This window comes from Pseudomonas sp. R3-52-08, from assembly GCF_003851745.1.
Taxonomy (GTDB): Bacteria; Pseudomonadota; Gammaproteobacteria; order Pseudomonadales; family Pseudomonadaceae; genus Aquipseudomonas.
In genome coordinates, this window is sequence record NZ_CP027730.1 from 2,214,211 (window position 1) to 2,675,583 (window position 461,373).

The 461,373-nt window shown below is 59.3% G+C and carries 384 protein-coding genes and 16 pseudogenes (2 of these 400 cut by a window edge); 199 read left to right on the forward strand and 201 right to left on the reverse strand.

The window, feature by feature from the left end; all coding sequences use genetic code 11:
* The 14 genes from C4J91_RS10315 to C4J91_RS10380 form a co-directional block, all read right to left on the reverse strand.
* Positions 1-496, reverse strand: the 5' end (the start) of a protein-coding gene (locus C4J91_RS10315; protein WP_124362206.1) for a DNA topoisomerase III. Its footprint begins 1,472 nt before the window's first position; only the first 496 of its 1,968 coding nucleotides appear in the window; its start codon is at positions 494-496; the stop codon falls past the left edge of the window.
* Positions 497-723: 227 nt separating this feature from the next.
* A complete protein-coding gene (locus C4J91_RS10320; RefSeq protein WP_124362207.1) occupies positions 724-1,179 on the reverse strand; it encodes a single-stranded DNA-binding protein in 456 nt (151 codons plus the stop codon).
* Positions 1,176-1,694, reverse strand: coding sequence for a DUF3158 family protein (locus tag C4J91_RS10325; RefSeq protein WP_124362208.1), 519 nt, complete (start codon positions 1,692-1,694; stop codon positions 1,176-1,178). Before C4J91_RS10325 ends, C4J91_RS10320 begins: the two co-directional genes overlap by 4 nt.
* Positions 1,691-2,446 (reverse strand): PFL_4669 family integrating conjugative element protein, encoded by a 756-nt coding sequence (locus tag C4J91_RS10330; RefSeq protein WP_124362209.1) that lies wholly within the window; start codon positions 2,444-2,446, stop codon positions 1,691-1,693. The genes C4J91_RS10325 and C4J91_RS10330 overlap by 4 nt, the downstream gene beginning before the upstream one ends.
* A 221-nt stretch (positions 2,447-2,667) precedes the next feature.
* On the reverse strand, positions 2,668-3,855 hold the full coding sequence (locus C4J91_RS10335) for an STY4528 family pathogenicity island replication protein (protein WP_124362210.1): 1,188 nt from the start codon (positions 3,853-3,855) through the stop codon (positions 2,668-2,670).
* Complete coding sequence (locus C4J91_RS10340) at positions 3,852-4,400, reverse strand: DUF2857 domain-containing protein (protein ID WP_124362211.1); 549 nt, start codon at positions 4,398-4,400, stop codon at positions 3,852-3,854. The genes C4J91_RS10335 and C4J91_RS10340 overlap by 4 nt, the downstream gene beginning before the upstream one ends.
* The gene (locus tag C4J91_RS10345) at positions 4,397-5,983 is read right to left on the reverse strand and encodes a ParB family protein (protein ID WP_124362212.1); all 1,587 of its coding nucleotides are present in this window, start codon (positions 5,981-5,983) and stop codon (positions 4,397-4,399) included. Before C4J91_RS10345 ends, C4J91_RS10340 begins: the two co-directional genes overlap by 4 nt.
* 14 nt (positions 5,984-5,997) lie before the next feature.
* Positions 5,998-6,207 carry a hypothetical protein gene (locus C4J91_RS27975; protein WP_124362213.1) on the reverse strand — a complete coding sequence of 70 codons (210 nt, stop codon included), beginning with the start codon at positions 6,205-6,207 and terminating at the stop codon, positions 5,998-6,000.
* Positions 6,208-6,291: 84 nt separating this feature from the next.
* Entirely contained in the window at positions 6,292-7,137 is an 846-nt protein-coding gene (locus tag C4J91_RS10355) for a ParA family protein (protein WP_124362214.1), read from the reverse strand.
* A gap of 4 nt (positions 7,138-7,141) precedes the next feature.
* Positions 7,142-7,366 (reverse strand): AlpA family transcriptional regulator, encoded by a 225-nt coding sequence (locus C4J91_RS10360; protein ID WP_124362215.1) that lies wholly within the window; start codon positions 7,364-7,366, stop codon positions 7,142-7,144.
* Between the two features lie 115 nt (positions 7,367-7,481).
* Positions 7,482-8,231, reverse strand: coding sequence for a hypothetical protein (locus tag C4J91_RS10365; RefSeq protein ID WP_124362216.1), 750 nt, complete (start codon positions 8,229-8,231; stop codon positions 7,482-7,484).
* 317 nt (positions 8,232-8,548) lie between these two features.
* On the reverse strand, positions 8,549-9,112 hold the full coding sequence (locus C4J91_RS10370; RefSeq protein ID WP_124362217.1) for a cytochrome b: 564 nt from the start codon (positions 9,110-9,112) through the stop codon (positions 8,549-8,551).
* A 98-nt stretch (positions 9,113-9,210) separates the two neighbouring features.
* Positions 9,211-10,665 carry an aldehyde dehydrogenase gene (locus C4J91_RS10375; protein WP_124362218.1) on the reverse strand — a complete coding sequence of 485 codons (1,455 nt, stop codon included), beginning with the start codon at positions 10,663-10,665 and terminating at the stop codon, positions 9,211-9,213.
* A 38-nt stretch (positions 10,666-10,703) separates the two neighbouring features.
* Complete coding sequence (locus C4J91_RS10380; RefSeq protein WP_124362219.1) at positions 10,704-12,080, reverse strand: aspartate aminotransferase family protein; 1,377 nt, start codon at positions 12,078-12,080, stop codon at positions 10,704-10,706.
* A gap of 213 nt (positions 12,081-12,293) precedes the next feature.
* On the opposite strand from C4J91_RS10380, the gene C4J91_RS10385 reads away from it, so the two are divergent.
* A complete protein-coding gene (locus tag C4J91_RS10385; RefSeq protein WP_124362220.1) occupies positions 12,294-13,256 on the forward strand; it encodes a helix-turn-helix domain-containing protein in 963 nt (320 codons plus the stop codon).
* A 66-nt stretch (positions 13,257-13,322) separates the two neighbouring features.
* Here C4J91_RS10385 and C4J91_RS28100 read toward each other — a convergent pair.
* From C4J91_RS28100 to C4J91_RS10395, 3 genes and pseudogenes are all read right to left on the reverse strand, one after another.
* Positions 13,323-13,847: pseudogene (locus C4J91_RS28100) on the reverse strand (methyl-accepting chemotaxis protein); the annotation flags it as partial.
* Positions 13,848-14,228: 381 nt separating this feature from the next.
* Positions 14,229-15,461 (reverse strand): annotated as a pseudogene (locus C4J91_RS28105) (chemotaxis protein); the annotation flags it as partial.
* A 102-nt stretch (positions 15,462-15,563) separates the two neighbouring features.
* Positions 15,564-17,054, reverse strand: a complete 1,491-nt coding sequence (locus C4J91_RS10395) for an MFS transporter (protein WP_124362222.1) — start codon at positions 17,052-17,054, stop codon at positions 15,564-15,566.
* Between the two features lie 263 nt (positions 17,055-17,317).
* On the opposite strand from C4J91_RS10395, the gene C4J91_RS10400 reads away from it, so the two are divergent.
* The 3 genes from C4J91_RS10400 to C4J91_RS10410 all read left to right on the forward strand — a co-directional run bounded on the left by C4J91_RS10400 (position 17,318) and on the right by C4J91_RS10410 (position 21,700).
* Positions 17,318-18,766, forward strand: a complete 1,449-nt coding sequence (locus C4J91_RS10400) for an APC family permease (RefSeq protein ID WP_124362223.1) — start codon at positions 17,318-17,320, stop codon at positions 18,764-18,766.
* Between the two features lie 97 nt (positions 18,767-18,863).
* Positions 18,864-20,285 (forward strand): aldehyde dehydrogenase family protein, encoded by a 1,422-nt coding sequence (locus tag C4J91_RS10405; protein WP_124362224.1) that lies wholly within the window; start codon positions 18,864-18,866, stop codon positions 20,283-20,285.
* A 92-nt stretch (positions 20,286-20,377) separates the two neighbouring features.
* The gene (locus C4J91_RS10410) at positions 20,378-21,700 is read left to right on the forward strand and encodes a hypothetical protein (RefSeq protein WP_177412824.1); all 1,323 of its coding nucleotides are present in this window, start codon (positions 20,378-20,380) and stop codon (positions 21,698-21,700) included.
* A gap of 26 nt (positions 21,701-21,726) precedes the next feature.
* Here C4J91_RS10410 and C4J91_RS10415 read toward each other — a convergent pair whose 3' ends face one another.
* Positions 21,727-22,485 carry an IclR family transcriptional regulator gene (locus C4J91_RS10415; protein ID WP_124362225.1) on the reverse strand — a complete coding sequence of 253 codons (759 nt, stop codon included), beginning with the start codon at positions 22,483-22,485 and terminating at the stop codon, positions 21,727-21,729.
* A 291-nt stretch (positions 22,486-22,776) separates the two neighbouring features.
* On the opposite strand from C4J91_RS10415, the gene C4J91_RS10420 reads away from it, so the two are divergent.
* The 9 genes from C4J91_RS10420 to C4J91_RS10460 all read left to right on the forward strand — a co-directional run bounded on the left by C4J91_RS10420 (position 22,777) and on the right by C4J91_RS10460 (position 32,253).
* The gene (locus tag C4J91_RS10420) at positions 22,777-24,318 is read left to right on the forward strand and encodes an acetolactate synthase large subunit (protein ID WP_124362226.1); all 1,542 of its coding nucleotides are present in this window, start codon (positions 22,777-22,779) and stop codon (positions 24,316-24,318) included.
* An 11-nt stretch (positions 24,319-24,329) separates the two neighbouring features.
* Positions 24,330-25,820: an aldehyde dehydrogenase family protein gene (locus tag C4J91_RS10425; protein ID WP_124362227.1), complete on the forward strand. Its 1,491-nt coding sequence runs from the start codon at positions 24,330-24,332 to the stop codon at positions 25,818-25,820.
* A 27-nt stretch (positions 25,821-25,847) separates the two neighbouring features.
* A complete protein-coding gene (locus C4J91_RS10430; RefSeq protein ID WP_124362228.1) occupies positions 25,848-26,642 on the forward strand; it encodes an SDR family NAD(P)-dependent oxidoreductase in 795 nt (264 codons plus the stop codon).
* Between the two features lie 12 nt (positions 26,643-26,654).
* Positions 26,655-27,695, forward strand: coding sequence for a YCF48-related protein (locus tag C4J91_RS10435; protein WP_124362229.1), 1,041 nt, complete (start codon positions 26,655-26,657; stop codon positions 27,693-27,695).
* Positions 27,696-27,706: 11 nt separating this feature from the next.
* Positions 27,707-28,174 (forward strand): VOC family protein, encoded by a 468-nt coding sequence (locus C4J91_RS10440; protein WP_124362230.1) that lies wholly within the window; start codon positions 27,707-27,709, stop codon positions 28,172-28,174.
* 15 nt (positions 28,175-28,189) lie between these two features.
* A complete protein-coding gene (locus C4J91_RS10445) occupies positions 28,190-28,792 on the forward strand; it encodes an amino acid synthesis family protein (RefSeq protein ID WP_124362231.1) in 603 nt (200 codons plus the stop codon).
* Positions 28,793-28,852: 60 nt separating this feature from the next.
* Positions 28,853-30,460, forward strand: a complete 1,608-nt coding sequence (locus C4J91_RS10450; protein ID WP_124362232.1) for a bifunctional 3-(3-hydroxy-phenyl)propionate/3-hydroxycinnamic acid hydroxylase — start codon at positions 28,853-28,855, stop codon at positions 30,458-30,460.
* Positions 30,457-31,236: a 2-keto-4-pentenoate hydratase gene (locus tag C4J91_RS10455; RefSeq protein ID WP_124362233.1), complete on the forward strand. Its 780-nt coding sequence runs from the start codon at positions 30,457-30,459 to the stop codon at positions 31,234-31,236. Before C4J91_RS10450 ends, C4J91_RS10455 begins: the two co-directional genes overlap by 4 nt.
* Before the next feature lie 75 nt (positions 31,237-31,311).
* A complete protein-coding gene (locus C4J91_RS10460; protein WP_124362234.1) occupies positions 31,312-32,253 on the forward strand; it encodes a helix-turn-helix domain-containing protein in 942 nt (313 codons plus the stop codon).
* On the opposite strand, the gene C4J91_RS10465 is transcribed toward C4J91_RS10460, so the two are convergent.
* From C4J91_RS10465 to C4J91_RS10490, 6 genes are all read right to left on the reverse strand, one after another.
* Complete coding sequence (locus C4J91_RS10465; protein ID WP_124362235.1) at positions 32,242-33,162, reverse strand: ABC transporter six-transmembrane domain-containing protein; 921 nt, start codon at positions 33,160-33,162, stop codon at positions 32,242-32,244. The genes C4J91_RS10460 and C4J91_RS10465 overlap by 12 nt on opposite strands.
* A complete protein-coding gene (locus C4J91_RS10470; RefSeq protein WP_124362236.1) occupies positions 33,150-33,512 on the reverse strand; it encodes a hypothetical protein in 363 nt (120 codons plus the stop codon). The genes C4J91_RS10465 and C4J91_RS10470 overlap by 13 nt, the downstream gene beginning before the upstream one ends.
* Positions 33,513-33,554: 42 nt before the next feature.
* Positions 33,555-33,764 (reverse strand): hypothetical protein, encoded by a 210-nt coding sequence (locus C4J91_RS10475; RefSeq protein WP_124362237.1) that lies wholly within the window; start codon positions 33,762-33,764, stop codon positions 33,555-33,557.
* Between the two features lie 48 nt (positions 33,765-33,812).
* The gene (locus tag C4J91_RS10480; protein ID WP_124362238.1) at positions 33,813-34,904 is read right to left on the reverse strand and encodes an ATP-binding protein; all 1,092 of its coding nucleotides are present in this window, start codon (positions 34,902-34,904) and stop codon (positions 33,813-33,815) included.
* Complete coding sequence (locus C4J91_RS10485; RefSeq protein ID WP_124362239.1) at positions 34,901-35,629, reverse strand: response regulator; 729 nt, start codon at positions 35,627-35,629, stop codon at positions 34,901-34,903. Before C4J91_RS10485 ends, C4J91_RS10480 begins: the two co-directional genes overlap by 4 nt.
* Positions 35,630-35,798: 169 nt before the next feature.
* Entirely contained in the window at positions 35,799-36,626 is an 828-nt protein-coding gene (locus C4J91_RS10490; protein WP_124365135.1) for a helix-turn-helix domain-containing protein, read from the reverse strand.
* Positions 36,627-36,811: 185 nt separating this feature from the next.
* Here C4J91_RS10490 and C4J91_RS10495 point away from each other — a divergent pair, with 185 nt between their 5' ends.
* The 10 genes and pseudogenes from C4J91_RS10495 to C4J91_RS10535 form a co-directional block, all read left to right on the forward strand.
* Positions 36,812-37,951, forward strand: a complete 1,140-nt coding sequence (locus tag C4J91_RS10495; protein ID WP_124362240.1) for a tyramine oxidase subunit B — start codon at positions 36,812-36,814, stop codon at positions 37,949-37,951.
* Between the two features lie 33 nt (positions 37,952-37,984).
* Positions 37,985-38,407, forward strand: a complete 423-nt coding sequence (locus C4J91_RS10500) for a RidA family protein (protein ID WP_124362241.1) — start codon at positions 37,985-37,987, stop codon at positions 38,405-38,407.
* A gap of 58 nt (positions 38,408-38,465) precedes the next feature.
* A complete protein-coding gene (locus C4J91_RS10505; protein ID WP_124362242.1) occupies positions 38,466-39,758 on the forward strand; it encodes an FAD-binding oxidoreductase in 1,293 nt (430 codons plus the stop codon).
* 34 nt (positions 39,759-39,792) lie between these two features.
* Positions 39,793-40,638 carry an alpha/beta fold hydrolase gene (locus C4J91_RS10510; RefSeq protein WP_124362243.1) on the forward strand — a complete coding sequence of 282 codons (846 nt, stop codon included), beginning with the start codon at positions 39,793-39,795 and terminating at the stop codon, positions 40,636-40,638.
* Positions 40,635-41,915, forward strand: a complete 1,281-nt coding sequence (locus C4J91_RS10515; RefSeq protein ID WP_124362244.1) for a multidrug effflux MFS transporter — start codon at positions 40,635-40,637, stop codon at positions 41,913-41,915. Before C4J91_RS10510 ends, C4J91_RS10515 begins: the two co-directional genes overlap by 4 nt.
* A complete protein-coding gene (locus tag C4J91_RS28110) occupies positions 41,854-42,015 on the forward strand; it encodes a hypothetical protein (protein WP_372238309.1) in 162 nt (53 codons plus the stop codon). Before C4J91_RS10515 ends, C4J91_RS28110 begins: the two co-directional genes overlap by 62 nt.
* A gap of 43 nt (positions 42,016-42,058) precedes the next feature.
* On the forward strand, positions 42,059-42,352 hold the full coding sequence (locus C4J91_RS27535; RefSeq protein ID WP_218567797.1) for a hypothetical protein: 294 nt from the start codon (positions 42,059-42,061) through the stop codon (positions 42,350-42,352).
* Between the two features lie 195 nt (positions 42,353-42,547).
* Positions 42,548-43,045, forward strand: a pseudogene (locus C4J91_RS10525) (RraA family protein); the annotation flags it as partial.
* Between the two features lie 59 nt (positions 43,046-43,104).
* Positions 43,105-44,328 carry an MFS transporter gene (locus C4J91_RS10530; protein ID WP_256681673.1) on the forward strand — a complete coding sequence of 408 codons (1,224 nt, stop codon included), beginning with the start codon at positions 43,105-43,107 and terminating at the stop codon, positions 44,326-44,328.
* A 26-nt stretch (positions 44,329-44,354) separates the two neighbouring features.
* A pseudogene (locus C4J91_RS10535) lies at positions 44,355-45,087 on the forward strand (LysR substrate-binding domain-containing protein); the annotation flags it as partial.
* Positions 45,088-45,291: 204 nt separating this feature from the next.
* On the opposite strand, the gene C4J91_RS10540 reads toward C4J91_RS10535, so the two are convergent.
* The 10 genes and pseudogenes from C4J91_RS10540 to C4J91_RS10580 all read right to left on the reverse strand — a co-directional run bounded on the left by C4J91_RS10540 (position 45,292) and on the right by C4J91_RS10580 (position 53,777).
* Positions 45,292-45,471, reverse strand: coding sequence for a hypothetical protein (locus C4J91_RS10540; RefSeq protein ID WP_124362246.1), 180 nt, complete (start codon positions 45,469-45,471; stop codon positions 45,292-45,294).
* A gap of 272 nt (positions 45,472-45,743) precedes the next feature.
* Positions 45,744-47,159 (reverse strand): annotated as a pseudogene (locus C4J91_RS10545) (amino acid permease).
* 147 nt (positions 47,160-47,306) lie between these two features.
* Positions 47,307-47,966, reverse strand: a pseudogene (locus C4J91_RS10550) (ornithine cyclodeaminase); the annotation flags it as partial.
* Positions 47,967-48,090: 124 nt separating this feature from the next.
* Positions 48,091-48,942, reverse strand: coding sequence for a ParA family protein (locus tag C4J91_RS10555; protein WP_124362247.1), 852 nt, complete (start codon positions 48,940-48,942; stop codon positions 48,091-48,093).
* A 12-nt stretch (positions 48,943-48,954) separates the two neighbouring features.
* On the reverse strand, positions 48,955-49,170 hold the full coding sequence (locus tag C4J91_RS10560; protein WP_124362248.1) for an AlpA family transcriptional regulator: 216 nt from the start codon (positions 49,168-49,170) through the stop codon (positions 48,955-48,957).
* A 114-nt stretch (positions 49,171-49,284) separates the two neighbouring features.
* Positions 49,285-50,019, reverse strand: a complete 735-nt coding sequence (locus tag C4J91_RS10565) for a hypothetical protein (RefSeq protein ID WP_124362249.1) — start codon at positions 50,017-50,019, stop codon at positions 49,285-49,287.
* 517 nt (positions 50,020-50,536) lie between these two features.
* Positions 50,537-50,887, reverse strand: coding sequence for a DUF3085 domain-containing protein (locus C4J91_RS10570; protein WP_124362250.1), 351 nt, complete (start codon positions 50,885-50,887; stop codon positions 50,537-50,539).
* A 28-nt stretch (positions 50,888-50,915) separates the two neighbouring features.
* Positions 50,916-51,080: a hypothetical protein gene (locus tag C4J91_RS27540; protein WP_164484525.1), complete on the reverse strand. Its 165-nt coding sequence runs from the start codon at positions 51,078-51,080 to the stop codon at positions 50,916-50,918.
* Between the two features lie 38 nt (positions 51,081-51,118).
* Positions 51,119-51,421 carry a hypothetical protein gene (locus C4J91_RS27545; RefSeq protein ID WP_124403744.1) on the reverse strand — a complete coding sequence of 101 codons (303 nt, stop codon included), beginning with the start codon at positions 51,419-51,421 and terminating at the stop codon, positions 51,119-51,121.
* Positions 51,422-52,637: 1,216 nt separating this feature from the next.
* Positions 52,638-53,777: a hypothetical protein gene (locus C4J91_RS10580; RefSeq protein ID WP_124362252.1), complete on the reverse strand. Its 1,140-nt coding sequence runs from the start codon at positions 53,775-53,777 to the stop codon at positions 52,638-52,640.
* A gap of 1,034 nt (positions 53,778-54,811) precedes the next feature.
* Between C4J91_RS10580 and C4J91_RS10585 the strand changes: the two genes are divergently transcribed.
* The 30 genes from C4J91_RS10585 (at position 54,812) to C4J91_RS10730 (ending at position 82,049) form a co-directional block, all read left to right on the forward strand.
* Complete coding sequence (locus C4J91_RS10585; protein WP_164484526.1) at positions 54,812-55,579, forward strand: helix-turn-helix domain-containing protein; 768 nt, start codon at positions 54,812-54,814, stop codon at positions 55,577-55,579.
* The gene (gene sctC / locus C4J91_RS10590; RefSeq protein WP_218565846.1) at positions 55,576-57,216 is read left to right on the forward strand and encodes a type III secretion system outer membrane ring subunit SctC; all 1,641 of its coding nucleotides are present in this window, start codon (positions 55,576-55,578) and stop codon (positions 57,214-57,216) included. Before C4J91_RS10585 ends, sctC begins: the two co-directional genes overlap by 4 nt.
* Positions 57,216-58,376: a type III secretion system gatekeeper subunit SctW gene (gene sctW, locus C4J91_RS10595; RefSeq protein WP_256660165.1), complete on the forward strand. Its 1,161-nt coding sequence runs from the start codon at positions 57,216-57,218 to the stop codon at positions 58,374-58,376. Before sctC ends, sctW begins: the two co-directional genes overlap by 1 nt.
* Complete coding sequence (locus C4J91_RS10600; protein WP_124362255.1) at positions 58,369-60,423, forward strand: EscV/YscV/HrcV family type III secretion system export apparatus protein; 2,055 nt, start codon at positions 58,369-58,371, stop codon at positions 60,421-60,423. Before sctW ends, C4J91_RS10600 begins: the two co-directional genes overlap by 8 nt.
* A 9-nt stretch (positions 60,424-60,432) precedes the next feature.
* Positions 60,433-60,837: a hypothetical protein gene (locus C4J91_RS10605; protein WP_124362256.1), complete on the forward strand. Its 405-nt coding sequence runs from the start codon at positions 60,433-60,435 to the stop codon at positions 60,835-60,837.
* Positions 60,834-62,126 carry a type III secretion system ATPase SctN gene (gene sctN, locus C4J91_RS10610; protein ID WP_124362257.1) on the forward strand — a complete coding sequence of 431 codons (1,293 nt, stop codon included), beginning with the start codon at positions 60,834-60,836 and terminating at the stop codon, positions 62,124-62,126. The genes C4J91_RS10605 and sctN overlap by 4 nt, the downstream gene beginning before the upstream one ends.
* A gap of 86 nt (positions 62,127-62,212) precedes the next feature.
* The gene (locus C4J91_RS10615) at positions 62,213-62,668 is read left to right on the forward strand and encodes a hypothetical protein (RefSeq protein WP_124362258.1); all 456 of its coding nucleotides are present in this window, start codon (positions 62,213-62,215) and stop codon (positions 62,666-62,668) included.
* Positions 62,656-63,654: a hypothetical protein gene (locus C4J91_RS10620; RefSeq protein WP_124362259.1), complete on the forward strand. Its 999-nt coding sequence runs from the start codon at positions 62,656-62,658 to the stop codon at positions 63,652-63,654. Before C4J91_RS10615 ends, C4J91_RS10620 begins: the two co-directional genes overlap by 13 nt.
* Positions 63,651-64,568 (forward strand): FliM/FliN family flagellar motor switch protein, encoded by a 918-nt coding sequence (locus C4J91_RS10625; RefSeq protein ID WP_124362260.1) that lies wholly within the window; start codon positions 63,651-63,653, stop codon positions 64,566-64,568. The genes C4J91_RS10620 and C4J91_RS10625 overlap by 4 nt, the downstream gene beginning before the upstream one ends.
* Entirely contained in the window at positions 64,558-65,229 is a 672-nt protein-coding gene (locus C4J91_RS10630; protein WP_124362261.1) for an EscR/YscR/HrcR family type III secretion system export apparatus protein, read from the forward strand. The genes C4J91_RS10625 and C4J91_RS10630 overlap by 11 nt, the downstream gene beginning before the upstream one ends.
* Positions 65,230-65,240: 11 nt before the next feature.
* Complete coding sequence (locus C4J91_RS10635; RefSeq protein WP_124362262.1) at positions 65,241-65,504, forward strand: EscS/YscS/HrcS family type III secretion system export apparatus protein; 264 nt, start codon at positions 65,241-65,243, stop codon at positions 65,502-65,504.
* A 3-nt stretch (positions 65,505-65,507) separates the two neighbouring features.
* Entirely contained in the window at positions 65,508-66,284 is a 777-nt protein-coding gene (gene sctT, locus C4J91_RS10640; protein ID WP_124362263.1) for a type III secretion system export apparatus subunit SctT, read from the forward strand.
* Complete coding sequence (locus tag C4J91_RS10645; RefSeq protein ID WP_124362264.1) at positions 66,285-67,316, forward strand: EscU/YscU/HrcU family type III secretion system export apparatus switch protein; 1,032 nt, start codon at positions 66,285-66,287, stop codon at positions 67,314-67,316. It abuts the gene before it with no gap.
* An 89-nt stretch (positions 67,317-67,405) separates the two neighbouring features.
* A complete protein-coding gene (gene sicA / locus C4J91_RS10650; protein WP_124362265.1) occupies positions 67,406-67,897 on the forward strand; it encodes a type III secretion system translocator chaperone SicA in 492 nt (163 codons plus the stop codon).
* Entirely contained in the window at positions 67,890-69,677 is a 1,788-nt protein-coding gene (gene sctE / locus C4J91_RS10655) for a type III secretion system translocon subunit SctE (protein WP_164484527.1), read from the forward strand. The genes sicA and sctE overlap by 8 nt, the downstream gene beginning before the upstream one ends.
* A gap of 12 nt (positions 69,678-69,689) precedes the next feature.
* On the forward strand, positions 69,690-70,901 hold the full coding sequence (locus tag C4J91_RS10660; RefSeq protein WP_124362267.1) for an IpaC/SipC family type III secretion system effector: 1,212 nt from the start codon (positions 69,690-69,692) through the stop codon (positions 70,899-70,901).
* 44 nt (positions 70,902-70,945) lie between these two features.
* Positions 70,946-72,016: an IpaD/SipD/SspD family type III secretion system needle tip protein gene (locus C4J91_RS10665; RefSeq protein WP_124362268.1), complete on the forward strand. Its 1,071-nt coding sequence runs from the start codon at positions 70,946-70,948 to the stop codon at positions 72,014-72,016.
* 8 nt (positions 72,017-72,024) lie between these two features.
* Positions 72,025-73,719: a hypothetical protein gene (locus C4J91_RS10670; protein WP_124362269.1), complete on the forward strand. Its 1,695-nt coding sequence runs from the start codon at positions 72,025-72,027 to the stop codon at positions 73,717-73,719.
* 50 nt (positions 73,720-73,769) lie between these two features.
* Complete coding sequence (locus tag C4J91_RS10675; protein WP_124362270.1) at positions 73,770-74,030, forward strand: phosphopantetheine-binding protein; 261 nt, start codon at positions 73,770-73,772, stop codon at positions 74,028-74,030.
* A 236-nt stretch (positions 74,031-74,266) separates the two neighbouring features.
* Positions 74,267-74,878, forward strand: a complete 612-nt coding sequence (locus C4J91_RS10680) for a winged helix-turn-helix domain-containing protein (protein WP_256660166.1) — start codon at positions 74,267-74,269, stop codon at positions 74,876-74,878.
* A gap of 148 nt (positions 74,879-75,026) precedes the next feature.
* Complete coding sequence (locus C4J91_RS10685) at positions 75,027-75,482, forward strand: transglycosylase SLT domain-containing protein (RefSeq protein ID WP_124362271.1); 456 nt, start codon at positions 75,027-75,029, stop codon at positions 75,480-75,482.
* Between the two features lie 82 nt (positions 75,483-75,564).
* Positions 75,565-76,734: a PrgH/EprH family type III secretion apparatus protein gene (locus C4J91_RS10690; protein WP_164484528.1), complete on the forward strand. Its 1,170-nt coding sequence runs from the start codon at positions 75,565-75,567 to the stop codon at positions 76,732-76,734.
* Positions 76,735-76,754: 20 nt separating this feature from the next.
* Positions 76,755-77,018, forward strand: coding sequence for a type III secretion system needle complex protein (locus C4J91_RS10695; RefSeq protein WP_124362273.1), 264 nt, complete (start codon positions 76,755-76,757; stop codon positions 77,016-77,018).
* 70 nt (positions 77,019-77,088) lie between these two features.
* Positions 77,089-77,391 carry a type III secretion system inner rod subunit SctI gene (sctI, locus tag C4J91_RS10700; RefSeq protein ID WP_124362274.1) on the forward strand — a complete coding sequence of 101 codons (303 nt, stop codon included), beginning with the start codon at positions 77,089-77,091 and terminating at the stop codon, positions 77,389-77,391.
* Positions 77,388-78,113 carry an EscJ/YscJ/HrcJ family type III secretion inner membrane ring protein gene (locus tag C4J91_RS10705; RefSeq protein ID WP_124362275.1) on the forward strand — a complete coding sequence of 242 codons (726 nt, stop codon included), beginning with the start codon at positions 77,388-77,390 and terminating at the stop codon, positions 78,111-78,113. Before sctI ends, C4J91_RS10705 begins: the two co-directional genes overlap by 4 nt.
* A 29-nt stretch (positions 78,114-78,142) precedes the next feature.
* Positions 78,143-78,673 (forward strand): secretion system protein, encoded by a 531-nt coding sequence (locus C4J91_RS10710; protein ID WP_164484529.1) that lies wholly within the window; start codon positions 78,143-78,145, stop codon positions 78,671-78,673.
* Positions 78,645-79,346, forward strand: a complete 702-nt coding sequence (locus C4J91_RS10715; RefSeq protein WP_124362277.1) for a hypothetical protein — start codon at positions 78,645-78,647, stop codon at positions 79,344-79,346. The genes C4J91_RS10710 and C4J91_RS10715 overlap by 29 nt, the downstream gene beginning before the upstream one ends.
* Complete coding sequence (locus C4J91_RS10720) at positions 79,343-79,768, forward strand: hypothetical protein (RefSeq protein WP_124362278.1); 426 nt, start codon at positions 79,343-79,345, stop codon at positions 79,766-79,768. Before C4J91_RS10715 ends, C4J91_RS10720 begins: the two co-directional genes overlap by 4 nt.
* Positions 79,769-79,854: 86 nt before the next feature.
* Positions 79,855-80,481 carry a response regulator transcription factor gene (locus C4J91_RS10725; RefSeq protein ID WP_124362279.1) on the forward strand — a complete coding sequence of 209 codons (627 nt, stop codon included), beginning with the start codon at positions 79,855-79,857 and terminating at the stop codon, positions 80,479-80,481.
* A gap of 110 nt (positions 80,482-80,591) precedes the next feature.
* Positions 80,592-82,049 (forward strand): hypothetical protein, encoded by a 1,458-nt coding sequence (locus C4J91_RS10730; protein ID WP_124362280.1) that lies wholly within the window; start codon positions 80,592-80,594, stop codon positions 82,047-82,049.
* Positions 82,050-82,173: 124 nt separating this feature from the next.
* On the opposite strand, the gene C4J91_RS10735 is transcribed toward C4J91_RS10730, so the two are convergent.
* The gene (locus C4J91_RS10735; protein WP_124362281.1) at positions 82,174-82,602 is read right to left on the reverse strand and encodes a response regulator transcription factor; all 429 of its coding nucleotides are present in this window, start codon (positions 82,600-82,602) and stop codon (positions 82,174-82,176) included.
* A 270-nt stretch (positions 82,603-82,872) separates the two neighbouring features.
* A complete protein-coding gene (locus C4J91_RS10740; RefSeq protein ID WP_124362282.1) occupies positions 82,873-86,547 on the reverse strand; it encodes an ATP-binding protein in 3,675 nt (1,224 codons plus the stop codon).
* A gap of 174 nt (positions 86,548-86,721) precedes the next feature.
* On the opposite strand from C4J91_RS10740, the gene C4J91_RS10745 reads away from it, so the two are divergent.
* The 4 genes from C4J91_RS10745 to C4J91_RS10760 all read left to right on the forward strand — a co-directional run bounded on the left by C4J91_RS10745 (position 86,722) and on the right by C4J91_RS10760 (position 91,330).
* Positions 86,722-87,591, forward strand: a complete 870-nt coding sequence (locus tag C4J91_RS10745; protein WP_124362283.1) for an alpha/beta hydrolase — start codon at positions 86,722-86,724, stop codon at positions 87,589-87,591.
* A gap of 27 nt (positions 87,592-87,618) precedes the next feature.
* Positions 87,619-88,701 carry a hypothetical protein gene (locus C4J91_RS10750; protein WP_124362284.1) on the forward strand — a complete coding sequence of 361 codons (1,083 nt, stop codon included), beginning with the start codon at positions 87,619-87,621 and terminating at the stop codon, positions 88,699-88,701.
* A 771-nt stretch (positions 88,702-89,472) separates the two neighbouring features.
* Positions 89,473-90,342 carry a fimbrial protein gene (locus C4J91_RS10755; RefSeq protein WP_124362285.1) on the forward strand — a complete coding sequence of 290 codons (870 nt, stop codon included), beginning with the start codon at positions 89,473-89,475 and terminating at the stop codon, positions 90,340-90,342.
* Positions 90,343-90,475: 133 nt separating this feature from the next.
* Positions 90,476-91,330, forward strand: a complete 855-nt coding sequence (locus C4J91_RS10760) for a fimbrial protein (RefSeq protein WP_124362286.1) — start codon at positions 90,476-90,478, stop codon at positions 91,328-91,330.
* A gap of 725 nt (positions 91,331-92,055) precedes the next feature.
* Here the strand turns inward: C4J91_RS10760 and C4J91_RS10765 are convergent.
* The gene (locus C4J91_RS10765) at positions 92,056-92,646 is read right to left on the reverse strand and encodes a hypothetical protein (protein WP_124362287.1); all 591 of its coding nucleotides are present in this window, start codon (positions 92,644-92,646) and stop codon (positions 92,056-92,058) included.
* Between the two features lie 488 nt (positions 92,647-93,134).
* On the opposite strand from C4J91_RS10765, the gene C4J91_RS10770 reads away from it, so the two are divergent.
* From C4J91_RS10770 to C4J91_RS10820, 11 genes and pseudogenes are all read left to right on the forward strand, one after another.
* Positions 93,135-93,668 (forward strand): fimbrial protein, encoded by a 534-nt coding sequence (locus C4J91_RS10770; RefSeq protein ID WP_124362288.1) that lies wholly within the window; start codon positions 93,135-93,137, stop codon positions 93,666-93,668.
* A 114-nt stretch (positions 93,669-93,782) separates the two neighbouring features.
* Positions 93,783-94,460: a molecular chaperone gene (locus C4J91_RS10775; RefSeq protein ID WP_256681674.1), complete on the forward strand. Its 678-nt coding sequence runs from the start codon at positions 93,783-93,785 to the stop codon at positions 94,458-94,460.
* Between the two features lie 58 nt (positions 94,461-94,518).
* Positions 94,519-97,116, forward strand: a complete 2,598-nt coding sequence (locus tag C4J91_RS10780; RefSeq protein ID WP_124362289.1) for a fimbria/pilus outer membrane usher protein — start codon at positions 94,519-94,521, stop codon at positions 97,114-97,116.
* Between the two features lie 294 nt (positions 97,117-97,410).
* Positions 97,411-98,361: a fimbrial protein gene (locus tag C4J91_RS10785; protein WP_164484530.1), complete on the forward strand. Its 951-nt coding sequence runs from the start codon at positions 97,411-97,413 to the stop codon at positions 98,359-98,361.
* A 362-nt stretch (positions 98,362-98,723) separates the two neighbouring features.
* Positions 98,724-99,308: a fimbrial protein gene (locus tag C4J91_RS10790; protein WP_124362291.1), complete on the forward strand. Its 585-nt coding sequence runs from the start codon at positions 98,724-98,726 to the stop codon at positions 99,306-99,308.
* A gap of 56 nt (positions 99,309-99,364) precedes the next feature.
* Positions 99,365-100,120, forward strand: a complete 756-nt coding sequence (locus C4J91_RS10795) for a molecular chaperone (RefSeq protein WP_124362292.1) — start codon at positions 99,365-99,367, stop codon at positions 100,118-100,120.
* Between the two features lie 53 nt (positions 100,121-100,173).
* Positions 100,174-102,744 carry a fimbria/pilus outer membrane usher protein gene (locus C4J91_RS10800; protein ID WP_256681675.1) on the forward strand — a complete coding sequence of 857 codons (2,571 nt, stop codon included), beginning with the start codon at positions 100,174-100,176 and terminating at the stop codon, positions 102,742-102,744.
* A 288-nt stretch (positions 102,745-103,032) separates the two neighbouring features.
* Positions 103,033-103,938 (forward strand): cation diffusion facilitator family transporter, encoded by a 906-nt coding sequence (locus C4J91_RS10805; protein ID WP_124362293.1) that lies wholly within the window; start codon positions 103,033-103,035, stop codon positions 103,936-103,938.
* 412 nt (positions 103,939-104,350) lie between these two features.
* Entirely contained in the window at positions 104,351-105,052 is a 702-nt protein-coding gene (locus C4J91_RS10810; protein WP_124362294.1) for a hypothetical protein, read from the forward strand.
* A gap of 137 nt (positions 105,053-105,189) precedes the next feature.
* Positions 105,190-105,723 (forward strand): annotated as a pseudogene (locus C4J91_RS10815) (IS5 family transposase); the annotation flags it as partial.
* A gap of 551 nt (positions 105,724-106,274) precedes the next feature.
* Positions 106,275-106,535 (forward strand): annotated as a pseudogene (locus C4J91_RS10820) (integrase); the annotation flags it as partial.
* 192 nt (positions 106,536-106,727) lie between these two features.
* Here the strand turns inward: C4J91_RS10820 and C4J91_RS10825 are convergent.
* From C4J91_RS10825 to C4J91_RS10875, 11 genes are all read right to left on the reverse strand, one after another.
* Positions 106,728-111,941: a dermonecrotic toxin domain-containing protein gene (locus tag C4J91_RS10825; protein ID WP_124362295.1), complete on the reverse strand. Its 5,214-nt coding sequence runs from the start codon at positions 111,939-111,941 to the stop codon at positions 106,728-106,730.
* 2 nt (positions 111,942-111,943) lie between these two features.
* On the reverse strand, positions 111,944-112,126 hold the full coding sequence (locus C4J91_RS10830; protein WP_124362296.1) for a hypothetical protein: 183 nt from the start codon (positions 112,124-112,126) through the stop codon (positions 111,944-111,946).
* A gap of 178 nt (positions 112,127-112,304) precedes the next feature.
* Positions 112,305-113,387, reverse strand: a complete 1,083-nt coding sequence (locus tag C4J91_RS10835; protein WP_124362297.1) for a chemotaxis response regulator protein-glutamate methylesterase — start codon at positions 113,385-113,387, stop codon at positions 112,305-112,307.
* Entirely contained in the window at positions 113,350-113,883 is a 534-nt protein-coding gene (gene cheD / locus C4J91_RS10840) for a chemoreceptor glutamine deamidase CheD (RefSeq protein ID WP_124362298.1), read from the reverse strand. The genes C4J91_RS10835 and cheD overlap by 38 nt, the downstream gene beginning before the upstream one ends.
* Positions 113,880-114,689 carry a protein-glutamate O-methyltransferase CheR gene (locus tag C4J91_RS10845; RefSeq protein WP_124362299.1) on the reverse strand — a complete coding sequence of 270 codons (810 nt, stop codon included), beginning with the start codon at positions 114,687-114,689 and terminating at the stop codon, positions 113,880-113,882. Before C4J91_RS10845 ends, cheD begins: the two co-directional genes overlap by 4 nt.
* A gap of 9 nt (positions 114,690-114,698) precedes the next feature.
* Positions 114,699-115,238 (reverse strand): chemotaxis protein CheW, encoded by a 540-nt coding sequence (locus C4J91_RS10850; RefSeq protein WP_124362300.1) that lies wholly within the window; start codon positions 115,236-115,238, stop codon positions 114,699-114,701.
* A 36-nt stretch (positions 115,239-115,274) separates the two neighbouring features.
* Positions 115,275-116,930 (reverse strand): methyl-accepting chemotaxis protein, encoded by a 1,656-nt coding sequence (locus tag C4J91_RS10855; RefSeq protein WP_124362301.1) that lies wholly within the window; start codon positions 116,928-116,930, stop codon positions 115,275-115,277.
* A gap of 30 nt (positions 116,931-116,960) precedes the next feature.
* Positions 116,961-118,991, reverse strand: a complete 2,031-nt coding sequence (locus tag C4J91_RS10860; protein ID WP_124362302.1) for a chemotaxis protein CheA — start codon at positions 118,989-118,991, stop codon at positions 116,961-116,963.
* A gap of 41 nt (positions 118,992-119,032) precedes the next feature.
* Positions 119,033-119,320 carry a lipid asymmetry maintenance protein MlaB gene (locus C4J91_RS10865; RefSeq protein ID WP_124362303.1) on the reverse strand — a complete coding sequence of 96 codons (288 nt, stop codon included), beginning with the start codon at positions 119,318-119,320 and terminating at the stop codon, positions 119,033-119,035.
* A gap of 15 nt (positions 119,321-119,335) precedes the next feature.
* Positions 119,336-119,704 carry a response regulator gene (locus tag C4J91_RS10870; RefSeq protein WP_124362304.1) on the reverse strand — a complete coding sequence of 123 codons (369 nt, stop codon included), beginning with the start codon at positions 119,702-119,704 and terminating at the stop codon, positions 119,336-119,338.
* A gap of 10 nt (positions 119,705-119,714) precedes the next feature.
* Positions 119,715-120,929, reverse strand: coding sequence for a methyl-accepting chemotaxis protein (locus C4J91_RS10875; protein ID WP_124362305.1), 1,215 nt, complete (start codon positions 120,927-120,929; stop codon positions 119,715-119,717).
* Between the two features lie 782 nt (positions 120,930-121,711).
* On the opposite strand from C4J91_RS10875, the gene C4J91_RS10880 reads away from it, so the two are divergent.
* The gene (locus tag C4J91_RS10880; RefSeq protein ID WP_124362306.1) at positions 121,712-123,013 is read left to right on the forward strand and encodes an Nramp family divalent metal transporter; all 1,302 of its coding nucleotides are present in this window, start codon (positions 121,712-121,714) and stop codon (positions 123,011-123,013) included.
* A 36-nt stretch (positions 123,014-123,049) separates the two neighbouring features.
* Here the strand turns inward: C4J91_RS10880 and C4J91_RS10885 are convergent, their stop codons facing one another.
* On the reverse strand, positions 123,050-124,537 hold the full coding sequence (locus C4J91_RS10885; protein WP_124362307.1) for an FAD-dependent oxidoreductase: 1,488 nt from the start codon (positions 124,535-124,537) through the stop codon (positions 123,050-123,052).
* Between the two features lie 48 nt (positions 124,538-124,585).
* Between C4J91_RS10885 and C4J91_RS10890 the strand changes: the two genes are divergently transcribed.
* A complete protein-coding gene (locus C4J91_RS10890) occupies positions 124,586-125,071 on the forward strand; it encodes a MarR family winged helix-turn-helix transcriptional regulator (RefSeq protein WP_124362308.1) in 486 nt (161 codons plus the stop codon).
* A 162-nt stretch (positions 125,072-125,233) separates the two neighbouring features.
* On the opposite strand, the gene C4J91_RS10895 is transcribed toward C4J91_RS10890, so the two are convergent.
* The 16 genes from C4J91_RS10895 to C4J91_RS10970 form a co-directional block, all read right to left on the reverse strand.
* Positions 125,234-126,103 (reverse strand): DUF6282 family protein, encoded by an 870-nt coding sequence (locus tag C4J91_RS10895; protein WP_124362309.1) that lies wholly within the window; start codon positions 126,101-126,103, stop codon positions 125,234-125,236.
* Complete coding sequence (locus tag C4J91_RS10900) at positions 126,100-126,876, reverse strand: alpha/beta hydrolase (RefSeq protein ID WP_124362310.1); 777 nt, start codon at positions 126,874-126,876, stop codon at positions 126,100-126,102. The genes C4J91_RS10895 and C4J91_RS10900 overlap by 4 nt, the downstream gene beginning before the upstream one ends.
* A gap of 17 nt (positions 126,877-126,893) precedes the next feature.
* Entirely contained in the window at positions 126,894-127,883 is a 990-nt protein-coding gene (locus tag C4J91_RS10905) for a nitronate monooxygenase family protein (protein ID WP_124362311.1), read from the reverse strand.
* A 62-nt stretch (positions 127,884-127,945) separates the two neighbouring features.
* Positions 127,946-128,314, reverse strand: coding sequence for an antibiotic biosynthesis monooxygenase (locus tag C4J91_RS10910; protein ID WP_124362312.1), 369 nt, complete (start codon positions 128,312-128,314; stop codon positions 127,946-127,948).
* A 25-nt stretch (positions 128,315-128,339) separates the two neighbouring features.
* Positions 128,340-128,900 carry a flavin reductase family protein gene (locus C4J91_RS10915; protein WP_124362313.1) on the reverse strand — a complete coding sequence of 187 codons (561 nt, stop codon included), beginning with the start codon at positions 128,898-128,900 and terminating at the stop codon, positions 128,340-128,342.
* Positions 128,897-130,066: an LLM class flavin-dependent oxidoreductase gene (locus tag C4J91_RS10920; protein WP_124362314.1), complete on the reverse strand. Its 1,170-nt coding sequence runs from the start codon at positions 130,064-130,066 to the stop codon at positions 128,897-128,899. Before C4J91_RS10920 ends, C4J91_RS10915 begins: the two co-directional genes overlap by 4 nt.
* A gap of 40 nt (positions 130,067-130,106) precedes the next feature.
* Positions 130,107-130,814 carry an RraA family protein gene (locus tag C4J91_RS10925; RefSeq protein ID WP_124362315.1) on the reverse strand — a complete coding sequence of 236 codons (708 nt, stop codon included), beginning with the start codon at positions 130,812-130,814 and terminating at the stop codon, positions 130,107-130,109.
* A complete protein-coding gene (locus C4J91_RS10930; protein WP_124362316.1) occupies positions 130,811-132,001 on the reverse strand; it encodes an isocitrate/isopropylmalate dehydrogenase family protein in 1,191 nt (396 codons plus the stop codon). Before C4J91_RS10930 ends, C4J91_RS10925 begins: the two co-directional genes overlap by 4 nt.
* Positions 132,001-133,023, reverse strand: coding sequence for an aldolase catalytic domain-containing protein (locus C4J91_RS10935; protein ID WP_124362317.1), 1,023 nt, complete (start codon positions 133,021-133,023; stop codon positions 132,001-132,003). Before C4J91_RS10935 ends, C4J91_RS10930 begins: the two co-directional genes overlap by 1 nt.
* A 321-nt stretch (positions 133,024-133,344) precedes the next feature.
* Positions 133,345-134,265 (reverse strand): LysR family transcriptional regulator, encoded by a 921-nt coding sequence (locus C4J91_RS10940; protein ID WP_124362318.1) that lies wholly within the window; start codon positions 134,263-134,265, stop codon positions 133,345-133,347.
* 90 nt (positions 134,266-134,355) lie between these two features.
* Positions 134,356-135,546, reverse strand: a complete 1,191-nt coding sequence (locus C4J91_RS10945; RefSeq protein WP_124362319.1) for an MFS transporter — start codon at positions 135,544-135,546, stop codon at positions 134,356-134,358.
* On the reverse strand, positions 135,543-136,544 hold the full coding sequence (locus C4J91_RS10950; RefSeq protein WP_124362320.1) for a zinc-dependent alcohol dehydrogenase family protein: 1,002 nt from the start codon (positions 136,542-136,544) through the stop codon (positions 135,543-135,545). The genes C4J91_RS10945 and C4J91_RS10950 overlap by 4 nt, the downstream gene beginning before the upstream one ends.
* 78 nt (positions 136,545-136,622) lie before the next feature.
* A complete protein-coding gene (locus tag C4J91_RS10955; protein WP_124362321.1) occupies positions 136,623-139,796 on the reverse strand; it encodes an efflux RND transporter permease subunit in 3,174 nt (1,057 codons plus the stop codon).
* Positions 139,796-140,962, reverse strand: a complete 1,167-nt coding sequence (locus tag C4J91_RS10960; RefSeq protein ID WP_124362322.1) for an efflux RND transporter periplasmic adaptor subunit — start codon at positions 140,960-140,962, stop codon at positions 139,796-139,798. The genes C4J91_RS10955 and C4J91_RS10960 overlap by 1 nt, the downstream gene beginning before the upstream one ends.
* Positions 140,963-140,989: 27 nt before the next feature.
* Positions 140,990-142,171 carry an acyltransferase gene (locus C4J91_RS10965; RefSeq protein WP_256658948.1) on the reverse strand — a complete coding sequence of 394 codons (1,182 nt, stop codon included), beginning with the start codon at positions 142,169-142,171 and terminating at the stop codon, positions 140,990-140,992.
* 144 nt (positions 142,172-142,315) lie between these two features.
* Positions 142,316-143,497, reverse strand: a complete 1,182-nt coding sequence (locus tag C4J91_RS10970) for a serine hydrolase (protein ID WP_124362323.1) — start codon at positions 143,495-143,497, stop codon at positions 142,316-142,318.
* A gap of 131 nt (positions 143,498-143,628) precedes the next feature.
* Between C4J91_RS10970 and C4J91_RS10975 the strand changes: the two genes are divergently transcribed.
* Positions 143,629-144,507, forward strand: a complete 879-nt coding sequence (locus C4J91_RS10975) for a LysR family transcriptional regulator (RefSeq protein ID WP_124362324.1) — start codon at positions 143,629-143,631, stop codon at positions 144,505-144,507.
* 152 nt (positions 144,508-144,659) lie between these two features.
* Complete coding sequence (locus C4J91_RS10980) at positions 144,660-146,147, forward strand: serine protease (protein WP_124362325.1); 1,488 nt, start codon at positions 144,660-144,662, stop codon at positions 146,145-146,147.
* Between the two features lie 110 nt (positions 146,148-146,257).
* Here the strand turns inward: C4J91_RS10980 and C4J91_RS10985 are convergent, their stop codons facing one another.
* On the reverse strand, positions 146,258-147,532 hold the full coding sequence (locus tag C4J91_RS10985) for a glycoside hydrolase family 68 protein (protein ID WP_124362326.1): 1,275 nt from the start codon (positions 147,530-147,532) through the stop codon (positions 146,258-146,260).
* 297 nt (positions 147,533-147,829) lie between these two features.
* On the opposite strand from C4J91_RS10985, the gene gcvA reads away from it, so the two are divergent.
* From gcvA to C4J91_RS11000, 3 genes are all read left to right on the forward strand, one after another.
* Positions 147,830-148,723 (forward strand): transcriptional regulator GcvA, encoded by an 894-nt coding sequence (gene gcvA / locus C4J91_RS10990; RefSeq protein ID WP_124362327.1) that lies wholly within the window; start codon positions 147,830-147,832, stop codon positions 148,721-148,723.
* 77 nt (positions 148,724-148,800) lie between these two features.
* Entirely contained in the window at positions 148,801-149,628 is an 828-nt protein-coding gene (locus C4J91_RS10995) for a DMT family transporter (RefSeq protein ID WP_124362328.1), read from the forward strand.
* A gap of 29 nt (positions 149,629-149,657) precedes the next feature.
* Positions 149,658-150,419 (forward strand): SDR family oxidoreductase, encoded by a 762-nt coding sequence (locus C4J91_RS11000; protein ID WP_124362329.1) that lies wholly within the window; start codon positions 149,658-149,660, stop codon positions 150,417-150,419.
* A gap of 231 nt (positions 150,420-150,650) precedes the next feature.
* Here C4J91_RS11000 and C4J91_RS11005 read toward each other — a convergent pair whose 3' ends face one another.
* Positions 150,651-150,833 (reverse strand): general stress protein, encoded by a 183-nt coding sequence (locus tag C4J91_RS11005; protein WP_124362330.1) that lies wholly within the window; start codon positions 150,831-150,833, stop codon positions 150,651-150,653.
* Between the two features lie 299 nt (positions 150,834-151,132).
* On the opposite strand from C4J91_RS11005, the gene C4J91_RS11010 reads away from it, so the two are divergent.
* The 4 genes from C4J91_RS11010 to C4J91_RS11025 all read left to right on the forward strand — a co-directional run bounded on the left by C4J91_RS11010 (position 151,133) and on the right by C4J91_RS11025 (position 154,707).
* Positions 151,133-151,357: a hypothetical protein gene (locus C4J91_RS11010; RefSeq protein WP_124362331.1), complete on the forward strand. Its 225-nt coding sequence runs from the start codon at positions 151,133-151,135 to the stop codon at positions 151,355-151,357.
* 159 nt (positions 151,358-151,516) lie between these two features.
* Positions 151,517-152,401, forward strand: coding sequence for a manganese catalase family protein (locus C4J91_RS11015; RefSeq protein ID WP_124362332.1), 885 nt, complete (start codon positions 151,517-151,519; stop codon positions 152,399-152,401).
* 63 nt (positions 152,402-152,464) lie between these two features.
* On the forward strand, positions 152,465-152,974 hold the full coding sequence (locus C4J91_RS11020; protein ID WP_124362333.1) for a ferritin-like domain-containing protein: 510 nt from the start codon (positions 152,465-152,467) through the stop codon (positions 152,972-152,974).
* Between the two features lie 107 nt (positions 152,975-153,081).
* The gene (locus C4J91_RS11025) at positions 153,082-154,707 is read left to right on the forward strand and encodes a histidine kinase famiy protein (RefSeq protein WP_124362334.1); all 1,626 of its coding nucleotides are present in this window, start codon (positions 153,082-153,084) and stop codon (positions 154,705-154,707) included.
* Here C4J91_RS11025 and cyoE read toward each other — a convergent pair.
* From cyoE to cyoA, 5 genes are read right to left on the reverse strand one after another with little or no spacing between them, the layout of a single operon-like run.
* A complete protein-coding gene (gene cyoE / locus C4J91_RS11030) occupies positions 154,679-155,575 on the reverse strand; it encodes a heme o synthase (RefSeq protein WP_124362335.1) in 897 nt (298 codons plus the stop codon). The genes C4J91_RS11025 and cyoE overlap by 29 nt on opposite strands.
* Positions 155,533-155,871, reverse strand: a complete 339-nt coding sequence (cyoD, locus tag C4J91_RS11035) for a cytochrome o ubiquinol oxidase subunit IV (protein ID WP_124362336.1) — start codon at positions 155,869-155,871, stop codon at positions 155,533-155,535. Before cyoD ends, cyoE begins: the two co-directional genes overlap by 43 nt.
* A 1-nt stretch (position 155,872) precedes the next feature.
* The gene (gene cyoC / locus C4J91_RS11040) at positions 155,873-156,487 is read right to left on the reverse strand and encodes a cytochrome o ubiquinol oxidase subunit III (protein ID WP_124362337.1); all 615 of its coding nucleotides are present in this window, start codon (positions 156,485-156,487) and stop codon (positions 155,873-155,875) included.
* 5 nt (positions 156,488-156,492) lie between these two features.
* Positions 156,493-158,472 (reverse strand): cytochrome o ubiquinol oxidase subunit I, encoded by a 1,980-nt coding sequence (gene cyoB / locus C4J91_RS11045; protein ID WP_124362338.1) that lies wholly within the window; start codon positions 158,470-158,472, stop codon positions 156,493-156,495.
* A 2-nt stretch (positions 158,473-158,474) separates the two neighbouring features.
* Positions 158,475-159,398 (reverse strand): ubiquinol oxidase subunit II, encoded by a 924-nt coding sequence (gene cyoA, locus C4J91_RS11050; protein WP_124362339.1) that lies wholly within the window; start codon positions 159,396-159,398, stop codon positions 158,475-158,477.
* 225 nt (positions 159,399-159,623) lie between these two features.
* Here cyoA and C4J91_RS11055 point away from each other — a divergent pair, with 225 nt between their 5' ends.
* Together C4J91_RS11055 and C4J91_RS11060 are read left to right on the forward strand one after the other, a co-directional pair.
* Positions 159,624-159,938: a hypothetical protein gene (locus C4J91_RS11055; protein ID WP_124362340.1), complete on the forward strand. Its 315-nt coding sequence runs from the start codon at positions 159,624-159,626 to the stop codon at positions 159,936-159,938.
* A 132-nt stretch (positions 159,939-160,070) separates the two neighbouring features.
* The gene (locus C4J91_RS11060; protein ID WP_256681676.1) at positions 160,071-161,411 is read left to right on the forward strand and encodes an APC family permease; all 1,341 of its coding nucleotides are present in this window, start codon (positions 160,071-160,073) and stop codon (positions 161,409-161,411) included.
* A gap of 92 nt (positions 161,412-161,503) precedes the next feature.
* Here C4J91_RS11060 and C4J91_RS11065 read toward each other — a convergent pair whose 3' ends face one another.
* The gene (locus tag C4J91_RS11065) at positions 161,504-162,673 is read right to left on the reverse strand and encodes a zinc-dependent alcohol dehydrogenase (RefSeq protein WP_124362341.1); all 1,170 of its coding nucleotides are present in this window, start codon (positions 162,671-162,673) and stop codon (positions 161,504-161,506) included.
* The gene (locus C4J91_RS11070) at positions 162,673-163,518 is read right to left on the reverse strand and encodes an SRPBCC family protein (RefSeq protein ID WP_124362342.1); all 846 of its coding nucleotides are present in this window, start codon (positions 163,516-163,518) and stop codon (positions 162,673-162,675) included. Before C4J91_RS11070 ends, C4J91_RS11065 begins: the two co-directional genes overlap by 1 nt.
* Positions 163,519-164,062: 544 nt before the next feature.
* Between C4J91_RS11070 and C4J91_RS11075 the strand changes: the two genes are divergently transcribed.
* A complete protein-coding gene (locus tag C4J91_RS11075; RefSeq protein ID WP_124362343.1) occupies positions 164,063-164,332 on the forward strand; it encodes a DUF6555 family protein in 270 nt (89 codons plus the stop codon).
* 397 nt (positions 164,333-164,729) lie between these two features.
* Here C4J91_RS11075 and C4J91_RS11085 read toward each other — a convergent pair whose 3' ends face one another.
* The 3 genes from C4J91_RS11085 to C4J91_RS11095 all read right to left on the reverse strand — a co-directional run bounded on the left by C4J91_RS11085 (position 164,730) and on the right by C4J91_RS11095 (position 166,151).
* Positions 164,730-165,281 carry an ATP-dependent Clp protease proteolytic subunit gene (locus C4J91_RS11085; RefSeq protein ID WP_124362345.1) on the reverse strand — a complete coding sequence of 184 codons (552 nt, stop codon included), beginning with the start codon at positions 165,279-165,281 and terminating at the stop codon, positions 164,730-164,732.
* A 53-nt stretch (positions 165,282-165,334) separates the two neighbouring features.
* Complete coding sequence (locus C4J91_RS11090) at positions 165,335-165,685, reverse strand: general stress protein (protein WP_124362346.1); 351 nt, start codon at positions 165,683-165,685, stop codon at positions 165,335-165,337.
* Positions 165,686-165,974: 289 nt separating this feature from the next.
* Positions 165,975-166,151: a general stress protein gene (locus C4J91_RS11095; protein ID WP_076954923.1), complete on the reverse strand. Its 177-nt coding sequence runs from the start codon at positions 166,149-166,151 to the stop codon at positions 165,975-165,977.
* A gap of 449 nt (positions 166,152-166,600) precedes the next feature.
* On the opposite strand from C4J91_RS11095, the gene C4J91_RS11100 reads away from it, so the two are divergent.
* Positions 166,601-168,100 carry a sensor domain-containing diguanylate cyclase gene (locus C4J91_RS11100; protein ID WP_124362347.1) on the forward strand — a complete coding sequence of 500 codons (1,500 nt, stop codon included), beginning with the start codon at positions 166,601-166,603 and terminating at the stop codon, positions 168,098-168,100.
* A 136-nt stretch (positions 168,101-168,236) separates the two neighbouring features.
* Here the strand turns inward: C4J91_RS11100 and C4J91_RS11105 are convergent, their stop codons facing one another.
* Positions 168,237-168,455 carry a hypothetical protein gene (locus C4J91_RS11105; RefSeq protein WP_124362348.1) on the reverse strand — a complete coding sequence of 73 codons (219 nt, stop codon included), beginning with the start codon at positions 168,453-168,455 and terminating at the stop codon, positions 168,237-168,239.
* A 213-nt stretch (positions 168,456-168,668) separates the two neighbouring features.
* Between C4J91_RS11105 and C4J91_RS11110 the strand changes: the two genes are divergently transcribed.
* The 3 genes from C4J91_RS11110 to C4J91_RS11120 are packed head-to-tail and all read left to right on the forward strand — an operon-like array spanning position 168,669 to position 169,872.
* A complete protein-coding gene (locus tag C4J91_RS11110) occupies positions 168,669-168,890 on the forward strand; it encodes a PLDc N-terminal domain-containing protein (RefSeq protein ID WP_124362349.1) in 222 nt (73 codons plus the stop codon).
* A gap of 13 nt (positions 168,891-168,903) precedes the next feature.
* Positions 168,904-169,419 (forward strand): hypothetical protein, encoded by a 516-nt coding sequence (locus tag C4J91_RS11115; RefSeq protein ID WP_124362350.1) that lies wholly within the window; start codon positions 168,904-168,906, stop codon positions 169,417-169,419.
* Between the two features lie 9 nt (positions 169,420-169,428).
* Positions 169,429-169,872, forward strand: a complete 444-nt coding sequence (locus tag C4J91_RS11120) for a DUF421 domain-containing protein (protein WP_124362351.1) — start codon at positions 169,429-169,431, stop codon at positions 169,870-169,872.
* A gap of 6 nt (positions 169,873-169,878) precedes the next feature.
* Here the strand turns inward: C4J91_RS11120 and C4J91_RS11125 are convergent, their stop codons facing one another.
* Positions 169,879-174,024: a CheR family methyltransferase gene (locus tag C4J91_RS11125; RefSeq protein ID WP_124362352.1), complete on the reverse strand. Its 4,146-nt coding sequence runs from the start codon at positions 174,022-174,024 to the stop codon at positions 169,879-169,881.
* 287 nt (positions 174,025-174,311) lie between these two features.
* On the opposite strand from C4J91_RS11125, the gene C4J91_RS11130 reads away from it, so the two are divergent.
* Positions 174,312-175,169, forward strand: coding sequence for an SDR family oxidoreductase (locus C4J91_RS11130; RefSeq protein ID WP_124362353.1), 858 nt, complete (start codon positions 174,312-174,314; stop codon positions 175,167-175,169).
* Positions 175,170-175,352: 183 nt separating this feature from the next.
* Here C4J91_RS11130 and C4J91_RS11135 read toward each other — a convergent pair whose 3' ends face one another.
* The 4 genes from C4J91_RS11135 to C4J91_RS11150 form a co-directional block, all read right to left on the reverse strand.
* Positions 175,353-175,598: a hypothetical protein gene (locus C4J91_RS11135; protein WP_124362354.1), complete on the reverse strand. Its 246-nt coding sequence runs from the start codon at positions 175,596-175,598 to the stop codon at positions 175,353-175,355.
* A complete protein-coding gene (locus C4J91_RS11140; RefSeq protein ID WP_124362355.1) occupies positions 175,595-175,852 on the reverse strand; it encodes a DUF6555 family protein in 258 nt (85 codons plus the stop codon). Before C4J91_RS11140 ends, C4J91_RS11135 begins: the two co-directional genes overlap by 4 nt.
* Positions 175,853-175,942: 90 nt before the next feature.
* A complete protein-coding gene (locus C4J91_RS11145) occupies positions 175,943-176,224 on the reverse strand; it encodes a hypothetical protein (protein WP_124362356.1) in 282 nt (93 codons plus the stop codon).
* Between the two features lie 97 nt (positions 176,225-176,321).
* Positions 176,322-177,086: an OBAP family protein gene (locus C4J91_RS11150; RefSeq protein ID WP_124362357.1), complete on the reverse strand. Its 765-nt coding sequence runs from the start codon at positions 177,084-177,086 to the stop codon at positions 176,322-176,324.
* Between the two features lie 163 nt (positions 177,087-177,249).
* On the opposite strand from C4J91_RS11150, the gene C4J91_RS11155 reads away from it, so the two are divergent.
* The gene (locus tag C4J91_RS11155) at positions 177,250-178,326 is read left to right on the forward strand and encodes a M42 family peptidase (protein ID WP_124362358.1); all 1,077 of its coding nucleotides are present in this window, start codon (positions 177,250-177,252) and stop codon (positions 178,324-178,326) included.
* Positions 178,327-178,344: 18 nt separating this feature from the next.
* On the forward strand, positions 178,345-178,845 hold the full coding sequence (locus C4J91_RS11160; RefSeq protein WP_124362359.1) for a CinA family protein: 501 nt from the start codon (positions 178,345-178,347) through the stop codon (positions 178,843-178,845).
* Here the strand turns inward: C4J91_RS11160 and C4J91_RS11165 are convergent.
* Both C4J91_RS11165 and C4J91_RS11170 read right to left on the reverse strand, forming a co-directional pair.
* Complete coding sequence (locus C4J91_RS11165) at positions 178,842-179,144, reverse strand: hypothetical protein (protein WP_124362360.1); 303 nt, start codon at positions 179,142-179,144, stop codon at positions 178,842-178,844. The two genes, C4J91_RS11160 and C4J91_RS11165, sit on opposite strands and share 4 nt — an antisense overlap.
* Before the next feature lie 29 nt (positions 179,145-179,173).
* The gene (locus C4J91_RS11170) at positions 179,174-179,428 is read right to left on the reverse strand and encodes a hypothetical protein (protein WP_124362361.1); all 255 of its coding nucleotides are present in this window, start codon (positions 179,426-179,428) and stop codon (positions 179,174-179,176) included.
* A 177-nt stretch (positions 179,429-179,605) separates the two neighbouring features.
* On the opposite strand from C4J91_RS11170, the gene C4J91_RS27550 reads away from it, so the two are divergent.
* Positions 179,606-179,755 carry a hypothetical protein gene (locus tag C4J91_RS27550; RefSeq protein WP_164484531.1) on the forward strand — a complete coding sequence of 50 codons (150 nt, stop codon included), beginning with the start codon at positions 179,606-179,608 and terminating at the stop codon, positions 179,753-179,755.
* 140 nt (positions 179,756-179,895) lie between these two features.
* Here C4J91_RS27550 and C4J91_RS11175 read toward each other — a convergent pair whose 3' ends face one another.
* From C4J91_RS11175 to C4J91_RS11190, 4 genes are all read right to left on the reverse strand, one after another.
* Positions 179,896-181,242, reverse strand: a complete 1,347-nt coding sequence (locus tag C4J91_RS11175) for a cytochrome c (protein WP_124362362.1) — start codon at positions 181,240-181,242, stop codon at positions 179,896-179,898.
* 16 nt (positions 181,243-181,258) lie between these two features.
* Entirely contained in the window at positions 181,259-183,496 is a 2,238-nt protein-coding gene (locus C4J91_RS11180; protein ID WP_124362363.1) for a molybdopterin cofactor-binding domain-containing protein, read from the reverse strand.
* The gene (locus C4J91_RS11185) at positions 183,496-183,954 is read right to left on the reverse strand and encodes a (2Fe-2S)-binding protein (protein ID WP_124362364.1); all 459 of its coding nucleotides are present in this window, start codon (positions 183,952-183,954) and stop codon (positions 183,496-183,498) included. Before C4J91_RS11185 ends, C4J91_RS11180 begins: the two co-directional genes overlap by 1 nt.
* A gap of 168 nt (positions 183,955-184,122) precedes the next feature.
* The gene (locus C4J91_RS11190; RefSeq protein WP_124362365.1) at positions 184,123-185,031 is read right to left on the reverse strand and encodes a LysR family transcriptional regulator; all 909 of its coding nucleotides are present in this window, start codon (positions 185,029-185,031) and stop codon (positions 184,123-184,125) included.
* Positions 185,032-185,168: 137 nt separating this feature from the next.
* On the opposite strand from C4J91_RS11190, the gene C4J91_RS11195 reads away from it, so the two are divergent.
* Positions 185,169-186,530: an MFS transporter gene (locus C4J91_RS11195; RefSeq protein WP_124362366.1), complete on the forward strand. Its 1,362-nt coding sequence runs from the start codon at positions 185,169-185,171 to the stop codon at positions 186,528-186,530.
* Positions 186,527-187,801 (forward strand): glucarate dehydratase family protein, encoded by a 1,275-nt coding sequence (locus C4J91_RS11200; protein WP_124362367.1) that lies wholly within the window; start codon positions 186,527-186,529, stop codon positions 187,799-187,801. The genes C4J91_RS11195 and C4J91_RS11200 overlap by 4 nt, the downstream gene beginning before the upstream one ends.
* Positions 187,802-187,867: 66 nt before the next feature.
* Here the strand turns inward: C4J91_RS11200 and C4J91_RS11205 are convergent, their stop codons facing one another.
* Positions 187,868-188,806 (reverse strand): LysR family transcriptional regulator, encoded by a 939-nt coding sequence (locus tag C4J91_RS11205; RefSeq protein ID WP_124362368.1) that lies wholly within the window; start codon positions 188,804-188,806, stop codon positions 187,868-187,870.
* 107 nt (positions 188,807-188,913) lie between these two features.
* On the opposite strand from C4J91_RS11205, the gene C4J91_RS11210 reads away from it, so the two are divergent.
* Positions 188,914-190,413 carry a CoA-acylating methylmalonate-semialdehyde dehydrogenase gene (locus C4J91_RS11210; RefSeq protein ID WP_124362369.1) on the forward strand — a complete coding sequence of 500 codons (1,500 nt, stop codon included), beginning with the start codon at positions 188,914-188,916 and terminating at the stop codon, positions 190,411-190,413.
* Positions 190,414-190,481: 68 nt separating this feature from the next.
* On the opposite strand, the gene C4J91_RS11215 is transcribed toward C4J91_RS11210, so the two are convergent.
* On the reverse strand, positions 190,482-191,726 hold the full coding sequence (locus tag C4J91_RS11215; protein ID WP_124362370.1) for a saccharopine dehydrogenase family protein: 1,245 nt from the start codon (positions 191,724-191,726) through the stop codon (positions 190,482-190,484).
* A gap of 28 nt (positions 191,727-191,754) precedes the next feature.
* The gene (locus C4J91_RS11220; RefSeq protein WP_124362371.1) at positions 191,755-192,852 is read right to left on the reverse strand and encodes a carboxynorspermidine decarboxylase; all 1,098 of its coding nucleotides are present in this window, start codon (positions 192,850-192,852) and stop codon (positions 191,755-191,757) included.
* Positions 192,853-193,204: 352 nt separating this feature from the next.
* Here C4J91_RS11220 and C4J91_RS11225 point away from each other — a divergent pair, with 352 nt between their 5' ends.
* The 9 genes from C4J91_RS11225 (at position 193,205) to C4J91_RS11265 (ending at position 202,914) form a co-directional block, all read left to right on the forward strand.
* Positions 193,205-194,224 carry a LacI family DNA-binding transcriptional regulator gene (locus tag C4J91_RS11225; RefSeq protein WP_124362372.1) on the forward strand — a complete coding sequence of 340 codons (1,020 nt, stop codon included), beginning with the start codon at positions 193,205-193,207 and terminating at the stop codon, positions 194,222-194,224.
* Entirely contained in the window at positions 194,208-195,212 is a 1,005-nt protein-coding gene (locus C4J91_RS11230; protein WP_124362373.1) for an ABC transporter substrate-binding protein, read from the forward strand. Before C4J91_RS11225 ends, C4J91_RS11230 begins: the two co-directional genes overlap by 17 nt.
* Positions 195,213-196,031, forward strand: coding sequence for an iron ABC transporter permease (locus C4J91_RS11235; RefSeq protein ID WP_124362374.1), 819 nt, complete (start codon positions 195,213-195,215; stop codon positions 196,029-196,031).
* Entirely contained in the window at positions 196,028-196,822 is a 795-nt protein-coding gene (locus tag C4J91_RS11240) for an ABC transporter permease (RefSeq protein ID WP_124362375.1), read from the forward strand. Before C4J91_RS11235 ends, C4J91_RS11240 begins: the two co-directional genes overlap by 4 nt.
* The gene (locus C4J91_RS11245) at positions 196,819-197,850 is read left to right on the forward strand and encodes an ABC transporter ATP-binding protein (RefSeq protein ID WP_124362376.1); all 1,032 of its coding nucleotides are present in this window, start codon (positions 196,819-196,821) and stop codon (positions 197,848-197,850) included. Before C4J91_RS11240 ends, C4J91_RS11245 begins: the two co-directional genes overlap by 4 nt.
* A gap of 10 nt (positions 197,851-197,860) precedes the next feature.
* Positions 197,861-198,694 carry a phosphodiesterase gene (locus C4J91_RS11250; RefSeq protein WP_124362377.1) on the forward strand — a complete coding sequence of 278 codons (834 nt, stop codon included), beginning with the start codon at positions 197,861-197,863 and terminating at the stop codon, positions 198,692-198,694.
* 132 nt (positions 198,695-198,826) lie between these two features.
* Positions 198,827-201,115, forward strand: coding sequence for a 5-methyltetrahydropteroyltriglutamate--homocysteine S-methyltransferase (gene metE / locus C4J91_RS11255; RefSeq protein WP_124362378.1), 2,289 nt, complete (start codon positions 198,827-198,829; stop codon positions 201,113-201,115).
* A 50-nt stretch (positions 201,116-201,165) separates the two neighbouring features.
* Entirely contained in the window at positions 201,166-202,275 is a 1,110-nt protein-coding gene (gene zapE, locus C4J91_RS11260; protein ID WP_124362379.1) for a cell division protein ZapE, read from the forward strand.
* A gap of 147 nt (positions 202,276-202,422) precedes the next feature.
* Complete coding sequence (locus C4J91_RS11265) at positions 202,423-202,914, forward strand: GNAT family N-acetyltransferase (RefSeq protein ID WP_124362380.1); 492 nt, start codon at positions 202,423-202,425, stop codon at positions 202,912-202,914.
* Between the two features lie 101 nt (positions 202,915-203,015).
* On the opposite strand, the gene C4J91_RS11270 is transcribed toward C4J91_RS11265, so the two are convergent.
* The 4 genes from C4J91_RS11270 to C4J91_RS27555 all read right to left on the reverse strand — a co-directional run bounded on the left by C4J91_RS11270 (position 203,016) and on the right by C4J91_RS27555 (position 207,793).
* Positions 203,016-203,228, reverse strand: a complete 213-nt coding sequence (locus C4J91_RS11270; RefSeq protein ID WP_124362381.1) for a hypothetical protein — start codon at positions 203,226-203,228, stop codon at positions 203,016-203,018.
* 140 nt (positions 203,229-203,368) lie between these two features.
* A complete protein-coding gene (locus tag C4J91_RS11275; RefSeq protein ID WP_124362382.1) occupies positions 203,369-205,606 on the reverse strand; it encodes a TonB-dependent siderophore receptor in 2,238 nt (745 codons plus the stop codon).
* Positions 205,607-205,734: 128 nt separating this feature from the next.
* Positions 205,735-207,477, reverse strand: coding sequence for a phosphoethanolamine transferase CptA (locus C4J91_RS11280; protein WP_124362383.1), 1,743 nt, complete (start codon positions 207,475-207,477; stop codon positions 205,735-205,737).
* Between the two features lie 154 nt (positions 207,478-207,631).
* Positions 207,632-207,793 carry a DUF6026 family protein gene (locus C4J91_RS27555; RefSeq protein ID WP_163001709.1) on the reverse strand — a complete coding sequence of 54 codons (162 nt, stop codon included), beginning with the start codon at positions 207,791-207,793 and terminating at the stop codon, positions 207,632-207,634.
* A gap of 272 nt (positions 207,794-208,065) precedes the next feature.
* Between C4J91_RS27555 and gnd the strand changes: the two genes are divergently transcribed.
* From gnd to C4J91_RS11295, 3 genes are read left to right on the forward strand one after another with little or no spacing between them, the layout of a single operon-like run.
* Positions 208,066-209,049, forward strand: a complete 984-nt coding sequence (gene gnd, locus C4J91_RS11285; protein WP_124362384.1) for a phosphogluconate dehydrogenase (NAD(+)-dependent, decarboxylating) — start codon at positions 208,066-208,068, stop codon at positions 209,047-209,049.
* Positions 209,046-210,569, forward strand: coding sequence for a glucose-6-phosphate dehydrogenase (zwf, locus tag C4J91_RS11290; protein WP_124362385.1), 1,524 nt, complete (start codon positions 209,046-209,048; stop codon positions 210,567-210,569). The genes gnd and zwf overlap by 4 nt, the downstream gene beginning before the upstream one ends.
* Positions 210,566-211,390, forward strand: coding sequence for an HAD family hydrolase (locus tag C4J91_RS11295; protein WP_124362386.1), 825 nt, complete (start codon positions 210,566-210,568; stop codon positions 211,388-211,390). The genes zwf and C4J91_RS11295 overlap by 4 nt, the downstream gene beginning before the upstream one ends.
* A 54-nt stretch (positions 211,391-211,444) precedes the next feature.
* On the opposite strand, the gene C4J91_RS11300 is transcribed toward C4J91_RS11295, so the two are convergent.
* Positions 211,445-211,705 carry a hypothetical protein gene (locus tag C4J91_RS11300; protein WP_124362387.1) on the reverse strand — a complete coding sequence of 87 codons (261 nt, stop codon included), beginning with the start codon at positions 211,703-211,705 and terminating at the stop codon, positions 211,445-211,447.
* A gap of 322 nt (positions 211,706-212,027) precedes the next feature.
* Here C4J91_RS11300 and C4J91_RS11305 point away from each other — a divergent pair, with 322 nt between their 5' ends.
* The gene (locus C4J91_RS11305; RefSeq protein ID WP_124362388.1) at positions 212,028-213,353 is read left to right on the forward strand and encodes a sigma-54 dependent transcriptional regulator; all 1,326 of its coding nucleotides are present in this window, start codon (positions 212,028-212,030) and stop codon (positions 213,351-213,353) included.
* Positions 213,354-214,181: 828 nt separating this feature from the next.
* On the opposite strand, the gene C4J91_RS11310 is transcribed toward C4J91_RS11305, so the two are convergent.
* The 9 genes from C4J91_RS11310 to C4J91_RS27980 form a co-directional block, all read right to left on the reverse strand.
* Complete coding sequence (locus C4J91_RS11310; RefSeq protein ID WP_124362389.1) at positions 214,182-215,483, reverse strand: autotransporter outer membrane beta-barrel domain-containing protein; 1,302 nt, start codon at positions 215,481-215,483, stop codon at positions 214,182-214,184.
* Positions 215,484-215,531: 48 nt separating this feature from the next.
* Positions 215,532-216,278, reverse strand: a complete 747-nt coding sequence (locus tag C4J91_RS11315; RefSeq protein ID WP_124362390.1) for a hypothetical protein — start codon at positions 216,276-216,278, stop codon at positions 215,532-215,534.
* Between the two features lie 37 nt (positions 216,279-216,315).
* Positions 216,316-216,996, reverse strand: a complete 681-nt coding sequence (locus C4J91_RS11320) for a C39 family peptidase (RefSeq protein ID WP_124362391.1) — start codon at positions 216,994-216,996, stop codon at positions 216,316-216,318.
* A gap of 61 nt (positions 216,997-217,057) precedes the next feature.
* On the reverse strand, positions 217,058-217,795 hold the full coding sequence (locus tag C4J91_RS11325) for a hypothetical protein (RefSeq protein ID WP_124362392.1): 738 nt from the start codon (positions 217,793-217,795) through the stop codon (positions 217,058-217,060).
* A 68-nt stretch (positions 217,796-217,863) separates the two neighbouring features.
* Positions 217,864-218,412, reverse strand: a complete 549-nt coding sequence (locus tag C4J91_RS11330) for an adhesin (RefSeq protein WP_124362393.1) — start codon at positions 218,410-218,412, stop codon at positions 217,864-217,866.
* Entirely contained in the window at positions 218,412-218,861 is a 450-nt protein-coding gene (locus tag C4J91_RS11335; protein ID WP_124362394.1) for a hypothetical protein, read from the reverse strand. The genes C4J91_RS11330 and C4J91_RS11335 overlap by 1 nt, the downstream gene beginning before the upstream one ends.
* Positions 218,862-219,153: 292 nt before the next feature.
* Positions 219,154-220,149: a FecR family protein gene (locus tag C4J91_RS11340; protein WP_124362395.1), complete on the reverse strand. Its 996-nt coding sequence runs from the start codon at positions 220,147-220,149 to the stop codon at positions 219,154-219,156.
* A 130-nt stretch (positions 220,150-220,279) separates the two neighbouring features.
* Positions 220,280-222,805 (reverse strand): dermonecrotic toxin domain-containing protein, encoded by a 2,526-nt coding sequence (locus C4J91_RS28115; protein ID WP_372238310.1) that lies wholly within the window; start codon positions 222,803-222,805, stop codon positions 220,280-220,282.
* On the reverse strand, positions 222,693-225,440 hold the full coding sequence (locus C4J91_RS27980) for a hypothetical protein (protein WP_305955269.1): 2,748 nt from the start codon (positions 225,438-225,440) through the stop codon (positions 222,693-222,695). The genes C4J91_RS28115 and C4J91_RS27980 overlap by 113 nt, the downstream gene beginning before the upstream one ends.
* 177 nt (positions 225,441-225,617) lie before the next feature.
* Between C4J91_RS27980 and C4J91_RS11350 the strand changes: the two genes are divergently transcribed.
* Complete coding sequence (locus C4J91_RS11350) at positions 225,618-226,655, forward strand: Ldh family oxidoreductase (RefSeq protein ID WP_124362396.1); 1,038 nt, start codon at positions 225,618-225,620, stop codon at positions 226,653-226,655.
* A gap of 32 nt (positions 226,656-226,687) precedes the next feature.
* Here C4J91_RS11350 and C4J91_RS11355 read toward each other — a convergent pair whose 3' ends face one another.
* The gene (locus tag C4J91_RS11355; RefSeq protein WP_124362397.1) at positions 226,688-227,008 is read right to left on the reverse strand and encodes a YqjD family protein; all 321 of its coding nucleotides are present in this window, start codon (positions 227,006-227,008) and stop codon (positions 226,688-226,690) included.
* Positions 227,009-227,170: 162 nt separating this feature from the next.
* On the opposite strand from C4J91_RS11355, the gene C4J91_RS11360 reads away from it, so the two are divergent.
* Positions 227,171-227,425, forward strand: coding sequence for a hypothetical protein (locus C4J91_RS11360; protein ID WP_003190904.1), 255 nt, complete (start codon positions 227,171-227,173; stop codon positions 227,423-227,425).
* Here C4J91_RS11360 and C4J91_RS11365 read toward each other — a convergent pair.
* Positions 227,418-227,744 (reverse strand): annotated as a pseudogene (locus C4J91_RS11365) (hypothetical protein); the annotation flags it as partial. The gene C4J91_RS11360 and the pseudogene C4J91_RS11365 sit on opposite strands and share 8 nt — an antisense overlap.
* Here C4J91_RS11365 and C4J91_RS11370 point away from each other — a divergent pair.
* Positions 227,738-227,950: pseudogene (locus C4J91_RS11370) on the forward strand (carbon-nitrogen hydrolase family protein); the annotation flags it as partial. The pseudogenes C4J91_RS11365 and C4J91_RS11370 sit on opposite strands and share 7 nt — an antisense overlap.
* 820 nt (positions 227,951-228,770) lie before the next feature.
* On the opposite strand, the gene C4J91_RS11380 reads toward C4J91_RS11370, so the two are convergent.
* From C4J91_RS11380 to C4J91_RS11390, 3 genes are read right to left on the reverse strand one after another with little or no spacing between them, the layout of a single operon-like run.
* Positions 228,771-229,322: a GNAT family N-acetyltransferase gene (locus tag C4J91_RS11380; RefSeq protein WP_124362398.1), complete on the reverse strand. Its 552-nt coding sequence runs from the start codon at positions 229,320-229,322 to the stop codon at positions 228,771-228,773.
* Positions 229,323-229,327: 5 nt separating this feature from the next.
* A complete protein-coding gene (locus tag C4J91_RS11385) occupies positions 229,328-229,789 on the reverse strand; it encodes an LEA type 2 family protein (protein ID WP_124362399.1) in 462 nt (153 codons plus the stop codon).
* A gap of 12 nt (positions 229,790-229,801) precedes the next feature.
* On the reverse strand, positions 229,802-231,232 hold the full coding sequence (locus C4J91_RS11390; RefSeq protein WP_124362400.1) for a nucleobase:cation symporter-2 family protein: 1,431 nt from the start codon (positions 231,230-231,232) through the stop codon (positions 229,802-229,804).
* Between the two features lie 231 nt (positions 231,233-231,463).
* On the opposite strand from C4J91_RS11390, the gene C4J91_RS11395 reads away from it, so the two are divergent.
* Positions 231,464-233,089 (forward strand): methyl-accepting chemotaxis protein, encoded by a 1,626-nt coding sequence (locus tag C4J91_RS11395; protein WP_124362401.1) that lies wholly within the window; start codon positions 231,464-231,466, stop codon positions 233,087-233,089.
* A 165-nt stretch (positions 233,090-233,254) separates the two neighbouring features.
* Here C4J91_RS11395 and C4J91_RS11400 read toward each other — a convergent pair whose 3' ends face one another.
* From C4J91_RS11400 to C4J91_RS11420, 5 genes are all read right to left on the reverse strand, one after another.
* Positions 233,255-234,229 carry an NAD(P)-dependent oxidoreductase gene (locus C4J91_RS11400; protein ID WP_124362402.1) on the reverse strand — a complete coding sequence of 325 codons (975 nt, stop codon included), beginning with the start codon at positions 234,227-234,229 and terminating at the stop codon, positions 233,255-233,257.
* Entirely contained in the window at positions 234,229-235,524 is a 1,296-nt protein-coding gene (locus C4J91_RS11405; protein ID WP_124362403.1) for an MFS transporter, read from the reverse strand. Before C4J91_RS11405 ends, C4J91_RS11400 begins: the two co-directional genes overlap by 1 nt.
* Positions 235,525-235,578: 54 nt before the next feature.
* Entirely contained in the window at positions 235,579-236,520 is a 942-nt protein-coding gene (locus C4J91_RS11410; protein ID WP_124362404.1) for a sugar kinase, read from the reverse strand.
* Positions 236,513-237,295 carry a sugar phosphate isomerase/epimerase gene (locus C4J91_RS11415; RefSeq protein WP_124362405.1) on the reverse strand — a complete coding sequence of 261 codons (783 nt, stop codon included), beginning with the start codon at positions 237,293-237,295 and terminating at the stop codon, positions 236,513-236,515. The genes C4J91_RS11410 and C4J91_RS11415 overlap by 8 nt, the downstream gene beginning before the upstream one ends.
* Before the next feature lie 90 nt (positions 237,296-237,385).
* Positions 237,386-238,441, reverse strand: coding sequence for a LacI family DNA-binding transcriptional regulator (locus C4J91_RS11420; protein ID WP_124362406.1), 1,056 nt, complete (start codon positions 238,439-238,441; stop codon positions 237,386-237,388).
* A gap of 230 nt (positions 238,442-238,671) precedes the next feature.
* Here C4J91_RS11420 and C4J91_RS11425 point away from each other — a divergent pair, with 230 nt between their 5' ends.
* From C4J91_RS11425 to C4J91_RS11435, 3 genes are all read left to right on the forward strand, one after another.
* Positions 238,672-240,681 carry a hypothetical protein gene (locus C4J91_RS11425; protein WP_124362407.1) on the forward strand — a complete coding sequence of 670 codons (2,010 nt, stop codon included), beginning with the start codon at positions 238,672-238,674 and terminating at the stop codon, positions 240,679-240,681.
* A 190-nt stretch (positions 240,682-240,871) separates the two neighbouring features.
* Positions 240,872-242,854: a hypothetical protein gene (locus C4J91_RS11430; protein WP_124362408.1), complete on the forward strand. Its 1,983-nt coding sequence runs from the start codon at positions 240,872-240,874 to the stop codon at positions 242,852-242,854.
* Positions 242,855-243,125: 271 nt separating this feature from the next.
* Entirely contained in the window at positions 243,126-245,339 is a 2,214-nt protein-coding gene (locus C4J91_RS11435; protein ID WP_256681677.1) for an autotransporter outer membrane beta-barrel domain-containing protein, read from the forward strand.
* 51 nt (positions 245,340-245,390) lie between these two features.
* Here C4J91_RS11435 and C4J91_RS11440 read toward each other — a convergent pair whose 3' ends face one another.
* The 5 genes from C4J91_RS11440 to C4J91_RS11460 form a co-directional block, all read right to left on the reverse strand.
* On the reverse strand, positions 245,391-245,978 hold the full coding sequence (locus C4J91_RS11440) for a LysE family translocator (protein ID WP_124362410.1): 588 nt from the start codon (positions 245,976-245,978) through the stop codon (positions 245,391-245,393).
* Between the two features lie 54 nt (positions 245,979-246,032).
* Positions 246,033-246,872 (reverse strand): AraC family transcriptional regulator, encoded by an 840-nt coding sequence (locus tag C4J91_RS11445; protein WP_124362411.1) that lies wholly within the window; start codon positions 246,870-246,872, stop codon positions 246,033-246,035.
* Between the two features lie 73 nt (positions 246,873-246,945).
* The gene (locus tag C4J91_RS11450; protein ID WP_124362412.1) at positions 246,946-247,587 is read right to left on the reverse strand and encodes a DUF1345 domain-containing protein; all 642 of its coding nucleotides are present in this window, start codon (positions 247,585-247,587) and stop codon (positions 246,946-246,948) included.
* Between the two features lie 138 nt (positions 247,588-247,725).
* Positions 247,726-250,824, reverse strand: coding sequence for an efflux RND transporter permease subunit (locus C4J91_RS11455; protein ID WP_124362413.1), 3,099 nt, complete (start codon positions 250,822-250,824; stop codon positions 247,726-247,728).
* Between the two features lie 6 nt (positions 250,825-250,830).
* Positions 250,831-251,973, reverse strand: a complete 1,143-nt coding sequence (locus tag C4J91_RS11460; protein WP_124362414.1) for an efflux RND transporter periplasmic adaptor subunit — start codon at positions 251,971-251,973, stop codon at positions 250,831-250,833.
* Between the two features lie 289 nt (positions 251,974-252,262).
* Here C4J91_RS11460 and C4J91_RS11465 point away from each other — a divergent pair, with 289 nt between their 5' ends.
* The 4 genes from C4J91_RS11465 (at position 252,263) to C4J91_RS11480 (ending at position 255,984) form a co-directional block, all read left to right on the forward strand.
* Positions 252,263-252,964 (forward strand): response regulator transcription factor, encoded by a 702-nt coding sequence (locus tag C4J91_RS11465; RefSeq protein WP_124362415.1) that lies wholly within the window; start codon positions 252,263-252,265, stop codon positions 252,962-252,964.
* 3 nt (positions 252,965-252,967) lie between these two features.
* Positions 252,968-254,284, forward strand: coding sequence for an ATP-binding protein (locus C4J91_RS11470; RefSeq protein WP_124362416.1), 1,317 nt, complete (start codon positions 252,968-252,970; stop codon positions 254,282-254,284).
* A 52-nt stretch (positions 254,285-254,336) separates the two neighbouring features.
* Positions 254,337-255,116, forward strand: coding sequence for a class I SAM-dependent methyltransferase (locus C4J91_RS11475; protein WP_124362417.1), 780 nt, complete (start codon positions 254,337-254,339; stop codon positions 255,114-255,116).
* A gap of 82 nt (positions 255,117-255,198) precedes the next feature.
* Complete coding sequence (locus tag C4J91_RS11480; RefSeq protein WP_124362418.1) at positions 255,199-255,984, forward strand: sulfite exporter TauE/SafE family protein; 786 nt, start codon at positions 255,199-255,201, stop codon at positions 255,982-255,984.
* 188 nt (positions 255,985-256,172) lie between these two features.
* Here C4J91_RS11480 and C4J91_RS11485 read toward each other — a convergent pair whose 3' ends face one another.
* Complete coding sequence (locus C4J91_RS11485) at positions 256,173-257,411, reverse strand: acyl-CoA dehydrogenase family protein (RefSeq protein WP_124362419.1); 1,239 nt, start codon at positions 257,409-257,411, stop codon at positions 256,173-256,175.
* Between the two features lie 268 nt (positions 257,412-257,679).
* On the opposite strand from C4J91_RS11485, the gene sfnG reads away from it, so the two are divergent.
* A complete protein-coding gene (gene sfnG, locus C4J91_RS11490) occupies positions 257,680-258,765 on the forward strand; it encodes a dimethylsulfone monooxygenase SfnG (protein WP_124362420.1) in 1,086 nt (361 codons plus the stop codon).
* 3 nt (positions 258,766-258,768) lie between these two features.
* On the opposite strand, the gene map is transcribed toward sfnG, so the two are convergent.
* A complete protein-coding gene (gene map, locus C4J91_RS11495; protein WP_124362421.1) occupies positions 258,769-259,524 on the reverse strand; it encodes a type I methionyl aminopeptidase in 756 nt (251 codons plus the stop codon).
* A complete protein-coding gene (locus C4J91_RS11500) occupies positions 259,521-259,724 on the reverse strand; it encodes a ParD-like family protein (protein ID WP_124362422.1) in 204 nt (67 codons plus the stop codon). The genes map and C4J91_RS11500 overlap by 4 nt, the downstream gene beginning before the upstream one ends.
* A gap of 358 nt (positions 259,725-260,082) precedes the next feature.
* Between C4J91_RS11500 and C4J91_RS11505 the strand changes: the two genes are divergently transcribed.
* Positions 260,083-260,349: a DUF1652 domain-containing protein gene (locus tag C4J91_RS11505; protein ID WP_124362423.1), complete on the forward strand. Its 267-nt coding sequence runs from the start codon at positions 260,083-260,085 to the stop codon at positions 260,347-260,349.
* Between the two features lie 212 nt (positions 260,350-260,561).
* Here the strand turns inward: C4J91_RS11505 and C4J91_RS11510 are convergent, their stop codons facing one another.
* The 7 genes from C4J91_RS11510 to C4J91_RS11540 all read right to left on the reverse strand — a co-directional run bounded on the left by C4J91_RS11510 (position 260,562) and on the right by C4J91_RS11540 (position 268,924).
* Positions 260,562-261,500 (reverse strand): carbohydrate kinase, encoded by a 939-nt coding sequence (locus tag C4J91_RS11510; RefSeq protein ID WP_124362424.1) that lies wholly within the window; start codon positions 261,498-261,500, stop codon positions 260,562-260,564.
* Positions 261,501-261,512: 12 nt separating this feature from the next.
* Entirely contained in the window at positions 261,513-262,994 is a 1,482-nt protein-coding gene (xylB, locus tag C4J91_RS11515) for a xylulokinase (protein WP_124362425.1), read from the reverse strand.
* A gap of 138 nt (positions 262,995-263,132) precedes the next feature.
* A complete protein-coding gene (locus C4J91_RS11520) occupies positions 263,133-264,614 on the reverse strand; it encodes a mannitol dehydrogenase family protein (RefSeq protein WP_124362426.1) in 1,482 nt (493 codons plus the stop codon).
* A gap of 18 nt (positions 264,615-264,632) precedes the next feature.
* Entirely contained in the window at positions 264,633-265,736 is a 1,104-nt protein-coding gene (locus C4J91_RS11525; RefSeq protein ID WP_124362427.1) for an ABC transporter ATP-binding protein, read from the reverse strand.
* 23 nt (positions 265,737-265,759) lie between these two features.
* The gene (locus tag C4J91_RS11530; protein WP_003233033.1) at positions 265,760-266,590 is read right to left on the reverse strand and encodes a carbohydrate ABC transporter permease; all 831 of its coding nucleotides are present in this window, start codon (positions 266,588-266,590) and stop codon (positions 265,760-265,762) included.
* Between the two features lie 10 nt (positions 266,591-266,600).
* Positions 266,601-267,491, reverse strand: a complete 891-nt coding sequence (locus C4J91_RS11535; protein WP_065952553.1) for a carbohydrate ABC transporter permease — start codon at positions 267,489-267,491, stop codon at positions 266,601-266,603.
* A gap of 149 nt (positions 267,492-267,640) precedes the next feature.
* Positions 267,641-268,924, reverse strand: a complete 1,284-nt coding sequence (locus tag C4J91_RS11540; protein ID WP_372237497.1) for a sugar ABC transporter substrate-binding protein — start codon at positions 268,922-268,924, stop codon at positions 267,641-267,643.
* Between the two features lie 361 nt (positions 268,925-269,285).
* Here C4J91_RS11540 and C4J91_RS28120 point away from each other — a divergent pair, with 361 nt between their 5' ends.
* A complete protein-coding gene (locus tag C4J91_RS28120) occupies positions 269,286-269,504 on the forward strand; it encodes a chitin binding peritrophin-A domain-containing protein (protein ID WP_372238311.1) in 219 nt (72 codons plus the stop codon).
* 84 nt (positions 269,505-269,588) lie between these two features.
* On the opposite strand, the gene C4J91_RS11550 is transcribed toward C4J91_RS28120, so the two are convergent.
* From C4J91_RS11550 to C4J91_RS11560, 3 genes are all read right to left on the reverse strand, one after another.
* A complete protein-coding gene (locus C4J91_RS11550) occupies positions 269,589-273,362 on the reverse strand; it encodes a hypothetical protein (RefSeq protein WP_124362430.1) in 3,774 nt (1,257 codons plus the stop codon).
* 110 nt (positions 273,363-273,472) lie between these two features.
* Entirely contained in the window at positions 273,473-274,378 is a 906-nt protein-coding gene (locus tag C4J91_RS11555) for an AraC family transcriptional regulator (RefSeq protein WP_124362431.1), read from the reverse strand.
* Between the two features lie 72 nt (positions 274,379-274,450).
* Positions 274,451-275,740, reverse strand: a complete 1,290-nt coding sequence (locus C4J91_RS11560) for a glycosyltransferase (RefSeq protein WP_124362432.1) — start codon at positions 275,738-275,740, stop codon at positions 274,451-274,453.
* Positions 275,741-275,899: 159 nt separating this feature from the next.
* Here C4J91_RS11560 and tpx point away from each other — a divergent pair, with 159 nt between their 5' ends.
* The 5 genes from tpx (at position 275,900) to C4J91_RS11585 (ending at position 285,667) form a co-directional block, all read left to right on the forward strand.
* Positions 275,900-276,400 carry a thiol peroxidase gene (gene tpx, locus C4J91_RS11565; RefSeq protein ID WP_124362433.1) on the forward strand — a complete coding sequence of 167 codons (501 nt, stop codon included), beginning with the start codon at positions 275,900-275,902 and terminating at the stop codon, positions 276,398-276,400.
* A gap of 231 nt (positions 276,401-276,631) precedes the next feature.
* The gene (locus C4J91_RS11570; RefSeq protein ID WP_124362434.1) at positions 276,632-277,930 is read left to right on the forward strand and encodes an MdtA/MuxA family multidrug efflux RND transporter periplasmic adaptor subunit; all 1,299 of its coding nucleotides are present in this window, start codon (positions 276,632-276,634) and stop codon (positions 277,928-277,930) included.
* Positions 277,927-281,028, forward strand: coding sequence for an MdtB/MuxB family multidrug efflux RND transporter permease subunit (locus C4J91_RS11575; protein WP_124362435.1), 3,102 nt, complete (start codon positions 277,927-277,929; stop codon positions 281,026-281,028). The genes C4J91_RS11570 and C4J91_RS11575 overlap by 4 nt, the downstream gene beginning before the upstream one ends.
* Positions 281,025-284,132, forward strand: a complete 3,108-nt coding sequence (locus C4J91_RS11580; protein WP_124362436.1) for an efflux RND transporter permease subunit — start codon at positions 281,025-281,027, stop codon at positions 284,130-284,132. The genes C4J91_RS11575 and C4J91_RS11580 overlap by 4 nt, the downstream gene beginning before the upstream one ends.
* Positions 284,129-285,667, forward strand: a complete 1,539-nt coding sequence (locus C4J91_RS11585) for an efflux transporter outer membrane subunit (protein ID WP_124362437.1) — start codon at positions 284,129-284,131, stop codon at positions 285,665-285,667. The genes C4J91_RS11580 and C4J91_RS11585 overlap by 4 nt, the downstream gene beginning before the upstream one ends.
* 160 nt (positions 285,668-285,827) lie before the next feature.
* On the opposite strand, the gene C4J91_RS11590 is transcribed toward C4J91_RS11585, so the two are convergent.
* From C4J91_RS11590 to xylA, 4 genes are all read right to left on the reverse strand, one after another.
* Positions 285,828-286,964, reverse strand: coding sequence for a sugar ABC transporter permease (locus C4J91_RS11590; RefSeq protein ID WP_124362438.1), 1,137 nt, complete (start codon positions 286,962-286,964; stop codon positions 285,828-285,830).
* On the reverse strand, positions 286,965-288,521 hold the full coding sequence (xylG, locus tag C4J91_RS11595) for a D-xylose ABC transporter ATP-binding protein (protein ID WP_124362439.1): 1,557 nt from the start codon (positions 288,519-288,521) through the stop codon (positions 286,965-286,967).
* Positions 288,518-289,519 (reverse strand): D-xylose ABC transporter substrate-binding protein, encoded by a 1,002-nt coding sequence (gene xylF / locus C4J91_RS11600; RefSeq protein ID WP_124362440.1) that lies wholly within the window; start codon positions 289,517-289,519, stop codon positions 288,518-288,520. Before xylF ends, xylG begins: the two co-directional genes overlap by 4 nt.
* 169 nt (positions 289,520-289,688) lie before the next feature.
* Positions 289,689-291,005: a xylose isomerase gene (gene xylA, locus C4J91_RS11605; RefSeq protein ID WP_124362441.1), complete on the reverse strand. Its 1,317-nt coding sequence runs from the start codon at positions 291,003-291,005 to the stop codon at positions 289,689-289,691.
* 139 nt (positions 291,006-291,144) lie between these two features.
* On the opposite strand from xylA, the gene C4J91_RS11610 reads away from it, so the two are divergent.
* Positions 291,145-292,320: a XylR family transcriptional regulator gene (locus C4J91_RS11610; RefSeq protein ID WP_124362442.1), complete on the forward strand. Its 1,176-nt coding sequence runs from the start codon at positions 291,145-291,147 to the stop codon at positions 292,318-292,320.
* On the opposite strand, the gene C4J91_RS11615 is transcribed toward C4J91_RS11610, so the two are convergent.
* The 4 genes from C4J91_RS11615 to C4J91_RS11630 all read right to left on the reverse strand — a co-directional run bounded on the left by C4J91_RS11615 (position 292,317) and on the right by C4J91_RS11630 (position 297,815).
* Positions 292,317-293,582: a carbohydrate porin gene (locus tag C4J91_RS11615; protein ID WP_124362443.1), complete on the reverse strand. Its 1,266-nt coding sequence runs from the start codon at positions 293,580-293,582 to the stop codon at positions 292,317-292,319. The two genes, C4J91_RS11610 and C4J91_RS11615, sit on opposite strands and share 4 nt — an antisense overlap.
* 57 nt (positions 293,583-293,639) lie before the next feature.
* On the reverse strand, positions 293,640-296,048 hold the full coding sequence (locus C4J91_RS11620; protein WP_124362444.1) for a glucose/quinate/shikimate family membrane-bound PQQ-dependent dehydrogenase: 2,409 nt from the start codon (positions 296,046-296,048) through the stop codon (positions 293,640-293,642).
* Between the two features lie 181 nt (positions 296,049-296,229).
* Entirely contained in the window at positions 296,230-297,273 is a 1,044-nt protein-coding gene (locus C4J91_RS11625; protein ID WP_124362445.1) for an LLM class flavin-dependent oxidoreductase, read from the reverse strand.
* Between the two features lie 56 nt (positions 297,274-297,329).
* The gene (locus C4J91_RS11630) at positions 297,330-297,815 is read right to left on the reverse strand and encodes a flavin reductase family protein (protein WP_124362446.1); all 486 of its coding nucleotides are present in this window, start codon (positions 297,813-297,815) and stop codon (positions 297,330-297,332) included.
* A 317-nt stretch (positions 297,816-298,132) separates the two neighbouring features.
* On the opposite strand from C4J91_RS11630, the gene C4J91_RS11635 reads away from it, so the two are divergent.
* Entirely contained in the window at positions 298,133-299,539 is a 1,407-nt protein-coding gene (locus tag C4J91_RS11635) for a cytosine permease (protein WP_124362447.1), read from the forward strand.
* A gap of 195 nt (positions 299,540-299,734) precedes the next feature.
* On the opposite strand, the gene C4J91_RS11640 is transcribed toward C4J91_RS11635, so the two are convergent.
* The 5 genes from C4J91_RS11640 to ribBA form a co-directional block, all read right to left on the reverse strand.
* Complete coding sequence (locus C4J91_RS11640) at positions 299,735-300,889, reverse strand: ABC transporter ATP-binding protein (protein WP_124362448.1); 1,155 nt, start codon at positions 300,887-300,889, stop codon at positions 299,735-299,737.
* A 17-nt stretch (positions 300,890-300,906) separates the two neighbouring features.
* The gene (locus C4J91_RS11645) at positions 300,907-301,716 is read right to left on the reverse strand and encodes an ABC transporter permease (protein WP_124362449.1); all 810 of its coding nucleotides are present in this window, start codon (positions 301,714-301,716) and stop codon (positions 300,907-300,909) included.
* Positions 301,717-301,722: 6 nt separating this feature from the next.
* Positions 301,723-302,640 carry an ABC transporter permease gene (locus C4J91_RS11650; RefSeq protein WP_164484582.1) on the reverse strand — a complete coding sequence of 306 codons (918 nt, stop codon included), beginning with the start codon at positions 302,638-302,640 and terminating at the stop codon, positions 301,723-301,725.
* The gene (locus C4J91_RS11655) at positions 302,637-303,662 is read right to left on the reverse strand and encodes an ABC transporter substrate-binding protein (protein WP_124362451.1); all 1,026 of its coding nucleotides are present in this window, start codon (positions 303,660-303,662) and stop codon (positions 302,637-302,639) included. Before C4J91_RS11655 ends, C4J91_RS11650 begins: the two co-directional genes overlap by 4 nt.
* Before the next feature lie 179 nt (positions 303,663-303,841).
* Positions 303,842-304,948 carry a bifunctional 3,4-dihydroxy-2-butanone-4-phosphate synthase/GTP cyclohydrolase II gene (gene ribBA / locus C4J91_RS11660; RefSeq protein WP_124362452.1) on the reverse strand — a complete coding sequence of 369 codons (1,107 nt, stop codon included), beginning with the start codon at positions 304,946-304,948 and terminating at the stop codon, positions 303,842-303,844.
* Positions 304,949-305,017: 69 nt separating this feature from the next.
* Here ribBA and C4J91_RS11665 point away from each other — a divergent pair, with 69 nt between their 5' ends.
* On the forward strand, positions 305,018-305,311 hold the full coding sequence (locus C4J91_RS11665) for a DUF1330 domain-containing protein (RefSeq protein ID WP_124362453.1): 294 nt from the start codon (positions 305,018-305,020) through the stop codon (positions 305,309-305,311).
* Positions 305,312-305,756: 445 nt separating this feature from the next.
* A complete protein-coding gene (locus C4J91_RS11670) occupies positions 305,757-307,277 on the forward strand; it encodes an MFS transporter (RefSeq protein ID WP_124362454.1) in 1,521 nt (506 codons plus the stop codon).
* A gap of 99 nt (positions 307,278-307,376) precedes the next feature.
* Here the strand turns inward: C4J91_RS11670 and C4J91_RS11675 are convergent, their stop codons facing one another.
* The 10 genes and pseudogenes from C4J91_RS11675 to C4J91_RS11715 all read right to left on the reverse strand — a co-directional run bounded on the left by C4J91_RS11675 (position 307,377) and on the right by C4J91_RS11715 (position 315,720).
* Entirely contained in the window at positions 307,377-307,940 is a 564-nt protein-coding gene (locus C4J91_RS11675) for an NUDIX hydrolase (RefSeq protein ID WP_124362455.1), read from the reverse strand.
* Between the two features lie 2 nt (positions 307,941-307,942).
* Positions 307,943-308,695: a GntR family transcriptional regulator gene (locus C4J91_RS11680; RefSeq protein WP_065952753.1), complete on the reverse strand. Its 753-nt coding sequence runs from the start codon at positions 308,693-308,695 to the stop codon at positions 307,943-307,945.
* Positions 308,696-308,718: 23 nt separating this feature from the next.
* Positions 308,719-309,126 (reverse strand): carboxymuconolactone decarboxylase family protein, encoded by a 408-nt coding sequence (locus C4J91_RS11685; protein WP_124362456.1) that lies wholly within the window; start codon positions 309,124-309,126, stop codon positions 308,719-308,721.
* 13 nt (positions 309,127-309,139) lie between these two features.
* Entirely contained in the window at positions 309,140-309,625 is a 486-nt protein-coding gene (locus C4J91_RS11690) for a flavin reductase family protein (protein ID WP_124362457.1), read from the reverse strand.
* Between the two features lie 12 nt (positions 309,626-309,637).
* Positions 309,638-311,119 (reverse strand): aldehyde dehydrogenase, encoded by a 1,482-nt coding sequence (locus tag C4J91_RS11695; protein ID WP_124362458.1) that lies wholly within the window; start codon positions 311,117-311,119, stop codon positions 309,638-309,640.
* Positions 311,116-311,949 (reverse strand): alpha/beta fold hydrolase, encoded by an 834-nt coding sequence (locus tag C4J91_RS11700; protein ID WP_124362459.1) that lies wholly within the window; start codon positions 311,947-311,949, stop codon positions 311,116-311,118. Before C4J91_RS11700 ends, C4J91_RS11695 begins: the two co-directional genes overlap by 4 nt.
* A 39-nt stretch (positions 311,950-311,988) precedes the next feature.
* The gene (locus C4J91_RS11705; RefSeq protein ID WP_124362460.1) at positions 311,989-312,579 is read right to left on the reverse strand and encodes an amino acid synthesis family protein; all 591 of its coding nucleotides are present in this window, start codon (positions 312,577-312,579) and stop codon (positions 311,989-311,991) included.
* A gap of 166 nt (positions 312,580-312,745) precedes the next feature.
* Positions 312,746-313,282, reverse strand: a pseudogene (locus C4J91_RS28125) (methyl-accepting chemotaxis protein); the annotation flags it as partial.
* A 375-nt stretch (positions 313,283-313,657) separates the two neighbouring features.
* Positions 313,658-314,689: pseudogene (locus C4J91_RS28130) on the reverse strand (cache domain-containing protein); the annotation flags it as partial.
* Positions 314,690-314,829: 140 nt separating this feature from the next.
* Complete coding sequence (locus tag C4J91_RS11715; RefSeq protein ID WP_124362462.1) at positions 314,830-315,720, reverse strand: bestrophin family protein; 891 nt, start codon at positions 315,718-315,720, stop codon at positions 314,830-314,832.
* A 262-nt stretch (positions 315,721-315,982) separates the two neighbouring features.
* On the opposite strand from C4J91_RS11715, the gene C4J91_RS11720 reads away from it, so the two are divergent.
* Positions 315,983-316,834, forward strand: coding sequence for a hypothetical protein (locus tag C4J91_RS11720; RefSeq protein WP_177412850.1), 852 nt, complete (start codon positions 315,983-315,985; stop codon positions 316,832-316,834).
* Between the two features lie 2 nt (positions 316,835-316,836).
* On the forward strand, positions 316,837-317,862 hold the full coding sequence (locus tag C4J91_RS11725; RefSeq protein WP_164484532.1) for a GGDEF domain-containing protein: 1,026 nt from the start codon (positions 316,837-316,839) through the stop codon (positions 317,860-317,862).
* Between the two features lie 17 nt (positions 317,863-317,879).
* Here the strand turns inward: C4J91_RS11725 and C4J91_RS11730 are convergent, their stop codons facing one another.
* Positions 317,880-318,179, reverse strand: a complete 300-nt coding sequence (locus C4J91_RS11730; protein WP_124362465.1) for a helix-turn-helix transcriptional regulator — start codon at positions 318,177-318,179, stop codon at positions 317,880-317,882.
* A gap of 90 nt (positions 318,180-318,269) precedes the next feature.
* Between C4J91_RS11730 and C4J91_RS11735 the strand changes: the two genes are divergently transcribed.
* Together C4J91_RS11735 and C4J91_RS11740 are read left to right on the forward strand one after the other, a co-directional pair.
* Positions 318,270-319,361: an NADH:flavin oxidoreductase/NADH oxidase gene (locus C4J91_RS11735; RefSeq protein WP_124362466.1), complete on the forward strand. Its 1,092-nt coding sequence runs from the start codon at positions 318,270-318,272 to the stop codon at positions 319,359-319,361.
* A gap of 274 nt (positions 319,362-319,635) precedes the next feature.
* Positions 319,636-321,762: a TonB-dependent siderophore receptor gene (locus C4J91_RS11740; RefSeq protein WP_124362467.1), complete on the forward strand. Its 2,127-nt coding sequence runs from the start codon at positions 319,636-319,638 to the stop codon at positions 321,760-321,762.
* 135 nt (positions 321,763-321,897) lie between these two features.
* Here the strand turns inward: C4J91_RS11740 and C4J91_RS11745 are convergent, their stop codons facing one another.
* Together C4J91_RS11745 and C4J91_RS11750 are read right to left on the reverse strand one after the other, a co-directional pair.
* Entirely contained in the window at positions 321,898-322,620 is a 723-nt protein-coding gene (locus tag C4J91_RS11745; protein ID WP_124362468.1) for a FadR/GntR family transcriptional regulator, read from the reverse strand.
* A 48-nt stretch (positions 322,621-322,668) separates the two neighbouring features.
* Positions 322,669-324,405, reverse strand: coding sequence for an IlvD/Edd family dehydratase (locus C4J91_RS11750; protein WP_124362469.1), 1,737 nt, complete (start codon positions 324,403-324,405; stop codon positions 322,669-322,671).
* A 192-nt stretch (positions 324,406-324,597) separates the two neighbouring features.
* Here C4J91_RS11750 and C4J91_RS11755 point away from each other — a divergent pair, with 192 nt between their 5' ends.
* From C4J91_RS11755 to araH, 7 genes are read left to right on the forward strand one after another with little or no spacing between them, the layout of a single operon-like run.
* Positions 324,598-325,920 carry an MFS transporter gene (locus C4J91_RS11755; protein ID WP_124362470.1) on the forward strand — a complete coding sequence of 441 codons (1,323 nt, stop codon included), beginning with the start codon at positions 324,598-324,600 and terminating at the stop codon, positions 325,918-325,920.
* Between the two features lie 15 nt (positions 325,921-325,935).
* Positions 325,936-326,925 (forward strand): AraD1 family protein, encoded by a 990-nt coding sequence (gene araD1, locus C4J91_RS11760; RefSeq protein WP_124362471.1) that lies wholly within the window; start codon positions 325,936-325,938, stop codon positions 326,923-326,925.
* Between the two features lie 11 nt (positions 326,926-326,936).
* Positions 326,937-328,517 carry an aldehyde dehydrogenase (NADP(+)) gene (locus C4J91_RS11765; protein WP_124362472.1) on the forward strand — a complete coding sequence of 527 codons (1,581 nt, stop codon included), beginning with the start codon at positions 326,937-326,939 and terminating at the stop codon, positions 328,515-328,517.
* Between the two features lie 16 nt (positions 328,518-328,533).
* Positions 328,534-329,397, forward strand: coding sequence for an SMP-30/gluconolactonase/LRE family protein (locus C4J91_RS11770; RefSeq protein ID WP_124362473.1), 864 nt, complete (start codon positions 328,534-328,536; stop codon positions 329,395-329,397).
* Between the two features lie 44 nt (positions 329,398-329,441).
* Entirely contained in the window at positions 329,442-330,446 is a 1,005-nt protein-coding gene (locus C4J91_RS11775) for a substrate-binding domain-containing protein (protein WP_124362474.1), read from the forward strand.
* On the forward strand, positions 330,443-331,945 hold the full coding sequence (gene araG, locus C4J91_RS11780) for an L-arabinose ABC transporter ATP-binding protein AraG (protein WP_124362475.1): 1,503 nt from the start codon (positions 330,443-330,445) through the stop codon (positions 331,943-331,945). The genes C4J91_RS11775 and araG overlap by 4 nt, the downstream gene beginning before the upstream one ends.
* 9 nt (positions 331,946-331,954) lie before the next feature.
* A complete protein-coding gene (gene araH / locus C4J91_RS11785) occupies positions 331,955-332,923 on the forward strand; it encodes an L-arabinose ABC transporter permease AraH (protein WP_124362476.1) in 969 nt (322 codons plus the stop codon).
* A 127-nt stretch (positions 332,924-333,050) separates the two neighbouring features.
* On the opposite strand, the gene C4J91_RS11790 is transcribed toward araH, so the two are convergent.
* The gene (locus C4J91_RS11790; RefSeq protein WP_124362477.1) at positions 333,051-334,199 is read right to left on the reverse strand and encodes an aldose epimerase family protein; all 1,149 of its coding nucleotides are present in this window, start codon (positions 334,197-334,199) and stop codon (positions 333,051-333,053) included.
* Between the two features lie 138 nt (positions 334,200-334,337).
* On the opposite strand from C4J91_RS11790, the gene C4J91_RS11795 reads away from it, so the two are divergent.
* The gene (locus C4J91_RS11795) at positions 334,338-335,105 is read left to right on the forward strand and encodes an SDR family NAD(P)-dependent oxidoreductase (protein WP_124362478.1); all 768 of its coding nucleotides are present in this window, start codon (positions 334,338-334,340) and stop codon (positions 335,103-335,105) included.
* 170 nt (positions 335,106-335,275) lie between these two features.
* Here C4J91_RS11795 and C4J91_RS11800 read toward each other — a convergent pair whose 3' ends face one another.
* Positions 335,276-336,226, reverse strand: coding sequence for an AraC family transcriptional regulator (locus C4J91_RS11800; RefSeq protein WP_124362479.1), 951 nt, complete (start codon positions 336,224-336,226; stop codon positions 335,276-335,278).
* Between the two features lie 101 nt (positions 336,227-336,327).
* Between C4J91_RS11800 and C4J91_RS11805 the strand changes: the two genes are divergently transcribed.
* Both C4J91_RS11805 and yghU read left to right on the forward strand, forming a co-directional pair.
* Positions 336,328-337,554: an MFS transporter gene (locus C4J91_RS11805; protein WP_124362480.1), complete on the forward strand. Its 1,227-nt coding sequence runs from the start codon at positions 336,328-336,330 to the stop codon at positions 337,552-337,554.
* 46 nt (positions 337,555-337,600) lie between these two features.
* Positions 337,601-338,428, forward strand: coding sequence for a glutathione-dependent disulfide-bond oxidoreductase (yghU, locus tag C4J91_RS11810; RefSeq protein ID WP_124362481.1), 828 nt, complete (start codon positions 337,601-337,603; stop codon positions 338,426-338,428).
* Positions 338,429-338,480: 52 nt separating this feature from the next.
* Here the strand turns inward: yghU and C4J91_RS11815 are convergent, their stop codons facing one another.
* The 3 genes from C4J91_RS11815 to C4J91_RS11825 are packed head-to-tail and all read right to left on the reverse strand — an operon-like array spanning position 338,481 to position 341,206.
* Entirely contained in the window at positions 338,481-339,407 is a 927-nt protein-coding gene (locus tag C4J91_RS11815; protein ID WP_124362482.1) for a sugar ABC transporter substrate-binding protein, read from the reverse strand.
* 18 nt (positions 339,408-339,425) lie between these two features.
* On the reverse strand, positions 339,426-340,205 hold the full coding sequence (locus C4J91_RS11820) for a TIM barrel protein (RefSeq protein WP_124362483.1): 780 nt from the start codon (positions 340,203-340,205) through the stop codon (positions 339,426-339,428).
* Positions 340,202-341,206, reverse strand: a complete 1,005-nt coding sequence (locus C4J91_RS11825) for a Gfo/Idh/MocA family oxidoreductase (RefSeq protein WP_124362484.1) — start codon at positions 341,204-341,206, stop codon at positions 340,202-340,204. Before C4J91_RS11825 ends, C4J91_RS11820 begins: the two co-directional genes overlap by 4 nt.
* A 183-nt stretch (positions 341,207-341,389) precedes the next feature.
* Here C4J91_RS11825 and C4J91_RS11830 point away from each other — a divergent pair, with 183 nt between their 5' ends.
* Entirely contained in the window at positions 341,390-343,363 is a 1,974-nt protein-coding gene (locus tag C4J91_RS11830; RefSeq protein ID WP_124362485.1) for a sigma-54-dependent Fis family transcriptional regulator, read from the forward strand.
* A 25-nt stretch (positions 343,364-343,388) separates the two neighbouring features.
* Here C4J91_RS11830 and C4J91_RS11835 read toward each other — a convergent pair whose 3' ends face one another.
* Complete coding sequence (locus tag C4J91_RS11835; RefSeq protein ID WP_124362486.1) at positions 343,389-344,438, reverse strand: LacI family DNA-binding transcriptional regulator; 1,050 nt, start codon at positions 344,436-344,438, stop codon at positions 343,389-343,391.
* A gap of 162 nt (positions 344,439-344,600) precedes the next feature.
* Between C4J91_RS11835 and C4J91_RS11840 the strand changes: the two genes are divergently transcribed.
* The 4 genes from C4J91_RS11840 to C4J91_RS11855 all read left to right on the forward strand — a co-directional run bounded on the left by C4J91_RS11840 (position 344,601) and on the right by C4J91_RS11855 (position 348,199).
* The gene (locus tag C4J91_RS11840) at positions 344,601-345,686 is read left to right on the forward strand and encodes a fatty acid desaturase family protein (RefSeq protein ID WP_124362487.1); all 1,086 of its coding nucleotides are present in this window, start codon (positions 344,601-344,603) and stop codon (positions 345,684-345,686) included.
* Between the two features lie 110 nt (positions 345,687-345,796).
* Positions 345,797-346,117, forward strand: coding sequence for a MocE family 2Fe-2S type ferredoxin (locus tag C4J91_RS11845; RefSeq protein ID WP_053128781.1), 321 nt, complete (start codon positions 345,797-345,799; stop codon positions 346,115-346,117).
* Positions 346,118-346,119: 2 nt separating this feature from the next.
* A complete protein-coding gene (locus tag C4J91_RS11850) occupies positions 346,120-347,319 on the forward strand; it encodes an NAD(P)/FAD-dependent oxidoreductase (RefSeq protein ID WP_124362488.1) in 1,200 nt (399 codons plus the stop codon).
* Between the two features lies 1 nt (position 347,320).
* Positions 347,321-348,199, forward strand: a complete 879-nt coding sequence (locus C4J91_RS11855; protein WP_256681678.1) for a sugar phosphate isomerase/epimerase — start codon at positions 347,321-347,323, stop codon at positions 348,197-348,199.
* On the opposite strand, the gene C4J91_RS11860 is transcribed toward C4J91_RS11855, so the two are convergent.
* Positions 348,139-349,011 carry an undecaprenyl-diphosphate phosphatase gene (locus C4J91_RS11860; RefSeq protein ID WP_124362489.1) on the reverse strand — a complete coding sequence of 291 codons (873 nt, stop codon included), beginning with the start codon at positions 349,009-349,011 and terminating at the stop codon, positions 348,139-348,141. The two genes, C4J91_RS11855 and C4J91_RS11860, sit on opposite strands and share 61 nt — an antisense overlap.
* A 178-nt stretch (positions 349,012-349,189) precedes the next feature.
* Here C4J91_RS11860 and C4J91_RS11865 point away from each other — a divergent pair, with 178 nt between their 5' ends.
* A complete protein-coding gene (locus C4J91_RS11865; RefSeq protein WP_256681679.1) occupies positions 349,190-349,696 on the forward strand; it encodes a GNAT family N-acetyltransferase in 507 nt (168 codons plus the stop codon).
* Here the strand turns inward: C4J91_RS11865 and C4J91_RS11870 are convergent.
* Complete coding sequence (locus tag C4J91_RS11870) at positions 349,685-350,647, reverse strand: GlxA family transcriptional regulator (protein ID WP_124362491.1); 963 nt, start codon at positions 350,645-350,647, stop codon at positions 349,685-349,687. The two genes, C4J91_RS11865 and C4J91_RS11870, sit on opposite strands and share 12 nt — an antisense overlap.
* A gap of 173 nt (positions 350,648-350,820) precedes the next feature.
* Here C4J91_RS11870 and C4J91_RS11875 point away from each other — a divergent pair, with 173 nt between their 5' ends.
* The 3 genes from C4J91_RS11875 (at position 350,821) to C4J91_RS11885 (ending at position 353,328) form a co-directional block, all read left to right on the forward strand.
* Complete coding sequence (locus C4J91_RS11875; protein ID WP_124362492.1) at positions 350,821-351,450, forward strand: TetR/AcrR family transcriptional regulator; 630 nt, start codon at positions 350,821-350,823, stop codon at positions 351,448-351,450.
* Complete coding sequence (locus C4J91_RS11880; protein ID WP_124362493.1) at positions 351,447-352,124, forward strand: type 1 glutamine amidotransferase domain-containing protein; 678 nt, start codon at positions 351,447-351,449, stop codon at positions 352,122-352,124. The genes C4J91_RS11875 and C4J91_RS11880 overlap by 4 nt, the downstream gene beginning before the upstream one ends.
* 76 nt (positions 352,125-352,200) lie before the next feature.
* Complete coding sequence (locus tag C4J91_RS11885) at positions 352,201-353,328, forward strand: alkene reductase (RefSeq protein WP_124362494.1); 1,128 nt, start codon at positions 352,201-352,203, stop codon at positions 353,326-353,328.
* A gap of 77 nt (positions 353,329-353,405) precedes the next feature.
* Here the strand turns inward: C4J91_RS11885 and C4J91_RS11890 are convergent, their stop codons facing one another.
* Positions 353,406-354,404, reverse strand: coding sequence for an NAD(P)H-quinone oxidoreductase (locus C4J91_RS11890; protein ID WP_124362495.1), 999 nt, complete (start codon positions 354,402-354,404; stop codon positions 353,406-353,408).
* Positions 354,401-355,630, reverse strand: a complete 1,230-nt coding sequence (locus tag C4J91_RS11895; protein WP_124362496.1) for a YbfB/YjiJ family MFS transporter — start codon at positions 355,628-355,630, stop codon at positions 354,401-354,403. Before C4J91_RS11895 ends, C4J91_RS11890 begins: the two co-directional genes overlap by 4 nt.
* A 109-nt stretch (positions 355,631-355,739) precedes the next feature.
* On the opposite strand from C4J91_RS11895, the gene C4J91_RS11900 reads away from it, so the two are divergent.
* Both C4J91_RS11900 and C4J91_RS11905 read left to right on the forward strand, forming a co-directional pair.
* Entirely contained in the window at positions 355,740-356,615 is an 876-nt protein-coding gene (locus C4J91_RS11900; protein WP_124362497.1) for a LysR family transcriptional regulator, read from the forward strand.
* Between the two features lie 80 nt (positions 356,616-356,695).
* Positions 356,696-357,082 carry a DoxX family protein gene (locus C4J91_RS11905; protein WP_124362498.1) on the forward strand — a complete coding sequence of 129 codons (387 nt, stop codon included), beginning with the start codon at positions 356,696-356,698 and terminating at the stop codon, positions 357,080-357,082.
* A 116-nt stretch (positions 357,083-357,198) separates the two neighbouring features.
* On the opposite strand, the gene C4J91_RS11910 is transcribed toward C4J91_RS11905, so the two are convergent.
* From C4J91_RS11910 to C4J91_RS11920, 3 genes are all read right to left on the reverse strand, one after another.
* Entirely contained in the window at positions 357,199-358,017 is an 819-nt protein-coding gene (locus C4J91_RS11910; RefSeq protein WP_124362499.1) for an alpha/beta fold hydrolase, read from the reverse strand.
* A gap of 112 nt (positions 358,018-358,129) precedes the next feature.
* Positions 358,130-359,521 (reverse strand): alginate export family protein, encoded by a 1,392-nt coding sequence (locus C4J91_RS11915; protein WP_124362500.1) that lies wholly within the window; start codon positions 359,519-359,521, stop codon positions 358,130-358,132.
* Positions 359,518-360,414 carry a VOC family protein gene (locus C4J91_RS11920; protein WP_124362501.1) on the reverse strand — a complete coding sequence of 299 codons (897 nt, stop codon included), beginning with the start codon at positions 360,412-360,414 and terminating at the stop codon, positions 359,518-359,520. The genes C4J91_RS11915 and C4J91_RS11920 overlap by 4 nt, the downstream gene beginning before the upstream one ends.
* A 147-nt stretch (positions 360,415-360,561) precedes the next feature.
* Here C4J91_RS11920 and C4J91_RS11925 point away from each other — a divergent pair, with 147 nt between their 5' ends.
* Both C4J91_RS11925 and C4J91_RS11930 read left to right on the forward strand, forming a co-directional pair.
* Positions 360,562-361,629, forward strand: coding sequence for an NAD(P)-dependent alcohol dehydrogenase (locus C4J91_RS11925; RefSeq protein ID WP_124362502.1), 1,068 nt, complete (start codon positions 360,562-360,564; stop codon positions 361,627-361,629).
* 188 nt (positions 361,630-361,817) lie between these two features.
* Entirely contained in the window at positions 361,818-363,119 is a 1,302-nt protein-coding gene (locus tag C4J91_RS11930; protein ID WP_124362503.1) for an IS4 family transposase, read from the forward strand.
* A gap of 673 nt (positions 363,120-363,792) precedes the next feature.
* Here C4J91_RS11930 and C4J91_RS11940 read toward each other — a convergent pair.
* A complete protein-coding gene (locus tag C4J91_RS11940) occupies positions 363,793-364,365 on the reverse strand; it encodes a PAS and helix-turn-helix domain-containing protein (protein WP_124362504.1) in 573 nt (190 codons plus the stop codon).
* Positions 364,366-364,494: 129 nt separating this feature from the next.
* On the opposite strand from C4J91_RS11940, the gene C4J91_RS11945 reads away from it, so the two are divergent.
* The 6 genes from C4J91_RS11945 (at position 364,495) to C4J91_RS11970 (ending at position 370,711) form a co-directional block, all read left to right on the forward strand.
* On the forward strand, positions 364,495-365,673 hold the full coding sequence (locus C4J91_RS11945; RefSeq protein ID WP_124362505.1) for an acetyl-CoA acetyltransferase: 1,179 nt from the start codon (positions 364,495-364,497) through the stop codon (positions 365,671-365,673).
* 3 nt (positions 365,674-365,676) lie between these two features.
* Positions 365,677-367,206 (forward strand): class I adenylate-forming enzyme family protein, encoded by a 1,530-nt coding sequence (locus C4J91_RS11950; protein ID WP_124362506.1) that lies wholly within the window; start codon positions 365,677-365,679, stop codon positions 367,204-367,206.
* 33 nt (positions 367,207-367,239) lie between these two features.
* Positions 367,240-368,559, forward strand: a complete 1,320-nt coding sequence (locus tag C4J91_RS11955; protein WP_124362507.1) for an MFS transporter — start codon at positions 367,240-367,242, stop codon at positions 368,557-368,559.
* Positions 368,560-368,623: 64 nt separating this feature from the next.
* The gene (locus tag C4J91_RS11960; RefSeq protein ID WP_124362508.1) at positions 368,624-369,178 is read left to right on the forward strand and encodes a histidine phosphatase family protein; all 555 of its coding nucleotides are present in this window, start codon (positions 368,624-368,626) and stop codon (positions 369,176-369,178) included.
* A gap of 45 nt (positions 369,179-369,223) precedes the next feature.
* The gene (cobF, locus tag C4J91_RS11965) at positions 369,224-369,979 is read left to right on the forward strand and encodes a precorrin-6A synthase (deacetylating) (protein WP_124362509.1); all 756 of its coding nucleotides are present in this window, start codon (positions 369,224-369,226) and stop codon (positions 369,977-369,979) included.
* Between the two features lie 12 nt (positions 369,980-369,991).
* Positions 369,992-370,711 (forward strand): alpha/beta hydrolase, encoded by a 720-nt coding sequence (locus tag C4J91_RS11970; protein WP_124362510.1) that lies wholly within the window; start codon positions 369,992-369,994, stop codon positions 370,709-370,711.
* A 130-nt stretch (positions 370,712-370,841) separates the two neighbouring features.
* Here C4J91_RS11970 and C4J91_RS11975 read toward each other — a convergent pair whose 3' ends face one another.
* Together C4J91_RS11975 and C4J91_RS11980 are read right to left on the reverse strand one after the other, a co-directional pair.
* On the reverse strand, positions 370,842-371,396 hold the full coding sequence (locus C4J91_RS11975) for a hypothetical protein (protein WP_124362511.1): 555 nt from the start codon (positions 371,394-371,396) through the stop codon (positions 370,842-370,844).
* A 72-nt stretch (positions 371,397-371,468) separates the two neighbouring features.
* Positions 371,469-373,277, reverse strand: coding sequence for a monovalent cation:proton antiporter-2 (CPA2) family protein (locus C4J91_RS11980; RefSeq protein WP_124362512.1), 1,809 nt, complete (start codon positions 373,275-373,277; stop codon positions 371,469-371,471).
* Positions 373,278-373,557: 280 nt separating this feature from the next.
* On the opposite strand from C4J91_RS11980, the gene C4J91_RS11985 reads away from it, so the two are divergent.
* The 4 genes from C4J91_RS11985 to C4J91_RS12000 all read left to right on the forward strand — a co-directional run bounded on the left by C4J91_RS11985 (position 373,558) and on the right by C4J91_RS12000 (position 377,230).
* A complete protein-coding gene (locus C4J91_RS11985) occupies positions 373,558-373,923 on the forward strand; it encodes a type II toxin-antitoxin system RelE/ParE family toxin (protein ID WP_124362513.1) in 366 nt (121 codons plus the stop codon).
* Positions 373,916-374,221, forward strand: coding sequence for an XRE family transcriptional regulator (locus C4J91_RS11990; RefSeq protein WP_124362514.1), 306 nt, complete (start codon positions 373,916-373,918; stop codon positions 374,219-374,221). Before C4J91_RS11985 ends, C4J91_RS11990 begins: the two co-directional genes overlap by 8 nt.
* Positions 374,222-374,315: 94 nt before the next feature.
* Positions 374,316-375,872: a DUF726 domain-containing protein gene (locus C4J91_RS11995; protein WP_124362515.1), complete on the forward strand. Its 1,557-nt coding sequence runs from the start codon at positions 374,316-374,318 to the stop codon at positions 375,870-375,872.
* A gap of 38 nt (positions 375,873-375,910) precedes the next feature.
* Positions 375,911-377,230, forward strand: a complete 1,320-nt coding sequence (locus tag C4J91_RS12000; protein ID WP_124362516.1) for an Nramp family divalent metal transporter — start codon at positions 375,911-375,913, stop codon at positions 377,228-377,230.
* Position 377,231: 1 nt separating this feature from the next.
* Here C4J91_RS12000 and C4J91_RS12005 read toward each other — a convergent pair whose 3' ends face one another.
* Entirely contained in the window at positions 377,232-378,164 is a 933-nt protein-coding gene (locus C4J91_RS12005; protein ID WP_124362517.1) for a LysR family transcriptional regulator, read from the reverse strand.
* Positions 378,165-378,279: 115 nt separating this feature from the next.
* On the opposite strand from C4J91_RS12005, the gene C4J91_RS12010 reads away from it, so the two are divergent.
* The 3 genes from C4J91_RS12010 (at position 378,280) to C4J91_RS12020 (ending at position 379,494) form a co-directional block, all read left to right on the forward strand.
* Positions 378,280-378,768 (forward strand): DMT family transporter, encoded by a 489-nt coding sequence (locus tag C4J91_RS12010; RefSeq protein WP_124362518.1) that lies wholly within the window; start codon positions 378,280-378,282, stop codon positions 378,766-378,768.
* 4 nt (positions 378,769-378,772) lie between these two features.
* On the forward strand, positions 378,773-379,228 hold the full coding sequence (locus tag C4J91_RS12015) for a DMT family transporter (protein ID WP_124362519.1): 456 nt from the start codon (positions 378,773-378,775) through the stop codon (positions 379,226-379,228).
* Between the two features lie 89 nt (positions 379,229-379,317).
* Positions 379,318-379,494 carry a metallothionein gene (locus C4J91_RS12020; RefSeq protein ID WP_124362520.1) on the forward strand — a complete coding sequence of 59 codons (177 nt, stop codon included), beginning with the start codon at positions 379,318-379,320 and terminating at the stop codon, positions 379,492-379,494.
* 110 nt (positions 379,495-379,604) lie between these two features.
* Here C4J91_RS12020 and C4J91_RS12025 read toward each other — a convergent pair whose 3' ends face one another.
* The 3 genes from C4J91_RS12025 to C4J91_RS12035 form a co-directional block, all read right to left on the reverse strand.
* Complete coding sequence (locus C4J91_RS12025; RefSeq protein WP_124362521.1) at positions 379,605-380,633, reverse strand: purine nucleoside permease; 1,029 nt, start codon at positions 380,631-380,633, stop codon at positions 379,605-379,607.
* A 14-nt stretch (positions 380,634-380,647) separates the two neighbouring features.
* The gene (locus tag C4J91_RS12030; protein ID WP_124362522.1) at positions 380,648-381,598 is read right to left on the reverse strand and encodes a nucleoside-specific channel-forming protein Tsx; all 951 of its coding nucleotides are present in this window, start codon (positions 381,596-381,598) and stop codon (positions 380,648-380,650) included.
* Positions 381,599-381,752: 154 nt separating this feature from the next.
* On the reverse strand, positions 381,753-382,676 hold the full coding sequence (locus tag C4J91_RS12035) for an AraC family transcriptional regulator (RefSeq protein WP_124362523.1): 924 nt from the start codon (positions 382,674-382,676) through the stop codon (positions 381,753-381,755).
* 269 nt (positions 382,677-382,945) lie between these two features.
* Between C4J91_RS12035 and C4J91_RS12040 the strand changes: the two genes are divergently transcribed.
* Both C4J91_RS12040 and C4J91_RS12045 read left to right on the forward strand, forming a co-directional pair.
* On the forward strand, positions 382,946-384,211 hold the full coding sequence (locus tag C4J91_RS12040; RefSeq protein ID WP_372238312.1) for a sugar ABC transporter substrate-binding protein: 1,266 nt from the start codon (positions 382,946-382,948) through the stop codon (positions 384,209-384,211).
* A 17-nt stretch (positions 384,212-384,228) separates the two neighbouring features.
* On the forward strand, positions 384,229-385,002 hold the full coding sequence (locus tag C4J91_RS12045; RefSeq protein ID WP_124362525.1) for an L-iditol 2-dehydrogenase: 774 nt from the start codon (positions 384,229-384,231) through the stop codon (positions 385,000-385,002).
* Between the two features lie 33 nt (positions 385,003-385,035).
* On the opposite strand, the pseudogene C4J91_RS12050 reads toward C4J91_RS12045, so the two are convergent.
* Both C4J91_RS12050 and C4J91_RS12055 read right to left on the reverse strand, forming a co-directional pair.
* A pseudogene (locus tag C4J91_RS12050) lies at positions 385,036-385,547 on the reverse strand (NUDIX hydrolase); the annotation flags it as partial.
* Between the two features lie 4 nt (positions 385,548-385,551).
* Positions 385,552-385,765, reverse strand: a pseudogene (locus C4J91_RS12055) (IS66 family transposase zinc-finger binding domain-containing protein); the annotation flags it as partial.
* Positions 385,766-386,509: 744 nt separating this feature from the next.
* Here C4J91_RS12055 and C4J91_RS12060 point away from each other — a divergent pair.
* The 11 genes and pseudogenes from C4J91_RS12060 (at position 386,510) to nadE (ending at position 398,575) form a co-directional block, all read left to right on the forward strand.
* A complete protein-coding gene (locus tag C4J91_RS12060; protein WP_164484533.1) occupies positions 386,510-387,394 on the forward strand; it encodes a fatty acid desaturase in 885 nt (294 codons plus the stop codon).
* A 15-nt stretch (positions 387,395-387,409) separates the two neighbouring features.
* Positions 387,410-388,606: an ATP-grasp domain-containing protein gene (locus C4J91_RS12065; protein WP_124362527.1), complete on the forward strand. Its 1,197-nt coding sequence runs from the start codon at positions 387,410-387,412 to the stop codon at positions 388,604-388,606.
* Between the two features lie 39 nt (positions 388,607-388,645).
* A complete protein-coding gene (locus tag C4J91_RS12070) occupies positions 388,646-389,722 on the forward strand; it encodes a hypothetical protein (protein WP_124362528.1) in 1,077 nt (358 codons plus the stop codon).
* A 128-nt stretch (positions 389,723-389,850) separates the two neighbouring features.
* Positions 389,851-390,915 carry an amidinotransferase gene (locus C4J91_RS12075; RefSeq protein WP_124365143.1) on the forward strand — a complete coding sequence of 355 codons (1,065 nt, stop codon included), beginning with the start codon at positions 389,851-389,853 and terminating at the stop codon, positions 390,913-390,915.
* Positions 390,916-390,998: 83 nt separating this feature from the next.
* Positions 390,999-392,273, forward strand: a complete 1,275-nt coding sequence (glyA, locus tag C4J91_RS12080; RefSeq protein ID WP_124362529.1) for a serine hydroxymethyltransferase — start codon at positions 390,999-391,001, stop codon at positions 392,271-392,273.
* Positions 392,274-392,352: 79 nt separating this feature from the next.
* Entirely contained in the window at positions 392,353-393,573 is a 1,221-nt protein-coding gene (locus tag C4J91_RS12085; protein ID WP_124362530.1) for a hypothetical protein, read from the forward strand.
* Positions 393,574-393,682: 109 nt separating this feature from the next.
* Entirely contained in the window at positions 393,683-394,630 is a 948-nt protein-coding gene (locus C4J91_RS12090; RefSeq protein WP_124362531.1) for a LysR family transcriptional regulator, read from the forward strand.
* Between the two features lie 354 nt (positions 394,631-394,984).
* Positions 394,985-395,895 (forward strand): annotated as a pseudogene (locus C4J91_RS12095) (IS5 family transposase).
* A gap of 183 nt (positions 395,896-396,078) precedes the next feature.
* A complete protein-coding gene (ddlA, locus tag C4J91_RS12100; protein ID WP_124362532.1) occupies positions 396,079-397,173 on the forward strand; it encodes a D-alanine--D-alanine ligase in 1,095 nt (364 codons plus the stop codon).
* A 219-nt stretch (positions 397,174-397,392) separates the two neighbouring features.
* Positions 397,393-397,758, forward strand: a pseudogene (locus C4J91_RS12105) (hypothetical protein); the annotation flags it as partial.
* A gap of 1 nt (position 397,759) precedes the next feature.
* Complete coding sequence (nadE, locus tag C4J91_RS12110) at positions 397,760-398,575, forward strand: ammonia-dependent NAD(+) synthetase (RefSeq protein ID WP_124362533.1); 816 nt, start codon at positions 397,760-397,762, stop codon at positions 398,573-398,575.
* Here nadE and C4J91_RS12115 read toward each other — a convergent pair whose 3' ends face one another.
* Genes C4J91_RS12115 through C4J91_RS12145 form a run of 7 tightly spaced genes read right to left on the reverse strand, consistent with a single transcriptional unit; the run spans position 398,576 to position 405,015 of the window.
* On the reverse strand, positions 398,576-399,607 hold the full coding sequence (locus tag C4J91_RS12115; protein WP_124362534.1) for an ABC transporter substrate-binding protein: 1,032 nt from the start codon (positions 399,605-399,607) through the stop codon (positions 398,576-398,578).
* A gap of 14 nt (positions 399,608-399,621) precedes the next feature.
* A complete protein-coding gene (locus C4J91_RS12120) occupies positions 399,622-400,665 on the reverse strand; it encodes an FAD-binding oxidoreductase (protein ID WP_256681690.1) in 1,044 nt (347 codons plus the stop codon).
* A gap of 50 nt (positions 400,666-400,715) precedes the next feature.
* A complete protein-coding gene (locus C4J91_RS12125; protein WP_124362536.1) occupies positions 400,716-402,059 on the reverse strand; it encodes an NAD(P)/FAD-dependent oxidoreductase in 1,344 nt (447 codons plus the stop codon).
* The gene (locus C4J91_RS12130) at positions 402,056-402,346 is read right to left on the reverse strand and encodes a (2Fe-2S)-binding protein (RefSeq protein WP_124362537.1); all 291 of its coding nucleotides are present in this window, start codon (positions 402,344-402,346) and stop codon (positions 402,056-402,058) included. The genes C4J91_RS12125 and C4J91_RS12130 overlap by 4 nt, the downstream gene beginning before the upstream one ends.
* Complete coding sequence (locus tag C4J91_RS12135) at positions 402,346-403,140, reverse strand: ABC transporter permease (RefSeq protein WP_124362538.1); 795 nt, start codon at positions 403,138-403,140, stop codon at positions 402,346-402,348. The genes C4J91_RS12130 and C4J91_RS12135 overlap by 1 nt, the downstream gene beginning before the upstream one ends.
* A gap of 4 nt (positions 403,141-403,144) precedes the next feature.
* A complete protein-coding gene (locus C4J91_RS12140; RefSeq protein ID WP_124362539.1) occupies positions 403,145-403,990 on the reverse strand; it encodes an ABC transporter permease in 846 nt (281 codons plus the stop codon).
* On the reverse strand, positions 403,987-405,015 hold the full coding sequence (locus C4J91_RS12145) for an ABC transporter ATP-binding protein (protein ID WP_124362540.1): 1,029 nt from the start codon (positions 405,013-405,015) through the stop codon (positions 403,987-403,989). The genes C4J91_RS12140 and C4J91_RS12145 overlap by 4 nt, the downstream gene beginning before the upstream one ends.
* On the opposite strand from C4J91_RS12145, the gene C4J91_RS27560 reads away from it, so the two are divergent.
* The 6 genes from C4J91_RS27560 (at position 405,014) to C4J91_RS12170 (ending at position 410,397) form a co-directional block, all read left to right on the forward strand.
* Positions 405,014-405,160 (forward strand): hypothetical protein, encoded by a 147-nt coding sequence (locus C4J91_RS27560; protein ID WP_164484534.1) that lies wholly within the window; start codon positions 405,014-405,016, stop codon positions 405,158-405,160. The genes C4J91_RS12145 and C4J91_RS27560 overlap by 2 nt on opposite strands.
* Before the next feature lie 94 nt (positions 405,161-405,254).
* Positions 405,255-406,088: an IclR family transcriptional regulator gene (locus C4J91_RS12150; RefSeq protein WP_372238304.1), complete on the forward strand. Its 834-nt coding sequence runs from the start codon at positions 405,255-405,257 to the stop codon at positions 406,086-406,088.
* 242 nt (positions 406,089-406,330) lie between these two features.
* On the forward strand, positions 406,331-407,311 hold the full coding sequence (locus tag C4J91_RS12155; protein ID WP_124362542.1) for a hypothetical protein: 981 nt from the start codon (positions 406,331-406,333) through the stop codon (positions 407,309-407,311).
* Positions 407,308-407,634, forward strand: coding sequence for a hypothetical protein (locus C4J91_RS12160; RefSeq protein WP_177412825.1), 327 nt, complete (start codon positions 407,308-407,310; stop codon positions 407,632-407,634). The genes C4J91_RS12155 and C4J91_RS12160 overlap by 4 nt, the downstream gene beginning before the upstream one ends.
* Before the next feature lie 162 nt (positions 407,635-407,796).
* A complete protein-coding gene (locus C4J91_RS12165) occupies positions 407,797-409,152 on the forward strand; it encodes an MATE family efflux transporter (RefSeq protein ID WP_124362543.1) in 1,356 nt (451 codons plus the stop codon).
* A gap of 39 nt (positions 409,153-409,191) precedes the next feature.
* Positions 409,192-410,397: an MFS transporter gene (locus C4J91_RS12170; protein ID WP_124362544.1), complete on the forward strand. Its 1,206-nt coding sequence runs from the start codon at positions 409,192-409,194 to the stop codon at positions 410,395-410,397.
* Here C4J91_RS12170 and C4J91_RS12175 read toward each other — a convergent pair.
* The gene (locus tag C4J91_RS12175) at positions 410,364-410,729 is read right to left on the reverse strand and encodes a type II toxin-antitoxin system HicB family antitoxin (RefSeq protein WP_124362545.1); all 366 of its coding nucleotides are present in this window, start codon (positions 410,727-410,729) and stop codon (positions 410,364-410,366) included. The two genes, C4J91_RS12170 and C4J91_RS12175, sit on opposite strands and share 34 nt — an antisense overlap.
* Positions 410,726-410,977: a type II toxin-antitoxin system HicA family toxin gene (locus C4J91_RS12180; protein ID WP_124362546.1), complete on the reverse strand. Its 252-nt coding sequence runs from the start codon at positions 410,975-410,977 to the stop codon at positions 410,726-410,728. The genes C4J91_RS12175 and C4J91_RS12180 overlap by 4 nt, the downstream gene beginning before the upstream one ends.
* Before the next feature lie 209 nt (positions 410,978-411,186).
* Between C4J91_RS12180 and C4J91_RS12185 the strand changes: the two genes are divergently transcribed.
* Together C4J91_RS12185 and C4J91_RS12190 are read left to right on the forward strand one after the other, a co-directional pair.
* Entirely contained in the window at positions 411,187-425,223 is a 14,037-nt protein-coding gene (locus tag C4J91_RS12185) for a non-ribosomal peptide synthase/polyketide synthase (RefSeq protein WP_124362547.1), read from the forward strand.
* 3 nt (positions 425,224-425,226) lie between these two features.
* Entirely contained in the window at positions 425,227-437,082 is an 11,856-nt protein-coding gene (locus C4J91_RS12190; RefSeq protein ID WP_124362548.1) for a non-ribosomal peptide synthase/polyketide synthase, read from the forward strand.
* Between the two features lie 340 nt (positions 437,083-437,422).
* Here the strand turns inward: C4J91_RS12190 and C4J91_RS12195 are convergent, their stop codons facing one another.
* Together C4J91_RS12195 and C4J91_RS12200 are read right to left on the reverse strand one after the other, a co-directional pair.
* Positions 437,423-439,864: a TonB-dependent siderophore receptor gene (locus C4J91_RS12195; protein ID WP_124362549.1), complete on the reverse strand. Its 2,442-nt coding sequence runs from the start codon at positions 439,862-439,864 to the stop codon at positions 437,423-437,425.
* A 109-nt stretch (positions 439,865-439,973) separates the two neighbouring features.
* Entirely contained in the window at positions 439,974-441,626 is a 1,653-nt protein-coding gene (locus C4J91_RS12200; protein WP_124362550.1) for a cyclic peptide export ABC transporter, read from the reverse strand.
* 198 nt (positions 441,627-441,824) lie between these two features.
* On the opposite strand from C4J91_RS12200, the gene C4J91_RS12205 reads away from it, so the two are divergent.
* Entirely contained in the window at positions 441,825-442,652 is an 828-nt protein-coding gene (locus C4J91_RS12205) for a N(5)-hydroxyornithine transformylase PvdF (protein ID WP_124362551.1), read from the forward strand.
* A 120-nt stretch (positions 442,653-442,772) separates the two neighbouring features.
* Here the strand turns inward: C4J91_RS12205 and C4J91_RS12210 are convergent, their stop codons facing one another.
* Genes C4J91_RS12210 through pvdM form a run of 3 tightly spaced genes read right to left on the reverse strand, consistent with a single transcriptional unit; the run spans position 442,773 to position 446,302 of the window.
* The gene (locus C4J91_RS12210; RefSeq protein WP_124362552.1) at positions 442,773-443,645 is read right to left on the reverse strand and encodes a formylglycine-generating enzyme family protein; all 873 of its coding nucleotides are present in this window, start codon (positions 443,643-443,645) and stop codon (positions 442,773-442,775) included.
* Positions 443,646-443,675: 30 nt separating this feature from the next.
* Complete coding sequence (locus C4J91_RS12215; RefSeq protein ID WP_124362553.1) at positions 443,676-444,944, reverse strand: aminotransferase class V-fold PLP-dependent enzyme; 1,269 nt, start codon at positions 444,942-444,944, stop codon at positions 443,676-443,678.
* On the reverse strand, positions 444,941-446,302 hold the full coding sequence (gene pvdM / locus C4J91_RS12220; RefSeq protein ID WP_124362554.1) for a pyoverdine-tailoring dipeptidase-like protein PvdM: 1,362 nt from the start codon (positions 446,300-446,302) through the stop codon (positions 444,941-444,943). The genes C4J91_RS12215 and pvdM overlap by 4 nt, the downstream gene beginning before the upstream one ends.
* Before the next feature lie 142 nt (positions 446,303-446,444).
* On the opposite strand from pvdM, the gene C4J91_RS12225 reads away from it, so the two are divergent.
* Positions 446,445-448,073: a PvdJ/PvdD/PvdP-like protein gene (locus C4J91_RS12225; protein WP_124362555.1), complete on the forward strand. Its 1,629-nt coding sequence runs from the start codon at positions 446,445-446,447 to the stop codon at positions 448,071-448,073.
* Between the two features lie 109 nt (positions 448,074-448,182).
* A complete protein-coding gene (locus C4J91_RS12230; RefSeq protein ID WP_124362556.1) occupies positions 448,183-449,535 on the forward strand; it encodes a Fic family protein in 1,353 nt (450 codons plus the stop codon).
* A gap of 6 nt (positions 449,536-449,541) precedes the next feature.
* Here C4J91_RS12230 and C4J91_RS12235 read toward each other — a convergent pair whose 3' ends face one another.
* Positions 449,542-450,084, reverse strand: a complete 543-nt coding sequence (locus tag C4J91_RS12235) for a thioesterase family protein (RefSeq protein ID WP_124362557.1) — start codon at positions 450,082-450,084, stop codon at positions 449,542-449,544.
* 108 nt (positions 450,085-450,192) lie between these two features.
* Here C4J91_RS12235 and C4J91_RS12240 point away from each other — a divergent pair, with 108 nt between their 5' ends.
* Complete coding sequence (locus C4J91_RS12240; protein ID WP_124362558.1) at positions 450,193-451,152, forward strand: GlxA family transcriptional regulator; 960 nt, start codon at positions 450,193-450,195, stop codon at positions 451,150-451,152.
* 70 nt (positions 451,153-451,222) lie between these two features.
* Here the strand turns inward: C4J91_RS12240 and C4J91_RS12245 are convergent, their stop codons facing one another.
* On the reverse strand, positions 451,223-451,609 hold the full coding sequence (locus tag C4J91_RS12245) for a hypothetical protein (RefSeq protein ID WP_124362559.1): 387 nt from the start codon (positions 451,607-451,609) through the stop codon (positions 451,223-451,225).
* A 116-nt stretch (positions 451,610-451,725) separates the two neighbouring features.
* Complete coding sequence (locus tag C4J91_RS12250; protein ID WP_124362560.1) at positions 451,726-452,448, reverse strand: pirin family protein; 723 nt, start codon at positions 452,446-452,448, stop codon at positions 451,726-451,728.
* 179 nt (positions 452,449-452,627) lie between these two features.
* On the opposite strand from C4J91_RS12250, the gene C4J91_RS12255 reads away from it, so the two are divergent.
* Both C4J91_RS12255 and C4J91_RS12260 read left to right on the forward strand, forming a co-directional pair.
* Entirely contained in the window at positions 452,628-453,578 is a 951-nt protein-coding gene (locus C4J91_RS12255; protein WP_124362561.1) for a GlxA family transcriptional regulator, read from the forward strand.
* 149 nt (positions 453,579-453,727) lie between these two features.
* On the forward strand, positions 453,728-455,179 hold the full coding sequence (locus tag C4J91_RS12260; protein ID WP_124362562.1) for a winged helix-turn-helix domain-containing protein: 1,452 nt from the start codon (positions 453,728-453,730) through the stop codon (positions 455,177-455,179).
* Here C4J91_RS12260 and C4J91_RS12265 read toward each other — a convergent pair.
* Both C4J91_RS12265 and C4J91_RS12270 read right to left on the reverse strand, forming a co-directional pair.
* A complete protein-coding gene (locus C4J91_RS12265) occupies positions 455,126-457,897 on the reverse strand; it encodes a winged helix-turn-helix domain-containing protein (RefSeq protein WP_124362563.1) in 2,772 nt (923 codons plus the stop codon). The genes C4J91_RS12260 and C4J91_RS12265 overlap by 54 nt on opposite strands.
* A gap of 58 nt (positions 457,898-457,955) precedes the next feature.
* Positions 457,956-458,354 carry a helix-turn-helix domain-containing protein gene (locus tag C4J91_RS12270; RefSeq protein ID WP_124362564.1) on the reverse strand — a complete coding sequence of 133 codons (399 nt, stop codon included), beginning with the start codon at positions 458,352-458,354 and terminating at the stop codon, positions 457,956-457,958.
* 204 nt (positions 458,355-458,558) lie between these two features.
* On the opposite strand from C4J91_RS12270, the gene C4J91_RS12275 reads away from it, so the two are divergent.
* The 3 genes from C4J91_RS12275 to C4J91_RS12285 all read left to right on the forward strand — a co-directional run.
* Positions 458,559-459,467 (forward strand): LysR family transcriptional regulator, encoded by a 909-nt coding sequence (locus tag C4J91_RS12275; protein ID WP_124362565.1) that lies wholly within the window; start codon positions 458,559-458,561, stop codon positions 459,465-459,467.
* Between the two features lie 132 nt (positions 459,468-459,599).
* Positions 459,600-460,190 (forward strand): antibiotic biosynthesis monooxygenase, encoded by a 591-nt coding sequence (locus C4J91_RS12280; protein ID WP_124362566.1) that lies wholly within the window; start codon positions 459,600-459,602, stop codon positions 460,188-460,190.
* A protein-coding gene (locus tag C4J91_RS12285; RefSeq protein WP_124362567.1) for an amidohydrolase crosses the window boundary here: on the forward strand, positions 460,187-461,373 show its 5' portion. Its footprint extends 652 nt past the window's final position; only the first 1,187 of its 1,839 coding nucleotides appear in the window; it begins with the start codon at positions 460,187-460,189; its stop codon lies off the right edge, out of view. Before C4J91_RS12280 ends, C4J91_RS12285 begins: the two co-directional genes overlap by 4 nt.

Below are 461,373 nucleotides of genomic sequence, written 5' to 3' on the forward strand. Positions count from 1 at the left end.
TCAGCCAGTCGGCACGGCTGCGGGCGAGGGCCGAGTGATAGAGCGGGAAGGTCTCCTGACCCGACTTCAGCGAGGTCAGCGCTTTGCGAATCGACGCCTCATTGAGTGCGGACAGCCAGAGGCGCTGAACAGGGCCTCGATATTGGCAGAGCTCCAGCAACTCGCGTGCAATCATCTCACCTTCGCGGTCGGCGTCGGTTGCGATGACAATGGTGGTAGCTTCGCTGAGCAGGCGTTTTATGATTTTGAACTGCGCGGCAGTCTTGGGTTTGACCTCCACTTGCCACTGCGCCGGAATGATCGGTAGATGATCCAACGACCAATTCTTGTACTGAGTGCCGTAGGCTTCAGGCGGGGCCGTCTCCAGTAGGTGGCCGATACACCATGTGACAGTTGTCTCGGGGCCGATCAGGCAACCATCACCGCGCCGAGTGGCTCCGATAACCTTGGCGATGTCACGACCCTGGGAAGGTTTCTCGCAGAGGAAGAGGCGCATATATCTACTCCGGATTGAGTTCGGAGCAGCGTTGTTCGAAGTAGCAGGGGCGAGATATGAGAAACCTGAATGGCAGGTTCCTCATATTAGTCGGTGAGGGCGGCCTTGAATGAGCTGAAGCTGCTACCTTATTGGAGCGTTCGTAGCTGGGTGGGGGGCTTCATGAGCCGCGAGCAATGGCAGGCCTGGAACTTCGCGCAAAGGCGCAATTTTTATGCCTGAAGTCGTCAGGCCTTAGGTGATTGCCCTCTGTGTTTCTTGGGTTTCGACGTCGGCGAGCTGGCCTGCTCAGCATTTTGAGCGGCCGTCGGTTCACTGGAGCGTTCCCGCATGACCACGCTTTGTACCCGGTGAGGCAGGATGCCGACTCGACGGGCCTCGATCTTGAAGGTCACCCGCGCATTGTCTTCGCTGTCCTCCCACTCATCGCGCACCGTACGACCTTCGACCAACACGCGCATGCCTTTCTGGTACAGCGTGCTCCAGTGTTCAGCCTCACGGTGCCAGAGCTCAACCGGCGCCCAATAGCCGCCCCGATCTTCATAGCTGCCCTCGCGTGGGATGGGGTTGTCGAAGTACACATTCAGCCTTAGCAAGCGCCGTGGCTCGTCATTGCCTGAGGCGAACTCCTGGAACTCTGGCGCACTGCCGATATTGCCTTCGCCGACGAAAAAAGTACTCATCGTGTTGCCTCCACTGCGGGTGTGAACTGGCGCAGCAACTGTTCGGCACTGGCCATGTTGATCGCGCAGGTCGTAGCCTGGCGGTAGAGCGAATGCACCACACTCATCTGAAGGTTTAGTGCGATACGCGCGCATTCGAAACGGTGCAATTCATCTCGTACGATCTGCGGCAATGCTTTGTTGGAGATCTGACGTTCCCAAACCGCCACACCCATGCGAGCAAAATCACGGGTGCGCCAACGCAAAAATGTGGTGCCAGCACCGGTCTTCTGCAGTACCAATCGTATATCTAGTAGTGAATACGGCGGCTGCCCGGCTTGCTGCACCACAGCCTCCATCAGGCGACATAACTGCGCCTCGATTTCCCTCGCCACCTGCGCCAGGTGCTCCAACTCCCCCTTACCCTTAAAAGGTTTTAAAAGGCCTTTTAGGGAGGCTGCGTGTTCGAGCTGTCGATAGGCATCCGGTGTCAACGCGTCGAAGGGCATTGGGTGAGCCGAGGTCAGGGGATTCATGCTTCGTCCTCCGGCTCATCCACTGTCGCAGACGGTTCTTCCGCGTCCTCTGCCAACGCGTCGGCGTCATCCACTGGCACAGCACCACGGCGAATGATCGGCGGCGCGAACTGGGAGCGGCGATGACCCTCCAGGATGTCCATTGGGGGCAAACCCATCTTCTCGATGGCCGCAATGGCACGAGCATTGTTCGCCGCCATGTCATCACGTGTGACGCCGGCATGCCGATAGCGCTGTGCCTGACCGAACAGGCTGCGCAGCAGATGTGCGCCGTCGTCGATCCAGGCTTCCATGTCGATGCGGCCGATCAAGGCGGTGTGATGGGCCAATAGAGTGCGACGCACCAGGGTGTCGTAGTCGGTTAGCAGGTAAACCGCCAGAAAACCCAGTTGGCTGCCGATATACAACGGCAAAGTGACGGGGTGGATGTTGAGGTTGTCCCCCATGTCGATCTGCGTTGGCAGGTCCCGCCTGATCCGGTCCAGCTGTTGGGTCAGTTCGCCCATCCCAGCTTTCGCCTGCATCAGTTTTTCTTCGAGTTGCACGATGGCCCAATCGGCATAGGGATCGTCCTGGGCCGCAGTCTGTTTGATAAGGTTGGTGACACTGATGTAACCGGCCATACCCATGATCGAGTGGACGCCTTCGCGTGCGGCTCGACCTTGCCAGATACGTGCTGCATGGTGGGTATGCAGGGTCAGGGTGATGCTGCTGCGCAATGAACCCAGATTGAGTTGATAGTGATCGGCCATGGTGTTGTCCTCGCATAGGCTTGGACGGGACGTTGCGATAGATGAGGAACAAGGGCAGCCAAAAAGCTGAACGCGGTCTGTTCGGTTTGGTGAGAGAGGGCAAACTCCTGACGTCTACGTTTATTGGAAGAATGTCCCGGCGTTTCCCTAAACGCTCCATGGTTCGGTCCGATATTTCCGTAGATTGGGACTCTATGGATTTGATGCCACTGGCATCAAATCTATTGAGTTCCACCGCGTCCACGCAGTTGGCGCAGCTCATTCAGACACGCTTGGGCGAGGGCTGATGCGGGTTCGCCCTTTTTCCGAGTCGGCCGCGAGGGAGCGGGTGGGGGCAGTTCTGCGACGGGTGACGGTTCGGCCTGACTTGCCCAAGGACGAAAGTCGCCTTTCAGCGCACGCTGGATCAGACCCATCAGATAGGCCGCTGGCTTGCGGATACCGCCGGCCTTACAGCGTGCTCCCACCTCGTTGAGCACAGCCTGCTGATCCGCTGGGTTGAGCTTGATCAGCGCCACCGCGACGGCCTGACGTTCGCTTGGGCTCAGGTGCAGAGAAGTGGGCCAGTGCAGGTTATCCACACTAGAGGTCGTGCGCGGTACTGTACATTTACTTTCTTTTAATACAGTACAGGCGGCGTTCGGATTCCGAACGGTGCTGGAAACGTTAGCTCTCAAGCCTGATTCGGAATCCGAACGAGGGCCTGCACGATTCCGAACGTGGTGATCTTCCCCCCGTTCGGAATCGTGGGATGCATCATCGGACGGCTGATCCAAGCCTTGCTGCGTCCACTGTTCGCCCCAGCTGTCGAGCCGCGTCGGTAACCGACCCCGATCGATATTCGTGTCCTGTCGAACCTCCTCCACAATGTGCTGAGCGACAATACGCACGGCCTTTGTCGCATGTCCGAGGGCATGTCCGACCAGTTCTAGGTAATCCTGATCGAGCTCCATGGCTTCGGCGGGGGTTAACGGTTCATCGTGCAGAACATACAAAGAACCTTGTAGCTGCCCGCTGATTTGATCGCGACCGCGGCTAACCAAGCTGAGCCAACGAGTGAGCCTGAGCATCGTCAACACGCGAGCAATGGTTTCACGCGAGGCTGACGCACCGTAGGGCACGCTCGAGAGGTAAGGCTGCAAATCCTCATAGCGCGGCGTGACCACGCCCTGGCCTTGCAGCATGAGTCGAAATACCTGCCAGGCATTTCGCTCCAATGGCGTCAGCCGATTATCCAACAGCAGCCGACGTGGCACGATTTCGTGTGATTGGCCACTAAACAGAAAGCCAGCCTGTAGAGCCTGGTTGGAGGGCTGTTCAGTGGTAGGGCGTGCTGGCCAGCGTTCATGCAGCTGCTGTGTGCATTGCTGCAGGACACGTTGCCAGCGACTGGCAGGAACAGCATTCATGTTTTGGTGCTGTACTGGTCGATTTGCTGCCAAACGATGGTCAAGCTGATCTGCTGTTCTTCGGCAAGCATCATCATGGCGTCGAGTTTATCCTCGGTGCCGTCCTCTGTTCGTATTTGGCACCAGCGTTGCCACAACGCATGCTCCTGCGCTTCGCTTAAATGTTGGGGGCGGCCTTTACGGGTTTCTATCTTGAGTAGACGCCGGCGCATGGCGGTTTCCGAATGCGCCAAGCCAAAGCACTGGTACATGATGGTGCTGCTGGCGCCGAGTTTGAGCGCTCGGTTGATCAACCGTTCGTTCTGTTCATCGCGGTCAGCCTGTTCGATCAATCGATGCAGCACTGGCGAGTCAATCTTGACCTCAAGCCAAGGGACAGTGGCATGGGCTAGGCGCGATAGCGTTGTCGGTGGTAAGGATTGCAGCAAGAAAATGTCATCCTCACTCAGTCCAAGTGCCTTGCAGCGTTGCAGGTTGCCCAGGCGCAGTTCGTGCAGTACCTGGGTTAGCATGGCTTGATTGAGCATATTGAAGGACAGGTTCATCTCAGCTCCTTCGGTAAGTTTTCTTCAGAGGTGAGCGTTAAGTCGATTAGTCTCCGGGCCAAGCGGATCAGGCGAAACAGTTTGATTAGCAGATTGTCAGGCAGTCGCTCCAGCCCCACGTCTGTGACTGGTCGATCTGGTAGAGGGAGTTGATAGACCCCTAACAACAGTTGCCCGAACAGTGCGGAAGGTATTTGCTTGCGATCTTCCCAGTTCACCTCGTCTTGAGCACGTAGCAGGGCCAGGAGCATTAGGTGAACGCCGGTCGAGCGAGGCGCTGAAAGATCGAGTCGCTCAATGTCCAACGCGAAGCCCAAGCCAAGCTTTTGATCAATGATGCACTCGGCATCTCCGGCATAGGCCGCCATTTCACGAGCCAGTCCGGCAATGGCTAAACGCAGTTGCTCGGGGGTATCCATCAGTGGTTTGATGATCCAAAGGTCGTCGATTGGGCAGGTTTCGACTGGGGACGTCGTTTCGGTGGCTATCTCGCGATCGATTTGCTCACGAATCTGTTGAACGCGTGATCGAGGACTGGCCGCTGGTAAAGCATTTGTTTCGGGTTCTGCGAGCAGTTCTTCTGAAATTGGCTCTATCCTGCTCTCGGCCTCGATTGATTTTGATTCCGCATCGGAGGAGGGCGGTTCTGCCGCGGCTTCATGCTCGCTTGGCGGATGACTGCTTTCTGAAGGCGTGGTGACGATAGCCCCAGGCGTGCGGGCGCCCCGTTGGGTATCGCTCAGCTCCAGGGCCAGCATACGGTAGGACTGTCCGAGCAAGCTGCTCATGCGTTCGAGCAGTTCGTCCTGGATCTGCTCAAGATCAAACGAGTCAGGATCACCATCGAAGTAGCCCATGGTTTCCAGCCAGAACTCTCCAAACGCAACTGTGGCAGTTGGATAACGGTTCCAGGTTCGTTCAGCCTGACTACGTAGACCGATCAGACGCTCTATCTGGGGCTTACCCAACCCGGCATACAGAGTTTGTGGAATGGCGGGTAATAAGTGTTCGAGGGTGTCTAGCATGCGGCTGATATGCGACTGCGAAATCGGATAGCCTCCAGCGGCAAGGCGTCGAGCCAGCTCCCGTTGTGAGAGCTCTGGGCCATCCGACTCAAGCATGGTTTTGAGTTTGGCTACCGCCAGAGCCCGTTCGATGAACGTGAGTTGACCGTGCAGATCGCTTTCAGCCAAATGACCGAGTAGGGCGGTGATTTCATTGCTCCAAGGTCGGAACAGGCAGTGGATCCGAAAGAAACGCTCGTCGCGAGTTTCCTGCCACAGCTCGCCGAGAATTGCCAAGCGCGTATTACCGCCGTTGCGGATGATGAAAGAGGTTTCACCCGGCCGGCGGGTAATCGGTGGCGGTTGATCCAGCCCGCGTTCACGGATCGATGCCTTGATATCGTCATAAAGCGGGTTACGTATGAAGCGTGGGTTGTGTTCGTAGGGACGTAACTGTTCCAGAGTGACCAACATGGGAGTGTCGATGACTGGATCGGACAGTCGCTCCAGTCCAGGACCTTGAGTGAAGTGGTCCTGGCGCAGCTTGTCGGTGATTTCCTCCTGACTGAGCTTCTTCATCGGAACCGCCTCGATTAACGCCGGCTACGCAAATGGTCACCGACCTCGAATTTCACGATTTCGGCAGTCCCTGAACCTTCGAAATGTTGGGAGAGTTCTGCGAGGAACCACACCATGGCCGAGCGCCCCCCTTGCAAACGAAAAACCACGGTGCAGTACTCCTCGCAAGCCGCGTCGCTGGGTCGAATGGAAGGCTGAACAACGATAGGAAACTGATCCAACATTAGAAAACTCCTTACCAAGCCCTGTTGGCTTCAAGGTCGATCAAACAAAAGTAATTGGGTGAAATGCTGATTGGGCAATTTGTTTTATTGAGGTTCCGCACACCTCATTACCGATGAGATCGCTTCGCGCCATTCCGGAAATAATTCGATGGCCAGCGCCTGCATGATTTCTAGCGCAGACTGCGAGCGTCGACGTTTACTCGACGGGCGTGTATCTATTCGGTGGACCGGTAAGCCGAGGGAGGCGGCATTGAGATAGGCCACTCGGTCCGGGATTACGGTGTCTAGCACCGAGATATTGGTAGCCTCTGCGAAAGTCTCGCGCAGGCTTCGGATGATCATCCGGGTGTCCACTCGATTGACGTTTACCTGGTTCAGTAAGAGCCGTAAGGGCGGCGGGTCGATGCCCAGGTGGCGAAACGGCTCGAGCTCACTCAATAGCTTCAAGGTGCCACGGCGCATTTCGCGGGCAGCGAGCATTTCTGGCGTGATGGGAGAGAGGGCGAGATCGGAGGCCAGGATGGCCATCTCCAGCAGTACACTGCGTGCTCCCTGAGTATCGATCAAAAGCAGGTCATAATTGAGACACAACTCGTTGAGTAAATTGTGCAGGCGTAGTCGTCCGTCAGGGGCATGCAGCAACAAGGTGCTCAGTCGACCTTGATCGTCGTTGGAGAAAATCAGGTCGAGACCGACGACTGCAGTCCTAGATATTATTCGCTCAGGTATTGTTAGCTTGAGTGCAATGAGTTCGTACGCACCTGCATGAGCTTTTTGGCTCAATGAGTAATAACTGGATAGGGTGGGTTGGCTATCTAGATCCAACAGCAGAACGCGCAAGCCAGCATCGGCCAACAGACCACCGAGATTGGCCGCTACTGTCGTTTTACCTACCCCGCCCTTAGTGGAAACCACCGATATCACGTGCATCCCCTCACTCCTGTTGCGAAAGGCGTTCTGCAATCCAGTGCTCGATTTCCAGTGAGTCCCAGCCAACTGCGCGCAGTCCGATACGCTTCGCCCGCGGAAACTTGCCTTCCTTCATCAGGTTGTAAATGTGCGCACGTTTGAAGCCGGTTTTTTGTTCAACCTCATCACGTCGCATGATGTGGCGTTGGGGTTGAGGTGCTTCAACTGAGGTGACAGATTGGTTGGACATGCTAGTCACTCCTGGCGCCGATTGGCGCGTGGTGGGAAGTGACATGGATTGAATCGCACAAGGCGGGATGAGTCATTGCATTGCAATCAAGCCTATTGCAACGCAATTGACTGGATCAGTTGTTTTTTTTGAGGCTACGATTGGCCACGGCAAACTTTTCATCCAGCGTGCGCTTGCTGAGGCCGGGCACATCTTTGTGACGAGCGACAATGGCATCAACGATGGCTGCTTGATTCGTGAATACCGAAAGAGGTTTTCCGGCGGGCGAATGGTCCAAGAGAAGGCTGACCAATGCCCCAATGATGTTGTGATAGGTCAGTTCGCTGCGCTCGCTGAGTTGACCATTCGTTTTGGCCAAGGCTTTGAGATCATCTCTCTCAAGTCCAATCGACTGGAGTTCTCCCAAGATTTCTTGAATGAGCTGCTGTTGCGCTTTGAACGCTCTCGATAACTCATCTCGATCTGCTTTCAACGAGAGAAAAGTTCCGAGGCTCACCTTTGCAGGTGCATCCTCACCGGACTCGAATAAAAAACTGGGCTTATGGTCGGGATAATGAATCTCCATCCAACGGCGTAAGTCTGAATGGCGGATGGTAAGCTGATAGGGCTCTACATAGCTTCCCAAAGGAACAGAAATGCCGAGGCAACCATAAGGCAGTTCTCCATTTCGTAAAGCATCACCGATCTTTTCTACGGCTGCCTGAAGACTTGGCCATCGACAAAACAGCTGAGGCAGGTTATTTGGCTGCAGCCAAGCGGCTTTCAATATTTCAGACTCATGATGAATAAGATTACACCAGCGCAGAGCCGCTTCTATGGGCCTATAGAAGAGCTTGGTTTGCGGATTAGAAAAGTTAGTAGGCATCTACTGGTAGACCTCCATTTCTGGATGGATGGGCCTCCCGTAGTACCTTCTTACATCGCGAACCTGCTAATAGCTGATTTGCAGCGACGGATTCACTCAAGTTGACTCGGTGAGGTCATTCCATTTGACTGATTATATTGCCGGCGCAGTTTTTATATCCCGATTTGAAAGTATAAGTTAGTTGGAACAGTTGCAGCGAGGATGTCTTATGCGCTACACCTCGGCCGATATCTAAGGGCACCGACCGGTAGCAACTGTTATTACATGCTCTACAGGGGGGTGGCGCATCCTGTGCTTGCATCGAGAAGGTTATTAATTCATAGCATGCGGCGCAACACATTGTTACGAGGGTCGCGGTCGAAGAGTCGGTGCTTGAGCGCACCCGCGATATGCAGCACGATCAACACCAGCAAGGTATAGGCCAGTACCTTGTGTAGCCATTGGAACACGACAAACCAATCGTCATTCTTTGTCAGCAGCTCCGGCAGGTTCACACCGAAAAAGAATACCCCGTCGCTCATGGTGTAGGTGCTTGACATCGAGTACCCCATCAACGGGACGGCCACGATCAGCACGTACATGGAGCGTTGTACAAACCGTGAGAGGAAACGCTCATGCGCCGCCAGTGTTTGCGGTGGCTGCGGAAGGGCGGGGGTGCGAACACGCAAGGCGATCTGTACTAACACCAGCAGAAACGCCAGCACGCCGAACGATTTGTGCCACGGGTAGTAGAGCGTGTATTTACTCACGACTTCATCATCGAGCCCGGTCATGTGCCAGCCGGCCCAGAGCAGCCCGGCTATGACGACGGCACGCACCCAGTGCAGGATGCGCAGGGACACGGGATACCGATCGATTGCCGTTTGTGTTTGGTTGTTCATCGCAGTCTCTTCATTGATCATCAAGGCGTTGAAAACGCACGATTGAATGCCACCCTCCGCGGCCATGGCCGCGAGGATGGCAAGTGCAGTGACTGCTCTCAGGCAGGCAGCAGCACGGTGATCACTTTCTCCTCGGTGTAGACCAGCGCGCCGCTCAGCCCGCCTTCGCGGCCGATGCCGCTGGCCTTGACGCCGCCCCACGGCAGGTTGGCGTCCAGCGGGCTCCAGCAGTTGACGCCGATGGCGCCGACCTTTACCGCTGCGGCCACGCGGTGCGCGCGCGCTAGGTCGGTGGTCCACACCGTGGCGGCCAGGCCGTAGGCGGAGTCGTTAGCCAGTGCCACGGCTTCTTCTTCGCTGTCGAAGGTGATCACCGTGCCGACAGGGCCGAAGATCTCGTCCTGGGCGATCGTCATGTCATTGCGGGCATTGGCGAAAATCGTTGGGCGTACGAACCAGCCCTGGTTAGGGGTGGATACGCCGCCGGCCAGCAGCGAGGCGCCTTGGTCGATACCGAGCTGGATGTAACGGTTGACGCGATCAAATTGCGCTTTCTTGGCCACCGGCCCCATCTGCACGTCAGGCTGGCGAGGATCGCCGACCTTGACCGCGCGCGCGGCGTCGGCCAGTGCACCAGCGAATCTCTCGGCGAGGCTGCGCTGGACCAGGATGCGCGAGCCGGCTGCACAGATCTGCCCCTGGTTGGCGAACAGGCCCAGGGTGCAGCCGAACAGCGCCTCATCGAAAGGCGCATCGTCGAACACGATCTGCGGGCTTTTGCCGCCCAGTTCGAGTGCCACACGCTTGAACAGCACACCCGCGGTGCGCTGGATCTCACGCCCAGCCTCGGGGCTGCCGGTGAAACTGATCTTGGCCACATGCGGGTGTTCGCATAAGGCGCGGCCTACCTGGGCACCGTAACCGGTGACTACGTTAATCACGCCGTCAGGAAATCCCGCTTCCTGCGCCAGCGCCGCCAGATGCAGGGCCGATTGCGGGGTTTCTTCCGAAGGTTTGATAACCACGGTGCAGCCCGCCGACAGCAATGCGGCGAGCTTCCACACGGTGATCATCAGCGGTGAGTTCCACGGCACGATGGCGCCCACGACTCCCACTGGCTCGCGTACGGTGTACGAGAGGGTCTTGCGACCGAAGTAGCCGCCGGTGGGAATGGTGCGTCCTTCAAGCTGGTTGGCCCAGCCGGCGGCGGCGCGCAGGTTGGCGATAGCGTTGGGCAGGTCCATCCGGCGCGGTTCGAGCGGTGAACGGCCGATGGCGTCGGCGTCCATGTCGGCCAGTGATTCGCTGTCGCGCTCCACCAGGTCAGCGAGTTTCGATAACAGCCGGCCGCGCTGGGCGCCGTCAAGCCGGCTCCAGGCGCCACCTTCCAGCTGGGCGCGCGCCGCTGTCACGGCCCGGTCCACATCCTCGGCGGTGCCGCTTGCGCAACTGCCGTACACCTGTTCGGTCACGGGATTGATAAGGGGGATGCGCGCGCCGTCGCTGGCTTCGAAGGGCGCGCCCTGGATAAAGTGGTTCAGGTGCTGAGTCATGTGGATGTCCATGCGTGATTGTTCGGAGGTGACACGCCTCATGCCTTGAGGGAAGCCAGCGCATCACCAAAGATGTCCAATGCCTTGAAGAACAGCGAGCGTGTGATCGTCAGCGAGGGCATCACACGCATCACGTTGCTGTAGCGCCCGCAAGGGATCATCAGTACGCCATGGTTCATCAGGTAGCCCATGAGTTGGCCAATCTTGGCGCCCTCGAGCGGTGTCTTGGTGGCGGCGTCTTCCACCAGCTCGATACCGATCATCAAACCGCGGCCGCGGACTTCGCCAACGAACGGGCTGTTGAACCCACGGATACGTTCCTGCGCTTCCAGCCCCAGGGTGTGGGCGCGATCGAGCAGACCGAGTTCCGGGTCCTGCAAGATACTGATATTGGTCAACGCCACGGCCGCAGACAACGAGTTGGCGGCGAAGGTATTAGGCATCGAGCCGTCGGGAATCTGGGCGGCGAGGTCCGAACGCATGATCAACCCGGCCATTGGCAAGTCGCTGCCAATGCCCTTGCCGAAGGTCAGCATGTCGGGTTTCACACCGGAGTGTTCGACCGCCCACATCTTGCCGGTGCGGCCCGCACCGGACTGTACTTCGTCAACGATCAGCAACGCGCCGGCGCGGTCGCAGGCCTTGCGCAACAGTTGCAGGAACTCGGGGGAGGGCGGCACGTAGCCGCCTTCGCCCTGCACCGGTTCCACAATCACCGCGGCCACGTCATCGGCGGCGGTGTAAGGACTGTTCAGCAGGTAGTCCACATAGTCGCCAGCAATTTGCTCGGCACTTTTTTGCCTGGTGTCGAAGGGAAAGCGGTAGGCGTATGGGTAGGGCGCGTGAATCACGCCGCCCATCATCGGGCCGTAGCCCTTGCGGTAGGCTGTGCCGGTGGTCAGGGCGCCGGAGGCGTTCCACACGCCGTGGTAGCCGCCGTGGAAGGCGAGGATCTGGTGGCGCCCGGTAATGCGTTTGGCGAACTTGATCGCAGCTTCCAGCGCATCGCTGCCGCTTTGCGTGAAGAACGTGATGCAGTCGCCGCGCAGGCCGTCGGGCGCGATCTCGGACATCTTGGCGGCCAGTTCGGTGCGGCGGGTGCTGTTGATTTCCAGGGCATGCATCAGCACTTCGGACTGTTCGCGGATGGCTTGCACGACTTTCGGGTGGCAACGACCGACGCTGCTGACGCCTACGCCCGCAGACAGGTCGATGAAGGTGTTGCCGTCGGGATCCTTGAAGGTCGCGCCGAACGCGCGGTCCATGGCGATAGGCATGCGGCCGCCGCCACGCGCCATTGATTCGGTGCTCGCCGACAACGCCAGGGCCTCGCGGGTCAGGGGGCCGGGCAGGGTGCTGGAAATAATTCGCGGGGCATCCGCGAAGTGCAGGGATTCTAGTTTGGACTCGATCATGACGCACTCTCTGGGGTAGCGGTTTCAGTGTGTGGATCATTCTCATGGAGTGTCCTTGACCGTTAGCCCGAATCGGCAAATAGATGAATCGGCCGTCCGCAGTTTTCGACAAAGGGGATTTTGAGAAGAAATTTCGCGGGATTTGAACTTTGTGCGAATATCGCAAAGGAATGCGAACTAAAAACAAAAATTGGCAGAGGCTTTTCGCACATCATGAGAAACCACCACATAAGCCATTTTCGTGATATCCATGTCCATGCGGCCACCGTTCAGGAGTGGAACCAGGATTACAGCCAGTTAACCGCCGGTCTGGCCGAAAGTTCGCTGATGCAGCTGACCACTGCGCGTTGCCACGTTTTCCGCGAGCAGATCAACCAGCGGGTGGTGCAGCGCGGTGTGGCGCCGCGCGGCAAGATGTGCTTCGCCGTGCCGATCAGCGTGCCGGGTTCGACGCGCATGCAGGGGCGCGAAGTGGATGACAGCAGCCTGTTCTTTCTGCAGGGGGGCGAGGAGTTCATGTTCCATATGCCGATGGGCATGGAGCTGCTGTCCATCACTTTCGAACGCGATTGGTTCGAACAGGCGCTGGCGCAGACGGCGTCGGCCAGTGAGATCACTCGGTTGCTGCGCCAGCCAGTGATCCGAGTGTCCGCCCAGCGCTTCACCCAGGCTCGGCTTCGATTGCTCGCGATGCTTTCCCTGGCTGAGATCGATGACGAACTCGACAGCGTGCGCGAGCAGGGGCTGGAACGGGCCTTGCTCGGTGAGTTGTTGCAATTGCTTACCGACCCGGCCTGTGACAAGCAGCAACGCAGTCCGAGTTCCACGCGCAGCTTCATTGTCGAGAAATGCCACCGGCTGACGACTGCCGAAATGATCAACGTGCCCAGCGTTAACGAGTTGTGCCAACGCCTGCAGGTAAGTCGGCGCACCGTGCAAAACAGTTTCCGCTCGGTAGCCGAGACCACGCCGCTGAACTACTTGCGCTCGGTCCGGCTCAACGGTGTGCGCCGCACCCTGATGTGTACCCTCGCGTCCCACCTTTCGATTGGTGATGTCGCCGCTCAATGGGGTTTCTACCACCTCAGCCATTTTGCCGAAGAGTACCAGACGCTGTTTGCAGAGTTGCCGTCCCACACTCCTCGCGCTGCCATCCCCGTCTGCGCGCGCGCCTGAACACCAGCGCGGCGGTGGAGCTGAGCGTACGCCTGGCCGCGCAGTGCGGTCGATGCCCGCTACGTTCTAGGCGCGGAACTGGTCCATCAGTTTCATTTGCTGGTTGGCCCGTTCGTTGAGCTGACTGCTGATCTGCGCCGACTCGGCGGCCTGTTCAGTCAGTGTCTCGGTCACGCCGCGGATGGTCGAGACGTTGCGATTGACCTCCTCGGCCACCGCGCTCTGCTCTTCCGCCGCGCTTGCAATCTGCAGGTTCATGTCATTGATGACCGTAACCGCGTTGCTGATTTTACCGAGCGCCTCCACGGCCTGATGGATCTGGCTGGCGTTGCTCTGGGCTTGAGTCTGGCTTGAGTGCATGGTTGCCACTACGCCACGCGTACTGGTCTGGATACGCTCAATCACCAAACGGATTTCCTCTACCGAATCCTGAGTTCGCTTGGCAAGGTTGCGTACTTCGTCGGCAACCACCGCAAAACCCCGGCCGCTTTCCCCGGCCCGTGCGGCCTCGATCGCGGCGTTGAGGGCGAGCAGATTGGTCTGTTCGGCGATGCTACGGATCACTTCCAGCACCGAGCCGATCTGTTCGCTGTTGATCGCCAGAGCTTCGACTTCAGTTACGGCCTTGCTGACATCACTGGCCAGCGCGTTGATGTCACGGGTGCTTCGCTCAATGATGGTTATGCCTTCTTTGGACGCCTGGTCTGCGCCCCGGGCCGCCAGGGCTGCGTTTGACGCGCTGTTGGCGACTTCGTGCGCAGTAGCGCTCATTTCGTGGGAAGCGGTTGCCAATTGATCAATCTCGCGAAATTGTACCTGCATCCCTTCGCTGGTCTGGCGCGCGATTTCCGAAGACTGGTCGGCGGTGCCGCGCGCTGCGGTGATGCTCTGCTTGAGCTGCGCGATGGTGGGTTGCAGTTTGTCGAGAAACCGGTTGAACCAGTTCACCAGTTCGCCCAGTTCATCTTTCTTGCGGTAATCCAACCGCTGGGTCAGGTCGCCGTCGCCGCTGGCAATCGCCTTGAGCATTCGAGCGACACTGTTGATGGGGCGTGTCACACCGGAGGCGGTGAACCAGATTAGTAGCAGGCCCAACAACCCTGCGCCGATGGCGACCAGCAGCGACTCCAGTATGTCGCGGGTTTGCGTCTGGTCAAGCAAGGCCTGAAGCTTCATTGAGTCCGCCAGCAGGACGCCCTTCGGCAGGTCGATAGCCACTCCCCACGCCGCCGCTTCGGGCATTGGCGCAACGGGGTAGACAGCGCGAATCAGGTCATCACGTGCCAGCACTACCGGCTTTTGTTGTTTCAATGCGGTGAGCACTGCTTTGCCATCCTCTGCCAAAGGAACGCTGATGTTTTTTCCGATCTGACTCGCGTCCGCGCTGTAAGCGGCAAGTACACCACTGTCGGAAACAATCAGCATGCGCCCTGAACCGTTGAACAGCGTACGCTGAGCATCGCTGGCGGCAGCTTGCAGAGCGCCGAGCGCGAGATCGACCCCAAGGGTGCCGACGACCTTGCCATCGGCGATCAGGGGCATCGACAGCGTGGTCATCAGTTGAACCTGTCCGGCCTGGGTGTCGGCATAAGGGGCCATCAGGCAAGTGCTTCGGGTATCTCGTGGGCAGGTGTACCAACTGTTATAAGGCGTGCCGCTGATGCTCAGTTCGGTTTTCTGCAAGTCGCTTTCAGGGATCAGGATATTCATCGCTTCGCCTGCGCCGCGATTCCAGGCGCTGGCAAACCGTCCATCTTCGTTGGAGGCGCGTGCGGCGTCGTTGGCGAACTCACGGTCTTTTCCATCCAGCGCATCAGGTTCGTAAACCAGCCAAAGCCCTAGAACCTGCGGATTGCGTTCGAACGTCGTCTTGAGCGCCAGGTTAAGTTCCTCACGCAATGTAGCGGCCGCCAACCCCCGCTGGGCGGCCATGGTGCGTAAGTTGGCCGCCTGGTCGGAAAAAGCGCTGATGATCTGCAGGCTATTGCCGAAGACTCTTTGCAGGTTCGTTGCCTGCTCCGCGGCCCTGGCCAGCAGCAGGGTTTCGCCGCTTTCGGTCAGCATCCTGCTGCTCGAGGTGCTGATCAACCGGTTGTTCTGGTTACCCTGATAGAGGTTCATGCCGACGATCAGGCCGATCACGCCAAGCAGGCACAAACCGGACAAGAGGACGATTTTCAAGCGGATGGAAAGGGCGTCGAGCATTTGGCTATCTCACAGGTGAACAGCGTGTTGATCGATCATCGGTTGGTTTGGGACCACCGACTTTTTATTGGATGTGTCACTACATCGGCTGCTGTCACCTATTCATGACAACAGTTTACGTGGCCTGACCAGCAGCGCTGCCATTAGCAACAATGCCGCACAGGCCGCCAGCACGGCGACGAAACCTGCGTCGAACGCCGCACGGGCTAACTCGGTCAGCATCGTGACGTGTTCGGGCGAAGACGTCGCGGCAACCACCAGCGCATCGTCGAGGCTCTCGAAGATCATGGGATTCAGGGCCAGCCATGGCGCAATCGTCTGGCTCGCCGAGTACGTGTAGATTGCCGATAACAGGCTGCCCGCCAGCGTCACGCCCGCGGCGCCGCCCAGTTCAAAGGATACTTCCTCAAGGGAGGCGGCCATGCCGGCTTTGTCGGCGGGCACGCTGAGCATGATCGTGCTGGACGCTGCGGTCAGCGCTGCGCCCATCGTAAAGCCCAGCAGCGCAAGGCTGACGATCTGCACTGGCGCTGCGGCGTTGTGCGCCAGCAAATAGGTGAGCATCGCAGCGGCTGAGAGCAGCAGCGTCCAGAACAGCATACGCTGCTCTCCCAGGCGCGGCAGGTAATGCCCGGCAAGCGGTCCGGCGACGAACGAACCCAGCGGCAGCGGCAGGATGAACAGCGCCGCCTCCAGCGGCGACAGGCCCAGCACCAGTTGCAGGCGCTGGCTGAATACCAGTTCCATGCCGATCAAGGCGGCGGCTGATACCACTGCTGAAATCACTGCATTTCTGAAGCCTGACGCGCGGAACAGCGTCAGATCAAGCATCGGCTGATCGGCACGCCGCTGACGTCGAATGAAAAGCGTCAGAAATAACGTGCCCAAGACGAGCGCAATCAGCATGGCTTCGAAGGAGGGGTGCCGTTTACCCAGTTCCTTGACCGCATAAGCTACGCTGATCAAGCCGATCATGACCTGCAGCGAACCCAGCCAGTCCCAGCGTCTTTGCGCATTCCCCGGGTGATCGGGAATCACTGTCGCTGCGAGCAGCAGAGCCAGCAGCACAATCGGTACATTGATGAGAAACACCGAGCCCCACCAGAAATGCTCCAGCAAAAGCCCACCCACTACGGGGCCGAATGCGGCGCCCCCGGAGGCTACTGAGGCCCAGATACCGAACGCCATGGCTTGCTCGCGCGGGTCGGTAAACGTCAAACGCACCAGCGCCAACGTAGCGGGCATCATCATCGCTGCGCCGACCGCGAGGAAACCACGGGCGCCGATCAATACGCTGGCCGACGGCGAGAATGCAGCGATCAGCGAGAACAGGCCGAAAACGCCCAGGCCACCGATAAACAGGCGTTTGTGCCCAAGGCGGTCCCCGAGGGTGCCCATGCCCAACAACAGTCCGGCGGCGACCAGCGCGTAGATATTAATGATCCAGAGCTTTTGTGACGCCGTGGCCCCTAGCTCTCGTGTCAGTGTGGGCAAGGCGGTATACAGCACCGTCATGTCAATGACGATAAGCAGTAATGCGCTGGAGATTATGGCCAGTATCAGCCAGCGGCGCTTGGAGTCAGTAAAGGGCATGGCTGGCATCCAGAATAGGGGGCTGGACCTAGCATGCCTGAATGCAGAGGGGCTCCGTTATCCCAAATCGGTCCTGAAGGCCGGTATCTGTCGGTCTGATGTGACACCGGCGATGTTACCGATTTGGGATAGCGGGTTGTTCGTGGGGGGGCATAGCATCGAATACAGCGTGCAATCCCAAAAACAAAAGCGCTACCTGGTACCGATAGCGCCTTGATCGGACCTACACCACAGCGACTGCCTCATACAATAAGGTTAAGAACATGAGTCTATCTATCCCGGTCAACAGCTCCACGGAGCTCAAGCGTGGCGCCTTGGGTGTCGGCTTTATCATCTTCTTCGTGATTTCGGCGGCGAGTCCGCTCAGCGTCATCGCAGGAGGATTCCCGATTGGCATCATGCTGGGCAATGGTGCCGGTACCCCGGCGTTGTTGTTGCTCGCCTTGCTGGTGCTGGTGGCGTTCTCGGTCGGCTACACCACCATGGCTCGCCACGTCACCAACGCCGGTGGTTTCTACGCCTTTACCTCGCGTGGCTTGGGTGGCCTGGCCGGAGGGGCGGCGGGTGTGCTGGCGATGTTTGCCTATAACATCCTGCAAGTTGGCCTCTATGGCATGTTCGGTGGTGTGGTCAGTGGCACCATGGAGAGCGTGTACGGCTTGGTGTTGCCCTGGTGGTCCTACTCGCTGATGGCGATGGTCAGCATCGCGATCCTCGGCTATCGCAAGATCGATCTGTCGGCCCGCGTATTGTCGGTGGTGGTGATTGCCGAATACCTGGCGATCCTGACCCTGGATGTCGCGATTCTCAAGACCGGCGGCGACAGCGGTGTCAATCTCGACTCCTTCACCAGCCGGCACGTGTTCAGCGGTACTCCGTCGATCGGCCTGCTGTTCTGCTTCGCGGCCTTTATCGGCTTCGAGGCCACTACGATTTACGGCGAAGAAGCGAAAAACCCACACCGCACCATTCCGATTGCCACCTACAGCTCCGTGCTGCTGATCGGCGGGTTCTACGCGCTGTCAGTCTGGTCGATGGTGGTGGGCGTAGGATCGGATAAAATCGTGCCGATGCTGCAAGCCTTGCAGGACCCGACCACCTTCATCTACGGCATGTCGGACCACTTTGTCGGCCCCTATCTGACGCAAATTATCCGCGTGCTGTTCATGGTCAGCATCTACGCCGGGCTGCTGGCGTTTCATAACGCCGCGGCACGCTATTTCTACGCCATCGGCCGGGACGGTCTGCTGCACAGTTTGCTGGGTACCACCCACCGTGTGCACCAAAGCCCGCATATGGGTTCGGCGTTGCAAAGTCTGATCGCCGCAGTCGTGGTGCTGATCTTCGCCGCCATGGATGCGGATCCGATCCTGCAACTGTTCGCCTGGTTCTCCAACCTCGCCACGCTGTGCGTCATTTTGCTCATGGCGATGACTTCGATCTCGGTGTGTGTGTATTTCCACCGGCATCCCGAACTCAACGTCGGCATCTGGCGGGGGCGTATTCTGCCGATTTTCTCCTGCCTGGCCTTGCTGATGGTGCTGGTGCTGGCGGTGGTGCATTTCGATGTGCTTACCGGCGCGAGCCAGCTCTTGTCCTACGCCTTATGCGCAGTCATTCCAGCGGCGCTGCTGGGCGGGGTTTTTCTCGCCGCGCGACTGCGCAAGGTATCGCCGCAGCGTTTTCTGGCGCTGGGCAGCCACAAACTCTGAGGCATTGAGCGATACCGTCTCACTGCACCTTGCACACTATAGACTGTTCGCTTGCCGGTGTCCGGCAAGGCTCGCCAGCGTTAAAGGAAGATGACACATGCACCACTACAAGATGCTTATCGATGGGGTTCAGGTTGCCGGTGAAAACGGACAGTTCGAGGTGATCAATCCGGCCACCGGCGCCGCATTTGCCCAATGCCCGGCCGGCTCGCTGGCTCAACTGGACGATGCGGTGGCCGCCGCCCAGGCGGCTTTCAAGGAATGGCGTCATGTTTCGCATGCTCAGCGCTGCGAGCGTCTGTTGGCGATTGCCGAGGATATCGAGCAGGGCGCCGATGAGTTGGCCCGGTTGATCGTGCGCGAACAAGGTAAGCCGCTGGAGCTGGCATTTTCCGAAGTCATGGGCGCCGCCGCCTGGACCCGCTATGCCGCCGAACAGCAGATTGGCGTGGAACTGGTGGAAGAAACCCCGACCCAGCGCATTGAGCTGCACCGCAAACCCTTGGGTGTGGTGGCTTCCATCACTCCGTGGAACTGGCCGTTCATGATCGCCGTGTGGCACATCATGCCGGCACTGCGCGCCGGCAACTGCGTGATCAGCAAACCGTCGAGCCTGACGCCGCTGAGCACCCTGCGCCTGGTGGAAATCATTGCGCGGCATGTGCCCAACGGTGTGATCAACTGCGTGACCGGCGAGCAGGGGTTCGGCAGTGCGATCACCTCGCACCCGGGGATCCAGAAAATTGTCTTCACCGGTTCCACCGCCACCGGCCAGAGCGTAATGCGCGGCGCGGCCACCAATCTCAAGCGCCTGACCCTTGAACTGGGCGGCAACGACGCCGCGATCGTATTGCCCAGCACCCCGGTGGAGGAGGTGGCCGAGGAGATTTTTCAGGCCGCCTTCCTCAACATGGGCCAGACCTGCGCTGCGCTCAAGCGTTTGTACATTCACGAATCCCAGTACCAGGCCTTTGCCGATGCGCTCACGCTAATTGCTGAACGCCAGGTGGTGGGTGATGGCTTGGAGCCCGGCGTCAACTTTGGGCCGGTGCAGAACCTCGATCAATTGCAACTGGTTGAAGCCTTGGTCGCCGATGCACGGGCCCAGGGCGCACGGGTGTTGTGCGGCGGCGCACGTCTGGACCGTCCTGGGTTCTTTTATCCGCCTACGTTGGTCGCGGATGTGACCGACGGCCAGCGTCTGGTGGACGAGGAGCAATTCGGACCAGTGCTGCCGCTGATCGCTTACAGCGACGTCGAGGATGTGCTGCGCCGTGCCAACGCCGGTGACATGGGCCTGGGCGGCTCGGTATGGGGACCGGAAGTCGAACAGGCCCAGGCCTTGGCCAGTCGCTTGGAAAGCGGCGTGGCCTGGGTCAACTGCCACGCCCGGATCCAACCGAACACGCCGTTCGGCGGCAGCAAGATGTCCGGCTTCGGCGTCGAGTTCGGCCTTGAAGGTCTGTTGGAGTTCACCGGCCAGCAGTTGCTGTTCGTCAATAAGCGCGCGGGCGAGTAACGCCTCGGCGAACCTGGCGCAGCGCGGCTGCGCCCCTGTTATGCCAATTACCTGAGACAGCCTTTAAAGGCGCACTTCAAGGAGCTTCGATCATGCGGTATCCCTCCACTTCATTTCTCAACGGTACATTGGCCTGTACCCTGACGCTCTGCGCCATCAGCCAGGCCCAGGCCTACGAGCTGTACAGCGATGAGAGCCGCCATTTCAACGCAGACATGACCGCCGTATTCGGTATGTTCAACAGCCGCAAGAACTATGACGGCACGTCGGGTGGCTCAACCTGGCGCGAAGGCTTTATCAAATACGGCTTGAGCGGCGACCAGTCCCTGGCGGGCAACGGCACCGCCTATGGTGCGTTCGCCCTGCTCAGCTCCGCCACTTGGGGCGACGGCGACCCGGCCGGCAACACTCTGGGCACCGAACGCACCACCAAAATCGAAGACGCTTACCTGGGGTGGCGCTCCGGCGATCTGTTCCCGGCATTGGGCCAGGACGGTGTGGATATTTCCGGTGGGCGCCAAGTGGTCAAGCTCGGCAGTGGCTTCCTGATCAACGACGACGGGCCGAACCTGGGCAAGGGCCCGGCCGATGGCAAGCTGAACCGGGGCGGTGCTTACTACCTGGCGGCGCGCCATGCTTTCGATCAGACCGCGTTCCTGCGCTTGGGCGGCAAGGATGGCCTGCATGGCAGCCTGTTGTGGCTCAAGTCCGACAACCGCGCCCAGGCTGAAACCGAAGTGGCCGCCGGTACGCTCGATTACACCACCAAGCCCGGCACCCTGGGGTTGACCTGGGTGCGTGGCATTGATGTGAATGATCGCTGGGCGAGTGATTTTCAGCGCCAGCGCAAGGGTATGAATATCTATAGCGTGCGCGGCGAAGGCGATGCGGGCCTGCCGAACGTCAGCCTGGCATTCGAATACGCCTGGCAGGACAAAGACAGCGGACCGGAAAAAGCCTGGTACGGCGAAGCCGGTTATACCTTTGCCGATGTGGCCTGGGCACCGAAGGTTACCTATCGTTATGCCCGCTATTCACAAAAATGGGATTCGCTGTTTACAGGTCTGAGCTCCGGCTACGGCACCTGGCTGCAAGGCGAAGTCGCCGGCAACTATGCCGGGCCGTTCAACAGCAACACGCGCATCCAGCATGTGGGTCTCAAAGCCACGCCGCTGGAAAACCTGACCCTGGGTGCGTTGTACTTCGACTTCGACACGCTGCGCAAAAGCGATGCGCTGAATCTCAGTGCGCGGGAGCTGGACCTGTACGCCGAGTGGGCCGTCAACCCACACTTGATCATCACGCCGCTGATCGGTCTCTACAAGCCAAAACAGGACTCCACTACGGGCGGAAACCAGGCTGTCGGCAATGGCACCAACCTATACAGCCAGGTGACCGTCGCCGTACCGTTCTGATCCACCCTGGCTGTCGCGCCTCAACTTCAGGGCGCGGCGGCGCCCGGCTGATTGCGCATGTTCTCGGCAATCCGTCGCGTGGTGTCCATCACCATCTCGATCACGGTTTCCTGGCGCAGCAGCCTGAAGCTTTGAGTACTGCCGACGGCGGATAAGCTGCCCACCACTTCGTCCATATCCGGCTGGATGATCGGCGCCGCGATGCCGGTCAGGCCCAGGTTGAGTTCATCGTGGGTCAGGCAATAGCCGTCCTTGCGAATCTTCTTCGTGGCCTTTGCAAAGCTTGCCCAGTCATAGGCACTTTCCGGGTCGCCGGCCATATGTTCTTCGAACAGGCGTTGCAAGCGCCGACCTTTCTGATAGGCGATTAACACCTTGGATTGCGCACCGCGAAAAAACGGCAGCGGGTGCCCGCGCCCGAAGGAGAAGTGGTAAGTGTCAGTCGGTTCGGCGATGTAGGTGTTGATGATGCGCCCGTCATAGAAAACGCTGGCGAACACCGCAAGGCCGGTCTGCGTCGACAGTTCATGCATCAGTTCGCGCCCGGCGAGAAGGATGGGGTCGTACTGGCGCATCATCCAGTCCAGCTCGATCACGCGGGGCCCCAGGCCGTAACTGCCGGCGTCCACGCGCGTCAGCAGCCCGGCGTCACACAGGTCCTTGACGTAGCGATACGCCGTGGCGCGCGACAGGCTCATGCGCTCGGCGATGGTGTCCGGGTCGATCTTCAACGTCTGTGGACCGAACAGGTCCAGGACACTCAACAACTTACTCAGACTGCTCATTTCGTTCCTAGAGAAGGGGAGGCGTGCGGGTAAGCACTATAGGCGAAAACGCCCCAGATCCAATGTGGAGCGGGGCTTGCTCGCGAAAACGGTACTTCAGTGACGGCTGTGTGGACTGACATGCCGCTTTCGCGAGCAAGCCCGCCCCCACACGTCATCACTCTATATTGAGAACGTATTAATTGCACATAATCTCAAAATAAGAGATTTAACTTAAATTAAATCTTGTTATGAGTGTCTTTATATGTGATAAATCTCATCAAAGAAAACGCTCAAGTGAGAGGGCTGACAATGAATGGCGCACAACTAATAGTGAATGCGGCAGCGGCAAGTGGTATCGAATACTGCTTCGCCAACCCGGGAACCACCGAGATTCCGCTGGTGGCCGCCATGGCCAGTGCACCCGCCCTCAAGCCGGTGTTGTCGTTGTTCGAAGGGGTGTGCACCGGCGCGGCGGACGGTTACGGTCGTATCGCCGGCAAACCGGCAATGACCCTGACGCACCTGGGCCCGGGCTTTGCCAACGGCATCGCCAACCTGCACAACGCACGGCGCGCCAACACGCCCATCGTCAATGTGATCGGCGACCACGCGTCATGGCACGTCAATTACGACCCGCCTTTGGCCAGCGACATCCAGGCCCTGGCCGGTACTGTTTCCGGTTGGGTACGCACCTCGCGCACCGCGTCCGGTGTGGGCGAGGACTTGCAGGAAGCCATGCGCGCCGCCTGGCAAGCCAAAGGCCAGATCGCCAGCTTGATCCTGCCCATGGACCTGCAATCCAATACGGCGACCCACAATGGGCAGTTCAGCCCGCTACGTGCGCCGGTCCGGCGCTTTGCCGGCGACCGTATCGAAGCCGTGGCCCAGGCGCTGCGCGATGGCCAGCGCCTGGTCTTCATCGTCGGTGACCAAGGCTTGTCAGTGGCCGGCCTGGAAGCGGCGGGGCGCCTGGCGCAACTGCCCGGCGTGCGGATGTTTGCCGAGACTTTCCCGCGCCTGAGCTACCGCGGCGGCGGCTTGCCCGACCTGGATCGCTTGCCGTATTTCCCGGAAGTGGCAATTGAGATCCTCGAGCAATACGACAAGGTTGTGTGCGCCGGTGTCGTGGAGCCCATCAGTTATTTCGGCTACGAAGGTATTCCGTCACGGTTGGCTGAGCGTGAGCGTCTGCTGTCGCTGGCCGAAGTGGGCGACGATGTGGCCGGGGCGCTGACCGCGCTGGCCGATGCGCTGGATGCGCCGGCCTATGTACCGACGCCGCAGGACATCCAGCTGCCGCCGGGCGAGGCGGCTTTGAGCCCGCAGTCGGTGGGGCAAGTGTTGGCCGCCGCGCTGCCGGACGACTGCATTGTCTCGGTGGAGGGCGGCACCTGCGGCTATCCGTTTTTCACCGCTTCTGCCCGTGCCGCGCGGCACCGTGTATTGACCAATACCGGTGGCGCCATCGGCCAGGGCATTCCGGTGGGTTTTGGCGCCGCACTGGCCGAGCCTGGCAACCGGGTGTTTTGCCTGCAATCGGACGGCAGCGCCCAGTACACCATTCAGACCCTGTGGAGCATCGCCCGCGAGCAATTGCCGGTGGTGATCCTGATTGCCGCCAACCACCGCTACGCGATCCTGCAGAACGAACTGCGCCGTTTCGGCATGACCGAGCTCGACCCGCAGGCGCTCAAGCTGACCGTACTCGACAGTCCGCGTATCGATTGGAAGGCCCTGGCCAAAGGGTATGGCGTGCCGTCCTGCACCGTACACACCAACGCCGAATTGCAACGGGCGCTGGCCAACGCCGCCGCCAATGCCGGGCCTTGCCTGATCGAAATGGCGCTGTGAAGGAGTCGACCATGAACCTGCTCCAATTATTGCCTGCCGTCCAGGCGTTCCTGGACCAGCCCGGCCGCCTGTTTATCGGCGGTACCTGGCAGGACGCCGCCGGCGGTCGTCGCTTTGCCGTGGAAAATCCGGCCACTGAACAGACCCTGACTGAAGTCGCCCAGGGCGATGAGCGCGATGTGAATGCGGCCGTGGCAGCTGCCCGCGCAGCCTTCACCGGCGCCTGGGCCTTGCAGTCACCGGCGCAGCGCGGTTTGTTGCTGTTTCGCCTCGCCGATCTGTTGGACCAGCACCGCGAGGAGCTGGCGCAACTGATCACCCTGGAGAACGGCAAGCCGATCGCCAATGCGCGCGGTGAAGCGGCCAGCGCGGCGAACATCATTCGCTACTTCGCCGGCTGGCCCACCAAGATCGAAGGCAGCACGCTGCCCGTCTCGCCGGCCAGCGGCGCGCCGATGCTCAACTACACCCTGCGCGAGCCGGTGGGCGTGTGTGCGCTGATCGTGCCGTGGAACTTCCCGTTGACCATGTGCGTGTGGAAGCTCGGTCCGGCGCTGGCCACCGGTTGCGTGGCGGTGCTCAAGCCCGCCGAGCAGACGCCGCTGGTGGCGATTCGTCTGGTGCAACTGATTGAAGCGGCAGGCTTCCCGGCGGGCGTGGTCAACCTGATCACCGGCCTGGGCGTCGACACCGGCGCGCCACTGGCGCAGCACCCGGACGTCGACAAGATCGCCTTCACCGGCTCGACCCAGGTCGGTCGGCTGATCGCCCAGGCCGCCACCGGCAACATGAAAAAGGTGTCCCTGGAGCTGGGCGGCAAATCGCCGAACATCATCTTGCCCGACGCCGACATCGTGCGCGCCGCCAAGGGCGCCGCCGATGGGATTTTCTACAACCAGGGCCAGGTGTGCACGGCCGGTTCACGCCTGTATGTGCATGCCAGTGTGCTTGATCAGGTGCTCGAAGAACTGCAGCGTCATGCCGCCGCCCACGTACTCGGCGATGGCCTGGACCCGGCCAGCAGCATGGGCCCGCTGGTGTCCGCGCGGCAATTGAACACCGTCAAGGGTTACCTCCAGCGGGGCCAGGAAGAGGGCGCCGAACTGATCTGCGGCGGCGGCCGTCCCGAACACCTGGAGCGTGGTCACTTCATTGCTCCGAGCGTGTTTTTGGACCGCGCCGAGCGCGCCTGCGTGGCCCGCGAAGAAATCTTCGGCCCGGTGCTGACCGTGATGGCCTGGACCGAAATCGACGAACTGGTGCTGCGCGCCAACGACTCGCCCTATGGCCTTGCCGCCGGCCTGTGGACCCGCGACCTGCGCTCGGCGCACCGCGTGGCCGCGCAGCTCAAGGCCGGCTCGGTATGGATCAATTGTTGGAACGTGGTCGATCCGGCCTCGCCGTTCGGCGGCTACAAGCAATCCGGCTGGGGCCGGGAAATGGGCAAGAACGTGATCGACGCCTACACCGAGACCAAAAGCGTCTTCGTCGATCTCGCCTGAATCGAACAATCACAAGAGGAAATGGCAATGGATCTGGAATTGAAAGGCCGTGTGGCAATTGTGACCGGCGGCGGCATGGGCATCGGCAAGGAAGTCGCACGTTTTCTGTCCGAGGAAGGTTGCAAGGTGGTGATCTGCGCGCGGCGCATGGCGTTCCTGCAACTGGCTGCCGAAGAGATCACGGCACAGACCGGTAATGAAGTGCTGCCGCTGTTCTGTGACACCAATGACATGAAGGCCGTGTCGGAGATGGTCGATGCGGCGTACAAGCATTTCGGCCGCATCGACATCCTCGTCAACGGTGCTGCCGCGCCGTCTGGTGTGGTACGCAATGACATCGAGCACGCCGGCGACGAGGAGTTGCTGTCGGACCTCAACACCAAGGTGATCGGCTACTTCCGTTGCGCCAAGGCCGTGACCCCGCACATGAAGGCTGCCGGCTTCGGTCGCATCATCAACATCGGCGGGCTCACCGGGCGCAGCAGCAAAGTGCTCTCGGGCATGCGCAACCTGGCGATTGCCCACATGACCAAAACCCTGTCCGACCAGCTCGGTCCGTCGGGCATCACGGTCAACCTGATTCACCCCGGCGTGGTGGATACCCCGCATATCCAGGAGCTGTACGAGCGCGAAGCGGTCAAGCAAGGCAAGACCGCGGAACAGGTTGAACAGGCCTACATCGACGCGACGCCGATTCGCCGCACCCTGGCACCGATCGAAATGGGCTGGCTGATCGGCTTCCTGGCGTCGCCGAAGGCTGGCGCGGTAACCGGTGAGTCCATCGGCATCGACGGTGGTTTGACCCGTGGCATCTATATCTGAGGAGTATCAGAGATGAGTAACGGAACCCTTTTAGTCGCCACCGTCGGGCAGGCGGTGATTCGCAGTGCCGACGATGGCAAGACCTGGCATCGTCTGGGCCTGGGGCAAGACCTGGAATTCGACGCGATCACCCGCTCCTTGAGCGTGCATCCCGACACGCCCGAGCGAATCTATGCCGGCACCGACGTGGGCTTGTGTGTCAGCCACGACACCGGTGGGCACTGGCAGCGCGTCGATTCGCCGTTCAACGGCGAGACGGTGTGGAAGGTCGCGGTGGACCCGCAGGATGCCCAGCGGATCTTTGTCGGTACCGGTGCGCCCTCGCGCGCTGTGCTGTGGCGCACCCTGGACGGCGGCCTGAGCTGGGATCGCGCGCCGGTGGAGATCCCGGAATTCTGCGACGGCGTCAGTCGCCCACGTTTGCTGGCCTTCGCCTACGACCCCACCGACCGCAATCAGGTGTGGTTCGGCCTGGAGGAGGGTGGGCTGTTCCATTCCCGCGACGGTGGCGACAGCTGGACTCGGGTTGATGACCGCCTGCTGTGGGACTTCAACTCGGATATCCACAACATCCTGGTGCTGCCCAACCATGGCGAAAAAGTCATCGTGGTGGTGTGCGTCAACGCGGTCTACCGCAGCCTTGATGAAGGCTTGACCTGGACCGGCATTGTTGGCCGGGAAGCGTTCGGCCTGTACTACATACGCGCCATGAACGCGCCGCCGGGCACCGAGGACACGCTGTACCTGAGCATTTCCGACGGCACTCCCGGCACCACCAGCAAAATCCTGATTTCCCGTAACGCCGCCCTCAGTTGGGAGGTATTGCCGCTGCCGCAGCAACCCAACTCCTGCGTCTGGGCCATTGCCTTCAACCCGGCCAACCCGCGCCAGATCGTGGCGGGCACCAAGTATGGGCACTTGTTCACTTCTGACAATGGCGGGGACGGCTGGCAGAAGCACTGGCGTGAATTCAGTGAGATCGCGGATGTGCTCTGGACGCCTGCCGTGGCGCAGATCAAGGCCGGGCATCAATCCATCGTCAAGAAAAACTGAGGAAATCGGTGATGAAAGTCAAAATCCTTCGGACTCACTTATCGCTATTTGTGAGTGATCCTGATGTGTCGGCGCGCTGGTATGCCGACATCCTGGGCATGCACGAAAGTGCCCGGGGCGAAAGCTGGGTCATGATGGCGTTTGGCACCAAACATCACGACATCGCCTTGATTCGTGCAGAACCGGGCGCCCATCAGGGCGGCCTGGGCCTGCAGCACTACGGATTGGAAATCGAAGGTGACATGACCACCTTGCGCCAGCTCTACGGCATGTTGCTGAAGAAGGGGGTGGAGGTGGTGAAAATTACCGATCATGAAATCGGCAACGGCCTGTATTTCAACGACCCCGATTGCAATCGCATGGAATTCTTTCTCGAGACAGAGCATGACGATGCGTGCGGCAAGGCCCGCTTCAAGGCCGCCCGTGCGCCGAGTCGCAACATCACGCTTGACCCCCTTGACCCCCTTGACCCGATTTGAACCGAGGTTCACCTGATGAAAACCGCGAATTTTGCCAGCTATCACATCCGCAAATGGTACAGCTTCATCGAAGAAACCCTGGCCAACGAAAGTGGCCAACTGGCCGATGGCGAGCCGCTGTTCAAATACGCCGTGGCTGCCGTGATCGCCAACCCTTATGCCGGGCGCTACAGTGAGGACCTCTCGCAATTGACTGAGCCGTCGCCGCTGCTGGGCGAAGAGTTCGGCCGGCGCATCAAGGCATTGGCCGGCGCACATGAAATTGTCAGCTATGGCAAGGCCATCCTGGTGGGCAGCGCGGGAGAATACGAGCACGGCAACGCGTTCCTCACCAACCCGGCCGCCGATCCGATCCGCGTCGCCCTGGGCGGTGGCAAGTCGTGGGTGCCCTCGACCGGCAAACGCGGCGGGCCGGGTTCGACCATCGACGTACCGCTGGCCCACAAAGACGCGCTGTACGTGCGTTCGCATTACGACAGCTTCTCCCTGACGTTCGGTGACGGCCCTTCGGCTGATGAGGTAGTGGTGATTTGGGCGTTCGCCACCCGCGGCCGTTTGCATGCGCGGTTGGGCGGCCTGAAGGCCGAGGATGTAAAAGGTATTGACGGGCTGCACTGATAAAGGCGCAGCATCAAGCAGTATTGGATCAAAACCACAACAAGAAAGCGGTGAATAGCGATGAAGCAGGAGAAGACCCAGGTTGTCATCGTGGGCGGTGGCCCCAATGGCATCACGGCCGCGCACTATATGGGAATGTACGGTATCGACTGCATCGTCCTTGAACTGGCCGACGGCATCCTGCCTTATCCCCGTGCCGTGGGCATGGACGATGAGGCATTGCGTGTGTTGCAGGGCATCGGTATCGCCGAACTGGCGGTACGCGACATGATTTGCGATGTGCCGCTGCGCTACTACAACGCGCGCGGCGTGTGTTTCGCCGAGGTCAAGCCAAGTGCTGCCCACTACGGCTGGCCGATGCGCAATATTTTCATGCAGCAACTGCTCGAAGGCACCTTGCGTGAGCATCTCGGGCAGCGCGCCAGCGTCGAGTTGCGCCAGGGCCACGAACTGCTCGAACTTGCGCAGGACGATCAGGGCGTGACCCTGCAGGTGCGCGGTGCCGACGGCGAGACCTACCAGCTTCAAGCCGACTATGTGATCGGTGCCGACGGCGGTCGCTCCACGGTGCGTAAAAAACTCGGTATCGAACTGCTGGGGCTGACCCATCCACGCAAATGGGTGGTGGTCGATACAGCCAACGACACGCTGGACGCACCCTACACCGCGTTGCATGCCGATCCGCAGCGGCCTTTCGTGTGCATCTATTTGCCGTACCAGCAGCGGCGCTGGGAATTCATGCTGATGGAGGGCGAGGACGAAGCGAAAATGTGCGAAGAGGCAACGATTCGCAAGCTGATCCACGAGCATATCGGCGATGCCGTAAACGACCTCAATGTCATTCGCATTCGTGCCTATACCCACCACTCGCGCGTCGCGGCGCGCTTTGTCGAAGGGCGTGTGGCGCTGGTGGGTGATGCGGCGCATATTTCTCCGCCCTGGGCCGGGCAAGGCCTTAATTCCGGCCTGCGCGATGTGGCCAACGTGGCCTGGAAGCTCGCGGCGATTATCCAGGGGCGTGCGGCGCCCTCGATCCTGGCCAGTTACGACCAGGAACGCCGTGGTCACGCCACTGAACTGGTAGCCCTGGCCGACAATATGGGCGCCGTCCTTGGCTTGACCAACCCGCTGATGGCAGGCGTGCGCGACTGGCTGTTCCAGGCAGTCAACAGCGTCGACAACCTGCGTTCGCACTTGCTGGAGTTCAAGTTCAAACCCAAGGCGACCATCACCAAAGGGCTGGTCTATCACGAGCGGGCCGAATTGCGTGAGGATGATCTAGTCGGGCAACTGTTCATCCAACCGAATATCGAAGATGCGCAAGGTCAGCGCCGGCGCCTGGACGAAGTCCTCGGCAACAGCTATGCCGTGCTGGGTTACCGCGTGAATCCGCGCGAGCACCTCAGCGAACCGATGGCGGATTATTGGGCACGTTGGGGCACCTGTTTCATCCAGGTCAACCGGTCGCGCAGCGGCGTGGGCCGAAACCAGCCGTTGACGGCCAGCGACGCCGTGAGTGTGGAGGACGTGGATAACCGCCTGGGCGAATGGTTCTCCAAGGTGCGTGACTGCATCGTGGTGGTGCGTCCGGACCGATTTGTCGCGGCGATTACCACTCCGGAGCGGCTTGATGGCGTACTGCGCAAACTGGCGGAGCAACTTTCATGAGTGGCGCCAACGCACTGCTCGGCCAACTGTACGAGGCCTGGCGCACCGCCCAGCCCATTGCACCGTTGCCGCCCGAGGCGCTGGACCGGCTGGAAGGCTACGGTCTGCAGCTTCAGGGGCTGGCACGGCGCCAGGCCGGCGGCGAGCGGCTGAGCGGTTGGAAGGTCGCCTTTGCAGGCCGCGCGGCGCAAGCGCGCTTTGGCCTCGACGAGCCGGTGTATGGCGGCCTCACGGCGGTCATGGAGGTCGAGCCGGGCAGCACGGTGTCATTTGAGCGGTTGATTCAGCCCAAGCTTGAGGTCGAACTGGCGTTTGTGTTCGGGCGCACGCTGGTAGCGGGCGACTACGGGGATGAGGAGATTCTGGCGGCCATCGCCGAGGTGGCGCCGGCGTTCGAGATCGCCGACTGTCGCTGGCAGGGCTGGCATTTCGGGCTTGGCGCGTTCCTGGCCGATAACGCCGCCGCGGCACTGTACTGTGTAGGGCAGCCTGTGCCGTTCGATCCTGTCCGGCATGCGTGCGTGGCGTATCACTTGGAGCATGAGGGTGTGTATCTGGGCAGCGGCGATACCCAGGACCGAGAAGACAGCCCCCTGTTCAACCTGTGCTGGCTGGTGCGGCGCTTGCTGGCCGATGGTCATCGCGTAGAGGCCGGGCAGGTGGTGCTTTCCGGTGCGCTACTGGCGCCGATGGATATTCACCCAGGCACTTATCATCTGCACATGCTTGGCACGGAACTGGCTTTGGTTTTCCAGGCGGACGTTGCGCCTGTGTAACGCCAACCGATGTCACGGATGACTGAGCCACCTTCAGGCCAAAAGCAAGAACCCGGCCGCCGAGGAATGACGAATATGCTCGCTGAAGTCCGAACCTTCAATGACTCTCAACAGCACGCCGGCTCGATCCAGGGTTGGCAGCAGGTCTATGACCAGCTCGGTCGCGGCTGCCTGACCAGTGAGCTGCGGCAACTGACCGGTGATCGCTTCCAGATCTTCCAGGAGGTGCTGGACAAGCGGGTGGTGCAGCATGGCCGTTCGCCCCAGGGCCGCTTGTGCGCAGCCATGTCACTGGGCAACCCTCCGGTGGTCCAGGGGCAACGGGTAAGCGCGCAAAGCGTGGTGCTGCTGCGTGATGCCGAAGAGTTCGTGCTGCATGCGCCGCAAGGCACGCATTTTTTTGCATTCAACGTCGATGCCGTGCGTTTCGCCAAACTGGCGGCTTTCGAGTTATCCAATGATCAGCTCAAGCGTTTGACCAGCGTGCCCGCGCTTAACGTGGATGAACCGTCACTGCTGCGCATTCGTCAGCGCATTCACCTATTGTTTCGTCACTTTCTGGAACACGCGGACGCCATCAGCCCGGCGTCGGAAAAAATCCTGGAAGATGAGCTGCTCGGTGCGTTCCTCGATCTGTTCACCCACGCAGGCGACGAAGTGCGTGGCCGGCGTGGCAATTTCGCGGTCAGCGCCTATTTGGTCAGACGCAGCCAGGAATTGATCATTGCCAGTGGCGATACCCCGCTGAGCATCCTGGACCTTTGCGAGCAGTTGCGCGTCAGTCGCAGAACCCTGCAGAACAGTTTTCAGGCAGTGACCGGTATGCGGCCAGTAGAGTACTTGCGCAATTTGCGTCTCAACGCGGTCAGGCGACGCCTGATCGCAACCTGCCCGAGCAAGAAAAACGTCGGTGAAATCGCCGTGGCCATGGGTTTTTTTCACCTGAGCCATTTCGCCACGCATTACCGCGAGCTGTTCGGCGAATCGCCGTCGGAAACGCGCAGGTCACCGCGCTGAATCCGCCAGGCCTGGGTCCACCCGCTTGCCGATGTCCTTGAGCCGCGCCAGTTGGTCGATCATCGAAGGCGCTTCATCCAGGCAACTGACGAAGGTCCACAGGTAGGTCATCACCGCGTAGATATGCCCGGCTTTCACCGCTGGCGCCAAGGCCAGTTGGGTGATCGCGACCACGAACAGCAGCGCCGCCAGAATGCCAATGGACAGGAACGCCACTGCTTCACGGTCCGATAGCCCGATGCGCAGCCGCGACAGCACCTGATAGTGGCGGTGCAAGGTATGCGCCCCGACCGTTTCCACCAGGCCGATTTCCTTTTCCAGCCGATTGTTCAAGCGCTCATGCAAGCGTTGGTTGCGCCGCGCGAAGCCCGGCATGAGCGTGACGCATAGCAGCAACGCCAGCAGACAGGCCAGGCCGACCCAGGGCTCGATCACCAACAGCATGCCCGCCGCCCCGACGATCGACACCAGCGCGGTGGCGATTGTCGGCACGTGCTTTTCAAAAAAGTCGACGAAGTCGCGCGCCAGCACCACCCGCGCCGCCGCCTTGGAGGTGCTGTGGCGTTGCAGGCGCTGGTTGAGAATTACCGGTACCGCAAGGTCGGCGTAGATGCGCGTAAAGGTGCGCGTATCCAGCGCCCGCCGCGCCGCGCCAACCACCCAGAAGCCCAATACCACGGCGGCATACCACAATGCACTGGCGGCATCGCCGCGGATGATCGAGTCCACGGCAAACCCGGCGAACAGCGGGTAGGCCAGCAGCAGCGCATTTTCCAGTGCGACCAACGATAAGGTGCCGAACAATTTACCGGGATAGGCCCTGGCGATGGCCTTGAGGGTCTGGCTGGCAGATTGCTGTCCCAGTTTTTTACTTTCTTCGAGCAGAATCGGCGGTGTTACGGATGCCATGGTGCACCTGTGTCGCGCGTTGCGCGTTGATGAAAGTCGCGGGAGATGCCGAGCCGATGACGCGCTTCGTCGGTCATCAACAACAGATCGATCTGGACTTCTTCGATGATGATTTCCAGGGTGATCAGGATGCAGATGGTCGGCGCTGTCAGCAGCCAGTGATAATAGGATTGGGTTATCAGCGATGCACATACGCCCAACAGCCACAGGGCCAAGACACAAGAAGGCGCGTACTTTTGCAGGGGAATACAGAAGCGCTGCACCTTTTTGAGTTTGAATGTGTAGAGCGTCAGTGACGCTTCCAGTTGTTTAAGGGCGATAGGCATCCGCGCTGAATGCAGTGTCGGCATAACAGTTATCCACGTTGGAACGTTAAACAAGGGTGCCAGGCATTACACGGTGTGGCTGATCGCTGCCCGGCGTTCAAGGCCTGGCAGCGTTTGATTGAGCCAGGCGAGATTGACTGCTTCGACTTCCATCCATTCACCTCTGTTGGGGATTTCTTCGCAACTCATGAATGCGATACAACGTCCTTGTAGGTCCAGTAAGGCAAAGTGGCGATATTTAATTGCTCTTTTGAATAAAGAGATACGGAGACGCATGCCATCACCTTGGTGGGTGTTAATAGAGCAAACTTCGCTTCAAGGTTGTCAGGGTTCGATATTCAAAAGGGTTGCCGTTGGCCAACTGAGTTCAAATAAAGTGCCGCCATTTACAAGTGTTCGACAGGCCACGGCGCCGCCATGGGCCAGCGCGATCGAACGCACCACGGCCAGGCCCAGGCCACTGCCGCCCTGGGCGCGGGAACGCGAACTGTCGCCACGCTGAAACGCATCGAAAATAAGGGCGGCGAACGGCTCGTCGACACCCGGACCCTCATCCGCGACCCTCAGGAAATTGCCGCGCTCGTCACTGCCGAGCTGAACGCTGACGTTGCCCGGCGTGGCATGCCGGCGGATGTTGTCCAGCAGTGCCAGCAAGGCCTGGCGGATGCGGGCGGGATCGCAGTGCACGGGGCCCTTGCGCAGGTCCAGCAGCAGGACGAAACCGGCACTGTTCAGGCTGGGTTCGAACAACCGCGCTTCGGCCTCCAGCGCGTCGGCCAGCTCGACATGCTTGATTTCCAGCTTCAGGTAGCCGTTATCCCCCATGCCCACCACGCGCAGATCTTCAACCAGGCGCGTCAACCCTTCGACCTGGCTGAGGAGACTATAGAACTGCGAAGTGTCAGGCTTGAATACACCCTCGGCCAGGCCTTGCAGACGGCCGCGCAGGATGGTCAGCGGGGTGCGCAGTTCATGGGCAATCGCGGCGTTCCAGAAGGCTTGTTCTTCGGCCATGCGTTTCAATCGGTTCGCCATGCTATTGAAGTCATTCACCAGGCGGGCAGCTTCGCCCGGAGAAACGTCTGGCGCCACTGCCCGTGCATCCAGGTCGCCGTCGGCCAGGCTGCGCAGACTGGCCGCCACCGAGTTCAGCGGCATGAGAATGCGTCGGGACAATTTGACGGCCACCGCCACGCCGACGCCCAGGCTGACGCAGGTAATCAAGCTCATCCAGGCCCATTCTACGCCACTGGGCAACCATTCATCCGCCTCCAGCTCCAGCTGCGTCGGGGGCGACAGGGTCCAAAGCAATGCATAGAACACATAGGTGCCGACGACCGCGAGTGCGATTACACACAGCACCACGGCGGTCATCGACAAGATGATCTGCCGGCTCATGCTGTTGCTGACGTTCATGCCTGGCTCCCGAACCGGTAGCCGACGCCCCGGATGCTGGCCGGCACGCCGCGCATGCCGAGGTCTTCGATCTTGCGGCGCAATTTGCTGATATGGCTGTCGACCGTACGCTCCAGGCTGTCGCTCTCAGGTGAGCAGAGCACCAGCAGTTCGGCGCGGCTGAACACTCGACGCGGCGACTTTGCCAACTGCGCGAGCAACCTGAATTCGGTCACCGTCAGTTGCAACGGCTGTTTTTGCGTGCCGATGCGCACGCTTACCTCATGGTTGTCGATGTCGATCTCGAATGGGCCGACGCGCAGCACACTGTGGCCGCTGCCATGTCCCTGATCGGCGCATCGGCGCAGTACTGCCTGGACCCTGGCGATGACCTCCGCCGGGTTGAAGGGTTTGACGATGTAGTCATCGGCGCCTATGCGCAGCCCCATGAGCTTGTCCATGTCCTGATCCTGGGCCGTCAGCATGATCACCGGCGTGTTGCCGCGATGACGAACTTCCGCCAGCACCATCCAGCCGTCCAGCTTCGGCATCAGCACATCGAGCAGCACCAGATCGGGCTTGAGCGCCTGATGCAGCTCAAGCGCGCGCCGCCCGTCCTGCGCATGCACGGTTTTAAAGCCGGCGCGCTTGAGATAGGCCGCGAGGATATCGGCAATCTCCGGCTCGTCTTCGGCGATCAGGATCAGCGCCTGGTTGGCGCTCGATGCAAGGGATGATTCAGTCATGGTCTGCTCGGTCGATGTGCTATGCCGTGGCTCAATGCTGCAACGGTGCGCAGTTTTTCAGCAACGGATTGGATGATGCCTCATCAGCATGCACGTTCAGCGTAGGGTTTATGGAGAAATGATGGAGACCGAAACTTAATTTCCCGGCGAGGGAAGGGAGGGCGGGGTTTCAGGCGAAGCTGATGCGCTCGTTATAGGCGTTTCGCAGCATTGTGCGTTGGTATTCGCAGGGCGTTGTACTGACCAGTTTCTTGAAGTCGCGCAGGAAGTGCGACTGATCGGAAAAGCCCAGGTCCAGGGCGAGTTCCGAAAACGATACATCGTGCTGGGTATTCAGGGTTTCCAGAGCCGCCTGGCAGCGGATGATCCGGCAGAAGGTCTTGGGTGACAGGCCAGTGTCCTGGCTGAACTGGCGATGAATGCTACGGCTGGTGTAGCCACTGAGGTGTTCAAGCTGTTGGATGCGCAGGTCGCCGCGGTGGGCGAGCGCCTGTTGAATGACCATGGCCGTCAGCTTTGAGGTCCTGCCCATCAAGCGCGGGATCAGGTAGTCGTTGAACAGCTTCATTTGCTCCTGCAACTGCGGGGCCTGGACGATGCTCTCGAAAATGCGCTGGGCAAATGCAGACACTTCCAGCAGGTCCCATTCCTGTTCGGTCAGGTCCTCGGCCAAGACGTTGATGAAACCCGGAATCACCCCCGGCGAAAAGCGCACGCCGAAGTAATGATGACCCTGCAGCAACTGGACCCGCTGCGCCTCCAACGGCGTGCCACAAATCCTCACGCTGGGGCGCGTGGCATCACAGTCGAACACGATGTCCACACAGCCATCCGGGACCGCCAGCAGGTCGGCCGAGTCGGCAACGTCAAAGGCATAGAAATGCGAAATCGCCGGGTGATCGGAAGGCACTACCGAATACCGCGATGAGTTGAGCACGAACCAGGGTTGTTCGTACGCGGTGTGGTGCCGCAGCGTCGGCGCGCACAGGTTGACCATCATAGCACCTTCAAGTGGAGACATCCGGGAATAATCACGCATTTATCGCGCCAGTACGTGCGCGCGGAATGCACCGTGATGTCCGAAATTTACAATACCGCCGAAATTCGCCCGCTGATACTCAAGGTCGATAGCGTGGGAGCAGCGCCTACCGCAGCGATATTACCTCCAGTCCGAGAATAATTATGTCCATTACTACAAAAATAGACTTCATCTACCTGTCCGAGCAGGACATGATCCGCGCTGGCGTGACCGACATGCTCGCCTGTGTGAACACCATGGAAGAGATGTTCGGCCTGCTGTATAGCGGCGACTATCGCATGGCCGGGCCGAACAATGATTCCCACGGCGCCATTGTGATATTCCCGAAGGATTCGCCGTTCCCGAACATGCCCAAGCCCACCGCTGACCGGCGCATGATGGCGATGCCGGCCTACCTGGGCGGCAATTTCTGCACTGCGGGCGTCAAATGGTACGGCTCCAATATTGCCAACCGCGAAAAAGGCCTGCCCCGCTCGATTCTGATGTTCACCCTCAACGACCCCGACACCGGCGCGCCGCTGGCGCATATGTCCGCCAACCTGCTGTCGGCCTATCGCACCGGCGCGATCCCCGGCGTGGGCGCGCGGCACCTGGCCCGCAAGGATTCAACGGTGGTCGGTCTGCTCGGCCCGGGTGTGATGGGCAAGACCACGCTCGCCGCATTCATCGCCGTTTGCCCGCAAATCGATACGTTAAAGATCAAGGGCCGAGGCGAGAAAAGCCTGAACGATTTTATCGCCTGGGTGAAGGAAACCTACCCCCAGGTAACCACGATTAAAGTGGTCGATAGCCTCGAAGAAGTGGTCCGTGATTCCGACCTTGTTACTTATTGTAGCTCCGGTAAGACGGGCGACCCCTCAATCTACCCAATCGTTAAACGTGAGTGGGTCAAACCGGGGGCCTTCATGGCGATGCCGGCATCCTGCTCCCTGGATGAAGGGATGGAGCGTGCCGACGTGCGCAAGGTGCTGGACAACACCGGCCTCTACGAAGCCTGGTTCGAAGAATTGCCCAAGCCTGCCCACCACTGCGTGCCGGTGATCGGGGTGCGTTTCATGGACATGATCGCCGAAGGCACGATGCAACCCGAACAGCTTGAAGACATCGGCAAGATCATTGCCGGCGATGCCCCAGGGCGCAGGAACGATGAAGAAATCATCATCATGTCGGTCGGCGGCATGCCCGTGGAAGACGTGGCCTGGGGCACCGTGGTGTACCGCAATGCAATCGAAAGAGGCATCGGCGTGAAACTGAATCTGTGGGAAACCCCGGAGCTGCGCTGAGCCATTTCCTATACAACTGAAGAGACCTTCGACATGACAAAAATCATCAAGCTCAAGACCGGTTCCCCGTTTGAAGACCAAGCCAGCTATTCGCGCCTGGTGGTGGTGGACAACTGGATCTATGTTTCCAACACCGCCGGCCGTAACCCTCAAACCAAATTGATCCCGGAAGACGTCCTCGAGCAGGCGCACCAGGTCTTCGCCAACATCGAAACCGCGCTGGCCGCCGTCGATGCCAGCCTGGCCGATGTGGTGTGCTCGCGCGTGTTCATCCAAGACCCCAAGGATGTGCCGGCGGTGATGGCCTTGATCGGCGAGAAGTTTCGCGGCGTCGATCCGGCCAGCACCGTTACGTGCCCGCCGCTGGGCTCGACGGTCTACAAGGTGGAATTGGAAGTGACGGCTTATCGCAACGCTTCCAAGGCGCAAGTCGACGTCATTCGCCTGTCGCAGTAACCCGTTACGTGGCTGTGCGCGTGCGCGGCTGACCTTAATTGCTTATCGAGTCTTGATCATGGCCCCGACGATTGCGCCCGTGGATACGTCCACCGTGTTTCCCACTGCGACCTGCGTCGTCATTATCGGCGGCGGCATCATCGGCTTGACGGCTGCACTGACGCTGGCCGAACGCAATATTCCGGTGGTGGTGCTGGAAAAAGGCCGTATTGCCGGCGAGCAGTCCTCGCGAAACCTGGGCTGGGTGCGCAAGACCAGCCGGCACGCGCACGATATACCGCTGGCCCTGGCCGCAGACCGCTTGTGGGCGCAAATGCCCGAGCGGGTGGGCGCGGATGTGGGCTATCGGCAAGAAGGCATCATGTTTGTCGCCCGCAACGACACGCAAATGGCCATGCATGAAGGTTGGCTCAAGTCGGTCGAGCATCTGTCCCTTGATTCTCGATTGCTGAGCAAACGCGAGATCGAACAATTGGTGCCGGGCGGCGAGGGCGACTGGGCCGGCGGGATCTACACGCCGTCCGACGCGCGTGCGGAGCCGACCCTGGCCAGCAGTGCGATTGCCAAGGCGGCCATGGCCCTGGGCGTGGTGATCATCGAGCAATGTGCGGTGCGTACGCTGCAGATGTCTGCCGGCAAAGTCAGTGGCGTGGTTACTGAAAAAGGCGAGATCCGCTGCGATCAGGTATTGCTCGCCGGCGGTATGTGGTCGCGGCGTTTTTTGGGCAACCTCGGTGTGTCCTTGCCGACGCTGGCCTTGACCTGCTCGGTGTTGCGTACCCATCCGATGCAGGGCCCTACTGAAATTGCCGTGGGCGCGCCGGACTTTTCGTTTCGCAAACACAAGGACGGCGGCTTCATCATTACCCAGCGTGGCAAGCTGGACGCCTTCCTGACCCTCGATCACCTGTTGCTTGCCAAGCAATACATGCCGCAATTTCGTGCGCAGCGCAGCGTGTTGAACGTGTCGCTGGGCAAGTATTTTTTCAACGACCTGGCGCTGCCCCGGCGTTGGTCGGCCGACAGCATCAGCCCGTTCGAGCGTGTACGCACGCAAGACCCCGCCGCCAACCCGCGGCTGAACAATGATGCGATGAACAACCTCAAGGCGGCCTGGCCGGTATTCGAGCAAGCCCGGATCGCTCAAGCCTGGGCAGGCACCATCGATGTGACCCCGGATTCCAACCCGGTAATAGGCCCGGTCGCGCAAATTCCCGGCCTGACCGTGGCCACCGGTTTTTCCGGGCACGGCTTTGGTACTTCACCGGCGGCGGGTCACCTGGCGGCGGATATTGTCAGCGGGCACGCGCCCATCATCGATCCCAGCCCTTATCGCTTCGATCGTTTCTAAGTCGATCCAGGCCCTGCACTCACGGAGCAAAATCATGTCCCCAGACAGCCGCTTTTTCACCAATCGCGCCGGCTTGCGTTTGCATTTTTTACGTTGGGGCGACCCGAGCGGCGTGCCGCTGGTGCTGTTGCATGGCTTGCGCGCCTATGCACAGACCTGGGAGTCGTTGGTCGAGGCGTTGGGGGGTGGTTATTGCATCTACGCCCTCGACCAGCGCGGTCGCGGGCTGAGTGACTGGGCCCCGGCCGCGAGCTACCACACGCAGTCTTATGTTGAGGATCTTGAGGACCTGATCGCCCATGTGGATCTGCAGCGTTTTGTCTTGCTGGGGCACTCATTGGGTGGGGCTAACGCTCTCGAGTATGCGCGGCAACATCCGGGTCGTTTGGATGGCTTAATCATCGAGGACATTGGCCCCGGCTCCTCAAGCCAAGGCGATGGCGCTGCGCGTATTCGCCGCGAGATGGGCCAGACGCCGTTGCACTTCGACAGTTGGGAGGCGGCCCGCGCATTCTGGAAGGCTTCACGCCCGGGCTTATCGGAGCAGGGCCTAGCGTCGAGGCTGACATATTCGATGCAAAAGTGTGACGGCGTGATTGCCTGGCGCCATGATCAGCAGGGGATCGCCGAGGCACGGCTGAGTATCGAACCGACGGATTTGTGGCCAGCGGTGCGCGCGCTGGATTGCCCAAGCTTGTTCATTCGCGGCAGCTGCTCGGACTTTCTGCCCCCCACGGCGCTGCAGGCGATGAGGGCCAGCAACTCGCACGTGCGGACGGTGGAGGTCGCCGACGCCAGTCACTATGTTCACGACGATCAAGGTGCTGTATTCAATGCGCTAGTTGCAGACTTTCTTGCAAGCCTTGCGCGCTCCGAATGAAGCCCACTTTGCGCTTGGTTGCTCTGCTGGCCTCGCTGACGGCCTTCGTGCCTTTTTCTATCGATACCTACCTGCCCAGCCTGCCGCGGATTGCTGTTGAACTGTCGAGCAGCACTGCTCACGTGCAATATACGATTAGCATTTTCCTCGCTGGCTTGTGCCTGGGCATGTTGTTTTATGGTCCGCTGTCGGACCGCTATGGGCGGCGCCCGTTGCTGCTGGGAAGCCTGGTGCTGTACGGTCTGGCGACGCTGGGTTGCCTGTTTGCTGCAAACATCGAGCAACTCATCGCCTGGCGCTTTATCCAGGCGCTTGGCGGGGCCGGTGCAATGGTGCTGGCCAGGACTGTGGCCAGAGATCTGTACGGCCTGGCGCAGGCCGCGAAGGTGCTGTCCTGGATGCAAATGCTGACGATGATGGCGACGCTGGTCGCACCAATGGTCGGCACCTGGCTGGTACTGATCGATGGTTGGCGCACCATATTCGCCGTGCTATTCCTACTATGTGGGCTGTGCCTGCTGATGGTCAGCGTGGGCTTAGAAGAGAGCCTGTCGCCGCAGGCTCGAAGCACCTCTGTGAAAGCGGCGTTTGCGGCCTATCCGAGTATTCTCCGTCAACCCCGGGCAGTGGCATTGATCCTATGTATGTCACTGACGTTTGGCGGTGTGTTCGCCTTTATCACCGCTTCGCCCTTTGTGTACGTGGAGTACTTCGGTGTGTCGCCGCGCACGTTCAGTGCGCTGTTTGGCCTAAATATTTTAGGCATCATCATGGTGAGCTTTATCAATGCCCACTGGGTCAATCGCCTGGGGCCACCACGTATGCTGGGGTTTGGCGCAGTTGTGGCGGGTGGAGCGGGGCTAGCGTTAATGGTCGCGGGATACACGCAGTGGGTCGGCCTGACCAGTATCGTGTTGTGCCTAATGCTGTACATGGGTGTCACCGGGTTGCTGGGGGCCAATTGCACGGCAAGCCTGATGAATATGTTCCCGACGCAGGCGGGGGCAAGCGTCGCACTGGGGATCTCAATGCAGTTCGCCTTCGGGGGGCTGGCGAGCCTGTGGGTCAGCCGCATAGCGGACGGCACGCCATGGCCGATGTGCCTGGTGGTGGGCTGTTGCGGGCTTGGCTGCCTTTTGGCATACGGCATTGCGCGGTGCGCGCCGGCGATGCCTGCTGACGCCGCATACCCGTTATCTGATCGTTATTGCCGAGATTGCACGGACGAAACCCGGTGCGTTGCTCATCAACACCGCGCACGTCCCGTTGGTGAATGACAACGCGGTGTCCGACGGCCTTGCAGCTGCCAGTTGGGCGGCACCGTGCTGGATGTACTGCACATGGAGCTGCCGCAAGCCGATCGCCCGATTTGCATGATGGCAATCTGAATCACTTCGCTGACGGTCGGAACGTTGCTGCGTTGCCGAATGCGATCCATTGCGTGCCTATCAGCCAAACGACCGCTGCACTGAAGCGGGCGGCGGTTGTTCTCGACCAGATCATGGTCAAAGAGCGGGTGGATGATCTGGAGGAGGAGTTCTTCGCGTTCTGGCGTGGTGACTACTACTACACCGATATTGAGAGGCCTGAATCTGGCGAAGTCGCAGAGCTGAGTCTGGGTAAAGGGCAGAGGCTCGTTTTCACCGATGACCTGGCCAGAGTGGCGTGTGGTATGACTGAAGCTGATGCCACCGCAACCGATACCAGCGCTTGATTTTGTACAGGTGGTGCCAAGGCGTATTGGCTGACATGAGGCTTGTGCAACTTTAGCGAGGCGGAAGCAATCAGCCATCCGCTCGAGTTGAATAGCGAGCATCGAGTCTAGATGTGCACCGAGACGATCAGACAGCGCGGTCTCCTGCGTGGAACCCACTTCGGCCACTTGCGAATGCTCGTCACTCAGCACGCGGTCAAAGCCCGTCCGGGCGACAACCTCATGCTGCATTACGCACTGGATATAGCGGAGCCGGGTGATGTGGTGGTCGTCGATGCTGGGGGCGATCTATCCAATGCCTTGATCGGCGAAATGATGGTTGCTTACGCCATCAAGCGCGGTGTCGCGGGTATCGTTATCAATGGCGCGATTCGAGATTCGGCAGTCATCGGCGCGGATGATTTTCCCTTGTTCGCGGCAGGCATTTCACATCGCGGCCCTTACAAGGATGGTCCGGGTGAGATCAACGTGCCCATTGCGATCGATGGTATGGTGATTGAGCCCGGCGATCTGATTATTGGCGATGATGACGGCCTCTTGTGTGTGCCATTCGATCAAGTCGGCGAAGTCTATGAGTGGGCGGCTGCCAAGCATGCCGCCGAGAGCAAGCAGATGGAGCAGATTGCTATAGGCACCAACGACCGTACCTGGGTACTGGAATCGCTGAAGAAAAAAGGTTGCCTGCTGCCGTAATCTGCCATTGATGCGTGCGGGGCGGGCATTACTGTTACTTGTCAATCAGGAGCAATGACTTGCCTGACCCCCACACCACGCACCGTAGTCAGTGGCCTGCATCCGTGAGGGCGCTGGCACATCGCAATTTTCAAATCTATTTTGCAGGGCAAGCCGTTTCCACCCTAGGCAAGTGGGTTCAACAAGTCGCGTTGTCGTGGTTGACCTATCACCTGACAGGCTCGGCGGTGCTGCTCGGCGCTATTACCTTCCTCAGTCTGGCGCCACAGCTGCTGATTGGCCCTTTGGCAGGCGCCTGGACGGATAGGCACGACAAGCGTCGCCTGCTGATTATCGTGCAGACCGTCCTCGCTCTACAGTCCTTGGCACTGGCGATTCTCGCCTATGGGCAATGGATGAACGGCCTGACTATTGCGCTCATGGCTTTGCTGCTCGGATTGCTCAATGCCGTGGAGACTCCGCTCCGTCAGGCGTTGATCGCAAGCTTTGTTCCTGATCCGGCCGACCTGCCCAATGCCCTCGTACTTAACGCCATGTTAATCAATGCGGCTCGCTTTGTCGGGCCACCCTTGGCCGGTGCCTTGATTGCCTTGGCGGGGGAGGCAGGCTGCTTTTTACTGACTGCCCTGGCGTTTCTGTGTCTGCTGATCGGGCTCATGAAAGTGCGCGTGACGCCAAGCCCAAGAGCCAGTGGCTCAACAGGTGAAGTGTTTCGAGAAGGGGTGCGTTATCTCTGGAGAACGCTTGAAGTTCGGCGGTTGATGGTCAGTGTCGTGATTATCAACCTCCTCGCGTCCTGCTATACCGCGTTGCTGCCCATTTTAGCCAAGACAGTTTATGAGGGGGATGCTCGCACGCTTGGGTGGCTATGGGGCGCTGCAGGTGCCGGCGCTTTCCTGGCGACCGTCGTGTTAGCGGTAAGCGGTTCAGCGTCGAGGTTGCAGCATTTTATATTGGCTGGAGCGGTGTTATGCGCAATGGGCTTGCTTGGGCTGGCTGTGCCTGGCCATCTACTGCTGGCGTTAGTGTGTTTGGCAGTCCTCGGGTTTGGGATCACCGTGAGTAATGTGAGCAGTAATATGCAACTGCAAAGTGGCGCGCCCAGCGCACTTCGCGGACGAGTCATTGCGTTTTACATCGCATTGCGTTTCGGTTTCGAGGCCATTGGGGGGCTGTTTGCGGGACTAATTGCGGCCCACCTGGGGGCGCCTTTGACGCTTGGCATAGCTGGTGGACTGTTGTTAATGATCGTTATTGGTCGTGAAATCGCCAATCGTGGGTAACGTGCCCTAGGGGCAGTCTGAAATAGAAGCTGGAGCGGGTCTGCGATGACACCCGGCGTATTGCTCAGGGGCAACGGCGCTGGTTGGGGATCGGATTCGCGCCGTCGACGCTGTACGGCGCGCTACCTGAGCTTATCCGACGCCTGCGCAGCGATGGCGGTATCGAGCTGGGCCTGTCGGAAATGGTCATGTTGCAGCAGGTCGAAGCCCTGAAAAGTGGGCGTATCGATATCGGTTTCGGGCGCATCCACATCGACGCCGCCGTGGTGCAAAAAAGTTATACATCAGGATCCCCTGGTCGTGGCGCTGCCCGCCGGGCACCACTTGCTGGGCGCGACGGTAAGCATGGAGCAATTGGCCCTCGAACCCTTTGTACTCTATCCTGGCAATATTCGCCCCAGCTATGCCGATCATGTGCTGCGGCTATCTGCCCGGCATGACTTGAAGGTCCGTGTGGCGCAAATGACCAATGAACTGCAGACCGCCATCGGGCTAGTAGCGGCGGGTATTGGCATTTCCCTGGTACCGGCTTCGGTGCAGCGTTTGCACCGCGACGATATTGGCTACTCGCCCTTGTTGGAACCTTTGGCGACTTCGCCGATTATTGTCAGTTACAGGGCAGGGGATGAGTCGGCGTTGCTGCAGCAGTGCCTGACGTGGATCGCCAAATTAGCTGCATCGATGTCGCTCGCCGCTGAAGTTCAACAGGAGACATCTTCGAGGCACCGGGATGTTGCGCATCAAACATCGGACCTGTAAGAGCGATCTGGAAGTTGGAACGACTTTCATCTGGACTCACATGGAGCGCATGTTCCAGCTTGGGTGCGCTGCTTCTTGGATTACCTTGTCGAACCCTTCCGATACTGAGACAGCGTTGGTTAAGGGGAACTGTTTACAGTGACAGCTAATGAGTACACAATTCAGGCCATAAAGAAACTGTTACATTCTGAAACCCTAAGACTTTCAAGAATTTGGAGGGTGAGTAATGGTCCCGTCCGCTGCGCCATATTTAGCTTCGAGGCCCTTGAACTCCTTGAAGCGAAAGAAAGCGACCTTAACAGGTCGCTTTTTTTGCTCTTTTTTCAGGTGCGGTACCACGGAAATAGCATCCGTGAGCCGCTTTTTTCGTTTTCCGAATTCCACTGAAATCCATCTCCAGCCACGGTTTTCAAGTACGTATTCAAGTACACCGCTGGCACAGCCCTTTACGATTCCTTGTGCATCAACTTTCGGATGGGTCCTTCTACCGCTGGGTTGTATTCCCTTGCTTGATGCGGCCAGGAGTGTTCGGGATTGCGGTGTGTCGCTCAGTCTATCTATTGACCGACACACCGCAATGCTGGGCAAGCAGGCTTATCTGCATTGTCAGTTCGGCGGGTGCTGTTCAGGATTGGCGCAGAGGCCTCGTTAGCAGCTCAACCGAATTGACTTGCCGATTCAACTGCGGTTTTTGGCTTCCTGCTACGTGTCAGCTGATAAGCAATTGCCAGCCATATGAACCACCCCGGCATGACCATCAAGGCAACGCGGGTGTCAGGTCTTAATGCCAGCAGGCACAGAACGAAGCCCAAAAAAGCCAGTGAGAACCATGCCATCGGGACGCCGCCCGGCATCTTGTAAGACGACTTGGCGTGAAGCTCAGGATGCTTTTTGCGATAGGCAATGTAGGACGCGAGGATGGTCGACCACGTGAAGATCACCAGAATCGCTGACACGGTGGAAACGATGGTGAATGCCGTCATGACTTCCGGAACGATGAACAGCACGAGTACACCCGCCAGCATCAACAGGGTGGTGAAGGCCAGGCTCAGCAGCGGCACACTGTTGCCCGACAGTCGCCGAAAAATACCCGGGGCGTTGTCCTGATTCGCCAGCCCGAACAGCATACGGCTGGAGGAGAATAAGCCACTGTTGGCCGATGACGCGGCGGATGTCAGGACCACGAAGTTAACGATGCCGGCTGCTGCGGGAAAGCCGGCGACGAGGAAAAGTTCGACAAAAGGACTTTTTACAGGTGACACCTGTTGCCAGGACGTCACGGCAATAATGCAGCCCAATGCCAACACGTAGAACAGGATGATTCATAGCGGAATCGAGTTGATTGCCTTGGGTAGGGTCCGCTCCGGAGACCGGGTTTCTGCCGCAGCGGTGCCGATCAGTTCGGTGCCGGCAAAGGAAAATATCGCCATCTGGAAGCCGGCAAAGAAACCCAGCACGCCATGAGGGAATGCAGCCTGCTTATCCACCAGGTGGCCCAGGGACGCGGTAACGCCACTGGGGGATACGAACGAGCTGGCAATCAGCACGATGCTCACGCCGATAAGCGTCACCACGGCGATGATCTTGATGATCGCGAACCAGAATTCGACTTCACCGAAAAGCCTGACCGTCAGCACGTTCAGGGCGAACAGTGTCGCGAGCATCCCGATAGCCGGTATCCAGGCGGGCAGGTGGGGGAACCAGTACTGGAAAAAGCCTCCCACCACGACGGCATCGCCGATCACCGCAACGCTCCAGCTCAGCCAATACGACCAGCCGAGAAAAAATGCGGCGCGGGGCCCCAGGTAGGCGCCGGCGAAATCCGCAAAGGTCTTGAAATTCAAGTTGGAAAGCAGCATTTCGCCCATGGCACGCATGACGAAGTAAACGAACAGGCCAATGATCATGTAGATAAGGATGATCGAGGTGCCGGAGAGGGCGATGATCTTTCCGGAGCTCATGAACAAGCCCGTGCCAATGGCGCCGCCCATGGCCATTAACTGGATGTGACGATTGCTGAGCGTGCGCTGCAGCGCAGGCTGCTCAGCCCGCTCTGATGAATTCGATTTCATTTCAAAACCTCTTGATCTTATGTTTTTGAGTTTTGGCAGAAAAGTGGATATCCAGCGCCATTGTCAGGAGGCAATGGCGGGTGACGGTGTTGTTTTATGTGGACAGTGACGGCCCCCAGTTCAAATGCCGGGGGCGTCACTCGCAGGTCAACTGGCCGTGCGCAGATGGGCGGCTTTGGCCGGCTGCTGATCCGGCATCTGGAACAGGTTCTTTATATTTTCAGGCGTGGGGACCAGGTGGATATGCCGACCGACCTGATGTTCGTGCGCCATCGCCTGCAGGTAGCGAAGCGACGAGAAATCCTCAAGGGCAAAGCCCACGGAATCGAAGACCGTCACCTGTTCATCGTTCTCGCGTCCCTGGACGTCGCCTTGCACGATTTGGAAAAACTCGACGACGGGCGAGTCAGCCTCCAGTTGCTGAATATCACCTTCAATCCGCGTTTGAGGTTCAAATTCCACGATGACCCGGGCGTTGCGCAGGATGTCGGCGTGCAGTTCGGTCTTGCCCGGGCAGTCGCCGCCGACGGCATTGATATGCATGCCGGGCTCGATCATCTCGGGCGTCAGGATCGTTGCGTAGGCCTTGTCGGCGGTCACGGTGGTGACAATGTGCGCGCCCTTGACCGCCTCCTGTATGGAGTCGGCGTGAATCACGTTGATCGTCGGGAAAGCCGCCAGGTTACGCAGCAGCTTGAGTGAGGCATCGCGATCAATATCGAAGATGCGGATTTCGCTGATGCCCAGCATTTCATGGAAGGCAAGCGCCTGAGACTCGCTCTGAGCGCCATTGCCAATGAGCGCGGGTGCCGGTGTGGATCGGCGGGAGGCCGGGCTTGCGCAAGGTCAGTTGCAGGTCGGGGCTGATCCGCACCCACCAGCCATCGCGCAGCGCCATCAGATCAAGCGGCGCAGGCGGCGCGGCAAACGATTAATGTCCATGCGGGCGTCCTCCACGACCAGTGACCGTGGCGAAACGCTCCATCCAGGCCGGGAACAGTTCACCCGCCAATGCGCGCATTGTTACCAAAGCAGCGGGGGCAGCGCGGCCTGACGGCTTACGGTATTCGACCCGATGCACCGGCCACTGCTGGGTAGCGGCGCGCGGATAGGCATCAATCGCCGGCACCGCCGTGTGCAGCACCTGGACCCCGCCGCTATGGCCGAACACCTGGCGCAGTGCCCGTTGAATTTGCCGCGCATCGGCCGAGACCGGGTGCACACGGTTGATCAACAACCGCAGCGGCGGCGGCTGGATGCCCAAGTGACGGTAGGGCGCAATATCGTCCAGCAACTGCAAGGTGCCCCGGCGCAGTGCGCGCGCTGCGAGGATCTCCGGGGTCACCGACGACAGCGCCAGGTCTGCCGCCAGCACCGCCATCTCCAGCAGCACACTGCGCGCGCCCTGGGTGTCGATCAGCAGCAGATCGTAATACGCTTCAAAAGTCGGCAACAGGTTGCGCAACCGCAAGCGCCCATCGGGGGCATGCAACAGCAAGGTGCCGAGCTGCCCCAATTCGTCGTTGGAGAGGATCAGATCCAGGCCGGGAATGCTGGTGCGCGACACCAACCGCTGCAGGTCATGCTCGTTCAAGGCCAGCAACTCATAAGCGCCGGCACATGCTTGGCGAGTCAGGGCAAAGTAGCTGGACAGGGTCGGCTGCACATCCAGATCCAGCAGCAACACGCGCAAGCCGGCGTCGGCGACAAAGCCGCCGAGGTTAGCCGCCGTGGTGGTCTTGCCGACACCGCCTTTGGTGGAAATCAGGGACACAACACGCATGGTCATCTCCCCTCAGTTGCGCTCGGCGCGGCGTTCGGCGATCCACTGTTCAACCTCCAGCGAATCCCAGCCCACCGCACGGATGCCCAGTGGAATGCTTTTAGGGAAGCGCCCGGTACGCATCAGAGCGTACAAGTGAGCGCGCTTGAGGCCGGTTTTATGCTCGACATCCACCCGGCGCAGTACCCGGCGCTCGGCGTGGGAGGCTATGGAGGTGTTATCAGTCATGGTGATCACTCCGGAAGGCTTGTATAGGGTGATCGGTATTCAATAGCCTGCCTCAGCCGACGGCTACCGCAACTACGGCGCGTCCCACCGCAAGTGCGGCACCGGCCAGCAGGCTCAAGCGGCCAAGCTGCGGCGAGCGGCCGCGAAATGCTTTTGCATCGTGCGCTCGGTAATACCCACGCGCCCGCCGTGGTAGGTCATGACTGTCTGGATGATCGCCGCGTCACTGTCGAACTGGCTGTAACGCTGGCCACCGGGCGAGCTGCCGCGCAGCGCCGTCAGCAGGCCGCCGATGATGTTCAACAGTGCGGAGCGGCCGCGATCACTGAGTTCCTCGCCCGGCGGCGGCAAACGCCGGACCTCGGCTAAACTACGTTTGAGCAGGGTGTTGCGTTCCTTCAACTGCGCGGTTTTATCAGCGCACATATCGAGCTGCACTTTCAAGGCCGTGTGATTGGCGGACATTTCCTGCAATGCCGCCCAACTCAGTCCACGGCGTTCGGCCGGGCCATACAGGAAACGCGGTTTTTCTTCCGGGTAGTTTTGCTGCATCCACGCCTTCAGATGCACCTCGCATACGCACAGGCCCGGGTCATCGAGTAGGCTCACGTCCCGGCAAGTGACCCCGTGTTTGCCGAAGGGCAGATCACCGTTGTGCAGCCCGCAGTAAAGCCGCTCGCTATTCAAATACAGCGTTGGCCAGCGTGGAAAGTCGTCCTGGGTCGGGCGCAGACGGCTTCCGAGTTGGGCCAGGATCAAGGGTTCGAAGCGGTGCAGGTTGCTCCAGCGGATTGCCGCTTCAATCGGGTGGTAATAGGCTTTGATTAACGGAGTAGGTAGTTTTCGCATGATCAATACCTTGCATGAAAAGTGAAGTCATCAATCAATTCCTAGTTTGGGCGGCCATGCTGACAATGAAATAAACGAGGCGTGTGCCAGCAGCCGTCGCGGGTAGCATCTAACGAAACGGTGGAGTTTGGGGGGCGAAATACCGGCCAATGCCAAATACGCGCCCGGTAGACATGCTCGAAGAGCCGATACCCCTGGCGGCATCTGGAAGTGCAGGTTTTCCAAACGGCAGCGCATGGAAAAGTTGCCGTAGGACCACACCGACGCCAACCGCGAATCCGCGCCGATGCGTGTCAGCGGCCGGTCACCTGGCTCGCCACAGCTATCATCCTGCGGGCGTGGCGGGGACCAGGACGCAACATCGTCTGACGGGGCGCACGGGAATGAGGCAAGAGAATAGGATGACGACTCCATTCGGCACCCTAGGAGTAGAACGAAAATGGGCGCGGTGCCTGGCTGAACCGCAGCGCCCCCGGCAGGCGGGGGCTCAAGGTTTGGTGGGGACATCGGGGTCAGATTAGGGCGTGACGGACCACAGCATCAGGCGGGTCGATGTTGCGGTTAGTTCAAGATCGTCCTCACCGTTGAGGATGCGTGTGAACGCCCCCCACTGAGGATCGAAATATTCCCCGAAATCGTCGCCGCCGAGCTCGTTGCGGGCCAACGCCCACCAGTCGTCGAACGCGTCGATATCGGGATTGCAGCCGACCGCGTAGGCAATCACTTTTTGGCGTCCATCGGCTTGGCGCTCGCCCCGCTCGGCGAGCCAGTAGACACCTTGGTCCTTGACCAAAATGATGCAGCATTGATTGGCGATGGCCTCTACCAGCACCGGCTTCAGATCGCTGCCTTTGAAGAACAATGACATGGAGGTCTCCTTGCAACAGCGGGACCTCCTACCGCAAGGGTGGGCGTCCCTTGGGTTGACGGAAGGATGAAGGTATGAGGCGGCCGATACGCCATTGACGCACCGCGGTCTTGAAGGCTTTGACCGCCTGGGACGTTGCGGCGATGCCAGCGAACATGGCGGCAGCGTGGTCGGGGTGAGTGGCAGCCGGCATCCGTTAAACCGCATGAGGGACGTACCGGTTTATGGCGGTCAGTACTCATCTAGCAGGAACACTTCGGTAAAGTTCCGGGCTGATTCGGTGAAGATACGGAGGTCGAATCCATCGCCGACGGCGTAGGACGACAGCAGGTAGCCGCCGAGGGCCACGGCCGCACCGTTGTAGCGTCGATGCTCTTCGCGCACATCGTCCCAATCACCGCAGATATGTCGGCGCACATAGGGTAGCGGGTCGAGCCGGTCCTGTCGGATCAGGGCGTCCACAGAGCTGGAAAAGCTCAGGCCGTCCAAGGAAAAACGGGGCTTGGGGGAGCGCACATGGCGCTGCGCAAACACTCCGTGGTGCTGGGTCTCGGTACTTTAGCAGGGCAAATATCCCGACGCGGCGGTCAGCGTCACACTCGCGCCGGGGGAAGGGTGTCGGCCGGCTCTCCGCACGTATCCAATCCAATGGGGACACTTTGTTCGTTGAAGGTAACTGCGCCACTCCTGCTGCGTTGTGCGTTCGGAACGGTTGGTTTCCTTGACCGCAAATAGCAGGTAGCGCACCGCTTCAGGATAACGACGTATTTGGCATGGCGTTTGTTCTTCATGAGGTGCGTGTTGGAACCGTGAGGCTTTTGCCAAAATTATCTAATACATAGCGTTTATCGATGAGGTGATAGCTGCGAAGGCCAACGCTATTTCATCGCGGTCGTGTCTATCAATGCGATACGGCGTGCCGGTAATCGCTTTCAGCGCCGAGAGGACCATTGGCATATTCCGGCATATGCTCGGGTCATCTGCAAATGTCTCAGGCGGGTGAGGATGGCCGTAGGATGTCTGCAACCATGGGGATCCCCAGGGCGCATTGATATCGCCCTTGCTGGCGAATATTGGATCTATGGGCAACGCAGTGGTGCGAGCGATTGCCTGTGGCGATGTAATTATTGTGCGCTACATGCCATGTACGTGCTGGCGAGTTTCCTAGTGCTCTTTTTGGGACTGTCTCGCCGTCAAGACGATTGGTTCAGGGGCTGATCACTGCTGGGGATATATGTCCTAGCGATAATCAGGTTTGTGCATCTGCTTGAGCAGGAGGTAGAACGGCCGGTACGAAAAATCACAGCTCCCGTTATCGTAGATGATCAGGTCCCTTTTATTGTTTGGCTAGGGCAAATGCCTGATGTGAGGCTTTGTTTTAGCCTGGCCCGTACCGAATTGAATCTGCTTCAGCAGTTTTTATCCATTGACCTGTTGCAAATATCTCTAAGCTTAAGTCGAGCGGGGAGAGAAGAATATTTGATTTCAGGTATGTGATTTCCTGACGGGTAGGAGCATTTTTATACATGACGTCTAGTTAGTTGGCCAGCCGTTCTCAGTTGAGATATTTTGCCTTCAATCTGAGTCCGGCCTGCCGCAGGAGCGTAATGGGTGAGCGCGAACCAGGCTGACGCTAAACGATCTTAATCCTGTGGTATACAGAGCTCAGACTGCTCAGACCTCGACGTGCAATCATTCGGTTTTGTGAGTGAAGAAGATATGCCTCTTCAACTCCAATTCTAGCGAAGGCTTAACTGGCTAGTTCAGCTCGTTTTTTAATTAGATTGCTTGAGGTCGTGTCAGGTTTGTGATTTGGCACGTTCGGTAAGCTCAGCGCTTCTTGTGAGAATACATTAAATTTGTCGCTTGATTTAATGCCGGAAATGGCGATATTTATTTCTTTAGCCTTAGCAAGCTGCTCCTGCATAGTGTTTTCAATATTTGATTTTAATTTTAGAATTTTATTGTTTGTGAGTTCTAGGATCGTATTGGTATCGGTGATAACTTTATTTGTCATATGTAACAGCTGTATATGATCGATTCTATCAGCGAGTTCGACCGCATTCTCACGTTGGTTTTGTAGTTCAATAATACTCTTTTCAATAAGATTGGCTTTATATGGAATAGACTGCAGCTCCGAAAAATTTGATTTATATGAGTTTACCAGTGGCTGGGTATTGTCACTAACGAGATCTTCCCTGCGTTCGGCAACCGTAATAACTGAGAGCGCTAAAACTTCTCGGTGATCTAGCAGGCTACTTTCCAGAGTCTTGATTTCGGTATTTTTCCTTGACATCTTCCCCTCAAGCGCTGAAATGCTTCTATCGGCATTACCCCAGGCTGGCGACAGTGAGCCCCGCTCACCATACATGTCGATTATGTTGCTTTTAGTTTTTTGATGCGAAGCTATTTTTTGCTTAATAGCATATTTATCCCCATTCAAGTTATTGATTTTTTCTTCTAGTTTAAGGATGTTGGAAAAACCACTACCCAACTCATTCAAAACCCCCCCAACTTCAGCTCTGAATTCAATACCTATATTGTTGTAAAGAATAGAATTTGAAATTTTCTGCACATGCTCATGGTGCCCATTCATCATTTTCTGCAGTCCAGTCAGTTCATTTTTCGCTTGGGTTATTCCTTTGTTGTATATTTCTACAGCGCTAAGTGCATGCGTCTTCGCAAGATTTGTATTGACCTCTTGAGGCATAAACTGCTTCAGTTCAGGGTGCTTTCCAACTTTCCTCGAAAGTAACTTTACGATTTTTTCGGGAATGTTTTGTGTTTCTTTCAGGCCCTCAGCAATACGTAACGTTCTGCCTGAAGAAATGTTGCCTCCCGTTATATTGTGAAACTTGATGCTGATACGATCTGTGACACTTAGCGACATAAATTCCCACTTGTTCGATTCGTTAATTGATGAGCCAGGCAAGTACTAAACTATTTAAATTTCTCCAATATTTCAGTAATAGAGTTAAGTCCATATGCTTGGCTGTGGCGAAGCAGCATTAAATTGTGTTTTGGGGCCTGGGTAGAGTATAAAGTCGCATAGGTCAGTAAATTCCGTCAGGTATTTTCTATTGTGTCAGCCAAAAAACTTAAAGTTGCATAAAGCGATTCAGCTAGCATTGCTCTTGCGTCTAGTTAAACCTCGGTTTTTAATACCTGCATGAATGATGCGTATGAATGAAACCATCCTTGAGGATGTGGGATTTCTAACGCGGTTCAATTTTTGAGTAGTGCCTTCGCTAAGAGTATGAGACGCTTCTCGATTCAGCAAGGAAATTTCTATATAGTGCATGGAGGTTTCTGTGGGCTCGCATGTTCATAGCAGCACAGGTCTGTGCATAATCACACTTTGGAAAATATGACATCTAACTCCTCGTAACATGTGTCCATTCTAATTTTTTATTCGTGTGCGGAAGGGGTGCGATTGTTCTATTGGTGGAATACGTCCGCTGCAGTTGCAGTTGTGATAACTGCTCCCCTGAGACGTCTGCGTTGAAATTTCTCATGGGGCAAGGGAAATTTCCGAAGCGATTATAGGGGTTTCTCGATAGAGCGGCAGGTATTTGCATGCAATAATTAATGAGCTGGCCGATGGTGTATTGTTAACGTTGCTTATGGCCGCCGTCAGGAGCAACAAGGTGAAAGCTGCCTCTACGGTTAGAGAGCGGTCGAGCAATGATTTAGTAATCTCTTAATTATGTGTTCAGGTTCCCCGGGGAAGAATTGTTTCGTATCTTGCGGATGGGTGGGGGCAGGTTTCAGTGATGGACGAGCTGGGTAGATCATCATACTTTTTTGGTGTCATCATAATCTACTCAAGTTTTATTGCTGATTAATAAGTATGCTTATGTTTGCTTATGTTTGCTTATGTTTGCTTATGTTTGCTTATGTTTGCTTAGGTTGATGGGTATCAATATGTCTATATATGAAGGTTCTTCCGTACGTACGGGAAGCTCATGGCCTACAGATTTCGCATCGGTCAAAGATGGGCTTTTTGCTTGGCGTTTGACTGTCGGGACTGAAGACATATCCCTAATCAATGTTTCATCTGAGGACGCATGCCAAGAGCACTACGATTTTTCCGCCGGGTGGCACGGCTTGCTGGTCGGCACCGGGTTTGAGGTGATTTGCGGTGCAGGCCATGTGCAGTCTGTGAGCCTCGCTACGTTGGCTCGATTGCAGTTGTTCATTGATCAGTCGGGAGTGCTGCCTGGCGAAGATGTAATTACATCGCAGTCGTTTAATTCTATTGCCCTGGAAATTACCAACTGGCAATCAGATATTGAGTCTTGGTACCTAGAGCAAGGTTGGTGTGCTTCGCACAGTTATTTGCGGTTGGCGGCCTACCTGCGCCGAACGGAGGCCTATGGGTTGGTCAGCTTTTTATGGGGTAGTGGCACCGGTGCCGAAAAGTTGCACAGTTTGGCCAAGCGTTATGGGGTGTCAGTGCCTCATTTTCGCCGCTTATGCCGTCGAGTTATTGGGAAAACCACCAAAACCCAATTGCGTGATTGGCGTCTTGCCCGTGCATTAATGGATTTGACAGAAGGTAAACATACGCTTGTCGAGATTGCTTTGAATCACGGCTTTTCTTCTTCCGCACATTTTTCTCGGGAAATGAGTGAGCTGCTTGGGGTGTCACCGCGAGGCTTGTCTGATATCACCAAGTTGGCAGCTAAATGAACAGTGTTATAATGAAGTTACATACTAGATTAGGCTTGGGGTTTTTGTTTTTTCTAACCTCGGTTACCAGTGTATATGCCGCTGACGGGTACGTTGCGCGGCAAGATAATTTGCGAACCTTTTTTGAGGCCTTCTCAGGCGAGCTGGGGAAGCCGGTGGTCGTGAGTAAAGGCGCTGCACGCCGAACAATTACCGGAGAGTTCGTATTCAAGCAGCCTGAGGTTTTGCTAGGAAAGCTGTCTCGACAAATGGGCTTGATCTGGTATGACGATGGTCAATCGATCTATTTGTATGAGGCCTCTGAGGCAAAGAGAGCGGTTGTTTCCTTGCATAATATAACAGTGACGAAGCTCAATGCTTTTCTGCGACGTTCTGGCCTGGATGATGCGCGGTTCCCTTTACGCAGCGATGGTCTACGTACTTTTTATATTTCCGGGCCACCCATTTACGTAGATTTGATTAGCCAAGCTGCCAAGCTGATGGATGAGAACAGCTCGGATCTTGAACTGGGGCGACAGCGTATTGGCGTGATTCGTCTGCAGAATACATTCGTCGGCGACCGCTCGTATGCGCTGCGTGACAACAATGTGGTCATTCCCGGTATGGCAACCGTTATTGAGGGTTTGTTGCGTAATGAGCAGCGGGCGGTTGAGGGGGTGGATTCGACCCGACCGGGCTCAACAAAGCTGTCGGATTTTACGCTGAAGGAGCTGGCAGAGAAAGCTCCGCAAGACGCGAGCGAACTGCCCCGTATTATTCCAAGGGAACTAGCGGCCGGGAATATTCGTGTCATGGCTTATCCAGATAATAACAGCCTTTTGGTCAAGGGCTTGCCTGAACAAGTGCGCTTTATAGAAAATCTTGTAGGGGCCCTAGATGAAGAGAAACGCCATGTTGAACTTGCGTTGTGGATTATTGATCTGCAAAAAGAAGATCTTGATCAGTTAGGCGTGAGCTGGCAGGGCTCGGCAAACTTAGGTGGGAATATCTCTGTTTCCCTAAATGGAGGTTCCCTCAGTACCCTAGATGGTCAGAGCTTCGTCGCATCGGTGCTTGCACTGGAGCGAAAAGACCGGGCTCGTGTGGTTTCACGTCCCGTGTTACTTACCCAGGAAAATACGCCGGCCATCTTTGATAATAATCGTACGTTCTATACGCAGCTGATCGGTGAACGCAGTGTGGAGCTGCAGCACATAACGTACGGTACCTTGGTCAGCGTGTTGCCACGGTTCTCTGCTGATAATCAGATCGAAATGTCGTTGAGTATTGAAGACGGCAATGAAGTTAAGCAGGCAGAAAACGGAACCCAAGGTGCTATTTTACCTACAGTAGGGCGCACCCATATTAGTACAGTGGCGCGTGTGCCTGCTGGTAAAAGCCTGTTGGTGGGTGGTTACACTCGAGACGAGAGCGGTGAGCAAATAGGGCGGATCCCTGTGCTCGGTTCTATTCCGTTTATTGGGCGCTTGTTTAGTTATCGGCAGTCCCGGCAAACGAATACTGTTCGGGTCTTTTTGATCGAACCGAAGGAAATCACTTCCCCTCTTGAATCACATGGAGATGTGCTGACTGGGACAGCGAACTCCGGGCGTTGGGGTGCAGAGGATGCCAAGCTTCTGAAGGCGTTAGGCCGCTGATGGTTACCTCTATACCCTCGGCCGGGCGCTCTCCTCAGCATCAACAGCAACTGCATATCAAGCGAGAAAGTCGAGAAGCGAAAGCGCAACAGTCTCAGGCAGCGGCCGAGAATGGAGCTGATTCCCAGATTGAGGACACCTCGCCAGGCGCGCAACTGCAAAAATTTATGCAGAGCGTTGATGAGCTTTCAACAGGGATGCGCAGTTTGTTGAATCGTCGTCGCTTTGAGAGCAAAGGAGAAAGTCTTAGCGATAGTTTTGAGCGTGTACTCGAAGAAGACCTTCTTCCGAGGGTCCAACAGATTTTAAGTATTGCCAAATCGGGCGGGCAGTCGCTTGAACTATTGCTTCAAAAAGCACGTAGCCTGTTCGCTGATGACAGCGACCTGGCGCTGGTTCTGAGTGAATTATTGCGGCGTCGAAATCTGGATAAGGCTCAGCGCAAACAGCTTGAGCAGATGCTGGAAACATTGGTGGCCCAAGCGCCGCCCAAGCGTCTGCGGGCGGGTATCAATTGCGCGTTGAAGGCAAAACTGTTTGGCAAGGCAATGGCTCTCAAGCCGGGTTTTTTGCGCCAAAGCTACCGTGAGTTTCTTGAAAATGAACATGGGCCAGTCTTGGACTATGAAAATTGGATCGCGCTGTATGGTTATACGCAGCGTACCATCGTGCTGGATTTTATCGAGGCGGCGCTGCTAACCGATATAGATGCTCAGGAACCGAGCTGTTCTAAAACTGAGTTTGGCGAGCTACTGAAGAAGCTGAATCAGCTCAAATGCCTACGCTCGGCTGATCTTCTATTCGTGGGACGGATGCTCGGAGACGAAATAACCAGGCGTTACAACGGCTGCGAGTCTGACTGGTTGCTGTTCCTTATTGGCTTGTTGCAGGCGCCCGAAGAGTTGGACGAATTGCTGTATGGAGTGCTAGGGGAGGCGGTGATTCTGGCTGAACCGCATCAACGCGCGGCTTTACTGGGGGCGGTGCGACGCGGATGTTCTCTTTTGCCGCCAGCATTATACGAGGATGACGAGATACCTGGTTTGCTGCAAGAGCGGTTTGAGGTCTTGATGAGCATCGCTTTTGAAACGGAAGTCTTAGCCCGGCGGCGCTGCTGCCCGAAAGTTTATAACGTGGAAGCACTACGCTCTTATGTTTAATTCTTTGCTACGCAATATTCAGTCGCGTCCGGAATTGTTGATCCTGACATTGATGATCATGATCATCGCCATGTTGATCATTCCACTGCCAACACCGTTGGTGGACTTTCTAATTGGCTTGAATATCGTCATTTCCATTTTGGTGTTCATGGGTTCTTTCTATATTGAGAGGATTCTTAATTACTCGACATTCCCTTCGTTGCTGTTGATTACAACCTTGTTTCGCTTGGCGTTGTCCATCAGCACCAGTCGCTTGATTCTCACGCAGGCTGACGCAGGCGATATCGTTGCGTCGTTCGGCCAGTTTGTGATTGGCGACAGCCTAGTGGTGGGGTTCGTCATTTTCTCAATTGTGACGGTGGTGCAGTTCATCGTCATTACAAAGGGTTCGGAGCGGGTTGCAGAGGTTGCAGCGCGGTTTTCCCTTGATGCGATGCCTGGCAAGCAAATGAGTATCGACGGCGATCTTAAGGCCGGGGCAATCACCTCTGACGAGGCGAGCGAACGAAGAAGTGTGCTGGAGCGTGAAAGTCAGCTGTATGGCTCATTTGACGGCGCCATGAAGTTTATCAAAGGCGATGCTATCGCCGGGATAATCATCATTTTCGTCAACTTCATCGGCGGTATCGCCGTCGGTATGGCGCAGCTGGGGATGGACCTTTCAACCGCGCTTTCGACATTCACCATGCTGACCATCGGCGATGGATTAGTCGCCCAAATACCGGCTTTGCTCATCGCTATCAGCGCTGGCTTTATTGTGACCCGCGTCAATGGTGATGATGCGAATCTAGGTCGAAACATTGTTGCCCAGGTACTTGGCCATCCATTTGTGATCGGCGTAACTGCGGTGTTGGCCCTGGCTGTAGGCTTGCTTCCTGGTTTCCCTACACTGACATTTGCCGTACTGGCACTGGCGCTGGGGTTATTACTTTTTTTCCGTCACAGGGCTACGCTCAAGGCGCAGACCGGTATCTCATCCGATTCGGGTACGGCAGAGGGTAGTGCCAGAGAGGAAGGTGCACTGGGTTTGATCGAAGATTTGGAAGCCACTGCGAGTGAAACCGTTCCTCTTATTCTCTTGGTCGCACCGACGCAAATAGAAGACTTGCGCGTGCACCGCCTTGGAGAGCGCATACGTAGCCAGTTCTTTATCGATTATGGAGTGCGTATCCCCGACTTGAGCCTGCGAAGTGTCGAAAATATGCCCGTTGACCAGGTATGTGTACTGATCAACGAGGTGCGCGCAGATCAGTTCGATATTCATTTTGAGCGGTTGCGCGTCCTTAACCATTCTGATGAGCTTGAAGGTCTGGGGCTGGACCTTACGGTGGGTCAGGACAGTAATAAGCAGGTCTCGATTTGGGCGGGGATGGAAGACAAGACACGTCTCGTCGCGCTGGGTTACGACCTGAGGCCTGCCTACGATGAAACCTATCATTGCCTGGTTGCGCTTTTGGCGCGCAACGTCAACGAGTTCTTTGGCGTGCAGGAAACCAAGACATTACTTGACCAGTTAGAGGCTAAATATCCCGACTTGCTCAAGGAAGTCTATCGGCATGCCAGCGTGCAGAAAATCGCTGAAATCCTACAGCGTTTGCTCTCTGAGCGTATTTCAGTACGCAATATGAAGCTCATTTTGGAAAGCATCGCCCACTGGGCCTCTCGAGAAAAAGATGTATTGACGTTAGTGGAACACGTACGTGGGGCATTAGCGCGTTACATCAGTAATAAATTTACCGTGCAGGGTAAGTTGCGGGCCCTGATGTTATCGGCAGACTTTGAGGATGTAGTGCGTAAGGGCATTCGGCAAACGTCAAATGGTACTTTTCTAAACTTGGAGCCCACCGACAGTGATGGATTGTTGGATCGCCTAGTGCTGTCCATGGATCGAGTTAAAATTCCGCACAAGGATATGGTGATTCTCTGTTCTGTCGACGTGCGTCGCTATATTAAGCGTCTTGTTGAAGCGCGTTATCGGGAATTAGATGTTATGTCCTTTGGTGAAATTTCCGACAGTGTGTCGGTTGATGTTCTACAACAGATATAAGGATAAGTCATGAATTTAGATATTGGTGTGCTCGTACGAGGAGCGTTGGAACATAGTGGCTGTACTGGGGGCCAGATCGGTAATTTTGATGGTTACTCTACTATTGCCTTGGAGCTGGACGGGCTGCCGAGCGTTTATATTGGTTCAGAAAATAATGACTTTTGGATCTGGTCTGAACTGGGTGAGTTTTCTGCTTCCCAGATATCCTACTGTTCGGATGCGCTGCTGACTGAGTTGATGCGTGCTTGCGACTATGCGCGTCCTCGGCAGGCACAGCTGCTGAATCTTGATGGTGTGTTGGAACTGCGAGTATTGCTCGGTGAGATGGCATTGGGCGATCCCCAACATATGGCCGCGGCGCTCGATCAATTCCTAGAAAGTCTTACAAATTGCAGTGAAGCTCTTCGTCGGTGAAGCGTAGCACAATACTGCGCTGCGGCGCTCATCCACAACGAGCCGCGGGGCCGATCCTAGAGGCGCGTTTACGCAATGTGGTTATTGGCGAGCTCTGTGAGGTGCGGCGACACTGGTTGGATGAGACGTCCGTCGCTAAGGCGCAAGTCATAGGCTTTCGCGCGGATACGGTTTTACTGAGCCTGTTGGGTGAAGCGCGAGGTTTATCCCGCGAATCCATCTTATTGCCCACGGGGGGGGGCGCCCAGCTCAATTGCAGCGCGCAATTATTGGGCACGGTCATTGATGCCAGTGGTCAAGTTGTCGAACGTCTGTCGGAGCCGGCAAGCGGCAGGGAGAGCGTGCTTCTACCACTGGACGCTGACCCTCCGCCTTACTTTCAGCGCCGATCAGTGCGTGAACCGCTGATAACCGGCATACGCACGATCGATGGCGTTTTAACCTGCGGTGTCGGGCAACGCGTGGGCATTTTTGCATCCGCCGGTTCGGGTAAGACTTCCTTGATGAATATGTTAATTGAACATTGTCAGGCGGATGTCTTCGTCATCGGTTTGATCGGCGAGCGAGGTCGTGAAGTGACGGAGTTTGTCGAGGCATTGCGCCTTTCACCCAAGCGCAGTCGCTGCATAGTCGTTTATGCAACCTCTGATCAAGCATCCGTTGATCGCTGTAATGCTGCGCTGCTGGCAACCACCGTTGCCGAATACTTTCGCGATCAAGGGGGGAGGGTAGTGTTGTTCCAAGACTCCATGACACGTTATGCCAGGGCACGGCGAGACCTGGCACTGGCGGCGGGTGAGGCACCCGCTCGGCGGGGTTATCCAGCCTCTGTATTCGATTGTTTACCGCGCCTGCTGGAACGGCCAGGCGTAACAGAGAGCGGTAGCATCACGGCCTTTTGCACGGTACTGCTGGAAAGCGATGACGAACCTGATCCTATTGCTGAGGAGATCCGCTCTATCCTCGACGGTCATATCTACCTCAGCCGTACACTTGCGGAAAAAGGCCAGTACCCCGCGATCGATTTATTACGCAGTGCCAGTCGGGTTGCGGCTCAAGTTACTGATACAGACCATCAGCGCTTGGCAGCGAAATTGCGGGAGATGCTCGGGCGTCTTGACGATCTGCAGATACTGATCGATCTAGGCGAGTACAAGCCTGGGCTCGATGCTAAAAATGATTTCGTCATGGACCGTTCGGAGGCAATACGCGAATGGTTGTCCCAACCTATGGCTGAAGAGTGTGCGTGGAGCGAGACACTGGATAGTTTGCAATGCTTGGTGAGTTGATTTTCCCCAATCAATATCCAATCAAGACTTAAAGCGGCTTGACCCCCCAGTATTAGCTGCCGAGAAAGGCGGATACAGGAGCAGCTGTGAGCCATATTCATGGTATGACCCGCTTGCTGCGAGGTGTGGCGCAGCGCCAACGGCGCCACGAGGCCAACATGGCTCGGATTAGTGAGCGCATAACGCGTCTTTCAAGGCAAGTAGATGAAATGGATGAGCGTGTATGTAGTTTGAAGGCGTTATTAGCTTCTCATGATCCGAGCTCAAAACGGCTGGACAGGGGAGAGCTGTTCGAGGTCCAGCGCCGCCAAGCAGTTATTCGTCGCCAGATGCATGTGCTCGCCTTAGAGCGTTCTCGGTTGCTGGCCGATAAGCAGATAGTAGAACCGGAACTGGCCAACGCCCGTGAAGCGTACCTAGTGTGTGTGAAAAAGCAGCAGAAATACCAACATCGGCTGGTGCAACTTAAGCGTGCGCGTAGGCTCGCCGCATTGTGCCGTGATGAACTAGAACAGGAGGAGCTAACCCCATGGGCGAAGTAAATATCCCCCCGTCCCCCAGCATTAAAGTGGTCCCACTGTCTGTTGAGGGTGACGCTATTGCGGATCAGCTCGACCAAGCTCTAGAGTTCGCAGTTAGGGAGGATGACTTGATAAAAGACCAAGTTGATCAACTGCCGGAAACATTGAGAGCGCTGTTGGCGCATGTCCCTGTTGTCTTCGCGGGCGGCGACCAAAATATGCTGGATAAGGCGCAAAAAGTACAGGTGAGTGTCGATGTACAAAAGAGTCCATTGAGCTCGATAAAAGCACCGGCAAATACGCAAGCACTGGAATCAGATGTTCACCACTCAAAGTTCGCAGTAGATTCGTTCCAACAGGTGGAGAGCCCAGCGCCGCGCTTGAAGTTTCATCGGCCAGCGCTTGAACGTTTTGTAGAGGCGGGCGCTGCCGCCTCTAAGGTGAAAAGGATCGCCGTGGAAAAGCCAGTACATGAGCGAGTTTCGGCAGCGATACCAGTAATGAATGGCCCCGTGGAACGGGCATCGGGTGACCAGGTGGTTATTCACCAAGGCCTCGACGTCTGGAGCTTAGCCACAGCGCAAACCGCGACTAATGACACCCCATCACAACCTGAGCTTGTCCAGTCGATCCCTGCTGCGCGGTCAGGCGCTTACTTGAGTATTGGAAGTACTCCCTCCGAAATCGTCGGGCCTCAGCCGCGTACGCAGCTCCCAGGGGAGCAGCGCATACAAACGGAAGCTGCACCGATCGAAGGGGGGAGCAAACTCGTTTATGAGTTCAACTCTCCAAAAGCGTTTGGCCAAGTGGTGGTGCAACGACAGGAGCATGATTCCGGCATGCGGCTACAGATCAGTAGCAATGATCCAGGGCTTCATCGTGAGCTATTACACCACTTTCCGGCGGCGCGTGAGCCCTCCTGGCGATTGACTCAGGATCAAGGCCAGGGCGGAGGAAACGGGCATCGCTACGAAGAAGAAGAGTCGGCCGAGGAGCAAAGCGGATGAGACAATTGTCCTTGCGTCGTTACGATCCGAAAGAGCGCAACGACGAGCGTCTACTTGCACTTTGGGGTTCTGCTGGTAATGAGTTGAAGGCCGCTTCACTGTGCTCTGCTACGCAGTATTTGCATTTCGAGGCCGAGGCGCTGCAAGGCCGCTGGCGTGGTCTGTTGGAACCCCGTGAATGGCTGGCTGCGGCAGTACCTGGCCTCGCAGGCTATGCGCCGCAGGGGGTAACTAACGAACGTATTGTTGAATTATTTGCTGCATCGCCCCAACCGCTGGACTTGCCGTTTAATGAGTTGGCGATTAAACGTGTTATTTCGTGCGAGATACAAAGAGGAGCGGACTACGGCGTTAAAAAATTACCCAGTATACAGACCCCATTTGGTCAACTTTGGTTATCGGCCTTGCCTGAGATATTCACACCGATGAATAACTCGCTTGAGCACAGACTAACGAAATTATCTTTTCCTATAAGTGTGGTACTTGGCTATACCGACGTGAGTATGCCTATCCTGCGTCGATTGGCTAAGGGCGGCGTACTGTTACTGGCCGATAAGGCGCAATACTTCATCATGGCGGGCCGTCGCCTTGGCCACTTTGATCTAACCGGAGAGGGAATACAGGTGCACACGCTCGAAAAGACACATGAAAAAAACAGGCTTAATCCGGTCGTTGATCTGGGGCATTTACCGGTGCGCCTGGAGTTTGTGCTGCAAGAAAGCGTACTTGACCTCAGCGAGCTGAAAGCACTGAACGAAGGAGGGATTCTGCCCCTCGTGCCAGGTGCTGAGCGGAGTGTTGAGCTGCGAGCCAATGGCCTTCGCTTGGCGCGAGGAGAATTAGTTCAACTCGATGGCAGCCTGGGCGTTGAGTTAATGGAGTTGTTTATTGAAGGTAACGAGCATGTCGAATGACATCTCAATGATTGCACTGCTGTCGTTCGCGACACTGTTGCCATTTCTGATTGCGTCAGGAACCTGCTATATAAAGTTTTCGATCGTTTTCGTCATGCTGCGTAACGCCTTAGGGTTGCAACAAGTACCCTCAAATATGACATTGAACGGCGTTGCGTTGCTGCTCTCGTTTTTCGTAATGATGCCAGTGGTGCAGTCAGCTTATAGCTATTACCAGGAGCACCCGGTTAGTTTCAACAGCGTCGACGCAGTCGTCGAGTTCACCGATACCGGTCTGCAGGAATACCGTGCCTATTTGGAAAAATACACCGATCCTGAGTTAACGCATTTTTTTGAACGCGCCCAGCTTGAGCGAGAGGATCGAGTAGAGAGAGAGCAAGGTTATGCCGACGCCGAGGCGCCGCGTGCCTCTTTATTTTCGTTGTTGCCAGCTTATGCGCTAAGCGAAATAAAAAGTGCCTTTAAAATCGGATTTTATTTGTATCTTCCCTTTGTCATTGTCGATCTTGTAATTTCAAGTATCTTGCTGGCGTTGGGGATGATGATGATGAGTCCGGTAATTATATCGGTCCCGATAAAGCTCATTCTATTCGTTGCATTGGATGGCTGGACCCTGCTTTCCACAGGGCTGATTGGTCAATATCTTGAATTGACTTTTTAGGGAGACGCCCAATGAACGATTTGGTGTTTGTCGGGAACAAAACGCTTTATTTGATCCTCATGCTTTCTGCCCCTCCCGTGATTGCCGCGACGGTGGTGGGGTTGCTGGTTGGTTTGTTCCAGACAGTGACCCAGTTGCAAGAACAGACGCTCCCCTTCGGTTTCAAATTGCTGACGGTCAGTTTATGTATGTTTATGTTGTCTGGCTGGTACGGGCAAACGTTGCTTAACTTTTCTCGTGAAGCGTTCCGCTTGGCGTTGCGCCATACAGGTTAATGTATGGTATTGCCCTTATTCTTCGATTTACATCTCTGGTTGGCCGGGGCGGCCCTTGGGTTTGCACGATTGGCCCCGGTGTTTTTCATGCTGCCATTCCTCAATAGCGGTGTGCTATCCGGTGTGGCTCGTAACGCTGTAATTGTGCTGGTGGCATTTGCGCTTTGGCCGTATTCCGCTGCTGAGTTGCCGGCCATGGATAGCTTGCACTACATGGGGTTGATGCTGCGTGAGGCAGGCGTCGGCGTGCTCCTCGGCTGCTTACTTTGCTGGCCGTTCTGGGCATTGCATGCCCTCGGTTGTCTGATTGATAACCAGCGCGGGGCCATGCTGAGCAGTACTGTAGACCCCGCTAATGGTGTGGATACCTCAGAACTGGCGAACTTCTTCAATTTATTTGCAGCGGCGGTTTACCTTGAAGGTGGCGGCTTGCTGCTGATGGTTGAAACGTTGAAAGCAAGTTATCACCTCTGCGATCCTTTGGGGGCATGCCTGCCTGGCCTCCCGCCTGTATTAGGAATGCTTGACGGCTTGGTCACCCGTAGCCTGTTATTGAGTGCACCCGTCGTAACCGTACTATTGCTCAGTGAAGTCGTGCTCGGCTTGTTGTCGCGTTTTGCACCTCAGATGAACGCTTTCTCAGTGTCGCTGACGATTAAAGGCAGTATCGCACTATTGATGGTTCTGTTGTATTTCGGTGCTTACTTGCCAGATGAAATTCTCCGACTCGCTCATAATTCACTTGGGTTTGCTTCTTGGATAGACGCGGGAGTCGATTAAATGTCTGCGTCTTCAAAAACCGAGAAGCCCACAGCAAAACGCCTACGGGACGCCGCAAAGCGCGGCCAGACATTTAAGTCCAAAGACTTGGTGACTACCTGTTTGATGCTGTGCGGCATTACCTTTTTAGTGGGCAGCGTATCGTTGCTGGAATTAATGGCGCTCTACCGGCGCTATATTCAAAGCGGTTTCAGCCTGGCCCCATCGGTCTACATAACGGACCTTGCTTTACACGCGTTTAAAGTTGTGGCGCCTATCATACTGGTTTGCTTGCTTGCGTCCGGCCTGCCGAGTTTATTGCTCAGTGGGTTCCAGTTAGCCTCCGAAGCGCTGAAGTTGAACCTGGGGGCCCTCAACCCAGTAAATGGTTTTAAAAAGCTATTCAGCCTGCGTACCGTCAAGGAAGCGATTAAATCGCTGTTATACCTCATCAGCTTTGTTGTCGCGGTAAGCGTTACTTGGCAGGTTGTACGTGATCGGATTTTTTCGCTCGTCTACGCGCCCCTTGGAGGGCTATTTGCTATATGGGGCAGTCTCTTACTTTCATTGATGCTTATATGGCTTGCCTGCATTGTACTGATCGTACTGCTGGATATGTTGATCGAATATTTCCTGTTCATCAAGGAACATCGAATGGATAAGCAGTCGGTAAAGAATGAGCATAAGGAGCAAGAAGGCAGCCCTGAAACGAAAGGTCGGCGCCGCGAACTGCATCGAGAGTTACTGTCCGAGCAGATCAAATCAGATATACGCAACTCCAAGGTAGTCATTGCTAATCCTACCCATATTGCGGTGGGTATTTATATGAACCCAGAAGTACTGCCCATTCCTTTTATCTCCGTGATGGAAACCAATCAGCGAGCCTTGGCGGTGCGTCGTTACGCTGAAAAAGTGGGGGTGCCAGTGGTGGCTGATGTGGCGTTGGCGCGGCGTATCTTCAAAACGCACACGCGTTACAGCCTGATCAAACTGGACGAGGTCGAGCAAGTGCTGCGGCTGTTGCTGTGGCTTGAGCAGGTGGAAAACGCCTGAGCCCTCCGTATGAGTGATTTGTGAATGAACCAAAAGCTAGAGCTTGGCTTAATGAACCTGTCCGGCGAACCGGCAAAGGAGTTACGTAAATGAGTTCGCAGATGTCAGATGATGACGAAGTAGCAGCGGATGTAATGCAAGCCGTTCTGGAGGGCGCAACCCTGCAGGACCTGCATGGTATTTCAGAAGGGCAAATGGAGAGCCTCTACGGCTATGCCTATGATTTTTACTGTCAGGGACGATTGGAAGACGCGGAAAAGTTTTTCCGGTTCCTGTGCATTTATAACTTTAACAATACCGATTACTGGATGGGGCTCGCCGCTGTATACCAAATGCAGAAGCGCTTCGAAAAAGCCTTGGATATGTACACGGTAGTGTTTGCACAAAGCAAAGCTGATTACAGCTCGATGCTGCATGCAGGGCAATGTCAACTTGCCTTGAGAAGAGTGGGCAAGGCTCGACGATGTTTTGAACTGGTCATTGAGCGAGGAACCGCTGAGTTGTGCGCAAAGGCACAGATCTATCTGGACGCGATGCGCCAGGCTGCAGCTACCAGCGCTAACGAGGATGATGATGAATAATATCAATGCGGTGAGAGATACGCGGGTTGTGGGTGCATACCTGAATCAGGAGCAGCGTGTGGACACCGAGAAAGCAAGTTTCGCCAGTCCGGACTTTGTCCGGCGGGCGCAAGACTCGGCGCAGCAATTGGCGACTGTGGTCTTGGGCCAGTCCACGGAGCAAGGCCGATTTGATCCGTCTGCACCGATGCTGCGTATGCCGGTACAAAATGAAAAAAAAGAAGGCATGAGTTCCCAGGAGCATTTCATGCTCGTGCTCGCGGCTGTCATGGAGCTTGTCGAGGGGGTCACCACGGCTACCCTTAAGCGCAATCTGGAAATCCTGCGATCGTTCGCCGCCGCGCACGCAGAAAGTAGCACCAAGCGTTCCGAGGAGTTTCAAGGCGCCGTGGACGCTGCGTCCGAAGCAATAACGGATGCCGAACAAACTGAAAAAAACCTGAACAGCGCACTCGGCGCTCAGAAAACGGCCCAGGGTGCGCTGGATCATGCGCAAGCCGAATTGGATGCAATGGATCCGGATGATCCGCTGTATGCAGCGGCGCAGGCCAAGCGTGATAACGCAGCCAAGCAACTGAGCCAGGCAAGCGGTCAAGTTAAAGCGGCTACCTCGGCGCACAACGATGCTTTGGTGAAGGCAAATGCCAAGCAGGCTGAAGCTGAAGCACTGAAAGAGCAACTGGAAGGAAAGCAAAGCCTGACAGGGCCAGACAGTGCCAACGCTGAAAAAACCTTAAATAATACCGGGCTCTTGCTTAAGTTGATGTTGAGCGTTGCGCAAATCATGTCGGAGGCGATCGAGGCGGACAACCAGGCGCAGTTTGAACTTAACAAATCAATGAGCAAGGCACGCCAAGCCTATCTGGAGAAAAAGTCCGACGAGTACCTGGAAGAGGTACGCAAGGCCGAAGAAATGCAAAAGGCCATGGGGTGCCTGGGGAAAGTATTGGGTGGGATCCTTACGGCAATTAGTGTCGTGGGCGCGGTATTCACAGGTGGCGCGAGTCTGGCAGTCGCAGCTGTAGGGCTCGCACTCATGGCCGGCGATATGGTGAGCAAGGCACTGTTTGACTTCTCCTTTATGGAGGCCGCACTCAATCCAATCATGGAGCATGTGTTCAACCCTATCGTTCAAGCGTTGGGCAAAGGTATCACCGAGTTATTAAAAGCTGTGGGTGTGGATTCGGCGGCAGCCGAGATGATCGGCATGATTACCGGCGCCATTCTCGCTGCGGCAGCAATGGTGGGCGCTGTCGTCCTGGGCGGCGCTGCTGCCGGCAAAGTAGGGGCGAAGATAGCCCAGAGCAGCATCAAGAAGAGCATTGAGCAAGCCCTTGGCAAATTGATGGATAAGCTGGTACCGGACCTAGTCAAGCAACTCGCACGTGGGGCCGGGCGTGGCATGGGCCAAGCTGTAAGTAAGGTCGGCACCCAGGCGCGTGAGTTTTTTGGGCTCAAGAGTGATGCGGCTTCAATACAGCGATATTCGAAAATACTTGATGGTATGAGCACGGGCGTTCAAACCGTAGGCGCGACCTCTACGGTATCAATGAATGTCGTCAAGGGGCACAGTGAAATGAAGGCTGCTGAAGCCTTGTCTGAAGTTGAGTTGAGTCGCGCGGATATTGAGCAACTTCAACAGATGCTGACTAAATTGATCCAAATGATCCACGAGGCAGTCCAGGACGTGCAGCGTCAGTTTATGAAAGCGATCGATAATCTGGAAAATCAGTTCGCAGTGGCGCACTCAGTCGTTAATAAAATTAACCGTTCGGTTTAATGAGCTTTGTCTATGTCTATTAATATTGGATCCGCCTCTCAAGGGCCCATTGTAAACACCAACGCGGTTGATGCGAGCCGACATAACGAAAGCCGTCTTGCGATCGCTGAGACGCTTTCTTCCGATGCAGTAATCTCTCGTGCACAGGTAACTGTCGAAAATCCGCAAATAGAAAAAATGCTGAACTTCATCAAGGAAGCCGGACTCGCTGAGCTACCCACACTGGCTGAGCAACAAAAGCTCAGGATTGCATTGTATGAGATGGTGCCTGAGGCTTTACGACTGGCCGACAAGCTCGGCCCTAAAACCGGGAATGTCGGGGAAATCAGCCAGGCAACCGAGGTATCCATCGAGAGCGATTTTGCAGAAGCCGTTCGCGCCGCAACTGAGAAACCGGAAAAAACTGAGGCGTTCCTGGACCCGCTGACGCTGACAGGGCGACAAGCGCTGCTGTATCAACTGTTATTGTTTGTCGAGTTCGAGGCGAGGGCCGCCAAAGATAAACAAAAATCAGCCTATGCGATCATGTCTTTCGAACAGATGCTATCAAAGGCGGCGGCCAAAGTTCAAGAAGGTAAACAACTGTTTCATGCGGCCATTGCCAACAGTGCAACGTCGCTTTCGATGACGGTGGGTGGTGCTGTCGCTTCTGCTAAAGCAATTCATACAGAAAGTGTCACGCTGAAAAAGAATAAAATGCCCGCGAATGACCTGGGGCTGAAGATTCAAAATAAGAATCTGACCATTGATTCCGGCGGACTTCAAATTAATCCCCAAGATAATCTTAAATCATTAACTCGTCACAAAGGAGCGGGCACCGAAGAAATGCAACTCGCGCCGAGTGGGCACCAGACGACAACGGAAGAGCGAGCAATCATGAAGCGCGACCTGCTTGATGATCAGGCGCGTGTTAATGAACTGGAGCAGATGCACCAGCAAGTCATGCTCAAAGCGGAAAAGCTAAAGCTGGTAGCGCAAACGCTGATGAGTAGTGGGCAAGTGCTGGGTATGACGATGAACAGCGCACTACAGATTGAAGCCATGGCCCTGCAGGCAGATCAGATGATTAAAGAAGCGGCCAGTTCGGTGATGGGCTCGCTGTCGCAGTCGTCTAGTACGGAAGAAGGCTATAGCCGCGATCTGATCAGGAAATTACTTGAACTTTATGATAGTTATCGAAAAGCAGATGTGGCTGCTTTGAATCATATTGCTAGCAAGATTTAAATTTAACTTCACTATCGGCTGGTATGGTCGAAATTAGGTAACGTATGTCTGATATAGCTGTTTTTACAGGGGCCTCGACGCGCTCATCCAATGTGTATGGGGCAAGTGAAACCGATTCGGTGCGCGCGGATGCGGTTAGCGCCGAATCAACAAGGGGAGTGGAAAGCTGCCGGGCTGAGAACAAAAGCCCCGAGCTTCTGCGCAGTGTACAGTTATGGTCGAATAGCGTCGAGGCACTTCAGCACAAGCTGAGATTGGTTGATATAAATAACGATGATGGCTCTCGAAAGCTGAGGGAATTGCTGGAAGAGGCATTTGTGTCTAAAACCAGTGCGCTGTTAAATCTAAAGAAGGCAATGTATTCTGGTGCTTTTGATTTGGGGAGGCTTGAGGCCTATATAAAACCGATAAATAGCGCGTTGCAATTAAGTTCTATAGGATCGTCAGATATGGGGCGAAGCAGTGAGGTTGAGAAAACTTTGGAGGATAAAATTGTAGAACTTATTGATCAGTTGGATAAAGAATATCAAGCATCTTATTTCTTTATTGTTGAGCAGTACGCTGAATTTTATTCTGACTTTAATGAAAAAATTACAGCAGAGATGTCGCATTGGATCGAGGGTATTGGCGAATCAGAAGTGAGGATCGAATTTGGTGCCATGAAGGTCGCATTGGACGCCATGATCGAAAAGTATAGCGATCAACCTACAGGTGTTTTATATCCACCTCAGGAAGACGGCTATGTAAGTGTCGTAAGCCGCGAAGAAGCGGAGAAATGGCTCTCAGAGCTTGGTTCAGGGGTTATCATTGAGAATGACGACGGCGGATGCATAATAATGATGGATCTTACTCCGTTAAAAAAAATGATAGACATGATGCCAAATCACGGTAGTCATATGGAGCCGGGAGACTGGTTTCGGTTTGACTCAGCGAAGTATTCAGCTTGGCAAACAGCTTTTAGCAGCCAAGAGGAAGAGCTAAAAAATACGCTTCAACAGTTCACAAACAAACTGGACTCTGCAGCAAGCTTGGTGAGAAGTTTTATTCAAACGCTGTCATCAAGCATTAGCGCAATCGAACAGACCAATAATCAGATTATGAGTAATTTGAAGTAGGTGGCTCTATGGAATCAATTTTTCCTTCAAATATCGCCAGACTGTATCCCAGAGATAACTCTTATAACCAAAATTATCTCGGTGGAAAGTTGGCTAGAGGGGTTAATACAGACAAACAAGTAAAATTTTCATCAGGTGCTGGCGCTACAGTGCGTCAACATCAATTAAGAAATTTAGTGGGCGCGGAGTCAGTGGACTCAGTACTTGAAAAGCACAGTAATTTGAAGGGTGCTTTGGATGAGTTAGCGTCAAATTACAGGCGGGCACATTTTTCTCCCGAGGCCAATAGTTGTTACCAGAAGCTTAGCGCTTCGCAGCTGCGTGAAATGAACGATTTGCAGCGGGTGATAATTGTGACTGCCGCCAATATGCCTTCAGTCGCCGAGAAATTACTTAGTGAGCTTAATGCCTTTTTGCAGGATAATGCAGATAAATTAAAAGGGGCAGTCTCGCTTATTGCGTCTGGCTCAAAGTCTGCCTCGCTGGTTGAAAGTTTTGATGCTTTAAAACAGTCTGTGGCGAAGCAGGTGCGTTATGAAGAAGCCAGCGGTTTTTATGCTGATGTTAATAAAAATTTTGGTAAGCCTGCTATCTCTGCATATTTGAAAAATAGGGGGGTTTCGATCCCTACTGATACTGTGTTGCCTGCAGATAAAATCATGAGCCAGGCGGCCGCTGAGACAATGGATAGTCTGAGGAGAACGAATACAGAGGGTAAAACTGGCGGTGTGCTGGATTTTTTTTCACTATCTGAGGTAGTAAAGTGCGTAATGACCGAGGTGGATCTTCGCCGTTCACTGATTGAGAAATCGCCGAAAGAGCAGGTGGGCGACGGTGGCTCTGGGACTGATCGCTCGACCTCCGCGCCCGAAAGAAGAGGCCAAAATGCGCCAGGCACACCAGGAATCACGAACTCAAATGTGCAGAATATTAATATTAGCGCAGATTTATTGAGAGCTCTGGCAGGCGCGGCAAATAGCCATGAGCCAACTGCCATAAATAAAAAAACTTCAGATCAGAGCGTGCCTGATGAATCAATACCTGCTGGAACTGATGCGCTAGACACGCCGCAGGACGTTAACGATAAGACGAATGTTGCAGAGCTGAATTCGCTACCGCCGCCGCCGCCGCCGCCGTCACAGTCGCCGTTGAATCGTAAAAGTTCAGTTAGAGCGCTAATTGAAAAGTTTGACGGAGATCGAAATGATACCCTTGATCGGGTGACTCTCAACAGCCCTGAACGCGATAAAAAAAATGATGATGTTGAACTCCGACATAAACTCAATCCAAACTCGCCAGCGAGTGTATTGAGTTTTGGAAATGTAACATACGCACCTTGGACTGATCGGGACTTTAGTAAACGCGGCAGTATTATGCTCGATGCGCGCGAGAGCCTGACTGCGATACTCAAGGCTGTGAGTTACTCTTTGCAGGTTTCTAGTACTGACACGAAGAACCAACGGCATGCTGTTAACCTGCTTAAGCGAGATTTGAGTAACTTTGATGATACCCAAAGTCTTTCCAGTGCCAGTTTTGAGACGTTAAGTCAAATGCTGAACAGCGGCCGCATGAATAAATTTGCATTGGATCTGAAAAGTGGGTTGAAGTCATTTGAAAATAACAATATCAAAATGCGACGTAACTATGAAAACGTGAGGCAAACAATGGAAAAACTGCAAGCATTATTCACGTTCCTTGAGTGATCAACTTCACGGCTTGTTCAAGCGCAGTAATATGAGGTGGAGGGCGGGGGGTGAATGAAATTGATCCAGTATTTAGTATGCTACGAGCACTATTAGCCTATCACTTCAGACTTGCTCAAGAAAAGATAACTAGCAAGACACTAATTATTGAGCAGCTTATGGCGGATTCGTTAGACTTGATTGATATAGGCTTGCAGTTGAATGAGGTATTTAAAATTGATTTGAATGTGTCGCTGGTAGCGACTAGTCATAGCGTGGAGGATATGTATTTGCACGTTAAAACAGCGCTCGCGCTGAACGAAAATACGTAAAGTAATGCCGTAAAGCGTCTTAAAATAATAAAAAATCCAATTATGCAACTTAAGCATCAATCATTCTATGAGCCTGTGCGCTACTAGTGCGTCAGAAATTTCTTGTGTCGTACTGGATGTTTCCGGCGCTATTGTGGTCGTTTCTTATCCACCCGGCGCCTTTCTTGCCTCTAGTATAGCTCCATCGATTTTGGGTAGTCGTTTTGGCGGCGCATTATACTGGCGAGGTTAGAAAAGTGACTGACATAGTTAATCCTTCTTTTACTGAAGATGTGGCATTTGGGAAGTGGGTTTGGAGAAAAAACAGAGGTCTTTGGTTAGGCAGTGAGTGTGTTCATTTGCCTCCTAAAGAATCCAGGCTCCTTGAACTATTGCTTGCCTCTGAGGGGCGGGAGCTGAGCAAGGATAGGTTGCTGGATAGTATCTGGCCACATCAGGCGGTGGGGGAGGAGTCTCTTAGCCGTTGTATTTATATCTTGCGCAAAATACTGCGCTCGTCAGATAGCAAAAGTTATATCGCAACCATCTATGGCAAAGGCTATCGGTTTGTTCGGCCTGTTATATCCATACCTGAAACCACGCACTCGATCGCGATTGCGCACTCTGTGAAGTTAACCCCGAATGGTGCCAGTAGTGGTCGTTCAGATTCCGCTCACGCGCCGTCTATTGTCACCGCACTTATCTGCGACACTCAAATGCTGGATGAGCTGGGTGGATTGCAGAACGGTCGACGTATGTGTTTAGAGCTGGTCAACCAGTGCGGCACCTTGACACTGCGCCGATTGAATCCCTCCGCTCCAGAGCCTATTGAACGGTTCACTTCTGGGGCGAGTCGGAGTGCTGCCTAAGCATGAGAATATATAAAAAAGTTGAACTTGCAGTCCATTCGAGCGCCGCACCATTGTCCGGTGGATCCAGGTTATTTGAAGAGTGTCCTGTTTGTCTTGTCAGCCAAAGACGCCTGCGAGAATCGGCCAGGTTCGCGGGGAGGCTGCTTTGACCCGATATCTCTTGGTCGGCCTGCTACTGTTGACAAGGCCTTCTTGGGCGGATGCTTTCTGCTGGGAACAGGTGGGAGCGTCCTACGACATTGAACCAGAGCTTCTTTTTGCTATAGCACAAGTCGAGTCTTCGCTGCGAACAGATGCGCTGAATCATAACCATGATGGTTCGCGGGATATTGGTTTAATGCAAATCAATAGTCGCCATCTACCGTGGCTCAGTGAGATGGGTATCGACGAAGGCCGACTATTAAATGACCCCTGCTTGAGCATCGCTGTGGGTGCCTCAATACTGAAAGAGTTTATTGGGCGCTTTGGCTATAGCTGGGAAGCTGTCGGCGCTTACAACGCTGGAGGTTCTGCTTCTAGGGCAACGTCACGGCAGCGTTATGCCAAGCGTGTCCAGGAGCGTTATCACATGATGCGCAGTGATTTGAATCTTGATGGATAATACTTCTATCCATCAAGATTTAATATCGAGTTGGCATTAATCTATGTCCATATCGCGCGATGTAAAACGGTGGAAGGGCAATATGTTGTTAGGCGAAAAAGAGCAAGGCACCACGGACTTCGGTTGCGTGCTACGTGTTCTGGATGGGCCGCTGTGCGGCTGTGAGTATGAGTTGCGTGATAAACAAAACCTGTTCGTCGTCGGTATGGAAAGAGAATTTTTCAACGATGAATCAGCCGTTTCCTTTCCTGAGCACTCATTTTATATACCGCTGGAGGGCAGTAGTAGTAATTTTGAAGTGCTTGTTGAAGAAACTGCACAGTCTGGCGTCATGGTGCGTATATTCGGTGAGGAAGTAGTAGAGCGATCTTTAACTTATCAAGTCATTCACAGTGTAGGTAGTTTGCGTATTGCTTTACGTCCGCTGGATGCAGACTGGGTTGACGGTTTGTTTGACGAGCCTGCGCCCGAAACGTTTGCACGGACAATTTCTAATAGGCTCTCGGTGAAGAGCGTAATTGCGATGCTACTAAGTGGCGTAGTATTGATCGCCTGCTTCTGGTGGGAAAGCCGGCCAACGCCAGTGGTGAGTGTGAAGTCTGTCGTTGGCGGGGTCAGCAGCCCTTACAGAATTATTAAAGGCCGCGATGACAAGATTTACATGTTTGCTTCAAGCGAGCGCGAGCTGAGCTGGGGGCGACAGGTCATGATGCGAAACAATAGTACTGGCATCGATGTGATGTCGATACGCGAGGAAGCAAAGCGTGTTGAAGGCGAGTTGCTTCGTCATTACCCCGGTTTAGCATTCCATCGACTCGATCTGAGTAATCCTGAATTTCCCCGTCTGGTTCTGAGTAAGGAGCGTGCTCACTTAGACTTGGCCGCTGGCGAGGCGCTTAGGACTTTCTTGTTAATGGACATGCCTTATGTGCAGTCAGTAAAAATCGAGCGACGCAGCGACCTGGAGCTAGAGGCACTGGCAAAAGATGGTTTGCAGCGCTTGGCTGTTCCATTTGAACGAATGCATCACCCGGCTGGCGTCACGTTTAAGGTTAGAGGTGCGTTGAATGACGGTGAACTAAATAACGTACGCGAGCTGGTTGAGTCGTTTTATCAGCAATGGGGAGGACGTTATGTTTCATTTGCGCTAGAACTCGATGACGATTGGTTGAAAGGCAAGTCCTATCAGCTAGGTTCACAAGGTTATATAAAAATGAGTCCGTCTTCTTGGTATTTTCCCGCACCGACTTAATAAATTTGAGGTAATAAAACATGGCAAACACTAATAGCCCTAAACCGGCAGCGCCTAGCGGTTGGTTGACCGAAGTTTCACAAGATTTCGATGAGTCGGTGACGGATCTTAAAAAGGCATTGGATGCTTCATTGGATAAGCTAAAGGGTGATGCTTCAGATCCCTCCCTACTTGCTGATTATCAAGCTCGGTTGTCGGAGTATAATTTGTTTCGTAACGCACAATCGAACACCGTAAAGGTATTCAAAGATATTGATGCTGCGATTATTCAAAACTTCCGTTAGTGCTTAATTGGTCTCCTTTTTTCACATCTTGGGGCCCCGTACCGGGGCTGGTTAAGTGTAGAGTGTATTTATGTCCGGCTTAGAACTAATCGCTTCTCCTGGCGCACAGGTGAGCTTTTTAAACAACCCCGCCAGTGATGCGTCAGAATCTTTGGAAGGCCGGCTTATCCAGGCCTTTTCTGAAAAAAGCGTGGAAGCAGAACACTATGTATCCGCAATCAACTCAATTTTGTCGCGTCCGGGAATGCTCAGCGACCCAGAGGTTCTCTTCGAACTGCAACAGCAAACCGCGAATTATAATCTCGATATCTCCATGGTCAGTACACTTACACGTAAGGCCGTGGGGGCCGTTGAGGCATTGATGCGCTCATGATACTGCGGTGGCTATTACTCGGATTGGTGTTCTTGGGGTTGGTAGGCTGTCGTCAGGCGGATCTGCTGGACGGATTAGATCAGCACCAGATAAATGCTGTTATCGCTGTACTGCAGCGTAACAATATTGAGGCGGTCAAAGTCGATCAGGGCAAGAATGGCTATAGCGTCCACGTCCGCCAGTTGGATTTTACCGCTGCAGTTGACTTGTTACAATTGCATGACCTGCCACCCAAGCCTCGGCTTGAGGTTGCACAAATGTTCCCACAGGATTCGCTGGTTGCTTCGCCCCGAGCAGAGAAAGCCAGATTGTTCTCAGCCTTGGAGCAACGCCTGGAACAAACATTGGCCACACTGGAAAAGATTGTCCGGGCCAGGGTGCACGTCAGTTATGACCTGGATGCCGGGGAAGGAGGCCGTAAGGCTTCGCCCATACATCTTTCTGCCCTGATCGTGCATGAGCGGGGTGTAGACTCACAACTATTGATCGGTGATATCAAGCGGTTTTTGAAAAACAGTTTTTCGGATGTCAGTTACGACGATATTTCAGTTGTGCTTTCACCTAAAAGCGAAATTCAGCACTTTGCGCCTTCAGCGGCACCCACGAATCATAATAAGAATTACCTGCTGGGCGGTCTGATTCTGATGGTCTTATTAGGCGGCCTATCGAGTGCTTATTGGTATTGGTCAGTAAAGCGACGCCAAACTAAGGCGGACCTGTGATGGATCTTGCCCCGCGGTTGAGACATATCATGTTTGATCCTTTGGCCTACCTACATCCAAGTCGTCTGAGCAGGACAATCAATCTTAGTTCTGCGCGGCAACGGAGCGCGCTTAATGGGATTTTTCTTGACGCACTACCCAATGCGATGCCGGCTACGCCGGAGGTTGATTCTGTGTATGCGCATTGGGTGAGATATTGGCACCGCCTGCCTCATATTGCTCTGGCTCTGGGGGCGCAGCAATTGCGTCAACACCTGGCGCAAGGAGGGACTTGGTTATGCCTGCCTGAGCAAGCCCAGGCCTTCGCAGCCTGTAAGCTTCGTGAAGCCCGCGAAGAGGAAAAAACGTCTTTGGTGTCTGTGGCCCAAGTCCAGGCATGTGGGCTTTCCGCATTGCTGGCGTGGAGAGAGTGGGTGCCTGAGGCACTGGTAGCACGGCTGCCGCTACTCTTCCCTGAGAAAATAGTCGAGCTGCAGGGAACCCAGCCGATACCTTCTGCTGATCTATTAATTTTTAAATTGGCTCTACAAAATGATCAGAATTATTCCCATTCACGATAACCTTCTGATTGAGGATAGCGTCTGGGTCGCCTCAGTGCATCTGCAGAAGCAAACGCAGGCCGTCGACATTCTTGACCAGGCGATTGCTCAAGCCAATAGCCGTATCCACGCGGCTCAGTGCGAAGCGGATGCAATTCATCAGCATGCTTTTCGCCAAGGGTATGACAAGGGCGTCTGCGCCCTGGCGCAAGATGTCGTACATGCAGTGGGTCAAGCAAGTGCTCTTCAGAAGCGTCTAGAGGTGATCTTGCATCGTACTGCTGTTGATTTAGTCGCAGACTTGCTGGGCCGGCCTGAGTGTTTGGAGGCCATGTTTGCCAGATGGCTGAAAGAGGGCAGAGCCGACGCCAGCTCGGACCAAGCTATGACCGTGGTATTGCCTCAACGCTTGGATGCGTGTGGTGAGGAGTTTGTGGCTCGTCTACGCTTGCATTGGAGTGGCACAATGAATGTCGAATTCGTCGACGGGGAATATTACCGATTTCGTTGTGACCAACAATTTGCCGAACTGAATGGTCGGGCTATCGGCGAAGAACTGGCCCCGGAATTGATGGTGAAATTAGGTCTATTGACGGAGCAGTGCGGGCGGATTTCCGGCGAGGTCCGGTCTGCTATTTTGCGGTTTACCGGGTTGGATGAGTCGATTTGTTTGAATAAAGGGATCACGGAATGAACATTGGTGCCATTCGCCCCGCTGGTAGCCAGGCCGTGCTCGCCGCTCAAGAAGCGATCCTTGACCTGGATCAGCGTGTGCTTGAAGTTGGTGCGCTATCCAAAACCTCTTTGGATGATCCTAATTTCGAAGCGTTCTACCAGAGGTTATTGGCTATAGCAGACGATGGTTTGAGCGGCGCAACAGTTTACGAGTGCTTACGCGCGTTTGAGGCTGATGGAGCGCATCCTTATCGCACCACTGAAACCCAGGCTGCAGTTTTGGCCTTGACCCTGCAGCGCCTTAAAGAGGATAGTCTCCAAGATACAGCGCTATATAAGAGTGTCACAGAGGCTCAATCTCGTGTTTTTTCGACGAAATTTATGGTTCAGGAATATATGCAGCAAATATTCATGGTGGCTGAAGAGCTGCCCGAATGGTGAGCTCACAATGTTGACGACATCGCGCCTGATCACTTCAGAGGTCGCGGGCGCAGTCGATCTTTTAATACCATTATCAGGTGTAGACAGTGGGAAAAATACTGATTGTTGATGATCATCCGATACTACGATTAGCTGTTCGTTTGTTGTTGGAGCGTGACGGGCACGAGGTGGTGGGGGAGGCGGACAATGGGGTCGATGGTGTCAGTTTAGCTCGAGAGCTGAACCCTGGCCTGGTGCTGCTTGATATAGGTATTCCGAACCTCGATGGGTTGGAGGTAATCGCCCGTATCCAGACATTGGCAACGCCGCCAAAAGTCCTGGTACTAAGTGCACAGGAACCTGCTTACCTTGCCCACAGGTGCATGCGGGCTGGGGCTGCCGGTTTTGTGTTTAAGCAGGAGGACCCAGCGGAGCTACTCGCTGGTGTGCGTGCAGTGTTGTCGGGCTACAGTTTTTTTCCTAGCCAAACGCTCAATGACGTTCGCAATGACGCAGGGAAATCTGACGAGGCTACATTGTTAAGTACGCTGACCGATCGAGAGCTCACCGTTCTTCGTTATCTGGCGTTGGGATACACGAATAAACAAATAGCTGATGAGTTACTGATCAGCAACAAAACGATCAGCTCTTATAAAATACGCTTGCTTGAAAAATTGAACGCCTCTAGCCTTGTAAGCTTGGCCGAACTGGCGAAAAGAAATTCACTGGTATGAACGTTTAAACAACCGCTTGCGGTAAAGCTCTGTCATGAGCGCTATTTGAAAGCCTGCTTCAGACGCTATTGATACTTTCAGGTCTCATTTGGCGTCTTGAGGCAAAATAAATGAATGTTAAAAACGTTGTCGCCGGGTCACCGCCAGTAGGCGTGTTTCCCAGAACGACTTCAGATCTGCCAGTGCGAACATCGTGCAGTATTCGTAATGTACTAGGGATTCCCAGCCGCCAGCTAGATGAGTTTTGTTCCGAACATTTTGGAAATATTCTTACGTTGTGTGCATCGGATAGGCAAGCATCAGCGATCATGGCGGGCCACTTAGAGAACTTACTGGAACAAGTACGCGAAGTCACGCCCGACCAATGTGATAAACATAAAATTGTCAGCAGCCTCACAAATAATTTGCTGGCCAGTCTGACTCATACCGACTTGGAACAAGCGCAGCGCGCTATAGAAAAAATCCAAAGTCATTTCGATCAGAGCGCATTAGATGGCGCTCTGAATGCGTTGCGTCTGTCCTATCACAAAGCTACCCATTCAAGCGGTCGAATGGCGCACGCACAAGAAATGCAGAGTGACGTACTGCATTTTTTCCAAGGGCATTCTTTCGAGCGTCTAGCCGGTTTTCTCGCATATTTTCATGATCACGTTCAAATACTACAAGAAGATGGCACTGGCATTGGCAATCAACTGCATTGGGGGCTGAATGAGATAGCCACGGCTGCGGCCTTGGGGACCTTGGCCGGAGAGGCAAGGGTCGACGTTACGGGGCAAGAAAGTCTTTGCCGGGTTGCGGCTGCGGTTATTCCCAGCGGCACAGCTTTCGATTTTATGCCAAATATAGGTAGAGACGGAAAACCTGGGCTTGGTACTGTCATTGAAGGCCTGTTGAGAAGTGGTGCACTTTCAATTCCGGATAATGCAGCATGCGAGGATATGGTGGCGATGGCGTACACTCTTGCCATTTGCGATACACAGCGTAACAACCTATCCGGTCTCGCTAGGCCCACGAATAAAATTGTGTACACAGTGGCGCCTGCAGTTTATAGGCTGTTGATGGAGTGCGCACAAGAAGATCCCCTGAAATTCGGTACTCTATTTTTTGACAACGGGCGGCTTAGCGAGGCCGGCCTTGCTCTGTGCAGCAAATTGACAACTACGGTTGAAGTGTTTGAAGAGTTTGCGCCTTATACGGATGCCACAGCTAAGAATGAGAAAGGGGGGCCTAACAATCCGCTCAGCGTGATTTATACCGAGGGGACTCTGACTGCGCACGAAAAACAGCGTGCAGTACTTGAACTTTTAGGTGGAAATGGTTTCTTTGGTTCCGCCAATGTGGCAGAGGATATTGAGGGGTTCTCAAAAACATTCCATCATTCCGTCCTAGAAAAAATAAGAGGACGTTCCATAATGCCCGATCCGCGAGGAAGTTATATATATGGGTACGCAAAGCTCTCAGAAAAGCTTGGAGCTGAATGTCATGCAGGAAGAGTTAACCTGGATGCTGTGCTTGGGGAAATTAAGGCTATGGGTGGGTCTGTGTTAGACCGAGAAAAAAACCACTGAGAATATCCTATGCTTGTCCTGCTGATGTAGTCCAAGTAATCCATTACATAATTTCTCGCGTACCTTGTCTTCATGGCATGGGGCGCGAGTAATACCCATCCAGCTCTGTCAACTGAACTCTAGATTATTTCGTTGCTGGGGTTGGACCAAGCTTGACGCTGCCATAATATGGAAAATAATCGTAACCGGCGAAGATTGCTTCGATTGCGTTAAGGAAGTCGCGTATGCCTGCGCGCTTACTGACAAAACCGGAGGCGCCGGCCCGTAAACAATATTCTGCGCAAGGCACTGCGGGATATGTACAAAAAATTAACATGCTAGGAGCATTCGATAACGAAGACATTTGTTTGATAATTGCTAACCCCTCTGTTTGATTTTGGCCAATATCAAAAGTTACAAGATCGGGATGATACAGGTTCGCAAGTCTTAGACCGTCTACTCCGTCGCTGACGTCGGCCAGAACTTTAATGCCTCGTCTTTCTAACACCGCTCTGATTGCCAGTCGCACAATCGGGTGTTTATCAATAATTATCACACTGTTCGAGTCTATCATGCGTCTACACCTTAGATGGAATAAGAATTCTACAAGAACTCGTAAGACTTGCAATGGCAGAAGGGGCTGAAAGACAGTAGGAAAATTCTAGGCGCGCTAATTGTGTCGCGCGGCGGAAAGATAATAGCGCCAGTTGTAGGCAGGGCTTATACAACGTTTAAGGTGCCTTTAAGCGGTAAGGCGGGCAAACAAATTGGCCGCTTATATCCAAGGATCGGTGTTACGGCCGTAATGAGTACATCGCGGGAGAGGGTGCTTTAGTCCACCTACTCAAAGTGTTTTTTTTCTCTGGCGAATCAGATCGCGTTCTAATCCTACCATTGCCTGATCAAGGGCTAGGACCACGGCCGGTAAATTAGAATCTGACGGGTCAAGGTGACAGGAAGCTTCCAAAGCTTCACAGTGCTTGATCAGACTGCGAACCTTAACAACGCGAGCACTGCCCTTGATTTTATGAGCAAGCTCGGATAAGCCACGCAGATTGTTGTTTTTATTAAGCCGTCGTAATTCCTCTAAATCATCGGTGATACTATTAATTAATCCATCCAGCACACGCTTTAATATGTTGAGGTCTCCACCGGTAAGGTGCTCAAGGGTATTCAAGTCAAATTTATCGGATTCAGAATAATTAATTTCGTCATGAATGGCTATTGCGGAGCGTTTGATGAAACGCTCTAAGGTATCCAGCTCCACTGGTTTAAATAGGCAGTCATCCATGCCAGCCGATATGCACCGCTCGCGCTCCTCACGTTGAGCATTAGCAGTAAATCCTAAAATGATAGAGCGCACCCGGTTTTGAGCGCTCTCAATCACGCGTATTGCTTTCGCAAGCTCATATCCGCTCATCACTGGCATATTGCAGTCGGTAATGATGACGTCAAATATTTTCTGTTTCCATAATGCAAGGCCTTCAGCACCATTTTCAGCAAGATGCACGGAGTGCCCCAAGTATATTAGCTGTTCACTCAACAGCAATCGATTGGCGTAGTTGTCGTCAACCACTAATACACCTAAAATTGGAGCCGGGTTGGCTGCGGAGCTGTTTAATACTTCCGCCTTCTTTTCCTGCTGTGGTTCGAGCACGTTCAGTGTCAGTCGGCCAATGGCTTGTGTGCCCTGATCGATTTCGCTGTTGAGCTCCAATTGGCCTCCCATCATTTCACATAGATTACGGGAAATCATTAATCCTAATCCTGTACCAGAGCGGGCGTGCTGTTTCGTTCCACCTATCTGGGTAAATGGCTGGAATAAGCGCGCTATATCGTTAGCAGATATACCAATACCGGTGTCATTGACCGAAAATTCGACCTGTAATTGATCATCTGCTACTAAGCAAGAATGAACAACCACATCGACCCCGCCGTTTTCGGTAAATTTAATCGCATTACTGATTAAGTTGGAAAGTACTTGTTTAAAGCGCAGCGGGTCAACCAATACGTCGTAATTTATACTTTCGTTAATGTCTAACTTTAGAGTTAGGTTCTTTTGCTTGGCCAGTCCACTGAATACTCGTATAACAGATTCTACTAGGTCCTTTAGGTTGGCCCGCTCTTGATTTAGACTAAGGTGACCTGTCTCTATACGGGCAATGTCGAGTATATCACCAATTAAATCAAGCAAGCCGCGGGCGGAATGATAGGCGACTTCTATTGATGAGCGGTCATATTTTTCTTTATCGCGTTTCAAGCTTAATTCCAGCAATCCTATGATCGCATTCATAGGTGTTCTGATTTCATGGCTCATAGTCGCAAGGAATGTAGTTTTGGTCCGATTAGCCTCATCAGCATCATTTTTGGCTTGTTTGAGCTCCTCCAGAAGCAAGTGCCGCTCAGTTATATCGATCCAGCCCCCGATTAAGCCTTGATTGGCACCTTCAGAGTTAGAGAAAGGTAGCATCCAGTGATAGATAGTTTGATGACGTCCAGCAATGTAAACTTCTCGATCACGCAAAAGAGGTTGGCCTGTCTTCAATACAGTTTGGCAATCCTTTTCATAGGCCGCCGACCTTTCCAATGAGGTTTTTGCTGAACTTAAACCACGAGCAATGTCACTCTCGTTTGAAAGCGATTTTACGTAACTGTCATTGCAAATTAATAGGCGATTTTCTAAATCCCGCACGTAAATTGGATGCGGCGTGCCGTTTATCAGGGCTTCCATAAAGTGAAGCTGATTGCTGAGTTCTCTTTCGGCTGCTCTGCGTTGCATGATCTGCCGACGTAAGTAAATTCCCCAACCCAATGCGATAGTCAATAGTGTGATAGTGCCAAATACGGATTTAAATATAATCTGACGATAGTCGCGCCATGATGGGGGCGCAATAACTGCGTTTGTGCGCCACCGGTTGGTAACAGAATCAATAACATCTGGCGGGATGCTTCTTATGGTTTTATCGAGAATTGCGTAAAGCTGACCTTGCCCCTTAAGTACACTGAGCGACGCTGTCGCAGGTGCAGAGTTTATAATCGATGCAATTTTCAGTGAGTTATCGCGGCTACGCAAATTGTAGCTGGCAATAGGTGCAGGTAGGATTGTTGCATCTACTGAGCCATCCTCTACCCAGGCAAGGGCCTCAAAATTATTCTCTGCGTTCTTTAAACGAATGAGCGGGTAATGTTCGCGTAACATCGGCAGAAGCGCATGGCCTGGCGCAACGCTTAACGTCCTGCCTGCCAGAGCCTCCAGCGTATCTGGGTATGCACTTTGATTGCGTACTACAAGTGCATAAGGTGCGATTAAATAAGGACGTCCAAATAAAAAAGATTGCATGTTTTCCTGGTTTTTAGGCAGGTCCGTTGCGATTTGCACTCTTCCCGCTTTTAAGCTTTCCTGCATTTCTCTAATGTTGGGGTGAGGTTGTATGTTGAATTTTAAGCCCGTTTTTCTCTCAATTAACTTAAGCAGGTCTCGTGTAATACCAAAATAATTACCATGGATGTCAAAATATGAAACGGGTGCCAGGTACCGGCTCACTGCTATATTTACCACAGGGTTTTTCTTGATCCAATCTTTCTCGTCCGCACTTAAATCCAGTGGCTGGAGCGTGAATAAGAGTTTTTCGCTCCAGCGTGTTTGTATTTCAGTTTTTACCCGTTCTGGCACGGCCCCTAGGGCGGTATTGATAAGGTTCAGCAAACGCGGGTTATCAGCGTTAATGGCAAAGCTGAAGCCTTCTTGTGCCGGGGGCGCGATATCCAAAATATCGAGATGGCTGGAATAATTTCGCGAAATAAGGTATTGAGAGGATATAGCATCCCCTAAAAATGCATCAGCTTGTCCAAAGGCGACTGCCGCGATAGCATTTTCTGTCGATGTGAACACTTCCATGTTTGCTTGAGGAAATATCCGCCGAGCCGCAGCCTCACTAATATAGTCGGAGTCAATTGCCAAGCGAATACGCGCGACTTTATCGTCGAAAGACAGGCTAATGCCTATGCGGCCGATTAGAGCGAGTCGATCATCGAGGTAGTTGTCGCTCAGTGCCAAATCTATTCTATTGCTTTCTCTTCGATTAGCGCTGCCCAATAAATCTATTTCGCCAGTTTTCAGTGCTTCCACGGCTTCCATATGAGTAGCGTAACGGCGAACATTCACGGTTACACCAAGATAACCAGAAATTATCTGCATGTAATCTGCTGTGATACCTTCATAGTCACGATTGGAACTTGATATGTCCAACGGCGGATAATCAGGAAGCGACGTACCCAGTACCAAAGTCTTCTTTTTCTTTAGCCAGCGCCAACCGTTGTAGTCTAAATTTAACTTCTGGTGATCTTCTTTGGTGTGGCTGAAGAGTTCTAAATTGTCCACACGACTAGCATGGGCTTCTGGCCCGGCGAATAGCGCGATCCAAAGCGCCGCACAGATATTGAGCGACAGCGTCTTCCTGAATATGTATTTTGGTGTTGGTTTTTTTTTAATTTGCACGCTTAGGTGAATCGATTTCATGGTAACCCCTCTACAAATGTAGAACAGTCTTGAATATTTGGATGGTTGAGGCTTTGTTGCAGGATCGCTTTTTGAAATACTACTATAGCCTATTGTTGTAGCTTTTGTGTGTATAGCGATGCCTTTCTTTTGAATTGGGAATTGTAACTTGGCCAGTATTTGGGGAGTAGTGTAATGAGTGGTTTTGAGCGCGTTAGTGTTAGTAGCAGCGGGGAACAATTGGCGGTGCGACTTTATCCTAGCACATCAGTGATCCCGGCACCTGTTCTGGTGCTGTGCCATGGGTTTTGTGGCATCCAGAACGTTGTTCTGCCTGAGTTTGCTTTCGCTTTTGCTCAGGCTGGCTACAATGTCATTACCTTTGACTATCGAGGTTTCGGTGAAAGTGGAGGTGAGCGCGGCAGGCTTCAGACCAAAATGCAGATAGAAGATATTCATGCCGTTGTTAACTGGGTAAGCCAGCAACCGTCATTTGATACGTCACGCATTGGTCTGTGGGGAACATCACTAGGTGGCTGTCATGTCATTACGGTTGGGGCGCAGAACCCGCTGGTCAAATGCATCATCAGCCAAACAGCCTTTGCTGACGGGGAAATATTAATCACTAGCGCAATGAGTATTAAAGAGGAAAGTAAGCTATTTGCGACATTAAATCGGATGCAGGAGAAGAAAGAATCAAGCGGTAGGGAGTTATTTGTGCCTCCGTTAATGGTGCTGGATGATGAGCAGTCTCGAGTGTTTTTCGAAAAGCATCAAAAGTTTAATCCTCAGCTAAATACAAAAATACCCTTTTTAACCGTCCGGGAAATCATAAACTACAAACCGGTTATCATGGCCATGAGCGTTCGTCAGCCTGTATTGGTTGTCGCTGCCGAACACGACATTGTTAATCCCCCGGATCAAGCAGTCCGATTGTATGAAGCGCTGCATGCTGAAAAGACAATCATTATGCTTGAAGGTGCTGGGCATTATGATGTCTATGAAGGTGACACTCATTTTAAAGTTTTAAGACATCAAATTAACTGGCTGGGAATGTATCTTTAACCGCCACACCTACAGCAAGGAAGAACTATGGAACCTGTGGCTGCAATTAATGAGGTTTTACTGAGTAACGAGCGGACTGTGATTGGGCGTGAAGATGCTCGTAGATTTTTGCGTCTTGTAAGCGATGTGCATAATACCACTACCGAATTAGTTTTTTCTGGTAAGACGCCGACCGTTGGTGCTACGATTTTTCGATTAGTTACTTTAGCGCTATCCTCAATATCGTTATCAGCAGGCTCTTGGTTAGGTCCGCCCGGAGCGCTTGCTACGCCATTATCGAACCCATTGTCAGACGATCTATTTAAAACACATATCGAATCTCTGGGTTTTGGTGTTGTGTCGAGAGGCTTCGAGAGTATAGAAGAGGCTAAGCGAGAATATCTCACGCGCACTATTAATAACGCGATATCCCTAGTTACTTCAGCGATAAAGTCTCTAAAAGGTACTGATGATCAGACATTTGATGTCAAGCTTACTGATTGGGGTGTGGACCCCAGTCTACGTCCGAGACTGCTGGAGAATTACAAAGCGATGTGGTCAGTGTTGCTTTGGATTACGGAGGAGGGCGGACGAGATATTTATCTCGTGGAACCGTATGACAACTCCGATCTCACGGTTGCTATTAACTTGGTTCAAGACGGCGAGCAAAGAATTGCGTTTTCCCAACAGTTCTTTGAGAAATGTGCCATTCCCGCTGCTAATGCACTTTTGCATGAAATTGCACATTTATGTTGTAACAAATTTGATTTCTATTATTTATCTCGCGAAAAATCATGCTTGGATGATCAAAAGGTGGAGCTGCCTTTGCGCTCACAGATTGACGACTTCGCTAAAGGTTTTGAGCAGTCTTGTAAAAGAGTACCGGAGCATATTGGCGGTGAGGAGTTTCTTTCCTTCTTCGCTCCCCGAGATAACAAAAAAACGCTCACTCAGCTTTATAATGAAGACGCTGACACCAAAATAATGGTGGATTATATGAATGCGGATTGGCTTAGTGCGTTGGCGGTTGTTATTGCCGACTACAATTTGCGCCATGGCGCGGATATACCGTTGAAGGAAACTTCGCCATTTAAGTCTTTGCCTGAAGGCGATCTATATGAGGAAAGTTGAGGTTGGGGTCAGTCGCTTAGTTTTGTACTCCTCGCACTAACCTACAAGCGATGAAGGCTGGTTTTATTGGGATTAATATTAATGACGATGGTAGAGCGTGAATGCGTTAGAAACCTGAAGTAAACTGAAATAGCATGTACTTACTTGTGGTGAGGTATAAAATATCGCGCTGAAATTCAAGCGTCATATGGCCTCTGAATTTTATTGGTGCTATTTGTACACGGCAATAGCTACATGCGTGACTATTTATCGGATAATAAGGGATCAAGAGTTAGCTATTTTTTTGTACAGGTGCCCAGGCTGGTAAGAAAATTCCCATTCCAAGAAGGAAGATTCTCGCCGCTGCATAGAACGGCCTGATGCTGTGTTGCATTTTAATGTGAAAGAATTATAGGCAGTTGGTGCGAACGCGTATGCTAAAAATGTGAGCCAACCAACCTATTTATCTTTTTGGCTGGGTGGTTGTCCCTAACTTTGCCGCAGGAGCGGGTGCTAGTTTCGATTCGAGTAAAACGTCCGGTGGCTCCCATGTGACGTCGAGCCAGTTAGTGCGTTAAGAATTTTAAGGTCATAAAGAAACACTGCTTGTTTTTTAAAAGAGAAAAAAGCGTCCTGACATCTCAGTAAAGAAGTATGCTGTTAATAATGCCGTTAGTGGTTAGAGGGCGTACTGAGTATATTGCGCGAGAGCACTATTGATTGTTGCGATAAGACGTCGAGGCTCGTCGGTTTGAGTTTTATAATGGTGCATTAAAAAAGGGGTTTGTTGTTGTGAAACGATTGATAGTATTAGCAGCATTGATTTTTTTTTCATACCAGGCCTCGGCGAGTTGTATCATAACGGGTGCAAAAGAATTTAAACTTGGGTTTGATATAGTGCTTCCGAGTAGCGTTCCAATAGGGACTGTACTAAGCAGCTCTTCACAACGTATTTCATACTCCGGTTGTAAAGGAAGTGGGGTGGCATATTTGGAGGTGCCTCAAAAATTACAGGTCGGAAGTGGGCTATCAGTTATTTTTTATCACGACGGGAAGCCTATAAATGGGACTACCGCAAGGCTCGGCTTTTACACCGATCGCACCGATAATCACTACTCAGTTACTTTTGATTTGGTTCGCAGCGAGGGCCCTGTTGCGGCCGGTGATTTGTATGCCGGCGGGCTTTGGGCTAAGCAGGTAGATTCTGACGGTGTCGTCTTACCACCAGCGGCAGACTCTCATGGCGCAGTGTCTGGTAGTGCCGTCCTTGGAACGTGCGCTGTTACAACTCCAAATATACATATTCCTTTGCCAGCTGTAACCAGCGCTGAGGTACCTAGCGTAGGCGCAACATTTGGTGAGGCATTCTTTGATATAGCTATTAGCTGTAACAGCTTGAGTAGGGTATACGCCGAATTCACTGACTCGAACAATATATCTAACACTGGCGATTCTTTAGGGCTAGGTGTTGGGTCGACGGCTAAAGGGATTAAATTTCAGATGTTGCTTGACGGCTCGTTGGTGAGATATAAGCAAAGGATGAACTTGGGCGAAATTCGGTCTGATGGCCAGATTTCCATGTCAGCGCGTTATATTCGGGATGGCAATCTAGTTCCAGGTAGAGCTGTTGCGCAGGCAACATTTGTAATTGGTTATGATTGAACACTCTTCCGTTACCATCGGAATGAAAAATTGCTCATTGGGCTTATATGGTGCTATGCGGCTTTGATGGCATAAAGTCTGAGTCTCGTTATTTTGCTGTCAGTTTGGTGGTTTCAAATAGGAGGTATTTGTCGTGAAGGTATATATAGTGATAGCGGCGCTACTGTTTTTTTCGCAGCAGGCCTTAGCACAGTGCAAAATTGATGGAGCAAATAATTATGATATAGGCAGAGAGATAGTGCTTTCTAATGTTTCTATAGGGACAATACTGAATAGATTTGAGAAAGATATTGTTTACAGGAACTGTACGAAAGGCGGTACCGCCTATTTGCAGGTACCTCAAAAGCTACATGTCGGCAGCGGGTTATCAGTTGTTTTTTTCTATAATGAAAAGCCAATAAATGGTGGTGCTACGAGGCTCGGCTTCCTGAGTACAAATCGCGATAATATCTTTAGTCTGACATATGAGTTAGTTCGCAGCGAGGGCCCTATAGCGGCCGGTGATTTATATGCCGCCGGGGTGATGGCCAAGCAAGAATATTCTGATGGTAGCTCAGGAGCGATTCATGGCACTGTAACGGGGCGCGCTGTTCTTGGAACCTGCACTATTACCACTCCAAATATATATGTTCCTTTGCCAGAAGTGACCAGTTTTGAGCTACCTAGCATGGGTTCAACATTTGGAGAGGCATTCTTCAATTTAGGCGTTAGCTGTAACAGTTTGAGCAGGGTATACGCCGAATTTACTGATTCAAACAATCAGTCTAACAGTGGGGAATCATTGGGATTAGGTCCGGGCTCGACGGCTAAAGGAATTAAATTTCAGGTCTTGCGTGACGGCGTTTTAGTAAAGTATAGACAAAGAATGGGCCTGGGAGATATTCAGTCTGATGGCCGGATTTCCATGTCAGTACGTTATATTCGAGACGGCAATCTGGTTCCAGGTAGAGCTGTTGCGCACTCTGCCTATATAATTAGCTACGATTAAAATCTTGGCTGAAGGCATTGATTTTACTTTTTTGGGCGTTTCGATGAGTCTGCTGTTGTGTAATAACTGGGTCGTTGAATTTACACCCTGAACGCGACGCTCAGTTCGCAGTGGATGGCAAGAAAACTTTAATAACACCTTTTGCTCGCGCTAACTGCGATTTTTAAATAAGTAATAGTGTCGTGTAAGTGAGCTTAAATTTATACTAAGCTAACCACTGGTCTTTATTCTACACTCTTTGTTGCTGCTGCAATCAGCAAGTTGTAAATTAAATGTTGGAGGGCGGTTATAGAGCGGGCATAGGACTGCCCGGCTGAAATGCTTCCTGCCATGGCGACGGCAACAAAAACCAGCTGCGGGTTGAACGTTTGGGGTCCCATCGTTTTTGGGTGAGAAGTACAAAGATCCTTTCACCTTGTTCAGTGTATATTTTCGGCGAGTTGATTTGGAAAAAAATGAACCGGTATTTTTTGTAATGCTGCAAAGTTCGATACATCATTCGAAAAGTCATTTATTTTTTGGTCTGCGATAAGGAAAAATAGCGTGCCACATTACACGGAGGTCGTCTATCTGTTAAGCCAAGAAAATGCTATTCGAATCCAAATGCTAGCGTCTTTTTTCAGTTCTAATGAGTTGTGGATTTTAGTGCTGCCTGTGTTGATGTAGCTGGAGCTTTGGGAGTGGGAGGGTGGGTAGAAATAAAAATCTAACAGACTAATTCGGGGTCAATGCTCGTTTGTGCCATTAGCTGTAGGGTCCAATCTTTCTCGAGTGAGCTTTATATCCTTCTCATAAAAAATACTATTAGTATGTTCAGCTACTCTCATATATCGATAGATCGCTGCGCTGTCGTGGGCGAGCAGGGTTTCGGAAGCTGGTTTGGGTAGTGTTTTTATAGAACGCCAAGAGCTGACGAATTTGGACTGTATAGTATTGTTATCGTAAAAATAATTTTTCTGTCCTCTTGCTTGAAGTCCTGGCCAACAGTATTCCCGTTTGAATTTCATCCCAATTAAACAGCTTGTGTAATCAGCTGATTTTTCTGCTGGAGACCGCGTAGTTAATGTTTCTAGATCGTTGAGTAGTTCGGTTTTCTTCCTCAATGCTTTCGAATTTTGTGTATGAAATATTTCGCGAACATGTTTTACAAATTCTCTTGCTTCTTTTTTTTGAGCCGGATTATAAATCTTTAAATGGCTGTTTCGCACTATCTTAATGGTTTTTTTTAGGTCCCTACTTTTGGCTCTTTGATGAACTATTGTTTTGGCTGTTAAACTCGATATAGCATGATATGCTGATTTTTCTGATATTTTCATAGATTACCCGATAGCATTCGGTTTAGTTTTGCTTTTTGGTATTTTGATGTGAGGGGTTTTTAAAATAGTTTTTCCTGTTTTGGCGTTTTAGGCGTTACAGAGTCATCTATTAAACTTTAGGGCGCTTGATAGAAAGTATGCAAGATATACAGGAAACTTAATTTCAAAAAACGCTCTCAGTTCCCGCGCATTTAGGGCTGGCACCGGCTACCCGCTTCAACACAATGTGACCGACAAAACCTTAGGGGTTGCAGCAATTCGAACACAGAGGGCGTGCAGATTTTGGTGCGAGCTCGAAGCGATTCATTCCGGGCCGAGAAAATTCTTGACCAGGGCGAGCGAATTCTGACTTGAAACGAGAGCGTGCTGATGTAGCGGCTCGCGCCCGCGTCATAAGATTCTCTACCCTGTCAGGTATCGCAGCACATAAGTATCTGAAGGCTAAAACCTCAATCTATTCTAACTTGGCTATTGCGAGACCCGCATAAATGAACTTCAAAGTGTTTTCTGTTGCTGTCTGTCTTGTCAGCCTAAATCTGCCCGTCCTTGCTCTCGCCGCCCAGACCGGACAGATCAACATCACTGGCAGGGTTATCGAAACCAGCTGCGTACTTGATACTTCTTCCACCAACGTCAACGTTGTACTGCCGACCGTGGACAAAAGTCAGCTCGCTAGCGCCCAGAGCGCTACCGGTCGTACCGGCTTCACTCTGCAGGTTACCGATTGCCCAGAGGACGCCAAGGTTTCCGCTGCGTTCCTGCCGGATTCAAATGTTAATCCCTACGGCAACTTGGTAAACAGTGCTGCAAACAAAGCCTCCAATGTCGAGGTTCAACTGCTGGATCAAAACCATACCGTCATCAATATCAATACCGATGACAATGCTTCCCAGGCTCTACGTGCCGTAGACATCAACGGTAAAGGCAGCTTGCAGTACTTCGCACAGTACTTCTCCCAAGAGGGTGGCGCTAGTGGTGGCGATGTTTCCGTCATGGCTAATTTCATGCTGACCTATGAGTAATCGACTCGCCCGGGGCACCCACCTCGGGCTCCACCGAGGTACCCCCTGATGTCGCCTGTCTCCGCTCGACACTTGCCCTCTTTGATGGCTGGACTGCTCCTTGCTGCGTGCTCAATGTCCAGCGCTGTTGCCGGTGTCATGATCGATGGCACCCGTGTGATCTATCCCGCGATGGAGCGAGAAGTCACCGTAAAGTTGACCAACAAGGGCCAAAAGCCGGGGCTCATGCAAGTCTGGATTGATCGTGGCGACGCCCAGAGCCGACCTCAGGATGCAGACGCGCCCTTTCTTGTTACGCCGCCCATTTTCAGGCTGGACCCACAAAAGGGCCAGAGTGTACGCATTGTGTTCACCGGTGAAACGCTGCCTCAGGACAGGGAAAGCTTGTTTTGGTTCAACGCTCTGGAAATCCCACCTATTCCTCAAGGTGCCAGTGCTGGGGCGAACATGATGCAAATCGCTGTGCGTTCACGCCTGAAAATGTTCTATCGCCCGGTCGCTCTGTCCGGCGATGTTCGTAGCGCCGTGAGTCGGATGAAGTGGTCTGTGCAGCGAGTCGATAAGGGATATGTCCTGCGCGGTGATAACCCGACGCCTTATCACCTGTCGTTTGGGGAGTTGACGGTGAAGCAGGGCGACAGACGCTACGAAACCGGTGGCGGCATGATTGCACCCTTCGGCCAACAGGATTTTTCTCTCGCAGGTTACGCCGGCGGTGCTGGCGGCCAGGTGCTCTACCGCTGGATCGGTGACTTTGGCACCACTGCCGAACAGAACATCGCACTGAACTGAAATTGACGAGCTGATGTGCTAACAGACGTGATCTCGGTACGCGGGCTCAGGTAATCCTATGTTTTTGACGACTCATGCGCCGCGTTATTCCGGCCGGTTTTTCGCTGCCCGGCATTTGCTATTTGTTACGACGATTGGCGTGGTTCTGCCCGACAGCGTTGCACAAGCCGAAGAAAGCAATGTTGCTCACGCGTTGTTCAATCCGGCTTTTCTACAAGGCCGGGAAAGAAGTCTGGACATGTCGCGCTTCGAGCGCGGGAGTGGCCCCATGCCAGGCTCATATCGTCTCGATGTCTACGTCAACCAGCAATGGATGGGGCGCCAGGACATTCGGGTGCGTGACGGCGGCGATGGGAAACTGTCGAGAATTTGCTTTACTCCCGCACAGTTCTCCAGCCTGGGCATTGACCTCAAGCGCCTGCCTGAAAGCCACACCCTTGAAAGCGATGACTGCGCGGATATCATCCGCTGGGTCCCTGATGCCGATATCGACATGGACCTGGGGGCGTTGCGCCTGGACTTGAGCATTGCCCAGATTTACCTGAACCGCGCAGCACGTGGCTACGTTGATCCAGGCGACTGGGACCGGGGTGTGACTGCTGCGTTCGTTGATTACAACAGCAATGCCTTTCATATCGATTCACGCGGCTCCAACAGCACAGAGTTCTACACGGGTATCAATAGCGGTTTGAACCTGGGGGACTGGCGTCTGCGCCACAACGCAAGCTACAACCGTAGCAGTGGTGTTGGTGAATCCCGGAGTAAGTATAACGCGCTGAGTACCTATGCACAGCGCGACCTGACAGTGCTCAAATCACAAATTACCCTGGGGGACTATTACACCCCATCCGAGCTGTTCGACAGCATGCCTTTCACCGGTGTGCAAGTGGCGTCCGATGATCGCATGCTGCCTGGTTCCCAGCGTGGATTTGCGCCCTCCATCCGAGGCGTGGCGCAAAGCAACGCCCGAGTGACCGTGCGTCAAGCTGGCAACATACTTTACGAAACCAGCGTGGCGCCCGGCCCGTTTATCATTGACGACCTTTACAGTACTGGCTATTCCGGTGATCTGGATGTCACGGTGACCGAGGCTGACGGCCGTATCCACACCTTCATTGTGCCCTTTGCTTCGGTGGCACAACTGCTGCGCCCAGGGACCTCGCGCTACAGCCTCTCTGCCGGTCAATACCGTGATGACCGCTTGCGCAAAGTGCCAACATTCGTCCAGGCAACCTATCAGCGTGGCATTTCCAACCAGGTGACAACCTACACCGGTAGCATCATCGCCGACCAGTATCTGGCGGTACAGGGCGGTATGGCTTTGAGTACTTCGGTGGGGGCGTTCGCGTTCGATGTCACACAGTCCAACGCTTCCGGTCTGCAGTCACGCAATGAGGGTACTGACCCACTCGATAGCTCCGCCAGCGGAAGGAGTTATCGACTGAGCTACAGCAAGCTGGTCGATAGCACCAAGACCAACTTCGTCGTGGCAGCTTACCGTTTCTCCAACGAGGGCTACCTGTCCTTCAGCGATTATGCCCGAGCCCAGGACCTGACTGGTCCGGCACTTAACCGCCAGCGCAGTCGGCTGCAAGTGAACATCAACCAGCCGCTGCCTGGCGATGCTGGCAGTCTGTACCTGAGTGGGTCGTCACAGAATCACTGGAATAACGCCAAGAGCCGCGATACCAGCTTCCAGGCCGGGTACTCCAATAGCTATAGCTGGGGAAACCTGAGTCTTTCAGCCAGCCGTACTCAGGGTAGCAATAACCAGGACGATACCCAGTACATGCTGACGCTATCGGTGCCATTGGGCAAAGATCGTCATACCTCATACCTCACCAGCTCCACGACTTATTCGGTTAAAGGGGATGTTGGGGGGCAGGTTGGTCTGTCTGGCTCTCTGGGTGAGCAGAGCGAACTCAGCTATGGGGCGTACGGCTCGCATGATCGTGCCTCCGGGGCCAGCAATAGCTCTACGGGCGCCAATGGCCAATATCGTATGGCCAAGACCAATCTATCCGGGAGCATTGGGCAGGGTGAGGATTACAAGCAAGTCGGTATCGGCATCTCCGGCAGCGTCGTGGCGCATCCTGGCGGAGTGACCTTCAGTCAGTCCAAAGGTGAAACGCGTGCCATTGTGGAGGCTAGAGGGGCACAAGGTGCGTCTCTGCTCAACAGCAATGGAGGTGCTATCGGCAGCAGCGGGTATGGAGTAGTGAGCGGCTTGGTACCCTATCGTCATAATGAAGTGGCAATCGACCCGAAAGGTATGGCGGCGGATGTTGAGCTGAAAATGAGTTCCCAAAATATCGCACCGCGTCATGGCGCGATTGTAATGCTGAAATATCCAACCACTCAGGGCATGCCTCTTCTGCTTCACCTGCGTGACGAAGCGGGTAATGCGTTGCCGACGGGGGCCGAAGTGCTGGACCCTGAGGGCAATAGCCTGACGTTGGTTGGTCAGATGAGCCGAGCATTCATTCGTGCCGCAGAGCCGAAAGGTGAACTTATAGTGCGTTGGGGAGAGACGATCGACCGCCAGTGTCGGGTTTTGTACCACCTGCCAGTTGCAGCCAATAGCGACAAAGTTAAATTAGAAAAAGTCGACTTGTTATGCACCAAACTATCAAGCACTTTCGCAGCGCTTAAATAATGGTTGTTGGAGGTCGCCCTATTACGAAGAAAAATCTGGAAGCGACTTATGAACCGCTATCTGTGTTCACTATTTTCTTCACGTTTTTGCTCTGTGTTATCAACCAAATACATGGCTATTGGAGTGCGTCAGAACAACTAAAAGGTTAAGTATGAGTTGCAGAATATTTCCCTTTGTGTCCATGTTTCTATTTTTCCGTCTTTTGGGCCGAGGCTAGCATTTCACTCGACAGCACAGTGTTTGCCAAATTGTAAATTACTCTATTGCGAAGCAAAAGTTCAAAAAGGTGGAATGATGAATATTAATATGCTCCCGCTGGCTTTCTTGCTTTCTTTCTCGCCTCTATCAATTGCCGCTGTAAACATCCCCCTGGATAGTGCTGTTTTTGCGCGCGATAGGGAGGTCGGCTCGACCACGAACTGGAAAGCCAGTATCGATTCTCAGACCGTATGGACGAAGTGTTCGTACGAGGTGCGCAGTATCGGAACGGTTAATGGCCCCCTCGTCCCGGGCTTTTCGGATGTTTATCAGACTGACAATCCAGGTATTGGCGTGCGTTTTCGGGCAACGTCATGGGATTCAGTTTCCATACAGCGTACTCTTCCGTTCGATGTTTCTGGCGTTGGATCTAGCTGTAAGCCAAGTAGTGATGCATCAAAAAATATGAAAGCGACTGCGCAACTCGTGATCGTCGGCCCTGTCAGTTCTGGAACGATAACCGCGTTTCCGGCTGCTAACGTGATCTACAGTGATAAAAAGACGAGAGGCGTAATGGATATTAAAATTAGCACTGCTCCAACCATAAAAGCGTCGACCTGTGATGTCGATGGCAGTATTGATGTAAAGATGCCAGATATCGGACTAAATCGCCTCACCGAGATTGGATCAGTTGCCGGCAGGACGCCTTTTAATATTGGAATGAATTGCGATCCTTCGATTTCCGTTCATATGGTTATCACAGATGCACAGAATCCGGGAAACACTGGGAGCGTGTTGACCCTCAGCAACGACTCGGAAGCCAGGGGTGTAGGTTATCAGATTCTACGCGAAAACAGCCCGATCAATTTCGGTCCTGCATCGTCTATCGCGGGCGCTTTGAATCAATTTAAGGTTGTAAGCTCTACAGGTAGCGCCGGAGGCAGGTACCTGATTCCATTTTATATTCAATATCACCGAACAGCGTCTTCTAGGCCGGGAGTCGGTACCGCCAATGCAAATGCAGTGTTCACTATGTCTTATCAGTAGCTCCGGTGTGCTTAATAAAACTTCAGCACTGCAATATAGATGCGGCTACGCAGCGGCACTGATATCAACCTCAAGCCGCTGCGGACCCTCTAATACTTTCAAACGCGTTGACTTCTTTTGTATCCAAGACTTCCCCAGCCTATTGAATGGGGGGCCCGGGCGCACAAAATTGTTTGATCAAATTTTAATCAATCTAGACCTGTCTGAAATTTCCCAGGGTGCATGGGAAATTTCCAGTGGGATTGTAGGGTTTTCCAATAGGCTCGCACTCCTTCGCATGTGAAAATTTACAAACTGGCCGGCTGGATATGGATAACCCTAATTAGTTGGTATCAGTCTTATCAGATGCGAGGATCGAAGCTATGAAATTTCTTTGGGGTGTATCTGCGTTGACTTCCGTTCTGCTTGGTGGAATGGGCGTGGCGCATGCAACAAGTAGCGGAAAAATTGAATTCTCTGGCGAGCTGATTGCGGCAAGCTGTACGGTCGAACCGGGCGCTGGTTCGTCAGGTGGTAATGGCAATATTAACGTAGACCTCGGGAAGGTTTCACTCAGTGATGTTGGCGAGCCCGGTGTGGGGGTTGCTGCAGCTACTCACATCAACTTGGACATTGATTGTTCATCGGGTGTAGGTGGCTTGAGTACAGTAAAAGTCAAGTTCGACCCGCTTTCTGGCTCCGGTATTGATGGTGCTGATGGACGCCTGCTTAAGCTGCAAAGTGGTGAAAAGGCGGCAAAGGGCGTTGCCATTGCAATCCTTAATGATAACAATCAAGTTCTAAACCTGAGTGCCAACGAAACGATCGATGCCGCACTGCAGGTTGACGAGGGGAAAGCTACCGCTAGCCTGAGCATGCGCGCTGCTTACGCGCTTAATGGCGCATCGGATGATGTTAAAGCGGGTATTGGGAATGCGACCCTGCCTTTTACGCTGACTTACGAATAAAAAATTGCGATGGGGAGGATGTTCTCCCCATTTGTATCTTCGTGGAGGCGAATCGGGTGTTTAATAAGGCGCTGTTTAGGTTTTCATTATTTCTATTGGCCCTCCTTGCCAATCATTCGCAGGCAGGCATCTCATTGGGCGCCACTCGAGTGATTTTCGACGCTGAGCATCAAGAAGCTTCGTTGTCTGTGCTTAATCACGGTGGTGAGGATGTACTGGTCCAGTCTTGGCTAGAGTCTGACTCAGCAGATTTTAATATTTCATCTTTTGCGGTCACTCCACCGTTATCCCGCCTATCCAAAGAGGGGCGTCAACAACTACGGATACTTTACAGTGGAGAGGGAGTGCCGTTGGATCGAGAGTCAGTTGCTTGGCTGAACGTCCAAGAGATCCCCCAGAAAGTTAATGGGGAAAGCGTTCTGCAGCTTGCGGTACGGCAGCGGATTAAAGTGTTTTTTCGACCGCCTGGATTGCCGGACAGTGCGGTAGAGGCACCGACTCAGCTTAAATGGACATTAAATAAACATGCTCAGAATGCCGTACTAAAGGTTGAGAATCCAAGTCGATTTCATGTGTCGTTGACTGGATTGAGTTTAAAAGGCGCTGGTTACAATGACTTTCTAATGGGAGAGGGCCATATGTTGGCTCCTGGTAAGAGTGTAGAAATACCAGTCAATCCAATGGATTCAACTGCCAGTATCAAACTGAATTTCAACGTCATCAATGATTACGGCGGACAGGACTCATACACGGCCGATCTATATATAGATAAGGTCAGCTCCGCTGCGCCGAATACATTGGCTGACAAATAAGTTTATTCGCCAAGTTCTGATGTACTGTCGAAAGGTTTGTTCTTGTGTTTTTTATGAAAAGAATCAGTGCTGAAAATAGCTCGGGCCTGTCCGCGCGCGCGCAGGAAAGCATGGCAGCACCTCGTGACTTGGTGGGTAAAGATTTTAGACTTCGAAAGCTCGCTCTTGCAGTTGCCTTAGCATTGCCGGGGGCAGCCTACGCTCATTCCACGGGGAGCGAAGCAAGTATTCCAGAGTTCGACCTTGCTTTTATTCAGGGGGGCGGCGAACAGCTTGACCTAGCCGAGTTTCTTAGGCAGGACAATGTTGCGCCAGGAACCTATCGTGTCGATATTTACGTAAACCGAGCCCTGACTGGGCGCAGAGATATTCGTTTTGACACCATTGACAAGTCAGGTAAGACCAAACCGTGTCTGACTCTGGACGTGCTCGAGAAACTTGGCGTAGATGTGGAAAAGCTGAAGCGTAATGGCGTGATTGACACGGGCCTGCCCGACCGCTGTTATGACGTGAGCGAGTTAATCGAAAAAGCCAGCGTCGAGTACGATGCTGCTCGACTTCAACTGCATATTGGTATACCCCAAGCGGCTATGCTGCGAAGTGCCAGGGGCTATGTTGATCCTGCCGTTTGGGACTATGGTGTCAATGCTGGCTTCGTAAACTATCAATTCAGTGGGCGTCGTAGTGAAAATTTAGGTAGCACGAGTGACTATTACAGTTTGGGTTTGCGTAATGGCTTAAATATCGGTCAGTGGCGCCTCCGTAACGAGTCAGCTCTGACGGATGGTAGTGGAAATAAACGGCGCTTTACCAGCAACCGTACTTTCGCCGAGCGCGACATCACGTCGTTGAAAAGCCAATTGACACTCGGGGAAACTTACACCAGCTCTCAGACGTTTGACAGTGTGCGTTTTCTCGGCGTCCAGCTAAGTTCAGATGAGGCCATGCTTCCCGATAGCCAACGGGGCTATGCTCCAGTTATCCACGGGACTGCGCAGACCAACGCGACCGTTGAAGTGAGCCAGAATGGGTACTTGCTATATAGCACTACGGTTTCCCCCGGGCCATTCGAAATCAATGATATTTATCCCAGCGGATCAAATGGGGACCTTGAAATAACTGTGATCGAGGCGGATGGGAGTCGCAATACTTTCACCCAGGTTTACGCCTCTCTACCGCAGATGGTACGACGTGGCATGCTGCGTTATAACGCTGCCGCTGGCGAGTATGCGAGCAACAATCCTGACGATGCAGCGCCTTCACTGGCGACCTTAGGGTTTGCCTACGGCCTGACCAACGCCACAACCCTAGTGGGGGGCGTGCAGTGGGCTGAGGACTACAGAGCAACGAACGTTGGTGTCACACAGAACACGCCTCTTGGCGCCTTCGCGATAGATGTCACCCAATCAAATAGTGAAATCCGACAGCAGCAAAACCGCGGTCAAAGCCTTAGGTTGAACTATGCGAAGACACTCGCCGCTACCAATACGACTTTTACCCTGGCTACCTACCGTTATTCGACTGAAGACTATCGGACGCTGGGTGACCATGTCACCGACCTGCGATTCATGGACGGTAACCGCAGAGGGCGTGCGAAAAACCGTTTTGATTTAACGATAAACCAGAGTTTGGGCTCGAGGGGGGGATCGTTTTACCTGAATGGCACTGAACAGCGTTACTGGAATGTGCCCGGCAGTTCGCAGCAACTTCGCGTCGGCTATAGCAATAACTGGGGCTCGATAAATTATAACCTTGATGCCTCCTATAGCCGTAACGATGCCTCTAATTATAAAAATGATACCAAGCAGGTTGCTCTGTCTATCTCTATGCCTTTAGGAAGTTCACAGCGATCATCGCGTATCAGCTCCAATCTAAATTATGACAACCAAGGGCGTCATTCAACACAGATGGGGGTGAATGGCAATCTTCCGGGGCAAGATGATGCTTATTACAATCTCCAGGCAGGGCATGACAGCAGCGGGGGGGCCTCAGGGTCCGCAAGCCTGAGTGCGGTCACCTCAATGGCTCGGGTGAATGCTGGTTACAGTCATGGTCGCGATTATCAGACTTTCAGTGCTGGCGCATCCGGTTCGGTAGTAGCGCATGCCGGAGGAATTAATCTAGGTCAACCCGTGGGCGACACATTTACCCTTGCAGAGGTGTCTGGTGTTTCTAATGCAAAATTTTCCAGCCACGCCGGGGTTATCACCGGAAAGAACGGCTACGCGGTAGTACCCAGTGCTCAGATGTATCGGACCAATTGGCTTACTCTGGATGCCCGTGATCTAGGGGCGGATACTGAGCTACTGACCACCGCCCAACAATTGGTTCCCCGTCGTGGTTCCATAACACTAGCTAGATTCGCGGCGGAAAGTGGGCGCCGAGTACAGTTTGAGTTGCGAAGCGTAGACGGTAGCCATATACCTTTTGGGGCAAGTGTTCAGGACGAAAATGGCAAAGTGCTAGGCGTTTTAGATCCAAAAGGTATGGCGCTTGCTTTAGTGGATCAGGAAGAAGCGACTCTGACTGTAAAATGGAAAGGCGATAGTTGCCACGCACATTATATTTTAGACTCGCGGAAGCCAGGTACAAGATTTGATAAAGTTCAGTTAGTCTGCGAGTAAGGTGGGTGAGTTTAGGCGCCATTGCTAAGCTCTATTTTTTGTTGATAGTGTTAACCAGTGATCTCGGGCACATATTAAAATGTTTAGGGGAATTAGCGTGGATAGCGAAGTTATCGGTTGTATAATTTGTGGTGCTATTATTTTGATCGGAGTACTTATACACTTCGCAAAGTGGAGGGCATGACACATGCCACTTACCGGTCAATCTGTCAGGTTGCAGAGAAGTTAGCAGGCTGTTGAGCGGTAATCGCAGTCAGCAGTTAACTTGTATTTTACAGAGAGAATTACTTGAATAACCGAAGTGAGCAGTCGTTGCTCCAACAATCTACCGTCATGATGTTGGCGGTAGCGATCGCTGGGATTGCTACAGGTTTCGTTACGGGTGCCCAATCCGTCCTGTTCGATGGTTTTTTCTCGTTGATTGCAACCTTTATCAAAGTATTGATGCTGATTACATCCAAGCTTATCGCCAAGGAAAGTAATCACCGTTTCCAGTTTGGCTTCTGGCATTTGGAGCCTATGGTATTGCTAATCGAAGGCAGCTTTCTGTTTTTGATCGCAATCTATGCATTTCTTAACGGAGTGTCTGGATTCATCAACGGCGGTCGTGAGATTGAATTAGGGATGCTGATCATCTATGCGGCAGTGTTTACAGTCGTCGAGTTCGCCTATTTCTTCTACATACGTTATCGAAACCGTGAGCTTAAATCAACGCTGATTCAGTTCGATAACATTAGCTGGTTGGTAGATGCGATGTTATCAGTGGGATTGCTTGTCAGCTTTCTCACTGCGCTGTTGCTCACGTCACGGGGCTATGGTCATTTGGCCGTATATGCCGATCCGCTGATTTTGATCCTGCTGGCACTGAGTATATTGCCTCCCGCTTTCAATATACTGCGTCCGGCCTTGCGTGATGTGTTGGGCATGGCGCCAGACCAATTGGACAACAAAGTGCGACAGGTGATGGACGCGATTAAAATCGAGCACGGCCTCGAGCATTATGTTTCCTATGTACAGAAGCACGGGCGAGCGCGATTTATCGAGATCCATATTGTGCTCTCGGCTGATTATCACGTGGAAGCGGTCGGGAAATTGGATACGTTACGTGACGAAATCTCGGCGAGATTGGGCCGCGCAGATTCGACACGGTGGCTGACGATTTGTTTTACGGGGGACCGGAAGTGGATTGTTTGATCTCTACGTGGTCCTCACTGTAGCGGGAAAGTTGTACCTTAAAGTATTAGTGGCTCCTGTCAAGCGCTCCAGAGAAAGGGGAAAGATTTTGGAGGGAGTGGCCAAGTAGTATGTGAGGGGAGAAGTTTTTATCTTTTCAAATGGGATACTTGCGAGAACGATTCCAGAACTTTATAAGGGTAATGTCAAAACTTAAAATTTTTGGTATGTTTTATGAACTCGAGTGATCACAGTTCTGCGCTTTCGTTTCATGGTTTTACGCGCGAGGGTGAGATTCTACTTTGCCTCACATCCGAAGGCAGGAAATAATTATTGAAATTCCAGAATTGAGCATTTAGTCAAAGAGACATAATGTTCTACTAGGCTTCGAAAATTTTAGATGTTAAAGCAATTAAATATTAAGGGGGGTTGCATGCAAAAGGTACATAGCTTACGCGCTACCAACACCATTTGCGTTTTGCGCGAAGAAGATGCACCCAATGATGTGCGGAAGCGTGAGTTGATTTTACAAGGTAAGATTCTATCATCTGGAAATTCTCCCGCACTCTCTGCTTTGCAAGACTATATAGTTCCCTTTACTTTCAGGAGGCAGTTCGCAAGGGGTAGCGGCCATGAAACTGTTTGTTCGCGTCTAGGGTTTGTGTCTAACTTTTCGGGAAGTGGAGAGCCTGGAATAATCGTGCATGCATCTAAGGACGGGCGGATTGGTTATGTGGATGGAAGTGTAAGCTGGATGATGCAAAAACCCCTCCCCGGCTCGCAAGAAAAAATTTTTACGCCGGCGCAATTTGTAATCAATATAAAAGAGAGATACGATATCGACTTGGTTAACGTTGGTAGAGGAAGGTTACATGTTGGCTCATGTTTTAGTAGTGGTGAAACCGGCATCGCTCAGAAGCTTGCTAATATTCTCGGTAGGCCAACAGTGGGTTATGGTAACTTCAATGAAGTCGCCACCGCTCCCTTGGATAGATATTTGAAAGGCGCTAGGGTCTATAGAGATAAGGGCGATTGTACACCCCTTATGCCGAAAACGTACTTCCCTATCAAATCAGATGCTGAATTGGCGCCTGCTTTAGTGATCCGAAACAATCCCGACAAGACAGATCTTTGAAGTTTAACCCGAATTTTGGTAATTGGTTAAGCGTTGGGTAACCCTTTAGGTTTTTTCTATCAACTGATGAGTGTCATCGTTTCGTATTTATGCGGTGAGCTTGGGTAATGATTTTGCATGCTTTGGGTGCCAAGACCAGTTCGATCAAGGATAAAGACGGCAAGCGTGACCCGTAAATGCATCAGACCAAGAAAGACAACTAATATTATTTTGGCGTCGAAGCCCACATTGGTACCGACAACAAATTGGCCTAATGCACCGAGTAGTGGTCACCGCGGCCAATGTTACGGATGTCACGCAGGTCGAAAAACTGCTGCATGGCGAGGAAAACGTGGCTTGCGCCGATGGGGGTTATACCGGAGTCGAGAAGCGCGAATAGCACGCGGGGTGCAAGGTTATTTGGCAGATTGCAGCCCGGCGCAACACCTACAAAAAGCCCGGGAAACGTAGCGTCTTGTACAAAGCCATACGCAAGATCGAGAAGGCAAAGGCTCAGGTTCGCGCCAAGGTCGAGCACCCGTTCCGAGTGATAAGGCGCCAATTGGCTATAAAAAGTGCGCTTTCGAAGCTTGGCCAAGAACACTGCACAGAGACTGACGTTGTTCGCCTTGCCAAACCTGTGGATGGTACGCCGACATTTGTTGGCGAACGCGGGAGAGGTGCGCATATGATGCGCAAACTGGCTGCTGGAAACGCCTTGCCACGGCGAAGAGGGCTACAAAATGAAGATAATGGGTCAAACTTAGCTACGCTTGACACAATGAAGCTGATATGGCGGGAGTCTCTGTCCGACCGGTTGCCAACAGTGGATCCGATGGCGTTACTACAATCAGCGCTGTGAGTTGGTAGATTCTGTCGGGAAGCCTGTGCTCGGGGGCTTACTTGATCACCGTGACTTCACCTTAGGCCTCTCCCAGGACCTGCAGGTTAGCGGTGTACGATCTTCACTACGGGGGAGGCGTAATCGGTGGTTCTTGATGCATCCAGGAAATAAGTCCAGAATCAAGTCCGTTTCTGCTTCGGCAAGAAATGAAACCCCTTAGATTTCAACGAGTCGGACACCAGATACGAGTCTCGTTTCCCGCTCCAAATATCGATCTACAGAGTTCCATGGAATTCTGTAAGTCATTAAAAATAGACGCTTAGGCGTCTTTTTTTGTTCCGCCAAAATCCATCGAAAGCCACGGATATCTGATCTTGAGCGAGGGCTGTGGGCCATTCCGTGCCCCTGTCGACCCAGGCGGTGGAGGTAGTGCGCCAATTATTGAAGAAGATGCGTCCCGCTCAACGCCACTTGTTGTCCCATCGCAGTAACCTGGGCCAGCGGATCAGTGAAAACACCCTCAATGGCGCCCTGCGTCGGATGGGCTGTATCGATCAACTGACGGGCCACGTATCCGGTGCCACGCTGTCTACCGCGTTGCATGACATTGGCTACCCCAAGCCTTGGATTGACGCCCAGTTGTCCCATGCGGATCCGGACAATCCCTATTCAGAGTTTTCAGCCCAAGTTGCTCTTCGGGTGGAAGGCAAAGCCAGCCAAGAGAAACTTGCGCAGTCCTTTGCGTAGCACACTCTTACGGTCATCATTGAAAAAGACAGCAATATGGTTACTCGCGAGCCGTCGATAAAATTGGCACAACTTGCCATCCGTGCATGCTCTAAAATTTTGGTGCTATGGGGCTGCGTTGCCTTCCAGCGCCCATTCCAAGCTTCCAGTTGGGCTGGGTGGGGTATCCAGCTGGCGACCCAAGCGACTGATCAATAACGCTGTGGAATCGGCATTGCTCAAGATACTGATCACCCTTCGCAGTGGATCAGTGCTAAAAATCTGCCGGGCATCGTCAAGGGTCTGTCCGCCGGTGACCCTTAAAATGTGATGTAGAAGCGAGCCTTCGGGGTCTATCAGGGTCGAGGCTGTTGAGTCGAGGACCTGAAACAACTCATTCGGCGGTGTGTTGCTGGACAGGGGCGCGTTCTGACTCCGCTCCACGAACGCCTTAGCAATTCGGCCTTGTGGCGTGTGGGTATCAATCAGATCTGGATAGGGGTGTACCGACTCTAGATAAGCGATGTCGTGGGTTCCGCTGACATGGTGGGTGAGTTCATGAATGAGGGTGACCGCACGCGCATGGACGTTGACGTAAAACGGTTCTCTCAGCAAGTTGTTGTAATTGAGTGTCGGTTTGAAAAACGCTGCGGTCAGGTAGATGATGTTATGAGTGTCTGGAACCAACGTAAACGCCAACACCTGTTCGGTTCCAGGAGGGGGAGTCATGCGTGACTCCCCCATGACAAAACGGATTGACTGGGCGTTAGTCAATGATGGCTCTGTGAGAGCGTTGTAGATCAGATCAACAGCAAACTGTATGCGTATCAGGTGATCGGTTTCAACCGTCTGGAGTCCGAAGAATTTCTTGATGTGCGTGAGCGAGCGTGTCAGCGCTTGGGGAGCATTGGCCAATAGACGTAAGTTGTCTCTGGCGTTTTTTGCATAGTAGGTGGCCAACGTCAGGGCTTCAGTGATCATCAGCGCTTGTACAGGGTAAAGCGTTCGGATGGCCTGCATGCCGGAGGCCTGGATGTTCATGCTTTGTCGTGCAAAGGGCGATGAGTAGAACCGGTTACTCAGGCGTGATAACGCTCGGCGTGCAGAGCGCAACGGTACCGGGCTGCTGAGCATCCACTGTTCTCGGGTGTTTTTGTACACGTAAGGGCCGATCTCGCGGCCATGACTGATCCGCCACCGTTCACCCTGTTTGGTGACTTGGACGACCTTACCCTCGACGGGAGCGTAATAGTGATTCTGCTCGGATTGGTAGAGTCCAAGGCGGTCAATCTTATTCAGGTCTTGCAGGGCCCTGTCGGTCAATGCATAAGCTTGCAACTCTGTTCGTTCGGGGGCGGTAATATCAAGGGCAGGCCATTTCGCCACAGCTTCGCTTGCGGTGCTGTTGGGAGGAGTGGACAGGATTGTTTCTGGCGAAGAACGGGAAACCTGTTCGCCGGTTTCAGGCATCGATTGGCGCAGCATGGCCAGCTCTGCCACACCACTGATGAAATTATCCATCGCTTCACGCCAATGATGGCCCTGCAAATTCTCGGCAGAAGCCATGAACAGTTTGAAGCTCTGCCAGACGATCCAGGGGTAGGCCAGTTTTCCGGCAAGAAACAGAACCCCTTGGTAAATTGCGCTTTTGAAGATGTCTATTACCCAGTTCCAGTGCGCGTGCGCATTGGTAATAAATTGACAGCCCAATAACATCGTAAGCACTTCAAGATTATCGGTAAACAGGCGGTTGAACAGTGGGCCGGTGACGGGGTTGGAAGTCAAACGCAAAGTGCTTGCTGTATTGGCCGACTGAACGAAAAAGCTAGTCAGCGTCGTTTGGTGTGCGTCCCCAAGCAGCCTGAAAATCCAAGTTTGCAGTTCGCCAGGCCGACTCAGCTCAGTCAGCAGACTCGCTTCGTCCAGGTACTCTTTAAAGTCATGGCTTTGACTGTAGGGGGCATACAGAATATGCGGTCCCTGGCCGGTTGTTGGGCTGATCAGATAGACGCCCGTCACTTTAATCGCAGTACTGGCGGCAGAGGTCAGAAATTCCAGTGGCCGAATAGTAGCGTTGGTATCAATCACGGCGGCACGGGCGATCGCATCCGGCATGTCGAAGACCTGCTGAATAAACCCGAAGGCGGTTTCACTGAGGTTCTTTTGGAGCATTTGCGCATGAGCGTATTGTAAAAGTTGCCAAGGCAGTTGCCTTGCAAATAGTTGCTGGCGTTCTGCTTGTCCTGGAACTCCGGCGCCCAGCATTGTCTTCAAGTAGGTTTGATAGTCACTACCCAGTGCCAGCGCCTGGAGCTGAATGTTCAGTGTTCTCCCGTCGACCATTGTGGAAAAGAGTTGTGCGCCAGTCGACGTGAAACGTGGGGGAACGATGGCCCTTTGGTCGCGATGGAGCAACGCATAGTTAACTAATGTCACCGTTCGTTGGGCGCCGGCGTTGGAAGTCGTGAACGTTACGTTGATCTGATCAGGGGTCAAGGCGCTTTGAGGGGCGATGCTCCGTAACAGGGTGGAGAGTTTTTTCCGAGCAAAGCTTTGGATGGATTCGATGCCGTGCAGATAATCCTGATTGTCCTGCACATTGTTTCGGTACTGCTCCAGGAGTTCGACGTGGAGCTGTTGGTCTCGCTCAGGGGCCATACCAAGCCATTGAGGCAATGATTGTTGAAAAATCAGGGCTTTGGCAATCGCCATGGCGCGCTTGAGATTGTTCGCCGGTACGCTCTGCGTGATGTGGACTTGCCAAATATTGCGCAGTTGTTGGCTGGACAGTGTTGAACCCAGTATTTGGTTTTGTTCCCATCTCTTTTGATCGGCCCAAGTTTGCTGGTGATGTGCGCCGAGGTTATCTTCAATGAGTTGGAGCGCGCCGAGTGTATAACGATGGCTGGGGAGCTGTAGCGATGGTGCCAGATGCTCTATCAATGCCAAGCGTTCATCAGCGTCAGCCAGGCGTTCAGTCAACTCGGTCTTGGCATGGGCCAATGAGTCGAATGTTTCCAGCCCCAGGGCCGATGTCCACAGGATGGCGCGGCCGGAATACAACACGTCTTGTCCGCCTCGTTCTGTCAGCAAGAAGCAGCCAGTTAATGTCACGGGGGCTGTCAGCTCTTGGCTGTTCAGCGTCAAGGCAAATGCGTCAGGTCTAAAGCCGTTCAGACTGCGGCGCATGTCGCGCTTGTAACTATTCAGAACCTCGAGTATGACCGCCTGGTCAACGGGCAGCAGCGATTGGTTCAGCCCCCTGAGTAGGACTTCCCCCCTCAATCCGCCAGTCAGCGCTGTTTCAAATAGGGTCGAGAGGTCAGGGAAGATATTATGGATGCGCCGCAGATAGTCTGGAAACTGCTTTAAGGCGCTGTCGATCAGTGCGTTAAAGGTTCGTATGTCCAGATTGGAGAGCTTTGTGGCCACACCTGCGGAGATTGCTGTAAATAGCCCGTAATGAGGGGTATTGGGTGCAACCTCCGCCTCTGCACAAAGTCGTTGAAGAAAATACTCCACCATGCTGATGGAAGTCGTCGGTGAGCGCCCCTCAATCTCACTTGGCGGGCCAGGGTACTGGTTTAGAAAAATATTCGAGGCGTGCAGATTACCTCGTTGTGCGTTTGCCATTAGCGAATTGAGCAAGGCTGCGGCGCATTGTTGCAACGTTGGACGGGTTGCGACTTTGCTGTTCACTTCGTTGTCGATACGTTCGAGTTTTTGTAGTTCAGCCTGAGCGGCTGGCAGAACCGAGGGGGGCGGTGACGGGTGCCATGAGGCTGACAATTGAGTGCTCCAGCGACCTTGGGCGTCGAGCTCCAGCAATTGGCGATCAATCATGGCGCGCACATCAAGAAGATTATCGATTGTAGCGTTGATGTCGATTGTGCCCTTGCTTTGGCGGTACAGGTCGAGAGCGAACTCCAGGTTCTGAGCCTGCTTTTCGATGATGCTCTGCACTAGGCCAGGAAATAGGGCTTCGGTGGTGGGTGCGGTGATGATGGACAATCGGACGAAGTCAATGATGGAGTAGCGTTGTGGTCGAGAGAGGTAGCCCATCCATAGATCCGGCTTTCTCACTGTATTCAACATGTTCAACAAATAAGATTTGAGTCGCGTAAGGTCGTTGAACGTCTGGAAACCCTGGGATTGTGTGTAGAGAAGAATGGCCTGTGGGTTGGAAGTGCTTTCTTGCTGGCTGAACACCAAGGTGCCCGCGAGCTCGACATAGGTCATATCCGAGGACCCCAGCAACGTTTTTTCGATCTTGATGGTAGGCGAGGATGTCATTTTTTCTGTAAGAGGGAGCGCTTGCAGCGCAAGGCGTTGCTGGGGCGACAGATAGTTTTGCTGCTGTTGGTCGAGTAACGCAGCCCGAAATTTGTCGGCCATGGCAATAGCTATCAGGTTCAGCCGTGATAAGCCCGTTTGGCTCTCAGACTTCCAGAATGTGCTGAGTTGCTGGGTGATATGGTTTTTCAAGCCGTGGGCAAGTTCTTGTACGGCTCTCTCCCAGTGCAGTTGGTCGTCGGTATGGCTAGCGGTTTGTTCTGTGGAGGTGGACCATTCTGGATGGCTGTACTGCCTGGTTTCACCCACGGGCCAACTGTTGGCCACAAAATAATCAAGGACAGTCACGCTTAGTGAGCGGCTGGCCCCGGGCCGTTTGGTCGATGTCAGCGTGCCGTTCGGTGCCCGTGTGGTTTCGGTGATGTAGCTGTTTACGCGGGTTTTGCGCTGATCCAGAGCTGGAAATCGTATGCACAATGCTTCGGTTAAATACTGGTCGAGCATTGAAGTAAAACTGGGCAGCATGCCCAGTTCATCGAGCACTTGCTGTGCATTGTCGACCTGATTGTATGCAATGGTACGGTGCAGTGCTTCGAAGACAGCGCCCACGATGGGATGGACCGTGATTGTCAACGCATCATTATTTTTCAGAGTTTGCCGCTGCGCGATGGATAAGTAGCCCGCCAATGCTTCTTGCTGCTCGGAGGGCTTCAACCAGGTACTCAGTTGCGCGAGGACTGTGGCTCGACTCTCAAACTTCTCCAATCCCCGACTAGGCGTGTACAGGAAAACACTGCCATCAGGAGAAGGACTCAACAGACATGCACCTGCGAGCTCAATCGGTGGGGCCCCGAAAGGGGTCACGGCGATAGCTTCGACGTGCATCGGCTGCGGCTGGCCAATACGAGCCGCGTTGTCGGCAAGATAGACATTGTCAAGCCAGGCCAAGTCCTCCAGCGTAAATTTTCGCGCCCGCTGGCGTTCGGTCAGGTGTTCTCTTGTAGCTAGCGTTTCAGTGAAGAAGTACGGTAAATCGTTGTCGTCCATGGTCATTGGCTCAAAGCAGTAAGGGGCGCGGCTCTTGAACCGTTTCCGTTCGGATGAGCGAGAGATTGTCCACACAACTTTGCGAGCCTGAGCAGTACATATTTAGTCCGAAAACCATAGCGACGGCGTTGACCGGACTGGTCTTCCACCCCCAGATCGGTGATCAGCTTGCCGATGTCGATCATGACCGGGTTTCTGCAAGGTCTTTATCGCCTCGACAATCGGTTGCACGCGCAGCCCAACGGCGGTGCGACAATTCGACAAGCCCGCTCGCCACAATAGCCCTATCTGCCGGGCGTTCAGCGTTCAGCGTTCAACCTTGAGCCAAAGTTGTAAAGACACCTATACCTTTGGTGCTCAGGCTCACTTATACAAAATCGCCTGATGAATATTCTCCAACGCCATGATGCGCTGTGCGGCGTTGAGCTTGATGGCTTCCTTGGGCATGCCGAACACCACGCAACTGGCTTCGTCCTGGGCTACCGTGGCGGCGCCGGCTTCGAGCATTTCCTTTAGCCCGCGTGCGCCGTCGTCGCCCATGCCGGTCATGATGATGCCGGTGGCGTTCTTGCCGGCGAATTTGGCTACCGAGCGGAACAGCACGTCCACCGACGGGCGATGGCGGTTGACCAGTGGGCCGTCGATGACCTGGGCGTGATAATAGGCGCCGCTGCGGGTCACCATCAGGTGTTTGCCGCCGGGAGCGATCAGGGCGAGGCCGGGCAGGATGCGGTCGTTGTTGCGCGCCTCGCGCACTTCGATCTGGCACACGCTGTTGAGGCGCTCGGCAAAGGAGGCGGTGAATTTTTCGGGCATGTGCTGCACGATCACCATGCCAGGGCACACCCTCGGTAGAGCAGTCAACACGGCCTCCAAGGCCTGGGTTCCGCCGGTGGAGGTGCCGATGGCGACGATGCGTTCGGTGGTCTGGGCCATGGCGTGGCCGTTGGCGGCGGGCAGGATTGCGTCTGCGCTGAGCTTGCCGGGTGGCGCGAGGGCGGGTGTTGGTTGGACGGTTCGTTTGCCCAGGTTCTTGACGTTGGAGTTCGCCGCCGCGCGGATGGCCGCGACCAGCTCGGCCGCCGATTCGATCAGGAAGTTCTTCAGCCCGGTGGTGGGTTTGGTGATGATTTCCACTGCTCCGGCCGACAATGCCTGCAGGGAGGTTTCGGCGCCTTTCTGGGTCAGCGAGGAACAGATCACCACCGGTGTCGGCCGCTCGCTCATGATTTTGCGCAGGAAGGTGATGCCGTCCATACGCGGCATTTCGACATCCAGCACGATCACGTCTGGCCATTCCCGAGCCAGTTTATCCATGGCGAAAATCGGGTCGGACGCGGCGCCCATCACATGGATGTCCGGCGTGTCGTTGAAGATCGCCAGCAGCACTTGCCGTACTACGGCCGAATCATCGACCAACAGCACGCTGATTTTTTTGGTAGGCATTTTTTTTGAATGTTCCCATTGGTTGGTGCCGGACCCAGACGTTGCCGTTCCACAGGTCGAACACAATATTGCGATAGCCGGTACTGCCCATGTCCTGAGCGGTCAGGTGCAGGTGATGGCGCTCGGCCAGGGCCAGCGCTGCGCGAATATTCAGGCTGGCCACGTCCTGCGCCGGGAGGGGGCGCGGCTGTTCGGGGAACATCTCGCCGCCGCCGAACAGCTTGACCTGATAGTCCTGGGCCTGCGTGCCGTTGGCATGAGCGTGGCGCAGCAGCAATTCGAGCGCCTCGTCGGCATATTTGCCATCCAGGGGCTGACCTTTGCGCGAGCGCGCCGGCAACATGAAATGGCACATGCCGCCGATCAGCCGTTGCGGATGCCAGAAGGTGATCGCCACACAGGACCCGAGCAAGGTACGCAAGCGTGTCGGCCGCGTCGCAAAACTGACCTGGCCCGGCGCCAGCACCACTTCGACCACATCCGCAGGCTTTTTCATGGCTTGCGATAAATCGACGGCGCCACCAGCTTCAACGTGTCGTTGACGCCGTTGAGGCTTTCGGAGTGGCTGATGATGAAGTAACCGCCGGATTTGAGCAGCGGCAGCAGCCTGGCGACCACCTGGCTTTTGGTCTGCTGGTCGAAATAGATCATCACGTTGCGCAAGAAGATCACATCGAACTCGCCCAGGCCGGGCAGCGGTTCGTTCAGGTTGACCTGGATAAAGTTGACCCGGTTGCGCAGGGCCTTTTCGATCAGGAAAGTCCCGTGCTGGCGCCCTGTTCCCTTGAGGCAATATTTGACCAGCAGCGGCTGGGCCAGGGTGCCGGCGCGCTCCATGGAGTAATGCCCGTTGCGTGCCTTGGCCAGCACCTGGGTGCTGATGTCCGAACCGATGACTTCCCACGGCGTGGTGCCCAGGTTCTCCGCCAGCGTCATCGCCAGGCTGTAGGGTTCTTCGCCCGAAGAGCTGGCCGCGCTCCACACGCGAAACAGTTTGCCCGGCGGCGCCTTGGGCAGCACCTGCTGGCGCAGGAAGTCGAAGTGCTTGGGCTCGCGGAAAAAGTAGGTCTCGTTGGTGGTCAGCAGGTCCAGCGCAACTTGCAGCTCGCCCTTGCGCTGGTCGCTCATGATCAGCTTGAAGTACTCGCCGTAGCTCTGCAGTTCGTAGTGTTTGAGGCGTTTGAACAGCCGCCCGGCCACCAGGGCTTTCTTGGCGGGCGACAGGTTGATGCCGGCCGCGCGGTACAGCCAGGACTGGAACTGGCCGAATTCACGATCATCAAGTGGGCTGGTGTCTGGCATGATCGAGCCTCAACGCGCGTCGAGGTCGAGAGCCAGCGCCTGGCCAGTCTCGGCCAGGCTGGACATCTCGTCGATGGACAGCACTTTGTCCACCTCAAGCACAATCACGAACTTGCCATCGACCTTGGCCATGCCGCTGATGAAATCCGCGCGGATGCGTGCGCCGAAGTTGGGTGGCGGTTCGATCTGTGTCGCCGGGATTTCCTGCACGGCGGAAACGGTGTCGACCAACAGCCCGATATCCTGCGGCTGGCCGTCTTCGGTGATGGCCTCGATGATAATTACGCACGAACGCCGGGTGATCGACGAGTTCGGCCGGCCAAAGCGCGCCGACAGATCGACCACCGGCACCACGGCGCCGCGCAGGTTGATCACGCCGCGCACGAAGGCGGGCATCATCGGCACCACGGTCAGGCTGCCGTATTCGATAATTTCCTTGATGCCCAGAATGCCGATGGCGAACATCTCGCCACCGAGCATAAAGGTCAGGTATTGCGCATCCTCGCCTGCCGTGACGGCGGTATGGCGGGTAGTCATCACTGCGCCCATGTCATTCTCCCTGTGAGCCCGCATCGATTCTTGCGATCAGAAACGGGTGAATTCCGATTCGTCCGGGGCGCTGGCCACGTTATAGGCAAAGGCTTTGCGCGGTGCCTGCTGTTCCGCGCGTGGCGGCTGGCGGTCAGGCTTGCCGGCGCTGTCCGCGCTGCGGCCTTGAACCGCGGCCTTGGGGCTGGAGTCCAGCACGAAAAAGCTCATGGCCTGTTGCAGTTGCTCGGCCTGGCTGCTCATTTCTTCGGCGGTGGCGGCCAGTTCCTCGCTGCTTGAGGCATTTTGCTGGGTCACCTGGTTGAGCTGGGTCATTGCGGTGTTTATCTGCGCGACACCGGCGGCCTGTTCCTCGGACGCGGCACTGATTTCCTGCACCAGGTCGGAAGTTTTATTGATGGAGGGCACCATTTCGTCGAGCAACTTGCCGGCTTTCTCGGCCATGTCCACGCTGCTGGAGGACAGTTCGCCGATTTCCTGGGCGGCTACCTGGCTGCGCTCGGCCAGCTTGCGCACCTCGGCGGCCACCACCGCAAACCCCTTGCCGTGCTCGCCGGCCCGGGCGGCCTCGATGGCGGCGTTGAGGGCCAGCAGATTGGTCTGGTAGGCGATGTCATCGATGATGCTGATGCGCTGGGCGATTTTCTTCATCGCCACCACCGTCTGCTGTACCGATTCGCCGCCTTCGGTGGCTTCCTTGGCGGCCTTGCTGGCCATGCCATCGGTGACCTTGGCGTTTTCGGTGTTCTGGTTGATGCTGGCGCTCATCTGTTCGACCGACGCACTGGTTTCCTCGACGCTGGCGGCTTGTTCACTGGTGGCCTGGCTCATCGATTGCGCGGTGGCGCTGACTTGCTCGGAAGCACTGGCCAGGTTATCGGCGGCGTTGCGCACCTCACCGATGATATGCGCCAGCTTGCCGACCATGTTGCGCATGGCGTTGAGCACCATGCCGGTTTCATCTTTGGCACCCGGTTCGATGTGCGCGTTGAGGTTGCCTTCGGCCAATTGCCCGGCGGCGGTGGCGGCTTGTCGCAACGGGCGGGAAATGATCCGCGCGATGAACAGGGCCAGGCCAATGCCGATCAACAGGGCGACGACCAGCGCCGCGATGATTGACAAGCGTGCGTTTTCATACAGCGACGCGCCCTTGTCACCGGCGACGGTGGCGCCGGCGTCATTGAGTTCGACCATCTTCTGCAGGCGGCTAGTCACCTCATCGAAATGCGTCTTGGACTCCCCCCTGAGCAAACCGCGAGCCTGGGCTTCCTGGTTCTGCCGGGAAAATTCCAGCACCTGCTTGCTGGCTGCCAGGTAGGCGGACCAGGCACTGTTCACGCTGGCCAGGAGCTGGCGGTCTTCATCATTGGACAGCAATTTTTCGTAGGTGCCCATGCGGGTTTCGAACTGCTGGCGCGCATCGTCGGCTTCCCGTTCGGCCTGCGCCTTCTCCTCGGCGATCTCGGTGCCGATGTGGCGGTTTTCCTTCAAGCGATAGTTGGCGGCAAAAAAGCGCATGCCGGCCGCTGCGCGCATGGAGGGCATCCAGTTGCCCTTGATGTCCTGGGCCGCCTGATTGACTGCACCGAGCTGGTGAATGGCGAAGCCGCCCATGGCCGCGGTAAGCGCCAGGACCACCAGGAATGAGCTGATCAACTTGGTGGAAATTTTCAAATCGTAGAACCATTTCATCGGGGGAACCTCCATGGAATTGCAAATACGTCAGCGAGCGACGACCGGGGGCGACTGAGGCGCCTGGGCCGTGCGAGCTTCCAGTTGTACGATTTGGTTGAGCAGTGCCGGTATATCCAGGATCAGGGCCACTGCGCCGCTGCCCAATATGGTCGAACCGCTGATGCCGCGCAGTGCGCCGAACAGCTTGCCCAGGGGTTTGATCACGGTCTGGAACTCACCGAGCAGGTCATCCACCACCAGCCCGGCCTTGTGCTCGGCGTAACGCACCACCACCACATTCTGGCGGCGGGCGGCCGGGCCTTCGTGGCTGAAGTGATGGCGCAGGTCCACCAGCGGCAACACTTCGCCACGCAGGTCCAGATACCCCTGGTCGCGGCTGGAATGGCGCTGGTGATCATCCAGTTCGATGCATTCCTGAACCATGTCCAGCGGAATCACGTAGGTGGATTGGTCGATGCCGACCAAAAAGCCATTGATGATCGCCAGGGTCAGCGGCAAGCGAATGCGCACCACGGTGCCCTGGCCGGGACGGCTGTCCAGGTCGACGGTGCCGCGCAACAACGTGATATTGCGCTTGACCACGTCCATGCCGACGCCACGCCCGGACAGATTGGTCACCGCCTCGGCGGTCGAGAAACCGGCTTCGAAGATCAGGTTGTAGATCTCCTGGTCGGTGAGCACCGCGCCGCTGGCCACCAGCCCGCGTTCCTGGGCCTTTGCCAGGATACGTTCGCGGTTGAGCCCGGCGCCGTCGTCGGCGATTTCGATGACGATGCTGCCCGAGTCATGGTAGGCATTGAGGCTCAGGTGGCCTCTGGTCAACTTGCCGGCCGCGCGCCGCGCCTCGGCGCTTTCGATACCATGGTCCATGGCGTTGCGCAGCAGGTGCATCAGCGGGTCGCCGATCTTCTCGACCACCGTCTTGTCCAGTTCGGTTTCCGCGCCGCTGATGATCAGGTCGATGTCCTTGCCCAATTCCTGGCTGACATCGCGCACCACGCGGCGAAAGCGGTTGAACGTGTCGCCGATGGGGATCATGCGCAAGTGCAGGGCGCCATCAAGTATCTCTTCCACCAGCCCCGATACCGTCGAGGTGGCCTCTTGCAGTGGGTCGTTATTACAGGAGCGGGCCAGCAGGCTCGCGCCGGCGCTGGCGATAACCAGCTCGCCGACCAGGTTGATCAGTTCGTCGAGCTTGTCGGCGTTGACCCGCACGTAATTGCCATCCCGGTTTTTTTCGCCGGCCGCCGCCACGCGCTGCTGCGCGGGCGGGGCAAATTCAGCGCGGGGGGCCACCTCGGTCGCGGGGCAGGCAGGGGTGTCGACGGGGTCGTCGACGGCGCTGATGCTGACTTCACAGTCGTCACGCACAAAGTCGAACACTTCGTTGAGGGTGGCGTGGCTGGCCGTCGAGCGCAGGTCGATTTCGAACCCCAGGTAGCAGCTTTCCGGGTCCCAGCTGTCCACGGCCGGAATGCCGTCGGTCAGGGTGGTGACCTGCAACAGCGTGCCCAGGGTGTCGAGGTAGCGCAGGAAGGACAACGGGTCCATGCCGTTGCGAAAGACATCCACGCCGAAGCGCAGGGAAATATGCCAAAGCACTGCGTCCGCCGTGGCGTCGTCCACCGCCGCGGTTTCGACGCGGGCAGTCGCGGTCTGCAGCGGCTGATAGGCACTCAGCGCCTCGCGCAATACCTCACCGCGCTCCAGCGCGGCAGGCGTGGGCGCCTCACCGCGGCTGGCGACCACATCGATCAGTTCGAGCATGTGGTCGCCGCACTTGAGCAGCAGCGCGATCAATGCGGCGTCCACCGCTACACTGCCGTCGCGCAGGCGGTCGAGCACATCTTCGACGATATGCGTGAACCCCACGATCGACGCCAGGCCGAACAGGCCCGCCGACCCCTTGATGGTGTGCGCGGCGCGGAATATCGCGCCGATGGCATCCTGATCGCCGGGCTCGCTTTCCAGTTGCAGCAGGGATTGCTCCATGGCCTGCAACAGTTCGCGTGCCTCGACGATGAATGTCTGCTGTGCCTGATCGAGATTGATGCTCACCTGGACCTTCCTTGTCGATCAATGAGAGTGGGCAGCGCTGGCTACAACGCGGCGTTGCGACACAGTTCAAGCGCCTGGGTGACCGCTTGGCTCTGGCCGGTCACGCTCAAGGCGGTGCCGGCAATGCCGGCTTCACGCTGGATGACCGCGAGCAACTGCAGGCCGGCGCCATCCATCTCGGTGACCTGTGACAAGTCCAACTCCAGGCGAGGCGCCACGCCCATTTGCGGCAGCAACGCGCTCGCCAGTTCGGCCACGGTGTAAATCGTGAGTTCGCCGTCAATGCCCACGCGGGCGGTGTCGTCGAGTGTTTCGCACGTTATCGGCATGGGGGCCTCCCGGTGTCAGGGCAGGATCAGTTTGGATACGGCTGCCAGCATTTGCGCCGGCTGGAACGGCTTGACCACCCACGCCTTGGCGCCAGCAGCCTGGCCTTCGGCCTTTTTCGATTCCTGGGACTCGGTGGTCAACATGATGATCGGGGTGAACTTATAGTTGGCCAGCTTCTTGACCTCCTTGACGAAGGTGATGCCGTCCATGTTGGGCATGTTCACGTCGCTGATGATCAGGTGCACTTTCTGCCCGTTGAGCTTGCTCAGGGCATCCTTGCCGTCGCTGGCCTCGATCACGTCGTAACCGGCGCTTTTCAAGGCAATGCCGACCACTTGCCGCACGCTGCTGGAGTCGTCGACCACTAGTACATTCTTCGCCATGAGGGGCTCCTTAAAAAAACGTGATGTCTTGAGAATTCTGTTGCACGGAGGCCGCGCCATGGTGCGTGCGCCGTTGCTCATCGGTGGCGTAGGTGGCTTCCATGCGCGCCAGCCACTGCCGGGCGTCGACGGCCACGGCCTGGTCCGGGGACTGGCGGGTCTGCATAAGGTGCTCATGCAAGGCGTGCATGTTGTCTCGCACGTGGCTGAGGATCTGGCTGACCCGGTCCTGGAATTGCAGGTTGACCAGTACTTCGGTCATCTCATCACGAATGCCGTGGCTTTCCTGCTTGAGCAGGTCGGCGGAGTCGGCCAGGCGCCCGGTGATGTTCTGGAAGCGTTCAAGCACCAATTGAATGCTGTTTTCAGAGGCAGCCACCGAGTTGCTGTCCTGGTCGGCACTGCTGGAGGCGGCCTGCACCAACTGGGTGATGGCGTTATTGATGATGTCGACCTTGGCCGACATCTGCTGGCCGGTTTCGCTGGATTTGCTCGACAGGCTGCGCACCGCATCGGCCACCACCGCGAAGCCGCGACCGGCTTCACCGGCCCGCGCCGCCTCGATGGCCGCATTGAGCGCCAGCAGGTTGGTTTGTGCGGCAATCGCGGCCACATCGGCGGCCATGGTGCGCAGTTCGCCGGTATAGGCGGTAAGGCTGCGTACTTGGGCGAGCGTCTGGTCACGGCTGGTTTGAGTGGCCTTGAGTGAGTTGATCACCTGGCTCAGCTCGCTGTCGCTGCGCGCCAGCACCTCCAGCGCGCCGTCGGCGGCCTTGCCGTCCAGTTCGCCGGCAGCCTGCTGCGAGGCTTGCACCGTGTCCTGCAATCGCGCGGCTATCCCGGTAAATCGGTTGGCCAGGCTCACAATTGCGTCTTCGGTCTGCTGGCGCGAGCTTTCCACCTGCTTGGCCCAGATCGGCATGGCGCCCAGCAACACTTCATCGAGCTGTGCCCGCGAGTCCATGCCGCTATGCGCCGCTTGCGCGCCTGACTGATCCGCCAGCGCCCACGCGGTGGCTCGCAGCACTGCGTCACGCTGCGAACCGGCGCTCCAGGCGCACGCACCGAGGCCGATCAGCACCAGTACCGCGCAGGCCGCCAGGTTGGCCACAGAGGTTGACTGCAACAGGATCCATATAACGGCGGGCGCCACCGGGATGAAAGCGAACCAAAGAAAGCGCGGATGACCAGGAAGGGGGATGTGGCTGGATTGACGCTGGGCCATGAGTTCGTTCCTTGAACAGTCTTGCGGATATAAACAACATAGGGGTTATCTGCTGTATATAGAATAGCTTTAGCCTGCCGCTGTACCGTCCGTCCGATTGATGATAATTATGTTACTTACTTAGAGAGATATTGGTGGTAGTAAGTAGAAGGAGATGGGTAGGGTCCTAGTGTCCGCGTACGTCTTGATGTTTATCGATTAATCGGGCAGGCAGATTCAAAGTGACAATTTAGTTGAATCGTCGGAAAGTTCGTACCAAAGCGGCTTTATATTTATTGCATTTATTATTATCGCATCGGTTATTGCTACCGTTATTCTCGCGGTGCTGTTGACCAAGAGTATTGTTCGGCCTCTCTCTTAGTTGATTCTTTTACAAATTAACCTACATTGAACGAATTGATTCGAGAGACGAATCCGGTATTGCTCAAGTCGTTGAATGACCCAATGATTACTTTCTGCCAGTGGTGCTTTGGGGCAGCGGCCAGGAGGGCGGGGGTCTCATAGGTGATTTCTTATTTTTGTGATCGTGGTAGGTCATCCTATGACTGTGCCTGAACGACAGCAATAGCTGCTTTTCTCAGGATTGAAACATATGCCGTGGCTCAGGCTTAGCGTTTGCGTGAATTTGACCCGGTTCAATATCATTTCTACAGCCCGACGCCTCCGCTTTCTGCTGCTGAAACATTTATAAACACTATCGTTTAAGAATTGTTGTACGACGTCGTATCTATCGTGTTCGACTGCGCTCGTTCTCACAAAAAAAATAAATGGAGATACCCTCTATGACGAGCATTCGTTCCGTCGAAGGCCAGGCTGCGGCGCCCGCGCAAAATCGATTTTCCCGAATACTCAAACTGCTGGGCCCCGGAATCATCGCGGTACTGTCATGGCTGGGCGCAGGTGACCTGATCACGTCGTCCGTGGCCGGTGCCAATTACGGTTACGCCATGATGTGGGTACTGGCGGTCTCGCTGCTCCTGAGATACCTGATCGTAAACATCATCGCGCGCTTCCAGTTGTGCAATAACCAGGGCATGACCATTCTGCAGGGCTATGCCCAACTGAATCCCTTTTTTGCCTGGTTCATGCTCGTGTACGCCCTGTTGATGGGGCACTTGATGAACGCCTACATGATCAAAGGGGCGGGTGAGTCGCTGGCAATGCTGTTCAAAAGCGACCAGCCACTGCTGTGTTCATTGGCGGTGGTACTCGCGGTGTGGATGCTGGTGGGGCGTAATATCTATTCGATGATCGAAGGCGTGATGAAAGTGCTGTTGGCGATCATGACCCTGGCCTTCATTGCCTTGGCCGTGATGTCCGGTCCTGATGTGGTCGGCATCGTCAAGGGCACCATCGGCTTCAGCATCCCGCCGGATGAAGGCGTGCACGGCGCGCTGCTGGTGGCGGTATCGGTTATCGGCGCGGTTGCAGGCTCCATCGCCAACTTCGTGCATCCGTATGTCATGCGCCAAAAGGGCTGGGTCGGGCCGCAGCACAAGCGTGTTCAACGCAACGATCTGCTGTTTGCAGTGTTCGTCGGGATCGTCATCAATTTGGCCATCTGGATCGTCGGCGCGGAAATCCTGCGGCCCAACGGCATCGAGGTGAAGACCTTGGGCGATCTGGGCAAGGCCCTGGAAATGTTTTTCGGCCCGGTGGGTTGGTATGTGTTCTTCATCGGCGTGTTCGCTACTTTGTTTGCCAGCATTTCCGGCAAGACCACCGCGTTCCCGATGCTGATTACCGATGCCTTCCAACACGTTCGTCCTGAACGTCGCGAAAAGTACGGCAAGGAGTTTCATCATGACCCGATGCACAAATGGTTCATGCTATTCATCCTGGTCACACCGTTGATCTGGTCGCTGCCAGGCATGCCGGATTTCGTGACCCTGACCATTGGCGTCAGCGCGTTGAACATCATTGGCTTGCCGGTTATTTCCCTGGGCCTGCTGATCATGTCCAACCAGAAGTCGCTGCTGGACAAGCAATATCGCAACAACCTGTTTGAAAACATCGCGTTGCTCTTCGCTACAGGCCTTGCGCTGTGGGTTGCCTTCCAGTTGAGCGTCGATCTGTTTACCTGACAAAGAGCTACCGTGGGACGCAATGTCCCTCGGTGGCTAACCTGGGCGCGCATGTGTGTAGCGAACCAGGTAGCCAGCCAGCGCAGCCGCCTGATCTTTGCTAAAGAACCCTGCCAGATAGCCATCCGGCCTGACCAACACGGCGCAGCCTTCACCGAGGTTGTAGAGCCGGGCGAACTGGCCCAGGTGATCTTCGATCTCCCACCCGGGCCCGATGCTGTGGATGTGCAGGCCCGCGCTTGGTGCGAAGTTCGAGAGGCCATTGACCAGCAAGGTCCAATGGGCGCCCTTGAGCAGGTTGAACAAACGCGTTGGGCTGCCGCTTGCGCCTCGCACGATGGCATCGGGTGCACGATCGCCTGGCTTGAGCTTGCTGTCGGCAGCTTGCGGGGGGAGCGACAACGTTGAGTGCGGATAGCCGATATCCAGCTGCTGTGTTTCACGGGGCCGTCTGTTATCACCGGTCTTGAAACCTGCAAGCAGCCGCGTGGACAGGCCGAGCACATCCGCCGCCACTGGCCGGCGCTCAGCTTCGTAGGTGTCGAGTAGCGTCTCTGGTGCGCCGGCCAATACGGCGGCCAGCTTCCAGCCCAGGTTGTAGGCGTCCTGGACGCTGGTGTTGAGCCCTTGGCCGCCCGTTGGCGGATGGACATGCGCCGCATCGCCGACCAGGAACACCGGCCCCTCCCGGTAACGCTCGGCGAGCCTGGCATTCATGCTGTAGGTGGAGGACCAGGCGACTGAACGGACCGTGATGTCTGTACGTCCGGTGTGCAGGGCAACGCGTTCGGTCAGCGCCGCCGCGCAGAGGTCAATCTCGCCCTCCAGGGGAACAGGTGCCTGGATCTGGAACAGGTCGGTGCCTGCCAACGGGCAGATAGCCAATGGGCCTGAGCCCCCACCCTCAAACTGGTGCCACACGTCACGCGACAATCCATCCAATTCCACATCGGCCACGATCGCTCGCACGCCCAGGGTCTTGCCCGCAAAGCCAATCCCCAAGGTACCGCGCACGAAGCTGCGCCCACCATCGGCGCCCACCAGGTACCGGGCCTTGAGTGTCTGCTCGCCATCCGGGGTTGCGAGTACGGCGTTGATCCCCTCGGTCCCGACCACCATTGCAGTCAGCTCGACACCAAACGCTGGGGCATGCCCCAGTTCGATCAAGCGCTCGCGCAAGATCGCTTCGGTCTTGAACTGGGGAATCATCAACGCAAGGCAGTACGGCTCTGCAGGTGTGGGCTCGGAAACGCTCGTTACCGGCTGGTCAGCGTGACTGCCATCGGGCGCGTATTTGCGAATAGCCGGGTAGATACCCCCTGCGGCCCTGACCCGGTCCAGGATCCCGAGATCTTCGAAAACCTCCTGGGTGCGAGGCTGTATGCCTTTGCCGCGCGAGCCCGAAAAGGGGGAGGGGCGCTTTTCGATGAGGGCAAAATTCACCCCGCGCCGGGCCAAGTCGATTGCCAGGGTCAGGCCAGCGGCACCGGCACCACAAATCAGGACGTCAACAGAGTCACGCATTTCACTTCCCCTAAGAATGTGTAAGATGCACATAACAGGGAGCAGCTTATGACTACGAAAAATAAAGTGCAAGATACACATATATCGGTGCAGATGAAGGATCTGCACCGGTCCTTGATCTCGATCGTGAGCGTGATGAACCGGCCTCGCAACGACGAGCGACTGATCGCAGAAGCGGGTGTCCATCTGGATCAGGCGCTCTTTCGCCTGCTGGTGGTCATCGAGCGGGTAGGACCGATTGGCGTCGTGGATCTGGCAGGTCGCCTTGGCCGGGACTACACGACCATCAGCCGACAGGTCTCCAAGCTTGAACGCATGGAGTTGGTGATCCGGCATGAGAACTCTGAAGATCGCCGGATGCGCGAGGCGGTGGTGTCTGAGAAAGGCAAGGCAGTCACCGACAAGATCGACCAGGCACGTGAGCGCCTGGCCCGGGAAATCTTTCAGGACTGGGCTGCCGAAGACATTACCTCCCTGGTGCGCCTGATGCGTCAATTCGCGCAGGCCCTGGAGCAGGGCACAGAAGTTGGCTAGCGTCAGCAGCTTACGACGTGCGTTGCCTCATGCGCTGCCGGTCTCACACGCCAGCGCTTCATCCTGATGTGAAATCGGCAGCACCGCCAGGTGCGGCGATTCGTCGAAGTACTCGATCAGCAGTTCGGTGAGGACGCGTATTCGCACAATCGGCCTTGCGCACTACGGCTCCTGCTGCAGCAGTTCCCGCGCGTTGCCTTGGCTGATCTGCTGCGCCCGCTCACTGCCGATGCCCATTTTTTCAAACCACAGCAAGCTGTCTACCTGCCATTGTTCGATATCCGGTTGAGAGGTCTGGCCCAGGTCGGAACTGTACAGCGCCCTGGGAACGTCGCACAGGACGCTGCTCAAGTCTTCCCATGGCTGGTAGCCGAGCAGGTAGGTCAGGGCAGTTTGTTCGGTGTACACCATGGGTGCTTGAGCCAATTCCAGCAGGGCACTGGCGTCCAACCCGGTCAAGGGGTTGGCCGGCTGATTGAGCATCAATCTGGGCACATCCAGCCGTACCGCCGCGTCTATCAGCAAGCGAACCTCCTGAGCGTCGGCATGACCGGTAGAAATGACGATGGGGTAGTCTCGGGCCATCCGCAGCACATCCAGGGTTTGCTCAGTCAATTTCCCTTCATGGCTGACGGTCAGCGGCCGGATGGGGTATTTATCCAGGATCCAATGACCACTGTTGCGTTTGAGGCGGGACTGGTGGGTGCGGCCCGTGACGGTGGGCAGGTGCACGATCAGCCGCGCTTCGCTGTCTCCGTGATGGCACAGCGAACGTTGTACCACCCTGAAATCGATACCGCCGGCGATTTCGTTGAGGACCACCGAGCCGGAGACGGGAAGCCCTTCTTGTCGAGCCTCCCAGGCTTGTGAAGCGCTGCAGCCCAGATGATTCTTCAACACCACCCAGCCATTCAACACGCTGTAGCGCCGACCGGCCTCCATTACGCCATGGCGCCGCAGGTAGGCGTCGGGACCGGCGTGATAATGCACGTCGATAAAGGCAACCTCGGATAAACGCGGCGGGTGGCTCATGCGGCCATCTCCAGGTTGATGCCCAAGTGGTCGCGCACGGTGCGCATGACCAATGCCGGCGCATCGAGCAATGGGCGCATGCCGCCATCGGGTATCGGTAACCGGTAATGGCGGGCCTTTTCGTTGACATGCACATTGATACCGCGCACCAGCTGTGACTGTTCGCCATAGACGGTCAATAACCCGCCAGGGAAGCTGTGGCTGGCTTGCCGCAGGTCGAGGCCATTGAGCAGCCGGAAACCCAGGTGCAGGCGCCTTGATTGGAGTGCGGCGCTAGCCTGGTCGATATCGATTGGGCCGCTGGGGCGTATGCGGGTCGCCGGTTGCACGAGTCGATCGAGTAGTTGGAGGGCTTGTTCCAGATCGCCGAGCAGGGCCAGGTCAGCCATTTTTCCAAGGCGGCCGTCGAGAATGCCATCCGCCAGGGCAGGCGAGGACAGCAGCAGCACGTTACTGACATGGGCAGCAAGGCTGCTGCCGAGCAGTGCCTGGACAACCGCGCCACCCAAAGCCGAGCCTACCAGCAGATCAATCTGGCCCAGCGCCGACAACACATGCATCCAACGTTGCGAAAACACCTCAAGCGATTCGTGTTCGTCGGTCAGTAGCGATAAAGTGTCGAATATGACCACCCGATAACCCGCTTTTACCAGTGGTGCGATCATGGGCTGGAAGAACTGCCCTTCATCCCATACGGGCATGACGGGTGACATGACCACCGCCAGCTGATGGCCGTTGCCCCATTGGCTGCTGATTGCATTGGACGTTTGCATAAACCTTCTCCGGATCATCAGGCAATTTTACCGAGAGCCAGCAGTTGCTGGCTGTTGCGCAAGATTCGCGTGGTTTCGCTCAACAGGTCATGGACGATCTGGCGTGCGGGCTTGATGTCGCCTACCAGATCCAGAACTTCACCGGCCCAGATCGCACGCTGGTCGAGATCATCAGCAAGGACTGCCTTGGCGTAGTCCTGGCGGATCGACTCCGGCGCTTCTTGCAGTGCCTCGTCGCGGCCCAGCCAAGCCTGCGAAAAGCGGTTGGCAATGGCCCGGCCGCTGTAGTTTTCAGGCCATTCGATGCCGCGCACCCGATCGAAAATCCGCGTGCGCACCGTGTCCGACGTACTGGATTCGATCAGGCGCTTTTTGAACGCGGCCGAGGGCAGGGCCTCCTCGGACGCGAGGAACCGTGTGCCCAACATGACCCCGTCGGCACCCAGCACCAGCGCCGCTGCGACGCCACGCCCATCTGCGATGCCTCCGGCTGCAATCAGCGGGATCTTGTCCCCGAACCGATCCTGCACGGCGGGCAACAGTGGCATCAGGCCGCGACGCAAACTGTGCCCGCCGGCCTCGGCGCCTTGGACGATCAATGCATCGGCGCCGGCATCCAGGGCCGCACTGGCCTGGTCCAGCTCATGGATCTGTACGATGGCTTTCGCGCCGGCCCGATGGATGATCGGCACGAATGCGGCAGGATCGCCAAATGACAAGGCGACGACGTTGGGTCCGTATTCCAGTGCCAGGTCCAGCAGCGCCATGTTTCGGGCCACGGTGAACATCACCAGGCCGACGCCCCATGGCTGCTTCAATGCCTGCATGGGCGCCAGTTCAGTGCGCATCCACTGCTCGTCGCCATAGCTGGCGCCGACCAGTCCCAACCCTCCGGCCCTGGATACCGCAGTGGCCAGTTTTGCCCCGGAAGCCCCTCCCATGGGCGCGAGGACGATAGGGTGGGAAATATTGAAGCTTTGTGTAAAGCGCGTATTGAGGCCAGCCATATCGATACTCCTGTTCTCGTGCGGGCAGGCCGGTTCGGGCCTGCCCGCTTCGGCTTCTGTGTTCACTCAGCGATGAGTGCCGTGGTCAGCGCCTGGGGGATGAAATCGCTCACCTGATAAAGGTGAAATTCCCAGGTCCCGGTTTCCTTGAGCCCCGAATAACGCGACGTGAATGACTCGTCCTGAAACAACGAGTCAAAGGCATCCTTGCTGCTCCATTGCGCCTGGTTGATGACCGTTTTCCCGTCGAGGCTTTTGTACAGCCGGCTCCATTGGAAGGCCGGGTAATTCTGCGCCACGTACTGGACGGTATCGCGCAGGACGGCGAGGGCGGCATCTTGCTGGCCTGGATTCACATGGACGACGTTCACCAGAAAAATGGCCTGGTCTTCGCCCGATTGTGGTGCCTGGAAGTGTTCGATCTGAGTCATGCGTCATTCTCCTGGGGGGGGCAGGTTATTGCGTCAGCCGAGCGGATATCGCCGGGCTGCCGTTTTCCCAAAGCAGTGGATTGATAGGCTCGGCGAACTGGACCGCGTCGACGCGGCCGATGATCACATCGTGGGTGCCGTAGCCGAGGCGTTTGTCCAGGGTGCAAATAAGGCACGATTGCGCATCCGCCAGGCAGGGCAAGCCCTGGATGTCTTCCCAGTGGCCATGGGCGAAACGTTCGGCGCCTTTGACCTGGCCGGCGAATACCGGCACCAGGTCGCTATGGGCCGTGCTCAGCAGGTTGACGCTGAAGCGTCCGGACAGCATGAGCGGGCTGTGGAGGCTGGCGGAGCGGTTGATACAAATCAGCAGCGCGGGAGGGCTAGTGCTGACTGAGACCACCGCCGTCGCGACCATGCCCACCGGGTCATCGCCGTCGCGGCTGGCAATGATCGCCACGCTTGACGTCAACCGGCGCATGGCGTTTTTGAACTGGTCCGCCAATTCGACGGATTCAACGCCGGTGGTGACCGGCAAGACCGTGAGATTGCCCGAAGCATTGCGGGCCTGGGAATATCCGTTCATGCCACCGCCTCCATGATCCGGCCAGGTTTGTGCGGTGCGCGTTGACCGGCTTGCTCCATCAAGGGCAGCACTTCCTTGACGAAGCGCTGAAGCCCGCTTTGATAGTCCAGCCAGGTCAGGTTGATGCCGTCCACGCCCAGGTCGGACCAGCGCTGCATCTGGTCGACGATCATCTGGGAGGTGCCCACCAATGGCACGCCGGCAAAGCCCGCTTTGAAATGGAAGCGGAAACGCTCGGCATCGGCGGCGTCCTTGAACATGCCACTCTGTACGCCGATTTCACGGGTCACGTTGTCCAGCGCGGCGTCGTCGCCATGCTGGGTCACGTAGTAGTCGAGCTGCTGGTGCGCCTGGTCCAGAGTGTCTTCGTGAACGACATAGGCGTACACCCAGATTTGCAGTTCGCGGCCATGTTCCAGGCGTGCCAGGTCGCGATAGGCGTTGATCTGCGCGCGGATGGTGTCGTCGTCGTCTTCGTGCTTGAGGATCAGGAACGCGGCGTCACAATGTTTGGCACAGAACTGGCGACCCCTTGGCGAACCACCGGCGTTCATCAGGAACGGCCGGTTGATCGGTTTGGGTTCGGCGTAGCCTTGCTTGACGTTGAAGAACTCGCCCTCATAGTCAAAGTACCCGTTGGCCTCCCATGCCGTTTTAGCGATCTCTACCCACTCATCGGCATGGTCGTAGCGTTTGTCATGGTCACGCTGATGACCATTGAACATGCCCATTTCCTGGCCGAACCAACCGCAGATCATGTTCAACCCGAAACGGCCGCCGCTGATGTGATCGATGGTCGCCGCCTGCTTGGCGGCAAACAATGGGTGGACGGTGGACACATGCGACGTGGCGAACAGCGCGATCTGCTCGGTGACCGAGGCGAGGCCGGCCGCCCAGGTGTAGGTTTCGTAGGAAACGCCCATCGGATTGCTGGCGCCTTCCCAGCCGCGCCAACGGCCCACGGGCAGCAAGAGCTCAAGGCCTGCGCGATCGGCCAGGGTGGCGATTGCCAAGTTGCTTTGCCAGTCAGCCGCTCGGTGGCGCTCCGGGGCGGTGGTCAGCGTGCAGCCGCCTTCAATGTTGAAACCGAACACGCCGAGTTTGATTTTGTTCTGGCTGTCGCGCACAGGGTTAGGCTTGCGAATGGACGCCTTTGCAGTAGTCATGTCGTGAATACTCTTTCAAATGAATGGAATAAGTCGCAACTCAAACGTCGGCTTGCTTTTCCTTGGGTGACAGCCAGGGCTGGTCGTAGCGGTGCAGGGCGCGGGCCTGTTCCAGGGTGGAGCCAGCATTCACACTCTGGATAATGTCCTTCTCGGTCCGCTCGACGGCCTGGGCGCGCTGGATGACCTGTTCGGCCTTGTCGGCAGGTATGGCCAGGCAACCGCTGCTGTCGCAGATCACCAAGTCGCCCGGATTGACCGTGACCCCGGATATCTGCACGGGTACCTGGGTTGCTTTGAGCTGCACCCGGTTTTTCGCTGACTGCATGAAGCGGGCGCGACTGAACAGCGGGTACTTCAGGCGCTCGACCGTATTGATATCCCGCGCGGCACCGTCGATCAGCGTGCCGCGAATGCCCCGGCTTATCGCGACGTGGGTCAGGATGTCGCCCCAGGTTGTGCAGTCGGTACGCCCAGGGTTGCTGGAGACAATGACCGCGTCGGGCGGCACTTCATCGATGTAGTTGGCGGCGGTCCTGAAGCCGCTTCGTTCTGGCACAGGCTCGTACAGCACCGTGTAGGCGAAGCCTGCGCAGCGGGTTCCCGGCACCTGCTGGTTAAGACCTGCCAGCCCCCCGGCCAGCCCCAGGCTGTCGAGTGCATCCGACAGGCTGGCGGTGTCAAGTGCCTCGCAGGCTTTGAGCAGCGCATCGTTGTTTTGCACAGTGGCAGACATGATCGCGTTCATGCGTGGGCTCCTTTTTCCAGGGCGTGCTTGTCCAGGTTTCCGAACGGCTGGGATGTGGGCACGTCAAGCGACGCCGCCCACTCGAGGGTTCGCTCGATAATTGCCGCCGCCACTTCGAAGGTGCTGGCCGTTCCACCCAGGTCGTAGGTGCGGCAATCACTGCGTGCCACCTGGGCAACAGCGTTGCGAGTCGCTTGCGCGGCGTGCACGTGTCCGAGGTGTTCAAGCATCAGCGCAACTGACAGGAACATCGCGCTCGGGTTGGCCCGGTGTTGCCCTGCATAGGCGGGTGCGCTGCCGTGCACCGGTTCGAAGTAGGCGCCCTGGGCCCCGATGTTTGCGCTGGGAGCCAGGCCCAGGCCACCCATGACCCCAGCCCCGAGGTCGGAAAGAATGTCGCCGAACATGTTTTCCGCCACGATCACCCCGAAGCGCTCCGGCCGTCGGACCATCCACAACGCAACGGCATCGACGTTATCGATGCTGCATTGGATGTCGGGGAAGTCCGTGGCTACCGATTCCAGGATCTCCCGCGCAAACGCACCGCTGTGCCGCAGGACGTTGGGTTTATCCGCCAGCGTGACGCGGTCATAGCCTTGCTGGCGCGCATGCTCGAAAGCAAAACGGAACAGCCGCAAAAGCCCGGCGCGTGTTTGCAGGCGCACCGTCATCGTGGCATCGGTGCAACTCTCACGCGTCCACGGCGCGCCATTGCGTTCGCGCTCAGCCAGTATCGGTTCGAAAGCATGGGGAATGCTGGCAAAATCCAGCCCTGCATAAAGGCCCTCGGTGTTCTCCCGAATCACCGAAAAACGATAGCGATTATCGCCCATTACATCGGTAACGGGCCGCACATTGGCAAATAGCCCGAGTTTCTGGCGAAGCTGGATGACGGGCGAAACATAGTCTCGCCCGGTCCTCCTGAGTGCTGATGGAAGTTCTGCTTCTGCCTCACGGAGCGGCTTGCTGGTAATGGCGCCCAAGAGTGTTGCATGACTGTCGTTTATTAAACTCCAGGTTTTATCAGGAATGCAGTTTCCCTCTGTTTGCCAGCAACGCCAGCCAATCTCTCCAAACATAAGATCGATGGGTAAGTTTAAGGCATCGAATAACGGCAGTACTGCCTCGGTCACTTCGACGCCAATGCCGTCGCCGGCCAATACACATACTTGTTGGCGCGGGCTCATTAGCGAATACCTCCATGTGCCAGGGAGGGCGACAGGGTTGTCGGTAATGGCTTTATAGACTTTTCCGGTTTGCGGTTACCTTGTTCGTGCAATATCTGCAAGGCGTGAAAAATTGAAGCGGGGCTGTGCACCTTTATCACTTCATCCAGGCGTTGCTGAACATCAAAGGGCATGTTGTAAGTGCCCATCATGACATCCGTCAGTGACAGCGGAAGGCTGCTGGCGGGCACGGTGTCGGCGGTGACCTGGGATAAGTGCAGGGCACTCACCAGATCGTAGTCATTGCGAAGACCGGCACGGTGCAGGTACGCGACAAACACACCCAGGTGCAGGTTGCCGGCACCCTTACCCATGCCGCAAATGGACGCATCGATGTATTCGGCCCCGGCATTCATGGCGGCGATCGAGTTGGAAAGCGCCAGGGAAAGGTTGTTGTGGGCATGAAAGCCCAGGGGAATCAGGACCCGGCTGGAGATTCGCGTGATCAGCCGGTCGACATCGGCCGGAATCATATTGCCGTTGGAGTCTGCGAACACCAGCAAGTCTGCCCCGGCGTTTTCCGCGCGCAAACTCATGTCGGAAATTTCTCCAGGCCCCAGCGTCGTGACATGGGTGATATTGGCGCTTACCTGAAAGCCGTAGGCCTTGGCCAGCCTCAGGGTGGCTAACCCGTCCTCAAGGCGGTCGCGGCGCAGGCACACCCTGATCATCGACACGCCATGTTCCTGAAGCAATTGGAAGTCACTGGCATCGACGTTGTGCGGATGCACCATGACGCACAAATCGATACGACCCGCGGCGGCGGCATGGACCGCGCTCAGGTACTCGGCATCGACAGCGCTGGTCAGCCCATGCTCGTGCTTGCGCAGGAATGAGCCGTTGCGATAACCGATTTCGCAATACGGAATACCGGCTTCTATCATTTGAGAAATTGCAGACTGGGCGTAATCAACGGTGAAGTTGAAATCATTACGGTACCCTCCGTCTCGCAGCGTGACATCGATAATCTTTATCTGGCTCATGAATACAGTCCCTTTATCATGTTTCGAAGGCACGCAAGTGTGCCGTTTTAACTTCGAATAAGCAGAGGCAACCGGGATTACAATGTCTGGCGCAACCGAATACGTATAACGATCTACCCACAAAGGGTGGCGTTATTTTATCGTACGGGCAGGGGGATTATTATTATAGGAGTGTGGCGGTTATGGCAGTGTACAAGGTCATGGTTGAGCTAATAATTGTTTTCCTGACCTGGTTCGATAGTGGGCAATATCCTACAAGTTGTAAACAGGTTGTTTTTAACAGCGGCTGTTAAAAATTTCCCGGCTGAGCCAAACCGTGCATTAACGATGTTGCTGTGCAAAGCATTGAATGACGAAGTCCATCATTGCCCGTATTCCGGGGGCAGTTCGCATGTCGCGATGGACCACCAGCCACAGTTCAGCATGCAACGGCTGCTCTTCGATCGGCACCCTTTGCAAAGCGCCTGAGGCATCGGCCATGAAGACGGGCAGCAACGCGATACCCGCCCCCGCCCTGGCCGCTTCGGCCTGCACATCGAAGGATTTGACCCTTAGCACCACGGGCCGCTGGCCTGCGGCATTTTCCAGCCAGATGCGTTGGGGGGAGGGCTCCTGTTCATCGTCGTGGGCGATGAATTCATAGGCTGGGGCGGTGCGGTTCTGGAGATAGGAGGGTGCAGCGAAGAAGCCGAAGTCCAGGGTGCCGATCTTGCGCACGACCAGGTCCGTCTCGGTCGGTCGTCCGACGCTGATCGCGATGTCAGCTTCGCGCCTGGCCATGGAGGCCATGCGCGGGGTGGACAGGATGCGCACGTTAACGTCCGGGCATTGCTCCCGTAATCGACCCAGCTGGGGCGCAATGAAATGCGTTGTCAGGTGCGGCGGCGCGCTGAGGGTAATGTCTGCGACTTTATCGGTGCGGATCGCGCAGACCGCGCGACTCAGAGCGCAGGCGGTTTCCTGCATACGGTTACCCAGCTGGGCGATCCGTTCGCCATTTTCGGTCAGCTCGTATCGGTGGCTACGCCGGTCCACCAAGCGTATTTTCAGCGCGGTTTCAAGGGCGGCAATGCGCCGTGATACGGTCGCGTGTTCGACATTCAGTGAACGTGCGGCGGCGGCAAGCGAGCGTATCCTGGCGAAGGTAATGAAATACCGAAGGTTCTCCCAGTCAAACTGGGTGCTGTCCACAGGGAAATCGACGAGCTGCGTGGCTGAGAGTGATGTGCTGCTAACATCCATATCGTGACTCCGTCCGAGTGGTTATGACCGATAAAAACTCCGTAACGTGCAAGAAAAGACCGCAGCTTGCCGCGGTCCCAGGGAATGACTCTAGTGCAAAATCGCTTGGACTTCCGGCGCAAGTTCCGGTTGCCTTGCTCCATATATCAGTACCTTGGCCATTATCACCACCGCTGCCAGCGCGCAGAAAACCAGGCCACTGACGATGGTTCCCTCCATGCCCATGCGCGCGAGGAACCATCCGCCCGCTGTTGCCCCGAGCGTTACGCCCAAATTGATGAATGAAATATAGAGACCGGTGACAAACTCTGGCGCTTCCGGGGCCTCGGAGGTCAGCCAAACCTGGGTCACGATCAGTCCACTGGTATGGGTTGCACCCCACAGAACCACGATCAGAACCATTGGCAAAATGGCCGGGCTGGCAAAGAAGTGGAGGATCAGGTACGACGCTCCCAGCATGATCGGGTGCATCAGCGTGGTCACTGTCTTGTTCTTTGACAGTAGGCGACCTGCCAGCAAATTACCGGCCACACCGCCTACACCGAACAGGATCAACATGGCGCTGATCACTTCACCGCTCATGCCGACTTCGCGCGACAGGTACTCGGCGCTGTAGGAGTACACCGAAAACATCGCACCGAATATCAGCGTCGAAGCCAGTATGTTAAGCCACAGTGTAGGCTTGCGCAGGATGGCCAGTTGTTCACCATAAGGCGTCCGCTGGCCGGCGAAGGTATCGGGTAACCGGGCAATGATGCCCAGGCCGGCGATGACGTTGACGGCGGTGCAGAACAGGAACGCCGCTTCGTAGGAAAAACGTGCCGCGATCCAGGTGGTGATAGGGACGCCGAGTACCATGCCCATGCTGGTGCCGACAAACGCCTTGGCCGTGGCCTGCGTGGCTTGCTCTTTGGGATAGAGGGAGACCACAGCGACAAACGCCAGCGAGAAATACACCGGATGGAAGAACGCGGGAATGATCCGCAGGATCGCGAGTGTTCCGTAGGTGGGCGCATAAGCCGACAAAGCGCTGGCGCCGGCAAAAATGAACAGCGAGAGGGTCAGGATCCGCTTGCGGTTGTAGCGCGAGAACAGCAGCACCATGAAGGGACCGAATACCGCGATGATCAGAGCGAACAAACCTACCAGGTAACCCGCCTCGGACGCGCTGACGCTGTAGCGTTCGATGATCACCGGCAAAATACCGACCACGCCGAATTCGATGGTATAGACGCCGAACAGGCCCAAGGCAATGAAAAACAACGGGTTGAACAGTTTCATGGTCGGTCCTCCAGGGTCACGATGACTTTGCCCAATTGCTCACCGGCTTCCAGGTATCGGTGGGCTTCTACGATTTCCTCGAAGGCAAAGGTCCTGGCGATCACCGGGGACAGGCTGCCATCGACCAGGCCGCTGGACACGAACGCCTTGCCTTGGGCAAACAGGACGGGATCGTTGACGACTTCGTGCAGCAGGTAACCGCGCAGCGTGAGGCTTTTCCCCAGCACGGTGAACAGCGGGAAGGGCGATGGCTCGCTGCTCAGGGCGCCGTACTCAATGATGATTCCGCCACGACGCGTGGCGTCCGCCAGTTGCTCGATAGCCGGGCCGCCGACTGGGTCGAAGACAACCCGCACGCCATTCCCGGACGTAATGTGCGCGACACGTTCCGCCAGATCTTCCTCGTCGCTGACAATCACATGGACGGCACCGGCGGCCAACAGTTTTCGCACTTTTTCCTCGCCCCGGGTCACCGCGATGGGGATCGCTCCCACGCGGTTGGCAATCTGGATGGCCGCCAGGCCGACGCTGCTCGAGGCAGCGGTAATGAGTATGAAGTCTCCAACGGCCAGCCCGGCGACGGGCAACAAGGCGCCCCACGCCGTGAGGTATTGCATCCAGACCCCGGCGGCCTGTTCCATGCTCAGGGTGTCCGGATGCCGCACCAGCATTGCCGCCGGCACCACCGCCTGCTCGGCATAGGTTCCCCATTGCGCGATGCTCGAAGGGGGAACGAGGCTGACGGGGTCACCTATCTGAAAGTCGCGTACGGCTTCGCCCACGGCTTCGACAAAACCGGCGGCTTCATACCCCAGCCGGCTGGGAAACTCGGCTTGTTCAAGGTACTGGCCACGCCTGAACATCGACTCGGCGCGGTTGAGGCCGATGGCCCTCACGCGGATGCGGACCTCATCAGGGCCTGGCTGGGGGACCGGTAAATCCTCGATCCGCAAGACCTCTGGATCACCATACTCATAGAACCGAACGACACGTGTCATGGCATTTCTCGCAAGGATTAGGAACGTTTGCAGTCTAGAGGCGCGTCCGATGCAGAAAAACGCGCTGGAGTTCCGGTATTAACGGATAGATGTGTCCGCAATGAACATCGATTGGCCCTGGCGCACACGGCGGCCGACACTGCGAACCAGCACATAGAAGAGCGGGGTGAAGATGAGCCCGAATGCGGTCACGCCCAACATGCCGAAGAACACCGCGATGCCCATTGCCTGGCGCATTTCCGCACCGGCACCGGTGGAAATCACCAAAGGGACGACCCCCATGACGAAGGCGATCGAGGTCATCAGGATCGGTCGAAGCCTCAGTTTGCTGGCCTCCCAGGCGGCGCTCTGTGGGGTATGGCCCTGGCTCTCCAGATCCCGTGCAAATTCGACGATCAGGATGGCGTTCTTCGACGCCAGGCCCACCAGCACCATCAGGCCGATCTGGGTGAAGATATTGTTGTCGCCTCCGGTCAGCCAGACGCCCGCCAACGCCGAGAGCACACCCATTGGCACGATCAGGATTACCGCCAGCGGCAACAAAAGGCTTTCATACAAGGCCGCCAGCACCAGGAATACCAGCAATGTGCTGACTGCCAGTACCCAGCCTGTCGCGTCACCGGCCAGCCGCTGCTGGTAGGTCAGGTCGGTCCATTCCATGCGTATGCCCTGAGGCAGGGTCTGCCGGGCGATGCGCTCGATGGCCGCTTCTGCCTGGCCCGAAGAGTAACCTGGGGCGGGCGCGCCGTTGACGTCTGCCGCTGTGAACGCGTTGTAATGCACGACCATTTCCGGGCCGTAACCTGGCTTGACCGACAGCAATGTCGACAGCGGCACCATGTCGCCGTATGTATTGCGTACCTTCAAGCGCGTGATGTCTTCCGGGTTGGCCCTGAACGCCGCATCCGCCTGCGCACGGACTTGGTAGACACGTCCGAACTGATTGAAATCATTGACATACAACGAACCCAGGTAAATCTGCAGGGTCTCGAACACGTCCGTCACCGAGACACCGAGCTGCTTGGCTTTGACCCGGTCCAGATCAACATCCAGCTGGGGCACGTTAATCTGGTAGCTGGAGAACAGCGGCCCCAGCTCCGGTGCCTTGGCGGCCTCGCTCATGAAGGCCTTGACCGCGCTGTCGAGTGCGACATAACCCAGGCTCGCCCGGTCTTCGATTTGCAATTTGAAACCGCCAAGGGTGCCCAGTCCCAGGACGGGCGGCGGCGGGAAAACAGCCGTGAACGATTGGGCAATAGCGCTGAATTGGCGATTGAGGTCCGCCGCGATCTGGTTCGCCCCCAGCGCCTTGCCGGAACGTTCGGCAAAAGGTTTGAGAATCACGAAGATGATGCCCGAGCTGGAAGAGTTCATCAGGCCGTTGACGGACATGCCGGGAAACTCAAGGGTATGCGCAACGCCAGGGTGTTTGAGCGCGATATCGTTCATTTGCTGGATGACCTGCTCGGTGCGATCCAGAGAGGCTGCGGCGGGTAATTGGGCGAAGCCCACCAGGAACTCTTTGTCCTGGGCTGGAACGAACCCCGTTGGCAACGTGTGGCTGAGCCATACGCAGGCACCCAGCAGAACGCCGAATAACGCCAGCGTCCTGCCCTTACGCGCCAGAACTCCACGCACGCCGGCGCCATAGCGGTCTTCGGCCCGCTTGAAGCGGCGATTGAACCCCCTGAAAAAACGCCCCAGCACCTTGTCGATGCCGCGCTCCAGCATATCCTTCGGGGCGCCGTGCGGCTTGAGCAGCAGAGCGCAAAGGGCGGGGGACAAGGTCAGTGAATTGAATGCCGAAATCACGGTGGAAATGGCGATGGTCAACGCGAACTGGCGGTAGAAACCGCCCGAGAGACCGGGCATGAACGCCAATGGAATGAACACGCAGACCAGCGTGAGGGTAATGGCGATGATCGGTTTGCTGACCTCTGTCATCGCCTTGTGCGTTGCCTGATGCGGCGTTAATCCCTGAGAGATATTGCGTTCGACGTTTTCCACCACCACGATTGCGTCGTCCACGACGATGCCGATGGCCAATACCAGGCCAAACAGTGACAACGCGTTGATGGAAAAACCAAACGCCAGCAAAAATGCCAGGGTGCCCACGATGGATATCGGCACTGCCAGCAGTGGTATGACGGACGCGCGCCAGGTTTGCAGGAATACGATGACCACCAGCACCACCAGTACAATGGCTTCGAACAGGGTCGTGATCACCGCATCGATGCTGGAGCGAACGAACTGAGTCGGGTCGAAAACAATCTTGTAATCGACGCCTGCCGGCATATCTGATTTGGCTTCAGCCATGATTTCACGGGCGCGGGCAGAGATGTCCAGCGCGTTGCCGCCTGCCATCTGGAAGACCCCGAGGCCCACTGCCGGCTGCCCGTCCACCAGCGAGCGAAGCGCGTAGGTCGAGGCCGCCAGTTCGATCCGGGCCACATCACGCAAATAGGTCACAGCCCCATCAGGCACTGTCTTGACGACGATGTTGCCGAACTCCTCTTCGGTTTTCAGCCGTCCCTGGGCATTGACCGAGAGCTGAAGCGGGACGCCGGCCCGCATGGGCGAAGCACCAATCACGCCGGCCGCGACCTGGATGTTCTGCTCGCGGATTGCCTGGACCACTTCGCCGGCAGTGAGCCCCCGCTGCACCACGCTGTCGGGGTTGATCCAGATACGCATGGCATAGTCGCCGCCGCCCCAGATGCGCACCTCGCCGACACCGGGGATGCGTTCGAGCTGGCTCTTGATATTCAGAATGCCGTAATTGCGCAGGTAGTTGGCGTCGTATTCGTTGCCGGGTGACACCAGGTGGATCGCCAGTGTCTGAGTCGACGACGACTTGCTGGTGGTGACGCCCAAGCTCAGTACATCGGCCGGCAGGCGCGGCAATGCTTCCGAAACGCGGTTCTGCACCAGTTGCTGGGCCTTGTCAGGGTCGGTGCCCAAGGCGAATGTCACGTTGATCGCCAACGTACCATCACTGTTGGTCTGGGATTGCATATACAGCATGCCTTCCACGCCATTGATGCGCTCTTCCAGCGGTGCGGCGACGCTTTCAGCCACCACCTTGGGATTGGCGCCCGGATATTGGGCGTTCACCACGACCAATGGCGGCACCACGTCGGGGTACTCCGACACGGGCAGCCGCGTCAGCGAGAGCAGGCCGGCGAGCAATACCAGGGCGCTGAGAACGCCTGAAAAAATCGGACGGTCGATAAAAAATCCGGAAATATTCATCACTGCGCCGCCTGTGGTTGTGACGGCGCGCGTACGGGGGCGACTTGAGTGCCCGGTGTCGCCAGGTGCAAGGAACTCACCACCACTTGTTCCTCAGGTTCGATGCCTTGGTCAATGACGCGTAGCGCACCCTGGCGTATCCCAGGCTTGACCTGACGGTACTGGACGCGCCCCTCGGCGTTGACCACGAGCACGTACTTCTTGTCCTGGTCGGTGCCGATGGCGCTGTCCTCGACCAGGGTGGCGGAGCGGCTGGCACTGCTCGGCAGGAGAACCCTGGCAAAAAGGCCCGGGCGCAGTTCCCCATTGCGGTTGTCGAAACTGGCCCTGACCCGGATGGTGGCTGACCGGGTGTCCAGCCGGTTGTCCAGTGAACTCAGGCTTCCTTTGCGTGGGTAGCCTTCCTCGTGGGCCAATCCCAGCATCACCGGGATCGAATCGCCGGCCGGGCGGTTGCCCAGGTAGCGCAGGAAGGTCTGCTCATCCACCTCGAAGTCGGCATAGATTGGCGAGATCGATACCAGGTTCGTCAGGGCTGTGGAGCGTTCCCCTACATCGACGATATTTCCCGGCGTCACCTCCACGCGCGAGGCTCGGCCATCGAACGGTGCGAGGATGCGCGTGTGCTCCAGATCGAGCCGTGCCAACTCGACCCTGGCCTGGGCTTCATTCACCCTGGCCTGGGCTTCGTTGGCGCTCTGTACGCGCTTGTCCAGGTCGGTTTTGGCGATGGCATTGCTGGTAATCAAGTGCTCATAGCGCTGCAGTTCTTTCTGAGCAAACAGACTCATCGACCTGGCAGCCACCAGCGCGGCTTGGGCTTGCTGCAGCGTCGCCGCATACGGCCGAGGGTCGATCTCGAACATCAGGTCGCCTTTGCGCAGCAGCGCTCCGTCCTTGAAATGTACGCTGACGAGCGTGCCTGCCACCAAAGGCTTGATGATCACGGTATCGGTAGCAACCAATCGGCCGGTGTAGCTGTGCCAGTCGACGACATCACGCTTGACCGCGGCCATCACCTGCACTTGCGGCAGCGGCGCGGGTTCGGTCTTTGCCTGGGCAACCGGCGAGCGCGTGCTGATCGCCAACCCGGCAATGGCCGTCAGCACCAATACGCCCAGGGCCCAAGCGGGCACGCGGGTTAACTTGCGAATAAACGAAGACATGGCAAGCATCCTTTCTAATGGGGAAAATCAGAGCTGAGGGACTCCCAATGGCCGCTCAAGGGGGGCCGCCTTGCCCCAGCGCCTCATGGCGGGCCGCTCAACGCATGCGAAAAGCAGCCAGCCACCCAAGAGCGACAGACAGAACGTGGCGGCAAGAATGAGAAAGGCCGGAGCAATAGCGAAACGTTGTCCGTCCAGCAGCGAGGTCACGCACATCATGATCAACAGATGGATCATGTAGAAACCGAACGAAATCTCCCCCAGCCAGACCATGCGCGGGTGACGAAACCAGGAGCTGCGTTGCGCGACATCGGCGGCAGCCAGGCTGGTGATCAGGAAGGCGATCGGGATGACGGTGGTGAGTGTCAGGCTGTAGATAAAGGGCATTTCACCCGCGACGAAATACGCCGCTGCCATCAAGGCCAGGGCTGGCGCGACCGGTATGGCCGGCCAACGTCCGGCCATCAGGATCCGTGCCATCAACATCCCGATAACGAACTCGAACAGCCGCAGCGGTGGAAAGTAGTAGGCCAGCCACCATTGATTCAAGGCGATCGGGTATTCGACGATTTGCGGCGCGCCGGTGACAAACTCGGCGATGAGCCACTGTGTCGCCGCCATCGCGCAAACCACCAGGCCTGCGATCGGCCAGAGCCGATCTGCAGGAACTTTCCACAACGCGCGCAAAAGAAATGGGAACGCCAGGTAGAAAACCAATTCGCAACACAACGACCAGGACGGCCCGTTGACACTCAGGAACACCGACATGTCCGGCACCCAGGCATGAATCAGGAGCAAGTTGGGCAACCAGGCGCTGACGGCCGTCAGCGGTACGGCGAACAGGATCATCGCCAGGGCGAAAGTGACCAGATGGTTGGGGTAGATCTTGACCAGGCGCCGGCGCCAGAAGGCCCCGAGCGTATCGTTCTGGCGGGCCGACCAGGTAATGACGAAACCACTGAGCACGAAAAAAAACGACACCCCGATCCAACCGCCCACGCTGAACAACCGCTGGAAGCCGGCGATGATGTCTTGGTCGGCAAATGGATTGAATCCGATGATTTTCGTCAGTGAGGCATGGAAGAAGAACACCAGCGCCGCTGCGACAAAGCGAAATCCTGTCAGGGAGTCCAGGCGCACATGGGTGTAGTTGTGATACAGGCTTGAATGCGTCATGAGTCGATACCTTTCAATAAAGATCCGCGGCACGGTCGAGGTTCGAGGTGCCTGGTCAATTCCATGGGCAGGTAGCCAAAACAAAACTGAACAACTCAAATGGCATTCGCATGAAGGCCGGCCTTCAAGCCGGTCTTCTCGTCATGTCTCTTTATCGCAACGCAGGTTCTGCGTTATTCAAACGCCATAGACGGCGTTGCACAGATCAACGGTGAATTGGCCGAACATGCCTTCGAAGGCGGTATTGGTGAACGCCACCACGGACAGCTGCTGTGCCGGGTCGACGAACCAGGAATGACCAAACGCTCCTCCCAGGCGCCAGGTGCCCGCTGACTCCGGCACCTGCGCTGCTTGCGGATCGGTCAGTACGGTGAACCCCAGGCCGAAACCGCGTCCAGGCCAATTGGCCAGTTCCAAATCGCCGGTCTGGACGGTCCCCATTTCCTTGGCCAGGTTCGCTGGCATAAGCGCGCCACCCCCCTGGCGCAGGGTTTCGAGCAGCGTCAGGAATTCCTCGGCGGAGCCGATCATGCCGGAGCCGCCTGAAGGGTAGGCGCTGTCGTCAAGGGCACGGTCCGCGTCCATGCGGATGCCCGCGGTGTTTTCGAAAACCTCGATCACTTCCACGCCGTTCATGCGTCGTGGGGCAGGATCCGCATTGAGATAGGCGGCCGTCAGGCGAGACGTGTCGACCACGTTGAAACGGGTATCGGACAGGCCGAGCGGCTCGCACACCAATTGGTTGATCGCGTCGGCCAAGCTGCTGTCACACACCCTGGCAATGAGTGCGCCCAACACATCGGTGGCTATCGAATACCCCCAGTCGGCGCCAGGACGGTACAGCAGCGGCGCGGTCGCCAGTCGCCGGATGTTTTCTTCCAGCGTCAGCGGCGCGTTTTCCAGCCCGTCACACACACCAGCACGCGCATAGGCGCCGCCACCTTTGGCTTCGAGGAAGCCGTAACCCAGGCCGGCTGTATGGCTGAGCAAGTGGCGTACGGTGATCGACGCGCGGGAACCGTCCACCAGGGATGGCTGAAATTCCGGTAGCCAGCGGGCGACGGGGTCGTCCAGGCCAATGCGGCCTTGGGCAACCAAGGCCAGCGCGGCGGCGGAGGTAATCGGTTTGGTGACTGAGGAGAGACGGAACAAGGCGTCGGTGCGCATCGGTAAACCGGCCTCTCGATCAGCCAGCCCCACGGCGTTGCGATAGGTGATTTCGCCGCGACGGGCGACCAGCACGACGGCCCCCACCAGGCGCTTGTCTTCGATGGCGCTGTGCAGTGCCGCGTCGATTCGCGCCTGCATGGGGTCGGTGGCGATAGCGCTGGATAATTGAATGGTTTCTTTGGCGGTCATGTTCGCGATTCCCTGCTGGTAGTAGACGTCGCCATGCTAGGGCGCAGACGGCAGGGGAAACAGAGGCTAGAATTCCGGACACATCGGACGTTTCGTTCCGCAATTCAAGGCGCAGAACTCAAGGAGAGTGCGTGGACAACCTCAGCGGAATCTCGGTTTTCGTGCAGGTTGCCGAAACTCGCAGCTTTGTAGCCGCGGGCCGGCAATTGGGCGTGTCATCGTCGGCGATTGGCAAAAGCATCGCGCGCCTGGAACAGCGCCTGGGCGTCAGGCTGTTTCATCGCAGCACCCGCAGCATCAACCTGACGGCGGAGGGCATGCTGTTCCTGAACCGCTGCCGGCGCGTGCTCAATGAGCTGGAGGCGGCGGAACTTGAGCTGTCGAACACCAGCAGCGAGCCACGTGGCACGCTGCGCGTGAGCCTGCCCTTGGCCGGGCAGTTCTTGTTCACGTTGTTATCCAGCTTTGCCAAGCGATACCCGGACATTCATCTGGAACTGGATTTCAGCGACCGACTGGTGGATGTCGTGGAGGAGGGCTTTGATGCGGTGGTCAGGACCGGTGAGTTGAATGACTCCCGTCTAGTGGCGCGACGCTTGGGTGCTTTCCGTTTCCTGCTGGTGGGCGCCCCGACCTATTTCCAGAACCAGGGTGCGCCCCTGGATGCCGGCGACTTGAGCAACCATGACTGTTTGCTGTACCGGGTGCCATCCACCGGCAAGCTCGAGCGCTGGCCGCTACCGGACAAAGCTCACAACGGCGCGCAGGACCTGCGGGCCGTGCTGATCAGCAACAACATCGACATGCTCTTCAACGCCGCCATGGAGGGGCGAGGCATTGCATGCCTGCCGGAATTTGCCGTGAAGGATGCTCTGGAGGCTGGAGCATTGCAGGCCGTACTGACTGAAGAGGTCACCCGCACCATTCACTTCAGCGTGCTGTGGCCGCCAAACCGCTTCATCACGCCCAAGCTGCGCTGTTTTGTGGATTTCATCTCCTTGCATATGTGAGTGTGCGAGTGGCGTCGAATGCGGGCGGGCGCATTGATGAAGTCGCCGGCGTATTTTCTCGGTCGCTCACTGTAGCAACCCGATAGGGCACAGCAGTTCGAAGTGCTGGGTAAAGTCGACACACACATCTGTCGCTATACGCCGAGGCCTTCATGCTGACCCGTTGTTTTATCCCTCTTCTATTACTTGTTGCACCCTTTATTGCCGGACAATCCCATGGCAGAGATCTGGCGCAAGGACTGACCGATCAGGGCCCGTCCGCAGCCTTGCAGAACCACGACCAGCGGTATGGGCTGTGGTCCGGAATTGGCCTGATGAAAAATGCAATCGGCCAAAGTTGCAATGCGGTACTCCTGGACACCCGTGACCGGCAGAATAAAGCCGTCGGCCCGGCTTATGTATTGACCAGTGGGCATTGCGTGTATTTCAGCTATGGCACGGCCGCGATCAACCAAGCCATAGAGGCGAACATCACGTTCAATTATTTCCACGACACGCCCGCGCAACACCGCAGTTTTCTGATTAAAAAGGCGCATTGGAGCAGTATGGTCGGTACTGATCTGGCGATTCTTGAGCTCGATACGTCACTGGCCGCGCTCGTTGCAAAGGGCATCGTGCCACTCAAGCTCGCAGCTCATCAGCAGGCAGGAGAACGAGAGGTAATAAATGTCGGATCCCCGAGCGGGTTTCGCGAAAAAGGCTTGCGTATGAGTGCGTGCAAGGAAACGGCAACGAACAGCTTTGTCGAACATCCCGGTGTATTTCCTGGCGCCACCAAAAATCGTTGCCGTAGCCCGATGCTGGACCGGCGTACCAACGAAATCACCGGTATTGTCAGTAAGGTCGCGGCTGTCATCAAAAAGGACATCCTCAGCAACTGTCAGAACACCTCCGCGTGTGAAGCGGCCAAATTCAACTACAGCTATCCAGCCAACGACCTTCATCATTGTTTTGTCGATGGCCGGTTCTTGAATAACACGCTGAACTGCCAGCTAAAATCCGTCGAACTTGTCCTTGAAGAACCCTGGAAGCTCAATCCCTATGTGCATTTGCAGCAGGGCGCCACGGGGCTGAGTGTTCGACCCACCTGGAATATCAGGTTCTCGATCCTTGATCCCTTCTATCGATTCAAGTCCGTGCGCGACGTCAAGGAGTGCCGATTCCCCAACGGCTATTACAGCGCCGTCGCCTCGGCAGAGGGTTACATCAATCAAGAAATCGGACCGGCGTTGGGTCCCCATGTGTTGTGCATCATCGGGATACAAAGCCGCAGCGAACCGCTGACGCCGGCGCTGCTTCACAATGTTTTCACACACGCCGTCTTCTTGACCGCCCCAACGCCCGCACCTCAGATCAGCCTGAACTACAACGTCAACTGGGACGACCAACACACAGACTTCACCCAACATTACTTCTATGTCGATACTTCCCAAGGGGCTTTGTGCCAAGACATCGATGATGTCCGCTATGCATTTGCCAACGGCAGCGCTACTTATGAAATATCACAGCTTCCCATTACGTTGTGCAGCTACGCACGCAATTCTGCTGGCCAACCGTCCGCCGTGCGTACGGATGTGATCGAAATATCAAGGTATCTTCCTACCACGCAAATGCTGGAGCCGTCAGCGTCGCTGCGATAAGACCTCATCCGAACCGGCTACATTCCTGTCGCCAGTTCGCAATGAGGCAGGCGTATCAGCAACGGGTTCTCATCGAACTCAAACCCGTTGCCTCAAAGCCCTGTAGCGCTTTACTTGAGGGTGACGTCAAGCATCGGTGGGATGTAACCGTAGTCATATTCGGCGACTACGAATGTTTGCTGCCCCTTGATCTTGATGCCCACCGTTGGTGCCTCGGTGCCGCCGATACGCATCGTTGTCCCGCTTTCGCCGGTAGGTACGCTGTCGATAAAGGAAGTCACCAGGCCGTTGGGCATCACGCAGTGGGAGTAGGTCTGGAAGGGCTGGGACGACGGGTTGCCCAGCACCAGGCCGGAACCGTTCAAGGGCACGTAAGGGCCGAACAGCGAGTCTGCGACAAAACCGTACACCCCGTCTGGCCCGGTTACCCCGTCGGCATAGGTGAAGGTGTGGCTGATGGTGAACAGGTAGTACTTGCCGTCCTGGAACACGAAGTGCGGACGTTCGGTCTGGTCATTGACGCCGACTGCGGTCAGCAGCGGCGGCAGCATTTCCCAGTCGTCTCCATCCTCATCACGGGCCACAGCGATACCGACACAAGCCGTCTGGAAGCGCGAGTTGCCGACGTCTTCATAGCCCGGCGGCACATCGCCGATTTCCGCCTTACCCACTGTGTGCGAGCCACGCTCGCCAGCCACGTTGCCCTCGAACAGCATGTACAGCTTGCCGTCCTTCGGGTCGCGGAACGGCCACGGATCGCGGAACCCCCAGAACGCATTCTGCGCTTCGGTCTGGTACATCTTGCCGTCGGCCTCGAACAGCGGCTTGACCTTCTCGAAGCCCACCAGGCTGACGCCATGCTCGGTGGTCACCACGCGGCCACGCACCTTGACGATGGTCGCGCCTGGCGTGACTGCGGTGTAGTACAGGTCCACTTCACCCTGTTCGTTCAACAGGATCGGCGTGCCAGCCCATTCGCGGACGGTGGGCGAAACCCCTTCAGCCATGACCCGGCCGCCGAGTTTCCAGTCCTTGCCGGTGCGGGAAAACCAGTAGTACATCTTTGCCCGACCATGGCGATCGTTCCAGTCGCGGGTGATGTCGTAGTTGCCATTCTGATCGAGGTATTGCGGGTCGGTCGGGTGGCGGTCTGCGGTCAGGGTGAAGATCACCGACCAACCATCGACGGAGGTGATGTTGCCGTCGATATCACGCAGCGGCATGGTGTCCCAGATAAACACCTTGTCGCTCAGTACCGGGAAGTCGGCACTCACCAGTGGCTGGGTGGTGGTGGGGTCGTCTGCGCGGACTTTCAGCGCATCGGCGCGGGTCCACAGGCTGGGTTGATGGGGCGTTTTGCCAAATTTCGCGGTGATGCTTTTCATAAGGTAAACCTCGTCCATGAAGGTAGATAAATACTGTATTCATATACAGTGATTTGACTTTAGAAGACTCTATCCTTCGGGTCAAGGACAAAAATGCATTTATGCATAATTAAGTTTTTTCGGTGAGCTGATACGTTTCATCTTGAGGCTTTTACGGAAGTTAGGCGCTGTGTAGGCGCGTCTGCGCTGTACCGGCCCTCGGTTTGAATGGACGACGCAGAGAAGCGCTGCACTTGCCACTCACATGAGCCAACGCTCATGCTCAGCGTTTTCCAACCACTCGCCGGACACCCGCCCATGAGAGACCTGCCGCCGACCGCCACACTGCGCGCGTTTGAAGTTGCCACCCGGCACCCGACCTTTACGGCGGCCGCGCAGGAACTGCATGTCACCCAGAGCGCGGTCAGCCATCAGCTCAGGCATCTGGAGGCGTTGTGGGGGCTGCAGTTGTTCGAACGCGGCAAGGCATTACGCCTCACGGCGGCAGGGGCCACGCTGGCGCCTATCGTGCGGGAGTTCTTCATGAGCCTGGAGGCGACCCTCGGCGATCTGCGCGAGCAAAAAGGCAGGGTGCGCCTGAGCGTCAGCGCCACCTACTCCTTCGCGTTGAAATGGCTGCTGCCACGCTTGCCGAACCTGGCTCGCCAGCACCCCGAGCTTTTGGTGTCGCTGCACACCACGGACGACATCATCCACTTCTCCGGCAACCAGGCCGATGTTGCGATCCGGCTGGGCAAGGGCAATTACCCGGGGCTGCATACAGAGTTCTTGTTTGGCGAGCAGGTGTTTCCGGTGGCCAGCCCCGAATTGCTTCGGCGTATGGGTACACCGCGCGACCCGGAAGAACTGTTGCAGTTTCCGCTGCTGATCCGCGACGGCGCCGAGCTGGCGCCGAAATGGGAGGTCTGGTTTGACAGTGTCGGGCTGGCCTTTTCGCCGCTCAAGGAAAGCGTCAGGTTTGGCGACACCAACATGACGGTCGAGGCCGCCTTGCTCGGCCATGGCGTGGCGTTGGTGCGCAGTCGGCATGTGGAGAACGAAATCAGCGATGGGCGCCTGGTGCGGCTGTTCGATGTGCCGTTCCCATCGCCGCTGGCCTACTATTTCGTGTGCCCCAAGGGCATCGAAGCGCAGCCGCATATCGTCAACTTTCGCCGTTGGTTGAGCAGTGAGGCGCTGAAAGTGCAATGAGCCGGGTCTGAGGATTTGCTCATGCTGCGATGAAGAGACTTCGCTGAAGGCAGGGCGTTGGATTGCTAGGATGGCGCATGCCTATTCATTTGATCTGCCTGGTGCTTTTCGCCGCGCTGCTGCATGCCAGTTGGAACGCACTGCTGCGTGGCGGTGCCGATCGACTCTGGTCTATGACGGTGATGTGCATCGCCATCGCCATCACCTGCGTCGTCGCCGCTGCGTTCCTGGTGCCGCCCGCTATTGAAAGCTGGGGCTATGCGCTGCTGTCGGCATTGCTGCATGTGGGCTACAACCTGTTTCTGGTGCGCAGTTACCGGGTCGGTGACCTCGGGCAGATCTACCCGATATCCCGTGGCTCGTCGCCGGTGCTGATCACGCTTGGAGCTGCCGTCTTCGCCGGCGAAAGCATCACCCCCGGCGAGCTGTTCGGTATTGCGCTGGTATCCGGCGGGATTATTTCCCTGGCGTTCCGAGGCCGCAGGCTGTCGGTGCCCAGCTTGCCCTATGCGCTGGGCACTGGCTGCTTCATCGCCGCCTATAGCGTGGTTGACGGCATTGGCGCCAGGCTCTCCGGCGCGCCGCTCGGCTACACGGTGTGGATGTGCGCGTTGTGGGGCGTGCTGATGCCAGTGGTGTACATCGGCCTGCGCGACGCCCGCAGCTTGTTCCGCGTGCGGCCCGGCATTTTGACCGCGGTGGTCGGCGGGCTGGTCTCGTTGCTCGCCTATGGGATTGTCATCTACGCCATGAACGAAGCGCCGTTGGGGGCGGTGTCGGCATTGCGCGAAACCAGTGTGTTGTTTGCGGCATTGATTGGTTACCTGTTCCTCGGCGAGACGCTCACGGCACGGCGGGTCCTGGCGTGCGCAGTGATCGCCAGTGGCATTCTCATAATCGGTTGACAGGGCTGACGGCTCAGGAGGTTATTTCAATGGTTAACGTCTCGCAGGCACCGCTTATTCTGATAACCGGTGGCAGTCGCGGAGTGGGCGCAGCCACCGCCCGGCTGGCTGCTGCAAGAGGCTACGATGTCGCGATCAGCTACGTGGCCAATGAGCCTGCGGCCCTGGCGGTAGTGGCGCAAGTCGAAGCATTCGGGCGCCGAGCCTTGGCCATGCAGGCCGACAGTGCGGACCCGGCACAGGTCGCCGAGTTGTTCAGCGCCATCGACCGTACGTTCGGGCGAATCGATGTACTGGTCAATAACGCCGGGGTACTGGCGACTCAGTCACGCCTGGAAGACCTGGGGTTCGAACGCATGCAGCGCATCTTTGCGGTCAATGCCATAGGGCCGATCCTCTGTGCCCAGCAGGCGGTGAAGCGCATGGCTTACCGGCATAACGGTCCGGGCGGCGTGGTGATCAATGTTTCTTCGGCATCGGCGCGCCTCGGCAGCCCTGGCGAATACGTGGACTATGCGGCGTCAAAGGGCGCCCTGGAGACGTTTACCATCGGCTTGGCCAAGGAGGTTGCGCGGGAGGGCATACGCGTTAACGGTGTTCGCCCAGGGCATATCTATACCGACATGCACGCCAGCGGCGGCGAGCCGGGACGCGTCGATCGCGTCAAGGATTCGATTCCCATGGGCCGTGGCGGTCAGCCGGAGGAAGTGGCACAGGCCATTCTATGGCTGGCCAGCGCAGAGGCATCGTTCGTTACGGGTGCGTTCCTTGATGTGACGGGGGGTAAATAAAAAAGCCTGCCTATGTTTTGCTCGCACTTTCCTGAGTTGCAGCAACACGCCAGCGCAACAACTAGTCAGTGACAGTTGTTAACTAAATTAGTGTGCGCAGACGAACTAACGATGCATGGCCTGACATACGGATCGTTGTGTGCGCGCCGACAGGGAAGTTCAAACGATCGGCGCAATGAACGGCAATTGCGTGAATTGAAGGGGCAGCGAGGCTGCCCCTTCCACTCTCACTCAAGAGCCCGACTTCCGGCCGCCGCCATGGCTGTTCTGCCCGCCTTTACGGCCCGCCTCGGACGCTTTGTCACGGTCATTGGCGAAGTTGCCGCCCGACGTTTGGCCGCCTTTTTTCCCTGCTTCGGATGCTTTTTCGCGATCGTTGGCAAAGTTGCCTGGGTTTTTATTGCCTGTAGTCATGACAGTTCTCCAGTCGCTAAGTTAGCGTTTCGTTAGTTGCCCGTTATGGCAGCGGGCATCTATTCCGATAGCGACGCCAGCAGAAATGTTTTACTGATTTTTATAACAGGCGACGAACGGCAGATAAGCCGGGAAAGTTGTACAAGTTCGCCGTCTTAACGCCGCTTCGTATAAGTTTTGCCCGTTGCTGCATGCCGGCAATAACAGCGCTCACGCCATTCGTCTTTTTCGTTGCACTTGAACTCCATGGGCCGGCTCAAACGAGGTTCCCCCTCTTTGTGAACTGGAGATTTTTTGCCATGAACCATGACCCATCCAACTCACAGCACCGACCGGTTGAACCGCTCGATAAGCCGAATGACGATGGTTGCGTGATCGGCACCGCCGGACGTGACGAAGACCCAAACGCAACCACTGACTGGGACCACCCCGACAGCCATGCGACCGCTGTCGAGGCCACCGTGACGCCGCCTAACGGCACGCCCGGGATCGACACCGTTCCAGAAGCGGATGATGCCAGCTGAGCAGCAGCGCCGCCGTTTCGCTTGTTGTGCAACGGTTAACCGCTCGTCGTGATGCGCAAATTAATTTTGAAATTTTTCACGCGCCGCTCGCTTCCCATGAAAGGTAGGCGCGCATTCCCAAGATGCCGCCACTTTCAGTAAGCCTGAGGAGATTTGTTGATGTTCCTACATAACAAGCGACTTCAATACACCGTACGTGTGGCCGAGCCCAACCCGGGTCTGGCGAACCTTTTGCTCGAGCAATTTGGCGGAGCTCAAGGTGAGTTGGCGGCCGCATCCCGTTATTTCACCCAGGCCTTGGCTGAGGACGATCCAGGGCGCAAAGACCTGTTGATGGACATCGCCACCGAAGAACTCAGCCACCTGGAGATCGTCGGCTCGATCATTGTGATGCTCAACAAGGGCGCCAAGGGCCGAATGGCCGAAGGCGTGGAGGAGGAGGGCGAGTTGTATCGCTCACTCAACGGCGCCGGCAATGATTCCCACATCACCAGCCTGTTGTACGGTGCGGGGGCGCCGCTGATCAACTCGGCCGGGGTGCCCTGGACAGCGGCTTACATCGACACCATCGGTGAGCCCACGGCGGATATGCGCTCCAATATCGCCGCCGAAGCACGCGCCAAAATCGTTTATGAACGGCTGATGAACGTCACCGACGATCCAGGCGTGAAAGATGCCCTCGGGTTCCTGATGACCCGTGAAATTGCGCATCAGATGTCCTTTGAAAAGGCTCTGCATTCAATTCAACCGAATTTCCCCCAAGGCAAGTTGCCAGGCAAGCCGGAGTTCACTCAGGTGTACTACAACATGTCCCAGGGCGCGGAAGACCTGCGTGGTCCTTGGAACCAGGGCGATGAATGGGAGTTCGTGGAGAGCCCGCAACCTGCGGTCGATGGCGGGGATGGCACGGCCAGCGTGCAGTTGGACGCTGACGACGAAGCAGTGCTGAGCGCGATGAAAATTCGTACGGCCTCCGACCCTACCAGCGACCCCACCACCGGCGCTGACCTGGGCTCGGGCCTTCAGCCCAAGCCTGATCTTTGATGCGCGGCAGCCGCACGCCCAGAGGCGTGCGGCTTTTTTATTGGCTTGAAGAGGAGTAACGAGATGGCAACCCCACAGGAAAACCTGCTCGACTGGCTACGCGACGCCCATGCCATGGAGCAACAGGCCGAAAAAATGCTCAAGGCACAATCCGAGCGCCTGGAACATTACCCTAAGCTCAAGGCCCGGATCGACGAGCATATTCAGGAAACTCTCGGCCAGCAGGCGCTCATTGATGAATGCCTGGCGCGCCTGGGCGGCAGCGCGTCGACCTTGAAAGACATGGGCGGCAAATTGATGGCGTTCGGGCAGGCGGTTGGTGGCTCACTGATGAGTGACGAGGTGATCAAGGGCGCGATGGCCGGTTATGTGTTCGAAAATATGGAGATTGCCAGCTACACGGCGCTTATAGCGGCCGCGAAAGTAGCCGGAGACGCCGAGACACAAGCGGCCTGCGAAAAGATCCTGCCCCAGGAAATTGCAATGGCCGAGTGGCTGCTCGAGCATCTGCCCGAGCTCACCCAGGCATTTCTGGAGCGCTCTGCAGCGCCCGACACAGAGGCCAAACGCTGAGATTGCGCGCGGCGCCCCGTCGGCGCCGCGCGTGATTGGGCGCAGCCTCGCACTCCGCTGCATTTTCACGGTCAATGGATCACGCACCACTTATCTGGAGGTGAACCGTGGACACAAAGAAAAAGCCCACAGTCGGCGCTGAGGCGTTGGCGGTGCTGTCTTCCGACCGTAAAGATCTGTTCTTCGCCGCCATGCAAGCCAGCCACAGTGCAATGATCGTGACCGACCCCGCGCAGCCCGACAACCCGATCATCTTCGCCAACCCGGCGTTTCTTGCGCTGACCGGGTTTGAGCATGACGAGGTCATCGGACGCAATTGCCGGTTGCTGCAAGGGCCAGAAACCGACAAGAGTGCTCTGCGGCAGGTGCAGCGTGCGCTTGAGGGCCACCATGAGGCCTGTGTCGAGGTGCTTAATTACCGCAAGGACGGCTCGACCTTCTGGAATGAGATATTCATCTCGCCGTTGTTCAACGAGCGCGGCCAACTGGTGTACTTTTTTGCCTCCCAGCTGGACGTGAGCCGGCGGCACGACGCGGAACTGCGCGTGCGCCGCGTCCAGGACCTTGAAGCGCTGGGGCAACTGACGGGTGGCATCGCTCATGACTTCAATAACCTGCTGCAGGTGATGGTCGGGTACCTGGAGCTGATCCAGCAGAGCGCCAAGCGCCCCGGCAGCGACCCGCAGCGCATCGTCAACAGTGCCAGCCGTGCCCGGGCGGCCGCTGAAAAAGCGCAAACCCTGACCCAGCAATTGCTGGCGTTTTCGCGCAAGCAGCGGCTCGACAGCCGTGTGATCAATCTGAACAGCGTGTTGAGTCGGCCCGACTTCAGGAGCGTACTGCATGACGTCGAGCTGCACATAGAACTCGCCGACGATCTGTGGAACTGCTGCATTGACCCTGCCCAGGCAGAGCTGGCGGTGCGACACCTCCTGTCGAATGCCCAGGATGCATTGCAAGGGTGCAGCGAGCCAGCAGTGACGGTTAAAACCCGCAACGTCCAGGTGCCGGGCGAGGTCGGTGCTGAACGCGATGGCCTGGCTGAGGGCCGCTACGTCAGCATCTCGGTGTCGGATAATGGCAGCGGCATCGCCGAGGGTATTCAGGATAAAGTCATGCAGCCGTTCTTCACCACCAAGGAAGAAGGCAAGGGCTCGGGTCTGGGACTGTCGATGGTGTATGGCTTCGTCAAGCAATCGGGCGGCACGGCGCGGATCCATTCCTATCCCGGTGTCGGTACCACCATACGTCTGTACTTTCCGGCCGATGATAGTCAGCCCTGGGTCGAGCAAACATCCGCCACCGCCTCACTGCAGGGCCACGAGAACATCCTGATCGTGGAGGACCGGCCCGACGTGGCCGAGTTGGCCCAAGTGATCCTGTCTGACTACGGTTACCGGACCGGCATCGCGCACACCGCCGCCGAAGCATTGAGCATGCTCCAGAGCGTCCCGTATGACCTGGTGTTCAGTGACTTGATCATGCCGGGCGCGATGAATGGGGCGGTACTCGCGCGTGAAGTATCGCGCTTGTATCCGCACATCAGGATCCTGCTCACGACCGGCTATGCAAAAGACGCATTGGAGCGCGCGGAAATACAGGTGCATGAATTCGAGCTGATTCAAAAGCCCTATCAACCCACGGACCTGCCTCGAAAAATCCGCGCGGTGCTGGATGCCGGATCTACGGGGACAGCCGACACGGTTAGCGGAGTACTGCCAGCGACAGGTTGAGTACCAGCACCAGCAGAATCGAGCATCCAAATACCCTGCGCGCCCAGGCGGGCGGGTCCGTCAGGCGCGTGGCGCTGGCAGCGAGCGCCATCCAGTAACCGCAGAACCCGAGCATCAGCGCGAAGTACACGGCGTTCATCTGCGCAACCACGCCCAGCGCCATGGTGCTGGCGAGGAATGCCAGCATGTACGCGTGTATCTGTCGGTGGGCCTCGGGCAGGCTCAGCAGGGGCAGGCGCGCGGCGCGAAAGTCCTCGCGACGCATCACGGTGATGGCATGGGAGTGAGGCATCTGCCAACAGCAGAACACCAGCACCAGCAGCATCGCCGTGGCGTCGAACCGACCGCTTACCGCGCAATACCCGATCACCGGCGGCATTGCCCCGGAAAGGCTGCCAATCAGGGTTGCCCAGTGGGAGCGCCGCTTCAGCCAGTAGGTATAAACGCCTGCATAAACGACCAGCCCAACCAGTGCCAGGGTGCAGGCCAGCATATTGCTGCCAGCCCACAGCAAACCGAAGCCGGTGACACCCAGGGCGATGGCGTAGCTGACGGCGGCGGGCACGCTGATGGCGCGCAGTGCCAGCGCGCGGTGGCAGGTACGCACCATGCGTCGGTCGATATCCCGGTCGGCACAATTGTTGATGACACAGCCGCAGCCGATCACCAGTGCGGTGCCAATCAGGGTGGCCAGCAAGTGGGCGGGATTCGCCAGATGGCCGCTGCCCGCGAGGAAGTAGCCCCCCAGCACCGACGCGAGATTGCCGAAAATAATCCCCGGCTTGGTCAGTTGAACCCCTACATTGAACAGCCCCAGCCAGTGTTTCAGTGCGCCAGCATGTTGTGATGAATACTGTTCATGATCCATAGCGAAAGTCCTACCAGCAGAAGGATGATGACCGTCGAGAAAATCAGCGCAATCAGGTTCCAGCGTTGCTCCTCGGCGGTATCCAGATGCAGGAAGAACTTCAAGTGGACCACGATTTGTATCGCGCCCAGCGCCACCACCAGCCAGGCGGTGGTGGTGCGTGGCAGTGACGGGAACATCACCATGGCGAACGGGATCAGGGTGAGCAGCACCGACACCAGGAAGCCGACCAGGTAGGAGCGGCTGCTGCCATGGCTGCTACCTGCGCTGCTGTGAACCGAACTTTGTTTGTACATGTCACACCACCCCCAACAGATAGACCACGGTAAAGACGCAGATCCACACCACGTCCAGGAAATGCCAGAACAGGCTCAGGCAACTGAGCCGGGTGGCGTTGGTGCTGGTCAGGCCACGCTGGTGCACCTGCACCATCAGCACCGCCATCCACACCAACCCCGTCAGGACGTGCGCGCCGTGGGTGCCGACGAGGGTGAAGAACGCGGTCAGGAAGCCACTGCGGTCCGGCCCATGGCCCTCTTCAATCAAATGATGGAATTCGTTGATTTCCATGGCGATAAACCCGGCGCCCAGCACGAAGGTGAGCCCCAGCCAGCGCAGAACCTGGGACTGCTGGCCACGGTTCATCGCCAGCATCGCGTAGCCGTAGGTGATGCTGCTCAAGAGCAGCAGCATGGTTTCACCCAGCACATAGGGCGGCTCGAAAATGTCCGCACTTGAAGGGCCGCCCGCCACGCTGTCGCGCAACACCGCATAGCCAGCGAACAAGGTCGCGAACAGGATGCAGTCGGTCATCAAGTAGATCCAGAACCCGAACAGGCTCAGGGAACCGGCGTCTTCATGCCCTTGTTCGTGGGTGTGGGCGATGTCTTTTTCGATCACGATATTGGACATAAGAGTCAAGCCTCTGCCAGGTCTTTGAGACGGGCCGTTTCGATGCGCGCCACCTCTTCTGCGGGCACGAAGTAGTCAGTGTCTTCGTCGTAACTGCGCACCACGAACGCAACCACCGACGCCACCAGACCGAACGCCGCCAACCACCAGATATGCCACACCAGGGCGAAGCTGCAGATCAGCGCGAACACACTGATAACCAGGCCCGACGCGGTGTTGCGTGGCATATGGATGCTGCGATAGTCGGTGTGGCTCAGGGTGCTAACGCCGCGCTCCTTCATGCCCCAATAGGCGTCCAGGTCGTCGACCTTGGGTTGCTCGGCGAAGTTGTACACCGGCGGCGGAGAGGAGGTGGCCCACTCCAGCGTGCGCCCGTCCCACGGATCGCCGGTGAGGTCGCGATACTGGGGGCTGTGGCGGTTGCGGATGCTGACGAACAGTTGCAGTGCCTGAGCGGCCACGCCGCAGAGGATGATCGCCACCCCGACCAACTCCAGCAGCAACCAGGGCCGCCATTCCGGGTTGTCGAAGTGGTTGAGGCGCCGGGTCATGCCCATGAAGCCCAGCACGTACGACGGCATAAAGGCGAAGTAGAAGCCGATCAACCAGCACCAGAACGCGATGCGTCCCAGCTTATCGTTCAAGCGGAAGCCGAAAGCCTTGGGGAACCAGTAGGTCAGGCCCGCCATGTAGCCGAAGACCGCGCCGCCGATGATCACGTTGTGAAAGTGCGCGATCAGGAACAGGCTGTTGTGCAGCAGGAAGTCGGCGCCGGGAACTGCCAGCAGTACCCCGGTCATCCCGCCGATGCTGAAGGTCACGATAAAGCCCATGGTCCACAGCATCGGGGTTTCAAAGCGCACTCGGCCACGGTACATGGTGAACAGCCAGGTGAAGATCTTCACCCCGGTCGGCACGGCGATGATCATCGTCATGATGCCGAAGAACGCGTTGACGTTGGCCCCCGCGCCCATGGTGAAGAAATGGTGCAGCCACACGATGAACGACAACACGGTAATCGCGATCGTTGCCCATACCAGCGACACATAGCCGAACAGCCGTTTACTGCTGAACGTGGCGGCAACCTCCGAAAACACCCCGAACGCCGGCAGGATCAGGATATACACCTCCGGATGCCCCCAGGCCCAGATCAGGTTCACGTACATCATCGGGTTGCCGCCGGCTTCGTTGGTAAAGAAGTGCATGCCCAGATAACGATCCAGGCTCAGCATCAGCAGGGTAGCGGTCAGGATCGGAAACGACGCCAGGATCAACACCGAAGTGCACAGCGCATTCCAGGTGAACACCGGCATCTTGAACAGGGTCATGCCTTGGGTACGCATCTTCAAAATCGTGACGAAGAAATTCACCCCCGTCAGTAGCGTGCCTATGCCGGATATCTGCAAGGACCAGATGTAGTAATCCACCCCCACACCGGGGCTGTACGCTAACCCGGATAACGGCGGGTAGGCGACCCAACCGGTTCGCGCAAACTCACCGATCCCCAGTGAGACGTTGACCAACGCGGCACCGGCCACGAACAGCCAGAAGCTCAGCGCGTTGAGAAACGGGTAGGCCACATCGCGTGCGCCGATCTGCAACGGCACCACAACGTTCATCAAGCCGACCACGAAGGGCATGGCCACGAAAAAAATCATGATGACGCCGTGGGCGGTGAAGATCTGGTCGTAGTGTTCCGGCGGCAGATAACCCGGCCCGCCACTGGCGGCCATGGCTTGCTGGGTGCGCATCATGATCGCGTCGGAAAAACCGCGCAGCAGCATCACCAGTGCAACGATGATGTACATGCAGCCGATCTTTTTATGGTCCACCGAGGTGAACCACTCGCGCCACAGGTAACCCCATTTGCGCTTCCAGGTAATGGTCCCCACCATCGCCACACCGATAAGGCCGATAATGGCCAAGGTGTACATCACGATGGGTTCAGTGGTTGGAATCGCGTCCCACGACAGTTTTCCGAACATTGTTACCGCTCCTCAGCCAGCAGACTCGGGTGTTGATCGGCGCGCGTTTCAACGCCGCTCACGGGTGCGCGCTTGGGTTTATTGGCCTTGTTCATGCCTTCGTATTTATCGACGATGTCCAGGAACAGCCGCTCCTGAACCGCCGAGTAGTAGGTCACCGGGTGCTTGATGGTGGGCTTGGCCAATTGCGCATAGCTCGTCTGGTCCAGCGGCGTTGCCGCGCCCTTGACCTTGCTCACCCAGCTTTGGAAGTCGGCGGGGCTCAGCGACAGGGTGGAGAAATGCATGTCGGAAAAACCGGGGCCGTTGTAGTTGGCGGCGATGCCCTTGAATTCGCCGGTCTCGTTGGCGATCAGGTGCAGCTTGGTCTGCATGCCGGCCATGGCGTAGATCTGCCCGCCCAACGCCGGGATGAAGAAGGAGGTCATGGCCGCATCGGACGTGATGGTGAAACTCACCGGCGTGTGCACCGGCAGGGCCAGTTCGTTGACGCTGGCGATACCCAGGTCGGGGTAGATGAACAGCCACTTCCAGTCAGTGGCCACCACTTGCACATTGATCGGCGGCGTGTCCGAGTCGAGCGGGCGATAGGGGTCGAGGGCGTGGGTGGTTTTCCAGGTCACCCAGCCCAAGGCGATGATGATCAGCAGCGGCACGCCCCACACCACCGCTTCGATCTTGTGGGAGCTGGCCCAGCGTGGCGAGTAACGCGCCTTTTTATTGGTGGCACGGTAGCGGTAGGCGAATACGAACATCAGCACGATCACCGGCACCACCACCAATAACATCAGGCCTGTGGCGAGGATAATCAGGTCGCGTTCATCGGTTGCAACCTGCCCCTTGGGATTGAACACCACGAGGTTGCAGCCGGTTAATAAGAAAGTGCTGGCGAGATAGGCCAGGCAATAACTCATCGTTCGTTTCATGCCTTGCTCCTGTCGTGAAAACATCCGTGATTGCGCTGTCGAACAATTTGAATGGGGCCCTCAGGGGTTGGTTTAACAAAATGTTACGTCGCCTGACGAACGGTTTAACAAGCGAAACGCTAATGAGGCTTCTATAAAGTTCGCCTTGGAAAAAACACGGAATCCCTGCTAAAGAGTTCAGGTCTTAGTTGAAAGACCAACCCTTAACGGTCTTGGAGAACAGCTATGTTCATTCGCGGCAATACCTATAACGCCTGGGCCGCAAAAGCACTGGACGAAGAGTGCTTTACCCAGGAAGTGGAAAACGGCTGCCATATCGAAGTCAGGGCCCGCGAGCGGGAGGATGCCGATATCGAAGTGCTGCTGTGCGTTTACACCGCTACGGGCCAATGTGTCGCTGAGCGCACCAAGCAGTTACCGGGCGCGGAGTGGACAGTGCATGACGCGCTCAAGCGTGGTATCGACCAGGCCGAAAGGATTGCCGGGGGCGAATCCGGTCGATTGCCCTGCGCCGACGCACACGGTCACGACGACGACTGACGAGGCGCCTGCGCTGGATTCGCACGAATAAAGGAACTTTGGTGACGCGGGCATTTTCCATTGTAGATAGCCCTGCCTCAGCCGGCCCGTGCCGGCTGATCGCTGAACGCAAACCGCCGCCAGAGCCGCCCCATGACCGAATCCACTCTCAGCCACGCCGAACCTTCCAAGCCGTCCTTGCGCCGCGCCGTCACCGGCCCGATGTTGTTCCTGTTCATCCTGGGCGATGTGCTCGGCGCAGGCGTGTATGCGCTGGCCGGCACCATCGCCGGCCAGGTGGGCGGGGCGATCTGGGTGCCGCTGCTGGTGGCGCTGTTCTTCGCCATGCTCACGGCCGGCTCCTACGCGGAACTGGTGACCAAGTACCCGCACGCCGGCGCCGCCTCGGTGTTCGCCGAGAAGGCGTTCAAGTCACCGCTGGTCTCGTTCCTGGTGGGCTTTTGCATGCTCGCAGCGGCCGTGACCAGTGCGGCCGGTTTGTCACTGGCGTTTGCCGGGGACTACCTGGCGGCGTTTATCGACGTCTCCCCCCATGTGGCGGCGCTGGTCTTCCTGGTGGTGATTGCGCTGTTGAATGCCCGCGGGATCAAGGAGTCGCTGGGTGCCAATATGGTCATGACGTGCGTGGAACTGTCCGGGCTGTTGTTGGTGGTGGTCGCTGCGGCGTGGTGCTTCCAGGCCGGTGAAGCCAACCTGGGGCGGGCGTTTGAATTCAAGCCTGGCGTCAATCCAATGCTGGCTGTGCTGGCGGCTGCGTTATTGGCGTTCTATTCGTTTGTCGGCTTTGAGACGTCGGCTAACCTGGCGGAAGAAATCCGTGGTGTGCGCAAGATTTACCCGCGTGCGTTGTTCGCTGCGTTGATCACGGCCGGTATCGTGTATATGGCGGTCGGTGTCGCTGCATCGGTGGTGTTGCCGATGGACAAGTTGACGGCCACTTCGGCGCCGTTGCTCGAAGTTGTGCGCGCGTCGGGCTTGAACATTCCACCCCAGCTGTTTGCCTTCATTGCCTTGGTGGCGGTGGCTAACGGCGCTTTGCTGACGATGGTCATGGCCAGTCGCCTGACCTACGGCATGGCGCGCATGGGCCTGTTGCCGGAGCCTTTGTCGCGGGTGCTGTCCAAGCGCCGCACGCCTTGGGTTGCGATCATCGCCAGCACAGCCGTGGCGATTGCGCTGACCTTGACCGGCACGCTGGCGGCGTTGGCTGAGACGGTGGTGTTGTTGCTGCTGTTTGTGTTTCTCAGTACCAACCTGGCGGTCTTGGTGCTGCGCCGTGACCGGGTCGAAGAGCGGCATTTTCGTGTGCCGAGTTGGGTGCCGGTGTTGGCGATTGTGTCGTGTCTGATCCTGCTTAGTCAGCAGAGTCTGGATACTTGGCTGCGGGGTGGGGCGTTGATGGTGCTGGGGGTGGTGTTGTATGGGTGCAATCGGTTGGTGGCGCCTGCTGTTCAGGAGCCAAAGCCTCTCTAACTGACGCGCCGCGTTCCAATGATGCTGGATCAGAACGAGTCCATATCCGTTGCTGCGGTAACGGATATGGACTCAGTCAACCCCAACTCTCATCAGGGCCTGAACACTACCCGCATACACGCATCCGACTTTTCCTTGAACATCGCGTACCCCTGCGCGCCATCTTCCAGACTCATCGGATGGGTCAACAGATAAGCAGGATCCAACTCGCCTTTCTGAATATGCTCAAACAACCTCGTCGCATAACGCTGCCCCGGCTGCTGCCCGGCTTTCAACGTCAGGGCCTTGTTGACGATCGCTCCCATGGGAAACTTATCGAGCAGCCCCCCATACACCCCGACTACCGACACCGTGCCGCCTTTACGGCAAGCACGTATGGCCTGCCTGAGCACGCTGCCGCGTTCGGTGTGCAGCCTGAGCAATTGCTTGGCCTTGTCATAGGCATAGTCGATCTCGGTACCGTGCGCCTCCATGCCCACGCAGTCGATGCAGCGGTCCGGCCCGCGGCCACCGGTCAGTTCCAGCAAAGCGTCGTGCACATTGGTGTGCTCGTAATTGAGCGGAATCGCCTTGCCGCGCTCTTGTGCCAGGCGCAGCCGGTCGGGGTAACGGTCGATCGCGATGACCCGTTCTGCGCCCAACAGATAGGCGCTGCAAATAGCCATCTGGCCTACGCCGCCGCAGCCCCACACCGCCACGGTGTCGCCGGGCTGAATGCCGGCATTGTCCGCCGCGAAGTAACCGGTCGGCGCTGCGTCCGACACGAACAGCGCCTGCTCGTCGCTGACCCCGTCGGGCACCTTGAACAGGTTGACGTCGGCGAACGGCACCCGCACGTAGGTGGCGTGGCTGCCGGGGTAGCCACCGAAGGCATGGCTGTAGCCGAGGATGCCACAGCACGGCTGGCCGTACAGGAGGTCCGTCGCAGAAGGGTTGGGGTTGGAGTTATCGCAACAGGAGAAATCGCTGCGTTGGCACGGTTCGCAATTGCCGCAGCCAATGATCGAAATGGTGATCACTTTGTCACCCTGGCGCAGGTCCGTGATGCCTTTGCCCACCTCGACGACTTCCCCCATGAATTCGTGGCCGATGATATCTCCAGGCTTCATCGCCGGTACGTAGCCGCCAAGCAAATGGAGGTCGGAACCGCACACGGAAGACAGCGTGACGCGAATGATCGCGTCACGCGGGTTGAGGATCGTCGGGTCGGGAACGTTGTCGACTTGCAGTGTATTCGGTGCTTGCCAAGTGAGTGTGCGCATCAGTGATTTCCCCCTTCAATGGCGACGCCGGTTTTGACTGCCGGGTGATCGGTGGTCACCTGGTCGTCGGCGGCGTGTACGTAAAAAAAGTCGTCGTCGTGTTCCGGTCTGAGGCGGTTGTTGCTGATCTCGCCGGTTTCCAGTTGCTGTTTCACCGCCTGCAATGCATTGAGCAAGGCTTTGTCACTGAACAGGCTGATTGCACGAGCGAGGCCATAGCCCAATTTGCCCATGGCCGGCTTGCAGACCACCACCGCTTTGACTTGCGTGCCACGGCCGGCGGGAGCGGGGGTCAGTGAGACGGTAATGTCGTGCGCCCAGCGCGCATCGCCTGGGGTTTTCCAATGCAACACGGCCGGCTCCTGGGTTTGGGTTTGGGTTTGGGTTTGGATCAGCGTGCACTGCACGCGTTTGCCGACGGGAGCGCGGAGCGTCCAGCGCGTGGTGTCCGGCAACAATTGTTCGATGCTGTCGACCCAGCGCAGCAGCGGGCCAATCTGCTCGGGCCGGGCGAGGAAAGCAGACACTTCTTCGAGCGGGCGACCTATTGTGATACTGCGCGTGATCGCCTCGCTGATCGGCCAGTGATGCTCGCGACTGAACTGCTGTTCGAAGGGGGTTGGCGTCAGTGCCTGCTTCAGCGTGCAATGGCCGGCCGTACCGCGAACCAAGGCGTAGGCGCCTGCTGCAGTCTGCAATGCGCCGGCCAATCCGCCGGTGCGCCAGCCGTTCAGCAGCAGGGCTGCGCCGGCCGTCAGCGAAAGTGTGCGTTCGGCCTTGGTCAGCGTGCCGCGTCGGTGGGTGTCTTCAGAGGTATGGTTCGCTATCAGTGGATGCTCAGTCATGTTGCAGTCCTCCAACGGGTGTGTGTGCGGTAGAAAATCCGCCGCCGTTTGAGGTTCCACAACATTTTGCGTAGGGGGATGAAAGGTGTCAGCGCCTAGGGAGGGTTCAGAAGTCCGCGAGGCGGCATGCGGCGACGCGCGAAGTCGTCCCAGCGCTCAGGCTCACGCTGTTCGCCACAGCGCATGCACGCATATACATCCGGTCCTAGGCCCAGATAGTAGCCCTTGCGTATATAAGGATGATCGCACGCAACTGGCCGATAGCCTTGGCCCGTCCGACTACACTGCTTAGTCATATAAACTGCCCTGAAAAAAAGCCCGCACTAAGTACGGGCAAGACAGGAGTTTTTACCAAGAGCCTGGAGTGAACAGACTCACTATTGAGAATCCAAAAAAGCCGACGAGGTTTTATTTTTTTTCGTAACTGCCGACGAATGGTCGTTGGCCTATACAAACAAGAAAACTGTGCAGGCTGGTCAGTTAGCCAAGAAAAATTCTGAACCTTCGTTCTGATCAAACAACAAAAAGATCAGAAGGAGCGGCTATGAAAAATTCTTTATATATCATTGAGTACGACTACCACCATGAGCCGAAGTCTTTCATTATAAGAGCGGAGGTCATGAACAATACGGAGGCATGGCATTGGGCATGTTGCGATGCAGGGATCGGCATTATTCCAAGGTCGCGCAATGAAAAGATCAAACGAATGAGCAAGCCACTCGCCGAGCGTTACGGCATTGAACATGTAAGGTGGCGTCCGTCCGGCAGTGTTCCGTTTATTGCACAGCCCTACGTCCCACCTCCGCCTGAATAAAGGCGAGTTTAATGGGGCATCCAGTCGCCCTTTGTTCAGAACTTACTGGTTTTCTCGGCGAGTTTGCAGGGCATATAACTTTTGCACACTGCGTTGAAGTGCATCTTTCATAAGTTCGGCCGCGTACAGTTGCCTGCACGTCGGGCAGAGCATTTCAGAGGCTGTCGCCACCAGGTACTCAGGTTCGTCCGTGGTCGGTTCATAGGTTGTCTTGCATTGAACACAACGGCGGTTCGCTTGTAGATGGGGCACATCGATTCCTCCCTGAATGGAGTGCCACCATTCATCATCGGGCGGATGTTTTCAACCGCTAAACGGGAAAATTTCAAACAAGCGATTAGTTGATATTTTAATGCCAGTATCCTGAGTCGACAGCGCATCGTGTCCGGGCGAAAGGCTAGGAGTGGATGAAGCTGCTCACGAACTCCGCCTTGATGACCGGCAGTTCGATGCCGTGGATCAAGCCGGCGGCCAGCGCCTGGTGAGGGTCGAGAATGCGCGGTGCGGCGATCAGGTACTTTTCCGTTTCCAACGGTTCGCTGGCAGCGGCGGTGCGTTCGGCCACGATGCGTGCATACAGTTGCAAGTCGTAATCGAGGCTCATCGCGTATTCGGACATGCGCGAATGGTCGACCGCGCCTTGCATGTGCCAATGAAACGGGTGGAACAGGAATTTGCTGTGGGTGCAGGCGGTGCGGCGTTCACCGGCAAGAAAAATGATATTGCCCATCGATTCCACCGTGCCCAGGTTATGGGTATGCACCGGGATCGGCAGCGACATCAGGAAGTTGTACATCGTAAAACCATAGCTGCATTCGCCGCCCATGGTCGCGATGTTCAATACCAGGCCCGAAGCATCTTGCTGCACGGCCAACGAGGCTTTTTCGATCAGTTGGCTGCAGGTCGAGGCGGTGACAGGGCCGGTAAAATTAATAATGTGTAAAGGCATGGTGTCCCTCATCAATGAAAGCAGGGGAGCACTGCTCCCCTGCGTCAAGCACGTTAACTATTGCGGCCGCCACCATGGCTGTTTTCGCCGCCTTTACGTCCGGCTTCCGAGGCTTTCTCCCGGTCGTTGGCGAAATTCCCGCCACTGTTCTGGCCGCCTTTGCTACCGGCTTCAGCGGCGCGCTCGGGATCATTCTTGAAGTTGCCGCCGCTGTTCTGACCGCCTTTGCTACCGGCTTCAGCGGCGCGTTCAGGATCGTTCTTGAAATTCCCGCCACTGTTTTGGCCGCCCTTGCTGCCGATCTCTTGATAGAACTCTTTATCATGAGAAGCAGACGTGGCTTCGCCACCTTTTTTACCGGCTTCGTTGACACTCATTTGGCCTTTTTTGTCTTGAGTACTCATGTTCAGTTACCTCGTCGTTATGTCGGTTATACAACGTTCATTTCGATCTTGCAGGGAACTTGCACTCAGTCTGCGAGTGCGCTGGCTATAAGTTTCTCTCGCACAACGGTGGTGTTTGCGTCGCGCCGATAGTTGCTTCGGCTAGTTCGGAAACTTGCCGGCGTTCGTAACAGGGAGTTGTGCTTGAACGCGCAACGGTCTTTGCCTCAGTTCGCACTTCCATCACCGGCTGGCGATGGAGCTCGCCACGCTGATAATCAATTGACGCTCGCATGATTGATGCCCTTCGTTATGACTTGCGTCCACCACCATGGCTATTCTGGCCGCCTTTACGACCGGCTTCCGAGGCTTTCTCGCGGTCGTTGGCAAAGTTGCCCCCTGACGACTGGCCGCCTTTTTTTCCGGCTTCCGAAGCTTTTTCGCGGTCGTTAGCGAAGTTGCCAGGATTTTTATTACTCGTGGTCATAACAATACTCCAAGTTAAATTGTCGTTTCGCTAGTTGCCCATTTATGCAACGGACATCTACTCCGATAAGAGCAGGCGGGCAGTGGTTTTGAATTTTTTTAGAAACGCCGATGAACGGTAGTGAGTAGCCAGAAACTTATACAAATCGTCGCTTGGCAAGCCGCTTCGTATAACTTTTCAGAGGGAGGTTGATATTGAAATAATGGCGTTGCTGACCATTCGGCTTAGTTTCAAGTGTGTGTTTCTGAAGGCGGAATAAGCGTGGCTGATCTTTGTCGGCGTTACTCCTTGCTTGGCGCCGTCTGCGGCCAATGCTGGCCTTTTCACACGCTATTGCTGCAGCCCCGCCAGACTGCTTGTATGCTTGCGCCCCGGAACCGGTGGCCGCTGTGAGTACCGACGTTCGATTGATGGCTGGAATGGGACCGGACTTCCTTTAAGGTGCTGACGTGAAGCGTGATACCCGCCTCGTGATGCTTTTGCTGTTGGTGATCAGCTGTTCCCTGACTTCGTTGACGATCTGGAAAGTCCTGTCTTCCCGTGAGCGTGCGCTGGCGGAAGTGAACGTGCATGGCTTGAACCTCACCCAGGCGCTCACGACCTATACCGAAGGGATCGTGCGCCAAAGCGCGCTGCTGTTGCTGGGCCTGGTCGAGCGCCTGGAAACCGAAGGCAGTGGCCCGGCGCAGATCCAGCGCATCAGCGCGTTGATACGTCGTCAGCAGCCGGTGATGCCGCAACTCAGCGGCATCACCATCTATGACCGGCAGGGTGGCTGGTTGATGTCGTCCAACCGCGCGATTCCGGCGGGCGCCAACAGCAGCGCGCGCGCCTATTTCATCCATCACCGCGACGATCCGAGCCGTGAGCCTTTCATCGGTCCGCCGATTCAGAGCCATACCAACCAGGAGTGGGTGGTTACCATCAGCCGCCGCTTCGATGACGCGGCCGGCAACTTTGCCGGGGTGGTGGCCGTGACCCTGGGCGTGGAGAACTTTCTGCGCGTGTTCGGCACACTCGACGTCGGCCAGGACGGCGCGATCGGTTTGTCGTATACCGATGGCACCTTGCTGGTGCGCTATCCCTTCCGCGAGCAGGACATGGGCCGCAACTTTTCCACCTCGCCGATCTATTCCCAGTATCTGGTCGACCGCTCCGTCGGCACCGCTGCATACACCTCCAGCCTGGATGGGGTAGAGCGGCTGTATGCCTTCCGCAAAAGCGAGAGCCTGCCGCTGATTACCACCGTCGCCCTGGGCAAGCACGAAGCGCTTGCGGCCTGGCGCATTGAAGCCGCGTTGTCGGCGGTGGTGGTGACGGGGCTGCTGGGGCTGACCGGTTTGATCGGTTGGTTTCTGATCCTTGATATCCGCCGGCGAACCGAGGCCGAAGAGGCGCTGCGTATCGCCCAGCAGCAGTTGCTCGACTCTAATCGGCAGCTTGAATTACTGGCGATGAAGGACGCGCTGACCGGCCTGGCCAACCGACGCTGTTTTGATGAGACCCTGGCCCTGGAAGCGCGCCGGGCGCAACGCGACGGCACGACGCTGGCCTTGCTGATGATCGACGTCGACTATTTCAAACGTTACAACGACGCCCTCGGTCATGTCGCGGGCGATGCCTGCCTGCAGAGGATCAGCGCACTGTTGGAGACATGCGTGCGGCGCCCTTCGGACCTGGTGGCGCGTTACGGCGGCGAAGAAATAGCGATCATCATGCCCGCGACCGACGGCGAAGGCGCTGCAGTGGTGGCGCAATTGATCCTGGATCGACTACTGCACGCCGATATCGCTCATCCGGGCAGCCCATTCGGGCGTGTGAGTGTGAGTATCGGGGTGGCGGCGGGTGCAGGTGCTGAGCTGGAGCCTGCGCTCGGCTTGATCGAAGCGGCGGACCAGGCGCTTTATAACGCGAAGTCTGCAGGGCGTAATGGATTTGCGCTGTGCTGAGGAGCCGGACGCGAATTAACTGCCTGATCGCGTTCCAAATGTGAGAGGGGCTTGCTCCCGATAGCGGTGTATCAGATGACCTTGAGCTGAATGACACTCCGCCATCGGGGGCAAGCCCCCTCCCACATGGATGACTTCAATCGGCACCTACCAAGGCGGGCCGACGACCGCCGAGTTTGCGCAGGTGCTCCACCGGTGTATTCGCTATTGCCTCTTCATGCAATGCAGTTTCCAGCGCTTCCAGATGCCGCGACAGGATCTTCACCGAGCCGCTCGGGTTGGCAGGGTCGAACGGGATCTTGCCATTGGCGACCAAAACCATGGCCAGTTCCCAGGCCCGCTGCGAGTTGTTCATTACGCCACCTCCTTTTTTCAACAGGTTCAGATAAGGCTGTGACCCGCCTGCAAGGAGACGGTATCAATTTGGTTGCTTCTGAAATATTGATCAATTCAACGATTCAGTTCCGTCGGAACTATCGTTTATTTAGATTCGCCGCCTGTCAGCGCAAAAATTCTGAACCCTGCCGCCGCCCCGCCAACCTAATGCTGCATAACCGGGAGGTGCACCATGGAACTGACGTATTTCTGGATTGGCTTGATGATCATCCTGTTGTTGCTCGACCTGTGGGTCCTCAACAGCGTGTGGCGTAGCGAAAACTCTTCGGGGAGCAAGGCAGGGTGGACCGCCGTGGTCGTCTTGCTGCCGTTGCTGGGCGCGGTGATATGGGCGGTATACGGTCCGCGCGGCGTGACCAAGGGTCCGTCCTCGCCGGAGCACAGCAAGGGCTGAGAGAGGGCTGGCTATGCGCGAGTTAGAGCCTGATGACCTGCACAGCCGCAACTATCCGGTACGCGAAGACATGCCTTTGCAACGCAAAGTCTGGCGCTTCGAGCGTCTGGGCTGGTACGGGCTGGTCGTGCTTATTGTACTGACGCTGGCGGGGCTGTTTTCCAAGGGGCCGTTGAGCACCACCGAGGTGCGCAGCGCCGACGGCCAGTTACGCGTCGAATACCAGCGCTTCCTGCGCAATGGTTCCTCCGATGCGTTGGTGATTCATCTGCAGGGCGCCGCACGCAAGCCGTTGGAAGTCGAAATCAACGGCGAGCTGTTGCAGGGCTTCAACGTGGAGATGCTCCAACCCCAGCCCCTCAAGGCCAGTGCGGCGGGAGAGGGCGTAAAGCTGTGGACGCTGAGCGACGATCAGGGGCGGGCCACGCTGTACCTGAGCTTGCTCAGTGACGGCGTCGGCAATTTCGACACCCGGGTATCGCTGGCCAATGGCGCCACTGTGGACGTATCCCAGTTCATTTATCCCTAGGGAGCAAGCATGGACTCCGTCTTGCGGGCAGCCGCGATTTACCTGGTATTGATGATCCTGTTCAAGGTCGCCGGCCGGCGCTCCCTGGCCGAACTCAACACCTTTGACCTGGTGCTGCTGATGGTGATTGGTGAGGCGACCCAGCAGGCCCTGCTGGGGGATGATTTCTCGCTGACCAATGCGGTGCTGGTCATCGTCACGCTGATCGCTATCGACATCGGCCTGTCATTGCTCAAGCAACGTTCGCTGTGGTTTTCACGGGTGCTCGATGGCGGGCCGACAGTGGTGGTCGAAGAGGGCCGAGTCCTGCACGAACGCCTCAAGCGTGCCCGCCTGGATGAAGACGATATCCTTGAGGCGGCCCGGTCGGCCCAGGGCATCCTGGAGATCAAGCACATCCGCTTCGCGATCCTCGAGCGCAACGGCAAGATCTCGGTGATTCCTTACCAATAACCGCGCCTAGCGCCGTGCGCGGCACAGGCTCTGGATTAAGCTGATCAACGCATCATGGGTGACGGGTTTGCTCACATGGGTGCTGAAGCCCGAGTCGGTGGCCTTCTTCTGGTCACTGCTGGCACCGTAACCCGTCAACGCGATGGCGGGCACCTGCTGGAGGTGGCTGATCTGGCGCAAGTGCTGCATCAGCTCATGGCCGTTCATGTTCGGCATGCCAATGTCCGAGACAATCAGGTCGAAAGGCGTGTCGCCGGCCACTTGCAGTGCAGCGAGCGGGTCATCGAACGCACTCACCTCGGCGCCTTCCATCTCCAGCAGCATATTCAGCACTTCCAGCACATCGGCCGAGTCGTCCACCAGCAGCACTTTGACTCCGCTCAAGCGCTCGTCCGAAGCGTCCGCAGCATTGGCGCGGGGCAGGCGGTCCTGTTGCTTGGAAAGTGGCAGCGCTATCGAGAAGGTGCTGCCAAAGCCAAGCCCCTCGGAGTGAACGCTGACCGTGCCACCGTGAGCTTCCACCAGTTGCCGCACCAGAGACAGGCCGATACCCAGGCCTTCGCGCTGATGGGTCTGGTGTTGGTTTTCCGCCTGGCCGAACAGGTCGAAGATCTTCTCCAGGCTGTCTTCGGCGAGCCCGGCGCCGCTGTCGATCACGTCCAACCGCGCGTACCCCTCGGTACGGCTGACCAGCAACTGCACACGGCCGTCGCTGGGGGTGAATTTCAGCGCATTGTTGACCAGGTTCCAGATCACCTGTTCGAGGCGCGTAGGGTCGGCGTCGACGAACAAGGCTGCCGGAGTCGTCGGTTTTTGCAGGGTCACCTGGCACCGATGGCCATCGGCGAGCACCACCGCGTAGATATCCTCAAGCGTGCTGATCAGGTCGATCGGTTGCTTCTTCAGCTTGAGCTTGCCGGTGCGCACCCTGGCCACATCCAGCAGGTCGTCGATGATGCGCGCCTGGCTCGATACCGCTTCGCAGATGGTGTTCACGGCCTTGACCGCCTGGCCGGTGGCCTTGGTCGCCGGCAGGCGTCGCAGCAATTCGGCATTCAGTTGAATCAGGTTCAACGGGTGCTTGAGTTCGTGGGACATCACCGCGAAGAACTCATCCTTGAGGTGACTGTTGGTCTGGGTCTCCATCAAGCGTTGACTCTGCTCATCCTGGGTGCGCTTATGGCCGGTGAGGTCACGGGCGATCTTGACGTAGCCCTGCAGGTTATTGCTGGTCAGCAGGGTGACTTCGCCACTGCAATAAAACCGGCTGCCGTCCTTGCGTACGTGCCAGCGTTCGTCTTCGCCGCGCCCGTGTTCGCGGGCAGCGCGCAGCTCGTTTTCGGGGATGCCGGCGGTGCGGTCTTCAGGGGAGAAGATCAAGTCGTAATAGGCGCCGAGCACCTCGTCTTTGGTATAGCCGAAGATCAACTCGGCACCGGTGTTCCAGTCGGTGATGGCGCCATGGTCATCCAGAATGATGATGGCAAAATCATGGGTGCTGTCCGCGACCAGGCGCATGCGCTCTTCGCCCAGGCGCAGTTCTTCTTCGGCCTGGCGCCGCTTGGTGATATCGATAAAGGTCAGCACCGTGCCATCGATATGGTCTTCGCTGGAGCGGTACGGCAGAAGGCGTGCGATGTACCAGCGGTCGTCCTTGCTGCTGATTTCGCGTTCGATCATGCTCAACGATTCGAACACTGTGGTGGCGTCTTCGGTCATTTCCGGGTAGTTGAGCCGGTGGGTGATGTCCATCAACGAGCGCCCGGTGTCCACCGGCAGCATGCTGAAAATATCCGTGGCCCGTGGCGTGAACCAGCGGATGCGCATGTTGCGGTCGACGAAGACCGTGGCGATATCGGTGGAGGCGATCAGGTTGGTCAGGTAGTCATTGACCTTGTCGGTCTCTTCAACCTTGGTCTTGAGTTCGAAATTGACCGTCAGCAGTTCTTCGTTGATCGACTGCAACTCTTCCTTGCTGGTTTCCAACTCTTCGGTGGCCGAGCGCAACTCTTCGTTGACCGCCTGCATTTCTTCGTTGGACGCCTTGAGTTCTTCGCTGGAGACCTCGGCCTGCTCGATGGTGTCCTGCAGGTGCAACTTGGTCCGCTGCAGTTCGCGCTCCAGGTTGCTCATCATCTGGTTTTCGGCTTGGCTGATGGCGGTTTCTTCGGCGTGCCGGGGGTCGACTTCAGTTTCCTGGAAAATCACCAGGACATAATCGCTCTCGGTGAGATCGTCCTGGTAGGGCAGGGCGGTGACATCGACCACGTAGGGCACGTGATCGCGCTCGATGCGCACTTTGCGCGACGTCACCGCAAGGCCCGACTGCTGGGCCTGGAACAGCGTCGTACGAATATCCAGGCGCAGGTCCGGGTGCACCAGGGCCAGCAGGTTGCGCGTCATCTCCCCGGCCACATGGCGCAGGAAGCGCGCCGCGCCTTCACTCATGTGCAGGATGTCGGCGTGTATATCCACGATGACACTGGGCGGCGCGGCCTTCTCCAGCGCGCGCAGGTGAATGTCGGCGAACGAGACCTTGTTCGGTACCTTGACCTGGGCGGCAGCGGTCGTGGCGCTGGGCCGCAGGTAGCCACCGCGCGGCATGCTGGGCGCGCGGCGCATGGCAGCCGAGCCGGCCCGCACGCGGAAAATGCGGTTGCGCTTGTCCACCGGCACGAACAGGTCCAGGCAGCCGTCGGCCGACTCCGAGGAGCCCAGGAACAGGTAGCCGCCGGGGCGCAGCGCAAAGTGGAACATCTGCAGGATATCGCGCTGCACCTCACGGTCCAGGTAGATCAACAGGTTGCGACAGACGATCAGGTCGATCTGCGAGAAGGGCGGGTCGCTCAGCAGGCTGTGCTTGGCGAACAGGACTTTTTCACGAATTTCCTTGCGCACCCGATAGTGCTGGTTCTTTTCCTTGGCAAAGTGCTGGCGCAGGCGTGAAGGCGGCACGTCAGTAATGATCGCTTCCGGGTAAACGCCGTTACGGCCATGGTTGATCGCGCGCTCGTCGATATCGGTGGCGAACACCTGCATTTTTGCATCGCTGCCATCTATCGCCAGTTGCTCGGCGACCAGCATGCCCAGGCTATAGGCTTCTTCGCCGGTGGAGCAGCCGGCCGACCAGATGCGCACCTCTTCGCGTTTGGGCACGCTGTCTTCCAATGACTTCACCAGGTTCGGAATCACATCGCGTTCGAGCGCTTCGAAGGCCTCGCGGTCACGGAAAAAGTTGGTCACGCCGATCAGCATGTCACCGAGCAACGCCTTGGTTTCTTCCGGGTGCCCCTGGAGATATTCGTAATAGCTGGCCAGGTCCGGTTGGGCGGTGACCTGCAGGCGGCGTTCGATGCGGCGCAGTACGGTAGCGCGCTTGTAGTGCTTGAAGTCGTGGCCGGTGGTGAGCCGCAGTTGTATCAGGATATCCAGCAGCAACTGTTCGGCGACCGCCGCGTCACGTTCAGTCGCAGGCGGCGTGGTCTTGATCTCGGGGTCATTGGCGGTAGGCAGGGTGATGGAGCGGGCGTTGCGCCATAGCTCCAGCAATTTTTGCGGCATCTCCACCACGGGCAACACGAGATCGACCATCTGGGTTTCGATGGCCGCCAGTGGCATGCCGTCGAATTCCGCGTCTTCCGGGGTTTGCACCAGGGTGACGCCGCCCTGTTCCTTGATGCGCGAAAGCCCCACCGCGCCGTCCGAACCGGTGCCGGACAATACCAGGCAAAACGCGTGCTCTTTATGGGCATCTGCCAGGTCGCGAAAGAACAGGTCGATGGCAATATGCGAGCCGCCTTCGCGCGCCGACGGCGAGACGGCCAGGTAGCCATCATTCATTGCCAAGTGCTGCGCCGGCGAAATCACGTACACCCGGTTCTTCTCGATGGGCGTCGTCTCGGTGACCTGCAGCACCGGCAGCCGGGTCGACTCCTGGATGATCCTGTCCGCGACGCTTTGATGGTCGGGGGACAGGTGCAGGATCACCACAAAAGCCATGCCGCAGTCTTGGGGCATGTGTTCGAAAAATGCCTTCACCGCTTGCAACCCGCCCGCCGACGCGCCGATACCCACCACTGGAAAATCAAGGGTGCTGGGGATCAGATCCTTGCGTTGCGGGACATTGGGTGACCGCGGGGGGGCAGACTTCATAAACACCAACCTTGGTTAACTGCGCAGGGCAAGAATTCGAAACGGGATGAGGGATAAACGAATAGCGGAATATAGCTGAAAAGCGACCTGTAACAGAACGCTTCGACACCACTCGATACCCCAACGGGCGTTCACCCTTCGGTTGAGAGGCGTACTTTGCAAAGGTTTATTCCATCGGACGAGCGGCGCAGCCGTGCGGGTACGGTCATCCGGTTTTCTGAAAATTGCTCTGAACTATCGGGCGCGGCCGACCCTCGCAACACTAACCACACACAGGAGGGAATCCGATGAGTAACTACCCAAAACCACCCTTCAAGCCACAGCAGCAGCCTGTACCCGGCGACCAGCGCAAGATGGAGCCGATGCCCGATTGCGGTGAGCAGACCTACAAAGGCTCGGGCCGGCTCGCCAACAAGATTGCCTTGATTACCGGCGCCGACAGCGGCATCGGGCGTGCGGTGGCGATCGCCTTTGCCCGCGAAGGCGCGGACGTTGCCGTGTCGTATCTGGACGAGCATGAGGACGCCAAGGAGACCCAGCGCTGGGTCGAGGCAGCGGGGCGCCAGTGCCTGCTGTTGCCCGGTGACCTGGGCGACGCGGCGCAGTGCACAGCCATTGTCAACGACACGGTGAAGGAGTTCGGGCGTATCGACGTGCTGGTCAACAACGCCGCGTTCCAGATGACCTACAAATCCCTGGAAGACATTCCTGACGAGGACTGGGTCAAGACCTTCAACATCAACATCACCGCTATGTTCAGGATCTGCAAGGCGGCGCTGCCGCACATGGCCGAGGGCAGTTCGATCATCAACACGACGTCGGTCAATTCCGACATGCCCAACCCGTCGCTGTTGCCTTATGCGGCCACCAAGGGCGCAATCGCCAACTTCACCGCCGGCCTGGCACAGATGCTGGGTGAGCGCGGGATTCGCGTGAACAGCGTGGCGCCGGGGCCGATCTGGACGCCGTTGATCGTGTCGACGATGACTGACGACATGGTGGAGAGCTTCGGTGGCAACACGCCGCTGGGGCGTCCTGGCCAGCCGGTGGAAGTGGCGCCTATCTATGTGCTGCTGGCGTCGGATGAAGGCAGTTATATCTCTGGCGAGCGCTACGGCGTGACGGGGGGTAAACCGATCCTCTGAACAGACGCATGCCCCTGATATTCAGGGGCATGCTTCATAACTCAGGGGCATGCCTCATAACCATGTAGGAGCGAGCTTGCTCGCGAAGAACTCAGGCTCCCCGCGCTTATCCAGAATGAACGCGTCGCCTGGACATTCTTCGCGAGCAAGCTCGCTCCTACAAATGCCTCAACTGACCTGCCGTTAAGCTTTATTTTTCCTGGCGCGGTGAATGCGCATCCACTCTTGATAAGCGGCGGTCCGTTGCGCGTCCGCCAGCTTCTTCGCCTCGGTGAAGCGCGCCCAGGTCGCGGTATCGCCGCTGTAGTGTTCGATGATCTTATAGGCCTGGGCATCCAATCGGTCCGCTTCGTAGAACATCTGGGTGTTCTGCGCGACCTCGTCGTCCGACGTTTGCCTGGCTGTGTAATCCAGCACCTGACTGTTCATGATGTAATGCCCTCTGCCCACTGAATCGCTGCCGCGCCGCACCAGCGCACATCCGTAATGCCGTATTTTTCCGCCATCGGCTTGGAGACGCGCTTGAGGTTGTTTTGCCCGAACCTGGGGATGACCGCCACGCCGGCATCGCAACTGGCCCAGTGCCAGGCTTCAGCGTTATTCATGCGCGCCGCACGCACGATGAACGACCTGGGCTCGCCGTGAAGTTGATACTTGATGGTGAATAACTCGTTGTTTTTCATGAGGACTCCCTATGCTCATGAAGTACAGATATTTGACGTCAAAAATAATTCAAATAAGTTGTCGGACAATGCGATGGCCTGCTCGCAGGCTCAATCGTCCACCGTAAAGGTGACCCAACCTGGCCCGTCAGCCGGGCGTTCCAAGGCCACGATCACACCGCTGACAGACGTGCCGTCGGGCACGTTGACGGTGACGAAGTTGGGGTTGCCGGGCCAGGTCAGCGGGGTATCGAAATCCAGGCGAACGATGGTGGGCTTGCCGCTGCTGGTCATTTTTATGTTGGCGTTTTCGTTCAGGCATTCATCGTCTTCGGTGCCCAGATGGCGGGAAGCGGTAATGACGCTGGCAGGGCCTTGATGGTCGTAAGACATAGTTGAACTCCTCATGCGCGGGGCAGCTGATGCGCCCCTTTCCTATGTGGCAAGCGCCGGCAAATAATCGTTCAATCCAAATGACCAGCTGCCGCTGTCAGTGCTGGTGGGCTGCCTGGGTGGGGTCTTCGATCTGGATGACATTGCCCTGGCGCCAGGCGTCCGCGCCGGGTGCTATGGCCGGAGCGGCGATGTCGGCGCGCGCCTGCTTTTTCCTGGCGCTGTCGACGCCCAGCCGCTGGTCCCGTTCGGCGACCATCTTCGGATCGGCTTGGCCATCGGCGGTAAAGCCCATCATCAATTGCGGAACACCCAGCGGCAGGCGCTTGTTGAGGTCGGTGTGCCAGGTGTGCCAGGTCTTGCCGTAGGTATGCACCAGTTTTTCCATCAAGGCATGCTCGGCCACCGCAGGAATACCGGGAGCTACCAGCTGGCCCGACTTCACCTCATGCACATGGCTGTGCCACAACGCCTTCTCGGGCGCAGGCAGGCTGTTGAACAGCTGTTCGCTGATGATGTACTCCACGCCCATCAACTTGGCGTCCTTGCGGTTGCCGTCGTAGATCACACACTGGATCACTTCCTCATTGAGAATCGCGCAATAGTGATGGGCTTCCATTTGCACGTCGGGATGGCCGTTGTAGAAGTGGAAGCCGTCCAGGTAGGCATTGAGCGCATCGATGGGCGGGCGCGATTGCAGCAGGGCGGCGCCGGTGTCGAGAGTGCGCGTGGTGGGTGATTTGGCCTCACCGGGCGCGACGACGTTGGAGGCTGAGTCGTTGCCGGCGCAGGCGGTCAGCGCGGCCATCGACATCGCCAGGCACAGCGAAGGCAAGGCGGGTTGCAGGCTGTTGATGTTCATTGGGGACTCCCTCCGTGGGGTGGTGTTGGAACACATCTAGAAAGCCTGCCGCAGTGGGTGTTCAACCGGATTTCAGTGCACGACCAAGAAGATTTGTGGAACAACCGTTCGGCGTGCCAGGTCATTTTTCATAAGTGTTCAATAGCGCGAATGGAGACCCCGGATGCAACCCCAGCCAAACGATGCCCGACCCGATGTCCCTCAGTTGCTTCACCAACTGTTGCTCGCCCGTGGCCCTGGCGGCCAGGAGGATGAGGTGCGCGCCATTTGCCTGGAGCATTTGCGGCCGCTGTGTGACGACACCTGGGTGGACCCGGCCGGCAATGTCATCGGCCTGGTCAAAGGCGCGCAGGGCGATAGCGAGCCCCGCCGCGCGGTGCGGGTCATGGCGCATATGGATGAGATCGCCATGGTGGTCAAGCATGTGGACGCGGACGGCACGTTGCGCGTGACCGCGTTGGGCGGTGCCAACCCGGTGAATTTCGGCATGTGCCCGGTGGACATACTCGGTGATCACCAATTCATTCCGGGGGTGCTGTCCTTTGGTTCGATGCATGCCACCGCCAACGCGCCCCAGGGTGCCGATGTGTTGTCAGGCGACGTGCACTGGAATGACGTGCATGTGATCACCCGGTGCTCCGTCGAGACCTTGCGTGACTACGGCGTACGCCCCGGCAGCCGCGTCACGCTGAGCCGCCATTGGCGTGCGCCGTTCCAGGTGGGGGATGCGATTGCCGCGCACTTCCTGGATGACCGCGCGCCCATCGCTGCGGTACTTCATAGCGTGCAGCGCCTGCACCAACGCCGACAGGAGTTGGCGTGCGATGTGTATTTTGTCTTCACCACCCTGGAAGAAGAGTGCAACGCCGGGGCGATGTATGCGGCGCAGACACTGCCGGGCGATACCACCATTGCGGTGGAAGTCGGCCCGGTGATGAGTGAGTACGGCACTCGCCTGAGCGTCGATCCGATCGTCAATACCGGTGACCTCAAAGGCTATTACACACGTTCCGTGGTCACCGGCCTGGCAGACGCCGCACAGCGCTGCGGTTATGCGCCTCAATATGCGCTGTTGGTGGATTTTGCCTCGGATGCCAGTGCCGTCATGAGTAACGGCACTTCGGCGCGCGGCGGTTGCCTGGCGATTCCAACGGAAAACACCCACGGCTACGAGCTGATTGTGGACGGCGCAATTGAGGCCTGTGCGCTGACATTGGCCGACTACCTTGCAACCTTTTGAACGCGGGAGATTGTCATCATGGATATAGCCGCAGCCACTATCGATTACCTGAAACACCACCAGCTCACTCTCACCAGCGCCGAGTCGTGTACGGCAGGCAAGATCATTACTTTGCTGTCGGAGGTCAGGGGCGGCGGGTCATGTATTGAAAGTGGTTATGTCGTGTACTCGCCCGAGGCCAAACAGCGCTTGCTGGGCGTGCGCGCGTATACGATCGATACCTTTAACCTCACCAGTTGTGAAGTTGCTCGCGAGATGGCCGAAGGCGCGTTGCGTGACAGCCCGGCCGGGGTTGCCGTCGCCACCACCGGCCTGCTCGGCCCGGATGACATGGACGGGATTCCGGCCGGAACCATATGTTTTGCCTGGGCTTATCGAATCGAAAACCGGCTGAGTATCTTCAGTCGAAAGGAGCGCTTCATGGGCTCCCGTGAGCAGGTGCAGCTGGATGCGACGCTGCATGCCTTGAAATGGCTGGCGCATTTTCACCAGCGTGCGTTGGCGGGTGAGCGGGGTTAATGGCCTGCCGCGCCCGGCCGTTCCGGCTGAAGTTGAATGTTCAACACCAGCTCATCGGTGCCCGATGCCTGGGCATCCACGACGACGCCATGATAAGTGCGGTTCTCAACCTTGATCGATACGGTATGTGCCTTCGGCAGCTCCTTCGGCCACGGCCCTGGGATGTGCAGCGATAGGCGCTCGCCGGCCTGGGTAATCCGCGCCATGCATGCATGGGAGAGCGGGTTGACGCCGAGCAGTGTGTCTTGAAGGTAATCGATGGTGCAGCGTTGCGACGGTGCAGCGGTGGAATCCGGCATGGAAAGCCTCGTTCTGTTTTTAAGCGTATTTACCCCACGGATGAAAGACGGGAGGTTTTTCGGGAAACTACCATGTCTTCCATGATTTCCCGTACGAGCCGGTTGATACCTGACTCGCCGTGGTAGCGGGCGCGGTTGATATTGGCGATGGTGAACTGATTGGCGTCAGGCGCAAGTACCGTGACGGACAGGCTGCTGTCTGGATTGATCGTGCAGGTAACACGGCAATTGCGCAGTCGCTGTGCAAGAGCATGCTCGATTTGCGCTTTGGTCAACGTGTCCATGGGATCACCGGCTAACAGGCTTTAACGGGTCAAGGTTAGCCCAAATATGCCGTACGTAAATGCTAGCTAATTAATGGCAAACCATTCGTCAGCCTCACGGCCTGTGCAGGGAACGTTCGTGTCCGGAAACTGGCCACATACAGCACAGGCTGATGAATAGGTTTAACAGGAGATCTTATGAAAAAGCTGTCTATGTGCTTGGGTTTTTGCAGCGTATTCCTGCTGCACGGCTGTTTCGACAACTCCGATAACACCACCAAAGACAACACCAGCGGCAGCAAGTCTTCGGTGCAGATGCAGGAGGGCAAGGCTGACGAGAGCAAGTAGGTCCAACTTGGCCAAATGTGGGAGGGGGCTTGCCCCCGATGGCGGTGTGTCAATGAATGCATGTGTAACTGACACACCGAATCGGGGGCAAGCCCCCTCCCACATGTGATCACCTATACCAAAGAGACCGCGCTCCAGCCTCAACGCATATGCAAAATGATCGGGCTGCTGCTCGCCGGGTCGGTATGCCCGCGCAGTTTGCCCACCGCCTGGGCGTCCACCGCGCCACCCTGGTTGCCCCAGGTACTGCGCACGTAGGTCAGCACCTGGGCGATGTCCTGGTCGGACAATTGCTCACGGAACGCCGGCATGCGATAGGCGTCGGGTATGCCGGCGGCCACTACCCGTTGCGAGCCGTTGAGGGTGATGTTGATCGCCGAGGCGCTTTCCTTGGCCAGTGCCGAGGTGGCGCCGGCCAGTGGCGGCATCCACTCCGGCTGGCCCTTGCCGTCCAGGCCATGGCAGGAGGCGCAGCGGGTAGCGTAGGTATGGGCGCCGGGGGCATCCGCACGCGCGTCGGCGGCCACGGCCTGATACTGCCAAGGCGTGCCATCGCGCTGTGGGTCGCCGGGCAGGGACTTGAGGTAACGGGCGATGGCGGCCAGGTCGTCGTCCGCCATGAACTGTGTGGAGTTGTTAAACGCTTCGGTCATCGAGCCGTAGACCACCGCATGCTGGTTGCGCCCGGTCTTGAGGAACTGCACGATCTGCGCCTCGCTCCAGCGGCCCAGGCCGGTGTTGGGGTCTTGGCGCAGGCTCGGTGCGTACCAGCCGTCGAGCAGCGCACCGGCCAGGAACGGGGCACCGGACTGGTCCAAGGCTTTCTCGTTGAAGGCCAGGCCGCGCGGCGTATGGCAACTGCCGCAGTGGCCAGGGCCTTGCACGATATAAGCGCCACGGTTCCACAGGGCGTCCTGGCTGGGGTTGGCGGCGTAGGCGGCGGTGGGCGCAAATACACCATTCCACAGGGCGATGGGCCAGCGCAGATTCAGCGGCCAGGGAATATCGCTGGGAATGTTCGGCTGATTGGCCGGCTGCACGTCCTTCATGAAAAACGCATACAGCGCCTTGATGTCGTCGTCGCTGAGTTTCACGTAAGACGGGTAGGGCATCGCCGGGTACAGCCGGCGCCCACCCGGCGCCACGCCGTGGCGTACGGCGCGGTCGAAGTCGGCAAGGCTGTAATTGCCAATGCCATGCTCGCGGTCGGGGGTGATGTTGGTGGCATGAATAGCCCCCAGCGGCGTGGCCATTTCCAGGCCACCGGCAAACGGCGCCTTGCCCGCCAGGCTGTGACAGGCCACGCAGTCGCTCAGACGCGCGACATACTCGCCGCGACTGACCAGTGCCGGGTCGACACTGGCGGTGTTTTGTTCTGCGAACGGCGAGGCGGGCTCGCGGGTGACGTACCAGGCCAGCAGGCCTGCCACGACCAGGCAGGGCAGCGCCAGCCAGCCTGCGGTTCTTGCGAATCGGCGGTTGTTCATGGGCATTCCCTGTGGGTTAACTGAAGGTGTAGCGGCTCAACGGCAAGCTGCGGATGCGCTGGCCGGTCAACTGCGCCACCGCGTTGGCCACGGCTGGCGCCACGGCGGGCAACGGTGGTTCGCCGATACCGCCCATTTTTTCGCCGCTCTCGACGATCTTCACGTGTACCCGCGCCATCCGCGAAGGCGGCAGGATCGGATACAGGTCGTAGTTGCGCGCCCGCGGCTTACCGTCCACGTAGACCGCTTCCTCCAGCAAGGTTTGCGACAAGCCCAAGGCCACGGCGCCGTTGACCTGGGCTTCAATGATCGCCGGGTTGACGATGCTGCCCGGGTCGATGGCCTGCCAGATGTCATGCACCTTGACCTGACCGTTGTCGATCGACACTTCGGCGATCACCGCCGCGTGGGAGCCAAACGGTGAGGCCATGGCCACGCCACGCGCCCGTCGGCTGCCGTCTTCGGCGGTGAACGGCCCGCGCTTCCAGCCGCCGGACAGTTCGCCCACCGCTTGCAGCAGAGTGGTCAGCCGCGCATTGTCGCGCAGCAGGTGCAGGCGCAGTTCGTACGGGTCATGGCCGCCCTTGTCGGCCAGTTCATCGAGGAACGCTTCATAGAAGAAGTCGTTCAACGAATTGCCCACCGAACGCCAGTAACCGAGCATGGCCGGGCCCTTGACGTAAATCTGGGCGATGCGCTTGTTGGGGATCGCATAACTTTTGCCGGACAGGCCCTCCAGGGCCGTGGGGTCGAGGGCGTCGCCTTGCTTGCCGGCAATCGCTTCGGTGGGGCCTTCGGTGGCGCTCACCGCTTCGATGGCCACAGGCAGGCCTTTGTCATCCAGCGCGGCGCGGAACTTGACCACCGCGACCGGGCGCAGCACATCGCGCACAAATTCTTCTTCACGGCTCCAGATCAGCTTGATCGGCCGGCCAACGGCCTTGGCCAGGGCGATGGCCTGCGGGTAAGGGTTGGCCGAGTCATACAAAAAATGCCGCCCGAAAAAGCCGCCGAGCAGCGGCGAATGCAGGGTGATTTGCTCAACGGCAAGGCCGGTGCGCTTGGCGATGTCGGCGCGGAACATATCCGGCGCCTGGTTCGGCAGCCACACCTCCAGCGTGCCGTCGGGGTTATAGCGCGCCAGTGCCGAAGGCGGCTCCAGCTGGGCGTGGTTGAGGTATTGGTTGTGATAGGTGGCGTCGACGCGGGTCTTGGCGCTGGCCAGCGCGGCGGCCACGTCTCCCTGGTTTTCGTCGTCGCGGGCCGGGCCTTGCTGGGCGGCGAGAAAGTCGCGGTATTTATCGCTGGAAAAGTCCGCCGGCATTGCGCGCACAGTGGAGTCGGCGGCCGCTTCCTGCCATTCCACCTGGATCGCTTCCACGGCCCGCTTGGCGTGCCACCAGCGTTCAGCAACCACCGCCACGGCGCCGGGCAGAGTATGCACCGAATGCACGCCCTTCATGGACTCGACCTGAGCCTGGTTGCGCAGGCTGCCCACCGTCATGCCCAGGCGCGGTGCGTGCTGCACGGCGGCGTGGAGCATGCCGTCGACTTTGAGGTCGATGCTGTACTGCGCCTTGCCGGTGGATTTGTCATAGGCATCCAGGCGTTTGACCGGCTTGCCGATCCAGCGGAACTGGCTCGGGTCGCGCAGGGTGATGCTGGCCGGGTCGGGCACGGGCATGTCCAGGGCGCGGCCGGCCAACTCGCCGTAACCCAGCGAGCGGCCCGACGCCGCATGCACCACCCGGCCGGGTTGCGTGGTCAGTTGCGCCACCGGCACACCGAGCTGTTCGGCACCTGCCTGCATCAGCATGGCGCGGGCGAGGGCGCCGAGGCGGCGCATGGTCGGGTAGCTCATGCGCACTGACATGCTGCCGCCGGTGATACGCAGGCCATTTTCCATGACCACATAGGCTTCACCGGGCGGTGCGGCTTCGACCACGAAAGTGGCAGGGTCGGCGTCCAGCTCCTCGCCGATGATCTGTGCCATGGCGGTGTGCGTGCCCTGGCCGCCTTCCATGAAGGGGCTGAGCAGGCGCACGCTGCCGTCCGGGCGAATCTCGAGGAAGGCCGGCACTTGGGTGCCGCGTTCAGCGGCGGCGCCCGTGGCAGCCTGCACCCTGGACGCGCCGAGGGGCAGGCCGAAGCCGATGACCAATGCACCGACGGCGGTGCTCGCCAGAAAGCGCCGGCGCGACAGGTTGATCGGTGCGTCCAGGGTCACGCCGGGCAGGATCTCGGACATCTTCATCAAACGCTCTCCTTGCCGGCGGCCAAATCATCCATGGCGGCGTGGATGGCATTGTAGGTGCCGCAGCGGCACAGGTTGATCATGGCCGCGTTGATCTGCTCTTTCGACGGTGCAGGAGTGTGCTTGAGCAGCGCCGTGGCCGCCATCACCTGCCCGGACTGGCAGTAACCGCATTGCGCCACCTGGCGCTCGACCCAGGCCGCCACCACGCGCTTGCCCACGTCATCGGCTTCAATCGCCTCGATGGTGGTGATCTCGCGACCGACCAACGCCGCCACCGGCGTGACGCACGAGCGCACCACGTTGCCGTCCACCAGCACCGAACACGCGCCGCACTGGGCCAGGCCGCAGCCGTACTTGGTGCCGGTCAGGCCCAGGTCGTCGCGGATCACCCACAGTAACGGCGTGTCGGCGTCGGCATCGACCTGATAGGCCTTTTGGTTAATACGTAATTCCATGGCGGCTCACCTGCTGATCATCGGTTGGTGGTGCTGAGTTCTTAGCGTTCTTATAGGAGAGGTGCGACCGCAGGTCGCCCATCGTCGAACTCTAGACCAGCGCGCAAGGGCCATCTATGCAATAGCCCACAAGTTCAGAGGATCAGGCAAGTATTCAACAGGATTGGGTCAATGGGGCGCCAGCAAGCTCGCTCCCGCAGCGCTGCGGATACCTTCCAGGAGCATGGTGAACGCCGGGTTGTCGTTGTGCTCGCGCCAGATCAGGTGCAGCTCGCTCTGCGCGCCTTCGCCCAGGTCGATATCGCGGAACACCACGTTCTTGAACACCACGCTGCTGGCGCAACGCGGCACCAGGGCCAGGCCCATGCCGGCGTTGACCAAGGCGAGGATGGTCAGGGACGAGCCGAGCCACTGCACATACTCCGGCGCGACACGGGCCGAGCGCAGCAGGCCGGTGAGCAACTCGTTGAACGGCGGGTAGGCGGAATGGGCGTACATCAGGAACGGCTGCGCATCCAGGTCTTGCACGCTGACGGTCTCTGCCTGAGCCAGCCGATGACTGCTCGGCACCGCCAGCACAAATGGCTCGCGCACCAGGCATTCAGTGGCGTATCCGGGCTCCAGCAGCGGCGCGCGGACGATGCCCAGGTCGATGCGTCGGGCGCGCAGGGCTTCGTATTGCTGGTAGGTGTTCATCTCGGACAGGTCGATCTTGACGTGGGGCTGCTTGAGGCGTGCCTCGGCAATCACTTTGGGTAAAAACTCATACACCGCGCTGCCGACGAAGCTGATATTGACCGTACCGATATCGCCCTCGGCAAAGCGTCGCGCGGTGACGGCCGCTTGCTGGGCGCGCTCGAGCAGGTTCTGCGCCTCGATGAAAAAAGCCCGGCCGGCGGCGGTCAGGGCGACGCTGCGGGTGGTGCGGGTAAACAGCTCCACGCCCAGGTGATGCTCGAGCAACTGGATCTGCCGGCTGAGGGGCGGCTGCGTCATGTTCAGGCGTTCGGCCGCCCGCCGAAAATTCAGCTCGGTGGCCACGGTAGTGAAGCAGCGCAGTTGGGTCAGTTCGAACATTGATCTAATTCCAGTATCAATCGAATGCCAGGTTAGATTAGACGGGAACAATCCTCGGCGTCCATCATCGGTCTGCCCCTAGAAAAAACAATCCCTAAAAAAACGATCCCTAAAAAAACAATGACTGGGAGTTGCCCGTGGATACCCTTCACAATCCGCCAGACCCGAGCGTGCTTGCCCGCGCTGCCGCCAAGGTCAAGCGCCATGTCCTGCCGCTGTTCGTGGTGATGTTCATCGTCAACTACATCGACCGGGTCAATATCGGCTTCGTGCGCAGCCATATGGAAACCGACCTGGGCATTGGCGCGGCGGCCTATGGCTTGGGCGCCGGGCTGTTCTTCATCGGCTATGCGATTTTCGAAGTGCCATCCAATTTGCTGCTGCAACGCTACGGCGCGCGGGCCTGGCTGACGCGCATCATGTTCACCTGGGGCGCGGCCGCGATGGGCATGGCCTTTGTGCAGGGAGAAACCAGTTTCTACGTGTTGCGCTTTGTGCTCGGCGCCGCCGAAGCCGGGTTCTTTCCCGGCATCATCTACTACTTCACGCAGTGGCTGCCGGCCAGCGAGCGCGGCAAGGCCATGGCGGTTTTCCTCAGCGGTTCGGCCATTGCCTCAGTGATCTCCGGGCCGGTGTCGGGCGCGCTGCTGAATGTCAGCGGGTTCAGCCTGCATGGCTGGCAATGGATGTTCCTGATCGAAGGCTTCGCCTCCATCGTGCTCTGCGGGTTTGTGTGGTTCTGGTTGCAGTCCCATCCCCATCAGGCCAAGTGGCTCAGTGACGAGGAAAAACACGCGCTGGTCAGTGCCATTGCGCTGGAGCAGCAGGCGCGCGAGGCGAGCCAGTGCGTGCGGCCGTCGATGTTCAAGCTGTTGGCCGACAAACAGATCGCGCTGTTCTGCTTTATCTACTTCTCCATCGCCCTGACCATCTACGGCGCCACCTTCTGGCTGCCGAGCATGATCAAGAAAATGGGCAATCTGGGTGACTTCCAGGTGGGCTTGTTCAATGCCATTCCGTGGTTGATTTCCATCGTCGCCATGTACGGCTTCGCGGCGCTGGCCAGCAAGTGGAAGCACCAGCAAGCCTGGGTGTCGCTGATGCTGGTGATCGCGGCGTTCGGCATGTTCATGTCTACCCTGGGCGGGCCGGTGTTTGCGTTCGTCGCCATCTGTTTTGCCGCGATTGGCTTCAAGGCCGCGTCGGCGCTGTTCTGGCCGATTCCCCAGGGCTACCTGGATGCGCGGATCGCGGCGGCGGTGATTGCCTTGATCAATTCGGTGGGCAACCTGGGCGGGTTCGTCGCGCCTACTACCTTCGGTTTGCTGGAGCAGACCACCGGGTCCATCGAGGGCGGGCTCTACGGCCTGGCCGCCACTTCGCTGGTGGCGGCGGTGGTGGTGTTCTTTGCCCGCACCGCACCGCGTGGCGGTACACCGTCCAACCCATCCACCGCGCCTCACCCTTTGTCTTCAGATCCACAGGGAGCCGTCTCTTGAAAATTATCCGCGTCACCGTCACCCCGATTGCCTTTCGCGACCCGCCGCTGTTGAACGCCAGCGGTATCCACGAGCCTTTCGCGCTGCGCTCGATCATCGAGATTGAAAGCGACACCGGCTACATCGGCCTCGGCGAAAGCTATGGCGATGCTCCGGCACTGGCGATCCAGCAACAGGTACAGCAACAGCTGATCGGCCTGGACCCGTTCAATCTCAATGGCCTGCGCGCTATCGTGCAGGCCACCGTGGCCGCGCATAAACCGCTGAGCGTGGCCGGTGCGGAACTGGCGCCGGGCTCCCATGCCAGCAAAGCCGTGAGCAATGCCTATTCGGCGTTCGAAGTGGCGTTTCTCGACCTGCAGGCGCATTCGCTGAATGTACCGCTGGTGGACCTGCTCGGCGGCGCGATCCGTGACCAGATCCCGTTCAGCGCCTACCTGTTTTTCAAATACGCCGAACACATTGATTCGCCCTACAAGCCCGACAGCTGGGGCGAAGCCCTGACTGAAGCGCAGATCGTCGCCCAGGCTCGGCGCATGCTCGAGACCTACGGTTTCAAAAGCATCAAGCTCAAGGCCGGCGCACTGGAACCCGAGCATGAAGTGCGCTGCATCAAGGCGCTGAAAAAGGCCTTTCCCGGTGTGCCGCTGCGCATCGACCCGAACGCTAACTGGTCCCTGGCCACCTCGATTCGCATGGCCGAACTGCTCGGCGATGACCTGCAATATTACGAAGACCCGACCCCCGGCCTGGAGGGCATGGCCGAGCTGCACACACGCACCGGCTTGCCCCTGGCGACCAATATGGTGGTCACCGATTTTGACGAGTTCCGCCGCAGCGTGGCGCTGAACAGCGTGCAGATCGTACTGGCGGACCATCATTACTGGGGTGGCCTGCGCGATACCCAGGTGCTGGCGAAAATGTGCCACACCTTCGGCCTGGGCGTGTCGATGCACTCCAACTCACACTTGGGCATCAGCCTGATGGCCATGGCCCACGTCGCGGCGTCGGTGCCCAACCTCGACTATGCCTGCGATACGCATTACCCCTGGCAGGAGCCGGACGAAGAAGTGATCAAGGGTGGCAAGCTGCCCATCGTCGACGGCTGCGTGAGCATCACCCGCGCGCCGGGGCTGGGCCTGGAGCTGGACCACGATCAGTTGGGCAAGCTGCATGACCAATACCTCAGTTGCGGTATCCGCCAGCGGGACGATGTGAAACAGATGCAGCGCTATCAACCGCAGTGGAAAACCGTCAAACCACGTTTCTGAAGCCGGTCGCTTGCTTTGCCCGGTGCCGTACTCGCGTGCGTCGCCGGGCCTTTTTTATGCGCTGCCTCAGCCCTCGAATCGAAACCCTCCCGCCAGCTGCGCCTTTAAAAAACCTACCAGCGCGTTCACTGCCTTCGGCACATGGGGCGAGTAGGGGCGGATCAGGTAGATTTCATCGGCAAATGCGCCCTTGAGCGTCCACCCCTTCAATACCTGCACCAGCTTGCCCTCGGCCAGCGCCGCATGGGCGCTGAAATCCGGCAGCAGGGCGATGCCCAAGTGATTGAGCGCCGCGTCGCGCAGGGCTTCGCTGTTGTTGGTGGCGAAGCTGCCGGCGATGGGCACGGTCAGGCGTTCGAGGTGTTTGCTGCCGCGTTCGAAGGTCCAGGCCGGCTGGTCGGCGCCCCGTGGGTAAAACAGACAGTTGTGTGCCGACAGGTCGCCCGGCTCGCGGGGTTCGCCATGGCGCTGCAGGTAATCGCGGGTGGCGACCAGCACCGAGGCGGTGTCGCAGAGCTTCCAGGCCACATGGGTCTCGGGTATCTGGAAACCATGGCGCACGGCCAGGTCGTAACCTTCGGCGGCCAGCGAACTCAAGGCGTCGGAAACGTCCAGCTGGATGCGCACCTGCGGGTATTGCTGCAAGAATTGCGGCAGATGCGGCACCAGCTGTTGCCGAGCGAACGCCACCGGCGCGGTCAGCCGCACCAGGCCACGCACTTCGCCGGCCAGGTCACGCACCGCAGAGAAACTGCGGGCGATGTGTTCATAGGCGCTGCGAACCTCGCGGGTCAACGACAGCCCCGCATCGGTCAGCCGTACGCTGCGCGTGGTGCGCGTCACCAGGCGGGTGCCGGTGGCTTTTTCCAGGTCGGAAATCCGCTGGCTCACCGCCGACTTGCTCACCCCAAGACGCGCGGCAGCGGCAGTGTAGGTGCCGTGTTCTTCCAGCACTGACAGCCAATGGATGTGAGTCCACAGCCCTTCGATCTCAGCTTTTTCCATGGGGTATTGTTCGCCAGGCTGCACAATAAGTTCAGGATTCTGCTCTGGTTCGGAACAAAGCGAAAGCCTAAGGTGTGTACCAACGCCAACCACCTGGATCGCCTGCCATGCCGATTACCCTTGAGCACTACATCAATGACCAGCGCGTGAGCCGCGATGATCGCTATCAGGACGTCTACAACCCGGCCACCGGCGCAGTCACCGCGCGCGTGGCCCTGGCCAGCCGCCAGACCGTGGCCGAAGCCGTCGACGCCGCCCAGGCCGCCTTTGCCGACTGGGCCGACACCCCGCCGATCCGCCGCGCCCGTGTGCTGTTTCAATACCTGCACCTGCTGCGTGAGCGCAAGGACGACCTGGCGCGCATTATCGTCGCCGAACACGGCAAGGTGTTTACCGATGCCCAGGGCGAAGTCGACCGTGGTATCGACATCCTCGAGTTCGCCTGCGGCATTCCCAACCTGCTCAAGGGCGAACATTCCGACCAGGTTTCCCGTGGCATGGACAACTGGACAATGCGCCAGCCGCTGGGCGTGGTGGCCGGCGTCACGCCGTTCAACTTCCCGGTGATGGTGCCCATGTGGATGTACCCGATCGCGATTGCGGCGGGTAATACCTTCATTCTCAAGCCCAGCCCCACCGACCCGAGCGCCTCGTTGTTCATGGCCGAGCTGCTGCGCGAAGCGGGCCTGCCCAAGGGCGTGTTCAACGTGGTGCAGGGCGACAAGGAAGCGGTGGATGCGCTGATCGAACACCCGGACGTCAAGGCCGTGAGCTTTGTCGGTTCCACGCCGATTGCCCAGTACATCTACGAAAGCGGTGCGCGTAACGGCAAACGCGTGCAAGGCCTGGGCGGCGCGAAAAACCATATGGTGGTGATGCCCGACGCGGATATCGAGCGCACCGTCGACGCCCTGATGGGCGCCGCCTACGGCAGTGCTGGCGAGCGTTGCATGGCAATCTCGGTGGCGGTGCTGGTGGGCGATGTGGGTGACAAGGTCATCGCTGCCTTGACCGAACGCGCCAAGCAACTGCGCATTACCGATGGCCGCGATCTCAAGGCCGAAATGGGCCCGATCGTGTCCCGCGCTGCCCTGGAGCGGATCAGCGGCTATATCGAGCAAGGCGTTCAAGCCGGCGCGCAATTGCTGCTTGATGGCCGCGACTACGTGCCCACCGAAGCGGGTTTGGAAAATGGCTTCTGGCTTGGCGCGACGCTGTTCGACCACGTCACCAAGGAAATGAGTATCTACCGCGAAGAAATCTTCGGCCCGGTGCTGGCCTGTGTACGTGTGGATGATTTCGCCGCCGCAGTGAAACTGGTCAACGACCACGAGTTCGGCAACGGCGTCAGCTGCTTCACCCGCGACGGCAACATTGCCCGCGAATTTGCGCGGCGCATCGAAGTGGGCATGGTCGGTATCAACGTACCGATCCCGGTGCCGATGGCCTGGCATGGGTTTGGTGGCTGGAAAAAAAGCCTGTTTGGCGACATGCATGCCTATGGCACCGAGGGCGTGCGTTTTTACACCAAGCAGAAATCGATCATGCAGCGTTGGTCGGAGAGCATCGAGCAGGGCGCGGAGTTTGCGATGCCGGTGTCGAGGTAAGGTTTACCCTGCTCCAAAAAAAATGCGCCCAATCGGGCGCATTTTTTTGTGCGGTCAGCTATCGCCGGTCAGGCAATCGCATCCCAGGCCCGATCACCGTGCTCGTCTTTGATCCGAGTCGGCAAGCCCATCACGTCCAGCGCTTTGAGGAACGGCTCAGCCGGCAGTTCCTCGACGTTGGCCATGTGTTTGACATCCCACTCGCCGCGCGCCACCAGCAGCGCAGCGGCTACCGGTGGGACGCCTGCGGTGTACGAGATGCCTTGGCTGTCGGTCTCGGCAAAGGCTTCTTCGTGATCAGCCACGTTGTAGATGAACATCTCGCGCGGCTGGCCGTTCCGGGTGCCTTTGACCAGGTCACCAATGCAGGTTTTGCCGGTATAGCCCGGTGCGAGCGATGACGGGTCAGGCAGTACCGCCTTGACCACTTTCAACGGCACCACTTCCAGGCCTTCAGCGGTTTTGACGGGCTTCTCGGAAAGCAGGCCGAGGTTTTTCAGTACGGTGAATACGTTGATGTAGTGTTCACCGAAGCTCATCCAGAAACGCACATTGGGCACGTCGAGGTTTTTCGACAGCGAGTGCACTTCATCGTGGCCGGTGAGGTAGAGGTTCTGCGAACCGACTACCGGCAGGTCGTCGGTGCGTTTGACTTCGAACATGGTGTTGCTGGTCCACTGGCTGTTCTGCCAGCTCCACACCTGTCCGGTGAACTCGCGGAAGTTGATTTCCGGGTCGAAATTGGTGGCGAAGTATTTGCCGTGGGAGCCGGCATTGACGTCGAGAATGTCGATCGAATCAATGCGGTCGAAATGCTGTTGCTGCGCCAGCGCGGCGTACGCGTTGACGACACCCGGGTCGAAGCCCACGCCAAGGATGGCAGTGATGTTCTTCTGTTTGCATTCTTCCAGGTGGTTCCATTCGTAGTTGCCGTACCACGGCGGGGACTCGCAGACCTTGCCCGGCTCTTCGTGGATGGCGGTGTCGAGGTAAGCCACGCCCGTATCGATGCAGGCACGCAGCACCGACATGTTGAGAAACGCGGAACCCACGTTGATGACGATCTGCGAGTCGGTCTCGCGGATCAGGGCCTTGGTCGCTTCCACGTCCAGGGCGTTCAGCGCGAAGGCCTGGATGTCGGCGGGTACCTTGAGGCTACCCTTGGCCTTGACGCTGTCGATGATGGCCTGGCATTTGGAGATGTTGCGCGACGCGATAGCAATACGACCGAGTTCGTCGTTGTGCTGCGCGCACTTGTGGGCCACCACCTTGGCGACACCTCCTGCACCAATGATAAGAACGTTCTTTTTCAATTGCTTTATTTCTCCTATATCCGCCAGCTTACGAAAGGCTGGACAGGTAGTCGTCGTAACCAAATTCACGAACCACTTCGACTGTACCGTCGAGTTGTTTCACTACGATGGACGGCATTTTCAGGCCGTTGAACCAGTTTTTCTTGACCATGGTGTAACCAGCGGTGTCGATGAACGACAGCCGATCGCCGATGGCCAGCGGACGATCAAATTGATACTCGCCGAAGATGTCGCCGGCCAGGCAGGATTTGCCGCACACCATATAGGTATGCTCACCCTCGCTCGGCGCCAGCTTGGCGTTGAGGCGGTAGATCAGCAGGTCCAGCAGGTGGGCTTCGATGGAGCTGTCGACCACGGCGAGGTGTTTACCGTTGTAGAGCGTGTCGAGCACGGTGACTTCCAGGGACGCGCTGTTGGTGATCGCCGCTTCGCCGGGCTCCAGGTACACCTGCACGCCATACTTTTCGGAGAATGCCTTCAACCGTGCGCAAAATGCATCCAGCGCATAGCCTTCACCGGTGAAATGGATGCCGCCGCCGAGGCTGACCCACTGGACCTTGTGCAGCAGCGCGCCGAAGCGTTCTTCGATGGTGCCGAGCATGCTGTCGAACAGGCTGAAATCGCCGTTCTCGCAGTTGTTGTGGAACATGAAACCGGAGATTTGATCGATCACGCCGTCGATCTTCACCGGGTCCCACTCGCCCAGGCGGCTGAACGGACGCGCCGGGTCGGCCAGCAGGTAATCGGAGCTGCTCACCTGTGGGTTGACGCGCAGGCCACGGGTCTTGCCTTCGGAACGTTCGGCAAAACGCTGCAGTTGGCTGATGGAGTTGAAGATGATCTTGTCGCAGTTATCCAGCATCTCTTCGATTTCATCGTCGGCCCAGGCCACGCTGTAGGCGTGCGCTTCACCTTCGAACTTCTGGCGACCGAGCTTCAACTCATACAGCGACGACGAGGTGGTGCCGTCCATGTATTGCTGCATCAGGTCGAACACCGACCAGGTGGCAAAGCACTTGAGCGCCAGCAGAGCCTTGGCGCCGGACTGCTCGCGCACGTAGGCAATCTTCTGCATGTTGACCAGAAGCTTCTGTTTATCGATGAGGTAGTACGGCGTTTTGATCATTTTTGAGAGCCTGCGGCGGTGCCTGCCAAAAAAGGACACGCATTGTGCCCGCACTTGGATCAGATCGAAAGGTTAGCCGGCGGATTTTGCTGTGCCGGTTTTACGATCTTAACCACTGAGTATGACTACTGATCGTTCCCACGCTCTGCGTGGGAATGCATCCCATGACGCTCCGCGTCACCTCACAAGCGGGACGCAGAGCGTCCAGGCGGCGTTCCCACGCAGAGCGTGGGAACGATCAACGCTGTGTAGCCAGGCTTCACTGACATCAAACCGTCATCTCCCCACCACCTTCCTGCCACATTCCCCCGTTACTGTCCTCGCCAATGAGATCGATCTCAAGCGAGTGACAATGACTGACCTGAAAGACGTTGCGCAGCTGGCTGGCGTATCCCGCGCCACTGCCGCCCGCACCTTTGCCTCCCCCGACCAGGTGCGCCCGGCCACTCGCGAGCAGGTGTTTGCCGCTGCCCGTGAGTTGGGCTTTCGGCCCAACTTGCTCGGTCGCCAACTGCGCCTACAAACCACCCGGTTGATTGGCGTGGTGGTGCCCAACTTGCTCAATCCGGTGTTCGCCGAACAGTTCCAGGCCATGGAACGTGCGGCGCGGTTGCGCGGCTACAGCCTGGTGTTGGCGACCACCGACTACAGCGCTGAACGCGAAAGCATGGTGGTGGAAGAACTGCTGCGCCAACGTGTCGACGGCCTGGTACTGACGGTCACCGATGCCGAGAGCAACAGCGTGCTCAACAGCCTTGCCAGCGAACAGACCCCGTTCGTGCTGGCCTACCACCAACCGAGCAACCCCAGCTACAGCGCCGTGTCGGTCGACAACCGCGCCGGCATGGCCATGGCCACCCGATATCTGCTGGAAGCAGGGCACCGGCGCATCAGCATGGTTGCGGGCCCCGCGTTGCAGTCCGACCGTGCGCGCCTGCGTTACGCCGGTTACTGCGACGCGATGCAAGCCTACGGCCTCAAGAGCCGCCCGGTGATCGAAATGCCCGCGCACACCCAGGCTGAATTCGTCGCCATCGAGCCGTACCTCGAAGGCCCCGAGGCGCCCACGGCACTGGTGTGTTCCAACGACTTCCTCGCCATCAGCCTGATCGCCGAACTGCGTCGCAACGCCTGGCACGTACCCGAGCAACTCTCGGTGATGGGCTTTGACGGCATCGACCTCGGCACCCAGATGCACCCAACCCTGTGCAGCGTGGTGCAGCCCATCGCGCTGCTCGCCAGCACAGTGATTGACCAATTGCTGGCGCAGATCGCCGGCAACGCCCCGATTTCCCATTGCCTGCCTTGCCATATCCGGCCGGGCGAAAGCACTCAACCCCACGAGGAATCCCTTGATGCGCGCATTGCGTAAAACCCTGGCCGCCGTGCTGCTGTGTGGTATGGCCAGCCTGGCCCAGGCCGCCGACACCGCAATTTGCTACAACTGCCCGCCGGACTGGGCCGACTGGGGTACCCAGCTCAAGGCCATTGCCGCCAGCACCGGCGTGCAAGTGCCGCTGGATAACAAGAACTCCGGCCAGTCGCTGGCGCAACTGGTGGCCGAAAAGGCCGCACCCGTCGCCGACGTGGTGTACTACGGGGTGACCTTTGGCCTGCAGGCGCAAAAAGCCGGCGTGGTCGACGGCTACAAACCCAAGGGCTGGGAGCAGATCCCCGCCGGCCTGAAAGACCCGGCGGGCCAGTGGTTCGCAATTCACTCCGGCACCTTGGGCATCATGGTCAACGTCGATGCATTGGGTGGCCTGCCGGTGCCGCAAAGCTGGGCCGACCTGCTCAAGCCGCAATACAAAGGCATGGTCGGCTACCTGGACCCGTCCAGCGCCTTTGTTGGCTACGTCTCTGCTGTGGCGATCAACCGCGCGATGGGCGGCGACCTGGACAACTTCGCCCCGGCCATCGACTACTTCCAGAAACTGGCGAAAAACGCGCCCATCGTGCCCAAGCAGACCGCCTATGCGCGGGTGCTGTCCGGCGAATTGCCGATCCTGGTGGACTACGACTTCAACGCCTACCGCGCCCGTTATAAGGACAACGCCAACGTCGCCTTCGTGATCCCCAAAGAGGGCAGCATCAGCGTGCCCTACGTGATGAGCCTGGTGGCCAACGCGCCGCACCGCGGCAATGGCGAAAAGGTGCTGGACTTCGTGCTGTCGGACGAAGGCCAGGCACTCTGGGCCAACGCTTACTTGCGTCCGGTACGCCCGGTGCAGATGCCGGCTGAGGTCGCCGCGCAGTTCCTGCCCGACAGCGACTATGCGCGCGCCGGCGTGGTGGACTACCAGAAAATGGCCGCCGTGCAGGAAGCCTTCGCGGCCCGTTATCTGAACGAGGTCAAGTAAGTGGCCACATCGGCAAAACGTGCGGCCTGGGCGCTGGCCCCGGCCTTTGCGGTGCTGTTCGCATTCTGGCTGCTGCCGCTGGCGCACTTGATCGTGCTCGGTGGCGAAAGCCGCGACAGCCACGGCAGCGGCTATTGGCAGGTGCTCAGCAGCGCGCAGTACCTGGGCAGCCTGGCGCAGACCTGTGTGCTGGCCATCGTTGTGACGTTCACGGCGTTGTTGATTGGCGGCATCAGCGGCGTGTTTCTCGCGCGCCAGCGGTTTTTCGGGCGCTCGGCGTTGGTGGCCTTGCTCACGTTTCCCCTGGCGTTTCCCGGGGTGGTGGTGGGCTTCCTGGTCATCCTGTTGGCCGGGCGCCAGGGGCTGCTGGCGTCCCTCGGCCTGCAGTTGGCCGGTGAACGCTGGATCTTTGCCTATTCGCTGGCCGGGTTGTTTGTCGGCTACCTGTATTTCTCGATTCCACGCGTAATCCTCACGGTGATGGCGGCCTGCGAAAGCCTCGACCGTAGCCTGGAAGAAGCCGCGCATTCGCTGGGCGCCGGGCATTGGCGCGTGGTCTGCGACGTGATCGTGCCGGGCCTGGCGCCGGCGCTGGCGTCGTGCGGGGCGATCTGTTTTGCCACGTCCATGGGCGCCTTCGGCACGGCCTTTACCTTGGGCACGCGGCTGAACGTCACCCCGGTGGCGATCTACAACGTGTTCACCAACTACGCCAACTTTGCCGTCGCCGCCGCGTTGTCGGTGGTGCTTGGCGTGGTGACCTGGGCGGTGTTGTTGCTCACGCGATGCCTGGTGAAAAACGCGGGGACTGTCCTGTGAAGCGTTCAGCGCTGTTTGTGATTCAACTGCTGTTCACCTTGCTGGTGTGCGCGTTCATGTTGGTGCCGGTGCTGATGTCGTTGCTGGCAGGGTTGACGCGCAATTTCTTCGTCGGCGTGTCCAGCGGCCTGACCTTCGATTGGCTGGTGCAGGTATGGCAGGTCTATTCGCCGACCGTGTGGCTGTCGCTGCAACTGGCCCTGGCCTGCGCAGTGTGCGTCTGCGTGATCGGCGTGCCGGCGGCCTACGCCCTGGTGCGCATGAACAACCGCTTCAGCCGCGCCTTCGAGGAACTGATGGTGCTGCCGGTGGCGATGCCGGGCCTGGCCAGTGCGCTGGCCTTGCTGCTCACCTACGGCCAGTTCGGCACGTTTCGCAGCAGTTGGTTGTTCATCCTGGTGGGCCATGTGCTGTTCACCTTACCGTTCCTGGTGCGCCCGGTGATGGCGGTGATGCAGCGCCAGCATCTGCCGGAGCTGGAAGAGGCGGCGGCCAGCCTTGGCGCCGGGCCCATCAAACGCTTTTTCAGCGTGGTGGTGCCTAACAGCCGGGCAGGGATTCTGGCGGGTGTGCTGATGGTAGTCACCTTGTCCCTGGGTGAGTTCAACCTGACCTGGATGCTGCACACGCCGATGACCAAGACCTTGCCGGTCGGCCTGGCCGACAGCTACGCCTCGGCGCGCCTGGAAATCGCCAGCGCCTATACCCTTATCTTTTTGCTGATGATCGTGCCGCTGCTGATTGCATTGCAGGCCATCAGTGCCCGTTTATCCCGTGGAGAGCGTCGATGACCGCTATCACTATCCGCCTGCAAGGCTGTCGCAAGGCATTCGCCGACGGCACCGTGGCCGTGCATGACCTGGACCTGACCGTCGAAGGCGGCGAAACCCTGGCGATTCTTGGTCCATCGGGCTGTGGCAAAACCACCACCTTGCGCCTGATCGCCGGGCTGGAGCGCCCGGATGTGGGCCAGGTGTTTTTCGGCGACGACGACGTCACGCGCCTGCCCATCGAGCGTCGCGACGTGGGCATGGTGTTCCAGAATTACGCGCTGTTTCCCAACCTGGATGTGGCCGGCAATATCGTCTACGGCTTGAAGATTCGCGGGATATCGGTGCTTGCGCGCAACAAGCGCTGCGACGAATTGCTGGAGCTGGTGGGCCTGCAACAGCATGGCAAGCGCAGCATCCACGAATTGTCCGGTGGCCAGCGCCAACGCGTGGCCCTGGCCCGTGCCCTGGCGCCGCGCCCGAAGGTCCTGTTGCTGGATGAACCGCTGGCAGCCCTCGATGCGCAACTGCGTGAGCGCCTGCGCAGTGAGCTGAATGAACTGCTGCGTGGCCTGGGCATCACCTCGGTGTTCGTCACCCACGACCAGGGCGAAGCCATGGCCCTGGGTGATCGCATCCTGGTGATGGAGCACGGCCGCGTCGCGCAACTGGCCAGCCCGCGGGACATTTACCAGAAACCGGCGAATGCGTTTGTCGCCGGTTTTGTCGGCAACCTGAATGCCTTTCACGTGCTGGACCAGTCGGTCCATGGCTTGAAGGTGAGCGGCGGTGTGCTGCCGTGGCACACGGCCAGTCAACCCACCACGGTGTACTGCCGCCCCGAACACCTGCGGGTCATGGACGGCGAAGGGCACTTGCACGGCCATCTGCTCGCACAGTTTTTCCAGGGCGCGCAAAGCCGCTTGCTGGTGGACGTGGGCGGCCCGCAACCGCTGCTGGTGGACAGCAGCGACAACCACCTGTACGCCGTCGGCGCGCCGATTGCCCTGGCAATCGCGCCGCACATTTTGTTCACCCTGAATGCGTGAGGGTCTGCTTGTGAATCGTCCGTTTCTTGTCGCACAGATCAGCGACCTGCACCTTAAAGCTGGCGAGCGCCTCACCTATGGCGTCGTCGATACCCTGGGCGCGCTGCGTCGTGCCGTCGACCACCTCAACGCCAGCCATCCACGGCCCGATATCGTGGTGGTCAGCGGCGACCTGGTGGACTTCGGTCGCCCGGATGAGTACGCCGTGCTGCACCCCGAACTCGCACGCCTGCACATGCCGTGCTACCTGGTGCCCGGCAACCACGACACACGCGGTCCGTTGCTCGAAGCATTCCGTGATCACGCCTATTTGCCGTCGTCGGCAGAGGGGCCGCTGGACTGGGTGGTGGACGAGCATCCGCTGCGTTTGATCGGCCTGGACTCGACCATCCCCGGTGGCCATGGCGGGCAATTGCTGGACAGCCAGTTGCAGTGGCTGGACGAGCAACTGGCGCGACGTCCCGATGCGCCGACCTTGCTGATTCTGCACCACCCGCCGTTTATCAGCGGCATCGGCCATATGGACCGCGAACCGTTTATCAATGCCGCCGCCCTGGAAACAGTCGTGGCGCGCCACCCGCAAGTTGAACGCCTGCTGTGCGGGCACCTGCACCGGCCGATGCAGCGGCGTTTTGGTGGCAGCTTGAGCTGCGTGTGCCCCGGCACCTCTCATCAGATCGTGCTGGATTTGCAAGCCACCGCGCCCGCGCATTTCAACCTGGAACCGGCGGGATATCTGTTGCATCGCTGGGACGCGCAACAGGGGTTGCTCAGCCACAACGGCGTGTTCGGGGATTACCCCGGGCCGTATCCGTTCTATGACGTTCATGGGTTGATTGACTGATCCGATTGACTGATCAATCCCGGTCTAAACATGAGTGGAACTTGTGATCATCTAAAATAAAATGAGTTTGTCTCACTATCGGCATCTGCCGACAATGGCTGCCATTGAATACCTACAGTGGAGTTGTAAGTCATGGCAGTCGCTCATTCCCTCGGATTCCCGCGCATTGGACGCGACCGTGAACTGAAGAAAGCGCAGGAAGCGTTCTGGAAGGGCGAACTCGACGAAGCCGGCCTGCGTGCCGTGGGCCGCGACTTGCGCAAGGCTCACTGGGCGCTGCAAAAACAAGCGGGCATTGAGCTGCTGCCCGCCGGTGATTTCGCCTGGTATGACCAGGTGCTGACCCACTCGCTGATGTTTGGCGTAGTCCCCGAGCGTTTCCGCCCAGCCGATGGCCAAGCCACGTTGCAGACGTTGTTCGGCATGGCCCGTGGCGTCAGCGATAATTGCTGCGGTGATGCTCACGCCCAGGAAATGACCAAGTGGTTCGATACCAACTATCACTACCTGGTGCCGGAGTTCAGCGTCGACCAGCAATTCCACCTGGGGTGGGAACAGTTGTTCGAAGAAGTCCAGGAAGCGCGCGACCTCGGGCACAGCGTCAAGCCGGTCGTCATTGGCCCGCTGACCTACCTGTGGCTGGGCAAGGCCAAGGGCGGTGATTTTGACAAGCTCGAGCTGCTCGACCGCCTGCTGCCACTGTATGGTCAGATTTTCCAGCGCCTGGCCGAGCTGGGCGTGGAGTGGGTGCAGATCGACGAGCCGATCCTGGTGCTCGACCTGCCGCAGGCCTGGAAGAATGCCTTTGAGCGCGCCTATAACCTGATCCAGCGCGACCCGCTGAAAAAGCTGGTCGCCACCTACTTTGGCGGGCTGGAGGAAAACCTCGGCCTGGCCGCCAACCTGCCGGTCGATGGCCTGCACATCGATCTGGTGCGGGCGCCGGAGCAATACCCGACCATTCTCGATCGCCTGCCCGCGTATAAAGTGCTGTCCCTGGGCCTGGTCAATGGCCGCAACGTATGGCGCTGCGACTTGGAAAAAGCCCTGGCGACGGTGCAGCACGCCCATGAAAAACTGGGCGATCGCCTGTGGGTGGCGCCGTCCTGCTCACTGCTGCACAGCCCCGTGGATCTGGCGCGTGAAGACCAGTTGGACGCCGAGGTGAAAAGTTGGCTGGCCTTCGCCCTGCAAAAGTGCGCGGAAGTCGCGGTACTGGCCCAGGCCGTCGACCAACCCGAGGCGCCAAACGTGCTGGCAGCGCTGGCGGAAAGCCGCACGGTACAGGCTGCGCGTGCCGCTTCGCCGCGTATTCACAAGCCTGCTGTGCAAGCACGCGTTGCCGCTATCAGCGCCCAGGACAGCCAGCGCCAGTCGCCCTTTGCCCAGCGTATCGAGAAACAACGGGCCGGCCTCGACCTGCCGCTGTTTCCAACCACCACTATCGGTTCGTTCCCGCAAACCGCGTCGATCCGTCTGGCGCGTCAGTCGTACAAGGCCGGCAGGTTGAGCGAAGCCGACTACGTCGATGCGATGCACAGCGAGATCAGGCACGCCGTCGAGGTACAGGAAAACATTGGCCTGGATGTACTGGTGCACGGTGAAGCCGAGCGTAACGACATGGTCGAATACTTCGCCGAGCAATTGGACGGCTATGCGTTCACCCGTTTCGGTTGGGTGCAGAGCTACGGTTCGCGCTGTGTGAAACCGGCGCTGATTTATGGCGACTTGAGCCGTCCGAAGGCAATGACGGTGGAGTGGATTCGCTATGCCCAGGGCCTCACGCGCAAGGTGCTCAAGGGCATGCTGACCGGCCCGGTGACCCTGCTGATGTGGTCGTTCCCACGGGAAGACGTGAGCCGCGAAGTGCAGGCCCGGCAACTGGCCCTGGCGATCCGTGACGAAGTCGTCGACCTGGAAGCCGCCGGCATCAAGATCGTGCAGATCGACGAGGCCGCATTCCGCGAAGGCTTGCCATTGCGTCAGGCGCAATGGCAGCACTACCTGGACTGGGCCACCGAAGCGTTCCGCCTGTGCGCCTGCGGCGTGCGTGACGACACCCAGATCCACACCCACATGTGCTACAGCGAGTTCAACGATGTGATCGAATCCATCGCGGCAATGGACGCCGACGTGATCACCATTGAAACCTCGCGCTCGGACATGGCATTGCTGGACGCGTTCGAAGCCTTCGCTTACCCCAACGACATCGGCCCTGGCGTCTACGATATTCACTCGCCACGTGTGCCGGACGTTGCGCAGATGCTCGACTTGCTGCGCAAGGCGGCCAAGCGGATTCCGACGCAACGGTTGTGGGTAAATCCCGATTGCGGCCTGAAAACCCGTGGCTGGCCGGAGACGCAAGCGGCGTTGGTTAACATGGTCGCGGCGGCGCGCCAACTGCGTGCGGAACTGGGTTAACCGCAAAGATTGCGCGGCTGGCGTTCGTGTTGTCAGTCATACTGGCACCCATGACTTTCGACTCGCCGCTCGCCGCTTATCAAGATGCTATCGCCCAGCAGGGTTTCGTGCCCGACGACGCTCAGCGCCGTGCGGTGCAGGCCTTGCAAACCTGTCACCAGGCGTTGCACCAAGGCCGTTCGCCGATTGCCGGCGTTTACCTGTGGGGGCCGGTGGGGCGCGGCAAGACCTGGTTGATGGACCAGTTCTATCAAAGCCTGCGCGTGCCGGCGCGGCGTCAGCATTTTCATCACTTCATGGGCTGGGTACACCAGCGCTCGTTCCAGCTCAGCGGTATCAAGGACCCGCTGCAGGCGTTGGCGCGGGAACTGAGCCGGGACGTGCGCGTGCTGTGTTTCGATGAGTTGTTCGTCAATGACATTGGTGACGCGATCATTCTCGGTCGTCTGTTCCAGGTGATGTTCGAGGAGGGCGTGGTGATGGTCTGTACGTCCAATCAACCGCCTGAGCAGCTGTACGCCGAGGGTTTCAACCGTGAACGGTTCGTGCCGGGCATCGAGGCGATCAAGCAGCATATGCAGGTGGTGGCAGTGGACGGTGGCGAGGATCATCGCTTGCACGCCGGTGTGGGCCTGCAGCGCTACTGGGTGAATCAGCCCGAGGCACTGGCCACGGTGTTCAAGCAACTGAGCGCGGGGCAAACGGTCAGCGAGGGGAGGGTGGTGAACGTGGGCCATCGCACGATTACGGCGGTGCAGGCCAGTGACGCGGTACTGTGGTGCCGCTACGCCGAGCTCTGCGAGCAGCCGCTGGCCGCGATGGATTTCATGCTGCTGTGTGATCGCTTCAAGGCCATCCTGTTGGCGCAGGTGCCCAACCTCAGCGCACCGCAGCGCCCGGGGCGGATCGCCCGTGGTACCGAAGACGGGGCCGAGCGCGTTGTCGCAGGGGACCGTCAATTGCCGGAGCTGTCGGTGCACGACGACAGCGTGCGACGCTTTATCGCGCTGGTGGATGAATGTTACGACCGCAAGGTGCCGTTGTTCATCGAAGCCCAAGTGCCACTGGAACGTCTGTATACCGAAGGCTACCTGGCGTTTCCTTTTCGTCGCACCTTGAGCCGCTTGCGAGAAATGCAGCTGCAGCGCTTCGGCGCCTGACCCCGGCAAGGGCTTTGGATGCCTGCAACCTGGGCGCTTTCTGTCAGGCATTTGTCGTTAATCGCCTTCATCTGCTGCCGCATCCACGCTTACAATCACCCTTCTCAAAGGGAATCGATTCCCTGGTTGTCGTTATCGAGGACGGAAATGGACACCCCAGACATCCTGGTGCTGCAAGCCAGCTACACCAACGCCGTGCACGCGGATGCCATCGGCTCGCTGCTCAACCACTATGCTGAAGATCCAATGGGCGGCGGCCACACCTTGCAAGCTGACCTGTTGCAGCAACTGCCTGGGGAACTGGCCAAGCGCCCCTATGCGTTCAGTGTGCTGGCGTTCGTCGGGGGTGAGCCAGCCGGGCTGGTCAATTGCTTCGAGGGCTTCTCGACATTCGCTTGTCGACCCTTGGTCAACGTTCATGATGTGGTGGTGGCGAAACAGTTTCGTGGCTTGGGCTTGAGCCAGAAGATGCTGCAGAAAGTCGAGGAAATCGCCCGGCAGCGCGGGTGCTGCAAAATCACCCTGGAAGTGCTTGAAGGCAATGAGTTGGCACAGTCGGCGTATCGCAAGTTCGGTTTCGACGATTCGGTTTTTGATCCTGCCCATGGCCGTATGTTGTTCTGGAACAAGGCACTGTAATAAAAAAATTGCAAAAAAAAAGGCGCCATTGAATGGCGCCTGATAAACCTTTGCCAAGGGAGCGCAATGGCAGAGGGTGGTGCGGATTAACTCAGCATTAATTAACTATTGGGTTGTGCTGTTTCGGCAGTAGTGGCTTTAACCGGTTTGCCGTCGGCGGACGCAACTTGTTGTTCAGCCTTGCCGTGGGTTTTTTCCTGAATGAAGCTGAAGTTGTTATAGAACTCTTTCGAACGCTCTGAACCGCCTTCTGCAAAGGCGGCGGCGGAGGTCAGGGTCATCAGGCTGGCGAGCATCAAGGTCGAAAGTTTCATGGCGGTATTCCCATTAGATTGATAGGTGATCGGTCACTCCCTGATCTGATCGTGGGGCGACTATGGCGTTATCCTATTAAGTGGGAATTAACGAAGTTCACCAGCGAAGTTAACAATTTTGTTAACTTTGCGAGGGGCCGTTATAGCCTCCAGTCAAGTGCCAGCGTGACCGAACGTGGATCGCCCCAATACACACCATTATAAAAGCCAACGCGTTCGTAATATTTCTTATCAAATAGATTGTTGACATTAACCGACGCCGTAACATGTTCATCGAACTGGTAGCGCGACATCAGGTTGACCACGGTGTAGCCCTGTTGCGTGATTTTCTCCCGCGTGGTTATCGGTCTGCCTTCGCTGTTGCGCGCCCCCGTGGGGCGGTCGCCGAAGTCATACATCTCGCTCTGCCAATTCACCGCGCCGCCCACGGTCAGATTGCGCCAGGCCCCCGGCAGACGATAAGCGCTGGATAACTTCAACAGGTTCAACGGCTGGCCGGTGTTGTTGCGTGTGCCTGCGCCATTCACCGAATGGGTGTAGGTGTAGCCCGCAGTCAGGTTCCAGTCCGGCGTGATTTCCCCGGCCGCTTCCAGCTCGAACCCGCTCACCTTGTTGCCCTTGCCGCCGGACTTGTAGTACTCCTCGCCGGTGGCCGGGTTGCGCGGCACCGAGTCGTCCCGCTCGGCGACGTTGTCCTGGGTGCTCCAGAAATACGCGGCGGCCAGGTTCAGACGCTCGTTGAGTACGCTGCCCTTGAGCCCCACCTCATAGTTGCTGCCCACCACGGGTTCCAGGTATTTCTTGTTGGCATCACGCGCATCCTGCGGCTTGAAAATGTCGGTGTAACTCGCGTAGAGGGTGTATTGCGGCGTGATGTCGTAAAGCAGCCCGGCGTAGGGCGTCCACATGTCGTTATGGGTTTGCCCGGTTTTGCCGGACGCGGTCAGTTGATCGTTGGCGTCGTATTTGGGGGTAGCGCTTTGCAGCTCCCAACTGCCGTAGCGGCTGCCGAGTACGGCGTGCAGGCGGTCAGTCAGGCTCAGTCGAGTCGCGAGGTAACCGGCTTTCTGTTGTTTCTTGCTGTGCTCACCCTTGAGGTCGGTGACGTAATCGCTGAACTTGCCGATGCCGCCCATGTGTTTCCAGTCCTCGATGGAGTAGTAGCTGGAGGGCAGGTCGGTGCGCATGAAGGGCGAACTGTCCCGCTGCGCGGCCTCGCCATAACCCATCATCAGCGCGTGTTCACGGCCCAGCAACGCGTAGCTGCCGGCCAGGTTGAGGTCGATGGCTTCCATTCTCGAGGTGCCGCGCATATGGCTGGCCCAGGCCGTCATGCCGCTGCGGTCGGCGTTGGGGAACCCCGCGCCGCCGTAATACACCTTGCCATCGGTATCGCTCTGGCGATGGGTGTAGGCCGCCTTCAGGTGCCAGTCGCCGCCCAACCGATGATCGAGGGTGGCGAAGGTGGTTTTGTCGGTCAATGGCCAGGAACTCCAGTGCGCCGCCATATTGGTGGAGCGCGACAGTCCGGCCTTGCCGCCCTGGCTGTTCCAGTACGGCACGGTGCCCCAGGAGGTGCCTTGTACCTGCTTGTCCTGATAATCGAAGCCTACGGCCAGCACGGTGTCGTCGGAAAGGTCACCCTCGAGAATGCCGTAGCCGACCGCCCGCTGCAGGGCATAGTTGTCGCGAAAGGATTTGCTGTCGCGGTAGGCCAGGACGCTGCGCCCGCGCAGTTTGCCGTCGAAGGCCAGCGGGCCGCCGACGTCGAGGTAGCTGTAGTAGTTGTCATGGGTAGCGCCGCTGATCCCGGTTTTCGCCTGCCATTGGGCGGTAGGGCGCTTGCGTACCATGTTGACGGTGGCCGAGGGGTCACCCGCGCCCGTCGTCAGGCCGGTGGCGCCGCGAACCACTTCGATCCGGTCATAGATAATGGTGTCGGCGTCGCTCTTCATGTAGCCGAAGGTGTTGAGCATTCCGTCAATCTGGAAATTGCTGATGCCGTAACCACGGGCGGTATAGGACACGCGGTCCGAATCATTGTGCTGGACGTTGACACCGGTGGTCTGGCGCAACACATCGGTCAGGGTGTTGAGATTGAAATCGTCCATCTGCTGGCGCGTGATCACCGAGATCGATTGCGGGGTCTCCTTGATCGACAGGTTCAGGCGCGTGGCGGTGCTCATGGAGCCAGTGGTGTAGGCGCCGGTGTGCTCGGTGGTCGCACCCAGGCCTTCGGCAGTGACCGTGGTGGCGCCCAGTTCGAGGGCGTTCGCGGGGGCATGTTCGGGATCGGTTTCGGCCAGCAGTTCAGGGCTCAGCACAAGGCTGAACAGGCCAAGGGTAAAGGTGATGGAACGGGTAAACGGCGCGAGCATCGCGGCAAACTCCTTGTCGTCTTTGAGACCGCCCCGGATGGGGTGGGCATGGCTCAAAGACGAAAGGAGGCGCGGAACTTTAGGCTTTAACGAGAATGATTGTTATCTTCTTGTTACAGGTTGCTGGGTTACTTGACCACCACGTCGGTGCTGTCGGCCTTTTTCGGCTTGATCAGACTGAAGTCAATCAAGGCCTTCTGCTTGGTCTCGTAAGGGTTGCCGATCAGCAAGGGGCGCGGCTTGAAGCTGTCGCTGACCAGGCTTTTGCTGCGGTCCAGTTCATCGAAACTCAAACCTGCCAGGTCCGCCCAGGTGTGGATCAACTGCGAACTGCTGTAAGGCCGTTGTAGGTCGCCGGCGAAGCTCCAATCGTGGCTTTCGCGCCACTTGGGCGAGGCGTAGGCCATGAAGGGAATGGTGTACATCGGCGCGGTCGGCTTGCCTTCGTTGCGGCCCAGGGTGTCATGGCCGGCCGAGTCGAACACGTCCTCGCCGTGGTCCGACAGATACAGCAGGAAGCCATTGGGGTCGGTCTTGGCGTAGTCCTTGATCAGGCTCGACACCACGAAGTCGTTGTACAGCACCGCGTTGTCATAGCTGTTGTACGTCGGCAGCTGTGCATCGCTGACACCGGGCGGCACGCCCTGGCGATCGGTGAACTTGTCGAACGTCTGCGGATAACGGTACTGGTAGCTCATGTGCGTGCCCAACAGGTGCACCACGATGAACTTGCGCTCGGCGGTATCGGCCAGGGCCTTGGAAAACGGGGCCAGTACATCGCCGTCGTATTGGCGGGCGTTCTGGTTCCGGTTGTTGTTGAGGTACACCTGCTCGTCGGCCTGTTCGGAAAAGGTCGTGAGCATGGTGTTGCGCTTGGTCATGGTTTGCTGGTTGGTGATCCAGAAGGTCTTGTAGCCGGCCTGTTTCATCACGCTGACGATCGACGGCGTCTTGAGGTACAGGTCCGGGTTTTCTTCGTCGGCGAAGGTCAGTACCTGCTGCAGCGCTTCGATGGTGTACGGGCGCGGTGTAATGACGTTGTCGAACACCGCCAGTTGGTCGCGCAGCTTGTCCAGTTCCGGCGTGGTGTTACGCGGGTAACCATACAAGCTCATGCGCTGGCGGTTGGTTGACTCGCCGATCACCAGCACCAGGGTGGACGGCTGGCCGGCCATGCTGTCCTTCAGGTTCTTCAGCGGTGGGATCTGGCTGGCACTGGTCAGCATGCCTTGCATATTGTCCAGCTGTTCGGTGTAGCGGCGGTAGGCGACGATCATCTGCCATGGCACGGCCGGTTCGATCCGGGTTTCGAAGCGGTCGATGGCCAGTTCCATGGTTTCGCTGGTGGCGATCTGCTTGACCAGCGGGTAGCCGACCACGGCCAATACAATGGCGATCGCTGCCACGATCGACTGACCGCGAGGCAAGTACACCGGGCGCAGGCGTGTCCACAGGAAAATCGCGAAGGCGGTGTGGGCGATGAACGCCAGCACGATCCACCAGGCAAAGTACTGGGTGGCGTATTCGCCCGCTTCAGAAATGTTCGACTCGAACATGATGAAGATGACGCTCTGGGAAAATTCCTGCTGGTAAATGAAGAAATAACCCAGGCTGGCCATGGAACAGGCCCACAGCACCACGCCGATCAAGGCAGCGAGCAGGCGTGTTTGCCGGGGGAACAGCAACATCGGCGCCAGCCACAGCGCACTCATGAAGAACGCCTGGCGGAAGCCGCTGAAGCCGGACGTGCCGGTCAGTTGGATAAGAAGTTGGGTAATCCCAGAGAAATACCAGAAAAACAGGAATAACCAGCCAAGGCCGGCCCAATCAAAGCCTTTCGCAGTCGTCGTGCTGCGTTTGAACATCGCCATCCAGCGCCCCATCAGAAAATAATCGTCGCGCACAGGCGCGCGACATAGGGCCGCCCAGAAAGTGAGCGGCATCGCGGGCGGGAGTATCGGGATAAGTGTGTGAAAACTTTGTGAGTTTTCTGTAGGTATTGCCTTACAGGCTCGCCACGGCGGGTCAGCAGAGCGCGGGCTTGGCGCCGGACGGCAGTTCAAGCTGGGCCTGCAGATGTGAACGCAGACGCAGGACTTCCTGTTGCAACTGATCGCGCTCGTCCTTCAACTGGCGCAATTCATCGCGGCGGATGCTGACGTAGAGGGTCTGAGGCGGTCGGGTCATCTGTGCTGTGCTCATTGCTTACCTCGCAAATAGCGGTCAACGGCGCTGCCGAATCGGTTCGCGGCAACAGTCGGAGGTAAGTCTGAATTCTTTTTCACACCAAGGGAACTTTTTTATTTTTGGTGGTCGTGTGACTTTTACAGGGGTGATGGTGAAATGATGGCAACTTTTTTGCCATGAAACTACACGGATCCGCTCTGGACTAACCCTCATTAGCCTCATTGCGCTATAAACTATGTCACACATTTTTTTGCAGTTAGGAGCATCAGCACATGCAACTGGGGATTATCGGACTAGGCCGCATGGGCGGTAATATTGCGCGGCGCCTGATGCTCAATGGGCATTCCACCGTTGTTTATGACCGTAATGAAGCATTCGTAAAGGGCTTGAGCGAGGAGGGCGCCACCGGCGTCGCCGGGCTGGAGGCCCTGGTGGCCGGCCTGCAAAAGCCGCGCGCGGTATGGGTGATGCTGCCGGCGGGCGCGCCGACCGAAGACACCATCAATGAACTCAGTGAGCTGCTGGAAAGCGGTGACGTGATCATCGACGGCGGCAATACCAATTACAAGGACGACGTGCGTCGCGGCAAGGCCCTGGCGGAAAAGGGCCTGCACTATGTTGACGTCGGCACTTCCGGCGGTGTCTGGGGCCTGGAACGTGGCTACTGCATGATGATTGGCGGCGACGTGGAAACCGTGCAGCGCCTCGACCCGATCTTCAAGAGCCTCGCTCCCGGTATAGGCAGCATCCCTCGCACCAAGGACCGTTCGGCTTCTGCCGACCCACGTGCCGAGCAGGGTTATATCCATGCTGGCCCAGCGGGCTCCGGTCACTTCGTCAAGATGATCCATAACGGCATTGAATACGGAATGATGCAGGCGTTTGCCGAAGGTTTTGACATCCTCAAGACCAAGAACTCGGAAAACCTGCCGGAAGATCAGCGCTTTGACCTGAACGTGGCCGACATCGCCGAAGTCTGGCGCCGTGGCAGCGTGGTGTCGTCGTGGCTGCTGGACCTGACCGCCGATGCCCTGGCCACCGACCCGAAACTCGACGGCTACTCCGGCTCCGTGGCCGACAGTGGCGAAGGCCGCTGGACCATCGAAGCGGCCATGGAGCAAGCGGTGCCGGTACCGGTGCTGTCTACCTCGCTGTTCGCCCGTTTCCGTTCGCGCCAGCAGAGCACCTACGGTGACAAAATGCTCTCGGCCATGCGCTTCGGCTTTGGCGGCCACGTGGAGACTTCCAAAAAATGACCGCCAACGGCAAGAAACCCAAGGCCGAACCCGCTCCACCCACTACATTGTTCCTGTTTGGCGCCCATGGCGACCTGGTCAAGCGCCTGCTGATGCCGGCGCTGTACAACCTGAGCCGCGACGGGCTGCTGGGCGATGGCCTGCGTATCGTGGGCGTTGATCACAACGCCGTCAGCGACGCGGACTTTGCCAAGAAGCTCGAGGATTTCATTCGCACCGAGGCGGCCAGCAAAGTCCGGGGAAATGCCGACAATGCGCTGGACCCACACCTGTGGGCCCAGTTGGCCAAAGGCATCAGCTACGTCGAGGGCGACTTCCTCGACGACAGCACCTACGCGGATATCGCGCAGAAAATTGCCGACAGCGGCACCGCCAATGCCGTGTTCTACCTCGCGACCGCACCGCGCTTCTTCAGTGAAGTGGTGCAACGCCTGGGCAGCGCCGGGTTGCTCAATGAAACCGAGGAGGGCTTTCGCCGCGTGGTCATCGAGAAACCTTTCGGTTCCGACCTGGCCTCCGCCGAAGCCTTGAATGCGTGCCTGCTCAAGGTGATGAGCGAGAAACAGATCTATCGCATCGACCATTACCTGGGCAAGGAAACGGTGCAGAACATCCTGATCAGCCGTTTTTCCAACGTGCTGTTCGAAGCGTTCTGGAACAATCATTACATCGATCATGTGCAAATCACCGCTGCAGAAACGGTCGGCGTGGAAACCCGCGGCAGTTTCTTCGAAAAAACCGGTACCTTGCGGGACATGGTGCCCAACCACCTGTTCCAGTTGCTGGCCATGGTTGCCATGGAGCCGCCGGCAGCCTTCGGTGCCGACGCGGTGCGCGGGGAGAAGGCCAAGGTGGTGGGAGCAATCCGCCCCTGGTCCCTGGAGGATGCGCGGGCCAATTCCGTTCGCGGCCAGTACACCGCCGGTGAAATCGCCGGCAAGTCGCTGCCGGGCTACCGTGAAGAAGCCAACGTTGCACCCGACAGCAGCACCGAGACCTTCGTCGCGCTGAAGGTGATGATCGACAACTGGCGCTGGGTCGGAGTGCCGTTCTACTTGCGTACCGGCAAACGCATGAGCATCCGCGACACCGAGATCGTGATCTGCTTCAAGCAGGCGCCTTACGCGCAATTTCGCGACACCGAGGTCGATGAGCTCAAACCCACCTACCTGAAAATCCAGATCCAGCCGAACGAAGGCATGTGGTTCGACCTGCTGGCGAAAAAGCCTGGGCCGACCCTTGAGATGGCCAATATCGAACTGGGCTTCGACTACAAGGACTTCTTCGAGATGCAACCGTCGACCGGTTACGAGACGCTGATCTACGACTGCATGACTGGCGACCAGACTTTGTTCCAGCGCGCCGACAACATCGAGAACGGCTGGCGTGCCGTGCAGCCGTTCCTGGATGCCTGGAAAGAAGATGACGGTATCCAGACCTACAAGGCTGGCGAAGATGGCCCGGCGGCGGCCGACACCTTGCTGGCCCGTGATGGTCGCACCTGGCACAGCCTCGGATGAGTGATGCAGCGATTCATCCCATCCGCTTTATCCTCAGTGACGTGGACGGCACGTTGCTGCACCCGGATCACAGCCTGAGCCAGCGCACCGCCGATGCGGTGCGCGCGCTGCGTGAGGCCGGGGTGTTTTTCAGCCTGGCCAGCGGGCGACCACCCAAGGCCATGCTGCATTTGATCGAGACCTTTGGCATCGACGTGCCGGTGGCGGGTTTCAACGGCGGTACGTTGATCAACCCGGATGGCAGCATCCTGGTGGCCCACCATCTGCCGGCGGAAGCAGCCCTGGTGACGTTGGCGCTGTTTTCCGCCGAGCCGGACGTGGAAGTGTGGGTGTTCGCCGACGGCGATTGGCTGCGTCGTGACCCGCCAGGGCCGATGGTGCAGCGCGAAGCCGATGGCCTGGGGTACGGGCCGGTGGTGGTGGAGAGTTTCGAGCCGTACCTGGACCGGGTCGACAAGATCGTCGCCGCCAGCAACAACACGCAATTGCTGGTGGAGCTGGAGGCGCAATTGCAGCCCAAGGTACAGGGCTTGGCCCAGGTGTCGCGTTCGCAGCCGGTTTACCTGGATGTGACGGCGATGCTGGCCAATAAGGGCGAGGCCTTGAAGACCATTGCGGCGCACCTTGGGGTGCCGCTTGCGCAAACGGCGGCCATTGGTGACGGCGGCAACGACCCGGCGATGTTCCAGGTGGCCGGTTTATCGATCGCAATGGGCCAGGCGGAAGAAACCGTCAAGCGTCAGGCCAGCGTCGTCACCGGCAGTAATGTCGAAGACGGCGCTGCTGAAGCGTTCGAGCGATTTATGCTGACCGCGCGATAAGTAAGTCCAACTTCCGATCACGCGAGTGCAGTGATCGGAAGTTAACCTGCCGACTTACTTGGGCATTGCCCACTGTTGCAACTTGTAGCCATCTTTGTCGAGCTCGGCACGCGCCTGCAACAACAGGTTTTCCAGTTGCGCCGGGTCGGTGTAAGTGTTCGAGGACAGCTGTTTGCTGCCGATGCGGGTATTGGTGCGGTCGATGACGCTCAGGCTGAGGGCGCCATTGCCATCGTGCCAGGCCACGCACTGAAAGGGTTGGAAAGCGCGGTCTGCAATCAAAAGAGCTTCGTTGATGCGCAGCGGAGCGTTCATGTGGGTCGTCTCTCTCTATGCCCATTCAAGTGAGTACCGGCGGTTGGGCTGACCGTGCGGTGGGTTACTTGTACTGATGCGCGATGGTGGGGTACGGGTCACATGCTAGAGCAACAAATTTTAATGTTTCCTGACTAACGTCATGTAAGTCGCTGTTTTAAAAGCTCAACCCAGGCATTAACGGTTCAAGGATAGGTGGCTTTTTGCCCGCACTTATAGCGAATGGTTACAAAGGCTGCGTCAAGATTTTGTTAAGGTTCCTGTCAGTCATCACAAACTGTTGTTTCTAATAACGTTACTGTTCTGACGCCAAGGAATATTCATGATTGTGTCCCCCGTCCAACGCCGCTTGCTGGTGGTCGACCCGTGTGCGGATTGTCATGGGTTGCTACCGGGCTTACGCACGGTCGGATGGGACGTGGACAGCTGTGCCCTGGAAGCGGTGGGGGATAGGTCCTGCGATGTCGGTCTGCTGCGGTTGCAGCCGTGTCATCTGGAACGCCCCGAAGCGGTCAAGGAACTGATTGGCCGAAGCGGCACCGAGTGGATCGCGGTACTCAGCCAGGATGTATTGCGTCTGCAGAACGTCGGCGATTTCGTCTGCGAATGGTTCTTTGACTTCCACACCTTGCCGTTCGACGTATCGAGGGTGCAGGTCACCCTGGGACGCGCCTTCGGCATGGCGCGTCTGCGCGGCAAAGGCAACCCCCCGGTGGGTGGGCCTGGGCATGAGCTGCTGGGCGACAGCCGGCCCATTCGTGAACTGCGCAAGTTGTTGTCGAAGTTGGCGCCCACTGAATCCCCGGTACTGATTCGGGGCGACAGCGGCACCGGCAAGGAACTGGTAGCCAAAACCCTGCACCGGCAATCTCAGCGGCACGCCAAGCCGTTTGTGGCGATCAACTGTGGGGCGATTCCGGAACACCTGATCCAATCCGAACTCTTCGGCCATGAAAAGGGGGCGTTCACTGGTGCGCACCAGCGCAAGGTCGGACGCATCGAGGCCGCCCACGGTGGCACGCTGTTCCTCGATGAAATCGGCGACCTGCCGATGGAACTGCAAGCCAACCTGTTGCGCTTTCTCCAGGAGAAGCAGATCGAGCGCGTCGGCGGCAGCCAGCCCATCCCGGTGGATGTGCGGGTGCTGGCGGCCACCCACGTAGACCTTGAGGCCGCCGTGGAAAAGGGCACTTTCCGCGAAGACCTGTATTACCGCCTGAACGTCCTGCAAGTGGTCACGGCACCCTTGCGTGAACGCCATGGTGACGTGGCGATGCTGGCCAATCACTTTTCGCGCTTCTATAGCCAGGAAACCGGCCGCCGCCCGCGCAGCTTCAGCGAAGATGCATTGGTGGCGATGGGGCAGCACCTGTGGCCAGGCAATGTACGTGAGTTGGCCAACCGCGTGCGCCGTGGCCTGGTGTTGGCCGAAGGGCGCCAGATCGAAGCGGTGGATCTGGGACTGCAAGGCGAGCAGGCGGCTTCACTGCCGATGGCGACACTGGAAGATTACAAACACCGCGCCGAACGTCAGGCGTTGTGTGATGTGCTCCATCGGCACAGCGATAACCTCAGCGTCGCCGCCCGCGTGCTGGGCATTTCGCGGCCGACGTTCTACCGGTTGCTGCATAAGCACCAGATTCGCTAGGGCGGTTGTGGGAGGGGCTTGCCCCCGATGGCATTGTTTCAGCCAGCCAGTCTGTTACTGATACACCGCCATCGGGGGCAAGCCCCCTCCCACAAGGAATATTGGTTGTCCATGAAATAGCTGACGAAACCGAATCAAAATGTGGGAGGGGGCTTGCCCCCGATAGCCATAGGTATCTACAAAACTTTGTAGCAGCCAACGGTAACCACGATGCGAAGCGAGCCGCTCTTGATCTTGCTTTTGATCTAGGCGCCCCGTTAAACCACGCTGGCCGTAATCCGATAGTGATTTGGGGGGTAAACCGGCAGGGATGCCGGTTTAGCCGCCCCGCGCCATGGATGGCGCGTGGCGGCGGCCCCCCAAATCACTGTCGGATTACGGGCACACCGAGCCTAGGCGAGGTGCCGAGTGGTGGGGCAAGAGCCCTTTGCTTACTTTGGGGCTTTTCCAAAGTGAGCCGCCGTAAGGGCGGAACCCTAAGCCGCCGTTAACGCAGCAACGGATATGTACTCGCCTTGATCCAACATCCTGGTCGGCTGTCAGGCCGCCATCGGGAGCAAGCCCCCTCCCACATTTAGGTCGCGGGGTATCAGTTAGAGAGGCTTCGGCTCCTGAGCCGTCACAGGTTCAGGGCCGTGCCAAAGTTGTGTAGATACCTATGGCCATCGGGGGCAAGCCCCCTCCCACAAGGAATATTGGTTGTCATGAAATAGCTGACGAAACCGAATCAAAATGTGGGAGGGGGCTTGCCCCCGATAGCGGTATGTCAGTTGACACAGCAGGTCACTGACCCTGCACCATCAACATTTAACAGCGTTCGCCCCTCAATCAGAAGTAATACGGGAATTTCAGGCTGAAGGTAAAGTCCGGCGCATCATCGGTCATCCCGATCGCCAGGTTCGGCACGATGGTCAGGTTATCCGATGCGGCAATCGTCATGCCCACATTGAAGTAGCCGGCGTTGGCATCGCTGGAGACCACCGACTGCCAGTCGCCGCCGTCGGGCTTGAGTTTGCTTTTGCGCTGTATCAAGTCTGATACCGAGAACGACATACTCATCTTCTCGTTAAGCGCAAAGGCTACGCCGACGCCGAGCTGGAAGCTGTCACCCAGGCGCACTTTGCCGCCGACCTTTTGATTGACCTCACCGCTGATGTCATCGAACGAGTCTTCGAAGTTGTGGGTGTACGACAGCGAGCCGAACAGCACGGCAGGGTCGAAGGTCTTGACCAGGGAAATGCCCGGCGTGATCGACCAGACGCCGTTGCCCGTCGGCAGGCTTTCCGGTATGTACAGGTTGTCGTTGTTGGGCTGCTTGACCAGTTTGATGCCAAACGGCTCTTTACCCGTCGGCGCCTTCACCCGTACCGACACCACCGCATCCGGCAGGGTGGGGGTTTCATCGAGGAATTTGTACGCCACGCCGAAGTTGACGTCGCCGATGGTCGGGTCGCGGGTGACGGAACCTTCCGAGGTGGCCGTGGCATCGTTGCCGGCGCCGCCGGACTGATAGGTCGAATCGCGGTAGACCACCGGCACGTTGAGGTCGAACTGCCAGCGATTGTCGACGTTGTAGCGCCCGGTAAGGTCCAGGGTCCAACTGTCGGATTTGATCCGGTCCAGGTTGATGTTGCCGAGAAAGATCGAATCCAGCGCGAGGAAGCCGTTGAGGGTCAGCTGGCGGGCGTCATAACGGGCATAGGTGATGCCGGTTTCGAGGCTGAACTTGCCATTGCCGAAAAAGCCGCTGGCCTCATTGTAGAGGTTGCTCACGCTTTGCGCGGGGGCGGAATCGTCCTTGAGTGACTGGCCGTAGGAGCTGCCGCCACCGCCGGCACCACCCGATGCCGCAGCCGCGCCCGTGCCGGCGACGGTGGTAGCGCCTTTCTTGAAGTCGGCGGGGGATTTGGCCAGGCGCCTGGGCGCTGGCGTCTGCGGTTGATCTTCCACCTGGCGCACGCGCTGTTCCAGCACGGCCAGGGCCTTTTGCTGCACGTCGTAGCGTTGCTTGAGTTCCAGGAGTTCCCGCTTGAGGGTTTCGATATCGGCATCCGGTGCGGCGTACAGCACGGAGGCGGGCAAGAGCGTACTTAAACAGATCACCGCGCGGAGCGATATCGATCTATGCATGAAATAAGCCGTCCTTTTTGATGCGTAAGTGTCGAGGGTCAGCGTAGTTCAATAACCGAGCGTGCGTAGGCCTTTGAGTTGATCCAGGTTGCAGTTCAACGCGCCGTTGTTCAAACCGTTATTGTTCATCACGACGTTGAGTTGGGTCATGTTGTTGACGAAGTTGCTATTGCCGGTCAAAACCGTCCCTTGCAGCACATTCCCGCCGCCGATCTGCTGCAGGCTGTTGCCTTGGTTGTGGTTGGCCTGGATCGCCATCTGCAAGCCGCCATGGTTGGCCGACACGCTGACATGACCTGCCGGGCTGTCGCCGCTGACGGTGCCGCCGGCCACCAATACCTGCCCGGACTGCACAATGTTGGCAGGGGCAAAGCCGTCCTGGGTGACGTTGATGCCCACCGTGTTGTGGGCGGTGTTGCCATCGCCAGCGGTGCGCACGCTCTGGATCACACCCTGACCACTGCCAAGGCCCGCGCCGCCGACCACATTGCCGGCGCCGATGTCCTGATTGCTCCCAGCCCCCGCCGCGCCGGTGGTTTGTACGTAGAACTGCGGGGTGATGGTGGCCTTGTCGAGCTGCAGGCTGGCCTTGCCGGTGATGCTGTCGCCCACCGCATTGGTCCAGGTGCTGCTCATGACAATGCCGAAGCTGATGATTCGCCCCGGCATCACATAGCGGCCGCGCAGCTCGGCCATTTCCGAATCCTTGAGTTCGATCGGTTTGAAACCCGATGAAGCATAAGCGGGCATCGAGGCTGCCAGACACAAAACCGTCAGCCAACGGGAAGTGTTCATCTTTTGCTCCTGGAGCGTCCTGCTCCTTATTGCGCTTCTAGAAGAAGTCGCTCTGGATAAAACCGAAATCCATCAGCTCGGCGTCGCCTACGGGCCGGAACTCGTTCAACTGGTTCTTGGCAGTCAGTGGCGCAGGCGGGTCGAGCAACACGTTGCTCTTGTCGTAGCCTTCACCCAATACGGCGAACACGATGCCATTCCAACCCTTGACGAAGTCATCCCGCGAATAGCGCTTATGGCCCAGCACCGGGTCGCCGATATACACCCAGTCCTTATCGGCCCGCTGCATCACCACGAAGTGCTTGTAGCCACGAATTTCCAGCAACACCACCACCGGGATTTTCACGGTTATCAGGGTGTCTGGCGCGATCTTGTAGCCCCGGGCACGCATGCCGATGCTTTCGAGGTAGCGCTTCATGTCCAGCATGGAAAAACCCTGGGTACGCACCAGGTCCTGATCGGCGGTGAGCAGCATGCCTTTGATGAGGTGATCTTCGTCGACGTCCAGCCAATAGGCCTGGCGCAGGATGGTGGCGAGTGCCGCGGCACCGCAGCTGAAATCGGTTTTCTGTTCCACCAGGTTGGCGAACCGGCGTTCACGGATGCTCTCGACCTTCTTGAAAATCACCGCACCGCCAGGCATGGCGGAGATCGCCATGGTGCCTGCCCACGCGGGGCCGGTGAGTAACATCAGGAGGGTGAGGGTCGCGAGGCGCATGATCGAATGACCTGTTGGACACTGGAATAAAAAGGGGCCTTGTTGCCAAGGCCCCGTTGGATCAGAAGCGCACGCCACTGGCGCAGACGCTGCAACCTTGGCCGATCGACAGGCTGTTGCTGCCTTGGTTGCCGGCGCCGGATTGCAGGTTCACACCCACGTTGCCGGAGTTGCGGTTAACCGAATTGTCGAGGCTGGCATTGTTGGACACGTATTGCGGTTTGCCATAGCCATGACTGCTGGTGGCGCTATTGAGGTAGCTGTTGTTGAGCGAGTTCTGCTCGGTGTTGGAAGCCGCTGCGATATTCTTGCCGTCAGCGGTGGTGATCGCCAGGTTGTTTTTACCCTGGTTGCCTTGCCCGGCCTGGCCGTTGTAACCCACGTTACCGGAGTTGCCGTTGACCGAGCTATCCAGTGAAGCGTTGTTTTGCGTGCCTTTGTTGACGAAATTGTTGTTGCTGCTGCCTTGATCCACATCGATCACCGCGAACACCGTGGCAAAGTCGCCTTTGGCACTGGAGATGGCACCGGCGTTGTCAGCCTGGTTGCCGGAACCCGACTGCACGTTCACGCCCACGTTACCGCTGTTGCCGGTGACCGAACCGTCAGCAGAGGCGTTGTTTTCGGTGTTGGTGTCGTCGAATTTGTTGTGCTGGCTTTTTTGCACATCAGTGACCACAGCGGCAACAGTACCGCTAGGTTGAGGCGCCGGATGCCAGCCACCCCCTGCTTGAGCGGCGGCAGCCATGAGCGCGGCGAGAGCGAAAACCAATGGTTTCAGAGCCATTTGAGGTTTCATGGTGTTTCTCCTTGCTTCTAATTAGTTGGGTTAAGTGTTGGTACGGTCCAGCCAGTGCTACCAAGCGTTCACTTGATAGTGATACCCAGGGTGTTAGCCACTCGGTTCCCCACCCCGGCACTCTGGTTCACCTGAATCACTCCTCGGCTGCCGGTGAAGGCCTGGTCGCTGGTCACGACCTGGCGGCTGCCAGTGGTGGGGGTGAGCCCTGAGTCGGTCAACTGCGTCGTGTTCTGTTGCAACAGGACGCTGTCATCGATGCTTTGCGGGCCAGGATTGAGACTGATCCGCACGGCATTGATCGATTGGTTATTGGCCCCGGCCGACTGGTTGATGCCCAGCACGCCGTTGCCGTTGCTGAAAGAGGTGCCCAGGATCGCCGCCTTGGCGTTCAAGGACGGGTCGACGTTGCCGTCGAGTTTCTGGATGTTGAGGTTGGTGGCCTGGCCGCCGAGGACAATGGCGCGGCTGTTGGACATCTGTTGCTGGTTACCGGCCGCCTGGTTGATCGACAGCACGCCTTCGTACTGGTTACCGCTGCCTTGGATCACGGCGGTGTTGTCGGCCATCGTCGACGCGCTGCCCAGCAGCGCCACCATCAGCACGAGGCGCTTCATCACTTGCCCCCCATCATGCTGCCGAGGTTATTCAAGGGGGCCATGCCGCGCTGGATCGAATCACTGATCTGCCCACCCATGCCGCTGCCCGCGCCGTGGCCGGCGGCTGCGCCGGTGCTCAGGGTCGACATGCCGTTTTGCGTGGCGTTCAAGCCCGCCTGATTACCGCTGGGCTGGAGGGAACGCGCAAGGCTCGAACCGCTGCGAATACCGCCGATGTCCACATCGCTGAGTTCGCCGGAAATGGCGCTGTTCACTTCTTTGCTGGGGTTGGCGTTGGCGGTGCTGGGGTAGGGGTCGGGAAGCGAGGTGCGCCCGTACATATGACCTTGCACGGTGCGCCCTGTCACGATCACGCCATCACCCGCCTGGCTCGGCAGGCTGATGCCAGCGCTGAGCACGCAACTGATCAGCAGTGCGTTTATCGAGGCATGAGTGAGTGCGTTCACGGCGGCAGTCCTTGTTATTCACGCTGACCCTAAACAGCGCTGTCAGGGAAAGAGCAGAAGGCGTGCCGCTTTTTATTTTTCTTCAGGATTCAGTGTGTTGCGAGTTGCGCTGGAGGATTGATCGGCTAGGGTGTTTCACGCGTGAGACAGTCGCCCTGCGGCGCGATATGCTCCGCCGCTCGCGCCAGTTGTATCACTGTTGAAACAGTGCCCATGACAAAATCATGAATCCGCAGCCACTGGGCGATTCAGCGCAGTTGGGTGTTTCAAAAATGGACAGGTGGCCGCAGGCTCAGCCTTTGGGCGTTTTACGCGGAATGGAGTTGAGTACAGGGTTGCCATCCTGGTTCTGGGTCAGGTAGACCGGCAGCACCTTGGGCAGGGAAGGGATGAGGTTGTTGACCTCACTGAGGTTATAGATACCGCCAATGCGAATGGTCCCGGTGCCCGCGTCCGCCAGCATCGCGGGTTTGTCCAGGTAGCGGTTGATCAGCGGCAGGGCGTCGGCCAGGGCCAGGTTATCGAGCACCAGCTTGCCCGTGCGCCACGCCAGCGCGCTGTCATTGGAGTTGAAGGCCTGAACCTCGGGCGTGGTGTCGCCCTGATGATAGCTGGCCTGCATGCCAGGGCTCAGTTGCACGCCGGGGTGCAGGTTGTCACTGGAGATCTGTACGGAGCCTTCGAGCAGCATCACCCGGACCTTGTCTTCGTATTTCCACACGTTGAACTGAGTCCCGGTCACCCGCACCTGGCCTTCCCCTGCGCGCACGATGAAGGGGTGGGCGCTGTCATGGCTGACCTTGAAAAACGCTTCACCCTTTTTCAGCGTAACGCGCCGCTGGTCCTTGTATTGGCTGTAGACCAGTTCAGTGCCCAGGTTCAACTCCACCCGGCTGCCATCGCCGAGGGTAATGTTGCGCAAACCGTTGACCGCTTCGAAACGCTTATAGGAACTGGGCAACCAGCCGGCTTCCCAGCCAGTGAACGCGGCCAGGGGTAGCGCGGCGAGGCAAATCGCGGCTGCGACCGCGTAGGTGCGCCAGCGCGAACGTGGCTTGAACGGTAGCACCAGGGGCGGCGCCGGGCTGCGGGGCAGGTGGTCAGCGACTTCCCAGATTTCCAGCATGGCGGCGTATTCGAAAGCATGCAGCGGGTGCGCATCGTGCCATTGGGTAAAGGCTTGACGCTCCGCCGCCGTGCAGTCGCCCGCATGCATGCGCATGCACCAATGCGCGGCGGCGTCGGTGATGGCGTCATACTCGGCTTCTGAAATCGGCTTGTCGGTCATTTACGCATCCTGATTTGGGCCATTCTAACCTCCCAGGCAGGACCGCGAGAACCGCCATCGTGGCAAATGCGCATCAATGAGAATGAATCTCTCTGAAGCGCATTGCGCTCGGGTCGGGGGTGGTGGCTTGTCAGGCCCCCGGATCCAACTCCCGGCCCAGATGGCTGATCAGGTAGGCGACCGAGTCGGCGTTGGTCAGGATCGTGTCGATGCGCTTGTTGGCGTCGCTCATGAAGATGGACCGGGCATCGGCCAGGGTTCGGGCACCGGTGGTTTTCAAGACCTTGTCCTTGAGGGGGCCAGTACCCTCTTCGCTGTCAAAGTCGTTCCATTGCTGGGTGAACTCGTCCAGGGTCTTGAACAACCGCATGGCCGGCGTCATGACCGACAGGGCGGTTTCACGCAGTTGGGTCAGGTCGGTCTTCATCAGAGCGCCGCCCTGGATCTGCACATTGATCAGGTCCGGGAACGGCCGCATGCTGTCGAGATAAACCAAGTCTTCGGTCAAGGATCTCAGGTGCGTTATCTCGTGGATCAACACGGTCGCCCGCGCATGGGCCGAAATGTCGAACGGCAGGGTCAATCGATTTTGATAGGCGTCCATTTTGGGATCGAAGAACCGATCCAGCAGGTAGATTTTCTTGTCCGCGTCATCGGGCAGTACAAAGGCAAAGGTATCGATTTCGCCAGGGTGGTGGGTACCGCTGACGAACCGCATCGAGTCGGGGTTGATCAGTGTGGGGTTGACCAATTCGTTGAGTACCTCGTCGACCCTGGTTTCGATTCTTCGCACTTGCTCGGCCGAAAGCGCGAAGACGCCGAACATTTCCGTGAAAAAACGCCCGAGGCGGCTGTTGGGATCGCGCAGGGCTCCAAAATGTACGAGGTTGCGTTTGCACGTCACCGCGTAGTACGTCGCCACGTTAAGTGCTTCGTTGATGCACTGCGCCTTCCAACTGGAAAGCGCGGCAATAGCCGTCATACCCACTGCCTCGATATTGATGGATTGGCGCTCGGCCGCGCGGGTGAATGACCTGTGGATATATTTGGAGAGGGTCTTGCCGTAAAGCGGGTGGTGCAGGTTTAGGTCCAGCACCCATTCGCCACGGGCATTGCGCTGCACGTAGGGGCCGTGCTGGTCGCCCACGCTCATGCGCCAGTGCTGACCGGCTTTCTTCACTGGATAGACCTTGCCGGCCACCGGAATGAAATGGCGGTTTTTGGCCTCATCCTCGTAAACGTGGGTCAAAGGGCTCTGTTTCAAGTCCTCAAGATTGACCCGCGTGTCTTCGTACACGCGCAGGCGGGTACGCAGAGGCGCGGTCATATCCAGGGTGGCCAGGGTCATTGCCGGTGGCGCAGGGGTGGCAAGCCATTCTTCCACGGTGGTGGAGGGCGGGGGCGTCGCCGTGTCGGGCAACAGCCCGTCCAGTTTCTTGCGCAAGGTGGCCATTTCGGCAACGCCTGCAATAAACGTTTTTAGCGCGTGTTGCCAGCGGTGTTGCTGCAGGTCTTCGGCCGAGCCCTTGAACAGCTCGAAGCTGCGCCAGACCACCAGTGGATACGCCAATTTGCCGGCTATGAATTGGAGAGCATTGGGGATGCCCTCGCTCAGCAGGTTCTTGACCGCCTCCCACTGCGCCTCGGCGCCCCGGCTGAATTGGCAGGCAAGCATCTGGGACAACTGAGTGAGGTTGTCGGCGAACAGGCGTGTCAGCAGGTTGCCGGAGATGGGCGTGTAGCCGAGACGAATGTCCGATAAATCGCGAAGCGTTTGCTGGCCCAGCAGGTTGCGATAGGTCGCCTGATGAGGGGCTTGCAGACGACTGACCAGCCAGTCCTGCAACGCCCCTGGGCTGGTGAATTCAGTGAGCAGGGCCGATTCGCTGGGGTACTCCTTGAGCAGATGCCTGGGGCTGTAGGGCGCATACAGCAGCGTGGGGCCAGTAGCGCCAGCCTTGGGACCGATCAGGTAGCAGCCCAGGACGTTGGCTGCGGTGGCGCCCGCTGTAGCGATCAGCTCGAGGGGGCGTACGACCGCCGTCACCCCGTCAATCATGGCGCGGGCCAGGGCATCGGGCATGTCGAAGACCTGCTGGACCACGCTCCACGCCGCGGCCGACAGCTGTTCATCGAGCCTCTGTTGATGGGCGTACTGCAGCATTTGCCACGGTAACTGCCGACAGAACAGGTCACGGCGCTTGAGGGCGTCATTGCTCTGGCCGCCCAGATGGGCGGTCAGGTGCGCCTGATACAACCCGTTGAGGTCCAATTGGCGCACCAGTTGCACCACGGCGCTGCCGTCCAGCGCAGGCGGCAGTGGTTGGGCGGTACGCGAAGAGGGGCGGATGTCTTCGGCGCGCAGCTCGGGCCAGTGGCGCATGGCAAAGTCCGTCAGGGGCTGGGTATGCCCCTTGAGGTCGGTGCGCAGGGTGATCAGCACATTGTCCGGATTCACCACCTGGCCCGGAAAACGCAGTGTGAGCAGGTCGTAAAGCCTCAGCGCCGCCTGCACGCGCATCGGCATGATGCCGTGAAGGTAGTCACGCTGCTGCGGCGCGCTGAGGCGGTATTGTTCCAGCAGCTCGGCATGCAGGATCTGTTCGTGAGGGGGCGCCAAGCCCAGCCACACCGGCAGCCCTTGCTGGTGGAGCATCGCTTGGGCGACAGCGATGCCGCGATGCAGGCCCGATGGCGGCGCGCGTCGCATCAGGGGCGTCCAGCCAGTTCTGCAGCGCCTGTGGGTTCATGTTCATCAGTAGCACATGCTCGATTTCGGCACGCATGAGTTGGTTGTAACTGCCCAGGCGGTTGTTCAGCAGGTGATCGTCGATACGTTGCAGGGGGCCGAGCCTGTAGGTTTGATGGGGCTTGCGCAGGGAGATGGGCAAGTTTTCCAACAACAGCAGCCTTAGCGTGGGATCGGCCAGGCGTTGCGTCAGGGCATTGAGCAGAGTGGCGATCGACGCAAAGGCCTCATAGCCATCGCGGGGCGACCACAGCACAGCAATGCCGGAATGGACCGGGTCGAGTCCGCCCCGTTCGCTCAAGACAAAGCAGCTTGCCAGGGGCGCGGGCGCGGTATTGGCGCCGACGTAGAGGCTCAGGCCGAAGGCGTCCGGGATGAAACCGTTGAGGCCGTGGCGCTTCAGGCGCGTCATGCTGTCGCCCGTGAGTACGCTGTCCAGCAGTGCCAGTGCGGGGGCCGGGAGGTTTTTTTCCAACTGGCGCAGTTGCATTTCACCGCTCAGCCCCTGCAGCAGGCCACGGCTCAGGGGGGGCCGCTCATTGTCCAGGAACACGCCGGGCAGTGCAGGCAGATCATGTTGCGCAAAGGTCGTGAGGACCCGCTCGATCATTTGATTGAAGAGGGGCACCGTCAGGCTGTTCAGCTTGTCAGCGGCGCCCGCAACGCGCTTGCCGTAAAACCCCGCCAGGGGCGATGGCGACAGTGCTTGCGTCTGCCTGGCCAGGCGTGCGATCAGGTGTTCGACCATACTTGCCGAGGTCAGGGGCGTACGCCGTTCACGCGCTTGAGGCGACGTGGCGTAGGTATTGATGAACACTCCTTCGGCTTGCACTTCCAGATGGTTGCTCTTCAACTGCGCGTCCAGCGCCTGCGCCGCCAGGCTGTGCAGGGTCGGATGCTTGCTGAGCCTGAGTGCGAGCGCCGTCTGCACGGCCTCCAGCCGCTGTAAATGTTGCCTGGTCTGTTGCGCCTTGACGGTGGTGGGGCCGCCGTCGCCGCCAGTGACGGGGTGCATGCTCCAGCGCCCATCGGCCGATAACGCGAGCAAACGGCTGTCAAGCATAAACCGGATATCCAGGGCGCTGTCGAGCCGCGCTCCCAGGTCGATGGTGCCGCCGCTGCGTCGGAAAAGCCTCAGCGCATGCTCCATGTTGTCGAATTGTTTGATGATAATGTCCTCGACCATTTCCTGAAACAGGTCGTCGGCCACAGGCAGGCCGGTGACCTGTATCTGATCCATGCCGATAAATACATTCTGTTCATCCACGGATAGAAAGTTGAGCAACTCATCTTCATGGCCGCGAGCCTTGAGCATCGCCAGCAGGGTGGCGTGGAGGTCGTCCAAGTCCTTCAGCACCTGCAGGCCACGGGTCTGGGTATACAGGTAAGCGTCGGCGTTGCTGATCATCAGGGTGCTGGCCAGTTCAACCTGATGTTGATAGAGCGCGTGAACACGCACTTTCTCTATGCGCATTGGGCGGGCCGAGGCGACGCGCACCGCCCGGGTCGGTAGCAGCAGCGCCCGCAGCGCAAGGCTTTGCTCGGCGGAAAGGATGGAACTCTGGTGCTTGAACAGCAGGTCCGCACGGAATTTGTCGCTGATGACCCGGGCAAAAAACGCCAGGCGAGACTGACCGCTGACGGCGTCTTCGTTCCAGTAGGTTTGCAATAGACTGCCCAGCAGTTTCGACAGGATGCCGCTGGTTTGCGCGACGACGTTGTCCCAGCGCTGCACGTCCTGGTCCTGTTGCGCCTGGGTAAAGGCGCTGGTGTCATGACGCGGGTTCACGTAACGGTGCGTTTGCTCGGCAGGCCAACCCTGCCTGGCATAAAACTGCAGCAACGCCTCGCGCAGGGGGAGGGAGGCGACCCAGCGGCTGTCCGATTCCGTGCCGACCTGGCTAAAGAAATTAACCCGCGTGTCGCCTTGGTTCAGGCCCGGAAAGGCGGTGCGGGCCATAATGCCGAGCAGCGTGTCGAGCATGTCGTACAGGTTGGGCAATTGGCGCAATTGGTCGAGCATCGCCTCGACGTTGCTGTGCTGGTTGTCCAGGATCACCTGTTGCTGGTGTTCCATGACCGCGCCAGGGATGACCGTGCTGGTCAGCATCAACGGCGCATCGGCCGGTAACGAATTACGCTGGCTGATCGACAGAAACCGCAGCAGCTCCGTGCGCTGGCTGGGCTGTTTCAAGCGCTCCTGCACTTCGGTGAGCAGGGCGGCATGGCTGTCGAACAGCTCCATTCCACCATAGGGCGTGTACAGCACTGCTTTATGGGTGTCTGGCGCCGGGCTCAGCACAAACGCGCCGGCCAGGGGGATCTTGGGGGCGCCGATGAGGTTGATCTGCAAGCTTTCCGCCAGCATGGGGTCTTTGAGCTTGGTGTCTCGTCGAGCGGCATCGTTGGCGTAGTAAAGCGTGTGCAGCCAATCGAGTTCCTTCACCGTGAATCCCAGCTCACGCTCGCGATCAGTTGGGGTATTGCGTTTGACGGGGCGCAGGAACTCTTCAAAAAAATAAGGTGGATCCAGGGTTGGCATGGCGTGCTGTCCATCAGGTCAGGGTCAAAGCCCACACTAGCGACGGGGCGAGCGCCGGTGGCGGTAGATAACTGGGTAAACCGTTCAAGTGCACATTGACAGCAGGCATGGGCAGCGTTGTTTAATCGGCGGTCTGGATTCTTGTTGCCTCTACCAATTATAAAATCGGAGCTACAGATGTCTGCCCAGTCCCCGGTAGTTGATCGTGCCAGCGCGTTCATCGGTTTCACTGAGCTGGTGGCCTTGCTGCAAACAGTGTTTGTAAAGCACGGCACTTCGCCCGAGGTCGCGGCGATTCTGGCGAACAATTGCGCCAGCGCCGAGCGCGACGGCGCTCATAGTCACGGCATCTTTCGCATGCCCGGCTACCTCAGCACACTCGCCAGCGGCTGGGTGAACGGCCAGGCGCTGCCGGTGGTGACGGACGTCGCCAGCGGTTTCGTGCGGGTAGACGCCTGTAATGGGTTTGCCCAACCCGCCCTGGCTGCCGCTCGGCCATTGCTGGTGGCCAAGGCCCGCAGCGCCGGGATCGCGTTGCTGGCGATCCACAACTCCCACCATTTCGCCGCGCTGTGGCCGGACGTTGAGCCTTTTGCCGACGAGGGCCTGGTGGCCTTGAGCGTGGTCAACAGCATGACCTGCGTGGTGCCCCACGGTGCCGACCGCCCGTTGTTCGGCACCAACCCCATTGCCTTTGCCGCGCCGCGCGCCGACGGCCCGCCGATCGTGTTCGACCTGGCCACCAGCGCCATCGCCCATGGCGACGTGCAGATCGCTGCGCGCAAGGGCGAACGCTTGCCTCCGGGCATGGGCGTGGACAGCCTGGGCCAGCCAACCCAGGACCCTAAAGCCATTCTGGAAGGCGGCGCGCTGTTGCCGTTTGGCGGGCACAAGGGCTCGGCGCTGTCGATGATGGTCGAGTTGCTGGCGGCCGCGTTAACAGGCGGTCATTTTTCGTTCGAATTCAGTTGGGCTGATCATCCGGGGGCGCGTACACCGTGGACAGGCCAGCTGCTGATCGTGATCGACCCGAGCAAGACCGCCGGGCAAAGCTTTGCTGTGCGCAGCCAGGAACTGGTGCGGCAGATGCATGCGGCGGGGTTGCGGCGGTTGCCGGGGGATCGGCGGCATCGCGCACGGGCGAAGTCGCAGGAAACGGGGATTGAACTTGAGGTACAGGAGCTGCAGCAGCTGCAAGCGCTGGCCGCGGGTTGAAGGGGCTGCGCCTTGGGCGCAGCCCGTACTTATCAGTGACGGCGACCGAGCAGCAGGCCTACCACCAGGCCAAAGCCTGCGGAAATCGCCACGGTCTGCCAGGGGTGACCACCGATATAAGTCTCGGTGGCATCGACTACCGGCTTGCTGCGCTCACGGACGTTGGACACTGAGTCCAAGGCTTGCTTGAGTTTGATGGCGACCTGCTCGCGCAGGGTTTCGCCTTCCTCACCCACCAGTGATGCACTGCTCTTGAGCAGTTTGTCGGATTCTTCAATCAGCGAAGTCAGTTCGCTGAAGGCTTGATCCTTGATTTGATCTTCGACGGATTGAGCGGCGGTTTTGCGGGCCATGTGTGACTCCTTGCAAGTGTAGGTGACAGTGAACAATGGAGTATCGGGCGCTGGCAAAAGTTGCAGTTATTTTGCGGGCTGCCCATTTGCGGCAAAATCGAAATCGGGTCTTTTCGACCTACAGTGTAAGATGTCACCTATTTGTGCAGCAGGTAATTCAACATGAGCTTCAATCTCGCCAACAAGACCCTCGCCGAACGCGCCGAGCTGGAAGATGAAAAGTCGCGTCTCTACGACCTGTGGCAAACCAACCTGGGCAAGGCCAAGGGCGAAGCCGCGCGCTTGTTCGGCGAGCGCGCCAAGCGCAAGGGCAAATGGGCTGAGTGGGTGCGTGCGGAACTGGATGGCATGTCGCCGCCGGAGTTTTCCAATATGGTGCGCAGCGAAGTCAACAAGCTGATGGCGGCGGCTAAATAAAGCACACCTCGATCGCCTCGCGAACCTTCAACAGCAAGGGGTCGAGCTGGGCCTGGGTGCGCCAGCCCAGCTCGACCGGATAACGGGGCAATGCCAGTGGGCAGGGCAGTACGCGCAAGCCGGTCAGGCGAGCGATGGCCTCGGCGGCATGCCCAGGTATCGTTGCCACCGCCGCGCTGCCCTTGAGCAGAAACGCCAAGGCGGCAAACCCGCCGGCGGTGATCGCCAGGTCCGGGCTGCGGTCGAGCAGGGCGGCGGCGACGACCTGGCTGTGGGTCTGGCGGAAGATCACCCGCAGCTTCGGCAGACGCTGCCGAAGGCAGCGTGATTGTCGGGCCGATGGGAGACATTCTGGCCGGGCCGCTGGTGGGTGGGGCGGGCCTGCTGACAGCGTGGATCGATACCGATGAGTTGGTGCGGGCCACGTATGACTATGACGTGGTGGGGCATTATGCCCAGCCGGATATATTCGAATTGGTGGTGGATGAGCGCGCCAAGCCGGGTGTGCGCTATATCGCTGACTAAACGCGGTTAAATATTTGGGAGGGGACTTGCTCCCGATAGCGGTGGGTCAGTTGCAGATAGGCTGACTGGTACACAGCCATCGGGGGCAAGCCCCCTCCCACATTTGGATCTCTGGCGTTTGGGCGATTTATAGGTGGGCCATGGCCAGTTGCACAGCATCACCTCGGTAGGTTGATGGCTACCTGATGTATGAGGGGCAAAATGTGGGAGGGGGCTTGCCCCCGATAGCCATAGGTATCTACACAACTTTGGCACGGCCCTGAACCTGTGACGGCTCAGGAGCCGAAGCCTCTCTTACTGATACCCCGCGACCTAAATGTGGGAGGGGCGGTGCGACGATTCGACTTGCTCCCGATGGCGGCCTGACAGCCGACCAGAATGCTGGATCAGAACGAGTACATATCCGTTCCTGCGGTAACGGCGGCTGGCGGTTCCGCTTTTACAGCGTGTCACTTTTGGAAGGACCCAAAAGTAACCAAAAGGTCCTCGCCCCACCACTCGGCACCTCGCCTAGGCTCGGTGTGCCCGTAATCCGACATTGATTTGGGGGGCCGCCGCCACGCGCCATCCATGGCGCGGGGCGGCTAAACCGGCATCCCTGCCGGTTTACCCCCCAAATCACTATCGAATTCCGGCCAGCGTGGTTTAACGGGGCGCCTAGATCAAAAGCAAGATCAAGAGCGACTCGCTTCGCATCGTGGTTACCGTAGGCTGCTACAAAGTTGTGTAGATACCTATGCCCCGATGGCGGTGGTTCAGTCACCTGCCCCAGTGACTGACAGGCTGCTATCGGGAGCAAGCCCCCTCCCACATTTGATCTTTATCGTTTGAGAGATTTGGATTCCAACCACTCTTCACGGCTCATTTCCCAAATGTCCCGTGGGAAAGTGCCTGCAACAAATTCGCCCTCATCCGTCTTGATCAAACGCATGCCGGTGCGCTCTGAAATCCGCCGTGACCCCAAGTTCGGCGCAGCCTTGGGCACCCGTAACACGGGGCGCTGGAGCACGCCAAACCAATAGTCGGTCACGGCGGCACTGGCTTCGGGCATCAACCCTTGCCGATGCCACTGCGGTCCCAGCCAGAATCCGCGATTGTTGTCCGCTTCATCCATCAGGCTGACATTGCCAATCAACTGTTCAGGCGCGGTTTTAAGACGGATCGACCAGTGCCATTCCTCACCCCGGAGCATGGCGGGCATGGCCACGTGTTGCAGATAGGTGCGTGCGCCATCCGCCGGATAAGGCCATGGCACCTGCGCGTTGAGGTAGCGCACCACCTCCCAGTGGGGAAATTGCTGCTGGATCGCCTCGGCATCTTCAAGCACCAGCGGGCGCAGAATCAGGCGTTCGGTCAAGAGTGTCGGTTGCATGCCCTTCACCAGGTCGCCGTATTCGGTAAATCCAAGGTACCCCGCTCGACAAAGCGCATCGTCCCGAACAGCCCACCCGCCAGTTTGCCGCGCAGTACATAGGGCAGGTTATTCAAGCTCTGGGTCTGGCTCAGGCCCAGGGTCTGGCGCAATACGGTGAACGCCGAAACGCTGACCGGCACCATCAGCACGGCTTCGGAAAAGCGCGGGATGCTGCCGGCCTGGTCGCTGACGCCCGAGGCCAATGGGCGGCCGTTGACCTCCAGGTCCAGGGCTACGCCGTTGTAGTCGATTGGCGTTTCATTGGGGTTCTGCACCCGCAGCTTCACGGCGAAGCGTACTTCCAGGTCCTGGCTTTGCAGGGGTTCGATGCCGACCACGTTGATGTTGACCGGATCGCGATGGGGGAACAGCGCGCAGGCGCTCAAGGTCAGTAGCAACAGCGATAGAACCATGAGCTTGCGCATACAAAGGTGCTCCTAGTGTTTGGTGACGTCCGGGTCCTGCATGACCTTGAGGGTAGAGGACTCCGGATCGAATTCGTCTTCTTGCAGCTCTATGAACTCTTCCGGCAGGAAAATGTTCAGCAAGATTGCACAGAACGCGCCCACGGTGATCGGTGATTCGAAAATGTTGTGCAGCGCCTTGGGCAGGTCGCGCAGCACTTCCGGCACGGCGGCCACGCCCAGGCCCATGCCTAGGGAAATCGCCACGATCAGCACATTGCGTCGGTGCAGCCCGGCTTCGGCGAGGATCTTGATGCCGGCCACGGCCACGGTGCCGAACATGATCAGGGTCGCGCCGCCCAGCACCGGCTTGGGCATCAATTGCAGCACCGCGCCGATCATCGGGAACAGACCCAGCAGCACCAGCAGGCCGGCGATGAAGTACGCCACGTAGCGGCTGGCGACGCCGGTCAGTTGGATCACGCCGTTGTTCTGGGCGAACGTTACCATCGGCAGGCTGTTGAAGGTGGCCGCCATGGCCGAGTTGAGCCCATCGGCCAACAGGCCGGATTTGATGCGCTTGATGTACAGCGGGCCCTTGACCGGCTGCTGGGAAATCATCGAGTTGGCCGTCAGATCCCCGGCGGCCTCCAGCGGCGAAATCAGGAAGATCACCGCCACCGGGATAAACGCCACCCAGTCGAACGAAAACCCGTACTTGAACGGCACCGGCACGCTGATCAAGGGCACCTGGGGCAGGGCGCTCATGTCCACCCGGCCCAGCCACCACGCCACCACAAAGCCCAGGGTCAGGCCGATCACGATCGAGCCCAGGCGCAGGAACGGGTTGTCGAAGCGATTGAGCACCACGATGGTCAGCAGCACCAGCGCCGCCAGGCCCATGTTACTGGCGGCGCCCAAGTCGCCCGCACCAAAACCGCCGGCCATGTCGGTCACCGCGACCTTGATCAGCGACAAGCCCATCAAGGTGATGATGGTGCCGGTGACCACCGGGGTAATCAGCTTGCGCAGCTTGCCGATGAACTGGCTGAGCACCACTTCGATGAAGGCTGCAAAAAAACAGATGCCAAAGATCGTCGAAAGAATCTCATCAGTGCCGCCGCCGCGGGCCTTGACCATGAAGCCGGCACTCAGGATCACGCTGATAAAGGAAAAACTGGTGCCTTGCAGGCATAACAGCCCGGAGCCGATGGGGCCGAAGGTACGTGCCTGCACGAAGGTGCCGAGCCCCGAGACAAACAGCGCCATGCTCACCAGATAAGGCACTTCGCTTTCCAGGCCAAGCACGCCACCGACGATCAGGGTCGGCGTGATAATGCCGACGAAGCTCGCCAGCACATGCTGCAAGGCGGCAAATATCGCCGCCGTGAAGTGCGGACGGTCTTCCAGGCCGTAGATCAGGTCGGATTTATAGCGCGGGCGGGGGGCTTGAGCGTCAGACAAAATGAGGGCTCGGGTCAGAAAAGGGAGGCGCAGGATGCCAGAAACGGCCAGTCGTCAGAAGTGTAATAAATTATTTATAAAGCGCCTGCATAAAACGTCGACATCAGCCGATACCCCGTATAGGCCCACCTATCCATTACACCAGGGGTGGCCAAGGTCTGGGTAGCGCGTTGGCGCTGACGGATCGATTCGCGGCAGGCCGCTGGCGAACATCACTTCTGAGAGCCCCTTATGTCCCTGCGTCATCTGAATATCGCCCCTCGCGCATTTCTCGGGTTTGCCTTCATTGCAGTCCTGGTGGTCATTTTGGGGGTATTTGCGGTCAACCGCATGACCCTGATGCGCCAGGCTTCGCTGGACATGAGCACCAATCAGCTGCCCAGTGTGACGTACCTGGGGCATATGACGGAAAACGTGTTGCGCATGCGCATCCTGTCCTTTCGCGTGCTGGTCAACCGTGAGCCGGCGGCCCTGCAAGAAGCCGAAGCCCGCATCGGCGTGTTGGTGGACAAGGCCAGGGTCGCGCAGACCCATTACGCCGCGTTGCCGGCAGGTGCCGAGGAGGCGGTGTTGTATAAGGCATTCGCCACTACCTTGGACAACTACGTCAAGGCCCAGGCCGACATGATTGCCCTGTCCAGGCAAGACAAGGTCGATGAAATGCGCGCCCTGATCAACAGCCGTATCAAGGAAGGCACCGACCAGATGGGCGAGCAGTTGAACAAACTGATCGCCCTCAACGCCGCCGGCGCCAAGGCTGCCGATACCCAGGCAGAGCACAGTTACGAAGGCGCCATTACCGGCGTCATCGTGGTGTCGGTCGCCGCTGCGTTGCTGACGGTGTTGCTGGCCTGGCTGCTGACCCGCAGCATCGTCACGCCGTTGCGCAAGGCCGTGCAAGCGGCTGAAAGCATCGCCGGCGGCAACCTGACGACAACCATCGAGGACGACGGCAAGGACGAACCGGCGCGCCTGATCAGTGCCTTGTCGACCATGCAGGCCAACCTGCGCCAGACCATCCAGCACATTGCAGGCTCGGCCACGCAGCTTGGGTCGGCTGCCGAAGAACTGAGCGCAGTCACCGAAGAAGCCTCCCGTGGCTTGCAACAGCAGAACAATGAAATCGACCAGGCGGCCACGGCGGTCAATGAGATGACTGCAGCCGTGGAAGAGGTGGCGCGCAATGCGGTGTCCACCTCCGAAGCGTCCGGCCAGTCCAACCAGGCGGCGCGGGAAGGGCGCGACCGGGTGGTGGAGACGGTCGGGGCAATCCAGACCATGACCCAGGATGTGCAGAACACGGCGGCGATGATCGAAGGGCTGGCAGCGCAAGGGCGTGACATCGGTAAGGTACTGGACGTGATCCGTGCGATTGCCGAGCAGACCAATCTGTTGGCGCTCAACGCCGCGATCGAAGCGGCGCGTGCCGGTGAAGCCGGACGTGGCTTCGCCGTGGTGGCCGACGAAGTGCGGGCGCTGGCCCATCGCACCGCGCAGTCCACCCAGGAAATCGAGAAAATGGTCGCCGGCATCCAGAACGGCACCGGTGAAGCCGTGCAATCCATGCAGCAGAGCAACCAGCGCACCCAACACACCCTGGAACTGGCCCGCGCCGCTGGCGTTGCGCTGGAGCAGATCACCCAGTCGATCAGCCTGATCAACGAACGCAACCTGGTGATCGCCAGCGCCTCGGAAGAGCAGGCTCAGGTGTCGCGCGAAGTGGACCGCAATCTGGTGAACATCCGTGACCTGGCGACGCAGTCGGCAGCCGGCGCCAACCAGACCAGCGCGGCCAGCCATGAGCTGTCGCGGTTGGCGGTGGATTTGAATGGAATGGTGGCCAAGTTCGTTATCTGACCCTTTGGAATGCAGGCAAAAAGTGGGAGGGGGCTTGCCCTGATGCCATTGTAGGAGCGAGCTTGCTCGCGAAGAACTCAGGGGCCCCGCGTTCATTCAGAATGAACGTGTTGCCTAGACGTTTTTCGCGAGCAAGCTCGCTCCTACAGTGATAGGGCTCGCCCCTTATTTCCAGGCGCCAGGGTTCACCAGGTTCTGCGGCCGCTCTCCGGCCAACGCCTGCAGCAGATTATCCACCGCACATTTGGCCATCGCCTCGCGTGTCTCATGGGTCGCCGAGCCTATGTGCGGCGTCGCCACCACATTGTTCAACCGCAGCAGCGGCGATGCGTGGTCGAGCGGTTCTTTCTCGAACACATCCAACCCGGCCGCGCGAATGGTGCGCTGTTGCAAGGCTTCGACCAGCGCCGCTTCGTCCACCACCTTGCCCCGGGAAATGTTGATAAAGATCGTCTCCGGCCCCATCAACGCGAACTCTTCAGCGCCAATCAGCTTCTCGGTTTCAGCCGTCAGCGGCAAGGTCAGGCAGACAAAATCGGCCTCTTTGAGCAGTTCCGGCAAGCTGCGGTACTGCGCGCCAAAACGCGCCTCTACCGCAGGCTTGGGCGAATGGCTGTGGTAGATCACCGGCATGCCGAAGCCAAAATGCCCACGCTGGGCCAAGGCTTCGCCAATGCGACCCATGCCGATGATGCCCAGAGTCTTGCCGTGTACATCGCTGCCGAAGTGTGCCGGGCCGATGTTCTTGTTCCATTGGCCGGCGCGCACCATGTCGGCCAGTTCCACCACGCGTCGGGCGGTCGCCAGGATCAATGCAAAGCCGGTGTCGGCGGTGGTTTCGGTGAGCACATCCGGGGTGTTGCTGAGCAAGATGCCGCGCTGGGTGAGGTAGTCGATGTCGTAGTTGTCCACCCCCACGGAAACGCTCGCCACTGCCGCAAGCTTCGGCGCCAGATCAAGCAGCCCGGCATCCAGGCGCAGGCTCGCGCCCAACAGCCCGTGGGCGTTGGGCAGGGCGCTGCGCAGTTGGGCCAGGCCAGCCTCGTCCAGTGAATCGATCAGGGTCACGTCGGCCTGCTCATGCAGGCGGGCCATCAGCGGCGCGGAGAGTTTCTTGTATAAAATCACGGATTTTTTCATCAGGAATTGGCCTTCATTTCGAGGGTAGCCACGGGCTCGCGTACGCGGTCGCTGGCGCCGGGCTTGAGGAAAATCGTCAGCACCACCGACAGCATCAACGCACCGCTCATCAACAGGTACGAAGCGCCCGGCGAACCGGTGCTGCTATTGAGGTAACCCACCAGGTACGAACCGCCGAACGAGCCCAGTGCGCCCATGCTGTTGATCAGCGCCATGGCGCCGCCGGCGACGTTGGCCGGAAGGATTTCCGGAACGATGGCGAAGAACGGACCATAAGGCGCGTACATGCACGCCCCGGCGATCACCAGCAGGGTGTAGGACCACCAGAAGTGTTCAGCCCCGAGCGCGTAGGAGGCATAGAACGCGATGGAGGCAACCAACAGCGGCGGCCAGACGAAGCGTTTACGCTTTTGCAGCTTGTCCGAACCCCAGGACACCACCAACATGCCGATCACCGCTGCGAGGTAAGGCAGGGCTGACAGCCAGCCGGCTTCGACCATGTCCATCTTCAGGCCGGCCTTGAGGATCGACGGCAGCCACAACACGAAGCCGTACACGCCAATGCTCCAGCAGAAGAACTGCAGCGCCAGGATGATCACCTTCGGCGAGCGAAAGGCCTCGGCGTAGTTTTTCACCGCCTTGATCCCGACTTGCTCGGCGGCCAGGGCAGTTTCCAGGCTGTGCTTTTCCGTGTCGCTCAGCCACTTGGCGTCCTTGGGACGCTCGTCGGCCAGCTTCCACCAGATAAATGCCCATAACACCGCCGGCAGGCCCTCGATGATAAACATCCAGCGCCAGCTGAAATGCTGCACCAGATAGCCCGAGACCACCGACATCCACAGCATGGTCACCGGGTTGCCGAGGATCAGGAAGGTGTTGGCCCGCGAGCGTTCCGCACGGGTGAACCAGTGGCACAGGTACACCAGCATCGCCGGCATCACCGCCGCCTCGACCACCCCGAGCATGAAGCGGATGACGATCAGCATGTAGGCGTTGGAGACCACCCCGGTCAGGGTAGCCAGGCCGCCCCACAGGATCAGGCTGACGAAAATCAGCTTTTTGACGCTGCGCTTCTGCGCATAGATCGCCCCCGGCACCTGGAAGAAAAAGTAGCCGAGGAAAAACAGCGCGCCGAGCAGGGACGACATGCCCGGCGTGATCATCAGGTCTTCGGCCATCCCCGAGGCGGCGGCGAAGCCGTAGTTGGCGCGGTCCAGGTAGGCCAGGCTGTAAGTGATAAACACGATGGGCATGATGTACCACCAACGGCGGGTGGCGAGTTTCACGGTTTCCATAAGGTTGCTCCTGAGCTTGTTGTAGTTGTGGCAACAGGGAGAGTGGGTAATGGGTCAAGCAACGGATCGGCTGGGTAATTCGGCGCGGGTGGGCAGCCCTTCCATGTCGCCGCGGCTCTGCACGGCGCGGCTGCCAATCCAGTTGCCGCGTTGTACCGCCTCGGGAAAGCTGGCGTTTTCCAGCAGGGCGCTGATCATGCCCACGGCAAAACCATCGCCGGCGCCCACGGTGTCGACAACCTTTTCCACGCGCACGGCGGCGACGAAGCCCTGGTCCATCTGGGTGCGGTAATACGCGCCATCGGGCCCGAGCTTGATTGCCACCGCTTCGGCGCCCTGGTCGAGGTAGAACGCGGCAATATCCGCCGGGTCATCGAAGCCGGTGAGCAGCTGGCCTTCGCCCAGGCCGGGCAATACCCAGTCAGCCAGGCCGGCCAGGGCGTTGATTTCGCGGATCATCTGCGCCTGGCTGGCCCACAGGGATGGACGCAGGTTCGGATCGAAGGACACGCTGCGCCCGGCCTTGCGCATCTGTGTCATCAACTCCACGGACAATTCGCGGGTGGCCTCGGACAACGCCGGCACAATCCCGGTGGCATGCAGGTGGCGGGCTTGCAACAGGGCCGGGCTGATGGCCGCAATCGACAGATGGCTGGCCGCCGAACCTTTGCGGAAGTACTCCACCTGAGGATCGGCGCCAGCTTCTTCGCGGGACTTGAGCTGAAAACCGGTGGGGTGCAGCGGGTCGATGGCTACGTGGCTGCAGTCCAGGCCTTCATTGACCAGGGTGTCGACCACGAAGCGCCCGAGGGAGTCGTTACCCACCCGGCTCAACCACGCGACATTGAAACCGAGGCGCGACAGGCCAATTGCGACATTGCTGTCGGCCCCGGCAATGCGCTTGTGAAACTGGCCGACCTGGGCCAGGTCGCCGGTCTGCTCGGCGACGAACATCGCCATGGTCTCGCCAAACGACAGGATATCGATCTCAGACATGGGCATTCTCCACGCGGGGTTGGCCAAGGCGGGCGAGGGTGGCGACCTGTTGCGCGGTGACCTGGATCAGGTCGTCGCCCTGCAGCGGAAATTCCACCGCCCGGGTAATACCTTGGGTCATGTGCGTGAGCAGTTGTTCCCACAGATGCAGGTCGGTCGCGCCAGGCGGCTGGGCTACCAGCTTGCCGTCCGGGCGGCGGGCCACGGCCTTGCAGTGCAAGTAGTCCACGTGCCGGCCCAGCAGGCGCGCGGCGGTGAGCGCGGATTGGTCCTGCCATTGCCAGTTGCCGATGTCGAAGGTCATCCTGACCGGCAGGCCCAGGCGCTCGACCTCGGTGAAAAACCGTTGCATCGGCTCGATCCGCCCGCCGTGCAGGGTCTGGTCATTTTCCACCAGCAGCTTGACCGGGTGGCGATTGAGCAGGGCGTGCAGGCTTTCCAGGTCGTTGGTGTCGGTGAAGTAACCCAGGGACACTTTCAGCCAGCGCGAGCCGAAGGCCTGGGCGAGGTCCAGGGTGGCGGCCAGGTCCGCATTGGGCTGGGCACGACCGGCAACCCAGAGTTCCAGGGGCGAGGAAAATACCGACTCCAGGCCTTGCTCGGCGGCGGCCTGGGCCAGGGTGTCAGGCGGTTCGGTGGTCAGCAGTTCTTCACGCCATTCGATGCGCCGGGCACCGGCGGCGTGCAGCAGCGCGACAAAACTCAATTGGCCCTGCTGGCGGACCAGTTCGGCGCCGTAGCTGGAAAGGCTGATAGAGACGGGATATTCATGCATTGTTGTTTACCTCTGAAACCGGTTTCATTTTTATGCGCAGAACAAAATGTGGGAGGGGGCTTGCCCCCGATAGCGTTGGGTCAGCTACAGCTAAGCTGACGGATATACCGCAATCGGGGGCAAGCCCCCTCCCACAGGGAGTTGGGTGGAGCCTCGGATGATCAGTTCGGGCAAAAAATCCAGGGTACGCGTGGGGGCTGTATCGCCACGCAAACGCTTGAGCAGGCAGTCGAACGCACTGGCACCAATCGCCTCGGTCGGCTGGGCGAGCGCTGTGATGCCACTGCCTACCAGCGGATACCAGTCGAGGTCATCCAGGGCAATCAGGCCGATATCGTTGAACAGGTGGCAGCCCAATGCCTTGAGCGCACGGGTGCACGCCAGCGCCGCCACGCCGTTGGCGCAGAACAGCGCTTTGCGCGCGGGTTTGGCCAGGAAGATGCGCAGGTGATTTTCCAGCGCGTCGTTCAACTCGAGTACGGCGCCGTTCATGTCCGGGCGGTTGGCGACTTCAGTTTTGAAACTGTGCAGGCGTTCGAGCCGTGAACTGGTGCCGTCGGTCGCCTCGCTCACCAGCAGCACCTCGCGATAACCCTGCTGCTCAAGGTGTTCCAGCGCCATACGCACCGCCGCCGGGTTGTCCAACCCCACCAGGTCGCTGTGCAGCGGCTCGACCTTGCGGTCCACCAGCACCAGGGGCATTTCCCGTTGCAGTTCCAGCAGTTGGTCGAGGTGATGGCCGAGGGTGTTCACGATCAATCCTTCGATGTTGTACGAACGCAGCGCCGCCAGATGCTGGCGCTCTTGTTCGTCATCGCGGTCGGTGTTGCATACCACCAGGCTATAGCCGTGCTGGCGGCAGGCGGTTTCGACACCGTGCATCACCGCAATGGAATAGGGGTTGCGGATATCAGCCACCAGCATGCCGATCAGGCGCGTGCGCCCTCGCTTGAGGCCACGGGCCATCTGGTTGGGGCGGTAGCCAAGTTCATCGATGGCTTGCTCGATGCGCAGGGCGATGGCATCGGAGAGCAGGGCGCGGTCATCGCCGATAAAACGCGACACGCTGGCCTTGGACACACCAGCGCGCTCGGCGACATCAAGCATGGTCACGCGGCTGCGCTGGGCGGCGGAAAATGAAGTCACGGTGGCGGGCCTTTCTTATTGGAATAGAAAATTGTGGGTCAGGCTGAAACCGGTTTCAGAAGACACCATGTCAGCAAACGCGTCAAGAGTTGTACGAAAAATTGCCGGCAGCCCGAGCCTTGATAACCGACGAATGGCAAGGAAAACCTGTCAAGTCTGACAGTAGTCGCACTCCCCAATCAGGTGCCTAATCGTGTTCAACAGGCGGCCTTTGAATAGGAGCATGCACCATGGACACGCCCGGTAACGGACCATTGCCCACCCTCCGTAAACAGCGCGATGGTGTGCTGATGCTGGACCCCTTCGCAGAGATCGTCGGCGTACCGGTATCAGACCCCGACGGGCTCATCGTCAGCCCTTACAACGCAATGCCATTGGAATGCCGTATCAAAAAATGGGCACCGGGGCCAACGCTGGGCCGTACCAATGCGCTCCAATTGATCTGGAAGGTGGGCGGTGTTGAGCGAGTCGCTGACTTCGTCGTTTTTAACGAAATATCTTTTGCCGCAGCGACCTTTCCTTACTCCCTGTACGTGCCAGCACACTACATGATGGATTTCGACGCAGTCATCGAGTTGCGGTATCGGGTTGTAGAAGAGGGCAGCCCGGATGTGGATTCACCTCCCAGAATGCTGAGGCTGGACCGCAATCCTCCGGTGTTTGTTTCACCGTCCGATCATCCCGAGTTTGTCGATTCTAACATTGCCTCGTCTGGCATCACCGAAAGCGTTCTTGCCAATTACGAATTCATAGAGATTAAAGTGCCGGAATTCTTAGTGCGAGAGCGAGATGATCAGGTTGCCCTGTATTTGTCGGATGAAACGCCGCCGTTTCCTTTGATTTATGACTATATCCAGACGTTTCACTTCATTGACGAACCCCTGGTGCTCAGGGTTCATCGTGACCTGTTCCGCGCGCTGCCCAACGGCAGGGCTTATATGACGGTGCGTGCATACGACAGGGCGGGAAACTACAGCCCCCTGAGTGCTTCGATGGATTTTACGGTCAACCTGATCCCCTCTCCCGGTAAATTGCCCCCTCCCGAAATCCGGCCACCGGCCTACAACGATCTTCTGCTCAAGCGCGATGATGCTCGCGCCGGCATCGCGGTCGTTATCCCGACGCAATACGACGGATACGCCCCAGGCGACGCCGTGGTGGTCCTCTGGCAGGGGCGACCGGTTGCGGAAACGCCGATCACTGGTTTTCCATTTACCGTGCCTGTCCCCTGGTCAATTTTGCGTATACCGGGCCCGCTGATGCGTGAGTCGGTACCTGTGCAATACGAAATACGTCGAGCGGGCCGACCCCCTTTTCCATCACCGGTACGTTTGTTCGAGACAGACTTCACGATTGCAGGCCAGGACCATGCCAATGCCCCCGCGTTGCTTAACGCTTCACTGACCAAGGTGCAGGTGTTCGGCAATGGGTCGGGGTTGTTCAATGAGTTGGATTTGCGCGACCGAATCGCTGGTGCCAGTGTATGGGTGCGACTTTTTATGGACCCGCAACCGGGCCAAGTGCTTTCACTGTACTGGGGCAATAGAGGGCCGGTTGCCTATTACACAGTCCAGCCAGGCGATGCCTATGATCAACTAATCAGGTTTGCTCCGGATGTTCCCGGCAGTGTTGTGGTTGAAGAGGGCAATCACCCTGAACTGCCGGTTCATTACACCACCAGCAACGGCGTGAATGAACAACTGGCCCCAGACACGTTGGTCAATGTTCACGTTGACCCCTTGATCGATTTTCCCGACCCGGAAATACAGCACACGTTGCATGGGAGTGTTCCTTATCTGACCTGTACCTCACGCCCTGCGATCTGTCACGGGGTTCGGTGGAAAGTGCCTGTTGCGGCACCGATGAACGTTGGCGATGTCATCGATTTTTTTTGGCAGGGGTTCAGGGCTAACAACTGGTCGGACCCTATCATCGGCACCGAGTTTCAAGGCGGCTTAACGTTGATGTCCGAACATTTTATTAATGGGGCCGAGATAGTGGTGTTGCCTTGGGAGACTAAAATTGAGCCGATGCGTAACTTTGCGTCCGCGACAGCAAAGTATTTCGTCTATCGAGATGGCGCGTTGTTGGGCAAGTCCAGTGAGGGGCCGAAAGGGCGCGTACGTATAGATCGAAAGTCACCTGGCGGCGATTACCCTTGCCAGCCTGGAGACCCTGGCTTTTGCGATGGTACGGACTTGCAATGGTTGCCTGCAGCGGTGGATGACACGCGCCGGTGAGTGATCGGCCACAACAGTATAAAGCGGAATGATTTGACGCTATGCCAACGGGTGTTCGGGTGTTGTATGGCATGTTTCATTGCTGGTTCTCAATACGTTAAGCATGCGCTGGGTTATCCGTATTACAAGCTCGCCTCAAGGCGGCGAGTATTTCAACACTGGTGCATATGACTACGGTGAGTGACTTGATATGAAAAAGAAACTAGGCCCTTTCGCCATTCAAAAGAGCAAACTGGCAGACCCTGTACCCATTTCGCTGCCTGCGGCAGTGCCGCGCGGGTATGTTGATAACACCCTTTATCCTGGTTTGCTGACCCGCGCTGCGGTGGATCAGGATCTACTCCTGGACATTGCAGCGTGGTTACCTGCCCCGTCCCCGGGGGATCCTGCCACTCGAGATAATTATATTGATGACACGGGTAACTTCGAGACCGGCTACATTGGCCAAGACGTGCATCGTGCGCCAGGACCGTATGTGGCCCGGATACCTGAGATTGAACTAACTGAAGGCACTCATTCGTACAGTTATAAGGTGACCAATACCTTTGGCACTAATATCTCGGGTTCCAATACGGTCACGTTTATTGTCGATCGAACCGGGCCCTACCAGACTGCCGGTATTGCTCCGCGACCGTTGTCGATGCCGGTCGGGCATTCCGGGCCGCTGGATGCCAAATACTTTGAGGATAACGGCGACGAGGCAAGATTTCCAATTCCCAATTATGACGCCTTTGATGCACAGCCGGGAGACACATGGGAGTTGCTGGATGGGCCTGTCGGAGATGTCGTTGCATCAGGCCCGGTGTTTCCCGATGAAGTCGTGGTACTCACCCTGGATCAAGCGAAGAAGTGGGAGGGTGCTCGAAGCCTTTATTACCGGTTACGCGACGCTTCCGGCAACCCCAGCATTCTCCCTTCGCTCGGGTTACCGGTGGTCATTGCCATCATGCCTGCTCCGGTCCTTCAGACGCCGGGCGTCAGGTTGGCATTGAGCCTTGCGGGGGGCGGCGATCGCCTGATCGACCGGATGGATGCGGCTGCAGCGTCGGGAATGGATGTGATTATCCCCAACTATGTCCCGGATCGCAGTAAAGACAACCTTTACGTGCGCCTGACCACGTTGCACGGTAATCAGCAGGTCGGTCCCATCCCGCTGGGATCCACTGCGCTTCCTTATAATTTCCCGGTGGATTACCCGGTATTGCGCACCTTATATGGTTCGAGCAACGGGCCTATCGCATTGACGGTAGAATATGCCGTTGAGCGTGGCGGTGTGTTCACTTGGGTACCCACGCCTGCGGTGATCGAGCTAAACCTGTTTGCGCCCGGCCCGGTCAACCCTGACGAGCCTGACTTGAACAACCCCAATCTGCCCGCGCCTGTATTGACGGGGCCCGTCTCGGCATTGCCGAATGCGCTGGACCCACGTGACGCGCAGCAGGACGCGCCGGTCGCGGTGACTTTGTGGAGTGCCGCGCCCTTGCCTTCAGCCGAACCCTTCACAATTGAACTGTATTATGGGGGCGAGCGGGTTGACAGTGTTGCGGTTGATAACACTACGGCGAACCCGGGTGATGTCATTCCTATGCATGTGCCATGGCCATTCATTTCCAGGCAAGGCAACGGCGTTGGGATTCCATTGCAGTATCGAATCGTCACGACGACTAGCATCAACGCCAACTATTCATTGGTGCAAGGTATTGATGTCTCGGCCAATGTCATTACATTCCAGCCGCCTTCGGTGGTCGGTGCCATCACCACACCAACCGGGCAGGTCATCATCGGCTGCTCTGCGGTTCCACAGCCAAGTGATACCCTGATGGTTTTCGTACCGCCTCATCCTCTCATTACTGAGGGAATGGTCATTCCTTTAGAGTGGATGGCATTCAGCGATGACGCAGGACTGACGCCACTTCCCGCGGCTTCGGGTACGTTTCCTCACAAGGTCAATAGCAGCGAAGTGGTTACAGGTTTCAGAGTTGCTGTCAGACCGGGTAGTACATTCATCAAACCTATCAACGCAGCGAGCCTTTCTGCCGGCTCCGTACGTATCAAGTATTCGGTACCCCTTCCAGGTCCCAGTCCGGTGAACTCTATCGAGACACTAGCCTTTGTGCGTACGTATCTGTCGGGCTCAACGCCAACCTATTGCGACGGAACCGTCTGGTCTTAACGGGTTGGGCTTGGAGAGGACCTGCAATGGGTCTTCTTCAAGCCTGTATTGCCCAACACCTGCGATTTTGGTTTCTCTTGTTAAGATAAGTCCTACATACCCCTTCCTCCCTATTTCTTAATCTGCGCTCCGTCACGGCCTGCCCCTGCCTTGCTTGGTGCCGGTCAATTCGTTCCCTGATGGGAAGGTTCTTTACGGGTATGCGCGCAAAATGAGAATGAATGCTTTTTTTAGAAAACACCCTTTGGCCATTGCCATCCAGGCACCCGCCATGGGGTTCCTGATACTCGGTACTTCAGTTGCCGAGGCTCGACAGGAGGTGTCTCAAGGGCAGGAACGCACGATTGGGGCGGGCTATTACGTCGACAACTGGTATGTCACGGGGGACTCTCACCTGATCTCTAACGGGGCCACCTTGCGTCAATCCCAAGTGGTCGGCTCGAGGATGACGCTGAATGAAGGCACCATTGCACAAGAAATCCAGGCGTCCGGTGGCTCGAAAATCACCTTGAATGGCGCGACAGTTCAAGCGCGTAGTTCTTCTCCTTATGCGATCCATTTGACCGGTAGCACCGCAGACATCAACAACAGTACGGTCACCAACCAAAGCGGTGTAGCAATCAGTGCAGGCCGTAATTTCCTGACGTCGGACGGCTCGACCGTGAATGTGTCTGGCAGCACCGTTACCGGCACCACCATGGGTGCGATTGCCTCGGCGTTCAGTCAACTGAACTTTGCCAATTCGGACGTGATTGCGACGGATGAAACCGGCGTGGGCATCCGGCTGCTGGGTGCCGGTGCGACAGCCAGCGGCAGTCGCATCGTTGGCGGCCAGAATGGCGTGGAGCTGCGCTACGAGGCGAGCGACAAGAACTCAAGCAGCCTGGTGCTGGACGGTTCCCATGTCGAGGGTCGTAACGGCGCGGCACTGTTGGTGATGGGGGATGAGTATGGTGCGACTGATGCCGACATCAAGGTCCTCAATGGTTCTACCTTGACCGGCGACAACGGCAATATCCTGGAAGTGACCGGTGGTTCCACCGCGAACATGAACGTGGATAACAGCTCACTGTTCGGCGACGTGGTGGTGGAAGAGGGCAGTCATGCCAAGGTGCAACTCAACAACGGTGCCTGGCTGACCGGCCAGTTGAAAAACGTCGCCGAGTTGAGTGTGAACGAAGCGTCCAACTGGGTGCTGGTCGGCGACAGCAATGTCGACGCCTTGAAGATGGGCGGCGGTGCTGTGACCTTCGGCGGGCCAAATGAGTTCTACCAGTTGGATGTGAAGAGCCTGGACGGTAACGGCACCTTCATCATGCACACCGACTTTTCCACCAACCAGACCGACTTCCTCAACGTGCAGGGCAAGGCCGAAGGTAACCACAGCCTGCTGTTGGCGGCCACCGGGTCCGAACTGGCCAAGGGCGAGCCGATCAAGGTGGTGCACACCGAAGGCGGTGATGCGCAGTTCGCCCTGGCGGGCGGCACCGTTGATATTGGCGCCTATGATTACGGCTTGAAGAAAGAAGGTACCGACTGGCTGCTCGACCCCTCCCGTCGCGGCACCAGTACTACCGCCCACTCGGTGCTGGCCTTGTTCAACAGCGCGCCGACCGTGCTGTATGGCGAGATGAGCATCCTGCGTACGCGCATGGGCGAATTGCGCTTCAGCGAAGGCGCGGGCAACGGTATGTGGATGCGCAGCTACGGCAACAAATTCGATGTGGCGGCCAACAAGAACGGTGCGGGCTACACGCAAAACCAGAAGGGCTTCACCATCGGTGCCGACGCGCCGTTGTCCGGAGGGGACGGCCAGTGGATCGCCGGTATGATGGCCGGTCACAGCGTCTCCGATCTAAGCCTGAACCGTGGCAGCAGCGGCGAGGTCAAGAGCTACTACGTGGGCGGTTATGCCACCTGGATGGACGCTGAAAGCGGTCTGTACTTCGACGGTGTGGCCAAGCTCAACCGGTTGCACACTGAAAATGATGTGACTATGAGCGATGGCAAGAAAGCCAAAGGCAACTACGCGCAAAACGCCGTGGGCGCCTCGGCTGAGTTCGGTCGCCATATCAAGCTGGACGACGGCTTTTTCGTCGAGCCTTATGGGCAGTTGTCGGCCACCATCACCCAGGCGCAAAGCTACGACCTGACCAATGGGTTGCACGCCAAGGGTGATCGTTCCAGTTCGGTGGTCGGTAAGCTGGGTGTGACTGCGGGCAAGAACATCCAACTGGAGAGCGGCGGTATTCTGCAGCCTTACTTGCGTACTGCGGTCGCCCACGAGTTTGACCAGAGCAACAAGGTGTTCATCAACGACCAGAGCTTCAACAACGACCTGTCCGGCTCGCGCATCGAGCTGGCGGCCGGTGTAGCCATGGCCGTATCGGAGAACGTCAAGCTGCATGCCGACTTCGAAACCAGCCAAGGCAAGAAGATCGACCAGCCTTGGGGCGTCAACTTCGGCGTGCGGTACGACTTCTGAAGTTGTCGTTCGATTGAACAGGGGGAAGCTATGGCTTCCCCTTTTTTACATTCAGATCACTACACTCAGCCAGGTTGAACCCAGCAGAAGCAGGGCCATACAGCGGTTGAAGCGTTGCATGGCACTTGGCGAACGCAGGAACTGGCTTGAGCCCGCACCCAGCACGGCCCAGGTTGCCAGGCATGGCAAAGAAATCAGGAAAAAAACCATCGACAGGGTCATTACCTGGCTCTGGCGCTCTGCACCATTACCCGCAAATACACTGACCACTGCCAGCGCCATCATCCAGGTCTTGGGGTTGATCAATTGCAGGCTGGCGGCACCGCTGAAACCCAGTCGCTTTTGCGCTGACTGTACGTCCAAGGCCTCCACTGGCGCGCTGAAAATCTGCCAGGCGAGATAGCTCAGCCAGGCCACGCCGGCCCACTGCATCGCACTTTGTACCTTGGGCAAATGCACCAGTGACTGGCCCACACCGGAGCCCACCAATAGCACGATGCCTGCTGCACCCAGGCAGGCGCCGAGGATGATCGGCAGTGCGGCCTTAAAGCCATACCGTGCGCTGTTACTCAGCACCAGGATATTGGTAGGACCCGGGGTGATGGAGGCGACAAAGGCAAACAGGATAAACGGCAACATGGCGGGCGACTCCCAACAATCGATTGATGGAGTCGATCTTCACAGGCCTGAACGCTACCTGTCTGGAACATTTGAGCAACGCCTGCGGTACGCGGCGGGCGTGAGACCGTAGGCGCGCACAAACCAGCGGCCCAGGTGGCTCTGGTCGGCAAAACCCAGGGCAATCGCCACATCCGCCGGTTGCTCGCCCTTGCCCAGTAAATGCCGAGCGTGAGCCAGGCGCAGTTGCACCAGGTAGGCGTGAGGCGGCAGGCCGAATGCGCTCTTGAAGGCGCGACTGAGGCGGAAGCGGTCGACACCACAGGCCAGAGCCAGTTCGTCCATGCCGATGTCTGCGTGCAGATGGGCATGCAGGTATTCCCTGGCCTTGTGCGCCACCTGCGGCAATCGCGGGTCCTCGCGGTAGCGGATGCGCCAGCAGAGGTGGCCGGTGAGGCGCTCCAGCAATTGGTCCATGGCGCGTTGCCGCACAATGCGCAGCTCGCCGCTGTGCAAGGTTTGAAAGGCCTGGCTGGTGGCCAGGGCCAGGCGCGGATCGCCGGTCAAGGTGCTGGCGAAACTCAACTGGCTGTCCAGCGGCGCCTCTTCGAACACCGCGCTCACTTCACGCGCCAACCAGTGCGGGTCGAGGTACAGCATGTGATAGGTAAAGCCGTCCGGGGTGGGCGCGTCGCCGTCGTGCAATTCACCGGGTTCCACCAGGAACACTTGGCCCGGCACGCTGTTGTGGCGCGTGCGGCGGCAGTTGAATTGCTGTACGCCTTGCTCGGTGACGCCGATCAGGTAGCTGTCGTGCCAGTGGGGATCGTAGGCGTGGCCCTCGAAATGCGCGCGCAGGGTCTCGATGCCGGTGTCGGCGTCCTGGGACAGGTCGATCCAATTGTGCGCGGCCATAAAAACACCGAGGATGAATGTGTAATGCCATTAGCGCCCAAGGGCGGCCAGGCGTCTAGAAGGTTTGTGCAACTCAGCCAAACAGGCCTGCGGCGATATTGATCGAAAAGCCCAGAATCGCCGTGTTGAACAGAAAACCGATCAACGATTGCCCCAGCACCACCTTGCGCAAGCCACGGGTGGCGACGCCCACATCGGACGTCTGCACCGCCACGCCGATGGTGAAGGAGAAATACAGGAAGTCCCAATAGTTGGGCGTGAGCAAGCCTTCGGCAAAGCGCAGCGCCGGCTCCTTGCCGTTCCAGGTGTAATAGAGCCTGGCGTAGTGCACGCTGAAGATCACCCCGATCAACAGCCATGAACCGATCACCGTCAAGCCGGTGAAGCCGTAGTGCAACAGACGTTCGGTGGGCGCCAGGTCTTTGCTGCCGACCAGTTCGAAGGTGATGGTGGCCAGGCTGGCGATGGCGGCGATGCACACCGTGAACAGCACCAGGCCGGCGTTTTCGTCCTCGACCTCGGCGATACGCTTGACGTCCTCTGCCTTGGCACGGCTGGTCAGCCACAGCATCAGCACCAGGTAGGTCCAGACCCCGGCGTTCCAGCCGATCAAAATTTTGCTGGCCAGCGTATCGGCGGGTACCAGGATGCCCACGGCGAGGCCGAGCACGGCGGCGGCTGAGAGGCGAGGGTGGGTACGGGCGAGGAAGGGCATGGTTGCTCACAACTGGTGATAGTTGAGCAGACTGTAACTGATCCTGTGGGAGGGGGCTTGCTCCCGATGGCGGTGTATCAGTGCCAAATATGCTGACTGACACACCGCCATCGGGAGCAAGCCCCCTCCCACATTGGATTAATCTTTGTTGTGACGCTTGCGCACCAGTTTCATCACCACCACAAAAAACACCGGCACGAACACCACCGCCAATGTCGCGGTGATCATCCCGCCAATCACCCCCGTACCAATCGCCTGCTGGCTCGCCGAGCTGGCACCGGTGGCAATCGCCAGCGGCACCACGCCGAGGATGAACGCCAGCGATGTCATGATGATCGGGCGCAGGCGCAGGCGCGCCGCCTTCAAGGTGGCGTCGATCAGGTCTTCACCCTGCTCGTACAGGTCCTTGGCGAACTCGATGATCAGAATCGCGTTCTTCGCTGATAAACCGATGATGGTGATCAAGCCGACCTTGAAGAACACATCGTTGGGCATGCCGCGCAGGCTCACGGCCACGACCGCGCCGAGCACGCCCAGCGGCACCACCAGCAACACCGAGGTCGGGATCGACCAGCTCTCATACAAGGCCGCCAGGCACAGGAACACGATCAGCAGCGACAGGCCCAGCAGCAACGGCGCCTGGGAACCGGACAACCGTTCCTGCAACGACAACCCCGTCCATTCCTGGCCCAGGCCCGCCGGCAACTGGCTGACCAGGCGCTGGATTTCGTCCATCGCCTCGCCGGTACTGTGCCCCGGCGCCGCTTCGCCGCTGATGGCGATGGCCGGGTAGCCGTTGTAGCGGGTCAATTGCGTCGGGCCCTGGGTCCATTTGGCTTCGACAAAGGCAGACAACGGCACCATCTTCCCGGCGTTGTTGCGCACGTTGATCTTCATCAAGTCCGCCACCTGGCTGCGCTGGTCGCCTTCAGCCTGCACCACCACACGCTGCATGCGGCCCTGGTTGGGGAAGTCATTGATGTAAGCCGAACCGATGGCCGACGACAGCACATTGCCCACATCGGCGAACGACACGCCCAGCGCATTAGCCTGCTTGCGGTCCACTTCCAGCTGCACCTGCGGCGCTTCGGCCAGGGCGCTTTCGCGCACGTTGGCCAGGACCGGGCTTTTACCGGCAGCCTCCAGCAGCTCGGTGCGCGCGGCCATCAACCCCGCATGGCCGACGCCGCCGCGGTCCTGCAGACGGAACTCGAAGCCGCTGGAGGTGCCCAGGCCGTCTACCGGCGGCGGCAGGATCGCATAGGCAATCGCATCCTTGAGCTCGCTGAAAGCCATGTTGGCGCGGTCGGCAATCGACGCCGCGGAGTCATCGCCGCCGCGTTCCGACCAGTCCTTGAGCGTGGTGAACGCCAGCGCCGCGTTCTGCCCGGAGCCGGAGAAACTGAAACCCATGATCATGGTGGTATCGCCCACGCCCGGCTCACCGGCGTTGTGCGCCTCGATCTGCTCGGCCACCTGCACCGTGCGGTTCTTGCTGGCACCCGGTGGCAGCTGGATATCGGTGATGGTGTAGCCCTGGTCTTCCACCGGCAGGAATGAGGAGGGCAGGCGACTGAACAGCAGCCCCAGGCCCACCAGCAATACCAGGTAGATCAGCAGGTAACGGCCGCTGCGCTTGAGCGCATAGGCCACCCAGCCTTCGTAGCGGTCGGTGAGCTGTTCAAAGCGTTTATTGAACCAGCCGAAAAAGCCACCCTTGGCATGGTGCTCGCCCTGGGCAATCGGCTTGAGCAAGGTGGCGCACAGCGCTGGCGTCAAGGTCAGGGCCAGGAAGGCCGAAAACAGGATCGAGGTGGCCATCGACAACGAGAACTGCTGGTAGATCACCCCCACGGAACCGGGCATGAACGCCATCGGCAGGAAGACCGCGACCAGCACCAGGGTGATACCGACAATGGCGCCGGTGATCTGGCCCATGGCCTTTTTCGTCGCCTCCTTGGGCGACAGGCCTTCAGTGGCCATGATCCGCTCGACGTTCTCCACCACTACAATCGCATCGTCCACCAGAATGCCGATCGCCAGCACCATGCCGAACATGGTCAGCACGTTGATTGAAAAACCCAGCAACAGCATGGTGGCAAAGGTGCCCATCAACGCAATCGGCACCACTAGCGTGGGGATCAGGGTGTAGCGCACGTTCTGCAGGAACAGGAACATCACCGCGAACACCAGCGCCATTGCCTCGAGCAGGGTGTAGACCACCTTGGTGATCGAGACTTTGACGAACGGCGAGGTGTCGTAGGGAATCTTGTATTCCACGTTGGCCGGGAAATAGCGCGACAGTTCGTCCATCTTCGCCCGCACCAGGGTCGCGGTGTTCAGCGCGTTGGCCCCCGGCGCCAGCTGCACGCTGACGGCGGTGGACGGTTTGCCGTTCAGGCGCGTGGAGAACTGGTATTCCTGGCTGCCGACTTCAACCCGCGCCACATCGCCGATGCGTACGGTGGAGCCGTCAGGGTTGGCCTTGAGCACGATGTCGGCGAACTCCGCCGGCGTCGACAGTTGGCCCTTGACCAGAATGGCGGCGGTGATTTCCTGGGTGTTGGTGCCCGGCAAGTCGCCGATGCTGCCCGCCGACACCTGGGCATTCTGCGCGCTGACGGCGGCATTCACATCGGCCGGGGTGAGGTTGAAACCGATCAGCTTCTGCGGATCGATCCAGATGCGCATGGCGCGCTCGGCGCCATACAACTGGGCCTTGCCCACACCGTCCAGGCGCTTGAGTTCGTTCATCACGTTGCGCGCCAGGTAATCGCTGAGCGCCACATCATCGAGCTTGCCGTCGCTGGACGTCAGCGTGACCAGCAGCAGGAAGCCGGCCGAGACTTTCTCCACCTGCAAGCCTTGTTGCGTCACTGCTTGCGGCAGGCGCGGCTCTACCGCCTTCAAGCGGTTCTGCACATCCACCTGGGCCATTTCCGGGTTGGTGCCCGGCTGGAACGTGGCGGTAATGGTCGCCGAGCCGAGGCTGCTCTGGGACTCGAAATACAGCAGGTGATCGGCGCCGTTGAGCTCCTGCTCGATCAGGCTGACCACGCTTTCGTCCAGGGTCTGGGCCGAAGCGCCAGGGTATACCGCGTAGATTTCTACCTTTGGCGGCGCCACGTTGGGGTATTGGGCCACCGGCAATTGCGGGATCGCCAGGAAGCCGGCCAGCAAGATGAACAGGGCCACCACCCAGGCGAAAATCGGGCGGTCGATAAAGAACTGCGGCATGGCGGGTTATTCCTTCACGAGCGGGCTGTCGTCCACTTCAACTTTTTCACCGGGGCGCGCATGTTGCAGGCCCTCGACGACAATGCGGTCACCGGGCTTGAGGCCGCTGCTGACCACCCAGCGATCGTCGATCACTGCGCCCAACTCCACCGGCTGCTGGCGCACGCTTTGCTCGCTGTCCAGCAACAGCACCATCGGGATGCCGGCGCTGTCGCGGGTGATGGCGCGCTGCGGCACGCTGAGGCCTTGCTGGTCGACGGCTTGTTCCAGGCGCACCCGCACGAAGCTGCCGGGCAGCAGGTCGAGGTCCGGGTTGGGAAATTCGCTGCGCAGAATGATCTGCCCGGTGCCCGGGTCGACACTGATCTCGGCGAACAGCAACTTGCCCGGCAACGGGTACAGGCTGCCGTCATCCTGGATCAGGGTGGCCTTGGCCTGGTCCTGACCAACCTGCTGCAAGCGACCGGCGCGAAACGCGCGGCGCAGGTCATTCAGCTCGCGGGTCGACTGAGTGAGGTCGGCATGGATCGGGTCCAGTTGCTGGATGATCGCCAGCGGCGTGGCTTCGTTCTGGCCGACCAGGGCGCCTTCGGTCACCAGCGCACGGCCGATGCGCCCGGAAATCGGTGCAGTCACTGTGGCGTAACCCAGGTTCAACCGGGCCCGCTCGACGGCGGCCTTGTTGGCGGCGACCTCGGCGTTGGTCTGGCGCAGGGCAGCGCGGGCGTTGTCGTACTCCTGGCCGCTGATGGCGTTGCCTTCCACCAACTGGCTGTAGCGCTGCTCCTGCAGGCGCGCCTGGAACGCATTGGCCTCGGCTTTACTTAGGTTGGCCTGGGCGCTGTCGAGGTCGGCCTTGAACGGGGCCGGGTCGATGCGAAACAGCACGTCGCCCTGTTTCACGTCATGGCCTTCGTTGAAGACCCTTTGCATCACCACCCCGGCCACCCGTGCGCGCACCTCGGCCATACGCGGCGCAGCGATGCGCCCGCTCAATTCGCTGGTGATGGACAGGGGCTTGGCCTGCAGCGTCTCGATGCGCACTTTGGCCAGGGGCACTTGCGGCGCCTCGGCTGTGGAGTTGTCACACGCGCTCAGCGCCAGGGTGAGCGCCAACAGGCAAAACGGCGCAAACAGATTCTTCGACATGCTCTTATCCCAATATTGACTGGCGCATCCTAAGGTCACCTGCGCCGTGGTGCTGTGAAGCTGTGTAGTGCGTCTGTGAAGAAATGTAAGGTACGGCGCGCGGGGCGTCGGGGGCGTATATCCTTGCACAACCCTGCTTGCAATGAAGATCAAATGTGGGAGGGGGCTTGCCCCCGATGACAGGGTGCCAGCCGACTTTTGATTAGCTGACACACCGCTATCGGGGGCAAGCCCCCTCCCACATTGGATTTGTGTACGGCACTCCACTGTATTTTCTGGAAACACCTTCATGCCCAACATCCTGCTGGTGGAAGACGACGCCGCGCTCTCCGAGCTGATTGCCAGCTACCTGGAACGCAATGGCTACCACGTCAGCGTGCTCAGCCGGGGCGACCAGGTGCGCGAACGCGCGCGCCTGAACCCGCCGGACCTGGTCATCCTCGACCTGATGTTGCCCGGCCTCGACGGCCTGCAGGTCTGCCGCCTGCTGCGCGCCGACTCGGCGGGCCTGCCGATCCTGATGCTTACCGCCCGCGACGACAGCCACGACCAGGTGCTGGGCCTGGAAATGGGCGCCGACGATTATGTGACCAAACCCTGCGAGCCACGGGTGCTGCTCGCCCGTGTGCGCACCTTGCTGCGCCGTAGCAGCCTGTCGGAACCCCAGGTGGCCAGCGACCGTATCATCATGGGCAACCTGTGCATCGACCTGTGCGAGCGTACCGTGACCTGGCGCGAGCAGGCGGTGGAGCTGTCCAGCGGCGAGTACAACCTGCTGGTGGTGTTGGCGCGACATGCCGGTGAAGTGCTCAGCCGCGACCAGATCCTGCAGCGCCTGCGCGGTATCGAATTCAATGGCACCGACCGTTCGGTGGACGTGGCCATCTCCAAGCTGCGCCGCAAGTTCGATGACCACGCCGGTGAAGCGCGCAAGATCAAGACCGTGTGGGGCAAGGGCTACCTGTTCAGCCGTTCCGAGTGGGAATGCTGAGCCATGTTTCGTGTCCTGCTGCGCCTCTACCTGATCACCATCGTCACCTACAGCGCGGCGATCTACTTGATCCCCTCCCTGGTGATCCAGCTGTTCGAACACCGTTACATGAACTACAACATCGAGCAGACCCGCGGCCAGCAGAAGCTGATCGTCAAGCAATACGTGCGCGCACCGGTGGAGCGCTGGTCACAGGTCACCGAGCAGCTGGGCCACGATTTTGCGCCGTTGAAGGTGCAATTGCTGCTGCGCCAGGATGCGCGCTATACCCCGGCGGAAGAAAAACTGCTGGAACAGGGCAAATCGGTGGTGCGCCTGGGGGAATGGGGCTGGATGGAGGAAATCAGCTCGCCGATCAATGAGCAATTCGTGGTCAAGCTGACAGTACCGCCCGATCCGTTGGACATGAACGTGCTGTATTGGGCGATCAACGTGCTGATCGTCGCGGCGCTGCTCGCCTGCCTGCTGGTGTGGCTGCGCCCGCACTGGCGCGACCTGGAACGCCTGAAAAGTACCGCCGCGCAATTGGGGCGGGGCAACCTGGCCGAGCGCACGCTGATCCCCGCCAGCTCCAGCATCGGCAGCCTCGCCTCGGTGTTCGATACCATGGCCGACGACATCGAACACCTGCTCAACCAGCAGCGCGACCTGCTCAACGCGGTGTCCCATGAACTGCGCACGCCGCTGACCCGCCTGGATTTCGGCCTGGCCCTGGCCCTGGCGGAGGACTTGCCTGCGGCCAGCCGGGAGCGCCTGCAAAGCCTGGTGGCGCATATTCGTGAACTGGATGAGCTGGTGCTGGAGTTGCTTTCCTACAGCCGCCTGCAAAACCCGGCGCAGGAGCCGGAGCGCGTGGAGGTGGTGCTCGACGAATTCATCGACAGCGTATTGGGCAGTGTCGACGATGAACTGGAGAACCCCGAGATTGTTATCGACGTGGCGCTCGACTGCGCCGTGGAGCGCTTCAGCCTCGACCCGCGCCTCACCGCCCGCGCCCTGCAGAACCTGTTGCGCAACGCCACGCGTTACTGCGACAAGCGCATCCAGGTCGGCGTCAGGGTCTGCCCCAACGGCTGTGAAATCTTCGTGGAGGATGATGGCATCGGCATTCCGCCGGACCAGCGCGAGCGCATCTTCGAACCGTTCTACCGCCTGGACCGTAGCCGCGACCGCGCCACCGGAGGTTTCGGCCTGGGCCTGGCCATCAGCCGGCGGGCCCTGCAAGCCCAAGGCGGCAGCTTGACCGCCGAGGCTTCACCCTTGGGCGGCGCGCGGTTTCGTGTGTGGTTGCCTGCCGTCGATGCAGCGATTAGAAAATAACCGCGAGACGGCGCACACTGTGGCCCCCGCTTTACCCGAAGAGAGATTGGCAATGACTGGTGTCCACGCGTCCGCTCAGCAAGGTTTCTCTACCCAGGCCCGCACTTACGCGCAAGGTCGCCCCGGCTATCCGCGACAACTCACCGGCTGGCTGGCCGACGCGCTGGGCATCGATGCCCACTCGACCGTGATCGACCTGGGGGCCGGCACCGGCAAGTTCACGCGCCTGCTCAGCAGCCTGGCGCCGACGCTGATCGCCGTCGAACCGGTGATGGAAATGGGCGCCCAGTTGGTCAAGCTGCTGCCGGGCGTACGGCTGGTCAATGGCACGGCCGAATCCATGCCTTTGGCGTCCGCGAGCGCCGACGCGGTGGTCTGTGCCCAGGCCTTCCACTGGTTTTCCAGTGAGGCGGCGCTGGCGCAGATCCACCGTGTACTCAAACCCGAAGGGCGTTTGGGGCTGGTGTGGAATGTGCGTGATGAGTCGGTGGACTGGATCGCTGCCATCACGGCCATCATTACTCCCTACGAGGGCGACACCCCGCGTTTTCATAGCGGACGTTGGCGCGAGGCTTTCACTGGTGAGTATTTTTCCGCCCCTGAACTGACCTGCTTTGCCTATCAGCATGTCGGCAGCCCGAAGGAAGTGATCATGGACCGCATCCTGTCTGTCAGCTTTATCGCCGCATTGCCTCCCGCAGAAAAAGCTGGCGTCACGGCGCAATTGCAGCAACTGATCGACACCCATCCCGCCTTGAAGGGCCGTGACACCGTGGCTTTTGCGTACCAAACCCAGGCGTATGCCTGCCAGCGATTAGCAGAAAAGGCATAAAGTCAGATCATATTGATATAAGTGGTTATAAGAAAAATCGCTATCCTGCCGCCAGAATTTTATAAGGCCGCAGGTAGCTGTAATGGATGTGGGTAATGTGGGTTTCGTGGTTGCCGGCCTGATCGTAGGATTTATCGTGGGCATGACCGGCGTGGGTGGCGGCTCCCTGATGACGCCGATCCTGTTGTGGTTCGGCATCAACCCGGCCACCGCCGTTGGCACGGACCTGTTGTATGCCGCCATTACCAAATCCGGTGGTGTGCTGGTGCACAGCAAGAACCGGAACATCGACTGGACCATTACCGGCTGGCTGACCCTGGGCAGTGTGCCTGCGGTGCTGCTGACCCTGTGGTTCCTCGCCAGCCTGCACACCGACCCCAGCGCCATGAACGCGGTGATCAAACAGGCACTGGGTGTGGTGTTGCTGCTGACGGCCCTGGCGATCCTGTTCAAGCAACGCTTGTTGGCGTTCGCCCAACGCCATGCCGGTGACGACTATCACATGCGCCCGCGCAACCTGAATGCGCTGACCGTAGTAACGGGTGTCGTCCTTGGCACCATGGTGGCGCTGACCTCCATCGGTGCCGGCGCGCTGGGTACCGTGGCACTGTTCATCCTGTACCCGTTCCTCGCCACGCGCCGACTGGTGGGCACCGAGATCGCCCATGCCGTGCCGCTGACCCTGGTGGCGGGCCTGGGCCATGCGAGCATGGGCAATATGGACTGGCACCTGCTGGGCTTTTTGCTGATGGGCTCGCTGCCGGGCATTTACCTGGGCAGCCACATGACCGGCAGGATCCCGGACGCGGTGCTGCGTCCGTGCCTGGCGGTGATGTTGATGGCGGTGGGCTACAAACTGGCGTTCTAAAAATGTGGGAGGGGGCAAGCCCCAATCTCCTGTAGGAGCGAGCTTGCTCGCGAAAAACGTCAACGATAACGCGTGCTTCCTGAATAAACGCGGTGCCTGTGAGTTTTTCGCGAGCAAGCTCGCTCCTACAAAAAGCCTTAACTGACTGGCATTAGGGCAAGCCCCATGCCACACATATGGAACCGGCCTCAGGCCTTGGCCGGGCCGTTGCCAATTTGCCAGACAAACGGCGGCTCAGTGCCGTTGATCACCCAGTCACCGACGATCCGTGCCTTGTAGATCAGCGGATTGTGCGACGCCACCGTCCGCGCATTGCGCCAGTGCCGGTCCAGGGCCTTGCCTTGGCGCACATCCGAGGCCCCCAACGCGTTGAACAATTGGCTGGTGGCACGCTGGATCAGTTCCGAGACCACCACCTGGGCCGTCGCCGATTCGATCTCGGCCGCCACGTTAGCCTCGCGCTCGGCGACCTCATCCCCACCAAATCGTGCCAGATAAGCCCGTTGCGCCGGCAGCGCGGCCTTCAACGCGCTGGCCTGGGCGGCGTAAACCAGTGCGGCGACTTCGCCGACCACCTGTTGAACCTGCGCGTCCTGGCTGACGTGCGGGGCATTGCCGTGGCTGTAGATGCGCTTGCGGCTGCGTACCTGCTGGGCCACGTCGTTGAGCGCGGCACGGCCGATGCCGGCCAGGGTGGCCAGCAACACCAGTTGATAAAACGCGGTCTGGTATTTAAAGCGCTCGGCAAAGTCGATCACGTTGTGCGCTTCGACGACTGCATCGGTAAAGCGCGTGGTGCCGCTGCCGGTGGTGCGCTGGCCAAAGCCGTCCCAGTCATCGCTTTGCACCACGCCTGGCTGGCGCGTGCGGGTGGCGGCGATCACGTCGCCGCCGGTGTCGCTGCGCTGGGCGTACACGTCGATCCAGTCGGAAAACAGGCTGCCGGTGCTGTAGAACTTTTCGCCGTTGAGGGCCCAATCGTCACCGTTGGGGCTGACCTGGGTGACCACGTCGCCAATTGCGACAGTGCCGATTTCTGTCCAGGCGCAGCCGACGAGGTCGCCGTCGACGAAGCGCTTGAACCACAGGTCTCGGCCCGCGCCCGGCGGCGCGTTCAGGCGGTCTTCGGCAAACGCGAAATGCCCGCGCAGGGCCTGGGGCACGTTGGAATCGGCGGCGGCGAGTTCCACCAGCAGTTCGAATAATTGCGGCAGGGACGCGCCGCCGCCGCCATATTCCACCGGCACCCGCACCGCGCCAAAGCCGGCTTCTTTCAACCAGCGGATCGGCTCATGGGGCAGGGTGCGGCTGTGCTCGCGTTCTACCGCGCCGTCGGCGATGCGCTGGAAGATCGGACGGAAACGCTCGGCCAGGGTGGTGTAGTCGACGCCGATGGACAGCGGGTTGATGACGTGTTGCTCGGTCATGGGGGTGGGCTCCTGGGCAGTGATCAAGTCCCAGGGTGGTTGCACAGTCCGTGCCGGGCACGCCGGCCCGTATTTACGGCGCGGGGATGCCCGCCGCTGTTGCTCCAGCAACAGCATTTGGACAAAGCGCAGCGATCCATGACAGTCGCGGCACGCCGTGCAAACCCCGGGTTTTGCGCCGCAACCCACACGCCCAGGGCGTTTAACCGTGACTGGCACGCTTGCTGCTCAAGCCCTGGGTACATCCCTGTGTGCGAGGAACCGTTCAATGAGTCAGCAAGCCGTAAAATTTGCCTATTGGGTGCCCAACGTCAGCGGTGGGTTGGTGGTCAGCAAGATCGAACAACGTACCCACTGGGGCATCGACTACAACCGTAAACTGGCGCAACTGGCCGAAGCCGCCGGCTTCGAGTACGGCTTGACCCAGATCCGCTTCACTGCCGGCTACGGCGCCGAGAACCAGCACGAGTCGGTGGCCTTCAGCCACGCGCTGCTGGCGGCGACCACCACCCTCAAGGTGATTGCGGCGATCCTGCCGGGCCCGTGGCAACCGGCGCTGGCGGCCAAGCAACTGGCAACCATCGACCAGCTCACCAACGGCCGTATCGCGGTGAATATCGTCAGTGGCTGGTTCAAGGGCGAGTTCCAGGCGATCGGTGAACCCTGGCTGGAACACGATGAGCGCTATCGCCGCTCCGAAGAATTCATCCGCGCCTTGAAAGGCATATGGACCCAGGACGATTTCACCTTCAAGGGCGACTTCTACCGCTTCAACAACTACACCCTCAAGCCCAAGCCGCTGGGCCAGCCCGAGGTGTTCCAGGGCGGCAGTTCGCGGGCGGCGCGGGACATGGCCGCGCGTGTGTCGGACTGGTACTTCACCAACGGTAATACCCCGGAAGGCATCAAGGCCCAGGTCGATGACATCCGCGCCAAGGCGGCGGCGAATAACCATTCGGTCAAAATCGGTGTCAACGCCTTCGTGATCGCCCGCGACACCGAGGAAGAAGCGCGTGCCGTGCTCGCCGAGATCATCGATAAAGCCGACCCGGAAGCGGTCAACGCCTTCGGTGACGCGGCCAAACAAGCCGGCAAGTCATCCCCGGAAGGCGAGGGCAACTGGGCCAAGTCCAGCTTTGAAGACCTGGTGCAGTACAACGACGGCTTCAAGACCAACCTGATCGGCACGCCGCAGCAGATCGCCGAACGCATCGTGGCGCTTAAAGCGGTGGGCGTGGACCTGGTGCTGGCCGCTTTCCTGCATTTCCAGGAAGAAGTGGAGTACTTCGGCAAACGCGTGTTGCCGCTGGTGCGTGAGCTGGAGGCCAAGGCCGCGATCAAGCAGGTGGCTTGAAGTTCAAGCGGACGCTTGCAGCGTCAATACTTCGAACCCATCGGCCGTCACCGCAACCGTGTGTTCCCATTGCGCCGAGAGACTGTTGTCCTTGGTCACCACCGTCCAGCCATCCTTGAGGCTGCGCACCTTCGCGCTGCCCTGGTTGAGCATCGGTTCAATGGTGAACACCATGCCTTCACGCAGCTCCAGCCCCGTGCCGGGACGGCCGAAGTGCAGGATTTGTGGCTCCTCGTGCATTTCCCGGCCAATGCCGTGGCCGCAGTATTCACGCACCACGCTATAGCCGTTGGTGTGTGCATAGTGCTGGATCGCATGGCCAATATCACCCAGGCGGGCACCGGGCCGCACCTGGCGGATGCCCGCCCACATGGCCTCGAAGGTCATCTCCACCAGGCGCTGCGCCTTGGGGGAGACAGTGCCGATCATGTACATCTTGCTGGAGTCGGCGATAAAGCCACCTTTTTCCAGGGTAATGTCGATGTTGATGATGTCGCCTTCCTTGAGCAATTGCGTGGCGCTGGGCATGCCGTGACACACCACTTCGTTGATCGAGGTATTGATGCAGAAGGGGTAGTCATATTGCCCGAGGCTGGCCGGGCGGGCTTTGAGCTCCTGGCGGATGAAGGTTTCGACGGCGCTGTCCAGCTCCAGGGTGGAGCGGCCGGCGACGACAAAGGTGTCGAGCATGCTGAACACCTGGGCCAGCAGGCGCCCGGCTTCGCGCATGATCACCAGCTGTTGTGGCGTCTTGATCATTGGCTGCGCCCTCGGATCAGGTCGGGTTTGTCCAACAACAGCTTGTTGATCAGCTCGTTGTAGGGCAGGTGAGGATTGAGTTCAGCCAGCAGGCCGATCTTGATCCAGAACTCGGCCTGGGCGTTGATGGAACGGTCCATCGCGGCGCTGGCCAGGCGCAGTTGTTCGTGCAGTTGGTCGGTGATCTTGACGATGCCCATAAGCTTCACTGTGTTGGGTTGATATACGAAGCGTATATGTTTCGTATGGTTTGCGTAAGTCCCTCTCGACTCAACGGCGACAGGTGAATTGGTTGCCATATGTTGCTGGAAAAACCGGCCCGCGCACGCATCCTGTGGGTTAAACGTTTAATCGAAGTGGTTCGGCGAGGATGTAGACAGTCAGATTTTCCATATATAAGCGCCGTCAGCGCTTATGAAGAATGGTTACAACAGCAGGAGATTTTGCCGAGTAGGCTTATTTCTGTAGGCGTCTTCCAGGGCCGGCAAGACGTGGCAGGCAAGGGCCTGCCGGATACTTATAAAACCATTGGCAGTCTCAACAAAGGAGAGGTTAGCCATGCTTTCGGAACTAGAGCTTCGCAGCATTATTGAAGGAAGTTTCCTGCCTAAGCGGTGTGAGTGCACCAAAGCCGAAGACGCTTCACTGACAATCAAGGTGTACGACGACCGCGACCGTGATCGAGTGGACTTGGAGGTGAAAGGGATAAACGCCGACAAACTCGACAGCAGTCGCGCCATTTGCAGCCTGATCGCTGAACTGCGTGAATACCTCAAGCACAGCCACACGCCCTTGCTGCAACGAGCAGGAGGGCGCAGATCTTAAGGGTGTGCCTCGTTCAACGCTGACCTGTGGGCTTGGTATTGACCAGGCCCTCAAACCACACGGTCTTTCCAACTCATACGCACCCCGGCGTTGCCGCTCACGCCCTCGCGCCAAAGGTGACACCGCCATTGAGGGTGCCGCTGTCGCAGACGTAGGTATCGTCGCCGGGGCCGGGGGTAAAGGCACACGCGAAATGCGCGGCCTATGGGCGTTCAGCCTAGCTGGCTGCGGTAAGGCAGGTCCGGCCCGGTGCGGGTGCAGGTCAGCGCCGCGGCGCGAATCGCAAAGCCGAGCATGGCGTCGATCTGTTCACGGCTGAGTTGTTGCAGCCCTTGCACCGAGTCCAACCGGTGCTCGGTCAACCAGGCGATCAGCGCCGCCTGGAAGGTGTCGCCGGCACCCACCGTATCGGCCATCACGATATCGATTGCCGGTTGCGACCAGCTGCCATGGCGGCGACTGAACACGCTGGCGCCATCGCCACCACGGGTCAGAAATACCAACTGGCAGCGGTGTTGCAGCCAGCCTTGCAGCACGCTTTCGGGGGACTGCTCGGGGTAGAGCAGGTGCAGGTCTTCATCGCTGACCTTGATCAAATCCGCATGCTTGACCAACTCCATCACACGGTCGCGCCACAGCTGGATATCCGGTTGCGGGTTCAGTCGTACGTTAGGGTCGAGGCTGATCAGGCGCTTGCCGCTTTCGCGCTTGACCAGCGCCAGCAGCGTGTCGCCAATCGGCTGTACCACCAGGGAAAACGAGCCCACATGCAGCCCGCGAATCTCATCACCCAGGGGCGGCAGGTGCGTCAACTGCAGTTGCCGGTCTGCGCAGCCTTCGCCACGAAAGCTGTATTGCGGTGAACCATTGGCGCCCACGGCCACCATGGCCAGGGTGGTTGGCGCGTCGAAGGGCACCAGGAAATCTTCACTCATGCCTTCGTCTTTGAGCACCTGTAGCAGGCGCCTGCCCAGGTAGTCGTGGGAGATCCCGGCGAAGAACCCGGACTCGATCCCCAAACGGCGCAGGCCCACCGCCACGTTGAACGGCGAGCCACCGGCAATCGCCGTGTAATTGAGCTTGGCAACCTGCCCATCGGCATTCTCCTCGCTGAAAAAATCAAACAGCGCTTCACCACACACCAGATACATAGTCACTCGCTCTTAAAGGGTTGCCACAAGCTGTTGATAGCGCTCATAGGCCTGTTGATAGGCGCTCACGTTGGCCGGCACCGGCAGGGTGCGGCTGGCCGGGTCAAGGCTGACGCATTTGTCGCACAGGCTGGCCAGGGATTCACCGGACTGGCACCACGCCGCCTGGATCGCCGCGCCCAGGGCCGCGGCCTCGCTCTGTTCGGTACAGACCACTTCGGTGTTCATGATATCGGCGACCATCTGCCGCCACAGCGGGCTTTTCGAACCGCCACCGATCAAGCGGATGCGCAGGCTTTGCAGGCCGGTCTGGCGCAGCAGGTCGAGGCCGTAGCGCAAGCCGAAGGTGGTGCCTTCGACCACCGCGCGGCACAGGTTGGCGCGGGTCAGGTTGGTCATGGTCAGGCCGTGCAGGCTGCCGGTGGCCTGGGGCAGGGCGGGCACCCGTTCGCCGTTGAGGAACGGCAGCATGCTCACCCCGTCCGCGCCGATGGGGGCCTGCTCGACCAGGGCATTGAAGGCGTGCAGGTCGAGTTCGAACAGCTCGCGGATCACCCCGGTGGCGTTGGTCAGGTTCATGGTGCAGATCAACGGCAACCAGCCGCCGCTGGATGAGCAGAAGGTGGCGACTGACGCCTGGGGGCTGACGTTGGGCTGGTCGGCAAAGGCGTAGACGGTGCCCGATGAGCCCAGGCTCATGGTGATCACCCCAGGGGCGATGTTGCCGGTGCCGATGGCGCCCATCATGTTATCGCCGCCGCCGCTGGCGACAACCGCGTTGGGGTTGATGCCCAGCCGCTCGGCGATGGCCGGCAGGATCGTGCCCACTGCTTGATCGGCTTCAATCAGCTCGGGCAGCGCCGCCTGCAGGCGCCCACTGGGGTCGATGTGCGCAAGCAGCGCCACGTCCCATTCACGGCGGCGCACATTGAAATAGCCGGTGCCCGACGCATCGCCGTATTCGGCGACGGCGCGGCCGGTGAGCCAGTAATTGAGGTAGTCGTGGGGCAGCAGGATATGGGCGATGCGCGCAAACAGGTCCGGGTGCTGTTCACGGGTCCAGAGCAGTTTGGACACCGTGTAGCCCGGCGCAATGGCCACGCCCAGGCGCTCCAGCGAGCCGCTCTCGCCGCCCAGGTAGTGCAACAGGCGCTCATTTTCTGTGGCGGTTTCGGTGTCGCACCACAGCTTTGCCGGGCGCAGCACCTGACCCTGGGCATCGAGCAACACCAGGCCGTGTTGCTGGCCGGAAACACCAATGCCGAGGATGTCCTGGCCGTCCACCCCGGCCTGTTGCAGGGCGCGGTGGGTGGCTTCGGTGAAGGCGTCCAGCCATTCCTGGGTGTGTTGCTCGCGCCGGCCATTGGCGCCGCTGATCAGGGTGTGCGCGGCGGCGCCCAGGCCCAGCACCTTTCCGCTGGAAGCGTCGAGGACGATGGCTTTGGTGCCCTGGGTGCCGCAGTCGATGCCGAGGAACAGGTTTTGCTGGGTCATGATGATTTGCTCAGCAGTCTTATTGTTGGATTGGTAACACAGTCAAATGTGGGAGGGGGCTTGCTCCCGATAGCAGTGGTTCAGTTGATAAACCTGTGACTGATACACCGCTATCGGGAGCAAGCCCCCTCCCACATTTCAAGCCGGTTTCTGCAGGAGGTTCTGTAGGGTCGCGCTGACGCCGTTGTCACGCAAGCTTGCATAACACCGCTCGAACGCTGCCACAAACGCGGGTGAGTTGGGAATAGCTGTGCCGAAAATCTCTTCAACCCCCAGCAAGCGCTTGCTGATCAAGCTGTCATCGCTGACCAGTTGCTGGCAGAACTGCGCGCGCGGGTCAGGGATGGTGTAGCTCATGCCATTCTCATCGACTCCCTTGAGATACAACGCCCACGCAGCGACCACCAGCGCCGCGCGCTCAGTCTCACGCCCATCGGCAATCAGGCGATTGATGGTCGGCACGGTGAACTTGGGAAACTTCGACGAACCGTCCGAACACACCCGTTCCAACTGGTCGGCAATCGCTTGGTTGGAGAAGCGGTCGACCAGGGTCTGCTTGTACGCCGTCAGGTCGATGCCCGGCACCGGCGCCAGGTGTGGCGTGACGTCGAGGTCCATGTAGGCGCGCATGTAGGCGACGAACAGCGGGTCGTTCATGGTGTCGTGAACAAACCGGTAACCCTTGAGAAAACCCAGGTAAGTCAGGGCGAGGTGACTTCCGTTGAGCAGGCCGATCTTCATTTCTTCGTAAGGCGTCACGTCATCGGTGAACTGCACGCCGACCTTTTCCCAGGCCGGGCGGCCGTTGACGAACTTGTCTTCCAGCACCCATTGCACAAAAGGTTCGCACACCACCGGCCAGGCGTCGTCGATGCCGTGCTCATCATGCAGTTGCAGGCGGTGGGCGGTGCTGGTCATCGGCGTGATGCGGTCGACCATGGCATTCGGAAAGCTCACATTGGCTTCGATCCAGTCATGCAGTTGCGTGTCGTGCAGCGCGGCGAATGCGAGGAGGGCCTTGCGGGTGACGGCGCCGTTGTGCGGCAGGTTATCGCAGGACATCACGCTGAACGCCGGGGTGCCGGCGGCGCGGCGCTTGGTCAGCGCGGCGCAGATAAACCCGAACACGGTCTGCGGTGCGCCGGGGTGCGCCAGGTCATGCTGGATCTGCGGCAGGTGAGCCATGAATTGGCCGTTGCTGTCGTCGATGCAGTAGCCGCCTTCGGTGATGGTCAGCGACACGATACGGATAGCCGGTTCGGCCAGTTTATCGATCAGGGCCTGGGCGCCGTCTTCTGCCAGCAACATGTCACTGATGGCGCCGATCACGCGTACTTCGGTGTCGTCGGTGTCGCCCAGTTCATACAGGGTGAACAGATAATCCTGGCCGGCCAGGTCGTCGCGCGCCTTGCGGTCTTCGGCCCGCAGGCCAATGCCGCAGATGCTCCAGTCCAGGCCCTCGCCGGTGTTCATCAGGGCGTCGGTGTAAAACGCCTGGTGCGCGCGGTGGAAACCGCCGACACCGATATGCGCAATGCCCTGGGATGTACTGGCAATGGCATAGGCTGGCACTTTCACGTCGGGCGCCAACTGGGTGAGGTTCTGTTTATTCAGCTTCATAGCGTAATACTCGCGAAATCAGGCGGCGGCGCGCAGGGGGCGGGCCACGGCCACGCCGTCGGTGTCGAACAGATGGCAGTGGGCCGGGTCGAGGTGCAGGTGCAGCGTTTCGCCATATTGGCTGGCCATGTCGCCGCGAATGCGCATCGTCAACGGCTCACCGTTGGCGGTGATGACGTGGCAGAAGGTGTCGCTGCCCAGGCGCTCGCCGACGTCGGCGGTAACGGTCAGGGTGGTCTGGCCCGGCGTGGCGATTTCCAGGTGTTCCGGGCGAATGCCCAGGGTGACTGCGCTGCCCACGCTCAAGGTCGGGCCGCTGAGCGGCAGGCTGATCAGGGTGCCGGCTTCGAGCTGCACGTCACAGCCCTGGCCTTCGACACGCGTGACCTTGCCCTTGAGAAAACCCATCTTCGGCGTGCCGAGAAAGCCTGCCACAAACAGGTTGGCTGGCTGGTGGTACAGGTCCAGCGGCGAGCCGACCTGTTCGATGCGCCCGCTGTTGAGCACCACGACTTTATCGGCCAGGGTCATGGCTTCGACCTGGTCATGGGTCACGTAGATCATGGTCGCTTGCAGTTCTTTATGCAGGCGTGCCAGTTCCAGGCGCATCTGCACGCGCAGGGCGGCGTCGAGGTTGGACAAGGGTTCGTCGAACAGGAAGATCTTCGGGTTACGCACAATCGCCCGGCCAATCGCCACGCGCTGACGCTGGCCGCCGGAGAGCTGCTTGGGCTTGCGCTCCAGCAGCGGGCCCAACTCCAGAATGCGCGCCGCTTCGTTGACCTTGCTGTCTACCAGTTTTTTGTCGACGCCGGCCAGGTCCAGGGCAAACGACATGTTCTTGCGCACGCTCATGTGCGGGTACAGGGCGTAGGTCTGGAACACCATTGCCAGGTCACGCTTGGCCGGGGTCACTTCGGTGATGTCGCGCCCGTCCAGCTCGATGGTGCCTTCACTGACTTCCTCCAGGCCGGCGATCAGCCGCAGCAGCGTGGATTTACCACAGCCCGACGGGCCGACGAATACCACGAATTCCTTGTCGTTCACTTCCAGGTCGATGCCCTTGATGATGGAAAAACCTTCGAAGCCTTTCTGCAGATTCTTGATTTTCAGGTTGGCCATGATGGGCCCTCCGCTTGGAATTATTATTTAACGGCGCCAAAGGACAGGCCGCGCACCAGTTGTTTCTGGCTGATCCAGCCGAAAATCAGGATCGGCGCGCAGGCCAGGGTCGACACGGCGGACAATTTGGCCCAGAACAAGCCTTCGGGGCTCGAATAGGAGGCGATCAGCGCGGTCAGCGGCGCGGCGCTCGATGACGTCAGGTTCAACGACCAGAAGGCTTCGTTCCAGCACAGGATCAGCGACAGCAGCACGGTGGAGGCCAGGCCGCCCTTGGCGATCGGCAGCAGCACCCGCACCATTTCCTGCCACAGGGTGGCGCCATCCAAACGTGCGGCTTCGAGGATGTCCTTGGGAATGTCCTTGAAGTAGGTGTAAACCATCCACACCACAATCGGCAGGTTGATCAGGGTGTAGATAATGATCAGCGCGATGCGTGTATCGAGCAGGCCAAAGCTCTTGGCCAGCAGGTAGATCGGCATCAGCACGCCCACCGGCGGCAGCATCTTGGTGGACAGCATCCACAGCAGCGTGCCCTTGGTGCGCTTTGTCTCGTAGAAGGCCATGGAGTAGGCGGCCGGCACCGAAATCAGCAGGCACAGGGCGGTGGCGCTGAACGAGATCAGCACCGAGTTCCAGGCGTAGGCGAAGTAGTTGCTGCGCTCGTTGATGTGCAGGTAGTTCTCCAGCGTCGGCGTGAAGATAAACTGCGGCGGCGTGGCGAACGCGTCGATTTCGGTCTTGAAGCTGGTCAGCACCATCCAGAAGATCGGGAAGAAAATCAGGATCGCGATGGCCCAGGCCAGGGTGCCGAGCAACAGGCTTTGCAGGCGGCGGGATTGTTGAAGCGTCATGGCGCGGCCCTCAAGGCTTGTCAGTCAGGTTTTTGCCGATCATCCGCACCAGGATGATCGCCGCGATATTGGCGATGACCACGGCGATCAAGCCGCCGGCCGAGGCCATGCCCACGTCGAACTGCACCAGCGCCTGGTTGTAGATCAGGTAGGCGAGGTTGGTCGAGGCGTAGCCGGGGCCACCGTTGGTGGTGGTGAAGATTTCGGCGAACACCGAGAGCAGGAAGATGGTTTCAATCATCACCACCACGGCAATCGGACGGGCCAGGTGCGGCAGGGTCAGGTGCCAGAAAATCGCGATGGCGCCGGCACCGTCCAGGCGTGCGGCTTCCTTCTGTTCCTGGTCAAGGGACTGCATGGCGGTCATCAACAGCAGAATGGCGAAGGGCAGCCACTGCCACGACACAATGATGATGATCGACAGCAGCGGGTAGTGCGCCAGCCAGTCCACGGGTTCTGCGCCGAAGAACTTCCACACCGCAGCGAGAATCCCCGACACCGGGTGGAAAATCAGGTTCTTCCAGATCAACGCGCCGACGGTGGGCATGATGAAGAACGGCGAAATCAACAACACCCGCACCAGGCCGCGGCCGAAGAACTCACTGGCCTCCAGCAGCGCACTGATCAATACGCCGAACACCACGCTGATCAGCAGCACGCTGCCCACCAGCAACAGCGTGTTAGTGGCGCCGGGCAGGAAGCCCGAGTCGGTGACGAAGTAAGTGAAGTTCTCCAGCCCCACGAACTGGTTTTCGCCGGGGTAGAGCAGGTTGTAGCGGATCAAGGAGAAGTACAGGGTCATGCCCAGGGGCACGATCATCCACAGCAGCAACAAGGCCACCGAGGGGCTGACGAGGAACCAGCCGGGGTTGGCCAGGCGGTTTTTGGGCGTTGTATTCATGGTATTCGAGACCAGTCAGGTACATGCAAACGCGGTCAATGTGGGAGGGGGCTTGCTCCCGATAGCAGTGTGTCAGTCACACAATCTTCAACTGATAGAGTGCTATCGGGAGCAAGCCCCCTCCCACATTTGACTGTGGTGAGGCAGGGCTACTTGGGGTAACCGGCCCGCTTCATTTCCCGCTCGGTGGTGGTCTGTGCGGCCGTCAGTGCGGCATCGACCGTCTGCTGGCCGGTCAGCGCGCCGGAGAAGAACTTGCCGACCTGGGTACCAATCGCCTGGAATTCAGGAATGGTCACCAATTGAATACCGATATACGGCACCGGTTTTTCGGTGGGTTTGGTCGGGTCCGCGACTTTCAGCGATTCCAGGGTCACCTTGGCGAACGGCGCGGCCTTCATGTACGCGTCGCTGTAGGTGGATTGGCGGGTACCTGGCGGTACGTTGGCGACGCCGTCGGTCTTGGCGACCAATGCGCCATATTCCTTGGAGGTGGCCCAGGTGGTGAACACCTTGGCGGCGTCCTTGGCCTTGGAGCTGGTGGGGATCGCCAGGCTCCAGGAGTACAGCCACGAAGTGCCCTTGTCGGTCTTCTCGTGGGGCGCAAAGGTGAAGCCGACATGCTCGGCCACTTTGCTCTGGCTCTTGTCGGTGACAAACGAGCCGGCCACGCTGGCGTCCACCCAGATCGCGCACTTGCCGCTGTTGAACAGCGCCAGGTTCTCGTTGAAACCGTTGCTGGACGCACCCGGCGGGCCGGATTTTTTCATGTTGTCGACGTAGAAGTTCAGCGCGTCTTTCCACTCGGGGCCATTGAATTGCGGCTGCCACTTCTCATCGAACCAGCGTGCGCCGTAGCCGTTGGCCAACGTGGTGATCAGCGCCATGTTTTCGCCCCAGCCGGCTTTACCGCGCAGGCACAGGCCGTATTGCTCTTTGCTCTTGTCGGTGAGTTTGGCCGCGTATTCGCCGATCTGGCTCCAGGTCGGATGCTCGGGCATGCTCAGCCCGGCGTCCTTGAACAGGTCGGTGCGGTAATAGGTGATCGAGCTTTCGGCATAGAACGGCAGGGCGTACAGCGAGCCTTTGACCGACAGGCCGTCGCGTACCGAAGGGAACACGTCATCAAGGTCGTAGGAAGCCGGCAGGTCCTTCATCGGCTCCAGCCAGCCCTTGGCGCCCCAGAGTGCGGCTTCGTACATGCCGATGGTCAACACGTCGAACTGGCCGCCCTGGGTGGCAATATCGGTGGTCAGGCGTTGGCGCAATACGTTTTCTTCGAGCACCACCCAGTTCAGCTTGATCTCCGGATGCTCGGCCTCGAAGGTTTTCGAGAGCTTCTGCATGCGGATCATGTCGCTGTTATTGACGGTGGCAATGGTCAGGGTTTGCGCGCCGAGGCTGACGGCGCTGAGGGTCATGCAGGTCAGCATGCAGGTAGAGACAAGCAGAGCTTTTGCTGTGAACTTCATCGCGCACTCCATTTCCGCGCCCAGGGGGCTACAGAAGGACGGTTATTGTTGTTGTGTCTTCCCACAGGGAGTCAGGAAGAGTGTGCGTTGATTACAGCCCTCAAATGCGCCGGTGACAAATCCTTGGGAGCACTGAGACTGATACTTTTTTGCACTGCACGGGCACGGCGGTAGCGCAGCTTCATGGCGCGGTCACCTGTTACTTCTGACAGTAGACGCAGAAAAACAACGGGGAGTTAATGACGTGGCATACACCAACCTGGAGATGTTTATGAATCCTTTCCGTGTAGACCTCAAAAGCAATAAAGCCCTATTAGTCTTGATGATTGCAGGTTTTATCAGCGCTTGTAGCACCGAACCGCCGTTGGCATCACGAGAACCGGCATGTACGAAAGAAGGCTATTTCAAAAGCACCAATGTGGTAGGTGGATACCATCGGTGTGTTTATAACGCCAACATCCAGCGGTATATTCAATACCCGTTTAACTGCCCGGCCGGGTTGGAGTTCGATGAGTCCGTGGGTACCTGTGTAAGGCCCTGACGGGACTGCCTGTCGCCGACACTTTCAGCCGCAGCAAGCCATTGAAAAGGGATCGGTACCCAGGTACCGATCCCTTTTTCACCTCTACGTCACGGTCGGATACGGCGTCTGTGTGATACAGATATCATCGATGTCATACACCCCGCCGGTGGTCGGGTTTCTGACCGAAACGGAGGCCTCGAACGGTTTGCCGGGCAAATAACCGAGCGGCACATTGACGCTGAGCCAGGTGTTCAACGTGGGCACGTTTTGCGTCCATTTCAACGTGCCCAGATGAATCTCGACAAAGGTCGGCGCCCCAATCGCGGCAAACTTGCTGATCCTGTAGCGGAAGCTGACGCGGTAGTAGCCCTCGGCGGCGGGCGTCAGCACTTTGTACAGACTGACGCCCCTGCCGGTAGTCGGTGTCGACTGCCAGAAATAGTTGCCATTCGACTCGCGGCGAATGCCTGCGTCCGGCCATTCACTGAGCCAGTAGTTCATGTAATTGTCATTGAACGTCGTGCACTCCTTGATCATCACGCTTTGCAGCGTGTAACGGGTGGGTGGAAATTCAATCGCTTGCAATTCATCCCTTAAGCCATTGAGCGCCACTTTGAATTGCAGGGTCAGCTGGCTGCGATTGCCAAGGTCTCGCAGGTAGGTGATCAATACGGTTTCCAGGTGATAACCCTGGCTGATCCAGGCCGAGTCGACCTCGGCCTTGTTCGAACCATTCATCAGGGTCAGGTTATGCGGCGTACCGTCGGCTCTGAAACCGTACAAATACAGCCATACGGGCAGGTGTGGGGCAATGAATGGGAAGGTCGTCACCCTAGCGGTGGCGTTGCCGGGCAGGGCGTCCACATCGATCACGCCGCTGGCGGATGCTTGATCGATACGAATCACGGTTTTTTTCAGTTCGCTCAGCGGCAGGCTTTCAAGATTGACCGTGAGCGGTACCGAGGGCCGGGTTTGCCCGCTTCGTGTCACCGTATACCTGATCGTGAACTGCGTAGGCGTGTTGCCGATATTCGCGGCGATCACTGAAGCGGGCACGTCGACGATGACGGTGCCATCGGTTTCGCCATACGTCGGCCCGATCACTGCCGAGCCTGCAGCGGTTTTACCCACGATCTCCACGAAGATGACGTCGCTGGTATACATCGGGCTGGTGGACACCTGCACATGCGCCCCGTGCTGTGCGTTCAAGGGGGCCAGGGTGACCAGTGTGCCGGAGCCGGTTGCCTCGATCAGGATCGGCACCGGGAACTGCGTGGGCAAGGCCTGAATGGTATAGCGCCGCTCCTTGAACCAGACCGCATTGGCCAGCTCGGCGCTGCGGTCGAACGTTACCCCGAAGCGCATTTTCAGTGGGGAACCGTCCTTGAGCTTGCGCAATTCAGGGACCGGCGCAGGTGGACGAATACCGTTCAATTCGCCGTCCTGTGTCACCAGGTCTGCCGTGTAAAAGGTGTGGTAGAAGGGATAACCGTCAGCGTAGGTGCCGGACATCTCGAACCACATTCGCTGGAACCGATGACTGAAGTGCCAGCGGTCTTCAATCGCGCGTTCGGTACCGTTCAATGTGCCGACATTCAGCACGCCATCATAGGAGTGGCCTTCTATGTAGGGTTCAGGCAGCGGCGGTGGCAACAACTCCAGGGCCAGCACAGGCGAAGGGGACTCGTGCTCGCCCCGCATGACGAAGTACTGCACGTGGATGACGTGTCCCTGGGCCTGGATGTTGGCGCCCACCACCTCTGGGTCAATATCAAAGTGCAGGACTTTCGAAGAGCTGCCGTATTGGGTCTCGCAGTAAGTGCCGATGCCCGCAATGCCGGTCCAGCAACAGCGAACCTGATGGGAAGGCGCCATCTGCGGGTAGTCGACGACGACAGTCGCGCCGTTTATCGCGGCCACCGCCGCCAACTGGTCGGGATAGCGCGTGGCCTGCACGACCTCGGGACGCTTGAGGGTCAGCGCTCGGCCCACGGTAATGGTCCGGCGCTCCGAATAACGGCGTCGGCTGCCGTCCTTGGGTACCAAGGCGTAGCTCAGGCGGATTTCCTTATTGTCATTGGCAATGACGAACGCTTCGTCCACCAGGACCACTACCGGCTTGCCGGCCGTATCGGAATAGAGTTCGACTTCCTCTCCAGTGGTTCCGCTGGCGTTGGCGCCCAGCCATGTCCAGATGAACTTGTCCCCAGGGAACGTGCGTGGGTAAGGCAACGTCAGCTTGAGCTGACCTCCGATCACGCTGGCAGGGTCCAGGTTGTCGAACACGTCGACATACTGCAATTGCGGCGCCGGCAACTCGGCGACGACCGATCCGAAAATGACTTCCAACACTTCGGACTTGCGCACCGTCTGTACGCCTGGGCCAAGCGTGCGCATTTGATGGTCATTGACGAGGTAGTAGACCTTGACCGGTCCCACGCCAATGAAGGGCGCAAAACCCTCCTGCAGTACGATGCGAAAGCGATCAGGTGGCGGTGGGGCGCCTGCGTTTACGGTTTCTCCATATTCAATCAGGCCGCCGCCAGGTCGCGGTGCTTCCATGCGAAAGGTCACGCTGTTGCTGGGGGCGTAAGGGCTGTAGACCGGGAAAATGGCTCTGATGAAAGGGTGTTCCGGATCAATCAGGCCGCCCTCGTCCTGCTCGATTCGCATCGGGGGCATCATTTTTTTTGTGCCGAACACGCGAATACTCAGGCGCCGAGAAGCGCGCAGGAAGGCGCCGCTGGCCGTTGTCAGGGTATATTCGATGCGCAGTTGTCCATCGATCACGTCTTCAAGGTACTTATTGTCCAGCACGATGGAGGACGAAAGGCCGATGCGTGCAGGAAAACCAGGCAGCGTCACCACGCTGGATGAGCCATCCGGGAAAAACTGGGTCAGGGTTACATGGATCAGCGCGCCAGCTGGGGTAGGTCTGGCGGTATCATTGGGCGTAGCGGGTAGCGTTCGAGGAACGACCATTTCCGCGGTGAACACCTCGTCTCCATGGGTATCAAAATTCAGCTCGTCGACGGACTCAACGCCGACCACGAAGTGCGGCCGATCAAGCAAGCCGAGTTCAAGGTCGGTCTCCAGCTTGACCACCTTCGACCACTGCGGGTCTTCCCCGGAATAGTTGAGTACGCGGTCAAACACCCGGAAGAGAATGGAGACTGCGCCGCTGCCCCCTGAAATAATCGTTTGTTCAGGTACATGCACGATGATGGGCTTGGTGCCATCAACGTGTTGCTGATCGATTTTTTGAAAAATAGCGATACCGTTCCACCACACTTCAATAGTGTCGCCTACCGTGCAGAACGGATAAAAGTCACAGGTCAAGTCCACTCCTGCCTTGGCACGCTCGGCGTCCAGCGGCGTGTATTTCAGGTCTTCAGGCAGGTGTATCACCAGGTTCGAGTGGAACCATGGGTAGACGCTGCGACCACCTGGCCGTGAGGTTTTGGTGTACCAGGTCTGAGGTGGGGATGTGCTGGGCGTGGCGCTGCCCACTCTGATCGCTTCACCGAAGCAGGGATAAATCGTGCCTTCGGGCACCAGCGATGCGGGAATGACCAACTGCACACGGTCTTTGTACAAATCTTCCGGGTAAACCTCGCCTGCACCCAAAGCGTAGCTGGTACTGCCGGCGAAAAATTTATAGGTGTCACCGACATTGAAGTTCGACCATCTTTCAAAACTCACAATCAGCCACGGATCGATCTGTCGAATGCCCAATCCTACGTCAGCATCCAGATTCGGCTGCAGTGCGCCGTTGACATACGGCGGGTCAAGGTTGACGGCGGAGGGCGATGGGGGTTCGTGGGGCGGGGATTCACACAGGGGAATGGGCAGGTTGGAGGACGTTGGTTCTTTCATCGTGAGCGCTCCTTGTACAGTGGTGAAACCGGGCAAGGAAATCACACACCCCTGGCAGCAGAGCGGATAGCTGTCAAAGTTGACAGAAGCGACGAGTGGTTGCGTCAGGCTCAGGCCTGGTTACGCTCGGTCAGCCGTTGTACGGCCAGGCGCCGATAGTGCGATGGGGTCATGCCCTTGAGCTGCTGAAAGCGCCGGTTGAAATTGGAAATGTTATTGAAGCCCGACTCAAAGCACACATCCGTCACCGCCTTGTCGCCATCGGCCAGCAACTCGCAGGACTTGCTGATGCGCAGCCGGTTGACGAACTCGATAAACGTGCGCCCGGTAGCCTGTTTGAACACGCGGGAAAAATAGGTGGGCTTCATGCCCAGGTAGTCCGCCACTTCCTCCAACGGTAGCTCGCGGGCGTAGTGGGCAAAGATATAATCCACCGCGCGGTTGGTGCGGTCGATGCTGTGCTCATCGGCCAGCTGCGGTGTAGTGGCACCCGACAGCAGATGGTAGTCCTCGCAGGCGCTCAATACTTCCAGCAAGATAAAGAAGTGCCCCAGCCGCGCCATGCCCTGGGTGTCTTCGATGCGCTGCATCAGATCCATGGCTCGCGCGATGGTGGTCTTGCAGCGGAATTCGATGCCGTACTGGGCGCGTTCGAGCAGCGGCGCCAGGCTTCTGAGTTCGGTGAAGATCTGACTGCCGTTTTCCAGCAACTCGTCGGTAAAGTTCACCAGCATGTCGCGCTTGGGGACTGTCTCATCGGCCTCCACCTGGCTGATCCAGTTATGCGGCAAATTGGGGCCCGTCAGGAACAGGCTTTCGGGATAGAAGTTGCCGATGTAGTCGCCAATGAACACTTTGCCGGAGCTGGCGACGATCAGGTGCAGCTCGTATTCCTTATGGAAGTGCCAGCGCACCAGCGGGCAGGGAAAGCCGTGCTGGCGATAGATGATGGACAGGCCGTTATGGTCGTCCATCAACTCGTAGGAAGGGTCGGTGATGCGCGTTGCTCGGGTCATGTTGCCGTCGCTTTATTGTGGGTGCCGCGTAGGATAATGCCCCGTTGCGCGCGACCCTGCCAGCGTCGCGCGTTAAAGACTGCGGTTTTTTGCCTCGATCCATTGAGACATGTACTGCGTACTTTTATGCGCATGGTGGCGCAGCATGCTGCCGGTGAAATTATCCCGTCGATGGGCGTCCAGCTGGCTGCGACAGTGTTCCAGGCAGGCCACCAGCGCTGGGCCGTGGAAAGTTTGGTCATAGCGCCGGGCAAGCAGCTGACGGCCGTGTTCCTGGGCCTGGGTCCAGCGTTCGCCGTCTTGGTAGAGGCTCACGGCGGCAGCGGCCAGGGCCGGGGCGCTGTGCTCGATTGCCCCCGGCCAGGGCTGTTCAGCGCCCATGGCTTCGGCACCGATTGGCGTGGTGATAGTCGGCGTGCCACACAGCATCGCGTCCGCCAGTTTGCCCTTGATCCCGGCGCCAAAGCGCAGCGGCGCCAGGCAGATGCGTGCGGCCGTCATCACTTGCAGCGCATCTTCGGCCCAGTTCATCACATGAAAGCCCTGCGTCGGGTTGTGCAGGGCGGTGGCCTTGGGCGGGGTGTAGGCGCCATAGATGTGCAACTGGGCGCCCGGTAATTGCTGGCGGATCAGCGGCCAGAGGCTGTGCTTCATCCACAGTACCGCGTCCCAGTTGGGCGCGTGGCGGAAGTTGCCGATGCTGAGAAAGTGCGCGCGGTCTTCGAACGGCGCGAAGGCTGCGGTCGGCGGCTGCATCATCAACGGGCACCAGTGGAGCAGGGCGGCGGGCACCTTGAACTGCTCGGTGAGCAGGCGGATCTCCACGTCGGAGATCATCAGGCTGATGTCGCATCGGTAGATCGCGGCAATTTCGCGTTTGGCCAGGTCGGTGTCGGCCATCCGTTGGAATTCCTGCTCCAGGTCCGGGGCGAACAGGGCGGTAAAGTCATCACGCTCCGGATCGGCTTTGAGCGCCGCCTTGAGCCGCACATGCCGGGCGTCGCGCAGGCTTTGCAGGTCGGAGGTTTCCAGCACGCGCAGGGCGTCGGGGCAGCATTTTTCCACGCGCCAGCCGAACTGTTCTTCCATCATGAAACGGTCGAACAGCACGATGTCCGGCGCCAGCTCACGGATGAAGTCGTCGAAGCTGCTGTTATTGAGCTCGATGGCGCATTCACGGATGCCCAGCGCCGGCAAGTCGGCCTTGTGCTCGCCGACGGTGGCCGGGCTGCTGAAGGTGATGTCCCAACCTTGTGTAAGAAAACTCTGCAGAATTTGCATCATATGCCCGCCCGCAGCCGAAGAACGCGGCTCCGGCCAGACGTAACCGATGACCAGGACTTTGGTGGCGGGATGATTCATCGGCGTTGATTTCCTTGGAGGGCAGGCGAAAAGCGCGCAATTAAACCACAACCAGATGGCATGACAATTTGTGTCTGGCGGTAGGTAGCCAACGGACTTTGTGGTTAACTTCGGCCTCTCGAATTCGTTTAACCAAAACCCAGCATAAGGATTCCGTTCATGGCTCAAGTTACCCTCAAAGGCAACCCGGTCCAGGTTGAAGGCGAACTGCCGAAAGTCGGCGCCAAAGCTGCAGATTTCACCCTGACCGCCGGCGATCTGTCCGACGCCACGCTGGCTACCTTTGCCGGCAAGCGCAAAGTGCTGAACATCTTCCCAAGCGTTGACACCCCAACCTGCGCGACTTCGGTGCGCAAGTTCAACGCCCAGGCCAACGATGTGGAAAACACCGTGGTGCTGTGCATCTCCACCGACCTGCCATTCGCCCAGGCGCGTTTCTGCGGCTCCGAAGGCCTGGAAAACGTGAAGAACCTGTCGGACTTCCGCGATTCGGATTTCGCCGTTGATTACGGTGTGGCGATTGCCGACGGCCCGCTCAAGGGCCTGACCGCTCGCGCGGTGGTGGTGCTGGACGAAAACGACACTGTGCTGCACAGCGAGTTGGTCAAGGAAATCGCTGAAGAGCCAAACTACGACGCCGCCCTGGCGGTGTTGAAGTAACTGTATCTGCGCGTGACTGTCGTTTGGCAGTAACACGTATGATGCATGATTGCGGCCTGGCCTAGTCCAGGCCGTTTTTATTTGAGCGTCAGCGGTTTAGCGAAATAGCCGGCGGACCAAGATCAGCAGTTAAAAGTTGTAAGCCCAAGGTAAATAGCCGGTAAAGGTGCTTTTCTAAACGCACCCCAGTGCTTATCTTTCAGCCTCCCAAAGAAGAAGCTCTCGCGCCCAATGGTTGATCACTCCATGCAATCCTCCCCCCGCAACTCCCGTCGCTGGCTGTTCGGCCTGCTCGTGCTGCTGGTTATCGCCGGCCTGTGCTGGAAATTCTGGCCCAGCGGTGCGGCCCATAAAGACGCGCCGGCCGGGCACACCGGCAAGACCGGTATGGCGCGCCCAGGGTTTGGCGGTGCCACCGGCCCAGTGCCGGTGCGGGTGGCGCCTGCGGCACTGGGTGATTTCCCGGTGTACTACAAGGCATTGGGCACGGTGACGGCGCTCAACACCATTAATGTGCGCAGCCGGGTGGGCGGCGAGCTGGTGAAGATCGCCTTTGAAGAAGGGCAGATGGTCAAGGCCGGCGACCTGCTGGCGGAAATCGACCCGCGCAGCTACCAGAACGCCTTGCTCCAGGCCCAGGGCACGTTGTTGCAGAACCAGGCCCAGTTGAAAAACGCCCAGGTCGACGTCGAGCGCTATCGCGGCCTGTACGCCCAGGACAGCATCGCCAAGCAAACCCTGGACACCGCCGAAGCGCTGGTGATGCAGTACCAGGGCACGGTCAAGACCAACCAGGGCGCGGTCGACGATGCCAAGCTGAACCTTGAATTCACCAAGATCCGCGCGCCGATTGCCGGTCGCGTCGGCCTGCGTCAGCTCGATGTCGGCAACCTGGTGGCCGCCAACGACACCACCGCCCTCGCGGTGATCACTCAGACCCAACCAATCAGCGTGGCCTTCACCCTGCCGGAAAATACCCTGGAAACCGTGCTGGCCCGTTACCACGCCGGCAACAAACTGCCGGTGGAAGCCTGGGACCGTGGCGACGCGAAAAAGCAGGCGGTGGGCGTGCTGCAAAGCCTGGACAACCAGATCGACGTGACCACCGGCACCCTGAAATTCAAGGCGCGCTTCGATAACAAGGATCAGGCGCTGTTCCCCAATCAGTTCGTCAATGTGCATCTGCTGGCCGACACCTTGCACAACGTGGTACTGGCACCTTCCGCTGCGATCCAGTTCGGTAACAACGGCACCTTCGTCTACAAGCTCGATGGCGACAAGAAGGTCAAGGTCCAGCCGCTGGTGGTGGGCGACACCGATGGCGACAACACCGTGATCAAGCAAGGCCTCGCGGCGGGTGATCGGGTGGTCATGGAAGGCACCGACCGTCTCAAGGACGGCAGTGAAATCGAAGTGGTCAACGACAGCAGCGAAGTGCCGACCACCCCGACCGAACACCTGCAAGGCAAACCCGCGGCAAAAGGGGAGACCGGCACTGACGGCGGCAAGGCGCAAAAGGTCGGCGCATGAACCTGTCGCGCCTGTTCATCCTTCGCCCGGTCGCCACCACGCTGAGCATGCTGGCCATTGTATTGGCCGGCCTCATCGCCTATCGCCTGTTGCCGGTGTCGGCCTTGCCCCAGGTGGACTACCCGACAATTCGGGTGATGACGCTGTACCCCGGCGCCAGTCCCGACGTGATGACCAGCGCAGTCACCGCGCCGCTGGAGCGCCAGTTCGGGCAGATGCCCGGCCTGACCCAGATGGCGTCCACCAGCTCCGGCGGCGCGTCGGTGCTGACCCTGCGCTTCAACCTCGACATCAACATGGATGTCGCCGAGCAACAGGTACAGGCCGCGATCAACGCCGCCACCAACCTGCTGCCCAAGGATTTGCCGGCGCCGCCGGTGTACAACAAGGTCAACCCGGCGGATACCCCGGTACTGACGTTGGCCATCACCTCCAAGACCATGCTGCTGCCCAAGCTCAATGACCTGGTCGACACGCGCATGGCGCAAAAGATCGCGCAGATCAGCGGTGTCGGCATGGTCAGCATCGCCGGTGGCCAGCGCCAGGCCGTGCGCATCAAGGTCAACCCCGAGGCCCTGGCGGCCAACGGCTTGAACCTGTCGGACGTGCGCACCTTGATCGCCGCGTCCAACGTCAACCAGCCCAAGGGCAATTTCGACGGTCCCACGCGGGTGTCGATGCTCGATGCCAACGACCAGTTGGTCTCGCCCCAGCAATATGCCGAACTGATCCTGGCCTACAGCAACGGCGCGCCGCTGCGCCTTAAAGACGTGGCGCAAATTGTCGACGGCGCCGAAAACGAGCGCCTTGCTGCCTGGGCCAATGAAAACCAGGCCGTGCTGCTCAATATCCAGCGCCAGCCGGGCGCCAACGTGATCGAGGTGGTGGACCGTATCAAGGCGCTGCTGCCGAGTATCACCGACAACCTGCCGGCGGGCCTGGACGTGACGGTGCTCACCGATCGCACCCAGACCATCCGCGCGTCGGTGAAAGACGTGCAGCACGAATTGCTGATCGCCATTGTCCTGGTGGTAATGGTGACGTTCCTGTTCCTGCGCCGAGTCAGCGCCACGCTTATTCCATCCATCGCCGTGCCGCTGTCGCTGATCGGCACCTTTGGCGTGATGTACCTGGCGGGATTCTCGGTCAACAACCTGACGTTGATGGCCCTGACCATTGCCACCGGGTTCGTGGTGGACGATGCCATCGTGATGCTGGAGAACATCTCCCGCTACATCGAGGAAGGCGAGACGCCCATGGCCGCCGCGCTCAAAGGCGCCAAACAGATCGGCTTCACCCTGATTTCCCTGACCCTGTCGCTGATCGCCGTATTGATCCCGCTGCTGTTCATGGCCGACGTGGTCGGGCGCCTGTTCCGCGAGTTCGCCATTACCCTGGCCGTGGCGATCCTGATTTCCCTGGTGGTGTCCCTCACGCTCACGCCGATGATGTGCGCGCGCTTGCTCAAGCGTGAGCCGAAAGAAGAGGAGCAGGGTCGCTTTTACAAGGCCAGCGGCGCCTGGATCGATTGGCTGATCGAAGCCTACGGGCGCAAGTTGCAGTGGGTGCTCAGGCACCAGCCGCTGACCCTGCTGGTGGCCATCGCCACCCTGGGCCTTACGGTGGTGCTGTACCTGGTGGTGCCCAAGGGCTTTTTCCCGGTGCAGGATACCGGCGTGATCCAGGGCATTTCCGAGGCGCCGCAATCGATTTCCTTTGCGGCGATGAGCCAGCGCCAGCAGGAACTGGCGAAGATCATCCTGGCCGATCCGGCGGTTGAAAGCCTGTCGTCCTACATCGGCGTGGACGGTGATAACGCCACGCTCAACAGCGGCCGCTTGCTGATCAACCTCAAGGCCCACGGGCAGCGCGACTTGAGCGCGACGCAGGTGATCGCGCGCCTGCAGCCGGAAATCGACAAGCTGGTGGGCATCCGCCTGTTCATGCAGCCGGTGCAGGACCTGACCATTGAAGACCGCGTCAGCCGCACCCAGTACCAATTCAGCATGTCGTCGCCGGACGCCGAGCTGTTGGCCCTGTGGAGCGACAAACTGGTGCATGCCCTCAGCCAGTTGCCGGAACTCACCGACGTGGCCAGTGACCTGCAGGACAAAGGCCTGCAGGTGTACCTGGTGATCGACCGCGATGCCGCCTCGCGCCTGGGCGTCAGCGTCTCGACCATCACCGACGCGTTGTACGACGCCTTCGGCCAACGGCAGATTTCCACCATCTACACCCAGGCCAGCCAGTACCGCGTGGTATTGCAGGCCCAATCGGGCGAAACCCTGGGCCCGGCCGCGCTCAACCAGATACATGTGAAGACCACCGACGGCGGCCAGGTACGGCTGTCGAGCCTGGCCCATGTGGAGCAGCGCCAGGCGCAGTTGGCGATTGCCCATATCGGCCAGTTCCCGGCGGTGATGATGTCGTTCAACCTGGCCCCCGGCGTTGCGCTGGGCAAAGGTGTGGAGCTGATCAACCAGACCCAGAAGGACATCGGCATGCCGGTCGGCGTGCAGACCCAGTTCCAGGGTGCGGCCCAGGCGTTCGAGGCCTCGCTGTCGAGCACCTTGCTGCTGATCCTGGCGGCGGTGGTCACCATGTACATCGTGCTCGGCGTGCTCTACGAGAGTTATATCCACCCGATCACCATTCTCTCGACCTTGCCCTCGGCGGCGGTGGGTGCCTTGCTCGCCTTGCTGCTCAGTGGCAATGACCTGGGCATGATCGCGATCATCGGCATCATTTTGCTGATCGGTATCGTCAAGAAGAACGCGATCATGATGATCGACTTCGCCCTCGACGCCGAGCGCAACCAGGGCCTGGACCCGCAGACCGCCATCTACCAGGCGGCGCTGCTGCGCTTCCGGCCGATCCTGATGACCACCCTGGCCGCCTTGTTCGGTGCGGTGCCGTTGATGCTGGCCACCGGTTCCGGTGCCGAGCTGCGCCAGCCCCTGGGCCTGGTGATGGTCGGCGGGTTGCTGGTGAGCCAGGTGTTGACGCTGTTCACCACGCCGGTGATCTACCTGTATTTCGATCGGTTGGGACGGCGCTGGCGCAAGGAACCGCAGAGCCTGGAGCCGGTTGAATCATGAACCTGTCCGGACCGTTCATTCGCCGGCCAGTAGCCACGATGCTGCTGAGCCTGGCGATCATGTTGCTCGGCGGCGTCAGCTTCAACCTGCTGCCGGTGTCGCCGTTGCCGCAGATCGACTTTCCGGTGATCGTGGTGTCGGCCAGCTTGCCCGGCGCCAGCCCCGAGGTGATGGCGTCTACCGTGGCCACGCCGCTGGAGCGCTCGTTCGGCGCGATTGCCGGCATCACCACCATGAGCAGTTCATCGAGCCAGGGCTCGACGCGGGTGATCCTCGCTTTCGATTCCGACCGCGATATCAACGGCGCGGCGCGGGAAGTGCAGGCGGCGATCAATGCGTCGCGCAACCTGCTGCCCAGCGGCATGCGCAGCATGCCCACGTACAAGAAGATCAACCCGTCCCAGGCGCCGATCATGGTGCTGTCGCTGACCTCGGACGTGCTGCAGAAGGGCCAGCTGTACGACCTGGCCTCGACCATCCTGTCCCAGAGCCTGTCCCAGGTGCCGGGGGTGGGAGAAGTGCAGATCGGCGGCAGTTCGCTGCCGGCGGTGCGCATCGAACTGGAGCCCAAGGCCCTCGACCAGTACGGCGTGGCCCTGGACGATGTGCGCAATACCATCGCCAACGCCAACCAGCGCCGGCCCAAGGGTTCCCTGGAAGACAGCGAGCGCAACTGGCAGATCCAGGCCAACGACCAGTTGGAAAAAGCCAAGGACTACGAGCCGCTGCTGATTCGCTACCAGAATGGCGCGGCGCTGCGCCTGAGCGATGTGGCGAAGATCAGCGATGGCGTCGAAGACCGTTACAACAGCGGTTTTTTCAACAATGATTCGGCGGTGCTGCTGGTGATCAACCGCCAGTCCGGCGCCAACATCATCGAGACGGTGCGGCAGATCAAGGCGCAGTTGCCGGCGTTGCAGGCGGTGTTGCCGTCCAGCGTCAAGCTCAACCTGGCCATGGACCGTTCGCCGGTCATCACCGCCACCTTGCACGAAGCCGAAATGACCCTGCTGATCGCCGTGGCCCTGGTGGTGCTGGTGGTGTACCTGTTCCTGGGCAACTTCCGCGCCTCGTTGATCCCCACCCTGGCGGTGCCAGTGTCGCTGGTGGGCACTTTTGCGGTGATGTACCTGTACGGGTTTTCGTTGAACAACTTCTCGCTGATGGCGCTGATCCTGGCCACCGGCCTGGTGGTGGACGATGCCATCGTGGTGCTGGAGAACATTTCCCGGCATATCGACGAGGGCGTGCCGCCGATGAAGGCTGCCTACCTGGGCGCCGAGGAAGTCGGCTTTACCTTGCTGTCGATGAACGTATCGCTGGTGGCGGTGTTTCTCTCCATCCTGTTCATGGGCGGGATCGTCACCAACCTGTTTCGTGAGTTTTCCATCACCTTGTCGGCGGCGATCATCGTCTCGCTGATCGTGTCGCTGACCCTGACCCCGATGCTCTGCGCGCGCTGGCTCAAGCCCCATGTCAAAGGGCACATGACCGGGTTGCAGCGCTGGAGCCACCGCATCAACGAGCGCATGGTCGCTGCTTATGCCACCAGCCTGGACTGGGTGCTGCGCCATCGACGCCTGACCCTGCTCAGCCTGTTGGTCACCGTAGGCGTGAACATCGCGCTGTACGTGGTGGTGCCGAAAACCTTCATGCCCCAACAGGACACCGGCCAGTTGATCGGTTTTGTGCGCGGCGATGACGGGTTGTCGTTCAATGTGATGCAGCCGAAGATGGAGATTTTTCGCCAGGCCGTGCTCAAGGACCCGGCGGTGCTCAGCGTGGCCGGCTTTATCGGCGGCAACAACGGCATCAATAATGCGGTGATGCTGGTGCGCCTCAAACCCATCGGTGAGCGCAAGGTCTCGGCCCAGGCGGTGATCGAGCGCTTGCGCAAGGAGGTACCGCTGGTGCCCGGCGGGCGCCTGTTCCTGATGGCCGACCAGGACCTGCAGTTTGGTGGCAGCCGCGACCAGACCAGCGCGCAGTACTCCTACATCCTGCAAAGCGGTGACCTGGCCGCATTGCGCCTGTGGTACCCGAAAGTGGTGGCCGCCATGCGTGAACTGCCGGAGCTGACCGCCATCGACGCCCGCGAAGGACGCGGCGCGGCCCAGGTCACGCTGATCGTCGACCGCGATCAGGCCAAGCGCCTGGGGATCGACATGGACATGGTCACCTCGGTGCTGAATAACGCCTACAGCCAGCGGCAGATTTCCACGATCTACGACAGCCTCAACCAGTATCAGGTGGTGATGGAGGTCAACCCTAAATATGCCCAGGACCCGATCACCCTTAACCAGGTGCAGGTGATCACCGCCGATGGCGCGCGCGTGCCGCTGTCGACCATTGCCCATTATGAGAACAGCCTGGCCGATGACCGCGTCAGCCATGAAGGGCAGTTCGCCTCGGAAAACATCGCGTTCGACATGGCTCCCGGCGTCACGGTGGAGCAGGGCACCGCTGCCATCGAACGCGCGATTGCCAAGGTCGGCCTGCCGGAAGATGTGATCGCGAAGATGGCCGGCACCGCCGACGCGTTCGCCGCGACCCAGAAGGGCCAGCCGTTCATGATTCTCGGTGCGTTGGTGGCGGTGTACCTGGTGCTGGGCATTCTGTATGAAAGCTATATCCACCCGCTGACGATCCTGTCGACCTTGCCGTCGGCCGGGGTCGGCGCGTTGCTGTCGATCTACCTGCTGGGCGGGGAGTTCAGCCTGATCTCACTGCTGGGATTGTTCCTGCTGATCGGGGTGGTGAAGAAAAACGCGATCCTGATGATCGACCTGGCGCTGCAGCTTGAGCGTCATGACGGCATGAGCCCGCTGGAGTCGATTCGCAGCGCCTGCCTGCTGCGCCTGCGCCCGATCCTGATGACCACCCTGGCGGCGATTCTCGGGGCCTTGCCATTGCTGCTCGGCGCCGGCGACGGCGCGGAAATGCGCCAGCCCCTGGGCCTGACCATTATCGGCGGCCTGGTGTTCAGCCAGATCCTGACCCTTTACACCACTCCGGTGGTTTACCTCTATCTTGACCGCGCGCGCCACCGCTTCAATGCCTGGCGCGGCGTGCGTACCGATGCTGCCCTGGACACTGCGCTATGACCGATTCAGCTAACGCCAATCCCACTGTAGGAGCGAGCTTGCTCGCGAAAAACCTGCACGCACCGCGTTCTTCCAGGTTCGGCGCGTTATCGTTGACGATCTTCGCGAGCAAGCTCGCTCCTACAGTGGGGTTGGCGTTGCTACTGAGCGCCTGCGCCATCGGTCCTGATTACCAGCGGCCGGCCGTGGTCGAACCGGCACAATTCAAGCAAGCCCAGGGCTGGCGCCAGGCCAATCCAAGTGATTCCCTGGCCCGTGGCGCATGGTGGGAGCTGTACGGTGACCGCCAATTGAACGACCTGGTGGTGCGCCTCAACACCTCCAACCAGACCGTCGCCCAGGCCGAGGCACGTTTCCGCCAAGCCCAGGCACTGGTGCGCAGTGCTCGCGGGGCGTTTTACCCCAGCGTCGACCTGAGCGTCGGTAAAACCCGCGCCAGCCAGGGCACCGGTAGCAGCAGCGCCAGCCTCAGCAGTTCCAGCAGTGGTATTCGCGACACCCTCAATGCGCAGTTGGGCGTGAGCTGGGAAGCCGATGTCTGGGGCAAATTGCGTCGGGGCCTGGAGGCCAACGAAGCCAGCGCCGAGGCCAGCTCGGCCGACCTGGCCGCAATGCGCCTGAGCCAACAGTCGGAGCTGGTGCAGAGCTATTTGCAGTTGCGGGTCATGGACGAACAGACCCGTTTGCTGCAAGCCACGCTGGACACCTACCAGCGCTCGCTGCAAATGACCGAAAACCAATACCGCGCCGGTGTGGCCGGCAAGGACGCCATCGCCCAGGCGCAAACCCAGTTCAAGACTACCCAGGCCAGCCTGATCGACCTGATCTGGCAGCGCGCGCAGCTGGAAAACGCCATTGCGGTACTGATCGGTGAAGCACCGGCCAATTTCAGCCTGGCCGTGAGCAAAGACATCCCGGCACTGCCGCAGATTCCCGTCGGCCTGCCGTCGCACCTGTTGGAGCGTCGCCCGGATATTGCCTCGGCGGAACGCTCGGTGATTGCGGCCAACGCCAATATCGGCGTAGCCAAGGCTGCCTATTACCCCGACTTGACCTTGAGCCTGGCGGGGGGCTATTCCAGCAGCACCTATGCAGACTGGATCAGCCTGCCGAACCGCTTCTGGTCGGTGGGCCCGAAGCTGGCCATGACCCTGTTCGACGGCGGCCAGCGCTCGGCGGAAGTCGACCGCAGCGTGGCCAGTTACGACGAGACCGTGGCCAAGTACCGTCAGACCGTGCTGGATGGGTTCCGCGAAGTGGAAAACTACATGGTGCAGCTCAAAGTGCTGGCGGACGAAGCGGTGGTCAGCAACGAAGCGCTGGAGTCTGCCCGCGAGTCGTTGCGGTTGACCGAAAACCAGTACAAAGCGGGGCTGATTGCTTATCTGGACGTGGTCACCGTGCAGGCGACGGCCTTGAGCAACGAGCGCACGGTATTGACCTTGCTGCAGTCGCGGCTGGTGGCGAGCGTGCAATTGATTGCGGCGCTGGGTGGCGGATGGGACGGCAACACTGCTCTGGTCGAGAAGGATTGACCGCAGACACCGATCGTTTCCACGCTCCCGCGTTGGAACGATCATCCCCGTGGAAAAATGAGGACAATGTGGGAGGGGGCTTGCCCCCGATAGCGGTGTATCAGCTGAATGAATATCGACTGGCGATCCGCCATCGGGGGCAAGCCCCCTCCCACAGGGTTTACCGCCGACCTGTCCGCGTACTCACATCCACCCACACCGCCAGCACCAGGATGCTGCCCTTCACGATCATCTGCCAGTAACTGTCCACATCCAGCATCGACATGCCGTTATCCAAACTGGTAATCACCAACGCCCCGAGCAAGGCGCCATATACCGTGCCCGACCCGCCGCGCATCGAGGTGCCGCCGATGAAGCACGCTGCGATGGCGTCCAGCTCGCCCATATTGCCCGCCGACGGTGAACCGGCGGCCAGGCGGGCGGTATTGACCAGGCCGGCGAGGGCGCACATTACGCCCATGATGCCGAAGATCCACAGTTTCACCGCCTGCACGTTGATGCCGGACAGCCGCGTGGCTTCCATATTGCTGCCCACCGCATACACGCGACGGCCGAAGACGGTCTGGCTGGTGACGTAGCTGAACACGCCGAGCAGCACCAGCAGCAGCAACACCGGCACCGGGATGCCGTCGTAGCTGTTGAGGGTGGTGACAAACCCGGCCAGCACCGCGCCGATCAGCACCACGCGCAGTACGTCGCGCATCAGAGAGTGCGCGGCCAGGCCATGCAGGGCGCGGTTGCGCCGTTGTTTCCAGGTGAGGAACAGCGTCAGCGCGAACAGCACTGCACCCAGGCCGATGCCCACGGCGTGCGGCAGGTACCCTTGGCCGACGTACACCAGCGACGGCGACACCGGTGCGATGGTGGTGCCGCCGGTGATGCCCAGCAGGATCCCGCGAAACGCCAGCATCCCGCCCAGGCCGACAATGAACGAGGGGATGCGCAGGTAGGCGGCCATGTAGCCATTCGCGAGGCCGATCATCAGACCGCATAACGCCACCAGGCTCAGGTTGGCCAGCAGCGGGATGTGGTACACCACATCCAGGATCGCAGCCAGCCCGCCCAGCAAACCGAGCAACGAACCCACCGACAAATCGATTTCGCCGCTGATGATCACCAGCACCATGCCGCACGCCAGGATCCCGGTGATCGACATCTGCCGCAGCAGGTTGGACAGGTTGCGCGGCGTAAGGAAGCCGCCGTCGGTCTGCCAGCTGAAAAACAACCAGATGAACGCCACGGCGATCACCAGGGCGAGCATTTTGTAGCGGGTGAAAAGGTGTTTGACCTGATTCATCTACGCGGTCTTCCGATCATTGTTATTTTGGCTGAGCGCAGCGGCGAGCACCTGTTCCTGGGTGAGCCCCTGATTGATGAAATCACCCCGCAACTGGCCGTCGCCGATCACCAGCACGCGGTTGGACACGCCGAGCACTTCGGCGAGCTCCGACGACACCATGATGATCGACACCCCCTCGGCCGCCAGCGCGCCCATCAGTTTGTAGATCTCATACTTGGCCCCCACATCCACCCCGCGCGTGGGCTCATCGAGGATCAGCACCTTGGGCTTGGCCATCAGCATTTTCGCCAGCACGGCTTTTTGCTGGTTGCCACCGGACAGGCTGGTGATCGGCAGAAACGGGCTGGCGGTCTTGAGGTGCATGCGGGCGATCTGCTGATCGATGCTGCCCAGTTCGGCTTCGGCGTCGATGCGGGTCAGGTGGGCGTAGGTGTCGAGCACCGCCAGGGTGATGTTCTGGCCCACGCCCAGGTCGGGAATGATGCCCTGGCGCTTGCGGTCCTCGGGCACCATGCACAGCCCTGCGCGGATCGACTTGAGCGGCGTGCGCGTGTCGATCACCTGGCCCTCCAGCCATACCTCGGCGCTGTAGCGGCCGGGGTAGGCGCCGAACAGCGCCGACACCAGTTCCGTGCGCCCGGCGCCCACCAGCCCGGCGATGCCGAGGATTTCGCCGCGCTTGAGCACAAACGAAATATCGTCGACGCGCTTGCGCCTGGGGTTGTCGACGTCGTAGCAGGTGACGTTGCGCGCTTCGAACACCACCTCGCCCACCTCGTGGGGCTCGGTGGGGTAGAGGTTGCTCATCTCGCGGCCGACCATCTGCGTGATGATCCGTGGGATGTCCATATCGGCCATGGCGGTGGTCGCGATGTGCTTGCCATCGCGAATCACCGCAATGGTGTCGCACACGGCGGCCACTTCATCGAGCTTGTGCGAGATATACACACAAGCCACGCCCTTGGCCTTGAGGTCACGGATAATGTCGAGCAGCACCTCAATTTCCGAGCGGGTCAGGGCCGAAGAGGGCTCGTCCAGGATCAGCAGGCGCGCCTGTTTGTTGAGGGCCTTGGCGATCTCCACCAATTGCTGGTAGCCGCCGCCGTACTGCGACACCGGCAGCGCGACGTTCATGTCCGGCACCTTGAGTTCGCGCATCAACGCCTCGGCGCGGTGCAGCATCGCCGGGTAATTCATACGCCCACCGGGCAGGGTCAGCTCGTGGCCCATGAAGATGTTCTCGGCCACCGACAGGTCGGGCACCAGGGTCAGTTCCTGGTGGATGATGACGATGCCGGCGGCCTCGGTTTCGCTGATCGACTGGGCTTTGAGCGGTTGCCCGTCCCAGAGGATTTCGCCCTCCCAGGTGCCATACGGGTAGACTGCCGACAGCACCTTCATCAAGGTGGATTTGCCGGCGCCGTTCTCGCCACACAGGCCGACGCATTCCCCCGGCCGTACCTTGATGTCGATGCCGTCGAGGGCGTTGACACCGCCAAAGCTTTTGACGATGCCGTTCATTTGCAGCAAGTAATCGGCGGCCATAGCGGTCATTGCCCGGCGATCTGCTCTTTGGTGTAGAACCCGTCCTTCTCCAGCACGTCGATGTTGGCCTTGGTCAGCGGCGTCGGCGTGAGCAGGATGGTGTCGACCTGCTTGCTGCCATTGTCGTATTGCGAGCTGTAGGTGGGCTTTTCATTGCGCGCCAGCTGCACCGACAATTTGGCCGCCTCGGTGGCGATCAACTTGAGCGGCTTGTAGACGGTCATGGTCTGGGTACCGTCGATCACACGCTTGATCGCCGCCAGGTCAGCGTCCTGCCCGGAAATCGGCACCTTGCCTGCCAGCTTCTGCGCGGCCAGGGCCTGGATCGCACCGCCGGCGGTGGCGTCGTTGGAGGCGACGATGGCGTCGATCTTGTTGTTATTGCGGGTCAGGGCGTTCTCGACGATGCTCAGCGCCTCGGTGGGGTTCCATTCCTTGACCCACTGCTGGCCGACAATCTTGATATCGCCCTTGTCGATGGCCGGCTGCAGCACTTTCATCTGGCCTTCGCGCAGCACCTTGGCATTGTTGTCGGTCGGCGCGCCGCCGAGCAGGAAGTAATTGCCCTTGGGCGCCGCTTGCAGCACGCCGTTGGCCTGCATTTCGCCGACCTTTTCGTTATCGAAGGAAATGTAGGCGTCGATGTCCGCGTTGAGGATCAGGCGGTCGTAAGACACGACTTTGATCCCGGCCTTCTTGGCTTCGGCGACCGCGTTGGTCAACACCGTGGCATTGAACGGCACGATAACGATCACGTCGACGCCACGGGAGATGAGGTTTTCGATCTGCGAGATCTGCTTCTGCTCGTTGGCATCGGCCGATTGCACGAACACCTTGGCATCGAGCTTTTCCGCCGCCGCGACGAAGTAATCGCGGTCTCGGGACCAGCGTTCCAGGCGCAGGTCGTCGATGGAAAAGCCGATTTTCGGGTGCGCCGAATCGGCCATCACCGGCAGGGCGAGCAGGGCCAGGGCGGTGGCGAGCAGGGTACGTTTGAATAACTTCATGGTGGTGCGTCCTTTTATTGTTGTTGGAAAGACACTGTGGCGAGGGAGCTTGCTCCCGCTGGGCTGCGAAGCAGCCCCAAAACCAGACACCTCGGTATATCAGGTAAACCGCAGAACCTGTAGACGGGGCCGCTTCGCGACCCAGCGGGAGCAAGCTCCCTCGCCACAGTCAGGTGTAGATAAACCGGTTGACCACACCCTCCAGCATCTCCTGGCGCCCACTCACGGCCTGCGGATTCAGTTCGTTGGCAAACGCATGGTCGGCCAAAGATTCCAGGCTGAACTCGCCCGCCAGTACGGCTTTGCCCAGGGGTTGGTCCCAGCCGGCATAACGCTGGTCCTTGAACTGCTGCAGCCGGTCGTTCTGCACCATCGCCGCCGCGCGCTCCAGGGCCAGGGCCAGTACATCCATAGCCGCTACATGGCCGTGGAACAGGTCCACATCGTCCAGGCTCTGGCGGCGGACTTTGGAATCGAAATTGTAGCCGCCGTTCTTGAACCCGCCGGCTTTGAGAATCTCATAGGTGGCCAGGGTCATTTCCTCGACGCTGTTGGGGAATTGGTCAGTGTCCCAGCCGTTCTGCGGGTCGCCACGGTTGGCGTCGATGCTGCCGAAAATCCCCAGGGACACGGCGGTGGCGATCTCATGATGAAAGCTGTGCCCGGCGAGCGTCGCGTGGTTGGCCTCGATGTTCACCTTGATCTCGTGTTCCAGGCCGTACTCATGCAGGAAGCCGAATACCGTGGCGCTGTCGTAATCGTACTGGTGCTTGGTCGGCTCCTGGGGCTTGGGCTCGATCAACAGGTCGCCCTTGAAGCCGATCTTGTGCTTGTGCTCCACCACCATGCGCATAAACCGGCCGAGCTGTTCACGCTCGCGCTTGAGGTCGGTATTGAGCAGGGTTTCATAGCCTTCACGGCCGCCCCACAGCACATAGTTGGAACCCTTGAGCCGCAGCGTGGCATTCATCGCGCTGAACACCTGGGCAGCGGCGTAGGCGAACACCTCTGGGTCGGGGTTACTGGCGGCACCAGCGGCAAACCGCGGGTTGCTGAAGCAATTGGCAGTGCCCCACAGCAGCTTGATACCGGTCTGTTCTTGATGACGCTCCAGGTGATCGACCATCTGCGCAAAGTGGTTGCGATATTCCTTGAGCGAGCTGCCTTCGGGCGCCACATCGGTGTCGTGAAAACTGTAGTAATCGATGCCCAGCTTGGAGAAGAACTCGAAGGCCGCATCCGCCTTGCCAATGGCCAACTCCATCGGATCACCGCTGCGCTGCCACGGTCGCTTGAAGGTGCCCACGCCAAACATATCCGCCCCCGGCCACACAAAGGTGTGCCAGTAACAGGCGGCCATGCGCAGGTGCTCACGCATGGGTTTGCCGAGGATCAACTTGTTGGCGTCGTAGTGGCGAAAGGCGAGAGGGGCGTCGCTGGCAGGGCCTTCGAAGCGAACCTGCTCGACACCGGGGAAGTACGGCATGGCGTTTTCCTTATTGTTCTTGGCGGTGTCTGGATACTAGCAACGGCACTGGGGCTGCTGATTATGAAAATCACCAAGGGATGGTGCGATTTTGTGCAGTCAGGTCTAGTCTGTCCCAACCGGCCCCAGGACAAAAACAATGAAAACCCTACCGCCCGTTCACCGCATCGCCTTGCTCTTCAACGGCAGCAAAATCTACGACCGTGGCATCATCGCCGGCATCGGCAATTACCTGAGCAGCACCCGGGCGTCCTGGGATTTGTTTCTGGAAGAAGATTTTCTCTGCCGGTTGCGCGGCATCGAGCGTTGGCAGGGCGATGGCATCATTGCCGACTTCGATGACCCGCTGATCGGCGAGGCGTTGGCCGGGAGCCGAATACCAGTGGTGGCGGTAGGCGGTTCGTATGAGGACGCCGGCCAATACCCCAAGGGCATTCCCTATGTGGCGACCGATAACCACGCCTTGATGAAGCTGGCCTACGAGCACCTGATCGAGGCCGGGCTGACGCGGTTTGCCTGTTTCAGCCTGCCCGAAGCCCAGGCCAATCGCTGGGCCCAGGAGCGTGAGAAGGCCTTTCGCCGCTTGATGCAGCGCGATGGCCTGCACGTCGAGGTGTACCGTGGCCTGGGCACCAGCGCGCCGTTATGGGACAGCGCGGTGGAGCAGCAGATCGCCTGGCTGCACAGCCTGCCCAAGCCCATCGGCATTATTGCGGTGACCGATGCCCGCGCCCGGCAACTGCTGCAAGCCTGCCTGACGGCGGGCATTGCAGTGCCTGAGGAAGTGGCGCTGATCGGTATCGACAACGACCCGCTGACCCGCACCCTGACGCGCGTGCCTCTCAGTTCGGTGATCCAGGGCACCGAGACCATGGGCCGCACCGCCGCCGCGCTGCTGCACCAGATGCTGCATGGCAAACCCTGTGCCGGTACGCAGGTGCTGGTGCCGCCGGACGCGATCAACGTGCAGGCCTCCAGCCTGCATCAGCCCTTGGGCAATCCCTATGTGATGCAGGCCCTGCTGTTCATTCGCCAGTATGCGTGCCAGGGCATCAAGACCGCGCAGGTGGCGGCGTATGTCGGGGTGTCGCGTTCATCGTTGGAGTCGCACTTTCGCAAGGTGCGCGGGTGCAGCGTGCACGATGAGATCCTGCGCTTCAAGCTCGTCGCCGCCGCCAAGGGCCTGGAAAACCAGGCGTTGGCGATTGCCGATATCGCGCAGACCTGCGGGTTCACATCGGCGCAATACCTGCACACGGTGTTTCGTCGCGAGTACGGGTGTACGCCGAGGCAGTACCAGCAAGGCGCGGCTTAGAACACCGCCTTGACTTGCAAACCCAGAATCACCGCATTGTCGATGCTCTGCCCGGAAAACGCGCCCGGTTCGATGATGTATTGCATGTCCGGCCGCAGGGTCAGCCAGGGCGTGGCCTGATAGCCATAACTGAGTTCGATCAACTGCTCGGCGCTGTCTAGAGCCGGGTAGGGGCGGTCGGCATTGAATGCCGCAAGCGCCTGCACGTCGCGACTGCGCGGGTTCGGCACCGCGCGGCCATAGCCCAGGGCGACGGTGTCACGCGGGCGGCCTTCGAACGGTTTGTACAGCACCACTCCGGCGCCATACCACTTGCTGAACGGCGACGCCGCCTCGCTGGCCGCCGAATACTGACCGAAGGCGTGCAGGCTGCGGCCCTGGGATGATCGGGAAGCCCACACGGCCTGGTCGATCAACAGGTAATGACCGCCGCGACCGCTGACCTCCTTATCACTGCCGATGCGTTTTACATCGGAGCTGTCGTAGTAGTAACCCAGCTTGTATTCCCCCGGCAGGCTGCCAGCGTGTTTGTAGATCAGCTCGATGGGCACCACGGTGCCGGTGGCGTGCTTGGGCCCCAGGTGCCAGGCGCGGCTGGAATTACCGTTGCTGGACGGGTCGACATTGAACGCCGCCACGCGCAGTTGCCAGCTCGGCGAAATGTCGTATTTAACCCGCGCGCCCAGGTGCGCGTTCGGGTAGTTGGCCCAGCCGCTGCCGCCCGACATGTTCAGCGGATGCCCGCAGAAACCGGCGTTCATGAAATTGCACAGGATGCCGCTGTCCAGGCCGCCGAGGTCGTTGCCCATGGCCATGTAGCCGAGCTTGACGTTGAGCGCCGGGGTGAACAGCGTGCGCTCATAGCTCAGTTCGGTGAGGCGCGTATACAGGCCGCCATAATTTTCCTGGATCGGCAGGCGGTTGCCCACCAGGTCATCGGAGGCGCTGTTGCCGCGCCGGTCGTTGATGGTCAGCTGGATGCGGTCGCCATGGGTCAAACCGTAGAGCTTGCCCAGGTCGAACTGCACACCGAGTTTGAGGTTCTGCGAATAGCGCGCCGAGCGATGCTGGCCGCCGTGGGCGTTGTAGGCGGTCTCACCGCTGTAGTCGCCGGTGAAACGCACGCCGCGTTCGTCGAGTTCACGGCGCAGGCCGCCCCAGTCGCCGGTCAGGGTGGTGTCGTCGGCCTGGACGGGCAGCGCGGCAGCAAAGGCCAGGCCCAGCACCAGGCGCCCAAGGGCGATATGAGAAGTAGGGTTCATGCGGGGATTTTCCAGACACAAAGCGCGGTGCGGGCGCACCGCGCGAACAGAGGGTGGTTACGGCAAGGCGTAGGCGATCACGTAGTCGCCACGGTCGGTGGACTGGCGCGCACCGCCGGCAGTGACGACGATGTATTGCTTGCCGGTTTTCGGTGACACGTAGGTCATCGGGCCGCCCTGGCTGCCGACCGGCAGGCGGGCTTTCCAGATTTCATCACCGTTGCCGCTGTTGAAGGCGCGCAGGTAGAAGTCCTGGGTGCCGGCGATGAAGATCAGGCCACCCTGGGTCGACAGCGTACCGCCGAGGGTCGGCAGGCCTACTTTGATCGGCAGGTGCATGCGGATGCCCAGGGGGCCGGTGTCTTCAACGGTGCCCACCGGTACTTGCCAGGCGATTTTTTGCGTCTTCATGTCGATGGCGGTCAAGGTGCCGAACGGCGGCGCCTGGCACGGAATGCCGGCCACCGAAAGGAAGCGGTTCTTGTTCACCGCATACGGCGTGCCCTTGAGCGGCACGGCGCCCATGCCGGTGTTCAGCGCTTCACCCCCGGACGCCGCCAGGGCCTTGTTCTGCGACGGCACCATCTGGATCCACAGGCCCAGGCGCATGTCGTTGACGAAGATAAACCCGTGCACCGGATCGGTGGAAATGCTGCCCCAGTTCATGCCGCCCAACGAGCCCGGGAAGCTCAAGGATTTATCGGTACCCGGCGCGGTATACAGGCCATCGTAGCGCATGCCCTTGAAGTCGATGCGGCACAGCAACTGGTCATAGGGCGTGGCGCCCCACATGTCCGATTCAGTCAGCGTCTGCGCGCCGATCTGCGGCATGCCCACTGATTTGGGCTGGGTGGGGGAATACGGCTCATTGGGAATGTTCGCGGCTTTCACCGGCACTTCCTGCACGTCGGTCAACGGCTTGCCGGTGGCGCGGTCGAGCACATAAATCTGCCCGGCCTTGGTGCCGATTACCACCGCAGGTACGGCCTTGTCGCTGCCTGGCGGGGTGAAATCGATCAGGCTCGGTTGCATCGGCAGGTCGAAGTCCCACAGATCATTGTGAACCGTCTGGTACACCCATTTCTCTGCGCCGGTGGAGGCGTCCAGCGCCAGTACCGAAGCGCCGTATTTGTGATTGAGCTCGGTGCGCTCAACACCGTAGATGTCGGTGGATGAGCTGCCCATCGGCAGGAAAACCGTGTTCATCAGGGGGTCGTAGGACATCGGCGCCCAGCTGTTCGGGGTGCTGCGCACGTAGGTGCTGCCGTCGGCCGGTGCCTGCTTGTCTTGCGGGTTGCCGGGGTCGAACGCCCAGCGCATCTGACCGCTGATCACATCGAACCCACGGATCACGCCGCCCGGCATATCGGTTTGCACGTTATCGGCCACGCGTCCGCCCACCACCACCGTGGTACCAGCAATCAGCGGCGCCGAGGACAGTTGGTAGTAGCTGTCCGGGACATTACCCAAGCCCGCCTTCAAATCCACCTGGCCGTGGGTGCCGAAGTCTTCGCAGAATTTGCCGGTGTCGGCATCCACGGCGATCAGGCGTGCATCGATGGTGTTGGTCAGCAGGCGCCGCTGGCATTGCGCACCGGCGGGCACGCTGGCGGCGATCACCGGCGAACTGTTCGGTTGGGTCGGCTGGGCAATCGGCGCAGTCGCGTCGAAGTAGGCCATGCCACGGCATCGCTGCCACACCGCCGATTGGGCATTGATCTCGTTCTTCCACAGCTCCTTGCCGGTGTCGGCGTCGAGCGCGATGAGGTTGTTGTGCGGGGTGCAGATGAACACTTTGTTGCCGATCTGCAGGGGCGTCAGCTGGTCTTCGGCGCCGTTGCCGTCGCTGATGGCCACGTCACCGGTGCGGTAGGTCCAGGCGACTTTGAGCTTGTCGATGTTGTCGCGATTGATCTGGTCCAGCGCAGCGAAGCGGCTGCCGCCTTCGGTGTTGCCGTAGTGTGCCCAGTCTTTCTGGGCATCGGCGGCGGCCACGGGGGTGATGCCAGGGCCGGCACCGGTCGGCGCTACGCTTGGGTGAGCGACGAACATATTGCCCGCCGCCACCGCCGCGCCCAGCGCCAGCACGGCTGCAACGCCATACGCACCCCGCGCCGGTTTGCCGACCAGCAATGGATAGACCAGCGCAACCACGATGCCGATCACCGCGAACATGAACAGCCGCGAGAACAGCGGCCAGTACACCAGGCCTACATCGGCCACGGCCCATACGGCCGTGCCGACCAGGAACGCGGCGAACCACCACGCGCCCGCCGACTTGCGCCGGGCAATCAACAGCCCGGCAATGGCCATGACCACGCCACCGACCAGGAAGTACCAGGAACCTCCCAGGCTGACCAGTTTGGCGCCGCCGACGGCGAGCGCAAGGCCGAGCAGGGCGATGATTACGCCCAGGCCCAGCAGAAGAAAACGTGAGACGCCAGCGGCGCGCGATGCTCGTTTCATGTCGAAAAGACTCGAGTGAGAGAGGGCAAAGCGCGATTTTAGCAAGATAAGTAACTGGTTAGTACATTGTGTGGCGCAATAGACTGTTACCGATGCTGCGATGATGGCCTGAGGCCAAAAGAATGTGGAGCGGGCAAGCCCGCTCCCATGATGTGGTTGATGAGCGGGCGCCTGCAGCCGGTCAACGAAACGCGGGCATCACCTGCTCAATAAACAGTGCCAGGGACTTCTTTTTCTCGGCATGGGGCAGGCTGTTGTCGCACCAGAAACTGAACTCATCCACGCCCAGTTCCTGGTAGTACCGAATGCGCGGGATGATCTCTGCTGCGGTGCCGATCATTGCGGTTTTGTGCAGGCTCTCCAGTTCGAACTCTGGGCGTGCGGCGAACTTCTCTTCCGGGCTTGGCTCCAGGAAACCATTGACCGGCACGTTCTTGTTGCCGAACCAGGCATCGAAGGTGCGATAGAACTTCGAGATCGCCTTGGCCCCGACTTCCCAGCCTTGCGGGTCATCAGCGGCGTGCACGTGGGTGTGACGCAGCACCATCAATTGCGGGCGGGGCACGCCAGGGTTGTTGTCCAGGGCGGCCTGGAATTTGTTTTTAAGGTCCAGGACTTCTTCGTCGCCCTTCATCAGCGGCGTGACCATGACGTTGCAGCCGTTGGCCACTGCAAAATTGTGGGAGTCGGGGTCGCGGGCGGCGATCCACATCGGTGGGGTGGGCTGCTGGATCGGCTTGGGCACGCTGGTGGAGGTGGGGAATTTCCAGATGTCGCCGTCATGGGCGTAGTCGCCTTTCCAGAGGGCGCGCACTACCGGCACCATTTCGCGCAGGGCCTGGCCGCCGCTCGAGGCGGGCATGCCGCCGGCCATGCGGTCGAATTCCACTTGGTAAGCACCACGGGCCAGGCCCACTTCCATGCGTCCATTGCTGATCACGTCGAGCAACGCGCATTCCCCTGCCACCCGCAGCGGGTGCCAGAACGGCGCGATGATGGTGCCAGCGCCCAGGCGAATAGTGGTGGTCCTGGCCGCGAGGTATGCCAGCAGCGGCATTGGACTTGGCGAGATGGTGTATTCCATGGCGTGGTGTTCGCCAATCCACACGGTGCTGAAGCCACCGGCTTCGGCCATCAGGGTCAGTTCGGTCAAGTCTTCGAACAACTGACGGTGGCTGACGCTTTCATCCCAGCGTTCCATGTGTATGAACAGCGAAAATTTCATGACGCATACCTCGGATCTATTGTTATTTTCCGCAAAAAAACGGGTTCAGCGGGGTATCAGGCAGGCACCGGCAGGGTACCCATCTTGCCGTGGCAATACACCAGGGGCCCATTCGGCTGTGTGGGAACGATCAGGTTCTTGACCGAGCCAACCATGATTGCGTGGTCGCCGCCTTCGTATTCACGCCACAACTGGCATTCAATGACCGCCGTGGCGTTGGCCAGGATCGGATTGCCCAAAGCACTCAAGGTCCACTCGATGCCCTGGGCCTTGTCCTTGCCTTTGCGCGCAAAGGCATAGGCTTCGCTTTGCTGCCCGCCGGACAACACATGGATGGCGAAGCGCTTGTTCTTGATCAGTACGGGGTAGGAGTCAGAGCTGTAGTTGGGGCAGAAGAGCACCAGGGCCGGGTCCATGGACAGCGAGCTGAAAGCACTGGCGGTGAGGCCGACGATTTGCCCGTCGTCGTCCAGCGTAGTAATCACGGTGACCCCGGACGGAAACGAACCCATCACTTGTTTGTAGATGGCGGCATCGATCATGAGATGGTCCTCTGCTATGAAGCGGTTTTTTAAATTTATAGGTCTGATGGTATACCGTAATACAGTAGTTGCAAGGGCTTTTTTGGATAGGCGATAAACGTGTCTCTGACCCACCAAAGCCCTCTATTACCGGGGTTTATCCTCTGGTAGCGGTCTTTCCAGAGCCGGGATTACCAGATCAGAGGCGGGCGAAAAAAGCGAATCAATCTTGTTAAAAAGTTGGAATACCATAATATGGTGTTCATCTGAGGCGGCTGTAGAGCTCCCCTCGGTTGGCGTCAAACAACTATAAGATCAGACAAACGCGAGTTATTCCTATGCCTCAGATGTCCCGGCAAGACCCCCTGATCGAGCATCACACGGTCGATTACGTCCCCCTCGCAGAGCGCCACGGGAAGGCCCGCGACCTGTTCACCTTGTGGTTCAGTACCAATATCGCGCCGCTGCCCATCGTCACCGGCGCGATGGTGGCCCAGGTGTTCCATCTCAACCTGCTGTGGGGGTTGCTGGCGATTGCCCTCGGGCATCTGCTGGGCGGTGTAGTGATCGCCCTTGCCTCGGCCCAGGGCCCGCGCATGGGCATCCCGCAGATGGTGCAGAGCCGCGGCCAGTTCGGGCGCTATGGCGCGCTGCTGATCGTGTTTTTCGCAGCGCTGATCTACATCGGCTTTTTCATTTCCAACATCGTGCTGGCCGGCAAATCCATCGTCGGCATCGTGCCCTCGGTCCCGGTGCCGGCGAGCATCCTGATCGGCGCTCTCAGCGCCACGGCCATCGGCGTGATCGGCTACCGCTTTATCCATACCTTGAACCGCATCGGCACCTGGGTGATGGGCAGCGCGTTGCTCGCCGGTTTTGCCTACATCTTTGCCCATGACCTGCCGGCCGACTTCCTCACCCGCGGCGGTTTCAACGCCGCCGGATGGCTGGCCACGGTGTCGCTCGGGATCATCTGGCAGATCAGCTTCTCGCCCTACACCAGCGACTATTCGCGTTACCTGCCGGCGGACATCGGCATCACCCGACCGTTTATTGCCACCTATCTGGGCGCAACGCTGGGCACCATCCTGTCGTTCGCCTTCGGCCTGGTGGCAGCGCTGGCGACACCGGAAGGCACCGAAGCGATGGTCGCGGTCAAACAAGCCACGGGCGCGCTGGGGCCGATCCTGATGGTGCTGTTCCTGCTCAATATCATCAGCCACAACGCACTGAACCTGTACGGCGCAGTGCTTTCGATCATCACCTCGATCCAGACCTTCGCCAGCCACTGGACCCCCGGCATCAAGGTGCGCGTGGTGCTCTCGGGTATTATTCTCGCCGGTTGCTGCGTGGTGGCGCTGGGCGCGTCGGCGGACTTCATCGCGCAATTTATCGGGCTGATCCTCGCGCTGTTGCTGGTGCTGGTGCCGTGGGCCTCGATCAACCTGATCGATTTCTACGTGATCAAGCGCGGGGTGTACGACATTGCCTCGATCTTTCAGGCGGATGGCGGGGTGTATGGGCGGTTTAACCTGCACGCGATCGTGGCGTATTTCATCGGCATCCTCGTGCAACTACCGTTTGCCAATACGTCGTTGTATGTGGGGCCCTGGGCCAACCTGGTGGACGGCGCGGATCTGTCGTGGCTGGTCGGGTTGGCGGTGACGTGTCCGTTGTATTACTGCCTGGCGACACGCAAGCACACGCAGAAGGTCCGAGCGGTGAAGCTGGGTTATTCGGACTGATCATCACGTCAAATCAGATACCCGGCGCTTGCCGGGTATTTTTTTGTAGTCGGTTTTTCCTGGCGAGGTAGTCTGGATCATTTGGTACAGACTTGATACGACGCTCCGATGGCGGAACTGCCAGCTACAAACTAACTGACGGATATTTCGCTATCGGGAGCCAGCCGCTGCCACATGAAGTCTTACAAGGCAGGCTCAGTGCGCTCCGGCCGCCTTATTCAAATCACTCTCGGCCCACTCCGTATACACACACGCATCCGCCGTGGCCCAACGCACCCGCACCGGATCGCCGGCCTTGAGCGGCATGCCCGCCGCCGAGAGCGCCTTGACCGTCATCGAAGTACCGCCGAGGGTCTTCACTGCGCAGGTCTGGCTCTCGCCCAGAAACAGCACCTCCCCGACAATCGCCGAGACCTCATTCCAGCCTGCGGCCAACGGTTGCTCGATGGCCTGTTCGACGCTCAGCGCCAGGGCCTTTTCCGGGCGCACCATCAGCAATACATCCTGCTCGGTTTGAAGGCCGCTGGTCAGGCGGATCGACAGCGACTGGCCTTCGAACGACGCTGCCGCATTGCCCTGGGCCTTGAGCTTGAGGAAGTTGGAATTGCCCAGGAACGAGGCGACGAACGCGTTCGGCGGGTTCTGGTACAGGTCGAAACCACTGCCCAGGCCGACGATTTTGCCGTGGCTGAAAATCGCGATGCGCTGTGACAGACGCATGGCTTCTTCCTGGTCGTGGGTCACGTAGACGATGGTGATGCCCAGGCGTCGGTGCAGCTGGCGCAGTTCGTCCTGCAGGTCTTCACGCAGCTTCTTGTCGAGGGCACCGAGGGGTTCGTCCATCAGCAGGATGCGCGGCTCGTACACCAGCGCACGGGCGATGGCCACTCGCTGTTGCTGGCCACCGGAGAGTTGCGAAGGGCGGCGATGGGCGAACGGTTCCAGCTGTACCAGCTTGAGCATGGCGTCCACGCGTTTCTCGCGTTCGGCGCTGGCCAGTTTGCGGATGGCCAGGGGGAAGGCGATGTTGTCGCGCACCGACAAGTGCGGAAACAACGAGTAGCGTTGAAACACCATGCCGATGTCACGCTTGTGCGGCGGCACGTTGACCAGGGATTGCCCGCTCACCAGGATCTCGCCGCTGCTCGGCGTTTCAAAGCCGGCGAGCATCGACAGGGTGGTGCTCTTGCCCGAGCCGCTGGAGCCGAGGAAGGTGAGGAACTCGCCGTCCTGGATGTCCAGGGAAATGTTGTCCACGGCGGCAAAGTCGCCGTAGTACTTGTTCAGGTTACGCAGGCTGACCAGGGGTTGGCCGGAATTCTGCGCGACATCTTGGATCACTGCACTCATGTTCTGCTCCTGGGCGCTTAGGCGTTGGTTTCAGTGCGCCGACGAAGGGCGGCGGCGATCACCATGACCAGTACCGACAGGCCGATCAGCAACGTCGAGGCGACGGAGATCACAGGCGTCAGGTCCTGGCGCAGGGTGGTCCACATTTTGACGGGAAGGGTTTGCAGGGTTGGGCTGGCCATCATCACGCTGAGCACCACTTCGTCCCACGAGACGAGAAAGGCGAACAGCGCACCGGCGACCATCCCTGGGCGAATCGCCGGGAAGGTCACCTTGAACACCGCCTGCACGCGCGAGGCGCCGCAGATCACCGCCGCGTCTTCAATTGACTGGTCGAACAGCTTCAGCGAGTTGATGATCGAGATGATGGTGAACGGCAGCGCGACAATCACATGGCTGACCACGAAAGCGAACATCGTGCCGGTATAGCCGAGCTTGAGGAACAGCGCGTACACCGCCACGGCGATGATCACCAGCGGCACGATCATCGGCAGGGTGAACAGGCCGTAGAGCAACTCGCGGCCGGGGAAGCGTCCGCGCACCAGGGCAAAGGCGGTCGGCAGCCCCAGCGCGACGGCGAACAGCGTGGTCAGCACCGCCACCTTGAGGCTGGCCATCGCCGCGCTCATCCAGTCGGGGTTGGAGAAGAACTGGCCGTACCATTTCAGTGTCCAGCCCGGTGGCGGGAACACCAGCCATTGCGACGAGCCGAACGACAGCAACACGATAAACACGATCGGCAACAGCAGGAACAGGCCAATCAAACCGGTGGTGGTGTAGAGGCCCAGGCGCATCCTGCGACTCATGGCGTTGGGGGTCAGGAGCATGACGGCTTACCTCGCGTTGCTGGCGCCAACCGGGGATTCCGGCTGGAGCTTCAGGTAGAAGTAGAACAGCACCAACGTGATGAAAATCAGCAACGCCGCCCCGGCACTGGCCAGACCCCAATTGAGGAACGATTGCACCTGTTGAATGATGAACTCGGGCAGCATCATGTTCTGTGCACCGCCGAGCAGAGCCGGGGTGACGTAGTAACCGAGGGACATCACAAAAACCATCAACCCGCCGGAAAACAACCCCGGCCGGCACAGCGGCAGGAACACCCGGAAGAAGTTGGTCCACGGGCTGGCGCCACAGATGGAGCCGGCCTGCAGGATCATCGGGTCGATGGCCTGCATGGTCGCCTGCAGCGGCAACACGATGAACGGAATCATGATGTAGCTCATGCCGATCACCACGCCGGTGAGGTTATGCACCATCTCCAGCGGTTGATCGATGATGCCCATGGCCATCAACGCCTTGTTGATCACCCCCGAGGCCTGCAGCAATACCAGCCAGGAATAGGTGCGGGCGAGTAGGCTGGTCCACATCGACAGCAGCACGATACTCAGGATCCAGCGGCCCCAGCCGCGCGGCACGAGGGTAATCGCCCAGGCGAGCGGAAAGCCCAGCAGCAGGCTGAACAGGGTCACCAGGCCGGCCACTGAAAAGGTATTGAGCAACACCCGCGCATAGGCCGAGTTGGCGAACAGCTGTTCATAGTTGCCAAGGCCCGGTACCGGCTCCAGCACGCCGCGCAGTAACAGGCCGATCAGCGGTGCCAGGAAGAACAGGCCGAGGAACAGCAGGGCCGGGATCAAGGTGCTCGACCCCCGCCAGCGTTGCGCCAGGGATAGCGCCCCGGCCTTGTGGGAAACCGCGTCGGCAGCGCCGAGGGCGCTCCCGGTCGGCGTGGTTGCCGTCATTTTCATTTGACTAGCCATTCATTCCACCGTGTCGCAATGGCCGGACCGTTCTTGGCCCAGTAGGCGAAATCGAGGGTGATCTGATCCTTGGCGTACGCCGTCGGTAGGTTGGGCGCCAGGACCGAATCCAGGCGCTGCACGCTGTCGATATTTACCGGAGCGTAGGCGGTCAGGTTGGAGAAATCCGCCTGGCCCTTGGCGCTGCTGGCACTGACCAGAAACTTCATCGCGGCCGCTTTGTTTTTCGAGCCTTTAGGCACCACAAGAATGTCGGCCATCACCAGATTCTGTTTCCAGCTCACGCCCACTGGTGCGCCATCTTCCTGCAAGGCGTGAATGCGGCCGTTCCAGAACTGGCCCATGCTGACTTCGCCGGAGGCCAGCAACTGTTGCGACTGCGCACCGCCGCCCCACCAGACGATGTCTTTCTTGATGGTGTCGAGTTTCTTGAAGGCGCGGTCCAGGTCCAGGGGGTAGAGCGTGGCGGCGGGTACGCCGTCGGCCAGCAGCGCCAGTTCAAGCACACCTGGGCTTGGCCATTTGTAGAGGGCGCGTTTGCCGGGGTAGGTCTTGGTGTCGAACAAGGCGCTCCAGTCCTGCGGTTTGCCGGTGCCGAGCTTGCCTTCGTTGTAGCCGAGCACGAAGGAGAAGAAGAACGAGCCGACGCCATGGTCGGAGACGAAACGCGGGTCGATCTTGTCGCGCTCGATCACCGAGAAGTCGAGGGGCTCGAGCAGGCCTTCGGCGGCGGCGCGCAGGGCGAAGTCGGCTTCGACATCCACCACGTCCCACTGTACGTTGCCGCTTTCGACCATGGCCTTGAGTTTGCCGTAGTCGGTGGGGCCGTCCTGAACGACGGTGATGCCGCTGGCCTTGCTGAAAGGATCGGCCCATGCCTGCTTCTGCGCATCCTGGGTGCTGCCGCCCCAACTGACGAAGTTGACACTTTCCGCCGCCAACGCCGCCTGGCTGGCCACGCTCAACAAACCCGCGAACAGCACCGCGGTTGCACCTGTGTTCAACACCATTTTTACGCCCTCATTGTTGTGTTTATGAGCGGGGCTTTGGAGTGCCCGCCTGTCGGGAGCAATCGGTCCGGGTGGCCTGATTCAGGTTGTCCGGCCTATGGAATATCATATTATGGTATTCCAAGCTTTGCGCAAGCACTTTGCCATACCGGCTATCCGCCGACGCTGGGTTTCCAGCCTCAGGTGAAGGGGATGCTTTCCACGACTTCCAGGTCGTAACCGGTCAAGCCTGCGTATTTCAGCGGTGGTCCGAGGTGGCGCAGTTTGCCCACGCCCAGGTCCTGCAATATCTGAGCGCCAGTACCCACTTCCGAGTAAATCCGTGACTGGGAGCGGCTGAACTGACGCGGCGCCTGGGTCAACTGCGGTACGCGTTCCAACAGTGCCTGGGACGACTCATGGTTGGCCAGCACCACCACCACGCCGCTGCCTTCTGCCGCCACGCGTTGCAGGGCGGCCCACAAGGTCCAGTTGGACGGCCCACTGTAGTCGGCGCCGACCAGGTCGCGCAGCGGGTCGATCACGTGCACACGGACCAGTGCCGGTTCATCGCGGCGCAGTTGGCCCATGACCATGGCCATATGCACGCCGCCGTCGATGCGGTCTTCAAAAGTGATCAGGCGGAAGGTGCCGTGCACTGTGGGCAGGTCGCGTTCGCCGATGCGTACCACGGTGCGTTCGGTGCTGAGGCGGTAGTGGATCAGGTCGGCGATGGTGCCGATCTTGATCCGGTGCTTGCGGGCAAAGGCTTCCAGATCAGGTCGGCGGGCCATGGTGCCGTCGTCGTTCATCACTTCGACAATCACCGAGGCCGGTATGTGCCCCGCCAGGCGCGCCAGATCGCAACCGGCTTCGGTGTGGCCGGCGCGGGTCAGCACGCCGCCATCCCTGGCGCGCAGCGGGAAAATATGCCCCGGCTGCACAATGTCGGCGGGGCCCGCGTTGATGTCCACAGCCGCCGCCACGGTGCGTGCGCGATCGGCGGCGGAGATGCCGGTGGTCACGCCGGTGGCGGCTTCGATGGACACGGTAAACGCAGTGCTGAACACGCTGCCATTGCTGGGCACCATCTGCTCCAGGCCCAGGCGTTGGCAATGTTCATCGGTGAGGGTCAGGCAGATCAGGCCCCGCGCTTCACGGGCCATGAAGCTGATAGTCTCGGCGGTGCAGCACGCTGCAGGCAACAGCAGGTCGCCTTCGTTTTCCCGGTCTTCGTCGTCCACCAGAAGCACCATCTTGCCCTGGCCGTAGTCTTCGAGGATGTCTGCGATGCTGTTGAAGGGCATGGGGAGTGCTCTGTTTGTTGGTTGTATGTATTATGGTATACCACAAATTCTAAGCAAGAGGATGTCTCGATGAAGGCCTATTGGATTGCCCATGTGGATGTGTCAGATGCAGAGCAATACACCCAGTACACCCAGCGCGCCCCGGCTGCTTTCGCGAAGTTCGGCGGGCGATTTCTGGCCAGGGGCGGGCGCAGTGAGGCGCTGGAAGGCGGGCCGGCACGGCAGCGCAATGTGGTGATTGAGTTTGAGAGCTATGAGCAGGCGGTGGCGTGCTATGAGTCTGTGGAATATCAGGAGGCAAAGGCGCATAGAGCGGGGGCGGGAGAGGCGCAGATCATTATTGTGGAAGGGCTGGCGCCCTAGGTGCCAAGTGTATGCCAATCAGATGCAGGAGGCCCATCCACAGTAACCTGCATTCAAATTCGAAATGAAAAGGTGACCTTTCAAAAGTCGCCTTTTTGTCATTGCTCGCATTTCTTGCTCGGCTGCCTGCGGCGCGCTCTGCATTTTTTTGCTCGCGGTCTTAAGCAGTGGCCGCCATCACAACCAGAATCAATAGCAAGTATCGGTATTCAGCGATCCGTATCAGGACGACTTGAGTTCGCTCAGCCGCTTTTTATGCGCGAGGAGAATTAAGGTGGGTAAGTTCTTACAGAAAATTCAGAATTTGTTTTGAATCTATGTGGGTTTGTAACAGCAATACAATGTGAAACAAATACTTCATGGTCTCGCAGCCTTACAAATTATAAAAAGCTCAGCATGCTCCTACAGGGGGACGGTTTTACGATTGTTTTATAAGGAGCCGATGATGTCATTGACGGCGGAAGATGTAACGCAGCAACCACGCTCCAGCCGGTGGATAGCTTTAGCGATATTGATGCTACCGGTCCTGCTCGTGACCGTGGATAACACTGTCCTGGGTTTTGCCCTGCCGAAAATAGCCGAAGCCTTGCATCCCAGCGCCAGCCAGCAGCTATGGATAATCGATGCCTATTCATTGGTCTTGGCCGGGCTGCTCATTTCCATGGGTAGCCTGGGTGATCGCAAAGGTCATCGAAAACTGCTGCTGATCGGCTCATTGGGATTTTGCGTAGTCTCCGTCATGACGGCTTACTCCGGTAATGCCGCGCAATTGATCGCCGGGCGCGCCTGCATGGGGATCTTCGGGGCCATGTTGATGCCTTCAACATTAGCCTTGATCCGTGCACTTTTTGAAGACCGGGAAGAGCGGCGGCTTGCCGTGGCTATTTGGGCAACGACCTTGACGGTCGGTTCTGCACTCGGGCCTTTGATAGGCGGTGTGCTACTGGAGTTCTTCAGCTGGGGATCGATTTTTCTGCTGGCGGTGCCGGTGCTGGTGCCATTATTGGTCCTCGGACCGTTGCTGTTACCCGAGTCTGAGCCAGATGGGTCGGGGCCGATGGATACCATAAGTACTGTGCAATCGATGGTGGCCCTCGGTGCGCTGGTGTATAGCATCAAGCACATCGCAAGTGCTGGTCCGGATGTGTTGGCACTGGTGGCCTTCAGTGTTGCTCTCGTCATCGGCTGGCTATTCGTGCGGCGGCAACTGCGCCTGCCAACGCCGTTGATGGACCTGAGCCTGTTTCGCAACAAAATGTTCAGCGGGTCGGTGGCCATCAACCTGATGAGTCTGGCGTTTCTGATCGGTTTTATGTTTTTTTTCACTCAGTTCCTGCAAATCGTCCTGCGGATGTCTCCCCTCAACGCCAGCCTGGCGCTGATACCGGGCCAGGTTATGGCTATCGTCGTGGGGCTGCTGATAGTCCCGGTCGCCCAGCGAGTATCGGTCATTGTTTTGATTCCAATTTTGCTGGGTTTTATTGCTGCAGCCTTTTTGCTGGTTGCCGGCCTTGGTAGCAGCCTGACGATACTAGTGGTGGCATTTGCCTTGCTGAACATTGGAGTCGGCGCCATCGCCACGGTATCCAACGACGTGGTGCTGTCGGCCGTCCCCTCCACCAAAGCTGGAGCGGCTTCAGCCATCAGCGAGACTGCCTATGAAGTGGGTGTCGTGCTCGGTACCACCGTACTCGGCGGCATCGTCACCGCAAACTACCGCGGCACATTACAGTTGCCGGACTTCCTGACACCGCTGCAAATGCACTTGGCCAGCGAAACATTGGCAGGTGCCCACGCGGTATCGGCAACATTGTCAGGAGATCAAGCCAATGAGGTGATGTATAACGCCACACGAGCATTTGAAGGCGGTATCAGTTTGATGGCCTGGGCAACTTTCAGTTTGGCGGTGCTGGCGATCCTCATTGCCAGGTGCACATTGAAAAGCCCCAAAGCGGCTCCGGTATAGTGTAAGGAAGGAGCAGTGATCATTTTCTTGGTACTGTTATCGGGAGCAACGCGAATCGTCGCACCGCGCCTGCCACATTAAGACCGGTTTGGCCTGGGCTCAGCGCATGAAGTGGATTTTGCCGCTGTCATCATTCCCCATGTAGATGCCATACACCCCAGCCTGGCGTTCCTCGATGTAACGCTCGAGGATCTGCCGGATCGCCGGGTAATAGATGCTGTCCCACGGAATGTCCTCGGGGGCGAAGAATGTGTAGGCCAGGGTTTCCGGGCCGAACTGGCCGGTGATCTCCAGCGCGATGGCGCGGAAGATGATGTACACCTCGCTGATTTTCGGCACGCTGAAAATCGAGTAGGGCGACACGATCGCGGCGCGCACGCCGGTCTCTTCCCAGACTTCGCGCAACGCCGCTTCTTCGGTGGTTTCGCCACCTTCCATGAAGCCCGCCGGCAGCGTCCAGGTGCCGGGGCGTGGGGGGATTGCGCGCTGGCACAGCAGGTATTTGCCGTCCTGCTCGATGATGCAACCGGCGATGATCTTGGGGTTGATGTAGTGGATGTAGCCACAGTCCCGGCACATCAGGCGCTCGTGGGTGTCGCCCGGTGGCAGTTGGTGACCGAGGTCACGGCCGCCGCAGGTCGGGCAGAAGCTGGGGCAGGGCACGATCAGTGACCTATGCGCGGTTCTTTGAGCGCGATAGGCAGGGTGATCTCGGGGAGCTTGCCGGTTTCTTCCTGTTTGCGCTTGAGGTAATCCAGGGCCACGGCTGCCGCTGCACGCACGTGATCGACGCAGGCTTGGTGGGCTGCCAGGGGGTCACCGCTCTTGATCGCCTGAACCATGCGTTCCATTTCCTGGTTGCTGGCGCCACGCCGGTTTTGCTGGGACACAGACGTCGCGCGCAGGTAGCTGATACGCGCCTGCAACTGGCGCAACTGAGTGGCGGCCACGTGGTTGCCGGAACCTTCGAGCAACACATCGTAGAAGCCCTGCACGGAGTCGATCACTTGCTGCAGTTCGCCTTCCTTGAGAGCCTTGCGGTTTTCCTCAAGGGCTTTTTCCAAGGCCTTGATGTCCTTGGCCTTGGCGCGCAGGGTGAACAGCTGCACGATCAAGCCTTCGAGCACGCAGCGCAGTTCATAGATATCGACGGCATCGGCCAGGGTGATGATCGCCACCTGCGGGCCCTTGGCATCGGCGAATTCCACCAGGCCTTCGGACTCCAGGTGGCGCAAGGCTTCGCGCACCGACGTGCGGCTGACACCGAGGCGGTCACACAGGTCGCGCTCCACCAGGCGGTCACCGGGCAGTAGCTGGAAATTCATGATGGCGCTGCGCAGTTTCTCCAGCACGATTTCGCGCAGGGTGACCGGGTTGTGATTGACCTTGAAGCTATCGTCGAGGGGCGCGCGTTTCATGGGGTCTGCTCTGAATGTAGCGGTTAACTGGAGGCATCGGCATCGGCATCGGCATCGGCATCGGCTTCGGCGAAGGCTTCACGGGCCAGCCGGAAGCTGTCCACAGCAGCGGGAACCCCGCAGTAAATGCCGACCTGAAGCAGAATTTCGCGTATTTGTTCACGACTCAGCCCGTTGCGCAAGGCGCCACGCACGTGCAGCTTGAGTTCGTGAGGCCGATTGAGGGCCGAAATCATCGCCAAGTTTATCATGCTGCGTTCTTTAAGCGACAAACCCTCCCGGCCCCACACATGGCCCCAGCAGTACTCGGTGACCATCTCCTGCAGCGGTCGGGTGAAGTCGTCGGCGTTGTCGATTGAACGCTGTACATAGGCTTCACCCAAGACCTGGGTACGAATTTTCAGGCCCTGTTCATACTTGTCGTTGCTCATGGTTCAGCGCTCCTCAGGCCAGGGTCGGCAGTGGGCCCAGCTTGCCCTTGTGATAGATCATCGGCGTGACCGGCTGTGTGGGCAGGATCAGGTTCTTCACCGCACCGACAATGATCGCGTGGTCGCCGCCGTCGTATTCGCGCCACAACTCGCACTCGATGATGGCCGTGGCGTTGGCCAGCAACGGGTTGCCCAGCTCGCTGAGGTACCACTCGATGCCCTTGGTCTTTTCTTTGCCTTTGCTGGCGAAGGCATAGGCTTCGGCGGTCTGGCCGGCGGACAGCAGGTGGATCGCGAAGCGCTTGCTGTCGCGCAGAATCGGGTAGGTGTCCGACGCGTAGTTGGGGCAGAACAGCACCAGGGCCGGGTCGATCGACAGCGCACTGAAGGCGCTGGCGGTGATGCCGACGATGCCGCCGTCCGGGTCGAGGGTGGTGACCACCGTGACGCCCGAAGGAAACGAGCTCATGACGTCTTTGTAAATGCCGGGTTCGATCATGGTTGTGGTCTCTTAACGCATCACAAAGGGATCAGGCATGGGCGCCTGGGAGAGGTTGATCCACACCGTCTTCAGCTCGGTGTAGGCGAGCACCGAATCGATGCCGCTTTCGCGTCCATAGCCGCTGTTCTTGAAGCCGCCGATGGGCGCCATGGCCGAGACGGCGCGGTAGGTGTTGACCCAGATGATCCCCGAGCGCACGTCGCGTGCCAGGCGGTGGGCGCGGCCCAGGTCACGGGTCCAGATGCCGGCGGCGAGGCCGAACTGCGAGTCGTTGGCGATGGCCAGGGCCTGGGCTTCGTCCTTGAAACGGATCACCGAAGCCACCGGGCCGAACACTTCTTCCTGCATGATCTTCATCGAATTGGTGTCGCACTCGAACAGCGTCGGCTCATAGAACCAGCCTTCGCCGAGGTTCTGCGGGCGCTTGCCACCGGTGCGCAGGCGCGCGCCTTCAGCGATGGCATCCGCCACCAGGCCTTCTACCACGGCCAGTTGCTGGGCGGTGGCCATGGGACCCATTTCGCTGGCGTCGTCCTGCGGGTTGCCGATGCGGATGCGTTGGGCGCGTTCCACCAGACGCTCGACGAACTCGTCGTAGATTTCATCCTGAACCAGCAGGCGCGAACCGGACACGCAGCTCTGCCCGGACGCCGCATAGATCCCGGCGATTGCACCGTTGATGGCACTGTCGAGGTCGGCGTCGGCAAAAATGATATTCGGTGACTTGCCACCCAGTTCCAGCGACAGCTTGGCGAAGTTCTCCGCGCTGCTGCGCACCACATGCCGTGCCGTGGCCGCGCCGCCGGTAAAGGCGATCTTGCGTACCAACGGGTGGCGGGTGAGGGCGGCGCCGGTGTTTGGGCCGTAGCCGGTCACCACGTTGACCACGCCTGGTGGAATCCCGGCTTCCAGCGCCAGGCGCGCCAGCTCCAAGACGGTTGCCGAAGCGTGCTCCGAGGGTTTGATCACGATGGTATTGCCCGCCGCCAGGGCCGGCGCGAGTTTGATCGCCGTCAGGTACAGCGGGCTGTTCCACGGAATGATCGCGGCGACCACGCCCATGGCTTCGTGGACCGTGTAGGCCAACAGGTCCGGTTTGTCCAGCGGCAAGGTGCCGCCTTCGAGCTTGTCGGCCAGGCCTGCGGTGTAGTGGAAGAACTCCGGCAGATAGCTTACCTGGCCACGGGTCTCGCGGATCAGTTTGCCGTTGTCGCGGCTTTCCAGCTGCGCCAGTTGTTCTGTGTTTTCGGCGATCAAGTCACCCAGGCGGCGCAACAATTTGCCCCGTGCAGTAGCGCTGAGGCCGCGCCAGGCCGGGCTCTCGAAAGCCGATTGCGCGGCCTGTACGGCGCGGTCCACGTCGGCTTCATCGGCATCGGGCAATTGCGCCCAGGGTTCGGCCAGGGCCGGGTTGAGGCTGTCGAAAGTCTTGCCGGACAGGGCATCGACCCATTCACCGCCGATGCACATCTGGAAGCGTGCGAGTGTCATGCAACGATCCCCTTTATTGGATTGTTTTGGGCGTACACGGTGTCGAGGAACCCCAGCAGCAGGCTATTGACCAGGCGCGGTGATTCCACCGGCATCATATGCCGTTGCTCGGCCAGCACCGCAACCGTGGCGCCGGGAATACGGTCGGCCAGTTGCCGGGCCATTTCCGGCGTCGAGCCGGGGTCCAGTTCGCCGGTGGCTACCAGGGTGGGCACGCGCAACACCTTGAGGTCGTCGGCGCGGTACATGTCCTGGGTCGCAAACAGCTCGTAGGTGGTGAGGTAGCCCTGGGGGTCGTTGCCCGCCAGGGTCTGGCGCAACGCGGCGATTTGCGCCGGATTGGCCGCCTGGTATTCACGGCTGAACCAGCGCGACAGCGCCGCTTCCGCATTTGCATCCGGCCCGTGCTCGGCGGCCTGGGCCGTGCGTGCGATCACACCGGCACGCTGCTCGGGGCTGCGGTTGAATACACTGTTGAGCACCACCAGGCTTTTGAGACGGTCGGGGTAATGCAGGGCAAACGCCCGTGCGACCAGGCCGCCCATGGAAAACCCGATCACCGTGGCCTGGGGCAGTTGCAGGTGGTCGAGCAGTTCCAGCAACTGGTCCGCATAGCCGAGCAACGGTGTGCCGGGGGCCGGGCGCGGGCTGGCGCCATGGCCGAGCATGTCATAGCTGATCACATGATAATTGGTGGCCAGGCCAACGATTTGCCCGCCCCACATTTCTTTGTTCAGGCCCACGCCGTGGATCAAAACCACAGGCTGGCCTTGGCCGGTCGCCAGGTAACTGGTACCCGCCGGGGTGCGTTCAGCGGTGAGCCGAATCATGGAGCGCTCCTGCATGCTTTTTCTTATGGCCGGTGTCGCTTACTGGGCTTTTTCAGCCGCCAGCTCTTCCAGGTCGATGTAACGGTTGCCGATCCGTGGGTGCAGGCGACCGCCATCGGCGCAGCCCAGCACGACGACGATTTCGTCAGCGCGCGGCGCGTCTTCGATTTGCATTTCCAGGGTGATGTAGTGCGAGCGCAGGCCTTCGTCGTCCTTGTGCATCATTGGAATCTGGATCGAGGTACCCGGGCCGCCGCGCTTGTTGGTGAAGCTCAGGTAGCTTTTGGCCTTGACGGCTTCACGGTAGTGGTTGCCGAAGCGCAGGGTATGGATGATCGCGCTCGCGTGTTCGATCTCGCCATCGGCGCCTACCACGGCCGCTTTGCCGTAGGCCTCGATCTTGTCGGCACCGCCGATGATGCCCACCAGGCGCTCGACCATCAGCGCGCCGAGGTCGGAGCAGTTAGCGCGGATCTCCGGCTTCAGGTCTTCGACGAAACCACGGCCCAGCCAGGGGTTTTTCAGTACCACGGCCAGGCCGACCATTTTCACGGGCGTGTCGGAGGCTTTGCCGCCCTCGATAAAGGTCTCTTCTACATAACTGACGATCTTGCGGATTTCGAAACTCATGGGCTGCTCCGTCTCAGTGAGGGTCTGCGTATGATGGTATACCATAATACGAGAAGCGCAATAGGCGTGCGGCAAGATCCCAGGCAGGCGTGCGTGGGTTTGTTGAGGAGGGGGGTATGCAGCGATCAGGCGGTGAAGGGCTCACCGCCTGCCTTGGGAGAGGACGTCAGAACTTGAAGCGGCCCACCAGACCGTTGAGCTGACCGGAAATGTCGGTCAAACGCCCCGACCCGCTCTGCGCCGTATGCGCAAACTCTTCAACCAACTGCGCATCGGCATGAATCTGCGCGATGTGCCGGTTGATCTCTTCGGCCACTTGGTGCTGCTCTTCGGCGGCGGTGGCGATCTGGGTGTTCTGGTCGCGAATCGAATCCACCGAACCGCGAATCTTGTCGAAGCTGTCGCGGGCCTGCTGGATGCGTTCCACGCTGGTGTGCGACCCCTGCAGGCTGCTTTGCATTTGCTGGGTGACTTCCTTGGTGCGGCGGGCAAGATTGCCCAGCAGGCTGTCGATCTCGCCGGTGGAGTCGGCGGTGCGGCGGGCGAGGGCGCGGACTTCGTCGGCGACCACGGCGAAACCTCTGCCCTGATCGCCGGCGCGTGCGGCTTCAATCGCAGCGTTAAGCGCCAGCAGGTTGGTCTGTTCGGCAATCGAGCGGATGGTATCGAGGATGGCGTTGATGTTCTGGCTGTCTTGTTCGAGCAACTGCATGGTCTGCGTGGATTTCTGCAGGTCTTCGCTGAGCTTGAGCACGCTGCCGGTGGCTTCGCCGATGTGCTGCTGGCCGTTGTGTACGTCGCGATAGCCTTCGTCGGCACTCGACGCGGCGGCGCTGCACGAGCGCGCCACTTCATTGGCGGTGGCCACCATTTCGTTGAAGGCGGTGCTCACCAGTTCCACGGCTTCGCGTTGGCGGCCGGCGGCCTGGTTCATGTTATTGGCTACTTCACGGGTGTCGGCGGCGGCGGTTTGCAGGTCCGAAGACGCGTTGCCGATGCGCTGCACCAACTGGGCGATCATGCTCAGGAACTGGTTGAACCAGCCGGCCAGGCTGGCGGTTTCGTCCTTGCCCTGCACCTTGAGCTGGCGCGTGAGGTCGCCTTCACCTTCGGCAATTTCCTGCAGGCCGTCGGCCACCCCGCGAATCGGGCGCACGATCACGCGGGCGAAACTGGCGCCGACGATGGCGAATACCACCGCCAAGACGGCGGCGATGGCGGCGATCAACCACGTCAGGCGGGTGGCGCCGGCCATCACTTCGTCACGCTTGATCAGGCCGATAAAGCGCCAGCCCAGGTCTTTGGAGCTGACCACGTTGGCCATATAGGCCACGCCGTCGATGTCGATCCGGGTCACGCCGTCGCCGCCCTTGGCCAGTTCGGCGTAGTTGGGCCCCAGATCGGCCAGGGGCTTGAAGTTGTGCTTGGCATCGCTGGGGTCTACCAGCACGTTGCCGTTGCCTTCCACCAGCATCAGGTAGCCGCTGTCGCCCAGCTTGATGGTGCGCACCAGTTCGGTGAGCTGCTTGAGCGACACGTCCAGGCCGACCACGCCAAGGATATTGCCAGTGGTGTCGGCGACGGTATGCACGGTACCGATCAGCACCACATCGTCCGGTGCCCAGTAATAGGCACCGGTGCGCACGGTCTTGCCTGGCGCAGCAATGGCCGCCTGGTACCAGGGGCGTACGCGTGGGTCGTAGTTGGTCAGTTTGGTGTCGTCCGGCCAGCTGGCGTAGCCGCCGTCGCGCAGGCCCAGGGACAGGTAGGCAGTGCTGGGATGGCTTTTGGCGAACTGGTCGAAAATCGCCAGCAGTTCGGTATTGGTCGGTGTCAGCGGGATTTGCGCGGCGTCCGCGCTGGCGTAGCTCTTCAGGTCCTTGGCCGCGATAACGCGCGGGTCCTTGGCCACGTACTCGACGTTCTGGCTGATGCCGTCGAAAAACTGCTTCATGCCATTGTCGATCTGGCGGATCTCGCGGCCGCTGCTGTCGAGAAAGTTGGCGAGGGCGCCTTCGCGCACATTCAGCACCACGATCATCGCGACCAGGATGACCGGGAGGCACGCGATGGCCGCAAACGCCCATGTCAGCTTCTGCTTGATATTCATGACTTCACCCGCGGGTATTTATAGTTTTGGCAAGGGAGAAAACGGTCGTGCTGTGCGTCGCATGCGTTTTATGAGGACATGGTCATGCTTACCCTCGATATATCGACCGAGGGCGGCGGCACTTGAGGGGAGGGGGGCAATCAGCCGATCTGGTCACCGGCCAGGGCGTCACGACGCATCGACTGCAGGTTCTTCTCGATGGTTTCGCAGATCGCTTCCATTTGAATCTGATGTTCACTGGAGCGAAACGGGCTTTGCAGGTCGGTGCCGATGCGTTCGATGGCCAGCAGCATGAAACCCACCACCGTGGAGGCCAGCGGGGTGAACCAGCCGAGGGATTCCACCAGGCCCACGGGCACGATCAGGCAGAACAGCGAAATGAACAGACGTGGGAAATACACGTAGGGGTAGGGCAGCGGCGTGTTGGCGATCCGCTCCATGCCGCCCTGGGCATTGGACAGGTCCACCAGCGTCGACTCCAACCGCGCCAGGCGGATGCTGTCCAGGTGACCGGCCTTGTATTCCCGGGCCAGCAATGCGGCTGAGCCAGTGAGAATGTCGTTGGCGAAGTTGTTGGTTGCGCCATTGCGCGCAAATTCCGCGTCAGGGATGAACGCGCGCACTTCCTCCGGGCAGGGCTCGCCCTTGAGGTGCGCGGCCAGGCAATTCACATAGGCCACATGACGGCGCAACAGCGTGGATTTGATCGGGTTCACTTCGCTGTCGGGATCGTCCAGCAGGGTCAGTACCTGGCGGGCGAAGCTGCGCGAGTTATTGACCATCGAGCCCCATAAGGTGCGCGCTTCCCACCAGCGGTTGTAGGCGCTGCTGTTACGGAAACTGATCAGCACCACCAGTGCCGAACCCAGCAAGGTCAGGGGCATCAGCGGCAGGTTGATCTTGGAGTTGAGGAACAGCATGAAATCCACCGTGACGGCGATATCCCACAGCAACAGCCAGAACAGGGCCCAGCCCACATAGCCCATGGTCTTGATGATCAGGCGGTATTTCTTGAGAAGGGCAGCTTTCAAACGAGAACCTCGCGGCGTGCGGTTGGCAACAGTGCCAGGTTACGACGCCGTAGACGGGTGAAGGTTCGCCTGACGGGATCCGGTTCGGGAAATCTGGAACAACTTTGGTACTGATGTCGTCTGGCGCGGCAATCGCTGTACATTGCGCCGAGGCAAAAAGCCATTAACCGCAGGGTTTACCACGTGATTTGTTTTGGGGCCGGGCTGCAGGGATTTCGTAGCTGAGATCAGTGGAATCAAGTTGGATGATCAGGGCTCTTTCATGCATGTCAGTTCGTTGAAGTCGGCTATGTGTAATACCGCGCAAGCGCTCGAACGTCATAGGGATTTTGAATCGTGCTTGAGAGCGCATTACCACGTGCTGCTCGTGCCCTATTCCAGACGACCCTTTTTCTATAAGAGTGCACTTAAATACAGCCGTTTGATGGTGTCGTTTGCGTTATTGAGTAAGTACTTCGCCACGCCGTTGCCGTTGTTGTCCGAAGTTAAAAACCTGTGCGTGACGCGCAGGTATTGTTCGAAAAACAGCCTGGAGTCGATCTTTCTGTTGTTTCGTGCGCTGGGCTTCATGGAGGTTGCGCCGCACCCTGAAGACAGTCGCTTCAGGGTGTATGCGCCCTCGGACGAAGCCTGCCGTGAAGCGCGCCTGATGTTGACCTCCCTCACGGAGTCGTTGGCGCGGTTGTACCCCGAGAGGGCGATTTTTCAGCAATTGCGTGAGTTGGATGACCGCGGTTTCCTGGCCCTTTACTTCAAGGGGTTTGCCATCATTCTCGACGCCGACCTCACGGTCGATGTATTGCTGCCCGAGTGTTACTGGCTGGTTAAAAGGGACGCCGGGCACCTGTTGATGCTGGCCATTTATAACGATGCCTTTGCACCGGAAAATGATCGGGCGACGTTCAGGTCATCTTCGTATCTGGCATTGGCCAAGCAACTGTCGGTGTCCAAGACCCACATTATTCGAATGGTGCAGGAGGGCGTGGAAAAAGGCTATTTCAAAGCGCACTCCAAGACCCGGCTGGAAGTTTTGCCGCCCTTTGTCAGCCTGGTAAAGCGGTTCATGGCCTTTTCATTTGCGGTTGGCCTGCATGCTATTGAAATGGGAGCGTAGGGATGCCTGCTCACTGGAAGTTAAGGCCCAGGATGCGCCGGTTGCTGTCGCCTGCGGTAACGCAAGCCGAATGGATAGGCATCGTTGCCTGGACTGGTATCGGCTTGATCCAGGCCATGATGTTCGACCCGTATGTGTTGAGCGTCACCCTCGGCCTGTTAGTTGTGTGCCGTTTTCATTCGCTGACGACGAACTTCCTGTTGTGGCGGTTGCTGGGGGTGACCTATATCGTGCTGTTGTCGGTGGGGTTTGCCTACATCATTCACTTGAATCCGCCATTGCGTATCTACGGCTTGCCCCTGGCCGTCACGCTGGTGGTCGGCAGCGCGATCTTGTTTATCAGTGTCCAGGATTATCTGGTCGGCGCCCTGTCGGTCTGGCTTATCCTGTGGTCGCCCATGCAGGCCGAACTCTATGCCGCAACCCAAAGTTATCTGCTGATATTTTGCGCGTCGTCGGTGTCGATCGGTTTCATCCTGAGTTACTCATACTTGAAGAACCTGCGTTCGGTGTTGCTGGTGGAAAGTGAGTTTCGCGCATTGGCCGAGACCGATTACCTGACCTCTATCCTCAACCGGCGCGCGTTCATGCAAAACTTCGAAAAGTTGCTCGACAGCGGCCAGGGCGGCTACTTCATCATGTTGGATATCGACAGCTTCAAGGCCAAGAATGACCTGTACGGCCACGACGTCGGCGATAAGATTTTGCGCGCCATGGCGCTCTGCCTGAAAAACGCCAAAGGCAGCCACAGCTTTGGACGCATCGGTGGGGAAGAGTTCGGCGTATTGTTGCAGGGCGATGACCCGGCGCTGGCCGGCGAGTTTGTGCTGGATCTGTTGCAGGCGATCCGCTGCAGCGTCGCCGCGCCTCACAACTACACGTGCAGTGCCGGCATGGCGCGCTTTTCGGCAGGTGACGACTTGTCGACGGTACTCAAGTTAGCCGACAAAAACCTGTATGGCGCCAAGCGCAATGGCAAGGACTGTGTGCATCTGGATGGCGCGCCGCTGCGGCCGGTCACGGCCTGAAGCGCAGGGGCCGGTGTTCACCGTTGGGCAAGCACACTCGCCAACAACCCGGGGAAGCGACCTTCGAGCTCTTCGCGACGCAACGAGTTCATGTGGGTGGTGCCGACATTGCGGGTGTTCACCAGGCCCGCATCACGTAACACCCTGAAGTGGTGGGACATGCTCGATTTGGGGCGCCCGCCGTCCAGTTCGCCACATGTGGCTTCCGGCACGCTTGCCAGGCAGCGCACGATTTCCAGGCGCACGGGGTCGCTGAGGGCGTAGAGCACGCGCTCAAGTGTCAGCTCTTGCGGGGTAGGGTGTTTGAAGGCTCGCATGGCGCGGATCATAACAGGGGGGTAGCGTTGAATACCATAGTTCGATTACCATCGAACTATCGAATCACGCACGTTTATCCGGAGTATCTGATGTCCGCTTTGTTCGAACCGTTCAAACTCAAAGACGTAACCCTGCGTAATCGCATTGCCATCCCGCCGATGTGCCAATACATGGCCGACGACGGCATGGTCAATGACTGGCACCACGTGCACCTGGCCGGCATGGCCCGTGGCGGTGCTGGCCTGCTGGTGGTCGAGGCCACTGCCGTCGCGCCGGAGGGGCGTATCACCCCAGGCTGCGCCGGTATCTGGAGCGATGCCCATGCCGAGGCGTTCGTGCCGATGGTCAAGGCGATCAAGGCTGCGGGTGCCGTCCCCGGTATCCAGATTGCCCACGCCGGCCGCAAAGCCAGCGCCAACCGTCCATGGGAAGGCGACGACCACATCCCGGCCTCCGATGCCCGCAGCTGGGAAACCATCGCCCCGTCGGCTATTGCGTTCGGCGCGAACCTGCCCAACGTGCCGCGTGCCATGACCCTGGAGGATATCGCCCGCGTCCAGCAAGACTTCGTCGACGCCGCCCGTCGTGCCCGTGACGCCGGTTTTGAATGGATCGAGCTGCACTTCGCCCATGGCTACCTGGGCCAGAGCTTTTTCTCCGAACACTCCAACCAGCGTACCGACGCCTACGGTGGCAGCTTCGACAACCGCAGCCGCTTCCTCCTGGAAACCCTGGCCGCCGTGCGCGAAGTCTGGCCGGAAAACCTGCCGCTCACCGCCCGCTTCGGCGTGATTGAGTACGACGGCCGTGATGAGCAGACCCTCACCGAGTCCATCGAACTGGCCCGCCGATTCAAGGCCGGTGGCCTGGACCTGCTGAGCGTCAGCGTTGGGTTCACCATTCCCGACACCAACATCCCGTGGGGCCCGGCGTTCATGGGCCCGATTGCCGAACGTGTGCGCCGTGAAGCCGGTATTCCGGTGACCTCGGCGTGGGGCTTTGGTACACCGCAACTGGCCGAAAGCGCGCTGCAGGCCGGGCATCTTGACCTGGTCTCCGTGGGCCGTGCGCACCTGGCCGATCCGCATTGGGCGTACTTTGCGGCCAAGGAACTGGGCGTGGACAAGTCGTCCTGGACCTTGCCGGCGCCGTATGCGCATTGGTTGGAACGCTATCGCTGAGCTAGCGACTCGGTAAAACTGTGGGAGGGGGCTTGCTCCCGATGGCGGTGGGTCAGTAGCAGATAAGCTGCCTGATCCACCGCCATCGGGAGCAAGCCCCCTCCCACATTTGGTTTTCATACATCAGGAATACCGAGCTACCTGATACAGAGCTGATACGCGAAAGATGGCAAATGAGAATAGATGTCAAACGCGAATGCGTTGATATATGATGCGCGGCGAATTCTTGGCAGGTTTGCCGCCCCATCTGGCTCATTCACTAGGTTCAACATCCATGCGTCGTACCCTGATTTCCATCTGTGTGCTGCAGGCGTTTTCCCCGTTCAGTTGGGCAGATAGTGCCCCCACCGAAAACACCAGCCTTGAGTTGCAAGCGACCACTGTGACCGGCACGGCGGATTTCGAGACGGCTCAAGGACCGGTCAAGGGCTACCACGCCACACGTTCAGCCAGTGCGACGCGCACCGACACCTCGATTCATGAAACCCCGCAGTCCATCAGCGTGGTGTCCAGGGATGTGGTCGAAGACATCGGCGCAACGCGCCTGCAGGATGCCCTTGACTATGCCGGCGGGGTTGGCCGCGCCAACAACTTCGGTGGCCAGGGCCTGACCACCTTCACCGTGCGTGGCTTTACCACCGGTGAGTTCTACCGCAACGGTTTCCCGATCAATCGCGGTTACCCGAACATGCCGGATGCCAATACCATCGAGCGTCTCGAGGTGTTGCGCGGCCCGGCGACCATGCTCTACGGCCGTGGCGACCCCGGTGGCACGTTCAACGTGGTGTCCAAGCAGCCGCTGGCCGAACGCAGCGTCACCCTGGGCAGCCAAGTCAATGACCAAGGCATGAAGCGCGGCACCCTGGATGCCTCCGGCCCGCTGGACGAAGCAGGCCGCCTGGCCTATCGCCTGAACGTGGTGGGCGAGGGCGGTGACACCTTCCGCGATCACGTCGAGACCGAACGCTACGGCGTGACACCGGTGCTCACCTGGCAGGCCAGCGATGACACCAAGGTGATCTTCGAAGGCGACTTCATGCGTAACAATGCCCCCTTGGACCGTGGCCTGACGCGTTACCCGAATCAGCGAGGCACGTCGTCGCGCGAGACGTTCTGGGGCGACAAGGACGTGGGCAAGCTGCACAACGACAACAACATGGCGCAGTTGCGTTTCGAGCATGCGCTCAATGACAACTGGACGTTGGGCGGCGGTTTCCAGTGGTTGGACGGGACGTTGAAGGGCAACGCAATCGAGGCTAACGGCCTGGGCGCCGATGGCCGTACCCTGGAACGTAATTTTAACTACCGCAAGCTGGAGTGGACCGACAAGGACTATCAGCTCAACCTGACCGGGCATTTCTCCACCGCTGGTTTCGAGCACACCTTGCTGACCGGCATCGAGTACGAAGACTACGACTATAAGTCGATCATCCAGCGCTCCAGCGCCACTGCGGGCACTTACCCGATCGATATCTTCAACCCGGTCTACGGCCAGGCGCGCCCGCCGCTGACGCGCACGCCGACCCATGACAAGGAAAACCTCAAGACCTACGCGGCCTTCGTGCAGGACCAGGTGGCCCTGACCGAGCGCTTGAAAGTCCTGGCCGGTGCACGTTTCGAACGGTTTGAACATGACTATGAAAGTTATGTGCCCGGCGTGAACCCCTTCCAGAGCGCAGAAAACGCCGTCACCCCACGTGTGGGTGTGATCTACGACCTCACCGATACCGTCGCGGTGTATGCCGACGCCGCACGTTCGTTCAAGCCGAACACCGGTGCGGCACGCGAAGGCGGTGGTTTCGCGCCGGAGAAAGGCAAGTCCTATGAGATGGGGATCAAGTGGGAAGCCCTGGACCGCCAACTGAGCGTTGACGCTTCGATCTATCAGATCGACAAGAAAAACGTACTGACCACTGACCCGGTGGTCAACACGTTCAGCGTCGCCGCCGGTGAAGTGCGCAGCCGAGGCTTTGACCTCAACGTCGCGGGCAACCTCACGCCTGAGTGGCGCATGATCGGCGGCTATGCCTACGTGGACGCCGAAGTCACCAAGGACAACAGCATCCGCTCCGGCACGCGCTTGTTGAATATTCCGCGCAACAGCTTCAGCCTGCTCAACGTCTATGAGTTCCAGGACGGCGCCCTCAAGGGCCTGGGCCTCGGTGTGGGCGGCAAATACGTCGACCAGCGCGCCGGCCAGACCGCCAATACCGCCTTCTCGATGGACGCCTACACCGTGGTTGATCTGCTGGGCTACTACAAGGTCAACGAACAGGTACGCCTGAACCTGGACGTGAAAAACCTGTTCAATCGCGAGTATGAGGAAGGCGCGTTCGGCAATATCTACGCCTACCCAGGCGCACCGCGCACGGTGCAGGTCGGAATCTCCTACACCCTCTGACGCTGTACACAGTTCCAAATGTGGGAGGGGGCTTGCCCCCGATTGCGGTGTGTCAGTCTCAATATTTTTGACTGATATACCGCTATCGGGGGCAAGCCCCCTCCCACATTTGATCCCATTTATCCCCTGGGCGCGCTACAACGGCGTGAGCACATTCATCACTGTATCCAACGCCACCCGTGTGTCATCCAACTGCACCAAAGATGCATGCCGTGCACCCAGCGCGTCGCGGTTTTTGATCGCGGTGAGGATCGCCTTGTGCCGGGGCAGGCTCAGGCCCTGGATATCCGGGCGGCGGTTGGTGATGTTGATCGACTCGCGCAACGGCAAAGAGAGCATGTTGCACATATAGGCGAGCAGGTCGTTGCGGGTGGCGTCGGCAATGGCGCGGTGAAAGTCCAGGTCGGCCTGCAACAGGTCTTCGTGGGTTTTCGCGGTTTCCATGCCCACATAGGCTTTTTCGATGGTGGCGATGTCCTCATCGGTGGCGGTGGTCGCGGCCATGGCGGCGATTTCCGGTTCGAGAATGCGCCGCACGCCGGCCAGGGTGTTGAAAAACTCGCTGTGGGGCGTGGACTGCATCAACCAGGACAGCACGTCCGGGTCGAGCAGGTGCCACTTCAAGCGCGGCCGCACCACGGCGCCCACCCGAGGCTTGGAATACACCAGGCCCTTGGCGCTGAGCACCCGCGTCGCCTCGCGCAACACCGAACGGCTGACCTTGTATTCCTCGCACAGCGTGGCTTCCATGGGCAGTCTTTCTTCCGGCTTGAAGCGCCCGGAAACGATGTGCATGCCCAAGTCCTGAACGATCTGGGCATGCATGCTCTTGCGCGGCTTGGGCGGCTGGTGATCCATAACGACGGGCAGGCTCTGGCTTAAATTCGCCGCATCATAGCATCCCAATTAGTGGGAATGCCGTGGGACTTCGGCGCCACGGCAGCCCACCAGGAAGTCGAAGTCGCAACCCTGGTCGGCCTGCAGCACATGGTCGATGTACAGCTGGCGATAGCCGCCGACGATGAGCTTCTCGGGCGGCGCCAGGTCGGCCATGCGCGACGCCAATTCGGCGTCGGGAATGTCCAGGTGCAAGCGCCCGTTGGCGCAGTCGAGTTCGATCCAGTCACCTTCCTGCACGGCCGCCAACGGCCCGCCCGCTGCGGCTTCCGGCGCCACATGCAGCACCACCGTGCCATAGGCGGTACCGCTCATGCGCGCATCGGAAATCCGCACCATGTCGGTCACGCCTTGGGCCAGCAATTTGGCCGGCAGGCCCATGTTGCCGACTTCGGCCATGCCTGGGTAACCCTTGGGCCCGCAGTTTTTCATGACCAGGATCGAGTTGGCGTCCACGTCCAGTTCCGGATCGTTGATGCGCGCCTTGTACATGTCGAAGTTTTCGAACACTACCGCGCGGCCTCGGTGCTGCATCAGCTCGGCACTGGCGGCAGACGGCTTGAGCACTGCACCCAGCGGCGCCAGGTTACCGCGCAGCACGCAGATGCCGCCGTCGGCGCGGATCGGGTTGTCGAGGGTGCGGATCACTTCGTCCTGGCCGTAGATCGGTGAGTCCTTGGTGTTCTCGCCCAAGGTTTTGCCGTTGACGGTCAAGGCATTCGGGTGCGGGATCAGGTTGGCTTCGCCCAGGCGGCGCAGTACGGCGGGCAGGCCGCCGGCGTAGTAGAACTCTTCCATCAGGAAGCGCCCCGAGGGTTGCAGGTCGACGATGGTCGGCATGCCACGCCCGATGCGGGTCCAGTCGTCCAGGTCCAGCTCGACGCCGATGCGCCCGGCGATGGCTTTCAAATGGATCACCGCGTTGGTCGAACCGCCGATGGCCGCGTTCACCCGGATCGCGTTTTCGAAGGCTTCCTTGGTGAGGATCTTCGACAGTTTCAAGTCTTCGCGCACCATCTCCACTGCACGCATGCCCGACATGTGCGCCAGCACATAACGCCGTGCGTCCACTGCCGGAATCGCCGCGTTGTGGGGCAGGGAGGTGCCCAGTGCCTCGGCCATGCAGGCCATGGTCGACGCGGTGCCCATGGTGTTGCAGGTACCCGCCGAGCGCGACATGCCGCCTTCGGCCGCGAGGAAATCATCCAGGGTAATGGTGCCGGCCTTGACCTGTTCGCTGAGCTGCCACACCACCGTGCCCGAGCCGATGTCCTGGCCCTTGTGCTTGCCGTTGAGCATCGGCCCGCCGGTGACGACGATGGCCGGCACATCACAACTGGCGGCGCCCATCAGCAGCGCCGGGGTGGTTTTGTCGCAGCCGGTGAGCAGCACCACGCCATCGATAGGGTTGCCGCGAATCGCTTCTTCCACGTCCATGCTCGCCAGGTTGCGCGTCAGCATGGCGGTGGGGCGCAGGTTGGATTCGCCGTTGGAGAACACCGGGAATTCCACCGGGAAGCCACCGGCTTCGATCACGCCGCGTTTGACGTGCTCGGCGATCTGGCGGAAGTGCGCGTTGCACGGGGTCAGCTCCGACCAGGTGTTGCAGATGCCGATGATCGGCTTGCCATGGAACTGATGGTCGGCAATGCCCTGGTTCTTCATCCAGCTGCGGTACATGAAGCCGTTCTTGTCGGCAGTACCGAACCACTGGGCGGAGCGTAGGCCGGGCTTTTTATCAGACATGATCGATTCTCTTATTGTATGACTATATGTTCTGAGCGTGGTTAAACATAAGCGCAAAATCGAAGCTTTGGAAGAGTTGTTTTGCAAATAGTCCTACTATATAGTCTTTCTCAACTGAGGTATGACCCTGGCGGATTTTCGCGAGAGGCGTCCCCCGAGCTTCTATAAAAACAACAATCGGAGATCGACCCCATGAGCCAGGAACTGCGGCTTATTCGGCGCATCACGCTGAAACTGATTCCCTTCCTGATCCTGCTGTACCTGATTGCCTACGTGGACCGTTCCGCCGTGGGCTTCGCCAAGCTGCACATGGGCGCCGACGTCGGCATCGGCGATGCGGCCTATGGCCTGGGCGCGGGGTTGTTCTTCATTGGCTACTTCCTGTTCGAGATTCCCAGCAACCTGATGCTCGACCGCTTTGGCGCGCGGCGCTGGTTCGCCCGCATCATGATCACCTGGGGCACCATCACCATCGGCATGGCCTTCGTACAAGGGCCGCACAGCTTCTATGTGATGCGCTTTCTGCTCGGCGCGGCCGAGGCCGGGTTCTTTCCGGGCGTGCTGTACTACATCACCCAATGGTTCCCGGTGCGCCATCGCGGCAAGATCCTCGGGCTGTTCATCCTCTCCCAACCGATCGCGATGATGATCACCGGGCCCGTGTCCGGCGGCTTGCTGGGCATGGACGGCACCCTGGGCCTGCACGGCTGGCAGTGGCTGTTCATCGTGATCGGCACCCCGGCGATCCTGCTCACCTGGCCGGTGCTGCGCTACCTGCCGGACGGCCCTAAACAAGTCAAGTGGATGAGCGAGGAAGAGAAGGCCTGGCTCACCGGTGAGCTCAACAAAGACCTGCAAGCCTACGGCCAGACCCGCCACGGCAACCCGCTGCATGCGCTCAAGGACAAGCGCGTGTTGCTGCTGGCGCTGTTCTATTTGCCGGTGACCTTGAGCATCTACGGCCTGGGCCTGTGGCTGCCGACCTTGATCAAGCAATTTGGCGGCAGTGACCTCACCACCGGTTTCATCTCCGCCGTGCCGTACATTTTCGGCATCATCGGCCTGCTGATCATCCCGCGCAGTTCAGACCGTTTGAATGACCGTTACGGCCACCTCGCCGTGCTCTATGTACTGGGCGCCATCGGCCTGTTCTTCAGCGCCTGGCTCAGTGTGCCGGTGCTGCAGATGGCGGCCCTGTGCCTGGCGGCGTTCGCGATGTTTTCCTGCACGGCGGTGTTCTGGACCTTGCCGGGGCGTTTCTTCGCCGGTGCCAGTGCGGCGGCCGGTATCGCGTTGATCAATTCGGTGGGCAACCTTGGCGGCTACATCGGCCCGTTCGTGATCGGTGCGCTCAAGGAATACACCGGCAACCTGGCGTCGGGCTTGTACTTCCTATCCGGTGTGATGCTGTTCGGGCTGGTGCTGACCCTGGTGGTCTACCGCCTGCTGGAACGCAAGCATGTGCTGCCCGCCGACCAATTCGCCGCCAGTGCCCGTGGCGCCACACGTACTTAATTCAGGAGAAATGGCATGCGTTTAGTTCAGTTCGAGTTGCCCAACGGCGAACGCCGCGTCGGCGTAGTGCAAGGCACACAGCTGCGCGAAGTTCAGGCGGCGCGCAGCGTGCGTGAATTGGCCCTGGCCGCGATCGAAGCCGGTGTTGGCCTTGAGCAGCAGGTGAACAGCCTTGGCCTGGGCGACGGCCACGACTACGCCGCGCTGTTGGCCGAACTCAAGGTGCTGCCGCCACTGGACCACCCGGACCCGGCCCATATGCTGATCAGCGGCACCGGCTTGACTCATCTGGGCAGCGCCTCGGCGCGAGACAAAATGCACCAGGCCGGTGACGACACCGCCCTGACCGACACCATGCGCATCTTCAAATGGGGCGTTGAAGGCGGCAAGCCAGCCGCCGGGCAGGCGGGCGTGCAACCGGAGTGGTTCTATAAAGGCGACGGCAGCACCGTGGTGCGCCCCGGCGCAGCGTTCCCGGTACCGCCGTTTGCCGAAGACGCCGGCGAAGAGCCGGAAATCGGTGGCCTCTACGTGATCGGCCCGGACAGCAAGCCCTACCGTGTGGGCTTTGCGGTGGGCAACGAATTCTCCGACCATGTGATGGAACGCAAGAACTACCTGTACCTGGCCCATTCCAAACTGCGCAGTTGCAGCTACGGGCCGGAATTGCGCGTGGGCGACTTGCCCCAGCACCTGGCAGGCATCAGCCGCATCCTGCGTAACGGCGAAGAAATCTGGCGGAACGAATTCCTCAGCGGCGAGGCCAATATGTGCCACAGCCTGGAAAACCTCGAATACCACCACTTCAAATACCGCCAGTTCCTCAAGCCCGGCGATGTGCACATCCACTTCTTCGGCACTGCCACGCTGTCATTTGCCGACGGTATACGTACCCAGGCCGGCGACGTGTTCGAGATCACCCAGGTTGAATTCGGCGCGCCGCTGGTCAACCGTGTCGGCAGCAGTGATGCGGCATTCGAACCCGGCAACGTCATTACCCTTTAAAGGAGAGCCCCATGCCTCAGTTCCTCGGTCACAACTACATCGGCGGCCAGCGCAGTGCCAACGGCAGCACCCAGTTGCAGAGCGTCGACGCCACCACCGGCGAAGCCTTGCCCCAGGCGTTCTACCAGGCCACCCCGCAGGAGGTGGATGCCGCCGTCAAAGCGGCCGCCGCCGCGTACCCGGCTTACCGCGCCTTGAGCGCGTCACGCCGTGCGCAATTTCTTGATGCGATTGCCGACGAGCTGGACGCATTGGGCGATGATTTCGTCGAACTGGTCTGCCGCGAAACCGCCTTGCCGGCGGCGCGCATCAAAGGCGAACGTGGGCGTACCAGCGGCCAGATGCGCCTGTTCGCTACCGTGTTGCGTCGCGGTGATTTCTACGGCGCGCGCATCGACAAAGCGCTGCCGGATCGCCAGCCATTGCCGCGTCCGGACCTGCGCCAATACCGCATCGGCCTGGGCCCGGTCGCGGTGTTCGGCGCCAGCAACTTCCCCCTGGCATTTTCCACCGCCGGCGGTGATACCGCCGCTGCGCTGGCAGCCGGTTGCCCGGTGGTATTCAAGGCCCACAGCGGGCATATGGCGACGGCGGAGCAGGTGGCCGATGCGATCATCCGCGCTGCCCAAGCCACCGAAATGCCGGCGGGCGTGTTCAACATGATCTTCGGCGGCGGCGTTGGCGAAGCGCTGGTCAAGCACCCGGCGATCCAGGCCGTCGGCTTTACCGGCTCGCTCAAGGGCGGCCGTGCCCTGTGCGATATGGCGGCGGCGCGCCCGCAGCCGATCCCGGTGTTTGCCGAGATGTCGAGCATCAACCCGGTCATCGTGCTGCCGCAGGCGCTGCAAGCCCGCGCCGACAGCGTCGCCCGCGACCTGACCGCCTCGGTGGTGCAAGGCTGTGGTCAGTTCTGCACCAACCCTGGCCTGGTGATCGGCATCACGTCCCCAGCGTTCAGCGCGTTCACGCAACAGGTCGCGAAGCTGATCGGCGAGCAACCAGCGCAAACCATGCTTAACGCGGGCACCTTGGGCAGCTACGGCAAGGGCCTGGAAAAGCTCCTGTCTCACCCCGGTATCGAGCACCTGGCGGGCAACGCCCAATCGGGCAACCAGGCCCAGCCGCAGTTGTTCAAGGCCGATGTGCGCCTGTTGATCGACGGCGATGAAGTGCTGCAGGAAGAAGTGTTCGGCCCGACCACGGTGTTCGTCGAAGTCGCCGACCAGGCCCAGCTCAGCGCCGCCTTGCACGGCCTGCACGGGCAGTTGACCGCCACGATCATTGGCGAACCGGCCGACCTGCAACAGTTCGCCGAGCTGACGCCGCTGCTGGAGCAGAAAGTCGGGCGCATCCTGCTCAACGGTTACCCCACCGGTGTGGAAGTCTGCGATTCGATGGTGCACGGCGGGCCGTACCCGGCCACTTCCGATGCCCGTGGCACCTCGGTCGGCACCTTGGCCATCGATCGGTTCCTGCGCCCGGTGTGCTTCCAGAACTACCCTGATAGCCTGCTGCCCGACGCGCTGAAAAACGCTAACCCGTTGCGTATCCAGCGGCTGGTGGATGGCGCGCCGTCTCGAGAATCCCTGTAAGTCATCCGGAGGCTTCATGTCGTTGAGCGCAGTCACCCCGCACCGTGCCCGGTTGGGCGAAGGGCCGTTCTGGGATGCTCCGTCCCAGGCCCTGTATTGGGTGGATATCGCCGCCCGCCAGGCCCTGCGCCTGATGGACGGGCAGTTGCGAGTCTGGCAATTACCCGAACACGTCTCGGCGTTCATCCCCTGCGAAAGCGGGGATGCGCTGGTGACCCTGAGCAGCGGTGTGTACCGGCTGGACTTGAGCACCGAAGCCCTGACCTTGCTGTGCGTGGCTGACCCACAACCGGGTAACCGCGGCAACGAAGCCCGTTGCGATGCCCAGGGCCGACTGTGGCTGGGCACCATGCAGAACAACATCGGCGCCCACGGTGAAGACCTGCCCATCACGCGACGCTCCGGCGGGCTGTTTCGTATCGACGCCGATGCGACGGTTACGCCGCTGCTGAGCGGGCTGGGCATTCCCAACACGCTGTTATGGAGCGACGACGGCGGCCATGTGCATTTCGGCGACAGCCTGGATGGCACGCTGTACCGGCATGCCATTCAGCCTGACGGCCAGCTCGACGCCGCCCGGACCTGGTTCGCTGCCCACGAACGCGGCGGGCCGGACGGCTCGGCCATGGACAGTGAGGGCTACATCTGGAATGCGCGCTGGGACGGCAGTTGCCTGCTGCGCCTGACGCCTGAAGGGCAGGTGGACCGCATCGTCGAACTGCCCGTCAGCCGCCCCACCAGTTGCGTGTTTGGTGGGCCTGATCTGACCACCCTGTATATCACCAGCGCCGCCAGCCCCTTGGATCACCCATTGGACGGTGCGGTACTGAGCCTGCAAGTGGAGGTGCCAGGCAAGCCCTGTCACCGCTTCGCCGGATGAACCGAAAAACGAATATTCAAAAACAACAACAAGGAGTCACCCGTATGAATCGTCGTCGTGGTTTGCGTTCCCTGTGCTGCGCCGCTGTGGCGGTCTCGGCCATGAGCTTGAGCGGCCTGCTGCTGGCTGCTGAAGAAGTGAAGATCGGCTTTCTGGTCAAGCAGGCCGAAGAGCCTTGGTTCCAGACCGAATGGGCCTTCGCCGAAAAAGCCGGCAAGGAGCACGGTTTCACTGTGATCAAGATCGCCGTGCCCGACGGTGAAAAAACCCTCTCGGCCATCGACAGCCTGGCCGCCAACGGCGCCAAGGGTTTCGTGATCTGCCCGCCGGATGTGTCCCTGGGCCCGGCGATTGTCGCCAAGGCCAAGGCCAACGGCCTGAAAGTGATCGCGGTGGATGACCGTTTCGTCGATGCCAAGGGCAACTTCATGGAGGACGTGCCGTACCTGGGCATGGCCGCCTTCGAAGTGGGCCAGAAGCAGGGCGCCGCCATGGCCGCCGAAGCGAAAAAACGTGGTTGGGACTGGAAGGACACCTATGCGGTGATCAACACTTTCAACGAACTCGACACCGGCAAGAAACGCACCGACGGCTCGATCAAATCCCTGGAAGAAGCCGGCATTCCCAAGGACCATATCCTGACCGCCGCGCTGAAAACCCTCGACGTCCCAGGCAGCATGGACGCCACCAACTCGGCGCTGGTCAAGCTGCCTGGCGGCGCAAAAAACCTGATCATCGGCGGCATGAACGACAACACCGTGCTCGGTGGCGTACGTGCTACCGAAAGCGCCGGCTTCGCAGCGGCTAATGTGATCGGCATCGGCATCAATGGCACCGACGCCATCGGCGAATTGAAGAAAGCCAACAGCGGCTTCTTCGGCTCGATGCTGCCCAGCCCGCATATCGAGGGCTACAACACCGCGCTGATGATGTACGAGTGGGTCACCAAAGGCACTGAACCGCCGAAGTACACCGCCATGGACGAAGTGACCCTGATCACCCGCGAGAACTTCCAGGCGGAACTGACCAAGATCGGGCTGTGGAAATGACCGCTGCGGCCCTGCGTTTTGACGGTATCGGCAAAACCTTCCCTGGGGTCAAGGCGCTCGACGGCATCAGCTTCACCGCCCATCCGGGGCAAGTGCATGCCCTGATGGGCGAGAACGGTGCGGGTAAATCGACGCTGCTGAAGATCCTCGGCGGCGCCTATATTCCCAGCACCGGCACGGTGCAGATCGGCGAGCAGGTCATGGCCTTCAAATGCGCCGCCGACAGCATTGCCAGCGGCATCGCGGTGATCCACCAGGAATTGCACCTGGTGCCGGAGATGACGGTTGCCGAGAACCTGTTCCTCGGGCATTTACCGTCGCGTTTTGGCGTGGTCAACCGCAGCGTGCTGCGCCAGCAGGCGCTGGCATGCCTAAAGGGCCTGGCGGATGAAATCGACCCCCAGGAAAAGCTCGGGCGCTTGTCTCTGGGCCAGCGCCAACTGGTGGAAATCGCCAAGGCGCTGTCCCGTGGCGCCCATGTGATCGCCTTCGATGAACCGACCAGCAGCCTCTCGGCGCGGGAGATCGATCGCTTGATGGCGATCATCACGCGCCTGCGCGATGAGGGTAAAGTGGTGTTGTACGTGTCCCACCGCATGGAGGAGGTGTTCCGTATCTGCAACGCGGTGACGGTGTTCAAGGACGGCCGCTTCGTGCGCACCTTCGATGACATGAGCGCGCTGAACCACGACCAGTTGGTGACCTGCATGGTCGGCCGCGATATCCAGGACATCTACGACTATCGCCCGCGCGAGCACGGCGAAGTTGCCCTGAAGGTCAACGGTCTGCTCGGTCCCGGCTTGCGCGAACCGATCAGTTTTGAGGTGCGCAAAGGCGAAATCCTCGGCCTGTTCGGGTTGGTAGGGGCAGGGCGCACGGAACTGTTCCGACTGCTCAGCGGCCTGGAGCGTGCCAGTGCCGGCAGCCTGGAGTTGTGCGGTGAACCGCTGCAATTGCGCTCACCTCGCGATGCCATCGCGGCCGGCGTGCTGCTGTGCCCCGAGGACCGCAAGAAGGAAGGCATCATTCCGCTGTCCAGCGTCGCCGAAAACATCAACATCAGTGCCCGTGGCGCGCATTCCGCGTTCGGCTGGCTGTTGCGCGATGGCTGGGAGAAAGGCAACGCCGACCACCAGATCAAGGCGATGAAGGTCAAGACCCCGAACGCGGCGCAGAAAATCATGTACCTGTCCGGTGGCAACCAACAGAAAGCCATCCTCGGCCGCTGGCTGTCGATGCCGATGAAGGTGCTTCTGCTGGACGAACCGACCCGTGGCATCGATATCGGCGCCAAGGCCGAGATCTACCAGATCATCCATAACCTCGCGGCGCAGGGCATCGCGGTGATCGTGGTGTCCAGCGACCTGATGGAAGTCATGGGCATTTCCGACCGCATCCTGGTGCTGTGCGAAGGCGCCTTGCGCGGTGAACAACTGCGCGCACACGCGACTGAATCCAACCTGCTGCAGCTGGCCTTGCCGCGCGGCCTGGCGAACTGAGAGACGACCATGACCACTCAAAACAACGCGCTGCCCTCGGCACGCAAACCCCTCGACCTGCGCGCCTTGCTCGACAACTGGGCGATGCTGCTGGCGGCGGTGGGCATCTTTGTCCTGTGTGCCTTGCTGATCGATAACTTCCTCTCGCCGCTGAACATGCGCGGGCTGGGCCTGGCGATTTCCACGGTGGGGATTGCGGCGTGCACCATGCTGTTCTGCCTGGCCTCCGGGCATTTCGACTTGTCGGTGGGTTCGGTGATTGCCTGCGCCGGCGTGGTCGCGGCGATTGTGATGCGCGACACCGACAGCGTGATGCTCGGCATCGGCGCGGCGCTGCTGATGGGCCTGATGGTGGGGTTGATCAACGGTATCGTGATCGCCAAGCTGCGGGTCAACGCGCTGATCACCACCCTGGCGACCATGCAGATCGTGCGTGGCCTGGCCTATATCTTCGCCGACGGCAAAGCGGTGGGCGTGTCCCAGGATCAGTTCTTCGTGTTCGGCAACGGCCAGCTGTTGGGGGTGCCGGTGCCGATCCTGATCACCATCGTGTGCTTCCTGTTCTTTGGCTGGTTGCTCAACTACACCACCTACGGGCGCAACACCATGGCCATCGGCGGCAACCCGGAAGCGGCGTTGCTGGCGGGGGTCAATGTGGATCGCACCAAGATCCTGATTTTCGCCGTGCACGGCTTGATCGGCGCGCTGGCCGGGGTGATCCTGGCCTCGCGCATGACCTCCGGCCAACCGATGATCGGCCAGGGCTTCGAGCTGACGGTGATTTCCGCTTGCGTGCTGGGCGGGGTGTCGTTGAGTGGCGGTATCGGCATGATCCGCCATGTGATCGCCGGGGTATTGATCCTGGCGATTATCGAAAATGCGATGAACCTGAAGAACATCGATACCTTCTACCAGTACGTGATTCGCGGCTCGATCCTGCTGTTGGCCGTCGTCATCGACCGCATGAAACAACGCTGAACTTGATCGTTCCCACGCTCTGCGTGGGAATGCACCCCGGGACGCTCTGCGTCCACTTCTGAACCGGGACGCGGAGCGTCCCAGGCGGCATTCCCACGCGGAGCGTGGGAACGATCAATGTAGGGTTTTAGTTGGCGGTGAACTTGAAGATGGTGTTCTGGGTGTAGGTCTGCCCAGGGTTCAAGCGGGTCGAGGCAAACTTGGGCTGGTTAGGCGCATCCGGAAAGTGCTGGGTCTCCAGGGTGAACCCACTCCAGTGCTGGTAGGTCTTGCCAGCCTTGCCCTTCACCGAACCATCCAGGAAGTTACTGGTGTAGAACTGCACGCCCGGTTCGCTGGTATAGAGCTGCAAACGCCGCCCCGATTCAGGATCATGCACCTCGGCCGCCAGTTGCTTCACGTCGCCTTTGGTGTCCAGTGCCCAGTTGAAGTCGAACCCACCCTGTTTCGGTTCGGCGAACTTGAGCTGCGGATGATCCTCCTTGATGTGCTGGCCGATGGCGGTAGGCTTGAGGAAATCCATCGGCGTGCCCTTGACCGGCGCCAGTTCGCCGGTGGGAATCAGGGTGGCGTTCACCGGTGTGTAATGGCTGGCGTGCAAGGTGGCGACCTGCTTGAGAATATCGCCATTACCCGCGCCAGCCAGGTTGAAGTAGCTGTGGTTGGTGAGGTTGAGCACGGTCGGTTTGTCGGTGGTGGCCTTGTAGTCGATGTGCAGCTCGTTCTTGTCGTTGAGGCGATAAGTGACTTCGGTTTTCAGGTTGCCGGGGAAACCCATTTCACCGTCCTTGGACAGGTAGGTGAGGGTGACCCCGACCGAGTCCTTGTCCTTGACCGGCTTGGCTTGCCACACCTGCTTGTCGAAGCCCTGGGCGCCGCCATGCAGCGAGTTGGGGCCGTCGTTGAGCGGCACCTGGTAGCGTTTGCCATCGAGTTCGAAGGCACCGCCGGCCAGGCGATTGCCGAAGCGGCCGATGGTCGCGCCGAAAAATGCGGTACCGCCTTGATAGCCTTGTACGTCGTCAAAGCCCAGCACCACGTCGTCGACCTTGCCGTGTTTGTCCGGCACCTTCAGCGATTGCAGCACACCGCCGTAGGTAATCACCGTGGCTTGCATGCCATGGCTGTTGCGCAACACGTATTGTTCGACGGCGGTGCCGTCATTGGTTTTGCCGAAGGGTTTGTGTTCGCTGGTCAGGCCTGCGGCCTGGGCGCCGCCGCTGGCGATCAACATGGACATCGCCAGGCCGGACAGCAGGTATCGAGGGTGCTTCATGGTCGAACTTCCTTTTGTTGTTTTTGGATTGAATAGTTCTACTAATGTGCGATATTTCACGATTGAGACAGCGAATTTATAGCCTTTAACGCCGATTTCGTAAAATAAAATAAGACTAATTGATCGAGGCATCACGTTATGAGTACTCAGCAGGCCCTGTATCCCGACCTCAAAGGCAAGACCGTATTGATCTCCGGCGGGGCTTCCGGGATTGGCGAGTTCATGGTGCGGGCGTTCGCCGCCCAGGGCGCCAAGGTGGCGTTCGTGGACCGCGCCCAAAGCCAGGGCGAACGCCTGGCTGCGCTGTTGAACTCCAACGGGCATAGCGTTGAGTTCGAATGCTGCGATATCACCGACGAGATCGGCTATCGCGCGGCGATCGGGCGCTTCGAACATTCCCTCGGCCCGATCACGGTGCTGGTCAACAACGCGGCGAACGACGTACGCCATACCCTGGAAGAAATCGACTCGGAAATGTTCGACCGGCTGATTGCGGTCAACCTCAAGCACGCCTTCTTTGCCGCCAAGGCCGTGGTACCAATGATGAAACAGGCCGGTGGCGGCTCGATCATCAACCTGGGCTCGGTCGGCTGGATGATGGCCTCCGCCGGCTACCCGGTGTACGCCGCCAGCAAGGCCGCCGCCCACGGCATGACCCGTGGCCTGGCGCGGGAGTTAGGCCCCCACCACATCCGCGTCAATACCCTGGTGCCAGGCTGGGTGATGACGGAAAAACAACTGGCCATGTGGGTGGACGATGCGGCCCGTGAGCTGATCGCCCGCAGCCAGTGCCTGCCGGGCAGCGTGATGCCCGAGCATATCGCCAATATGGCGCTGTTTTTGGCTTCCGATGCCTCGGCGATGTGTTCGGCGCAGAACTTTATCGTGGATGGCGGTTGGGTCTAGGCCAGGCGCCACTGTCCAACTGTGGGAGGGGGCTTGCTCCCGATAGCGGTGGGTCAGTCAAGGATGCATTGACTGACATGCCCTCATCGGGAGCAAGCCCCCTCCCACATTTGAACAGTGGTGTTTATTCGATCGGGTCAGGCTTTGAAGGCCGCGTGCCGCGCGAGGCTTCATGCCGAACGCCTGGCAGCCCCCGGCGGCTGCCCGGTGATGCGCTTGAAGGCACGGCTGAACGCCGCCTGGGAGGTGTAGCCCAGGCGTTGCGCCACGGTTTCGATGGGCATGCGTTCCAGGGTCAGCCATTGGCTGGCCAGGCGCATGCGCAGTTCCGTGGCGTAGCGCAGTGGCGGTATGCCGAGGACGGCCTGGAAGCGGTCAGCGAACACCGAGCGCGAGGTATGACACTGGGCGGCCAGCTCCGCCACGCTCCAGTCGTGGCCCGGCTGCTGGTGCAAAGCGAGCAGGGCACTGGCCAGGCGCGGGTCGCGCAACGCGGCCACCAGGCCCGAGGCGTTGCCACAGGCGCACTCGACCCAGCCGCGTACGATCATCGCCGCCACGACATCGGCGAGGCGCGCAAGAATGCCGGCAAAGCCTACGCGCGCCGTAGACATTTCGCGTTCCATTACCGCCAGGATCGGCATCAGCCCCGGGTAACGCTGGCCTGCGGCATCGATCAGCATCAGGGCCGGCATCAGGTTGCCAAGCCCTTGGAGGCTGCCGAGCTCAAATTCCATGCACGCACTGAACAACACCAGGCTGGGGACGGTATCGGGTGATGCATTCACGGCGCACACGGTATCCCCCAACGGTGCGCTGTCGAAATGGTCGATGTCCTGCACATCGGCATCCGCTGCGGATAACAGCGCGTGCGCGCCGCCGTGGGAGATGAACACCGCATTGCCGGCCGACAGTGCGAAAAGGCTGCCGTCCTCAGTGCGCAGCGTGGCGCGGCCGGCCGCGATGAAGTGGAAATAGGCGTGGCCCGGCCGGGCGCCAAAGCCCATGCCGAATGTGGGCCCGGCCTGGATGCGCCGGTACTGCACACCCCGCAGGCGCATGCCGCGCAGCAACTCGTTGATCAGCTCTGAAGAAGCGGTGAATGCGTCCACTGAAGTCATACTCGGGGTTTCGGTTAAAAACTCAAGGTTTTGTATCATAGATCATCCTGGTCGGCCTACCTAGACTGAGCGCCTCGCCAATGACTTGAGGAAGACCTGCGATGACTGATTGTGCAGCCCATACGCCTGCGGGCGTTGTGACAGAACCGGCCTGGCTGGCGGTATTTTCCCTGGCGATGGGGGTATTCGGCTTGCTCACGGCGGAGTACCTGCCGGCCAGCCTGTTGACACCGATGGCCCTGGACCTGGGCGTGACAGAGGCGCTGGCCGGGCAAGCCGTCACGGTGACGGCGGTGGTAGCACTGTTTGCCGGTCTGCTGGTGCCTGGGCTGACCCGTGGTATCGACCGGCGCGTCGTGCTGCTGGGGTTTTCCACGCTGATGATCGCCTCCAACCTGCTGGTGGCGTTGTCCTCCAGCCTGACGGTGCTGTTGTTGATGCGCATCCTGCTGGGCATCGCCCTCGGCGGTTTCTGGAGCATGGCGGCTGCAGTGGCGATGCGCCTGGTGCCGGCGGCGTCCTTGCCCCGTGCGCTGTCGATCATTTTCAGCGGGATCGCCCTAGGCACCGTGGTCGCCGTGCCGCTGGGCAGCTATTTGGGTGGCCTGTACGGCTGGCGCAGTGCGTTTATTGCGGCGGCCGCCGTCGGCCTGCTGACCCTGGCGTTCCAGGCCTTCACGCTGCCGCGCATGGCGCCCCATGGCACCGCGCGCCTGCGCACCGTGGTGGACGTACTGCAGCGCCCCGGCATCGCCATCGGCATGTTCGGCTGCGTACTGGTGCACACCGCGCATTTCGCACTGTTCACCTACATCCGGCCGTTCCTGGAAAGCACCACCGGGGTCGACACCGAGGGGTTGGCGCTGATGCTGCTGGGGTTCGGCGTGGCGAACTTTGCCGGCACGCTGTTCGCCGGCTGGCTTCTGGTGCGCCGCCCACGCACAACACTGGTGTTAATGCCGGTGTTGGTGGCAATCGCGGCACTGGCCCTGGTCTGGTTGCCTGCGTCACTGCCGGGCCAGGCGATGCTCCTGGCGCTATGGGGCATGGCATTTGGCGGCGTACCCGTGGCGTGGTCGAACTGGGTCGCGCGTGCGGTGCCGGACCAGGCGGAAAGTGCCGGAGGCATGGTGGTCGCGTCGGTGCAGTCGGCCATCGCGGCGGGCGCTGCCGGCGGCGGGCTGATGTTCAGCTTCAGCGGCATCGGTGGGGTGTTTATCGGTGCGGGTGTGTTGATGTTGCTCGCGGCCTTGCTCATCGCTCTGCGTGTGCAGGTGCCTGGGCAAGAAGGGGACACCAGTGTGACGCGCCACGCGTCTTTGGTTTAGTCTTAAACCCTTTGTTGATCGCAAGCGCCCCTTAGGAGCACCGAGCATGGCTGACTACGTACCCCCCAAGGTCTGGACCTGGGACACTGAAAGCGGCGGCACCTTCGCCAGCATCAACCGGCCCATCGCCGGTGCCACCCATGAAAAAGCGCTGCCGGTCGGCAAGCACCCGTTGCAACTGTATTCCCTGGCCACGCCCAATGGGCAGAAGGTCACGATCCTGCTCGAAGAGCTGCTGGCGCTCGGGCACACCGGTGCCGAATACGACGCCTGGTTGATCAAGATCGGCGACGGCGACCAGTTTGGCAGCGGTTTCGTGGCGGTAAACCCGAACTCGAAGATTCCGGCGTTGATGGATCACAGCGGCGCTGCGCCGATTCGCGTGTTCGAGTCGGGCGCGATCCTGCAGTACCTGGCCGAGAAGTTCGGCGCGTTTTTGCCCGCCGAACCTGCCGCCCGTGCCGAATGCCTGTCGTGGCTGTTCTGGCAGATGGGCAGCGCACCGTACTTGGGCGGCGGCTTCGGGCATTTCTACGCGTATGCGCCGAGCAAGATGGAATACCCGATCAATCGTTTCGCCATGGAGGCCAAGCGCCAGCTGGATGTGCTGGACAAGCGCCTGGCGGTGAGCGAATACATTGCCGGGGACGCGTACACCATCGCCGACATCGCCATCTGGCCCTGGTACGGCGGGTTGGTCAAAGGGCGGTTGTATGGGGCGGCGGAGTTTCTCTCGGTGCATGAATACAAGCACGTCATGCGCTGGGCGGATGCGATCGATGCACGGCCGGCGGTGCAGCGCGGGCGGCGGGTGAATCGGGTGTCCGGTGATGATCAGTTGGCCGAGCGCCATAGTGCGAGCGACTTGGACTGAAAGTGTGGGAGGGGGCAAGCCCCCTCCCACATTTGGATCTTCTTGGCTTCAATTATTTGTAGCGTTGTTCGAACACCGCTACCTGTTCGGGTTTTATGAGTTCGAACGGCACCCACACCTCTGACTCGATTGGCTCGCCCTTGATCATCCGCACCGCCGCTTGTACCGCTTGAGTCGCCTGGGCTTTGGGGTCCTGGAACACTGAGGCGGTGAGCACGCCGCGCCTGATCGCCGCCAGGCCATCGGGCAGGCCATCGATGCCGACAATCGCCACGTCGCCCTTGGCCTTGCCGGCCTGCTGCAACGCCATGGCCGCGCCAATCGCCATTTCATCGTTGTTGGCCACAATTGCATCGAACTGCGTGCCCGCCAGCAGCCAGTTACTGGTCAGGTCCATGGCCTTGCTGCGTTGCCATTCGGCACTTTGCTGCTCGACAATCTTGATCCCGGGAAAGTCCTTGAGCACCTGCTTGGCGCCCTCAGTGCGATCATGGGTAGCGTTTTGCGCCAGGTCGCCCATGATGATCGCCACGTTGCCCTTGCCGCCGAGTTTTTCCGCGAGGTAGCGCATTTGCAGTTGCCCGGCTTCGATGTCGTTGGACGCCACGGTCACGACCCCCTTGGGCAGCGTGCGTTGATCCGGATGGCGGTTGACGTACACCAATGGCTTATTGGCGGCCACGGCGGCGCGGGTCATGTTGGCGGTGGCGGCAGTGTCCACCGGCAGCACGATGACCGCGTCGACGTTCTGGTTGAGAAACCCTTCGACCTGGTTGAGCTGACGCACCACGTCGCCCTGGGCGTCCTCGAACTGGATCTGCACGTCTTGTTGTTTGGCAGCCGTTTCAAGGCCAGTGCGTACGTAGGTCATGAAGTTATCGTCGACCCGCGCGATGCTCACGCCGATGCGATACGCGGCGAAGGTCCATTGGCTGAACAGCAGCAACAGGGTGGCAACGATCAATGAATAGCGATGCATGAGGTGTTCCTCTTGTTGTTATAGGGTGAAGGCTTGGCGAAAACGCTCCAGGGCCGCTTCGCTGTCGCCGCTGGCCCAGGCTTCCAGGCCGACCACGCCGCTGTAGCCGATGGCCTGCAGCGCCCTGGCAATCGCCGGGTAATGGATCTCCCCGGTGCCAGGCTCCTGGCGCCCGGGCACGTCCGCCACCTGGATTTCGCCGATGGCGCTGCCCGCGCGCTGGATCAATTCGATCAGGTTTCCTTCGCCGATTTGCGCGTGGTAAAGGTCCAGGTTCATTTTCAAATGCGGGCTGCCCACGGCTTCGATCAGCGCCAGGGTGTCGTCGGCGCGGGCGAATGGCGTGCCGGGGTGGTCGACCTCGGTGTTGAGGTTTTCCAGCAGGAACACGCGGCCGGCGTCTTGCCCCAGGCGAGCGATTTTCTCCAGCGTCTTGCAGGCACTCAGCCACATGCGTCCGGTGGTCCGGCTGACGGGTTGCACCGGCAGGCCGCCGTCACCCAGGCCGGTGCCGTGCAAATTGAGGCTGGGGCACTTGAGGCGCTCGGCAACGCTTAAGGATTCGCGGGCGCTGTCGAGCAAGTGGCGGATACCGTCGGGGTCGGTGAGCGTGCCGCTGATGTAGCCGGTCATGGAGGTGAAGTCCGCGCCCGTCGCGGCGAGGGCGTTGATGTCCTTGTCTGTCCAGTTCCAGATTTCGGCGCTGAAACCCAGGGCATGAATCCGCTTGACCCGCTCGACGAAGGGCAGATCCAGAAACACCATCTCGGCACTCACCGCCAGCTTGAACGGGCTCATAGGCTCACCGCCGTACCTTGCTCATAGGATTGGATACAGGCGCGGGCAATCGCCAGGGCGGCGCGGGCATCTTCCCCGCTGGCCAGGGGCTTGGCGCCGCTTTGCAGGCAGTCGACGAAGTGGTTGAGCTCGGCAATGTAGGCATCGCGCAACAGGTCGGTGTCCAGGCGCTGGGTGTCGGCCTGGATGCCCTGGGCCTGGTAGCGCACCAGGTCGCAGGCCTGCACGCTGCCCATGGTCAGCATGCCGGCGCTGCCGAACACTTCACCGCGCACGTCATAGCCATACACCGCCTGGAAGCTGGCTTCGGCGGTGGCAATCGCGCCGTTATCGAAACGGATCGTGACCACGGCGGTGTCGAGCAAACCCTGGCTTTTGTAGTCCGGGGCGATCAGGGCGTCGGCCATCACCTGCACCTGCACCGCTTCGGCGCCGGGGTTGAGGTAGCGCAGGGTGTCGAAGTCGTGGATCAGGGTTTCCAGGAAAATCACCCATTGCGGTGAGGCGCCAGGGTTGTTCAGCGCCGGGTCGCGGGTCAGGGAGCGCAGCAACTGCGGAGTGCCGATACGGCCTGCGGCAACGTCGAGGTGGGCGGCGCGAAAGCTGTTGGCGAAGCGCCGGTTGAAGCCGACTTGCAGTGGCACTCGGGCATCGGCCGCAGCGGCGATGGCGCGGTCGGCTTCATCGAGGGTGATCGCCATGGGCTTCTCGCAGAAGATGCCCTTGCCGGCACGGGCGGCGCTGATCACCAGCTCGGCGTGGCTGCGGGCGGGGGCGGCGATGAGTACGCCGTCGATATCCGGGTCATCGAGCAGTTGCTGCGGGTCGGTGTAAACCTTGGCTACACCCAGCTCTGCCGCCAGACGCGCGGCTTGCCCTGGGGTTGGGTCGGCGATGGCGGCGAGGCAAGCGCCGGGAATGTGCCGGGCGGCGGTCAGGCCGTGGAAGCTGCCCATGCGGCCGGCGCCGATCAAGCCCAGGCGGATGTTTTTTGTATTCATGTATGACCCCTTCTTATTGTTGGCCTCAGGACGGTCCTGGCGGGTAAAGGGGTAAGAGCAAGGGCTGTGCCAAAATTCAAGTGACTGATATTTAACGGTTTTAAATAAACATTAGAAAAATGGTGTTCATTTAAATGACATGTCTATGCTGACATGTCGAAAACATGAACATGGACACCGCTTATGAGCATGGCGATCAGTGTGCAAGACCTCGATTACCTGACGGCGCTGGGCCCCGCGGCGCTGAATGACGGCCCGGTTGCAGCCTTGGAGCAGGCGTGGCAGGCCTGCCTGAGCGGCCAGCTGCAGCGCCCGCCCGAGGTGCGTCAGACGATCTGGGATTCCTGGCGGCGCAGCATCGAGGCCGGCATCGATCCGGCAGACAACGCCTACCGTTTCGTCGCTGCCGACACACTGGCGGCCACCCTGGCCAGCCACCGCGTGCTGATCGCCGCCGCCGCGCAAGTCATGCATGGATTGCTGGCGTACAACCCGCGCGGTCATATCAACCTTACCGACGCTGACGGCACCACTTTGTATTTCTGCGGGCTGGACATCACTCCCGTGGGCAGTCGCCTGCTCGAATCGGTGCAGGGCACCAACTGCACCGGCCTGGCGCTGGCCGAAGATCATCTGGTGTATGTGCTGGCCGAAGAAAACTTCGCCGTCGGCCTGCGTCAACGCCGCATGCACTGCGCCGCCGCGCCGATCAAGAATGCCCAGGGCCAGACCCTGGCCATGCTGACGCTGACGGCCGAGCCCGGCTGGTTTCACTTCCATACCCTGGGCACCGTCCAGGCGGCCACCGAGGCCGTGTCGCGGCAGATGGCGCTGCAAGCGTTGCTGCAAGAGCAGCAAACCGTGCTTGAAGTGCTTAACGAAGGCTTGGTGGTGCTGGATGAACGCGGGTGCATCAAGGCGATCAATCGCTACGCGCGGCAACTGTTCAACGTGGGCCTGGAGCTGCTCGGCAGCCCCTTCAATCGCCTCGCTCGCAGCGAGCTGAGCGACGCCATGCTCCTGCGCGGCGGCGAAAACCTGCGCGATCTGGACTGCACCTTTCACTTGCACGACCGCAGCCAACTCGCCTGCCTGGTCTCGGTGTGCCCGCTGGAGCAGGGCGGGGTGATCGTGTCGGTGCGTGAAAACCGCCGCATCCGCGAAATCACCCGGCGCATTGTCGGCACCCAGGCCCGCTACACCTTTGAAACCATCCAGGGCACCTCGCGCGCGATCCAGGACGCGCTGCACCTGGGACGCATCGCCAGTCGCAGTGATTCCACCACCTTGATCCTCGGCGAAAGCGGCACCGGCAAAGAGTTATTTGCCCAGGCCATTCATAACGCCAGCGAGCGTTGCACTGGCCCCTTCGTCGCAGTCAACTGCGGCGCGATCCCACGGGACCTGGTGCAAAGCGAATTGTTCGGCCATACCGAAGGCGCATTCACCGGCTCAGCACGCGGCGGTTCGGCGGGCAAGTTTGAACTGGCCGATGGCGGGACTATTTTCCTCGATGAAATCGGCGACATGGCCTTCGACGCCCAAGTCAGCCTGTTGCGCGTGTTGCAGGAAGGCGAGGTGACCCGCGTGGGCGCGAAGACCTCACGGCCAGTGGATGTGCGCATCATTGCGGCGACCCACCGCAATCTCAGCCAGGCGGTGGCCGAGGGGGCGTTCCGCGAAGACCTTTACTACCGCCTCAACGTGCTGAATATCACCGTGCCGCCCCTGCGTATGCGCCGTGACGATATTCCCTTGCTGGCGCGGTATTTCCTGCAGCGTTGCGCGCGTTCGTTGCGCAAATCGCTGCAAGGATTCTCGCCGGATGCGCTGGCGTTGCTGTCGGCCCATGGCTGGCCGGGCAACGTGCGCGAGCTGGAAAACGCGATTGAGCGGGCGACCAACCTGGCGATGGGCGAGTGGATCGAGCCTGGCGATTTACCTTTGGAGCCCAGGCCGCGCGCCCCGGCCAGCCTACATGCTGCGCCGCCTACGCAAGACCTGAGCAGCCACGAAAGGCACGCCATCATCACTGCGCTGAAAAACACCGCTGGCAATATCCGCCTGGCCGCTCGAGAGCTGAACGTTTCCCGTGGCGGGCTGTACAACAAGATGAGCCGGTTTGGCCTGAATGCGGCTGATTTTCGCAGGCCCTGAAAGTCCGGAAAATCGCTGTTGCGGCTCAGTTGCCGATATTCTCCGAGGTCACGATCTGCGGCGGAATATGCACACGATGCCGGACGGGGTCGAACACTTCGGTGCTCTGCAATTCAACCAGCAACTGCACCAGCGCCACCGCCGTCTGCTGCGGCTGCGAATCCATCACCACATCGATCAACCCTCGGCCCAACGCCTGGCGCGACAGTTCGGTGGACTCCTGCAAAATGCAGCACAACGCCGGGCGCTTGGGCAGTTGCGCCAAGGCGTTGATCACGCCGTCACCGCCGCCGCCCACCACGCACAGCCCGCGCAAGTCGGTGTGGCGGCTGAGCAGGTCGAGGGTGGCTTCTTCGGTGATGTCGCAGTTGTCCAGATTGATCAGGGGTTCCAAGGGTTTGAGCCCCGGCGCGTGTTCGGCCAGGTAACTGTGCAAGCCTTCGACCCGCGCCTGGTGGCCGAGAAAACGGTGGCCCCCCAGCAAGATGCCCACGCTGCCTTTACGCGCACCGCAGGTACGCGCCAACAGCCAGCCCATGGTGCGGCCGACGACGTGATTATCCTGGCCCACATAAGGTTCGGCCGCGCGTTCGTGGATGTCCGAGAGCAGCGCCACCACCGGCACGCCGGCTGCGCGGATCTGCGCCAGGCACGCATTGATCAACGGGTGGGCGAAGCTGACCACCGCCAGCGCGTCGCACTGCACGGCCAGTTGCTCGATCTGCGCGACGATGGCGCTGGGTGTGCGGTCAACGATGTACTCGAACTGGCAGCTCAGGTTGGCGCTGGCGTGCTGCTGCGCCGCCGCGCTGATCGACTGGGCCAGGTTGGCATAGAACGCCTGGGCGGTGCCCAGCAGGAGAATGCCGAAACGGTAGGTCGGACGCCGTTCGCGAATACGCTGGCCGATCAGTCGCGCGGCGAAATAACCGACCGCTTCGGCGGCCTGGAACACCTGTTCGGCGGTGTCCGGATTGACCGGTGCGCGAGCGTTCAATACACGGTCGACGGTGGCCACACTGAGGCCCGCGTGGGCGGCAACCGTGGCGATGGTCGGGCGTTTATGGGTATTCATGGCGAGCCCCTTGAGCGTCTTGATAGAAAACTATCAAGCCCCGCTGGGCCTGGATGATAGCTTGATAGGGAATGGATTCAAGCCCTTGAGGCTGATTTGGCCGCGCTCTATGGTTGGTCTCGCAAAGCCCCTGAAACCACACGCTTGCGGAGAACAATAACAATGCCTGAACACACCGCTCACTGCGCCCGGCGCGACTACAGCCTGACCGGCCCCGAAGCCGCCCGCGCCGCCGAAAAAGGCCTGGTCTCGGCCCGTTGGTACCAATCGCCGATTCCGCGCAAACGCATGAAGGAACTGATGCAGCGCCGTGACGGCCCGGCCCTGGTCGATACGGCCATCTGGTTCACCGCGTTGTTCGTCACAGGCTTTGGCGGCTACTGGTTCTGGGGCTCCTGGGCCTGTGTGCCGTTCTTCCTCGCCTATGGCGTGCTCTACGGCACCGCCTCCAACCCGCGCTGGCACGAAACCGGGCATGGCACGGCGTTCAAGACCCGCTGGATGAATGACGCGCTGTACCCGGTGGCATGCTTCATGTGCCTGTTCGAACCCCATGTGTGGCGCTGGAGCCATGCCCGGCACCACACCGACACCATCGTCGTCGGCCGCGACCCGGAGATCGTCGAGCCGCGCCCGCCAAGCTTCTGGATGATGTTTCTGAGCCTGTTCAATCTGCCCCTGGCCTGGAAGACCTTCAGTGGCGTGGCCCGCCATGCCATCGGCCGTATGAGTGCCCAGGAGCAGGACTTCATCCCCGAATCCGAATGGCCCAAAGTGTTTCGCGCCGCGCGCATCTGGGTGGGCATTTACGCGTTGATCATCGGCACCGCCTTGTACCTGCACAGCTGGTTGCCGCTGATGCTGGTGGGGCTGCCGAGTCTCTATGGCGCCTGGCTCGGTTACCTGTTCGGCCTCACCCAGCACGTGGGCCTGGCCGAAGATGTGCTCGACCACCGCAGCAACTGCCGCACCATCTACATGAACCGCGTGCTGCGCTTTATCTACATGGACATGAACTATCACCTCGAGCACCACATGTACCCGATGGTGCCGTACCACGCCCTCGAACAGCTGCACGAAGAAATCCGCCGCGACTGCCCACCGCCGTACGCCAATCTGTTCGAGGCCTACAAGGAAATCCTGCCAACCCTGTGGAAGCAGCGCAGCGACCCGACCTATTTCGTCCAGCGCCCCACCCATAGTGGCGAGCGAGCTTGCTCGCGCTGGGCTGCGCAGCAGCCCCAATAAACCTGGCGCGGTCTTTCAGATAACCCTCAATCGCGATCCTGGGCCGCTTCGCAGCCCAGCGCGAGCAAGCTCGCTCGCCACCAGGAACGTTATTCACTTGGAGAAAAATCATGAACGATCAATGGATCGACGTCTGCGCCGTGGGCGAAATCGACGAAGAAGACGTGTTGCGCTTCGACCACGGGGCACACACCTATGCGGTGTTCCGCTCCGCCGACAATGAGTTTTTCGCCACCGCCGGCCTGTGCACCCACGAGAAAATCCACCTGGCCGACGGCCTAGTCATGGACCATGTGATCGAATGCCCCAAGCACAACGGGCGTTTCGATTACCGCTCCGGCAAGGCCCTGGGCGCGCCGGTCTGTGTCAACCTGAAGACCTACCCGGTACGGGTTGAAGCGGGGCGAGTGTTGCTCGCTGTCACGGCGTGATGATGAGCGCGCCCCTGATTATCGTCGGCGCCGGCCATGCCGGTGGCCGTGCGGCGTTGACCCTGCGCGAGGAGGGTTACGACGGTCGGCTGATCCTGATCGGCGACGAACCGCACGTGCCCTACGAACGACCGCCGCTGTCCAAGGCCCTGTTGCAAGGCAGCCAGGACCTGGCCGGGTGTAGCCTGTGCGACAGCGCGCGGCTGACCGAGCTGGATATCGAGCATATCGCGGGCAATGCGGTCAGCCAGCTGGCGCCGCAGCAGCATCGGCTGCAACTGGCCGATGGCCGCTGGCTGGACTATGCCGGCGTGCTACTCGCCACTGGCGGCCGTGCGCGGCGTCTGCCTGAGGCCCAGGCCAATGTGCTTTACCTGCGCACCCACGATGAAGCGCTGGCCCTGCGCGCCCAGTTGCGCCCCGGCACCCGGCTGGTGATCGTCGGCGGTGGGTTTATCGGCCTGGAAGTGGCGGCGACCGCGCGAGGCCTGGGCTGCGCGGTGACGGTGCTCGAAGCCGGGCCGCGCCTGGCGGGCAGGGTATTGCCCGCGGTCATCAGTGCAGCACTGCTGGATCTGCACCGCGAGCAGGGTGTGGACGTGCGCTTGAACGTCGCCGTGGCATCCATCCAGGCCGACGCCGTGCAACTGGTGGATGGGCAGACGCTGCCCTGTGACCTAGTGGTGGTCGGCATCGGCATGCAACCCAATATCGAACTGGCCGTAGCGGCCGGACTGGAAGTCGGGCAGGGCATTCGCGTTGACGCGCACTTGCGTACCAGTGCGACGAATATCTACGCAGCAGGAGACGTCTGCGAGTTCCGGCTTGGCGGCCTCTATCAGCGTCAGGAAACCTGGCGCAATGCCGAGGCCCAGGGGCGGCATGCCGCGTTGAACCTGCTGGGCCGGGCATTGCCCTTTGACGCCGTGCCGGGTTTCTGGTCCGACCACTATGACTGGGGCTTGCAGACGGTCGGTGGGATGACGCCGAGGGTGGTCAGCCGCATCTTGCCCCACGGCGGTCTGCTGCTGTTCTACCTCGATGCCGATGGGTATCTGCAAGGCGCCTGCGGCTGGGCGCCGGGCAATAGCGTGGCCAAGGACATCAAGCTGTGTGAACGCCTGATCATCGCCCATGTGCCGTTGCCGTCGGTGGGCCTGGCTGATCCGGCGGTCTCTCTCAAACATTGGTTGCGGGGCTGACATGCGCGAATTTCTAGTATTCCAATCGCTGTGGGCGATGCATACCGAACCCGGCCCGCTCGAGGCGCAACTGGATCGAATCGCCGCCGCCGGTTTCGATGGCGTCACCGATCATTACTGGAAGGCGGCCGAGGTTGCACGCCTGCACGCGGCCGCCGCCGCACGGGGTTTGCAGATCGAAGGCCAGCTGTTTCCGCAATCGGTGGATGACCTGGCGCGCGCACTGGAGGTGATCAGCCGCTACGGCTGTCATCACCTCACTCTGCAAGCCGACGTGCGCCCGCGTACCCAGGCCGAGGCGGGCCGGTTGATCGACGGCTGGCAACGCCTGGCCGAGCAGGTGGCTTTCCCGATCCTGCTGGAAACCCACCGTTATCGCCTGACCAGTGACCTGTTGTTCACCCTCGACCTGCTGGCGCAAATGCCTGACCTGAAACTGCTGGCGGACCTGTCCCACTACGTGGTCGGTGGCGAATTGCCCGAACCTGGCGCCGCCGACGACGATGAACAGATACGCACGATTCTGCACCATAGCTGGGGCTTTCATGGGCGCGTAGCCAGCAGTGAACAGGTGCAGGTGGCGCTGGATTTCCCCCAGCATCGAGCCTGGGTAGAACGCTTTCTCGGCTGGTGGCGCTACGGAATCGAGGACTGGTTGGCCCGCCCGAACACCCCCCAAAGCCTGTCCTTCACCTGCGAACTCGGCCCGCCGCCCTATGCGATCACCGGCGCGGATGGCCGGGAACTCAGTGATCGCTGGGCTGAGGCGCTCACCATGAAAACCCTGGTTCGCAACCTATGGAAGCAGTGCCTGGACGATCAACTCAGCAGCCCGGTGCTGACCGCCCCAATCAAAAACACCCCCAGCAGCGCGCGGTAGATCACGAACGGCCAGGTGGAGAAGCGTTCCAGAAACTTCATCAGGCCCCAGATCGCGAAAAACGCCGAGATGCTCGCCACCACCAGGCCGAAGAGCAAGTGCGGCCAGGCGTGGGCGGGCAGGTCGGCGTGCAGCAGCACCCACAGTTCTTTCAGGCCGGCGAGGGCGATGGCGGGCAGGCCCAGCAAGAACGAAAAGCGTGCCGCTTCTTCGCGTTTGAAATTCAGGAACAGCGCGGCGGTCAAGGTCGAGCCCGAGCGCGAGACCCCGGGAATCAACGCGCCGATCTGGGCGATGCCGACGATCAACGCATCACGCAAGCGCATTTCGCTCACCTCGCGGGTGTGACGGGCGCGCAGTTCGGCTGCCGCCAGTAATATCGCCATCACCACACAGGCAATACCGATCACCATCAGCCCGCGCAGCGGCGAGTTGCAGGTATTCAAGGTTGACGACAGCGCCAGGCCGGCGATGCAGATCGGGATGGTCGCCAGCACAATCGCCACCGCCAGCTTGAACCAGCGGTCGTTGTAGTCACCCCGGCGTACGGCACTGATGCTGCCCGTGGTCACTTGCTGCACATCGCGCCAGAAGTAGCTCACCACCGCCGCCAGCGCCGCCAACTGCATCGCTGCGGAAAACGCCGAGCCAGGGTCTTGCCAGCCAAGCAGTGCCGGCACCACGCGCATGTGCGCGGTGGACGACACCGGCAGCAATTCGGTAATGCCCTGGATCACACCCAGGATAAAAATCTGCAGGTAATCCAGGGAGGCAAACCCCACATCCAGGCCGGCGGAGCAGACGTTAGTCAAAATACGTGTCCTTGAAAAAAGGGAGAGCCGGCGAAGTTTATTCTAAATGTTTCTGGATTTCGGCCAGGGGCCAGGGCTATTTGCAATCGGTTCAGCCAATAGAAAGGTTGGGCAATGTATTGGCCTTGCCAGCCGATTTGTGAACAATGGCGCCCTGCGTTTTTTCACCGAGAGCCCCATGCCTGAAACCACTGTCGAATTGATCCAGACCGGCCCTGAACACGCCGAGCTGATCCGCAATCTCTACCAGTACTACGCCTATGAGTCTTCAGATTGGGAGCAGGAAGATGTCGAGGCCGATGGCCGTTTCTACATCCACGACGAGCACCTGGCCCGCTATTGGCATGACCCGCAGTGGAGCGCCAATCTGTTATTGGTCGACGGCTATGTGGCCGGCTTCCTGCTGATCGAAGGCAGCGAACTGCCAGGCATCGATGCCCTGGAGCTGGCCGACCTGTTCATCCTCAAGCGCTACCGCCGCAAAGGCATCGGCCGCGCCATCGCCACCCAAGTGCTGTGCAGCGGCGAGGCCAATTGGCTGGTGCGGTTTTATGACCAGGACGAAGTCTCCCAGGCGTTCTGGCGCACGGTGCTGGATAACCTGCCGCGCCCGGTGCAAACCCTCGAACTCGAGGATGAACCGCACTTGATCAGCTACCTGGTGACCCACGCTTCACTGCATTGAGCGGCCATGGGCCTGGGCGGGGCTGAACAACACCTGCTGCATCGCCTGCGGTGGTTGCCCGAAGGCTCGCAGGAACGCCTGGCGCATACGCTCGCGATCTCCAAAGCCGGTCTCGCGGGCCACCACTTCGACCGGGTGGCGACTGGTTTCCATCATCGCTCGCGCCGCCTCCACGCGCAGCGCCTCAATGGCCTTGGCCGGCGTTTGCCCGGTTTCTTCGCGAAATACCCGGCTGAACTGGCGCGGGCTGAGACGGGCGACCTCGGCCAGGGCTTCCACCGACAGGTCGTGGGTGAGGTTTTCGCGGGCGTAGGCCAGGGCCAGTTGTACGCGGTCGGACTTGGGGTCCAGTTCCAGCAGGGCCGACAGTTGCGACTGTTCACTGCCGCGCCGTTGTGCGATCACCAGCTTGCGCGCAATGCGCCGGGCCAGGTCGCTGCCCAGGTCGTTTTCGACCATGGCCAGCGCCAGGTCGACCCCGGCGCTCATGCCGGCGCCGGTCCATACCTGGCCGTCCACCACGAATAACTTGTCTTCTTCCAGGCAAATATCCGGGTAGCGCTTGCGAAACGCCGGTGCGTGGATCCAGTGAGTGGTGGTGCGCTTGCCTTCGAGCAACCCGGCTTCGGCCAGCACGAAAATACCCATGCACAATGAGGCCACGCGGCGCGATTGCGCGGAGGCGGCCTTGACCATCTCCAACAGATTGGCTTCCGGCAGGCGAAACTCCAGGTAGCCGCTGACGATCAGCGTGTCGTAACCCTGCGGCCTAATCGGCGCGGTGTTCACCGAAAAACCCTGGGACGTCATCACCGCGCCGCCGCTTTCCGATACCAGGTGAAACTCATAGGCCGGCTCGCCCCGCAGCAGGTTGGCGCACTCGAACACCGAGCCCAGGCTGAGGCTCAAGGACTGGAAATTCGGGTAAACCATCAACGCAACGCTGTGCATCGGCATTCTCCAAGGGGCGCGGGAGAGGCGATTGTCGGCGCGTGCCAGGTAAACGGCAACTGCCTTTGGCCGATGGCCGGAATCCTTGCGCATATGACATTGTGAGCCTGCGCCTGCGGCCCTAACATTCCTCCAACGAACTAGACGACTGGTCTAATCGGCAGGGGCGAAGCATGAACAGCGAAACCAGAAGTGCACGGCAGACCATTCTTGAAAGTGCGCAAGCGATTGTGGGCAGCAAGGGATTTTCCGCGGTGGGATTGAACGAAATACTTCAAGCCGCCGACGTGCCCAAGGGTTCGTTCTATCACTACTTCAGCTCCAAGGACGCCTTCGGTGTGGTGTTGCTCGATACGTATTTCGATAACTACACACAATCCATGGAGCAGTTGTTCAGCCAGGCGCACTTGTCTGCATACGCCAAGCTGATGCGCTACTGGCAGGCCTGGATCGACAACCACACCGGCTGCACCGACGCCGGAAAATGCCTGGCCGTCAAACTCGGCGCCGAAGTGTCTGACCTTTCAGAGCCGATGCGCCTGGCATTGCAGCGCGGCACTTCACGCACCATCGAGTTGCTCGCCCTGGCGTTGCAGCACGGTGTGCAGGACGGCTCGCTGATGATCGGGCAACCCCCCGAAAGCCTGGCGCGACGCTTGTATGCGTTGTGGCTGGGAACCAGCGTCATGGGCAAGATTACCCGTACCACCGCGCCGTTCGATGAGGCGCTGGGGCTGACCCGACAGTTGTTGGGCCACCCCGAAAACCCTGTTAATCACAACGATCGAGGCACTGGAAAATGAAAGTATTAATGGTACTGACCTCTCACGACCAGCTTGGCGATACCGGCCGCAAGACCGGCTTCTGGCTCGAAGAGTTTGCCGCTCCCTATTACGTGTTCAAGGACGCCGGTGCCGATGTAGTGCTGGCATCGCCCGCCGGTGGTCAGCCGCCGCTGGACCCGGTCAGCGATCAGCCGGACTTCCAGACCGACCAAACCCGACGCTTCGCCGCCGACCCGGCCGCGCAACAGGCCTTGGCCACCACGGTGAAACTGGACTCGGTCAACGCTGCCGACTTCGACACCGTGTTTTACCCAGGTGGCCACGGCCCGCTGTGGGACCTGGCCGAGTCGCCGGTGTCCATCGCACTGATCGAATCGTTCGAGCGTGCCGGCAAGCCTGTCGGGTTTGTCTGCCATGCACCGGGTGCCTTGCGTCACGTCAAGGCGGTCAACGGCGAGCCATTGATCAAGGGCCGTCGCGTCACCGGGTTCTCCAACTCCGAAGAGGCGGCAGTGGAATTGACCGAGGTGGTGCCCTTCCTGATTGAAGATGAATTCAAGAAGTTGGGTGGCAATTATGAGAAGGGCGCTGACTGGCAGTCTTTCGTGATCGTCGATGGCTTGCTGGTGACGGGGCAGAACCCCGGCAGCTCCAGCGAAGTAGCCAAGGCGCTGCTCAAACTCACCGCTTAATTTTAATAACCGATTGATGCGTTGGCGGCTCGCGAGAGTCGCCAGTGTTTTCGTTCGTCCTGAATTTGGAATATCCATGGCTCATCCATTGAACACCCCAGTAAAACTGGGACATCACACCTTGAACAACCGCATCGTGTTGCCACCCCTGACGCGCCAGCGCAGTGCCCAGCCCGGCGATATCGCCACCGACTTGATGGCCCGCTACTACCGTCAACGCGCCAGCGCCGGTTTCATGGTCAGCGAGGGCACCCAGATCGAGCCGCGTGGCCAGGGTTACGCGTGGACGCCGGGGATCTACACGCCGGCGCAGATCGACGGCTGGCGCAAGGTCACCGAGGCGGTGCATGCCGAGGGCGGGGTGATCTTCGCCCAGTTGTGGCATGTGGGCCGCGTATCCCATAACGCCTTGCAACCCGACGGCGCCGCGCCGGTCGCACCGTCGGCGATCCAGGCCCTGCAGGCGAAGGCGTTTATCGAAACCGCGCCGGGTGCCGGCGAGCTGAAACAGCCCCCGGTACCCCGTGCTCTGACGGTGCTGGAGATCGAGGAACTGGTCGGCCACTACGCACAGGCGGCGCGCAATGCGTTGGACTCAGGCTTCGACGGGGTGGAGATTCATGCGGCCAACGGCTACCTGGTCAACCAGTTCATCTCGGCCCATTCCAACCAGCGTGAGGATGAATACGGCGGCTCACTGGACAACCGCCTGCGCTTTCTGCGCGAGATCGTCGAAGCCGTCTGCCGCGTAGTGGGTCCGGAACGTGTGGGCGTGCGCTTTTCGCCTTTGTTCAGCGGCACTGACCAAGATCGCGTGTACATCGGCCTGGTGGAAGAAGACCCGCACCACACCTACATCGAAGCGATCAAAGTGCTGGAGCAGTCGGGTATCGCCTATGTCTCCATCGCCGAAGCCGACTGGGATAACGCCCCCGTCCTGCCGCACAGCTTCCGCCAGGCCGTGCGCAGCACCTTCAGCGGGCGCATCATTTACGCCGGCCGCTACACCGCTGAACGCGGCGCGCAACTGGTACAGGCGGGGCTGGCGGACCTGATCGCGTTCGGGCGCCCGTTCATTGCCAACCCGGACCTGCCGCAAAGGATTTTCAATGGCTGGCCGTTGAATGCGTTGAAGGCTGAAGGGCTGTATGGCGGGACTGAGGCGGGGTATGTCGATTATCCGGAATATGCCAAACCGGACTGAGCTGAGCGTTACCCCTGTAGGGGAGGGCTTCGCCCTCCAGCGGGAGCAAGCTCCCTCGCCACAGGGGCGTGAAGGGTTTATTCGACGCGCAACACAATCTTGCCGATATGGTCCCCGCCTTCCATGCGGGCGTGGGCCTGGGCGGCGTCAGTGTATTCATACACCTTGTCGATGATCGGCAGGCAGCGCCCCTCGCTCAGCACCGGCCAGATATGTTCACGCAACTGCTCGGCAATCGCGGCCTTTTCTTCGCGGGTGCGGGCGCGCAATAGCGAACCGGTGATCACCGCGCGTTTGCCGAGAATGGTCAACAGGTCCACATCATTGGCCTTGCCGCCACCGAGAAAGCCCAGCATCACCAAATGGCCGTCCATGCCCAGGGCCTTGAGGTTGTTGTTGAGGTAGGAGGCCCCCATGATGTCGAGGATCACATCAACGCCCTGGCCGGCGGTCTTCTCGGCGATGACCTGGGCAAAATCTTCCTCGCGATAATTGATCGGCTGCGCGCCGAGCTTGGCAATTGCTGCGCATTTTTCGGCGCTGCCAGCGGTGGCGAAGGCCTGGATACCGAATTCCTGGCAGAGCATCAAGGCGGTAGTGCCGATGCCGCTGGTGCCGCCGTGGATCAAGGCGCGTTCGCCGCTGCAGGCGCCGCCCAGACCAAACAGGTTGGCCCAGACGGTGAAGAAGGTTTCCGGCACGGCAGCGGCTTGAATCCAGTCCATGCCTTCGGGAATCGGCAGCGCCTGGCTGGCCGGTACCGCGCAGAACTGCGCATAGCCGCCGCCATTGGTCAGGGCGCAGACCTTATCGCCGAGCGCGAATTGATCCACGCCTTCACCCAGCGCCACCACTTCACCGGCCACTTCCAGGCCGGGAATCGGGCTCATGCCGGGTTTCATCGGGTACTTGCCGGCCCGCTGCAAGGCGTCGGGGCGGTTGACCCCGGCCGCATGCACGCGAATCAGGATCTCGCCCGGGCCGGCCACCGGTACGTCTGCACGTCGCGGTTGCAGCACTTCGGGGCCGCCGGGGGCGGTGATTTCGATCAGGGTCATTTCTTGAGGCAGGGTCATGAAGGGGTTCCTGTGACGATGAGCGTATGGGTTGGGACCGTGGCGAGCGGTCGACGGTTCAGCCAGATCATGCCCGCTTCCAGCAACAGTGCAACCACAATGGCGCCAGCCGCGATCAGGAACAACAGCCCATGCTGGCCGCCACTGCCATTGAACAGCGCCGAGTAGGCAAAGCCGGCGAGCGCCTGGAAGGTGGCAAAAGACACTGTCGCCCGGCTCCAGGCGATTTGCTGGGGGTGATGCTCGGGGATCAGTTCGTGGATTCGCGCCAGCGCCAGCGGCACAATGCCCGGCGGGAACGAGCCGAGGATCAGCGCCAATACGGCAAGGGCCACGAACGAGCTGGAGACCGCCAGCGAGCCCAATGCAATCGCCTGTATCACCAGCACGACGCGAATACTCAAGCGGGCACCGAGGGTGTCGGCAAAAAATCCGTAGGTCACCGGCCCGACGATGGCGCCCAGGCCATACATCACCCAGACCCTCGCCCCGACATGCGCCCCGGCACCCAAGCCGCGTGCCACGTAATCCACCAGGAACACCATGGCCGGCACCAGGCCCGCCGCCATGAAGGCGTATTGCGCGAACAGCAGGTACACCGCTGCCGGTGTCGGCGCTTTAGCCGTTGGCGGCGTTGCCTCCTGCAGCGTGCCGTTGGGCCAGGCGAACCAACTGGCGGCGGTCAGCACCAGGGCCAGCAGGCCCAGGCCGAACCAGGTCTGCTGCAGGCCCAGACTCAACAACGGCGGCACGATTGTGCCGGAGCCGGCGATACCCAAGCCGATGCCGAGGAAGATCGCACCACTGGCCACGCCACGACGCGGGGCCGGAACATGCGGCAGCACGGTCGCCGCCACCAACACCATGATCGCGCCGCCGGCGATGCCCGACAGCAAGCGCCAGGCGAAGAACCACAGCACCGACAACGGATAGCCACAGGCGAAAAACGCCAGGGTCACTGCCACCATCATCAGGCGCAGCGCCGTTTTGTTGGAAGTCGCTCGGGCGATGGGCCGTCCGATCAGCGCGCCCACCAGGTAACCCACCAGGTTCGCGGCGCCGAGGTAGACCACGTCGCTGGCGGAAAACCACTGGGCCTGGATCAGCGAGGGGATCAACGGCGTATAGGCAAAGCGCGCCAGGCCGATGCTGACCAGGCTAGCGCAGAGCCCGGCAAAGATCGGTAACCAGACGGCGTTTCGGGATGAAACCTGTGTGTGCAGCATGATGGCGGTCCTGGATATTTTTCTGTGGCGGTCAGCATAGCCAGGTTTGCTGATGCAATAATGCAGCGAATTTGCGGCGCGTTGATGCGTTTATGCAGTGGGGGTAGTGATGAATTGGGACGATGCGCGAGTGTTCCTCGCGGTTTGCCGGGAAACCACATTACGTGGCGCGGCTCGGGTGCTGGGCGTGGACCAGGCCACGGTCGGGCGGCGGATCAACGCCTTGGAAAAATCCCTCGGCGCGACGTTGTTCCTGCGCACTTCCGAGGGCTATGCCTTGACCGCCGTCGGCGAAGCCGCGTTGCTTTCGGTGGAAAAAATGGAGCGTTCGGCCCTGGAGTTGCAGCGCCAGATACAAGGGCTGGATGAGCGTCTCACCGGCACCGTGCGCGTCAGCACCACCGACTCGTTGGCCATCGACTTCCTGATCCCGGCCATCGCGCGTCTGCATGAGCAGCACCCGGACGTGCGCGTGCAGTTGGACGCCTCGACCCAGTTCCTCAGCCTGGCCAAGCGTGAAACCGATATCGCCGTGCGTAACATCCGCCCGGACAATCCGGACCTGATCGCCCGGCGCATCGCCCGCTGGCCGGTGGGGCTGTTCGCGGCGCAGTCCTATATCGATCGCCACGGCGTGCCGGAACCCGGCAGCCTGTTCGAAGGCCATGACCTGGTGGTGTATCAACCCTACCTGCAAAGCCAGAAAGACTTGACGCTGCTCTGCGAACCGTTGGGGCGCGGGCGGATTGTGGCAGCGTTGAGCTCCAGCCTGCTGGTACGCCGCGCGATTGCCGCTGGCATCGGCATCGGCGAGATTCCTGTGTACACCGGCGAACGCGACGGCCTGGTCCGCCTGTGGCCGCAGCGCACGCGACCGTTGCCCTATGACGTCTGGCTGGTAACCCACGCCGACCTGCGTCATACCGCACGGGTGCGGGTGGTGATCGATGAAATCGTCGCGGGTTTTTCAGTGTCACCGGTCTAAGGTCAGCACACGCCTGCAAGCCCATCGTCGCGGCCAGGGCCACACTGGCGGTCGGTCATTTCGACGGACACAGGTGGCATATGAACGAAACCAAGAAACAAGATATCGGGCTGTTGTTCCTGCGGGTCAGCGGGGCGCTGTTTTTGCTGTGGGTGCATGGATTGCCGAAACTGCTCAACTACAGCGACCAGTTGAAGCTGATCGAAGACCCGTTTCACCTGGGCGCGCCGCTCACCTTGCTGCTGGCCATATTTGCCGAGGTGCTGTGCCCGCTGCTGATCATCGCGGGGGTGTGGACGCGCTTGGCATGCCTGCCGATCCTGGCGGTGCTGGTGATCGCGCTGCTGGTGGTGCATCCGGAATGGACGCTGTTCGAAGGGCAGTTTGGCTGGCTGTTGATGATTATCTTCACCAGCATCCTGATTGCGGGGCCGGGGAGTCTGAGACTGGGGCAGCGACTTGCCTGAATAGTAAAGGTGATTCAACTGTGGGAGGGGGCTTGCTCCCAATAGCGGTGGGTCAGTTATCAGTACGCTGACTGAACCACCGCTATCGGGAGCAAGCCCCCTCCCACAGGGGTTACTCAGCGGTTCAGGAAGGCCAGCAGGTCTTCATTGAGCTGCTGGGTGTGGGTGGCGGCAAACCCGTGGGGCGCATCTTTGTACACCTTCAGTTGCGCGCCCTCGATCATCTGGGCGGCAACTTTGCCAGTGGTTTCGAACGGCACGATCTGGTCACCGTCACCGTGGATGACCAGGGTCGGCACGTCAATTTTGGCCATGTCCGGGCGGAAGTCGGTCTGGGAGAACGCGGTGACGCAATCCACGGTGGCTTTCAGCGAGGCTTGCAGCGCGATCTGCAGGGTCTGGGTGAGCACGCCCTCCGAGACTTTCTGGCCCTTGTTGAGGCCAAAGAACGGCGTGTTGAAATCGCTGATGAATTGCGCGCGGTCCTTCAACAGGCCGGCCTTGATGCCATCGAAGACGTCGTTGGGCACGCCCTGCGGGTAATCGGCTTTCTGCCCGAAGATCGGCGTCACCGCACCCAGCAATACCAGCCCGGCGACCCGCGCGCTGCCATGGCGCGCGATATAGCGGGCCACATCACCGCCACCCATGGAGAAGCCCACCAGGGTCACGTCGTTGAGGTCCAGGTGGTCGATCAACTGGGCGATGTCGTCGGCGAAGGTGTCGTAATCGTTGCCGGTCCACGGCTGGTCAGAGCGGCCAAAGCCTCGGCGGTCGAACGCGATTGTGCGAAAGCCACGGCTGCTCAGGTATTCCATCTGGTATTCCCACATGTCGGCATCCAGCGGCCAGCCGTGGCTGAACAGCACGGGTTTGCCGCTGCCCCAGTCCTTGAAGTAGATCTGGGTACCGTCTTTGGCAACGAATGTGCTCATCTGAAACTCCTGTGTCTGCATGAAAAGACTGGGTAAAAAATCCGCCTTGTTACATCGCGAAAAGCCTGCGCCAAAAAACCAAGCCGGGCTTGTATCGGTGTGCTTGCCTCAATTACCAACTGAACTTGAGCTCCATGCCCAGGTAGTTGCTGTCGTGCCCGCCGGCATCACGCAGGGTCTGGCCGACCGCGTAGTGCACGGCTTCGACCGCGCCGCTCAGGTTCGGCGTGAAGGCGTAGTCGGTTCTCAGCTGACCGTAGGCACCGGTCCAGCGTTCACCCTGGCCCGCAGTGCCGGCGACCGGCACGCTGGGCTGGGTGTAGACCGCATCCGCCGTGGTTTGCCGCCACAGCAAGCCGATGGCGGTTTGCACGCTGAGCTTGGCGATAGGCTTGACGGTGATCGATGGCTTGACGTGAATCAGGTTGCTGTAGCCGGTATAGCCCGCCAGGGAGAAGTAGTAGCCGTTGGGAAACAGCGGGTTGAAGGTGCCGACGGTGCCGTCACCGGTTTTGCGATCGCCCGAGGCGATGTCCAGTTGCAGGCCCAGGCGCGGCTTCCACGCCAGGCTGTCGAAGGTGTAGCCGGTGCGGCTGCCGCCGGCCCAGGCGCGAATGTCTTTGTTGCCCACCGAGCCGCCTTGCAGCATGGCTTCGATGTCCCAGTCGAAGCCCTGGGCCGCGCCACCCAGGCGCGCATCCAACAGCTGGCGCGTTTCGTCGCCATCGGCGTCCAGATAGTGCGCCGCGCTGCGCTCATACACGCCGTAGTAGGCCGACAGCTCATTCGTGCCGCTCACCAGGCGCTCGACCCGCAGCATATGAAAACGCGCGTCACTGTTGGACTTATCGTCGAAATGCCGGCCATCCTGGTACTGCACCGGTTGGCTGGCGATCCCGATAAAGCGCCAGTTTGGCGTTTCCCAGTCGGCCCACAACGCATCGAACGACTGCCGCACATTCGGGCCGTCCCGTGACGAAATGAAGCGCTGCAAGTCGAAGGCAAAATCCTGGCGACCGATACGGCTCTTGAACGTGCCGCTGCTGAAGGTGTTCACGTATTCGGCGAAGGCCAAGCGCAAATCCACGCGGTTCTGATCGGCGCCGCCCAGGGTGGTTTTGTCATAGGCGCGCACGTCTTCGAGCTGGGTGAACACGCGCCAGTGTTCATTCAAATGCAGGTCGGCATGAACCTGGAAGCGTTGGATCAGGTAGCGATCACGGGCCACGTCCTTCACGCCGAAACCGCTGGCGTCATTCATCTCGAAACGCTCGCGCAAGGTCGCGCCCAGGGACAGGTAGGTGTACGGGTTGGCGCCCGACAGCGGGATGTACTTGAGGGTGTCCAGCGGCTGCGTGCGCAGCGCCGGGTCCTTGAGCACCGACCAGTCTTCCTGCCAGCGATTGGCCTTGATCGCCGGGCGGCTCGGTGGGTCGTCGGCGTGGACGCTGCCGACGAGCAGCGGCCACAGCACGGCCAGGCTCCAGCCTGTATGACGGATCATTTTTTCGCGGTGAGCTGGTGAATTTCCGCCACATAACCGCCGGGGAATTCGACCACTGCACTGCGCCGGCCTTTGCTGTCGAACGCCGGCACCAGCACCTTGGCGCCAGACCCGCTGGCCTTGCCGAGGGTGGTGGCCAGGTCGCTGACTTGATAGCCGGTGGTGTCGTGGCCGAACGGGTAGGGCAGATGGCCATTGGTGACCAGCACCGCCATGCGCCCGAAGGCTGACTCGATCTCGACCCGACGGTACTCGCCGCCCGCTTGGCCGACATCAGCGGCGGGGGCGTGCTTGTCGTCGTTCACTATGTTGCCGTGGGAGAAGCCGAGGAACGCCTTGATAAAGCGCTCGGCGCTGTCATTGGACACATACACGCGGTTCTCCGGAACCGCCTCGAACGCCGCGTAGTCCGGGGCCTTGGTGTGCCAGTAGAGCTGCATGTTAACGCCGCCCGGCCACTGCACCACGGCATCACGGCCGATGGGGTCGGGAAAATCGCTGACGATCACATCGGCGCCATTGTCCCGCGCCGCCTTGAGGGCTATGTCCATGTCCTTGACCAGATAGCCGTTGCGTTCCTGACCGAACGGGTGCGGCACGGGCGTGGTGAAGCCGAACAACGAGACCGTGCCCGCCGGGGTCTGCAGCAATTGCGAAGTAGTGCTGCTCGGCACCGGCAGCACATTCACCACCACTTGGGGCGTGCTTTTGCCGCCGAAGGTAGCCAGGAAACTCTGGGCGAAACGGTCGACATCGGCCGGCGCGACATACACGTGGCTGGTGTCGTATTGCGGCGCCACGGCGACGCTTGGGGTGGCCGCCAAAGCGCTGTTTATCATGGCGCTTGCCAACAGCGTCAATGCTACGGATACCTTGATTGCTTTGTTACGCATGCCCATTCTCCAGCGCTTCTACGGGTTCGAAAGCCGTGAGGTTAGGGGGCAGGCGCCATTGGGAATTGTATGGACGTGCTCGGTTGAACGTTTCAGCGGCCAGGCGTGTCCACCGAACTCTTCCGTCAGATCACACAGGTGAACGAAATGGCCAAGACTTACAGCTATGCCGCTCGGGACTCCAAGGATTCGCTCAAGCCCTTTACCTTCGAGCGCCGCGCCCCCGGCGCGGATGACGTACAGATCGAGATTCTTTATTGCGGGGTATGCCATTCCGACCTGCACACCGCCCGCAACGAGTGGAACAACACCCTGTACCCGTCGGTGCCCGGTCATGAAATCGTCGGCCGTGTGACGGCGGTCGGCGCCAATGTGAAGACATTCAAGGTGGGTGACCTGGCGGGTGTCGGTTGTATGGTCGACAGCTGCCAGCAGTGCGCATCCTGTGCCGAGGGCGAGGAGCAGTATTGCGAGAACGGCTTTACCGGCACCTATAACGGCCCGCTGTTCGGTGGCGAGAACACCTACGGCGGCTATTCGGACAACATCGTGGTCAAGCAGCAGTTCGTGCTGCGCATCTCCCACGATGATTCGAACCTGGCGGCGGTAGCGCCGTTGCTGTGTGCCGGGATTACCACCTATTCGCCGCTGCACCACTGGAAGGTCGGGCCGGGCAAGAAGGTTGGGGTGGTCGGGCTTGGCGGGCTTGGGCATATGGCGGTGAAGATTGCCCACGCCATGGGGGCACATGTGACGTTGTTCACCACTTCACCGAACAAGCGTGAGGATGGGTTGCGTTTGGGTGCTGATCAGGTGGTGGTGTCGAAGAATGCCGATGAGATGGCCAAGGTGGTCAACAGCCTGGACTTTATCCTCAATACGGTGGCTGCGCCCCATGACCTTGATGCTTTTATCAGCTTGCTCAAGCGTGATGGCACGATGACGCTGGTGGGTGCGCCGGACAGTCCGCATCCGTCGCCTGCGGTATTCAACCTGATTTTCAAGCGGCGCAGTTTGGCGGGGTCGTTGATTGGTGGGATTCAGGAGACCCAGGAGATGTTGGATTTTTGTGCCAAGCACGGGATTGTTTCTGATATTGAGATGATTGATATCCAGGGGATCAACGAGGCGTATGAGCGAATGCTCAAGGGGGATGTGAAGTATCGGTTTGTGATTGATATGGAGAGTTTGAAGAAGGAAAGTCAGACGGCCTGATGACTGTGCTGGGGTGGGGGTGACCGGGTACATATCCGTTATTTAGGTCGTGGCTGCTGGCGGTTCCGCTCTTACAGCCAGCCCTTTCAAGGTCTTTGATAAAATCCCGCAAAACTCCGATCAGGGTGACGAAAGCGATGTGGGCAGAGGTTCTAGCGCGGTTTGAGAAAAAAGCACCGACCAGTGTCATGACCAGAGTGGTATTGGAGCAGGCTGTTCCTGCTGAGTGGGTCGACCAGGTGTTCGAAGAGCACCGTCAGCGGCAGTACCCACGAGAGCTTTTGTTTTCAACCATCGTTGAACTGATGTCCCTTGTTTCATTGGGTTTGCGACCTTCGCTGCATGCCGCCGCGCGACAGATGGAAGATCTTCCTGTCAGCTTGGCGGCGCTGTATGACAAGGTCAGTCGTACAGAGCCTGCGCTACTGCGCGCCCTGGTTACCGGTAGCGCAGAGCGTTTGGCACCGACGATAAAAGAACTGGGGCACACAGCCATTTTGCCTGGCTGGCAACTACGGGTCGTTGACGGTAACCACCTGCCTTCCAGCGAAAAGCGTCTGGGCGCTTTGCGCCGTGAACGAGGCGCCGCCCGGCCTGGTTTTTCCGTTGTGGTTTACGACCCCGATCTGGACCAGGTCGTTGATCTTCAGCCTTGTGAAGATGCCTATGCCAGCGAACGCGTCAGCGTGCTGCCGTTGCTGGAAAAGGCCAACGCGGGGCAACTGTGGATGGCTGATCGACTCTACTGCACGCTCCCAGTCATGGAGGCCTGCGAAGATACCGGGGCCTCGTTCATCATTCGCGAACAGAGCAAACATCCACGCCTGCTTAAGGAAAGCGACTGGCAGCTGCCTGTTGCGGTCGCGGCAGGCAGCGTGCGTGAGCAAATCATCGAAGTAAAAGGTGGACGCCAGTGGCGGCGAGTCGAACTGAGCCTGCAAAACCCCACCGAATCCGGCGACACCACGCTGCTGTTCTGGAGCAACTTGCCCGACTCTATCAGTGCTGAGCAAATCGCCGATTTGTACCGCCGTCGTTGGAGCATCGAAGGGATGTTCCAGCGCCTGGAAGCGGTGTTGGACAGTGAAATCGAAACCTTGGGCAACCCTAAGGCAGCCCTGTTGGGATTTGCATCGGCCGTGCTGGCTTACAACGTTCTGGCCGTGCTCAAACGCAGCGTCGAACAAGCTCATCGCCAAACTTTGCCCGACGATTGGGAGGCATCGATTTTCCACCTGACGGTGCAGGTACGCAGCGGTTACGAGGGAATGCAAATAGCCTTGCCAGAATATTTATCCATCCCTATCCCCGCAGCGGGGCTGGCTCAATATCTGCTTGCACTTGCTCGAAATATCCAGCCCAAAGCGGTCGTCAAGAGCAAGCGAGGGCCGAAGGTGCCTAAACCCAAGGAATGGCTGGAAGGCAAAGCCGCGAATGCCCATGTGTCGACGGATCGGGTGCTCAAGGCCGCTAAAATCAAAAGACCTTGAAAGGGCTGGCTCTTACAGCGGGTCACTTTTGGAAGGACCCAAAAGTAACCAAAAGGTCCTCGCCCCACCACTCGGCACCTCGCCTGGGCTCGGTGTGCCCGAACGCAGGCTTGAATCCGTGGGCCGCCGCCATGCGCCATCCATGGCGCAGGGCGGCTAACCCGGCGTCCTGCCGGGTTACCCACGGATTCAAACCTGCGTTCGGCCAGCGTGGTTGACGGGGCGACTGAGATCAAGATCCAAAGCAAGAGCAAGAGCCAGATCAAAAGATTGCTGACTTCGTCAGCGTCTAAGGAAGTAGAAGCGACACCGCGCACGCTTCAATGACCAGGTCGGCTTTAAGGCCGCCTCGCTTTGTTTTTGATTTTGCTTTTGATCTTAAGCGCCCCGTTAAACCACGCTGGCCGGAATTCGATAGGGATTTGGGGGGTAAACCGGCAGGACGCCGGTTTAGCCGCCCCGCGCCATGGATGGCGCGTGGCGGCGGCCCCCCAAATCACTGTCGGATTACGGGCACACCGAGCCTAGGCGAGGTGCCGAGTGGTGGGGCAAGAGCCTTTTGGTTACTTTGGGGCTTTTCCAAAGTGACCCGCCGTCAGGGCGGAACCCTAAGCCGCCGTTACCTAAATAACGGATATGTACTCGGCCAATTCCAAAAAAATCCCGGCCAACCTCAAGCCACCATGATGATCTTCGACACCAACTCCACCACCGTCTTGGCCTGCAACTTCCTCATCAACCGCGCCCGATGCACCTCCACCGTCCGATGCGAAATCCCCAATCGCAGCGCAATCTCTTTGGACTTGAGCCCATTGACGATGTGCATGGCAATCTCCCGCTCCCGCGGCGTAAGGTCGCCCGTGCCTTGATGGGTGCGGTCCAGCCGTTCGAAGTGCCAGATCATCAACTTGAACGGATCCCTGGGCGTGAGCGTGTAGCCATGGGACCTGGCCCAGAACACTTCGCCATTGCGATGCTGCATGAAGCGCTCGTCGGAATAAAAACCGCTGTCGCTGTCGAGCAACCACTCATGGCTGCGCTTGCCAATGGCGTGGTAGTCGGCCTGGGACGGGTAGATCAGCAGGGTCAATTGATTGACCAACGTCGCGTGGGTGTAGCCGAACAGGTTCAGGAACGCGTCGTTGCAGTCGATGATCACGCGGTTGCTGGTGACCAGCTGCGGCGCGGGGGACAGCTTGAACGCCAGGCGTTCAAGGTTCTGGAATGGCGGGGTAATCACAGTCATGGGCATCCTGCCTCGTTATTCAACTGATTGGCGGACTACTTATCCATGTAAGTAGTTACACGAATTGGCCCGCGACCAGAGGTGGGTCATTGTAGGGAAAGTCCGGTTCAAGAACAGAAGAAATTGATTATGCCTGCTGATTGCGTGTCTATCGTTGCCGCTGGTCATTCGCGTTTTGGTCGCTTGGAAGGTACCACGCTGGAAGATCTGATTGTTCAGGTCACGCGTGAGGCCTTGAGCGATGCTGCCCTCGATGCGGCGCAAATCGACGCGCTGTTCCTCGGCCATTTCAATTCCGGGCTGGTGCCGGATGGGTTTGCCGCGTCGTTGTTGCTGCAGGCCGACCCCGGGCTGCGCTTCAAGCCGGCCACACGCTGTGAGAACGCCTGTGCATCCGGTTCGGCGGCGATCCAGGCCGGCGTCAATGCGATTCTCTCCGGCAGCGCCGAATTGGTGCTGGTGGTGGGGGCCGAGAAAATGACCCATACCTCCACGGCCGCCGTCACCCAGGCGCTGGCCGGCGCTGGTTACCAGAACGATGCGGCCGAAGCCGGCCTGAGTTTCCCGCAGTTGTTCGGCCGCGCCGCTCGCCAATACGCCGAGCGCTACCATTGCCCGCTGGGCTCGATGGCAGCGATTGCCACCAAGAACCACTCCAATGCCATGGTCAACCCGTTGGCGCAGATGCACCGCGAGATGAATTTCGAGCACTGCAATAACGTGTCCCAGAGCAACCCGTTCGTGGCCGAGTCGCTGCGCCTCACCGATTGCTCGCTGATCAGTGATGGCGCTGCGGCGATTGTGCTGGCGTCGCCCAAGCGTGCGCGGGCGTTTCGCCGCGATGTGCAGATTCGCGCGATGACCCAGGTCAACGACACATTGCCCATCGCCCAGCGCGACATCCTGGCGTTTGAAGGCCCGCAGCGGGCGATTCATTCGGCGCTGCGCGGGGCGAATGTGACCCTGGCCGACCTGAGCTTCGCCGAGGTGCATGATTGCTTCACCATCGCCGAACTGCTGATCTACGAAGCCATGGGCCTGGCGCCCAAGGGCGAGGGGCACCGTGTGCTCGACAGCGGCGTGGTGCGTGCGGGCGGGCGTTTGCCGGTGAACCTTTCCGGTGGGCTCAAGGCCAAGGGCCATCCCGTCGGCGCGACCGGCGTTTCGATGCATGCCCTGGCATTCCGGCAACTGACCGGCGAGCCGATTGGCCTGGCGGTGCCCAACGCGGAGTTCGGCCTGGTATTCAACATGGGCGGTATGGCGGTGGCCAACTACGCTTCGGTCCTGCACGCGCGTCGGTACTGAACCATGAACATTGCCAATTGGTTGCACGACACCCAGCGTCGCGACCCGCAACGCCCGGCACTGTTCGACGGCGCCCGGCAAGTGGCCGACTACGCCACCTTCGCCGCCCATGTGCGCCAGCGCGCCGCGCACCTGGTCGACCAGCACGGCTTGCAGCCAGGGGACGCGGTGGCGGTGCTGATGAAAAACAGCTGCGACTATCTGGAGTTGCTCTACGCCATCTGGTGGATGGGCGCGGTGGCGGTACCGATCAATGCCAAGCTGCACCCGACCGAGGCGGCCTGGATCGCGGATAACGCCGAAGCACGCTTGATCTTTACCGATGGCGGGCGGGTGTTTTCATCGCGGGATTTGCCTGCGCGCTGCACGGAACTCGACGGTCACGTGCTCCCGCCGAACCAGGGCTGGCCAACCCTGGAGCAACCGGTACCACGCCAGGACAACGACCTCGCCTGGCTGTTCTACACCTCCGGTACCACCGGGCGTTCCAAGGGGGTGATGCTGTCCCATGGCAACCTGATCGCCATGTCGTTGTGCTACGCCACCGACGTCGATCCGGTCAGCGCCGACGATGCCGCGCTGTACGCCGCGCCGATGTCCCATGGCGCCGGGCTCTACAACTTTATTCACGTACGCTGCGGCGCGCGGCATGTGGTGCCGGCGTCCAACGGTTTTGACGCCGCCGAGTTGTTCGGGCTGGCGACAGAGCTGGGCAGCGTTTCACTGTTTGCCGCACCGACCATGGTCAAGCGCATGGTCGAGCAGGCACGGCAACAGGGCTATCACGGCGAAGGCATCAAGACCATCGTCTACGGCGGCGGCCCGATGTACCTGGCCGACTTGCGCGACGCCGTCGACACGTTCGGCCCCCGCCTGGTGCAGATCTACGGCCAGGGCGAGAGCCCGATGACTATCAGCGTGTTGCCCCGTGGGCTGATCGCCGATCGCCAGCGCGGCGACTGGGCGACCCTGGCCGCGTCCGTAGGCTACGCGCAAGCCTGCGTGGAAATCCGCATTCTCGATGCCCGCCACCGACCGTTGCCAACCGGCGAGCGCGGTGAGATCGCGGTGCGCGGCGCCACGGTGATGCAAGGCTATTGGCGCAATTCGCAGGCCACCAGCGACACCTTGTTTGAGGGTTGGCTGCTCACCGGTGATATCGGCTTTCTCGACCCCGCCGGCTACCTGACTCTCACGGATCGCTCCAAGGACGTGATCATCAGCGGCGGCAGCAATGTATACCCACGCGAAGTCGAGGAGGTGCTGGCCCAGCATCCCGAGGTCTTCGAAGTGTGCGTGGTGGGCGAGCCGGACCAGCAATGGGGCGAGTCGGTGGTGGCGTTCGTGGTGACGCGCAGCGGCGAGCCCCTCGACGAAGGCGAGCTCACGGCATGGTTTGTGGCGCGCATGGCCTCGTTCAAAAAACCGAAAAAATATGTGTGGCGCAGCGATTTGCCCAAGAACAGCTACGGCAAGGTCCTCAAGACCGACTTGCGGCAGTGGTTGAAAGCAGCGACTATCGCCGCGCTTTAGCACGGATCGACCAACAGACAAGGAGTCCCCCCGATGGGCAATCACGCGCAAGACACCGTCCGCAAACGCCGCCGCGCGTTTCTCGGTGCCACCTCCGGCCACTTGATCGAGTGGTATGACTACGGCGTCTACGGCTTTCTTGCCGTGTATATCGGCCAGGCGTTCTTCGTTTCCGACGACCCCACTACCAGCCTGCTGGCCAGTTTTGCCGCGTTCGCCCTGAGCTTCTTCATCCGCCCGTTGGGCGGGCTGTTCTTCGGCCCGCTGGCGGACAAGATCGGCCGGCGTAAAACCCTGATCATGGCGCTGGTGATGATGACCGGCTCCACGGTAATGCTGGGCCTGCTACCGACCTACGCCACCCTCGGCATCGTCGCCCCGATCCTGCTGATCCTGGTGCGCTGCGTGCAAGGTTTCTCGGCGGGCGGTGAAATCGGCACGGTGACCAGCTTCATTTCCGAATACGCCGGCCCTGGCCGACGCGGCTTTGCCACCTGCTGGCTGATGGTCACCGCGGTGCTCGGCCTGCTGCTGGGCGGCGCTGTGGCCAACGGCATGACCTGGGTGCTGGGCGCCGAGGTCATGCAGGAATGGGCCTGGCGCGTGCCGTTCCTGATCGCCGCGCCCCTGGGCTTCATCTCCATGTACATCCGCCTCAAGCTTGAAGACAGCCCTGAGTTCCTGGCCTTGCAACGCGCCGGGCAAACTTCCCGTGCGCCCCTGCGCGAGGTCTGGCAGTGGAAGCGTGCCATCGCCCTGGTGTTCTTCATCATCACCTTGCACAGCTCGATCTTTTACCTGGTCCTGACTTTCGCCTCGACCTACATGGCCAAGATTCTCAAGTTCGACAGCGGCACCACCTTGCTCTATGTGTTCGTCGCCAGTTTCTCGGCGGCCTTCGTCATGCCGTTCGGTGGCGCATTCACCGATAAATACGGGCGCAAGCCGTTCCTGATGGTGGTCGGCACGCTGGCGACCCTGGCGATGTTCTGGCTGTTCAAGATGGCCCCGACCGCAACGCCGGCGACGTTCTTTGCGCCGTTGATGGCGGTGGCGATTCTGTTCGGCCTCTATGCGTCGTCCACCTATGCGCTGATGAGCGAACTGCTGCCCACACGCATCCGCTCCACCGGGATCGCCGTGGCGTACAACGTGCCGGTGGCGGTGTTCGGCGGCAGCGCGCCGCTGATCTCCACCTGGCTGATCAAGGTGACCGGCGACATCACCTCGCCCTGGTACTTCTACGTGGCGACCGGGGTGGTGTCGTTGATTGCCCTAGTGGTGCTGCGCAAGGAGGACTTTGTGGCCAGCGCCAGCCCGGCGGCGGTGCCTGGGGGAGCGGCATTGGCCTGAGGGCGTTGCATCGGCGCGCTGACTGCGCCAGGCTTGGCAGCCTCATCCCTTCGGAATGAATCGCGTGCAGGCTACCCGTTTGACCCTGATCTGCCATGCGGCCACGCCGTCGCAAAAACAGGCGCGCTTTGCCGATGACGAGTCGCTGGTCATGGACTGGCAGGGCGCGGCGTTGTCGTTGGCAGGCCACTATCCCAAGCCTGCGTGCCTGCTGTGCGGGCCGGAGACGCGAACCCGGCAGACGGCGGGTTTGTTCGGCGAACAGCCGCGCATCGAGCCGGCCCTGCGCGACGTCGACCTTGGGCACTGGAAAGGCCAGGCCCTGCGCGCGCTCGATAGTGCTGAACTCAACGCCTGGCTCACCGACAGCGCCCATGCGCCCCATGGCGGCGAATCGGTGGTGCAACTGTGCACGCGGGTCGGGCAGTGGATGAAGGCCTTGGAAAGCCAGCCCGGTCATGTGCTGGCGGTGACCCACCCCTTTGTGATCCGTGCCGCGCTGTTGTACGTCATGCAGTACCCGGCCTCAATGTTCTACCGGATCGACGTAGAACCACTGTCGCGCACCGAGCTGCGCTTCAACGCGGTCTGGCGCCTGCGCCTGGAAACTTATGCCTGAGCCCACGATCATGGCAAAATCCACGCCCCGCAATGAGAGCAACCCATGAAACGCATCCTGATCATCGGCATTGGCGCCGGCAACCCTGACTACATCACGATGCAGGCCGTGAAAGCGCTGAACCGCACCGACGTGTTTTTCCTGATGGACAAGGGCCAGAGCAAGGACAAGCTGATCGACCTGCGCCGTGAAATCTGCGAAACCTACATCACCAGGCCCGGCTACCGCTTCGTCGAGGCCGACTGCCCCGAGCGCGTGCGCGGTGATATCGACTACACCACCGCCGTTCGCGACCTCAACCGCGACAAGCAGCAGACCTTCGAGCGCATGATCAACGAGGACATGGCCGACGGCGAAGTGGGGGCGTTTCTGGCCTGGGGTGACCCGGCGTTGTACGACAGTACTATCCGCATTTTGCAGGCGATCCTTGCCGAGGGGCGCTGTGCATTCGAGTTTGAGGTGATTCCCGGTATTACCAGCGTGCAGGCCCTGGCGGCCCAGCATAAGGTGGCGTTGAACCGTATCGGCAAGTCCATTGAAATCACCACCGGGCGCCGCCTGGCGGCGGGGCAGGCGAGTGATGCCGACACCCTGGTGGTGATGCTCGATGCCGAAGATTCCTACCGCAGCGTGGCGGATCAGGACCTGGATATCTATTGGGGCGCCTACCTGGGCACGCCGGATGAAATCCTGATCAGCGGCAAAGTTAGCGAGGTCGCGGACGAAATCCAACGGGCGCGCAAGGCCGCGCGACTCGCCAATGGCTGGATCATGGACACCTATTTGTTGCGCAAACCCTGAGGGATAGACCCCATGCTCAAACTGCTCGCTCTCGCGCTGGCCTTGCTGGCCGGTGTCGCCCATGCGGACTCCGATCTGCATACCGACCTGCCGTTGTCGTACCTGGAGCAAACCCAGGGCGATGCACGCAACCAACCGCTGGTGATTTTCCTGCATGGCTTTGGTAGCAACGAGGAAGACCTGTTCGGTATCAAGGATGCGCTGCCTTCCACCTGGACCTACCTGTCGGTGCGCGCGCCGATGCCGGTGGAGCCGCATGGCTATCGCTGGTTTACCAAGACCCCCGGTGACGGTGATTACGATGGGGTGACGGCTGATCTGCAAAGCAGCGCCAGGCTGCTCGAAGACTTTGTGGCCAAGGCCACCGCCAAGTACCACACCCAGAGTGATCGTGTGTTTCTGGTCGGGTTCAGCCAGGGGGCGATCATGTCCTATGAGGTGGGCTTGCGCAGGCCCGAGCTGCTGCGTGGTATAGCGGCCCTGAGCGGCAGCGTGTTGCCGGTGCTCAAGGCCGAGCTCAAGCCGAATGAAGCGTTGGACAAGCTGGCGATCTTTATCGGCCATGGCACGTTGGATCAGGCGCTGCCTTATGTTTCCGGAACGCGGGCCAACGAGGTGCTGGAAGGGATTGGCTTGAAGCCGCAGTTTCACGGGTATCCGGGGATGAACCATACAATCAGCGAGGCGGAAATCCAGGACCTGAAGGCTTGGCTGGAGAAGAGCCTGCGGTAAACACCGTAAAAAATGTGGGAGGGGGCTTGCTCCCGATGGCGGTATTTCAGTCACAGATGTATCGACTGATTCACCGCTATCGGGAGCAAGCCCCCTCCCACATTGGTTTTATGTCGCTTGGGAGGTTGGCTTACTTGCCACCAGTAATCTGCTTCACCAGCGCGGCATGCCCCTTCACATCATCCGCTCGCGAAATCGCTTGGATCACCAGCAGGTGATTGCCCGAGCCAGCCAGGAACGTGGAGTTCAGGGTCTTGCCGCCGCCTTGGGTGGCGGTGCTGTCGACCTGGCGCAGGCCAAGGCCCTTGAAGGTCAGTTTTTTCTCGCCGAGTTTCTTGAAGTCGGGCAGGGCGGCGCTCTGGTTCTTGACGAAATCGCTCACGGCGCCATCGAGAAATTTGGCGTCGTTGTCCTGGATTGACACCCCATCGTTACGCACGGTTTCGGCGACGATCACCACACTTTTCGTGGTTGCGTTGGCGTACAGGGTGCCTTGGGTATCGGCGGTGCCGTCTTCAGCCTTGCCGGAGGGCAGGGCGTCGGCGGTGTAGGCCTTGGGCAGGCTGAAGGTGAACTTGCCGCCCAGGGTGGAGAGCGTTTGCGTGGCCGGTTTGGCGGCGGCGAACACGCTGCTGGCGGTAAGCGCGAGGGCCAGCAGCACTGCAGTCTTGGTGAAGGTGGCCATGAAGCGCTCCAGAGATGAACGAAATTGCGGCGTATTCTGTCAGAAAATTCGCAATATCGTTCATCTGCAGCCTCACACCTTGTCGGACTCTTCCTGAAGCCGGTCCATCTCAAACAAGCGCGCCAGTTCTGCACGGGCTTCCTGGGCGGTCTGCATGACTTTGGCCGCATCGTCGTACACCGCATGCTGGGCGGCGAGGACTTGCTGGTCGTGGGCCCTGAAGCGGTCGATGCGCGCGTCGGCCTGGGCCTGGCTCAGACCAAGGCCGACCAGGGTACGGCGGCTCATCTCCAGGCTTGAGTAAAAGGTTTCACGCACCGGTGAGGCGTCCAGGTCCACCAAGCGGTGAACGTGCTGGCGGTTACGCGCGCGGGCGATGATCTTCATGTGTGGGTAGAGGTTGCGCACCAGTTCGGCGGTCTTGATGTTGATCTGCGGATCATCCATGGCGATCACAAAGAACTCCGCCTGGTCGACCTTGGCCGCGTGGAGGATTTCCGGGCGTTGCGGGTCACCGTAGAACACCGGCATACCGCCAAAACTGCGGGTCAGTTCGATGGTTTCCACCGAGGTGTCGAGGGCGATGAACGAGATGTTCTGTGCGCGCAGGATTCGCGCAACGATCTGGCCCATCCGGCCCATGCCGGCAATCACCACACGCGGCGCGTCGCCTTCGATAGCGCGGTACTCCTCGGGCACGTCCACCGGCTTGGCCTTGGACTTGAACAGCTTCGGGCACACCAACAGCAGCAGCGGGGTCACGGCCATGGACAGGGTGATGGTCAACACCAGCACATCGTAAAGGTGCGGTTCGAACAGGCCCTGGTCGCGGCCGATCTTGAACACCACGAAGGCGAACTCACCTCCCGCCGCCAACACCACGCCCAGGCGCAGGGCGCTTTCACGATTGAGTTCGCCCACCATGCGCCCCACGGCGTAAAGCAGTGGCAGTTTCAAACCGATCAACAGCAAGGTCAGCCCGATCACCACCAGCGGTGTGCTGAGCAGCAGGCTGAGGTTGGCGCCCATGCCCACGCTGATAAAAAACAGCCCCAGCAGCAGGCCCTTGAACGGTTCGATCTGGGATTCCAGTTCGTGGCGGTATTCCGAGTCCGCCAGCAGCAGCCCGGCGAGGAACGCGCCGAGGGCCATGGACACGCCCACCAGCTCCATCAGCCAGGCGGTGCCGATCACCACCAGCAGCGCGGTGGCGGTGGAGACTTCACGCAGGCCGGTCTTGGCGACGATACGAAACACCGGACGCAGCAGGTAGCGCCCGCCGATGATCACCACGGCAATGCTACCGAGGATTTGCAAGACGTGTTGCACGCCCTGGGCTTCGCTGGTCGGATGATCGCTGCCGGCCAGCAGCGGCACCATGGCAATCAACGGGATCGCCGCGATGTCCTGGAACAACAGGATCGCGAAGGCCAGGCGCCCATGGGGTTGGTTGAGCTCCTTGCGCTCGGCCAGGCTTTGCAGGCCAAACGCGGTGGAGGACAGCGCCAGGCCCAGGCCCAGCACAATCGCGCTGTTCCAGGACTGGCCAAACAGCCACAGCGCCACCACGCCCATCACCAGCCCGGTCAGCAGCACCTGGGCCAGGCCGACACCGAATACCGCCTTGCGCATCACCCATAACCGTTTGGGCGAAAGCTCCAGGCCGATGATAAACAGCAACAGCACCACGCCCAGTTCAGAGAACTGCGCCACGCTTTGCGGGTTGCCGATCAGGCCCAGCACCGAGGGGCCGATGATCACCCCGGCGAACAGATAGCCCAGCACCGCGCCCAGTTGCAGACGCTTGGCCAACGGCACGGCCAGCACGGCGGCGAACAGGAACACCACGGCTGCTTGTAACAGGTTGCCTTCATGGGGCATTGCGAACTCCATTGTTTGCTTGAATCAGATGCTGACGCTTTCAAGGGCGAGGGAAAGGGCCCTATTAGAGCGTGTTTTCACATTTTGAAACTTGTATTTTTGATGCAGAGGTCAATGAATGTGGCTGTTATCTGGCGGATTTCGGCGGCTACGGATGTTTGCTTTTCGTGGAAGCTGAAGAATCTACAAACACTTTCTCCCAATGCTCGGCTGGCAGACTCGTCACCTCTGTACCTAAATTCATGCTCTTGAGTTTATATTCCTTGGGTGGCATATTTGCATGGTATGGGACATTGAATACACGGATGAATTCGGCGAGTGGTGGGGCAACTTGGGTGAGAAGGAGCAATCTTCGGTCGCTGCCAGCGTGGATCTGCTGGGCCTGCTCGGCCCGGGGCTTGGCTTTCCCCACAGCAGCGATATCAAGGGCTCTCGCCACGGCAATCTGCGCGAACTGCGTATACAGCACGCAGGTCGTCCCTATCGGGTGCTGTATGCCTTTGATCCCCGGCGCTGCGCAGTCCTGCTGATAGGTGGCGATAAAACCGCACAGCATCGTTGGTACGACGTGCACGTACCGGTGGCGGAAAAGCTGTATGACATCCATTTGAAAACATTGCGCAAAGAGGGCCTTACCCATGGCTAAAAAATTCGCTGATCTCAAGGCGCGCATGACTCCCGAGTCGCGTGCCGATGCCGAGCAGCTTTTTCAACAGCATCTGAGAGAGATGCCCCTGCATGAGCTGCGCAAGGCGCAGCAACTGAGCCAGGAAAGTCTGGCCAAGGCGTTGAATATCAATCAGGCGGCGGTCTCGAAAATGGAGCGTCGCACCGATATGTACATCAGCACATTGCGCGACTACATACGTGCGATGGGGGGAGAGCTGGAAATTATCGCGACGTTTCCCGATGGCCAGGTAAAAATCGACAACTTCGCTCGCTGAACCAGTCCGGCGTCGCGATGCCTGTGGTTTTCATCTCGGCTTGATTGGCTCTTTGTTACCATGGCCGCCCCTTGTCACCAGGAGTCACCGGCCCATGCAACAGCAGTGGGATGAAATGCACCGCACCCGCAAGCCTACGTTCGTCCTGTGTGGCGAGCCTCAGGGGGACGTGCTCAATCTCTATGTGCACGGTTATTCGGCGTTTTTCAGCCAGCAGCAGTTGGCCGGCTTCAAGGAACAACTGGCCGGCATTGAAGGCTCGACCAACCTGATGTTGTTCTGGCCGGCGGGGCACTTCCTGGAAAACCTGTTTGCCCCGTTCAAGGAGGTGATCGCTTCGATGCTCGGCGGCGGTGGCCTGGGCGCGGCGACGGTGGGTGTGGGCAAGGCGATCGCGTATTTTCTCGACCATTACAAAAGTGTCGAGGCGCGGGTCGATGAAGTGGCCAGGACCTTGCTGCCCGAGCTGGCGAGCTACCTGCACGCCGAATCGCTCCAGGTGCGGCAGATCAACCTGATCGGCCACTCCCTCGGCGCCCGGATCCTGGTCAAGAGTGTGCTGGCCAGCCCTGAAACCGCCCATGAACTGCCATTGAATAATGTGCTGCTGATGGGCGGGGCGATCTGTACGTCTACCCCTTGGGAGGCAGTGTCGGCACCGCTCAAGGGACGGCTGATCAATTGCTACTCGAGCAAGGACTGGGCACTGGCGATGAAGCCGGATACCGAGCGTTGCATCGGCCGCTATGCGATTGCGGTAACGCCCGCGCTCAAGGCCAAGGTCACCAACGTGCATCTGGCCAGTTTCGACCATGCCGCCTACTGGCCGCAGTTGCGTACGGTGGTGCAGTACACCGACCTGCTGCAGGAACGCCGTGGCCTGATCCGCGCCGACCTGCGCAGCAGTGAAGCGCGTTTTGCCGAAGAAGATCTCGATCTGTTTCCGATGCTGATGCAGGCGCGCCCGGATGAGCTGAAGTTTCTCGCCGAACTGATGGCGCAAAAGCGCAGTGCTTCGATTGATGCCAGCGTACGCGAACCGCGCAAGCTCGCCATCGAGTTGCAGCGCATGGGCGGCGACAGTTTCATGAACCTGGCCCGTGGCCACGGCGTGGCTTATCGCCAGATCGCCGAAGCGGTGGCGCAACGCTTAGGCATCAGGTTCGACGAGCCACTGGCCAGCGTGGCCCTGGCGGATATCGAAGCGCAGGTCGCGGAAAAACTCCTCAAGCAGTATCAGGACAACCTCAGCGGTGCCGACCGACAGGCGTTCGACGCCGAACTCAAGGCCGCGATGCAAAAAGAGCAAGGTGTGTTCAAGCGTCTCGACATGGGCCGTACGGCCACCACCGCCTTGAGCGGCACGGCATTGGCGGGGCTCACCGGGTTTATGCTGCGCCGCGGTGCCGCCACGGCGATTCCGGTGGTTGGCCAGGCGTTGGCGGCAGCGATGTTGCTGGTCAGCGGCGTACGGGCGTTTTCCGGCCCAGCGTATTCGATCACTACGTTGGCGGTGTTGGTGGTCGGCGTAATTCGCCAGCGCCTGGAACGTGAGGCGCTGAACCAGGAGCTGGACCTGGTGGTGCAGGTGGTTGAGGCATTTGACCTGCCCCGGGAGACGGTGATGCGCACCGTCGCGTCGGACTGCTAAGCTGGCGCCCTGACTTGTGTGTTTGCCTGGGATCCCGCGTGAAATTCAGCCTGCCGAAAATTGCTACCGCCCCTTTCTGCCCGCCGGAAGTGGCCGGCTCCGTTGTCGTTGATCCCAAGGCGTCGTTCTTCAAACGTGCGCTGATGTTCGCCGGCCCCGGCCTGTTGATTTCCATCGGCTACATGGACCCCGGCAACTGGGCGACCGCCATCGAAGCCGGGTCGCGCTACGGCTATAGCCTGTTATTCGTGGTGCTGCTGGCCAGCCTGGCGGGGATGGCGGTGCAGTGCCTGTGCTCGCGGCTGGGTATCGCCACCGGTAAAGACCTGGCGCAACTGTGCCGCGAGCGCTACAGCAAGCGCTCCGCGCGCACCCAATGGGTGTTGGCGGAAATTTCCATCATCGCCACCGACCTCGCCGAAGTGCTCGGCTGCGCCCTGGCATTTCACCTGCTGCTGGGTGTATCGCTGACCACCGGGATCGTCATCACCGCCTTCGACACGCTGTTGATCCTGGCCCTGCAGAACCGCGGTTTCCGCCGGCTGGAAGCGATCATGCTGGCGTTGGTCGCGACCATCGGTGTGTGTTTCTTCATTGAACTGGTGCTGATCAAACCCTACTGGCCGGACGTGCTCAGTGGCTTCACGCCCTCGCTGTCGGCCATCAGCGACGCCGCGCCGCTGTACTTGGCCATCGGCATCCTCGGTGCGACCGTGATGCCGCATAACCTCTACCTGCACACCTCGATTGTGCAGACCCGCCTGATCGGCAAGGACCTGGCCAGCAAACAGGACGCGGTCAAGCTTGCACGCATCGACACCATTGGCTCCCTGGCCTTGGCCCTGTTGGTCAATGCGGCGATCCTGGTGCTCGCCGCCGCAGCGTTCTACAAGACGGGCCATACCGACGTGGTGGAGATCCAGGACGCCTACCATCTGCTCGACCCGCTGGTGGGCGGTGCGTTCGCCAGCATCCTGTTCGGCATCGCCTTGCTGGCCTCGGGCCAGAGTTCGACCTTCACCGGTACGATTGCCGGGCAGGTGATCATGGAGGGTTACCTTAACCTGCGCATCCCCTGCTGGCAGCGCCGCCTGATCACCCGTGGGCTGGCGCTGATCCCGGCGTTCCTCGGCGTGTGGCTGATGGGCGACGACGCCATCGGCAAGCTGCTGATTCTCAGCCAGGTGGTGCTGAGCCTGCAGTTGCCCTTCGCGTTATACCCGCTGATCCGCATGACCGGCGACAAACAACTGATGGGCCCGTTCGTCAACCGGCTGCCGACGCGGTTGCTGGCGTGGTTTTTGTTTGCGGTGATCAGTGGGGCGAATGCGTGGTTGATTGGGCAGTGGGTGTTCTGACTCATCGATCCCAATACGGCACCGTCCCAAAACATTCCACAAAATAATCGATCACCGTGCGCACCTTCAGCGACAGCCTGCGGCTACCCGGCCACAACGCCGCGATCTGCTGGGGCTCCAGGGTGGTCGCCACTTCGTAATCGGTCAGCACCGCTTGCAAGGTGCCGGCGCGCAGGCCTTCACCGATCAGCCAGGAAGGAAACACCACCAGCCCCAGGCCCTGCTCGGCGGCGTGGGTCAGGGTGTCAGCGTGGTTGCCGGTGATCGGGCCCTTGACGCTGTAGGCGCTCCAGTCGCCGTGGTCGCGGCGGAAAAACCAGCGCTCCTGGCCTTTTATGCCCTTGTAGGCCAGGCACTGGTGGTTGACCAGTTCGTCGGGATGGCGCGGCGTGCCGTGCTGCGCCAGGTAGGCGGGGCTGGCGGCGAGGCGAAAGCGTTGCGGCGCGAAGATCCGCGCCTGCATGCTGGAATCATTGAGCACGCCAATACGAAACAACAGGTCAGTGCCGTCCTGCAGCGGGTCGACGAAGGTATCGGTCTGCTGGATGTCCAGTTGCAGCTTCGGATAGCGCCGGCACAGCTCCCCCAGCCACGGCGAAAGATGACGCTGGCCGAATACCATGGGCGCATTGATGCGCACCAGTCCGCTGGGTTCGCTGTCTTGTTCCTGCAGGGCCTGGCTCGCTGTTTCCAACTGCTCCAGCATCAGCCGCGCGTGTCGCCCGAGCAGGCGTCCGGCTTCGGTCGGGCTCACGGCACGGGTGTGGCGGTACAGCAGCTGCTGACCGAGGGCTTGTTCCATCAGCTGGATCTGCCGGGAAATGGACGAGGGCGCAAGGCCTTCGCGGCGTGCCACCTCAGAAAAACTGCCATGGTCCAGCACGGCGACGAACAGGCGCAGCGCCTTGAAACTCAGTTCATTCAAACCCTGCATCATGACTCCAGGCTGTGCGTTTTGCGCAAAGGTGTTGTCTGCATGCTGCCATTTATCGCACAGGCAAGCCACTGGATAATGCACGCCTGTTTTCTTCTTCAAGCGCAGGTGATGTATGCAGGCACATTCTATCGAGGGTACGGCGCAATCCCGGCCAAAGCGAAACGTTCTCCGGCTGCTGTTGTTGCCGTTGGTTATTCTCGCGGGCATGGGGCTGTCGGTCGAGGCCGGTTTGCTGGGGCCATTGGGTGTGCAGGTCGGGCATTTATGGGCGACCTTGAGCATCTTTGGCGTCGGCTCGGCGATCCTGTTCTTGCTGTTGCTGTTCAGCGGCCCACAAAAGGGCCCGGCCTTCACGCAACTGCCGCGCTGGCAGTTGATCGGCGGTTTCCTGGGGCCGATGTACGTAGTGGTGCTGACGCTGGCCACGCCCCATATCGGTGTGGCAATGACGATGATTGCGATCCTGTCCGGGCAGGTGGGCAAGAGTGTACTGATCGACCATTTCGGTTGGTTCGGCACGGCGCGCAAGCGGGTCAATGTAGAGCGCTGGATAGCCCTGGCGTTGATTGTGGCGGCACTTGTTCTGATTGCACGAGGGTAAGGCGATGAATCTGTTTGTGTTGTTGGTCGTGGTGGTCGCCGCAGGTGCGGTATTGAGCGTGCAGGCGGCCATCAACGGTCGCTTGGGGCAGACCGTTGGGGTATTGCGCAGCAGCCTGCTGACCTTTGCGGTCGGTGCGCTAACCACCGCGCTGTTGATATTTTTCTTCGAGCCCGCCCAGGCGGTCAGTTTGTTGGACGTGCCGAAGTGGCAACTGACCGGCGCTTTATTCGGCGTGGTGTACATGATGGTAATGGTCGGCGCGGTGCCGGTGGTCGGTACGGCGGTCGCCACGGTGGCGGTGATTGTGGGGCAATTAGGCATGGGCATGCTGATCGACAATTTCGGCTGGCTGGGCAACCCGGCGATCGAACTGTCCGGCAGCCGGATCGTCGCGATGCTGTGCCTGGCCCTGGCGCTGGTGTTCATGTATCGCAGCAATACGCGCCAGGCCGACTGACGGCGCTGAACCTTGGCGCCGCGCCTCGGGTCACTGTTTCAGGTGTGGCGTTCGCTGCACCGCGACGACCATGAAGAAGGAGTCTGACCATGCCGGATCAAACCTGTGCTTGCCCACACTGCAAATGCGTACTGGGCATCGACGCGGTCATGAAGGACGGGAAGGGCTATTGCTGCCAAGGCTGCGCCGAGCACCATGCGCACGGTGAACCCTGCGCTGCGGCGACGGGCTGCGAATGCGCCAAAGCGGCTGCCAACGCGAACTGAACCCTCCAATGTGGGAGGGGGCTTGCCCCCGATAGCGGTATGTCAGTCACTGCATCTGTGGCTGAAACACCGCTATCGGGAGCAAGCCCCCTCCCACATTTTGCTCTACATCAGGCTTCTGGAACGCCTTTTTCCCAGGTCGACCAGTTGTTCAGGATCGCCTGTACCAGCGGATTGCCCGTGCGGTACAGATTCTCCAATGCCGGTACGAAACCGCCTTGATCGGCATACTTGAGCAGGTTGTCCACTTCGCTGTAGCCCGGATACGGGCGGTCAAAATCGGAACCGGCACGCACCACGGCCAGGCGCTGGATATCCACCAAGCCTTCACGGCTGGCGCGCAGCAGCGCTTCGTAGGTGGAGTTGTCTTCCTGTTGGGTGGTGCAGTATTCGCCCTTGTTGTCCGTGAGCAGTTTGGTCCACACTTCGGCGCGCTCGCTCAGGCGCGTACCGGAGAACCAGGTGTTGCCGGCCAGGGTGTCGCAGCGGGTGACTTGCGGCGGCTGGTTGGCCGGCGCGGCGGGGTAGTGCTTGCGCCAGGCGGCGGATTCCTTGCTTTCCGTCAGCTCCACCTTGTGCGACAAGGCGAATGCCTTGGCTTGCAGCTTGGGGTTGAGCTCGAACACTTCAGTCTTGTAGTCCAGCGGCGGTTTTTCATTGGGCCCCTTGGTGTTGATGCCGATATAACCGGTCGGCCACTCCTTGGGTGCATCCCGTGAATCCAACTCCCACTGGGTACCGAATTCCACCAGGTAATGCGCCCAGGCGGCGGTACCAATGGTGCCGTGCTTGGGGCTGATACCGGCGATCCCGGCGATCAGGAAATAACTCTGGCGCAGGTCGAACTTGGGCGACAAGGCCAGGGCCAGGGTCGAGGCGGCGGCGTTGGTCTGGCCCATGCCAGTGACCAGCAGGCACACGTCCTGGGTGTTGCAGCGAATCACCGGGTATTCGGCGGACAGGCCCGGCACGCGCACTTGCTGCTTGAGTTCCAGGCGGTCGATCCAGGTTTGCGCCTCGGGGGCGAACATGGTGATCAGCATGACCTTGGGTTTGATCGGCGCGGCGTTGTCTGCCAGCACCAGGTGGGGCAGCAGGGCAAGGCCCATGGCCAGCGAGAGGCGGGTAAAGGTATTCATCTGCAGCTCCTTGATCAGAATTGGTAGCCCACGCCGGCGTAGTAACCCCAGCCGTCGGAGCGGGCGCGGAAGTTGCCTTCACCGAAATTCAACTCGCTGCCATCCTCCCAGTTGCCGCCGTTATGAAAGTAACGGCCGACCAGGGTGAAACGCAGGTGCGTGAACGAGTACAGCAACACGTTGGTGGCTACCAGGGAATTGGCGGTGCGCGCCGGGTTGTCCTTGTGCAGGTCCGAGCCGAAATCATAGTTGGTGAAGCCGATGTAGGTCAGCGAGGCGCCATTGTCGAATTTGCCGATGGGCACGATGTATTTCATCTGCGCGCGGTAGCCGTCCCAGGAATATTCATTGCTGGCGCCGTAGTTTTCCCACTGGTAACGCCCGTAGAAGTTCGCCGACAGGTTGACCCGCGAGTGGGTGTCGATATCGGTGCCAAGGCCGCTGTACAGGGTGTTGGCGCGGTTCTCCTTGTTGCTGCCGTGGTCGTAGATCCAGTCGAACGCCACATACCATTCCTTGAACGGTCCGATCGCCAGGCTGCGGCCAGCGAGGTAGTCGATGGAGATTCGCGGCTCATGCTCCATGAACACGGGCGAGCCATGGTCCCAGGCGCCTTTGTCATTGCTATTGCCGATGCCGAGGATCTTCGGCACATCGATGTAGCCGTACAGCTCGAACGGCCCCTTGCGGCCGAAATACTCGTACTCCAGGTAAACGTCATCCTGCGGTTTTGGGCCGAAGCTGATGTCCTTGCTGCCGATCAGCGTCAGGTCCTGGTTGAACCATTCCGACAGGTAGGCGCCTTTTTTCGCCGGCGGGTTGGCCTCGGGACTGAGGGTTTCGCCCTGTGCTGAGTCATCGGCGGGTTTGTCCTGCGCCAAAATGGGTGCACTGAGTACTCCCGTAACGGCGGCCAGTAGCAAGGAAACACCAAAGCAAGCGCGAGGCGTTGAGGTGGGGTGCATTGAAAATCCCTATTCGTACGCGGTTTGAACCCGATTGCACGGGTGGAGTGAACCTGGTGGCCAAGTTCGTTCCGCAAACGTTTGCACAGGCTGTACCAACTTTGCTCAATCGTCTGAAAGGCCTGCAAAAAAGCCTGATTAGTCGTCTTTATGGTCAGAAATGACTGGGTGTCATTTTTTCCAGATGATTGCCGGTCTCGCGCCGATACTCACTCGGTGTCTGGTTCATCTCGATGCGAAAGTGCCGGTTGAAATTGGACAGGTTCGCGTAGCCGACTTCGAAGCAAATATCCGCCACTGACATATCGCTTTGCAGCAATAACCGGCAGGCGCGCTGCACGCGGAATTTGCGCATCAGCTCGATAAAGCCATGGCCGGTCGTGCGTTTGAAGAAACGCGAGAAACCCGGTTCGCTCATGTCCAGTTGCCGGGCGATGTCTGACAGGCGCACCTCGCCGCCGAGTTCACGCATCAGGTAGGCGAAGGCCTTGTTGATGCGTTCGGCACTGCGCGGGTCCAGGGTCGGCGCGTAGCGCGGGCTGGCCAGCACCTTGAACTGGCGGGGCGGGGCGTTCTTGAGGGTGTCGAGCAGTTGCAGGAACAGGATCAGCCGTTGCAGGCCCTGGGCGCTGCCGATGGCTTCCATCAACCGTGCCGCGTGCACCGCTGTTTCGCCGATGAACTCAAGGCCGCGTCGCGCGTGTTCGAACAGCGGCTGCAGATCGCCGAGTTCCGGCAGTGCCTTGCGCAAGGCGAGGAGGGCGGCGCCGTCGAACTGCAGCACCACGTCGCGACCGCTCAGGCACTCGCCGGGTGCCACGTCGCCAATCCAGTCGTGGGGCAGGTCGGGGCCGATCAAGGCGACATGCCCGGCACTGAATGCACCGATATAGTCGCCCGCCACCAGCTTGCCGCTGCCGTGGCGAATCAGGTGGATTTCGAACTCAGGATGATGGTTCCAGCGCGCCAGCTCAATCGGATAGTCGTGTTCGAACCAGCGAAAGCAGTGCTCCGGTTCGGGCAGGATCACTTCCAGTTCAGCAGGACGGTGCTCGAACAGCGGGGCGCGGATGGGCATGCGGCTGCCTCTTGTGCGTTGGATGCCCACCAAAATACCCGCCTCGGCAGGCATGGGCTACCCCCGGCGTCGCCCCACACTGATACTTTTTTGCGCCTGGGACACCGGTTAAAAAAGTATCGGTCGGGCATCCGCCAGGGGTTTGTGAGAAGCCGGCCCAAGCTGCTGTAATCGGCGCTCAACAACAAAAACAACCGGTGGACACCGCCATGCTATCAACCCGCAAAGCCAAGCTTGCCCAAACGCTGTTGCTGCTCTCCAGCCTGGCCATGAGCCTGCCCAGCCAGGCCGCCGACACCCTGACCATCGCCACGGTCAATAACAGCGACATGATCCGCATGCAGCGCCTGTCCAAGGTGTTCCAGGCGCAGCATCCGGACATCCAGCTCAATTGGGTGGTGCTCGAAGAAAACGTCCTGCGCCAGCGCCTTACCACCGATATCGCCACCCAGGGCGGGCAGTTTGACGTGCTGACCATCGGCACCTACGAAACCCCGCTGTGGGGCGCCAAACATTGGCTGGAGCCACTGACCGACCTGCCGGCCGACTACGATGTTGAGGACATCTTCCCCTCGGTGCGCCAGGGCCTGTCGGTGAATGGCACGCTCTACGCCTTGCCGTTCTACGGCGAAAGCACCGTAACCTATTACCGCACCGACCTGTTCAAACAAGCCGGCCTGAGCATGCCCGCGAATCCAACCTGGACCCAGCTCGGCGAATTCGCCGCCAAGCTGACGGTGAGGGACAAAGATCAATATGGCCTGTGCCTGCGCGGCAAAGCGGGTTGGGGCGAGAACGTTGCGTTGCTGAGCACCATGGCCAATGCGTTCGGCGCGCGCTGGTTCGATGAGCAATGGCAGCCCGAACTGACCAGCCCCGAGTGGACGGCTGCGGCCAATTTCTACGTCAACAGCCTCAAGCAATACGGCCCGCCGGGCGTGTCGAGCAATGGCTTCAACGAAACCCTGGCGTTGTTCAACAGCGGCAAGTGTGCGATCTGGGTCGATGCCAGCGTCGCCGGCTCCTTCACCACTGACACCGGCCAAAGCAAAGTCGCCGATCGCATAGGCTTCGCTGCGGCGCCCACCGAGGTCACCGATAAGGGCTCTTCCTGGCTCTACGCCTGGTCGCTGGCCATCCCGGCCACCTCCAAGCACAAAGACGCTGCCAAGGCTTTTATCCGTTGGGCGACGTCCAAGGATTACATCCAGCTGGTCGCTGAAAAAGAAGGCATCACCAACGTACCGCCAGGCACGCGGCAATCGACCTACAGCGAGGCGTACCTGAACGCGGCGCCGTTTGCCCAGGTCACGCTGCAGATGATGAAGCACGCCGACCCGGCGCACCCCTCGGCCAAACCGGTGCCGTACGTGGGCATCCAGTACGTGACGATTCCCGAATTCCAGGCCATCGGCACTTCCGTCGGCAAACTGTTTTCGGCAGCGCTCACCGGCGGCATGACGGTCGACCAGGCGCTGCAGCAGGCGCAGACCACCACTGAGCGCGAGATGAAGCGTGCCGGTTATCCGAAGTAATTCCACAGGACACCTCGATGAAACGACTTGAAGGTAAGAGCGCGCTGATCACCGGATCGGCGCGGGGGATTGGCCGCGCGTTTGCCCAGGCCTATATCCAGGAAGGCGCCACCGTCGCCATTGCCGATATCAACCTGCAGCGCGCCGAGCAGACGGCGGCCGAACTGGGCCCCCAGGCGTATGCGGTGGCGATGGACGTCACCGACCAAACCTCCATCGACGCGGCCATGGCCGCAGTGGTCGCCCATGCCGGCAAGCTGGATATCCTGGTGAATAACGCGGCGTTGTTCGACCTGGCCCCCATCCTCGACATCACCCGCGAGAGCTATGAGCGGCTGTTTTCGATCAACGTCGCCGGTACGCTGTTTACCCTGCAGGCCGCCGCGCGGCAGATGATTCGCCAAGGCCACGGCGGCAAGATCATCAACATGGCCAGCCAGGCCGGACGGCGCGGCGAGGCGCTGGTGGCGGTGTATTGCGCGACCAAGGCGGCCGTGATCAGCCTGACGCAATCGGCGGGGTTGAACCTGATCAAGCAGGGTATCAACGTCAATGCCATCGCCCCGGGTGTGGTGGACGGTGAGCACTGGGATGGGGTGGATGCGCTGTTCGCCAGGCATGAGGGCCTGGCGCCGGGCGAGAAGAAAAAGCGGGTAGGCGATGAGGTGCCTTATGGGCGGATGGGCACGGCGCAAGACCTGACCGGCATGGCGATCTTCCTGGCTTCGAAGGAGGCTGACTATGTGGTCGCACAGACTTACAACGTCGATGGTGGCAATTGGATGAGCTAGAGCCATCGGTCACCCGTGAATCTCGATGTCTGGTCACTCGGCAAAACTGCGGTCGAAGAAGTAAATCTCTCCTGGCTTCAACATCTCCAGCGTCGCCTGTGGCCTGCCGCCTTCACCCTGCTTCTTGCGCCCCGTCTCACGCAAATATCCCGCTTGCGTCAGCTTCAACAACCGCTGGCGCACGCTGGTCTTGAGCACCGGCCGCGCCAGTACCAGGGAAAAGATCGCGGTCGCTTGCGGCGCACTGAACTCCTTGTCCAGAAACATCAGCGGCAAGCTGCTGTACAGCGCTTTGGACAACAGCCGTTCCTGCACCGCCGCGACAATCAGGTTGTGATCGAAGGGCAGCTTGATGCTGCCGTCCGCCACCGCGTTCAGCGAAAACCAGGCCTAATGCTCATCCAGTGTCACCTCATCCGCCACGATCGCCAGGTAGTAAGTGGATGACGACCAGCAGCGCGGGTCGCGGATGTATCCTCCACCGTTCCAACCTGCTCGCTACAGGCCAGGTCCAGGCCGACTTTGTCACTGGCGCGCAATCGTTCCCTGCGGCAAATGGTCGGCGAACTTAACCACGGTCACATGCGCCAACAGGCTGCGATCGGAATGTCCTTGTTGATGACATGCGCCGACACCGGTACTTAGAACAATGTTTCGCACTGTCGGCAGGCCCACTAGCCACGTATGTGTTGTTCGACGGCGAACACGCCCGTCATGTAATCGAGCCTCTCGCTGATGTCTTGCCGACGCGTTGAAGTTGACACCATCGCTTCTGATGCTGAAGTTCGGAGGGTAACTTGGTCGGATTCTTACATTGATCTTCCGTAACCGCCCCTAGCGATGACTTGCCCAACAAACCATTAACCACATTCAACTTTATGTTCTCGAGTTCGAATTGGATATCTTCAAAAAGTTCGATAACGAGATGCTGGTTCCATTCCTGATCCAGGGCGCAACCTAATATCGATATCCATCGACCTATGAACAAAGTGTTCTCGGAGGTAGGTGTGAGCATTTCAGTTACCTTGGTTCTCTCTATGAGATTCCGCATGAAAGAATAGCACTGGCAAACCTTCGCTGCGTCTCGCTTTATTGCGTCCGCTCCATGTTGGCAACTTCAAGCAACTTTAAGGCCGGATAGCATGTACATGGGAAGAGGCGAGTAAATTAAGTTTTCTAATATATTGACTAGCTATGAACTGGCAGATAAAAAATTAATAAGGTTGGCTAATAGTACTGATAACAAAAAAGAAAAGTTGCGGTGGTGATAAGTTTCACTAATTTTAAGTCTGTAAAATTAGTTCTCTTTATTGTTCGCTTGTGTTTGCTGTTATTCTTATGACAAAAAATAGTTGCCTGGCTTGCAAAATTAACCTAGTCTGATTTTGTCAGTGCATCATAGGCATAAGTTGTTATTATAAAAACTCGCGGTGATGTTGCAATGTAATTTGCGGCGGAATAACTGCGGCCATTATAAATGCATACTCTCATACGGCAAGTGGCAGAAATGAACAAAAAATTGGCCTCCAAATATATTGAAATGATTAATCGATCTGACTATAAACCAAATGATGTGACTTTTGGGCTAAGGGTGGTGGTATGGTTTGTCTTGATGTTGTTGGGCGGTTGGTTCATATCAAAGGGTGGAGGATTAAGCATTATTGGCGTTATATTGGTAGGTGCGATGTTTGCTCACGGGGTTGAACTACAGCATCAAGCATTACATTATACCGGTTTTAGCAGTCGTAAAATGAACTATTATATAGGAGTGATTCTTGGGCTACCTATGCTAGTGTCTTTTACCTCGTATCGAAAGTCGCATATATCGCACCATCGGCTTTTGGGAACTCCTGATGATTTAGAGTTTTTTAATACTAAAAAATATTGTGGCCGCAAGAAAAAAATTAGTTATCAATTAAATAATTTTTTTATGCTAATGCATTTCTACGTTGCCTCATCGAAAATAATGAAGTCTATTGATCCTTTGCAGCGTAGCAAAAAATGTCCGAAGATAGACGCGAAAGAATATCGATTGATGTTAACGCTAATTATATTGTTGACAGCTATTTCAATCGCATGTGAGTCCCCAATAATCATATTTTACTGGTTGATCCCCTTGCTAATAGTCGCTGCGCCTTTACATTACGTTATAGAATTACCTGAGCACCATGGCTGTACGAAAAATACGATAGACATCTTTTCTAACACCCGCTCGATTTCTTCGAATTGGCTTATGTACTGGTTTGTTAATGGGAATAATTTTCATGTCGAACACCACTTGGTGCCTGGGCTACCGATGCAAAAAACAAGATTATTACATGCTCTTTTAAAGCATGATTTACAGCATTGTTCGCCTAGCTATATTAATTTTTATAACTCGCTCAGTAAGTAACTTGGAGGACAATGTATGGACGCTGAGGTGGGCGTAAAAAGTAAATTGGTAGTCTACGGCAACACGCCGCGCCTTATAGATACTGCAAAACTACTTGGGCATGAAATTATTCAGTTTGTACTCCCGGAGGATGCGTTAAATTTTACGTGGGCTCCCCAAGTCACAACAATAATTACCGACTATACTTTGAGTGACGATCATTTATCAATTCTCCAGGCGCTAAGACTTAATACAGAGTTTTCTGGCGTGGTTTCTCTTGCAGAATTTGGCCTGCTTCCAGCGGCAAAAGCAGCGGAGCTTTTCAAATTAAGGGGGGCAACTGTTGAAGCCGTGAAATTATCAAGAGACAAGTATTTAATGCGGGAGTATCTACAGTCCCAAATGGAGGAGGTGATAGGTTTTGCAAAGGTTCAGGGTTCGAATGAATTGATAGAGTTCGGCAAAAAATATGGATACCCATTTATATTAAAACCAATTTCTGGTGTCGCAAGTGAAGGGGTTCATATTATTGAAGAAGTCGACGATTTATGCGAAGTATGCTTTAACGGACGAGAATATTTAGCAGAGCAGTGGATAGACGGAATGGAGTTATCGGTTGACTGTTTTGGCTCGGGGGGAGAACTATACTGTCTAGGAGTTAATGAAGAGGTAAAGCGGAACTCCCCGCATGGAAATAAGTTAGTAGAGATGCAGCACGTATTTCCAGCGAGAATAAAGGAAGTTGTTAGGCTTCGAACGATCAAGCGGTGCAAAGAGATATTGATGAAGCTTGGTTTGAATGATGGGCCGTCGCATACAGAATTTAAAGTCAAGGGAGAAGAAATAGCATTAATTGAAACTCATTCACGATTTGGTGGAGACTACATATACGAGTTATATGAAAGAACTACCGGGGTTAATCCGATTAGGGAATATCTGAAGTGGGCAGTGGGAAATACAGTAAGATTCAAAGAAGAGTTTACTGGTTCGGCGTCGATTCATTTTCTGGAGGCGATACCTGGAGTCATTACGGATATAATTGGGCTTGAATACTTTAGAAGCCATAAAAATGTAGCACGTATCGAAATGCCGTTAACTGTTGGCTCTACCGTAAAAACGATTGAGGAGTCTCCGGATCGGATCGGCTATGTTGTCGTTACTGGAAGCAGTAATTCTGAATCTGCGGAAATTGCCAGTCACGTAGCTTCAAGTATTTCAATAGTCACTGTATAGGAAAGAATTCCACAGATTTATTCCTTGGTGAGGTGTGTTATGAAAGTAGTGATACTTTTTGGTGGGAAGTCTGTAGAGCACGAAAGTTCAATTCATATGTATTACTCAATGATAGAGTCCTTAAGGGAAGAGGGGAGTAAATACCAATTAGCTGCAGTGGCCTATATAGCCCAAGAGGGTGGCGTGCATACTTGGACTCCTTCTGGAAGCGAGATACCTCCAAAGAGTGTAAAGGAATTTAGAAAACTTCCAGTCATCGAACTGAAGTCTTTCATTGCAAGCTTGAATAGGGGCGAACATTATGTTTACTCATTGCTTCAAGGCACTGAAGGAGAGGACGGTGTTTACCAAGGCTTAGCCGCAGCATTGGATTTGCATTCAAATTTGGGTGGTGTATTTAGTTCATCTTTAAGTATGAATAAGTGGGCGCACAGTAATATCGCAAATATTCTGGCGAGTGATGATCTACATGAAATTCCTACGGAACTTATTCTTGCTAATTCTGATGAAAGTACCCTTTCGGAAGTCGTAGAAAAATTCAAAGGGCTTGCATGTGTAATTAAACCTAATGATCTAGGCGCATCAGTTCTGTGTGAATCAGTTGAAGTTTTATCGATGAACGAGTTAGCGTCATTTTCTCAAGCTATCTCAGAATATAGTGCGTCATTTTTAGTGCAACGAAAACTTTCAGGTGCGGAATATAGTTTTGGGCTAATAAAGCGGCATGGTAAATATGAGGCATTGCCTGCTATAAGGATTACAAGCGCATCTGGTTTTTTGGGCTTGCGTGAAAAGTTTAGTGAGGGTGGTTTTAGGATCGAGTTTGTGCCGGATAGTTCGTTAGTTTACAAAAAAATGGAAAGGGTATGCTTAAAGCTGGCGAGCGTAGTTGATTACGGTACTGCTTGTCGATTTGATTTTATCGAAGAATGCGATAAGTTGTACTTGCTTGAGGTGAATTCAAAGCCAGGACTGACAGACGAAAGTCATTATACTCAGATGCTAAAGAAAGTTGGATTGAGTTTAACTGATCTGCTAGGGGTTAGTATGGACAATGCAGTTCAAGAAAAACACAAGCGGAGAGATTTTTATTTTGAGGTCGAGCACGTATTTTGAAAGCTTGGTACGCAATATAATTACTCTGTAGCTATATATTTAAATTCAAGGAGATAGATGTGAATATTGCAGTTGATAATTCGGTCGGTGATCCTAAAAATTGCGCTATCAATTCGGGTGCAGAACAGATGCAGTCCCCCGTTTGTTCTTATACTGAATGGGACCTGTTAGAGGAAGTTATAGTAGGGACGATTGACGGCGCGTGCATTCCACCGTGGCATATTGCGCTCGAGCCAAATATTCCAACCGCACATCACTCAATGTTTCAGAAAAATGCTGGGCGACCTTTCCCGCCTGCGAGAGTAGAGTTAGCACGACTCGAGCTCGAGGAATTTGTGAATATACTGGAGGGTGAGGGCGTAAAAGTAAGGAGACCTGATAAGGTTGACCAAAGTATTTCTTTTGGAGCTCCTGGATGGACTAGTACAGGTCTCTATGCTGCGATGCCCCGAGATGTGTTACTTGTTGTAGGTACTGATATTATTGAATGCCCTCTTGCATGGCGTTCGCGCTATTTTGAAACGGCGGCATATAAAACGCTACTTAAAGAATATTTCAAAGGTGGCGCTAAATGGAGTTCCGGCCCGAAGCCAGAACTTAAAGATGAGCAATACAATTTTGATTGGGAGGAAGCTTCAGGTGGGGAAGTAACACCACTTGTAATTACTGAATTTGAACCCACCTTCGACGCTGCAGATTTTGCGCGTTTTGGAAAAGATATAATTGCTCAGAAAAGCAATGTGACTAACGATTTTGGTATTGAATGGCTGGGAAGGCATCTAGGTAACGATTACAAAATACACGTTCTTGAGTTCAATGATCCTCATCCGATGCATATTGATGCAACTTTAGTTCCATTGGCTCCTGGTAAACTTCTGATTAACCCTGAGCGAGTTTTGACGATCCCTGCTCTATTCAAAGGTTGGGACATAGTTTCTGCTCCAAAACCCGCCATACCCGATTCTCATCCACTTTATATGACCAGCAAGTGGTTGAGTATGAACGTGCTTATGCTTGATGAAAAACGGGTGATCGTTGAGCGTCAAGATGAGGCTATGATTCGCGCGATGAAGGATTTTGGCATGACACCAATTCCATGCAACTTTAGAAACTTCAACAGTTTTGGGGGATCCTTTCACTGTGCAACAGTAGATGTGAGAAGGAAAGGAAAGCTTGAGTCATATCTTAGCTAAATGCTCGCACATTTTCGGATATTCATACAATCTAGAGTTACTCTTTTAGAAAAAAATTGCTGTAATTTTTATAAGGCGGAAACATGGACTCTGTTGATGTGAAAAATGATGTAAGAATATTGTATCAGGAAATGATCAGCGCAATAAAAAAACAAAATGATTACGAGTACACATTTATTGATTTGATCGCAAGTGATAATGCGAAGCCTCGTAGAAAAACAACAGGAGCTCTATATTTAGAAGGGGAAATGGTTCAAGAAGGAATTGTCAATAGGCGCCCCTATGCTGGCGCTCTGTACCATGACGAGATAGAGATTATAGCTAATAAATTGGCCTGCACAATATTCGGCGCGGAGTATGCAAATTTACAGCCTCACTCTTGTAGCCAAGCAAACCAAGCAGTTTATTTTGGTCTTCTTGAAAACGGAGATCGTATCCTATCTCTAGACTTCAAATCAGGTGGACATCTTACCCACGGAAGAAAGTCAAATTTCTCTGGTCGGCTTTACGATTTTTACTATTACGGTACAACAGATGTAGGAAACATAGACTACGATAACCTACTCTCTATTGCCCTTGATATAAAACCGCATCTTCTTCTCTGCGGGTCATCGGCATATCCGCGAAATTATGACTATCAAAAATTAAGAGCTATTGCAGATAAGGTAGGTGCGTATCTGATGTGTGATATCGCCCATGAAGCGGGTCTAATAAGTGTTGGGGCGTTAGAAAATCCTGTTCCGATAGCAGACGTAGTAACAATGTCTTTGGACAAGACTATGCGGGGTGTAAGCAGCGCCATAATTCTTTGTAAATCTTACTTGAGCTCGAAAATTGATAAAGGTGTCCATCCTGGAACGCAATCAAGTTTTCCAATTCGACGGTTAGCTGATACCGCGTCCACGCTACTGGCGACCCAGTCAGAAGAGTTTAGATTATATGCTTTTCAAACACTAAAGAACGCTAAGGTGCTGGAGCGTGTACTTTTAAATAGAGGGATAAAAATAGTTACAGGTGGTACGGATAAACATTTGTTGGTACTTGATCTTGAACGCACAAATAGAATGAAAGGGGCTCGTGCCGAAAAATTACTCGAAGAAATTGGGTTGTTAACGAATCGTCAAATGGTTCCATTGGATACCACCAATAAATTCGATGATGCTGGTGGATTAAGACTAGGTACGGCCTGGGCTACGTCAAGAGGTTATGATGAAATTGATTTCGAAGTTCTTGCAAATATAATTGCAGATGTTTTGTTGTGTGGGGACGACTTTGGAATGATTGAATCAGCTAAGTCAAGAGTTGGCGAACTGCTTGGGCAATATCGCATTAATGATGTATGGAATGAAGTCGTATAGCTTGATGTCTTGTAAGGGGAGGGCTCCAAGAGAGAGCTCTCTTACAGTCTAAGTGACTTATAAGCAATGGGCAGCGCTAATGCAAAACTCGTTAAGTTCAAATATTTTAATTTCTATATATATAATGATATCGTATCTGGCAAGGGGTGGGTCCTATTTGGGTGTAGCCTTTTTTTTTAGCACAGGCTCTGCTGGAATTGAACAGATAGCCTTTGCCTTCCTGCTGATCGCGGTGTTTGATATGTGTTGTTCGCCTATGGTGGGCGCAATTTTTGACAAACTATCATTTTCTGTTTCTGTGATCCTCCCAGATCTTGCTCGAGGGTTAACATTCTTATTAGTTCCAATCTTTGTCGGCGATGTAAATAAGTGGCTCGTGTTTTCGATATTTATCGTATTTGAGCGTTTCGCAAGGCTTTCCTTGAGTCGACTGATCATAAACTCTATTCCATTAGACGCTAGATTTAAGGCAAATGCAAAAATAGGTATTCTTCAAGAAGTCGGGCTTTGTATTGGTGCGCTGGCGGCGGGAGCTGTTACGAGTTTTTATGGCACGGCGAATTATTTTTTTTTCGTTGGCGGTCTCTATATTTTAGCGACATTTTTTGTAAGTTGCTGGCTAAGTAGAAATGTTGGTGGCGAAAATAAAATTGCTGAAGGGCAGGAGAAAGCCAGCGTTCCACACCTAAGGGTAAAAAAGCCATTAACAATTATACTTTCTAGAAACTCGTTGAATATTGCAATTTTAAATCTAATTTTGGACGTAACTAATAGTGTCGTTCCGTTCCTTATGATTAATGAGCTTCAGAAAACCGCTGCTGATTATGGACTAATAGACTCATCATGGGCTGCTGGGTCGTTGGTCTGTGGATTTCTGATAGCAAGGTTAAGCGTGAAAGATAATTTAATCGGTGCGACCGCAATTTTTTGCGTGATTTTAATATGTCTTGGTGTATTGTTTTTTATAAATAAATTTCAACTGATGGTTGTTTTTATGCTTGTAGCTGGAGGTTTTTTTAACCTGGCCTTACTAAAGGTGGAATTTTCTTTTCAGGGTAATGTCAACAAATCTGAAATTGGAAGAGAGCGAGGCTATATAAGTTTTTTCAGTGGGATTATAAACTCATGCTATTTTTTCGTGCTTGTGATTTCAAATTTTTTTACAGCAAAGTCTGCGTTTTTTTTGGCGTTATTAGTTTGTCTAATACTTCTGTCTTTTATAAAGTTCTTTAATGCTCCAAATGAGCATAGGGAACATGGCGGCACTGAGGCTAAGATCCCTAAAGACATCGTCCTCTAATAGATACAGCTGTGACCATGGCATGAGGAGAAGCTCCTACGGGAATCACTTTTTTTTTAAAGCGATCTCATGATATGCTCTCATTGCCAACCGGCATTTAGGGGATTTTATGAAAGGGACTTCGCTAAATTCAATCCGCGCATTTGAGGCGGTGTCTAGGCATCTCAGCTTTACTAATGCAGCCAATGAGTTGGGTGTATCACAGAGTGCTATCAGTCAACATATCAAAAATTTAGAAATGTCCATAGGTTGCTCCCTATTGAAGCGTGATACTAAGCGGATTGCGTTAACCATTGAAGGAGGGAAATTAGCTGAAGTCGCGCAGCGCTGGATTTGCGATATTCAGCATGTTGTTGAGAGTCTTAGCCTTGGAAATAGGTTTAAAATTACAGTTGCAGCTCCTTCCATATTTACTATAAGTTGGCTACTGCCGAAGTTAAATGAATTTTACTCGGTAAACCCAGACTCAAAGGTTGAACTCGTCACGTCTGATTCCCCCTCCTTTAGCTATGATCGGAATTTAGACTTGGTTATAAAGTTTGATAAAGAAGATTTGCCGGGTTTTGACCTCGTTGGGAGCTACAAGTCAAAGTTACTTGTTGTCGCAAGTGAAAAATATATTAGAGATTTTGGGCTTTTTTTAGGAGCAGATAATTTTAGTAGCCACAAGCTACTGGCTATTCAACCAGGTCCGTGGTTAAAAAATACCGGTTCAAGTACGTGGAGTACCATGGGTAATTTTCTCTCAAAAACTCTAATTTGTGAACCACAGTTTCAAATTTATGAGGATGTTAATCTTGCTTATGCGGCTGCGCTGCATGGGCAAGGGTGGGTGATTTTAGATTATTTGCTAGTTGAAGATGATATAAGCTCTGGTCGGTTAAGGCCTATGCCAGATGTTAGCTGTGCAAGCGATATTCATGTGTTTCAACGGCAAAATAGTTTGGGTGGGATGTTGATAATATTTTATGAGTGGTTGCATCAAAAGTTTTCAAGTTCAGAGCTGGCAAGTTTTTTTCTATTAGAAAGCCAACATCGAGAAGACAGCTTAGTATGAGCTGAGTTGTGAGGTGTAAGAGCCCATAAATACGCATTTAAAGTAATTGTTTGTCTTAGCGATTCTGGCGAGAAATTCCGTAGGTGGTAAGGTTTTGCTACAGATTTGGCGTTTGGTAAATGGTTCATACTTGACGCAGCCTCGTATAGTTTTGGCTATTATACTTAGCGGTGTCCACAAAGGTCTTATTGTACGCTTGTCATGTTCTCTGAGCGATTAAAACGGTCTCCGTATAATGTTTTATTCTATCCTATCCTATCCTATCCTATCCTGTTTAGCTTTAGGGAACTTCGAAAAAAATACCTCCCATCTGGTGGAATACCCACCACGCACAAACGAAACAGGTAAGCCCTGATGAAACAGATTCCCTTCTCCGGCGCCTAGTATGCCGGTAAACGAGCAGACCCGCCGTTAGTGCTTCTTGATCGAGACGGATAAGGTGGTGCCTTGAAGAGGCCTGGTTGATTTAATCGAGCGCATTATCCAAAGAGTGAAGGGGGGCGTCCGGCGTATCCGTTGATGGCTATGTTGCGGGTTCATTTGATGCAAAGCTGGTTTGGATACAGCGATGGAAGAATCACTTTATGAAACGACGATGCTGCGCCAGTTCGCGCGCTTGGTCCTGAATAGAGTTCCCGATGAAGCCATGGTCCTCAATTACCGCTGTTTGCTGGAAAAGCATGAGTTGGTTATCGGGATTTTGCAGGTCATCAATGACTATCTGGTTGATCGTGTACTGATGTTGTACCAAGACACGGTAGTCAATGTGACAATTATTCACGCGCCGAGCTAAGAACAAGGGCGGCAAACGAGGCCCCGAAATGCACAAAACCAAGAAAGGGACCCAATAGCTTTTTGGTACGAAAGCGCACATTAGCTCTGATGCCGAATCGAGTTGGTGCATAGCTTGGTGGGTACGGCGACCATGTGGCGGAAGTGACGCAGGTCGATAAGTTTACACAGCGAGGAAACTTACGTGTGTGACGACGCTGTTTACACCGGTGTGGGCAAGCGTCTGGAGCATCAAGATTGCAAGATGTTGTGGTCGATTGCAGCTCGGCCGAGCAGTTATAAAAGCAAGGAAACAAGAGTGTGATCAGGCGCATGCGCCGCAAGATCGAAGATGCGAAAGTACAGGTGCGGGCCAAAGTTCAGCATCCGTTTCGCGTGATCAAGCGCCAGTTTGGTTATACGAAAGTACTCTCCGTAGTTTGTCGAAAAACATCGCGCAGTAGACAATTTTGTTCGCTTTGTCGAGCTTGTGAATGGTGCGAAAACGGTTGATGGACGCCTTGGCTTTGATATCCCTGTCTACCGGCCTAGACATTTTTGCAATGGGCGGCGGAAGATCGCTATTCACACCGAACTGAACAAAAAAATAGGGTTGTGACACATAGCCTATAGTGTTTTACTATTGGGTGTGAACTCAATGACTGAGGTTGATAAGGATGACTAAGCTGCGAGTAGGAATCGTATTCGGTGGAAAATCAGCGGAGCACGAGGTTTCGCTGCAATCAGCACGAAATATCATAAACGCTCTAGATAAATCTCTTTTTGAACCTGTGCTTATTGGTATTCATAAGTCCGGAGAGTGGGAGCTTAATGATATTGAAAGCTATCTTGAGTTTAGAGATGATCCTGCATGTATAAGTCTGAGTAAAACGGGCAAGAATTTAGCAATTGTCCTGGGAGAGTCAAGCAATCAGTTTTTTCAAATTGATCGTCAAGGTGACTTGAAAAATATTGACGTAGTATTTCCGATTGTACATGGCTCGTCGGGAGAAGATGGGTGCATGCAAGGGGTTTTTCGTATGGCCAACCTCCCATTCGTAGGCTCTGACGTTCTAGCATCCGCAGTATGTATGGACAAAGATGTGAGTAAAAGATTACTTCGCGATGCCGGGCTGTCTGTAGTGCCCTTTATTACTGTTCGAAGACTTGATGCTATGCAACTCGGTTTTGATGAGGTAAAGCGTAAACTAGGGCCAGTAGTATTTATCAAACCTGCCAACCAAGGGTCTTCTATAGGTGTTACCAAAGCGTTTGATGAAGCAACATATTTGGCTGCTATAGGTACAGCTCTAGAATTCGATGAAAAAATCGTAATTGAGACTGCTATTGAGGGTCGTGAAATTGAATGCGCAGTAATGGGGAATGAAGAGCTAATCGCTAGCGCTTGCGGAGAGATTGTGGTGTCTGGTGACTTTTATACTTATGACACCAAGTATATTGATAAAAGCTCAACAAGAATTTTAATTCCTGCCAAACTCGAGAAAGAAGTTTGTCTTGGTATTCAGGACTTGGCCTTAAAAGCGTTTAAAGTACTTGGGTGTGCAGGAATGGCCCGAATCGATTTTTTCGTAACGCTTAATAAAGATATTTATATTAATGAGGTAAATACGTTGCCTGGATTTACTGATATTAGCATGTACCCTAAATTGTGGGAGGAGTCTGGTATTGGTTATGTAGCTCTTGTAGAGCGATTAATACTCCTCGCTCTTGAGCGCTTCAAGGTCAAATCTCAATTAAAGTTAACACGATGATGCTTGGTGGTTCCTAGTGTGGGTCTTGGTATTCGTCTTGTCGAGATCCGCCGCTCTCGTTACCGGCTAGTAACTTTGAGGGCGCGAGCTTTTGGCAGCAGAACCAAACTATCGGTAGAATCAGCGCCATACGATGCCAGGTTTCAAAAGTTTCAACCCGACCATCAGGCGACCTGTAATCCTCGTAGTTGAAAAGCGTAATCGGCCTTCGGCATCAATTTGCTACTGATCGGCACCATGGCCCACCAATGGCTGATGGTGCACCAGCAAGTGGGCCGTCTGCGCGAATGCCAGAACGTCGCCGTGGAGAACTGGGTGCGTGAGTACCGCGGCCGTCTCGATATAGTCCTGACCGATTGCATCAGCACCGATTTCTTTCTCAAGGATATCGACTTGTACTTCGCCAAGCTCTATGACGGCCTGCGCCAGGACTCCGGTGATTCCATCGCCTGGACCGGCAAAGTCCTGGTCAGATAGAAGGAACTCGGCATCCACCCCACGACCAAAGACCTTATGTCCTGCGAAGCCCCGTCGTTTTCGCAGTACGCGGCACAGGTATTCAACGTTGGTAGCGTGGAGGAATGACATGCACACTCAAGAACGGATCGCGCGTGAACTGAACGTCAACCGCTCGCTGGGCAAAGGTGGCGAGCCCGAGGAGATTCAACGGCGCATCGACTTCATCAAGACCACCTTGCGCGATTCAGGCTGCAAGGCGCTGGTGCTGGGCATCAGCGGCGGTGTCGACTCACTGGTTGCAGGCCGCCTGTGCCAGCTGGCGGCGCAGCAACTGCGCGAAGAAGACTACGCCGCGCGCTTTATCGCCATGCGTCTGCCCTATAAGACCCAGGGCGACGAACACGATGCCCAGGCTTCCCTGGACTTTATCCTGCCGGACCATATCGACACCCTCGACATCGCGGCCAGTGTCGACGGCCTGATGGCCAGCCTGGCCGCTGCCGAAGCCAGCGCCGCCCAACTCGATTTCATCAAGGGCAACGTCAAGGCCCGTGCGCGCATGATCGCGCAATACGCGGTCGCCAACCTGCACAATGGCCTGGTGGTCGGCACCGACCAGGCGGCCGAAGCGCTGATGGGCTTTTTCACCAAATTCGGCGACGGCGCCTGCGACCTGGCGCCGCTGTCCGGCCTGACCAAAACCCAGGTGCGCCTGCTGGGCACGGCCCTCGGCGCTCCAACGAACCTGGCTTACAAGCCGCCCACCGCAGACCTTGAAGAACTGGCACCGGGAAAACTGGATGAGGACGCCTACGGCTGTTCGTATGAAGAAATCGACGCCTACCTGATGGGCGAGCCGGTGAGTGAGCGGGTGAGGGGACTAGTCGAGGCGGCCTACAGCAAGACAGCGCACAAACGCGCGCTGCCCTTCGTGCCGTTGTGATCAACGCTCGATCGAACGACTCCATCGCGCGTTCCACTCCGGACGTGCCTGGTTGACCTGGTCCCAATCGATCGAAATCGCCGTCTGCAGGTAACCCTGCATCGCCTCGACCCGTGCGCGGGTCTTGTCGGTGGTCGGCGTGGTCGGGTTTGACGGGATCTGATCACCGTCTTCCAGTGCTGGCGCCTGGGCTTGGGCGCTGAGCAGGAACGCCGCGAGCTTCTGCGCCAGTTCCGGCTGGTCATTGCGCGCGATCACGCATTCGGCCACGTTCAGCACCACTGCGCCTTCCTTGGGTTGCGCGTATTCCATGGGCACGCCGAGCAGTTTCTGGGTGGCGACCTGGGTCGGCGTCAGGGGGAAGATCGCCGCTTCGTCGGTTTGCACCATCTCGGAGATTTTTGCCGAGCTGGCGATGTATTCCAGCACGTTGGGGCCGACGGTCTTCGGCCACGCCTTGAAGCCTGGCTCCACGTCGGCCTCGCTGCCGCCCTGGATACGGTTGAACATCAGGAAAGCGTGCAAGCCGAAGGTGGAGGATGCCAGGGACTGGAACACCACTTTTTCCTTGAAGCGCGGGTCGGCTAAGTCCATCCAGGAGGTGGGCGCGGCCCAGCCGTTTTCCTTGAACATTTTGGCGTTGTAGCCAAGGCCCGTGACGCCGAGGGTCACGGCCACGGCCTGGTCCTTGATTTTTGCCTTGGCCGGGATCTGCTCCAGGGTCGGGCTGGGCGCCAGTTTGTCGCACAGGCCCATGGAGATGGCGCGGTACATGATGCCGTCGTCGAGGAACATCACATGCATCTGCGGGTTGTCCTTGTTGGCCTGCACCTTGGCAAGAATGTCCGACGAGGTGCCCGGCACAATCACCACTTTGACGTCGTTGGCCTTTTCGAAGGCAGGCAGCACTTTATCGGCGTAGACCCGTTCCATGGTGCCGCCGTTCATGCCCAGGTACAGCGTGGACGCGGCATGGGCATTGGACGCGAGCAAGGTGAGGGACAAGCAGGACAGCGCGGTACGTGGGTTCATGGGATTTTTTCCTCTCAGGCTTGGAAACGACGGATGGAAAACGCTTCAATGGGCTGGCGGCTGGCACCCGAGCAGACGATCTCTGCCAGGGCTTCACCGACCGCAGGGCCGAGCTGGAACCCGGCGCCGGCAAAACCGAAACCGTGGAGCAGGCCGGGTTGGGTGCTGCTGGGGCCGATCACCGGTTCATGATCGGGTAGATAACCTTCGGTGCCGCTCCAGGTACGGATGGCCTGGGCCCCGCGCAGGAATGGGTACAGCTCACCCGCATTGCGCAAGATCTCCAGCACCGCCGCGTGGCCGGGCCGGGCCTGCTGCGAGCCAAGGGCGAAGCCGCGACCACCGCCGAGGATGCAGTTGCCGCGCGCCACTTGCCGCGCATAGATGCCGCCGCCTTCGACGCCGGTGCTCACGTTCATCACCCTCGGCAACGGCTCGGTCACCAGCATCGCCGGGTGTGCCGAGATCATCGGCACCGGTTCGCCAAATTGCGCGGCGACGCTGCCGGCCCACGCACCTGCGCAGTTGAGCAGCCATGGCGCCTGCAGGTGAAGGCCATTGGCGCAATGCACCTGGAAGCGCTGGCCGTCATGGTCGATGCGGCTCACTTCTGCCTGCTCATAAACGCAGGCGCCACTGCGTTGCGCCGCTCGGGCGAAGGCCGGCGATACCAGGCGCGGATTGGCGTGGCCGTCGTCGGGGCAGAGCGAGGCGCCCACTGCGATGTCGCCCACCCACGGGAAGCGCTCGCGCAACTGGGTGTAATCGAGCAATTGCAGGTTCAGGCCAAAGCCACGGGTGTGCGCGGCATAGGCTTCAAGCGCGGCAAAATCCCCATGACTGCGCGCCAGTTTCAGGTGTCCGGAGCGCACGTATTCGCCGTCGATGCCGATCAATCCAGGCAGGTCGGCCCACAACTGATGGGCGCGCTGTGACAGCGGTAACTGATGCAAGGGCCGTCCTTGGCGCCGCACGCCGCCGTAATTCACGCCGCTGGAGTGCGAGCCGCAAAAGTCGCGCTCGACCAGCGCCACCCGCTGACCCTGGCGCGCAAGCATCAAGGCCGCCGACGCGCCAACAATCCCGCCGCCCAACACAATAACGTCGATCACGGCTGCACCTGCACGCCGAACGGCAGCGGCTTGATCGGCGCCTGGGCACGCAGGCGCCCGACCTGTTCAATGCTCCGTCCGCTGCGCTCGGCGACGATCTCCGCCGCCGCCAGCCCGCACATGCGCCCCTGGCAGCGGCCCATGCCAACACGGCAATGGGCCTTGACCCGGTTGATCTCCCAGTGGCCTTCATCCACCACAGCGCGCACCTCGCCCACACTGACTTCTTCGCAGCGGCACAGGGTCAACGCATCCGGGGCCTGCGCGGCCCATTGTTCAGGGAAGGGAAACGCGGTTTCCAGGCCCTGGCGAAAGCGCTGGATGCGCGCCAGCTGCTGTTCCAGCCGGGTGATGCGACGCTGATCGACCCCCTTGCCGATATCTTCCAGTACGGCCAGCGCTGCACGCTCACCGGCCAATTGCGCCGCGTCGGCGCCCATGATGCCGGCACCGTCGCCCGCCAGGTAAACCTGCGCCACGCTGCTGCGCCCGGCGCTGTCGCGGCGCGGCAACCAGGCCCGGTTCAGGCGGTTCCAGGCAAACGCGCAACCGAGCAGGTCTGCCAGTTGCGTCTCACTGCGCAGCGCGTGGGCGAAGGCCACGGCGTCGCACGCCAGGCGCTGTTCGCCCCAGCGAATACCGCTGACCCGCTGTTCGCCGTCAATCTGTCGCAGGGTGGCGCCCTGATGCACGGCAACCCCGTGGGCGGTCAGCCAGGCGCGGTAGTACACGCCCTTGGCCAGGGTCAGCGGCTGCCCGAGCAGCGCCGGCAGCGCACGGCATTGGGCGCGCAACGGCGCGCTGTCGAGTACCGCCACCACCTGGGCGCCGGCCTTGGCATATTGGTAAGCCACTAAATACAGCAAGGGCCCCGAACCACAGAACGCGACGCGCTCGCCAATGGCGCAGCCCTGATATTTCAATGCAATCTGTGCGGCGCCCAGGCTGTAGACGCCGGGCAAGGTCCAGCCTGGCACCGGCAGGATACGGTCGGTGGCCCCGGTGGCGACGATGATCCGCGAGTACTCGACGCGCTCGGCACGGCCCTCTGTGAGCGTGTCCAGGCATGTGTCTTCGGCATTCCACACCAGGGTGTCGGGGCGATAGTCGATCAGCGGTGCCAGCTCGTCCAGGGTGCGATGCACGGCCTGGGCCTTACCCGCTTCGAAGCCGTAAAGCTGCTTGGCCGAGCGTTGGAAGTTCACCGGTTGGCGCCGATAGACCTGCCCGCCGCCGCGCAGGCTTTCATCGATCAGGCACGGCTTGATGCCATGTTCGAGCAAGGTTCGCGCCGCCGTGATGCCGGCCGGGCCTGCGCCCACAATCACAATCGGTTTCATGCGTGGCGCCCCGGTTCACGGCTGATCGCCTGGCCCTCTTCCAGTAACGTCGAACAGGCGCGTACGCGGCGCCCGTCTGCAAGGCGCACCCAGCAGTCCTGGCAGGCGCCCATCAGGCAGAAACCGGCACGGCGCTCCGCGCTGAAATCGCTGCCGCGCAGGTGCTCGGCGCAGGTCAGAATGGCCGTCAGCAGGGTGTCGCCGAGCAGGCCAGCGGCCGGTTGGCCGTCCAGGGTGAATGCCAGGGCAGGGCGCTGGGTTTCAGTGAGTCGCTTGAACAGGGCCATCAGTGTTTCCCCACCAGCACGCGGTCCAGGCCGTACACCCGGTCGAGCAGAATCATGGTTGCCGCCGTCAGCGCGATCACCAGCGCCGAGACCGCCGCCATCATCGGGTCGATGGACTCGGTGGCGTACACGTACATGCGCACCGGCAGGGTTTGCGTGGCCGGTGAGCTGACGAATATCGACAGGGTCACCTCATCGAAACTGTTGATGAACGCCAACAGCCAGCCACCGGCCACGCCGGGCAGAATCATCGGCAGCGTGATCTGGCGAAACAGCGTAAAGCGGCCGGCACCGAGGGATTCGGCGGCCTGTTCGGCACTGCGGTCGATACCGATGGCGGCCGCCAGCACCAGGCGCAGCACATAGGGCGTGATGATCACCACATGCGCGAGCATCAGCCAGGTGAAGCTGCCATTCACGCCCATCAGCGCAAACAGGCGCAACATGGCGACGCCCAGGACCAGGTGCGGGATGATGATCGGCGACAGAAACAGCGCACTGAAAAAATCCCGTCCTGGGAACGAATAACGGCTGATCGCCAAGGCTGCCGGCACCGCAATCAGCGTGGCCAGCGTCGCGGCGGTAAACGCCAGGATCAGGCTGTTATAGAACGCCTGGATAAAGTCGGCGCGCTCGAACACCGCGCGAAACCAGCGCAGGGAGAAGCCCGACGTGGGCAGGCTCAAGGTGTTTTCCGGGGTGAAGGCCACCAGGCACACCACCACCAGCGGTGCCAGCATGAACACCACCACCAGGGCGTGGAAACCGAGGGCCAAAGGACCGTTTCTAGACATGCGCTCAAACCCCCAGGGACTTTTTGTAGCGGCCTTCGACCATGCGGTTCCAGCTCAGCATGATCAGCAGATTGACCAACAGCAGCACCACGGCGATGGTCGCGCCCATGGGCCAGTTGAGTTCCGAGAGGTATTGGTCGTACACCACCGTGGCGACCATTTTCAGGCGGCGCCCGCCGAGCAGGCCGGGGATGGCGAACGAACTGGCGGCCAGGCCGAACACAATCAGGGTGCCGGACAGTACGCCGGGCATCACTTGGGGCAAGACGATCTTGCGCATCACCGTGGCCTGGCTGGCCCCCAGCGACAATGCGGCCTGTTCAGCCGACGGGTCGAGCTTCTGCAACGAGGTCCAGACCGGGATGATCATGAACGGCAGCATCACATGCACCAGCGCGATGATCACCGCGAACGGTGTGTACAGCAGCTTCACCGGGCGGCCGCCGAGCATCTGGATCACTTGGTTGACCAGCCCGTCGGCGCCGAGCAGCAGGCTCCAGCCAAAGGCGCGCACCACCACCGAAATCAGCAACGGCGTGAGGATCAGGATCAGGAAAATCGAGCGCCATGGCGTGCCCATGCGGCTGAGGATATAGGCCTCCGGTACGCCGATCACCACGCACAGCAGGGTCACCAGCGCACTGATCCAGAAGGTGCGCCAGAAGATCTCGTAAAAGTAGGCATCACTGAACAGCGACAGGTAATGGGCGAAGGTCCACTCATCGGCCTTCACGCCTACCTGGTAATCGAACACGTTGAACGACAGCACCAGCGTCAGGCCCAGCGGCAGCACCAACAGCCCGGCAAACAGCACCAGCGCCGGCAGGGACAGCAAGTAGCCCCGGCTCATGGCTGCACCTCGTCCGGCGCCAAGACCCGCAACAGATCCGCCTGCCAATCCAGGCCCACTGCCGCGCCGTTGCCCAGCGGCGCGCTGCCGTCGTTGCTGCGTACCACGGTGATTTCGCCAAGGTCGGTATGGATACGGTACAGCCACTGGCTGCCGAAGAAGTAACGGTCCAGCACCTTGCCCTGCAAGCGACCCGAGCCCGCGTCCAGCAGTTGGATTTTCTCCGGGCGCAGGCTCAGGGTCAGCGCGCCAGCGCCGCTTGTATGACGCACCTGCGGGATGCCCAGGGCATCGTAGTCGCCGGCGAGCAGATTGGCCTTGCCGACGAAGTCCGAGATAAACCGTGTGCGCGGGTGCTCGTACAACCGGTAGGGCGCGTCGATCTGGGTCACGCGCCCGGCCTGCATCACCACCACGCGGTCGCTGATCGATAGCGCCTCGGCCTGATCGTGGGTGACCATCAAGGTGGTGATGCCCACCGCGCATTGAATACGGCGGATTTCGAACTGCATTTCTTCGCGCAGGTTGGCGTCGAGGTTGGACAGCGGCTCATCCAGCAGCAGCACCGGCGGCTCGATCACCAGCGCGCGGGCCAGGGCCACGCGCTGGCGTTGGCCGCCGGACAGCTCCCGGGGGTAGCGTTCGGCATGGGGGGCCAGGCGCACCAGCTCCAGCACGGTCTTGACCTTGGCGGCGATCTCGCCGGCGGGCACCTTGCGCATCTTCAGGCCGAAGGCGACGTTGTCGCGCACCGTCATGTGCGGGAACAGCGCATAGCTCTGGAACACTACGCCCAGGCCCCGGCTGGCGGGCTTGGCATGGGTGATGTCGCGACCGTCGAGCAGGATCTGCCCGCCGCTCACATCGACGAAGCCGGCGATCATCTGCAAGGTGGTGGTTTTGCCGCAACCCGAGGGGCCGAGCAGGGAAACGAATTCGCCTTTTTCCACCGCAAGGTCGGTGGCGACTACCGCATCGACGGCGCCGTAGCGTTTGCTCAAGGCGCGAAGTTGGAGAAATGCCATGTCTGCGTTCCACCTGTTTGAGTCGCGTCGAAACGCGCTTTTTTTGTTTTGGGCAGATGCGAAAGAACAGTTGCGGGTGCGCTGGCGCTCGATCTTCGGTCGGCTGCCGGTTGTTGTTCGTTTCGCCCCTGTGGACGCAGATTAGGACGAAGACTAGAGTGGACGGAAGACGGTATTTCACTGAATGGATGATTATTTTCTATTTTATTCATTCATCAGAATTTAATTGGAGACAAGGCGTGAATAATTCCACTGAGCGGAATGAAGATGCTAGGGAAGTTGGCTCAGGCGGCGTCTCTCGCCTGTTTGCACTGCTGCGCATCCTGGGTGAAGTGCCGGAAGGCGGTGAACGCGTGACCCAGCTTGCGCAGCAGGTCGGCCTCTCGCAACCGACCACCCACCGCCTCCTGCGCAGCCTGATGGACGAAGGCATGGTCGAGCAGGACGCGCGCAGCAAGCGCTACCGCCTGAGCCTGGAGTTCTTTGCCCTGGCGGCGAATGCCGGCAAAACCGGCAACCTGCGCGACCTGGTACGGCCAAGCCTGTTGCGCTTGAGTGCGTCGCTGGGCGATTCGTTGTTCCTGCTGGCCCGCAGTGGCTTCGACGCAATCTGCCTGGACCGCAGCGAAGGCCCGTACCCGATCCGTACCTTCACCGGCGATATCGGTGGGCGCGTGGCGCTAGGCGTGGGGCAGGGCAGCCTGGCGATCCTGGCATTCCTGCCCGAGGAAGAGCGCGAAACGGTAATCCGCTACAACCTGCCACGGCTCAGGGATTTCCATGTGTACGACGAGGTGCTGTTGCGTTCGGAGGTCGAGAATGTGCGCAGCCTGGGGTATGCCGCGCGTAACACGGGCGTGCTCGAAGGTATGGCTGGGCTGGCGGTGCCCATTCTTAACCGTGACGGGCATGCGGTGGCGGCGTTGAGCGTAGCGACCATCAGCGATCGCCTGGGGCCGAGCCGTTTGCCGATGGTGGTGGAATTGTTGAAGCGAGAGGCGGCGGCGATCGGGCCACGGATCAATCCGTTTGATCCGACGTTGCGCCGGCCTTCGCAGGCGTTTGGTGGGTAGTCCATTTCTGATGCGAAAGCGTATATGAGAGAGCGGGGCTTTTCAGATCGGTCCTACGCAAATGCCATTCTTTTTCGCATCGTTGCACAGGCTTTTACTTTGCGGGCGACGGTAAATTCCTTGCGTGTAACTGCATGTTTATTTGGAACTGCACTGTTTTCGGTTGCCACCAAGAGGTAGCTGAATCGAGGGCTTACTGGCCTGGTTAAGCAGTTGTTACGTCCAAGACATGAGGTGTTGCAATGAATCCTAACTTCAACCAGCCGCTCTATTCGCCTCCACCCGCACAGAGCTTCGGATATACCCCTGCCGACTATGAGCGCAAGGCTACTGCGAACATGCCGAGCAACATGACCAGCATTTATTCCAATTCGGCAGTCGCAGAGTCGCTGCTACGCAATTTTGAATACTTCTCGTCTGGAGCTGCTTTCGTTACGCGAGACTCGCTTATTGACTTTGCCAATCGTCCACTGGTAGACGGTGGTTACCATGATCAGATGACGTTGCTTGCCAGGGATATATTGGGCAGGGGCGACCTCCCACGCCTCTTTGATGGCGTTCAGAACGGCGGGCAGGAAGACGGGCTGATCAACCAAGAGGATGTGGAGCTAGCCATCAACCAGTTAGCTCAGCAAGGCGCATGTGGCTATCGGTCACCGGGTTATAACGGCGCGATGCAACGGCCAACAGGGGAGTTTGGGGCGCGCTATACCAGCGCGATGCAGCAACAGAGAGTCAACCAGCAGTTTGCTCCTGCGTTCTGCGAACGGCCTTTCTCCAATGTGCCGCGCGGCATGGAAGGCTGGGACGCGTCGCCACCTGCACCACGAGCGTTCGGGGCGCAGCAGCCGTTCTATGCGGGGATGCCAGTCAGTCAGCAGTGGAACCCCACGACGACAGGGCAGCGACCGTATGCGAATGACAGTAACGAAGCCTTATCGGCCAAAGTGCTCTCCCATTTCAGCAACCTGCAAGACCCCTCAACGGGGACGATCACTGACGCGTCACTGAGTGCTGCAGCGTCGGGATACGCTCTGGATGGTCGGCCTATCAGCGCGGCGGATGCCGCTATCGCGCAGGAGCTGCTGGAGCGGGGCCAACTGTTCAAGACCCTTGATCAAGGCCGCACTGGCACACTTGACGGCAGTATTGCCGGCAGGATCTGGGCGATGCAGCGAGTGAGTACCGCACAAATAGCAACGCCGAACTTCTGCAGGCCGTGAAAGATAATTTCAGGCAGTTTACCGCCGGTGGGACTGATGATTATGTCAATGTCAATGAGTTGAAAGAGGCGGCGGGTCTTATTCCGTCCGACCGAACGTTCAGCCCGCAAGCGCGCGAAGTGGCCTTGGAGTTGCTCAATCGTCCGGGATTATTGCGCGAGTTGGATATCGGCGTTCGGGAAGACGGTACGCCAGGCGCTGAAGATAAACGTTTCGACATGGTTAACATCGACCATATGATCAAGAAAGAGTCCTCCCCAGAGCGCGCCAAGCCTGACGCCAGCGCATCTGTGGGTAATTACTCCGTGGCTGCGGGTGGCTAGTATCGACTGAGCGCCAACGGCTGCTTCCGGTGACTCAGGTAGCAGCCGTCGGTGCTTGAGGCTTGTGCAGTGGGATCGTCATCTCGGCGTAGCATTCGCGGTTCAGCGCCAATAGACTCAAGCGATTGACGACACCACCGAGACCCAGGGCCCCGAATCATCATGGAAGTCATCCAACAACGACCGCTGTGGCAGGTCTATCTGTTTTTTCTGGCACCGATGGTGCTGTCCAACTTTCTGCAAAGCTTTTCCGGCACGCTCAACGGTATCTATGTCGGGCAGATGCTGGGTACCCACGCGCTGGCGGCGGTATCGGGCATGTTTCCCATCGTGTTTTTCTTCATTGCCCTGGTGATTGGCCTGGGGGCTGGCGCCTCGGTGTTGATCGGCCAGGCCTGGGGCGCCCGGGAGACGGGAATGGTCAAGGTGATCACCGGCGCCACGCTGACCCTCGGCGCGCTGGTGGGCCTGGTTGCCGCCCTGCTTGGCAGCCTGTTGGCCCGCCCGGCGTTGCAGGCGTTGGGAACCCCTGTCGATGTGCTTGACGATGCAGTGGGCTACGCCCAGGTGATGATGCTGATCATGCCGCTGTTGCTGGTATTCATTCTTTATACCCAGCTGCTGCGCGGTGTCAGCGATACCGTTTCACCTTTGTTGGCCTTGATGGTGTCGACCCTGGTGGGCTTGTTGCTGACGCCAGCGCTGATTCGCGGCTGGATCGGCCTGCCGCCCATGGGCATCCAGAGTGCGGCGTACGCGGGGCTGGCGGGGAATGCCTTGGCAATGCTGTTTCTGATCCTGCGCCTGCGCCACAAAAACTCGGTGATGGCGCCGGATCGCGACATGCTCGCCGCCTTGCGCCTGGACCGGGTGATCCTCGGCAAGGTCCTGCGCATCGGCCTGCCGACAGGCCTGCAGATGGTGGTGCTGTCGTTGTCGGAACTGGTCATCCTGGCGCTGGTCAACGGCCACGGTTCCCAGGCGACGGCGGCGTACGGCGCGGTGACGCAGATCGTCAACTACGTGCAGTTTCCGGCGCTGTCGATTGCTATCACCGCCTCGATCCTGGGGGCCCAGGCGATTGGCGCCGGGCGCCTGGAGCGCATCGGGCCGATCCTGCGCACCGGGCTGTTGATCAACACCGCCCTTACCGGTGGCCTGATCGTGCTCGGCTACGGGCTATCGCATTGGTTGCTGGGGCTGTTCATCACCGACGCCGCTGCCCGCGTCAACGCTGAGCACCTGTTGCACATCATGTTGTGGAGCATCCTGGTGTTCGGCTTCCAGGCCGTGATCGGCGGGATCATGCGCGCCAGCGGTGTGGTGTTGATACCGGTCGCCATCTCGATTTTCTGTGTGCTGTGCGTGGAGTTGCCGGTGGCCTACCTGTTCAATGCGCATTTTGGCCTCGAAGGCGTGTGGATGGCGTTTCCGGTGACTTACCTGGCGATGCTGGTGCTGCAGACCGCGTATTACCGCCTGGTATGGCGGCATAAGCAGATCAAGCGGCTGCTGTGATAAAAGGTTGCCCACCCAAGCAGAGAAGGCGCTTTATCGATGGCTAACCCTTACGCCGAGCTGTTCCAGGTGCCAGGCGCTCGCGCTTTTGTGCTGGCGGGAATGCTGGCACGCATGCCGATCTCCATGACCGGGATTGGCCTGATTACCATGCTCTCGCAGGTGCATGGCGGTTACGGCCTGGCGGGTTCGGTGGCGGCGGTATTCGCGTTGGCCACCGCGTTTTGCGCACCGCAGGTGTCACGCCTGGTGGACCGCTACAGCCAGGGCAGGGTGCTGCCCATTGCCGCGTCGATCGGTGGCGGCGCGTTGTTGATGGTGTTGCTGTGCACGCGTTTGCAGGCGCCAGGCTGGACGTTGTTCCTGTTCGCCGCATTGGCCGGCTGCATGCCCAATATGTCGGCGATGGTGCGGGCGCGCTGGACCGAGCTGTACCGTGGCCAGCCCAAGCTGCACACCGCCTTTGCCCTGGAGTCGGTACTCGATGAAGTGTGCTTCATCATCGGCCCGCCCATTTCCGTCGGCCTCAGTGTGGTGCTGTTCCCCGAGGCCGGGCCTTTGGTGGCGGCCGTATTGCTGGCGGTGGGCGTGACCACTTTCGTATTGCAACGCACCACTGAACCGCCGGTGCATGCACGTCACGATCATCACGGGCGCTGGTTGATCGCCTCGCCGTCGGTGCTGATCCTGATGACCTTGCTGCTCGCCATGGGTGTGATCGTCGGTGTGGTGGATGTGGTCAGCGTCGCGTTCGCCCAGCAGGCGGGCCACCCGACGGCAGCCAGTATTGTGTTGTCGGTTTACGCCATCGGTTCCTGCCTGGCAGGCTTGGCCTTCGGCATGCTCAAGCTCAAGGCGCCGCTGCCCCGGCAGTTTCTGTACTGCGGCGTAGCTACGGCCGTGACCACGTTGCCATTACTGTTGGTGACTGATATTCCGGGGCTGGCCGTGGCGATCTTTATCTCCGGTCTGTTCTTCGCCCCGACCCTGATCGTGTCCATGGCGCTGGTGGAGCAAGTCGTCCCACCCAGCCGCCTCACCGAAGGCATGACCTGGCTGATCACCGGCCTGAGCATCGGCGTGGCCATCGGCGCCGCCAGCTCCGGCTGGATGATTGACCACTTTGGCGCCGCCAGCGGGTTCTGGGTAGCACTGGCGGCGGGGGTGGTCGTGTTGGGTTCGGCGGTGCTGGGGTATCGGCGGTTAGGCAGTCAGCCGGTCGCCGCGCAAGGCTGCGGGAAATGATGGTGTAGAAACTCATCCAACGCCTGGCGTGTCAGGTCGTTCAACGTCACTTTCTTGCGGTTCGCCGCCAACGCTGCCGCCAGATGCAGGTCATGGCCGACGCGTACGTTGAACGAGCCCTTGCATGGCTTTTCAGGAGTTTGCCCGAGCGACTGGCAGGTGGCGAGGTAATCGTCCACCGCCTCTTGGAAGGCCGCGTCCAACTCTGCGACAGTCTTGCCTTCGTAGCTCACCAGGGCCTTGATGAACAGGATTTTGCCGAACAGGCAGTTGTCCTCGAGGCTGGCTTCGATGGAGCCGATGTAGCCTTTGTGTTTCAGTTGGTTGTTCACTGAATCAGTTCTCCTGATTTCAATTGTTCGATGATTTGGCGCCGAATGTAGTGTTTCAGTTCGTTGCCAGGGTGCGGCTTGTGCAAGGTGATCATTGCACTGGGGTCGCCAATGTCGAATTTGACCCGGCTTCCAGCCCCTTCAATCTGTATGTAGCCCAGTCGGCGCAACAGCGTTACGAGCTCAGACCAGGTGAATGCCATGTGCTCATTGAGCAGTTTGGCGAGCAGCTTTTCATTTTTGGACACGGCGTTCCCTGCGTGTAACTAAATGTAGTTGCAAAAAGTGGTGTACGTCAATGCTAGCTCGGTCTGATGCGTCTTTCCCGAGATTGATGTAACCCGTGATGACACCTCGCTTGCAGCTCCCCATTCCTCGCTAATTTTTCCCTCCGCGGTTCGTTTTATAGGGACGACGTGCCTTTGTGCTTCCTGCCTATTGCTCCGGACTCCAACAAATGAATGCTGAAGACTCCTTGAAACTTGCTCGCCGGTTTATCGGGTTGCCCCTGGAAAAACGCCAAGTGTTCCTGCAGGCCTTGCAGAAAGAAGGCGTGGATTTTTCCCGGTTTCCGATTCCGGCGGGGGTGGAGGCCGAGGATCGCCAGGCGCTGTCCTACGCGCAGCAACGCATGTGGTTTCTCTGGCAGTTGGATCCGGCCAGCGGCGCCTACAACCTGCCCGGCGCCGTACGCTTGAAAGGTGCGCTCAGCCTCGACGCCCTGGAACAAGCGTTCGCCAGCCTGGTGGCGCGTCACGAAACCTTGCGCACGGTGTTCCAGCGTCAAACGGATGAACGTCTGGCGCAGGTTTCAATCGAGCCGTCGTTGGCCATCGAGCACCTGGACTTGAGCACCCTGGCGCCCGTTGAGCGTGAGCAGGCGGTCAACGCAGCAGCGACGCGTCAGTCACTACTGCCATTCGACCTCGAGCATGGCCCGCTGCTGCGCGTGCAGCTGCTCAGGCTCGACGAACACGAGCACGTGCTGCTGCTGACCTTGCACCACATCGTCTCCGACGGTTGGTCGATGAATGTGTTGATCGACGAGTTCATCCGTTGCTATGACGCCCACGAGCGCAACGAGGCGCCACAATTGCCGGCGCTGGCGATCCAGTACAGTGACTACGCCCTGTGGCAGCGCCGCTGGCTGGAGGCCGGCGAACAGGCGCGCCAGTTGGCGTATTGGCAGGCGCGCCTGGGCGATGAACATCCGGTTCTGGAGCTGCCGACCGACCGTCCACGGCCGGCCATGCCAAGTTACCAGGGCACTCGCCATGCCTTCGAGATCGACCCGGCGCTGGCCACGCAACTGCGCGTGTGCGCGCAAAAGCACAACGTCACCTTGTTCATGCTGTTGCTCGGCGCCTTCAACGTGTTGTTGCATCGTTATACGGGGCAGGGCGACATTCGTGTCGGCGTGCCCATCGCCAACCGCAACCGCACTGAAGTCGAAGGCTTGATCGGCTTCTTCGTCAACACCCAGGTACTGCGCACCGAGCTGACCGGCCAAACCCGCATTGCCGAATTGCTGCAAGGCATCAAGGAGCATGCCCTGGGCGCCCAGGCCCATCAGGAATTGCCGTTCGAACGCTTGGTCGACGCCTTGAACGTCGAGCGTAGCCTCAGCCATACGCCGCTGTTCCAGGTGATGTACAACCATCAACCGGTGGTGGCGGATATCGCCTCCGTCAGCACCGCCTCCGGCCTGGAACTGGCCCTGGTGGAATGGCAGGGCCGCACCACCCAGTTCGACCTTACCCTCGACACCTATGAAAAATCCGGCACCTTGCATGCCGCGCTGACCTACGCCAACGACCTGTTCGACGCGGCCTCCATCCAGCGCATGGCGCGCCATTGGACCCGCCTGTTGCAGGCGATGGTGGCGGACGCTGAACAGCGCATCGGTGAGCTGCCGATGCTGGACGCCGACGAGCTACAACTGCTGGTCAAGACCTGGAACCACACGGCCACGCCGTACCCGACCGAACGCGCGATCCATCATTTGATTGAAGACCAGGCGCAACGCACGCCTGACGCGCCAGCGCTGGTGTTCGGTGAGCTGACCCTGACCTACGCCCAGCTTGACGCGCGCGCCAACCGGTTGGCCCATGCATTGCGCGAGCAAGGCGTCGGCCCGGACGTGCTGGTGGGAATTTGTGTCGAGCGTTCCATTGAAATGGTCGTGGGCCTGCTGGCAATCCTCAAGGCGGGCGGCGCCTATGTCCCGCTGGACCCGGAATACCCCGAGGAGCGCCTGGCGTACATGATCGACGACAGCGGCATATGGCTGCTGCTCAGCCAGCAAGGCCTGCTGGCACGGCTGCCGACCGCAGGCCTCCAAGTGATTGCCCTGGATCTGCCGGCGAACTGGCTCGACGGCTACAGCACCGCAGCCCCGAACGTCAGCCTGCATGGGCTGAACCTGGCCTACGTGATCTACACCTCGGGTTCCACCGGGAAACCCAAGGGCGCCGGTAACAGCCACCGCGCACTGGTCAATCGCCTGTGCTGGATGCAGCAGGCCTATGCGCTCGATGGCGGTGACGCGGTGCTGCAGAAAACCCCGTTCAGCTTCGACGTTTCCGTGTGGGAGTTTTTCTGGCCGCTGATGACGGGCGCGCGCCTGGTGGTTGCCGCGCCGGGCGAACACCGTGAACCGGCCCGCCTGATCGAGACCATCGGCCGGCACGCCATCACCACCGTGCACTTCGTGCCGTCAATGTTGCAGGCGTTTATCCATGAGCCCGGCGTGGAGGCCTGCGCCAGCCTCAAGCGCATTGTCTGCAGTGGCGAAGCCTTGCCATTGGACGCGCAACGCCACGTGTTTGCCAAGCTGGCGAATACGGCCTTGTACAACCTTTACGGCCCGACCGAAGCGGCGATCGACGTCACCCACTGGACCTGCATCGACGAAGGCGCCGACAGCGTGCCCATCGGCCGGCCGATCGCCAACCTCGGCACCTACGTGCTGGATGCCCAGCTCAATCCGGTTGCGGCTGGCGTCTCGGGCGAGCTGTACCTCGGCGGCACCGGCCTGGCGCGCAGTTACCATCGCCGCCCGGGGCTGACGGCCGAGCGCTTTGTGCCAAGCCCGTTCGTGGCCGGCGAGCGCCTGTATCGTACCGGTGACCGTGTGCGCCAGCGCGGCGATGGGGTGATCGAATACCTTGGCCGCCTCGACCATCAGGTCAAGCTGCGCGGCTTGCGCATCGAACTGGGTGAGATCGAAGCGCGCCTGATGCAGCACCCAACGGTGCGCGAAGCGGTGGTAGTGGTACACGGCGGCAAGCAGTTGGTGGCTTATCTGGTGCTTGAACGCGACGCACCGACCGACCTCCAGGCCTGGCTGCTTGGCAGCCTGCCGGAATACATGGTGCCAAGCCACTTCATCACGCTTGCCAAACTACCGGTGACCGCCAACGGCAAGCTCGACCGCAAGGCGCTGCCACTGCCGGACGCCACGGCGCAGCAGGCCTTTGCTGCTCCGGAAAATACCGTGCAACAAGCCCTGGCCGCGATCTGGAGCGACGTGCTGGGCATTCAGGCTGTCGGCCTGGACGACAACTTTTTCGAGCTGGGCGGCGATTCGATCATCTCCATTCAGGTGGTCAGCCGGGCCCGCCAGGCCGGTATCCGCCTCAGTCCGCGCGACCTGTTCCAGTACCAGAGTGTGCGCAGCCTGGCGCTGGTGGCGGGCGTCGACGAACTGAGCGAAGTCGATCAGGGGCCGGTCAGCGGTGAGGTCATCCTCACGCCGGTGCAGCAGGGCTTTTTCGCCCAGGCCATCCCGGCGCGTCACCATTGGAACCAGTCGTTGCTGCTGACCCCGCGTGAACCACTGCAGCCCGCTCGGCTCGACGCGGCCGTGATGCAAGTGGTCCGGCATCACGATGCCCTGCGCCTGCGCTTCGTGGCGCAGGCTGAAGGGTGGCAACAGCACCACGCCGCTGCGGTCGATGCATCGCTGCTGTGGCAGGCCCAGGCCGACACCGACGCCGAATTGGCCGCGCTGTGTGAAAAGGCCCAGCGCAGCCTTGACCTTGCGCACGGCCCGTTGCTGCGCGCCGCCCTGGTCGAGATGGCCGACGGCACCCAGCGGTTGCTGCTGGTGGTGCATCACCTGGTGGTGGATGGCGTGTCCTGGCGCATTCTGCTGGAAGACCTGCAACAGGCGTATCGCGAGCAGCGGTTGCCGGCAAAGACCAGCGCCTATCAGCACTGGGCGCACCGGCTGCAGGAGCGGGCGCACGTTCTCGAGCACCAACTGGCGTACTGGCAGGCGCAATCGGTCGATGCCGAGTTGCCGTGTGATCATCCTGAAGGCGGCCTGCAGCATCGCCTGGGCGTCAAGCTGGAAACGCGCCTCGACGCCGAGCACACGCGCCAGTTGCTGCAAGAGGCGCCGGCGGCCTATCGCACCCAGGTCAATGACCTGTTGCTCACCGCCCTGGCGCGCGTGGTCAGCCGTTGGAGCGCTCAGCCCGCCGCGCTGATCCAGCTGGAAGGGCATGGCCGCGAAGACCTGTTCGACGGCATCGACCTGACGCGCACCGTCGGCTGGTTCACCAGCCTGTTTCCGCTGCGCCTGCAAGCGGACGGCGAGTTGGCCGGCGCGATCAAGGCGGTCAAGGAACAACTGCGTGCAGTCCCCGACAAGGGCCTGGGCTATGGCCTGCTGCGCTACCTCGGCGCGCCCGGAGCCCGCGAAGCCCTGGCCGGCCTGGCCGTGCCACGCATCACTTTCAACTACCTGGGTCAGTTCGATCGCCAGTTCGATGAATCGGCATTGTTTGTACCGGCCGCCGAGGGCAGCGGCCAGGCCCAGGACCCCGAGGCACCGCTGGCCAACTGGCTGACGGTGGAAGGGCAGGTGTATGGCGGTGAATTGGCGCTGCAGTGGGGCTTCAGTCGCGAGATGTACGAGGCTGCGACCATCCAGCGCCTGGCGGACGACTTTGCCTGTGAGCTCAAGGCCGTGATCGCCCATTGCTGTGCCGCACCGGCCAGGCAGGTCACGCCATCGGATTTCCCCCTGGCACAGGTCACTCAGGCGCAACTGGATGGATTGCCGGTGGCCGGGCCGGCCATCGCCGACCTGTACCCGCTGTCGCCGATGCAGCAGGGCATGCTGTTCCACACCCTGCTGGCGCCGGAGGCCCAGGCCTATATCAACCAGTTGTGCGTCGACATCGACGGCCTCGATCTGCTGGCGTTCGGGCGCGCCTGGCAGGCCGCGCTGGACCGGCACGACATCCTGCGCAGCAGCTTCCATTGGCTGGGCCTGGACAGCGCCCATCAAGTGATCCGGCGCCAGGTCGACCTGCAACTGCAGGTGATTGAAGACCCGAGTGCCGATTGCGAAGCCCTGGCCCACGCCGAGCGTGAACGCGGTTTCGCGCTCGATACCGCGCCGCTGTTTCGCCTGATGCTGGTGCGCGGCGCGGGGCCGACCTGGCACCTGATTTTCACCAGCCACCACATTCTCATGGATGGCTGGAGCAACGCCCAGTTGCTCGGCGAGGTGCTTGCCCATTACGCCGGCCAGACGGTGCCCGCACCGCTCGGGCAATTTCGCGATTACCTGGGCTGGCTGCAACGGCAAGGCAACGGCGAAGCGTTCTGGAAAGCCCAGTTGGCGCCTTTGCAGGCGCCGACCCTGCTGGCCCAAGCGCTGCGTACGCCGGTTGCGCGGGCGGGCACTGCCGACCATCAGGTCGTGCTGGGCTGTGACTTCACCCACACCCTCAGTGAGTTCGCCCGCCAATACAAAGTCACTCTCAACACCGTGCTGCAAGGGGCCTGGAGCCTGCTGCTGCAACGCTACACCGGCCAGGCGTGCGTGGCGTTCGGCGCCACCGTGGCCGGGCGTTCCGCGCCGTTGCCGGGGATCGAACAGCAGTTGGGTCTGTTCATCAACAGCTTGCCGATCATCGGCGCCGCCTCGCCGGCACAATCGGCCATCAGCTGGCTTGGTGAGTTGCAAGCGCTGAACCTCAGCCTTCGCGATCACGAGCATGTGCCGCTCTATGACATCCAAGGCTGGGCTGGCCAACCAGGCGCCGCGCTGTTCGACACCTTGCTGGTGTTTGAAAACTTCCCGGTGGCCGAAGCCCTGAAGCAGGGGGCGCCGGCCGGGCTGAGCTTCGGGCCGTTGCATAACCATGAGCGCACGCATTATCCACTGACCCTCGGCATCGAACTGGGTGCCAGCCTGCGCCTGGAATTCAGCTACGACCGGGCGCACTTCAGCCAAGCCCAGGTCATCCGCCTGAGCGACAACCTGCAGTACCTGCTCGCGCAATTTCTCGCAGACGCGCAAGGCCCCCTGGGCAACCTGCGTCTGCTCGACGCCAGCGCCCAGCGCGACGTGCTTGCCCTCAGCCGATTGCCCGCAGCCGCCCAGCCTCATCACCGCGCCCATGAACGCATCGCTGCCCAGGCCCAGGCCACGCCGGACGCACTGGCGGTGCAGGCTGGCAGCGAACGCCTCAGCTATGCCCAACTCAACGCCCGCGCCAACCGCCTGGCCCATCGCCTGCTGGAATGCGGCGTCGGCCCCGGTCAGCGCGTGGGCCTGGCGTCCCGTCGTGGCCCGCAGTTGATCGTCAGCCTGCTGGCGGTGCTCAAGAGCGGCGCGGCCTATGTGCCGCTGGACCCGAAATACCCGGCCGAGCGCCTGGCCTACATGCTGGCGGACAGCCGCCTCGACCTGCTGCTCAGCGAAACCGGCCTGCTGGCCGACTTGCCATTGCCCGCAGGGCTGAGCCGCATCGACTTCAGCGCCGGCGGTGATGAATTGGCCAGCTACCCTGCGACCAATCCGCCCAACCACGCGGCGGCGGCAGACCTGGCCTATGTGATCTACACCTCCGGCTCCACCGGCCAGCCCAAAGGCGTGGCCATCGACCATGCCGCTCTCGACCAGTTCTGCGACAGCGCCGCGGTGTACAGCCAACTGAGCGGCCAGGACCGCGTGCTGCAATTTGCGACCTTCAGTTTCGACGGCTTTGTCGAGCAGTGCTACCCGCCGCTGTGCGTGGGCGCGGCGCTGATCATGCGCGGCGATGAACTGTGGGACGCTGGGCAACTGGCGCGAGAAATCGTTGAACAGGGCGTGACCCTGGCCGACTTGCCCGCCGCCTACTGGTACTTGCTGGCCAAGGAATGCGCCGTGTACAGCCGCGCCTTGGGCAAGCTGCGCCAGGTGCATGTGGGCGGTGAGGCCATGTCCGTGGAAGGCCTGCGCGCCTGGCATGCCGCCGGGTTGGGCGGTGTGCGGCTGGTCAACACGTACGGGCCGACCGAGGCGACGGTGGTGTCCAGCGTGCACGATTGCCGGTTGGCTGATGCCAGCGATGCGTTCGGCGTGCCGATTGGGCGCGCGATTGCAGGGCGCTCGCTCTACGTGCTCGACAGCGCTTTCGAACTGCAGACGACCGATGGCGTGGGCGAGTTGTGCATTGGTGCCGAGGCCGGCCTGGCCCAAGGCTATTTCGACCGCCCGGCGCTGACTGCCGAGCGCTTCCTGCCTGACCCGTTTGCCGCCGTCCCCGGTGCGCGGCTCTACCGCAGCGGCGACCTGGCCCGTTACAACGAGGCGGGTGCGCTGGAGTACGTCGGGCGTATCGACCATCAGGTGAAGATTCGCGGCTTGCGAATTGAAATGGGCGAAATCGAAGCCAGCCTGCAAGCCTTGCCGCAGGTGCGTGAAGCGGCGGTACATGCGCTGCCGAGCGCCACGGGCACGCAATTGGTCGCCTACGTGGTAGCCGCCGAGGGCCATGTGCTGGAGACACAGGCACTGGCGGGCCGTTTGCGCCAGTCGCTGCCGGACTACATGGTGCCTGGGCAGTGGGTGGTGCTCGAGGCGTTGCCCTTGAACACCAACGGCAAGCTCGACCGCCGCGCACTGCCGGCGCCGGACCTGAACCTGCACGCCCCGGCCTACGTGGCGCCCCACAGCCCGCTGCAAATCCAGCTCGCGGCGATCTGGCAAGCGGTGTTGCAGGTTGAGCGCGTCGGCCTGGACGATCACTTCTTTGAACGCGGCGGTCATTCGTTGCTGGCCACCCAGGTGATCTCACGGGTGCGGCATGCGCTCAAGCTGGAAGTGCCGCTGCGCGCGCTGTTCGAACAGCCGACCCTGCGCGCATTTGCCGACGCTTGCGCGGCGTTGCAGATGAGCACGGCGCAGCCGTTGCTGGCGCTGGAACGCGGCCGGCCGCTGGCGTTGTCCTTCGCCCAGGAACGCCAATGGTTCCTCTGGCAGTTGGACCCCGCCAGCGCGGCCTATCACGTACCCGTCGCCCTGCACCTGCGCGGCCAACTGGACCGCGCCGCACTGGAGCAGGCGTTCCAGGCCCTGGTACAGCGCCATGAGCCGCTGCGCACCACCTTTGTGGAGCAAGGCGAGCACACTTTGCAAGTCATTCATCCGCACCTGGCGCTGACCATCGAGCAGCAGCGCGTCGATGTGGCGGCTATCGAACAGGCGGTGGCCGAGGAAATCCAGCGCCCGTTCGACCTGCGCAACGGCCCGCTGATGCGGGTTAAAGTGCTCGACGTCGCGCCAGAGCATCATGTGCTGGTGATCACCCAGCACCACATCATCTCCGACGGTTGGTCGATGCAAGTGATGGTCGATGAGCTGGTGGCGCTCTATCAGGGCGACGACGCCTTGCCGGCGTTGCCGATCCAGTACGCCGACTATGCCCAGTGGCAACGTGACTGGATGGCGGCCGGGGAAACACAGCGCCAGCTCGATTACTGGTGCGCGCGCCTGGGCAGTGAGCACCCGGTGCTGGCGCTGCCCCTGGACCACCCGCGTCCGGCGGTGCAAAGCCATCGGGGCGCGCGCCGGCAGATCCATCTGGACCGCGCGCTGGTGGCCGAGCTCAAGGCGTTGGCCCAGCGTCAGGACGTGACCTTGTTCATGCTCCTGCTGGCCTCGTTCCAGACCTTGCTGCATCGCTACAGCGGCCAATCCGAGATCCGCGTCGGCGTACCGATCGCCAACCGTACGCGCCTGGAAACCGAGCGACTGGTCGGTTTCTTCGTCAACACCCAGGTACTGCAGGCGCAGTTGCATGGGCAAATGCCTTTCGAACAGTTATTGGCCCAGGTCAAGCGCCGTGCCCTGGAGGCCCAGGCGCATCAGGACCTGCCATTCGAGCAACTGGTCGAAGCCTTGCAGCCTGAGCGCAGTCTCAGCCACAACCCGCTGTTCCAGGTGATGTTCAACCATCAGGACAACCTGCGCGCCGGCCCTGTGCACTTGCCGGGCCTGGCGTTGCAGGCGCTGGACTGGGCCGGGCACACCACCCAGTTCGATTTGAGCCTGGAAACCGAAGAATCCGCCGATGGCCTCTGGGCGTCGCTGACGTACGCCACCGACCTGTTCGAAGCTGCAACCCTGGAACGCCTGGCCGGGCATTGGCACAACCTGTTGCACGCAGTGGTGAGCGATGCGTCCCAGGCGCTCGATGACCTGTCGATGCTCAGCGCGCCGCAATGGCAGCAGATGGTTGAAGACTGGAACCACACCTCATTCGACTATCCAAGCGAGCAGTGCGTGCACCAGTTGTTCGAGGCCCAAGCCCTTGCCCAGCCGGAGGCCGTCGCACTGCGCTTCAATGGCGACCACCTGAGCTACGCCGAACTCAACCGCCGGGCCAATCGCCTGGCGCATCGCTTGATTGCGGCAGGCGTGGGCCCCGACGTGCTGGTGGCGGTGCATGTGGAGCGCTCCCTGGACATGGCGGTCAGCCTGTTGGCCACCCTCAAGGCCGGCGCTGCCTACGTGCCGCTCGACCCGCAGTTCCCGGCCGAGCGCCTGGCCTTCATGCTCGACGACAGCGGCGCCCGGGTGCTGCTGACCCAGGCGCGGTTGCACGGTCAGCTGGCCCAGCCCGAGGGCCTGCAGGTGCTGCTGGTCGAGGATGAACCGGGAGCAGAACACAACCCGCAGGTTACGCTCACGCCGGAATACCTGGCCTACGTGATCTACACCTCCGGCTCCACCGGCAAGCCTAAAGGCGTGATGGTGCGGCACCAGGCGCTGTGCAGTTTTACCTGCGCCATGGCCGACAGCTTGTCCATCGGCGCTGATGCCCGCCTGTTGTCGTTGACCACGTTCTCGTTCGACATCTTCGCCCTGGAGCTCTACGTGCCGCTGAGTGTCGGCGCGACAGTGCTGCTGAGCGAGCAGGCCATGGCGCTCGACCCGGAAGCCATTCTCGACCTGGCCCACAGCCAAGCGGCCACGGTGCTGCAGGCCACGCCGTCGACCTGGCGCATGCTGCTCGACAGCCCGCGCGCGCAGCTGTTGCGCGGCGTCCAGTGCCTGTGCGGCGGCGAAGCGTTGCCGGCTGATCTGGCCCAGCGCCTGCTCGCTCTGCAAGGTCCGGTGTGGAACCTCTATGGGCCGACCGAAACCACCATCTGGTCGTCGGCCCATCGGCTGCACGAAGCGCAGCCTTTGGTCGGGCGGCCCATCGCCAACACCTCGCTGTTCATCCTCAATGCCGGGCTCACGCCATGCCCGCAAGGCGCGGCCGGTGAGCTGCTGATCGGCGGGGTCGGCCTGGCGCGTGGTTATCACGCCCAGCCTGCGCTCACCGCCGAGCGTTTTGTGCCAGACCCGTTCGGTGCGCCCGGCGCACGCCTGTACCGCACCGGCGACCTGGCGCGTTACCGGGCAGACGGCGTGGTCGAGTACCTCGGCCGGGTCGATCATCAGGTCAAGGTGCGCGGTTTCCGTATCGAGCTGGGTGAGATCGAAGCCTGCCTGCGTGACTACCCGGGCGTGCGTGAAGCCGTGGTGCTGGCCGACAACGACCGCTTGATCGCCTACCTGGTGAGCTCCGCACCGGACGAACAACAGGCCTACAAAGCCGCGTTGCGCGAGCGCCTGCCGGACTACATGGTGCCGGCGCACCTGCTGTTCCTCGACCGTCTGCCCCTGACCCCTAACGGCAAGCTCGACCGCAAGGCCTTGCCCAAGGTGGATGCCAGCCAACTGAGTAAAGGCCATCTGGCCCCCGTCACCTCGCGCGAACAACAGGTCGCGGCGATCTGGGCCGAGGTGCTGGACGTGCCGCAGGTTGGTCTCGACGATCACTTTTTCGAACTGGGCGGGCATTCCTTGCTGGCCACGCGGGTGGTGTCGCGGGTGCGCCAGGCCTTGGCCCTGGAAGTCGCGCTCAAGACCCTGTTCGAACAACCCCTGCTGGGCGACTTTGTGCGCGCACTGGGCGAGGAGGGCGTCACCGCGCCGGCGCTGCAGAGGGCCGACCGCACGCAACCCTTGCCGCTGTCTTACGCCCAGGAGCGCCAATGGTTCCTGTGGCAACTGGACCCGCACAGCACGGCCTACCACATCCCCAGTGCCTTGCGCTTGCATGGCCCACTGGACCAGGCCGCGCTGCAACGCAGCTTCGATACCTTGCTGGCGCGCCATGAAAGCCTGCGCACCCATCTGCGCCAGGAAGCCACGGGCGCGGTGCAAGTCATCGAAGCGCTGGGCCTGATCGATATCGACCGGGGCGCCTGTGCCTACGCCGACCTCAAGGGCGCTGTGGCGGCCGAGGTCGCACGCCCCTTCGATTTACTGCGCGGGCCGCTGTTGCGGGTCAAGTTGCTGCGCCTGGCTGAGGTCGACCATGTGCTGGTGCTGGTGCAGCACCACATCGTCTCCGATGGCTGGTCGATGCAACTGATGGTCGAGGAATTGGTGCAGCTGTACGCCGCGTTCAGCCAGGGGCATACGCCGAACCTGCCGGCATTGCCGATCCAGTACGCCGACTATGCCGTGTGGCAACGCCAGTGGATGGAGGCCGGCGAGCAGGCGCGTCAACTGACTTACTGGCGCGAGCAGCTGGGCGGCGAACAGCCGGTGCTGGAGCTGCCGTTCGACTACCCGCGCCCGGCACTGCCAAGCCATCGCGGTGCACGCCTGGGCATCGAGCTGGCGCCAGGGCTGCTGGACGGCCTGCGCACCTTGGCGCATAACGTCGGCGTCACGCTGCCGATGGTGCTGCTGGCGTCCTATCAGGCGCTGTTGCACCGCTACAGCGGCCAGGAAGACGTGCGCGTCGGCGTCCCGGTTGCCAACCGTAACCGCCTGGAAACCGAGGGTTTGATCGGCTTCTTCGTCAACACCCAAGTGCTCAAGGCCGATCTGCACGGGCAGATGAGCGTCGAGCAGTTGTTGAGCCAGGTGCGCCAGCGCTCCCTGGACGCCCAGGCCCATCAGGACCTGCCGTTCGAACAACTGGTGCAGGCGTTGCAACCGGAGCGCAGTCTCAGCCTGAGCCCACTGTTCCAAGTGCTGTTCAACCATCGTGTGACGTCCGCCGCAAGCCAGTTGCACCAGCTGTCCGACCTGCACATTGAAGTGCTGAGTTGGGACGAAGGCGTGGCCCAGTTCGACCTGGCGCTGGACGTCGAAGAAAGCCCGACGGCGGTGCATGCCTCTCTGAGCTATGCCACCGACCTGTTTGCGCCTGCCACCATCGCGCGCATGGCGGCGCATTGGCAGAACCTGCTGCAGGCAATGGTCGCTGATCCACATCAATCCATTGGCCAGTTGCACCTGCTGGATCAGCATGAGCAGCAGCACATCCTGCAGCTGTGGAACTGCACGGATGCCGGCTACTCGGCCCAGCGCCTGGTGCATGAGCTGGTCGCTGACCGTGCGCGGCAAACCCCGGATGCAGTGGCGGTGAAGTTCGATGCGCAGACCCTGAGTTACGCTGAGCTCGACGCCCAGGCCAACCGCCTGGCCCATGCGCTGATCGCCCGTGGCGTCGGCCCGGAAGTGCGGGTGGCCATCGCCATGCCGCGCAGCGCCGAGATCATGGTGGCCTTCCTCGCCGTGCTGAAGGCCGGTGGCGTGTACGTGCCATTGGATATCGAATACCCGCGTGATCGCTTGCTGTACATGATGCAGGACAGCCGGGCGCAACTGCTGCTCAGCCATACCCAGGCATTGGCGCAATTGCCGATACCGCAAGGGTTGGAGACCTTGGCGATTGACGCTACCGAGCAATGGGCACACCTCAACGACAACGCGCCGAACGTGGTTCTGCACGGCGACAACCTTGCCTACGTGATCTACACCTCCGGCTCCACCGGCATGCCCAAGGGCGTTGCGGTGTCCCACGGGCCGTTGGTGGCGCACATCATCGCCACTGGCGAGCGCTATGAAACCAGCCCCGCCGATTGCGAACTGCACTTCATGTCGTTCGCCTTCGACGGTGCCCACGAAGGCTGGATGCACCCCTTGATCAACGGCGCCAGCGTGCTGATCCGCGACGACAGCCTGTGGTTGCCGGAATACACCTACGCGCAGATGCACCGTCACAACGTGACCATGGCGGTGTTCCCACCGGTGTACCTGCAACAACTGGCCGAACATGCCGAGCGCGACGGCAACCCACCGGCGGTGCGCGTGTACTGTTTTGGTGGTGATGCGGTGGCCCAGGCCAGCTATGACCTGGCCTGGCGCGCACTGAAACCGACTTATCTGTTCAACGGCTACGGCCCCACCGAAACCGTGGTCACGCCGCTGCTGTGGAAGGCGCGCAAAGGCGACCCGTGCGGCGCGGTATACGCGCCCATCGGCACCTTGCTCGGCAACCGCAGCGGCTACGTGCTCGACGGCCAACTCAACCTGCAACCCATCGGCGTGGCCGGCGAGCTGTACCTGGGCGGCGAGGGCGTGGCGCGGGGTTACCTGGAGCGTCCGGCGTTGACCGCCGAACGATTCGTGCCGGACCCGTTCGGCAAGCCCGGCAGCCGCGTATATCGCAGCGGCGACCTGACCCGTGGGCGTGCGGATGGCGTGGTGGACTACCTCGGTCGCGTCGATCACCAGGTGAAAATCCGCGGCTTCCGTATCGAACTGGGCGAAATCGAAGCGCGTTTGCGTGAACAGGACAGCGTCGGCGAGACCGTGGTGGTGGCCCAGAACGGCCCGACCGGCAAGCAGTTGGTGGCCTACGTAGTACCGGCCGATGCCAGCCTGGCTGACCAAGCCGAATTCCGCGACAGCCTGCGCCGCGCCCTGAAAAGCAGCCTGCCGGATTACATGGTGCCGGCGCACTTCGTGTTCCTCGCGCAGATGCCGTTGACCCCCAACGGCAAGCTCGACCGCAAGGGCTTGCCGCTACCGGACGCCAGCCAAATGCAGCAACGCTACGTGGCGCCGCAGACCGAACTGGAGCAGCACATCGCCGCGATCTGGGCCGACGTGCTGCACCTGGCGCAAGTGGGCCTGAACGACAACTTCTTCGAAGTCGGCGGGCATTCCTTGCTGGCCATCCAGATCACCTCGCGGGTCCAGGCCGAGCTGGGCCTGGACGTACCGCTGATGGAACTGTTCCAGACCGAATCGCTGCGTGCCTATGTGCAGGCCGCAGCCACCTTCCGCGCCGGCAGCGAGGAAGACTTTGATGATCTTCGTGACTTTTTGAGCGAACTAGAGGCGATTTGAACCATGCTTTCCAACCCTAATATCGACCTGGTGTCGCGCTTTCTTCGCCTGCCTCTGGAACAACGCCAGCAGTTCTATCAGCGTCTGCAGGGCCGGGGCATGAGTTTCGCTCAACTGCCGATTGCCCCGACGCGTCACGACAGCGACACAGTACCCTTGTCCTACGCCCAGGAACGCCAGTGGTTTCTCTGGCAACTGGACCCCGACAGCGCCACTTACCATATCCCCGGCGCCTTGCGCTTGCATGGGCGGCTCGACCTGGCGGCCCTGCAGCGCAGCTTCGACAGCCTGTTGGCCCGTCACGAAAGTCTGCGCACGCAACTGATCGAGGACGGCGAGCAGGTGCGCCAGGCCGTGCTGCCCGAGGCGCGGGTGCAGATCCGGAAGGCGCAGATCGATGAAGCACAGTTGATGGCGCGCGTGGAAGCGGAGGTGGCCCAGCCTTTCGATCTGCTCCAGGCGCCGCTGCTGCGCGTGACCCTGTTGCAACTGGCTGAAGATGACCATGTGCTGGTGATGGTGCAGCACCACATCGTGTCCGATGGTTGGTCGATGCAGGTGATGGTCGAAGAGCTGGTGCAGTTGTATGCCGCCTACAGCCAAGGCCAGGACCTGCAACTGCCGGAACTGCCGATCCAGTACGCCGACTACGCCCTGTGGCAGCGCGGCTGGATGGAAGCGGGGGAGCGGGCGCGGCAACTGGCCTATTGGCAGGCGCTGCTGGGCGGTGAACAGCCGGTGTTGGAGTTGCCGCTGGACCGCCCGCGCCCGGCGCAGCAAAGCCATCGCGGCGCGAGCTTGCAAGTGCATCTGCAACCCGAGCTGGTCGCCGGCCTCAAGCGCCTGGCCCAGCAGGAGGGCGTCACCCCGTTCATGCTGCTGCTCGCGTCGTTCCAAACCCTGTTGTATCGCTACAGCGGGCAGTCGGACATCCGCATCGGCGTGCCGATTGCCAACCGCAACCGCGTCGAAACCGAGCGGCTGATCGGGTTTTTCGTCAACACCCAGGTGCTCAAGGCTGACCTGGACGGGCAGATGAGTTTTGTCGAGCTGCTGCAACAGACCAAGCAGCGCGCCCTGGAGGCCCAGGCCCACCAGGACCTGCCGTTCGAACAGTTGGTGGTGGCGCTTTCGCCTGAGCGCAGCCTGAGCCATAACCCGTTGTTCCAGGTGATGTTCAACCATCAGACCGACGCCCAGGGCGCGCGCGACGGCCAGGCATTGCCGGGTCTGCGCGTGGTGGAGCTGGACTGGGACGGCCAGACCACGCATTTCGATCTGAGCCTGGACACCCACGAGTCAACCGACGGGCTGTGGGCGGCGTTGAGCTACGCCACCGACCTGTTCGACGCCGCGACCATCGAGCGCCTGGCGCAGCACTGGCAGCAGCTGTTGCAGGCGGTGGTGAGCGCGCCGCGCAACCGTCTGGCCGAGCTGCCGATGCTGGGGGCCGCCGAGCAGCAGCGCATGCTCCAGGACTGGAATGCCCCGGCCTGCGCCCGTGCATTGCAAGGCGTGCACCGCTTGTTCGAGGCCCAGGCCGCCGAGCAGCCCGAACGCCAGGCCCTGGCCCTGGATGATCAAACCCTCAGCTACGGCGAGTTGAACCGCCAGGCCAACCGCCTGGCGCACTACCTGATGGCACAGGGCGTAGGCCCGCACGCATTGGTCGGGATCGCCGTGGAGCGCTCTTTTGCCATGGTGGTCAGCTTGCTGGCGGTGCTCAAGACCGGCGCCGCCTACGTGCCGCTGGACCCCGAGTACCCGCGCGAGCGACTGCTGCACATGCTTGAGGACAGCGGCGTGCGCCTGGTGTTGACCCAGTCGCACCTGCGCGAGCGGCTGCCATTGCCGGCGCAGGTGGACGCCGTGGCGATCGACCTTGTCCAGGCGCAACTGGCGTTGTGTGCGGAGCACAATCCATCCGGCGATGTCGAGCCGCAAAGCCTGGCCTATGTGATCTACACCTCGGGCTCCACCGGCAAGCCCAAGGGCGTTGCCATCAGCCACGGCGCGTTGAGTGAGTTCGCCGGCATCGCCGCCGAGTACTCGCACCTGGTCGCGCAGGATCGGGTGTTGCAATTCGCCACCCTGAACTTCGACGGCTTCGTCGAGCAGTTGTACCCGGCCCTGACCCTCGGCGCTACGGTGGTGCTGCGCGGCCCGCAGCTGTGGGACGGCGCCGAGCTGTACCGGCAGATCATTGCGCAGGGCATCACCCTGGCCGATTTGCCCACGGCGTACTGGAAGCTGTTTTTGCAGGATTGCCTGGCGGCGGGCTCGCGGCCTTACGGCGCCTTGCGCCAGGTGCATATCGGCGGTGAAGCCATGCCCTTGGACGGCCCGCTATTGTGGCAACGCGCGGGCCTGGGGCATGTGCGGCTGCTCAACACCTATGGGCCGACCGAGGCCACCGTGGTCTCCAGCGTGCTGGACTGCACCGACCCCAACGTCATCAGCGGTGTCACCGCCAGCCCCATTGGCCGCGCAGTGCCTGGGCGTGGCTTGTTGGTGCTTGATCGCGACCTGAACCTGTTGCCGATCGGTGCCGTGGGCGAACTCTACATTGCCAGCGCCAGCGGCCTGGCCAGCGCTTATCTGCAGCGTCCGGGCCTGACTGCCGAGCGTTTTGTGGCCAACCCGTTCAACGCCTGCGGCGAGCGGCTTTATCGCACCGGCGACCTGGCGCGTTATCGCGCCGATGGGGTGGTGGAGTACGTCGGGCGGGTCGACCATCAGGTGAAGATTCGTGGGTTCCGCATCGAACTGGGCGAAATCGAAACCTTGCTGCTGGCCCAGGACAGCGTGCGTGAAGCGCTGTTGCTGGCCGCCGACAATCAGCTGCTGGCCTATCTGGTGCCTGCGCAGCCGTTGAGCGAGGCGGAGCGCGAAAAAGCCGGCGAGCAGTTGCTGATCATCCTGCGCGCACACCTGCCGGATTACATGGTGCCGGCGCACCTGATCTTCCTCGAACGCATGCCGCTCAACCCCAACGGCAAGCTGGACCGCCAGGCCCTGCCCAAACCCGAGGCCAACGCGGCGCAACCGGGCTGGCTGGCGCCGGTCACGCCGCTGCAGCAACAGATCGCCACGGTCTGGGCGGATATTCTCGGTGTCGAGAAGGTCGGTTTGAACCAGCATTTCTTTGAACTGGGCGGGCATTCGTTGCTGGCGATGCAAGTAGTGTCGCGCATTCGCCAGGCATTGCAGCTGGAGGTGCCGCTCAAGGCGTTGTTCGAATACCCGCGACTGGATGCATTTGTCGCGGCATTGCAGGCCCAGGACAGCCAGGTGCCGACCGCGCCAGCCTTATTGCCGACTGGGCGCGAGCACCCCTTGCCGCTGTCCTACGCCCAGGAGCGCCAGTGGTTTCTCTGGCAGTTGGAACCCCACAGCGCCGCGTACCACATCCCCAGTGCGCTGCGCCTGAAAGGGCAGTTGGACCTGGACGCGTTGCAGCGCAGCTTTGATGCGTTGCTGGCCCGGCATGAAAGCCTGCGCACTCACCTGCGCCAGGATCACGCGCGCACGGTTCAAGTGATCGAGCCGCTGGCGTCGTTGCAGATCGCGCACGCCGAGGTCGACGAGGCCGACCTCAAGGCACAGGTCGAGGCGCTGATCGCCCAGCCGTTCGACCTCGAACGCGGCCCATTGCTGCGCGTGTCGCTGCTGCGCCTGGCTGCGGATGAGCATGTGCTGGTGCTGGTGCAGCATCACATCGTCTCCGATGGCTGGTCGATGCAGTTGATGGTCGAGGAACTGGTGCAGCTGTATGCGGGCTACAGCCAAGGCTTTGATGTGCAACTGCCGGCGCTGCCGATCCAGTACGCCGACTACGCCGTGTGGCAGCGCAACTGGATGGAGGCGGGCGAAAAGGACCGCCAGCTGGCGTACTGGCGCGACCGGCTCGGCGGCGAGCAAAGCGTGCTGGAGCTGCCGTTCGATCACCCGCGCCCGGCCGTGCAAAGCCACCGTGGCGCGCGCCTGGCCTTCGAACTGGCCCACGAACTGAGCCACGACCTCAAAGCTCTGGCCCAGCAACAGGGCGTGACCCTGTTCATGTTGCTGCTCGCGTCGTTCCAGACCTTGCTGCACCGCTACAGTGGCCAGGAAGACATCCGCGTCGGCGTGCCCATCGCCAACCGCAATCGCAGCGAAACCGAGCGTCTCATAGGCTTCTTCGTCAACACCCAAGTGCTCAAGGCCGAGCTGCACGGCCAGATGAGCGTCGAGCAGCTGTTACAACACACCCGTCAGCGCGCGCTGGAAGCCCAGGCCCACCAGGACCTGCCGTTCGAACAGCTGGTGGAAGCCCTGCAACCGGAGCGCAGCCTGAGCCACAACCCGTTGTTCCAGGTGATGTTCAACCACCAGACCGACGTCGGCCAGGCCCAGGTCCAGCAGCAATTGCCGCGGCTTCTGGTAGAAGGGCTGGAGTGGCAAAGCAAGACCGCGCATTTCGACCTGGACCTGGATATCCAGGAGTCCACCGAAGGTATCTGGGCCACCCTCGGTTATGCCCAAGACCTGTTCGACGCCAGCACCGTGCAACGTATGGCGCGCCACTGGCAGAACCTGTTGCAGGGCATGGTCGCCAACCCTCGGCAGCAGCTTGGCCAGTTGAGCCTGCTGGACGCCGCCGAGCAGCAACAGATCCTGCAACTGTGGGACCGTACTGAATCCGGCTTCTCGGCCCAGCGGCTGGTGCATGAATTGGTGGCCGACCGCGCCCGCGAAACCCCGGACGCGGTGGCGGTGAAGTTCGCGAACGAGCAGCTCACCTACGGCCAACTGGACCGCCAGGCCAACCGCCTGGCCCATGCGCTGATCGCCCGTGGCGTCGGCCCGGAAGTGCGGGTGGCCATCGCCATGCCGCGCAGCGCCGAGATCATGGTGGCCTTCCTCGCCGTGCTGAAGGCCGGGGGCGTGTACGTTCCGCTGGATATCGAATACCCGCGTGACCGCCTGCTGTACATGATGCAGGACAGTCGCTCGCGGCTGCTGCTGACCCACTCGGCGGTGCAACACCGCCTGCCGATCCCGGAAGGCCTGCAAGCCCTGGCTGTGGATCAGCTACTGGCTGGGTGCGATGCGCATGACGCGGCGCCGAATGTGGCGCTGCACGCCGACAACCTCGCCTACGTGATCTACACCTCCGGTTCCACCGGCATGCCCAAGGGCGTGGCGGTGCCTCACGGGCCGTTGGTGGCGCACATCATTGCCACTGGCGAGCGCTATGAAACCAGCCCCGCCGATTGCGAACTGCACTTCATGTCGTTCGCCTTCGACGGTGCCCACGAAGGCTGGATGCACCCCTTGATCAACGGCGCCAGTGTGCTGATCCGCGACGACAGCCTGTGGTTGCCGGAATACACCTACGCACAGATGCACCGTCACAACGTGACCATGGCGGTGTTCCCACCGGTGTACCTGCAACAACTGGCTGAACACGCCGAGCGCGACGGCAACCCACCGGCGGTGCGCGTGTACTGCTTCGGCGGTGATGCGGTGGCCCAGGCCAGCTATGACTTGGCCTGGCGCGCACTGAAACCGACTTACCTGTTCAACGGCTATGGCCCCACCGAAACCGTGGTCACGCCGCTGCTATGGAAGGCGCGCAAAGGCGACCCGTGCGGCGCGGTGTACGCGCCCATCGGCACCTTGCTCGGCAACCGCAGCGGCTACGTGCTCGATGCCCAACTCAATCTGCAACCCATCGGCGTGGCCGGCGAGCTGTACCTGGGCGGCGAGGGCGTGGCGCGGGGTTATCTGGAACGCCCGGCATTAACCGCCGAACGTTTCGTGCCGGACCCGTTCGGCAAGCCCGGCAGCCGTGTGTACCGCAGCGGCGACCTGACCCGTGGGCGTGCGGATGGCGTGGTGGACTACCTCGGCCGCGTCGATCACCAGGTGAAAATCCGCGGTTTCCGTATCGAACTGGGCGAAATCGAAGCGCGCCTGCGTGAGCAGGACAGCGTCGGCGAAACCGTGGTGGTGGCCCAGGAAGGCCCGACCGGCAAGCAGTTGGTGGCCTACGTGGTGCCGCTGGACCCGGCCCTGCTCGACGATGCCGTCGCCCAAGCCAACGGCCGCGAAGCCCTGCGCCGCGCCCTGAAGACCCGCTTGCCGGACTACATGGTGCCCACGCACCTGATGTTCCTCGAACGCATGCCGCTGACCCCCAACGGCAAGCTCGACCGCAAGGGCCTGCCGTTGCCGGATGTGAGCCTGATGCAGCAGGTGTATGTGGCGCCGCAGAGTGAGCTGGAGCGCAAAATCGCTGCGATCTGGTCCGACGTGTTGCGCCTGCCGCAAGTGGGCTTGCATGACAACTTTTTCGAGCTGGGCGGCGATTCGATCATTTCGATCCAGGTGGTCAGTCGCGCGCGTCAGGCCGGGGTGCGGTTCTCGCCCAAGGATCTGTTCCAGCACCAGACCGTGCAGAGCCTTGCGGCCGTCGCCCGGGAAGGCGAGGGCGCAGTGCTGCTGGATCAGTCGGCGCTGAGCGGCGCGTTACTGCTGCTGCCGGTACAGCAGGCGTTTTTTGCCGATGACATACCCCAGCGCCACCACTGGAACCAGTCCGTAGTGCTGCAACCGCACCAACCGTTGCAGGCACCGCTGCTGGTGGCCGCACTCGAGGCGCTGATCGTGCATCACGATGCGCTGCGCAGCACCTTTGTGCACGGGCCGGCGGGTTGGAGCGCGGCATATCGCGAGCCGCAACAGCACCAGGCCGACCAGGTGCTGTGGCAGACCCGTTTGAATAGCGTCGAGGAACTTGAAGCCCTGGGCGAAGAAGCCCAGCGTAGCCTTGATCTGAGTGCCGGGCCATTGTTGCGCGCGGTGCTGGCGCAGTTGGCCGACGGTTCCCAGCGTTTGTTGCTGGTCATCCATCACCTGGTGATCGACGGCGTGTCCTGGCGCATCCTGCTCGAAGACCTGCAAAGCACTTACCAGCAACTTGCCCAGGGCGCCGCCGTGCAACTGCCGGCCAAGACCAGCGCCACCCGTGCCTGGGCCGAGCGCTTGCAGACCTATGCGCGCAGCACCGCCCTGCAACACGAGCTGGCCTGGTGGCAGACGCACTTGCAGGGCAGCCCGTCCGGCTTGCCGGGCGCAGACCCGCAGGCCAGCCTGAGTAACCACCTTGCGCTGAGTGTGACCACGCATTTGGACCCGGCCTACACCCGGCGCCTGCTGCAGGACGCGCCGAGCGCCTACCGAACCCAGATTAACGACCTGTTGCTGACCGCCCTGGCCCGTGTGATCACGCGCTGGACCGGCGACGAGTCGATGTTGATCAGGCTCGAAGGCCACGGTCGCGAAGACCTTTTCGATGAGATCGACCTGACCCGCACCGTCGGCTGGTTCACCAGCCTGTACCCGTTGCAACTGCTGCCTGCCGCAACCTTGGCCAGCTCCCTGAAACAGATCAAGGAACAACTGCGCGCTGTCCCGGCCAAAGGCCTGGGCTTTGGCGCATTGCGTTACCTGGGCGATGCCGAGGCCCAGCGGGCATTGGCCGCGTTGCCGCGCCCACGCATCACGTTCAACTACCTGGGGCAATTCGACGCCAGCTTCGACAGCGCTGAGCAAGCAGGGCTGTTCGCGCCGTCCGATGACGCCAGCGGTGCCGAGCAAAGCCCGGAGGCGCCACTGGGCAACTGGCTGGAAATCAACGGCCAGGTGTATGGCGGCGAGCTGAAGCTCAATTGGAGTTTCAGCCAGGCCATGTTTGCCCAGGCGACTGTCCAGCAACTGGCCGACGAGTACGCCGAGGAACTCAAAGCCCTGATCGACCACTGCTGCACGCCTGCCAACCAGGGCGTGACGCCCTCCGACTTCCCGCTGGCACAGTTGACTCAGCACCAGCTTGACGACTTGGCGCTGAACGCGGTCGAGGTCGAAGACTTGTACCCGCTGTCGCCCATGCAGCAAGGCATGCTCTTCCAGTCACTGTATGGCGAAGGTTCGGGTGACTACATCAACCAGATGCGCATCGACGTGCACGGCCTGGATGTATCGCGCTTCCACCAGGCGTGGCAGGCGGCGGTCGAGCGTCACGAGATCCTGCGCAGCGGGTTTGTCTGGCAGACCGCGCTGGAGCAGCCGCTGCAGGTGGTCTACAAGCAGGCACGGCTGCCGTTTTTCGAGCTGGATTGGCAGACCCGCGAGGACACCGCCCAAGCTCTCGACAGCCTCGCCGAATCGGCACGGGCCCAGGGCTTTGTGCTGGAACAGGCCCCCCTGTTGAGCTTGACGGTGGTGCGCACCGGCGCGTCGAGTTATCACTTGATCTACACCAACCACCACATCCTGATGGACGGCTGGAGCGGTTCGCAGTTGTTCGGCGAGGTGTTGCAACACTATGCGGGTGAGCCGTTGCCAGCGCCGACCGGGCGTTATCGCGATTACATCGCATGGCTGCAAGCCCAGGACAAGGCGCTCAGCCAGGCGTTCTGGAAAGACCAGTTGATGAACCTGCAGGAACCCACGCGCCTGGCACGGGGCACACATGCCCAGCCAGACGTGAGCCTGGCGGTCAACGGTGAACATCGCCTGGGCCTTGACGCGCCGCAAACCGAACGCCTCAAGGCATTCGCCCAGCGCAACAAAGTGACCCTCAACACCCTGGTGCAAGGTGCCTGGCTGTTGCTGCTGCGCCAGCACACCGGGCAAGCGACCGTGGCGTTCGGCGCCACGGTGGCGGGGCGCCCGGCGCAACTGCGCGGGATCGAACAGCAGGTCGGTTTGTTCATCAACACCTTGCCGGTGGTGGCGACCCCGGATGCACAGATGTCGGTCAGCCAGTGGCTGCAGCAGATCCAGCAGCAGAACCTGGGCTTGCGTGAGCAGGAACATACGCCGTTGTTCGAGATCCAGCGCTGGGCCGGCCTGGGCGGCGAGGCGCTGTTCGACAGTATTCTCGTATTCGAAAACTACCCGGTGTCAGAGGCCCTGGAGCAGGGCGCACCGTCGGGGCTGCGCTTTGGCGCGGTGCACAGCCTGGAGCAGACTCACTACCCATTGACGGTCTTGTTGGCGCTGGGCGACAGCCTGGGTGTGGAGTTCAACTACGATCGCCAGGCCTTCAGCGCGGCGCACATCCAGCGCCTGGCCGAGCATTTCCAGCAATTATTGCTGGCATTGGCCGACGATGCTTCCCAACGCCTCGGCGCATTGCCGTCCATGCCCGCAGCCGAGCGCGAGACAGTGGTGCGGGCCTGGAACGCCACGGCGGTGGAGTATCCGCTGGATCAAGCGGTGCACCAGTTGATCGAGGCCCAAGCGCAGCGCACACCCCAGGCCCCGGCCTTGGTGTTCGCCGGGCAGACCTTGAGTTATGCACAATTGAATGCGCGGGCCAATCGTCTGGCTCATCGCCTGATGGCTGCCGGCGTCGGCCCGGATGTGCTGGTGGGGCTGGCGCTGGAGCGTTCGATCGAAATGGTCGTCGGCCTGTTGGCGGTGCTCAAGGCGGGCGGTGCCTATGTGCCGCTGGACCCGGAATACCCGCGTGAGCGCCTGGCCTATATGCTGCAGGACAGCGGTGTGCAACTGCTATTGACCCAGGCCCACTTGCAGGCGCAACTGCCGGTGCCGGCGGGGATGCAAAGCCTGGTGCTGGAAAGCGGCGATGCCTGGCTGGACGCCTTCAGCGCCCACAACCCGAACATCGCGGTGCAGGGCGAAAACCTCGCCTATGTGATCTATACCTCCGGCTCCACCGGCCAACCCAAGGGCGCCGGCAACCGCCATCGTGCGCTGACCAACCGCCTATGCTGGATGCAGCAGGCGTATGGCCTTGGCGCGCACGACAGCGTGCTGCAGAAAACCCCGTTCAGCTTTGACGTGTCGGTGTGGGAGTTCTTCTGGCCATTGATGACCGGCGCACGGCTGGTGGTGGCCGCACCGGGCGACCATCGTGACCCGGCCAGGCTGGTCAGCCTGATCAACGCACAGCACATCACCACGCTGCACTTTGTGCCGTCCATGCTGCAAGCCTTTTTGCAGGACGCGGACGTCGCCTCATGCCACAGCCTGCAGCACATTGTGTGCAGTGGTGAAGCGCTGCCTGCAGACGCCCAGCAGCAGGTCTTCGCCAAGCTGCCCCGCGCCGGGTTGTACAACTTGTATGGCCCGACCGAAGCGGCGATTGACGTGACCCACTGGACCTGTGTCGAGGAAGGCCGCGACGCCGTGCCGATTGGCCGGCCGATCGCCAACCTGGCGTGCTATGTGCTCGACGACAACCTGGAACCGGCACCGGTCGGTGTGTTGGGCGAGTTGTACCTGGGCGGTGTGGGCCTGGCGCGGGGGTATCACCGTCGCCCGTCGCTGACCGCCGAGCGCTTTGTGACGGACCCGTTCGGCAGCGGCGCGCGCTTGTATCGCACCGGCGACCTGGCGCGTTATCGCGAGAACGGCGTGATTGAATACGCCGGGCGCATCGACCATCAGGTAAAACTGAGGGGGCTGCGCATCGAGCTGGGTGAAATCGAAGCACGCCTGCTGGCGCTCGACAGCGTCCGCGAAGCGGCGGTGCTGGCCGTCGACGGTACGCATCTGGTGGGTTACCTGGTGCTGCAGACAACTCAGGAGGATTGGAAGACGCAGGTGGTTGCGCACCTGGCCGAGCAGTTGCCGGATTACATGGTGCCGGCGCAGTGGGTGCTGCTGGCGCAGATGCCGCTGAGCCCGAATGGCAAGCTGGATCGCAAGGCATTGCCCAAGCCGCAGGCCCACTGCGCCGAGCAGTACCAGGCACCGCATAGCGAACTCGAACGGCAGGTCGCGGCGATCTGGAGCGAGGTGCTGGACGTGGAGCGCGTGGGGCTGCACGACAACTTCTTCGAATTGGGTGGCCATTCGTTGCGGGTCCTGATGCTCAAGGAGCGCATCCGCAAAGTCAGCGGCGTGAACGTGTCGGTCAGTCAGTTGATGCTTAACCCCACCGTAGCGGGTCAGGTCAGATGCGTGCAGGGCGATAGCCGCACGTCGTTGATCGTCAAGCTCAACCAGCAGACCGAAGGCACGCCGTTGTTCCTGTTCCACCCAAGTTTCGGCTCGGTGCATTGTTACACCGCAATTGCCCTGGCACTGCGCGAGCAGCGCCCGGTATTGGGGGTGATGTGTCGTGCCTTGGCCGAGGACGGCGCAGCGGTGCCGCACTGGCAAGTGATGGTCGAGGATTACACCGCACAACTGTTGACGGCCCAGCCTGAGGGGGCGTTCCGTCTGGCCGGTTGGTCGTTGGGGGGCAACCTGGCGATGGAAGTGGCGCACGGCCTGGAACAGGCGGGGCGTGACGTGGAGTTCGTGGGGTGGATCGACGCCGCACCGCCACAGTGGGTCAAACCCTACTGGGACGCGGTGGACCTCGGGGACGATCGTGAGGTGTCAGCCAACGAGCGCCGCGCCGCTTTACTGGGCGTGATGTTCCCTGAGTTCGCCGACGCGATACAGCGCGCCTGGGCGCAGTGCCAGCGCGATGCCGAGGACGAAGCGGGACAATGGCAAGGGTTCGTGAGCTGGGCTGAGCAGGCTTTGGGTGAAACCTTTATCGCGATCAAGGAGCAATTGCTGCACGGTAACGAAGCGCAGATTGCCTGGGACGTCGACCAGGCGCTGAGCGAACGGATGGTGGCGGCCGACTTCAAACCGATCAAGGCACCTGTCAGTTGCTGGTGGGCGTCCATGAGCCGGGCAGGGCGCTTCAGGGAACTGATCGAACAGCAGATGGCGACAGTGATCAGCCAGGGACGCATCGAGCGTTCGGTGATGATCGAGACGGACCACGACGGCATTGTCGACAGTGCCGTGTTCATCCGCAGCTTGGCGGAAGCGATGGGGTAACCCGTATCCAATGTGGGAGGGGGCTTGCCCCCGATTGCGGTGTCACAGTCAACAGATGTATTGACTGACACACTGCCATCGGGAGCAAGCCCCCTCCCACATTTGGAGCTTCATTACTCCGCCGATTGGGGAGCTTGCCGCAGTGCGATCAGAGTCCCAGCGATGCTGACCATTACGAGGCGGATCAGGACGGCATTATCCAATGTGGGAGGGGGCTTGCCCCCGATTGCGGTGTCACAGTCAACAGATGTATTGACTGACACACTGCCATCGGGAGCAAGCCCCCTCCCACATTTAGAGCTTCATTACTCCGCCGATTGGGGAGCTTGTCGCCGTGCGGTCAGAAGTCCCAGCGAGTGCTGACCATCACGTTACGCGGCTCGCCGTAGGCGGCGGAGTTATAGAAACCGACATTGGTGTAGTAGGACTTGTCGAAGATATTGTTGAAGTTGACCGTCGCCGACAGGTTCTTGGTGACCTGGTAACGGGTCATCAGGTCCACCAGCCAGTAGGATTCCTGGGTGATGTCCTGGTTGGTTTCGAGCGGCCCGTTCCAGATCTCGTTCCAGCCCTTGGTCTGCCAGCGTACGCCGCCGCCGATGGTGAACTTGTCCAGGTCACCCTTGAGCTTGTAGGTGGTGTTCAGGTTGACCTGATGCTCAGGTTCGAAGGTGGAGATCTTCTTGTCGTCATCATCGCGCACGATCTTGTGGGTGTAGCCACCTTGCACTTGCCAGCCTGGGCTCAGTTCACCGGAGATTTCCGCTTCGTAGCCTTTGGTCACGGCCTTGGAGCCTTTGAACGCATAATTTTGCGGGGTCGGCGTCTGGTTGTTGTACGCATCGTCCGAGATCGCGCGGTTGGTCTCGTGCACTTCGAAGTAAGCGATGCTGGTGTTCAGGCGGCCCTCGAAGAATTCGCCCTTGAGGCCAATCTCGTAGTTTTGCCCTTCGTCCGGTTCCAGCAGTTTTTCGTTGCGATCCTTATAGGTACTTTCCTGCGGCTGGAAAATATCGGTGTAGCTGGCGTATGCCGAGAAGTTCTCGTTGAGGTCGTAGATCACCCCGGCGTACGGGATGAACCGGCCGGTTTCCTTGTAGGAAGGGTTATTGCCCGTCACATGGTAGTTGGCCACGCGCCCGCCGAGGATCACGTTCAGGTCATCCATCACGTTCAAGCGTGTGGTCACGTAGTAGCCTGTCTGGCGGATGGTGTCGTCGATGTACTGCTGGGCCGGGCCGTAGATCGGCTTGGAGATATGGCCATTCCAGTTATAGAAATCGACTTTATTGCCCCCCGGCCATTCCGGCGACCAGTAACCCTTGCCCTGCCAGCGCGAGGTACCGATCGAACCGCCCACCACCAGCTCATGTTCGCGGCCGAACAGGCTGAAAGGCCCGGTAGCGTAGAGGTCGGCGGAAGTGCTTTTGGTTTCGCCGGTGTATTTCTGCCCGTTGATTTCAGCGGTGCCATCGGCTGCCGGCTGGACGAACTGGATCGAACCGAGGTCGGCGTGATAGCCGTTGATCTTGTGGTCGAGCTGGAACTTGGTCACCCAGCCGTCGCCCAGGTCATGCTCGAGCATGGCGAACGCGGTACGGGTGTTCTGCTCCCAGGAACTCCAGGTGGTGCCATTGTTGTAGGAGCGCGGCATCTTGTTGATGCTGCCGTTGGAATTGACCAGCGGGAAGGAGCCGGACCAGCTCGAACCCTGCGGAACGTTGTCCTGGTAATCGAAGCCCACGGTCAGCATGGTGTCGGGGGACAGGTCGAATTCGGTGATGCCGTAGTAGGTTTCGGTCTTGCGCGAGTAGTGGTCCATGAAGGACTTCTTGTCCTGGTAAGCGGCGACCGCACGCCCACGCACATTGCCGCTGTCGGTCAGGGGGCCGCTGACATCCACTTCGCTGCGGTAGTTGTCCCAGGAACCGGCGCCCAGTTGCACGTGCCCTTTGAAATCCGCCGTTGGCTTCTTGCGGATCAGGTTGATGGTTGCCCCCAAAGAGCCTGCCCCATTGAGCAGGCCGGTAGCGCCCTTGAGCACTTCAACCCGGTCGTAGATCGCCATGTCGCTCAAGGTGTTGCCCGCCGAGTAACCGACGTTACGCACGGTGGACGGAATGCCGTCGTACTGGAAACTGTTGACCGAGAAACCACGGGAATAGTAGTTGGTACGGTCGCTGTCATAGGCCGACACCGTGATGCCCGGGGTGTGGCGCATCACGTCATCCATGTTGTTGAGGCCGAAGTCTTCGATGTGCTGGCGGGTGAGCACTGTGATCGACTGCGGGGTTTGCCGGGGTGTCAGGGTCAGGCGCGTGGCGGTGGCGATGGTGCCCGGAGTATAGGAACCCGAGCCTTCAGTGATGTTACCCAGGTAGTTGCCGGTTACCTGGGTCGGGCTCAGCTCCAGCCCGCCACCCGCGCTGGCAGCAGCCACGGTCAAGGTATTGCCGTTGAGGCTGTAGGTGGTCTGGCTGCCTGCCAGCAATGCATCGATGGCCTGCTGCGGCTGCAGCTTGCCCTTGATGGCCCGGCTGTTCTTACCCTGCACATCGCCAGGGCTGTACAACACTTGCACATTGGTCTGGCGCCCGAATTCCTGCAGCGCGCTCCCCAGCGGCTGGGCAGGAATGTTCAACTCGATCTCCTGGGCCTGTACATAGCCTGCAATCGGCAGCGACACCGCCAGTGCCAGGGCACTCGGAAGAAGGTTCATGTTCAGGGCCCTGCGCATGGATAACACTTTGCTCAGGGGGCTGAGACCGAGTCGTGCTGGCATGGATACTTTCTCTTCTAGGTTTTAAGTGGGCAGTTATACGTATCTATTGATGTTAATTCTCATTACCACTAGTGAGACGTTCCTACCTCGAAAAACCGGAAAATAAAATTCACGCTGGTTCCATCTCGTGCACCACTTGGCCGGCGCGCAGGCGCACCAGTTGGTCGGCAATGTCGAAATAACGGTCGTCGTGGCTGATCACGATGATGGTTTTGCCCAGGCGCTTGAGGTCCGGCAACAGCTCGGTGTAGAAGATTCGGCGAAAGGCGGGGTCCTGGTCGGCGGCCCATTCGTCGAACACCAGCACCGGGCGTTCTTCCAGCCAGGCGTTGACCAAGGCCAGGCGCTTGCGCTGGCCGGTGGAGAGGTCGGTGGTGCTGAACACGCCGTCCTTGACACTGACCTTGTGCGCGATTTCCAGGCGTTCCAGGTATTTAGTGGCGCTGTCCAGGGACTGGGTGGCGCTGCCTTGCACCAGGTCGTCGAACAGGTAGTAGTCGGAAAATACCGTGGTGAACAGCTGGCGATAGTCGTCGCGTTCCGGGTCGGTGACCGCTTCGCCGTTCAGACGAATCTCGCCGGCCTGAGGCGGGTACAGGCCCAATAAAAGCTTGATCAAAGTGGTCTTGCCGCTGCCGTTCTCACCGACGATAAACACGATGTCGCCTTGCTTGATGCTCAGGTTGATCGGCCCCAGGTGGAACGGCTCGCTGCCTTCGACCGCTGGCGGGCTGTAGCTCACGCCGCGCAGTTCGAGGCTGTTGACCACCGGTTTTGGCGCTTCGCTGTCGTCCATCAACAGGTGCGGTTCCGGCGACGAGAAGCGTTCCGACAGCTCACTGATGCGGCCAAAGGCAATCTTGGCCTTGCCGACCACAGGCAGGTAACCGAGCAGGTGCTCCAACGGGCCTTTCATGTACAGCAGCACCAGCACGAACCCGGTGATCACGGTTGGATCCGGGTTGGGGTTATACGCCTGCATCGCCAGGGCCAGGCCGATGACCACGAAGAACAGCATCGAGCCAAATGTCTTGGCGAGGATGTAAATATTGACCGAGCGCACCTGGATATCGCTGATGCGGTCGGCGGTTTCCTGGATGCGATGGGTGTTCATGCGAAACCGCCGTGGCCGGTGCATGCGCAGTTCCTTGGCGCCGGACGCAATCGCGTTGTAATAACGCTGCAACTCGTCTTCATGGCTGCGCGCCAGGTCGAAGCCCTGAATGCCTTTGCCGCCGGCGATGAATTGCACGGCGCTGCCGATAATGATCGCCACCACCATCATCAGGAACATCGGCACGGACAGGTAGGCCAGGTAGCCCAGGCAACCGAGAGTGACCGTGGCCGCGATAGCCAGGGGCGTGAACGCGAAGGAAAAGTCACTGATGGTATCGACGTCGTGGGTCAACACCGGAATCAGGCGGTGCGAGCGATACCGTTCGATCTGCCCGATGGGCGCCGACAGCACCTTTTCGCCCAGGTCCTTGCGCAGGGCGGCGATGATTCGTTGCCCGACGTAGTTGGTGCCGATGTCGGAAATGATCGAACTGAGCAGCGCCACCACGCACAACGCGGCAAAGGTCATCACCACGCCCTGGGTCATGCCGTCGGCAGAATGCAGCGCGTTATTGATGGTGGCCAGCAGCAGGGTAATGGCCAGGCCGCCGACCATGCCTAGGGCCACGGAGACCGTCACAATGGCGCGAAAGGGCCGCAGCAGGGCGAGCAAACCGTTGAAGGCGCCGCGTTTGGGGTCGGTCATAAATACATCCCGGAGAAGTGAAAAGAGGGGCTGGGCACACAGACCCTTACCCATGACAAACGAAGTGCCGGCGCGACTATTTAGCCCGGTGTGCCAGGCGGTGTCGGTGCGGGATAAATTGCGTGTGGGCTGGTTCGTTCCTGTTGTGTAGGCGCACGGCTATTCATGCCGTACGTATTTTCTGCGAGAGCGAAACTAATGACGAAAAAGAACCTGGTGTATGTGTGGTCCCTGAGAAATGCCGCCGCCGACAAGGCCGGGCAGCCAGTGGCCTACAAGGACCATGAGCGCTACATGAAGTCGGTGCTGGAGTTTCTGGTGGGCTCGCTCAACGACACCTCGCTGGGCGACGCCTACAACCTGGTCGGCGTGGTGTATGACGATGATGAGCAAAACCCGCGGGATCAGGCGCTGGTCGCCGATTACGGCTTCGCTTACCAGCCTGGCCGCCAATGGCTGTACCCGGCCGACTTGCGCGTGCAGGGCAAGCTGGTCAACGACCTGCTGCTGAGCGTGCCGTCGACCTATCGCCGCCTGCCACGGGGCAGCGCCGAACATATCGCCGGCAAGCAGGATTTCGAGCGGCGCCTGCATGACACGCTGGTTGAATTGAACGCTGACATCGTGGTGCTGGATGGCTTGCTGGTGATCCTCGATGACCTGGTGCGCCCAGGCGCGCCGTTTGCGCGGCGCATCATGAACATCCATCCGGGAATCACGCGTATCGAATCGCCTTACGAACGCCGTGGCGCCTATGCCACGTGGAACGCGTTATACGGCGCACGCGGGCAGACGGTGGTGGACTGGGCGACCAAGGCCACCACACCTTCGGAGCCGCTGTACCTTACCGGAGCATCGTTCCACTATGTGGATAACGGTATCGATTCCGGCGAAGTGTTCCACGACGTATTGAAGACCGAGATTTCACCAGAGGACACGATCCTCGAACTGCGCTGGAACAACTTCAACAACAGCCTGTTCCCGGCGTTGCATGAAGGCCTGGAGCTGTTGGCCAAAAAAGGCTGAATGCAATCCGAAATGTGGGAGGGGGCTTGCTCCCGATAGCGGTGTATCAGTCGACATCTGCATTGACTGAATCACCGCTATCGGGAGCAAGCCCCCTCCCACAGTGGATGCGTGTATGGCTTAGAGGTCGCGCACTACCCGGAAACCAATCCAGTCACCGCGCGTCTGCGGGTAGATGTTGTTGCGGTTGCCGGAGCGGGAAAATACCGGCGCTTCGCCCCAGTCATTGCCGCGGATCTGGTAGGCCTCACAGTTCGGCTCCACCCAGGCACTGCCGTCAGTCGGTGCGCCGATGTAGTTGGCATGCTCGCAATCGGCAACCCGCTCGTACACGTTGCCGTGCATGTCATACAGGCCAAACGCATTCGGCGGGTAGCTGCCCACCGGTGACGAATAGCTGTAGCCGTCCGCCGGGCCGTAGGTGTTGGCGTGCTGGGCGATGCTGTAGCCCTTGCCTTCGTCGAACGGGAAGGGGAACGGCCCGCTGGTGCCGGCGCGGGCGGCGTATTCGCGTTGAGCCTCGCTGACCATGTGGTATTGCTGGCCGGTTTTCTTCGACAGCCAGCTCACGTAGCGCTTGATGTCGTCCATGTCCATGCATACGGCCGGCTGGCGAGGCCCCTGAGGGTAGCGCGGTTTGCTGGCGATGCATTCGCGGCCGGGGCGATCGTCGCCGTTGGCGATGGTGACCCCGGTCTGGCGCACGTAGCTGTCCCACTCGCCGGCGGTGATCTGGAAGCGGCTCATGGCGAAGGGCTTGGCGAAGGTCACTTCATGCATCGGGCCTTCGTCGGGCTCGCGGCCGACTTCGTCTTCCGGGGTGCCCATGGTGAAAGTGCCGGCGGGCAGCACCACCATTTCCGGGCAGTCCTTGCAGTCCTTGAAGACTTTGCCCGGTTGCGGTGCAGCCGCCTGGGCCAGGCCAGGGAGCAGGGCGCCGCACAGTGCGGTGAGCGCCAGGGCGGTCAGGGGTTTGAGTCGAAGGGGCATCATGTGAGCGTCTCGTTCAAATAAAAAAAGGGGTCACAGCCGCTGGCTCAGCAGCGCCATGAAGCGCTGGATTTCAGCCGAGCTGTTGAGCAGGCCGGGGGCGGTGCGAATGACCGGCCCGACATCGCGGTCCACCGCGTCGATCACCACACGGTTTTGCCGCATGTGCGCCGCTACTGCATCGCTGTCCTGGCCCTTGACCCGAAAGAAGGTAAAGCCCGCCGATAACTCCGGGCTGCGCGGCGTGACCAGTTCGATCTGCCGATGCGCCAGCAGCTGTTCCTTAAGCTCGGTGTTGAGTGCGTGGATTCGCGCCTGCACCGGCGCCTTGCCCAACTGCAGGTGCAACTTGAACGCTTCGTCGGCGGCCCAGCGATGCTCGAAAGCGTGGTAGCCGCCGGGGGTCATGGTGGTGGCGAAATCCTTGTCTTCGGAAAAGGTCGGCACCATCGGCGTGACGTACCTGTTCTGGGCATCGCGTGCGCACACCAGGCCGGTACCGCGCGGCCCGAACATCCACTTGTGGGTGCCGGCGATAAAAAAATCGCAATGCATGCCAGGGAAATCGAGGTCTTCCACGCCGAAGCCGTGCACACCGTCGACTACATAGAGGATGCGGTCGTTGTCGTCACGGTGGCGGTTGTGTTCAGTCACCAGTCGGCCGATTTCGCCGATGGGCAATTTGACCCCGCTGCCCGACTGCACCCAAGTCATGCCCAACACACGGGTGCTGGGGCGGATATTGCGCTGGATATTGCCCAATACTTCATCGACTGACACACGGCTTGCGCTGTCGAACAGGCGGATACGGCGCACCCGGGTGCTTTCCTTGCGCACGCGAAAATCCAGCACGTTCTGTGTCGCGTAATGCTCATGCTCGGTGGTGAGGATTTCCTGGTCGGCGCGCACCTGGATCCCGCCGTAAATCATCGCCAGCCCCTCGGACGTGCTGCCGGTCAGGGCGATCTGCGGCGGCGTGGCGTTCAGGTAGCGACCGGCCCACTCACGCACCTGGCCTTCGCGTTTCCAGGTTTCCTGCAGGTCCCAGTCCATCGCCAGGCCGGGGTTGCGGTCGATCTGCGCGCGGTAGCGCTCGATGGCCTCGCGCACCGGCCTGGGGTGCGAGGCCACCAGGAAGTTGGAAAAATGCAGGTAATCCGGGTCCTGGTCGAAAAGCTGCTTCAATCCCGTCCAGGGATCGTTGGTGGCGGCTGCCAGCACCTGCGGCATCAGCGCGGCGCCCAGCGGCAGGCTGGCGGCAAACACGCCGGCCTGCTTGAGAAAGGTGCGGCGGTCGGTCATGGGCTGACTTCGCGGTTGGCCAAGGGTTTGGCGGCTTTTTGCACCTGCTCCCATACCCGCAGGAAGTTGCCGCCCCACAGCTTGGCGATATCGGCTTCGGAATAACCACGCTGGATCAGTTCGGCGGTGACGTTGCGCACCTCGCCGACGTTCTCCCAACCCTGCAGACCGCCGCCGTCGTTGAAGTCCGAAGCGATGCCGACGTGGTCGATGCCGATCTTGCGCACGGTGTAGTCGATGGCGTCCCCCCAGTCCTTGAGGGTCGCCTTGGGTTCTTCTTCGAGGATTGCGTACAACTCACTGGCGTATTGGCCGAAGCGCTGTTCGGGCCACGCGGCGATGATCGCGTCGCCCGGCATCAGGGCCATCGCCAGGTTCGGCAGGGGCGGCAGGTCGAAGCGCGCGCGCAGGGCGTTGAGCTTGTCCTGGGTCGGTTGGCTCAGGGGGCGCAGGTAGGCAGGAAAGCCCACCACCTGCACCACGCCACCGCTGTTTTTGATCAGCTGCAACTCCTTGTCGCTGAGGTTGCGCGGGATGTCCACCGACGCCCTGGGTGCCGAATGGGAGGCCACCATCGGCGTACGGCTCAATTGCGCGACCTGCTCCAGAGCCTTGGTCGACATCTGCGACACGTCGATGATCACGCCCAGGTCGTTGAGGCGTTGCACCGCTTGTTGGCCGATGGGCGACAGGCCCTCGAGGGCGTCGGCGGTGTCATTGAAAAACGGCAGCGGGCGCGATGAGTCCGCCCAGGCGTTGTTGCCGATGTAGCTGAAACCGAACATGCGCATGCCGCGCGCCGACCACAGGTCCAGCTGGTTCAGGTCGTTGCCCAGCGGGTAGGCGTTAAGCATGCTGATGAAAATCGCGAACTTGCCTTCGCCGTGCAGGCGGCGCATATCGTCCGGGGTATAGGCGATGCCGACCTGGTTGGGAAAGTCGCGGACCATGCCGGAGATAATCTTGTAGCGCACCTCCTGCTCGTGGCGGGCCTCTTCGACAAAGCCGTCGGTGGGTTTGTGCGGGGCGTTCGGGCCGTTCCAGATTTCCGGCCAGCCGAAAATGGTCAAGGCCGCACCGGACAAGCGGCCGCGCGCCGCCTTGGCCAGGTCGAACTGGCCGCTGCCATCCTTGTCGGCTTCATTGCCGGCGGTGCCGAAATCCATGGGCACGGTGATATGGCTGTCGAACGACAACAGGCGATCCTGCATTTCGTGGGCTTGCTTGATCACCTCCAGCGGGTAGCCGGCGTTACCCTTGAACCAGTGATCCCAGGCCAGCAGGCCGGCCCCGGCGGCGACGGCCAGTGCCAGCGGCAGGCCGATATACAGCGCCTTTTTCGAACGTGGTTTTGTCATTGCCATCTCAGTCAGTTGAGGCCGTTGCTATCAGGGAAGAACGAGCGATGGCAGGGGAAATTTAGCGCGCGGCCCAGGGCCGGTAAATTTACCCAGGTTGAAAACGTTCTAGCTCTGATTAAGCCGTTTCCTAAGGTAGACAATGACGATCTCTCGACGTGGGTTCATCGCAGGCCTGGCGCTGACCGGCGCGGCCGTGCCTGCGGCCTTTTATGCCCATCGCGAGCTGACACGGGAAGACGAATTCCCGGTCACCCCCGGCGAAGCCACGGTCGATCTGGCCGACACCCAGGGCCAGCACTTGGCGAACACCTTGCGCGGCGTGTGGAACCTGCGCCTCGAAGGCCGTGATGCCGGCCTCAAGGGCCTGCCGTTGCAGGGCCTGCAATTGTTGCTCGATATCGCCCCACGCGGGCGGGGCTTGCGCGGCTACCTGGACACCGCCGAGAACCTGCGTGGCGACGGCGAACCACGCTACCGTGTCTTGGGCGATCTGCTGACGGGCGAGGGCGCGCTGCTCTATTGGCGGCTGATCGACCGCGATTCGGCGGCGGGCATTCCGGCCTACGAATTCAAGATGACCCTCGATGAAGTCTGGGCCGACTTCGGCAATGCCGGCAGCGCCACCCTCAGTGGGCAGATCCTCGACCTTGAGCGGCCGTTGGCATTGACCGAGCGCGACAATCGTTTTATCGCCCACAAACAGCTGTTCCCCGAAGCCCGCCAGCGTATCGGCCTCAACAAGGCCCTGCTGGCGTGGTTGATTGCCCCCGAACATCGCTTGTTTCACCAGCTGTGGCACGCCAGCCGTGACCAATGGCACAAACTCTCCGAGGAAAAACGCGAAGCCCTGCGCGGCATCGGCTGGCAACCCGGCCCGCGTGGCCAGGAGCGCGATGCGCGGGGCAAGCGCAAGGACCGTAACGGCTCGGGCATCGACTTCTTCTTCATGCACCGCCATATGCTCGGCACTGCCCGCTCCCTGCAGGACCTGCCGTCATGGCCGCATTTCCCCGCGCCGCAGCCGGCGCTGGAGCGTGATCGCCAGGGCTTTTTGCGTTACTTCGACAACCACGACGGCTTTGCGCTGCCGCCCTGCTGGTCGGCGCCGGACGACGCCGATTACACCCAGTGGGTCAGCGACATCAAGGCCGCCGAGACCTACCACAGCAATTTCCAGGTGTGGGAATCCCAATACCGCGACCCGCGCTACCTGGCCCGCTTGACGCTCGGCCAATTGGGCTCGGAAATGGAACTGGGCCTGCACGACTGGCTGCACATGCGCTGGGCCTCGGTGCCGCGCGACCCGTCCAACGGCGCCCCGGTGCCGTTTGCCCGCGACCCTGCGGACTTTGCCGCGCGCTGGTATGCGCCGGAAAACGACTTCCTTGGCGATCCGTTTTCATCCCATGTCAATCCGGTGTTCTGGCACTTCCACGGGTGGATCGATGACCGTATCGAAGACTGGTTTCGCGCCCACGAACGCTTCAATCCCGGCGAAGTAACCCGGCTCGAGGTCAACGGCGTAGCCTGGTTTGCGCCGGGGCGCTGGGTTGAAATAGGCGACCCCTGGCTCGGCCCGGACACCCATGGCTGCAGCACCACGCCGGGGTTGCAGCAGGGACGCTCGATGGAAATGGACCCGGAAATCATGAAACTGGCCCTGCGCATCACCTTCGGCGCCGATGAGGAGCGGCTCAAGGGCCTGTTCAAGCGCGTGCCGCAGCGGCCGTGGTATGCGCGGCACTTGAAGGTCAAGCGCGAAGCGTAAGGCAGCCCGTCACAGGGTGAGGCGTCTTGCGGGTTTTACGCTGCAAACGTTGACGTCTAAGCGCCCATGCGCCACGATCAACTCAATTTTGGAAAATTGAGTTTCAGTTGTGGCAAAGATCCATAAACCCACTGATTTCGGCACGTTATTGAGTCGTCACGGCTTGCAGGTGTTCGAGCTTGCACGCATTTTCAAGGCAGTCGATGACAAAGGCCGGTATCTGCATTGGGATGAATTTCGCCGTTACCCCACACCCGGCGTCGATAAGGAAGCGGCATGGGCCGCCATCAAGATGTCCCGGGCGTGCGCAAGCAAGACCCTTGAGCTCAAGAGCGAATGTGGCAGTGTTTTTTTCTTATGTTCCACGGATTTCAGTGATGCGGTGATTCACGCCGTCGAGTCTGTGACCTCCAGCCTGGGCGGTGCAGCAGCGGCGTCTCCTCAGTACCGCGATAATGCTCAGTACCTGGTCGATTCATTGATGATGGAGGAGGCCATCTCCAGTGCCCAGCTGGAAGGTGCGGCGACTACGCGCAAAATCGCCAAGGACATGCTGGCCAAGGAGCGTGCGCCGCAGAATGATGATGAGCGGATGATCCTCAACAACTATCACCTGATGAAACATGCCAAGTACAACCAGGGCGAAGCGCTGTCTGTCGCGTTGATCTGTGAGTTTCATGCCATCGCAACGGCGGGTATTGAAGAGGACGATGTTCGCCCTGGGCATATCAGGACGACCAACGATATTTTTGTTGGCGGCGCCGGGAATGAAATCATTCATCAACCACCTCAGGCCGCAGTGCTGCCGGACAGGCTCGAGGCGCTTTGCAGGTTTGCCAACGATCAGCATGACGGCCAAGGCGGCGCGCACTTTATCCATCCAGTGGTCAAGGCCATCATCCTTCATTTCATGCTGGGTTATGAACATCCCTTCAGAGACGGCAACGGTCGGACCGCACGCGCTTTGTTTTATTGGTTCATGCTCAAAAGTGGTTATTGGCCCTTTGAGTACATTTCCATCAGCGCACTGCTTAAAGAAGCCCCCATGCAATATGGGCGTTCGTATATCCATACGGAAACCGATGGGTTCGATCTGACCTATTTCGTCATCTATCAGTTGCGAATCATCGAACGCGCAATGAACGAATTCATGTTGTATTTCGAGGGTAAAAGACGAGAAGCCGTAGAGCTGATGAGCTGGTTGGATGCCCTTGATTTAAAGGAGGGGTTGAATTACCGACAGGGCCATTTCTTGAAAAAAGTGCTGCAACATCCTGGGCGCATTTATACGCCCAAGGAACTCACCCATGACTATGACATTTCGGAAAACACCGCACGCAAGGATCTTGAAAAGCTGGTCGGTATGAAACTTTTATTCAAGGTACAGGAAGGAAAAAGTTTCCTATACATCGCGCGGGATGATGCGCAGGCCAACTTGAAGAAGCTGACACCTGCGGGTTGAGCGCTTTCAAACCTGTTCTTCATCCCGCAACTGCCCGCTCATTGCATCGCAACTGCGCGCCCAGCCGCTCATCCATTGCGGCACCGGTGGCGAGGTCTCATCCAGGCCCAGCGCTTGCACGAACTCCGCGGGGGGCAGGGTGCCCTTGGAGGAGCGAAACAGCCCGCGTATCACCACCACGCCGATGACCCGGCCATTGCTGACAAACCGGTGCTCCATCAGGCTCCACTTGTGGTCCCAGCCGAGCATGCGGGTATGCACTTCGAATACTTCGAACAGCTTCAGCTCCCGGCGAAACTTGCCCCAGGTATCGCCCACGATCGGCACGGCTTTGTTGCGCAAGGCCACGCGAAACGCGCCCGTGCGCAGGACGAAATCCATGCGGGCCACATCCGCCAGGGAGAAATACCGGCCATTGGTGACATGCCGGTTTAAGTCCAGGTCCAGCGGCCACACGCGCATGCGCACCACGGTGGTGGCCAGGCCATGCGCCGGTGTGCGCCAGGGGCGACGCAATAACATGCGCAACAGTCGAAACCATAAATTCATAAGTACACCAGGCAATTGATCGATGCTGGCACTGTACTGACGTGGAATCGGCTAAGGTAGGTGCGCAAATGACTTATTTCATGCGAAAAGCGCAAGTGGGTTTCTAAAATGCACATTACCTTGCTGCTGGCGGATCAATGTTCGGCGGCCAACGCTACCCTGGCCATGGAAATGCTCAGCGCAGCCAACTTGTTCGCCGACAATCCGCCCTTCGAGGTGGTAATGGCTTCCCTGGATGGCCAGGCGGTGACGACCTGGGGCGGGCAGCGCCTGCAGGTGCAATGTTCTCTGGCTGAAGTTATGCGCACTGACTTGGTGTTGATCCCCGGTTTTCTGTTTACGTTGAAACAAGCCCTGCCGACGTTTGCAGCTTACGGGCCGTGGCTGCGCGAGCAACACGGGCAAGGCGCGGTGCTGGCCTCGATGTGCACGGCTGCCTTTTTGCTGGCCGAGTCAGGCCTGTTGCACGGTGCGCGCGCCACCACCCACTGGGCATTTGCCGCGTTGTTCCGGCGCCGCTATGCCCAGGTCAGCCTGGATGACGCACAGATTCTCTGCGAAGAAAACCGCTTGATCACCTGCGGCGGCGCGACGGCGGCGATGGACCTGATGCTGCACCTGATCCGCCGCTTCGGCTCACCGGAGCTGGCGCATACCTGCAGCAAATACTTGCTGATTGACAACGTGCGCACCGAGCAATCGGTGTATGCGCTGTGGTCGTTGCCCAAAAGTCACGGCGATGGGGAAATACTGCGGGTGCAGCATTGGCTGGAGCAGCACTTCGCCCAGCCGGTGGTGATCGATGACGTGGCGCAGCGCTTCGGCTTTGGCGTGCGCAATTTCAAGCGCAGGTTCAAGGACGCCACCGGCTATACGCCCATCGGCTACCTGCAAACGCTGCGCCTGGAGCGGGCCAAGCAGATGCTTGAATCGACCCGCATGACCCTCGACAGCATCACCTACGCCGTCGGTTATGAAGACAGCAACTCGTTTCGGCGCCTGTTCCAGCAACGGGTGGGCATGTTGCCCGCCGCGTATCGGAGGAAATTTCTGGTTGCCGCGTCCTGAGCGCCTGAATCAGAGACGAAAAAAAACCGGCTGATCAGGCCGGTTTGGGGTGTCCCTTCAACAGCAGGGGTTATACCTGGTTGCTCAACAAACGATCTGCACCGCCTTCAGCCAGGCCACGTTCCTGCAAACGATCCGCACCGCCTTCAGCCAAGCCACGTTCCTGCAAACGATCCGCACCGCCTTCAGCCAGGCCACGTTCCTGCAAACGATCCGCACCGCCTTCAGCCAGGCCACGTTCCTGCAAACGATCCGCACCGCCTTCAGCCAGGCCACGTTCCTGCAAGCGATCTGCACCGCCTTCAGCCAGGCCGCGTTCCTGCAAACGGTCCGCACCACCTTCGGCAACGCGGGTTTCAATCAGGCGTTCCGCGCCGCCTTCAGCGACTACCGGGTGGGCGAAAGCGTTTGCAGCCAGTACCGAGAAAGCGAGGCTAAGCAAGAGTTGGCGTTTCATGAGTGTGTGCTCCGAGTGTCTTGGTTGGGTGCCGTTTGGCATGGGTTTGATGTTACGCGTCGCAGTTTTTAAGAGAACTTCATTGCGCTGATGGTGACTATCGATGCCAACAATGGTCATGGCATCTGCGGCAGTTCGTTGGGGCGCAGGTCGAACACCAGCACCTCGGCGTCTTCGCCATGGCTCAGGCGGATCTCGCGCTCGTCCCGTACCCGCACACCGTCGCCTTCCTGCAAGCGCTGGCCATTGAGCTCGACGCTGCCGCGCGCCACATGGATGTAGGCGTAGCGATCCGGCGCCAGGTCCAGTTGCGCGCTTTCATCGCCATCGAATAACCCGGCGTACACCCGCGCATCCTGGCGAACGTTCAACGAACCTTCGGCGCCATCCGGCGAGATGATCAACTGCAGGCGCCCGCGTTTTTGCGCTTCACTGAAGTGCTCCTGCTGATAGCGCGGCTTGGCCCCGGCTTCGTTGGGCACGATCCAGATTTGCAGGAAGTGCACGCCCTGGCGCTGGCTGTGGTTGAATTCGCTGTGGGCCACGCCGCTGCCGGCACTCATCAGCTGCACATCACCGGGACGGATCACCGAGCCGGTGCCCAAAGTGTCCTTGTGTTCCAGGGCGCCTTCGAGCACATACGAGAAGATTTCCATGTCGCGGTGCGGGTGCTGGCCGAAGCCTTTGCCGGCGGCGACGCGGTCATCGTTGATCACCAGCAGGTCAGAAAAACCCTGCTCCTTGGGGTTCCAGTAGTTGGCGAAGGAGAAGGTGTGGAATGACTTCAACCAACCGTGATTGGCGGCGCCGCGTTCGGAAGCTTTGCGAAGAGTCAGCATGGTCCAGTCCTCAAGTGAGCGCGGGCTGCGAAATGCAGGGCGCTTGCGTTGAGAAGAAGGTTAATGGTTTACGGATAATTCAATAAGAAGATGAAATCTGAATAACTGTCATATCTGGGTTGACAGTCAAGTCATGCCATAATGCGCGTCGCCTTTCTACTCGATGGACATTCCCACCTATGAAAACCGTGGCCATGGCGCTGTTCCCGGACTTCCTGCTGCTCGACATGGCCGGGCCGCTCGAAGTGTTTTCGATTGCCAACCGCTACCTGCCGGCGGCCGACCACTACCGCATCCTCACCATCGGCACCGAACCCGGGCCGTTGCGTGCCTCCAATGGCGTGATGGTGCAGACCGACCTGCTGCTGGAGCAGGCCCAGGCGGACTACGACCTGCTGCTGGTTCCGGGCGGCCCGGGTGCCTATAACGAATGCCACCCCGCGCTGCTGCCCTGGCTGAAGGCGGTGGCGCCACGGGCCCGACGTTTCGGTTCGATCTGCACCGGCGCCTTTGTGCTCGGGCATGCCGGCTTGCTGGATGGGCACCGCGTGACCACCCATTGGCACTACACCGAGCGCCTGATCAAGGCGTTCCCCCACGCCATGGTCGAGACCGATCGCATCTACCTGCAGGACCGGCGCCTGATCACCTCGGGCGGTGTCACTGCCGGTATCGACCTGGCCCTTTCGATTGTCGCCCAGGACCATGGCAAGCAAGTGGCGGTAGACGTGGCCAAGGTGTTGCTGGTGGTGATGAAGCGCCAGGGTGGCCAGGCCCAGTTCAGCCCGATGACCGCCGCCGTGGCGCCCCAGGAAACCGCGATCACCCGTGTGCAGCACCATGTGCTGGCGCATCTGGACCAACCCTTTACCATCGAGTCCATGGCCGAGCTGGCCGGCATGAGTGCGCGCCACTTTGCGCGACTGTTCGCCAAGGAGGTGCAGATGACGCCCATGGCGTTCCTGCAAGGCGCGCGCATCGACCGGGCCCGGCAGTTGCTGGAAATCTCCGATTTACCGCTCAAGACCGTGGCCTTCCACGCCGGCTTCGGCAGCGTGCGGCATATGCGCTTTTTGTTCAGTGAAAAGCTCGGCCTGAACCCTACCCAATACCGACAACAGTTCAGTTAACGACACAATGTCCGTCTGAGGCACCCGATTGTCCGTATCGCTCCCTGTGCCGGGATTGTCCTGTCATCCCTAGCTGGCAAGATAAGCCCGAGCCCACGGAAAAGGATGCGCAGGCACTCAAGCACGGGTGTTTCAGCGCGGTTACGGACATGAATGATTCTGCGGCGGTGAGCTTTGGCCCCTACACCTTTCATCGGCACCAGCGCCTGGTCAGCAAGGCCGGTTGGCCGGTGCCGCTGGGCGGGCGCGCGCTGGATATTCTCGCGGTGTTGCTGGAAGCACCGGGGCAATTTATCAGCAAGGCGACGTTGATCGAGCGGGTCTGGCCCAATAGCGTCGTCGAAGACAATAACCTGCGCGTGCACATTGTCGCGTTGCGTCGCGCCCTCGACGGGCAGCGTGTCATCCTCAATCACCCGCAGCGTGGCTACTGCTTCGCCGCGCCCGTGCAAGGCACACTGCCGACGGTGCCGGCACAGCACAACCTGGTGGCACGGCTCAGCCCGGTGCTCGGTCGCGATGAGCTGGTGGCTGTGCTGGTGCGGCGCATCGCCGGGCAGCGCCTGTTGACCCTTACCGGGGTGGCCGGCATCGGCAAAAGTACGCTGGCCCTGGCCCTCGCCGAGCGCGTGGTGCCCCGCTATCGCGACGGGGTGTGGTGGGTCGACGTGACCGGCCTGCAAACCCCGGGCGAACTGCTCGGCCACCTGGCCACGGTATTACAGCTGAACCCCGCCGACAGCCTCGACGAGCTGGCCCGACAGTTAGCCTCGCGCCAGTTGTTGCTGGTACTCGATGGGGCCGACCTGCTGCTCGGTGCCTGTCGCACGCTGGTGCGTACATTGGGCGAAAGGGCACCGCAGGTCAGCGTGCTGATCAGCAGTCGCGAAGCCTTGCTGGCGCCTGGTGAATGGGTGGTGCGCGTGCCCCCGCTGAGCGTGCCGTCACTGTCGGCGTTGGTCAGTGTCGAGCAGGCCATGGCCTGTCCTGCGGTGCAACTGTTCGTCACACGGGTACGCGCCAGCCAGCAGGGGTTTGTGTTGCGGCCTCAGGAGCTGGCGCCGTTGCGTGAGATTTGCCGGCGGCTGGACGGCATCCCGTTGGCCCTTGAACTGGCCGCCGCCCAGGTCGACGCACTTGGCATCGGCGGTGTGCAGCAGCAATTGTGCATGGGCTTGCACGGGCTGAGCCGCGGGCGTCGCACCGCGGTGGAACGCCATCGTTCGCTGGCTGCTGCGCTGGACTGGAGCTATGCGCGCCTGAGCCTGCCGGAGTGCTGGCTGTTCCTGCAGCTGGGCTTGTTCAAGATGGCGGTGACCCTGCCCACCTTGAACGAAATGGTGAGCGGCACCGAGCTTGAACACGCCAACCTTTCCCACCTGCTGGCGCGTCTGGTGAATATGTCGCTGCTGAGCGTCGAGCCCGGCCTGGGCCCGACGCGCTATCGCTTGCTCAACTGCGTGCGCAGCTACGCCTTGGCGCAACTGCGTGACCCGCTTCAGGTAGCGCGCTTGCAACAAGGCTACGGGGAGTGCCTGGGCGCGTTTTCAGGCCGGCCGTTTGTCCTGCAACTCGTCGAGCAGGCGGCGTACGCGCAGTAGATCCTGGGTGGCGAAGCCTTCGGTAAATCGGGCGTAGAGGGGATTCAGCAAGTCGATGCCTGCCTGTTTGCGTTCTTGTTGTTGCCAAAGTTGCGCCAGGGAGCCCGCACACCGCAGCTCCCAGGCCAGGGCGCCTTGCTGGCGTGCCAGGTCGAGGGCTTCGAGCAGCAGCGTTTGCGCGCCCTGGGTATCACCTTGCAGCGCTGCCTGCCCGGCATAGACCCGCAGGATCTCCGGGGCACACCAACCCGCCGCGCCACTGCGCGCCCGTTCGAGACCTGGCTCATCGACGTGGCGCATGCCGAAGGTGACCAGGGTGTCCTCGATCAGCCCCAGGCCCTGTAAATCCCCGTTGCACAGGATGCCGGCGTAATGCCCGGCCCAGGTCTGGAACAGTTGCACCGAATGCGTGTGGGACTGCTCCAGCAGCAGACTTTGCAGGTTTTGCGCATCGTCTTCGGCACCGTTGTAGCGGGCGATCACCACACCGGCCAGGGCCAGGGTGTAGCAGATCGACGTACCGTGGTTAATCTGCAGCGCCAGTTCCAATGCCTGGCTGGCGGTGCGCCAGGCGCGCTCGGGAAAGCCCTGCAACCAGAGGATTCGCGCCAGCACGGTCAGGGACGCGACGCTCTGGTCGTATTGCACGCCGACGCCATGGGCGAAGCGGTTCACGTGGGCGCTGTGGCTCATGCGCTGCAGCACCTGCTCGGCCTGCTGTCGGGCCAGCGCCTGATGGCCGGTGTAATGCTGGGCCAGGGCGCGCAAGCGTTGGGTGCTCAGGTCCAGCAGCGGCTCGGTGCGCGGGTCGAGGCGATCGAACTGCCTGCTCTGTTCCAGCGCTTGAACATAGCGCCCGGCGCACAGGTTCGCCGCCATGTGCCCGGAAACCGCACGCAACTGGCCGGCCAGATCCTGGCGCTCTTCAGCCAGGCGTGCGGCCCCGACAAACGCGGCGATGGTCTGGGGCGCGGCGCCCACGGCGTGGTAGGAGAGGCTGCCCAGGGCCAATTGCAGCTGCAGGGCCAATTGCGTGCAGGGCGCTTCGACCTGACCGATCAGGGCCAGTGCCTTGTCCACATAGCCGGCGTGCTCGCGCAGCAGCGACAGTTCCTGCCACAGGGGCATCGCACTGACCGTCAGGCGAATCGCCAGCAAGTGCCCGGCAGTGTCGGCAAAGCCCCAGTCGAGGGCGGCGCGCACGTCTTCACGCAGTGGAGCATAGCGATCGATCCAGGGCTGTGTAGCAATCAATTCCCAATCGCCCTGGGCCTGTTCCATCAGGGCCAGGCAGCGTGCCGCGTGGCGCTCGCGGGTGGCTTGCAGCTCGCCGGCGAGGCTGAGCTTTTCCAGGGCATAGGTGCGGGTGATATCGAGCAGGCGATAGACCATCTCGTCCTCGCTGGCGTCCACGTTCAGCAACGACTTGGCCACCAGTTGCGTGATCGAGCCCAGCACTTCGGTGGGGGCTATATGCTCCCCGGCGATCACCGCCGCCGCGCTGACCAGTCTGAAGCTGCCGCGAAACACCGCGAGCCGGCGCAGGCAGATTTTTTCGCAGTCGGTGAGCAGGTCAAAGCTCCAGTCGAGCGTGGCCCGCAGGGTCTGCTGGCGGGGCAGGGCGCTGCGCCGCCCGCGGGTCAGCAGGCGGAAGTTATCTTCCATCTGCACCAAGAGCCCCGCTAAGCCGAAACGCTCGATCTGCGCGGCCACCAGCTCGATGGCCAGGGGAATGCCGTCCAGGCGCTGGCAGATATCGATCGCCAGCGGTAGTTCGGCGTCGCTGAGGGCAAAGCTGTCTTGATGGGACATGGCGCGCTCGATCAGCAGCTGCATGGCCGGGTAACCCAGGGCCTGGGCGCGGTTGCCGGTGGCAGGCGGGCAAGTCAGCGGTTCGAGGCGTTGCACGTATTCACCTTCGGCGCGCAGGGCTTCGCGGCTGGTGGTGAGGATGTGCAGGTGCGGCGCATGGCGCAGCAGGGTTTCGCTGATCAGGGCGATGTCGTCGAGCAGGTGTTCGCAGTTGTCGATCACCAGCAGCATCTGGCGTGCCTGCAGGCTGCGGGCAAAGCCGGCCAGCGGCGCATGCTCGCCAGGCGGGGCGCCGAGTAGGGCGGCGAGGTTGGGCAGGATCATCGAGGCGGCACTGAGTGGCGCCAGGTCGAGCAGGTGGATGCCGTCGCGGTAATGGCCGATCAGCAACTCCGCCACGCGCAGGGCGACGGTGGTCTTGCCGATGCCGCCGGCACCGGTGAGGGTGATGAAACGTTGCTGCGGCAATTGCTGCACCAGCGCGTCGATCAGTGCCTGGCGGCCGAGCATGCGCGTGCGCCGCAGCGGCAGATTGTGGCTTGGGCGTTGGGGTGCGCCGTCGGTGGGTAGCGTCATCGGTTCGATGCTCAGTGGCGCGACAAAACTGTAGCCGCGCTGGGCGACCGTGACGATATAGCGCTGCCCGGCCTGGCCGTCGCCCAGGGCCTTGCGCAACGCGGCCATGTGCACCCGCAGATTGCCGTCTTCCACCACGCTTTTGGGCCAGACCCGTGCGATCAGCTCCTGCTTGCTCACCACATTGCCGGCGTGCTCGAGCAGGATCAGCAGAATATCCACCGCCCGCCGTCCCAGGCGCAGCGGGCGACCGGCCTCCAGCACCAGGCGCTCACGCGGATGGATGCGGTAGGGGCCGAAGTGCACGGCCTGGTCGCTCAAGTCATTCATGGCTGCACAGGTTCAGGAGTCAGGGAGAGGTCAGCATATTCCAGGTGCATCAAGACCACTAGGCGGCGATCACCTCGGGTTTGGGACGCGAGTGGTGGTTTCGCCAGGTCATCGGGTTTACGCCTTCGCTGCGGGTGAACATATGACAGAAGTGCGCCTGGTCGCAGAAGCCACATTCCAGGCTGATTTGCGTGAGGCTCAGGGACGAGCCGGTGATCAGTTCCTTGGCGCGCAGGATGCGTTGCTGGCGAATCCATTCCTGGGGCGAGACGCCCGTGGAGCACTTGAATGCGCGGGAAAAATGGCTGCGCGACAGGGCGCATGCCTGGGCCAGCTCGGCAATGCTCAGGCTTTCGCCGAGGTTGGCGAGAATCAGTTGCTTGGCGATACGCTCGCGCCGGGGGCATAGGCCTCCGGTGGCGGATAAACGAGGGGCATATTGCTCGAGTCGGGCCATGACAAATATCCGCAGTCGATGGGAGCGTTCCCGGTGAATGGATGCAGTGTAGACGCCGCTTATCTTGTTGCCGGACCGCCTGGCTGACGAGTTAATCGTTGTTAATTTCGCCAGGTACGGGCGTGGAAAAGACAGCACAGGTATGCAATCCAGAGCGTTCCGGGCATGCTTTCCTGACCCTCTGCACACCGTTTGGATACCGCCATGAACCGCAACGACCTGCGCCGCGTCGACATGAACCTGCTGGTGATTTTCGAAGCGCTGATGTTCGAGAAAAACCTGACCCGGGTCGCCGAAAAACTCTTTATGGGCCAGCCGGCGGTGAGTGCGGCACTGGGCCGCCTGCGCGACTTGTTCGATGACCCGTTGCTGCTGCGCAACGGTCGTGGCATGGAACCCACGCCACGGGCGCTGGCGATACTCAAGGAACTGCAACCGGCCATGGACACCATTTCAGGCGCCGTCAGCCGCGCCAAGGATTTCGACCCTTCCACCAGCTGCGCGGTGTTTCGCATCGGCCTGTCCGACGATGCGGAGTTCGGGTTGTTTCCGCCATTGCTCAGTCGCCTGCGCGAAGAAGCGCCGGGCATCATCGTGGTGGTGCGCCGGGCCAACTTCCTGCTGATGTCGTCGCTGCTGGCCAGCGGCGAAATCTCGGTGGGGGTGAGCTACACCACGGAACTGCCGGCCAATGCCAAGCGCAAGAAGCTGCGGGACATTCCCTGCAAAGTGCTGCGCGGCGATGATGGCGAGGCGCCACTGACCCTCGACGATTATTGCGCCAGGCCCCATGCGATGGTGTCGTTCTCGGGCGACCTGAGCGGCAATATTGACCTGGACCTGGCACGCATCGGACGTTCGCGCCGGGTAGTGCTGGCGGTGCCGCAGTTCAGCGGGTTGCGTGCGCTGTTGGCAGGCACGCAGATCATCGCGACCGTGCCGGATTACGCGGCCTGCGCCTTGACCGAAGGCACCCGCCTGCGAGCCGAGGACCCGCCGTTCGCGATTGATGCGGCAGAGTTGTCGATGGTGTGGAGCGGGGTGCATGACAATGACCCGGCCGAGCGGTGGTTGCGCGGGCGGATTGCGGAGCATATGGCGGCGGCGAACTGACTGCCAGATCAAATGTGGGAGGGGGCAAGCCCCCTCCCACATAAAAGCCAAACAGCACATACATCCAATTCCCCGCCGTCCCAGCTCGGCAAACTTCCCCCATCGCTCAATGCCCTGGGGAAACACCCAATCATGGACCTAACACCCAACACCAGCCCCGACGAAGTCGTCACCCTGGTCGTCAAGCACCGGGTCAAGCCCGGCCGCGAAACCGAGTACGAAGCCTGGCTGCGCCGCATCGTGCGCATCGCCGGTGAACGCCCCGGCCACCTTGGCGTCGACGTAGTGCGCAGCCAGCAGGGCGGCATGGCGCTGTTTACCTGCGTACTGCGCTACCGCTCCACCGACGCCCTGGAGTTGTGGCTCGAGTCGCCACAACGTCGGGCCCTGATCGATGAAGCGGCGCCAATGCTGGCCGACGGCGACCAGACTGAAATCGGCGGCGCCAATGAATTCTGGTTCGCCCCCCAGGCCGACGGCGCGGCCAAGCCGCCGCGCTGGAAACAGGCGGTGGTGAGCCTGTTTGTGATCCTGCCGCAAACCCTGCTCCTGCCGTTTATCTGGGGCCCGATCCTGCGGTTGCATCCGTTTCTGTCCAACTACGTGGTCTCCACCTTCCTGGTCACCCTGACCATTGTGCTGCTGGTGGTTTACCTGCTGATGCCAGCCGCCACCCGCCTGTTTGCTCCCTGGCTTGAAGCCTCTGAAAAGGAAACCCTATGAACGCCGATCTGATTCTGTTCAATGGCCAGTTCCACACCGTGGACCGGGAAAACCCACGCGCCACCGCCGTCGCCATTCGTGACGGACGCTTCGTCGCCGTGGGCACTGACGGTGAAGCCATGGCCCTGCGCGGCAGCGGCACCCAGGTCATCGACCTCAAGGGCCGCACCGTGATTCCCGGCCTCAACGACTCGCACCTGCACCTGATCCGTGGCGGGCTGAACTACAACCTCGAGTTGCGTTGGGAAGGCGTGCCGTCCCTGGCCGATGCCTTGCGCATGCTCAAGGATCAGGCCGACCGCACCCCCACGCCGCAGTGGGTGCGCGTGGTGGGCGGCTGGAACGAATTCCAGTTTGCCGAAAAACGCATGCCGACCCTGGAGGAGCTCAACCAGGCTGCGCCGGACACGCCGGTGTTCGTACTGCACCTGTACGACCGCGCCTTGCTCAACCGGGCCGCGTTGCGCGTAGCCGGGTACACCAAGGACACGCCGAACCCACCGGGCGGCGAGATCGTGCGTGACAGTAATGGCAACCCCACCGGCATGCTGGTGGCGCGGCCCAACGCGATGATCCTGTATTCCACGCTGGCCAAAGGCCCGAAACTGCCCTTGGAATATCAAGTCAACTCCACCCGCCAGTTCATGCGTGAACTCAATCGCCTGGGCCTGACCAGCGCCATCGATGCCGGCGGCGGTTTCCAGAACTATCCCGACGACTACGCGGTGATCGAGCAACTGGCCAAGGACCAGCAGTTGACGGTGCGCATCGCCTACAACCTGTTCACCCAGAAGCCCAAGGAAGAGCTCAGCGACTTCAAGAATTGGACCGGCAGCGTCACCCTGCACCAGGGCGATGACTACCTGCGCCACAACGGCGCCGGCGAGATGCTGGTGTTTTCGGCCGCCGACTTCGAAGACTTCCTCGAACCGCGCCCGGACCTGCCGCTGACCATGGAACAGGAGCTGGAACCGGTGGTACGCCACTTGGTGGAACAGCGCTGGCCGTTCCGCCTGCACGCCACGTACGACGAGTCGATCTCGCGCATGCTCGACGTGTTCGAAAAGGTCAACCGCGACATACCGTTCAATGGCCTGCCGTGGTTTTTCGACCACGCCGAAACCATCACCCCGAAAAACATCGAGCGCGTGCGCGCCCTGGGCGGCGGCATTGCGATCCAGGA

What these genes read in the sequence shown, in the direction of transcription:
- C4J91_RS10320 (WP_124362207.1), bottom strand. Translation starts at nt 1,179, where the DNA reads ATGAGTACTTTTTTCGTCGGCGAAGGCAATATCGGCAGTGCGCCAGAG.
- C4J91_RS10325 (WP_124362208.1), bottom strand. Translation starts at nt 1,694, where the DNA reads ATGAATCCCCTGACCTCGGCTCACCCAATGCCCTTCGACGCGTTGACA.
- C4J91_RS10330 (WP_124362209.1), bottom strand. Translation starts at nt 2,446, where the DNA reads ATGGCCGATCACTATCAACTCAATCTGGGTTCATTGCGCAGCAGCATC.
- C4J91_RS10335 (WP_124362210.1), bottom strand. Translation starts at nt 3,855, where the DNA reads ATGAATGCTGTTCCTGCCAGTCGCTGGCAACGTGTCCTGCAGCAATGC.
- C4J91_RS10340 (WP_124362211.1), bottom strand. Translation starts at nt 4,400, where the DNA reads ATGAACCTGTCCTTCAATATGCTCAATCAAGCCATGCTAACCCAGGTA.
- C4J91_RS10345 (WP_124362212.1), bottom strand. Translation starts at nt 5,983, where the DNA reads ATGAAGAAGCTCAGTCAGGAGGAAATCACCGACAAGCTGCGCCAGGAC.
- C4J91_RS27975 (WP_124362213.1), bottom strand. Translation starts at nt 6,207, where the DNA reads ATGTTGGATCAGTTTCCTATCGTTGTTCAGCCTTCCATTCGACCCAGC.
- C4J91_RS10355 (WP_124362214.1), bottom strand. Translation starts at nt 7,137, where the DNA reads ATGCACGTGATATCGGTGGTTTCCACTAAGGGCGGGGTAGGTAAAACG.
- C4J91_RS10360 (WP_124362215.1), bottom strand. Translation starts at nt 7,366, where the DNA reads ATGTCCAACCAATCTGTCACCTCAGTTGAAGCACCTCAACCCCAACGC.
- C4J91_RS10365 (WP_124362216.1), bottom strand. Translation starts at nt 8,231, where the DNA reads ATGCCTACTAACTTTTCTAATCCGCAAACCAAGCTCTTCTATAGGCCC.
- C4J91_RS10370 (WP_124362217.1), bottom strand. Translation starts at nt 9,112, where the DNA reads ATGAACAACCAAACACAAACGGCAATCGATCGGTATCCCGTGTCCCTG.
- C4J91_RS10375 (WP_124362218.1), bottom strand. Translation starts at nt 10,665, where the DNA reads ATGACTCAGCACCTGAACCACTTTATCCAGGGCGCGCCCTTCGAAGCC.
- C4J91_RS10380 (WP_124362219.1), bottom strand. Translation starts at nt 12,080, where the DNA reads ATGATCGAGTCCAAACTAGAATCCCTGCACTTCGCGGATGCCCCGCGA.
- C4J91_RS10385 (WP_124362220.1), top strand. Translation starts at nt 12,294, where the DNA reads ATGAGAAACCACCACATAAGCCATTTTCGTGATATCCATGTCCATGCG.
- C4J91_RS10395 (WP_124362222.1), bottom strand. Translation starts at nt 17,054, where the DNA reads ATGCCCTTTACTGACTCCAAGCGCCGCTGGCTGATACTGGCCATAATC.
- C4J91_RS10400 (WP_124362223.1), top strand. Translation starts at nt 17,318, where the DNA reads ATGAGTCTATCTATCCCGGTCAACAGCTCCACGGAGCTCAAGCGTGGC.
- C4J91_RS10405 (WP_124362224.1), top strand. Translation starts at nt 18,864, where the DNA reads ATGCACCACTACAAGATGCTTATCGATGGGGTTCAGGTTGCCGGTGAA.
- C4J91_RS10410 (WP_177412824.1), top strand. Translation starts at nt 20,378, where the DNA reads ATGCGGTATCCCTCCACTTCATTTCTCAACGGTACATTGGCCTGTACC.
- C4J91_RS10415 (WP_124362225.1), bottom strand. Translation starts at nt 22,485, where the DNA reads ATGAGCAGTCTGAGTAAGTTGTTGAGTGTCCTGGACCTGTTCGGTCCA.
- C4J91_RS10420 (WP_124362226.1), top strand. Translation starts at nt 22,777, where the DNA reads ATGAATGGCGCACAACTAATAGTGAATGCGGCAGCGGCAAGTGGTATC.
- C4J91_RS10425 (WP_124362227.1), top strand. Translation starts at nt 24,330, where the DNA reads ATGAACCTGCTCCAATTATTGCCTGCCGTCCAGGCGTTCCTGGACCAG.
- C4J91_RS10430 (WP_124362228.1), top strand. Translation starts at nt 25,848, where the DNA reads ATGGATCTGGAATTGAAAGGCCGTGTGGCAATTGTGACCGGCGGCGGC.
- C4J91_RS10435 (WP_124362229.1), top strand. Translation starts at nt 26,655, where the DNA reads ATGAGTAACGGAACCCTTTTAGTCGCCACCGTCGGGCAGGCGGTGATT.
- C4J91_RS10440 (WP_124362230.1), top strand. Translation starts at nt 27,707, where the DNA reads ATGAAAGTCAAAATCCTTCGGACTCACTTATCGCTATTTGTGAGTGAT.
- C4J91_RS10445 (WP_124362231.1), top strand. Translation starts at nt 28,190, where the DNA reads ATGAAAACCGCGAATTTTGCCAGCTATCACATCCGCAAATGGTACAGC.
- C4J91_RS10450 (WP_124362232.1), top strand. Translation starts at nt 28,853, where the DNA reads ATGAAGCAGGAGAAGACCCAGGTTGTCATCGTGGGCGGTGGCCCCAAT.
- C4J91_RS10455 (WP_124362233.1), top strand. Translation starts at nt 30,457, where the DNA reads ATGAGTGGCGCCAACGCACTGCTCGGCCAACTGTACGAGGCCTGGCGC.
- C4J91_RS10460 (WP_124362234.1), top strand. Translation starts at nt 31,312, where the DNA reads ATGCTCGCTGAAGTCCGAACCTTCAATGACTCTCAACAGCACGCCGGC.
- C4J91_RS10465 (WP_124362235.1), bottom strand. Translation starts at nt 33,162, where the DNA reads ATGGCATCCGTAACACCGCCGATTCTGCTCGAAGAAAGTAAAAAACTG.
- C4J91_RS10470 (WP_124362236.1), bottom strand. Translation starts at nt 33,512, where the DNA reads ATGCCGACACTGCATTCAGCGCGGATGCCTATCGCCCTTAAACAACTG.
- C4J91_RS10475 (WP_124362237.1), bottom strand. Translation starts at nt 33,764, where the DNA reads ATGCGTCTCCGTATCTCTTTATTCAAAAGAGCAATTAAATATCGCCAC.
- C4J91_RS10480 (WP_124362238.1), bottom strand. Translation starts at nt 34,904, where the DNA reads ATGAACGTCAGCAACAGCATGAGCCGGCAGATCATCTTGTCGATGACC.
- C4J91_RS10485 (WP_124362239.1), bottom strand. Translation starts at nt 35,629, where the DNA reads ATGACTGAATCATCCCTTGCATCGAGCGCCAACCAGGCGCTGATCCTG.
- C4J91_RS10490 (WP_124365135.1), bottom strand. Translation starts at nt 36,626, where the DNA reads ATGGTCAACCTGTGCGCGCCGACGCTGCGGCACCACACCGCGTACGAA.
- C4J91_RS10495 (WP_124362240.1), top strand. Translation starts at nt 36,812, where the DNA reads ATGTCCATTACTACAAAAATAGACTTCATCTACCTGTCCGAGCAGGAC.
- C4J91_RS10500 (WP_124362241.1), top strand. Translation starts at nt 37,985, where the DNA reads ATGACAAAAATCATCAAGCTCAAGACCGGTTCCCCGTTTGAAGACCAA.
- C4J91_RS10505 (WP_124362242.1), top strand. Translation starts at nt 38,466, where the DNA reads ATGGCCCCGACGATTGCGCCCGTGGATACGTCCACCGTGTTTCCCACT.
- C4J91_RS10510 (WP_124362243.1), top strand. Translation starts at nt 39,793, where the DNA reads ATGTCCCCAGACAGCCGCTTTTTCACCAATCGCGCCGGCTTGCGTTTG.
- C4J91_RS10515 (WP_124362244.1), top strand. Translation starts at nt 40,635, where the DNA reads ATGAAGCCCACTTTGCGCTTGGTTGCTCTGCTGGCCTCGCTGACGGCC.
- C4J91_RS10555 (WP_124362247.1), bottom strand. Translation starts at nt 48,942, where the DNA reads ATGCGTGTTGTGTCCCTGATTTCCACCAAAGGCGGTGTCGGCAAGACC.
- C4J91_RS10560 (WP_124362248.1), bottom strand. Translation starts at nt 49,170, where the DNA reads ATGACTGATAACACCTCCATAGCCTCCCACGCCGAGCGCCGGGTACTG.
- C4J91_RS10565 (WP_124362249.1), bottom strand. Translation starts at nt 50,019, where the DNA reads ATGCGAAAACTACCTACTCCGTTAATCAAAGCCTATTACCACCCGATT.
- C4J91_RS10570 (WP_124362250.1), bottom strand. Translation starts at nt 50,887, where the DNA reads ATGTCATTGTTCTTCAAAGGCAGCGATCTGAAGCCGGTGCTGGTAGAG.
- C4J91_RS27540 (WP_164484525.1), bottom strand. Translation starts at nt 51,080, where the DNA reads ATGCCGGCTGCCACTCACCCCGACCACGCTGCCGCCATGTTCGCTGGC.
- C4J91_RS10580 (WP_124362252.1), bottom strand. Translation starts at nt 53,777, where the DNA reads ATGTCGCTAAGTGTCACAGATCGTATCAGCATCAAGTTTCACAATATA.
- C4J91_RS10585 (WP_164484526.1), top strand. Translation starts at nt 54,812, where the DNA reads ATGTCTATATATGAAGGTTCTTCCGTACGTACGGGAAGCTCATGGCCT.
- sctC (WP_218565846.1), top strand. Translation starts at nt 55,576, where the DNA reads ATGAACAGTGTTATAATGAAGTTACATACTAGATTAGGCTTGGGGTTT.
- sctW (WP_256660165.1), top strand. Translation starts at nt 57,216, where the DNA reads ATGGTTACCTCTATACCCTCGGCCGGGCGCTCTCCTCAGCATCAACAG.
- C4J91_RS10600 (WP_124362255.1), top strand. Translation starts at nt 58,369, where the DNA reads ATGTTTAATTCTTTGCTACGCAATATTCAGTCGCGTCCGGAATTGTTG.
- C4J91_RS10605 (WP_124362256.1), top strand. Translation starts at nt 60,433, where the DNA reads ATGAATTTAGATATTGGTGTGCTCGTACGAGGAGCGTTGGAACATAGT.
- C4J91_RS10620 (WP_124362259.1), top strand. Translation starts at nt 62,656, where the DNA reads ATGGGCGAAGTAAATATCCCCCCGTCCCCCAGCATTAAAGTGGTCCCA.
- C4J91_RS10625 (WP_124362260.1), top strand. Translation starts at nt 63,651, where the DNA reads ATGAGACAATTGTCCTTGCGTCGTTACGATCCGAAAGAGCGCAACGAC.
- C4J91_RS10630 (WP_124362261.1), top strand. Translation starts at nt 64,558, where the DNA reads ATGTCGAATGACATCTCAATGATTGCACTGCTGTCGTTCGCGACACTG.
- C4J91_RS10635 (WP_124362262.1), top strand. Translation starts at nt 65,241, where the DNA reads ATGAACGATTTGGTGTTTGTCGGGAACAAAACGCTTTATTTGATCCTC.
- sctT (WP_124362263.1), top strand. Translation starts at nt 65,508, where the DNA reads ATGGTATTGCCCTTATTCTTCGATTTACATCTCTGGTTGGCCGGGGCG.
- C4J91_RS10645 (WP_124362264.1), top strand. Translation starts at nt 66,285, where the DNA reads ATGTCTGCGTCTTCAAAAACCGAGAAGCCCACAGCAAAACGCCTACGG.
- sicA (WP_124362265.1), top strand. Translation starts at nt 67,406, where the DNA reads ATGAGTTCGCAGATGTCAGATGATGACGAAGTAGCAGCGGATGTAATG.
- sctE (WP_164484527.1), top strand. Translation starts at nt 67,890, where the DNA reads ATGAATAATATCAATGCGGTGAGAGATACGCGGGTTGTGGGTGCATAC.
- C4J91_RS10660 (WP_124362267.1), top strand. Translation starts at nt 69,690, where the DNA reads ATGTCTATTAATATTGGATCCGCCTCTCAAGGGCCCATTGTAAACACC.
- C4J91_RS10665 (WP_124362268.1), top strand. Translation starts at nt 70,946, where the DNA reads ATGTCTGATATAGCTGTTTTTACAGGGGCCTCGACGCGCTCATCCAAT.
- C4J91_RS10670 (WP_124362269.1), top strand. Translation starts at nt 72,025, where the DNA reads ATGGAATCAATTTTTCCTTCAAATATCGCCAGACTGTATCCCAGAGAT.
- C4J91_RS10690 (WP_164484528.1), top strand. Translation starts at nt 75,565, where the DNA reads ATGTTGTTAGGCGAAAAAGAGCAAGGCACCACGGACTTCGGTTGCGTG.
- C4J91_RS10695 (WP_124362273.1), top strand. Translation starts at nt 76,755, where the DNA reads ATGGCAAACACTAATAGCCCTAAACCGGCAGCGCCTAGCGGTTGGTTG.
- sctI (WP_124362274.1), top strand. Translation starts at nt 77,089, where the DNA reads ATGTCCGGCTTAGAACTAATCGCTTCTCCTGGCGCACAGGTGAGCTTT.
- C4J91_RS10705 (WP_124362275.1), top strand. Translation starts at nt 77,388, where the DNA reads ATGATACTGCGGTGGCTATTACTCGGATTGGTGTTCTTGGGGTTGGTA.
- C4J91_RS10710 (WP_164484529.1), top strand. Translation starts at nt 78,143, where the DNA reads ATGTTTGATCCTTTGGCCTACCTACATCCAAGTCGTCTGAGCAGGACA.
- C4J91_RS10715 (WP_124362277.1), top strand. Translation starts at nt 78,645, where the DNA reads ATGATCAGAATTATTCCCATTCACGATAACCTTCTGATTGAGGATAGC.
- C4J91_RS10720 (WP_124362278.1), top strand. Translation starts at nt 79,343, where the DNA reads ATGAACATTGGTGCCATTCGCCCCGCTGGTAGCCAGGCCGTGCTCGCC.
- C4J91_RS10730 (WP_124362280.1), top strand. Translation starts at nt 80,592, where the DNA reads ATGAATGTTAAAAACGTTGTCGCCGGGTCACCGCCAGTAGGCGTGTTT.
- C4J91_RS10735 (WP_124362281.1), bottom strand. Translation starts at nt 82,602, where the DNA reads ATGATAGACTCGAACAGTGTGATAATTATTGATAAACACCCGATTGTG.
- C4J91_RS10740 (WP_124362282.1), bottom strand. Translation starts at nt 86,547, where the DNA reads ATGAAATCGATTCACCTAAGCGTGCAAATTAAAAAAAAACCAACACCA.
- C4J91_RS10745 (WP_124362283.1), top strand. Translation starts at nt 86,722, where the DNA reads ATGAGTGGTTTTGAGCGCGTTAGTGTTAGTAGCAGCGGGGAACAATTG.
- C4J91_RS10750 (WP_124362284.1), top strand. Translation starts at nt 87,619, where the DNA reads ATGGAACCTGTGGCTGCAATTAATGAGGTTTTACTGAGTAACGAGCGG.
- C4J91_RS10765 (WP_124362287.1), bottom strand. Translation starts at nt 92,646, where the DNA reads ATGAAAATATCAGAAAAATCAGCATATCATGCTATATCGAGTTTAACA.
- C4J91_RS10770 (WP_124362288.1), top strand. Translation starts at nt 93,135, where the DNA reads ATGAACTTCAAAGTGTTTTCTGTTGCTGTCTGTCTTGTCAGCCTAAAT.
- C4J91_RS10775 (WP_256681674.1), top strand. Translation starts at nt 93,783, where the DNA reads ATGTCCAGCGCTGTTGCCGGTGTCATGATCGATGGCACCCGTGTGATC.
- C4J91_RS10780 (WP_124362289.1), top strand. Translation starts at nt 94,519, where the DNA reads ATGTTTTTGACGACTCATGCGCCGCGTTATTCCGGCCGGTTTTTCGCT.
- C4J91_RS10785 (WP_164484530.1), top strand. Translation starts at nt 97,411, where the DNA reads ATGAATATTAATATGCTCCCGCTGGCTTTCTTGCTTTCTTTCTCGCCT.
- C4J91_RS10790 (WP_124362291.1), top strand. Translation starts at nt 98,724, where the DNA reads ATGAAATTTCTTTGGGGTGTATCTGCGTTGACTTCCGTTCTGCTTGGT.
- C4J91_RS10800 (WP_256681675.1), top strand. Translation starts at nt 100,174, where the DNA reads ATGAAAAGAATCAGTGCTGAAAATAGCTCGGGCCTGTCCGCGCGCGCG.
- C4J91_RS10810 (WP_124362294.1), top strand. Translation starts at nt 104,351, where the DNA reads ATGCAAAAGGTACATAGCTTACGCGCTACCAACACCATTTGCGTTTTG.
- C4J91_RS10825 (WP_124362295.1), bottom strand. Translation starts at nt 111,941, where the DNA reads ATGGACGACAACGATTTACCGTACTTCTTCACTGAAACGCTAGCTACA.
- C4J91_RS10830 (WP_124362296.1), bottom strand. Translation starts at nt 112,126, where the DNA reads ATGATCGACATCGGCAAGCTGATCACCGATCTGGGGGTGGAAGACCAG.
- C4J91_RS10835 (WP_124362297.1), bottom strand. Translation starts at nt 113,387, where the DNA reads ATGCCTACCAAAAAAATCAGCGTGCTGTTGGTCGATGATTCGGCCGTA.
- cheD (WP_124362298.1), bottom strand. Translation starts at nt 113,883, where the DNA reads ATGAAAAAGCCTGCGGATGTGGTCGAAGTGGTGCTGGCGCCGGGCCAG.
- C4J91_RS10845 (WP_124362299.1), bottom strand. Translation starts at nt 114,689, where the DNA reads ATGCCAGACACCAGCCCACTTGATGATCGTGAATTCGGCCAGTTCCAG.
- C4J91_RS10850 (WP_124362300.1), bottom strand. Translation starts at nt 115,238, where the DNA reads ATGGGCGCAGTGATGACTACCCGCCATACCGCCGTCACGGCAGGCGAG.
- C4J91_RS10855 (WP_124362301.1), bottom strand. Translation starts at nt 116,930, where the DNA reads ATGAAATGGTTCTACGATTTGAAAATTTCCACCAAGTTGATCAGCTCA.
- C4J91_RS10865 (WP_124362303.1), bottom strand. Translation starts at nt 119,320, where the DNA reads ATGCCGATAACGTGCGAAACACTCGACGACACCGCCCGCGTGGGCATT.
- C4J91_RS10870 (WP_124362304.1), bottom strand. Translation starts at nt 119,704, where the DNA reads ATGGCGAAGAATGTACTAGTGGTCGACGACTCCAGCAGCGTGCGGCAA.
- C4J91_RS10875 (WP_124362305.1), bottom strand. Translation starts at nt 120,929, where the DNA reads ATGGCCCAGCGTCAATCCAGCCACATCCCCCTTCCTGGTCATCCGCGC.
- C4J91_RS10880 (WP_124362306.1), top strand. Translation starts at nt 121,712, where the DNA reads ATGACGAGCATTCGTTCCGTCGAAGGCCAGGCTGCGGCGCCCGCGCAA.
- C4J91_RS10885 (WP_124362307.1), bottom strand. Translation starts at nt 124,537, where the DNA reads ATGCGTGACTCTGTTGACGTCCTGATTTGTGGTGCCGGTGCCGCTGGC.
- C4J91_RS10890 (WP_124362308.1), top strand. Translation starts at nt 124,586, where the DNA reads ATGACTACGAAAAATAAAGTGCAAGATACACATATATCGGTGCAGATG.
- C4J91_RS10895 (WP_124362309.1), bottom strand. Translation starts at nt 126,103, where the DNA reads ATGAGCCACCCGCCGCGTTTATCCGAGGTTGCCTTTATCGACGTGCAT.
- C4J91_RS10900 (WP_124362310.1), bottom strand. Translation starts at nt 126,876, where the DNA reads ATGCAAACGTCCAATGCAATCAGCAGCCAATGGGGCAACGGCCATCAG.
- C4J91_RS10905 (WP_124362311.1), bottom strand. Translation starts at nt 127,883, where the DNA reads ATGGCTGGCCTCAATACGCGCTTTACACAAAGCTTCAATATTTCCCAC.
- C4J91_RS10910 (WP_124362312.1), bottom strand. Translation starts at nt 128,314, where the DNA reads ATGACTCAGATCGAACACTTCCAGGCACCACAATCGGGCGAAGACCAG.
- C4J91_RS10915 (WP_124362313.1), bottom strand. Translation starts at nt 128,900, where the DNA reads ATGAACGGATATTCCCAGGCCCGCAATGCTTCGGGCAATCTCACGGTC.
- C4J91_RS10920 (WP_124362314.1), bottom strand. Translation starts at nt 130,066, where the DNA reads ATGACTACTGCAAAGGCGTCCATTCGCAAGCCTAACCCTGTGCGCGAC.
- C4J91_RS10925 (WP_124362315.1), bottom strand. Translation starts at nt 130,814, where the DNA reads ATGAACGCGATCATGTCTGCCACTGTGCAAAACAACGATGCGCTGCTC.
- C4J91_RS10930 (WP_124362316.1), bottom strand. Translation starts at nt 132,001, where the DNA reads ATGAGCCCGCGCCAACAAGTATGTGTATTGGCCGGCGACGGCATTGGC.
- C4J91_RS10935 (WP_124362317.1), bottom strand. Translation starts at nt 133,023, where the DNA reads ATGAGCCAGATAAAGATTATCGATGTCACGCTGCGAGACGGAGGGTAC.
- C4J91_RS10940 (WP_124362318.1), bottom strand. Translation starts at nt 134,265, where the DNA reads ATGGATGTTAGCAGCACATCACTCTCAGCCACGCAGCTCGTCGATTTC.
- C4J91_RS10945 (WP_124362319.1), bottom strand. Translation starts at nt 135,546, where the DNA reads ATGAAACTGTTCAACCCGTTGTTTTTCATTGCCTTGGGCCTGTTCGGC.
- C4J91_RS10950 (WP_124362320.1), bottom strand. Translation starts at nt 136,544, where the DNA reads ATGACACGTGTCGTTCGGTTCTATGAGTATGGTGATCCAGAGGTCTTG.
- C4J91_RS10955 (WP_124362321.1), bottom strand. Translation starts at nt 139,796, where the DNA reads ATGAATATTTCCGGATTTTTTATCGACCGTCCGATTTTTTCAGGCGTT.
- C4J91_RS10960 (WP_124362322.1), bottom strand. Translation starts at nt 140,962, where the DNA reads ATGTCTTCGTTTATTCGCAAGTTAACCCGCGTGCCCGCTTGGGCCCTG.
- C4J91_RS10970 (WP_124362323.1), bottom strand. Translation starts at nt 143,497, where the DNA reads ATGACCGCCAAAGAAACCATTCAATTATCCAGCGCTATCGCCACCGAC.
- C4J91_RS10980 (WP_124362325.1), top strand. Translation starts at nt 144,660, where the DNA reads ATGCTGACCCGTTGTTTTATCCCTCTTCTATTACTTGTTGCACCCTTT.
- C4J91_RS10985 (WP_124362326.1), bottom strand. Translation starts at nt 147,532, where the DNA reads ATGAAAAGCATCACCGCGAAATTTGGCAAAACGCCCCATCAACCCAGC.
- gcvA (WP_124362327.1), top strand. Translation starts at nt 147,830, where the DNA reads ATGAGAGACCTGCCGCCGACCGCCACACTGCGCGCGTTTGAAGTTGCC.
- C4J91_RS10995 (WP_124362328.1), top strand. Translation starts at nt 148,801, where the DNA reads ATGCCTATTCATTTGATCTGCCTGGTGCTTTTCGCCGCGCTGCTGCAT.
- C4J91_RS11000 (WP_124362329.1), top strand. Translation starts at nt 149,658, where the DNA reads ATGGTTAACGTCTCGCAGGCACCGCTTATTCTGATAACCGGTGGCAGT.
- C4J91_RS11005 (WP_124362330.1), bottom strand. Translation starts at nt 150,833, where the DNA reads ATGACTACAGGCAATAAAAACCCAGGCAACTTTGCCAACGATCGCGAA.
- C4J91_RS11010 (WP_124362331.1), top strand. Translation starts at nt 151,133, where the DNA reads ATGAACCATGACCCATCCAACTCACAGCACCGACCGGTTGAACCGCTC.
- C4J91_RS11015 (WP_124362332.1), top strand. Translation starts at nt 151,517, where the DNA reads ATGTTCCTACATAACAAGCGACTTCAATACACCGTACGTGTGGCCGAG.
- C4J91_RS11020 (WP_124362333.1), top strand. Translation starts at nt 152,465, where the DNA reads ATGGCAACCCCACAGGAAAACCTGCTCGACTGGCTACGCGACGCCCAT.
- cyoE (WP_124362335.1), bottom strand. Translation starts at nt 155,575, where the DNA reads ATGGATCATGAACAGTATTCATCACAACATGCTGGCGCACTGAAACAC.
- cyoD (WP_124362336.1), bottom strand. Translation starts at nt 155,871, where the DNA reads ATGTACAAACAAAGTTCGGTTCACAGCAGCGCAGGTAGCAGCCATGGC.
- cyoC (WP_124362337.1), bottom strand. Translation starts at nt 156,487, where the DNA reads ATGTCCAATATCGTGATCGAAAAAGACATCGCCCACACCCACGAACAA.
- cyoB (WP_124362338.1), bottom strand. Translation starts at nt 158,472, where the DNA reads ATGTTCGGAAAACTGTCGTGGGACGCGATTCCAACCACTGAACCCATC.
- cyoA (WP_124362339.1), bottom strand. Translation starts at nt 159,398, where the DNA reads ATGAAACGAACGATGAGTTATTGCCTGGCCTATCTCGCCAGCACTTTC.
- C4J91_RS11055 (WP_124362340.1), top strand. Translation starts at nt 159,624, where the DNA reads ATGTTCATTCGCGGCAATACCTATAACGCCTGGGCCGCAAAAGCACTG.
- C4J91_RS11060 (WP_256681676.1), top strand. Translation starts at nt 160,071, where the DNA reads ATGACCGAATCCACTCTCAGCCACGCCGAACCTTCCAAGCCGTCCTTG.
- C4J91_RS11065 (WP_124362341.1), bottom strand. Translation starts at nt 162,673, where the DNA reads ATGCGCACACTCACTTGGCAAGCACCGAATACACTGCAAGTCGACAAC.
- C4J91_RS11070 (WP_124362342.1), bottom strand. Translation starts at nt 163,518, where the DNA reads ATGACTGAGCATCCACTGATAGCGAACCATACCTCTGAAGACACCCAC.
- C4J91_RS11075 (WP_124362343.1), top strand. Translation starts at nt 164,063, where the DNA reads ATGAAAAATTCTTTATATATCATTGAGTACGACTACCACCATGAGCCG.
- C4J91_RS11085 (WP_124362345.1), bottom strand. Translation starts at nt 165,281, where the DNA reads ATGCCTTTACACATTATTAATTTTACCGGCCCTGTCACCGCCTCGACC.
- C4J91_RS11090 (WP_124362346.1), bottom strand. Translation starts at nt 165,685, where the DNA reads ATGAGTACTCAAGACAAAAAAGGCCAAATGAGTGTCAACGAAGCCGGT.
- C4J91_RS11095 (WP_076954923.1), bottom strand. Translation starts at nt 166,151, where the DNA reads ATGACCACGAGTAATAAAAATCCTGGCAACTTCGCTAACGACCGCGAA.
- C4J91_RS11105 (WP_124362348.1), bottom strand. Translation starts at nt 168,455, where the DNA reads ATGAACAACTCGCAGCGGGCCTGGGAACTGGCCATGGTTTTGGTCGCC.
- C4J91_RS11110 (WP_124362349.1), top strand. Translation starts at nt 168,669, where the DNA reads ATGGAACTGACGTATTTCTGGATTGGCTTGATGATCATCCTGTTGTTG.
- C4J91_RS11115 (WP_124362350.1), top strand. Translation starts at nt 168,904, where the DNA reads ATGCGCGAGTTAGAGCCTGATGACCTGCACAGCCGCAACTATCCGGTA.
- C4J91_RS11120 (WP_124362351.1), top strand. Translation starts at nt 169,429, where the DNA reads ATGGACTCCGTCTTGCGGGCAGCCGCGATTTACCTGGTATTGATGATC.
- C4J91_RS11125 (WP_124362352.1), bottom strand. Translation starts at nt 174,024, where the DNA reads ATGAAGTCTGCCCCCCCGCGGTCACCCAATGTCCCGCAACGCAAGGAT.
- C4J91_RS11130 (WP_124362353.1), top strand. Translation starts at nt 174,312, where the DNA reads ATGAGTAACTACCCAAAACCACCCTTCAAGCCACAGCAGCAGCCTGTA.
- C4J91_RS11135 (WP_124362354.1), bottom strand. Translation starts at nt 175,598, where the DNA reads ATGAACAGTCAGGTGCTGGATTACACAGCCAGGCAAACGTCGGACGAC.
- C4J91_RS11140 (WP_124362355.1), bottom strand. Translation starts at nt 175,852, where the DNA reads ATGAAAAACAACGAGTTATTCACCATCAAGTATCAACTTCACGGCGAG.
- C4J91_RS11145 (WP_124362356.1), bottom strand. Translation starts at nt 176,224, where the DNA reads ATGTCTTACGACCATCAAGGCCCTGCCAGCGTCATTACCGCTTCCCGC.
- C4J91_RS11150 (WP_124362357.1), bottom strand. Translation starts at nt 177,086, where the DNA reads ATGAACATCAACAGCCTGCAACCCGCCTTGCCTTCGCTGTGCCTGGCG.
- C4J91_RS11155 (WP_124362358.1), top strand. Translation starts at nt 177,250, where the DNA reads ATGCAACCCCAGCCAAACGATGCCCGACCCGATGTCCCTCAGTTGCTT.
- C4J91_RS11160 (WP_124362359.1), top strand. Translation starts at nt 178,345, where the DNA reads ATGGATATAGCCGCAGCCACTATCGATTACCTGAAACACCACCAGCTC.
- C4J91_RS11165 (WP_124362360.1), bottom strand. Translation starts at nt 179,144, where the DNA reads ATGCCGGATTCCACCGCTGCACCGTCGCAACGCTGCACCATCGATTAC.
- C4J91_RS11170 (WP_124362361.1), bottom strand. Translation starts at nt 179,428, where the DNA reads ATGGACACGTTGACCAAAGCGCAAATCGAGCATGCTCTTGCACAGCGA.
- C4J91_RS27550 (WP_164484531.1), top strand. Translation starts at nt 179,606, where the DNA reads ATGAAAAAGCTGTCTATGTGCTTGGGTTTTTGCAGCGTATTCCTGCTG.
- C4J91_RS11175 (WP_124362362.1), bottom strand. Translation starts at nt 181,242, where the DNA reads ATGAACAACCGCCGATTCGCAAGAACCGCAGGCTGGCTGGCGCTGCCC.
- C4J91_RS11180 (WP_124362363.1), bottom strand. Translation starts at nt 183,496, where the DNA reads ATGAAGATGTCCGAGATCCTGCCCGGCGTGACCCTGGACGCACCGATC.
- C4J91_RS11185 (WP_124362364.1), bottom strand. Translation starts at nt 183,954, where the DNA reads ATGGAATTACGTATTAACCAAAAGGCCTATCAGGTCGATGCCGACGCC.
- C4J91_RS11190 (WP_124362365.1), bottom strand. Translation starts at nt 185,031, where the DNA reads ATGTTCGAACTGACCCAACTGCGCTGCTTCACTACCGTGGCCACCGAG.
- C4J91_RS11205 (WP_124362368.1), bottom strand. Translation starts at nt 188,806, where the DNA reads ATGGAAAAAGCTGAGATCGAAGGGCTGTGGACTCACATCCATTGGCTG.
- C4J91_RS11210 (WP_124362369.1), top strand. Translation starts at nt 188,914, where the DNA reads ATGCCGATTACCCTTGAGCACTACATCAATGACCAGCGCGTGAGCCGC.
- C4J91_RS11220 (WP_124362371.1), bottom strand. Translation starts at nt 192,852, where the DNA reads ATGATCAAAACGCCGTACTACCTCATCGATAAACAGAAGCTTCTGGTC.
- C4J91_RS11225 (WP_124362372.1), top strand. Translation starts at nt 193,205, where the DNA reads ATGACTGACCTGAAAGACGTTGCGCAGCTGGCTGGCGTATCCCGCGCC.
- C4J91_RS11230 (WP_124362373.1), top strand. Translation starts at nt 194,208, where the DNA reads ATGCGCGCATTGCGTAAAACCCTGGCCGCCGTGCTGCTGTGTGGTATG.
- C4J91_RS11245 (WP_124362376.1), top strand. Translation starts at nt 196,819, where the DNA reads ATGACCGCTATCACTATCCGCCTGCAAGGCTGTCGCAAGGCATTCGCC.
- metE (WP_124362378.1), top strand. Translation starts at nt 198,827, where the DNA reads ATGGCAGTCGCTCATTCCCTCGGATTCCCGCGCATTGGACGCGACCGT.
- zapE (WP_124362379.1), top strand. Translation starts at nt 201,166, where the DNA reads ATGACTTTCGACTCGCCGCTCGCCGCTTATCAAGATGCTATCGCCCAG.
- C4J91_RS11265 (WP_124362380.1), top strand. Translation starts at nt 202,423, where the DNA reads ATGGACACCCCAGACATCCTGGTGCTGCAAGCCAGCTACACCAACGCC.
- C4J91_RS11270 (WP_124362381.1), bottom strand. Translation starts at nt 203,228, where the DNA reads ATGAAACTTTCGACCTTGATGCTCGCCAGCCTGATGACCCTGACCTCC.
- C4J91_RS11275 (WP_124362382.1), bottom strand. Translation starts at nt 205,606, where the DNA reads ATGCTCGCGCCGTTTACCCGTTCCATCACCTTTACCCTTGGCCTGTTC.
- C4J91_RS11280 (WP_124362383.1), bottom strand. Translation starts at nt 207,477, where the DNA reads ATGGCGATGTTCAAACGCAGCACGACGACTGCGAAAGGCTTTGATTGG.
- C4J91_RS27555 (WP_163001709.1), bottom strand. Translation starts at nt 207,793, where the DNA reads ATGACCCGACCGCCTCAGACCCTCTACGTCAGCATCCGCCGCGATGAA.
- gnd (WP_124362384.1), top strand. Translation starts at nt 208,066, where the DNA reads ATGCAACTGGGGATTATCGGACTAGGCCGCATGGGCGGTAATATTGCG.
- zwf (WP_124362385.1), top strand. Translation starts at nt 209,046, where the DNA reads ATGACCGCCAACGGCAAGAAACCCAAGGCCGAACCCGCTCCACCCACT.
- C4J91_RS11295 (WP_124362386.1), top strand. Translation starts at nt 210,566, where the DNA reads ATGAGTGATGCAGCGATTCATCCCATCCGCTTTATCCTCAGTGACGTG.
- C4J91_RS11300 (WP_124362387.1), bottom strand. Translation starts at nt 211,705, where the DNA reads ATGAACGCTCCGCTGCGCATCAACGAAGCTCTTTTGATTGCAGACCGC.
- C4J91_RS11305 (WP_124362388.1), top strand. Translation starts at nt 212,028, where the DNA reads ATGATTGTGTCCCCCGTCCAACGCCGCTTGCTGGTGGTCGACCCGTGT.
- C4J91_RS11310 (WP_124362389.1), bottom strand. Translation starts at nt 215,483, where the DNA reads ATGCATAGATCGATATCGCTCCGCGCGGTGATCTGTTTAAGTACGCTC.
- C4J91_RS11315 (WP_124362390.1), bottom strand. Translation starts at nt 216,278, where the DNA reads ATGAACACTTCCCGTTGGCTGACGGTTTTGTGTCTGGCAGCCTCGATG.
- C4J91_RS11320 (WP_124362391.1), bottom strand. Translation starts at nt 216,996, where the DNA reads ATGCGCCTCGCGACCCTCACCCTCCTGATGTTACTCACCGGCCCCGCG.
- C4J91_RS11325 (WP_124362392.1), bottom strand. Translation starts at nt 217,795, where the DNA reads ATGAAACCTCAAATGGCTCTGAAACCATTGGTTTTCGCTCTCGCCGCG.
- C4J91_RS11330 (WP_124362393.1), bottom strand. Translation starts at nt 218,412, where the DNA reads ATGAAGCGCCTCGTGCTGATGGTGGCGCTGCTGGGCAGCGCGTCGACG.
- C4J91_RS11340 (WP_124362395.1), bottom strand. Translation starts at nt 220,149, where the DNA reads ATGACCGACAAGCCGATTTCAGAAGCCGAGTATGACGCCATCACCGAC.
- C4J91_RS28115 (WP_372238310.1), bottom strand. Translation starts at nt 222,805, where the DNA reads ATGCTCCACCAGCAAGGGCTGCCGGTGTGGCTGGGCTTGGCGCCCCCT.
- C4J91_RS27980 (WP_305955269.1), bottom strand. Translation starts at nt 225,440, where the DNA reads ATGCCAACCCTGGATCCACCTTATTTTTTTGAAGAGTTCCTGCGCCCC.
- C4J91_RS11350 (WP_124362396.1), top strand. Translation starts at nt 225,618, where the DNA reads ATGTCTGCCCAGTCCCCGGTAGTTGATCGTGCCAGCGCGTTCATCGGT.
- C4J91_RS11355 (WP_124362397.1), bottom strand. Translation starts at nt 227,008, where the DNA reads ATGGCCCGCAAAACCGCCGCTCAATCCGTCGAAGATCAAATCAAGGAT.
- C4J91_RS11360 (WP_003190904.1), top strand. Translation starts at nt 227,171, where the DNA reads ATGAGCTTCAATCTCGCCAACAAGACCCTCGCCGAACGCGCCGAGCTG.
- C4J91_RS11380 (WP_124362398.1), bottom strand. Translation starts at nt 229,322, where the DNA reads ATGCAACCGACACTCTTGACCGAACGCCTGATTCTGCGCCCGCTGGTG.
- C4J91_RS11385 (WP_124362399.1), bottom strand. Translation starts at nt 229,789, where the DNA reads ATGCGCAAGCTCATGGTTCTATCGCTGTTGCTACTGACCTTGAGCGCC.
- C4J91_RS11395 (WP_124362401.1), top strand. Translation starts at nt 231,464, where the DNA reads ATGTCCCTGCGTCATCTGAATATCGCCCCTCGCGCATTTCTCGGGTTT.
- C4J91_RS11400 (WP_124362402.1), bottom strand. Translation starts at nt 234,229, where the DNA reads ATGAAAAAATCCGTGATTTTATACAAGAAACTCTCCGCGCCGCTGATG.
- C4J91_RS11405 (WP_124362403.1), bottom strand. Translation starts at nt 235,524, where the DNA reads ATGGAAACCGTGAAACTCGCCACCCGCCGTTGGTGGTACATCATGCCC.
- C4J91_RS11410 (WP_124362404.1), bottom strand. Translation starts at nt 236,520, where the DNA reads ATGTCTGAGATCGATATCCTGTCGTTTGGCGAGACCATGGCGATGTTC.
- C4J91_RS11415 (WP_124362405.1), bottom strand. Translation starts at nt 237,295, where the DNA reads ATGCATGAATATCCCGTCTCTATCAGCCTTTCCAGCTACGGCGCCGAA.
- C4J91_RS11425 (WP_124362407.1), top strand. Translation starts at nt 238,672, where the DNA reads ATGGACACGCCCGGTAACGGACCATTGCCCACCCTCCGTAAACAGCGC.
- C4J91_RS11430 (WP_124362408.1), top strand. Translation starts at nt 240,872, where the DNA reads ATGAAAAAGAAACTAGGCCCTTTCGCCATTCAAAAGAGCAAACTGGCA.
- C4J91_RS11435 (WP_256681677.1), top strand. Translation starts at nt 243,126, where the DNA reads ATGGGGTTCCTGATACTCGGTACTTCAGTTGCCGAGGCTCGACAGGAG.
- C4J91_RS11440 (WP_124362410.1), bottom strand. Translation starts at nt 245,978, where the DNA reads ATGTTGCCGTTTATCCTGTTTGCCTTTGTCGCCTCCATCACCCCGGGT.
- C4J91_RS11445 (WP_124362411.1), bottom strand. Translation starts at nt 246,872, where the DNA reads ATGGCCGCGCACAATTGGATCGACCTGTCCCAGGACGCCGACACCGGC.
- C4J91_RS11450 (WP_124362412.1), bottom strand. Translation starts at nt 247,587, where the DNA reads ATGCCCTTCCTCGCCCGTACCCACCCTCGCCTCTCAGCCGCCGCCGTG.
- C4J91_RS11455 (WP_124362413.1), bottom strand. Translation starts at nt 250,824, where the DNA reads ATGCCGCAGTTCTTTATCGACCGCCCGATTTTCGCCTGGGTGGTGGCC.
- C4J91_RS11460 (WP_124362414.1), bottom strand. Translation starts at nt 251,973, where the DNA reads ATGTCGAAGAATCTGTTTGCGCCGTTTTGCCTGTTGGCGCTCACCCTG.
- C4J91_RS11465 (WP_124362415.1), top strand. Translation starts at nt 252,263, where the DNA reads ATGCCCAACATCCTGCTGGTGGAAGACGACGCCGCGCTCTCCGAGCTG.
- C4J91_RS11470 (WP_124362416.1), top strand. Translation starts at nt 252,968, where the DNA reads ATGTTTCGTGTCCTGCTGCGCCTCTACCTGATCACCATCGTCACCTAC.
- C4J91_RS11475 (WP_124362417.1), top strand. Translation starts at nt 254,337, where the DNA reads ATGACTGGTGTCCACGCGTCCGCTCAGCAAGGTTTCTCTACCCAGGCC.
- C4J91_RS11480 (WP_124362418.1), top strand. Translation starts at nt 255,199, where the DNA reads ATGGATGTGGGTAATGTGGGTTTCGTGGTTGCCGGCCTGATCGTAGGA.
- C4J91_RS11485 (WP_124362419.1), bottom strand. Translation starts at nt 257,411, where the DNA reads ATGACCGAGCAACACGTCATCAACCCGCTGTCCATCGGCGTCGACTAC.
- sfnG (WP_124362420.1), top strand. Translation starts at nt 257,680, where the DNA reads ATGAGTCAGCAAGCCGTAAAATTTGCCTATTGGGTGCCCAACGTCAGC.
- map (WP_124362421.1), bottom strand. Translation starts at nt 259,524, where the DNA reads ATGATCAAGACGCCACAACAGCTGGTGATCATGCGCGAAGCCGGGCGC.
- C4J91_RS11500 (WP_124362422.1), bottom strand. Translation starts at nt 259,724, where the DNA reads ATGGGCATCGTCAAGATCACCGACCAACTGCACGAACAACTGCGCCTG.
- C4J91_RS11505 (WP_124362423.1), top strand. Translation starts at nt 260,083, where the DNA reads ATGCTTTCGGAACTAGAGCTTCGCAGCATTATTGAAGGAAGTTTCCTG.
- C4J91_RS11510 (WP_124362424.1), bottom strand. Translation starts at nt 261,500, where the DNA reads ATGTATCTGGTGTGTGGTGAAGCGCTGTTTGATTTTTTCAGCGAGGAG.
- xylB (WP_124362425.1), bottom strand. Translation starts at nt 262,994, where the DNA reads ATGACCCAGCAAAACCTGTTCCTCGGCATCGACTGCGGCACCCAGGGC.
- C4J91_RS11520 (WP_124362426.1), bottom strand. Translation starts at nt 264,614, where the DNA reads ATGAAGCTGAATAAACAGAACCTCACCCAGTTGGCGCCCGACGTGAAA.
- C4J91_RS11525 (WP_124362427.1), bottom strand. Translation starts at nt 265,736, where the DNA reads ATGGCCAACCTGAAAATCAAGAATCTGCAGAAAGGCTTCGAAGGTTTT.
- C4J91_RS11530 (WP_003233033.1), bottom strand. Translation starts at nt 266,590, where the DNA reads ATGACGCTTCAACAATCCCGCCGCCTGCAAAGCCTGTTGCTCGGCACC.
- C4J91_RS11535 (WP_065952553.1), bottom strand. Translation starts at nt 267,491, where the DNA reads ATGAATACAACGCCCAAAAACCGCCTGGCCAACCCCGGCTGGTTCCTC.
- C4J91_RS11540 (WP_372237497.1), bottom strand. Translation starts at nt 268,924, where the DNA reads ATGCTGACCTGCATGACCCTCAGCGCCGTCAGCCTCGGCGCGCAAACC.
- C4J91_RS28120 (WP_372238311.1), top strand. Translation starts at nt 269,286, where the DNA reads ATGATTGCAGGTTTTATCAGCGCTTGTAGCACCGAACCGCCGTTGGCA.
- C4J91_RS11550 (WP_124362430.1), bottom strand. Translation starts at nt 273,362, where the DNA reads ATGAAAGAACCAACGTCCTCCAACCTGCCCATTCCCCTGTGTGAATCC.
- C4J91_RS11555 (WP_124362431.1), bottom strand. Translation starts at nt 274,378, where the DNA reads ATGACCCGAGCAACGCGCATCACCGACCCTTCCTACGAGTTGATGGAC.
- C4J91_RS11560 (WP_124362432.1), bottom strand. Translation starts at nt 275,740, where the DNA reads ATGAATCATCCCGCCACCAAAGTCCTGGTCATCGGTTACGTCTGGCCG.
- tpx (WP_124362433.1), top strand. Translation starts at nt 275,900, where the DNA reads ATGGCTCAAGTTACCCTCAAAGGCAACCCGGTCCAGGTTGAAGGCGAA.
- C4J91_RS11570 (WP_124362434.1), top strand. Translation starts at nt 276,632, where the DNA reads ATGGTTGATCACTCCATGCAATCCTCCCCCCGCAACTCCCGTCGCTGG.
- C4J91_RS11575 (WP_124362435.1), top strand. Translation starts at nt 277,927, where the DNA reads ATGAACCTGTCGCGCCTGTTCATCCTTCGCCCGGTCGCCACCACGCTG.
- C4J91_RS11580 (WP_124362436.1), top strand. Translation starts at nt 281,025, where the DNA reads ATGAACCTGTCCGGACCGTTCATTCGCCGGCCAGTAGCCACGATGCTG.
- C4J91_RS11585 (WP_124362437.1), top strand. Translation starts at nt 284,129, where the DNA reads ATGACCGATTCAGCTAACGCCAATCCCACTGTAGGAGCGAGCTTGCTC.
- C4J91_RS11590 (WP_124362438.1), bottom strand. Translation starts at nt 286,964, where the DNA reads ATGAATCAGGTCAAACACCTTTTCACCCGCTACAAAATGCTCGCCCTG.
- xylG (WP_124362439.1), bottom strand. Translation starts at nt 288,521, where the DNA reads ATGACCGCTATGGCCGCCGATTACTTGCTGCAAATGAACGGCATCGTC.
- xylF (WP_124362440.1), bottom strand. Translation starts at nt 289,519, where the DNA reads ATGAAGTTATTCAAACGTACCCTGCTCGCCACCGCCCTGGCCCTGCTC.
- xylA (WP_124362441.1), bottom strand. Translation starts at nt 291,005, where the DNA reads ATGCCGTACTTCCCCGGTGTCGAGCAGGTTCGCTTCGAAGGCCCTGCC.
- C4J91_RS11610 (WP_124362442.1), top strand. Translation starts at nt 291,145, where the DNA reads ATGAAAACCCTACCGCCCGTTCACCGCATCGCCTTGCTCTTCAACGGC.
- C4J91_RS11615 (WP_124362443.1), bottom strand. Translation starts at nt 293,582, where the DNA reads ATGAACCCTACTTCTCATATCGCCCTTGGGCGCCTGGTGCTGGGCCTG.
- C4J91_RS11620 (WP_124362444.1), bottom strand. Translation starts at nt 296,048, where the DNA reads ATGAAACGAGCATCGCGCGCCGCTGGCGTCTCACGTTTTCTTCTGCTG.
- C4J91_RS11625 (WP_124362445.1), bottom strand. Translation starts at nt 297,273, where the DNA reads ATGAAATTTTCGCTGTTCATACACATGGAACGCTGGGATGAAAGCGTC.
- C4J91_RS11630 (WP_124362446.1), bottom strand. Translation starts at nt 297,815, where the DNA reads ATGATCGATGCCGCCATCTACAAACAAGTGATGGGTTCGTTTCCGTCC.
- C4J91_RS11635 (WP_124362447.1), top strand. Translation starts at nt 298,133, where the DNA reads ATGCCTCAGATGTCCCGGCAAGACCCCCTGATCGAGCATCACACGGTC.
- C4J91_RS11640 (WP_124362448.1), bottom strand. Translation starts at nt 300,889, where the DNA reads ATGAGTGCAGTGATCCAAGATGTCGCGCAGAATTCCGGCCAACCCCTG.
- C4J91_RS11645 (WP_124362449.1), bottom strand. Translation starts at nt 301,716, where the DNA reads ATGCTCCTGACCCCCAACGCCATGAGTCGCAGGATGCGCCTGGGCCTC.
- C4J91_RS11650 (WP_164484582.1), bottom strand. Translation starts at nt 302,640, where the DNA reads ATGAAAATGACGGCAACCACGCCGACCGGGAGCGCCCTCGGCGCTGCC.
- C4J91_RS11655 (WP_124362451.1), bottom strand. Translation starts at nt 303,662, where the DNA reads ATGGTGTTGAACACAGGTGCAACCGCGGTGCTGTTCGCGGGTTTGTTG.
- ribBA (WP_124362452.1), bottom strand. Translation starts at nt 304,948, where the DNA reads ATGCCCTTCAACAGCATCGCAGACATCCTCGAAGACTACGGCCAGGGC.
- C4J91_RS11665 (WP_124362453.1), top strand. Translation starts at nt 305,018, where the DNA reads ATGAAGGCCTATTGGATTGCCCATGTGGATGTGTCAGATGCAGAGCAA.
- C4J91_RS11670 (WP_124362454.1), top strand. Translation starts at nt 305,757, where the DNA reads ATGTCATTGACGGCGGAAGATGTAACGCAGCAACCACGCTCCAGCCGG.
- C4J91_RS11680 (WP_065952753.1), bottom strand. Translation starts at nt 308,695, where the DNA reads ATGAAACGCGCGCCCCTCGACGATAGCTTCAAGGTCAATCACAACCCG.
- C4J91_RS11685 (WP_124362456.1), bottom strand. Translation starts at nt 309,126, where the DNA reads ATGAGCAACGACAAGTATGAACAGGGCCTGAAAATTCGTACCCAGGTC.
- C4J91_RS11690 (WP_124362457.1), bottom strand. Translation starts at nt 309,625, where the DNA reads ATGATCGAACCCGGCATTTACAAAGACGTCATGAGCTCGTTTCCTTCG.
- C4J91_RS11695 (WP_124362458.1), bottom strand. Translation starts at nt 311,119, where the DNA reads ATGACACTCGCACGCTTCCAGATGTGCATCGGCGGTGAATGGGTCGAT.
- C4J91_RS11700 (WP_124362459.1), bottom strand. Translation starts at nt 311,949, where the DNA reads ATGATTCGGCTCACCGCTGAACGCACCCCGGCGGGTACCAGTTACCTG.
- C4J91_RS11705 (WP_124362460.1), bottom strand. Translation starts at nt 312,579, where the DNA reads ATGAGTTTCGAAATCCGCAAGATCGTCAGTTATGTAGAAGAGACCTTT.
- C4J91_RS11720 (WP_177412850.1), top strand. Translation starts at nt 315,983, where the DNA reads ATGCATGTCAGTTCGTTGAAGTCGGCTATGTGTAATACCGCGCAAGCG.
- C4J91_RS11725 (WP_164484532.1), top strand. Translation starts at nt 316,837, where the DNA reads ATGCCTGCTCACTGGAAGTTAAGGCCCAGGATGCGCCGGTTGCTGTCG.
- C4J91_RS11730 (WP_124362465.1), bottom strand. Translation starts at nt 318,179, where the DNA reads ATGCGAGCCTTCAAACACCCTACCCCGCAAGAGCTGACACTTGAGCGC.
- C4J91_RS11735 (WP_124362466.1), top strand. Translation starts at nt 318,270, where the DNA reads ATGTCCGCTTTGTTCGAACCGTTCAAACTCAAAGACGTAACCCTGCGT.
- C4J91_RS11740 (WP_124362467.1), top strand. Translation starts at nt 319,636, where the DNA reads ATGCGTCGTACCCTGATTTCCATCTGTGTGCTGCAGGCGTTTTCCCCG.
- C4J91_RS11745 (WP_124362468.1), bottom strand. Translation starts at nt 322,620, where the DNA reads ATGGATCACCAGCCGCCCAAGCCGCGCAAGAGCATGCATGCCCAGATC.
- C4J91_RS11750 (WP_124362469.1), bottom strand. Translation starts at nt 324,405, where the DNA reads ATGTCTGATAAAAAGCCCGGCCTACGCTCCGCCCAGTGGTTCGGTACT.
- C4J91_RS11755 (WP_124362470.1), top strand. Translation starts at nt 324,598, where the DNA reads ATGAGCCAGGAACTGCGGCTTATTCGGCGCATCACGCTGAAACTGATT.
- araD1 (WP_124362471.1), top strand. Translation starts at nt 325,936, where the DNA reads ATGCGTTTAGTTCAGTTCGAGTTGCCCAACGGCGAACGCCGCGTCGGC.
- C4J91_RS11765 (WP_124362472.1), top strand. Translation starts at nt 326,937, where the DNA reads ATGCCTCAGTTCCTCGGTCACAACTACATCGGCGGCCAGCGCAGTGCC.
- C4J91_RS11770 (WP_124362473.1), top strand. Translation starts at nt 328,534, where the DNA reads ATGTCGTTGAGCGCAGTCACCCCGCACCGTGCCCGGTTGGGCGAAGGG.
- C4J91_RS11775 (WP_124362474.1), top strand. Translation starts at nt 329,442, where the DNA reads ATGAATCGTCGTCGTGGTTTGCGTTCCCTGTGCTGCGCCGCTGTGGCG.
- araG (WP_124362475.1), top strand. Translation starts at nt 330,443, where the DNA reads ATGACCGCTGCGGCCCTGCGTTTTGACGGTATCGGCAAAACCTTCCCT.
- araH (WP_124362476.1), top strand. Translation starts at nt 331,955, where the DNA reads ATGACCACTCAAAACAACGCGCTGCCCTCGGCACGCAAACCCCTCGAC.
- C4J91_RS11790 (WP_124362477.1), bottom strand. Translation starts at nt 334,199, where the DNA reads ATGAAGCACCCTCGATACCTGCTGTCCGGCCTGGCGATGTCCATGTTG.
- C4J91_RS11795 (WP_124362478.1), top strand. Translation starts at nt 334,338, where the DNA reads ATGAGTACTCAGCAGGCCCTGTATCCCGACCTCAAAGGCAAGACCGTA.
- C4J91_RS11800 (WP_124362479.1), bottom strand. Translation starts at nt 336,226, where the DNA reads ATGACTTCAGTGGACGCATTCACCGCTTCTTCAGAGCTGATCAACGAG.
- C4J91_RS11805 (WP_124362480.1), top strand. Translation starts at nt 336,328, where the DNA reads ATGACTGATTGTGCAGCCCATACGCCTGCGGGCGTTGTGACAGAACCG.
- yghU (WP_124362481.1), top strand. Translation starts at nt 337,601, where the DNA reads ATGGCTGACTACGTACCCCCCAAGGTCTGGACCTGGGACACTGAAAGC.
- C4J91_RS11815 (WP_124362482.1), bottom strand. Translation starts at nt 339,407, where the DNA reads ATGCATCGCTATTCATTGATCGTTGCCACCCTGTTGCTGCTGTTCAGC.
- C4J91_RS11820 (WP_124362483.1), bottom strand. Translation starts at nt 340,205, where the DNA reads ATGAGCCCGTTCAAGCTGGCGGTGAGTGCCGAGATGGTGTTTCTGGAT.
- C4J91_RS11825 (WP_124362484.1), bottom strand. Translation starts at nt 341,206, where the DNA reads ATGAATACAAAAAACATCCGCCTGGGCTTGATCGGCGCCGGCCGCATG.
- C4J91_RS11830 (WP_124362485.1), top strand. Translation starts at nt 341,390, where the DNA reads ATGAGCATGGCGATCAGTGTGCAAGACCTCGATTACCTGACGGCGCTG.
- C4J91_RS11835 (WP_124362486.1), bottom strand. Translation starts at nt 344,438, where the DNA reads ATGAATACCCATAAACGCCCGACCATCGCCACGGTTGCCGCCCACGCG.
- C4J91_RS11840 (WP_124362487.1), top strand. Translation starts at nt 344,601, where the DNA reads ATGCCTGAACACACCGCTCACTGCGCCCGGCGCGACTACAGCCTGACC.
- C4J91_RS11845 (WP_053128781.1), top strand. Translation starts at nt 345,797, where the DNA reads ATGAACGATCAATGGATCGACGTCTGCGCCGTGGGCGAAATCGACGAA.
- C4J91_RS11850 (WP_124362488.1), top strand. Translation starts at nt 346,120, where the DNA reads ATGAGCGCGCCCCTGATTATCGTCGGCGCCGGCCATGCCGGTGGCCGT.
- C4J91_RS11855 (WP_256681678.1), top strand. Translation starts at nt 347,321, where the DNA reads ATGCGCGAATTTCTAGTATTCCAATCGCTGTGGGCGATGCATACCGAA.
- C4J91_RS11865 (WP_256681679.1), top strand. Translation starts at nt 349,190, where the DNA reads ATGCCTGAAACCACTGTCGAATTGATCCAGACCGGCCCTGAACACGCC.
- C4J91_RS11870 (WP_124362491.1), bottom strand. Translation starts at nt 350,647, where the DNA reads ATGCACAGCGTTGCGTTGATGGTTTACCCGAATTTCCAGTCCTTGAGC.
- C4J91_RS11875 (WP_124362492.1), top strand. Translation starts at nt 350,821, where the DNA reads ATGAACAGCGAAACCAGAAGTGCACGGCAGACCATTCTTGAAAGTGCG.
- C4J91_RS11880 (WP_124362493.1), top strand. Translation starts at nt 351,447, where the DNA reads ATGAAAGTATTAATGGTACTGACCTCTCACGACCAGCTTGGCGATACC.
- C4J91_RS11885 (WP_124362494.1), top strand. Translation starts at nt 352,201, where the DNA reads ATGGCTCATCCATTGAACACCCCAGTAAAACTGGGACATCACACCTTG.
- C4J91_RS11890 (WP_124362495.1), bottom strand. Translation starts at nt 354,404, where the DNA reads ATGACCCTGCCTCAAGAAATGACCCTGATCGAAATCACCGCCCCCGGC.
- C4J91_RS11895 (WP_124362496.1), bottom strand. Translation starts at nt 355,630, where the DNA reads ATGCTGCACACACAGGTTTCATCCCGAAACGCCGTCTGGTTACCGATC.
- C4J91_RS11900 (WP_124362497.1), top strand. Translation starts at nt 355,740, where the DNA reads ATGAATTGGGACGATGCGCGAGTGTTCCTCGCGGTTTGCCGGGAAACC.
- C4J91_RS11905 (WP_124362498.1), top strand. Translation starts at nt 356,696, where the DNA reads ATGAACGAAACCAAGAAACAAGATATCGGGCTGTTGTTCCTGCGGGTC.
- C4J91_RS11910 (WP_124362499.1), bottom strand. Translation starts at nt 358,017, where the DNA reads ATGAGCACATTCGTTGCCAAAGACGGTACCCAGATCTACTTCAAGGAC.
- C4J91_RS11915 (WP_124362500.1), bottom strand. Translation starts at nt 359,521, where the DNA reads ATGATCCGTCATACAGGCTGGAGCCTGGCCGTGCTGTGGCCGCTGCTC.
- C4J91_RS11920 (WP_124362501.1), bottom strand. Translation starts at nt 360,414, where the DNA reads ATGCGTAACAAAGCAATCAAGGTATCCGTAGCATTGACGCTGTTGGCA.
- C4J91_RS11925 (WP_124362502.1), top strand. Translation starts at nt 360,562, where the DNA reads ATGGCCAAGACTTACAGCTATGCCGCTCGGGACTCCAAGGATTCGCTC.
- C4J91_RS11930 (WP_124362503.1), top strand. Translation starts at nt 361,818, where the DNA reads ATGACCAGAGTGGTATTGGAGCAGGCTGTTCCTGCTGAGTGGGTCGAC.
- C4J91_RS11940 (WP_124362504.1), bottom strand. Translation starts at nt 364,365, where the DNA reads ATGACTGTGATTACCCCGCCATTCCAGAACCTTGAACGCCTGGCGTTC.
- C4J91_RS11945 (WP_124362505.1), top strand. Translation starts at nt 364,495, where the DNA reads ATGCCTGCTGATTGCGTGTCTATCGTTGCCGCTGGTCATTCGCGTTTT.
- C4J91_RS11950 (WP_124362506.1), top strand. Translation starts at nt 365,677, where the DNA reads ATGAACATTGCCAATTGGTTGCACGACACCCAGCGTCGCGACCCGCAA.
- C4J91_RS11955 (WP_124362507.1), top strand. Translation starts at nt 367,240, where the DNA reads ATGGGCAATCACGCGCAAGACACCGTCCGCAAACGCCGCCGCGCGTTT.
- cobF (WP_124362509.1), top strand. Translation starts at nt 369,224, where the DNA reads ATGAAACGCATCCTGATCATCGGCATTGGCGCCGGCAACCCTGACTAC.
- C4J91_RS11970 (WP_124362510.1), top strand. Translation starts at nt 369,992, where the DNA reads ATGCTCAAACTGCTCGCTCTCGCGCTGGCCTTGCTGGCCGGTGTCGCC.
- C4J91_RS11975 (WP_124362511.1), bottom strand. Translation starts at nt 371,396, where the DNA reads ATGGCCACCTTCACCAAGACTGCAGTGCTGCTGGCCCTCGCGCTTACC.
- C4J91_RS11980 (WP_124362512.1), bottom strand. Translation starts at nt 373,277, where the DNA reads ATGCCCCATGAAGGCAACCTGTTACAAGCAGCCGTGGTGTTCCTGTTC.
- C4J91_RS11985 (WP_124362513.1), top strand. Translation starts at nt 373,558, where the DNA reads ATGGTATGGGACATTGAATACACGGATGAATTCGGCGAGTGGTGGGGC.
- C4J91_RS11990 (WP_124362514.1), top strand. Translation starts at nt 373,916, where the DNA reads ATGGCTAAAAAATTCGCTGATCTCAAGGCGCGCATGACTCCCGAGTCG.
- C4J91_RS11995 (WP_124362515.1), top strand. Translation starts at nt 374,316, where the DNA reads ATGCAACAGCAGTGGGATGAAATGCACCGCACCCGCAAGCCTACGTTC.
- C4J91_RS12005 (WP_124362517.1), bottom strand. Translation starts at nt 378,164, where the DNA reads ATGCAGGGTTTGAATGAACTGAGTTTCAAGGCGCTGCGCCTGTTCGTC.
- C4J91_RS12010 (WP_124362518.1), top strand. Translation starts at nt 378,280, where the DNA reads ATGCAGGCACATTCTATCGAGGGTACGGCGCAATCCCGGCCAAAGCGA.
- C4J91_RS12015 (WP_124362519.1), top strand. Translation starts at nt 378,773, where the DNA reads ATGAATCTGTTTGTGTTGTTGGTCGTGGTGGTCGCCGCAGGTGCGGTA.
- C4J91_RS12020 (WP_124362520.1), top strand. Translation starts at nt 379,318, where the DNA reads ATGCCGGATCAAACCTGTGCTTGCCCACACTGCAAATGCGTACTGGGC.
- C4J91_RS12025 (WP_124362521.1), bottom strand. Translation starts at nt 380,633, where the DNA reads ATGAATACCTTTACCCGCCTCTCGCTGGCCATGGGCCTTGCCCTGCTG.
- C4J91_RS12030 (WP_124362522.1), bottom strand. Translation starts at nt 381,598, where the DNA reads ATGCACCCCACCTCAACGCCTCGCGCTTGCTTTGGTGTTTCCTTGCTA.
- C4J91_RS12035 (WP_124362523.1), bottom strand. Translation starts at nt 382,676, where the DNA reads ATGCCCATCCGCGCCCCGCTGTTCGAGCACCGTCCTGCTGAACTGGAA.
- C4J91_RS12040 (WP_372238312.1), top strand. Translation starts at nt 382,946, where the DNA reads ATGAGCCTGCCCAGCCAGGCCGCCGACACCCTGACCATCGCCACGGTC.
- C4J91_RS12045 (WP_124362525.1), top strand. Translation starts at nt 384,229, where the DNA reads ATGAAACGACTTGAAGGTAAGAGCGCGCTGATCACCGGATCGGCGCGG.
- C4J91_RS12060 (WP_164484533.1), top strand. Translation starts at nt 386,510, where the DNA reads ATGAACAAAAAATTGGCCTCCAAATATATTGAAATGATTAATCGATCT.
- C4J91_RS12065 (WP_124362527.1), top strand. Translation starts at nt 387,410, where the DNA reads ATGGACGCTGAGGTGGGCGTAAAAAGTAAATTGGTAGTCTACGGCAAC.
- C4J91_RS12070 (WP_124362528.1), top strand. Translation starts at nt 388,646, where the DNA reads ATGAAAGTAGTGATACTTTTTGGTGGGAAGTCTGTAGAGCACGAAAGT.
- C4J91_RS12075 (WP_124365143.1), top strand. Translation starts at nt 389,851, where the DNA reads ATGCAGTCCCCCGTTTGTTCTTATACTGAATGGGACCTGTTAGAGGAA.
- glyA (WP_124362529.1), top strand. Translation starts at nt 390,999, where the DNA reads ATGGACTCTGTTGATGTGAAAAATGATGTAAGAATATTGTATCAGGAA.
- C4J91_RS12085 (WP_124362530.1), top strand. Translation starts at nt 392,353, where the DNA reads ATGCAAAACTCGTTAAGTTCAAATATTTTAATTTCTATATATATAATG.
- C4J91_RS12090 (WP_124362531.1), top strand. Translation starts at nt 393,683, where the DNA reads ATGAAAGGGACTTCGCTAAATTCAATCCGCGCATTTGAGGCGGTGTCT.
- ddlA (WP_124362532.1), top strand. Translation starts at nt 396,079, where the DNA reads ATGACTAAGCTGCGAGTAGGAATCGTATTCGGTGGAAAATCAGCGGAG.
- nadE (WP_124362533.1), top strand. Translation starts at nt 397,760, where the DNA reads ATGCACACTCAAGAACGGATCGCGCGTGAACTGAACGTCAACCGCTCG.
- C4J91_RS12115 (WP_124362534.1), bottom strand. Translation starts at nt 399,607, where the DNA reads ATGAACCCACGTACCGCGCTGTCCTGCTTGTCCCTCACCTTGCTCGCG.
- C4J91_RS12120 (WP_256681690.1), bottom strand. Translation starts at nt 400,665, where the DNA reads ATGCTTGCGCGCCAGGGTCAGCGGGTGGCGCTGGTCGAGCGCGACTTT.
- C4J91_RS12125 (WP_124362536.1), bottom strand. Translation starts at nt 402,059, where the DNA reads ATGAAACCGATTGTGATTGTGGGCGCAGGCCCGGCCGGCATCACGGCG.
- C4J91_RS12130 (WP_124362537.1), bottom strand. Translation starts at nt 402,346, where the DNA reads ATGGCCCTGTTCAAGCGACTCACTGAAACCCAGCGCCCTGCCCTGGCA.
- C4J91_RS12135 (WP_124362538.1), bottom strand. Translation starts at nt 403,140, where the DNA reads ATGTCTAGAAACGGTCCTTTGGCCCTCGGTTTCCACGCCCTGGTGGTG.
- C4J91_RS12140 (WP_124362539.1), bottom strand. Translation starts at nt 403,990, where the DNA reads ATGAGCCGGGGCTACTTGCTGTCCCTGCCGGCGCTGGTGCTGTTTGCC.
- C4J91_RS27560 (WP_164484534.1), top strand. Translation starts at nt 405,014, where the DNA reads ATGTCTGCGTTCCACCTGTTTGAGTCGCGTCGAAACGCGCTTTTTTTG.
- C4J91_RS12145 (WP_124362540.1), bottom strand. Translation starts at nt 405,015, where the DNA reads ATGGCATTTCTCCAACTTCGCGCCTTGAGCAAACGCTACGGCGCCGTC.
- C4J91_RS12155 (WP_124362542.1), top strand. Translation starts at nt 406,331, where the DNA reads ATGAATCCTAACTTCAACCAGCCGCTCTATTCGCCTCCACCCGCACAG.
- C4J91_RS12165 (WP_124362543.1), top strand. Translation starts at nt 407,797, where the DNA reads ATGGAAGTCATCCAACAACGACCGCTGTGGCAGGTCTATCTGTTTTTT.
- C4J91_RS12170 (WP_124362544.1), top strand. Translation starts at nt 409,192, where the DNA reads ATGGCTAACCCTTACGCCGAGCTGTTCCAGGTGCCAGGCGCTCGCGCT.
- C4J91_RS12185 (WP_124362547.1), top strand. Translation starts at nt 411,187, where the DNA reads ATGAATGCTGAAGACTCCTTGAAACTTGCTCGCCGGTTTATCGGGTTG.
- C4J91_RS12190 (WP_124362548.1), top strand. Translation starts at nt 425,227, where the DNA reads ATGCTTTCCAACCCTAATATCGACCTGGTGTCGCGCTTTCTTCGCCTG.
- C4J91_RS12195 (WP_124362549.1), bottom strand. Translation starts at nt 439,864, where the DNA reads ATGCCAGCACGACTCGGTCTCAGCCCCCTGAGCAAAGTGTTATCCATG.
- C4J91_RS12200 (WP_124362550.1), bottom strand. Translation starts at nt 441,626, where the DNA reads ATGACCGACCCCAAACGCGGCGCCTTCAACGGTTTGCTCGCCCTGCTG.
- C4J91_RS12205 (WP_124362551.1), top strand. Translation starts at nt 441,825, where the DNA reads ATGACGAAAAAGAACCTGGTGTATGTGTGGTCCCTGAGAAATGCCGCC.
- C4J91_RS12210 (WP_124362552.1), bottom strand. Translation starts at nt 443,645, where the DNA reads ATGATGCCCCTTCGACTCAAACCCCTGACCGCCCTGGCGCTCACCGCA.
- C4J91_RS12215 (WP_124362553.1), bottom strand. Translation starts at nt 444,944, where the DNA reads ATGACCGACCGCCGCACCTTTCTCAAGCAGGCCGGCGTGTTTGCCGCC.
- pvdM (WP_124362554.1), bottom strand. Translation starts at nt 446,302, where the DNA reads ATGACAAAACCACGTTCGAAAAAGGCGCTGTATATCGGCCTGCCGCTG.
- C4J91_RS12225 (WP_124362555.1), top strand. Translation starts at nt 446,445, where the DNA reads ATGACGATCTCTCGACGTGGGTTCATCGCAGGCCTGGCGCTGACCGGC.
- C4J91_RS12235 (WP_124362557.1), bottom strand. Translation starts at nt 450,084, where the DNA reads ATGAATTTATGGTTTCGACTGTTGCGCATGTTATTGCGTCGCCCCTGG.
- C4J91_RS12240 (WP_124362558.1), top strand. Translation starts at nt 450,193, where the DNA reads ATGCACATTACCTTGCTGCTGGCGGATCAATGTTCGGCGGCCAACGCT.
- C4J91_RS12245 (WP_124362559.1), bottom strand. Translation starts at nt 451,609, where the DNA reads ATGAAACGCCAACTCTTGCTTAGCCTCGCTTTCTCGGTACTGGCTGCA.
- C4J91_RS12250 (WP_124362560.1), bottom strand. Translation starts at nt 452,448, where the DNA reads ATGCTGACTCTTCGCAAAGCTTCCGAACGCGGCGCCGCCAATCACGGT.
- C4J91_RS12255 (WP_124362561.1), top strand. Translation starts at nt 452,628, where the DNA reads ATGAAAACCGTGGCCATGGCGCTGTTCCCGGACTTCCTGCTGCTCGAC.
- C4J91_RS12260 (WP_124362562.1), top strand. Translation starts at nt 453,728, where the DNA reads ATGAATGATTCTGCGGCGGTGAGCTTTGGCCCCTACACCTTTCATCGG.
- C4J91_RS12265 (WP_124362563.1), bottom strand. Translation starts at nt 457,897, where the DNA reads ATGAATGACTTGAGCGACCAGGCCGTGCACTTCGGCCCCTACCGCATC.
- C4J91_RS12270 (WP_124362564.1), bottom strand. Translation starts at nt 458,354, where the DNA reads ATGGCCCGACTCGAGCAATATGCCCCTCGTTTATCCGCCACCGGAGGC.
- C4J91_RS12275 (WP_124362565.1), top strand. Translation starts at nt 458,559, where the DNA reads ATGAACCGCAACGACCTGCGCCGCGTCGACATGAACCTGCTGGTGATT.
- C4J91_RS12280 (WP_124362566.1), top strand. Translation starts at nt 459,600, where the DNA reads ATGGACCTAACACCCAACACCAGCCCCGACGAAGTCGTCACCCTGGTC.